Raw genomic sequence first — 456,312 nt, 5'->3', positions numbered from 1 at the left:
CCTGCCGATGGACCTGCCCGGCACGGCGGCGGAGTTTCGCTTCATCACCCACGGGGCGGAGCGCGCATCTGAGGCCGAGATCGAGCAGAACTCGCGGGCTGCGCCGGTGCGGGTACGAGGCGTCGAAAAGCTTCGCGCCGTGCCCTAGGACCTTCACGACGACCCCCACCCCCGACCCCAGCCAGCAGACAACGAAAGGCACGAAGACCATGGGAGCAAGCCGAGACCTCACCGCGGGATCGCGGATGGGCACGACGACCATCGACCGCCCGTTCGCGCCGAGCCTGCCGCGCCCCACGCGGGCACCGCGCTTTGCGCCGCATACCCCGCGCCCGCGCACGGCCCAGCGCAGCACCGGCCGGCTCGGGTCTCAACAGGTCGTCTCCATCCGCGGCCGCCGCGTCGCGGAGGTCAACCGGGCGCGCCATGCCTTCACCAGGGTCACGGCCGTTGCCGTACCGCTGCTCATCTTCGGCGTCATCGTCGCGATGGTGCTCTCGGGCCTCTCTACCGGCCAGGCGTTTAGGATCCAGGAGCTGCAGGCCCGCGAGCGGGCGCTCGGCAACGAAGTGGAAACGCTCAACCGCGACGCGGAGAGCCTCAAATCTTCCTCCCACCTCGCGAAGGGCGCCGCCGAGGCGGGGATGGTCGTCTCCCAGCAGCCCGGCATCCTCACCGTGGCCCCCGACGGTGCCGTCACCGAGGCGCGGCCGTTTAACCCGGAGGCCACCCAGCCGCTGACGGATGCCGCCAGCGATAACAAGCGCCCGGGCGATAACCGCGCCACGAGTGACCGGGACGCGACCGCCCAGGTCGGGGATCAGCTCACCCAGGTGCCCGGAGGAAACGTACTGGGTCGCGATGGTGCGGCGGCGCATGCGGGCGCGGGAAACCGGCCCGGCGAGCCGGCCCCGGCGGTACCCGCGGCCCCGGCCGGCGCACAGCAGGGCAACCTCGCGCCGTACGCGCCGCGTATCGCCCCCGGCCGCTAGGAGGGGGAAGGGGTGCCGCGGCTGCCAAACTGCCAAAGGCGTGGCGTTGGCACGGGGCGGCCCCCGGCCGGGGCAGTATGAAAGGCGGCACAAACAGACGGCGCCGCGTTCGGCCGGCGCCGCCGGCACACAGATCAGCGCGAGACAACGAGGCAGGTGTACAACGAGGCCGTGAACAGCTCTATTGCTCACCGCCGCCCGGAGCCGCAGAAGGCGGTGACGAAGCGGCGCACCCAATTCATCGCGATCGCGTTCGCCGCGGCGACGACCCTGCTCATCGGCAGGCTTGCCTGGGTGCAGGTGGTGTGGGGACCGCAGCTGCAAGACCAGGCCCAGGCACAGCGCGCCCGCATCTACACCGAGCCCGCGCGACGCGGTGAGATCATCGACCGCTCAGGCAACCAGCTCGCCTACACCATGCAGGCGCGCTCGCTCGCTGTTTCCCCTGTCGTGCTGCGCCGGGAGCTGCGGGAGCAGCAGGAAACCAAGATGACCCAGGAGGGTGCCTCGCAGGAGGCCATCGAATCGCAGCTCGATGCCCGGGTCGAAGACGTGCTGCGCACGATGGCCAACGAGATCCCGAAGATGATCGAGCAGGGCTACGTCGGCCAGGGCGAGGCGAAGCGGGTGAGCTCCAAAGACATCCTGGATAAGCTCCACGCCGAGAGCGAATACGAGGTGTTGGTGAGAAACGTCGACCCGGACGTGGCCGCGAAGGTGGCCGAGACGTTCCACGGCGTCGCCGCCGACCACCAAGACATCCGCCAATACCCGAACGGGGAGGTGGCGGAGAACATCGTGGGCAAGGTCTCCATGGACGGCCAGGGGCAGTTCGGCCTCGAGGCCTCCGCAGATAGCGTGCTCACCGGCATCAACGGGCGCACCACGGAAGACGTCTCCGCCGACGGGCAATCGATTCCCGGCACGCTGCGCGACGCGGTGCCCGCCGTCGACGGCTCGACCTACAAGCTCACCATCGACCTCGACCTGCAGACCTACGTGCAGCGCACTCTCGAGCAGGCGAAGGCGAACTCCCTGGCGAAGGACGCTGAGGCGGTCGTGCTCGACGCCCACACAGGCGAGGTGCTCGCGATGGCGAATACCGGCACGATCGACCCCAATGCCGATGTGCAAAAGCAACTGGCCGATGGCCGCAGTTTTGACAACTACTCCATCTCCCACCCTTACGAGCCGGGGTCCGTGGCAAAGATCATCACCGCCGCCGCCGCGATCGAGGAGGGGCTGACGGACCCGCGTGAGGTCCACCAGGTGCCCGGGTCCATCGACATGGCAGGGGTGACCGTGAACGACGCGTGGCAGCACGGTCTCGCTCCCTACACCACCGCGGGGATCTTCGGTAAGTCCTCGAACGTGGGCACCCTGCAGCTCGCGCAGCGGCTCGGGGAGGAGAAATACTGGGACTACCTCAACCGGTTCGGCGTGGGCAAAACCACAGGCATCGAGCTGCCAAACGAGTCTGCGGGGCTGGTCCCGGTGCTTGAGCAGTGGTCCGGCGGCACCTTTGCCAACCTGCCCATCGGGCAGGGCATGAGCTGGACGACGCTCCAGATGGCCAGCGTCTACCAGGCGCTGGCCAACGGCGGCGAGCGGGTCGAGCCCCGCATCGTCTCCGAGGTCATCGGCCCGGACGGTGAGGTCAAGCCCGCCGAACCGGCCGAGCGCACGCGGGTGGTCAGCGAGCCCACGGCGCGCACCGTCGTCGACATGTTCCGCGCGACGTTCCAAAAAGACCCGGCCGGTGTGGACTCGGGCACCGCCCAGGACAGCGGCATCGAGGGCTACCAGCTTGCGGGCAAGACGGGCACCGCGCAGAAGGTCAACCCGGAGACCGGGGCGTATTCCCAAAACCAGTTCTGGATCACCTTCGCCGGAATCGCCCCGGCGGACAACCCGCGGTTTGTCGTCGCGATCATGCTTGATGAGCCCCAGCGCGGCCCGCTCGAGGGCGGTGCCGGCGGGCAGTCCTCCGCGCCGATCTTCCGGGAGATTGCGTCGTGGCTGATCAACCGCGAAAACCTGCCCCAGAGCCCGCCCGCGGAGCCGTTCGTGCTGGAGCAGCACTAATGCGGGCAGCGGGCGGCCGCGGTGAGTCGCGCGGCGGGATCGCGTTTAATGGAGACGAACGAGCAAGGAGCACAGAAGCAACGGTGGACGAGCAGAGCAGCAACCAAGGAAGCGGAGGGCGCCGAGTGACCACGCCCCTGGCTGCGATCGCCGAGCTCGCGGGCGCCCGGGTCGCGGGCGCTTCCACCGAGGACATCTCCGGGGTAGGCATCGCCTCGGTGAGCCTGAGCTCGAAGGATGTCGAGCCGGACGGGCTTTTCGCCGCTCTGCCGGGGACGCGGGCGCACGGCGCGCGCTTCGCCGGCGGGTCCCGGGCGCGGGCAATTCTTACCGACGCCGAGGGAGCCGCCATACTTCGCGAGGCGGGCGAGTCCCGCCCCGTGCTCGTGGTTGAGAGCGTGCGCGAGGTCCTCGGCGAGGTCGCCGCGTTGATCTACGCTCACCCCTCGAAGCACCTCACCGTAATCGGGGTGACCGGGACCTCGGGAAAGACCACGACGACCTACCTTCTCGAGCGAGGTCTTACCGCCGCCGGCTGCGCGGTCGGCCTCATTGGTACCACGGGCACGCGCATCCGCGGGAAGGACGTGCCCACCTCGCTGACCACCCCGGAGGCCCCGACCCTGCAGGCTCTGTTCGCGCAGATGCTCGAGCGCGGGGTCACCCACGTCGTCATGGAGGTCAGCTCGCACGCCCTGGCCCTGGGCCGGGTCACCGGAACCCAGTTCGCCGCTGCGGGCTTTACCAACCTGAGCCAAGACCACCTCGACTTCCACCCGACGATGGAGGACTACTTCGACACCAAGGCGCGGCTGTTCGACCCCGCTTCTCCGGTGGCGGCGCGCGTCGCCGCCGTGTGCGTCGACGACGCCTGGGGAAAGCGCATGGCGCAGCGCGCCGGGACCGCGATCACGGTGGGGACGGCGGGGCAGGACGAGCCGGACGTGGCGGCCTGGGTGGCGTCGATAAGCGAAAGCGGCGCTCAAAACGTCGAGCTGCGGCTAGGGGGAGAGGAATACCGCTTCACACTCGCGCTGCCGGGCGCGTTTAACGTGGCCAATGCGGCGCTGGCGGTAGCGCTCGCGCACGCCGTGGGCGCGGACGTTGCGGCGTTTACCGCCGGGCTGGAAAGCGCCACCGTGCCCGGCCGAATGGAGCGCATCGACAACGGCCAGGGCTTCGTCGCGGTGGTTGACTACGCGCACAAGCCTGCCGCCGTCGCCGCCGTGCTGGAGACGTTGCGCGGGCAGGTCACCGGCCGGATCGGCGTCGTCGTCGGCGCCGGCGGAGACCGCGACCGCGCGAAGCGCCCCATGATGGGTGCCGAGGCGGCCACGCGCGCCGACCTCGTCATCGTCACCGACGACAACCCCCGCACCGAGGACCCCGCAGCGATCCGTGCGGCGGTGCTCGCCGGCGCGCGGGACGCCGCGGAGAATGCGGGCCGCGCGGTGGAGGTACGCGAGGTGGCCTCACGGGCTGCGGCCATAGACGCGCTCGTGGAGTGGGCCTGCCCGGGCGATGCCATCGTCGTCGTGGGCAAGGGCCACGAGGTCGGGCAGATCGTCGGCGAGGAGACACACCACTTCGACGACCGCGAGGAGATGCGCAGAGCGCTGGCAGCCAACGGCTACGGTGGAAACGATGCTCCCGGTACCGGGAGCGAGAGAGGAAGGTGAGAAGACGTCCATGATCCCTCTTGAGTTGTCCGACATCGCCGCCGTGACCGGCGGGCGCCTGGCAGGCGGAGCCGAGCCAGGCGCGGTGGTCGATGGCTTCGTCGAGTTCGATTCCCGCAAGATCGCCCCGGGCGGCCTGTTCGTCGCGCTGCCCGGCAAAAACGTCGACGGGCACGACTTCGCGCGCGCCGCGATCGACCACGGGGCCGTGGCGGTGCTCGCCGCGAGGGACGTCGGCGTCCCCGCCATCGTCGTCGAGCGGGTCCAGCGCGCCGCCGGGGATAACTCCGACCTGGCGGTGGGCGACCCCGATGGATCCGCCACCGGCGTGGTCCGGGGCATGTCCAAGCTCGCCACTCACGTCGCCCACCGCCTCGTCGCGGAGCACGGGCTCACGATCGTCGGGGTGACCGGGTCGGCCGGCAAGACATCGACAAAAGACCTCATCGCCGCGGTGCTCTCCGCGGCGGGCGAGACCGTCGCGCCGCCAGGGTCCTTCAACAACGAAATCGGCCACCCCTACACCGTGTTGCGCTGCGCGCCGACGACGCGCTACCTCGTCGCCGAGATGTCGGCCCGCGGGATTGGGCATATCGCGCACCTTGCCACCATCGCGCCGCCGAAGATCGGGGTGGTGCTCAACATCGGCAGCGCGCACCTCGGCGAATTCGGCTCGAAAGACAACATCGCCGTGGCCAAGGGCGAGCTCGTTGAGGCCCTCCCGGCCGCCGACGACGGCGGGGTGGCCATCCTCAACGCGGACGATCCCTACGTTTCCCCGATGCACAAGCGCACGAAGGCGCGCGTGGTCTACTTCTCCGCGGAGGGAGCCCAGGGCGGTGCGCGGGCGCCGGAATACTACGCCACCGACGTTGAGCTCGACGACCTCACCCGGGCGAGCTTCACGCTGCACTCGCCGGGGTATGAGCCGCAGCGGGTACGACTTGCCGTCTTCGGCGCCCACCAGGTCTCCAACGCGCTGGCCGCGGCCGCGGTGGGGATTGAATCCGGCCTCGATGCCGCCACCGTAGCGCGCTGCTTGAGCGCGGCGCACGGTGTCTCCGGCAACCGCATGGATGTCAAGACCCGCGCCGACGGGGTCACCGTGATTAACGACGCCTATAACGCCAACCCGGATTCGATGCGCGCCGGGATTGCCGCGCTCGGCTTTACCGCCTCGGCCCGGCCTGGCGCGCGCTCGATCGCGGTGCTCGGGGAGATGGGCGAGCTTGGGGAGGACAGCCTGGCCGCCCACGAAGAGCTTGGGCATGAGCTGGCGCGCTACAGGGTCAGCCACCTCGTAGCCGTCGGCCGTTCCAAGGCCGTCGACGCGCTGGCCCGCGAGGCGCAGCGCCACGGCATCAAGGTCGTCTCCGTGCCCGGCGTCGACGACGCTGCCGCGGAGGTGGAGGACATCTTGTCCCACCCGCCCGCGGGAGAGGAGGGCTGGCACGAGCGCGCTGAGCGCGACGTCGTGCTGGTCAAGGCCTCCAACTCGCAGGGGTTGTGGGCGGTGGCCGCTCGCTTGCTCGAAGGCCACCCGCTGCGGGGCGCGGCGGCACAGGCCGACCGCGCGGATAATACAGGCCGCTTTGGCACCGAGGGGAGCTCGTAGAGACCATGGTTCAGATCTTTATCGCGGGCGCGGTGTCCTTCCTCGTCGCCATCTTCACCACCCCCGTGCTCATCCGGTATTTCAACCGGCGGGAAATGGGCCAGGAGATCCGGGAAGACGGCCCGAAGTCGCATGCGCGCAAGCGCGGGACGCCGACTATGGGCGGCATCGCGATTATCGCGGGCATCGTCGCGGGCTATGTCGCCTCGGGGGTGTTCTCGCTGAGCACCGGCCACCGCGTCTTTAGCGCCTCCGGGCTCATCGTGCTGGGGCTGACACTCGCGCTGGGAGCCGTGGGCTTCGCCGACGACGGCATCAAGCTGTTTATGCGGCGCAACCTCGGGCTTAGCGAGTCCGGCAAGCTTATCTCCCAGCTCGTCATCGCCCTCGCCTTCGGCATCTTGGTGCTGCAGTTTCCCGACGAGGCCGGGCTCACCCCGGCCTCGACGAACCTGAGCTTCGTGCGCGACCTTCCCACCATCGACTTCGCCGTGGTCGGCGGGTTCATCGGGGTGGCGATGTTCCTCGTGTTCATCTACTTTCTGCTCGCGGCGTGGTCGAACGCGGTGAACCTTACCGACGGCCTCGATGGGCTCGCGGCAGGCACGACCGCGCTGGTGATGGCCGCCTACACGGGCATTACGTTCTGGCAGTTCCGCAACTCGTGCGCCGCCGCACCCGGGCCAGGGTGCTACGACGTGCGCGACCCACTGGACCTCGCGGTGCTCGCGGCGGCGGGCTTCGGGGCGTGCGTGGGCTTTTTGTGGTGGAACGCCGCCCCGGCGAAGATCTTCATGGGCGATACCGGCTCGCTCGCCCTCGGCGGGCTCGTAGCCGGGTTGTCGGTGACCTCGAAGACGGAGCTTTTGATGGTCATCATCGGTGCGCTCTTCGTCATCGAGGCGGCCTCTGTGGTCATCCAGGTCGTCTCGTTTAAGACCACGGGCAAGCGGGTCTTCCGCATGGCTCCGTTCCACCACCACTTCGAAAACGGTGGCTGGGCGGAGACGACCGTGGTCATCCGCTTCTGGTTGCTCACGGCGATGTCTGCGGCGACCGGGTTTGCGCTGTTCTACGGGGAGTGGTTGACCAAGGTGGGGGCGACGCTGTCATGACCCAGGGCAACAATGCCGGTGCGCAGGGCGCGGGCGTGGGCGCTGCGTTAGGAGGCGCCGAGTTCGAAGGCACAGTGCTTGTCGCCGGTGCCGGGGTCTCCGGGCTCGGCGCGTTGGAGCTGCTGCGCGCCGCAGGGGTGCGCAGCGCGGTGGCGGACGACAGCGCCGAGCGGCGCGGGCAGGCCGCCCAGCGCTTCGGCGTCGAGGCGCTCTCGACTGCGGATGCGGCCGGGCGCCTCGGCGAGTTTTCCGCGGTGGTCACCTCCCCGGGCTGGCGGCCGGATTCGCCGCTGCTCGTGGAGGCGGCGCTGGCGGGGGTTGAGGTGCTTGGTGATGTCGAGGCGTGCTACCGCCTTGACCGCGCCGGAGTGTTCGGCGCCCCGCGGCGCTGGCTCGTGGTCACTGGGACCAACGGCAAGACAACGACGACGGGAATGCTGGCGTCGATCATGTCGTGCGCGGGCGCGGAGACGGGCCTGCGGGCGATGGCGTGCGGAAACATCGGGGTTGCCATCGGAGAGGCGTTGGTGGCGCGCGAGCGTGTCGACGTCCTCGTCGCCGAGCTCTCCAGCTTCCAGCTGCACTGGTCCTCGAAGCTGCGCGCGGATGCCGGCGTGCTGCTCAACCTCGCCGAGGACCACATCGACTGGCACGGATCCTTCGAGGCCTACGCGGAGGCAAAGGCAAAGGTGCTTGAATCGGTCGTCGCGGTGGCGGGGGTAGACGACCCGGACGTCGCCCGCCTCGTGGGGCTCACCGGGAGAGACGACATCGTGGGCTTTACGCTGGCGCGCCCCGCCGAGGGGCAGGTCGGCGTGGTTGACGGCCGGATTCTCTGGCGGCGAGGCGGCGTGGACGTCGACGTGGCCAGCGCGGCGGGGATCGAGCCGCAGGGCGTGGCCGGGGTGCTCGATGCCCTGGCGGCCGCCGCCGTCGCGGTGACGCAGGGGGTGGCCCCGCGCCACATCCAAGCGGGCCTGGAGCGCTACCGGGTCGGCGGGCACCGCGGCGCGGTGGTGCACCGCGGGCGCGGGGTGGAGTGGGTGGATAACTCCAAGGCAACCAACCCGCACGCGGCGAACGTCGCGCTCGCCGGCGGGGCAGCAGCGGGGGGCGAGCGCTCCGTCATCTGGGTCGCCGGCGGCCAGCTCAAGGGGGCAGAGATCGACCAGCTGGTGGCCGATCACGCCGCGAAGTTCCGCGCGGTGGCGCTGCTGGGGGCGGACCGGCAGGCGTTCCAGGAGGCGCTGCGACGGCACGCGCCCGGGGTGGAGGTGTTTACCACCGACGCGACCGATCCGCGCGAGGCGATGGAGAGTTGCGTCGCGTTCGCCGCTGCCCGGGCGCTGCCGGGCGATACCGTGATCCTTGCCCCGGCGGCGGCGAGCCTGGATATGTTTACGGGCATGGCGGCGCGTGGGGACGCTTTTGCCGCCGCTGCGGTGAAATACTGCACGTAGCGGCCGAGGTGGGGGCCTGCCTGACTGTTTCGTGACAATCCCCAGTGTGGCCCGTGTTGCTACAGGCGCACACGGGGGGAGTGAGGCTATTGTGACTGTAGTGAATCTGGCGCCGGCGGCGACCGGAGACAAGCGGAGAAAAGCAAGGTAGCCAAGGCGAAGGGGCAGCATTCATGACAGCGACTCGACCAGTGCCGCGGGGGCAGGCCGCGCGGGCCGCGAGCGGGCGGGCCACGAGCGGGGCGCCCGGGCAACCCTCCGGGCTGGCCAAAGCGATACTCCGCTTCGAGGCGGCGCTGCGTACCCGGCCGCTGGCGGACTACACCATGATCCGCACCGTCGTGCTCGTCCTCGCCGGCCTCGGTGTCGTCATGGTGCTGAGCTCCTCGATGGCCTACTCGTTTGCCTCCTCCTCCTCCGTCTGGGCCCAGGCGATCCGGCAGACGGTCATGGTCGCCGGCGGCTTAGGCGCCATGTGGGTCATGCTCAAGACCAGCCCGGATCGCCTGCGCCGGCTCTCCCACGTCATCATGGGTGTCGCGATCTTCCTCCTCGTGCTCGTGCTCACCCCCGCCGGCACGGGCCGGGAGGAGGTCGGTTCGCAGTCCTGGCTGGTCTTGGGCCCGCTGAGCCTGCAGCCCTCCGAGTTTGCCCGCGTCGCCATTGCGATCTGGGGCGCGGCGATTCTCGCGAACAAGGACCACACCCGCCCGTCGCGCCTCGATAACGGCTTCGCCCCGTTCGTCGCCGTGGCCACCGTCTGCGTGGGACTTATCGGCCTGCAGGGGGACTACGGCATGGCCGTGTCTTTCGCCATCGTCGTGGGCTTTATCCTCATCTTCGCGGGGATCTCGTGGCGGGTAATCGCCGCGGCCTGCGTGGCGGCGGCCTTCGGCATGCTGCTGATCTTCCTCTCCGGCGGCTACCGCTCGAACCGCTTCCACGTCTACTTCGACGCGCTGTTCGGCAACTTCGACGACACGCGCGGCATCGCCTTCCAATCCCACCAGGGCTTCCTTTCGCTTGCCGACGGCTCCTTCTTCGGCGTCGGGCTCGGACAGTCCCGCGCTAAGTGGTTCTACCTTCCGGAGGCCCGCAACGACTTCATCTTCGCCGTCATCGGCGAAGAGCTCGGCCTGTGGGGCGGCGCGCTCGTCATCGCTCTCTTCGGGCTGCTGGCCTTCTTCGGCCTGCGCACCGCGCGACGCGCGCGCAACCAGTTCCAGGCCCTGCTCGCCGCGGCGCTCACGGCCGGGGTGGTCTCCCAGGCCTTTATCAACATCGCCTACGTGCTCGGGCTGTTGCCGGTCACCGGCATCCAGCTGCCGATGCTCTCGGCGGGCGGCACCTCGGCCGTGATCACCCTGGGCGCGATGGGGATCCTCGCCTCCGTGGCCCGCCACGAACCCGACGCCGTCTCCGCGATGCAGAACTACGGGCGCCCCGCCTTCGACTGCCTGTTCGGCATCGGCGAGCCGAAGGCCCCGCGCCAGGTGCGCGGGCGCGCCGCGGCCCCCGAGCACCCCGGCCAGCAGGGCCGGGCCACCGGGCGCGGGCAGCGCTTTGGCACCCCCGTTACCGCCCGGCCCGCCCCCGCACCGGTGCCCGGCGGTTCCAGGCGCCCCGCCCCCGCGCGCTACGATGTGGGTCGTGATCGCGGTTGGCGCTCCGACCGGCGCGTGAGCTAGAAGGGAGTGGTGGTGTCGATGGTCAACCACACAACACGCTGCGTCGTGCTCGCCGGCGGCGGTACGGCGGGGCATATCGAACCCGCCCTCGCGGTAGGGGAGGTGCTGCGCGACGAGTTCGGCGTCGAGGTCGCGGCGCTGGGAACGGAAAAGGGACTCGAAACGGCGATCGTGCCCGCGCGGGGCTTCCCGCTGCGCCTCATCGACCCGGTCCCGATCCCGCGCGGCAAGCCGTGGCTTTTGCCCGGCGTGCCTCTCAAGCTCGCGCGCTCGGTGAGCCAAACACGCGCGGCGCTCAAGCAGACCCACGCCGGGGCCGTCTTCGGCACCGGCGGCTACGTCGCCGCCTCGGCCTACCTCGCCGCGGCCTCCCTGCGCATCCCGTTTTTCGTCCTCGAGACCAACGCTCTCGCGGGCCTGGCCAACAAGCTCGGCGTGTGGCTGGGCGGCACCGGTTTTAACGCGGTGGCCGGCTCCGGCATGGCGGGGGAGGTCCTTGGCATCCCCGTGCGCCCCGGCGTCGGCCGCGACCCGGACGGGTCGAAGGCCGCGCACGGCTACAAGATGTGGGGGCTCGACCCGAATTGCCCCACGATCCTCATCACTGGGGGCTCGCAGGGCGCGGCGAGCATTAATGCGGCCGTTGGGGCGTCGATAAGCGAGCTCGCCTCGCGCGGCTGGCAGGTGCTCCACGCCTACGGCCGCAAGAACGACGCGCCCGCGCCGCACGAGCGCTACACCGCGGTGCCCTACATCGACGAGATGGAGGCCGCGCTCGCCGTAGCCGATGTCGTCGTGTGCCGCTCCGGGGCGATGACGGTGGCGGAGAACTCCGCCGCCGGGCTGCCCGCGATCTACGTCCCCCTGCCGCACGGCAACGGCGAACAGGGGCTCAACTGCGCCCACCTCGTCGAGGCGGGTGCGGCGGTGCGTATCGACGACGCCGAGCTCACCCCTGGCCGCCTCGTCGAGGAGCTCGACGCGATCCTTGCCACCCCCGGCAGGCTCGACGAGATGCGCGCCGCCCTCGACGTCTCCGGCGCGGGCGATGTTTCCCGCGAGCTGGCCTCCCGCGTAGCGGCGGCACTGTAGCGCCGACGCGCAGGCCCCCACATGTATACCCCCACCGAACGCACGTATAAGGAAGGCGCCATGGACCTTTGCACCGCCCCCGCCACAACGGACCGCCCCGATTACTCCCGTGTCCACCTTGTGGGCATCGGCGGGGCGGGCATGTCGGGCCTGGCACACATTTTGTGCAGCCGGGGGGCGGTGGTCACCGGCTCCGATGTGAAAGACTCCGCCGTGGTGGAGGCGCTGCGCGCCCAGGGCGCGCGGATCGCCATCGGGCACGACGCGGCCAACCTGTTACTCGGCGGGCAGCACCCCACGGCAGTGGTGACGAGCTTCGCGGCCATCCCCAAGGACAATCCCGAGCTCGCCCGCGCCGCCGAGCTGGGCATCCCGGTGCTGCGCCGCTCCGACCTGCTTGCCGAGCTCATGGAGGGCAAGACCCAGATTCTGCTCGCCGGCACGCACGGCAAGACCTCGACGACGTCGATGACCGTCGTCGCGTTGCAGGCCGCGGGCTGGGATCCCTCCTACGCCATCGGCGGCCAGCTCACCCACGGCGGCACGAACGCACACCACGGCGCGAGCGACGCCTTTGTTGCCGAGGCCGACGAATCCGATGCGTCCTTGCTGCGCTACGCCCCCGATATCGCGGTGATCACCAACATCGAGCCGGACCACCTCGACTACTTCGGCACCCCCGAGGCGTACTACCGGGTCTTCGACGACTTCGCGGACACGATTACCCCCGGCGGCCACCTCGTGGTCTGCCTCGATGATGACCACGCGGCCGCCTGCGGTGAGCGCGCCGCCGCACGGGGCGTCCACGTCCTCGGCTACGGCACGCCGGCCGGCGCTGCGGCCCACCCCGCGATCCCCGCCGCGGCCACCATCGCACCTAACCAGGCCGGCCAGGCCGAGGACATCGTGGTGGATCTCTGCCTCGACGGGGCGCGGCAGCGGGTGAGCTATGCGCTGAGCATCCCGGGCGCGCACATGGTGCTCAACTCCGCCGCCGCGTTGCTCGCCGGCGCGCTCGCCGGGGCGGACCCGCAGCGACTCGGCGAGGGGTTGCGCTCCTTCGGCGGTGTGCGGCGCCGCTTCGAGCACAAGGGCACGGTGGCCTCGGGCCCGAAGGCGGGGGCGAGCGTGTACGACGACTACGCCCACCATCCCACCGAGGTGGCGGCGGTGCTGCGGGCGGCGCGCGAGAAGGTGAGTGAGCGTGGCGACGCCGCGAAGGTGATCGTCTGCTTCCAGCCGCACCTCTACTCGCGCACCCTGGCCTTCGCCGAAGAATTCGCCGCCGCGCTCGGGCTCGCCGATACCGCCGTGGTGCTCGACGTCTTCGGCGCACGCGAGGAGCCGATCGCGGGCGTGGATGGGGCGCTGCTGGTGAGCAAGATGGAAAACGATACCGCCGTCTTCGAGCCCGACTTCGACGCCGCGCCGCGCCGCGTGGCGCAGCTGTGCGCCCCGGGCGATGTCGTCATCACTATGGGCGCGGGCAGCGTGACCGCGCTGGGCGAGAGGATCCTCGCCGAGCTCGCCGCGGGCGCGGAGGCCTAAGGGATGGGCACGAGGCTAAAGAAGCACAGGGGGATCATCACCGCAGTGCTCGTCGCGCTGGGGCTGTGTGCGGTGGCGGCTGTAGTGCTGCCGCGCACCCAAGTCTTCGCCGTCCAGGAGGTGCGCGTCGAGGGCGCCTCGCAGCTCGCCCCCGAGGAGGTCGCCGCGGCGACCGGGATCGCTGTGGGCACTCCGATGGGCAAGGTTGATACCCACGCCGCCGCGGTGGGGGTCGCGGGGCTGCCGTGGGTGAAAACTGTGACCGTGTCGCGCTCGTGGCCGCGGGCGGTCGATGTCGCCGTGGAGGAAAACGTCGCGGTGGCCTACACGAAAAGCGGGGACGGGGAGCACCTCATCAACGCCGAGGGCCGCGAGTTCGTCACCGCCCCGGCGCCGCCGGGCGCGCTGGAGATCACTGGGGCGGCCGCGAAGGATCCCGCCGTGGTGGAGGATGCGGTGGGCGTGGTGGCGTCGATAAGCGGGAAGGCGCGCGAGGCCGCCACCCAGATCGAGGCGAGGAGCCCGTATATGTTCGTGGTCCGGCTCGCCGACGGCCGCACCGTCATCTGGGGCGCGGCCGAGGACAACGCGAACAAGGCGCTCGCGCTGGAGGCCGTGCTCTCCCGCGAGGGGCGCGAGTTCAACATCTCGGACCCGCAGCAGATCGCCGTGCGCCCCTAGGTGCCGAGGGGAGCCGGTAAAACCCCAGGTCACAACCCTAAAGTTAAGGTTTAGGGTCGAGACACGCCGAACCAAAAACCGCGATTGAGCGAAATAGCACCCATGATGGGTACAACGTAAGCCCAATGAAGCACGAGTTACCTGAAAGGCGAGACTTCTCACATGACCTCTCCCGCTAATTACCTCGCCATGATCCGCGTCGTCGGAGTTGGCGGAGGCGGCGTCAACGCCGTGAACCGAATGATCGAGGAAGGGTTGAAGGGCGTCGAGTTCGTCGCCGTCAACACCGACTCGCAGGCGCTGCTGTTCACAGACGCCGACACCAAGCTCGACATCGGCCGCGAGGCCACCCGCGGGCTCGGGGCAGGAGCCAACCCCGAGGTCGGCCGCACCTCCGCGGAGGATCACAAGCAAGAGATCGAAGAATCGCTCAAGGGCTCCGACATGGTCTTTGTCACCGCGGGCGAGGGCGGCGGCACGGGCACCGGCGCCGCCCCGGTCGTCGCCGGAATTGCCAAGAAGATGGGGGCGCTGACCATCGGCGTGGTCACCCGCCCGTTCTCGTTCGAAGGCAAGCGCCGCACCCGCCAGGCACTGGAGGGCATCGCCAACCTCAAAGAGGTCTGCGATACCGTCATCGTCATCCCGAACGACCGCTTGCTCCAGCTTGGCGACGCCGAGCTGTCCATGATGGAGGCATTCCGCGCCGCCGACGAGGTGCTCTACAACGGCGTCCAGGGCATCACCAACCTCATCACCATCCCGGGCATGATCAACGTCGACTTCGCCGACGTGCGCTCGGTGATGGCGGATGCCGGCTCCGCGCTCATGGGTGTCGGCTCCGCGCGCGGGGATAACCGCGTCATGGCCGCCACCGAGCAGGCGATCAACTCGCCCCTGCTCGAGGCGACGATGGAGGGCGCGAAGGGCGTGCTCATCTCGGTGGCCGGCGGCTCCGACCTGGGCCTGATGGAGGTCAACGACGCTGCCTCCATCGTCGAGGAGAAGGCCGACGACGACGCCAACATCATCTTCGGCACGATTATCGACGACAACCTCGGCGACGAGGTGCGCGTGACGATTATCGCCACCGGCTTCGACGAAAACGCCAACGCGCGCACCGAGGCGCCCGCACCGCAGAACGAGACCGTCTCGCGCGCCGTCAACGTCGAGCAGGACGCGGCCGCGGAGACCCCGACGCCCGCGCCGCAGCGCGGCTCGCTTTTCGACGACCGCTCTCAGCCCCCCGCCGACCAGACTGAGCCCCGCCAGCCCCGCGAGCCCCGCGAAGAGCGCGAGACCTACGAGCCGCGCCACCGCTACGAGGAGCGCCGCAGCGGCCTGTTCACCGACCGCGAGGAGCGCCGCGACGACTACCGCGAGACCTACCGCGGGGGCCGCGCCGACGACGTCGATGTCCCCGACTTCCTGCGCTAGCCGCTAGCCTGGGGGCATGAACACCCCACACGATCCTTCTCAACGCCCCGTCCGCATGGTGGTGACCACCCGTGCGGGCGGGGCGTCGGCGTCGCCCTACGACTCGTTTAACCTCGGCGCCCACGTCGGTGACGACCCCGCCGCCGTCGCGGCCAACCGCGCGCGCTTGGCGTCCGCGATCGGCCTTGGCGAGGATCGCCTCGTGTGGATGGAGCAGCTGCACACCAACACCGTCACCGTCGTCGACGGCCCGCAGGCCCACCCGGTCGAGGCCACGGACGCGCTCGTGACCACCGTGCCCGAGCTCGCGTTGTGCGTGCTCACCGCCGACTGCGTACCGGTGTTGCTCTCCGACCACACGGCTGGGGTCGTCGGCGCCGCCCACGCCGGGCGGATTGGGGCCCGCAACGGCATTGTGCGCAAGACCGTCGAACAGATGAGGCAGCTCGGCGCGCAGCCGGGGCGCATCCAGGTCCTCCTTGGGCCCGCGGCGGCGGGGGAGTCCTATGAGGTACCCAAAGCGATGGCGGAAGACGTCGATACGCATTTGCCCGGATCCACAACGCGCACGCGCGCAGGAACGTTCGGGCTCGACATCCGCGCCGGCATCGTGCGGCAGCTCATGGGCTTAGGCGTGACGCATATCGACGCCGACCCGCGCGATACGGTCACCGATGAGTCCCTGTTTTCCTACCGCCGCGAGGGCACCACCGGGCGTCAGGCAAGCGTGATCTGGCTGACAGGAGAGGGGCAATGAGCAGGTTCGATGAACTCAAGGACAACCTTGTACGCGTGCAAGCGCGGATCGCGGCGGCCGAAGAGGCGGCCGGGCGCGCACCGGGCAGCGTCAGCCTCGTGCCGGTGTCGAAGTTCCACCCGGTAGACGACATCATCGCGCTCGGGCAGCTCGGCGTCGACCTCGTGGGGGAAAATCGGGAACAGGAGGCGCGCGGGAAGGCCGAGGCGCTGGCGGATGCGGGAGCCGATGTTGCCATCGCCATGATCGGCCAGATCCAGACGAAGAAGGCCAACGCCGTTGCCCGCTGGGCCGCCGAGGTTCACTCGTTAGACTCGGCGAGGCTCGCCGAGCGCCTCGACCACGGGGTGGAGCTCGCGCTCGAGCGCGGCGAGCGCGAGCGCGAGATTCTACCGTGCCTCGTCCAGGTCTCCGCCGACGGCGATACCTCGCGCGGGGGCGCGCCGTTTGGCGAACTCGACGCCCTTGCCGAGCAGGTCGAGGAGGCCACCCACCTCGAGCTGCGCGGCCTCATGGTGGTCCCGCCGCTGGACGCGGTGCCCGCGGAGGTCTTTCGTGAGGTGCGCACGCGTGCCGACGCCTTAGGGCAGCGCCTCGGCCGCCCCATGCTGCTCTCGGCGGGGATGTCGGGCGATTTCGAGGAGGCCATCGCATGCGGTTCCGACATCGTGCGTGTCGGAACCGGGGTGTTTGGCCCGCGGCCCGTAGGCTAGGCGCGACGGTTACCGACGCACGGCAAAGAGACGTCCACATACCCCCAGGAGCACCAACACCTATGTCTATCCTCGACAGCGCAAAAGAGTTCTTCGGCCTCAACATGGCGGACCCGGACGAGGTCTACTACGACGACCACCGCTACGCGCCGGAGCCCTCGGCTGTGGGCGGGCGCGACGAGCATACCTACGCGCCCGCTCCGCGCCGCGACTACGGTTCCACCCGCGTGCGCACCGCGGCCCTGGTCACGGCCGCCCCGCGCAGCTACAACGACGCCCGCGAGATCGGCGAGCCCTTCCGCGACGGCGACGCCGTGATCATGGAGCTCACCGACTTAGACCCGGCCGACGCCAAGCGCCTCGTCGACTTCGCCGCCGGCCTGTGCTTCGCCCTGCGCGGCAAGATGCACAACCTGGGCAAGGCTTCCGCGACGCACCGCCGGGTCTTCGCCATCGTTCCGGAAGGCGCCGAGATCTCCCCCGTGGAGCTCGAGCGCGCGGCGCACCTGCGCTAGGCGCCCGGGCCTGGCCAGGTAGGATTCACACGTGGCACTTTTTGGATCCATCCTCCTCGCACTGATCGGCCTGTATTCGCTGCTCGTGGTCATTCGGATCATCGTGGAGATGATCCAGTCCCTCTCGCAGCAGTTCGACCCGCCGCGGTGGTTCATGGTTGTTGCCGAGATGATCTTCGTCGCCACCGACCCGCCGGTGAAGGCGCTGCGCCGCGCCATCCCGCCGCTGCGCCTGGGAAACGGTGTGGGATTAGACGTCAGCGTCATCGCCTTGTTCCTCATCCTGGCGCTGCTCCAGATGCTCGTCAGCGTCGGGCTCGTTCAGCCTTTCCTGCGGTAGCTGCCCCCTCGTTGGGGTGAGGCAGGGCGTTTCGGGTCAACGTCAGGGGTAGATTGAGGGTATAAATGATTTGACGTGGGAGTGCGTCCGATACACTCGCCGTGTTACAAAAGGAAGAACGTAAAATTGCTCGGGAGTTCGCTCAACAATGGGGGAGCACCCGCGTGCTCACACAGGTGGGCCCGACATTAACTCGAAGGGAACTTCTATGCCGCTCACTCCAGCAGACGTGCACAAGGTCGCATTCAACAAGCCTCCGATTGGCAAGCGCGGATACAACGAGGATGAGGTCGATCAGTTCCTTGACCTCGTCGAGGACACCCTCGCCCAGCTCATCGACGAGAACGAGGAGCTGCGCTCGAAGGTGGACGAGCTCGGTCGTGGCGGTGCCGCCCCGGCCGCTGCCTCGACCGTGATCAAGACCGACGCACCGAAGGTTGATGAGGCAGCCGTGCGCCAGAAGCTCGAGGCCGAGCTTCGCGGCGAGTACGACAAGAAGCTCCGCGAGGCCGAGCAGGCCCGCACCCGCGCCGAGGAAGCCGCCCGCGCCGCGCGCGAAGAGGCTGACAAGGCCCGCAAGGACGCCGAAGCGAACGCCCAGAAGAGCACCGTCGCCGCCACCCCGGTTGCGGAGAATAAGCCCACCGAGGCCTCCGCCGACACCCACGTCCAGGCCGCCAAGGTCCTGGGCCTAGCCCAGGAAATGGCCGATCGCCTTACCTCCGACGCGCAGGCCGAGGCCCGCTCCATGCTCGATGAGGCCCGCGGCGCCGCCGAGCGCCAGCTCAAGGACGCCGAGACGAAGGCGGCCGAGACGACCCGCACCGCGGAGACCCGCGCCCAGCAGCTCGTTTCCGACGCGGAGAAGAAGGCCGCGGAGACCACCAGCGACGCGAACTCCCGCGCCGAGGCCCAGGTGCGCCAGGCCGAGGAACAGGCAGCCAAGCTGCAGGCGGACGCCGAGCGTAAGCACACGGAGATCATGAACACCGTCAAGCAGCAGCAGACCGCGTTGGAGAACCGCATTGCGGAGCTGCGCACCTTCGAGCGCGAGTACCGCACTCGCCTGCGCACCCTGCTGCAGTCCCAGCTCGAGGAGCTCGACTCCCGCGGCTCCTCTGCGCCGAGCACCCCGGCGGGCGAGAAGTAACTCGCGCCGGCTCACCGCCCGTCCCCGCGATCGGGGAGGGGCGGTTTTTCGTGGGCCGAGGGTGTGCTTTGCGGCAAAGTCATACACCCACAGGCAGATAGATCACCGTCCCGTGAGGTAGTACGTCGTGCGTATGGCGATCTATCTGCTTGTGGATGTCTGACTGTGGGCGACCGCGCTTGAAGGTCGCCCTTGCGTGGCCGCGCGGGATGCGGCGCGCTACAATGACAGGCGCTCATCCAAGCACGCGTTGATCCGGCCATCACCGGGGAGCGTTTCCGGAAGAACAGCCCGGGCAAGGGCTTAGTAGAACCGGACGTCGCCAAGGAGACGTCACCTCCTTCACCACAAACGAAGTGGGGGCAGGCCCAGCCGGCCCCAAGCAGGGTGGTACCGCGCGGAGCTCCGCGTCCCTGCAGTCCTAAGCAGAACGTGAGTGAAGGAGCAGTACACATGAGTGACATCGGCGGCGTCTACCCCAAGGTCGACATGACGGGCGGGAGCAGCAGCTTCCCCGAAATGGAGCGCCAGGTGGGGCGGTACTGGCAGGAAGATGGGACGTTTCAGGCGTCGTTAGCTGGCCGCGAGGGATGCGAGGAATACGTCTTCAACGACGGCCCCCCGTTTGCCAACGGCCTGCCGCACTACGGCCACCTCTTGACCGGCTACGTCAAGGACATCGTGCCGCGCTTCCGCACGATGACCGGCTACCACGTCCCGCGCGTGTTCGGCTGGGATTGCCACGGCCTACCCGCCGAGCTCGAGGCGGAAAAACAGCTCGGCATCACCGATAAGGCCCAGATCGAGGACATGGGCTTGGAGAAGTTCAACGAGTACTGCGCGAAGTCGGTGATGCACTACGCCGGCGAGTGGGAGGACTACGTCAACCGCCAGGCGCGCTGGGTGGACTTTGACAACGGGTACAAGACGATGGACGCCGACTTCATGGAGTCGGTCATGTGGGCGTTCAAGGCGCTCTACGACAAGGGACTGATCTACCAGGGCTTCCGCGTGCTGCCCTACTCCTGGGCGGAGCACACGCCGCTGTCGAACCAGGAGACGCGGCTTGACGACGCCTACCGAGACCGCCAGGACCCCACCGTCACCGTCACACTCCCGCTCACCGGCGCGCGCGAAGGCTTCCCGGCGAAGCAGACGTGGGCGCAGCACCCCGAGCTCCACGACGCCGCCGCCATCGCCTGGACCACCACGCCGTGGACGCTGCCGTCGAACCTCGCGCTCGCCGTCGGGCCCGCAATCGAGTACTCCCTGGTGCGCGTCGGTGAGGACGGGGCACCCGAGTTTGTCGGGCGCACCCTGCTGCTTGCCACGAACCTCGTCGGCGCCTACGCCAAGGAGCTGGGCAAGGAGCCTGAGGTGCTGGCCACCTTTGCCGGCGCCGAGCTTGAGGGCCTGGAGTACACCCCGGTGTTCGACTACTTCGCCGACCAGGAGAACGCCTTTATGGTGCTCGTGGCCGACTACGTCTCCACCGAGGACGGCACCGGCATCGTCCACCAGGCCCCGGCGTTTGGCGAGGACGACATGGCCACCACGTCGAAGTACGGCATCGACCTGGTCATCCCCGTCGACGCGGACGGCAAGTTCACCTCGCTCGTGCCGGAGTACGAAGGCAAGCTCGTCTTCGACGCCAACCGTGACATCATCCGGGACCTGAAGGCGGCCGGCCGGGTGCTGCGCGACCAGACGATCGTCCACTCCTACCCGCACTCCTGGCGCTCGGGCGAGCCGCTGATCTACATGGCGCTGCCCGCGTGGTTTGTCAAGGTCAGCGAGTTCCGCGACCGGATGGTGGAGCTCAACCAGCAGATCGAGTGGATCCCGGAGCACATCCGCGACGGACAGTTTGGCAAGTGGCTCGAAGGCGCGCGCGATTGGAACATCTCGCGCACCCGCTACTGGGGCTCGCCGGTGCCGGCTTGGGTCTCCGACGACCCCGCCTACCCGCGTGTCGACGTCTACGGCTCCCTCGACGAGCTCGAGCGCGACTTCGGTGTGCGCCCCGAAAGCCTGCACCGCCCCCACATCGACGAGCTGACCCGCCCCAACCCCGACGACCCGACGGGCAAGTCCACGATGCGCCGCGTGCCCGACGTGCTTGACTGCTGGTTCGAGTCCGGCTCCATGCCGTTCGCGCAGTACCACTACCCGTTCGAAAACACGCAAGAGTTCGAGGCGCGCCAGCCCGCGGACTTCATCGTCGAGTACTCCGGCCAGACCCGCGGCTGGTTCTACGTCCAGCACGTCCTCGCCACCGCGCTGTTCGACCGCCCGGCGTTTAAGAAGGTCGTCGCCCACGGCATCGTGCTCGGCTCCGACGGCCTGAAGATGTCGAAGTCGAAGGGCAACTACCCGAATGTCTTCGAGGTCTTCGACCGCGACGGCTCGGACGCGATGCGCTGGTTCCTTATGTCCAGCCCGATCCTGCGCGGCGGTAACCTCATCGTCACAGAGCAGGGCATCCGCGAGGGCGTGCGCCAGGCGCTGCTGCCGATCTGGAACGCGTACACCTTCCTGCAGCTCTACTCCTCGCAGGAGGCCACCTGGTCGGTGGATTCCACCGACGTGCTCGACCGCTACATCCTGGCCAAGACGCACGACCTGGCCGAAGGCGTCGGCGCCGCGCTCGAGGACACCCGCATCGCGGATGCCTGCGATGAGCTGCGCCAGTTCGCCGACACCCTGACCAACTGGTACGTGCGCCGTTCTCGCGAGCGCTTCTGGGAGGGCCAGGAGGCGCACCCGGAGGCCTTCAACACCTTGTATACGGTCCTCGAGATCACCTGCCGCGTCGCCGCCCCGCTGCTGCCGTACATCACCGAGGTGATCTGGCGGGGGCTCACGGCAAAGCGCTCGGTGCACCTTAGCGACTACCCGCGCGCCGCCGAGATCCCGGCAGACGACGCGCTCGTCGCGGCGATGGACGCCACCCGCGCGGTGTGCTCGGCGGCGTCGTCGGTACGCAAGTCCAACAAGCTGCGCAACCGCCTGCCGCTGAGCAGCCTCACGGTGGCGCTGCCGGATTCGGGCGCGCTGCAGCCGTTCGTCGCCGTCATCCGCGACGAGGTCAACGTCAAGGAGGTCGTGCTTACTGACGACGTCGCCTCCGCCGGCTCCTTCGACGTCGTGGTCAACGCGAAGGTCGCCGGCCCGACGCTGGGCAAGGACGTCCAGCGCGCGATTAAGAACGTCAAGGCCGGAAACTACGTGCGCGAGGGCGACAACGTCGTCGTCGACGGCGACATCGTTTTGACGCCTGAGCTTTATACGGAGCGCCTGGTGGCCGAGAACCCCGAGTCCACCGCGCGTATCGACGGCGCCGATGGCCTCGTCGTCCTCGACACCCAGCTCTCCGAGGAACTCGAGGCCGAGGGGTGGGCGGCTGATGTCATCCGCGGCCTGCAGGACGCCCGCAAGGCCTCCGGCTTCGAGGTCTCCGACCGCATCTCCGTGCAGCTCTTCGTGCCGGAGGACAAGGGCGAGTGGGCGCGCGCCCACTCAGAGCACATCGCCGCCGAGACACTCGCGACCTCCTTCGAGGTGGCCAGCGAGGGCGCGGGTGCCTTCGACATCGTCGCCGGGGTCAGCGCGAACGTGGTGAAGAACCGCTGAGCGCTTTCCGCCTCAACTCGGACGGGTCAACTGGTGGGTGCTTAGCCTAAACCCAGAGCAAGTTCGGGGTGTCCGAGTTGAGGCGGAAGGGGTCGGTCGCGCCCCCCGACGCCCGCGATACCCTGGTCAGTATGGACCGCTGGGTGCTGCACATCGACATGGACGCGTTCTTCGCCTCCTGCGAGCAGCTCACCCGCCCGACGCTTAGAGGCCGCCCGGTGCTCGTCGCCGGGGTGGGCGGGCGCGGAGTGGTCGCGGGCGCCAGCTACGAGGCCCGCGCCTACGGGGCCCGCTCGGCGATGCCGACGCACCACGCCGCGCGACTGGTCGGCCCGAAGGCGGTGCTGGTGGCGCCGAGGAAGGCGGTGTACTCGGTGGCGTCGAAACGCGTCTTCGAGGTCATTTCCCGCCGCGTCGACGTGCTCGAGCGCCTCTCCATCGACGAGGCCTACATGGAGCCGCAAGAACTCCAGGGCGCGACGCCAGGGGAGGTGCGCGAGTGGGCCAACCGGCTGCGCGCGGAGATTAGGGAGGTCACGGGCCTGCCGTCGTCGATAGGCGCGGGTAGCGGCAAGCAGTACGCGAAGATCGGCTCCGGGCAGGCCAAGCCGAACGGGGTGTTCATCATCCCGCGCGAGCGGCAAGACGAGATCGTCGGGCCGCTGCCGGTGGGCGAGCTGTGGGGAGCCGGCCCGGTCACGCAGGGCAAGCTGGCGGCGGTGGGGGTTAAGACCATCGGGGAGCTCGCCGCGCTGTCCGAGCGGGAGGTGGAGATCACGCTGGGAGGGGTCGTGGGCAAGCAGCTGTGGCGGCTCGCCCAGGGCATCGACGAGCGCGAGGTGCGGCCTCGCGCCGAGGCGAAGCAGGTCTCGGCCGAGCACACCTACCCGCGCGACCTGCACACGGCGGCGGAGGTGGACGCGGCGTTGCGGCGGGCCGCCGAGGCAGCGCACGAGCGGCTGCTTCGCGACGGCCGCGGCGCGCGCACCGTCACCGTAAAGCTGCGCATGGCGGATTTCCGCATCGAGTCGCGCTCGCTCAGCCTGCCGTACGCCACCGACGACGCCGAGACGTTGACCGCCATCGCCTTCAAGCTCGTGCGCTACCCGGGCGAGGTCGGCCCGATCCGGCTCGTCGGCGTGGGCTACTCCGGGCTGGAGGAGACCCTGCAGGACGTTCTGTTCCCGGAGCTGGATCGCGAGGTCGCCCCCGGCGGCGCAGAGGCGGACTTCGAGGTCGGCGTGAGCGACCACGAGGCAGGGGAGGCCGCGGCGCCGGACGTGGGGGAGGCCGAGGGGTGGCGCGCCACGCAGGACGTCTTCCACCCCGATTACGGCCACGGCTGGATCCAGGGCGCGGGCCACGGCTGGGTCACGGTTCGCTTCGAGACGCGCGAAACGGGCCCGGGCCGCGCGGTGAGTCTGCGCGAGAGCGACCCGGATCTGCGCCCGGCCGACCCGGTGGACTCCCTGGCCTGGGGGGACTGGCTGGATGGGGATTCAGCCTAAACCCGGACACCCCGAACCTGCTCGGGGTTGAGGGTGAGGAGCCGCGGGTTTACCCTTCCGGGTTGAGGGCGAGCGCTAGAGCAGCGCCCGTGGGTCGGTGCCGGTGGCGATCGCGGTGGCGAGTGCGATGCGGGCCTGGCCGGCGCGCAAGTAACCCGCGGGAAGCGCGCCCGCCGCACCGAGGGAGGCCCCGCCGCCAGCGCCGCCGTAGGAGAACGCGACCTCACCGAAGGGCACAGAGGTGGCCACCACCACCGGGATACCCGCGGCGACGGCCCGGCCCACCGCGGCGCCCATCTCGTCCGAGACGTTGCCGGAGCCGAGCGCCTCGACGACGATGCCGTCGGGGCGCCTGGAGGCCACCCAGTCCAGCAGCGCGGCGTCCGCGCCGGGCCACGCGCGCACGATCGGCACGTCTATCCCGGCCAGCGGGGCGCGCTCCACCGCCGCCGGGCGCGGCAATGTCAGCGGCGCGGTCAGCGCAAAGGCGCGGCGGGCGGCGGTATCGATCTTCTGCAGCCCGCGCGCGGCCAGCGTGTCGCCGCCGAAGTGCACAAACACCCCGTTGCCGCGGGTCAGCGGGTCCGCGGCGAGCTCGATGGCGCGGCGCAGGTTGGCCGGGCCGTCGGCGCTGCCGTGGTCGGCGGGCAGCTGGGCGCCGGTGAGCACGACGGGGCGCGGGTCGGAGTGGATAAGGTCGAGCGCGAGCGCCGTCTCGGCCATGGAGTCGGTGCCGTGGGTGATGACGATGCCGGTGACGAGGGCGTCGCCAAGCGCCCTGCTCACGAGCGAAGAGAGCGTATCGATATCGCCGAGCCCCATCGCCGAGGAATCGAGCCGCGCGGCGTCGAACACGCGCACCGGCTCGTCGGCGTCCGCGCGCCGGGTGAGCTCTTGGGCGTCGAGCGTGGGCACGAGGGCGCCCGAAGGGTCGGTCGTGGAGGCGATGGTGCCGCCGGTGGAAATAACGAGGACGAACGTGTCGCCGGGCTGGGGAGAAGTCATGACTACTAGAGTGCCGGTTGGGGTTTGTTGTTATAAAACGGTAACCTTGGCCAGATTACACCCGCACAAAGGAGACGTGAGAAGTGAACGCAAGGAACATCGCCGCGGCCGTCGTGGCCCTGGGCGCAACCATGGGCGTAGCCGCCTGCTCCAACGAGGCGGAGACCACGCCGTCGGAGACCTCCACCGTCGCCTCGTCCGCCGAGGCCGCGCCCGCCGCCGAGCTGCCAAGCGCCGCGGACCTCAACGGTGTCCTCGCGCGCGCGACCGACCCGGCCGTGCCCATGGAGGAGCGCGTCAACACCGTCCAGGGCGGCGAGACCGCGCCCGAGCTTTTCGACGTCATGGCCCAGTCCCAGCAGCAGTCCGGCGCCAACTTCCACGTCGTCGACCCGGTCCTGCCCGGCTACGAACCCAACTCCGTGCTCGCGACGGTAAGCTTCAACCAGCCGGAGCAGGGCGCGCAGCTCGCCGACAACGTCGAATTCGTCTTTGAGAACGGCTACTGGAAGCTCTCCAAGACCTGGGCTTGCACCCTGGTCACCCACGCCCTGCCGCCCGAGCAGGTCCCGCCGATGTGCCAATCGGCAGCGCCGGCCGAGGGCGGGGCACCGGCGCCCGCTCCGGCCGAGGGCGGGGCACCGGCGCCCGCGCCGGCGCTGTAGGCAGCGCCGCTACTCCCGCCAGACCTCCTCGGTCCACAGCGTCGAGAGCGTGAGCACCCGCGCGCGGGAATCTCCGCGAGCGATGCGCTCGCGCCAGCGGCGCCGGAGCCAGCGGTCGTGGCTGGTGATGATCGCGGTGCCGGAAAAATCCAGTAGCGCCTCTTCCAGCTCCTCGGCGAGGACGAGGGAGAGGTGGTTCGTGGGCTCGTCGAGCAAGAGGAGGTCTGGCGGGGTGGCCAGGATCATGCCGAGGGAGACGCGGCGGCGCTGACCGAGGGAGAGATCGGCTAGCGCAGTGGCCGCCTGCTCCTCGCTCAAGAGCCCGAGCTCGACGAGGGAGGGGGTGCGCGGGGCGTAGACCTCCGCGGCGGTGCGGCCGAGGTCGGACCACGCATCGTCCTGCTCAAGGCGGGCGATCGTGATCTCCTCCGGAACGACGAGCTCGCCGCCGAAGTGCTTGAGGGTGCCGTCGAGGATTTTCAGCAAGGTCGACTTACCCGAGCCGTTCGGCCCCTCCACTAGCAGCTGCTCGCCGGGCTGTAGCTTGAGGTCGAGCGGTGCGAGCCGCCCGTCGACCTCAAGCCCCTTGGCCACCACCGCGGGCACGCCGAGGCTCGTGGCCGTGTGCGGCGGTAGGCCGCGGAACGTCAACCGGGCGGGGGGAGGAGGGATCTCCGCGCGCTCGAGGGCCTCGAGGCGGGACTGCGCGGAGCGCCTCCTGGCGCCTACGGTCTTTGCGGCCCTGTCGGCGTAGAACTTCGCCGCCACCCTCGTCTCGCTCTTGTTCTCCTCGGAGTGGAACACATCGTCCGAGCCCTGGGCAGTGGCCTTTTCCAGCCGCTCCCGCTCGTGTTCTTGGGCGGCGTAGTCGCTGGCCCAGCGCTCGCGGCGGGCATGGCGGGCCTTGAGGTAGTCGCTGAAGGTCCCGGTAAACCGCGCGCCTTGGCGCGTGTCCTCACCGTAGCCGCCCTCTGCGCCGAGGGCGGGGTCGAGGTCAACCAGCCCGTCGCAGGCCGCGTCGAGGAAGTAGCGGTCGTGGGAGGCGACGAGCACCGGGCCGTTAAACGCGTCGAGCTCGCCGACGAGGAAGTCCACGGCGGCGTCGTCTAAGTGGTTGGTCGGCTCGTCGAGAACCATCGCGTCGACGGGGCGCAGCAGGAGCGTGGCCAGGGCGAACCGGCGGCGCTGCCCGCCGGACATCTCGCCGAGCGGGGTGGTAAGAGCCACGCCATCGAGGCCGAGGCCGGCGAGCACGGAGGCGATGCGCGCGTCGAGCTCCCACACCCCGGAGTTCTGCGCGCGGGCGAGCGCCCGGTCGAAGTCCGCGGCGAGCACCGGTGAGTCCGGCTCGGCGGAGAACTTCTCCGACAGGGTAGCGATGTCGCGCTCGATGTCGCGGAGTTCGGCGACTGCGGCGTCGATAAGCGCGGAAGCGGGCTCGCTGAAGGGCAGCGAGGTTTCTTGGGCGATAAAACCCGTGCGCGGCGGTGTGACCACGCGCCCGCGCGCGGGGGCGAGCGAGCCGGAAATGATGCGGAGCAAGGTGGACTTTCCGGCCCCGTTCTCGCCGATCAAGCCGGTGACGGAACCCGAGGGGACGGCGAAGGAGACGTCCGTGAGCACCCGGCGGCCGCCGGGGTAGGCGAAGGACACGCCGTCGAGTCCGATGTGCAAAGGTGCGACCACGGTGTCACGCTCCGTATTCGATTCCGCGGGAGATGTCTTGGACCACGCGCAGATCCCCGCTCGGGCCGGCGTAGACCACCCGGGTTGTTGAGGAGACCTGCCCGCGGGTGGGCAGCGCGCGGCCAAGGTCAACCTCAATGCTGCCGCGCGAGGTTGTCGATGCGCCCTCGACAAAGAGGGACTGGCCGTCCAGCGCGCCAGAGTCCCCGTTGTCAATGCGCAGCGTCGAGGCGGCCGGGCGCTGTTCCACCTCGACGTCGAGGCCCACCGTCTCGCCCTCGCGCCGGGTGAGCGTGTAGGTCGTGGTGCTCACGAGAGAAGAATCCCCGGTGACCCGGTTGGTCACCGTCCACGACCCGCCGACCCCGACGGGCTGGTCGGGAAAGACGACAGCGGCGGAGACGAGGGCGAGCAGGGCCGATTCGACCCGCTCGCGATCCGCCTCGGCGGAGCCTTCCGGCGCGTAGACCTTCACCGTGTCGATGGCTCCCTGGACAGAGCCCCGCCACGCCAGAGCAAACCCCTCGGCCGAGCCCGCGTCGCCGCCGGCGCCGACGGTGATATCCACACGGCGCGCCGCCTCGTCCTCGCCCTTCCCGGGCTTGGGGGCGGGGCCCGCCGTGGCGGTAAGCGGCACCACGACCCGGTCGGGGGCCTGCGCCGAGGGGGCAGCGGCGTCAACCTCCGCGGCAGGCGCGAGACGTTGCTCGATGCCGTGGGAGACCGCCACGGTGCTCTCCCACTCTGGGGCGGCGGAATACTCCACCGGCTGCGGGTCCGTGCCGGGGGAGAGGAGGGTTACGGTGGGGGCGTCGACGGCAAAGGCGGGGACCTCCGCAAGCGGGTCCTGGGCGGGGGCCGAGCACCCTGCGAGGGCCAGCGCCGCGGAGGCGGCCAGAGCGGAAGTCAAGCGCCGAATCATCACACATCGAACCTACCTCACCCCGCGCCTTACCCCGTGGACGCCGAAACTCATTGTCGAGGGGGGAGACGGGCTAGAGTAGTGAAGACAATGGAGGAAACAACACAAACTCGAGGCCGGTGGAGCTGGTTCATCCTCGGCATTATGGCGGCCGTTGCGGCCGCGGACCAGGTGGTCAAGCAGCTCATGCTCAGCCAGCTCGAGCCGGGCGTGCCGGTCTACCTCATCGGCGACTGGTTCCGCCTCTACCTCCTGTTCAACCCCGGAGCGGCCTTCTCCATGGGGCAGGGATCGACGTGGATCTTCACAACGATCCAGCTAGCCTTCGTTCTCGGCGCGCTCATCGCTGCACCGCGGATCACGGGGCGCTTCGAGGCGCTCGGGCTCGCGCTGATCGCCGGGGGTGCGCTGGGCAACCTCCTCGATCGCCTCTTCCGCGAGCCCGGCTTCTGGTTCGGCCACGTTGTCGACTACATCTCGGTGGGGAACTTCGCCGTGTTCAACATCGCGGACGCCGCGATTACGACCGGTGTGGCCGTCTTCGTCGCGGCGGTGTTCGCCTCCGAGTACGCCGCCGGGCGCACCGAGAAACGGGGGCAGGCCGATGTCGGGTGAGTACCGCGCCCTCCCGATCCCGGAGGGGCTCGATGGGCTGCGCGCGGATGCCGCTGTGTCCAAGCTCTTCGGGCTCTCGCGCAGCGCGGCGGCAGACATCGTCACCGCCGGGGCAGTGCTTATCGACGCCACACAGGTCTCCAAATCCGACCGCGTGCGCGCCGGGGCGCTGCTCGAGGCAACGCTGCCCGACCCCAAGCAAGCCCCCATGCCGAAGGCGGAGCGCGTCGATGGGCTAGAGATCCTCTACCACGACGACGACGTCATCGCGGTGGATAAGCCCGTCGGCGTCGCCGCCCACCCGACGCTGGGGTGGGAGGGGCCGACGGTCGTCGGCGGGCTCCAGGCCATGGGCTACACGCTTCCCGACGCCGGGCCGCCCGAGCGCAAAGGCATTGTCCAGCGCCTCGACGTGGGCACCTCCGGGGTCATGGTCGTGGCAAACAGCATCCAGGGGTATTCGGTGCTCAAGAGGGCCTTTAAGGAACGCACCGTGGAAAAGACCTACCATGCGGTGGTCCAGGGGCTGCCCGACCCGATCGTTGGCACGATCGACGCGCCGATTGGCCGCCACCCGTCTTCCGGGTGGAAGTTCGCGGTGACGACGAGCGGGCGCCACGCCGTGACCCACTACGAGCTTATCGAGGCCTTCCGTGAGGCCAGCCTGCTCAAGATCCACATCGAGACGGGGCGCACCCACCAGATCCGCGTGCACTTCTCCGCGGTCGGGCACCCCTGCGTGGGGGACCCGATGTACGGCAGCGATCCCACCCTCGCCGCACGCGTCGGCCTTACGCGGCAGTGGCTCCACGCCGCGACGCTGGGCTTTACTCACCCGCGCACCGGCGAGTTCATGGAGGTCTCCTCACCCTACCCGGAGGACCTCAACCGGGCGCTGGAGGTGCTGCGCGGGTGAGGAAGGCCATCGCGTTGCTCTGCGCCGTCGCCCTCGCCGCCGGCGGGCTCTATGCCCTCGGCCTCGCGGCGGCGCCGGAGCCGACCTACCAGGGAGACCACCTCGGCATGGAGCCGGAGGACACGCCGGAGGAATACCTGGCGCGCGTGGGGGCGTCGATACGCGAAGACGCCCCGCCCTCGTTCGCGCTCGTGAGCTTCGAGCGCGAGAGCAGCTTCGAGGCGGCCGCCGCAGCGCTGCGCCCGGCGGGCAGAGTCAGCGCGATCGTATTCGACGCGGTAGCGCCCCGGGCAGTCCCCGAACCCACGGGCGGCGAGGACCGGGCGGACGTCTTCGCGCGCGAGGCCCGCAGGCTAGCGGCGAGCGGGGAAAAGAGGGACGGCGTTATCGGTGCCGTCGTCTACGCGCCGGGCGAGGAGCTTGCTCGCATCCGAGGGGAAGCGGGGGTCTTCGCCGTCGAGGCCTTGCCGGCGGACGCGGCATGGGGGTCCTTCGCTATTGCGCCGGTGCGGCCGCAGTAGCGCCGCTGCCAGGGGGCGAGATGCGCCGGCGGAGTGTATAGTCTGGACGAGTTAGATTCGTACGACTTTGCCGCCGCGCGAGGCACCCGTGAGGAGCATCATTGGTATCTGTCCCTGGACCCGATTCCACCGTCAACCGGCCCGCTAAGCGTGCCCTTGCGGCGCTCGCCGCCGCGGCGTTGCTGTGTACTTCCGCGTGCGGGGTCGGCGGCGGCGAAGAGAAGAAAAAAGAGGGGCTCGCCGCGGGCGACTACACGGTGGCCGCGGCCGATGACGTGCGCAACAGCGTCGTCGTCAACGGCAACGTCGGGCCGATCCGCTCCATGAGCGTGACCACCGCGCTGCAGTCCCCGGTTCTCCGCGTTGCCGTGGGCACCGGGGATCGGGTCAGCGTCGACCAGTTCCTCCTAGAACTTGACTCCTCCGCCGCCGAGCGCCAGCTCGAGCAGCAGCAAGCCCAGCAGGCGAGCGCGCAGGCCGACGCGGTGGCCGCGGCCCAAGATGCCCAGGCTCAGCTCGACGCCGCCCGCGATCAGATCAACCGCGGCGTCCACCCGGCGATCGCGCAGGCCCAGGCGGCCGTGAACCAGGCGCAGGCGGCCTACGACGCCGCCGTCGCGGGCGAGGCGCCGGTGAAGATGGACGCCTCAGCTAACCAGATCAAACGCCTGCTTGGCCAGCTCGGATCGGGCGGCGGTGCGCCCGATCCCGCCCCGCAGCCACCAGCCCCGGCACCGGCTCCCGCACCGGCCCCGGAGGCCCAGCCCGCCCCCGCGCAGCTCCCGCAGGTCGACCCCGCGCAGGAGGAGGCCGCGCGCCAGGCGAACATCGCCCAGGCGTCCGCGGCGCTCCAGCAGGCCCAGGCGCAGCTGGATGCCGCCTACACCCAGGCGGCGCAGGAGCGCGACGCGCTTAAGCGGCAGGCGGATTCTGCCTGGCGCAAGGCGGATCTCGCCGGCACCAGCGAGGGGGACGGCTCGCTGGAATACCAGGTGCAATCGGCAACCGTCACGGCGCCGATGGCCGGCCTGGTCACCAGCGTCGATGTCAAGGAAGGCGACGTCCCGCAGGGCAAGCTCGTAACCATCGCGGATGATTCCCGCCTCATCATCCACACGAAGGTGCGCGAGAGCGACATCCCGAACATCGCTAACGGCAACCGGGTGACGTTTACCTCCACGGCGACGGGCGATAAGGAATTCCAGGGGCGGGTCTCCTGGATCTCCCCGGTCGGCTCCTCCGACGAGGTGCCCGTCCAAGGCGGCGGGAAGAAGTCCGACGGAGCGGTGATGTTCCCCGTCGATATCGAGGTCACCGGCGATAAGGCGGGCCTACTGCTCGGCGGCAGCGCGCGAGCCGAGATCATCACCGACGAGGCGCCCGATGCGTTGTCGGTGCCTCTCGACGCCGTCTTCGATGACGGCGGGAAGAAGAAGGTGTTGGTGCTCGCCGCCGGCGAGGGCGAGAACCGCGGGACCGTGGAGGAGCGCGTGGTGGACACCGGCGCCGAGAACGACGTCGACGTTGCCGTGACCGGCGGCGAGCTCAAGCCGGGTGAGATCGTGATCAACTGGCCGGACCAGTACCGCGACAAGGTCGGCGAGGCGGTATCCATTACTGACCCGAACTTCAAGCCGGAGGACGTCGCCGCGGCCCGCTCGGGCGCGGACAAGGGCGGCACGAGCGAAAACAAGGCGCGGTAGCGTGGGTACTCCAAACGCGTCGATGGCCGAGTCCGGCCTGCTTATCGACATGCGGCGAATCGTCAAAACCTACAACCCGGGAGAGCCGAGCGAGGTGCGCGTGCTCCATGGCATCGACTTCTACACCGAGCAGGGAGAATTCGTCTCCATCGTCGGCCCTTCCGGCTGCGGCAAGTCGACCCTGATGAACCTCATCGGCATGCTCGATCGGCCCACCGAGGGTGCCTACGCGTTCAACGGCGAGCCCGTCTACGCCAAACAAGACAAGGAGCTGGCGAGCTACCGCAGCCAAAACATCGGGTTTATCTTCCAAAACTTCAACCTCATTGGGCGTATCGACGCCCTGCAAAACGTCGCCATGCCCATGATGTACGCAGGGGTGGACAAGGCGGAGCGCGAAGAGGTCGCCGCCGAGCTTTTGGGCAAGATGGGGATGGGGGATCGCCTCAACCACTTGCCCAACGAGCTCTCGGGCGGGCAAAAGCAGCGCGTGGCCATCGCGCGCAGCCTCGCCAATGACCCGGATCTGCTGCTTGCTGATGAGCCCACCGGCGCCCTCGACTCCCGGACCGGCCGGATGGTCATGGACCTCTTCCACGAGCTCCACGAGGACCTGGGCAAGGCCATCGTCTTTATTACCCACAACCCGGAGCTTGCCGAGGAGACCCAGCGGGTCGTCGAGATGATGGACGGCCACGTGGCCAAGGTCCGCCGGCCGCAGCCCGTCGCCCCGGCGGGGGAGGTCTAGCGCTATGGATATTCGCGAATCGATCCGCCTGGCCGCATCCAGCCTGAACAACAACAAGCTGCGTTCCTTGCTCACGCTGCTGGGCATCATCATCGGCATCATGGCCGTGATCATCATCATGACCCTGGGCGCGGGCCTGCAAAACCAGGTCATGTCCTCCATCGAGGGCGTGGGGGCGACCAACCACGTTGTCATGGTGCACGAGCGGCCCAAGGACGGCGCCGAGACGATCCCAGGGATGGGTGAGCCTCCGACCGAGGAACAAGATCAGGTCTCTTTCGATCAGATTGCGCAGATGCGCGAGCACTTCGGGCCGCGGATCCAGGGAGTTGACGTGGAGAACTCCGTCTCCAACACCGGCGAGATCACCGCGGGGGAGGCCAAGGAGACCGCCACCATCTCTGCTGCCCTGGCGGACACGCTGGCTATGCGCAATAAAAACGTCCAGTTCGGACGCGGGTTTAGCGGCGAGGACATCTCCCAAGGCAGGCCGGTCACGGTGGTCTCTTCCGCCGTGGTGGAGAGCATGTTCGGCGGGGACGCCCAGGGCGCGCTCGGCGAGCGCATCGATGTGACCGTCGGGTCGAACACCGCGGTGTTCACCGTCGTCGGCGTGCTGGAGAACGAAGGAAACTCCGGGATGTTCGGCGCCTCCCCGGCGGCCGAAATGTTCATACCGCTTGAGGCGTCCGACCGTGTAGGGGAGAAGGTCGACGCGCTCGATAGCTTCTCAGTGCAGTCGCGTCCCGGGGAGGACACCACTGCGTTCCAGTCGGAGCTGCAGAACTACGTCAACCGCTGGTACGAGCACAACGAGGACTACGAGATCACGGTCATTGACTTGTCCAAGGGGCTCGAGGAGCTCACGAACGTCTTCGGGATCATCTCCAAGGTTCTCTCCTCGATCGGTGGCATCTCGCTCGTAGTCGGCGGCATCGGGGTGATGAACATCATGTTGATTACGGTGACGGAACGCACCCGCGAGATCGGCATCCGTAAGGCGCTGGGGGCGACCCAGGCGGATATCCGCACGCAGTTCATCGTCGAGGCGATCTTGGTGTGCCTCATCGGCGGGGTGATCGGCATCGTGCTGGGCTCGGCCATCGGAATGGCCGCCACCGCGGCGTTTGATGCCTTCGTCGCGCCCCCGCTCGGCGCGGTCCTCATGTCTTTGGTATTTTCTCTGGCCACGGGGGTGTTCTTCGGGGCATACCCCGCGTCGAAGGCGGCGAAGATGCAGCCTATTGACGCATTGCGCTACGAGTAAGACCCCCGGTTGACGCGGGGGATAGGATAGCCCGCATGGCCAAGAATTCCTCCTTCGTCCACCTGCACAACCACACCGAGTTCTCCATGCTCGACGGGATGGCAAAGGTGGACCTGCTCGCCGAGGAGGTCGCGCGGCAGAACATGCCGGCCGTTGGCATGACGGACCACGGCAACATGTTTGGCTCTAACGCGTTCTACCGCAAGATGGTCTCCGCCGGGATCAAGCCGATCATCGGCATCGAGGCATATATGGCTCCGGAGTCTCGCTTTAACAAAAAGCGCGTCACGTGGGGCACGCCCGATCAAAAGAGTGATGATGTCTCCGCCTCCGGCGCCTACCTCCACCAAACCATGCTGGCGGAGAACGCGACCGGTCTGCGCAACCTGTTCAGGCTCTCCTCCCTGGCCTCGTACGAGGGCCAGCTGGGTAAGTGGCCGCGTATGGATGCCGAGCTTATCGCCGAACATGCAGACGGCATTATTGCCACCACGGGCTGTCCCTCGGGGGACGTGCAGACCCGCCTGCGGCTCGGGCAGTTTGACGCCGCGCTGGAGGCGGCGGCGATGTGGCAGGACATCTACGGCAAAGATAACTACTTCCTCGAGCTGATGGATCACGGCCTGCACATCGAGCGGCGGGTGAGGGAGGATCTGCTCAAGATCGGCGAGATCCTCGAGCTTCCGCCCCTGGTGACAAATGACTGCCACTACGTGCTGGAATCTCAGGCCCCGGCCCACGAGGCGATGCTGTGCGTGCAAACCGGCAAGACGCTCATGGACCCGGACCGGTTCAAGTTCGACGGCACCGGCTACTACATCAAATCCGCCGCCCAGATGCGGGAGACCTGGGACTCCATGGTCCCCGACGGCTGCGATAACACGCTGTGGATCGCGGAGCGGGTCGGCGACTACTCCGAGCTGTGGGAGGAACACCCCTACGACCGCATGCCTATTGCGGACGTGCCCGAGGGCGAGACGCCGACGACGTGGCTGCGCAAGGAGGTCATTCGCGGCCTGGAGGATCGGTTCCCCGGCGAGGAGGTTCCCGCGGACTACATCGAGCGGGCGAACTACGAGGTCGACGTCATTGACATGAAGGGCTACCCGTCCTACTTCCTCATCGTCGCCGAGCTGATTAAGCACGCCCGCGAGGTGGGCATCCGCGTCGGCCCGGGCCGCGGCTCGGCCGCAGGTTCGCTGGTGGCCTACGCGCTGACGATTACCAACATCGACCCGATGGAGCACGGCCTGCTCTTTGAGAGGTTTTTGAACCCGGAGCGGCCCTCCGCACCCGATATCGATATCGACTTCGACGACCGCCGCCGCGGCGAGATGATCACTTATGCCGCCGAGCGGTGGGGCGAGGACAAGATCGCCCAGGTGATCACCTTCGGCACGGTGAAGACGAAGCAGGCGATTAAGGATTCCGCCAAGGTCAATTTCGGCCAGCCCGGGTTCCAAATGGCCGACCGCATCAACGGGGCGTTGCCGCCGGCGATCATGGCCAAAGACATCCCCCTATCCGGCATCACCGATCCCGAGCACGAGCGCTACTCGGAGGCGGCGGAGGTGCGCTCTCTCATCGAGACCGACCCGGATGTGGCCAAGATCTACGAGACGGCCCGCGGCCTCGAAGGGGTCGTGCGCCAGGCGGGCGTGCACGCCTGCGCGGTGATCATGGCCTCGGTGCCCCTGATGGACCACATCCCGATGTGGAAGCGCCCCGCCGACGGGGCGCTCATCACCGGCTGGGATTACCCGGCGTGCGAGTCCATCGGGCTGTTGAAGATGGACTTCCTCGGGCTGCGCAACCTCACTGTGATCGGCGACGCCCTCGAGAACGTCGAGAAGAACCGCGGTGAGTCCATCGACCTCGAGGGCCTCGACGTCGACGACCCGGCCGTCTACGAGCTGCTCTCGCGCGGCGACACCCTCGGCATCTTCCAGCTCGACTCTGGCGGCATGCAGGAGCTGCTCAAGCGCATGAAGCCGACCGGGTTTAACGACATCGTCGCCTCGCTCGCCCTCTACCGTCCAGGCCCGATGGGCGTGAACGCCCACTGGGACTACGCCGATCGCAAGAACGGGCGCAAGCCGATCACCCCGATTCACCCCGAGCTCGAGGAGCCGCTCAAGGAGATCCTCGATGAGACCTACGGCCTCATCGTCTACCAGGAGCAGATCATGAGGATCTCACAGAAGGTGGCTAACTACACCGCCGGCGAGGCCGACGGGTTCCGCAAGGCGATGGGTAAGAAGAAGCCCGAGGTGCTCGCGCAACAGTACGAGAAGTTCTCCGAGGGCATGTTCTCCAACGGGTTTTCCAAGGCGGCGGTTGACGCGCTGTGGGGCACGATCGAGCCGTTCGCCTCGTACGCGTTTAACAAGTCCCACGCGGCCGGCTACGCGCTCGTGTCCTATTGGACGGCCTACCTCAAGGCGAATTACACCGCCGAGTACATGGCGGCGCTTCTCACCTCGGTGGGAGACAAGAAGGACAAGTCCGCCATCTACCTCGCGGACTGCCGCCACCTCGGCATTAGCGTGCTGCAGCCTGACATCAACGAGTCGGAGGAGAACTTCGTCGCCGTCGGCGAGGACATCCGCTACGGGCTCGCCGCGGTGCGCAACGTCGGTGTCGAGGTGGTGGAATCCATCAAGGAGACGAGGCGCACCAAGGGCGCCTTCCGCAGCTTTTCGGACTACCTGGACAAGATCGACCTGCTTGCGTGCAACAAGCGCATTACGGAATCGTTGATTAAGGCCGGAGCGTTTGACTCGCTGGGCCACCCGCGCAAGGGGCTGATGCTGATCGAGGAAGACGCCGTCGATTCGGTGCTCACGACAAAGAAGGCCGCGGATAAGGGGCAGTTCGACCTCTTCGCGGCGCTCGGTGGGGGCGACGGCGGGCAGCAGACGGCGTTTTCCATCGAGGTGCCCGACGACGAGTGGGACCGCAAACACCTGCTCGCCTTGGAGCGCGAGATGCTCGGCCTGTATGTTTCCGGCCACCCGCTCGACGGGTTCGAGGCGGCTATCGAAGCCCAGACGGACACCCATCTCACCGACATCTTGGGCGGGGAGCTGCCGAATAAGGCGGAGGTGACCATTGGCGGGCTCATCTCCAGCGTGGATAGGCGCTACTCCAAGAAGGACGGCTCGCCGTGGGCTATCGTCACCATCGAGGACCACCACGGCGCGCAGGTCGACGTGTTGCTGTTTAACAAGGTCTACTCGCTGGTGGCGCCGCAGATCGTGGAGGACAACATCATCCTGGTCAAGGCGCACGTCTCGATTCGCGACGACCGCATGAGCCTCTTTGGCGACGACGTGAAGGTCCCCGATCTAGGACCCGGTGGCGGCGCCGGGCTGCCGCTGCGCCTGACCATGCGCACCGAGCAGTGCACGGTGGATAACATCCGCAAGCTCAAGGAAGTACTCGCCGCGAACCCGGGGGACTCCGACGTCTACCTAAACCTCGTGCACGGCGACCAGTCCCAGCTCATGGTGCTGGGCGATCACCTGCGGGTGGAGCGCTCGGCGAGCCTGATGGGCGACCTCAAGGCGAACCTGGGCACAGGGATTATCGGGTAGCGCCCCGTGCCCTAGCCGGGGGGAGGGCAGGCTAGGCAGCAGGCTTGCCGACGACCGTGCGCAGCCAGTTCTGGGCACTCGGCGAGATGGAGATGATGATGGTAGCGACCTGGACGAGCCCGGAGAGGATCGCCACAGCCACGCCCATCCACTGGAAGGCCTCCTGACCCTTCTCGGACAGGGAGCTCGACTCGACGAGCTTCTCGCTCGAGGTCTGGTCCTTGGCGCCGTCCTCCTTCGGATCCTCAGCGTCGGTGCCGGCGGTGTCCGCGCTGGTCTCTGCGGGCGGCGTTGCCTCCTGGTCTACCGAGACCGCGGTGGTCTCTGCGGCATCGGCAGGTGCGTTCACGCCTCCGAGAGCGAGTGCCGCGGCAGTAGCGGCGCTGAGCAGTGCGGTGGTGGTGCGGCGGGTCATGAGGACTTCCTTCGTGGTCGTTCGGTGGGGCGAGGGGGCCGCACCCAGGTGTTTCATCCCCGGGAGCGGGCGTTCTCACAGGCTCTGCGGATAGGTTAGTGCATCCGCGCTAAAACGGCATCCGCGGCAGCCGGTTGATGAGATCGCTCAGCGTCGCCGGGGCGATGCCGAAGTGGTTCGCCGCCGCTGCGACGGCAGCAAGCGCGCCGATGAGCGCCGCGATCGCACCGATGGCGATGCCGGCCTTCGAGGAACCGTCTGTCGAATCAGAGGAGCCCTCGCTTGAGGTCGAAGGGGCGTCGACAAGCGAATCGACTTCGAAGAGCGTCGTCGAGCCGGAGACTTCGTTGCCCACGATGAGGAGGTTCTCCCCGGTGTGCGAGGCCGCGGAGGGCACGAAGGTCAGGCCCTCCGGGCCCAGGTCGCCGGAGTTGTCGGCGAAGTCGCGGTTGTTGATGTAGGCCTGGTACGACGCGTTTTTCGGATCGGTGATGTCGTAGACGATAATCCCGCCGACGCGCTCGAAGCCGATGAACGCGTAGGTGCGGCCGTTGATGGTACCGATGGCCAGGCCTTCGGGCTCGGGGCCCTTGTCGTCGGAGCGGTCATCGATCGCTGCTTCCGCGTGGTCGGAATTGAAGTACTCCGGGATAACTCGCGAGGTGATGTGCTCGAAGTCCTCGCCCGAGTCGAAGACGCGCTCGCCATCAGCGGAGAAGATGGAGAAGCTGCGTCCGCCGAAGGTGTAGAGCTCTTCGTAGCAACCACGCTCATCGTTATCGCCGAACGCGGTGGTGATTTTCAGCCGACCGGCGTCATCGAGCGCGGAAGCGAGTTCCTCGCAGACAGGCTTGGGATCGTCCTCGGCCAGATCCTTGATGCGGGCCTCTTCCGAGTAGCCATCCCAGTCGCGGCTATCGCCCTCGTTGGCGGTGACGATGTAGGTCTGCCCGCCGACGGTGTAGGAGCCGACCGCGTCCGGCTGGAGGATGCCCTTGACCGACAGTGTGGCCGGGTTGTACGCGCCGTCCTTGTCGTTGGCGTCTATGGCGACCTCGGTGTGGTCCTGGTAGCCCAGCGGGAAGATGCGCTCGACGGTGGCGGAGGCGATATCAACCACGGCAATCGCGTTGTTCTCCTGCAGGGAGACGTACGCCTTCGAGCCGGAGACGGTGATGTATTCCGGTTCGAGGTTCTGCGCGTCCGTAGCAGAGGCCCCGACCTTGCCGTAGACGTGGACGCCAGCGGGCAGGTTACCGTTGAACGCGGTAAAGCCCGCGGTGCGCACGTCGTCCTGGGACGAGGCCTCTACGCCTGTGCGCAGCGCGATGATGGAGACCGAACCCTCCGGGTCGACCGAGTAGTCCTCGGCGGGCTCGCCCTCGTTGGCCACGAGCGCGTACTCCCCGCCGGGGGTCATGGTGACCATGTCGGGCAGGGCCCCGACGCTGACGCGGCCGAGCGGTTCGGCGGCGATGGCCTCGGCGCCAGCGTCGAAGAAGATCACCTCGCCGCCGTCGGTCTTGTCTGCGGGCTCGACGGTGGCCACGGCGAGGCCATCGGGCCGCACGGCGACGGAGTTGATCGTCGTGCCCTCCCCACCGGAGACCGTGCCGATGTGTTGTGGTTGCGCCGGGTTCGTCACGTCGAGTACGTCGATGGCGCCGGCGTTGGCGTTGACGGTGAGCACGCGTTTCGACGCCTCGTGGTACGCCACGATCTCCGCAGCAGATTCGTTCAACACACTGCTGTCGTAGGAACCCAGCGCCTTGATCTCGACGGTGTGGTCGACTGCGTAGTCCACGATCGGTTTGGCCACGACGGCTCCGTGGGCGGGGGAGACGAGGATCGTGGAGGTCAAGGCGGTGGCGCAGGCGATGGCGCCGAGGCGGGTGCGGCTCACGGGGAGGGACCTTTCAAGGTTGTGCGAGGTAATTGACAGACTATTACTAACCTGTCGAGGTGACGCCGGGGTGCATTCGGGGGCGACGCCACGTGAGCGTTTGGTAAACAGTAGGTTGCGGCGGTGGCGCGTTGGGGAGCACCTGGCGCCCCGGGATATTATTGCCCCCATGAGTACCGCCACCGATTTCCAGCCCGTGCACGCAGCAGACATCCAGGCGGCGCAGGCGAGGATTTCGTCCGTGATCGACCCCACGCCGCTGCAGTACTGCCCGCGCCTGTCCGAGCAGCACGGCGTGGAGGTCTACCTCAAGCGCGAGGACCTGCAGGACGTGCGGTCGTATAAGATCCGCGGCGCGTACTACAACATCGCAAATCTTAGCGACGCCGAAAAGGCCGCCGGTGTCGTCGCGGCCTCGGCGGGCAACCACGCCCAAGGCGTGGCCTACGCGTGCCGGGCGATGGGGATCGCAGGCAAGATCTTCGTGCCCAAGCCGACGCCGAAGCAAAAGCGCGACCGCATCCGCGTCCACGGCGGTGAGGCCATCGAGCTCGTCGTCGCCGGCAATACCTTCGATGAGGCGGCTGAGGCCGCGCGCGAGGACGCCGCCGCGCGAGGCGCCACCATGGTCGAGCCTTTCGACGCCCGCAACACCGTGATCGGCCAGGGCACCGTCGCCGCCGAGGTCTTAAGCCAGCTCACGGTGCTGGGCCGCGAGCTCGGCACCGTCGTCGTCCCGGTCGGCGGGGCGGGCCTGCTCGCAGGGGTGGCTTCCTACCTCGCCGACATGTCTCCGCGCGCCTCCATCGTCGGGGTGGAGCCTAAAGGGGCGGCATCGCTCGCGGCGGCCGTGGAGGCGGGCGGGCCCGTCACCTTGGAGAAGGTCGACCCCTTCGTCGACGGCGCTGCGGTCAAGCGCGTCGGGGAGTTTCCTTACAGAGTCGTCGATAAGAACTTAAGCCGCATCCACCTCGTCACCGCCGACGAGGGCGCGGTGTCTACCGAAATGCTCGGCCTCTACCAAAACGAGGGGATCATCGCCGAGCCGGCGGGGGCGCTGAGCATCGCGGGCCTCAACGGCCTCAGCCTCGAGGCGGGCAGCACCGTGGTGTGCATCATCTCCGGCGGCAACAACGACGTGCTGCGCTACGCCGAGATCATGGAGCGCTCCCTCGTCCACCGCGGCCTGAAGCACTACTTCCTGGTCAACTTCCCGCAGGAGCCGGGCCAGCTGCGCGCGTTCCTCACCGATATCCTCGGCCCCGACGACGACATCGCGCTGTTCGAGTACTTCAAGAAGAACAACCGCGAGACCGGCACCGCGCTCGTCGGCGTGGAGCTGACCCGGGCAAGCGACCTCGATCCGCTCATCGAGCGCATGGATGCCTCGCCCATCGAGTGCCGCAGGCTCATGCCCGGCACCCAGGAGTACGAGTTCATCGTCTCCGGCTAGGCGCGCGGTGACATCGGTGACACTGCGTTGTGTGGCGGCCTGGGGAAAGTGACGTCGTTGACAAGGCGCGTGCGCTTGTTGTCACAGCGGCGCTGACACCAGCTAGCGCTCGATCACCGCGAACTCCCACGGCCCCAGCCGCGTCGAATCGGCGGAGACGGCCGGGTCGGTAAAGGAGTAGACGAGCGTTCCGCCGACGGGCACATCCACCGGGGTGTCGCTGAAGTTCGCGGCGAGCACCACGGCGTCATCGCCCATGGTCAGCCAGGTATCCGAGTTCTCCACCTTGAGCTCGCGCAGGTCCGTTCGGGCGAGCCCGTAGTGCGCCCGCAGCCCGATGAGCGCCTGGTACGCCTCGAAGATCTCGTCCTGGCTGGCGTCGAAGGTCCAGTCCAGCCGAGCCGCCTCAAACGTCTCGGGCGACGAGGGATCGAGCACATCCTCTGGGTCCCACCCGAGGCGGGAGAACTCGCGGAGGCGGCCTTCGCGGGTGAGCCGGTTGAGCTCGTCGTCGGTATGCGAGCAGAAGAACGGAAACGGGGTGCGAGCCCCGAACTCCTCGCCCATAAACAGCATCGGGGTAAACGGCGAGCACAACACGACGGCGGCCTTGAGCACCTGCTGGGCTGCGGTGAGGTTGTGTGAGGGCCTATCCCCGGCCGCGCGGTTGCCGGTTTGATCGTGGGTGGTGGTGTAGGTAATCAGCCGCCACGGCGGGGTGATCGAAAGGTCGAGGGCGCGGCCGTGGGTGCGGCGGCGGAACTGGGAGTAGGTGTTGCGGAAGCGGTAGCCGTGGCGCAAGGTATCCGCGAGCACCTCGACGGTGCCGTAATCCATGTAGTAGGCGTGGTGTTCGCCGCTGATAAGGGTGTGGAGGCAGTGGTGGACGTCGTCAAGCCACTGCGCGGTGAGCCCGTAGCCGCCAACGCTGGCGGGGCTAATGACGCGCGGATCGTTGAGGTCGGACTCGGCGATGATGGTGCGCGGGACACCGGTGCTCGCGGCCACCGAATCGGCGAGGGCCTGGATGTCTTCCATGATGGAGTAGGCGCGGCGATCGTCGTAGGCGTGCACGGCGTCGAGGCGTAGGCCGTCGGCGTGGAACTCGCCCAGCCACTGCTCCACGGCTCCGAGGATGTAGGCGCGGACCTCGTCGGAGGCGGGCCCGGAGATGTTGACCACATCGCCCCAGCCCGTGCTGCCCGCGGTCGTGTACGGGCCGAACGCGCCGTTGTAGTTACCGTCGGGGCCGAAGTGGTTATAGACGACGTCTAAGATCACGGCGATGCCCCTGGCATGGGCGGCGTCGATAAGCGCCTTGAGCCCGCGCGGCCCGCCGTAGGATTCCTGCACCGCGTACCAATCCACGCCGTCGTAGCCCCAGTTGCGCGTGCCCGCGAACGGCTGGACGGGCATGAGCTCGATGGCGCTCACGCCGAGGGAGAGCAAGTAATCAAGCTTATCGACGACCCCCGCAAACGTCCCCGCCTCACTAAACGTGCCCACGTGCAGCTCGTAGATCACCTGCCCGCGCAGCTCGGCGCCGCCCCACGCGCCGTCCGTCCACTCGAAATCGGCAGAGACCACCTCGGAGGGGCCGTGGATCCCCTCGGGCTGGGCGCGGGAGCGCGGATCCGGCAGCGGCTTGGACCAATCCGTGCCGTCAAACAGGCGGTAGGCGTAGCGCTGCCCGTCGTGGGGTGCGGGCGCGGCCGCATCGGCCACCCACCAGCCGCTGCGAGAGGCATCAGATTCCATCTGGTACTCCGCGCCTTCGGCGAGCAGGCGGACATCGTGGGCGAACGGCGCCCAGACCTCGAAGCGTTCGGGAAGGGACATAAAAGCCAGACTATGCACCTCGCGCGCCGCCGCGCCACCCCAACCCCCGGGTACAATCGCCACCTACCATGCCCACCAATCCCTCCATGCCCTCTCCCTACCTCCTGCCGGCCTCCGCCGACCCCGTCACCGGCGAGGTCGAGATCAAGCGCTCGCGGTTCATCACCTGGGTGGCGCGCACCGGCGACGAAGACGCTGCCCGGGCGCTGATCGATCTCGCCCGCGAGACCTACCCCGACGCCAACCACCACTGCTCGGCCTTCATCGTCGACGGCGCCGCGGCCAACCCCATCGAGCGTTCCTCCGACGACGGCGAGCCCTCCGGGACCGCCGGCACACCGATGCTCGACGTCCTGCGCGGCTCGGGCGTGCGCGACATCACCGCTGTGGTCACCCGCTACTTCGGCGGCGTCAAGCTCGGCGCAGGGGGCCTCGTCCACGCCTACTCCAACGCCGTGAGTGAGACGCTGGGCCGCGTTGCCCTGGTGCGCCGCGAGGTCAAGGAGCGCGCGACGCTCTCCCTCCCGCACGCGGAGGCCGGCCGGATCGAGGCGGAGCTGCGGGCGAGGGGTATCGATGTCCTCGGCGTCGAGTATGGCGCGTCGGCTCTCTACACGCTGGCCTTTGCCCCCGAGGAGCGCGAGCGCGTCGCCGCCACGGTCGCGGCTGCCACGCACGGCGGCGGCGAGCTGCGCGGCGCGGGGCATGACTGGGTGGAGGTCCCAGTGGGCCGACTAGAATAGCGCCCATGACACTTTCGCCACGCCCGAACAACCCCATCGAGGCCCGCAAGCAGGCCGTGCGCACGTACTCCCGCAACGCCGTGATGTTCGCAGGCGGCGGCGTCGTCGGTGGCGTGGCCCTAGGCTTCCTGTTTGGCTCCCCGTTTTCCTTCGCGCTCTTCGCCCTCATGCTCGTCATCGGGGTCGTGGGCGCGGGGTGGAATTACAACAAGGTCCAGCGAATTGTCAACCACCGCGATGAGTACTGAGCCTGACGGCTCGCCCGTGCGTCTCGACGTCTGGCTGTGGGCCGCGCGCATTTTCAAGACACGCTCCCAATCCGCCGAGGCGGTGCGCGCCGGGCACGTCAAGGTAGGGGGCGCGCCGGCGAAGCCCGCCGCCCAGGTCGTGCCAGGGGACCGGCTGCGGGTGTGGAAGGACCACCGCTACCTCGACCTGGAGGTCACCGGCACCGCGAAGAAGCGCGTCGGCGCCCCGGTGGCCCGCACCCTCTACATCGATCATTCCCCGCCCCCGCCGCCGCGCGAGCTCTTCGCCGCCGCCCCCGTGCGCGACCGGGGCGCAGGTCGGCCCACGAAGAAGGACCGGCGCGCCATCGACCGCCTGCGCGGCTTCTAGCCCTGAGTGCGCCGGGCGCGCAGCGCGGCGAGGCGCGACTCCAGGCGCGAGCGGCGCAGCTTGGGGCGGTTTCCCAGCTCCGCGGTGCGCTCGATATGCGTCGAGCCGAAGTGGTTGAGCAACAGGTCGTCGATAATTCGGACCTGGCCCGGCACGAACGCGTAGTCCATCGCGTGACCCACCGTCTCCGGGCTCGAGACGTTGCAGAGCTCCGCGAGCTGCATCACCGTCTCAATGTCGTGGGCGCGCAGAAGCTCCATGAGGAAGCGGTAATCGCTCGGGCGAGACAGCGGGAACCGGCTGCCCAACAGCACAGTGAGCACGCCTGGCAGGGTCTCCGCGGCGAGGTCGGCATCGACGCCGGTGTCCACCGCGTGGCGCGGGTTGTTGATGCTGGCGATCTGGTCGAACTGCTGGTCCGCGAGCTCGATGAGCCCTGCGGCGAGCGTAAACGCGCGGTCGATCTGCGGATCCGGGTCCTCCCCGGAGCGCTTGTAGCGAATATCGTGCTCGAACTCCGCCCAGGCGTGCTGGAGCACGGTGCGGACCTGCACCTCGAACTGGGTACCCACGTAGGCCTCGAGGTTTTCCGAGCTCTCCGTTACACGGAGAACCACGTGGTGGGAGCCGTAGCCGAACCCGCCGGCCACCCGGGTCTCCTGCGCCTTATCCACGCTGCGCAGCACCTCGAACTCGTCCGCCAAAAGCGTGAGCACGGCGGGGATCTCGGTGGAATGGAGCACCGTGATGCGCGCCCCGATGATGTCGCGGATGTCGTGCCATGGGTCGGGGTAGACCGGCTCGCCGTCGCGCAGCTTCTTGGCCTTGGCTTTGAGCGACGGCCACGTCTTGATGCGGACGTCCACGCGGTCGTAGTTCACCCCGGCATCCCCGATGAGCTCGACCAGGGCCTGCTGAAACGCGGTGGCGGCGTCCGGGTGCGCCGCCACCCACTCGTGGTAGGTCGAGCCGAGGCGCGCGACGGCCCTCTCCGCCTGTGTCGACGGCCGGCGGCGGCTGCTGCCGGAGGCGCCACGCGGGGGATTCGCGGAATTCATAGGGCTATACGCTACCTCCTATAGCGACGCCGAGTTGACCAGCCTGCTGGAGACAAGAAGCGCTGCGGGAAGCTGGTCGAAAACGTCAGCGACCTTCACCGTGGACGAATACTCCCGCCCCGTAAGGCGATCGACCCAGGTGCCCTCCGGCAGCGTCACCGTCGTCTCACCCCACCCGCCGCGCCGCTGCAGGGTGAGCGGGCGGCGGGTGGCCAGCGCGATGACGCTCAACCCTGCCGCGCCGCGCACGTCCCCATCGCCGCGAGAAATTCCGACGAGGTGTGACTCCGCCTCACCGACGGCGAAGACGGGCTGGTGCTCCCCGGAGAGGAAGACATCGGGGAACTCGCGGCGCAACACGAGGGCCTCGCGCACGAGCGCCTGCTTCGCCCGGTCGATGATCTGCTCCAGGTAGGGGTAGGGGCGATCGGCGGGGTCATCGCCCGCCTCGCCGCACAACTCGGCGATGGAGCGCTTTGGGTCGCGGGAGATGGCGAGGTATTGCTCGAGGGTCTGGCTGCGCTGGGTGTAGTCCACAAAGCGCCGGTTGTCCGGGTCGACCAGGGAGAGATCGAAATACTCCTGGCCCTGGTAGGTATCCGGGATGCCCGCGCCGATGAGCTGGAGGAGCTTCCTGCCCAGCGAGACCTGGATCGCGCCGCGGTGGAGCTGGGAGGCGAACTCGGTGATCGCGGGGGCGACGGGGCCATCGAGAAGGGCGTCTATCCAGTCGGTCACGGCCTTTTCAAACCCGGCGTCGGAGTCGAACCAGCTCGTCTTCACCCCGGCCTCGCGGACGGATTTGACGGCGTAGTTGTGGAGGCGCTGGCGCAAGGAGTTATCGAGCTCTCCGCTGGCCGGCCAGACCCCGAGGATGTTCTGGAACAGGAAGTGCCCCGTCGCTGCGTCCGGGGCGGGAACGATCGCGCTCACCTGGCGGACGAGCTCGGCGAAGTCGCTGGGCAGCTCCGTGATCTCGATAATGCGGGCCCTCGTATCCTCGCTGCGCTTCGTGTCGTGGGTGGAAAGCGTCGTCATCGACCGCGGCCACAGCGTCGCCCGCTCCTGCTGCAGGAGGTGAAACTCCGCAGCCGAGACGCCGAAGCGCCCGGGCGCTCCGCCGACCTCCTGCAGCGCGACGAGGCGGCACGCGCGGTAGAACAGGGTGTCTTCCACGCCCTTGGCCATGACCGCACCGCAGACCTGCGCGAAGCGGGTCTTCGCCTCGCCGCCGGCGACGAGCGCGGCGATGATGAGGTCAAGAGCGTCGCGGCGGGAGGGGAACCTGCGCGCCATCTCCGCGATGACGGAGGAGGTAATGCGAGATAACGAGATATAGTCCGCGCGGTAGACGGGGATGGCCGCGACAAGCTCGATCACGGTCGCCGTGAGGTCTCTATCGGTGACCGTGTGGCCTGCGGTGGAGAAGTTATCGCGCCGAATCGCGCGGGTGAGTCGGCGCACCTCGGCGCCCAGCTCAAGGGCGGCGACGTCACGCTTGAGCTGGTGTTCCGCGGCGCCGATCGCCGCGTCGTCCCACGTCGAGCCCGACTGCTGTAGGGAGAGCATGCTCAACGCGTCTTCGGCCTCGCGGGAGATAAAGACCCCATCGTATTCGCGCATCGCGTCGTAGCCGGTCGTGCCGTCGACGGCGAGGCGCGGGTCGAGGGGCTCGTTGACCCCGAGGATCTTCTCCACGACGAGCCAGCGATCGTCCCCGATGAGGTCGCGCAGCCGGGTCAGGTAGTCGAAGGGATCGGCCAGCCCGTCCGGGTGGTCCACGCGGATGCCGTCGATGACGTCTTCCGCGATGAGCTGGCGCAGCACGCGGTGGGTCTGCTCGAAGACTAAGGGGTCTTCCTGCCGGATCCCGGCGAGCCCGTTGACGGAGAAGAAGCGGCGATAGGAAATCACCCCGTCGCGCCAGAACTTCAGCTGGTAGTTCTGGCGGGAATAGACCTCACGGGGGTCGTCGTCAAGCGAGGCGTAGCTGCCTGGCGTGAGGGGAAAGAACTTGTCGTAGTACTTCAGCACGTCCTCGTCGATGGAGTCGAGGTGGACGAGCTCGAACCGGTCCTCATCGCCCTCGGCCCCGAGGACCGGCAGGCCGAGCTTGCCGTCGGCGCCGTTGTCGGCGTGCCAGTCGATGTCGAAGTAGGACTCGAACTCAGATTCGCGGCCGAGCTTCAACACATCCCACCACCACTTGTTCAGGAGGGGAGTCTCCACACCGAGATGGTTGGGCACGATGTCGAGCACGATGCCAAGGCCCGCCTCGTGCGCGGTGGCCGCGAGCTCCCGCAGGCCCTCGATGCCGCCTAACTCGGGGTTGACCTCCGTGGGGTCCGTGACGTCGTAGTTGTGGTTCGATTCCCTCACGGCGGTAAAGATCGGGGAGAGGTAGAGGTGGGAGACGCCGAGCGAGCGCAGGTAGGGGACCTGCTCGGCGGCCTCGGCAAACCCAAAGCGCCGCCCCGTCGGGTCGGCGTGGGGCCCGCGCAGCTGGAGGCGGTAGGTCGAGGTGATCGGGCGTCGCATGAGAAGCTCCTAGGCGTCAATCGGGTCGAGCATCGGGGATGCGGCTCGAGGGGCGGCCGACATCACCGCCCCACAGTAGCGCCGCTGCCGAGCCCGCCGCCGCCATGTCCACCAATGATGAGGGGAAAACCCACCGAATAGCGCATCACGCACGCGCCGGGAAGACCCGCGGCGAACCTGGCGGCGAGGCCGTCGGTGGCGTCGAGGACGAAAAGGCCGCGAAGGTCACGGGTGAGGTAGGCCAGGCCGTGGCGGGGGCGCAGGACCTGCGTGAAGTGGGAGTGAAGCAGCGAGAACAGCTGCGGGTGCGCGAGCCACCCGGCGGGAGGGATCACTCCCCGGCGCACCTCGAGTCCGCGCGGGCAGCCTGCGCCGAGCGCGATGGTGGCGTCGCGTGCCCACAGCTCCAGGCGGGCCGCCCCACGCGGGCGCAGCGCCGCGTCGATGACGCCGGCGGCCGCGCCGTTCCACGCCGCCTGGACGCTCAGCCCGGCGGCCCCGAGGCGCTGGTGGGTGAGGCGCCGCCCGGCGGAATCTTCGAGCACGCACCCCACACCGGGGGAGAGGGCGAGGAAGGCCGCGGCGGAGTCGAACGCGGGGCTGGACCAGGCGCGCCACGGCTCCCCGCGCCCGCAGGCATCGGCCAGGCGGGTCAGCTGCGGCACGCAGCGGCGGGGTTCAATCGGGCGCGCGTCGGCGCGGGCGCGGGCCGGGGAGGCAGTGGAAACCGTCATACACAGTTAGACTGGCGCGGCGGCGCTGCGGTTCCATGGCGGTTTTCGCAGTGTCGGGCTCCAGCCCTGTCGCAGCGCATTGACTGGACTGGAGCAGCGAGACCTTTACGCCGTCAATTGCGCCTGTTCTTTGTAATGTAGGCGCTGTACATCACGCACGAAAGGCCGCCGATACTGCTCATTGTGGGGCCAATCGCGAGAAATGTATCCGGGGCATCGGGCAGCAGCATCCGTATGATCGTGAGGATAACTCCCACGAGGGTGAACGCGATGAGGATAACTCCAGTCTTAGTCATAGCAACCCCTACTGAGCCCAGCAGCCACCTGTAGCGAAAATCTTGATACCTCGCCCCAGGAATTGCACGGTCCTACTTTGAAGTCGCATGAAACTGATTCACCGCCGGAACGGGTTCCTTAAGTGCTTCTGGTGCTGATGCGCCTGCCAATGCCGGAGTGGAAAGAGCTACAGCGACAACTGTGGCTACAGTAACGGACTGATGAAAACGCATAGTACTCCTTTGGTACCGTTCGCGCAGCGACTACGCTGCTGTGGGTGGTCTTAATGAAGGATGAAGGAAAAGATCGTTCTTTCGGTAGGCATCCCAAAATCCTGTCAAGTAATACAGTCAAATAGGGGCCGGTGACGGAGAAAAACAGGCACAAGGCTCATGAGCCTGAACGACCGATTCGTCGGATACGATGGTGGTTTTCTCTGTCAAAACTGACGCTAGCAATCGGCCTTGGCGCCCTCAAGGGTTTCAAGAAAACTCGGTACTTTCGTGCACACCCGTATTGGGGATATGCGTAGTTCTGCGGAGAGTCACCAATCCGGCAGCCGACGCTCAAAACCGGTTCTAAAACGGCGGCTCCTCCGCGGGATCGCCCAGGTCGCTGCCCTGCGAATCGGCCAACCCCAGCGCGGTGTAGAGGCGCGAGGCGGGCCAAATCTCGATGTCCTGGCCCTTGCCGATGAGCTCCCGGGCGCGCTTCTCCTTCGACGTCATGGTGGCCCACTCGCCGGTGACGAGGATCGTCGTCTTTTTGGTCACGTTCTTCCCCACCTGGCCGCCCTGCTGGGCGATGCCCGCCCACAGTTCGCCCTTGTCGTGGGGCTCGAAGTCGCCGGTCAGAGTGACGTGCTGGCCGTAGAGCTCCGCGGCGGGGTCCGCGTCTGGGTGCGGCTCCGGGACGGTGTCGGGCGTGGCCACCGATTGCCACGGGGCGGGGCCGCGTCCCTTCCCGGAGGGGGACGCTGAATCCTGCTGGTTGCTTCCGCGCGGCGCGGCGGCCCCGTCGGCGGCCGCTTTGGCGCCGGACTGGGCGAGCTTGGCCTGCATGGCCCGCCCTGCGCCCGAGCGGTCCCTCAGCACTGGGATCACGCGCTCATCGCTGATCGCACCGAGGGTGAAGCCGGTGGAGTGCACGAATCCCATGAGGCTGCCCTCGTAGCCGGCCGCGCGCGTGAGCCCGACCATGATGCCGGCACACGCCGCGGCATCCTCGGCGGCATCGTGGTGGTGCTCAAGGGGTACGCCGAAGTGCTCCGCCAGCGTGTTGAGGCGGTGGTTTTTTACCTTGAGCTTGGCCGCGCGCGACTGCGCGAGGCTGCAGGCGAACAACACTGTGGGCACCTTGGTGCCGGTGGCGAGGCTGGCCTCGCGCAGGGCCGTGGCGTCGAACTGGGCGTTGTGGGCCACGATGGGAAGGTCGCCGACGAACTCTTTGAACTGCGCGATGCGCTCGCCGACGGGCGGTGCGTCGGCCACGTCGTCGGCGGTGATGCCGTGGATGGCCACGTTGTTCGGGTCAAACTCGTCGAGGCCGGGCGGGGGAGTGCACAGCCAGGAGGCGCGCTCGACCTCGCGGCCGTCGATAATCTTGACCAGCCCCATTTGGCAGATCGAGCCCCACGACGGGTTGGCGGTCTCGACGTCGAAGCCGACAAAGTTCAGGCTCGCGACCGCGCGCCCGCTGGCGGGCGGCTCGACGCTCTGCCCACCCCCCGCGCGCATCCGTTCGACGAGCTCTGCAAGGCGCCGCGGCCCGGCCTCGTCGCCGGGGTGGAAACGCACCGTGGTGCGCCCGCCGGTGTGGGCTATGGTGCAGGCGGGGCCGGCCCACTCGTCGCCTTCGGTGGCAAAGATCGATTCGATCTCCTCGGCCGCGATGTCCCACTGCCCGGCCCCTTCGAGCGCGGCGGCGAGCGGCGCGCGCCGGATAACGAGGGATCCCGGCCCGGGCTCGATGAGCAGGCCGTGGGCGCGCACGGTGGGCGCGCTGTGGTCGTGGTCCACTACTTCTCTTACTCCTTTGCAGCCGCTACTTCGCGTCAGCAGCATCCTCGGTGGCTTCGCTGGTCTCGGGGGCGGTGCCGCTGCCGTCGATAAGCGGCGGTTCAATCTGCTTGAGCACGATGGTCGAGCGCGCCGGGACGGTGATCGTCGCCTCGGCCTCGAGGGAGAGCTTCTGCGCCGGGTAGCCCAGCGGCTCGGTGGTGTCGATGACGACGTCCCACTTCTGCCCGAAGGTCTGCGGCGGCAGGGTGAACTCGATGTCTTCGAAGTGGGCGTTAAACATCAAGATGAAGGAATCGTCCACGACGCGCTGGCCGCGGCGGTCCGGCTCGGTGATGGCGGCCCCGTTGAGGTAGACCATGAGCGCCTTGCCGAAGGCGAAGTCCCAGTCCTGCTGCGTCATCACCTTGCCGGAGGGCACGAGCCAGGCGATCTCGCGCTCGACGACGTCGTGGCCGAGCGCGCCACCGGCGAGGAAGCGGCGGCGGCGGAACACCGGGTGCATTTTGCGGATCGCGATGAGGCGGCGGGTGAAATCGTGCAGCTCCTCGGCCTCGCCAAGGCGCTCCCAGTTCATCCAGGCAATCTCGTTGTCCTGGCAGTAGACGTTGTTGTTGCCGCGCTGGGTGCGCGCGAACTCGTCGCCGTGGGCGATCATCGGGGTGCCCTGGGAGAGCAGGAGGGTGGTGAGGAAGTTGCGGCGCTGCTGCGCGCGCAGCTGGGCGATCTCCGGGTTGTCGGTCGGGCCCTCCTCGCCGCAGTTCCACGAGCGGTTATGGCTCTCGCCGTCGCGGGAGTCTTCCATGTTGTCCTCGTTGTGCTTGTCGTTGTAGGACACGAGGTCGTTGAGGGTAAACCCGTCGTGGGCGGTGATGAAGTTAATCGAGGCCGTCGGGCGCCGCCCGTTGTGCTGGTAGAGGTCGGAAGAGCCGGTGAGCCGGGAGGCGAATTCCCCGAGCGTGGAGGGCTCGCCCCGCCAGAAGTCGCGCATGGTGTCGCGGTATTTGCCGTTCCACTCGCTCCACAGGGCGGGGAAGTTGCCCACCTGGTAGCCGTTTTCGCCAACGTCCCACGGCTCGGCGATGAGCTTGACCTGGGAGACGATCGGGTCTTGCTGGACGAGGTCGAAGAAGGTGGCAAGCCTATCGACGTCGGAGAACTCCCGCGCGAGCGTCGAGGCGAGGTCGAAGCGGAACCCGTCGACGTGCATCTCGGAGACCCAGTAACGCAGCGAGTCCATGATCATCTGCAGCGAGTGCGGGTAGCGCACGTTAAAGGAGTTACCGGTGCCGGTGTAGTCCGTGTAGTGGAACTCGTCGCCGTCGACAAGCCGGTAGTAGGCCTGGTTGTCGATGCCGCGGAAGGCGAAGGTCGGGCCGAGGTGGTTGCCTTCGGAGGTGTGGTTGTAGACGACGTCGAGGATGATTTCCATGCCCGCTTCGTGGTAGGCGCGCACCATGCCCTTGAACTCGGCGACGGCGTCGCTGGGCTTCTCCGCGGCGGCATAGTCTTGGTGCGGGGCGAAAAACCCGAAGGTGTTATACCCCCAGTAGTTGCGTAGCCCCAGCTCGCGGAGCCGATCGTCCTGGTAGAACTGGTGGACGGGCATGAGCTCGACGGAGGTCACGCCGAGGTCCTTGAGGTAGTCGATGACTGCGGGGTGCGCCATGCCGGCGTAGGTGCCGCGCAGGTTTTCAGGCACATCGGGGTGGGTCTGCGTCATGCCCTTGACGTGGCATTCGTAGATGACGGCCTCTTCGTCCGGGATCCGCGGGCTGCGGTCGTCGCCCCAGTCGAAGAACGGGTTGATGACCACGGAGAGCATGGTGTGGCCGAGGGAGTCGTCCTCGTTGCGCCCCGCGCCGGGCTCCTCGGCGTGGATGTCGTAGGAAAACAGGGATGCGTCGCCGTCGAAGGCGCCGTCGAAGGCGCGCGCGTAGGGGTCGATCAGCAGCTTGGAGGGGTCGCAGCGCTTTCCGTGCTGCGGGTCCCACGGCCCGTGCACGCGATAGCCGTAGCGCTGCCCCGGGGTGATCCCGGGCAGGTAGGCGTGCCAGACGAAGTTGTCCACTTCCTCGAGCTCGACGCGCGTCTCCGCGCCCTGTTTGTCAATTAAGCAGAGCTCGACGCGCTCGGCAACGGAGGAGAAGAGGGCGAAGTTCGTCCCGGCTCCGTCGTAGGTCGAGCCGAGCGGGTAGGCGGAACCGGGCCAGACGACGAGGTCGGGGGAATTCACATCTGTCATAAGCGCCAATGGTATCGCAGGGCGGGGGCCGGGACTGCGCGGGCGGGAGCGGGGTGGCTAGGGGGTGCTGGCAAGCAGGCCCGCGATGAGGAAGTCTGCGGCGGTGCCGATGTCGCTGCTCCCGCTGCCGGGCGGCGCGCTCGGGGCGTGGGTCGCCTCCGCGAACTGTGCGGTGAGCTGCCGCACGGTCACCGCGCCGAGGGTGAGGTAGAGCAGCCCGTCGGCGGCGGCGTGCTGCGCGCTTATCGACGCCTCAGCGCCCGCCGCCTCGACCTCCCGCGCAACGGCGGCCCGCAGGAGCGCGGAGATGCCCGCGGTGAGCGGTGAAGCCGGCTGGGACATCGCGCTGGAGACGACCTCTGCGCCGTCGCGGTGGGCAAGCAGGGCGGCGCTTAATGCCGCGCACACCTCCCCGGGGGTGTCTCCCGGCTCTGCGTCGGCCGAGAGGACGGGGGCGCAAATGATTTCTGCGACGGCGTAGATGAGGTCCTGCTTGTTCTCGATGTGCCAGTAGAGGGCGCCGGGCGCGACGCCGAGGGAGGACGCGACGCGGCGCATGGTCACATCGGCGAGGCCGTATTCGTCGAGGATGGCCAGCGCCGCCCGACTAATGGACTCGCGTGTCAGCTGCATGGCTCAAACATACCGAAGGCCCTGCACCCGCCCCGGCAGGTGTTTCCTCACAGCAACATTACAGACAAATGTCATCCGCTGATGCTGCAACGCTCGCTAGTGTGTGCTTACTATCGAGCAGTACGCAAAAGCGGGGCACGCCCGCCTGGCCATCACGGCTCGTCAGGTCAAACAAGGAGAATCGAACCTGTGAAGATGTTGTACCGATCCGCCCGAGCATCCGTGCTTGCCGCCACCGTGGCCACCGCCGCCGCGGCGCTTGCGGCGTGCGGGGCCAACGAGGAGACCCCGGAGGTCGTGGAGGCCACCGCCACCGAAACCGCGACCCATAAGGCGGCCCCTGCCGCTCCGGCCGAGCCCTCCCCGTCTGCAAGCGAGTCTGGTGCAGCGGCGTCTTCGCCAGCCCCGGGGGCGGATCCCAAGGCCCCGGGGGCCGCCGCGGCGCCCGGGGCGCAACCGCTGACGAACCCGTTCGAGGATCCGAACTTCACCCCGCCCGAGGCTGAGCCGCTTAACACTGGAGGGGCGGGAACTGATGAGGACAAGGCGCAGATGGAGAAGGCGCTGCACGACTCGCTCAACCCGGCCAGCCCGGAGCTGTGGACGCGAGCGCTGTTAGACAACACATGCCACAAGATCGCCGATCCTGCGCGGGCGGAGATGGAGCGCTCCGGCTACAGCCTCGAGCAGATTGAGCAGGCCGCGCGCATGCAGGCCCAGGCGGGCCAGGCCATGACGCTGCCGGAGAGCAAAGTCAGCCTCAGCGACGTGCGCGTCGACGGCAACCGTGCCTCCGCGAACGCCACCGTGACAAGCGATGCGGGAACCGATACCCAGGTTCAGATCTTCGAGCGCGAAGACGGTCGCTGGAAGATGTGCAACTAGACTCACCCGGGTGAGCGAGCTATCTACCACCAAGCCCCGCCCGCCCCGCCGCGCGTCCGCGGCCGGGGCGGGCGCCGGCCTTTTGGTCTATGCCTTGGTCGCGGGCTGCATCGTCGGCGCGGCTTGGGGACTTCTCCGCCCGGCCTATGTGGGGACCTACCACGACGGCGGGTTTCTGCTTGACACCGAGGCGAGCCCGCCCGGGGTCGAGTTCGCCTCATACGGGTGGTTCGTCCTGCTCAGCGCGGCGCTGGGGTTATCGATCGCCGCGCTGGCGTACGTGCGCAGGCTCACGGGAGTGGGGGCCTTGATGTGGTGCATGGTGTGCGCCGGCGCGGCGGCCTATGCTACTTCGACCTTTGGCGCGGCGACTGCGTCTCTTAGACACGGCAGCGCCGGGGCCCGCGGCAGCGGGCCCACCGAAGGCGAGGTCTTGTCTCTCGTGCCGTCGCTCGATCCTGGCGTGGCGTGGCTCGTCGGCCCGTTTGTCGCCGGACTGATGTTCTACACGCTCGCGCTGGTCTCAGCGTTCGAGGGCTCCGAGGGCTCCGAGGGCTTGGGAGGCTCGGAGGGCGGCCAGCCCCGCGCCGACGCAGCCGCGTAGGCAGGGCCCTAGTGCCTAGGCCACTGCACCGCGGTGGTTCCGCGGACATCGGTGCTCAAGGCGTCGACCGCGCCGAGAGTGGAGACGAGCGAGGAGATAATGAAGTTATGGCGCTGCGCCGCGCCGAGGCCCTCGGTGATGATGCAGGTGGTCTCGACGTGGAGGTCGAGATCCCCGGCGTCTTCAAGCACGTAGGCGCGCAACCCCACGAACTGCTCGTTGATGTCGTTGCACGCTAGCCACAGCGGGAGGAAGCCGACGTCGAAGGAGCAGCCCGTCTCCCACATGGCAGCGACGCGCACGTAGGTCTCGGCGTCGACGTAGAAGGCGTACGGGATGCCGTTGACCGACGTCGTGATCGCGCCCTGGTCGGGCGGCGGGTAGGAGAAATCGAGCATATCGAGGGTATCTCCCACGGAGCCGAGGTCTATGGGCTCGCACGGATCGTCCGCCTGGGCCTCGAAGGCGTCCGGTGCGCAGGCGGCGTCGGCATGCCCGCCACGGGGAAGGTGGCGCTCGCTGGGGTGGCGCCCAAGGAGGGCTTCGGTGTCTTGGGCCCGCGCGAGGGCAGGCGGGAGCGGCTGGTCGAACTCGATGGGGAGGAATCCCTCGCGCAGCTGGGTCGAAAACGCCGCCGCGTGCTGGAAGGCGTCCATCGCCTCGGCCATGATCTGCTCGTCGGTGAGACCGCACTTCGCGTGCACCCCGAGCCGCATGCTGACCTGGAAGTCGCCAGAATCCATTAGGCGGTAGGAGGCGGTGGGGCCGACCTTCTCCAGGTTCCACCTGTTGATGAAGCGGGCCAGCTCGTGGGAGCGCTCGAATTCGATAGGGATGCGCTCGGTGAAGTCGATGGCCAGCATGAGGGGACGGTCGTAGGAGATCCAGGCGGTGGCGATGAAGGCGTAGGTGGGCACGACGAGGCGGTCTCCCGCTTCGATGACATCAAAGCCCAGGCCGGTGAGCGCGGCGCCCACGCGGGCGAGCGTGACCTCTTCGGGTTGGGCGCCGAAGCGCGCGGCGGGCGAGTTATGCGAGCCCATGTGCACCTCCTAGCCTTCGCTCTAGCCTTCGCTGTGCTCCCCGGCCGCCGGATCCGCGGGGAGCGCGACCTCCTTCGAGCATAAGGTGCCGGGGCGGGGAGGGTAAAGCCGGGTTGGGGTGGGCTGGGTGCCGCAGCGGCCGGTCCGCGGGGCGGGGAATAGACTAGGAACGCATGAGAGACGGCTCGTGCCACCCCGCCGGGCCCGTCGGGCTTTCATCACACGAACCAGGAGCGTGACCGCCATGCTGCACTTGACCGATTTGCGAGGTCGCAAGCCCTCGACCTCCGAGCTGCGCCGGGCGCTGCCGCGCGGCAGCGTTGACGTCAATGCGGTGCTGCCGACAGTGGCGCCGATCGTTGAGGACGTGGCCGCGCGCGGGGCGAGCGCGGCGCTGGCCTACGGGGAGAGGTTCGACGGCGTGCGCCCGGCGAACGTGCGGGTGCCGCGCGAGGTGATCGACGAGGCGCTCGCGGGCCTGGCCGCGGAGGTGCGCGAGGCGCTCGAGGTCGCGATCGCGCGCATCCGCACCGTCCATGCCGCCCAAAAGCCGCAGCCTCGCACCACCGAGCTCGCCCCCGGCGCGACGGTGACGGAGAAGTTCATCCCGATTTCCCGCGTCGGGCTCTACGTGCCCGGAGGCAAGGCGGTCTACCCCTCGAGCGTGCTCATGAACGTCATCCCGGCGCAGGAGGCGGGGACGTCGTCAATGGTGGTGTGCACCCCGCCGCAGGTGGAATTCGGCGGGTGGCCGCACCCGACGATCCTCGCGGCGTGCGCCCTGCTCGGCGTCGAGGAGGTCTGGGCGGTGGGCGGCGCGCAGGCGGTGGCGCTTTTGGCCTACGGTGACGACGCTGCGGGCCTCGAGCCCGTTGACATGGTGACAGGCCCGGGCAACGTCTTCGTGGCCGCCGCGAAGCGCCTGGTCAATGGCGTGGTGGGCATCGATGCCGAGGCGGGGCCGAGCGAGATCGCCGTACTCGCGGATGATTCTGCGGACCCGACGCTGGTTGCCGTCGACCTCATCTCGCAGGCCGAGCACGACGAAAACGCCGCCAGCGTGCTCATCACGGCGTCGGAAAGCCTCGCCCGGAAGGTCGATGCAGAGGTGGAGCGGCTCGCTGGGCTCACGCTCAACGCCGATCGCGCGCGCTCGGCGCTCGGCGGGCGGCAGTCGGGCATCGTGCTTGTCGACGACCTCGTCACCGCCATCGCCGCTACCGACGCCTACGCCTCGGAGCACACCGAGGTCCACACCGAAAACGCCCGCGAGGTCGCCGAGCGCCTCACCAACGCGGGGGCGATCTTTATCGGTCCGTACTCCCCGGTGCCGCTGGGCGACTACGCGGCGGGCTCCAACCACGTCCTGCCCACCTCGGGCACGGCGCGGTTTAACGCCGGGTTGTCTACCCACACGTTTTTAAAGCCGGTCAATCTCGTCGAATACGACGAGGCCGCGCTGCGCGAGGTTGGCCCGCACATTATCGCGCTGGCCGCCGAGGAGCAGCTGCCCGCCCACGGTGAGGCGATCAAAGCACGAGGAATCGAAGGGTCATGAGCATGCAGTTCCACAAGGACACAGTCGCCCCACGCACGGGCATCGATGAGCTTCCTCTGCGCGAGGAGCTGCGCGGGCAAAGCGCCTACGGCGCGCCACAGCTCTCGGTCCCGGTGGCGCTGAACACGAACGAAAACCCCTACCCGCCGACGCAGGAGATTATCGACGACTTCCTCGCCGCCGCGGCGCAGCTCGGCTCCACCCTCAACCGCTACCCGGAGCGCGACGCGGTGGAGCTGCGAGACGACCTTGCCGCCTACGTCACCCGGCAGACCGGCGTGGCGGTGACGCGCGAGAACCTCTGGGCCGCCAACGGCTCCAACGAGGTGCTCCAGCAGCTGCTCCAGGCCTTCGGCGGGCCAGGGCGCAGCGCGATGGGTTTTACCCCGAGCTATTCCATGCACCCGATCCTCTCCGCGGGCACCCACACCGAGTTCATCGGCGTGCCGCGCGGCGAGGACTTCCGCATCGATGTCGATGCCGCGCTCGCTGCCATCGAGCGCCACCGCCCCGACGTTATCTTCATCACCACGCCGAACAACCCGACGGGCGATGTGACCTCGCTGGAGGACATCGAGCGCATCTGCCAGTCCGCGCCGGGCATCGTCATCGTCGACGAGGCCTATGCGGAGTTCTCGCCCTCGGCCTCCGCGGTGGGGCTCGTGGAGAAGTACCCGGCCACGCTCGTTGTCTCGCGCACGATGTCGAAGGCGTTCGACTTTGCGGGCGTGCGCCTGGGCTACTTCGTCGCCGCCCCGGCGTTTATCGAGGCCGTCATGCTCGTGCGCCTGCCCTACCACCTCTCCGTTCTCACCCAGGCCGCGGCGAGGGTGGCGCTGAGGCACTCGGGGGTGACGCTCGCGGGCGTCGATAAGCTGGCGCGCGAGCGCGACCGCGTGGCCGCGGAGCTTGCCGGGATGGGCTACGATGTCGTGCCGAGCGAATCGAACTTCCTCTTCTTCGGCCACTTCGGCGACGCGCACGCAGCGTGGCAGGAGTTCCTCGATCGCGGGGTGCTCATTCGCGACGTCGGCGTGCCCGGCCGCCTACGCGTTACCATCGGGCTGGACGAGGAAAACAACGAGTTCTTGCGGGCTGCGAAGGAGATTGCCAATGGCTCACAGGCGCGCTGAGGCGACGCGGAAGACAAGCGAATCCGACATCACGGTCGCCATCGACCTCGACGGCACGGGAGACGTCGACGTGGCCACCGGGCTGCCGTTTTTCGACCACATGCTCACCGCCTTCGGCACCCACGGGGCCTTCGACCTCAGCGTCAAGGCGCAGGGCGATATCCACATCGACGCCCACCACACGGTGGAGGATACCGCCATCACGCTCGGCTGGGCGCTCAAGGAGGCGCTCGGGGATAAGGCGGGGATCCGCCGCTTTGGCTCCTTCCTGCTGCCGATGGATGAAACGCTCGTCGAGGCGGCGGCGGACTTCTCCGGGCGGCCCTACTTTGTCATGAACGGGGAGCCGGAACACATGGCGTGGCAGGTCATCGGCGGCCACTACGCCACCGTGATTAACCGCCACTTCTTCGAAACCCTGGCCACCAACGCGGCGCTGACTCTCCACATCAACGTCCGCTACGGCCGCGACCCACACCACATCACCGAGGCGGAGTACAAGGCCGTGGCCCGCGCGATCCGCCACGCCGTGGAGTTCGACGGCCGTATCACGGGCGTGCCCTCGACGAAGGGGGCGCTCTAGGTGTCAGATGGTCGCGACAACGTAAAGGTGGTGATACTCCATGCTGCGCGCTAAACCGCTCACCGTCGAAGAAGTGGAGGCGGTCACCTCCCCGTGGCGCGCCCGCGGGCTCGTGCCCACGCTTGTCGCGGTGGCCGCGGCGTTCGGGGCGTGGTCCTTGCTGCTTCCCGTGGTGCCCACCGCGGTGCTCGACGCAGGCGGGTCTGAGACCCTTGCCGGCGGGTCGACGGGGGCATTTATGGGTGCGACCGTGCTCACCCAGGTCTTCGTGCCCTCCCTGCTGCGCCGCTTCGGCTACCGCGCCGTCATCGCGGTCGCCTCCGTGTTGCTCGGCGTGCCCTCGCTGGGATACATCCTGGGGATGGACCCCGCCATCGTGCTGAGCGTCTCTGTCGTGCGCGGCATCGGCTTCGGCGCGCTCTCCGTGGCCGAGGCGGCGATCATCGCCGAGCTCGTGCCGCTGCGGCTGCTGGGGCGCACCAGCGGAATCTTCGGGCTCTTCGTCGGGTTCTCGCAGATGCTGGCCCTGCCCTCCGGCCTCGCCCTAGCGCAGGTGGTGGGCTACCCCGTGGTCTTTATCATCGCCACGGCCCTGGGGCTCGTGGGCTTGGTCGTCTGCCTCGGCATTCCTCCCACGCCAGAGGCGGGTGCCGGGGGCGGGGAGCTGGCCGGGGTGCGGGTGCCGCTGTGGCGCCTCGTCGCGGTGCCCATGCTCGCGTTGTCCCTGGTGACCACCGCTTACGGGGCGGTGACGAACTTCCTGCCGGCAAGCGTGCGGGAGATGAGCCCGGCCGCGGGCGCGGCCTTCGGCGGCGTGCTGCTTGCCGTGCTCAACCTCGCGGCGATGTTCTCGCGCTACTTCGCCGGCGTCGTACTCGACCGGCGCGGGGTGCCGGGCACCGTCATCATTCCGTTCCAGATGTGCGCGGCGGCCGGGATCTTCACCATCGCCGTGGTGATGGTCACCGACGCCTCCGTGCTCTGGCTCCTGCTCGCGGCGTTCCTCTACGGAGCCGGCTTCGGGGCGGTGCAAAACGAGTCGCTCACCATGCTGTTCTACCGGCTGCCCAAGTCGAAGGCGTCGGAGGCCTCGGCGATGTGGAACATCTCCTTCGACGGCGGTACCGGGCTGGGCTCGACGGTCTACGGAATGATGCTGGCCGGTTTCGGCGCTGCCTCGTCCGGGGTGGCCCACCCGATGGCGCTGATGTATTTCATCGCCGGCTGCGTCGTCTCTGCCGGAATCGCGGTCACGGTGGCCGATGACATCCTCGGCCGCCAACGCATCGCGGAGGTAGACAACCTCTCGACTCGCCTCAGTGCGGCGCGGGCAAAGCGGCGCTTCGGCCGGCCCGGGCGGTAGAATATGACCCCATGACTGCAGCGGAATCCGGAGAGACCCCACAGGCCGCGCCCACCGTGGTCCTGCTCGACTACGGCGCGGGAAACATCCGGTCCGCCCAGCGCGCACTGGAGCACGTCGGGGCCGATGTGACCGTGACGGCGGACCCGAAGCTCGCCGTGGAGGCGGACGGGCTCGTCGTCCCCGGCGTCGGCGCGTTCGCCTCCTGCATGGAAGGCCTGCGGGAGGTGAGCGCCCCCCGGGTCATTGGCCAGCGCCTCGCCGGCGGGCGGCCCGTCCTCGGCATCTGCGTCGGCTTCCAAGTGATGTTTGAGCGCGGCGTGGAGCACGGGGTGGATGCTGAGGGGATGGGGGAGTGGCCCGGGGTCGTCGATAAGCTGCGCGCCCCCGTGCTGCCGCACATGGGCTGGAACACGGTCGACGTGGCCCCCGGCTCGACGCTCTTCGCCGGGATCGACCCGGCTGAGCGCTTCTACTTCGTCCACTCCTACGGCGTGCGCTCGTGGGAGATGGAGGAAGACCCATACATCGCCGCACCGCTCGTGTCGTGGGCAGAGCACGGTGGGGAGAGGTTCGTCGCCGCGGTGGAAAACGGTCCGCTATGGGCCACCCAGTTCCACCCGGAGAAGTCCGGCGAGGCCGGCCTGGCGCTGCTGCGCAACTGGGTGGGCACGCTGGGGTAGTGCCCGCTTCGGGCGGGGGGTATGGCGCGAGGATTGCCGCTAAATCAACACGATTCCATGCGCCACGTATGTGTTTCTGACCTGGCACATTGCGCAGAATTCTGTGATCGGTTGCGAGGGGGGGGACCTAACCTATCATCAGTCGTGTCACGGCAATCGATGGGGTAATTTTTAACTTACCTTTAAATTACTCAAAGAGACGTCATGGCAAATTTAATCAATTCTACGAAGGGAAGGAGGGGAAAATGTGGGCGCTCGCACGTTTCGGTTGGCGTGTTTTCTCGGACTGGGCCGCAGTTGACGCTATTTTCGGATAGAAATGCGCACAGGGCAGGAGTGGGGCTTCACAGGTTATGTGAAGCCCCACTCATCTCGGTCTACAAAAATCTATGTATGAGGATTGACGAATGTTTTCTGAAGCGTATCTTGCACATCCGAAATATGGGAATTGCTATGTTTCCCTGGAGAGCGTGCCGGGGAAGACGAAAATTGATAGGTCCTACTTCCGGAATGATCCGATACAGGCAATCCTAGGCCGGACGCTCCGCAAGAAAAAGTACAAAATGAACATATCGATCGGCCCGCATCAACGTGAAATGTCGATATTCGAGCGAACTCCACGAATCGTCTCTCTGAAAATGCTGAGGGACGATAACGAAGAGTACCCCGATAGGCCAAGCCACCCGTACATTGAGGTTACGCCGGACAATGAGGACGGCCATGAGGCAGTCTTTCGCAATGGGATCGAGCGTGTTTACCTCACTCCAAGCGAGCAGCACCCGGGTTTCCGGGACGCAGACAAAATTAGATGGAAGTACGTGGCGCTAGCTCCGCTGGTCGTCGCGGCGTTCGCAATGCTGGCGGCTATCGTAGGACCAATTCTTGGACGTCTAGTATCATCAGTGATTTCGGCTGTAGGATTGGATGCACCTTTGGAGCGCATCCGAGAGAGGGAACCGAATAGAATTACGGAGTTTTTTAGGAACGTGCGGTTCGAGATCTCCCAAAGATTTGATTCACTCAACATTCATGTGCCCCCTCTTTTCGCTGAACATCCAATTATTAGCTTCGTCGTCGCAACTGCCGTTGTAGCGTTCCTGGCACAGATGTTGTTGCCGCTTTATTCGAATATGTGGAAGCAGCGCTGGATTCGGCCGGATAATGAGAAGTAGGTTGGCACGCGCTATCGCTGCTATGGTTTCGGGGCCAACGCGAACGCCTGGCCGAGGCAGCGTCTACCCATCTCACGAGTTGAAGGAGCACGTGCTCACAGCCTCACGTGCTCACAGCCTGGGGTCGAGCTGCCGAAGGGGACAATCGGCTCCGATATAGTGGCTGGCATGAGTTTCACACTTTTGCCCGCCGTCGACGTCGTCGGTGGCCAGGCCGTGCGCCTCGACCAGGGCGAGGCGGGCACGGAGAAAAGCTACGGCCCGCCGCTGGAGGCAGCGCTGCGCTGGCGCGACGCGGGGGCGAGCTGGCTCCACTTCGTCGACCTCGACGCCGCCTTCGGGCGCGGGTCCAACCACGAGCTCATGGCCGAGATCACCCGCCAGCTCGACATCAATGTGGAGCTCACGGGCGGCATACGTGACGACGCCTCCTTGGAGCGCGCCCTGGCCACCGGCGCGAGACGGGTCAACATCGGCACCGCCGCGCTGGAGAACCCGGAGTGGACGGCCCGGGCGATTGACCGCTACGGCGAGGCAATCGCGATCGACATCGCGGTGCGCGAGGAAGGGGGCCAGTGGCGCACCAAGGGCAACGGGTGGACCTCCAGCGGCGGGGACCTGTGGGAGGTGCTGGAGTTTTTCGACTCCGTGGGGTGCGCACGCTTCGTCGTCACGGACGTCAGCCGCGATGGCACGCTCACCGGCCCGAACGTCGACCTGCTGCGCGACGTCTCCGCCGCCACGGATGCGATGGTCACCGCCAGCGGAGGGGTGGCCCGCGTTGATGACGTGGTGGAGATCTCTCGCTACGCCTCGGAAGGCATCGATTCCGTCATCATCGGCAAGGCTCTCTACGAGCGCCGCTTCACCCTTGAAGACGCCCTCGCCGCGCTCGCCTCCGCGGAGCGGTAGCGAGGGGAGCGGCCGGCGGGGGAGTTGACGCTAAGAAGACCAACGCGTACCGCTGCGGGTATTGTGACCTTATGGATAGCACGAAGCACTATCTCGAAATCGCCGAATCGGTCGTGGGCGAGGCGCGCGAGCTATTCATCTCCCACCTCGGCGCCGCGCCCGCCCTGTTTAAGGCATCCGGCGATTTTGCCACGGAGGCGGACCTCGCCATCGAGGAGCTCATGCGTTCCCGCCTGACCGGGGAAACCGGCATCCCCGTCTACGGCGAGGAGCAGGGAGGGGACCTCAACTCGGAAGCGTGCTGGGTGGTCGACCCGATCGACGGGACGTCGAACTATTCCTCCGGCAACCCGAACTGCTCCATCCTCGTCTCCCTGATCTATCGCGGGCAGCCCATCGTGGCCGTCACCGAGATCCCGCTGATGAACATGCGTCTGACAGCGCTGGAGGGTTCCCCGGTCTACCTCAACGGCGAGGAGCTCCCGCCCATCGAGTCGGAGACGAAGGCGGCTTCCCAGGTCGGAGTGGGCTCGGTGCGCTCTCCGGATTCCGAGCGCTTCCCCGCCGACGTGCGACTCAACCTCATGGCCACGCTGGCCGATACGGACCTGCGGCCTCGGATCTCCGGTTCCGTCGGTGTCGATTTCGCCTTCGTCGCACAGGGGATTTACCAGGCGGCGGTGAGCTTCTCGCCGCACCTGTGGGATAACTCCGCGGGCATCCTTCTCGCCCGCAGCGCCGGGGCGGTGGTGACGGGCACGAACGGCGAGCCGTGGACGATGGAGTCCGTCGGCGCGATCGCCGGGACGCGCAGGGCGCACAAGATCGCGCTCAGTACGATGAGGTCGGTGTGCCCGTAGGCGGCCGCGTGCGAAGAACTTAAAAAGTGACCCAAAGGAAAGAACGAGGGAATTGACATGGCTGTGGCTACTCGCGTGATTGCCTGCCTCGACGTCGATGACGGTCGCGTGGTCAAGGGCGTGAACTTCGCAGACCTTCGTGACGCCGGGGACCCGGTCGAGCTGGCGAAGGCCTACGGCGAGGCCGGGGTCGACGAGCTGACATTCCTCGACGTCACCGCCTCCCGCCAGGGCAGGGGGACGATGCTCGATGTGGTGCGCCGCACGGCGGAGCAGGTGTTTATCCCGCTGACCGTCGGTGGCGGGGTGCGCAGCGTTGACGACGTGCGCGAGTTGCTGCGCGCGGGGGCCGACAAGGTCAGCGTCAACACCGCGGCGATCGCCCGCCCGGATCTCATCGGCGAGCTCTCCCGGCGCTTCGGCGCGCAGTGCATCGTGCTCTCCGTCGACGCCAGGCGCGTCCCGGCCGGAGGTACTCCCCAGCCTTCTGGCTTCGAGGTGACCACGCACGGCGGGACCCGCTCGGCGGGTATCGACGCTGTCGAGTGGGCGCGGACCGGGCAGCGGCTCGGGGCGGGGGAGATTTTATTGAACTCGATGGACGGCGACGGCACAAAAGAGGGGTTCGACATCGAGCTCATCGAGGCCGTGCGCGCCGCCGTGGATATTCCCGTCATCGCCTCCGGCGGGGCCGGGGCACCGGAGCACTTCCCGCCCGCGGCTGAGGCCGGGGCCGATGCGGTGCTGGCGGCCTCGATCTTCCATTTCGGCGAGGTTTCGATCGCCGAGGTCAAGGGCGCTCTGCGCAGTGCCGGTCTGGAGGTGCGGTGAGTGACCCGAGGGACTTCGAGCTCGATCCTGCGATCGCGGCGCGCCTCAAGCGTAACGACGCCGGCCTCGTCCCCGCGATCGTGCAGGCCGGTGGCACCGGCGAGGTGCTCATGATGGCGTGGATGGACGACCACGCCCTTGCGCACACGCTGGCGACGCGCCGCGGCACCTACTTCTCGCGTTCCCGCGGTGAATACTGGATCAAGGGCTTGACCTCCGGCCACACCCAAGAAGTCACCGGCGTGCGCCTCGACTGCGACGGGGACACCCTGCTGGTGACAGTCATCCAGCAGGGCGGGGCGTGCCACACCGGAGACCGAACCTGCTTCGACGCCGACAAGCTGCTGTGAACTGCAGCGCCGCAGCGATGACGACACCCCAGCGCCCCCGGATGCCCCAGGGGGCACCAGCCTCCCCGATTAGTGCAGCTAGTTCACGTTGAATGAGTACCTGCCGGTCAGCCCGTTATGAATGATAACGTTGTAGCTCTGCCCGGTGGCTTCCGCGCCCTCCACGAGAGCCTTGAGCTCCTGCCCGTTGTAGTAACGGCTCAACCCGAGGTAGAGCAGCAGGAGAAGAACTGTCCCGACCGCGAGGATTGCGACGACCACGGTAGGTGCTGTTGTTTTAACCTCGCTGGTGGCTTGGTCTATTTCTGGCATTCGAATCGGTAGCCTCCTTCTCGGCTCGCTGCTCCGGAATCGGTCGTTCCTTCCACGCCGGCGGAGCGGCGCAGATCGTCGGAGAGTTTCTCGAGTCCGGAGCGGACTTCCTCGACCTCTGCAGGGGTCACCCGGCTGTAGTCGATACTCCGTTGGTCGAGGCGGATCGCGTCGGCCCCGGCATCGTAGTACATTGCCTCCGCCAGGACCAGCGGGCCCTTGATGTGGGTATCCAACCGTCGCTCCTGCGCCTGCGAGGCAGGGGCAGCAGCGATGCACTGGGCAGCTAGGAATGTAGCCACGGCCAGCGAAGTCAAAGCGGCACGTGCTCTCTTCGATCCTCTTTCTTGCGGCATATTAAAGTGACCTCTTTTCAAGCACTTCGACTTGATGAATAAGGGCATTGGGTTGAGGGAACCACTGATGGAATAGCCGGGACTGGCACCGATGTGGTCAACCAGCATCACGTTCCCAGAAGACGCACTCGCAGCGAGTGCTATCACGGTCGTACCTAGCGCGCAAGGGAGCTAGACGTATTCGGTACTTTCGTTCTTGTTCACGATTTTGAGCAGACAGAGCCAGGGCGCGATCTCCGGGGGTTCTCTTCTGCAGCCCTGCTCTAGGATCGAGCCCATGACTGAGCAATCTGTGGATAGGGGACTGACCCGCCCCGGCGCCGCCGGTCTCGGCATCTCGGCCGCGCTGGTGGCGCTCGCCGCGCGGGCACCCTGGCTCGAGGTGAGCTACTTCGACGATCGGGTCGGCGGCGGGGTGCGCGAGGTCACCGGCGCGCAGTGGTCGACGGAGGCCTTGGCGGTCGCGCTCCTGCTCGTCGCGGGAGGCGTCGCAACGCTCGCTTTGCGACGCCTCCCCAGGCGCATCGTTGCCGCCGTCGTCGCCGTCGCCGCCGCCTTCGCCGCCCTCTCGCCGCTCGGGCTCATCGCGCGCGGCGCCGACGTCGAGCGGGTGCGCGCGCTGCTCACCGCGGGGGCGGGCGAGGCCCAATCGGCCGGGCGCGGCGCGGACAACGCGCTCTCGCCGCTGGCGCAGATCGTCTCCGTCGACGTCAACGTGGGCTACGCGGCGCTGGCAGTGGTGGGTTGTGCCGTCGCAGTGGCCTCTGGCCTGGCGGTGGCGCTGCGGCCGGGGAGCGATTCGCGGCGTGTGAATAAGTACGAAAAGGAATCGGTGCGCCGGGAAAAGATCGGCGCCGATTTGGAGGATGACCCCGATTCGGGGCGCGTGATGTGGGACGCCATTGACGCCGATATCGACCCGACCGACCCGCAGGGAGGGCCGATTTCCGCCGAGCGGTAAGTCGCAGTTACCCTAATCACAGGCGGAAGGGAGGGCTATGGACACGCAGAAGGCATCGGGCGTTGTCGAAGCCGTGCTGCGCGACGTCTCGGCGCGCGAATCCGTCATCTCCTTCCACGACATTAAGGCCCGCTCCCGGGCAATGGGGCCGACCCGCGATGCCCGGGCAGCGTTGCTGCGGCACGGCTGCGGGGTGATTGTGGAGATCAAGCGCAACTCACCCGTCTTCGGCCCGACCGCGCCGTTTGCCGGCAGCGCGCTCAGCGTCGAAGACATCGCGCGCGCGATCGAGGCCGGCGGGGCGCACCTTATCGCGTGTCAGACCGAGCGGCTGCGTTTCGACGGCTCGTTGACCGACATGGCCGCCGCCCGCGCCGCCGTTGATTTACCGATGGTCTGTCGCGACGTCATCGTTGATCCCTACCAGATTCACGAGGCGCGCTGTTTCGGGGCGGACATGATCCCGCTTCAGGTCGGGATTTTGGATCAGTACCGGTTATCGGCGTTGATCGACCGTGCAGAGTCGCTCGGCATGGCGGTGATGGCCGAGGTGCGCACGGACGAGGAGGCCGATCGTGCTCTCGCGGCGGGCGCCTCCGTCATCGCCGTGAACTCCTGGACCTTTGATACCAATTCGCTCAACCCCGACGCGTTCGCCGAGATCGCGCCGGGGTTGCCTTCTGAGGTGTTAAAAATCAGCCTCGGTGGGGTGCGCACGGCGCGCGACCTTATCGACGCCGCATCGTCCGGCGCCGATGCCGTGCTCGCCGCCGAGGCCGTGATGAGCTCCCAGGACGTGGAATCGGCCACGCGCAGGCTCGCGGCGGCGGGGCAGCACCCGGCGTGCCCGTCGAGAAGCTAGCGCGCGTGCCTGCTGCGTTTTCTCGCCGCGGTGGGGCACACTGGTGCGCGTGGATTCCATGATTTTGGCTAACATTCCGTCCCCGCCGCAGGGCGTCTGGCACATCGGGACCGTCCCTATCCGCGCGTACTCGCTGTGCATTATCACAGGCATCATCGTCGCGCTGTGGCTCACGCTGCGCCGTTACAAGGCCAAGGGCGGGGACCCGGACCTCGTGTGGGACGCCGCGATCGTGGCCATCCCGGCGGGCATCATCGGTGGTCGCCTCTACCACGTGATCACGGACTACGACAAGTACTTCGGCCCGGGCCGTGACCCGTGGCAAGCCTTCAACGTCTCCGCCGGTGGGCTGGGAATCTTAGGGGCAGTCGCGCTGGGCACCGCGGCTGTGTGGGCGCTGTTTCGCTACCGCGGGGTACCCCTGGCCCCGTTCGCGGACGCGGCGGCGCCGACGGTGATCCTCGCCCAGGCGATCGGGCGGCTGGGCAACTGGTTTAACCAGGAGCTCTACGGCCGCCCCACGGACGTGCCGTGGGCGCTCGACATCTACTACCGTGTCGACGACGCCGGCCGGTACGCGCCGCTGACAGGGCGCTCGACGGGCGAGGTCGTTGCCAGCGTGCACCCGACATTCCTCTACGAGATGATCTGGAACCTCGCCGCGTTCGCGTTTTTGCTGTGGGCCGAGCGCCGTTTCCGCCTCGGTCACGGGCGCGTCTTCGCCCTCTACCTCGCCACCTACGCCCTGGGTAGGTTCTTTGTTGAGCTCATGCGTGCCGACGCAGCCAACCTCATCCTCGGCCTCCGGGTCAACACGTGGGTCTCCGGCGTGTTGTTCATTGTTGCGCTCATCGTCTTCCTGCGGCTTCCCCGCGGGCAGGAGAGCCCGCGGGAGGTTGACCCGCGCGAGCGCGCCGGGGGAGAGCTGGGTGGCGAGCGGGAGCGTGCTCTAGACGGTACGGTAGGGAAGCGATAGGCAGCGTGTGGCCCGCGCACTCATGCGCACCCTCGAGCGAAGGTGGGAGAAGAAGTGGATAGAAGAACCAAGATCGTGTGTACGCTCGGCCCGGCGGTGGCCAGCAAGGATGCCATCGTCGGGTTGGTCAGCGACGGGATGGACGTGGCGAGGCTGAACTTCTCCCACGGCGATCATGCCGACCACGAGCGCAACTACCGCTGGGTGCGCGAGGCTACCGACGAGACCGGCCACGCCGTCGGCATCCTCGCCGACCTGCAGGGCCCGAAGATCCGCCTCGGCCGCTTCGAGGAGGGCTCGACGGTGTGGGAGACCGGCGAGGTCGTCCGTATCACTGTCGAGGACGTCCCGGGTACCCACGACCGCGTCTCCACCACCTATAAGCAGCTGGCGGACGACGCCAAGCCCGGAGACCGGCTCTTAGTCGACGACGGAAAGGTCGCCCTCGTTGTCACCGAGGTCGATGGCAACGACGTCGTGGCCAAGGTGACCGAGGGTGGGCCGGTGTCGAACAACAAGGGCGTGTCCCTGCCGGGGATGGATATCTCCGTTCCGGCGCTGAGCGAGAAGGACATCGCGGACCTGAAGTTCGCCCTCAAGCTCGGCGTCGATTTCATCGCGCTGTCCTTCGTGCGCTCCCCCTCGGATGTTGACCTGGTTCACGAGGTGATGGACGAGGTGGGGCGCCGCGTGCCGGTGATTGCGAAGCTGGAGAAGCCGGAGGCGGTCGACGCGCTCGAATCCATCGTGCTCGCTTTCGACGCGGTGATGGTTGCGCGCGGCGACCTGGGTGTGGAGATCCCCCTTGAGCAGGTGCCCCTGGTGCAAAAGCGGGTGATCCAGATTGCGCGGGAGAACGCCAAGCCGGTCATCGTTGCCACGCAGATGCTCGATTCCATGATCGAGAACTCGCGCCCGACCCGCGCGGAGGCCTCCGATGTGGCCAACGCCGTGCTCGACGGCGCCGACGCGGTGATGCTTTCGGGCGAGACCTCGGTGGGCGTGGATCCCCACAACGTTGTGCGCACGATGGGGCGCATCGTGCGGGTCGCCGAATCGATGGGGACGGTGCCGCCCCTGGGGCACATCCCGCGCACGAAGCGCGGCGTGATGTCGTATTCCGCCTACGATATCGCCCAGCGGCTCAACGCTCGCGCGATCGTCACCTTTACTCAGTCCGGCGACACGGCTCGGCGCGTGGCCCGGCTCCACCCGGAACACCCGCTGCTCGTGTTCACCCCGGAGCAGCAGGTCCGCTCCCAGCTCGCGCTCACGTGGGGGGCGGAGACGTTTTTGTGCCCTCCGGTTGTCCACACCGACGACATGGTCAAGGTTGTTGATGAAGCGCTTTTGCAGATCGGCGAGTACAGCGAGGGCGACACCATGGTCATCATCGCTGGCACCCCGCCCGGGGTGACGGGGACGACGAACATGATCCGCGTCCACCAGCTCGGGGAGAACCTGGGCAGGTAGCCCGCGCGGCCCCAGCGGCGCTGACAAAGCCGAGCGCCCGCTCCCCCCGGGAAGGTGGGGGAGCGGGCGCTGCGGTGGGCCCGGGGCCCTTCGGGTCTAGCTTGCCTGCGGCTCGATGACGACCTTGATGCAGTGGTCGTCCTTGTCGCGGAACTTGCGGTAGGCCTCGGGAGCCTCGTCGAGCGAGACGCGGTGGGTGATGAGGTCGTCGACGCCGAGCGGGTCGGACGGGTCCTCGACGAGCGGGAGCAGATCGGAGATCCACTTCTTCACGTTGCACTGGCCCATGCGCATCTGGATCTGCTTATCAAACAGGGTTAGCAGCGGCATCGGGCTGGCAGCGCCGCCGTAGACGCCGCTGATGGAGATGGTGCCGCCGCGGCGGACCAGGTCGATGGCGTCGTGGAGTGCGTTGAGGCGATCGACTCCGGCGGTCTCCATGACCTTCTGCGCCGCGGCGTCGGGCAGCAGGCCGGCGGCAGCCTGGATGGCGCCGCCCACCGGGGAACCGTGGGCCTCCATGCCGACGGCGTCGAGGACGGCGTCGGGGCCGCGGCCCTCGGTGAGCTCGCGGATCTCGCCGATGGAGTCCTCCCCGCCCTCAAAGACCTCGATGCCGTGGCGTGCGGCCATCTCGCGGCGCTCCGGGACCGGGTCGATGCCGAAGACGCGTGCGCCCATGTGGCGCGCCATGCGTGCGCCCATCTGGCCGATCGGGCCGAGGCCGTAGACGGCGATGGTGTCGCCCTCGCCGACGTCGGCGTACTTCACGCCCTGCCAGGCGGTGGGGAGGACATCGCTCAAGAACACGTAGCGGTTATCCGGCAGCTCGTCGCCGACCTTGATGGCGCCGAAGTCCGCGTGCGGGACGCGCAGGTACTCAGCCTGGCCGCCGGGGACGGAACCGTAGAGGGAGGAGAAGCCGAGCAGGGAGGCGCCGGATTCCTTCTCCTTGACCTGGGTGGTCTCGCACTGGGAATAAAGGCTGTGCTGGCACATCCAGCAGTGGCCACAGGAGATGTTGAACGGGATGACGACGCGGTCGCCCTTCTTCAGCCCGGAGGCGGCGCCGGCCTCGACGACGCGGCCCATCGGCTCGTGGCCCATGATGTCGCCCTCGTTCATGTAGGGGGCGAGCACGGAGATGAGGTGGAGGTCGGAACCGCACACGCCGCTCGAGGTGACCTCGATGATGGCGTCGGTGGGCTCTTGGATGGTGGGGTCATCGACGGTCTCTGTGGAGACCTTGTCTGCGCCTTGCCAGGTCACAGCCTTCATCAGCGGTGTTCCTTTCGTTTGGAAATCTATCGGGGAGTTGTTCGTCCCGCCTTGTTGAGCGGTACACCACAGACCATACGCTGACTTTTATATGACGTGTCTACAATGGTTTTCATTAAGGGAAGCTCCACCACCACCGCTGCCATTTATTCTGGTCAGAGCGCTGCGGAAGAATATAAGAATTTCCTGAAAGTGTGATAATCCTTGCTACCGGGCTCACCCCGTGCACCGCGTTGAGGAACCACAAGGGCATGCGCACGCCCAGCGCGCCCACGGCGACGCGCACCCCGAGGCGCCGGGCGCGCTGGGCGATAAGGTACTGCGTCGTACTCGGCAGGTGGCGCCCCGCGGGCAGCACGAGGGTGCTATCGCTCCACCCCACCAGCGCCCCTGTGGTCGTCTCGGCGAAATGGCCGAGGACGACGTCGTGCGTGGCGTCGATAAGCATCTCGCTCCTGAACTCGGCGAGCCGGGCGAGGTCGGGCCCCTTCGTGCGCGGGAACCGGCGCGGGTCCGCCGCCCCGGCCGGCGGCAGCGTGAGCGCCGTGGATGAGCGCGCGGCGGGAGCGGGGCGCAGCTCGAAGAAGTAGCGCCCGCAGGCGGCGCTGAGCCGGGGAAAGAGGTCAGCCGCGGGATCGCACAGCTCGATCGCGCCCTCCCACAGCCCCTGCGGCAGGGGACCGACCGTGGCCTCGAAGCGCCGCCTGTGCAGCCCAAGGCCGCGCGCGGCGCCGAAGCGATGGCGCCACGACTCCGCCGCCTCAAACCCAACCTCCGGCGCGCTCGAGGGGACCCACCTGCCGACCCAGGCATAGGCGCTCACGCCAGCGCCCCCAGCACTGCGCTCGCCTTGAGGAGGGCCTCGCCGTACTCCGCCTCCGGATCCGAATCCCACACGATCGCCCCGCCGGCCCCCACGGTGACCTCGCCGCCGCGCTTGACCGCGGTGCGGATGACCACGGAGAGGTCGGCGCTGCCGTCAAACCCGAAATACCCCAACGCGCCGGAATACACCCCGCGCGGGCCCGCCTCCAACGCATCGATGAGCTCCATCGTGCGCTCCTTCGGGGCGCCGGTCATTGAGCCCGGCGGGAAACTCGCCCGCACGGCATCGACCGCGCTCGCCCCGGGGCGCAGGCGCCCGCGGATCGTGGAACAGAGCTGGTGGACAGTGGCGTAGGACTCCACGGACATGACCGGCTGCGCGGTCACCGAGCCTGGCTCGCACACGCGGGAGAGGTCGTTGCGCACGAGATCGGCGATCATGAGCAGCTCCGCGCGGGTCTTGGCATCGGAGTAGAGCCGCGCCGGGTCCGCCTCCCGCGGCAGGGTGCCCTTGATCGGTTTCGACTCCACCGCCCCGCCACGGGCGGTGAGGAAGCGCTCCGGGGAGCTCGAGAGCACCTCGAGGCCGTCGAACGAAAGGTACGCGGCATACGGCGCGGGGTTGGCGCGCCGCAGCCGCGAGTAAAGCTCCACCCCGCTGCACGTGGAGTGCGCCAGGTAGGTGTCCGTGAGGCACACCTCGTAGCTATCCCCGCGCGCGAGGGCATCCTTCACAGATGCGATGCGCTCAAGGTATGCGGGGCGCGAGAGCCGCCAGGCGCCCGCCTCGACCCGCCCCGCGGCCCGGGCCGGAGGCGCGGCCCCGCGCACCGCCGCGCGAAGCTGGCCCATGAGCGCTGCAGTCTCGCTGCGATCGCCGCGATCGGCGCCCAAACGCTCGAGCACCATGAGGTGGGCGCGGCGCCGGGCGTGGTCGTAGGCGATGAAGGACTGCGGGCGCAAAAACTGCGCATCCGGAGCCGCGCTGCGGTGGCGCGGGTGAAACCCGGGCACGGTCAGCGCCGCGCACTCGTAGCCGAGGTAGCCCACCCAGCCGCCGGTAAAGGGCACCGCCTCCAGCACCTCCGAGGCGTCTATTCCGGTGCCGAGCTCCGCCTCTAGGCGGGTGAGGATGTCGGGCCCGGGCGAGCCGCGCTTGAAGGTGAGAACCTCCGAGAGCGAGCCGGCCGAGGTGCCCATGATGGAAAACCCCGAAACGTCGGCACTATCGAGCCACACCGCCTCCTTGGCGCCGCCGCGGACGAGCTCGCGGAAGGCCGCCTCGGTATCGATCTCGCCCTCGATGGCCTCGTGCGCGACGCGCCACGCGGGGGCGCGCCGCGCGCTCGTCGTCGGCGCCACGACACGCTCCGCGGGGCGGGGCGCGGCCAGCGGGGCGAGGGCGAGGAAATTCGCCATGAGTGCGAGTCCGTGCTCCGTGAGCACGGACTCGGGGTGGAACTGCACGCCCCAGTGCGGCCGCCCCACCACCTCGAGGCCCTGGATCACGCCGTCCTCGCTGCGGGCGTGGACTGCGATGCCGGGCGATTCCGAGACGCACAGAGAGTGGTAGCGCACCGCCTCGAAGCCCTGCGGCAGGCCGGCGAAGATCCCCTCGCCGGTGTGCGTGATCCGGCTGAGCGCCCCGTGCCGCGGCGCGGAGCGCGAGACCTCGGCCCCCGCGAGGTAGGCGAGCCCCTGGTGGCCGAGGCACACGCCGAGCACAGGGATGTCGGCGGAGGCCTCGATGACTGCCCGGGAGCCGGCGAAGTCGTCCTCCGAGGCCACGGTGCCAGGCCCGGGGGAGATGACGACGTGGGTGTAGTCGCCGGCGCGCACGCGCTCGAGGGTGCCGGTCGAAAACACGGCGTCGGCAAGAACAACCTCGGGCTCGCTCCCCGCTGCCGCGGCGATGAGGTGCGCGAGGTTGTAGGTGTAGGAGTCGTGGTTGTCAACGAGCAGGATCACCGCCTGATACCCGCCTTTCTTTCCTTCTCGCCAGTGTGGATACTCTAGCAGCCCGGTTCTAGGCGAAGCGCGTAAAAGCCCTGCTCGCCTGCGCTGTGCGGCGGGGCCTGGGCCGCCACTGATGGATAAATCAGGAAGTTGTGATGATCGCTGCGTGGCGGCCGGAGTAGTCTCGCACAACGTTGCGGCGCATACGGCGCTGCCTGGCATGCGAGGAAGGGGCGTGACGCGGTGTACTTGACGCCACGGGAGCAGGAAAAACTCATGATTGTGGTGGCGGCGGATCTCGCGCGCCGCAGGCAGGCGCGCGGGCTGAAGCTCAACTACCCGGAGGCGGTGGCGATCATCTCCTACGAGCTTTTAGAGGGCGCGCGCGACGGCCGCAGCGTCGCCGAGCTCATGAACTGGGGTTCAACCATCCTCTCGCGTGACGACGTCATGGAGGGCGTGCCCGAGATGGTCGACGCCGTCCAGATCGAGGCGACCTTCCCCGACGGCACCAAGCTCGTCACCGTCCACAACCCGATCCGCTAAATCCGCTAAGGAGTAACCATGCGCCCAGGAGAATACGTACTGGCCAGTGAGCCCATCGTGTGCAACGCGGGCCGCGAGGCCATTGAGCTCGAGGTGACCAACACAGGCGACCGCCCGGTCCAGGTTGGCTCCCACTACCACTTCGCGGAGATCAACCCGCAGGTGTCCTTCGACCGCACCGCGGCGCTGGGTCGCCGCCTCGACATCCCGGCGGGCACCGCGGTGCGGCTCGAGCCGGGGGATACCCGCACGGTGCGGTTGATCCCGTTGAGCGGGAAGCGCAAAGTCTTCGGCTTCCACAACCTGGTCGATGGCTCGCTCGATCCCCGCGATCCCGCGCGCGTCCACGTCATGAGCGAGACGGATTACGGCTTCTTCGAACACGGTGTGGATCGCACCGACCCGAAGTCCGTCGACCCCGCCCACTAGAGCTCGTGAGAGTCCCATTAGCGATCTCACTTTGAGGAAAGAAGGCAGTACATGAGTTTTGAGATGAGCCGGGAGAACTACGCGGCGCTCTACGGGCCGACCACGGGTGATTCCGTGCGCCTGGCGGATACAGAGCTTTTCGCCACCGTCGAGCGCGACTACACCACCTACGGTGAAGAGGCGACCTTCGGCGGCGGAAAGGTCATCCGGGACGGGATGGGGCAGAACTCGCGCCACGTGCGCGACGACAACGTCCCCGACCTCGTGATCACGAACGTGCTCGTGATCGACTACACCGGTGTGTACAAGGCGGATGTGGCGGTGCGCGACGGCTACATTTCGCAGATTGGCAAGGCCGGCAACATGGACGTGATGGAGGGCGTGGACATCACCATCGGCGTGGCCACCGACATCATCTCCGGCGAGGGCAGGATCTTAACCGCCGGCGGCATCGACACCCATATCCACTTCATCAGCCCGGACCAGATCCCCACCGCGCTCGCCTCGGGGATTACTACCATGTTCGGCGGCGGCACCGGCCCGAGCGAATCGACCCGCGCCACCACGATCACCCCGGGCGAGTGGAACATCTTTAACATGCTGCGCTCCTTCGAGGCCTACCCGATGAACTTCGGCATCCTGGGCAAGGGCCACGGCTCCTCGGTCGCCCCTCTGGCAGAGCAGATCCGCGCGGGCGCCGCCGGGTTGAAGGTCCACGAGGACTGGGGCGCCACCCCCGCCGCGATCGATACCGCGCTGAAGGTTGCCGACGAGTTCGATGTCCAGGTGGCCATCCACACCGATACCCTCAACGAGGCCGGGTTCGTGGAAAACACCCGCAACGCGATCGCGGGCCGCGTCATCCACACCTTCCACACCGAGGGCGCCGGCGGCGGGCACGCCCCAGACATCATCGCGCTGGCGGGAGAGTCGAACATCCTGCCGGCCTCGACGAACCCGACCCTGCCGTACACGGTCAACACCATCGATGAGCACTTGGACATGCTCATGGTGTGCCACCACTTGAACCCCGACCTGCCGGAGGATGTGGCGTTTGCGGATTCGCGCATCCGTGCCGAGACGATCGCCGCGGAGGACGTGCTGCACGACATGGGGATTTTCTCGATTACCTCCTCGGATTCCCAGGCGATGGGGCGCGTCGGCGAGGTGATCTCGCGCACGTGGCAGGTTGCGGATTCGATGAAGAAGCAGCGCGGCAAGCTGTCGGAAGATGAGGGAATTTTCGGCGATAATTTCCGCATCCGCCGCTTTATTGCGAAATACACCATCAACCCGGCGATCGCCCAGGGCATCGACGAGTGGGTGGGCTCGATCGAGGTGGGAAAGTTCGCCGATCTGGTGCTGTGGGAGCCGCAGTTCTTCGGCGTGCACCCGGAGTCCGTGATCAAGGGCGGCCAGGTGGTCTACACGGCCATGGGGGACCCCAACGCCTCCATCCCGACGCCGCAGCCGAACATCTACCGCGAGTCCTTCGGCGCGCACGGCTCCGCGCTCTACCGCTCCTCGATCACGTTCATGTCTCAGGCCGCCATCGAGCGCGGCGTCCCGGAGATCCTGCAGCTGCGCAAGAAGGTTCGCCCCGTCCACGGGATCCGACAACTCACCAAGGCGGACCTCAAGCTCAACGATGCAACCCCCGATATCGCGGTGGACCCGGAGACCTACGAGGTCACCGTCGACGGGGAGCGGATTTCCTGCGAGCCGGCGAAGACGGTGCCGCTGGCCCGCCGTTACATGCTGTTCTAGGAGGTGGGCAGATGATCATCACCGAAATCGCGGGCACCTTGGGTGACCCCGACATGGAGCGCCGCCTGGAGGGGGCGCACGTGGAGAAGGTCTCGCTGCCGAGCGACGAGCTGGTCAAGCGCATCCAGCGCGTCACCACAGACCACGGCCGCGAGCTGGGCATCAGGCTGGCCGCGGGCGCGCCCGACCTGAAAGACGGCGACGTGTTGCTCGTCGAGGAGACCGACGGCGGGCTCAACGCGGTGGTGGTGGCGACGCTGCCTAGCGACGTCTTAGTCATCCGCCCCACCTCCATCCGCCAGATGGGGTTTGTCGCGCACTCGCTGGGAAACCGCCACCTGCAAGCGCAGTTCTTCGGCGCCGAGAGCGATTTCGGCGCCGAGGTGATGGTGGTGCAATACGACCACACCGTGGAGGACTTCCTCACCCACCACGGCGTCGCGTTCGAGCGCCGCGAGCGCGTCATGGAAGTGCCCTTCCGGCACGCGGAGCACACGCACTGATGGCCGATCTCACCCGGCTGCTCACCGGCATGCAGCTGGCGGATTCAGCGCTGCCGACGGGTGCGTTCGCGCACTCCTTCGGCTTCGAGAGCTACCTCGAGTCCGGGGTGATCGAAAGCGCTGAGGGGTTTGCGCGCTGGCTGGAATCCTTTATCGGCCAGCAGCTGACCTTTACCGACGCGCTGGCAATTCGCCTGGTCATGGGTGCGGGCGAGGCGCATCTGGTCGAGCGCCTCGACCAGCTGGTCACCGCCCAGGCCCTGCCCGCCCAGGTGCGCGAGGCCGGGATGACGATGGGCAGGCGCTTGCTCACCATCTCGGCGGCGAACTACCCCAGCGAGGCGCTTTCCGCCTACGCGGAGGCGATCGAGGAGGGTCGCGCGTTCGGGCACCCGGCGATCGTCTGGGCGCTCGTGGCGCGAGGTGAGGGTATCGACCCCGACACGGCGGTGGCCCAGCACGTCTACGCCTGCGTCATCTCGCTTGTGCAAAACGCCGTGCGCGCCATCCCGCTCGGGCAGAACGCCGGGCAGCGCCTCATCCGGCAGGCGCAGCCGTGGGTGGTGGGCGCGGTGGAGGCGTCGCAAAGCTTGCGCGAAGAAGACCTCGGTGCGATCGCGCCGGGCTTGGAGATCGCGCAGATGAACCACGAGCGCCAGCACTCGCGCTTGTTTATGAGTTGAAGGAGAATCACATGGATCCGGTCATTATCGGCGTCGGCGGCCCCGTCGGCGCGGGCAAGACGCAGCTGCTCGAGCGCATCTCGCGTGCGGTCGAGGGCGAGCTGCACATGGCGGCGATCACCAACGACATCTACACCATCGAGGACGCGCACATCCTCGCGCGCAATTCCGTGCTTGACGACGCCCACATCATCGGCCTGGAGACCGGCGGCTGCCCCCACACCGCGATCCGCGAGGACACCTCCATGAACGAGGCGGCCATCGAGGAGTTGAAGTCCCGCTTCCCGGACCTCGACGTCATCTTCGTCGAATCCGGTGGCGACAACCTCTCGGCGACGTTCTCGCCGGAGCTGGTGGATTTCTCCATCTACATCATCGACGTCGCCCAGGGTGAGAAGATCCCGCGCAAGGCGGGCCAGGGGATGATCAAGTCCGACTTGTTCATCATCAACAAGACCGACCTCGCGCCCTACGTCGGCGCCGACCTGGCGGTGATGGAGCGCGATTCAAAGGTGTTCCGCAAGGACAAGCCGTTCGCGCTGACGAACTTGAAGACAGACGAGGGCCTCGACGTCGTGCTGGACTGGCTGCGTCACGACGCCCTCATGCTGGACCTTAGCTGATGCGGGGAGGCCACCTGCGCCTGCGCGTCGCGCGCGACTCCTCCGGCCGGAGTTGTGCAACGCAGCAGGATTTCTGCGGCGCGCTGCGGGTGATCCGCCCGCACTACCTCGACGACTCCGGCCAGGTCGCCTACACGGTGATCAACCCCGGCGGGGCGTACTTCGGGGCGGATTCCTACTCGCTGGCCTTCGACGTCGAGGACGCAGCCTCGCTGCTGGTGACCACGCAGTCCGCCACGAAGGTCTACCGCACCCCGCAAGGACCGGCCCGGCAGCGGATGAGGGTGAACGTGGGGCGCGATGCGACGTTCGAGTACCTGCCGGATCAGCTCATCGTCTACCGCGAGGGCACCTACCGCCAGGAGTCCGTGGTGGTGATCGGGCCTTCGTCGCGGCTGGTGATGGGGGAGATCGTCACACCGGGGTGGTCGCCGGAGGGCACCGGGTTTGGCTTCGACGAGCTGCGGATGCGCACAGAGCTGCGGCTCTCCACTGATGGTAGGGAGGTGCCGTTCGCCGTGGACAACCTGCGGCTCATCCCCGCCGCCGGCGACCTCGGTATGGGAGTGATGGAGGGCTACACCCACAGCGGGCAGTTCATCGTCGCTGGCCCGCAGCTCGCCTCGCGTGCCGACGCCTTAGCCGGCGCCGTCGATGCCGCGCGCTCGCCTCGCCTGCACTGCGCGCTCAGCCGGATCGGCGCGCCGTGGCCTGGCGCGCCCGCGGCGTTTTCGATCCGCTCGCTCTCATCGAATACTGCCGACATCGCAGCACTCCACGCCGCGGTCGTTGATATCTGCCGAGAGGCGGATGGCCGCGGGCCGCTGCGGCTGCGCAAGTACTAGTTTTCCCAGGAACAAGGAGGCAACCGCGCCATGAGCGCGCTGAGCATGCACACCCCGGCGGGCGCCGTCGCGCCGGTGCTTAGGGGCGTATCCCAGATTTTCTTCATCGCCGACTGGCGCACGGGCCTGCTCATCACCGCCGGAGTAGCGGCGCACAACCCGCTGGCGGCTATCTTCATGCTGCTCGGCGCCGCCGCGCAGGAGCTCGGCGCGTGGGCGATGGGGCAGGACCGGCACGTGCGGCGCGAGGGCATCGCCGGGTTCAACGGGGCCCTGGTCGGTGTCGTCTCGTGGCTTTTAGCACCGACGATCGCATCGGGGGGCGCTGCTCGCGGTGTGCGGCGGCTTTGCCACCGTCATTGTCTTCCAGCTTGTCGAGCGCGCCTTCAGCACCCCCGCCCTGGCGCGCATCGGCCTACCCGTGTCCACGGCGCCGTTTTGCCTGCTCGCATCCGCGATGTTTTTCCTCATCCCGGCGCAATCCGCGGGGCCGGGCCCCACATCGGACGCCGGCGCGGTCGAGGGACTTGGCCTCGGCGTGCTCAACGGCTTCGCGGAGGTCGTACTTGCCGACGGCCCCCTCACCGGCGCCCTTATCCTCGCAGGGATGGACATCAAGGCGTTTACGTTTCATGGACGGGGTGCCCATCTTGCGGTCCAGGTCCACGCCAGGTGCAAGCAGATCAACGGAGACCCAAAACTTTAGAACTAAAGTTAACATGTAGTTAACTACGGGTTTCTATTTTGCAAAAGTCTCGTAGCCCCATTGCGACGTCTGAGCTGTGGTAATAGCCTGGCGTAGCGGCGAAAAGTGAACAGGGCTCTAGGCGACCGTACGCAAAGTCACGAGCGTGAGTACGGAACCCTCTGATCTCGCGATACGTCACTTATTAAGCTGTTTCCTGAACCGTTCCATCACCCGTACCCAAGGAGAAAAAAATGACCGCTGATCAGAAGCTTTTTGACACCATGGTTTCCGCAATTGCTGCGGAAGACCTCGCGCAGGATAACGCAGTGAACGAGGCAGCCACCTCGTTCCCGTGCGGTGTGGGCGCGACCATCCTCACCGCGAACCTGGGCTGCTAGGTTCGCCCGCATCAATCATCTGTAAGTTTGAGGGGAGTAGTTCAATGCCTACGCACAGCATGTTTAGCAACAAACCGGCTCCCACCGTCCGTGGAGAAATGAAAACATTCGTGTTCCTACTGGCCGTGGGCGTAGCCATTGGCGCCGCTTACCTCGCGTTCGACCGAGCAGTTTTCGCCATTGTCGGAGCCCTCCTTGTTGTTTACGGGATGGTCCGACTGGGTCTGGCCGCTAAGAACGAGAAATCTACAAATCGGCGTATTTAGTACTGGCCATTGTCATCAGTCGCGACATGGTGGAGAAACCGGCGCCCCGGTGCTTGTGGGGCGCCGGTTTTTGTGTGTCAGGCCAGGGGTGGGTCGCCTTGTCGCCAGAATGGTTTTTGGTAGTGGCGGCCGGTGTCTATGTAGTGTTCGGTGATGATGTCGCCGGTGTTTTTCAGTGATGTTGTGACGTGGTTGTCGGTGACGATCATGAGGATTTTTCCCTTCCCATGCTCGTCCGATTCCTAGGTGGTAGGTCCTGCCGGCGTAGCGGATGGAGACTTTCCCGTTGGGGGAGACGATGTCGTTGCGCACGCGCCATTCTTCGTTCGGTGTGAATGCGGGTGTGGCTTTCGGCCCTGTGGTGTAGGCGGTTGCGGGGGTGCGGCGCCCCAGCGAGCGGTGTGGGCGTTGTGTGTTGTAGTAGGCGGCGAATTCGTCGAGTTGGTGTTGCAGCTGTGCGATGGTTTCTGCTGGTGGGCGTGCGTTGACCCATTTTTTTAGTGTTTGGTGGAATTGTTCGATTTTGCCTTGGGTTTGCGGGTGGCCCGTCCTGCCGTTCTTTTGCTGGATGTGGTGGGTGTTCAGGACTTTCTCGAAGGCGTTTCTCCCGCCTTTGCGCCCGGCCAGGCGTGCGGTGAAGACCAGTCCGTTGTCGGTTAGTGTCGATGCGGGTGAGCCATAGGTGGTTCGCTATGGCTTTGATGGAGGGTAGGATATTGGAAAAGGAAACTCTTTCATGCCCACTGAGTACACTGCCGAGCTCAAGCAGCGTGCCATAGAACTCGTGCTCCACGCTCAAGCCGACCCTGCGAGGGTGTCCGATTCTTTGTGTGCGGGGGGCTTGGTTTACAAGTAGTCCGCGAATCGGTCGGGGTAAGCCACGGCTAGTTGGTTGATGGCTTGTTTCCACCCGGTGGCTTTCGCTCCTTCAATATAGCCGTTGCATTCGATGGCGCGCTTGGCTTTCTTCGCTCGCTGGGCAGCGCGCTTGTCCTCGATGTTGCAGATCATCAGCCACAGCGTTTTCAGCGCCGCGGTATCGTTCGGAAACTGGCCGCGGTTGCGGGTGGCTTTCCGCAGTTCAGCATTCAGCGATTCGATCGAATTCGTGGTGTAGAGTACCCGCCGTGCCGCAGGCGGGAACTGCAGAAACGGCACGAACCGTTCCCACGCATCACGCCACACCTTGACCGATTGCGGATACTTCCGTCCCAGCTCGGACGCCTCGAACGCGTCCAGGGCGGCGCGGGCGGTGTCCTCGTTCGGTGCGGTGTAGACCTCCCGTAGCGCACTTGATACGGGTTTGCGGTCTTGGTAGGACACCCACCTGTTGGCCGCCCGGATCAGGTGCACGATACAGGTCTGCACCATGGAATTCGGCCAGGTTGCCTCCACGGCTTCCGGCAGGCCTTTGAGCCCGTCGCAGCAGACGATGAACACGTCTTGGACCCCACGGTTGGCAAGGTCAGCGCACACGGATGCCCAAAAACTGGCGCCTTCATTGTCTGCGATCCACAATCCCAGGATGTGTTTGATGCCGTCCATGTCGACGCCTACCGCCATGTAGCAAGACTTGTTGACCACGCGGTGGCCATCGCGGATCTTCACTCGCAGCGCGTCGAGGAAGATCACTGGGTAGAACTCGTCGAGCTGGCGGTTTTGCCAGATCATGACCTCTTCTAACACCGCGTCGGTAATGGTGCTGATCGTATCTGGGCTCATATCCACCCCGAGGGTGGTGGCGAGATGGTGCTGAATATCGCGCACGGTCATCCCACCGGCGTACAGCGAGATAATCATGTCGTCGAGCTCTGTGAGCCGACGGGAGCCTTTGGGCACCATCTTTGGAGCAAACGTGCCGGCACGATCCCTCGGCATGGTCACTTCCAACGCGCCGTACCCAGAATTAACGGTCTTGGTGTACGACCCGTTGCGGTGGTTACTACCCTGTGTTGGTTCAACCTGGGCCTTCATCTTCCGGTCGGCATGGCCGTAGCCCAAATGGGCATCCATTTCCGCCTGCAGACCAGCGTTGATCGATGCCTGTAACAGGCCTTTGACCAGATCGCTTGCATTGTCAGTGGAGGTGGACAACTCGCCGATCAAGCTGGCGAGTTCAGGATTTTCCATCAGCTTCTCGCTGATCTCGTTGACCCTTGCCGGGTCGTGGCCTTTCTTCGGTGACACCGTAGTCATTATCGGTGAAACTCCTTTTAGATCAGAGCCTCACACACAAACTTCCTGACACCCTCGCGCAAAGCTACCCGAAACCGGGGCCAGTTCCCGAACGATACAGCAGCACTGAAGACGCTTTGGCTGATGATTTGCAACATCGAAGACAAACGCGCTGCCACACGCGCGAAGCAAGCCAAGCGCGCCGTTGAGTGCAACGGGTATGTTGAAGGAGCGAAGGCCAATGGCTGGAAACAAGCCATCAACCAACTAGCTGTGGCATACCCAGACCGATTCGCGGACTACCTGTAAACCACCCCCGCACACAAACTATCGGACGCTCTCCTTGATTCGGGCTGCGAACAGGTGGGTGGCCTATGGGGATCGTAGAGGGGGTCTCGCAGGCGTTGAAGAAGATCTACACCGCCGCCGACGAGGCGGCAGCCAATGAAGCACTCGCCGAGTTCGCCGCATCTGAGCTTGGTGAGAAGTACCCGCAATCAGTCAAGGTGTGGCACGACTCCTGGGATAGGTTTGTCCCGTTTCTGCAGTTCCCGCCCACGGCAAGGAAGGTGATATACACCACGAACTCGATCGAGTCGTTCAACAACGAGCTGCGTAAAGCCACCCGAAACAGGGTCCAGTTCACCAACGATGAATCCGCGTTGAAGACGTTGTGGTTGATGATCTGCAACATCGAAGACAAACGCGCCCGACGCCGCATCAAAGAAGGCAGAAAGGCCCGAAGCACCACCAGCAGACTCATCGAAGGAGGACGCGTCACCGGCTGGAAGCAAGCCATCAACCACATGGCGGTCGCCTACCCCGACCGCTTCAACACATACCTCTAAGAAGGCCCCACACACAAACAATTTGACACCCTCCCTCTTCCATGAACACGACGGAATGCTTAATGGGGATAGTATCCAATCCTTCATTAGCTGAGGTAGGAACTAAACCTAGAACACTTCATATCGACGTCGCCGCTACACCGCCCTGCGGCATCGCCAACACCAACTATGGGAAAAAGGTCAACACTGTACCAACTACCCCGAAACGACAATGTTGCCGATTACCCGGAGGAATCTCCCGACAACCTGTTGCCAATTACCTACGCCCTGAAAAACATTGCAAACGAACTTGTGGTCAAAAAAACCACCGAACGGTTGAACAGGAAGATTCATCACCACACCGACGCTATTGGCATCATCCCGACCGCGACACCCTCATGTGCCTAGTGACGGCGGTATCCGCCGAGCAGCGGATGATTAAATTCAGCAAAAGCGCCACATTGCGAGCACGCCTAGAGCAGGCAAAAACAATGATGACAGCCGGGATCAGCGAGGGCGACACACCGGCTAAATAGATAGACTGCACGAGCCCGCAACGGCACCAGAATCCCGATGATCCCTGAAACCGCGAGACCTTACACTCAATCAACAGAACAGCAACACCACCCACAAGGACCGGCCCTTATGGGAAAGCGGGAGGACCAAGGATCCTTGCTGTCTCGCAACGTCCCATCGCCTTTTTGGAAGAAAGCGCCTGTCACATCATCGCCGTAGCAATTCAGGCAGTCGAGTGCGGGGTTAGATTGGGCGCGACCTTTTATGGTGCCCACATTTTTCAGTAGAGATCATTCTACTGGATCATTCGGAAGATTTCGCGCCCCGTATAAATCGTGGAGGGCTCTTAGGATATCAGGAGCGAACTGTTCCCCGAAGACGTCCTCATGAGCCAAGCGCACCAACGTGCTCTGAAGAGAGAGGAGCGTTGCTACTTGCTCTAATTCTTCCGGGCTACTCCTTCCCTTCATCTTTTCCCATACATTGCGCTTGGTTAGTTCTAAAGTTTCAGATATCTGCTGTGGTGTCATGATACGTCGCCGTATTGAAACGAAGCTAGCAGTGCGGCCCAGTCCTGAAAAGAGTCGCCTCTTTCTCGAACCAGTGGGGGAAGCCAATAATTGTTGTCGCTAGCAAGCCAGTGAACTAGGTCATTAGGCTCGACGCCCAATGATTTTGCTTCGGAACTCACTATTTGTGAGGCATACAAACCGTAGCTCAGACCGGACGCGCGGCCCATCTCCGGCGTCTCCAAAATGGCGCTGGCACTTGAGCCTAAAGGAAGGCAGAAAGCCGAAGCTTGCCCCATGTCTCCGCACTTCGCTAAAGCCAGTGCCAGCTTCTCTGGGCGGCTAATTGAGCCGTAGAGGTAGGCAGTCAGTGCGTCAGTACGTGGAAAAGCAGATTCTCCTACTAAACATTTTACCTCCGCAAGGCTCGTGTGCGCGCGAATCATTTCGATGATTGAAGACGCCTCAGCGAGCATCGCCTTCTTTGAAGAAAACCCAATATAAATCCGAACGATCGGCAGGCCTCGTTTGTCCACTGAAAGCAAGCGACGATCCAAGGTAGCCGCATGAAAGCCGGGGCTTAAATTTGAAAATACAATTGACTCTTTCTCGGAAACGGCGGTGTTCACGCCGTATACGGTGTGGTGGCCTGGTTCGAGGGTGTCAGCCGACCGCCTGAGAATGTTAAGCAAATCATGGTCGATGAGCCATGGGTTGATCTCAGTAGGCAAGGATCGGTTGCGCACATGCCAGCGACGATAGATCGAAATAGCATCAGACGTCAGCATAAGAAACAAACTCCTTGAGAGATTCAGCATCACGAGCGAGAAATGAAACGCCATTAAGTAGTGCACTTGTACGGGGGGACATAGTTGAGCGCCACATATTGGTGGTTATCAGACGGTTAAGCATGAAACGAAGCATCTCAGTCGCGACATCGTCGATCATAATGGGACGTTTGTAACTATCACTGTATGTCTGAAGAAGAGCCGTGGCAATTGGCGCGTAGTACTTTTTAGCAAGTTCAAACCTTCCGGCTTGATCTCGAGCGTCCATAGTGGCATCGAAGTCTTGATGATCAATTCGATCCGTCCAGACATCCATCAATGCGCGCAGGTAAAGCTCGCCGAGGAGTGCACCAACATCACCTTCGACATATCCAAGTGCAATCTCCTCGAGATCTACAAAGTAAACACCGTTCTCATTGAGAAGCAGCTGATTCCCACGCAGGTCATGATGAGTGATGACCGGATCCGTGTCAATGGAAGTGTCCTTCAAAGCGTCAAGAAGCGCGTCATCACGCTGTACTATCCGAAGCAGTTGGAGATTCGCCGAACTCAAACGCCCTAGTTCCGCGAACTTCGGGCACTCCAAGAACGCCCATGCCGGGGAAAAAGGCGCTTGGGAAAGCCCGAGTTTCTCCTCGGCAATAGGCAACGCTTCCTCCATGCCAAGATGAAAACGTGCCAGTCCGTCGCCGATGACCCTGCCATGTTCTATCTCCAATTTTTGCGTAAGGATCATGTCAAACATGGTGAATCCAGACACGTGCTCGAAGACCAAGGCCAACTGCTCATCGTCGAATTCCACCACGCAGGGGGTAGCCACATATTTGTCGATACCAGGAATGGATCCAGCCGCCTTGCACTTGTGATAGCGCAAGGCGGCGCCATCGCCCACAAATTTCTTTTTGAAGAACTGCCGACCTGATCGCGCGTCGGTATAAACCCAAAATTCGTTCCTGCCAGCCATTCTGGACTGAAAGCGCATAAAGGATTCCCTTTTCTAAGTACGATAGATATTGAGGTAGGGGCGCTGGTTAGTTTCTTCGGTATACTCATGGGAAGCGATGAGTGTGAGCCCTGCCGAAGTGCATAGCGTGGTCACGTCTTCTCGGCTGCGAGCGGGCGCGACCATACCGTTGTACAACCGCAGAGCGGTGACCCCGTAATCGCCATCAGCGAATACAGAATATTCATGAGAGGCAATCGCTACAATGCCGTCGGAACCGGCCGAATCGCGTACTTCTTGTAGTAGCGTCACCACTTGCTTATCCGTCCAATCCTCCAAAATCTGACAAAGAAGGTAGGCATCGTAGCCAGTGGGAACGTCTTCAAAAAAGGAGGCTTGACGATACCCAATCCCCTCAACAGATTCTGACTCTGGATAAATATCTTGGACCGTGATGTGCAAGTGCGGGTTCAAGGCAGATAACGCCGCGGAACGCAGACCGATTCCACCACCAAGGTCTAAGACGGTGCTAACGCCCTCCCAGAAGGGATCAGACATGAAAGGAAGCTGTCCTACCATTGGTTGCGCTTCGAAGGCGGCACGCTGCGCGGCAAGAGCAGAAGAATCAAAAGAATCCCAGCGATCTACACTAACCCTGTGGTTCTCTCGAGACTGTCGCAGAGTATCGAGGATATTGTCAGTGTTCCAGAAGCTCGTCGCGATGGGCGTGTCACCAAAAAGTGCTTGTATTCCAAAAGGATCCGATTGCTCCGCAAACAGTGCTCCCACGCCGCTTGTCCGGTATGTATCCCATCCAGGAGCTATAGTAATCAAACCAATATCTCGTAACACCGCCAAGAAGGACCGTACGGAGTGCTTGTCGATTCCCAACCGCTCTTGCGTTTCAGCTACTGAAACCGGTTCTTTAGAGCTGAGTAGCCCTTCCTGTACCGCAATTCGGGCTACCGAACCCGGCAGAGGATCAAGATGTTCAATTATTTGCTGAGCATCATATATAAGCTCAGAGTCGATAGCAGACATGAGTTAGTCCCTTTCCATTTCTGTGAAACGTTCCAGGTAAGCACCGCTAGCGAGGTAAATATCGGAGAAATATTCCTCAGCAGATGGAGCCGCTGTACTCACGAGCATATCATCACACGGCCACGCCGGGTATCGCTCCGGGTCCACAGTGTCAGCAGCACTAGGCGATGATAAGAGCAAAATTCTTGTCTCTTCTTTCAGTTGATGCGCCCGTGTGCGTACCCCCATCTCAGCGAAAGACGAGGGGTAAATGACGTCGGTCCAACCAAAATCTTTATCTCTTAAATCCTTCTTCTTTCGAGTATGAATACTGTAGTCTTGTATTTGCGAATGGACCATGGAGATGTCGTTGATCGTAAGAGCCTTGATGGCCTCAGCGGATCCGCAAGCAAAAAACGTTCTTGACCCATGCTCCGCGGCATTGATTGATTGACCCAGGCTTCGCTCCAAGTCGGCCAACTCATCAAGTAACAAACGTTTCTGCTGCGGAAACTGTCCCCAACAAGGTTGACGAGAAGATTCTAGGAATTCATTATCAACAATAGCTTCAGCCACTGCATGCGGAACAACTTGAATTTCCTCAATCCTGATTACTGTTGGAAACGTATGAGCTGTGTGGGAGACGGCCCCATCCGGGCCGTAATGGTCACGGCCAGAGAAATTACACCCAATGAGATGTTCGAGCAAGTGGCATGCGCCTCGCATACTCTTGTCCTCCACGAATCGGGGGCCGGGGTAATAAATGGTGTTCTTGATTACAGTCCAGTCATCTAAGGGCATTGACTCTTCGCGGTTCAGTAGTAAGGGCATCGGCGTACCGGCGAGTTTCCGGCTCATTGGAGATCCCAGCATACAACATTCTGGAAAATTTCTCTTCTAACCACTCGTCGAGAACAGTGGCAGCCGATGACGGAATTACATCATCGATTTGGGACACGAAATCAAAGCGATCTGACTCCGATGGCGTAAGCAACGCTACCTCTAGGAGGGGGCCGTACATGGTCGTCCCAGGAGAAATCTGCTCGATAAATGGAGGTTGACAGACAATTAGCGCTTCGCCTGGCGCTACCTCGCGCGAACAAAAGGTGAAGGCTGGGTATAAGCGCACTCCGGTCGAGCCATGGTCGAGTGATTGCGCAATGCACAAGGCAGCGAGCAGCGCATGGTGCTTGAGCTTGCCTGGCATCACCGGGTTCAATAGCAGCTCGGTGAGCGAGCTAGCATAACCTGTCTGATAAGAAATGGTATCGGCGTAAAAAGTGGGCATTGGAACCGTGACCACCTTCCTAATCCCCTGTATGTACGCAACTAAAGCATTAATCTCATGTCGCGGGACACAATGGAACTCTAGCGTGTCTTCTCTTGCTCTGTTAGCTACTCCCCACCAGCGAGACTTCATGGATTCCTCCTTTCCGCAACGGTCTTGATAGCGCGAGGGAAAAAGACGGCAGGCCTTCCCTCGCGATCACCCACAAAGGACCCACCCGTCATTGGATCGTAGAGATGTACATTACTTCGGTCACGGAAAGTTCTGCGAAAATGCTCGTACGCTACTGTGCTTTCAGCATCAGGCGGTAGGGAACTAAAAAGGTGGATATGCCGGTCATCTCTTCCATTCACTGCTAGTTGTAGTGGGGTAGAACTAGCAAAGCTTGATAGGTCTGCAATCAATTTGAATGTGGCTGGATAGACCACGACGTCGGTGATCTCGTCGATCACCCGGACATGGTCGGGTGACATCGGCGAATTCCAGTCATCGATAAAAAAACCCTCGCTAGCAAAGGGACGCAATGCATCCATCGTGACAAACCTTTGCGCAGCCGGGGTGACCACGATAGAGTGAAACCGAGCACCGAAGTTACCATACGCATATTGCAGCCAAAACGGAACCTGGGAAGCAAGAGCTCCGCCGGCGACCCACAACAAAGAGTCATGGAAAATATCAAAAGCCTCTCGGACCGCGTTCGAGTCTTCGTTACTATCCACGATCACTCCAGGACCACATTTTCTTGCTCGCCACCAGGAAAACTAGTGACCATCCTACCGCGATGACGAGAGCCACGACCAACAACGCCGACTGGCCCGCTCCAGCGAGGCCGATCGCCATTCCTACCCCGAATGGCACCAGCGCTGTAACGGTCGCGCCGAAGGCTGGCGCGAGGTTGATGGCCAGTGCGCCTAAAAGAAGAAGTGGCAGGCTAGCCCATTGCAAGATGGCAACATCGCGACTTATCGTACCAACTAAGATGCCTGCTGCGGATACCCCCAGCGATTCTAAGAGTGCACCTAGAATAGCAAGTCCCATGGTATCCGTCGTGATAATTCCTGATGCGTATACGCCTAGTAATACGAAGAGTGATTGAGCAAAAGCGAGGGGGGCGCCAACCAGCATCAATATTGTCAATATTCGCCCTTGCCTGAAACCTCTGTCGAAAAGCCACAGAAGAGAGCCGTTAGAACGCATCGTCACCACCACTCCTGCCAACGCCATATAGGCGCCGAACAACTGGACGATGAAGCTCATGGAGAGCGACATCTGAACCTTTACCGCGGGATCGGCCCCGCTCCCCATCCACAGGGCCAATGCGAGGGCTAGTACTGGGGCACCAACAATCATTAGGCGGTTAATCCGCCCACTAACGACCATAGAGAGGACGTATCGAAAGACGGTTTTCATAGCTCCTCAGCCTCCTCGAGTTTTTGGAGAACGGTGGCCAAGGTAGTCGTAGAGACTGCGAAGTCTTGGACGAGCTTGCGGGCGGATGAATCTCCGCTGACGCAGGCGACCATCGCGAGAGCCTCAGAAGAATTTCTGACGTCGATACGTAGTGTCAACTCCCGCACCTCATGGTAAACGGCGTCCGATGGGAGCTTAGTAACGAATGCAGAGACGGCCGCTTCGTCGGTGAAATCGAAAGTAATGACATAGCCAAAGTCCGCCTTTAGTTCCGAAAGAGGGTAAGGACCATGCACTTTCCCAGCCTTGATATAGATCAGGGCGTCAGCCAGCGATTCCATCTCCTCGAGGTAGTGGGTAACTAGGAGAATGAGTGCGCCATGATCGCGCAGCCGTCTGATTTCATTCCACAAAATCTCACGAGAGGTGGGATCCAACCCGGTCGTTGGTTCATCGAGGATCACTACCGAAGGTTCAGAAACAACAGTAGTGAGGAGTTGGAGGCGCTTTGCTTCGCCGCCAGATAGGCTAGAGACCTTTTGGTCTAATAAGGAAGTGCTCAACCCAAAGCGCTCGCGATGAACATCAATCTCCACACCGTCGACTTGCTCTACAAACGAGATGAAATCCCGTACTGTTAGATCGCTGAACGGTCTCCCATCTTGACGCAGAACTTTGATTTCTTTGAGGCTGTCTCCATCTGTCAGGGGGGGTGTACGCCCAAGTAAATAGATGTCCCCCTTTTCGGGGGGCAATAACCCGGTGATCACATCTAATAGGGTCGTTTTGCCTGCCCCGTTAGGACCAGCGATGGCGTAAATGTTCCCTGCGACAAGCTCGAGCGATGCGCCTTGAAATACGCTGCGAGAACCCCGTCGCACATCGATGTTTGCAGCTGTTACGAGGACATTTTCTTTCATTGTAGTCATCACGTCATCCAATAGTCCTATGTCGATTAAATTGCGTTCTTAACGCTGGGCGCTAGGTCTACAAACGTAGATATCAACTTCAACCACTTTCAAACTTCCCGACGTTAAGACTAAGGCACTGAACCGATGATTGGACCAGTAAAAAGCATTGACTGAATGTGCCCATAAGTCGTGGACAGATAGTTGGGCGTCTAGCGAGATGGCAGTAGGCTGATCTCAGCATAACTTAGGATGGTAGCAGACTGATGAAACCGGTTCAAGGCCCTGGGAGCGGTGTATCCCTCCTTTCGATTGACTTGGCCTGTGGCGTGTGGATAGTATACCGCTTCGGGGGTGTGCGGCCATTGATATTTTGCGGTGTCGGTCGGGTTTTTGGTTGGGAACGGCCTCGAGTTTGATGCGTCGCTTAGCGGCTATTGCTCCCAGGTGCCGTCTCAGACTGACTACGGGGTGTCAAGCTCCGGGCTTTGTAGAGGGTGATTTACTTGCCGATCAGGCCGTGTAGGCCTGACACTTCGGCCATTCCTGATGCACTCCCTTCTGCGGGCGATGAGCCAGTGCGGAGTGCAGTTGGCGATTATTGTACCACCCGATCAACGCCAAGGTCGTCACGAGAACTTCCGTCAACGTTGCCCACCTTCGCCGGTCGATCAGCTCCGCCTTGAACAGCGAATTCAAGGCTTCTGCTATGGCATCGTCGTATGAGTCACCGCGTGATCCGACCGAGGCCATGACCTTCGACTCGGACAGGGATTCACCGTAAACCACCGAGCGGTACTGGGCAGGTTCAACCGGTGGTTGCAACACCGGCCTGTTTCAGGGATTGTAGTGCTTCACCGAAGACTTCGGCGGGGGTCTTCCAGCCGAGGGTCTTGCGGGGTCTGTTGTTGAGGGTGTGGGCCACCGCTTCGAGGTCGTCTGCGCTCCAGCGGGACAGGTCGGTGCCCTTGGGGAAGTACTGACGTAGCAGGCCGTTGGTGTTCTCGTTGGTGGGCCGTTGCCACGGGGAGTGCGGATCAGCGAAGAACACCTTGGTGCCAGTCTCAAGAGTGAACGCGGCATGTCCTGATAGTTCCTTGCCGCGGTCCCAGGTGATCGTCTTGCGTAACTGCTGGGGCAGGGTCGTGATCGCAGCGGCCAGAGCCGCGTTCATCGCGACTGCACCGTAGCCGCCCAGCGCGGGGCCGTTCTTGACCGGAGGGTGCTCGCCCCAGCCGTCGAGGCGGGGCAAGTGGACCAGGATCGTCGCGCGGCTGCGACGCTCGACCAAGGTCCCGATCGCAGAGCGGCCGGTCCCGATGACCAGGTCACCTTCCCAGTGTCCTGGAACAGCGCGATCAGCGGCTTCTGCGGGGCGTTGGCTGATCACGACCTCGGCGCCGACATGACCGCCGGGTTTGTTCCGGGAACGCTCACGGGGCTGTCGCAACGCCCTGCCCGTTCGCAGGCAAGCCACCAGCTCACGCTTCAGCGCGCCGCGGCCTTCGATGAACAACGCTTGGTAGATCGCCTCATGACTGATACGCATTGACTCATCATCAGGGAAATCCAGCTTCAAGCGGTGACTGATCTGCTCCGGGCTCCAACTGGTGGCCCACCGTCGATCTTGCCGACGAGGCTTGTTCAACCCCTTCCACGTCGGCGTGACCGGCCCTTCCACCGGCGTCCCGTCCGGGCCAGTGACCTTCCCAGAGAGTCTGTCCTGGACATAGTCGCGAAGCCGCAGGTTGGCCACCAGCTTCGCGGTCTTGGGTCGTTTCGCGGCCTCTTGGGCTTTCCATTGGGCCACCGTGGCGCGATACTCCAGCTTCCCGCTGCGGGTAGCAGCGTTGCGGCGCGACTCCCGACTGATCGTGCCCGGATCCCGCCCAAGGGTACGCGCGATCGACCGGACACCGCGTCCCTGAGCACGCAAGATCGCGATCTCCTCTCGCTCCTCGAAACTGAGATAACGACCAGTTGGCTCCGTCAACGTCAGCGGTGGCATACCGCCAGCGTGACGGAACCACCGTGATCCGACCGGCACCGACACCCCCACCGCCAGCGCTGCCTCCGCTGTCGTGACCCCGGCCGCGATCAGGCGCCAGAATTGTCGCTGCACCGCCCTCGATGGCTGCGGTCTGCCCGGAGAGCGCATTGCTGGCCGCAACGCCCGGTCCGCGCGCCACTGCCGCCGCATCCCCTCCGGGACCTCGCTGGTCTTCATGCTCCAGTCCTTGGTCGCCATCCTTGAACACCTTTCTCACCTCAAGGTGTTGCGACGACCAGTTGAATCCGCCCTGCACATCCTTATCCGTGTGATGGATCAGCCCAGTAACGCCTTCACCAGCGCGAAGACGAGCAGAAAAGGCCGTGTCCAAGGCGTCGCGGGCCAGCGAGGCTCGCACATGGTTTTGTGACCTGCCAGCCGACGATCTCACGGGAGTAGGCGTGCAAGACGAACGCCGCGTACACCCACTCATGAGAGGTGGGAATGTAAGTGATATCCGCGCTACCGACAACATATTCGGCGCGGTCACAGCGAAGTCCCGTTCCACCAGATCGACGGGTCACTCACCGGCCTCGGCGCTGCGGGCCGACGGCCTTTTCTTCCGCCTCCGGATCCCCGCCAGCCCGTCGGCGGCCATGAGGCGCTCGACGGTGCACCGGGCGACGTGCCCGAAGGTGTCTTCCCGGTTGATTTCCGCCCACAGCATCCGTGCACCGTAGCAGGAGTAGTTGTCTTCGAAGATCCGGCGCAGTGCCCGGATGACCAGCTTGTCCCGGATGGACCGGGCTGATTCAGGCCGTGATGTGAGGGCGTAATGCCTTCTCAAGGGGTATCTTCGCGGACGTTTGCTGTAACGCCCGGATGATGGGCTCGACCCCGAACTCATCGCGGTTATCGTCGATGAATCGCACGACAATTTCTGTGGGCACTCGCACTCCGCCGCGAAAAAGCCGAGGCCTTCTCGAGGATCTCGTTGGCGCGTTTCGCTTCCGCGAGTTCACCCCCGCAACCGGCAGTGAGTGCTCTTCGAAATGTAGCCCACTGGCGCTCTTTGAGAGAGTAGCCCAGCGTGGTCGTAGTTATTGTCCTTGCGGACCCACACGCGCAGCGTTTCCCTGCTGACTCCTAGTTCTGCCGCGATGCGGGTCACCGCCCTGCGGGCCGTGGCAGGGCCGGCTTGAGCGTGGAGCACGAGTTCTATGGCACGCTGCTTGAGCTCGGCAGTGTACTCAGTGGGCATGAAAGAGTTTCCTTCTCCAATATCCTACCCTCCATCAAAGCCAAAGCGAACCAGGCTGCTGGTGTAGGACCAAAACCGCGCTGCTGATACCGATAGTAGGCGGCTAGTGACATGGCATACTGGTGTTCTTGTAACACTCGGCACATCCGCTCGATGGACTATAGGCGCCGTTGAACGTGGAGGAAATCCACGACTATGTGAGTGTGCGGTCGAGATCCGCTTGGGCGAAAAAGCCTAAGACCAACGTCAAGCGCTCGTCGGCTTCCTTCAATTGCATTTTCCCTGCGCAGCTGGGCACGTTCGGCGTCCTTGTCCGCCTCCGATGCAGTCTTGTCTGCCTGCGCTTTATTCTCAGCCCGGCGGATCCAGTTGTGCAGTGTCGCTGGGTTGATATCCAGCATGGCGCCGATCTTGCGGCAGGTTCCCGCCTTCGAGGTTCCACCCTCTCCCAAGGCCTCGTGGTCCAGGCGCAGCGCGCGTTCCCGCGTCTGCTGGTCGTACTTCACGTTATACATGGTCTCATACTTTCCTTTGCAGGTCCATGTCTCTCATACACCCAGTACGGTCCAACCGTTGCCCTAAACTAATCCCGCCACTCGCGCACGATGAACTAAACAGCCGTACCACCGCAGCCGTACCACAGGCCCCGAACGGCACATGACGCCGATGAGCCTTCTAGCTTGCCGCGTGCTCGGCGCCGAAGAAGTGCAGCAGCTCGTGGACGCGCTCGTCGCTTATTGCGTAGTAGACCGATCTGCCCTCGCGCCGAGCCGCGACCGCGCCCGCGGCTTCCAGGGAACGTAGCGCGGCGGAGGTGGTTGCTAGCCGGGTGCCGGTGGCATCGGCGAGTTCGCTGACGGTGAGAGCGTGTTGGCCGGAGAAGTGGATCGAGCAGAGGAGTTTGAGGCGTGTGGCGTCGCCAAGCAGGCGAAACGTCGGCGCCCACTCGTCGGCTATGGCGATGGTGTGCTTGAGATCAGACATTATGGATCCTCCCAGGCTCCATTATCCATCGGGGGAGTAGTGTGTTCCTTTGCCTCATAGTCTAATAATCAATTGAATGACAGATGTAGGAGGTGTGCATGGGCGACACGCTGGGGCTGCGCCGCGCACGCACCCGCGCGCTGGGGTGGCTGGCCGTGGCCGCGACCGCTTCGGTTGCCGTCTGCGTGATCGCCGTAGCCATCGGCCCCACGGTCGTGCCCCCGTCAGTTGCCGCCGAGGTCATCGCCCGCCACATCAAAGGCGCGCCGATTCCCGAAAACCTGGCTACGTACAGCAGCGTCGTCTGGGACATCCGCCTGCCCCGGGTCCTGCTCGGGGCGACGGTGGGCGCGGGATTGGCGGTGGCCGGCGTGGTGCTTCAAGCGGTGGTGGCCAACGTGTTGGCGGATCCCTACATCCTCGGGATCAACGCCGGCGCGTCGACGGGCGCGGCGTGCGCAATCCTCTTCGGGGTCGGGGCCGGGGTGTTCGGCGCGCTCGCGCTGCAGGCGATGGCCTTTTTCGGTGCGGTCGCCGCCTCCGTGCTCATGCTCGCTCTGGCGCGGGGCGGGGGCGGGTTATCCGCGGCGCGCTTGCTCATGGGCGGAGTTGCCGTTGGCTACGCGCTATCGGCGTTGACCTCCCTACTCGTCTTTGCCTCCGATAACGCGCAGGGCGCCCGTTCAGTGATGTTTTGGCTGCTCGGCTCGCTCGCCATGGCCTCGCGCGGTCCGGTCCTGTGGGCCACCATCGCGGTGGTTTGTGCCTGCTGCCTGGCTTTGTGGGTCCTGGGCACGCGTATCGACGCCCTCACGCTCGGCGACGACACCGCCCGCACCCTCGGGGTGAACCCGGATCGCGCCCGCCTGCTCCTCGTTGTGGTGTGTTGCCTCGTGGTCGGTGCCGTCGTGTCGGTCGCCGGCTCGATCGGGTTCGTCGGCCTGGTCGTGCCCCACATCGCTCGCCGCCTCGTGGGCGGACTCCACCGTCGCGTCCTCCCGCTCGCGGCCGCGCTCGGAGCAAGCCTGACCGTGGCCGCCGACGTGGCCTCGCGCACGCTGCTCGCACCCCAGGAGATCCCGATTGGCGTGCTCACCGCGCTCGTAGGCGCCCCGCTCCTGGTCGTTCTGGTCGCACGCTCGGGGGAGAAGCTGTGATCGAGGCACGCGGTATCGAGTACCGCTCCATCCTGCGCGGGGTGGACGCGCAGTTCGCGGACCGGGGAGTCACCGGCATTATCGGGCCGAACGGGGCGGGCAAGACAACCCTGCTGAAGTGCTTGTTCGGCGCGCTCACACCGACGGCGGGCAGGGTGCGTATCGACGCCACAGACCTCGCCACACTCTCCCCGCGCGACCTCGCCCGGAGCGTCGCGGTGGTGAGCCAAGAGCCTTCCTTCAACGACCGGATGAGCGTGGCCGAGCTCGTCTCGCTCGGGCGCCTGCCGCATAGGGACCGGCGCGGGCGCGGGGAAGAAGAGATCGCCACCGCGCTGGAGAAGGTGGGCTTGCTGGGGCTGGCGCACCGGCCGATCGCGCAGCTATCCGGCGGGGAGCGGCAACGGGTGATGATCGCCCGCGCGCTCGCGCAGCGCCCCCGCTACCTGCTTCTCGATGAACCCGGCAACCACCTCGACATCCACCACCAGCTCGACCTCTTCTACATCTTGGGCGAGTTCGACGGCGGCGCCGTGGTCGTGCTCCACGACCTCAACCAGGCGCTGGCGTACTGCGATGTGGTCTACGTCCTTGACGGCGGTCGCGTCGCCGCCGCGGGAGCACCGAGAGAGGTGCTCGTGCCTGAGGTGCTTGAGCCGATCTACAACGTCCGCGTCCACCGCGCGGGCGACCTTTTTGCGTTCACACGAGAGGAACAACAATGAACCCCACATTCGCCCGAACCGGGATGATTCTAGCCGCCGCAACGCTGCTGTGCTCCTGCGCGCCGGCCCCAGACTCCGAGGCCGCCTACACCGTGGCCAACTGTGGGCGCGAGGTTGCGTTTACCCACGCCCCCGAGCGCGTCGTGCTGCAGGACTCCACGGCGGTGGCCACGCTCGATGGCCTCGGCGTGCTTGACAAGGTCGTGGCCAAGGCGGGCTTCTTCCCGCGCGAGTACTTCACCGATGCCGTCAACGCCCAGCTCGACGCCATCCCGTCGCTGTCGGACCGCCTCAACAACACCGGGCACATCCAGATCACCAAAGAGGCCGTCATGGCCGACAACCCCGACCTCATCGTCGGCTACAGCGACACCGTCAACCCGGAGACCGCCGGGGCGGTCCCGATCCTCTCCGAGCCGGGGTTTTGTGGCGAAATCACCTCCGCGAGCTGGGCGGATGTGGGTGCCCAGATTGACCTCTACGCCCGCGCGATGGGGGTGCCGGAGCGGGCGGGGGCGGTGATAAAGGGCGTCGATACGCGTATTGCCCATCTCGATGCCTCCGTGGGCGAGGGCAGGAGCGTCGCATTCGTCTACCCCGGGCTCGAAGGCGGGACGACCTACGGCTACGGGGCGGCCTCGATGGCGGCGCCGGTTGCCGCATCGCTCGGGCTGCGCAACGTCTTCGCGGACGTGGGCGAGCGGGTCTTCGACATCAGCGCGGAGCAGCTCGTGGCGGCAAACCCCGACGTCATCGTCGTGCTCAACTCCGGGGAGGACGACGCCGTGGGCGCGGTGACATCGCTGCCCGGAGCGGACTCCATTGCGGCGGTGCGCTCTGGCGAGGTTGTACCGATGTATCTATCTTTCATCGAGCCCGCCTCGCCGCTGAGCGTTGCGGGGGCGGAGGCGCTGCAGGACGCACTGGCTCATTCCGCGTCGTCGGCCGGGGAGGGGTGACAACGGTGACGTGGGGTCGGCGCGCGACCTGGGGAAAGTGACAACGGTGACCGCGGGGGTGCCACCGTTGTCACAGGCCCGCGATGCCGGTGCCTGCAATCCCCAGGGTTCCTAGGCTACTCGCCCTCGATCGGCGTGCGCTCGAGCTTCCACACCTCGGTGGCGTAGTCGTTGATCGTACGGTCGGAGGAGAAGCGGCCGGAAGAGCAGATGTTGATCCAGCACTTGCGCGCCCAGGCGAGCGGGTCTGTGACGTAGTCTCGGGCCATGCGGTCGCGGGTGGCGCGGTAGTCGGCGAAGTCGCCGAGCACGTAGTAGACGTCCGGGGTGCCGCCCTGGCCGTCGAGGAGGGAGCCGCGGATGTCGTGGAAGGCGCCGGAGGAGGCGTCGTCAAGCGTGCCGTCGACGAGCGCGTCGAGCGCGCGCTTGAGGCCGGGCACCGACTTGTAGGCGGCGTAGGGGTTGTAGCTCGCACGCAGCTCGGGAAGCTCTTCCTCGCGCGCGCCGAAGACGTAGGCGTTGTCCTCGCCCACCGCATCGACGATCTCGACGTTCGCGCCGTCCATCGTGCCCAGGGTGAGCGCGCCGTTCATCATGAACTTCATGTTCGAGGTGCCAGAGGCCTCCTTGCCGGCCAGCGAAATCTGCTCGGAGACATCCGAGGCCGGGATGATCTGCTCGGCGGGGGAGACGTTGTAGTTCTCGACGAACACCACGGTTAGGTACTTCGACACCTCGGGGTCGTTGTTGACCAGCTCGGCGATGGAGTTGATGAGCTTGATGATGCCCTTCGCGCGCACGTAGCCCGGCGCCGCCTTCGCGCCGAAGATGAACGTGCGCTTGGGCAGGTCGCGCTCCCCGTCGTCCTTGATACGGAAGTAGAGGTCGAGGATGTAGAGGGCGTTTAAGAGCTGGCGCTTGTACTCGTGAAGCCGCTTGATCTGGGTGTCGAAGATGGAATCCGGGTCGACCTCGATACCTTGGTGCTGGGAGATCCAGGCTGCGAAGTCGCGCTTGTTCGCCGCCTTGATCTCGGCAAGCTCACCCATCACGGCGTCGTCGGCGGCGAAGTGGGCGAGCTCTTCGAGCCTGGGCAGGTCGGTCACCCAAGCGTCTGACCCCATCAGGCGGTCGAGCAGCGCCGAGAGGCGCGGGTTGCACATGCGCAGCCAGCGGCGCGGGGTCACGCCGTTGGTCTTGTTGTTGAAGTGATCCGGGTAGAGCTCGTACCAGTACCTCAACGTGTCGCGCTTGAGAATCTCGGTGTGCATCGCCGCCACGCCGTTGACCGAGTAGGAGCCGTAACAGGCGATCCACGCCATGTGGACCTGGCCGTCGTGGACGGGGGAGAAGTGGTGCGCCTCCTCCGGGCCGATCCCGCGGGCCTCCATGTCGATGCGGTAGCGGCGGTCGATCTCCACAACGATCTCCCAGATGCGCCAGAACAGCTGCTTGAAAATGGCCACGTCCCAGCGCTCCAGCGCCTCCTCCAGCACCGTGTGGTTGGTATAGGCGAAGGTCTTCGTGGTCACCTCCCACGCGTCCTCCCAGCCCATGCCGTGGGAATCCATGAGCAGGCGCATGAGCTCGGGGATGGCGATGACCGGGTGGGTGTCGTTGAGCTGGATGGAGTTGTACTTGTGGAAGCCGGAGAGGTCCTCGCCGTGGTGGGCGATGTAGTTGTCGATCATCTCCTGCAGCGAAGCGGAGACGAAGAAGTACTGTTGGCGCACGCGCAGCACCTTGCCGGCGAAAGTGGTGTCGTTGGGGTAGAGCACGCGGGTGAGGTCGTGGACGGCCTCGCGCTCCAAGATCGCGTCGGAGAAGCGTTGGGAGTTAAAGGCGTCGTAGTCAAACTCGTGCATCGGCTTGGCGTCCCACAGGCGCAGCGTGCCGACGTTTTTCGTACCGTAGCCGGTAATCGGCATGTCGTAGGGCACCGCGCGCACGCTCATGTCATCGAACGTGACCACGCGCTGCTGCGTGCCCCGGCGCACGATAAACGGGTAGAACGACTCCTTCCACGCGTCCGGGTGCTCCTTTTGGAACCCGCCCACGAACTCCTGGCGAAACAGCCCGTAGCGGTAGAGCAGGCCGTAGCCGGTCAGCGGGTATTCCAGGGTTACCGCGGAATCAAGAAAGCAGGCGGCGAGGCGGCCCAGGCCGCCGTTTCCCAGCGCCGCATCGTGCTCGGCCTCTAGCACGTCGGTGAGATCGAAGCCGTGCTGCGCGGCGACGGCCTTGGCGTCATCAACAAGACCCAGGTTGGTGAGGTTGTTCAGCAGCGCTCTGCCCTGGAGGAACTCGGCGGAGAAATATGCCTGGCTCCTGGTGGCCGCGTAGGCCTGTTTCGTCGCGTTCCAATTGCCGGCGATCTGGTCTATAACGGCAGCTGAGAGGCCCGTCCAATACTTCTTTACCGTGGAGTTCTCCGGCCTCGCCCCCGAGAACCCGCGGACATGGCCGGGGATCGATTGGGAGAACGAGGGGTTGTCGTGGGGCGTTGCGTGGTCGGTCATCTGGGTGCCTCCTGCTGCAGTTCGGCTAGACATGCAGCCACGAGCCTACCCGCCGGAGTGGGGGTTGGGGCGGGGGGCGCGTGTCTCTCTGGCAAAGGCATACCTGCAGAAGCAGATATATCGCCGTCGCGAAAGATGATACCCAAATGGTGTGGCGATCTATCTGCCTGTGGAAGTATGAATTTTCCAGAGGCGGCGAGAAGACCGCCGAGGCAGCCACCTACCGCGCCATAAACGTGAGCACCGCTGTGGCCGCCGCGCGGTTGGCGGCCTCGATGGTCGGCTCGTACTCCGGCAAGAACGTTGCCATGTGGTTGACCGGGATATCCTCGGCGACGCGGTCGGCGGCCACGGCGGCGTCCCACTGCTCGCGCGGCGTGCAGCCGATGAGCCAGAAGAAGTAGGGAACGCCAAACGCCATGGGAATGAAAGGGAAGTCCTCGGAGACCGTCTTGCGCGGGGCGTTGACCGAGTCGGTGCCGAAGACGGCGTCGAAGTAGGGGCGCACCCGGTGGAAGACGGTGGGGTCGTTGGTGAGCATCTCGCCGTGGGCGAAGTACTCGATTGTGGGCTTGTCAGTTATGCCGGAGGCGAGCACCTCGGCGTGGACGACCCGCTCGATGGAGCCGTAGATCTTCCCCTTCGTCTTATCGGAGTAGAAGCGGCAGTTCAACGTCAGCTCCGCGGTCGCCGGGATGATGTTGGTGACCGAGCCCGCCTGCATGGTGCCCACGCTGATCACGGCGAAGTCGTTGGGGTCGACCTCGCGGCCGACGATGCCCTGCAGCCTGGCAATGATCATCGCCGCGGTAAAGGTGGGGTCGATGGCGTTATGCGGCATCGAGCCGTGGGCGCTGCGGCCCGGGATGGTGATCCGGATCGAGTCGCAGGCGGCGAACTGCGGGCCCGCCTTGGACATCACCTGGCCGGCGCGGCCGGGCATGACGTGCTGGCCGAGGCAGATGTCGGGGCGGGGGACGCGGGTTGTCAGGTCGTCGTCGACCATGCTCATCGCCCCCTCCGAGGTCTCCTCGCCCGGCTGAAACAGCGCGATAAACGTCCCCGCCCAGTCCGCGCGGGTGTTGTCCATGAAGTCGCAAAGCCCCAGCAGCGCCGCGGTGTGCACGTCGTGGCCGCAGGCGTGCATGGTGCCCACGTGCTTTCCGTCTCGGCCGGTGACCACCTTGTGCGAGGCGAAGGTCACGCCGGTGGCCTCCGTGACGGGCAGCGCGTCGAAGTCGGCGCGGAAGAGCACGCGAGGGCCCTCACCGTTGCGGAAGATGGCGACGACGCCGAAGCCGCCGATCGGGGCGATGATCTCGCAGTCGAAGCGTTTGAGCTCGGTGAGGATCCGGCGGTGCGTCTCCTCTTCTTGCATGGAAAGCTCGGGGTTGGAGTGGAGAATCTCGTAGAGGCGGCGCTGCCACACCGGGTCGACGGTGTAGCTGTTGACGATCTCACGAACCCTGGCTTTATCACTCACAAAATCTCTTCCTTCTACGTCTCGCTTGCGCGCAGCCACGGGTTGTAGCGCAATACGTTTCGCGCCGGGCGGCATTCGGTAGCTATGCGAATCCCCGGCGCTATCGCGCCAGCCTCCCGCAGCTGATACAGGCTGGCAACCATCCTATCCCTGATGTCGTGCGGGGAGAGCGTGTTGACGTAGATCTTCGTCCCGCCCTCGAACCCGGCCAGCGTGGATACCCTCCACTTCAGGTTCACCCGCAGGGGCATGGGCATATCGAGGTCGATTGGCTTGTGGTGCCACTCCTCGTTGCTAGCCACGCCCGCGCCGGTGGCGGCGTGGGCGGCGTGGAGCAGGTCGGAGAACCCGCGTGCCTCTTCCTCGCTGAGCTTCCACGGCTCGCAGGTTGCCGACGTCGAGTAGATGCTCACGGTGGGGTAGCGGTGGCCGATGCCGGCGATGAGGATAGCGTGGTCATTCTCGGCGATGACGAGGTTGTTGTAGAACGCGTAGTTGACGCCCCACTCGTTATACATGTTGGGGTTGCGGCGCAGTGTGGCGATCTCGGTGTCGGATTGCACTCCGCGCTCGTCGATGGCGACGAGCTGTTTGTGCAGGTGGTCGAAGGAGGCACCCGCCGCTGAGAGCCAGTTCTGGAACACCGCCACGTACGGCACGTAGCGGTTGAGGTCGTAGAGGTCGCGCATCGCGTCGATGGTCAATGCGATGTAGGCGTAGTGCTCCTCTGGGGTCAGCGTGCCCGAGGAAGCGAGCTGAGAGGTATCGCTCGCCCCCTCGGAGAAGTGGCGCCTGGCAATGATGACGTCGTGGCCACCGGCGAAGTAGGCGGGGGCGTGGGCGAGCAAGGAGGCGTCGTCACGCGAGGCGTCGAGCCCGCTCGCGCGCAGCCGCGTGCGCACGATGTCGAGGACGTGTGCGCGCCCGGCCGGATCTCCCAGGTAGCGCTCCATGTGGCGGCGTCGCGCCGACGGCATCTCGTAGCCGTAGTTTTTGCTCCAGTAGTCGTAGGAGACGATCTCGAAGAGGTTGGGGACGCGCCGGAACTCCGCCACGCTCGCCCCGAGCTGATCGGGCAGCAGGTCGCGCTGGATGTCCCACCCCGTGCCGCCTTTGACAATGCGAGACTTCTCCGGTGGCGTTGCCAGCGGCCTGGACTGGCAGAAGTTGCAGGTATCCGTCAGCTCCCCCGGCCCCAATGGCCGCACGTCGCGCGGCGGGCTCATAAGCGGGCGGTTGCCGCGCCCCGGCACCATCCACACCTCGGTGCCCGAAAAGGGGTTGATCTGCTTGATGGTGCCGTCGGCCATCGTGGTGAGCACGGGGAGGGTCATAAAGTCACAGGGTATTCGCTAACCTACATCCATGCCTGCCATCCAATTCGATGTCCTCGTCCCCGATTCCGCCGCCGCCCAGGTGGGGGAGGCCTTTGAGACAGCGGTCGAGACCCTCGTGCGCCGCGGCAAGCTTGCGGCGGGCTCGGTGGAGCACGCAGAGCGCCCGCTTGTCGACGCCTCCTTCGCCGCCCTGCTCGCAGACACCTACCGCCACGATCGCGGAGAGGACCCGGACGAGGCAGGGGCGGTCGTGCACCGCTATATCGTGCGCGCCGAGGGTGCGGCGAGCTACAACCAGCTCGCCATGGGGCTCTCTCGCATCCTCACCCCGAAGGCGCAGCTGCCCCGCGACCCGGCGGCGCTCGAGCGCGAAGAGCGCTTCGAGCAGCCCTCCATCTACCCCTGGGCCGTGGAGATCCTCAGGTAGGCCTCAGCCGCGCGGGCGCCGGCGCGGGTGAGCTGCTCTTGGACGCCCACATCGTCGCCTAATTCATCGAGGGTCACGGCGGTAACCCCCTCGGGGAGAGGCGCGCGAAACTCGCCGGAGACCACCGCGACCGCCGGGTTCGCGTCGCTGCGCCGCGCGGCGTCGATGACGACGGAGACGACCTTTCCCTTCGCTGTCTGCGAGTCGCAGCGGCCCTCGCCCGTGATCACGAAATCGGCCCCGGCAAGCCGGGCGGCGAGCCCGCTGGCCTCGGCAACGACCTGCGCGCCGGGCAGGACCTGTACGTGATCGTCGTTGCCGTGGAGCAGGCGGGAGAGCCAGTGCAGCCCGACCGGGATCGCGCCGGCGGCTCCAAAGCCGGGGGTGGAGCCGTCCACGCCCGTGACCTCGCACAACCGGGCGAGGGCGCGGTCGAGCGCGTCCACATCGGCCTCGCTCGCGCCCTTTTGCGGGCCGAAGACGGCTGCGGCGCCGTCGGGCCCGGTGGCGGGTACAAGCGCGTCTGCGAGCAGGACCCAGTCGACGGAGGCAGCCGGGATGTTGACCTTCGCGGTGTCGAAATCTGCAAGGTCAATCAGCGCGGCGCCGCCGGGGTTGAGCGAGTAGCCGGCGGAGTTAAGCGGGTTGACACCCAGCGCGACGAGGATTCCTGTGCCGCCGTCGACGGTGGCCGAACCACCCAGGCCCATCACGATGCGGCGCGCGCCGCGGGTCTCGGCGTCGGCGATGAGCACGCCCGTGCCGAAGGTGTCTCCGGTGGTGGCGACGGGGTGATCGGCGACCTTGGGCAGGCCGCTGGCGGCCGCGACATCGATGTAGGCGGTCGCGCTCGCAGCATCGAAGGTGTAGCTCGCCTCGGTGAGCCGGCCGGCTGCGTCCGTAGTGGGCAGCGTGATCAGCTCGCCGTCAAAAAGGGCGGAGGTGCCTTCGCCGCCGTCGGCCATGGGGGAGGTGATGACGTGGGCGTGGGGGGTGACGCTCGCGACGCCGTCGCTAAGCCACTGCGCCGCTTGCTGCGCGGTGGCGGTGGACTTAAAAGCGTCCGGGGCAATGACGATGGTCGGGCAGGATGCTGGGTTCTCGGGGGTGATACGCGTCATAGTGATCCTTGGTAGTAGCTGCTTAACCCGAGCGGTGTTACTCGCGCTCAGCGCGCATTTTAGCCGCAGCCCGGGCGCGCCAGCCGCGGCGGGCGGCCGGCCACCCGGCATTGCGTGCAGGCCGCGGGGTTGTAAGGTGGGCACGGAAGAAAACTGCCGAACGTTAGGTATATTTTCGCGGTTATGCTCGCGAATGCCCCGCGCCAGGCAGCGTGCCCCAGCGGGCGCCACACATCCACGGAAAGGGATATGCATGACCACTATTGATGAGGAAGTAGCCGGCTACTACGACAAGCTCGTTCGGCGCAACGCGGGCGAGGTGGAGTTCCACCAGGCGGTCGCCGAGGTCCTCGACTCGCTCAAGATCGTCCTTGAAAAAGACCGCCACTACGCGGACTACGGCCTGATCGAGCGGCTCTGCGAGCCCGAGCGCCAGATTATGTTCCGCGTGCCCTGGATGGATGACAACAACGACATCCGCGTCAACCGCGGCTTCCGCGTCCAGTTCAACTCCGCGCTCGGCCCCTACAAGGGCGGCCTGCGATTCCACCCGTCGGTCAATCTCGGCATCATCAAGTTCTTGGGCTTCGAGCAGATCTTCAAAAACTCCCTCACCGGCCTGCCCATTGGCGGCGGCAAGGGCGGCTCCGACTTCGACCCGAAGGGTAAGTCCGAGGGCGAGATTATGCGCTTTTGCCAGGCGTTCATGACCGAGCTGTGGCGCCACATCGGCCAGTACCGCGACGTGCCCGCCGGCGACATCGGCGTCGGCGGCCGCGAGATCGGCTACCTCTTCGGCCAGTACCGCCGCCTGGCCAACCAGCACGAATCCGGTGTCCTTACCGGCAAGGGGCTGAACTGGGGCGGCTCCCTCGTGCGCACCGAGGCCACCGGATATGGCTGCGTCTACTTCACCAACGAGATGATGAAGGCGCGCGGCGAGTCGCTCGACGGCGCCAAGGTGATCGTCTCCGGCTCCGGTAACGTGGCCATCTACGCTATCGAAAAGGCCCAGGAGCTCGGCGCCACCGTGCTCGGCTTCTCCGATTCCACCGGCTGGGTGGAGACCCCGAACGGCGTCGACGTTGAGCTGCTCAAGGACATCAAGGAAGTCCGGCGCGAGCGGGTCAGCGAGTACGTCGAGGAAGCCCAGGGTGCGACCTACCACGAAAACGGCAGCATCTGGGACCTCACCGCCGATGTCGCGCTGCCGTGTGCAACCCAAAACGAGCTCGACGGCGAGCACGCCAAGGGCCTTGTTGAGCGCGGTGTGCGCTACGTTGCCGAGGGCGCGAACATGCCCTCGACCCCGGAGGCCATCGAGGTATTCCGCGACAACAAGGTCAGCTTCGGGCCGGGCAAGGCTGCGAACGCGGGCGGCGTGGCCACCTCGGCCCTGGAGATGCAGCAAAACGCCTCGCGCGATTCCTGGAGCTTTGACTACACGGACGAGCGTCTCCACGGCATTATGTCCAACATCTTCACGATGGCGGACGAGACCGCGAAGGAGTACGGCCGTGAGGGCGACTACGTCGTCGGCTCCAACATCGCCGGCTTCAAGAAGGTTGCCGATGCCATGCTTGCCCAGGGTGTGATCTAGCAGGCAGCGTGAGAAGGTTCGGCGCGCCGCAGGTTTTGCCCCGCGCGCCGAACCTTTTCGCGTGCTCAAAGGCACTACGCTGGGAGACCATGTACCGCGTATTTGAAGCCCTCGATGAACTCGTCCAGACCGTGGAGCAGGCCTACGGCGTGCCGATGACATCAAACTGCATGGTTCCGCGAAACGACGTGCTCGCGTTGCTCGACGACATCCGTAACGCCCTGCCCGTCGAGGTTGACGATGCCCAGGATGTGCTCGACAACCAGGACGAAATCCTCCGCGGAGCCCAGGAGCGCGCCGACGCGATCCTCGGCGACGCAGAGGAGCAGGCACAGCGCATCGTCTCCGAGGCCCACACCCAGAGCGAGGACATGCTCTCCGACGCGCAGTCGCGCGCCACCCTCCTCGTCTCCAACGCGGAGGAGGACGCGGAGGTCACGGTGGGTCGCGCGCGCGAGGAGGCCGACTCGACCATTGCCGGGGCCCAGCGCGAGGCGCAGCGCCTCATCGAGAACGGCAACCAGGAATACCAGCGCTCCGTGGAGCAGGGCCTGGCGGATCAGGAACGCCTCGTCTCCGAGGCGGAGGTGACCCGCCGGGCGGACGAGGAGGCCCACCGCCTCGTCGAGCAGGCACATTCCGAATCTTCGCGCCTGCGCTCCGAGTGCGATAGCTACGTTGACGCGAAGCTCGCCGAGTTCGAAGAGACACTCTCTTCGGTGCTGCGCACTGTCTCCGCCGACCGTTCCGCGCTGCGGCGCGGGGCGGGCGCCTCGGGCGTTTCCGGCTCCGAGCGCTACGAGCGCACACTGCGCCCCGAGCGCACTGAGCGTGTCGAGCGTGTCGAGCGCAGCTCACGCACCCGCCGCCCGCGCACCGATTCCGGCAGCGCGGATCTCGATTACTAGTTCGTCCACGTCGCTGTAGTGTTGGGGCTGTTATGGCTAATCCTTTTGTCTTCAACGTCGCCGAAGCAGTCAACGGCGATGGAATGCCGGTGACCTACACCCAGTCGGGGCCCTCTCCCTCGCGCATCGGGCCCGAGATGATCGCACTGCCCGCCGGCGGCCACGTCACCGTCGAGGCCACCATCACCCCGCTCGGCAGCGGCGTGCTTGTCGACGCCACAGCGACCGGCACCCTCGACGGCGAGTGCGTGCGCTGCCTCGCCCCGCTGACACCTGAGTTCAGCGCCACCGTCAGCCAGGTGTTTTCCGCCTCCGAGGACTTCATCACCGGCGCCGAGGCCGACGAGGACAAGGGCTCGGGCGACGAAGTCTTCCCGGTGATCGACGACACGGTAGACCTCGAGCAAGCGTTCGTCGACGAGATGGGCATGAACCTGCCCTTCAACCCGGCCTGCGAGCCGGAGTGCAAGGACACCGGGGAGGTGCCCCAGCCCGACGGTGTCTCCGGCGAGGCCGAGCGGATTGACCCGCGCTGGGCGGGGTTGGAGAAGTTCCTATGAGCCGATCGCGTCGCTCCAAGATGACGGGCGAGCAGGCCTGGGAGGCGGCCTTCGCTGCCGTTGACCACGCCCCGCTGGTGACCACACTCGGTATCGATGTGGACCCCGAGCTGCTGCGGCTGGCGCTTACTCACCGCTCCTTCGCCAACGAGCACGGCCCGCTGCCGAATAACGAGCGCCTCGAGTTCTTAGGCGATGCGGTGCTGGGCCTGAGCATCGCGGGTAGGCTCTACGAGCAGTTCCCCTCGCGCCCGGAGTCGGACATCTCGAAGATGCGGGCGTCGATAGTCTCGCGCTACGGGCTCGCCGACGTCGCCCGCGACATCGGGCTCGGCGCGCACATCCTGCTGGGCAAGGGCGAGGAGGTCACCGGCGGGCGCGAGAAGGACTCGATCCTGGCGGATACCACCGAGGCGGTCTTCGGCGCGATCTACCGCCAGCACGGTTTCGAGCCCGCGCGCGCGGTGATCCTGCGGCTTTTCGACGACAAGCTCGCCACCGCCACGGCCACTGGGCGCCACCAGGACTGGAAGACGGCTTTGCAGGAGCGCCTCGCGGAGCTCAAAGCCCCCAACGCCGACTACCGCGCCACCTCCGTCGGGCCGGACCACGACCAGACATTTACCGCGGACGTCTACGTCGGCGAGCGCAGCCTCGGCCAAGGCGTCGGACCGAACAAGAAGCTCGCCGAACAAGAGGCGGCCCGACAGGCCGTGGCGTACCTGCGCGACCACTACGCCGAGGTTGCGGCGAAGCCCGGTGAGGAATAGGTGCCTGAGCTCCCGGAGGTCGAGGTGGTGCGCCGCGGCCTAGAGGCCCACCTGCGCGGGCGCACCTTCGATGCCGTCGAGGTCTACCACCCGCGCGCGGTGCGCGACTGCGCGGTCGACCTCGCGCGCGTCCTGCCAGGCCAGACGGTCACCGCAACGGGGCGGCGCGGCAAGTTCATGTGGCTCGTTCTTGACGGCGGCAGCGCGCTGCTCATTCACCTGCGCATGAGCGGGCAGATGCTCGTGGGTAAACCCGGCGGGGTCGTAAGCCCGCACCTGCGTATCCGCGCCCGACTCGGCGACGTGGAGCTCTGCTTTGTTGACCAGCGCACCTTCGGATCCTGGCAATACGTCGCCCTCGGCGAGGACGGCGTGCCGACGACGATGGGGCACATCGCCCCCGACCCCTTCGAGGCCTCTTTCGACGACGTCTCTCGCGCCCGCCTGATCCGGACGAAGCGTTCCGCGATCAAGTCGGTGCTGCTCGATCAAGGTGTGATCAGCGGGATCGGGTCCATCTACGCCGACGAGGCCCTGTGGGCGGCGCAGATCAAACCCACCCGCCGGGCACGCTCCCTGCGGCAGCGCGACGCGCTCCGGCTGATCGAGCAGTCCCGCGCCGTGATGGCCTCTGCGCTAGAGCAGGGCGGGACAAGTTTCGACTCCCTCTACGTCAACGTCAACGGGGCCAGCGGGTACTTCTCCCGCTCCCTCAACGCCTACGGGCGCGCCGGCCGTCCGTGCCGGCGCTGCGGGGAGGCGCTGGTGAGGGTCGTCGTGGGTGGCCGTTCAAGCTCTTACTGCCCGGGGTGCCAGACGCTCTAGCGCGGGTTTGACTTCGCCACGCTGCCGCCTTTGATTAGGATCTCTCGCATGGAAAGAGTTCTCGAGGTCCTCGACGGCAGGATCAACGGCTCCATCTGGGCTGCCGTGCCCGTCTTTCTCATCTTTGCTGGGCTCTACTTCGGCCTGCGCACGTTCTTCGTCCAAATTCGTCACGTGCCGGACATGTTCAGGGCCGTGGCGGAGACCCCGAAGGGGAAGGACCGCGACGGCCGGGACCTTGATTCGGAGTACGGGGGAATCTCGGCGTTCAAGGCGTTTACCATCTCGGCGGCCTCCCGCGTGGGCACCGGCAACATCGCGGGCGTGGCGTTGGCGATCTCGATCGGCGGGCCCGGTGCCGTGTTCTGGATGTGGATGCTCGCGCTCCTCGGCGGTGCCACCGCCTTCGTGGAGTCCACGCTCGCTCAGCTGTGGAAGACCAAGGACGACGAGGGAAACTACCACGGCGGCCCCGCCTACTACATGACACGCGGGCTCGGCTGGAAGCCCGCCGCCGTAGTCTTCTCGCTCGGCCTCACCTTTACCTACGGGTTTGTCTACAATGCAATCCAGACCAACTCGATCGCCGAGGCGCTCGGCGGCTCGCTCAGCAACGACTCGGTTGCCGTGAAAAGCACCGTCGCCATCGTCGTCGCGGGGCTCACGGCCTTGATCATCTTCGGCGGGGTGACCCGCATCGCCACTGCCACCCAGGTCATCGTGCCGTTCATGGCGGGTGCCTACCTCATTCTGGGGCTGATCGTGGTTGCGGTCAACCTGAAGGAAATCCCGGGGATGATCTCGCTCATCGTCGGTAGCGCGCTTGGTTTCCGCGAGGTCGCCGGGGCGACGGTGTGGCTCGCGTTCACCCAGGGAATGCGCCGCGGCCTGTTTTCCAACGAGGCGGGCATGGGCTCTGCTCCGAACGCGGCGGCCACCGCGACGGTGTCCCACCCGGTCAAGCAGGGGCTCGTGCAGACCTTGGGCGTCTACTTCGACACCCTTCTCGTCTGCTCGATCACGGCGTTTATCGTGCTGCTCGGCCCCGCCGTGACCTATGGCAAGGACGATATTCAGGGCGCGACCCTGACGCAGACCGCCCTGGCGGATTCGGTCGGCGCGTGGGGCGCCCACGCCGTGACCTTTATCCTGTTCTTCCTCGCATTTTCCTCCGTGATTGGCAATTACTACCTCGCGCAAGCCAACCTGGAGTACCTCACGACATCCAAGACGGCCATGCTCGTATTCCGCCTCGCCGTGATCGGCTTCGTCATCTTCGGGGCCTTCGGCTCGGTTCCGCTGGTGTGGGCGCTGGGCGACACCATGGCCGGCGCCCTCGCCATCCTCAACATCATCGCGATCGTCCCGCTCGGTGGTGTGGCCATCAAGCTGCTGAAAAACTTCAATGAGCAGCGCCGCCAGGGCGTCGACCCGGTCTTCCACCGCAACATGCTGCCCGAGCTGAAAAACGTCGAGTTCTGGGACGGCTCCGACCCCGTGACCCGCCGTAGCATTGAGGACCGCATCACCTTGGCGGAGCGTCGTGAATAAGGTTCGGCTCACAGCGTTCGTCCACGGTCACGTCCAGGGCGTGGGTTTCCGCTGGTGGACGAGATCGCGCGCGCTCGAGCTGGGGCTTTCGGGCTACGCGAAGAATCTTGACGACGGCCGCGTCGAGGTCGTCGCCGAGGGGCAGCGCGAAGGCGTCGATAAGCTGCTGGAGCTGTTGCGCGAGCAGCCTTCGAGCGCGGGGCGGCCGGGCCGCGTGGACGCCGTCGTCGAGCGGTACTCGGAGCCGAAGGGTGCGCGGGGGTTCGAGGAGCGGTAGGGCTGCCGGGGGCGGGAGTGTGGCGGTTGCATTCGCGGCTGAGTCGACGTGGTAGTTCATTGTGACATCTGGCTGGTGAGATGTCACAGTGAAAGATTTTCGGTTGGCGTTTCCCCAGGTGGTCACGGTGAAGAACCGCTTCACTGTGACTTCTCACCGGTCAGATGTCACACTGAAGCAGAACCGGCCGGCAAAAGCCCAGGTGGTCACGGTGAAGAACCGCTTCACTGTGACTTCTCACCGCCGAGATGTCACAGTCGCCCCCGACCCTTCACCGCGCCATCTCACGACCCGGACTCCCCGACAACCGCGCGAGTCACGCACCACGCACAAAAACAGCCCCGGGCGCATCCCCTAGAATCGGCACAATGCACCTCAAATCGCTCACGCTCAAGGGCTTTAAGTCCTTCGCGTCGGCGACGACGATGAAGTTCGAGCCGGGGATCTGCGCCGTGGTCGGCCCCAACGGTTCGGGCAAGTCGAACGTCGTCGACGCCCTGGCGTGGGTGATGGGGGAGCAGGGCGCGAAGAACCTACGCGGCGGGAAGATGGAAGATGTCATCTTCGCCGGTGCCGGGGAGCGCAAGCCGTTAGGCCGCGCCGAGGTGACGCTCACCTTCGACAACTCCGATCATTGCCTGCCCATCGAGTACACGGAGGTGGCGATTACGCGGAGGATGTTCCGCGACGGGGCCTCCGAGTATGAGATCAACGGCTCCAAGGCCCGCTTGATGGACATCCAGGAGCTGCTGTCGGATTCGGGCATCGGCCGGGAGATGCACATCATTGTCGGCCAGGGCAAGCTCGCCGAGATCCTCGAGTCGCGCCCGGAGGAGCGCCAACCCCGTTTCGAACTTCGTGACTGTGAGTAGAGAGCTCATGGTTCCAAATCGATTGCTTGGTGGGCTTGAAAACTTGTGGTAGGGTTAGTGGCATCGCCGAGCGATAATCGCATTCATCAAATAACTTGTTGAAGAAGTCGATGATTCGGAATTTCGTAACAAAATCCGCCGGCTTGCTTCCGGCTTTCGTATTGGCGTCTTTCGTGGCCCTGGGTTCTGCCACTTTCGCGGAAGCGCAAAGTAAGAACGTCGAAGCCAGTTTGAACAGCCAGGTTTTCAGCGGCACCTTGATTCCAAGGGTGTCATCACCTCAACCTTATGGACTAAAGGGAACTATCACTAAAGGTGCGCTCAAGGGCGTTTCGTGGGTGATTCGAGAAACGCCTGACATGTTTATTGATTTGGCTGGCAATACCCTTGACGATGCAGCTCGACTTGCGATTAAGAAGAGAGGTGGCGTTATCGCTGACAAGGTCGATGAAGTAGCGGAATTACCTGATTTAACCCACCACGTCGTCAAAGAAAAGCTTACGTATGCGTTGAGGCCGATAGTCGGAAACGACCTCTCACTGATGATCGCTGACGTTATTGCTTGGATGGCTCTGTAGGAATTTCATGGAGAATTTGGAAAGTAGAATTGCTCAGCTTGAACTCAATCAACGTCGTCTTGCTATTCTCACGATTGACGCGTCCGAAAAAGTGAAAGCATTTGATCGCGCTTGCCTTCGTTACAATCTAACCTTCGACCAGGAAGCGCGAGCAAGGCAAGCGATCGTCGAATTTCTTGAGTCGACCAGCACTGATCTAAAAGCACTCGTCGGCGATGTGGAGGAAATCGTGGGCAGTGAGGCCGCGGCACGAGATGTGATTTCCGGGTTTAAGGCACGTGGTACCGCTCGTGAGCGTTGGGACGAGATTGGTTCAACCGAATTGCTGTGACCTTCACCTTCCAGCATGGCTAGTGTCGTGAAGAACACTTCCGGAGTCTTGAACATGGCTGCACAGGTCTGCACCGTTGCGACGGTGAATGCATTCAAGAAATGACCTTTTCGGTCCAGGCAACTGGCTCGCTGGATTGGGTACCTCCGCATCACAGCCCGTCCGGGAACTGTGGCGCATAAACCATTTCGAGTGACCCATGCTCTAGAATCGTCACAATGCACCTCAAATCGCTCACGCTCAAGGGCTTTAAGTCCTTCGCGTCGGCGACGACGATGAAGTTCGAGCCGGGGATCTGCGCCGTGGTCGGCCCCAACGGTTCGGGCAAGTCGAACGTCGTCGACGCCCTGGCGTGGGTGATGGGGGAGCAGGGCGCGAAGAACCTACGCGGCGGGAAGATGGAAGATGTCATCTTCGCCGGTGCCGGGGAGCGCAAGCCGCTGGGCCGCGCCGAGGTGACGCTCACCTTCGACAACTCCGATCATCGCTTGCCCATCGAGTACACGGAGGTGGCGATTACGCGGAGGATGTTCCGCGACGGGGCGTCCGAGTATGAGATCAACGGCTCCAAGGCCCGCTTGATGGACATCCAGGAGCTGCTGTCGGATTCCGGTATCGGCCGGGAGATGCACATCATCGTCGGCCAGGGCAAGCTCGCCGAGATCCTGGAGTCCCGCCCGGAGGAGCGCCGGGCGTTCATAGAGGAGGCGGCGGGTGTGCTGAAGCATAGGCGTCGCAAAGAAAAGGCCCAGCGCAAGCTCACGGGCATGCAGGCCAACCTCGACCGCCTCCAGGACCTCACCGACGAGCTGGGCAAGCAGCTCAAACCGCTGGCCAGGCAGGCAGAGGCAGCCAAGCGCGCGGCGAGCGTGCAGGCCACGCTGCGCAGCGCCAAGCTCACCCTCGCGGCCGATCAGATCCTCACCCTGCGCGCCGCGCTAGGCAGCGCCGCATCGGCAGCTAGCCGCGCCGCGGAGAGACTTGAGGAATCCAAGGCCGCGCTCGAGGACGCCGAGGCGCTCCAGGGTGAGGTCGAGGCGGCCCAGCGGGAGGCCGAACCGGCCGCCGAGGAGGCACAGCAGCTGTGGTTTTCCCTCTCCACGCTGGCGGAACGGATCTCTGCGACGCTGCGCATTGCCACGGAGCGCGCCTCCCACACCGCCGTGAACACCGTCTACCAAGGTCCAGACCCCGATGACCTGCTGGCGCGCGCCAGCGTGGCCGATGAGCGCTACGCCGAGGCACTCGAGGCCGCGGAGGAGGCCGCCGAGCGTCTCGAGGAGATCCGCGAGGCAATCGCCGAGCGCCAGGCGGAGTACGACGAAGCGGACAGGGAGCACCAGGCGCAACTGCGCGCGATCGCGGATAGGCGCGAGGGCGTGGTGCGTCTGCTCGCCCTCGAGGAGAGCCAGCGCTCGGCAATCGAGGCTGCTCGCGGGGAGATCGAGCGCATCGGCGAGGCCGTCGAGGAGGCGCGCATGCGGTTGCGGGCGGCGGCAGCGGAGGTCGAGGACCTGCAGCGGCAGCGCGATGAGTTGGCGCCGGCGCGCGAGCCGATCGCGGCGAGACAGGCGCGCGCGGCCGCGGAGTCGGATGCGGCCGATGAGAGGCTCGAGCAGCTCCGGGAGGACCAGCGCGAGCGCGAGCGCGCCGTGTTTACCCTCGAGGCCCGCTTAGCCACGCTCGTTGAGCAGGCGCCGCGGGCGGCGGCAGCGGATGTGCTCGGCGAGGGCTTCGAGCCCCTGGCCAGCTCGATCGGTGCGGAGGCTGGCGTGGCCACGGCGCTCTCGGCGGCGCTTGGCCCCTTCGCCGAGGCGCTGGTGGGCAGCGGCGATGTCGTCGGGGCGCTGACCGGGGCGCAGCGTGCGATCGTCATCGCGCGCGAGGGCGGCGATAGCTGGCGCATGGATACCGACGCGCCCGTGGACTGGTTGCTCGATCACGTGCGTATCGACGCCGCCGTGGCAGGCCCGGTCACGCGCCTGCTTGCCGACGTCGCACTCACCGACACCGTCGACGACGCCCGCGCCGTCATCCGCGCCGACCCGAGGCTGCGGGCGGTCACCCGCGCCGGCGTCCTCGTCGGCCAGGGGTGGGTCGCCGCCGGCGCCGGCACAGCCTCGCCGGTGGAGGTGGGCGCGGCGATTGAGAAGGCGTCGTCCGAGCTCGAGGAGGCGCGCGCGGCGCTCGGCGAGCTCTCCGGCACTCTCGAGGGGGCGAAGGTTGCCGCGGAGGAAGCCAGGGTCGCGGCGGCGGGGGCGAAAGCGGCGTTGCGCGAGCACGACGCCGACGCCACGGCGGTGCAGCGCGAGCTGGCCCGGGCGGCGACTTCCCGCGACGCGCTTGCGCAGCAGGTCGAGAGCGCGGCTCAGCGCGCCGCGGAGGCCGAAGCCAGGCTAAGCGGTAAGCAGGCGGAGCTTGCGGAGACGAAGGATCGGCTCTCGCGGGTCGACGATGCAGGCGCCGAGCAGCAGCCCTCGACCGCCGCGCGCGATCGCGCCGCCCAGGCACTGAACCAGGCGAAGTCTCTGGAGCTCGAGGCCGCGATGGCAGCGCGCGCGACCCAGCAGGAGGCGCAGGCGGCCGCGGGCAAGGGCGATCTCCTGCGGCGCCAGGCGGAGCAGGAGCGGGCTGCCAAGGTGAGGTTCGAGGTGGGCGTCGCCAAGCAAAAGGCGCACGCCGAGCTCGCGGCTGCCGTGGCCGATAACGCTCGGGAGGTTGCCGCCCGCGTCGCCGACGCGCAGGCGCGGGCCGCCGCCCGCCGCGACGAGCTCCAGGCGCATCTCACCGCTCTGCGCGCCCGGGCTCAGCAGGCGCGCTCGCACGTCAGCGCGGCGCGAGCCGAGCTCACCCGGCTTGGGGATAGCGCCCACAGCGCCGACATCGCCCGCGAACAGGCCCAGGTGCGGCTCGACGAGGCGGAGGCGAAGGCGACCGAGACCCTCGGCATCGCCGTCGCCGATCTCGTATCCACCCACGCGCCAGCGGCGGACTTCGACCGCGCTGCGGAAAAGGCCCGGCTCGCCCAGGCCGAGAAGGACCTCCGCGCGCTGGGTAAGGTCAACCCGCTGGCGCTGGAGGAATATAAGGCGTTAGAGGAGCGCTATTCGTTTTTAAGCACGCAGCTTGCCGACGTCCTCCAGGCGCGCAAGGACCTCATCGGCGTCATCGAGGACGTCGACGGGCAGATCCTACAGCTTTTCACCGACGCCTGGGAGGACGTGGAAAGGCAGTTTCCCGCGGTGTTTCACACGCTCTTTCCCGGCGGGGAGGCCAGGCTCATTCTCACCGAGCCGGGCGAGATGCTCACCACCGGCATCGAGATCGAGGCGCGCCCGCCGGGCAAGAAGGTCAAGCGTCTCTCGCTGCTTTCCGGCGGGGAGAAGTCGCTGACCGCACTCGCGTTCCTCGTGGCCATTTTCCGTGCGCGCCCGAGCCCGTTCTACGTCCTCGACGAGGTCGAGGCGGCGCTCGATGATGTCAACCTGCGCCGCCTCATCGCCCTGCTCGAGGAGCTGCGCGAGGACTCGCAGCTCATCGTGATCACGCACCAAAAGCCCACGATGGATGTGGCGAACGTGCTCTACGGGGTCACCATGCGTGGCGACGGCGTCACCCGGGTGCTCTCCCAGCGCATGAGGCCGGCGCCGGTGGGGGAGGGCACGCGGGCTCCTTAGGCGCGGTTGAGCTTGAGCGCCCCGTGATCCCCGGCGATGTAGAGGGTGTCATCGCCGACGGTGTAGAACGTCGAGCCATCGCGCAGCGCCTCGGTGATCTGGCCTTCGTACTCCATGGAGTCGCACGCCATCCTGGTCACGGGCAGCGGGGTGGTGGTGTAGGTGCCGTTGTCGACGTTCGGGTGGATCGCCGTGCCGTAGCCGTTGCACGGGCCACCCTCGACGCGGAAGCCCTCGACGCCGCCCTGCGGGACGAAGGACACGGTCACCGGCTTGCCATCAGCGCCGTCCGTGTAGGGCGGCTGGGGGATCCACTCGGTGTTCATGACCTCGGTGAGCACCTCGCCGGTGGCCACGGTTGCGTTGTCGGGCAGCTCGGGGCCGGAGGGTTCGGCGGGGGCGGTAGGCGCGGCGCCGAGGGAGGTGCAGGCGCCGAGCACCAGGGTGGTACAGGCACCGAGAGCGGTGGAGGAAGCGGGCAGGAGACTGGAGAGTTGAATGTTTCCGAACATGGCCCCGATTCAAACACCACACCCCGCCCCCGCGCTATGCACCAAAGTAGACACTTTGCTGGCACCATGGGTGCTATGAACACCACGCTGATTTGGATCCTCCTCGCCGTCATCGTCCTTGCCCTGCTCATCGCGGGCATCGTCGTGCTGGTGGGAAACAACCGCAAGAAGTCGAAGACGGTCTCTTTCGAAAAACCCGCAGAGGCTAAGCAGCTCACACAGCAGGAAAAGTCAGGGAATTACCAGGCCAAGGGGGGATTTTCCTTTGCGCCGGCGGAGGCGGAGCCGGTGGAGGCGGGCCCCGCGGCGGGTGCTGCGGCGGGTATTGCGGGTGCTGCAGCAGGGGGTTCGACCGCGTTGAGCGCGTTAGGCGATCAGCTCGAGCAGCCCCACGCGCTTGCGCAACCCGACGACGACCAGCCCGACATTGAGCTCTCCCGCGAGGGGCAAGAGGCCGCCGCGCAGACCGGTGGGGAAGACGACGGCGCCACCGCGCCAGCCGGCCTCGCGCCCGAGGGGGAGCCTGCCGAGCCCGTCGATGTTGTTGAGCCCGCCAATGCTGATGAGCGCGAGGAGGCCGAGGAGGCCGCGAACATCGCGGCCGTGACCGCAGAGGTCGCCGGGCAGGCGCGCGAGGAGGGTGCGGTTGCGTCCCCGGAGGCGGTCGTCGATACGCCAGCACCGGGGGAGGAGATCGATGAGATCGCACCGGCCGCCGGGCGCATCGGCAAGCTGCGCGGGCGGCTCACCCGCTCGCAGAACGCGATCGGGCAAGGCCTGCTGGGCATCCTCACCGCGGGCGACTTGGACGAAGACGCCTGGGAGGAGATCGAAGACACCCTCATCATGGCGGATTTGGGCACCCAGCTGACGATGAAGGTCACCGAGTCTCTGCGGGTGAAGATCGCCGAGCGCGGCGTGTCCAGCGAGGCCGAGGCGCGCGCGATGCTGCGCGAGACGCTCATCGAGGCCGCCCACCCGGAGATGGACCGCTCGATCAAGGCCATGCCGAACGAGGGCAAGCCGGCGGTGATCTTGGTCGTCGGCGTCAACGGCACCGGCAAGACCACGACCACGGGCAAGCTGGCGCGCGTGCTGGTCTCGCTGGGGCATACGGTGGTGCTCGGCGCGGCCGATACGTTCCGCGCCGCCGCCGCGGACCAGCTGGAGACGTGGGGGCGCCGCGTCGGTGCGGCGACGGTGCGCGGCAAGGAGGGCGCCGACCCTGCCTCCGTCGCCTTCGACGCGGTGGCCACGGGCGTGGATCGGGGCGCCGATGTCGTCGTGGTGGATACCGCGGGCCGGCTGCACACAAAGACCGGCCTGATGGACCAGCTGGGGAAGGTGAAAAGGGTCGTCGAGAAGAAATCGCGCGTTGACGAAGTGCTCCTCGTCCTCGACGCCACCGTGGGCCAAAACGGCATCACGCAGGCGCGCGTGTTCCGCGATGTCGTCGACATCACCGGCGTGGTGTTGACCAAGCTCGATGGCACGGCCAAGGGCGGCATCGTCTTCCAAGTGCAAGGGGAGCTCGGGGTGCCGGTCAAGCTCGTCGGGCTCGGAGAGGGCGCAGATGACCTCGCGCCGTTCGAGGTCGAGAGCTTTGTCGACGCCCTGCTGGGCTAGGAGCCCAGGCTTTTTCCTACCCGCCTTCCAGTGAGGAAGGCGGGTTTTGTGGTGTTCGTCGCAAAAGTGGGTGTCGAGTTCCCGTGTTTCTACCTGTCAATCTATAGTTGCTCGTGGACAAACTGTCGCACGATAGGTTTACTGAGAGGTGGTACACGGTGGTAACAGAAGAAGTGGCGGCCACGGCAGGTAACTCGAGCTGGATGCTCGTCTCTGCCTCGCTCGTCCTGCTCATGACACCTGCGCTCGCGCTGTTCTACGGCGGGATGTCCTCGCGCCGCAGCGTGCTCAACATGATGATGATGTCCTTTACCTCGCTCGGAATTGTCACCGTCGTCTACGTCCTGTGGGGATGGTCGATGTCCTACGGCGGCCAATCGATCGGTGGGGTCTTTGCCAACCCGTTCGAGTTTTTCGGGCTGAGAAACTCCATCGTCGACGCGGAGGGCAACTACGTCGAGGGCGTCTCTGGCTACGCCAACATCATCGACATCGGCTTCCAGCTCACCTTCGCGGTAATCTCCACCGCCATCATCTCCGGCGCGATCGCCAGCCGCGTGAAAATCGGCGCGTGGATCGCCTTCTCCGCCGCCTGGGCTAGCCTGGTCTACTTCCCGCTCGCCCACATGGTCTGGGGCGGAGGGCTGCTCGGCCACGCGGAGGGCTCCATCGCCGCGGCCATGTTCGGCACCGCCGACGGCGAGGCCGCGGTCGCCCCGATCGACTTCGCGGGCGGCACCGTTGTCCACATCTCCGCCGGCACCGCGGCGCTCGTCCTCGCGCTCGTCATCGGGCGCCGCCGAGGCTTCCCGACGTCCAACTCGCGCCCCCACAACCTGCCAATGGTCATGCTCGGCGCAGCGCTGCTGTGGTTCGGCTGGTTCGGCTTCAACGCCGGCTCGGCCTTCGCCGCCGACGGCCTGGCCGGCCTGGCGTGGGTCAACACCACGGCTGCCGCGGCCGCCGCAATGATGGGGTGGCTGCTCGTGGAGAAGCTCCGGGACGGGTTCGCCACATCGCTCGGCGCCTCCTCAGGCGTCGTCGCGGGCCTCGTCGCCATTACCCCGGCCGCCGGGGCGCTCCAGCCCGTCTCCGCGCTGGTTCTCGGTTTCATCGGCGGCATCCTCGCCTGCTTCGGCGTCGGGCTGAAGTACACCTTTAACTACGACGACTCACTCGACGTCGTCGGCGTCCACCTCGTCGCCGGGCTCTGGGGCACCATCGGGCTGGCTTTCTTCGCGGGGGAGAGAGGGATGATCACTGGCAACTTTGGTGAGGGTATGAAGCTGCTCGCCGTCCAGGTCGTCATCGCGGTGGTCTCCATGCTCTTCGCCGGCGTGATGACCCTGCTCATCGCCCTTGCCATCACATCCACGATGGGCTGGAGGATCAGCCGCGAGGAGGAGTTCGACGGCGTCGACTACGCTGTCCACCGCGAGACCGGATACGATCTCGGCGGCCCGGGCCTGCGCCCCGGCGGGGTGCCGGCCGGCAACAAGTCCGCCGCGGAGATGGGGCTCAACGAGGCCCGCTCGCAGCACTCCACCAAAGATCCCGCGCCCGCCGCTGGCCCCGCCAGCGCAGATCGCGCCTCCTACAAGGCATAAAAGGAGAGCTGAGATGAAACTCATCACCGCAGTGGTCAAGCCCTTTACGCTCACTGACATCGTCGAGGCCCTCGAGGCCGCGGGCATCAACGGCATCACAGTCTCCGACGCGCAGGGCCGCGGCCGGCAGCACGCCAGCATCGAGTACTACCGCGGCGCGAAGTACTCCTCGCAGTTTGTGGCCAAGGCCAAGGTCGAGGTCTTGGTCCGCGACGAGTTGGTCGAAGATGCGCTCGACTCCATCGTCCGCGCCGCCTACACCGGCGAGGTGGGCGACGGAAAGATCTGGGTCACCTCGGTCGAGCGCGTCATCCGCGTGCGCACGGGCGAGACTGACGACGCCGCTATTACGGGGTAGGCGCCCGGCGATGGGGCGGAGATAAGCGGGCTCGCTTATCTCCGCCCCCTTCACGCGCGCTAGGCTAGTGCGAGCTGAAAGAATATCTAAAACCCCTGTCCCCGATGAGGAGCGTGCCCCTAAAGTGTTTGAGTCACTGTCCGACCGCCTCCAAACTGCCCTCGGCGGCCTGCGCGGAAAAGGCAAGCTCACCGAGGCCGACATTAACGCCACCGCCCGCGAAATCCGCCTCGCTCTGCTCGAGGCCGACGTCTCGCTGACCGTCGTTCGCGCCTTTATCAAGCGGGTGAAGGAGCGCGCGCTCGGAGCGGACGTCTCCGCCGCGCTCAACCCGGCACAGCAGGTCATCAAGATCGTCGACGAGGAGCTCACCGCGATCCTCGGCGGTGAGACCCGCAGGCTTCACCTGGCCAAGAACCCGCCCACCGTCATCATGCTCGCCGGCCTCCAGGGTGCGGGTAAGACCACGCTGGCCGGAAAGCTGTCCAAGCACCTGGCCAAGCAGGGCCATACCCCGCTGCTTGTGGCCTGCGACCTGCAGCGCCCCGGCGCAGTGAGCCAGTTGAAGATCGTCGGCGAGCGGGCCGGCGTGCCCACCTTCGCCCCCGACCCGGGCACCTCCATCGACTCCCTCGACCACGAGATGGGCACCTCCCACGGTGATCCGGTGGGTGTGGCGCGCGAGGGCATAGACTACGCCAGGCGGAATAAGAACGACGTGGTCATCATCGATACCGCCGGTCGCCTCGGCATCGACGAGACGCTCATGGCGCAGGCGCGCAACATTCGCGACGCCGTCAACCCCGACGAGGTCCTGTTCGTCATCGATGCGATGATCGGCCAAGACGCCGTCGCCACCGCCCAGGCCTTTGCCGAAGGCGTCGATTTCACCGGCGTCGTGTTGACCAAGCTCGATGGCGACGCCCGCGGCGGCGCGGCCCTCTCTATCCGCGAGGTCACCGGCAAGCCGATCCTGTTCGCCTCAACGGGCGAAAAGCTTGAGGATTTCGACGTCTTCCACCCCGACCGCATGTCCAGCCGGATCCTCGGCATGGGCGACCTGCTCTCCCTCATCGAGCAGGCGGAGACGGTCTTCGATCAGAAGGAAGCCGAAAAGACCGCTCAGCGCCTCGGCTCGGGGGAGCTCACCCTTGAAGACTTCCTCGACCAGCTGCTCATGATCCGGCGCATGGGGCCGATTGGCAACCTGCTCAAGATGATGCCGGGCGGCAAGCAGATGAACCAGATGGCCGATATGGTTGACGAAAAGCAGCTCGACCGGATCCAGGCCATCATCCGCGGCATGACCCCGGCCGAGCGCCAGGATCCCAAGATCCTCAACGCCTCGCGCCGCAAGCGCATCGCCAACGGCTCTGGCGTGAGCGTCGCCGAGGTCAACCAGCTCGTCGAGCGCTTCTTCGAGGCGAAGAAGATGATGGGGCAGATGGCTAGCCAGTTCGGTCTTCCCGGCGTCCCCGGCGGCGGGCGCAGCGCGACGAAGAAGAAACCGAAGGGGCGCAAGGGCAAAAACGGCAAGCGCAAGCCCGCGAAGGGGCGCGGAGCCGGGGCGCCGAAGGCGCCGGGTGGATTGCCCGGCATGCCCGAGCTCCCCGGTATGCCCGGAATGCCCGGTGCGCCCGGCGGGATGCCCGATCTGGCGGAGCTGCAAAAGCAGATGCCGCCCGGGATGGAGGGGCTCGACCTCAACAACCTCGACTTCAACTCGGCGATGGAGCGTCTGCGCGGCAAGAAGTAGGCGCCTCCCGGCCGGGGCGCCGCTCACCCTCGGGGTGGTGAGATGTGCTAGCGGGCGGCGATCGTGTCGAGGAACGTCATGAGCGCCCGGTCAAGGGTGTCGGTCAACGTTGCCGCGTAGGATTCGGAGATGTGATTGTCGTCGCGGTAGACGTAGATGTTTCCCACGATGGCGGGGCAGGAATCCGGGGTGCAAAACCAGTCCGCGGTGTCGATCGAGATCATCCCCGGGTAGCTCCGCAGGACTTCAGCAGCCGGGTCTTCGGGGGCGTAGGCCCACTCCCGCGGCAACGCGCAGGCCTCCTCGTCCTTGAGCTCGACGACGCACCTGACAGGGCTTATGGGGTGTCCGGCCTCGTCGATGTGCCAGGGGCTATCGCGCAGGCCGAAGAAGGGGATGTTCGCCTCGGCGAGCGCGTCCCACCCGGCGACGTAGCTCTCGGGCACGTAGTCGGGCCTGCCCGGGCCGTCGTTGAAGGGGAGTGGGCGGGTCGTGGTGGAGACCACCGCGTCCGGTGGGTTCGCGGCGATGTGGCCTATGACCGTCTCGTTGAACCGCCGGCACTCCGGGGAGTAGTCTTCCGCCTGTGGCCCGAGAGCGAAGGGGCAGCCCTGGCGCAGCAGCGGGATGACCTTGATGCCGCGGCGCGTACCGATGGTATCGAGGGGGCTCGCCCACTGCTCGGCGTGGGAGCCGCCGATGAGGTAGACCACGGTCTCGCCCGCTGGGTCGCCGTAGACGCACTCGGGCATGGCCTGGTCGTCGTATTGGTGGGTGATGACCTGCGTGGGGTCGTTGAAGTAGAAGCTCATGCACCCCTGCCCGCCCACGACCGGGTACATCTCGGAGACGATCAGCGGGCTCGGCATCGCCTCCGCGCGGGGCACAGGGGCGCCGTGCAGCGCGCCCGCCCCAGGGTAGAGGGCCGGATCGAGCGGTTGCGCGAGAGCGCTGTCGCGGTATGCGGTGACAGAGGGGCTTAAGGCCAGGAGCCCTATAGCCACCAGCGCCACAGCTGTTCCCCCGGCTGCCCGCACTCTGGCCTGGAGCGAGGAGCGGAGCGCGGCCCAGGCATCGCTTAGCGGGTGCTCGCCCGCGCGTGGGCGGCGTCGGTGCTGCCGCAGCGGGCGCTCGAGGATAAGGTAGCTTGCCTGCCCGGCGAGGAGAGAGAGCGCGAGGACCGCGAGGCCGAGGGCGATCGAGGGGGTCTGCCTCCCGCTGACGATGGTGGCCCCGATGAGGATCGGCCAGTGCCACACGTAGAGCGAATAGGAGATGCGCCCGAGCCACTGGCTCACCGGGTTGGTGAGCACGGCAGCGCTCGCGGGCGCCGCGGCGTCATCGGCGGAGCCCGCGAGGATGATCAGTGCTGCCGCGCCGATGGGGTAGAGGGCGGCCGGGCCGGGGAACTGAGTGGCGCCGTCGAAAAGCAGACCCGTGGTTGCCACCATGAATAGCCCAGCGGTCATCGCCGCGCCGCGCGTGCGGCGCGGTATCCGCAGCGTGGAGGCGTAGATGGCCAGCACCGCGCCCAAGGTGAGCTCCCAGGCGCGCGAGTAGGTGGAATAGTAGTTCAGGTCCTGGTCGCGGCTGCCGAGGAAGAGCGCGAATGCGAACGACGCTGCCGTGATGAGCGCGAGGATCGGGCCGGCTACCGTCATCACGAGGTGGGGGCGGCGGCGGAAGGCGAGCCCAAGGAGCAGGGAGAAAGCGATGGCAAAGAGGTAGAACTGCCCCTGGACCGACATCGACCAGAGGTGCTGCAGCGGGCTCACGCCGTCCGAGGCGACGTCGTAGCTCGCGCCCTGCGCGTAGAGCGACCAGTTCTGCACGTAGGCAATGCTTGCCGACGCCTGGTGCAAAATCTCCGGCCTAAACCACTGCGGCAGGAAGACATACGCCACCGAGACGACGGCTGCGATGGCGGCGGCGAGGACCGGCACGAGGCGTCGCAGGGTGCGCCAGATGGGCCAGAAAGGGTTAAAGGAGGCGTCGACACGCGAGGCGTAGCGCAGCTGCGAACCGAGGAAGAAGTAGCCCGACAGCAGGAGGAAGATATCGACGCCTCCGGAGACGCGGCCGGCGAAGATGTGGAAGACCACGACGAGCGCGATGGCCAGGCCGCGCAGCCCGTCGAGGTCTGCGCGGTGCGGGGGTGACTTCACGGGCGTATTAATGGTTTTTCCTTAGAAAATCGCGGCGCTTGCAATGATTCGTTTATTGTAGCGCCAGGGATTTCCGCTCTCGGCAATCGACCCGGTATAGTTTCAACGGCTGTTTACAGCACAACGCTTGCTGCGTTACACCGTGATCGACCCCGGTCGACCGGTACGTCACACGCAGCCTAAACCCAAGGGTTGAACCGGCCCGCGAAACCGTCGCGGGTGACCGAACTGCCCAGTGACTAGAAAAGGACACACCATGGCTGTCAAGATCAAGCTGCAGCGCCTCGGCAAGATCCGCAACGCTCAGTACCGCGTCGTCGTCGCCGACGCCCGCACCCGCCGCGATGGCAAGTACATCGAGAACATCGGCATCTACCACCCGAAGGAAGAGCCCTCGCTCATCCGCATCGACTCCGAGCGCGCCCAGTACTGGCTTGGCGTCGGCGCCCAGCCGACCGAGCCCGTGCTCGCGCTGCTGAAGATCACCGGCGACTGGCAGAAGCACAAGGGCCTCGAAGGCGCCGAGGGCTCCCTCAAGGTGGCCGAGGAAAAGCCGTCCAAGCTCGAGCTGTTCAACAAGGCGCTCGAGGAGGCCAACAACGGCCCGACCGCCGAGGCGATCACCGAGAAGCGCAAGAAGGCCAAGGAAGAGGCAGAGGCCAAGGCCGCCGCCGAGGCTGCTGCTTCGGAGGAGGCTTCCGAGTCCTCCGAGTCTTCCGAGGAGTCTGAGTCCGAGGAGAACTAAGCCTTTCCGGCTTGTCGCGCCGCCTGGGGACCTCGCCCCGGGCGGCTTTTTGGGTTCTTTGGGTTCTTTGGGGTGCGCCAGTGACATCGGCGACAGGTTCGATGTCACCGATGTCACTTTTCCCAGGTCGCCGGCCGCCGAGGTGCCACTGATGTCATCGTTCCTGGGGTGCCGGTGCCAAATTTTGTCGGCGGGGTGGATAAGAGCTGGGAAAGTGCCAGATTTGCGGCCGGCCCACCCGATCGTGGCACCCGAAGCCAGCAACTCGGCCCCCGAAAAAGACCTGCTAGTCTCTAACCCCATGGAGTTACTCATCGGCAAGGTGGTCAAGTCCCACGGCGTCAAGGGGGAAGTCGCCGTGGAGGTGTTGACAGATGCCCCCGAGCAGCGCTTTGTCGTTGGCAACTCCCTGACGGGAAGGCAGGCCGGAAAGGAGCGCGAGCTCACCATCAAGACGCTGCGCCCGCACCAGCAGCGCCTGCTTGTGAGCTTCGAGGAGGTGCCCGACCGCACCGCCGCCGATTCCCTGCGCGGGATGCAGTTTTTCGCCGAGCCCCTAGAGCGCGATGAGGACGACGAGGAGTATTACGACCACGAGCTCATCGGGCTGAAGGTGCACATGGGTGGCGAGGAGATCGGCGAGGTCTCCGGCATCATGGACACCCCCAACCGCAAGATCCTCGAGATCGACTACGGCGGCCGCGAGGTGTTAGTCCCCTTCGTCATGGACTTCGTCCCGGAGGTCGACCTCGAAGCAGGAACGCTCACGATCACCCCGCCCGAGGGGTTGCTGGATGTCTAAGCTACGCCTGGACATCATCACCATCTTCCCCGAATACCTCGAGCCGCTGCGCCACGCGCTGCTGGGCAAAGCGATTGAGCAGGGCATTCTTAGCGTCGGCATCCACAACCTGCGGGACTGGGCGACAGGCAACCACAAATCTGTGGATGCGCCCCCGCTCGGCGGCGGTCCCGGCATGGTGATGAAGCCCGAGGTGTGGGGGCCGGCGCTCGATGACGTCGCCGCGGGCCGGGCAGGGTACGACCTCGAGTCGGCGGCGCCGCACCGCAACGACAAGGCGCGCCACGATGACGTCGCAAAGATTGCTCCTCGCCCCTACGAGGCGGCGGAGGCGGACCGCTCGCGCCCGCTCCTCCTCGTGCCCACCCCGGCCGGTGCGCCGTTCACCCAGGCTGACGCTCGCGCGTGGTCGCGCGAGGAACACATCGTCATCGCGTGCGGGCGCTACGAGGGCATTGACCAGCGGGTGTTCGAGGACGCCGGAAACCGGTACCGGGTGCGCGAAGTCTCCATCGGCGACTACGTGCTCATCGGCGGGGAGGTGGCCGCCCTCGTCATTGCCGAGGCCGTGACCAGGCTCGTCCCCGGGGTGCTGGGCAACACGGAGAGCCACGAGGAGGACTCCTTCTCCGACGGGCTGCTCGAGGGGCCGGCCTACACCACGCCCCGGGTGTGGCGGGGCATCGCCGCCCCGGAGGTGCTCACCAGCGGCGACCACGGCAAGATCGAGCGCTGGCGCCGCGAGCAGTCGCTGCTGCGCACGAAAATGGTCCGCCCCGAGCTTTTTGAGAGCGCGGAGCTGAGCCCCGAGGACTTATTCGCGCTCAACGCCCGCGACATCGAGCTCACCCTCGACACCCGAGCGGACAACAAGGCTGTGCGCAGGGCGTTTCGCGCCGCCGGAGTGGAGGTCGCGGGGATCGAGCGGACGGCCGAGGGGCACGTGCGCGTGGTCGGCAGGACGGATACGGGCCAGGGGGAGCTGCAAGTGGTCGTCGAGAAGCTGGAGGCACGCTAGAATCGCGCGAATGACTGATTTCGCAGCCACGATCGCGACAGAACTCTCCGTCCGCCCCGCCCAGGTGGGCACAGCGCTGCAATTGCTCGCCGAAGGCAACACCGTGCCGTTTATCTCCCGCTACCGCAAGGAGGCCACCGGCGGGCTCGACGATAACCAGCTGCGTCACATCGAGCAGCGCCACGCCTACCTCGTTGAGCTGGAGCAGCGCCGCGAGGCGATCCTTTCCGCCATCGAGGAACAAGGCGCGCTCACCGACGAGCTGCGCGCGGCGATCCTCCGGGCCGAGACCAAGGCGCGCCTCGAAGACCTCTATCTGCCCTACAAAAAGCGCCGCAAAACCAAGGCGGATGCCGCGCGCGAGGCGGGGCTGGGCGAGCTGACGCAGCTGCTTATCGACGCCCCGTCGACCGACCCCGAGGCCGCAGCGCAGAGGTTCATCACCGACGGCTACGCGGATACCAAGGCGGCCCTCGACGGCGCGCGCGCGATCCTTGCCGACGACATCGCCTTAGACGCCGACCTGGTCGGCGAGGTCCGCGAGCGCTTCTACCGCTCCGGGACGATGCGCGCAGGCGTGGTGGAAGGAAAAGAATCCGAGGGGGCGAACTTCAAGGACTACTTCGACTTCTCCGAGCCCTTCGACAGCCTGCCAAGCCACCGCATCCTCGCGCTTTTGCGCGGCGAGTCCGAGGGCGTGCTTGCCCTCGACTTCGACCCGGGCGAAGACGAGCTCTACACCGGAACGATCGCCGCGCGTCGCGGCCTGCCGTTGCAGGATTCGGCCTGGTTGGCCAAGGCCGTGGGCTGGGCGTGGCGCACCAAGCTAAAGGTCTCGGCGACGCTGGATACCCGGATGCGGCTCAAGGAGAAGGCGGACGCCGGTGCGCTGGAGGTCTTTAGCAACAACCTTCGCGACGTCCTGCTCGCCGCACCGGCAGGTGAGCGGGCCACCCTCGCGCTCGACCCGGGGTACCGCAACGGGGTCAAGTGTGCGGTGGTTGATTCCACGGGCAAGGTGGTGGACACGGTGGTGATCTACCCGCACAAGCCGCAGGGGCGGTGGGAGGAGGGCGTCGATACGCTTGCGCAGCTCGCCGCCGCCCATGACGTCGAGCTCATCGCCGTGGGCAACGGCACCGCCAGCCGCGAGACCGACAAGCTCGCCGGCGAGGTCGCCGATCGCGTGGCAGCCGGAGGGGCGAGGCGGCCGACGCCCGTGACCGTCTCCGAATCGGGAGCTTCGGTCTATTCCGCCTCCGAGCTCGCGGCGGCCGAGTTCCCCGAGCTAGACGTCTCGCTGCGCTCGGCCGTCTCCATCGGCAGGCGCCTGCAAGACCCGCTCGCCGAGCTGGTCAAGGTCGACCCGAAGTCGATCGGGGTGGGCCAGTACCAGCACGACGTGGACCAGCACGCGCTGGCCACCGCGCTCGACGCCGTGGTCGAAGATGCCGTCAACGCAGTCGGAGTGGACCTCAATACGGCCTCGGTGCCGCTTCTCGAGCGCGTCGCCGGCATCACCCCGACCCTGGCGAGAAACATCGTGGACTACCGCGACGCCCACGGCGCCTTTACCTCGCGCAAGGAGCTGGGCAAGGTGCCCAGGCTCGGGCCGAAGGCCTTCGAGCAGGCGGCGGGATTTTTGCGCATTCGCGGCGGGCTCAACCCGCTCGACGCCTCGGCGGTCCACCCCGAGGCCTACGAGGTTGTCGAGCGGATCGCCTCCGCCACGGGCCTCGGGGCGCGGGAGCTCATTGGCAATGCGGCAGTCCTGCGCGGCCTCGACCCGGCCGACTTCGCCACCGAGATCTTCGGCGTTCCTACCGTTACCGACATCATCGCCGAGCTGGACAAGCCGGGCCGCGACCCGCGCCCCGAGTTTAAGACGGCGGCGTTTAAGGAAGGCATCAACGAGGTCTCGGATCTCACCCCCGGCATGATCCTGGAGGGTACGGTCACCAACGTTGCCGCCTTCGGGGCCTTCGTCGATATCGGGGTGCACCACGATGGGCTCGTCCACGTCTCCGAGATGAGCGAGAGGTTCGTCTCCGACCCCCGCGAGGTCGTGCGCTCGGGCGACGTGGTGAAGGTGCGCGTGGTCGACGTCGACACCCAGCGCCACCGGATAGGCCTTTCGCTGCGTCTCGACGCCCAGGCCCGCAAGCCTGCGCGCCGCGACAACAAGCCGGGCGGGGGCAGTGGCAAGCCAGGGAAGAAGAAACGCCCCGAGCCGGGCGGGGCGATGGCGCAGGCGCTCAAGGAGGCGGGATTTGGAGCGCGGCGCCCCGGCGTGTAAGGTTTTCACAGTTATTGACGGCGACACGAACCAGCCGAGCGCCCTGACCAGGGAGAAGCCGCTAGGGTCCTCTGTCCGAACACGTAAAGGATTGCTTCTATGAGCAACGGCATCATTGATCTTGTTGACGCAGGCCAGCTGCGCGACGACATCCCCGATTTCCGCCCGGGCGATACCCTCGGCGTGCACGTGAAGGTTATCGAGGGCAGCGTCACCCGTACCCAGCTCTTCGAGGGCTTCGTCCTGCGCCGCCAGGGCTCCGGAATCCGCGAGACCTTCACCGTGCGCAAGGTCTCCTTCGGCATCGGTGTCGAGCGTACCTTCCCGGTGCACTCGCCCAACATTGAGAAGATCGAGGTGCTGCGCAAGGGTGACGTGCGCCGCGCCAAGCTCTACTACATGCGCAACCTCCGCGGCAAGGCCGCCCGCATCAAGGAACGCCGCTAGTTCCTGCCCGCGCGCCGCTCAACCCCGCTCGACCTCATCTGGGTCGGGCGGGGTTTCGCGTTCCGTGGTGCTAGAGTGAGGCGAGTGACTACGAGGAGCGAGCGCTTAGACGTCGACACGCAGCGCGAAGAGAAAAAAGAGATGCCCTGGTACATCGAGATCCCGGTCGTCATCGCGCTGACGCTGTTCTTCATCTTTATCATCCAGACCTTCATCGGGCGGATGTATGTCATCCCCTCCGGCTCGATGGAGCCGACACTACACGGGTTCCACGGCTCCGGGGATCGCGTGGCGGTGGAGAAGGTCAGCTACTACTTCTCCGACCCGGAACCCGGGGACGTCGTGGTGTTTAAGGGCACGGACTCGTGGAACGCCAGTTACGTCTCCAACCGTTCCGACAACCCGCTCGTCGCGGGGCTGCAAACCGTCGGCTCCTGGGTCGGCCTCGTCCCGCCGGATGAGAATAACCTGGTCAAGCGCATTATCGCCACGGGCGGGCAGACCGTCTCCTGCCAGGAGGGGGACCCGGCCGTCATGGTAGACGGCAGGCCGATCGAGCAGTCGTATACTCTGCAGCCGCCGGAGAACCCGATCGACCCGCTCACCGGTTCGCAGGCCTGCGGCGGGGCCTACTTCGGCCCGGTCACGGTGCCGGAGGGGCACTACTTCATGATGGGCGATAACCGCACCAACTCCCTCGATTCCCGCGCGCACATGGGCGATCCGCTCCAGGGCACGATCCCGAAGGAAAACCTGCGCGGCAAGGTCGCCGCGATCGTCTTCCCGCTGGGCCGCGCGGGCGGGGTGGCGGATCCGGACATCCAGGGCTCTCAGGCTTAGGTGCGCCGGCTCAAGCAGCTCCGCACCTACGAGGTCGCCCTCGACAAGGCAGGTCTCGGCCCGGTGGCGGGCGTCGACGAGGCCGGGCGCGGGGCGTGCTTCGGCCCGGTGACCATAGCGGCGTGCGTGCTTCCCCCGCGCCCGCTGAAGGACCTCGAGGGGCTGACCGATTCCAAGCGCCTCACCCCGCGCCGGCGCGAGGAGCTCTTCGAGGCGATTTGCTCCGTCGCGTTGGCCTTTTCCGTCGTCCACGTCCCGGCCGCCGAGATCGATCGGCGGGGCATTCAGGCGGCGAATCTGGGCGGGGCGAGGAGGGCCGTCGCCAAGCTGAAGCTCGCTCCTGGCTACGTGCTTGTCGACGCCTTCACCACCCCCGGGCTCACCTGCCCGCAGCTGCCCATCATCGGCGGGGATTACACCGCGCGCTGCATCGCCGCCGCGAGCGTGCTGGCAAAGGTCTCGCGCGACCGGCTCGTCGTCGAGATGGCCGAGACCTATCCCGGCTATGGGGTGGAGAAGCACAAGGGCTACGGCACGGCGGCGCACATGGCTGCGGTGCGCCGCCACGGTGCGAGCCGTGAGCATCGTTATAGTTATGCCAACGTCAGACTTGCCCACGAGCAGTATTTGAGGTCATAAATGAGCGCTGAAGATCTGGACAACTACGAGGCAGAGGTTGAGCTCTCCCTCTACCGCGAGTACCGCGATGTGGTCAGCCAGTTCTCCTACGTGGTGGAGACGGACCGCCGTTTCTACCTTGCGAATGCCGTCGAGCTCATCCCGCACACGGAGGGCAAGGACGTCTACTACGAGGTGCGCATGTCGGATTGCTGGGTGTGGGACATGTACCGCGCCGTGCGCTTTGTGCGCTACGTCCGGGTGATCACGTACAAGGACGTCAACATCGAGGAGCTGGACAAGCCCGACATCACCTTCCCGGAGGCCTAGGGGAGTCTCACGCCCCGGGTTTTATCAATTTATCAATCGGGGCGTGCCCACTTCAGTGACCACGCCACCCCTGCCCAGGGAACCGGCGAGCACCCGCGCCAGTCCAATAAGGCACAAGGATCGTTGCTTTATTGGAGGGGGGAGGCATGGCGCACACGCGCTACGCATCACAGAAAATGCTGGGCGCCGAGGGCGAGGGGTTCGCCGCCGGGGTCTACGTCGGGCTCGGCTACGAGCTCATCGACTACGGGGTTCGCACTCGCTCCGGCGAGATCGATGTCATCCTGCGGGCCTTCGACGGCACCTACGTGTTCCTGGAGGTCAAGACCCGCCGCGGCCGTCGCTTCGGCACCGCTGAGGCGGTTACGCCGAAGAAGCTGGCCACGATGCGCCGCTGCGCGGTGGAGTGGCTGGAAGGAAAACCCTTCGCTCCCGCGCGTTTCGACGTCGCCGAGGTCTTAGTCACCAGCACGGGCAAGGAGATCCGCATCTTCCCGGGGGTGGAAGATGGCGCTTGCTAGCACGTTCGCCGCCGCCATCGACGGGGTGGGCGCACAGGTCGTGCGGGTTGAGGCCAACGTCGGCCCCGGACTTCCCGGCATGCACGTCGTGGGGCTGGGGGATGCCGCGGTGAAGGAATCGCGCGAGCGCATCCGCACCGCCGTGGCCAACGCCACGCTGCCGTGGCCGCGCACGAAAATCATGGTCTCGCTCTCCCCGGCGCACCTGCCCAAGTCCGGCTCGCACTTCGACCTGCCCATTGCGATTGCCGTGCTCGCCAGCCTAGAGCCACGGGCGCGCGCGGCGCTCGAAAAGACGCTCCTGCTCGGCGAGCTCGGCCTGGGCGGGGCGCTGCGCCGGGTCGAGGGGATCTTGCCCATGCTCGCCGCGCCCGGCTTCTCCACCATCATCGTCCCCCGCGCCAACGAGGCCGAAGCCGCGCTGGTGGGCCGCGGCCGCATCCTCGTCGCCGATTCGCTTGTCGACGTCTGGTCGTGGGCCCTCGGCACCCGCGAGCTCTCCCCGGCCGCGCAGAAGGCCCCGCCGCAGGGGCGCGACCTGCCGGACTTCCGCGACGTCGCCGGGCAAAAGGAGGCCAAGCACGCCCTCGAGGTCGCCGCGGCAGGCGGCCACCACGTCTTCATGATCGGCCCGCCCGGCTCCGGAAAATCGATGTTGGCCGAGCGCCTTCCCTCCATCCTGCCGCCCATGACGTTGGAGGAGACGGTGGAGGCCACCGCCATCCATTCGTTGGCCGGCGTGTCAGCAGGAGAGGTGGTGGCCACCCGCCCGTTCGTCTCCCCGCACCCCTCGCTCACCCGTGCCGCGCTCATCGGCGGGGGCTCGGGCCACCCGCGCCCGGGGGCGGTGAGCCTCGCCCACCACGGGGTGTTGTTCCTCGACGAGGCCAGCGAGGCGAGCGCGTCCACCCTTGACGCGCTGCGCATCCCCTTGGAGCGCAGGCAGGTCGTGCTCACCCGGGCCCGCCGGGAGGTGGTCTACCCTGCCGGCTTTCAGCTGATTTTGGCGGCCAACCCGTGCCGCTGCGGGGCGGAGCGGGCCGACGCGTGCCGCTGCACCCCCTCACAGAGAGCGAATCACCTGCGCAACATCTCCGGACCCCTGCGCGACCGCATCGACATCTCGCTAGCGCTCGCCTCCCAGGGCAGCGCCATCGGGAGGGGAGACGCCGAGCCCTCAGAGACGATTGCGGATCGCGTCATGGAGGCCCGCGAGCGAGCCGCCTACCGCTGGTCCGCGGCCGGTGCCGAGGAGTGGGTCAACGCCCGCGTCCCGGCGACGCTCATCCGCCGCGCATACCCCGCCGACGACTCCGCGATGGCGCTGATCAGCGCCTACCTCGCCAACGGCGCGATCACCCAGCGAGGGGTCGACCGCGTGCTCAAGCTCGCCTGGACGCTTGCGGACCTCGACGGCGCCGCCCGCCCCGACCTTGGGCACGTCGGCGCCGCCGCCGAGCTGCGCGCACCGGGCCTCGGGGAGGCTGCATCGTGAGCTCGCTCGAATCCTGGGCCTACCTCAGCCGGGTGATCGAAGGCCCGTCCTGGCACCTCCAGGCGCTCCTGCGCGCCGGGCGCGACGCCGACGAGATCGCCGCCGGTGTGCGCTCGCGCGCGAGCTGGCTGGCGGGCCTCGCCGGCGAGACCGAGGCTCGATATTCCTGGGACGCCACGGGGCGCGACCTTGAGATCGCGCAGGCCGCCGGGTACCGGCTCCTCACCCCGGAATCCGGCGGCTGGCCCGCAGAGGCGATCGAGGAGTCCTTTGCCGTCGGCGCGGCGGCGGCCCACGCCAACCACCACGCCCGCAAGGCGGACGGGGCGCCGCCCCATGCGCTGTGGGTAAAAGGGCGAGAGGACCTGGGCGGGATGTTCGCGAGGTCTGTCGGGGTGGTGGGCACGAGGGCGTCGACACGCTATGGTGCCAACGCCACCGCCGACCTGGTGACGGGTCTGGCGGGGAGGGGATACACGATCGTCTCCGGCGGCGCGGTGGGTATCGACGCCGCGGCCCACGAGGCGGCGCTTGCCGCCGGGGCCGCGACCGTGATCGTCGCCGCCTGCGGGCCCGGTGTGATCTACCCGAAGCGCCACGCGGAACTCTTCGATCAGGTCAGCACGGTCATCACCGAGTACCCGCCCGGGGTGAGCCCGGACCGGCACCGCTTCCTCACCCGCAACCGGCTGGTGGCCGCGCTGACGGCGGGGACCCTGGTTGTCGAGGCGGCGTTTCGCTCCGGGGCCCTCAACACCCTGGCGTGGGCGCACTATTACAACCGGCCGGTGATGGCCGTGCCGGGGCCGATCCTCGGGCCGGGCTCGCTGGGGACCAACCTGGCGATCCAGGAGCGCCGGGCCGAGATGGTGCTCAATTCCGAGCAGGTCCACGCGCTGCTCAGCAGGGTGGGGGAAGTCGACCCGGCAGCGCAGATGGAGCTGGACTTCGCGGCCAGCGATGTGCAAAAGCTTTCGCGCAACGAGCTGCGCGTGTTCGATGCAGTGCCGCTCGGCGCCGGGGGAGCAGCAGCGGAAGACATCGCGGCGCGCGCCGGTTTGGGCGTGGGGCTTACGGTGCACATCCTCGTGGACCTTGCCGGGCGCGGGATGGTGACGCGGGAGGGGGTGGTGTGGCGGAGGTAGGTCCCCGGTGTGGTGCCGGGGACCGGCTCCGGTCTAGTTCGCTTTCTGGGGTCCTAGACGGGAAGCGACCAGGGGCGCGGGCGCGGTGTTGTGAATAGACTCCCACCTAGGGAGATATTCAACATCGGTGCACGCGGGTATCATGCGTCACATGGGTAACAGTTCTGGCCAGCTCGCCGAGGCCATCGAGGACTTCGCCGAGCACGCCGAGCTGGTCCTCGGCCGCTCGCCGGCCACGGTGAAGGGCTACCGCTCCGATCTCACGACGCTGTTGCCCTTTGCCCCAACGTTCGCAGAGTTCACCCTGCCCACGCTTCGCGCCTGGCTTGCCGACGCCCTATCCCAAGGCCTCGCCCGCTCGACGCTGGCCCGGCGCACGGCGGCGGTGCGGGCGTTTTCGACCTGGGCGCACAACCAGGGCTACCTGGATTCGGACCCGGCGGCGCGTCTGAAAACCCCGAAGCTCAACCGCCACCTGCCCACGGTGGTCAGCCCCGACGCCGCCGTCGACGTTGTGGAGGCCGAGATCAACGACGAAGACCACGGCGCGCTCGCTCTGCGAGACCGGGCGATACTCGAGCTACTCTATGCCAGCGGCATGCGTGTCGCGGAGCTCACCGGGCTCGATGTGCCGGATGTCGACCTTGCGCGAGGTACCGCCAAGGTGACGGGCAAGGGTAATAAGCAGCGCGTCGTGCCCTTCGGGGAGCACGCGAAGGTGGCCGTGCAGAACTGGCTGGCAAGGGGCCGGCCGGAGCTGGCGGGTCAGACCACGGCGCTCTTCGTAGGGGAGCGGGGCAAGAGGATCGATCAGAGGCAGGTGAGGAGGGTGGTGGAGAGGGCGTCGATACGCGCGGGCGCCCCACAGCTCAGCCCGCACTCGCTGCGGCACAGCGCGGCGACGCACATGCTCGAGGGCGGGGCCGATGTTCGCGTGGTCCAAGAACTGCTCGGGCACTCGAGCCTGCAGACCACCCAGATCTACACCCACGTCTCCGCGCAGCGGCTCAAAAACGTCTATAACCAGGCCCATCCACGGGCTTGAGGCGGATCGCTGGGGCGTCGAGAAGCGTCAGCGGGTTGATGTAGGCGTCCTTGCCCGTCAGCGCGCCCCAGTGCAGCCCGTCGTGCTGGCCCCGCGCCGCGGGTGCGAGGCGGCCGATGACGGAGCCTTCGGAGACGACATCGCCAACGGAGACCGAGGCGTAGACGGGTTGATAGGTGGTGCGGATCCCGTCCGCGTGGTCGATGGAGACCACCGGCGTGCCCGCCACAACCCCGGCGAAGGCGACGGTGCCGTCACCTGCGGCGAGCACGTCGCCGCCGATGCCGAGAGCGAGGTCCACCCCGCGGTGGCCGGGCAGCCAGTTGCGCTCGGGGATCTCGGCGGAGCGGGTGATCCGGCTCGCGTGCGGCTCGCCGGTGGTCGGGTCGACGTAGGCGGCGGCTGGGGCCGGGAGCGCCAGGAAGACGGCTGCGAGGACGGGGGCAAGAAGGGTGCGCATGGGCACGTTGTAGCACCGGTGCGGGCGGATGGGGCGTCGAGAAGCGAGCGCCCTGTGGATAACGGCTATGCTGTGGATAACCGTGCAGCTCAATTAGTCTTTTCGGGACGGGGGGCGTATATTTGACCGCGCAGTCTGCACAGACTGACTTCGCGCGCCGAATAATGCCCGCTCAGCGACGGTCCCACAGTACGAGGGTGCCGGGCGGGCACGGTGCTAGGGCGCGGGATAAAAACCCGCGCAGTACGACACACAGTAACCGAACTATCTCTCTCCGAAGGAGAACTTCCCATGGCAGTTGTTACCATGCGCGAACTCCTCGACGCCGGTGTGCACTTTGGCCACCAGACGCGTCGCTGGAACCCGAAGATGCGCCGCTTCATCTTCACCGACCGCAACGGCATCTACATCATCGACCTGCAGCAGACCCTGACCTACATCGATCAGGCCTACGAGTTTGTCAAGGAGACCGTTGCCCACGGCGGCACGATCCTCTTTGTTGGCACCAAGAAGCAGGCGCAGGAGCCGATCGAAGAAGAGGCACAGCGCGTTGGCATGCCGTACGTCACCCACCGCTGGCTCGGCGGTATGCTCACCAACTTCCAGACCGTGTCCAAGCGTATCGCCCGCATGAAGGAGCTCCAGGCCATGGACGCTGCCGAAGAGGGCTACGCCGGCCGCGGCAAGAAGGAAGTGCTCATGCTCACCCGCGAGCGCATCAAGCTCGAGCGCGTCCTCGGTGGTATCGCCGATATGACCAAGGCGCCCTCCGCGCTGTGGATCGTGGATACCAACAAGGAGCACATCGCGATCTCCGAGGCGCAGAAGCTGCGCATTCCGGTCGTGGCCATCCTCGATACCAACTGCGACCCGGACACCGTCGATTTCCCGATCCCGGGTAACGACGACGCGATCCGCGCCGTGAAGCTGCTCACCCACATCGTCGGCGAGGCCGTCATCGAGGGCAAGCAGCAGCGCGAGGAGCGCCAGCTCGCCGCCGCCCGCGAGGCAGCGGGCGACACCGACGCCAAGATCCAGGCCGAGGCAGCAGAGGCCGCCGCAGCCGCGGCCTCCAGCGAGGACGTCCCCGCGGCCGACGCCGCTGCGGCTGCCGCAGCCGCCGAGGCGGCCAAGGAGCAGGTCGTGGCCCCCGTCGAGCAGCCGCACGCCGTGCGCGCCGCCGAGCAGGATGCGAAGTAGCCGACGCATCACGAGCGGTGCGCCTGCGCGCCCTTGGCAAAAGTACCCCGCGTCTCGCACACGCCCGTGCGGGAGACGCGGGGCTTTTTGCAGGGCTCTTGCGCGGCGATGCCCCTTCCCCGCGCGCCTAGAGGTGCCGACGCACCGCATCTCGGCTAGTCTGTAAAACCGTTCATGAGATACCCGCGCCCACGGCGCAGGTACGACAAACTTCCACTACGAGGAGGATCGCCCCACTATGGCGAACTACACCGCTGCAGACGTGAAGAAGCTGCGCGAGGCCACCGGCTCCGGCATGCTCGACTGCAAGAAGGCTCTCGAAGAGACCAACGGCGATTACGAGAAGGCCATCGAGGTCCTGCGCATCAAGGGCGCTAAGGACGTGGGCAAGCGCGCCGAGCGCAACGCGCTCGAGGGCCTCGTTGCCGTTTCTGGTCACACCATCGTCGAGGTGAACTCCGAGACCGACTTTGTGGCAAAGAACGCCGAGTTCATCGGCGTCGCCCAGGAGATCGCCGACGCCGCTGCCGCGGTGAAGGCCAACACCCCGGAAGAGCTCGCCGCTGCAGACGTGAACGGCGAGTCCGCCCACGACGTCATCGAGCGCCTCTCCGCCAAGATCGGCGAGAAGCTCGAGCTGCGCCGCGCCCGCACCCTTGACGGCGAGAACGTCGAGGTCTACCTCCACCAGCGCTCCGCTGACCTGCCGCCCGCAGTGGGCGTGCTCGTCGCCTACACCGGCGACAACGCCGAGGCCGCGCACCAGATCGCGCTGCAGATCGCCGCGATGAAGGCCCGCTTCCTCAAGCAGGAGGACATCCCGGCCGAGGTCGTGGAGAAGGAGCGCGCGGTGCAGGAGGAGATCACCCGCAACGAGGGCAAGCCCGAGGCTGCCATCGCCAAGATCGTCGAGGGCCGCATGGGCGGCTTCTTCAAGGACGTCGTCCTGCTCGACCAGCCCTCGCTGGCCGATTCGAAGAAGACCGTCAAGCAGTACGCCGACGAGTCCGGCATCGAGGTCACCGACTTCGTCCGCTTCGAGGTTGGCCAGGCCTAGACGCCAGTGCGACCCACAGCCCCGCTTCGGCGGGGCTTTCGCGTGCGCGCTCGACGGCCCGCGCGGAACGCCGACTATGATCGGATGCAGCGAAAACCTTGGTAACCGACAACCTTTAAGGAGCCTTAACGGTGACAAACGCAACCCCCAGGTCCGGATTTCGGCGCGTGATGCTCAAGCTCGGCGGTGAGATGTTCGGCGGCGGAAACGTCGGCATCGACCCCGACGTGGTCGACAGCGTCGCGTCCCAAATCGCGGAGGTGGCGCGAGGCGGAACCCAGATCGCTGTGGTCATCGGTGGCGGCAACTTCTTCCGCGGCGCGGAGCTGCAACAGCGCGGCATGGACCGTGCCCGCTCCGACTACATGGGCATGCTCGGCACCGTCATGAACTGCCTCGCACTGCAGGACTTCCTGCAGCAAAAGGGCGTCGATTGCCGAGTGCAAACCGCGATCAACATGGCCCAGATCGCCGAGCCGTACCTCCCGCTGCGCGCGGCCCGGCACCTGGAGAAGGGGCGCGTGGTCATCTTCGGCGCCGGCATGGGCATGCCCTACTTCTCCACCGACACCACAGCCGCCCAGCGCGCCCTCGAGATCGGCTGCGACGTGCTGCTCATGGCCAAGGCCGTCGACGGGGTCTACGACGACGACCCGCGGGTCAACCCGGACGCGAAGCTCTACGCCGAGGTCAGCCCCCGCGAGGTCATCGAGAAGGGCCTCAAGGTCGCCGACGCCACCGCGTTTTCCCTTTGTATGGGTAACAACATGCCGATCCTCGTGTTCAACCTGCTCAAGGAGGGCAACATCGCCCGTGCCGTGGCAGGGGAGCGCATCGGTACCCTCGTGAAGTAGGTTTGTAAGCAACTTTCCCGATCGATTCCAAGGACACACCATGATTGATGACGTACTGCTCGACGCCGAGGAGCGCATGACCAAGGCCGTCGACCACACCCGCGAGGAGCTCGTCTCCATCCGTACCGGCCGCGCAAACCCGGCGATGTTCAACAGCGTCGTCGCCGAATTCTATGGCGCGCCCACGCCGATCAACCAGATGGCCACGATCTCCGTGCCGGAGCCGCGCATGCTGCTCATCAAGCCCTTCGACATGTCGACGATGGGCGATATCCTCAACGCGATCCGCAATTCCGACCTCGGCGTCAACCCGACCGATGACGGCCAGGTCATCCGCGTGACCGTCCCCCAGCTCACCGAGGAGCGCCGCCGGGAGCTGGTCAAGCAGGCCAAGCAGAAGGGCGAGGAGGGCAAGATCTCCATCCGCAACATCCGCCGCCAGGGCATGGAGGCGCTCAAGAAAATCCAGAAGGAAGGCGACGCCGGCGAAGACGAGGTCAAGTCCGCGGAGCAGACCCTGGATAAGACGACCGGGCAGTACGTCTCCCAGGTCGACGAGGTCGTCTCCAAGAAGGAAGCGGAGCTCCTCGAGGTCTAGCTCTCCCGCAGCCAGAACCCCCGATTCTCTCTCGAGCGGAAAGGCCTCCTTTGTGACGTCGCCAAGCGGGCAGGCCCCGCGCGCATCCCAGTCCATCAAGCGCATCAAGCCGAAGAACTCCGCAGGCCGCAACCTGCGTGAGGCGATCACCACCGGCGTGGTCCTCGGCGCGCTGGTCATCGTGGCGCTGATCATCGGCCCGTGGGCGTGGTACCCGCTGGTCGCCACCGCGGTGGGGCTGGGCATGTGGGAGGTGCTCACGAGGCTGCGCGAGGCAGGCTACGCCCAGCCACGTACCCTGCTCGTCATCCTCGGCCAGGTCATCGTGTGGGCCTCGCTGCCATACAACTCCGGTGGCGCGCTCGGCGGCTTCGCCTTCGCCGTGCTCGTCTTGATGTACTACCGGCTCTTCCACCGGGGCAAAGACAAAACCCCCGCAAACTACCTACGAGATACCTCCGTGGGCATCTTCGTGCTGGTGTGGATCCCGCTCTTCGGCGCGTTTGCTGCCATGATCTCGACCATCGACGAAGGCGGGCAGCCAGGCAGCCTGTTCATCCTCACGTTCATGCTCTGTGTCGTCGCTTCCGACATCGGCGGGTACGTCGCCGGGGTGATGTTTGGCACCCACCCCATGGCACCCGCCGTCAGCCCGAACAAGTCGTGGGAGGGCTTCGCCGGGTCCATCCTCTTCGGCGCGATCGCGGGCGCGCTCTCCGTCAGCCTGCTCATCAGCGGCCCCTGGTGGGTGGGCCTCGCCCTCGGCGTCGCGCTGGTCATCTGCGCGACGATGGGGGACTTGGTCGAGAGCCAATTTAAGCGTGAGCTCGGCATCAAGGACATGTCCGCGCTCCTGCCGGGCCACGGGGGCATCATGGACCGCCTCGACGGCATGCTCCCGGCGGCCTCTGCCACATACATCCTGCTCAACGCGGCAGCGCTTTTGAGCCCGTTTTCGGCCTGATTCGTAAACTCACCCGCGACGTGCGACACTAGTGCACGTTATGAGCGATTTTCCGAAAATCCAGCTGCTCGCCCCCAAGCGGGGCATGCCCCCGAAGCACTTCGCCGACCTGACCAAGGACGAGCGCGTCGCCGCGCTCGGCGAGCTCGGCCTGCCCAAGTTCCGCGCCGACCAGATCGCGCGCCACTACTACGGCAAATTCGAGGCCGACCCGCTGACCATGACTGACCTGCCTGAGTCGCAGCGCCAGCTGGTCAAAGACGCCCTCTTTCCCACGCTCCTGACCCCCGTGCGCGCACTCGAGACCGACGAAGGCGATACCACGAAGACGCTGTGGCGGCTTCACGACGGAATCCTCCTCGAGTCCGTCCTCATGCGCTACCCCGACCGTGCCACCCTGTGCATCTCCTCCCAGGCAGGATGCGGCATGGCCTGCCCGTTCTGCGCGACCGGACAAGGCGGACTCGACCGCAACCTCTCCACCGCCGAGATCGTCGACCAGGTGCGCGCCGCCGCCGCGATGATGGCTGCGGAAGGCGGGCGGCTCTCCAACGTCGTATTCATGGGCATGGGCGAGCCGCTCGCTAACTACAACCGCGTGGTCTCCGCCGTGCGCCAGATCACCCAGCCCGCCCCCGATGGCTTCGGCATCTCCCAGCGCAACGTCACCGTCTCCACCGTCGGGCTGGCTCCGCAGATACGCAAGCTTGCCGACGAAGGACTCTCCTGCACCCTCGCAGTATCCCTGCACACCCCGGATGACGAACTGCGCGATGAGCTCGTCCCGATGAACAACCGCTTCGCCGTCTCGGACGTGCTTGACGCCGCCCGCTACTACGCCGACCAGACCGGCCGCCGCGTCTCCATCGAGTACGCCTTGATCCGAGACATCAACGACCACGACTTCCGCGCCGACATGCTCGGCCGGAAGCTTCACGACGCCTTGGGCTCAAAAGTCCACGTCAACCTCATTCCGCTCAACCCGACCCCGGGATCGAAGTGGGATGCCTCGCCGCGCGGCCGCCAGGACGAATTCGTCCGGCGCGTCATCGCCCAGGGCGTGACCTGCACCGTGCGCGACACGAAGGGCCAGGAGATCGCCGCTGCCTGCGGGCAGCTCGCCGCCGACGAGAAAGTCGGCTAGGCCTATTAGGTGAGCTAGACGGGAAGGCCCCTGAGCCCGGGCCCGGGCTCAGGCCTAGGAGAAGCTGCAGCGCCCCCTAGGGGCACGCAAAAGCCGGCGTCGCGAAGAAAAAGAATGCGACACCGGCAGTGCCCAAGGAGCCCGAACGACCACGAGCCAGTTAGGAGTGGGTGGCCGTGGTGGAGCCTTCGACGGCGCGTAGGTGGGTGACGCGGGAGGGCTCGATGTTGAGGGAGCGCAAGGAGGCGTCGTCAAGCTGGGCGTAGGCGCCGGAGAGGGTGCGCTGGTCGTAGGCCCAGTCGGGCTCCTGGTGGCCGATGGGCTTGTTGTGCGCGGTCACGGTGCGCACCTGGTTGAGCCGGGGGCGCACGGCGAAGAGGATGAGGCCGAGCGCGATGAGGACGGCGAGGGAGATGAGGTAGATCGTCTCCACGTGGCCGTGGTGGTTGCCGAAGTTGTAGGCAATGAGGACGACCACGGAGATCCACCCCGCGATCTGGATGGTGCCGGGGTTGAGCTCGCTCCAGCCGAGCCTGGCGGAGGGTACGTCCGCCTCGGACACGCCGTTGTAGACCTGGGGTGCCTTTTCCTTCGCGTGGGTCGCCACAGTTTTCTCCTTACGTAAGGCTGTTCACTGCCCTATATCTTGTCACACCCCAGCCCCGGCGGGCGAGTAGATACCCCCGCGTTGAGAAGTTTTCGCCGTAATGGCTCACAATGGCTCCGGTGAAGAGGATTGTAATTCTTGGCTCCACGGGATCGATTGGCACGCAGGCGCTCGAGGTGATCGCCGCTCACCCGGACCGCTTCGAGGTTGTTGGTATTGCCGCCGGGGGGCGCGACCCGGCGGGCGTGGTCGCGCAGGCTCGCGCTCTTGGGCTGCGCCCGCACCAGGTGGCGGTCTCGCGCGAGGCGGCTCGCGCGGAGGTTGCCGCCGCGCTCGGGGCGGGTGTGCTTGCGAGCCCGGAGGAGCTTGTGGCGGTGCATCCTGCCGATACGGTGCTCAACGCGCTTGTCGGCTCGCTCGGGCTGGCCTCCACGCTGGCGGTGCTGGATTCGGGGGCGAGCCTTGCGCTGGCGAACAAGGAGTCGCTTGTGGCGGGCGGGCAGATGGTGTTGGACAGGTCACGGCCCGGCCAGATCGTGCCGGTAGATTCGGAACACTCCGCGATCGCGCAGTGCCTTCGCGCGGGTCATCGGGGAGAGGTGGCCCGCCTCGTGCTCACGGCCTCCGGCGGGCCGTTTCGCGGCCGGAAGCGCGCGGAGCTTGTCAATGTCACCCCGCAGCAGGCCGCCGCGCACCCCACGTGGTCGATGGGGCAGATGAACACGCTCAACTCCGCAACCTTGGTAAACAAGGGCTTGGAGCTCATCGAGGCGGCGTTGTTGTTCGGGATCGCACCTTCGCGTATCGACGTCACAGTCCACCCGCAGTCCGTCGTCCACTCCATGGTCACCTTCTGCGACGGCGCGACCATCGCCCAGGCCTCCCCGCCGTCGATGAAGCTGCCCATTGCGCACGCGCTGGCCTGGCCGGAGCGGGTCGCAGGCGCGCAGCCGAGCCTCGACTTCACGGACGTGGCGGGAGCGCAGTGCTGGGAGTTCGCCCCGCTCGACCACGAGACGTTCCCGGCCGTCGCGCTTGCCCGGGAGGTTGCCACGGCGGGGCAGGGCTACCCGGCCGTGTACAACGCCGCGAACGAGGAGGCAGCGGCGGCGTTTTTGGCCGGTAGGATCCGCTTCCCGGAGATCGTTGACGTCGTCGCAGAGGTCGTCGCCGGCGCCGCGGGCTACGCCTCCTCACACATGGCAACCTTCGAAGACGTCGTCGCTGTGGAGTCGCAGGCGCGGCGCCGCGCGAACGAGCGCATCGAGGCGATCGCGGCGGGGACTGGGCGCTAGTGGGCATCGTTGGCATTGCGCTGTTCGCACTCGGCATCGCGGCGTCGATCGCGCTGCACGAGGCGGGACACATGGTGGCCGCCCGTGCCTTCGGCATGCGGGTGCGCCGCTACTTCATCGGCTTCGGCCCGAAGGTATGGTCTGCGACGCGCGGGCACACGGAATATGGCCTCGCCGCGCTTCCCTTCGGGGGGTTTTGCGACATCGCGGGCATGACCGCGAACGACCGCCTCACTGCCGAGGAGCTCCCGCACGCGATGCATTCCAAGCCGGCGTGGCAGCGCGTTGTCGTCATGCTCGGAGGGGTGGCGATGAACGTGGTGCTCGCCATGGCCATTACCTACTTCGTCGCCGTCTTCGCCGCCATCCCGAACCCGTACGCGGATCGTACCCCGCGGGTGGGCGAGCTCGTGTGCGCCGCCGACCAGGCCGCCGACGGCACCTTCGAGGCGTGCGACGGGCCTGGCCCGGCGCAGCGCGCGGGAGTGCAGGTTGGTGACGAGATCCTCGCGGTTGACGGGCGCCGCGTCGAGGCGTTTTCGCAGGTGCGCGACGTCGTCTCCGCCCGGCCGGGGGAGGAGGTTCGCCTGACGCTGCGGCGCGCCGGCGAGGAGCTCACCGTGCCGGTCGTCGTCGAGGCGGTCGACAGGTACAGCCAGGCGACCGGCCAGCGTGTGAGCGCCGGGGCGATCGGGGTGACCAGCGCCCCGGTTGAGAACGCCATGGCCTCCTTTGGTCCCCTTGAGGCCGTGCCGGCCACCGCGAGGCTGACCGGTCAGATGGTGGACGCAACGTGGGAGGGGCTGCTCTCCTTTCCCGGCAAGATCCCCGGGGTTATGGCCTCCATCTTCGGTGCGGAGCGCGACGTGAACGGGCCCGTGAGCGTCATCGGGGCCTCGCGCGTGGGCGGGGAGCTTGTCCAGCGCAGCATGTGGGAGTCCTTCTGGATGATGCTGGCCTCGCTCAACCTCTTCCTCGCGCTGTTTAACCTGGTGCCTCTGCCGCCGCTCGACGGCGGGCACATCGCGGTGATTGCCTACGAGCGCATGCGCGACTGGCTGCGCCGCGCCCGGGGGCTCGCCCCGGGTGGGGCGGTGGACTACACGGCGTTGATGCCGCTGACCTATGCCATGGCCGCGCTGCTGCTCACAATCGGTGTCTTCGTCATGGTGGCGGATGTGGTCAACCCGGTCAGGATCTTCGGGTAGCGGTGCTAGAGTGGGCACCCATGAACGCCCCTATTGGAAAACCTATTGGGCTCGGTATTCCTGAAGGCCCGCCCCCCACCCTCGCCCCGCGGCGCAAAACCAGGCAGCTCATGGTCGGCGGTGTCGGGGTCGGTTCGGACTACCCGATTTCCGTGCAGTCGATGACCACGACGAAGACCCACGACATCAACGCCACGCTGCAGCAGATCGCGCAGCTGGCCACGACGGGGTGCGACATCGTTCGCGTGGCCTGCCCGAAGACGGTCGATGCGGAGGCGCTACCGGCGATCGCGGCGAAGTCGCCGATCCCGGTGATCGCGGACATCCACTTCCAGCCGAAGTACATCTTCGCCGCCATCGACGCCGGGTGCGCGGCGGTGCGCGTCAACCCCGGCAACATCAAGGAGTTCGACGGCCGCGTCAAGGAGGTGGCGAAGGCCGCCGGCGAGGCCGGCATCCCGATCCGCATCGGCGTCAACGGCGGCTCGCTGGATAAGCGGCTGCTCGAGAAGTACGGCAAGGCCACCCCGGAGGCCCTCGTGGAATCGGCGATCTATGAAGCCGGCCTGTTCGAGGAGTACGGCTTTGGCGATATCGCGATCTCGGTCAAACACTCCGACCCGGTGCTCATGGTCGAGGCCTACCGCCAGCTCGCGGAGGTCACCGACTACCCGCTGCACCTCGGGGTGACGGAGGCCGGGCCGCTGCAGATGGGCACGATCAAGTCCTCCGTTGCCTTCGGCGCGCTGCTCTCCCAGGGCATCGGCGATACGATCCGGGTCTCGCTCTCGGCGGATCCGGTGGAGGAGATCAAGGTGGGCGACCAGATCTTGCAGTCGCTCAACCTGCGGCCCCGCAAGCTCGAGATCGTCTCCTGCCCGTCGTGCGGTCGCGCCCAGGTGGACGTGTACAAGCTCGCTGAGGAGGTCACCGCGGGGCTGGAGGGGATGGAGTTCCCGCTTCGCGTGGCGGTGATGGGGTGCGTCGTCAACGGGCCGGGCGAGGCCCGCGACGCCGACCTGGGCGTCGCCTCAGGCAACGGCAAGGGGCAGATCTTTGTCAAGGGCGAGGTCGTGGAAACCGTGCCGGAATCGAAGATTGTGGAGACGCTGATTTCCCACGCGATGCGCATCGCCGAGGAAGAAGGCCTCGAGGAAATCGAGGGCGCGAAGGCGGAAGTCAAGGTCACGAGCTAGACTTTCGCGGGCTCGTGCGTGGCGGCCCCTCCCGGCGGGGCGGCGCTGCTACCTTTTGGGCATGAAACGAGCCGCCACGATCCTCCTCGCGGCCGCCGTGTGCACGGCCGGTGCGGCGGGGTGCACGCCGCGCCCGCGCGATGCGGAGCCCACCGCTAGCGCCTTCCTCGACGCCCTTGCGCAGCAAAACTACGACGAGATCGCCTCGCTTGTCGACGCCCCCTCGGCCGCCACCGGATCCATCCGCGAGACCATGGACGGCCTCCAGGCCGATGGCGCGAGCGTGGAGCTCAAAGAGGTCCGCCAGCAGGACAACCTCGCCACGGCCACGTACTCGGTGGACTGGCGGCTGCCGCACGAGCGCACGTTGACCTACGACGCGCAGATGACCCTGACGCAGGCGAACGGGGAGTGGACCGTGCGCTGGCAGCCCTCGGTGCTCAACCCCAACCTGGGGGCCGGCCAGCACCTCGAGCTGCGCGCGGAGGAGTCGAAGCCGGCTAGCGTCCTGTCCTCAGACGGCGCGGAGCTGCTCTCCCCGGGGGTGGCCTACCGGCTGCTCGTCGATACGAATGCTCTGCCTACAGCCACCGCACGCGAGGACGCCGCCGAGCGCATCGCCGCCGCGCTGGGCCAGGCGGCCGCGCAGGATCCCGCCGTGCCAACAACGAGCGCCGCCGACCTCGCAGGAGAGCTGGGCCAGGCCACCGGGACATACTCGGTGGTGCTCGTCCCGGCCAGCGCCCGGCAGGCGGTGGCCGATGCCGTTGCCGGCGTGCCGGGGGTGCGGCTCAACGAGGAAGCCGCGATCGTCAACGCTGATCCCACCTTTGCCCCCGACATCATGGCGCGCGTCGGCCAGCTCGTCGGCAGCGAGCTCGAGGGCAGGGCCGGTTGGAACGTCAGCGTGGTCAACGAGCACGGCGCCGCGCTAGAAAAGATCGCGGGGGAGGACCCGGTGCCGGCGCCGGCGCTGAAGATCAGCCTCGACCACACCGTGCAGCGGGCGGCGGAGAAGGCGCTCGAACCCTTAGCCGGGCAGCAGGCAATGATTGTGGCGATCCGCCCGTCGACCGGGGGAGTGCTCGCGGTGGCGCAGACCCCCGCGGCCGACCGCGAGGGCAACATCGCCACGATGGGCCAATACCCGCCCGGGTCGACGTTTAAGATCATCACGGCTGCGGCCGGGTTGGAGCTTGCCGGCCTTACGCCTGGAACCACGGTGCCGTGCCCCGGCACGATGAACCTCTACGGGAGGGTCGTGACCAACTACGCGGGCTTCTCGCTCGGCAGCGTCCCCTTAGAGACCGCTTTCGCGCGCTCGTGCAACACCACCTTCGCGGACGTCTCGACGAAGCTTGAGCCGGGGCAGCTCGCGGGCGTCGGCAAGCAGTTCGGCCTTGGACGAGACCTGAAAATCCCCGGGCTCGACACGATCACCGGCTCCATTCCCGAGGGGCACGAACCGCTCGAGCGCACGGAGGCCGGGTACGGGCAGGGCGCGGACCTGGCCAGCCCATTCGGCATGGCGCTGGTGTCGGCGACGGCGGCGCACGGCTCCATGCCCGTGCCCTACCTTATCGACGGCCAGCGCACCGAGGTCTCCGATCACGCCGAGCCCCCGACTCCCGAGACCATCGCCCAGCTGCAGCAGATCATGGGGTCTGTCACCGCACCGGGCGGCACCGCGGCGGGAATGAAGGCAGCTGGAGACATCCGCGGTAAGACAGGAGAGGCCGAGATCAACCAAGGCTCGCACGCGTGGTTTACCGGCTACCGCGCCGACGACGACATCGCCTTTGCCACACTCATCGTGCTCGGCGGCGGCTCGGAATCGGCCGTCGCAGCCACGGACAGGATGCTTCTCAACATCGACGAGATGCGTGGGCGCGGCGGGATCTAGCGGGGTCTAGCATGGCCCATATGAGTCAACGAGCAAAAATTCGACCAGGTGAACCCACCGCGATCCGCAGGGTGCCCGATTCCATCGAGCGCCCCGAGTACGCCTGGAGGGACGAGGTACGTGAAAACGTCGGCGAGCCCTTCGTGCAGACGCCGGAGACCATCGAGAAAATGCGCGAGGCCAGCCGCATTGCGGCGAACGCGCTCAAAGCTGCCGGCGAGGCGGTCGCGCCCGGCGTCACCACCGACGAGATCGATCGGGTGGCGCACGAGTACATGGTCGATCACGGCGCCTACCCCTCCACGCTGGGATATCGTGGCTACCCGAAGTCCTGCTGTGTCTCGCTCAACGAGATCGTCTGCCACGGGATCCCCGATACCACCGTCATCGAGGACGGCGATATCGTCAACATCGATGTGACCGCGTACAAAAACGGCGTGCACGGAGACACCAACGCGACCTTCCTCGCCGGCAACGTCTCCGAGGAACACCGACTGCTTGTCGAGCGCACCAAGGAGGCGACGATGCGCGGCATCAAGGCCGCCAAGCCCGGCCGCGAGATCAACGTCATCGGCCGCGTCATCGAGTCCTACGCCAAGCGCTTCGGGTACAACGTCGTCACCGACTTTACGGGGCACGGGGTGGGCACGACCTTCCACAACGGGCTGGTTGTGCTGCACTACGACTCGAACGCTTATCGAGACGTCCTCGAGCCCGGCATGACGCTGACCGTTGAGCCGATGATCAACCTCGGGGAGCTGCCGTACACCATCTGGGACGACGGGTGGACCGTGCAAAACGACGACGGCAAGTTCACCGCCCAGTTCGAGCACACCATCGTGATTACGGAAGACGGCAACGAGATCCTCACCCTGCCCGAGGAGTAGGTGCCACCCAAAGCCGAAGGGGAGGGGCGTCTAACACGCCCCTCCCCTTTGTCCTCGATCGCGCCGCTGCGAGTCCTAGAACGGCAGCTTGATCTCCGGCAGGGTGATCAAGCCGTTGTACATAGCGGTGTTAACGGCGGTGACGATGACACCGAGCACGGCGGCGATGCCGGCGATGGCGGTGAGATCCAGCCAGATGCGGGCCCACTGCGGGATGGCCTCGACGTTCTTTTCCTTGCCGAAGGCGTCGACGCCGAAGAACGGCTACTTTCTTGGCCCCTGCCAACCTCTTGCCAGCAAACCCTTAGAACTCGGGAAAGTCGAGGTCAAGGCCGAGGATCGCGTTTTCGGTGACCTCCGGCAGCGCGGGGTGGATCCAGTACTGCGCGCGCACGGTCTCCCGCAGGTCGATTCCGTGGGCGATGAGCGTAATCAGCTGCTGGATCAGCGTCGGCGCCTGCGGCCCCATGTAGTGGGCGCCAAGGAGTCTGCCGGTGGAGCGGTCCGCCACGAGCTTGGCCATGCCGGTGGAATCTTCCATCGCCCAGCCGTAGGCGACGTCCGCGTAGCGCTGGACCTTGGTGGTGACGTCGTACCCGGCGTCGATCGCCTGCTGCTCGCTGAGCCCCACGGTGGCGATCTGTGGGTGCGTAAACACCGCAAAGGGCACGTTGTCGTGCGGCATGGCCACCATGTTCTCCGGGTGGAGGATGTTGTGGCGCACGGCGCGGGTCTCCGCGTTGGCCACGTGCTTGAGCTGGTAGGGGGAGGAGATATCCCCGAGCGCCCACACGCCCTCGGCGCTCGTGCGGCCATACTTATCGACGCCCACGCGCCCGCCCACGGATTCAATCCCGGCGGCCGGGAGGTTGAGCGTATCGCCGTTGGGCTGGCGCCCCATCGCGATGAGGACGCTTTCCGAGGTAATGGTTGAGGCGTCGTCAAGCGTGAGCGTGATCGAGCCTTCGTCGCCGCTCGCGCTGGCGACCGTGCGGCCCTTGTGCACCTCGTAGGTGGAGTCTGCGATGTCGTTGAAGGCATCCGCGATGTCCCGGTCGAGCGCGCGCAGGAAGGGGGAGCGGTTGACTATGCGCACGTGGGTGCCCAGCGACTGGAACACGTGGGCGAACTCCATGGCGATGAACCCGCCACCGACGATGGTGAGGCTCTCCGGCTGCTTCTCCAGCCGCATAATGTCCTCGCTCGTGTGCACCGGCAGCCCCTCCGCCCACTCGGGAACGACGGGGCGGGCCCCGGCGGCGAGGACGATGGTCTCGCCGCTGATGATCTTGCTCTCACCGCCTTGGCCGGTGGCCAGTGTCTTCGGCGCGACGAAGGAGGCGTGGCGGTCGTAGACGTCGACGTTGGGGCTGCCCTCGCCGCGGCGGTACTCCTCGCCGCCCGCTGCAATGATGTCGATCCGGTTAGTGAAGATCCGCTTCGTGATGTCTTGCCAGTTCGCGCCGCTAAACGACGTCTCCAGCCCCAAGCGCTGCGAATGCGCAGCGTTGTAGGCGGTATCGGCGGCGTAGACGAACATCTTCGTGGGGATGCAGCCGGCGTTCATGCACGTCCCGCCGAACTTCCCTGGTTCGATGATCGCGATGGAGTAACCGTCAAACTCCGGGGTAGGAATCGAGTTGCCCGAGCCCGCCCCGACGATGATGAGGTCGTAGTGGGCACAGGCGCCTGCATGGCTCATCGGTGCGCCTCCTTATCCGCCTGTTCTCCGAGGGAATCGAGCCACGCGTCGGTGGCGCTCAAAGCCGCCTCGCGGGCGTGCCGCTCGGAGAGGAACACGTCGTGGCGCGCGCCCTCGATGACCTCGACGGTGGAGCGGTGGCTCAGCGTCGGGGCCCACCGCCGGATCTGTGCGACGTCAAGGACGGTATCGGCGGTATCCGCGGCGGGAGAGTAGGGCTTGCCCAGGTAAGAGTGGGCCGAGCACAGCGTGAGGGTGGGTACCCCGGTCATGATTCCTTCGTGGATGTCTTTTTGGGCCTGGAAGACCGCGCGCAGCCACCCGAGGTACTTCGGGTGCCCGCCGACGGGCTTGAAGGTGGTGTCGAATTCCCACTCGCCGTGGGCGGAGGCGGAGATGGACTCCCCGTAGGTGCCCTCGCCCTTGTTCGGCAGCATCAAGGTGGGGAAGCGGTTGCCCAAAAACGTCACCAGGGGGCGCAACGCGGCGACCGCGAGGCGGGGGAACTGCATGTCTAGCCAGGGGCTGTTGAGGATGATTGCGCGCAGCGCCGAGTGCGAGGCGGGATCCTTGCTGCGCAGGTGGTGCGCCCACAGGGGGACGATGAGGCCGCCGGTGGAGTGCGCCATGGGGATGATCTGACCGTGCTCGGCGGCAATGAGCCTGGCCGCCCTCGTGAGCTCGGTGAAGTAGTGGGCCATGTCGGTCGTGTAGTGCCAGCGCCCGCCGTCGACGTGTGCGCGCCCACAGCCGTGCATATCAACGGCGTAGAAGGGGTATCCCTGGGCGGTGTAGTGCTGCGCGACGTGGGAGTGGAAGAAGTAGTCGGTCATACCGTGGATCCACACGATGGCGGGTTTGCCCGGCGAAGGCTCGGAGGTGGCCCGGACGATGACGGCCCGATCCTGGTCGTCGCCATCAGGCGCCGGGGCGAGGGGAAGGTCGGCGGATTCGAACCCGGGGCCCAACATGTCCTCGGACCACGAGAGGTTGGCGAGCGTTTCCGTGAACGTTTCATCGGAGTTATTCATGGCTCCGATAGTAGGGGCTATGGCCGGTGGGCGTGAGGGGCTGTGCTGGGGGTGCTTGGGGTGTGGCACGCAGAAGTCGAGTCATGTTACCGGTAGATCGGCCGGTACGCGTACAGTAGACGGTCGAGCCGGGGATTTGTGCGGCCGGAAGGCTCTGGAGGGTTCTAGCCGCGCAAAGGTCCGGACCTAGTGTGAGAGGGCATCGAGTCAGCCCCACTGAACTACCGAAGAGGATGAACGGATGTCTGAACAAGGCAAAAAGAGGTTGAGCGATGAGGCAGACGTCCTGCTCATCGGCGCCGGAATCATGAGCGCGACCCTGGGTGCGCTGTTGCGAGAGCTCGAGCCGAGCTGGACCCAGGTAGTCTTCGAGCGCCTCGACGGGCCCGCGCAGGAGTCGTCCTACGCCCTCAACAATGCCGGCACGGGACACTCGGCGTTGTGCGAGCTCAACTACACGCCGGAGAAAAACGGCAAGGTTGACGTCTCGAAGGCGATGACGATCAACGAGAAGTTCCAGCTCTCGCGCCAGTTTTGGGCGCACCAGCTTGGTGACGACGTGTTGACCGACCCGCAGGAATTCATCAACCCGGTGCCGCATGTCTCGTATGCGCAGGGTGAGGACCAGATCGACTACCTGCGCCGCCGTTTTGATTCGCTCTCGGCCAACCACATGTTCCCCAACATGCAGTTCACCCGGGACGCCTCCGAGTTCGCGGAGAAGCTGCCGCTGATGGCCAAGGGGCGCGATTTCGCCGCCGAGCCGGTGGCGATTTCCTGGACCAACGTCGGCACCGACATCAACTACGGCGCCCTGACGAAGCAGTTCCTCGATGACGCGAAGAAGAAGGGCACCGTCATCCGCTACGGCCACGAGGTCATCGGGCTCAAGCGCAACGGCAAGTTCTGGGAGGCGAGCGTCCGCAACGTTCACACCGGCGACAAGCAGGTCGTCCGTGCGCGCTTCGTCTTCGTCGGCGCGGGCGGCTACGCGCTCGACCTGCTGCGCAAGGCCCGCGTGCCCGAGGTTCGCGGCTACGCCGGGTTCCCCATCTCCGGGCTTTGGCTGCGCACGACGAACCCCGAGCTCGTCTCCCAGCACCAGGCGAAGGTCTACGGCAAGGCCAAGGTTGGTGCACCCCCGATGTCGGTTCCGCACCTCGACCTGCGCGTCATCGACGGCCAGCAGTCCCTCCTCTTCGGCCCCTACGGCGGCTGGAGCCCGAAGTTCTTGAAGAAGGGCTCCTACCTCGACCTGTTCAAGTCCATCCGCCCCGATAACATCCCGTCTTACCTGGGCGTTGCCGCCACCAACGTCGACTTAGTCAAGTACCTCGTCGAGGAGGTGTTTAAGGACTTCGACGGCCGCATCGACGTGCTGCGCGATTACTACCCGGAGGCCAACGGCAAGGACTGGGAGATCGCGATTGCCGGCCAGCGTGTCCAGGTGATCAAGCCGGTCGGTGCGCCGACCTTCGGCTCCCTCGAGTTCGGCACCGCTCTGGTCAACGACCAGGACGGCACCATCGCGGGCATCCTCGGCGCATCCCCGGGCGCCTCGATCACCCCGGCGGCCATGCTCGAGCTCATCGAGCGCTGCTTCGGCGAGCACCTCATCGACTGGGCAGATAAGATCCACGAGATGTTCCCGACGTACGGCACCTCTCTCAAGCGCGACGCCAAGGCCTACGAGTCGCAGTGGGAGATGACCCAAAGCGCGCTCGGGCTGGCGGACGAGCAGATCGAGCTCTAGGTACCGCAGTAGGTGGTAAACGGGCCGCTTTCTTCCGGCCTCGTCATCCACTCCGGCCCGGCCTCCGGGTTGTAGGGATCTGTCACGGCGGCCAGCAGGGCGCGGTACGGCGCGTAGTCGCCGCCGGCCTCCGCGGCGTTAAGCGCGTCCTGCAGCATCCGGTTGCGCGGCAGGAACAGCGGCACCTCAGGGCCGCTTTCTTGTTGCCTGGCCCATAGCTCATCCCAGCGCGACTGGATGGATGCGAAGACCTCCCGCGCCGCGTCGAGGTCGAGCAGGGGAAACATCGCCTCGGCCAGCCTGGCGAGGTTCCACGCGATGATGGAAGGCTGGTTGCCGAAGGCGTAGCGCCCGGCTGTGTCGATCGAGGAAAACACCGCGGAGAGGTCGAAATCCTCGGTAAACGCGCACGGCCCGTAGTCGATCGTCTCCCCGGACAGCGCGGTGTTGTCTGTGTTCATCACCCCGTGGACGAAGCCGATGCGCATCCACTGCGCGACGAGGCCGAGCTGGCGGTCGACCACGGTGTTCAACAGCTCGAGGGGGGTGTCAAAGCCCGCGGCGCGGATGACTTCTTCCACGAGGGCGGGTGACTGCGTCGCGGCGTACTGCACCGAACCGACGCGCAGGTGGGAGGTGGCGACGCGCACGAGGATGCCGCCGGGCACCCGCCCCTGCTGGCGGATGACGTGCTCGCCGGTGGCCACCACCGCCAACGAACGAGTCGTGGGGATGCCGACGGCGTGCATGAACTCGCTGACCAGGTGCTCGCGCAGCATCGGGCCGATGGCTCCGCGCCCGTCTGAGCCCGGGCGGGAAAACGGGGTGCGGCCTGACCCTTTGAGTTGGATCTCCCGGCCGTCGATGTCCCCGAGGAGCAGGGCGCGGCCGTCGCCAAGCAGCGGCACGAACTGGCCGAACTGGTGGCCCGCGTACGCGGTGGCGTGGCCGCCGGAGGAGCCCGCGAGCCAGGCGGTGCCCTCCGCGGTCCGCAGCCACTCTGTCTCGATTCCGAGCTCCGCGGCCAGCGGCTCGTTGAGCACCGCCACCTGCGGGTTGGGGAAATCGGTGGGAACGACCTCGGCGACCATGTCGGGAAGCCTTTCGGCGAACGTGTGGGCTAGCGTCGGTCTGTGCATGCTCCCCACCCTAGACTGGTAAGCCATGAGCACAGGAGAGGTAACCCTTGTCGGCGGCGGGCCAGGCCAGTGGGACCTGTTGACCATTCGCGGGATGCGCGCGCTTGAGGCGGCCGACGTCATCTTGACCGACCACCTCGGTCCCGCCGCCCAGCTCACCGACTTCCTGGATACATCTGGCAAGGAGCTTATCGACGTCTCCAAGCTGCCCTACGGCAAATCCGTTGCCCAGGAGCGCATCAACGAGCTCATCATCTCCCGCGCCCGGGAGGGAAAGAAAGTCGTGCGCCTGAAAGGCGGGGACCCCTTCGTCTTCGGCCGCGGCTTCGAGGAGGCCCAGGCGTGCGCGGCCGCCGGCATCGCGTGCGCCGTGGTGCCGGGGGTGACCAGCGCCGTCTCCGTCCCTGCGGCGGCTGGGGTGCCGGTGACCCAGCGCGGGATGACACACGCTTTCACCGTTGTCTCCGGCCACCTCCCGCCCGGGCACCCGAAGTCGCTGGTGGATTGGGATGCGCTCGCGCGCGTCGGTGGCACGATCGTGGTCATCATGGGCGTGCGCAACGTCGCGGCCATTACCGCCGCGCTTATCGCATCCGGCCTTGCCCCCGACACACCAGCCGCCGTCATCCAGGACGGCGAGACCGCGGCGCAGCGCGCGTTCTCCTGCGACGCGGCCTCCCTGGCAGAGGTCATGGCCGCCAACGGCGTCGCCGCGCCCGCTGTCTACGTCATCGGGGAGGTGGCAGGCCTTGCGCACGCTCGATAGCCTCATCTGGTCAGCGGCGCCGGTCGACGGCGCGGACATGGTGGTGGTCTGCGAGGATCCCACCGGGGATCTGCTTTCCGCCGCTCTGGAGACGGGTAAGCAGGTGGTGTTTGTGGACCCTGACTACCGGCGCGCCCAGGCCGCATTGGCGGCGGGTGCGTCGATCGCCGGGGATACTCGCCTCGACGAGTTCTTGGCCGGGTCTTCAGGGACCGTGGTGGCGATCGGGGAGATGCCGAAGTCGCTCGCTCGGCTGGACTACCTCGCGCGCTCTATCGCCGGGGCTGGTTTTAGCGAGGTCACGATGGCGTTGGGCGCGAACAACAAGCACCTCTCCCGTTCGATGAACACCGTCATGGGGGAGTCTTTCGTGGACGTTGCCGCCTCGCTCGGCCGCGGGAAGTTTCGCTGTCTTGTCGCCTCCGGACCCAAGGAGGTTGCCTACGAGCCCGTGCGTGGCGAGGGACTCGTCGCCGTCGGCGGCGTGTTCTCCGGCGCCAAGCCGGACTTCGGCGGCGAGTTGCTGCGCTCTGCGTTGCCGGGCTCGTTGGGCAGGTTCTTGGACATGGGCTGCGGCAACGGTTCGGTCTCGCGCTTTCTCAAGGGAGATGTGACCTGCACGGACTCGGACGCTGATGCGGTGTTGTCTACCCGTGCGATCGGGCTTGAGTGCACGTGGGACGACGCGGGATCGCGCCTCATACCGGCCAGCTTCGACACCATCGCGCTCAACCCGCCCTTCCACGACGGCACGACCGTGGATGCGACCCTGGTCCAACACCTCCTCGACGCCTCCCGGCGCCTCCTCGCCCCCGGCGGCTCGCTCTACCTCGTGCACAACTCTCACCTTCGCTACCGCGGGGAGGTCGAGCGGCGCTTCGCGCGGGTGGAGCAGGTTGCTCGTGACGCGCGATATACGGTGCTGCGGGCTAGCTGACGGCGCCGCAAGCCGAGGAGGCAGTGGCATCCGACAGTTGGGGATCTCAACGGGTTCCATTCGGGCGCGAGATCGGCGACGTGAAATGGCACTCGGCGACGTCGTCACCCACGCGAGCAATTGCGCAAAAGGCTCCTGACGTCGTCGTTTGTTCGCTATCGGCCCGGTAGAGGGTGGAGACTAAAGTATCCTATGGGACTTCTGCGGTGATTATGTACAAACCGTGCATAGTATCCGGGGTGCTGGTCCACTTCGAGGGACTCCGCGCATGCACGAATATTATTTTGTCTGGAGAGTGATTGAGAATGAAGCGAGCAAGTCGAATGCTCTCCCCGGTGCTCATTGGGGGTGTGGCGTTGGCGATGAGTATGAGCCTCGAGTCCGGTGTGAAGGACGCGGTGCCCACCGTATTCTTCGTCGTTTACTGTGCGTTGTGGGTTGGTGCCCTCGCGTGGTGTGTAGCCGCTGCCGTGAAGGTGGGCGCGGGAGTGGCGTTGCGGGACCTCGTAGCGGGCGCGTGCTTGTTCGGTCTCTCGTGGAGCTCGCTGTCCTTCAGCTGGGCGCTGATCCTTGTGATTGCAATGCTGTGGATCGTCGTAGTGCAGGTGGAGGAGAAGAGGCAGCTTCGCCCGAGCTAGGGTGAGTCTCCTCGAGTTTTGAGTCAGGTGATTATCGCGTAGACGACGAAGGCCCCGCGGTAAGCCACGGTGTGCTTGTTATACCGGGTGGCCATTCCGCGCCACTGCTTGGCCAGGGAAAGCGCACGTTCATCCAGGACCGCATCCGGGCGAGTCCTCGCCCGCCTCGGGCCCAGGCGTCGACGCTGGCCTTCCAGTCGATTGTGCCGTCGGCACGGTAGCGGCGGTGGCGCTTCCAGACCGTTTGCCAGGGACCGTATTCCTCGCGGGGAAGAACCCGCCACGGGATGTCAGTGCGGTAACGGTAGATGATGCGCTCGACGATAAGCCGACTGGTGCGAAACGGCCGGCCGCGACGGCCATCGCTACCGGGTAGGAGGGGTTCGATGGTTTCCCGCTGCTGGTCAGTCAGGACGCGAAACCGACTTCTAGTATTGCTCACCCAGCACAAATATTGAAGAGATACATGCTAGCTGATCCGCCGCGGCTTGTTCTGGTTGCGCAGGAAATCCCCCAGGTAGGGCTGCGCGAAGGCCACCTCGCCCCAACCGGCGGACACAATAAGATCGCGTTCGATGAGCTTGGAGCGTGTATCGGATAGCCCCGTCGACGGCCGCTCCAGCGCCACTGCCAGGTCCTTCACGCTTATGGTCTCGCGCCCGGTCTGGGACTGGATGTGCGCCATCGCCTCTAAGTACTCGCGCTGTCGCGGGGGCACGTCGCGTAACGACGGCTGGTGGACCTGCGTCCCGAGCCTCAAAATTGCCTCCTCGCGCACCGCCTCTACCGCGTCCAGGGTGATGGGGCCGCGGGCCTCCTCCCAGGCGAGGTAGCCCACCAGCTGGACGAGGTAGGGGTAGCCCTGCGTGATCCGTGCCGCGGCCTGTGCGGCGGGCAGCTCGAAGGCGCGGCCGGCTCCTTCTGCTGTGTCGATGAGGGTGGAGGTGGCGTCGTCAAGCGAAAGCGGCCCGAGCTCGTAGTGGCGGGCGCGGCGCAAAAACGTCGCGCCGGGCAGGTCGAGGAGCTTGTTCACCCCCTGGGTGAGTCCCGCCATGGACAGCGCGATCTCGGCGTCGTCGCGCACGAGGTCCTGGTAGGCCACCGCGATGTGGGTGAGATCATCCGGTGTGGCGTCCTGCACCTCGTCGATGGTGATAAGGACCCCGGTGTCGATTGCCGCCAGCAGCTCGCGCAGGCGGGTGACCAGGCGAGGGGCGGCCCGAGGTTCGGTCAGCTCGCTGCGCACCCCGCCGAGGCCCGCGATGGTGACGCCGGTGATGCGGCGCTCCTTGCCAGGGTTTACTGCCTCGACCGCCTCGGGGATGGCGGAGTCGGTGAGCGCCTCAACCATGCCCTCGCGTCCCGACGCCCGCACGACGATCCACCCCTGCCTGCGCGCCTCGTCCTCCAGCTCCGTGAGTAGGACCGTCTTGCCGATCCCGCGGGAGCCGGAGATGACGACGCTGCGATGCGGGTCGCCGGGGCCGTTGTTCAGCGCGCGGGCGAACTCGTCGAGGACCGCCTGGCGGCCGACCCAGACGCGGGGGCTGGCGCCGAAGGTGGGGCGGAAAGGGTTCTTCATGGCCGCAATCCTACGCGATTGATAAATTGATAAGTCTGGCGTGGGGTCGGTGTGTTGAGCCGTGTCCCAGGGTCATACAACCACAGTCATACACCGAGAGTCATACATCCAAAGGCAGATAGATCGCCATGGCGAAATGGTATGAACAATGGCAACGGCGATCTATCTGCTTTTGAATGTACGACTTTGGCCCAGACGCCAGTGCTGCCGGGCACGAGCCTGACGTCGGGACGGAACCGGAATCGCCAGAATCCGGTCTAACAAGGGTATGGGGTTCGATAGAAGAAACCAGGTGGAAGTTGCGCGGGAGGCGCAGCGGCGCCGAAAGCTATCCGATGGGATCATCGATACGCGAAGGATTTCGCACGGTGAACGGCACATATGGCATGCCATAGCGGACCGTTCGCTGGTCCCGCTGTCCCCTCAGCTCTACTACCCGGCGGCCGAGTGGGACCAGCTACCCAACCATGAGCGCAAGCTGCTAGAAGCTGTCGCGGCCGGGCGCAACACTCACACATCGGTGCTGGTCGGTAGGTCGGCGGCACGGGTTGCGGGGATGTGGGTCGTCGCAACGACGGAAGAAAGGGTTGAACTAAGTGCTACGGCGCGGAGCATAGGGGCGTCGATAAGAAAGAACCCCCGGTACCAAGCCAGGCACTTCCGTCTCACCGAGGCGGAGACCTACACGACTGAGGGATGCCGCGCGACTAAGTTAATCAGAACCGCCATTGACATTGCGCGCACCCACGGATTCCCGGAAGGGCTCGTCGCTTTCGACTGGCTGCTGCGAGTGGGAGTAGACACACAGCACATCAGGCGGCAGATCGAGGCAATGGGGCGATTCAAGGGCGCCAGGATTGCCAGGCAGTGCCTCGCACACGCCACCCCACTATCGGAATCCCCCTACGAGTCGCTGGCCAGAGCACTTTTGATCGCCGCCCACTTCGACCCCGTCCCCCAGTTCAGCGTCGGACGCTACCGTGCTGACCTCGGCATAGACGGCTGGCTACTTATTGAAATCGATGGGGACTCCAAGTACGAATACGGCACGGCTGAGACGATAAGGAAGGAAAACGACCGCAAAAAGCAGATCGAAAACCAAGGCTATAGGGTTCTGCGCTATCGGCCGGGTTTCCTGCTGAAAAACCCGCAAGGCTTCTTAAACGAGGTGAAGACCGCCTACACCACCAGGGTGAGCTGAGTTCCGGAGACTTCGACGCTGAACCCCGCGTCGCGCGCAGACTCCACCACCTCTGCCACCGATGAACAGGACGGCCCCAGCGCCAGCGCCCTGGCCAGCTCGCCCTTGTAGTGCTTATTGAAGTGGCTGACCACCTTGCGCGATCCGTCCCCCTGCACGGATTCCACGCGCACGGTCACCGCGCCGGGTACGCGGCCGAGCTGGGCATATGTGCCCGAGCGCAGGTCGACGACGAAGCCTTCCTGTTCAAGGGCGGCGGTCACCAGCGAGCCCCAGCGCGCCTTCATCGTCGGCAAGGAGCCGTCGCGGGCGGGTACCTTCGCCGAGCCGGAGAGCCGGTAGCGGGGAATGAGGTCTGTGGCGCGGACGATGCCGAATAAGGCGGAACCGATGGCTAGGCGCGAGAGAGCGGCAGGGGGAAGGGAGGCGGGGGAGAGGGCGTCGTAAAGCACGCCCGTGTAGCGGACGATCGCGGGCATGACGGGAGCGGCGCGCAACGAGCGATTCTCCTCGGCCTCGTCGCGCTTCGACGGCGGGATTTTCAGCAGCGACACCATCTCGTCGAGGGGGAGGGCCGCGAGGTCGTCGAGAAGCGAGGCGCGCACGGAATCGAGCGCGGAAAAAGACACCGCCATCGGCCCGGGGGAGCCGCCCGGCGCCTTGGTCTCAGAAGGAGGCAGGACGATCAGCATGCGCATCAGACTAGAGGATATGATGTTGCGCATGATCACACGCCTGTCCGAGCTTTTCCTGCGCACGCTGCGCGAAGACCCCGCCGACGCCGAGGTGCCCAGCCACAGGCTGCTCGTGCGAGCCGGCTACGTGCGCCGCGCCGCTCCGGGCGTGTACACCTGGCTGCCGCTGGGCTTGCGCACGCTGCGCAAGATCGAGACCATCGTGCGCGAGGAAATGGACGCGATGGGCGCCCAAGAGCTGCTGTTCCCGGCGCTGCTTCCGCGCGAGCCCTACGAGGCGACGAACCGTTGGACCGAGTACGGCGACGATCTGTTTCGGCTCAAAGACCGCAAGGGCGCGGACATGCTGCTCGGGCCTACCCACGAGGAGATGTTCACCACCGCGGTGAAGAACATGTTTTCCTCCTACAAGGACTTCCCCGTCACGCTCTATCAGATCCAGACGAAGTACCGCGACGAAGCCCGCCCCCGCGCCGGGATCCTGCGCGGGCGCGAGTTTGTCATGAAAGATTCCTATTCTTTCGACATGACCGACGAGGGCCTAGACGAGTCCTACGCGAAGCACCGCGCCGCCTACCAGCGCATTTTCGACCGCGTGGGCATCCGCTACGAGATCTGCAAGGCCACCTCGGGTGCGATGGGCGGGTCCGCCTCAGAGGAGTTCCTCGCCTACTCAGACAACGGCGAGGACACCTTTGTCGTCTCCACCGCAGGCGGGTTCGCCGCCAACGTCGAGGCCGTTATCACCCCGGCGCCCGACCCGCTGCCCATCGAGGGCCGGCCGGAGGCGGAGGTCCGCGACACCCCGGGCGCGGCAACCATCGAGGCGCTCGTCGAGTGGGCTAATGAGCAGGGCGTGCTTGTCGACGCCCACGCGGCGACCGCCGCCGACACCCTCAAGTGCATGGTGATCAAGGTCGACGACCCGCGCGAAGAGGACGGCCCGCGCCTGGCCGCGGTGCTCATCCCTGGCGACCGCGAACTTGACGTCAAGCGGCTCGAGGCCTCCCTCGAACCGGCCACCTTTGAGCTGGCAGGGGAGGAGGACTTCGCCTCCCACGACTTCCTGGTCAAGGGCTACGTCGGCCCGCGCTCCTTCAACGCCCACGAACTTCCCGTCTACGCCGACCCCCGCGTCGTAGAGGGCACCGCGTGGATCGCCGGGGCAGACGAACCCGAGCGCCACGTCGTCGGGCTCATCGCCGGGCGCGATTTCACCGTCGACCGCTTCGTCGAGGCCGCCGAGATCCGCGAGGGCGACCCGGCACCACACGGCAACGGCACGCTCACCCGCGCGCGCGGGATAGAGCTGGGCCACATCTTCCAGCTCGGCCGAAAATACACCGAGGCGATGGACGTGCAGATCCTCGACGAGGGCGGCAAGCGCGCCGTGCCCACGATGGGCTCCTACGGCATCGGCGTCTCGCGCATGATGGCGGTCGTCGCAGAGCAGCGCCACGACGACAAGGGCCTCATCTGGCCGGTGGAGATCGCGCCCTACCAGGTCCACGTCGCCGTGGCCAACAAGGACGCCGCCGCGCTCGAGGCGGGCGAGCGCATCGTCACCGAGTTCAGCAACGCCGGGCTCGAGGTGCTTTTCGACGACCGCCCCAAGGTCTCCCCGGGCGTGAAATTCAAAGACGCCGAGCTGCTCGGTATGCCCTTCATCGTCATCCTCGGGCGTTCCTTCGCCGACGGAATCGTCGAGCTGCGCATCCGTGGCGGCGAAACCCTCGAGGTGCCGGCCGGTGAGGTCGTGGCCAAGGTACGAGAGCTTGTGAATTCCTAGTCCTCCCGTGCCGCCCCCGGCCGGGACGGCCACCAGAACCTCTCGCCGAGCACCTGCACCACGGCTGGGACGACGAGGCTGCGCACGATGAGCGTATCGAGCAGCACACCAAGGCAGATGACGATGCCGATCTGGGCGAGGACGACGAGCGGGAGCACGCCCAGGGCGGCGAAGACCGCGGCGAGCAGGATCCCGGCCGAGGTGATCACCCCGCCCGTCGTCGAGAGCGCGGTGAGGACACCGCGCCGCGTGCCCAGCTCGGAGGCATCTTCGCGGGCGCGGGTGACCAGGAAGATCGTGTAGTCGATGCCGAGGGCGACGAGGAAGACGAAGGCGTAGAGCGGGGTGGCCGAATCGAAGCGCTCGAAGCCGAAGACGTGGTGGGAGACCCACCACCCGATCCCGAGCGCTGCGACGTTGGTGAGCAGCACCGAGGCCGTCATGATGAGGGGGGCGACCAGCGAGCGCAGGAGGACGACGAGTGCGCCGAAGATGAGCAGCAAGACGACGGGGAAGATCAGCGCCCGGTCCTGTTCCGCGGCCTGCTCGGTGTCGAAGAGCTCTGCGTCTAGCCCGCCGACCTTCGCCCCGGTGCCCTCGAGCGCAGCGCGGATGGTTTCCGTATCGCCCCCGGAGACCTGGAGCTCTGTCCCGCCGGTGCTCATGACGTCGAGCCCCGCCTGCTCGAGAGCGGCGGTGGCGCGCGCTGGGTCGTCGCTCACGACGATCGCCGGCGTGGCCGACTTCTGCGGGAAGGCCTGCGCCAGATCGTCGGCGGCGGAGATGGATTCGGGGGTGTCGATGAATTGGTCAGATTGGGTCAGCCCAGTCTGAATCCCCAGGGCGCCGAGGCTCAAGGCCCCGAGCAGGCCGAGGGAGGCCGCGAGGACCGCCACAGGGCGCGCCGCCACGAGGCGGCCGGCGGAGTCGAACAGGCGGTGCGTGGGCTCTTCCCCGAGCTGCGGGCGCCGCGGCCAAAAGACCCAGCGGCCGGGGATGACGAGGATGCCGGGTAAGACCACGGCGCCGAAGAACAAGGCGACGGCGACGCCGAATGCCGCCGCGGCTCCGAGCGCGCGTGTCGAGGGCGTGTGGGAGAGCAGCAGGCAGGCCACACCAATGACGACGGTGGCCGCCGAAGCGGTGATCGTCGCCACCGTCGGCCTCCACGCCCTCGCCATCGCGGTGAAGCGGTCGGGCGTGCGGGTGAGCTCGTCGCGGTAGCGGGAGATAAGCAACAGGGCGTAGTTCGTGCCCGCGCCGAAGACGAGCACGGAGAGGATCCCGCCGGTTGACTCGTTGAACTGCATGCCAAAGGTGTCGAGGACGCGGGTATACGTCGTGGCCACGAGCCTGTCGGCGAGCCCGATCACGAGCAAGGGGAGGATCCACAGGATCGGTGAGCGGTAGGTGAGCACGAGCAGGATCGCGACGATGGAGGCGGTCACGGCGAGCAGCGTGACGTTGGCCCCGGAGAACACCGCTGAGAGGTCCGCCTCGATGGCGGCGGGGCCGGTCACGCTCGATTCCGCGCCCTCGGGGAGGCCGACTGCCGCCGCCTCACGCAGCGATCCGATCACGTCGACGTTGTCGGTGAGGGATTCCGACTCGACAGTGACGGGCACGATGGCGGCGTCGCCCGCCTCGTTCGGGATCATAGGCCCGCCGAGCTCGGCGGCCTTGTCCTTAATCAGCGCCAGGTCCTTTGGTGCTAGGCCCGTATAGAGCACCACCGCGGCGCCCGCCCCGGGGTCTCCTGAGGCGGCGCGGGCCGCGGCGACGGTGGTGGAATCGAAGCCATCGGGAAGCATCGCGGTCGGCGAGTTTGGGGCGGCGGCGGGGCCAAGGCTGATGAGGAAGGCGGCGAGCGCGCAGATCGCGAGCGCTACCCAGCGGGCGCGGCGGATCAAGGTCTCAGTCATGAATAAGAAGCTACAGCACGCCCGCGACATCGCTGGTGTCAGTGGCAGATGTATACGTTAGGATTGCGGGGCATAACGACTCCAGGGAAGGACAACCCGCATGCGTGACGACGACCCCGTGACCACCCCGCCCCCTCCCTGCGGCTCCGGGGAGGGACCGCGCGCAGGGACCATTGCGACCAAGGGGGCTATTGCGCTCGCGGCTCTCGTCGTGCTCATCGCCGTAGCCTGCGCGGCGTGGTGGCTGGGCAGGGGCGCGGCCCAGTCCAGAGGGGACGAGGCGGCGGCGAGCCTGGTTGTGATCACAACCGTGGAGCAGCCGTCCGCGAGCGAATCCGGGCAAGATCCTGCGGAGGAATCGCCCACCGAGGCGTCGCCACGCAACGAGCCCGCCGCGGCAACTCTCGGGCCCTGTGAGCCCGCCCCGTCGAACCCGAGGGCAGGAGAGGTGATCGAGGTCTATTGCGACGGTGCGTGGAAGATTGTGGGGAAGGCGCACACCGATTCCTTGGCCGTCGCCATCTGGGACGGCGCGCATTGGGCCCCATACGACAGCCATTCCATTCATTCCCTGTCCCAGTTGGCGTGTTTCGAGCGCGAGCGACTCGAGGCTGCGCACGCGCCCGATAGCCTGCTCAAGGTGATGGACGCCCACCAGATGATCTGCGTCGCGGAGACCGCGGCGTCCCAGCCCGTCCCGCGCGACCCGAGGACCCAAGGCTCCGGGGACTGGCTGCCCATCCCGTCCTGCTCGGGCGAGTACGTGCTCATCGTGGGATCCGTCCTCGTCTCCTCGGGACAAGACCCGCAGCCGCCGGTCTACCAGGCTATGGCCCGCCACTCGGGCGCGCAGGCTACCTACCCGCACCAGTGCGCTTCGCTGCGCCCCGAAAAGGACGGCGCCCTGGTCTACCCGGTCTATGTTGACTATGGTTCCGACCGCGCGGGCGTGTGCGCCGCGGAAGCCCGAGGAGAGGGCTACGCCCGCCAGCTCAGGCAGGTCGCGGACTACACCAGCCCCTGCTAAGGGCGACGCTAGGCGCGCTGCGCGTGGGCGGCGAGGCCGATTGCCGCATCGCGCCACGCCTCACCCTGCGCCTCTGCGGCCAAACGGCGCAGGCGGGCAACCTGCGCGGCTCGCAGCTGCTCGACAAACGCGGCGGCGGAGGCGGCATCAGAAGGCGCGGCTGAGGTTTCGTAACCCGGGGCGGGGGCCGGGACCTCGCCGGTGGGCGCGAGCGCGGAGACTAAGGCCTCGCGGCGCTCATCGGCGGCCTTGCGGAGGGCGTCGATACGCTGCCGCAAGGAGTCATCCGCCCACGCGGTGGCAAGGCCCAGGCCGTATTCGAGCGCGTACTCTCCGCGCAGCGCCTCGCGGGTGGCTTCGACATCTGCCTCGGGCGCGCGGTCGAGGGAGGGGGGAGCGAGGCGGACCGGCTCGAGCGCGACGGTGTCGACCGCCTGGGCAACGACGAGGTCCACCGAGCTTTCGGGGACGCGGGCGGCGGCCGCCACGGTATCCGCGCGCAGGCGGGCAATGAGCTCGCTCTCGCTTGCGGCGCCGCGGGGGAGGTCCGTATCGCCGTAGCTCACGTTGCATGTCGACGGCGTCTCGCCGCTCGGGCTCGTGCCGCACAGCCGCAGGGCCTCGCCTGCGAGCTGGTCGGCCTGGGCTTTGCGAAGCTCGCTCGCCGGGGTGCCGCCAAGCGAGAGCTCGTCCGCGCTCGCCTGCCGCGCCAAGGCCATGATCTCCCCGTTCGCGCGGGGCCCCACGACGTCCATCACCGAGCATGAGGCAAGCAGGAAGGCGGGGAGGATGGCGAGCAGCTTCTTCACCCGGGAGATGCTACACGTTAGGCTATAGCGCATGGCACTTCCCAAACCCGAAGATCTTCGCAGCATGATCGAGCCACTCGCGGCCGCGCACGGCATGGACGTCGAGAACGTGGCCACGGTGCCCGCAGGGAAGAAATCGCAGGTCGTTGTCGCGCTTGACTCGGACGAGCGCCCCGGCCTCGAAGAGCTGGAAGCTGTGAGCAACGAGCTCGGCGCGCTTTTCGACGCCAAAGAAGACGCCGGGGAGCTCAACTTCGGCGCCGGGTACACCCTCGAGGTAACCACCCCCGGCGTCGGCCTGCCCCTCACGCGCCCGCGGCACTGGCGGCGCAACCGCGGCCGCCGTGTCACGATCGAGGGCGAGGCGTACCGCATCGGCGCGCTTGACGGTGCGGAGGACAACGTCGTTCTCATCGAGGTCGGGGGAAAGACGCCGAGGGTGCACGTGCGGCCGGTTTCCGCATTGGCGGGCGCGGTGGTAGAAGTGGAGTTTACGACCCCGCCGGCTGCGGAAGTGGAGCTGGCGCAGCTTACGTTCGACACAGCCAGCGAAGACGCTGCCAACTGAAAGGCAACAAGTGAATATTGATCTCAATGCACTCAAGAACATTTCCGCGCTGCACGGCATCCCCGTCGATGACCTTCTGCGCACCATCGCTGAGGCACTGCTGGCCTCTTACCGCGAGTACCGCGAACTGCCGGCGGAGGCCGCCGGGGAAGGCTCCGAGGGCGAGCGGGCCCGAGTGGAGATCGATACCGACACCGGCGATGTCGCCGTGCTCGTCTCCGAGCGCGACGAAGACGGCGCGGTGATCTCCGAGCGAGACGACACGCCCGTGAACTTCTCCCGCATCGGCGCCCCCGCTGTGCTCGGCGCGATCAAGCGGCGCGTGCGCCAGGCCGAGGCGGGCCGGGTGTTTAGCGAATACTCCGGGTTCGAAGGGCAGGTCGTCTCGGGCGTCGTCCAGCGCGACGCCCCGGCGGAGGCCCGCGGCCTAGTCGTGGTGCAGCTCGGCACAGAGGCCGACCCCCAGGACGGCATCGTGCTGCCCGCCGAGCAGATCCCCGGGGAGAAGCTCAGCCACGGCGACCGCATCAAGGCCTTCGTGGTGGGGGTCAACAGGGGAGAGCGCAGTGTGCAGATCAACCTCTCGCGCACTCACCCCGAGCTCGTCCGCGGGCTCTTCGCCCTAGAGGTGCCCGAGGTCGCCGACGGCACGGTCGAGATCGTCTCCATCGCGCGCGAGGCCGGGCACCGCTCCAAGGTCGCCGTGCGGGCAACGGTCAAGGGCGTCAACGCCAAGGGGGCCTGCATCGGCCCGCGCGGTGCGCGCGTGAGCAACATCATGTCCCAGCTCGGGGGCGAGAAAATCGACATTATTGACTACTCCGACGACCCGGCGCGCTACGTCGGCAACTCGCTGGCGCCGTCCAAGGTCGTGCGTGTTGACGTCTTGGATCGCGAAGCCCAGTCCGCCCGCGTCATCGTGCCCGACTACCAGCTCTCCCTCGCGATAGGTAAGGAAGGCCAAAACGCCCGCCTTGCCGCGCGCCTCACCGGCTGGAAAATAGACATCCACTCCGACGCCGACCCGATCGAGGCCGAGTAGCCAACAATCGCCGCGAGGGCAGGAAATACTATTCCGGCCCGACTTCGCGTAGGGTTGGATACGGCTTAAAAACCGCATCCATGTGTGAGGGGTTGCTGTGAAGGGAACGACGGCGGCGCATTCGGCGCCCGATACCGCAGGCGGTAGCGGGCGCCACGTGCCCACCAGGACCTGCATAGCAACCCGGGAGACGAAGCCTGACGCGGAGTTGCTCCGGGTCGTGGCGGACCCGGCGGCGCCGGGGCGGATCCTGCCGGATCCGTCGAGGCGGCTCCCCGGCAGGGGGGCGTGGATTACCCCCACACTGGAGGCGCTAGAGCTCGCGGAGAAGCGGCGGGCGTTCGCTCGCGCGCTCCGCGTGTCCACACCGGTGGACGTAGGTCATGTACGGACGTACCTCGCGAGCCTCGCGAACGACCCAACAAAAGGATAGGAAGACCGAACACTGATGAGTACGCAACCATGAAGCAGCATCAGCGATGAGCGTCGATGACAACGTCTAGGGGTCTGTAGCCTGCGGCACGGGCTCCTAGCATGAACTAAGAGGAGACACGTGCCCGGAAAGCTACGCGTTCACGAGCTGGCAAAACAGCTTGGTGTTACCAGCAAGGAACTGCTCGCAACCCTGAAGGAACAGGGCGAGTTTGTAAAGACAGCATCGTCGACCATCGAGGCACCGGTGGTCAAGAAGATGAAGACATACTACGGGGCGAAGGACGGCTCCGGCTCGTCCGATGCCGCGAAGCCCGCAAAGCCCGCCGCGCCGAAGCCCGGCGCCCCGAAGCCGGGCCAGGCGGCCAAGCCCGGGGCGAAGCCGGGCCCCACGAAGCAGGCCCAGCAGCCCCAGAAGAGCCAGCCGGCGCCTAAGCCCGGCCAGCCCGCCGCGCAGGCGAAGCCCGCGCCTGCCCCCGGCCCGAAGCCGGGTGCGCGCAAGCCTGCCCCGGCCCCGAAGCCGGGCGCACCCGCCGCTGCGTCGCAGCACGGGCAGTCCGGGCAGCCCGCGCCGAAGCCCGGCGCGCGCAAGCCGCAGGCGCCCCAGGCTGGTAAGCCTTCCGGCGGCGAATCCGGCCCGACGCCGGGCGCCATGCCGCGCCCGATGCCGAAGCCGGGCGGACGCCCGCGGGTGGCCAACAACCCGTTCTCGTCGAACACAGGCGGACCGCGCCCCGCGCCGCGCCCGGGCGGAAGCCGGGGCGGCCAAGGTGGGCCGGGTGCGCAGAGCCAAGGCGGTCGTGGTGGCCGCGGCGGCCAGGGCGCGGATCGCGCCGGTTCTGGGCAGGGGCGTCCCGGCCCCCGCCCGGGGGGCTCGCGGCCGTCTCCGGCCGACATGGCTGCACACCCGTCGCCGAAGCAGATGCCCTCGAAGGCCGCGACCGGTGGCCGTGGCGGGCGTGGCGGCCAGGGCGGCGGCCGAGGCCGCGGCGGCCAGGGAGGCCCCGGGGCTCCGGTGGGCGGCGGCTTCCGCGGGCGTGGCGGTCGCCGGGGCGGAACCGCCGGCGCGTTCGGCCGCCCGGGCGGTGCTCCGGGCCGCGGGCGCAAGTCCAAGCGCCAGAAGCGCCACGAGTACGAGGAGATGCACGCGCCGAACGTCATTGGCGGCGTGCGGCTGCCCGATGGCGGCGGCAAGACCGTCCGCCTGCGCCAGGGCGCGTCTCTCGCGGATTTCGCGGAGAAGATCGGCACCGATGCCTCCAACCTGGTCCAGGCGCTGTTCAACCTCGGCGAAATGGTTACCGCGACGCAGTCCGTGCCGCAGGAGACCTTGCAGCTCCTGGGTGCCGAGATCAACTACGAGGTCCAGGTCGTCTCCCCCGAGGACGAGGACCGCGAGCTGCTTGAGTCCTTCGACTTGCAGTTCGGTGAGGACGAGGGCGATGACGAAGATCTCGCCCACCGCCCTCCGGTGGTCTCCGTCATGGGCCACGTCGACCACGGCAAGACCCGCCTGCTGGATACGATCCGCCAGGCGAACGTGGCCTCCGGCGAGGCCGGCGGGATCACGCAGGGCATCGGCGCGTACCAGACAACGGTCACGCTCGACGGCGAGTCGCGCAGGATCACCTTCCTGGATACCCCGGGCCACGAGGCGTTTACCGCCATGCGTGCCCGCGGTGCCCAGTCGACCGACCTTGCGATCCTCGTGGTCGCCGCGGATGATGGCGTGATGCCGCAGACCGTGGAGGCGATCAACCACGCCAAGGCCGCGGATCTGCCGATCGTGGTGGCGGTGAACAAGATCGATAAGCCCGAGGCGCAGCCGGAGAAGATTCGCGGCCAGCTCACCGAGTACGGCCTCGTGCCCGAGGAGTACGGCGGCGACACGATGTTCGTCGACATCTCCGCGCGCAACAACGAGGGTATCGACGACCTCTTGGAGGCCGTGCTGCTCACCGCCGATGCCGCGCTTGATCTGCGTGCGAACCCGGACATGGACGCCCAGGGTGTGGCCATCGAGTCCCACCTCGACCGCGGCCGCGGCCCGGTCTCCACCGTCATTGTGCAGCGCGGTACCCTGCGCGTCGGCGATTCCATCGTCGTCGGCGGCAACTTCGGCCGCGTGCGCCGCATGGTCGACGAGTGGGGCAACGACGTCGAAGAGGCGGGCCCGTCGCGCCCCGTGCAGGTCCAGGGCCTCAACGGCGTGCCCGGGCCGGGCGATAACCTCCTTGTCGTCGAGGACGATCGCGTGGCTCGCCAGATCGCGGCCCAGCGCGACGCGCGCAAGCGTTCGGCGATGCAGGCGCGGCGCAAGAAGCGCGTCTCCCTGGAGAACCTGGATGCCGCCTTGAAGGAGACGAGCCAGCTCAACCTCATCCTCAAGGGCGACAACGCCGGGGCCGTCGAGGCTCTCGAGGAGGCTCTGCTCAAGATCGAGATCGACGACGAGGTCGAGGTCAACATCATCGACCGCGGCGTCGGCGCGGTGACGCAGACCAACGTGGTCCTGGCCGCCGCCTCGGATGCTGTGATCGTTGCCTTCAACGTTCGCGCCGAGGGCAAGGCGACCGAGGAGGCGAACAACGAGGGTGTGGAGATCCGCTACTACTCGGTGATCTACCAGGCCATCGAAGATGTCGAGTCCGCTCTCAAGGGCATGCTCAAGCCCATCTACGAGGAGCGCGAGATCGGTTCCGCGGAGATCCGCCAAATCTTCAAGGCCTCCTCCGTCGGGCTTATCGCTGGCTGCATGGTTACCGACGGCAAGGTGCGTCGCAACGCAAAATGCCGCCTGGTGCGCGACGGAAACGTCATTGCCAACGAGGCGACGATCGAGTCGCTGCGCCGCGAGAAGGACGACGTCACTGAGGTAGACAAGGGCTACGAATGCGGCATGGTGTTGTCCTACCCGGACATCCAGGTCGACGACGTGATCCAGGTCTACGAGATGGTTGAGGTGCCGCGCACCTAACCGCGCAACCGGTGCTTGGCCCCATTCCCCGCCACCGGGGGTGGGGCCTTGCCCATGATTAGAATGAGCGGGTGTTGTTGCAAGCACCCGGGAAGTGTGAGGAGAGGACATGGCTGACAATTCGCGTGCGCAGCGCCTGGCGAAGCAGATCCAAACGATTGTCGCTTCGGCCATCGAGCGCGAGGTCAAGGATCGTCGCTTAGAGCTGGTCACTATTACCGACGCCCGGGTCACCGGCGACCTGCACGACGCGACGATCTACTACACCGTGCGTGGTCGGCGCATCGAGGACGAGCCGGACTTCGACCAGGCGGCGGAGGCGCTCCACCGCGCCCGCGGGCAGATTCGCAAGATCGTGGGCGATAACCTCAACGTGCGGTTCACCCCGACGATCGCCTTCGAGTTAGATACGGTGCCGGAGGCGTCGGCACGCTTGGAAGAGCTCCTTGAGCGCGCCCGCGCCCGCGACGCGGAGCTCGCCCGCCTGCGCGCGGGCGCACGCCCCGCCGGGGAGGACAACCCCTACAAGGGCGGCGACGAGTAGGACCATGAACACACTGTTTCCCGCGCACACCGCGCAATTCGCCGAGGTGGCCGCTACCATCGCACAAGCCCGGTCCGTCGCCGTGATCGCGCACGTATCCCCCGACGCGGACGCGGTGGGCTCGGCCTGCGCCCTGGTCGCGGGGATCATGAAAGCGGGCGGCACCGCCCGCGCCTACATCGGGCAGGCCCACCCGCACGCCGAGAACCTCTCGACGGTGCCTTTTGTCGACGACATCGTCTACGGCCACGAGCCTCCGACGGAGGAGCTGTGGGTCACCGTCGATTGCGCCTCGGCGGATCGCACTGGCGCTCATGCCCCGGCGATCGCCGCCGCGCCGGAGCGCGTCGTGGTGGTCGACCACCACGCTTCCAACCCGGGCTTCGGGGCCACAAACCTTATCGTCGCCTCGGAGTCAACGACCGCGATGGTGCGCGAGCTCCTGGCCCACCTACAGGTAGACCTCGACGAGACGATCGCGCACTGCCTCTACGCCGGGCTGGTGACCGATACCGGCAACTTCCGCTGGGGCACCCCGCGCATGCACGTGCTCGCCGCCGAGCTCATGGCCTGCGGGCTAGATACCCGGCAGATCGCGATGGACCTCATGGATGCCATCACGCTTGCGGATATGCGCAACACCGGGGTTGTGCTCGCCGGCATGGAAGAGCGCCGTGCCGCGGGCCTGGACCTCGCCGTGTTTACCATCGATACCGAGCTGATGGCGCAGATGAGCCAGACCGCCATCGAGGGCGTGATTGAATACGCGCGAAGCGCCCTCGGCAGCGACGTCGGGGTGGTGCTCAAGCAGCGGGGCGCGGCGGAGTGGAGCGTCTCGCTGCGTTCGGCCACGGTCGATGTCGCCGCCGTGGCCTCCCGCCTCGGCGGGGGCGGGCACGTTCCGGCGGCAGGGTTTACCGGCTTCGGCTCGCGCGAGGAGGTCATCACCGGGATCCTCGCCGCGCTGTCATGAGCGGCGCCGCGCAGGCGGAGGCACCGCTCACTCCGCGCAGGGTCCTAGGGCTCGCCCTGCCCGCGCTCGGGGTGCTCGCGGCGAGCCCGCTCTACCTGCTGCTCGATACCGCCGTCGTGGGACGAACGGGCACGGCGGATCTCGCCGCGCTCGCGGCGGGCACCGCGGTGCACTCGACGGTGACGGTGCAGTTGACGTTCCTGTCCTACGGAACGACGGCCCGCTCGGCGCGGCTCAACGGGGCGGGCCGCCGCCGCGACGCCGTGGCCGAAGGCGTCCAGGCGACGTGGGTCGCGGCGGCGGTGGGGATTGCGCTTGCCACCCTGGTGTGGCTCTTCGCCCACCCTATTGCCGCGGCGCTCACGGCACAGGAGGCAACCGCGCTCAAGGCCGCCGCGTGGATGCGCGTGGCCGCCGCCGCGATCCCTTTGACCTTGGTCACCATGGCCGGAAACGGCTGGATGAGAGGGGTGCAAAACACCCGTGCGCCCTTCGTGTTCACGCTGTGCGGCGTCATCCCCGGCGCGGCGGTCCTGCCGCTTTTTGTCGGGCGCTTTGGTCTGGTGGGCTCTGCCTGGGCGAACGTGCTGGGGTCCTCGGTGACCGCGGCGCTCTTCGTTGGGGCGCTGGCCAGGGCCCACCGTGGCTCGTGGGCCCCGCGGTGGGCGATTATCCGCAGCCAGCTAGCGATGGGAGGGGATCTGATCGTGCGCTCGGCCTCATTCCAGGTCTCCATGCTCGCCGCGGCGACGGTGGCGGGTCGCTTCGGGGTGGCCTCCCTGGCAGCGCACCAGATCCTGTTGCAGCTGTGGAACCTGCTCACCTTGGTGCTCGATTCCTTGGCGATTGCGGCGCAGACCCTCACGGGCGCGGCGCTCGGCCGCGGGGACCGCGACCAGGCGCGGGGAGTAGGTGAGCTGGCTACGCGCTACTGCCTCGCGTTTGCGGGGGTGCTGGCCGTGGTGTTCGCCGCCTTCGGGCCAGCTGTGTGGATGATGTTTACCCAGGATCCTGGCGTCATTGCGCAGCTGCGCGCCCCGTGGTGGATGCTGGTGGCCATGATCGTGGTCGGGGGCGTCGTCTTCGCCCTTGACGGCGCACTGCTCGGGGCGGGGGACGTGAAGTTCCTGCGCACGCTCACCATCGTGGCGCTGCTCGGGGTCTATCTCCCGGTGACTCTGGCCTCGCTGGCCTTCGGGTGGGGGCTCGGCGGGGTGTGGGCGGGCCTCGCGGGGTCGCTGGTGGTGCGCCTGGTTGGCAACGTGCATCGTTTTCGTTCGATGAAATGGGCCGAGTGCGGGCAGCGCCTGTGATAGGACATGGTGTCATGACCGCCCCACACACACCGTCGGGCCCGACGCTGTGGGCCGTCGCCGACCTCCACGCGGCGGTGCGCGCGAACCAGGAGCACATTGAGGCCATCGGGCCGCGCACGCCCGAGGATTGGCTCATCGTGGCGGGCGATGTCGCGGAGAATATCGACCTGGTGACCCGCGTGATGGGAAGGCTCGCCGAGCGATTTTCCACGGTGGTCTGGGCGCCCGGCAACCACGAGCTGTTCTCCCGCTCGTTCGACCGCTACCGGGGCGTGGAGAGGTACGGCGAGCTGGTGCGCAGGATGCGAAAGCTCGGGGTGGTCACGCCGGAGGACCCCTACCCGGTGTTCCACGGCGTGACTGTCGCACCGCTCTTTACGCTCTACGACTACTCGTTTCGCGCTCCTGGGTGCAGTGTCGCCGAGGCGTTAGAGGCTGCGAAGCGCAAGAGCCTCATGCTTACCGACGAATTCACCATCGCCCCGTTCGTCGACATCCGCGCCTGGTGCTGGGAGCGCCTCGCCTACACCACACGCCGGCTCTCCCGGGTCGACGGGCCGACGATTTTGGTCAATCACTGGCCGCTGGTGCGGGAGCCCGTCGATACGCTGCGCTACCCCGAGATCGGCCTGTGGTGCGGCACGAGGCACACCCGCTCGTGGGCGCGGCGCTACAACGCGCGGGCCGTCGTCTATGGCCACCTGCACATGCCCGGGGAGGTCATCGTCGATGGAATTCCCCACATCGAGGCCTCGCTGGGCTACCCGCGGGAGTGGGGCTCGCCGATGTGGCCGGGCACCGGGCGGCCGTGGCCGTACCCGGTGATGGAGGCGGGTGCGTGATGCAGGCGAAAGACTTGTTTCCCCCTTCGGCTCGGTTCGTCTACCTACGCACCGGGGACGATGGGGACCTGAGCAACTACCTAGAGCTCCACCCGGAGGAGCGCAGCCTCGTCGCCCGGGCGGTGGACAAGCGCAAGGGGGAGTTCGGCGACGCCCGCTGGTGCGCCCACAGGGCGTTGGCTGAGCTAGGGGTGCCTCCCGGCAGGGCCATTCTCAAGGGCGATAGCGGGATGCCGCTGTGGCCGGAGGGCTTCGTCGGCTCGCTCAGCCACACCGAGGGGCTGCGCGCGGCCGTCGCCGCGCCCGCGAGCCAGCTGCTCTCGGTCGGTCTCGACGTCGAGCCCGCCGAGGCGCTGCCCGAAGGGGTGATCGACCAGATCTCCCGCTCGGGAGAGCGCCACCGCATCGACGCGATGCAGGCGGGAGGGGCCCATTGGGCGGGCCGGCTGCTCTTTAGCGCCAAGGAGGCGACGTACAAGTGTTGGTTCCCGCTCACGAGGCGCTGGCTCGGCTTCGAAGACGCCGAGATTGACATCCGGGCCGATGGGACTTTCATCGCCTACATCCTGGCCAGGCCGACCCCGGCGCCTCTCATGTACGGGCGGTGGGTCGTGCGCGGCGGCTACGTTTTCGCCTCCGCGTTCCTCGAGCGCGCGTCCTAGAGCGTCGAGGGCCGGGCGACAAACGTCGTGGCCAGGCGCTTGCCGCGCTCCTCGACGAGCGCCACGGCGCGCCCGTCGGGGCCGATCGCGGCGTGGACACCTTTCAGCCCGCGTGGCTCTAGCCACTTGCCCATCGCGAGGGCGTCGTATTCCTCCTGTGTGACCGTGAGCACCGGCCAGGACCTGGCCAGCGCTTCGTCGAGGGTGAGGGATAAGGCGGGGTGAGATTCGAGGTGGGGGAGCGAGGAGGCGTCGCTAAGCGTGAAGGCTCCTACCGCCTCGCGGCGCAGCGCCGTGAGGTGCCCGCCGACGCCGAGCGCGGCGCCGAGGTCGCGGGCGAGCGAGCGGATGTAGGTGCCCTTCGAGCAGTGCACCCGCGTATCGACGTCCACAACCTGCCCCTCCCGCCGCACGGCGAGGATGTCGAAGGAATAAACGCTCACCGGCCGGGGCGGGAGGGAGACTGCCTCCCCGGCGCGGGCGAGCTCGTGGGCCCGGCGGCCGTCGATCTTGATCGCCGAGACGGCGGCCGGTACCTGCATGATCTCGCCGGTGAGCTTTCGCACCGCGGCGGCGATGTCGCCATCTTCGAGGCCGGAGGCGTCCGCACTGCACAGCACCTCGCCCTCGGCGTCGTCGGTCGCGGTAGAGGCGCCGAGGCGGATGGTGGCGGCGTAGACCTTATCGTGCGCCACCATGTGGGCGAGCAGCTTCGTGCCCCGCTCGATGCCGGCGATGAGGACCCCTGTGGCCATCGGGTCGAGAGTGCCGGCGTGGCCGACCTTGCGGGTGCTAAAAATGCGGCGCAGCCGGGCGACGACGTCGTGGCTCGTCACGCCGCGGGGCTTGTCCACGACGACGATTCCGGAGGAGGCGAGCGGGTCAGGGGCAAGAGTCATAGTCACAGAGTATGCCGTAGTCTATCCACCGTGGATATTTTGCGCGGCCTCGAAGATGTGCCCGCCTCCCTCGCCGAGGGCGGCGGCTGCGTGGTAACAATCGGTGTCTTCGACGGCGTCCACCGCGGCCACCAGCTGCTCATCGGCGAGGCCGTGGGGCGCGCCCGGCGCGCGGGGCTGCCGAGCGTGGTGATGACGTTCGAGCCGCACCCCGTGGCCATCTTCGCCCCCGATCGCGCACCCAAGGCGCTCATCCCGCTCGAGGGGCGCGCCGAGGTCATCGCCGGGCTCGGCGTCGATTACCTGCTGGTCATCGACCTGCGCGAGGAGCTCGTCGGATTGAGCCCGCGCAGCTACGCCACGGAGGTCCTCCTCGGCGCACTCGGGGCGCGCACGGTGGTGGTGGGGGAGAACTTCACCTTTGGCAAGGACGCCGCCGGGACGGCCCGCACGATGGTGGAGCTGGGCGACGAGCTCGGCTTCGAGGTCGTCGTCGTGCCCTTGCTGTGCGACGGCTCGGAGCGCGTCTGCTCCACAGCCGTGCGCGACGACCTCGCCCGCGGCGATGTCACGGGCGCGTCGAAACGCCTCGGCCGCTCCTTCTCCGTCACCGCCCCGATCGAGCGCGGCGCCGGCCGCGGGGGCCGCGAGCTGGGCTACCCCACGGCCAACCAGTACGTCGCCGATATCTCGGCGCTGCCCGGCGACGGCGTCTACGCCGGCTGGCTCACCATCGTCGATGGCGACGAGCGCGGCCCGCTCGACGGAAACATGGAGCCCGGCGTGCGCTACCCGGCCGCGATCTCGGTGGGCACCAACCCCACCTTCGGCGATGCCCGCCGCAGCGTCGAATCCTTCGTGCTCGACGCGGAGGCTGACCTCTACGACCGGCTCGCCCGTGTCGAGTTCGTGGGTAAGGTCCGAGACATGACCAAGTTCGACTCCGTCGACGAGTTGCTCGACCACATGGCGAGAGACGTCGATGCGACCCGCACCCTCTTGAGAAAGGCTAGAAACCAGTGACCAAGAAGATCATCCTCGACCTCGATACAGGCATCGACGACGCCCTCGCGCTGGCATACGCACTCGGCTCCCCGGAGCTCGACCTCATCGGCGTGACCGGCACCTACGGAAACGTCCTGGTGGATACCGGTGTGCGCAACGCGCTAGCGATCTTGGAGCTGTTCGGCCGCGGCGACATCCCCGTCTTCGCCGGACCCGACCACGCCCGCGCCCGCGACTCCTTCGAGGTCCTCGAGATCTCCGAGTTTATCCACGGCACCAACGGCGTCGGCGAGGCCGAGCTGCCGGAGCCTTCGGCTACCGTGCAGGATACATCCGCGGTTGACTTCCTCGTCGAATCCGTCGAGGCCTACGGCGACGACCTCGTCATTGTGCCGACGGGCCCGTCGACGACGATCGCGGCGGCGATTGAGGCGTCGGAAAGCTTCGCGCAGCGCGCACACATCGTCATGATGGGCGGCGCGCTCACCGTGCCGGGCAACGTCACCCAGTTCTCCGAGGCCAACGTCAACCAGGACCCCGAGGCGACAGACCTGTTGTTCCGCCGCGCCGCCGACGTCACAATGATCGGCCTCGACGTGACGCTGCAGACGCTCTTGACCAAGGCTGAGACCGCCACCTGGCGCGCGCTGGGCACCCCCGCGGGCACGTTTCTTGCCGACGCCACCGACTACTACATCAAGGCCTACGACACCACCGCCCCGCACCTCGGCGGCTGCGGCCTCCACGACCCGCTCGCCGTTGGTGTCGCCGTCGACCCGACCCTCGTCACACTGCTACCCATCAACATGAAAACCGACCTCGAAGGCGAGACCCGCGGGCGCACCATCGGCGACGAGACTCGGCTTAACGACGCAGTGAAAACCACCCGCGTCGCCGTCGCCGTCGACACCGATCGCTTCCTCGCCGAATTCATGCGCCGCCTTACCTCCCTGGCGTCCGCGTAATTTGGGCCCGCGGGCTCAAGTGCTATAGAGTTATCCCTCGGCTTCGAGCGCCTTCGATGACTGCGGTCCGCGGCAGTTGCCACGCTCTAAGCCAGAGACTTTTGCGCGGACTGAAATAACCAAGGAGAATTCCTCATGGCACTGACCACCGAGAAGAAGGCCGAGATCCTCAAGAACTACGGCCTCCACGAGACCGACACCGGCTCCCCCGAAGCACAGGTCGCGCTGCTCACCGAGCGCATCAACACGCTTACCGAGCACCTGAAGTTCCACAAGCACGACCACCACTCCCGCCGCGGCCTCCTCCTGCTCGTCGGCCGCCGCCGTGGCCTGCTGAAGTACCTGCGCGAGAACAACGTCGAGCGCTACCGCGACCTCATCTCCCGCCTCGGCCTGCGCCGCTAGGCGCCGCTTCTTAGAGCCCGCCCCGATTGGGGGCGGGCTTTTTTAATGTCTGGTGCCCTGTCTGGCGTGTGGCTGGGCGGGGCGGTGCCTTGTGGTCTAGCAGCTATGCCGCAACACCGGCGCAACCCCTGACGCAACGCTGGCGCGGCCAGCCAGGACACCACATCGAGCAATGCCGAAACGCAGAGACCGGGCAACTCGCCCCCCAATCCCTAGCCCGTGACTATCTTGGCCAGCTCGACGACGCCCATTGAGATGAAGAGCAGAGAGACGATCGCCATGACGATGTTGGTTGCCCAGCCGTTGCGCCACCGGGCGGGAACTTGCGCGGAGTTGAGCAGGAGTATGAGGGTCAGGGCGAGGAACGGCATGAAGAGGGACCCGAGGACTCCGTAAGCGATGACGAGCGCGGTCGGTTTGCCGAGGAAGAATAGAAGCATGGGCGGGAAGGTGAGCCAGATGAGGTAGAGGCGGTAGTAGCGGCCGCCGACGTGGATGCGGGGGTCATCGCTACGCAGGCCGCGCAGGTGGCCGACGAAGTCGGCGAACATAAGCGAAACGCCGTTCCATACGCCGAGGACGGAGGAGAACGCGGCGGCCCAGAACCCGAGTAAGAACACCGTGGCGGTGGTGGGGCCGTAGCGTGAGGAGAGGACGTCGGCAAGATCGAGCAGGCCCCGGTCGCCTTGGGAGACGGCGATGTTCGCCGAGTAGAGCAGGTCCGCCCCGATGAGGAGCATGGCGGCGACGAAGATGCCGGTGACCACGTAGGCGACCGTGTTGTCGAGGCGCATGACGCGCATCCATGCTGGTCCGCGCCAGTTTTTCTCGGTGAGCCAGTACCCGTAGGCGGCCAGAGTGATGGTTCCGCCGACCCCGCCGGCGAGCGAGAGGACGTAGAGGAACGAGCCGTCGGGCACGGAGGGGACGAGACCGGAGAGGATCTCGGGCAGGTTTCTTAAAGATAAGGTGGCGATGCCGCAGACGGTGAGGAACATGATGCCGACGAGTACGGCGATGACCTTTTCGAAGATGCGGTAGTTGCCGAGCCAGGTAAATGCGAATCCGAGGACGCCTGTGGCAACCGCCCACATAGCGAGGCTGGTGTCTGGGAAGAGGGCTTTGAGCGGCATTGCCGACGCGCTCATTGCCGCGGCCCCGTAGACGAACCCCCAGATCACGATGTACGGCACGAAGTACCAGGTTGTCCACGCGCCGAGCGTGCGCCACCCGTGGAACATGGAGTTGCCGGTGGCAAGCGTGTAGCGGCCGACTCCTTCGACGAGGATGATCTTGATGATCGACCCGGCGATGCACGCCCACAGCAGGGCGTATCCGTATTTTTGACCGGCTATGAGGGTGGCCACGAGGTCTCCTGAGCCGACGCCGGTTGCCGCGGCGACGAGTCCGGGGCCGATGACGGACCATTTCTTTGTGGGGACTGGCCCGCTCACGGTTCCTTCTTTTGTTCGAGAAATAAAAAGGGATTCTAGCGGCTGGGGCCTTCACCTGGTAGAATTTCATACCGTTGCACTCAAGAGCACGGACATGAGTATGAACGGCGACAGCGACGATCGCCGAAGACACCCAAGGAGAGGGATCTTTTGCACAAGCACACACCCAAGAACTCGTTCGACATCGCGGTCGATGAGGATTTTGGCATCACCGAGGCGGTAGCCGTCTTGGACAACGGGGACTTCGGTTCCCGCACGATTCGGTTCGAAACCGGCCAGCTCGCGCGCCAGGCGGGCGGTTCTGTCACGACCTATCTTGACGACGACACAATGCTGCTCGCCACCACCACGGCGTCCTCGAAGCCCCGCGAGGGCTTTGACTTCTTCCCGCTCACCGTCGATGTGGAGGAGCGGATGTATGCGGCGGGTAAGGTCCCGGGCGGCTTCTACCGCCGTGAGGGCCGCCCGTCGACCGAGGCGATCCTGGCGTGCCGTTTGATCGACCGCCCGCTGCGCCCGACCTTTGTCAAGGGGCTGCGCAACGAGGTCCAGGTCGTTGTCACCGTGCTGAGCATGGCCCCGGAAGAGTACTACGACGTGGTGGCTATTAACGGCGCGTCGGCCGCAACGCAGCTCTCTAGCTTGCCGGTCTCCGGTGCCGTCGGCGGGGTCCGCATGGCGCTGCTTGCCGACGACGCACACCCCGACGGCCAGTGGGTGGCCTTCCCGAACCACGAGCAGCACGAGGAGTGCCTGTTCGAGATGGTCGTCGCCGGGCGCATTGTGGGGTCGAAGGGCTCCGATGATGTGGCGATCATGATGGTGGAGGCGGGCGCTGGGGCGGGCGTCGTCACGCGAGTTGCGGACGGTGCCCCCGCGCCGACGGAATCCGTCGTGGCGGAGGGCCTGGAGGCTGCGAAGCCGTTCATCCGCACGCTGTGCGAGGCGCAGGCCGCACTGGCGCGCGAGACCGCGAAGGAAACCCAGGAGTTCCCGCTGTTCCCGGCGTATTCCGACAAGGTCTACGCCGCGGTGGAGAAGAAGGCCGCCAAGAAGCTCTCCTCGCTTCTCACCATCAAGGGCAAGCAGGACCGCGACGACGCGACGAACGAGTTCATGGAGCAGACCGAGGCCGACCTGCTCGACGCTTTCGATGTCGATGACGACGAGGTTGACGAGGCCTCCAAGGAGATCCGCGCGGCCTACAACGCGGTAATGAAGGCCATCGTGCGGGAGAAGATCCTCACTGAGGGCTTCCGTATCGACGGCCGCGGGGTCAGCGACATCCGCGACCTCGAGGTCGAGGTCGAACTCATCCCGCGCGCCCACGGCTCCTCCCTCTTCGAGCGCGGCGAGACGCAGATCCTCGGCGTGACCACCCTCGACATGCTCAAGATGGAGCAGCAGCTCGACTCGCTGCACCCGGAGACCACGAAGCGCTACATTCACCACTACAACTTCCCGCCGTACTCCACGGGCGAGACCGGCCGGGTTGGCTCCCCGAAGCGCCGCGAGATCGGGCATGGCGCGCTTGCCGAGCGCGCGATCGTGCCGGTGCTGCCATCCCGGGAGGACTTCCCCTACACCATTCGCCAGGTCTCCGAGGCCCTCGGCTCCAACGGCTCCACCTCGATGGGGTCGGTGTGCGCCTCGACGCTGTCGCTCTACAACGCGGGCGTGCCGCTGGCGGCCCCGGTCGCCGGCATCGCGATGGGCCTGGTCTCAGGCGAGGTCGACGGCAAGACGAAGTACGTCGCGCTCACCGACATCCTCGGGGCGGAAGACGCGTTCGGCGACATGGACTTCAAGGTCGCCGGCACGTCGGAGTTCATCACGGCGCTGCAGCTCGACACCAAGCTCGACGGCATCCCCTCCGAGGTCCTCGTCTCCGCCCTCGAGCAGGCGCGCGAGGCACGCGAGGCGATCTTGGACACGATGAACGAGGTCATCGACGGGCCCGACGAGATGAGCCCGCTGGCCCCGAAGATCCTCTCCATCTCGGTTCCCGTGTCCAAGATCGGCGAAGTCATCGGCCCGAAGGGCAAGACGATCAACCAGATCACCGAGGACACCGGCGCCGAGGTCTCGATTGAGGACGATGGCACGATCTACGTCTCTGCCGCCACGGGCGAGGCGGCTGACGCTGCCGTCGATAAGATCAATGGCATCGCTAACCCGCAGATGCCGAAGGTGGGGGAGCGCTACCTGGGGACTGTGGTGAAGACCGTCGCGTTCGGCGCCTTCGTCTCCATCCTCCCGGGCACCGACGGGCTCGTGCATATCTCCAAGCTCGGCGGCTCCCGTCGCATCGAGAAGGTGGAAGACGAGGTCAACGTGGGCGACAAGATTGAGGTCGAGATCGCCGACATCGACAACCGCGGCAAGATCTCGCTGGTCCCCGTCGAGGACTAAGCGCGCGCTACTTAGCGACGTCTACGACAACCCGAGTCGGATTCTCCAGCACGTAGAGGCTGTACGGGCGCTGCTTGTCCAGCCCAATGAAGTACTGGGTATCCGCCTCGAAGACGCCGCCGTGGGTAATGCCCTGGACGTTGCCCGCCGCCCGCTTCATCGGCCCCGCCTTGACCAGCTCATCGTTCGGGTTGATCATGCTCATCGGGGTTCCCTGGATGAGGACCTCCAGGTAGGCCCCGCCGGCGACCTCGATCGGGTAGCCGGAGGCCTGCTGCAGCGGTTTCGGGGTATACCCCGCGACGTAGCCGGGCGCCCCCTCTCCGGAGAACTCGAAGACCACGCGGTCAAACCCCTCGTGTTCCCCGACGCGCACGTCCGCGATGCTCAGCTGCGTGCCCTGCGCCGGGTAAGCCTGGACCTTCTCGGTGCTCAACGGGCCGCCCGGCTTCGCTTCCTCACTCGAGGAGATCGCCTGCGCCGTCGGCGTCGGAGTCGGTTTTTCGCTGTCCGCACCGCCGGAGAGAGTCTGCTGCTTGGTCTGCGAGGTGTGCCCGTTCGCGTCATCCTGGGTCGGGCTCTCCGGCGCCGCACCGCACGAGGCGAGCGCGAGGGACGTAACCAAAGTCGCAGGGAGCAAGTAGCGTGACTTAAATTCCATGCCTCAACGATAACGTGCCTGCGCCGCCTCGCCGGGCAGCGGGTTGGCATCGTTGAGCAATCGTGACCTGTGCGCTTTCGGTATAGCTGCTAGACCACAAGGTGTTGTCTGGCCTGGCCGCGCCGGCAGCAGTCACCCGGGGCGAATGAGACTCGGATCACCACGGCGGCCCAAGCCGACCCGCCCCCGAGGCGCCGGGGAGATGAGGGATAGAGTGGCACTCACGTAAGCGAGCAACGTAAGGAGAAATGAAGTGGCAATCAAGGTTGGGGTCTTAGGTGCGAAGGGCCGCGTCGGCTCCGCGGTCGTGGCCGGTGTGAAGCAGGCTGATGACTTGGAGCTCGTGGCTGAGGTTGATCAGGACGATTCCCTCGAGGCGTTGGTGGAAAACGGTGCGGAGGTCGTCGTCGATTTCACCACGCCGGGGGCGGTGATGGGGAACGTGGAGTTCTGCATCGGCCACGGGATCCACTGCGTGGTGGGCACGACGGGGTTTGATGATGCTCGCTACGATCAGGTGCGCGAGTGGCTCGAGGGGCAGGAGGGCACGGGTGTGCTCATCGCCCCGAACTTTGCCATCTCGGCGGTGCTGACGATGGCGTTTGCCCGCCAGGCGGCGCCGTTCTTTGAGTCGGCTGAGGTGGTGGAGTATCACCACCCGAACAAGCTCGACGCCCCGTCGGGGACGGCGATTAAGACTGCTCAGGGCATTGCGGAGGCGCGTCGGCAAGCGGGGCTGCCCACGATCCCGGATGCGACCGAGCAGTCGCTCGAGGGCGCGCGCGGCAGCGATGTCGATGGGGTGCGGGTCCACGCGGTGCGCATGACGGGCATGGTTGCGCACGAGGAGGTCATCTTTGGCACGCGCGATCAGTCGCTCACTCTGCGCCAGGATTCCTACGGGCGCGAGTCTTTTGTGCCGGGGGTCCTCGCGGGGGTTCGCCAGGTTGCGCAGCACCCGGGGTTGACGGTCGGGTTGGATAAGTACCTGGGGATTTAGGGAGATGGCGTCGCAAAGCACGCTCGACGTTCAGCTCATTGCGGCGAGCGCGTTTCGCCCGCCGAGCGGCGTGGATTGGGCCCCGGAGGCGACCGCGACGGACGCGGAGGCGATCGTGGAGTTCGCCGGTCGCGCGAGTTTCGAGACGTTCGATCGCCCGAACGCGCACACGGCGGCGAATGCGGATTATTTGCACCATCTTATCGACGTCGGCAATGACGCCCTCCTCGAGCACGCCACCGCCACCGTCTACATCCGCGGGCTCTCGCGCGCGGCTGGGGAGCAGCTGCTGAGCCACCGCAGCTTTTCGTTTACCCAGCTCAGCCAGCGCTACGTGCCGGAGAATGAGAGCGAGGTGGTTCTCCCGCCCCTCATCGCGGAGGACGCCGAGCTGCGCCGGTTGTTCCTGCGCGCCGTGGACGAGTCACGGTTTGTCTACGACGAGCTGCTATCCGCGCTGGAGGAACACCTGGCGGGGGAGGCGAACTCGCTGCTGCGTCGCAAGAAGGCGCGGCAGGCGGCGCGGGCGATCTTGCCCCATGCGTCCGAGACGCGCGTGGTGGTCACGGGGAACTACCGCACGTGGCGCCAGTTTATCGCCGCGCGCGCCTCCGAGCACGCCGACGTGGAGATTCGCACGCTCGCCGTTGCGTGTCTGGAGCTACTGCGCCCGCAAGCACCGACGCTTTTCGACGACTTCCTCACCAGCGAACTGGCGGATGGAACCGTCATGGCGACGAGCCCCTACGTGTCCTAGCCGCAATCGCGCTCTCGCGCTCGGCCCCGGAGCCCGCGCGCCGCTGCGAGCCCGGTCCCGCTTTTTCGGGGTGTGGTGCCCGCGCGTGGCCGGGCAACGGGTAGCCTGTAGCGTTATGGGCATTTCGAACAAAGCTAGCACCGGTGCGGAGGTTTTCGGCACCGTCAGCGTCGCCATGGTCACGCCGTTTGATTCTCACGGTGAGCTCGATCTCGACGCCGGGCGAAAGTTGGCTGCCCACCTGGTCGATCACGGTATCGACTCGCTCGTTCTCGCGGGCACGACCGGCGAGTCCCCCACAACGACGCCGGATGAGAAGATGGCGCTGCTGCGCGCGGTGAAGGACGAGGTGGGCGATCGTGCGAAGATCGTCGCCGGGGCGGGTTCTTACGACACACGCAAGTCCATCGAGCTCGCCGAGCTCTCCCGCGCTGCCGGGGCCGACGCCCTGCTCGTGGTCACCCCGTACTACTCCAAGCCGTCCCAGGCCGGCCTCATCGCGCACTTTAGCGCCGTGGCCGAGGCTACGGACCTGCCGATCTGCCTCTACGACATCCCGGGCCGCTCCGGCATCCCGATTGAGCCGGAGACGATCCGTGAGCTGGCGAAGCTCCCGACGGTGATGGGCCTGAAGGACGCGAAGGGAAACTTCTTCCAGGCGGCGCCCCTGATTCAGGAAACCGGGTTGGCCTGGTACTCTGGGGACGATCCGCTCAACGTGCCCTGGCTGTCCGTCGGTGCCACCGGTGTCATCTCGGTGGTGGGACACGCCGCGCCACAGTTGCTGCGAGAACTTATCACAAGCTTCGAGGAAGGCGACCTCGCCCGCACGCGGGAAATCAACGCCAACACCATCGACGTGCTGGCTCGCCAGCAGGCAATCCTCGGTGGTGCGACATTTTCAAAGGCAGCCCTGCGCCTGCAGGGCATTGACGTGGGAGATCCCCGCTTGCCCGTGGTCGCAGCGACCCCGGAGCAGGTGGAGGACCTCCGCGCAGACATGGAAAAGGCTGGAGTCCTCTAAGTATGAACGAACCCCGCAACCGCGCCCGTAAGGTCACCCGCAAAGCGGGTCCCCCGGAACCGGCTGATCAGCAGCCCGTCTTTCAGGCCCCCGAGCAGGCGTCCGGATCAGAGTCCGGCTCCCGCAAGGGCGGCGGAGAGTCGGCCGATGCTGGGCGCGGCGATGGCGCCGATGGTCGCAACAACAACGGCAACAACGGCAACAACAATAATGGCGGCGGTCGCGGACGGCGCCGCGGCCGGGGCCGCGGCGGCAGCAACGGTGGCGCGAACAACAACGGCGGCAACCGTCGCAACCCGATGAAGGGGATGCAGGGCGCGGATTTGACCAAGCGCCTCCCGGCCCCGCCGCAGGCTCCGCGCAACGGGCTGCGTATCTACGCGCTCGGCGGGATCTCCGAGATCGGCCGCAACATGACCGTTTTTGAGTACAACGGCCGCCTCCTCGTCGTCGACTGCGGCGTGCTGTTCCCGAACTCTGGCGAACCGGGCGTCGATCTCGTGCTGCCGGATTTCGGGCCGATCGAGAACAAACTCGACAAGATCGAGGCGCTCGTGGTCACGCACGGCCACGAGGACCACATTGGAGCGATCCCGTGGCTGCTGAAGCTGCGCCCGGACATCCCGATCTACTCGTCGCGGTTTACCAACGCGCTCATCGCGGCGAAGACGAAGGAGCACCGCCAGCGCCCGAAGCTCCACGAAGTGAACAAGGACTCCGAGCTCACCCTCGGCCCGTTCCGCGTGCGCTTCTGGCACGTCGGTCACTCCATCCCGGAGTGCCTCGGCGTGTCCATCAAGACGGGCGCGGGGCACGTGGTGATGACGGGCGATATCAAGCTCGACCAGACGCCTTACGACGGCAAGCCGACCGACCTTCCCGCGCTCTCGCGCTTCGGCGACGAAGGCATCGATCTGTTCATGTGCGATTCCACCAACGCGACGATCCCGGGGATTTCCTCGTCCGAGAAGGGCATTGAGGACAACCTCACCCGCCTGGTCCAGGGCGCGAAGCAGCGCGTGATCATTGCTTCGTTCGCCTCCAACGTCGCCCGCGTGCAGATGGCGGTCAACGCGGCGGTGGCGAACGGGCGCAAGGTGGCCTTCAACGGACGCTCGATGATCCGCAACATGGAAATCGCGGAGAAGATGAGCCTGCTGCGCGCCCCGAAGGGCACCATCATCCCGATCGAGGAGGCCGCTAAGATGGCCCCCCACAAGGTCGTGCTCATCACCACCGGCACCCAGGGCGAGCCGATGGCCGCGCTCTCGCGCATGTCGCGGCGCGAGCACCGCCAGATTACGGTGCGCGACGGTGACTTGATCATCTTGTCCTCGTCGCTCATCCCGGGCAACGAGGAGGCGGTCTTCGCCGTGATCAACAACCTCGCGCAGATCGGTGCGACGGTGATTACGAACTCCGACGCCCACGTCCACGCCTCGGGCCACGGCTACGCGGGCGAGCTGCTCTTCCTCTACAACGCGGCGCGCCCGCGGGGTGCGATGCCGGTGCACGGTGAGTGGCGCCACCTGCGTGCGAACAAGGAGCTGGCGATCTCGACGGGCGTGAAGCCGGAGAACACCGCCCTAGCGCAAAACGGCGTCGTGGTGGACATGATCGACGGCAAGATCAGCGTTGTCGGCCAATACCAGGTCGGCCAGCTCTACGTGGACGGAGAGACGATGGGCGACGTGGACCTGGATGTCTTGGCGGATCGCACCAGCCTCGCCTCCGGCGGTGTCGTCTCCATCACCTGCGTGATCAACGATCGCACGGGACGGCTCCTCGAGACCCCGCGCGTGTCCACGACGGGCTTCTCGGACGACGACCGCGACTTCAACAAGAAGGTTGCCGAGGGCGTGGAAAACGTCATGAACGACCTCGCCGCCCAGGGCGAGAACGACCCGTACCGCATGGTGCAGCAGCTGCGTCGTCACGTGTCGAAGGCGATCGAGCAGAAGTACAAGCGCGAGCCTGTCATCCTGCCCACGGTCGTGCCGATGGCGGCCGACAACGGCGACGGCGCCCCGATCGAGGACGACGAGGTCTTCTCCTCCCGCGAGTCGCTCTAAGCGGGCAGGCGAGGCCAGCATAGCCCCCAGCTAGGTGCCGGTTTTCGGCGCTATGCTGGGGGCTATGTCTACTGCATCGATCGAGCGTGAGGCGCTCGCGACACTTTTTCTTGAGGTCGGCCCCGACGCGCCGACGCTGTGCGAGGGGTGGACCGCGCGCGATCTCGCGGCGCACCTCTACATCCGCGAAAACCTTCCGCACAAGGCGGGCGGGAACTTCCTGCCCGCCTTGGAGCCGTTGCTGGACAGGGAGATGGAGAAGCAGACCGCGCGGCCTTTCGACGAGGTGGTGGCGGCATGGGCGGGCGGGCCCCCGGCGCTGATCAAACCGATCGATGCGGTCATGAACGGGGCGGAGCACTTCATCCACCATGAGGACGTCCGCCGCGGTGGGGGAGGGGCGGAAGGCGTTGTCCCGCGCGAGTTCGACGCGCAGCGCGAGGCGGAGCTCATGGCCTGGGTGAAGCGCTTCGCGCTGCTCACGCTGCGGAGAGCGCCGGTTCCTGTGGTGCTCACGCCTCCCTCAATGCCGCCGGTGACGGCAGGCGGTAAGCGCGGGGTGGCCCAGCGCGGTGATGCCGTCGTGCGCGTGAAGGGGGCGCCGGGCGAGCTGTTGCTCTGGACGGTGGGCCGCCGCGCCGTGCGCGTCGAGGTCGAGGGGGACGCGGACGCGATCGCCTCGGTCAAGTCTCGAATCTAGACCAGGCGGAAGCGCGCGGAATTACGCACCGCACGGTGTGGCGAATGGTGAATGAGTGGCGAATGCTACTAATGTGACTTGCATGTCTGTCACGAACTCGCCACGCTCGACCGCGCGCTCCCAGACCAGCCCACGTGGGCGGGGGAGCTCCCAGCGGGCGACGTCGGCCGGGTACGCGGCGTCGATGACGCACCCGCGCACGTCGACCCGGCTCGCCGCGGACACCGCAGAGGAGCGCGTGGGCTCGGCGTACAAGGCCGTCGGCGGATCCATTAGCGCCGCCGCGCGCGGGGTCGGCGGCGTGTTCTCGCGCCTTGGCGGGCGCTCTCGCGATAGCGCCCCCGCCGAAGCAAACGAGCACCAGCCGCGCAACCGTCGCGGGGCGCCTGAGGATCTAGAGGACGGCAGGGGGCAGGAGGACTCCCGCGGCCGCGGCGACAAGCGCCCCGGCTCGGCCGACGCGGTCGGCCTCGCGCTCATCGGGCTTGCCGCCGTCATCGGCGCGTTCGTCTGGTTCGACATCGCCGGCCCCGTGGGCCGCGTCCTCGCCGAGGGCGTGCACTGGATTATCGGTGCCGGGGCGCTCATCCTGCCGGTGGGGCTTGTCGCCATCGCGGTCGCGCTCATGCTCGATACCGACGCCGACCGCGCGATCAGGATGCGCGTGAGCGCGGGAATTGCGATTATCGCGATCGGCATGCTCGGGCTCGTCCACGTCTTCGCGGGCAACCCGGGGGACTGGGAGGGCCGCCGGGTGGCCGGCGGCGCGGTCGGCGCGCTTATCGGGGGCACCCTCGCCGCCGGCTTTTCTTCCTACGTTGCGGTACCGCTGCTCGCACTCGTGATCACCTACGGCGCACTCAAGACGACGGGGGTGAGCGTGCGTCAGGCCGTTGACCTCCTTAAAGGGTCCGCGGCGAGCGCGATGGGGGGCTTGAGCACCCCTGTGGAAGACGGCGAGGACGACCTCTACGGTCACGTGGATAAGGACCTCGATGACATCGCCTCCGGGCGCGAGCGGAGGCACCGCCGCCCGGCGGCGACCGAGGTGGTCGCGCGGCCGCGGCGCAGCAGCCCGCTTGATAACTACCCGGCGGATGAGACCCCATCGCGTGTCGATACGCGGCAGTTCAGCAGGCCCGCGCCGCGCCCCGCGGCAGACGATGAGCCGGATACCGCGGAGCACACCCAGGTCCTTCCGGTCCAGCCGGTCCACGCGGGCCGCCCGGGCAAGGCTGCCCCGGCTCAGTCCTCGAGGCCGCCCAGGCGCGAGGATTCCGCGGACCCAGAGACCCAGAACAACGAAGATTCCACGCCCCGTGGAGCGAAGGAGGAAGACGGGAACAAGGGCGGTGGCGACGCTGTGGCGTCGTCACGCGAGGCGATGCGCGCAGCAATCGTCGCGCGCTCCGGCATCGACCCCTCGGCGGTGCCCGCCAGCACACCGAAGTCGGAGCTTGAGCGGGATACCCCGGCCGTGCCCGCGCGCCGCGAGCCCGAGGGCGAGTCTGACTACGTCGTGCCTTCGACCGACCTGCTCATCGCGGGCACCGCCCCGAAGACCCGGACCGAGGCCAACGATCGGATGATCGAGGCGATCACGGACGTCTTCGAAGAGTTCCACGTCGATGCGAAGGTCACCGGGTTTTCCCGCGGGCCGACAGTGACGCGCTACGAGGTCGAGCTGGGCCCCGGCGTGAAGGTGTCGAAGATTACCAACCTGCAGTCGAACCTGGCCTACGCCGTGGCCACGGAAAACGTCCGCCTGCTCACGCCGATCCCCGGCAAATCTGCGGTTGGTATCGAGGTGCCTAACCTCGATCGCGAGATGGTGCGCCTGCGCGACGTGTTGGATGCACCGAGGGTGGTCGAAGATCGGGATCCCATGCTCATCGGCCTGGGCAAGGACATCGAAGGCGAGTTCATCGCCTCGAGCGTGCAGAAGATGCCGCACCTGCTTGTCGCAGGTTCCACCGGCTCCGGTAAGTCGGCCTTTGTCAACTCCCTGCTCGTCTCGCTGCTCACGCGCGCGACGCCGGAGGAGGTGCGCCTCATCCTCGTGGACCCGAAGATGGTGGAGCTCACCCCGTACGAGGGGATCCCGCACCTGATCACGCCGATTATCACCCAGCCGAAGAAGGCCGCGGCGGCGCTGCAGTGGCTGGTAGAGGAGATGGAACAGCGCTACATGGACATGAAGTCCTCGCGCGTGCGCCACATCAAGGACTTCAACCGGAAGGTCCGTTCGGGCGAGCTTACGGCCCCGCCCGGCTCGGAACGCGAGATGCGCCCCTACCCGTTTATCATCTGCGTCGTCGACGAGCTCGCCGACCTCATGATGACGGCGCCGAAGGAGATCGAGGAGTCGATCGTGCGCATCACGCAGAAGGCGCGCGCGGCCGGCATCCACCTCGTGCTGGCAACCCAGCGCCCCTCGGTGGACGTGGTGACGGGCCTGATCAAGACGAACGTGCCGTCGCGGCTCGCCTTCGCCACATCGTCGTTGACGGACTCGCGCGTCATCCTCGACCAAGCGGGTGCGGAGAAACTCATCGGCATGGGCGATGGCTTGTTCATCCCGCAGGGCGCGGGCAAGCCGCAGCGCCTCCAGGGGGCCTTCGTCACCGACGAGGAGATCCAAGCCGTCGTCGAGGCCGCGAAGGCGCAGGACGAGCCTTCCTACGTCGAGGGCGTGACGGAGGATAAGCAATCTGAGCAGAAGGTCATTGACGACGACATCGGCAAGGACCTCGACGACCTGCTCGAGGCCGTCGAGCTCGTGGTCACCTCGCAGCTCGGCTCGACGTCGATGCTGCAGCGCAAGCTGCGCATTGGCTTTGCCAAGGCGGGCCGGCTGATGGATCTCATGGAAACCCGCGGCGTCGTCGGCCCGTCCGAGGGATCGAAGGCCCGCGAGGTGCTGGTCAAGCCGGAAGAGCTCGACACCATTTTGTGGATGATCAAGGGCGCCGACCCGGCAGAGGCTCCCAAGGACGAGCCCGCGCTTGACGACGCCCCCTCCAACCTCCCAGGTACCACAGAGGGCGAGTCGGACACCCGCGTGGTGCAGGCGACACGCAACCCCACGGGCGGGGCCTTCTAGCTCGCGGTTGCCATCGTGTAGACTTTCTCTCGCATTGGAGGGGAGTACCCCGCAAGCGCCCCGGATCGTCAACACGGTGACCGCCCCATGGCGGCCCCGGCCGGGGCGGCCTGACGCCTAGAGAGGGTGGGGGAGACCTCCGGTCACGTAATTGACGTTCCTGACCGGAGGGAAACCATGGAAGTTCCAGTGTGGATTTGGCTCGTCACGGGCACAGTAATCCTCGCGTTCTTTATCTTCGATTTTGCCACCCACGTGCGACAGGCTCACGAGCCGTCGATCAAGGAGGCGTCGTTCTGGACGCTGTTCTACATGGCAATGTCCGCGCTCTGCGGAGGGATGGTCTGGTGGCTGTGGGACGGCGAGCACGGCGTCCAGTACTTCACCGGCTACATCACGGAGCTCGCGCTCAGCGTTGATAACCTCTTCGTCTTCGCGCTGATCATGGCCTCGTTTAAGATCCCGCGCAAGTACCAGCAGAAGGTGCTCCTGCTCGGCATCATCATCGCGCTCGTCTGCCGCCTACTCTTCATTTTGCTCGGTGCGGCCATCATCCAGGCGTGGTCCGATGTCTTCTACATCTTCGCCGCCTTCCTGCTCTACACCGCGATCAAGCTCATCTGGGACGAGGCGACGGACCAGCCGGAGACCGACCCGAACGACATGGCGGTGGTCAAGGGGCTGCGCAAGATCATCCCGGTGACCCGCTCCTACCACGGTGACAAGCTTTTCTCCTTCACCGAGGCAGGTAAGCGGGCCGCGACCCCGCTGTTCGTCGCTCTGCTCGCGATCGGGTTTATCGACGTCATGTTCGCCTTCGACTCGATCCCCGCGATCTACGGGATTACCTCCGAGCCTTTCATCGTGTTCACGGCCAACGCGTTCGCTCTGATGGGTCTGCGCCAGATGTTCTTCCTCCTCTCGGGCCTTCTCGATCGCCTGGTCTACCTGCCCTACGGCCTGGGCCTCATCTTGGGCTTCATCGGCGTGAAGCTGCTGCTCCACGCTCTGCACGAGAACAACCTGCCGTTTATCAACGGCGGAGAGGGCGTCTCGGTCCCGGAGATCGGCACAGTGACCTCGCTGCTCGTGATCGTGGGCATCCTCGCCGTGACGGTCGTGGCCTCGCTGGTGAAGGACCGCATTGATATCAAGGCGGGCCGCAAGGACGCCGATGGGCCGACCTGGCACATTGATTACGACGACCACGGCAACCGCCGCAAGGTCGACAACGCGGGCAACCACATCGAGTGGATCGATGACCCGGCGACCTCGGGCCGCGGCGACCACACGGCGACCGGCTCGCGCGAGGCTGGCCACCTCGACGTCTCCCGCGGCGGGGACAAGTAGTATTGGTGTTGTGAGCCAGACTGCAAACGACCAGACCGCGGGGGAGCCAGGCGCCGAGCCGGGCAGGCAATCTAATTGGAACCTGCCGAACGTGTTGACGTCGCTACGCATTCTTTTCGTGCCGGTTTTCGCCTGGCTCGTTCTCTCTGAGCGCTGGTGGTGGGCGTTCGGGCTGTTCGTCGCGCTTATGGCCACCGACAAGCTCGACGGCGATATCGCCCGCGCCCGCGGTCTGGTCACGGACTTTGGCAAGATCGCCGACCCGATTGCCGATAAGGCGCTGATGATCACGGCGCTGGTGACGCTCAACATCACCTCGACGCTGCCGGTGTGGATCACGGTGCTCATCGTCGCCCGCGAGCTCGGCATCACCGCGTGGCGCATGGTCTTGTTGCGGCGCGGGCGCGTCGTGCCCGCGTCGAAGGGTGGGAAGCTCAAAACGGTGCTCCAAACGCTCGGCGTGGCGCTCTACCTGTGCCCGCTGCCGCAGTGGATGGAGGTACCCACCTTCGTGGTCATGCTCGTGGCCACGGCCGTGACGGTGATCACCGGCGTGCAATACATCCTGGACGCGAGGAAGGCGAACAATGGAGAGCATTAACCCCACGGCGGCCGAGCTCGTCGCCGCGCTTGTGCAGCGCAACCAAACGATCAGCTTCTGCGAATCCTTGAGCGCAGGCCTGGCCGCGGCGACGCTGGCTACCGTCCCCGGCGCCTCAGCTGTGCTGCGCGGCGGCCTGGTTGTCTACGCCACGGACCTCAAAGGCACCCTCGCCGGGGTGGGCGAGGACGTGCTTGCGGCCCACGGCCCGGTCTCGCCGGCCACGGCGCGGGAGATGGCGCGCGGGGCGCGGCGGGTGTGCGGATCCGACTGGGCGGTTGCGCTGACCGGGGTGGCCGGCCCCGAGACCCAAGATGGGCACCCCGTCGGCGAGGTGTGGGTGGGATTGGCCGGGCCGCGCTATACCGCGTCCTTCGCGGCGGCGGAGCTCGTCCCGGCGGAGGCCGGGCGCTACACCCTGCTCGAGGGCGCGCCGGAGCCGGTGCGCGTGCTGGCGGGCGGGCGCGAGGAGATCCGGCGCGCCGCGGTGGAGGCCGCGCTCGTCGGCGCGATCCGCGGCGTGCGGGAACAAAACTGATCGCTGCGGCGTTAGCACCCATGATGGCAACCACAACTCTTCTCCGCGAAAGCGTCGCCCCCGCACACCAGGCGGCCCACCCGGAACGCATTGCAGCGCCAGAGCCGCTGCTGCGTGAGGCCCTGGGTATGTCCCTGCGGGCCTTCCGGGCCGACAAGAACGTCTCTCTGCGCGAGCTCGCCTCCCGCGCGCGGGTCTCCTCCGGCTACATCTCCGAGCTCGAGCGCGGCCGCAAGGAGGTCTCCTCGGAGCTCCTCGCCGCCATTTGTGACGCGCTGGATACCACCGTGGCCGAGGTGCTGGTGGAGACAGTGACGAACCTCTCGCTGCGCTCGATCACCGCCGAGCTGGAGCGCACGGCACCGGCCGCAGCGGAGATCTAAGAGCGCGCCGTAGCGCGGCGTTTACGGCTACGATGGGTGAGCGATTGTCCATAATGAACGCTCTCAACGAAAGGTGTGACGCCCACCATGGCTAACCCGTTTACCAAGGCATGGAATTACCTCATGGCGCTGTTCGACAGCAAGATTGAGGAAAACGCCGACCCGAAGGTCCAGATCGAGCAGGCCATCAACGAGGCGCAGCGCCAGCACCAGGCGCTCTCCCAGCAGGCCGCCGCGGTCATTGGCAACCAGCGCCAGCTTGAGATGCAGCTCAACCGCCGCCTCGAGGAGGTGGAGAAGCTCCAGGCCAACGCCCGCCAGGCGCTCCAGCTCTCCGATAAGGCGCGCGCCGAGGGCGATGCGCAAAAGGCCCTCGAGTACGAAAACGCTGCCGAGGCGTTCGCCGCCCAGCTCGTCACCGCGGAGCAGAGCATCGAGGACACCAAGCAGCTCCACGACCAGGCGCTCCAGCAGGCGCAGCAGGCGAAGCAGGCCGTGCAGCGCAACGCCGCGCAGCTGCAGCAGCAGGTCGCCGAGCGCTCGAAGCTGCTCTCCCAGCTCGAGCAGGCGAAGATGCAGGAGAAGGTCGCCGAGACCATGTCGTCGATGAACGCGCTGACCTCCGGCACCCCGAACCTCGACCAGGTGCGTGACAAGATTGAGCGTCGCTACGCTAACGCTCTCGGCCAGGCCGAGCTCGCCCAAAACTCCGTCCAGGGCCGCATGGCCGAGGTGGAGCAGGCCGGCATCCAGATGGCGGGCCACGGCCGCCTGGAGCAGATCCGTGCGGAGATGGCAGGCGAGCTGAAGTCCGCGGAGAATCCCGCGATCGAGCAGGGCGGGTCGGCCCGCACTGGCGGTGAGGCAAGCGCCTCGGCCTCGAACGTCTCCTCCGACGCTGTCGAGGCCCGCATGCGCGAGCTGCGCGGCGAAAGCTAGCCCACGGCTAGTCTCCCGCGCCCCGCGCGAGGAGGGCATCGCCCATCAGCTGGGCGCGGCGGATGCTGCGCACCACCACCGGCGTGGCAAATGCCGTAAGGGAAAGCCCCGCCCCGCGGGCCGCTCGCGCATCGGCGACCTCCGAGACGGTGTGGGCCATGAGCGGGACGAGCCGGATGGTCAGGGAAATCGCCAGCGAGATCGCCTCCACGTTCACCCCGAGCTTGGAGAGCGGGGCGAGGCCGGCCTCGATGGCGTCCATCATCTCCTCGATGGTGGTGGTCAACGTCACAAGGTTCGCCGCGGCAAGCGAGGCGAGCACGCTTATTGACGTCACAAGACCCGCCGCGGCGCCGTCCTGCCACGCTAGGTAGGCACCCAGCAGCGCGATGAGGGGCACAACCGGGGCGATCTGGCGCACCGCCAACCCGAAGGGGATGCGCGCGGTGGCGTAGGCCGCGGCGATGCACCACAGCACGGCCACGCCGTGCCAGGGTTCGGTGGGTAGCGCCGCGGTGCCCACGGCGAGGACGAGCACGACGATGAGTTTCAGCCCGGCGGGCAGGCGGTGGAGCCACGAGTGGCCGGGGGAGTAGACGCCGAGCGGGGGAGCGTACCTCACGTGTGCTGCTCCATGAGGGAGAGGTAGAAGTCGATGGCGGCGGCGGGTGGGGCGTCGCAAAGCACGCGCCCGCCCTCCACGCAGAGCACCCGGTCGAACCCGGCGAGCGCCTCGAGGTCGTGGGTGACCACGATGAGCTGCTGCGGTAGCGCGGCGAACTCGCCCAGGATCCGGCGGCGGTTCCGGAGGTCGAGAAGCGTGGTGGGTTCGTCGGCAATGATGGTGTCGGGCTCGGTGACGAGCACGGCGGCCAGCGCAAGGAGCTGTTTCTCGCCGCCGGAGAGTGTGTGCGGGGAGTGCTCGCGCTTGTCGGCCAATCCGAAGCGCGCCAAGGCCTCCTCGACGCGGCGGTCAACCTCGGCGCGCGGGAGCTTGAAGCGGCGCAGGGAGAAGGCGATGTCATCGGCGACGCGGGGCATGACGATCTGGTTTTCCGCGTCAGAGAAGACGAAGCCGACGCGCCGGCGCACGCGCTTGCCGTGGCTAGCGGTATCGAGGCCGTCGTAGAGCACGCGCCCCGTCGTGGGCGTGACCAGGCCGTTGATGAGGCGCACGAGGGTGGATTTACCGGAGCCGTTAGAGCCGATGATGCCGATGCGGTCCTCGCGCAGCTCCAGGTCGGTTGGGTGGAGGACCTCCTTGCCGCCGAAGCTCACGCCCGCGCCTTGGAGACGGATCGGCGGCATTAGCTTCTCTCGCCCCGCAGGAGGCCGGGGAACGCGGAATGGACGCCGAGGGCGACCGCGACCATCACGGCCATCTCCAGTACGTCGGTCGGGATGAACGGGAGCTGGGCCGCAAGGGCAGCGGGGACGTCGAGGCCCGCGCGCAGGACCATCCCGGCCGCCCCGCAGAGGTACTGCAGCGCGAGGCCGAGGATGCCCGCGAGCGTGAAGAGCGCGACCTGTGCGGAGCGCCGCTTATCTGCACCCCTTGCGGCAATGAACCCGGCGACCGGCACCGCGATGAGGTAGCTCAGGACGTAGCCGACGGTGGGGGAGCTGAGCGAGAAATAGGTCGTACGGCCCCCGGCGAGGACGGGGAAGACGAAGCCGACGAGCAGGAAGAGTGCCGCGACGAAGAACCCGCGCCTGGGCCCGAGCACCATGGCGGCGAGGATGAGCGCGGTGTTTTGGAGCACGATGGGCACCCCGAGGGCACCGACGGGCACGGAAACGAAGCCGAGCACGATCACGAGCGCGGTGAAGACGGCGACGTAGGCAATATCGGTCGTGGCCGGGGAGCCGCTGTGCTGGGAGGATGAAATCGATGTGCTCATGGTGGAAACCCTACTTAAACGCTGTTCAACTCGGTTGAGTGGGGTGGGCGCGTGTAGATTGGGCCCATGCGTTTGACGGAATTTCACCAGCTCGTCGTCGACGAATTCGGCCCAGCGAACGCGTCGTGGGTGATCGACTCCCAGGTCCTGCCGGGCTACAGCCAGACCGCCAGCGAGATGATCGAAAGCGGAATCGACCCAAGGGAAGCCTGGGCCGGGTTGTGCCGCGCCTACGACATCCCGGAGGAGCGCCAGCTCGGGGTGGATAGGCCCGGGTTTTAGCGAAGCCGCGCGGCGCGCCTTACCGCAATCGAACATGCTTGCGTGTACGGTGGTGCCGTAAAGCTATGGTGTCGCGGGGGCGCGCTACGTTAGCAGCAACGAATTCGGCCCCCGCGGGAACCGGGGTACCGGTCGCGGGAGTCTAAGGAAAGTAGAAGGCCCACCGCGCGGGCGGCAACAGGAAGCAAGTAAGGGAGAGTTGAAACAATGGCAACGAAGAAGAAGGCCACAGCGGTAGCCGGCGGGGATCGGCAAAACGCGCTCGACGCCGCCCTGGCGATGATCGAGAAGGATTTTGGCAAGGGTGCCGTGATGCGGCTGGGGGACGAGAACCGCCCGCCTATTCAGTCGATCTCCTCCGGTAACACTGCCATTGACGTCGCCCTCGGCATCGGCGGATGGCCGCGCGGGCGCATTGTGGAGATCTACGGCCCGGAATCTTCCGGTAAGACCACCGTGGCGCTGCACGCGATCGCCTCTGCGCAGCGCGCCGGCGGCATCGCCGCGTTTATTGACGCCGAGCACGCGCTCGACCCCGACTACGCCCGCAAGCTCGGGGTGGATACGGACAACCTGCTCGTCTCCCAGCCGGATACGGGAGAGCAGGCGCTCGAGATCGCCGACATGCTCGTGCGCTCCGGTGCGATTGACATCATCGTCATTGACTCGGTCGCCGCGCTCACCCCGAAGGCCGAAATCGAGGGCGAGATGGGCGACTCCCACGTGGGCCTGCAGGCGCGCCTGATGTCCCAGGCGCTGCGCAAGATGACCGGCGCTCTCTACAACTCCGGCACCACCGCGATCTTCATTAACCAGCTGCGCGAGAAGATCGGCGTGATGTTCGGCTCCCCGGAGACGACCACGGGCGGCAAGGCGCTGAAGTTCTACGCCTCCGTGCGCTGCGACGTGCGCCGGATCCAGACACTGAAGGACGGCCAGGACTCCATCGGCAACCGCACCAAGCTCAAGGTGGTCAAGAACAAGGTATCCCCGCCGTTCAAGGTCGCCGAGTTCGACATCATGTACGGCGAGGGCATCTCGCGGGAGAGCTCGATCATTGATATGGGGGTGGACAACGGCATCGTGAAAAAGTCCGGCTCCTGGATCACCTACGAAGGCGACCAGCTCGGCCAGGGCAAGGAGAAGGCGCGGCTCTTCCTCAAGGAAAACCCGGACGTGGCCAACGAGATCGAGGACAAGATCTTCCGCAAGCTCGGCGTCGGTGCCTACGCGGGTGGTGCCGGCGACGACGCGCTTACTGACGACCCGGTCGACATGGTGCCGAACATCGACTTCGACGACGAGGACGACGACCTCGACGTGCCCGGCGTGACGGGTACCGAGGCCGAATAGGCGTGGCGGAGCCGGATCCGGAGAAGGTCGCTCGGCTGCGCGCTGCGCTAGACGCATACACGCCGGGAGGCGGGATCGTCGACCGCGCGGAGGAAGAAGCGCTCGCCCCCGTGCGCAAGCGGGCGCTCGGCCTGCTCGACCAGCGGGCGCGCTCCCGCGCGGAGTTGCGCGAGCGGCTCATTCGTGCGGAGTTCGAGCCCGGGCTAGTCGAGCGTGTTATCGACGACCTGGAGCGCACCGGCCTGGTGGACGACGCCACGTTTGCCCGCGAGTGGGTGCGCCAGCGCGCCGCCCGCCGCGGCAAGTCCGCCCGCGCGCTCGACGCGGAGCTGCGGGTAAAGGGCGTGGCGCAGGACGTGCGGCGCGAGGCCCTCGAGCAGGTCACCCCGGAGGACGAGGAGGCCGTAGCGCGCACGCTTGCCCAGAGGAAGGCCCGCGAGATCAAGCAACCTCCGGCCGGGCGGGCCGAGTACGACAAGTACCTGCGCAGGGTTGTTGGCGTTCTCGCGCGCCGTGGCTACGGCGCCGAGCTGGCCATGAGGGTGGCCCGAGAGGCGCTCGACGCGCGCATCGGGGAGCTCGAAGAGTGCATGTGAGCTGGGAAATGCCGAAAATGGTAAAGGCGAGTAAAAGGTGGTAAAGGTGCTCGCTAGGCTTACCCCATGGCCTGGCTCGAAGACTTCTCTGATGACACTCTGGATACGTGGCGCGCCGCGGGTCTGGAACGCTTCCCTGCGACATTTTCGACGGCGCAGCTGCCGACAAGCACGATCGACGGCCGGGAGATGGTGCTCTTTAGCTCCTCGAATTACCTTGGGCTGGCCGAACATCCGCGCGTGGTGGCCGCCGCGGTGCGGGCCACACGCACTCTCGGCGCCGGCTCCGGCGGGTCGCGCCTGACCACGGGCACGACCATCGCGCACCTTGCGGCCGAGGCAGATTTTGCCCGGTTTTTGGGATACCCCAGCGCGGTGCTCTATTCCTCAGGTTTCGCGGCCAACACGGGCGTGCTCCAGGCCCTTGCGGGCCCGGGCACGCTCATTCTTTCCGACGCACTCAACCACGCCAGCCTTATCGACGGCTGCCGCCTTGCCAAGGCCTCCGGGGCGGAGGTCAAGGTCTACCCGAACCGTGATGTCGCGGCAGTAGACGATGCGCTACAGGCCCACCCCACGCGGCGCTGCCTCGTGGTCACCGACGGGGTGTTCTCCATGGATGGCACGCTTGCCCCGCTGCAGGAGCTGACCCGGGTGTGCCGGGCGCACGGCGCTGCGCTCATGGTCGATGACGCCCACGGCACTGGTACGGTGGGCGAATCCGGCAGGGGGATTGTCGAGCATTTCCGCATGGAGGAAGACGCCCCGGACATCCTCGTCGCCACGGCCTCGAAGGCACTTGGGGCGGAAGGCGCGGTGGTGGCGACTTCGGAGGGTGTTGCACACGTCCTGCGGCAGAGGTCTCGGCCCTATGTCTTTTCCACCTCACCGGCCCCGGCGACCTGCGCCGCGATCTCGGAAGCCCTCGAGATCGTCTCGGGCCCTGAGAGCCCCGTCGCGGCGCTGCACGACAACGTGGAACGGCTGGCGGAACGGCTCGGCTGGGGCGGCTGGGACAGCCCCATCCTGCCCGTCCCGGTCGGTGACGAGTCCAGGGCTATGGAGGCTTCGGCCGCGCTGAAGGAGGCTGAGTTCTTCGTGCCGGCCATCCGCTGGCCCACGGTGCCGCGGGGTCGCGCGATCCTGCGGGTGACCGTGATGGCAACGCACACGCCTGAGCAGATCGACGCGCTGGCGGGCGCGCTGGGGGCGCTCGCCTAGCGGACCCGCCGCGGTTATGACGCCCGCGCCGCCGGCGATAGACTGTGCCACCGTGACAACCCTGAACCAGAACGCCCCCCGCACCTTCGAGGTCCGCACGTTCGGCTGCCAGATGAACGTGCACGACTCTGAGCGCATCTCCGGCATGTTGGAAGACGCCGGTTATGTCGCCGCCGGCGAGGGGGCAGAGCCCGACCTCGTGGTCTTTAATACCTGCGCGGTGCGAGACAATGCGGACCAGCGCCTCTACGGCACGCTGGGGCACCTCAAGTCGGTCAAGGACAACCACCCCGGGATGCAGATCGCTGTTGGTGGCTGCCTGGCGCAAAAGGATCGCGACACGGTGATTGAGAAAGCGCCGTGGGTGGATGCGGTCTTTGGCACGCACAACATCTCCGCGCTGCCCGCGCTGTTGGATCGCGCCCGGGTCAACGACGCAGCTCAGGTGGAGATCGTCGAGGCGCTTGAGGTCTTCCCCTCGGTGCTGCCCGCTAAGCGGGAATCCTCCTACGCGGGGTGGGTGTCCATCTCGGTGGGGTGCAACAACACGTGCACGTTTTGCATCGTGCCCTCCCTGCGCGGCAAGGAGCTCGACCGCCGCCCCGGCGACATCCTCGCCGAGGTACAGGCGCTGGTGGATCAGGGGGTGAGCGAGGTGACCCTGCTTGGCCAGAATGTCAACGCGTACGGTGTTCACTTCGTCGATAAGGAGCTCGAGCGCGACCGGTCGGCGTTTTCCAAGCTGCTGCGCGCCTGCGGGGAGATCGAGGGCCTGGAGCGCGTGCGCTTTACCTCCCCGCACCCGGCGGAGTTCACGAGCGACGTTATCGACGCGATGGCGGAGACGCCGAACGTGTGCCCGCAGCTGCACATGCCGCTGCAGTCCGGCTCCGACAAGGTGCTCAAGGACATGCGGCGCTCGTATCGTTCGAAGAAGTTCCTCGCCATCTTGGACGAGGTGCGCGAGAAGCTTCCCGACGCCGCGATTACCACCGACATCATCGTCGGCTTCCCCGGTGAGACCGAGGAGGATTTCCAGGCCACCCTCGACGTCGTGGAGAAGGCACGGTTTACCTCGGCGTTTACCTTCCAATACTCCCCTCGTCCCGGCACTCCTGCGGCGGAGATGGAGGCGCAGGTGCCGAAGGACGTGGTGCAGGAGCGCTTCGAGCGCCTCGTCGCGCTGCAGGAGCGCATCAGCGCCGAGGAGAACGCCAAGCTTCTCGGCACCGAGGTGGAGCTGCTGGTCCAGGCGGGCGGCGGCAAGAAGAACGACGAGACGAAGCGGATGTCGGGGCGTGCGCGCGACGGTCGCCTCGTGCACTTCTCGGCCACGGGCGACGTCGACGGCTCGGTGCGCCCGGGAGACTACGTCACGGTGACGGTCACCGACGCCAAGCCGCACTACCTGATCGCCGACTCGGGCGTCACCGAGCACCGCCGCACGAGGGCCGGAGACAATTCGGAGACCGGTGCTGTGCCCACCACCGCGCCGGTGGGGGTCGGTCTGGGGATGCCCGCGTTCGGCAGGCCTGGGGCGTCGTCACGCAGCGGGGAGTGATCAGCATGAGCCAGGAGGAGAAGCGGACTGTCGAACTCGGGGACGCGCGGTGGGTGCTTATCGGCGTCATTGTCGTGTACCTCGTCGCCCTCTTCCTCCCGTTCGCCGGCGGCGCGAGCGGGTGGCAGGTGCTGGCGATGACCGACGCCTCCGACCAGGCGCAGGTGACGCTTACCGAGTTCCTCTTCGTCCTGCTGTCCTTCATCGGTGTGGCCGTACTGTCCACCCTCACCCTCATTACGCGCCGCTTTGCCGTGGCCGCGCTGGGCTGGATGTTTACTACTGTGTCCCTCTTCGGATCGGTGCTTGCGCTGTGGCTGCGCCGCACGAGCGTGGCATACGATATGGGGCTTCACCATGGGCCGGGGATCTACCTGGCCATCCTCGCCGTCGCGGTCGCGGTCTTTACCTACATTCCGGTGGTGCTGCGCCGCGGCGAGGAGCAGGATGAGGGTCACGTTGAGCGAGACGAGGTCGCCCTCGCGCAGGAGGCCGCCACGCGCGCGTCGGTAAGCGAGGAGAACCCGCTGCTTATCGACGACCGCCGCGCCCGCGCCGCCGAACGGCACAAGAAGTATCGGGAGTCCTAGCCGACACCGCGACCGGAAATATCTTGCCGATGCTGGCCTTTCGGCATAGAATTTCCTGCATCTTGGTGCCAATCGGAAGGATTCTGCCGACATGCCCGCACCCGACAACGGAGCCGTGGAACGTATCGGTATTGAGATACGCACTATGCGCAAAGAGTACATGCTGACGCAGCAGCAGTTGGCGGAGTTGGCGGGGATCTCGGACCGCACCTTACGCGACATTGAGGCAGGCAGGGAAGGCCCCAGCATCGGCACCGTGGTGAAGGTGTTGAGCACGCTCGGCCTCGATCTGGAGGTGAGGCGGTGACGCCTCTCGACCAGCTCCGCTTTGTCGGCCAGGCCGACGTCTACAAAACGGGGACACTTTCCGGAAACCTCAAGCGCATGGAAAACGGGGAAGTTCAGTTCGAATACGTCCCGTCGTATGCGGGCGAGGCGATCGCGTTTACCCTGCCTCTGGGCGAAACATTCCGAGGAACTGGGTTGCCCGCCTTCTTCGCCGGGTTGCTTCCGGAAGGACACCGGTTAAGCGTCTTGCAGAAGAGCGCGAAAACCTCGCTCGACGATGAGCTGACGCTTCTGCTCGGCGTTGGCCACGATGTTCCCGGCGACGTTCAGGTCGTCCCACAAGGCCAATTACCCGAAGAACGAGAGGCACTGGTTACATCTTCCGCGGACGAATGGGACTTTCTGGAGATCACCGGGGTCGTGGATTCGCACGCCATTCCAGGGGAGCAGCCAAAAGCCTCCGCATTCATGGTGAATATGCCGGTGCCCAGCAAAAACGAGCAGGCAATTCTGAAAATCGATCCGCCGGACCACCCGCACCTCGTGGAGAACGAGGCACTTCACCTCGCCCATGCCCAAGCGCTGAAGATTCCCGTCGCGCGGGCGCGTACGGTAGCTGACAGGAACGGGGTTCCGGGTTTGTGGGTAACACGGTTCGACCGGGTGGGTGACGGGGATTCCTTTACCCGGTTAGCAACGGAGGACGCCGCTCAAGTGATGGGCGTGCTACCAGCACGGAAATACACTGTGGACGCCGAGACCGCGGTCGCTGCCCTCGCACAGTGCTGTTCGTCGCCGAGAATTGCGGCCCGGAACCTCTATCTCCAGTTTCTGTTCGCGTGGCTCACGGGAAATGGCGACCTACACGCGAAAAACATCTCGATCCTGCGTGACTCCCAGGGGCGGTGGAACGTTGCACCACTGTACGACATCCCGTGCACGGCGCTCTACCAAGATATGACGATGGCGCTGCCAATCGCGGGACGGGTCAAGGGGCTATTCCGGAGGCACTGGCTGGATTTCGCCGATTCCATCGACCTGCCGCAGGCCGTTGCGCGCAGTTCGATCGAGCTGGCGCTGCGGGCCGCGTCTGCGGTCGATCTAAACTCATTGCCGTTTTCGGGATCCCCACTGAAAGGCGCGGAACGGGAATTGCGTAACCGCCGCCTGAAGATGGAAAGCTAGCTCTTTTTGCTTGGAAACGACACCAGCGTCGCGAGCAGCGGGAAGATAGCGACGGTGAGTGCACCCCCGGCGACGAAGATTGACGACGTCTCTTGGTCCAGAATTTCGGAGGAGACCGCAAGCGACGTCACCGCGACGATGATCGGCAGCCCGGTGGCCGCGTACAGCGCGACCTGGAGGCGCTCGCGCAGCGACAGCTTGTCGTCGCCGGTCCGGTGGCTGTTTTCCCGGAGGAAGACCGGCAGGCCCCGGGCGAGCAGGATGAGCAGCGGTACACCGATCACCGGCAGCGCGTTGTCGCGGATCACGTCCCAGTCGATGTCCATGCCCGAGGTGACGAAGAAGACGGGGATGAGCAAAGAGTAGAAGACGGCGTCGAGGGCCGGCTCGAGGTCGTCGTGGATGTCGTCGGGGGCGGCGGCGTTGAGGATGAACCCCGCGGCGAACGCGCCCAGCACGATGTCTAGCTCGAAGACCGCGGTGACTGCCATCAGGATCGCGAGCACCAGGATGATGAGGCGCAAGATCGTCTGGTCGGTCGCCCCGGAGGCGGCGAGGAACGCGCGGCGCACCCAGGGGAAGCGGTTTCCAATCGCCCGCGGCATCGCGGCGACGATCGCCGCCACCACGAGGAACGCCAGGAGGATCAGCGCAGTGGCCAGGGTTGAACGGACGCTGAGGAGGAGCGCCATCGCGGTGATCGGGGCGACCTCGCCGATCGCGCCGTGGATCATGACGGAGCGGCCCACGGGGGTCTCCGTCATACCGTCCTGCTTGAGCATGGGCATCACGGTGCCTAGGGCGGTCGACGTGAGCGCGATGCCGATGACGAGGGAGAGGGCGACGTCGCGAAGCAAAAGCCAGGCGCCCGCCGTGGCGAGGACGAGGCAGAGAACCCACGTGAGGAGGGAGCTTCCCACCTGGCGGGAGCGCAGGCTGGAGCGGTCGATCTCGAAGCCCGCGAGGAGAAACAGCGCGCCGACGCCGAGCTCCTTTAACATGCCGATGCCGCCGTCGACCTCGGCGAGTCCGAGTGCTGACGGGCCGATGATCACGCCGAAGAGGAGCAGCAAGGCCACCGAGGGGAGGAAGCCGCGAGTGAGCTGCGAAACGATGGGCGCGAGCAGCGCGGCGCCCATGATCCACGCTATGCTGACCAGCGACGATGCTTGGTCAACCTCCGCGGATGCGAGGATGAATGCGGAATCCATGGGGGACAGGGTACGCGCGCTAGGGGAGCGGTCCACACTTCACTGAAAACAGCGGTTTACGCGGACGACGGCACGGGCGCTCACCGAAAAACGAGCGGCCGCTTGACGACGATCCCGACCGTGTCGCCGAACCACCCACATCGCCTCCGAAGTCCAGATATAGTTCCGGGAGCATGGACACCACTTACGAGCAGCTCGCCTACGATGAGTTCGTGCGTCGCCGCCAAGGTTCCGAGCTTATGGACATACCGGAGCGTGAAGGACCCTTCGAGTTTGACCCGCGGCACCTCAGTCTCATCCGAAAGGCGGACTTTTTCTTTCTTGGAACGGTGACGGGAGCGGGCTGGCCGTACGTGCAGCATCGCGGTGGACCCAAGGGCTTCGTTAGACAGCTCGGTCCCACTACGTTGGGCTGGCTGGAGTACTCGGGTAATCACCAGTATGTTTCCACCGGCAACATCGATCGTGATGGGCGGGTGGCGATGTTTTTCGTCGATTTCCCCACGCGCACGCGGCTGAAGGTCTTCGGTGTTGCGCGCGTGGTGGAACTGCAGGAAGACCCGGAGCTCATCGAGCGGCTGCGCGAAACGGACGGCGGCCGGATCAATTTGGTTGCTACGCATGCCTTCGTGGTCGACGTCACCGCCACCGACCAGAACTGCACGAAACGTATCAAGCCGCGATGGGATAAGGAGCAAATCGACGAGCGCATTGAGCTTTACCGGGCTGATATTCGCGAGCTGAAGGAGCGTATCTCGCAGCTGGAAGAGGAGTTAGCCAGTCGTTAGCGTTCGCACGGACCAAGCCCTCGGTTGCGAGATATCTGTACGGTCCAATCATCTATTCGGGATTGATAGGAGGCATGTCGCGTCCCGGTAAGATCAATTCGTCATATGTAAGTCAGTGCAGCATAGGCCAAGCACAGACCAGGTACCTGCGCAAACAAGGCCTGTCTATCAGGAAAACTGCAGCGGACGTAGGCCATGCCCCTGACAACAAGCCCCACAAAAATCACCAGGGTTTCCAACCAGATACACCACTAACCATGATGCGAACTCGGCTGCACAGCCCAGCGCCACTTGGTGGCGAGGAACCCGACTACGCTCAGAGGACAAAATTCGTCTCGCCGCCGTCGGCGTAAGTACTGCCGGAGACGGCAACATCTCTCCTGCAAATAGCGTTGAAACCCCCGTCATCGAAAGACCGTGGCCCGTCCTCGTGGCAGCCACACCGACAACCACCTCCGAGCTTGATGGAGGAGGACCCCCACATGGGGGGGTTAGGACACTTCTCGGTCGCATGGAGCAAAAACAGTGTACCATTGGAAGCTGGGCACCGGAAGCGGTTTAGGTGCGAGGCCGCAGAAAAAATGGTGCTGATCACTTCAACTTCCACTAGGGGGCAAAATTGGCCGCAAAAACTCGTCTCAAGCTCGGCGCCGTCGTTCTGGCCGCAGCTCTGCCACTGTCAGGGGTAAGCGTTGCCAATGCGCTATCGGTTTCAGAAAATGCAGAACTCACGCAATCGCAGCTTGAGTACGCGCGGAACGAAGGGTTGACACCCGAGCAGATTGAAGAAGCACAATAAGCCGCGGAGCTGATGGAGAATCTCTTTGAGGCTGAGAGCCCCGAAGAGCGCGAGCGTATCCTAGTGGAAACGATTGGCGTTGAAAACGCAAATGCTGTCGCGAGCCGGTTGGGACTGCAAGTCTCCGAGCTCTTCTCCGACGAGATTGTAAATGACGGTACCGGTAACCGGAGCGTTGGTGAGTTCTTGACCTGCATGCGTTCCGAAGTCACCGATGATCTGAAATCCATCTTCGACATCAACGCTATCGCCGCACTTATCGGGCGAGAAAAATACTGGGAGGCTGCTGTAGAAGCAGTCAAATTCCTCGCCAAGCAAGGCATCAAGCGGAACGTAGCGGGGCTGGCCGCGACGCTGGCGTTTTACGGCGGAAAATGCGCTTGGGCTCGGATCCAAGGATAGAACCAACTAGGGAGGAAGCTGAATGAGCAAAGAGTCAAGCTGGCAAACAGTTCTCGGCCTAATCGGTCACTGGTTGATAATGGTTGCAGGGGCCCTGCTGTATATCGCAATCCGCAGGGTTCTCAATTTTGACTCTAGCTTCAACTGGCACCTTTGGGGCGATCTCGTGCTATTCGGAACACTTGTAGATTTCCTCGTCTGGAACTACTCCCGCCCGAAAACGGATTCAAACGGCAGCGGCCGTTCGTAGACCGCTGTGCTGGCTGCAAACCGAATTGCGACGCTTCCCCCGATGCGGGAAGAGTCTTTTCTTCGATTTTGGAGGTATGAGCTAGCGTTATCTACTTAGCTCGCGCGCGACGCCAGGCGCTCGACGCCCACTCGCAGTAGGCAGCTTCGCGATTTTCGTATCAATGGTGCCAAGCGGGTGTCCAGTACGCGGCGCGGTACCCATTGCGCGGGCCGCGGACTCGGGGCGTGCCAGGCCACCCCACATACTGTCTATCTGGGGCAGACAGTATGTCGTTGGTGTAGCACGCCGATCATCTCCCGCATCAGATTCCGCGACGCGTACGTGAGTAGTTCGCCGAGACGAGAGTGATTGGGGGCAGGCGATATCCTGCGAGCCAGTGCCTGGCAGCGGCGGTTCCACCTCTGAGGATGGGCAAGAGCTGATTCGAAACATCAACCTGATCGTTGGAAGCACGAAATCTCATCCCGCATCACAGATACAGCGCACCAACAGGCGTATCCCGGGTATGCAGAAAAGGGAGTAACGGCGCTGCCCGTCGTTTAGGCTTGACTGTGGGTAGCCGATACGGTAGCGAAATCTGAGGTAGCTCGCTTCAAAGGCTCGACCGCACAATGCGGTAGAACTACCTGGCATAATAGGGGGGAAATTCCCTGAACGCCACTAATTAATTTCGGAGATTGAAGCGACTTTGCAGCTCGAGTCCTTACATGCTTCACTGTGGTAATCGAAGATTGTCAGCGGCTTCTCCGGAGCGTTCCAGCTCCTGACTTCAATTTTTCCGCCCTTGTTCAGTGCGAATGTGGGGCCGCCGCCAGCAGAATCCACGGGAATGAACTGTTCTTTGGAGAATCCCTCAATCGACCCCGTTAACTCGGGATCTGCAGAATCCCTTCTATTGATGAACACCCTGCCCACGTTGTCAATGAACCCGTTTTCGCCTCGTCGTAGAGTGCGAGTGACCGCGAAATCATTATTGAGTGTCATGACCTGCTCGGTTACTTGCTGAGTGTCGAGCGTGTCGTCCCCGCTTACGTGGACCTCAAAAGCAGTGAGAAAACTTCGGTTTCTTTCCACTCGTCCCTGGAGAATCTCGAAGAGTCCATCTCCTAGATAGTTGACGAGTGAATACTTAAAATCAGGGGAGTTGACCTCGTAGCCGTCCGGAAACGCTCATTCCCTGCCGTTTCCCTCTGCATCTAAAAGAAACATTCTCCTGTCGCTCGCTGTTCCGTTTGTCGTATAGCCGATTATGATGGCATGTTCGTCACGAACAGCGAGCGAGTGTGGAACTAACGGGAGGTCGTAAGTTGAAGTAGTCCCATCTTCCTTCAGGATGATCGCTTGATGTGCGAATGTGTCTGACTGTGATGAGTTGACAATGGAAATTGCCATAGAGCCGTCCGGAGAAGTTCCGGAATACGTAATGTAGTCGTAGCCGTGGATCTCAACGGAACCGTTGTGTTGACCGTGTTGTTGTATTGAGTCGGCGAAGGAGAGGTAGCTGCCCCCACTTGTCGGGAGGGCTACCGGAGTCCAGCTACCAGGACCCCGTACCAGGTCAATCTCTCCACCTGTTGGTGCATGAAGGTAGTAGCTGTTCGAGCTGTACTTCCCAAAGGGTTCAATGACCGGGCCATAAGAGACGATGTAGTTACCTGGCTTCGCCCAAGCTGGTGCTGCCGGGGCGATGGAACCTCGCTTCTCCGCTGCCGCGCAACCCACCTGCAGGGCAAGAATTCCCGAGAAAACCGCGAGGAGGAAGACAGTCGTTCACTTACGCGTACTTTAATCTACCACCGGCTGTTTTAGTACGCTGAAGCCCGATGATTCTCTCTGAGATCGGGGGGTACGCGCGGGCCCTGCTATCACCGAGACGGCGTCAGTAATCAGCCCACATTCAAATGCACGGAGTTTTCGCTACCGGAGGGTGACCAGACGGGAAGCAGCCCTAAGTCCGGATCCCCCTGCGCCCCGCTTTGACTAGTTCCTCGGCCCACAGCACCACCGACGCCATGCCGATCGACACCGCCCACTGCAGCGGGCTGAGCGCCGAGGTGCCGAAGGCGACCTGCATGAACGGCACGTGCACCACGACGATCTGAAGGGCGACGGCGAGCGCGATGGAGGCCCAGAGCCAGCGGTTGGCAAATAGTCCGCGAAAGGCGGAACGATCGCTGGAGCGGGAATTGAGCGCGTTGAACAGCTGCGCAAAGACCACGGTGCTAAAGCCCACGGTGCGCGCGACCTCTAGGGTTACTGGCTCGATGGTAGCGAGTCCGCCGGGTAGGAACATGTCGATGGCGAGCAGCGTCACCGCGCCCATCACGCCGCCGATGAAGAGGATGCGCGCCCACATCGAGCGGTCGATGATCGGGGCGCGCGGGTCGCGCGGAGGCCGAGACATGAGGTCACCGACTTCGGGGTCGACGCCCATGGCGAGCGCCGGTCCGGAATCTGTGACCAGGTTCACCCAGAGGATCTGGGTGGCCAGCAGCGGGACGGCGAGCCCCTCGGCCGATTCCGTCAGGCCGATCAAACCGGCGAAAATGACGCCGAAGAGCACCGTGACCACTTCACCCATGTTGGAAGAGAGCAGGAAGCGAAGGAACTTGCGGATGTTGTCGAAGATCTCGCGGCCCTGTCGCACGGCGGAGATGATGGTGGCGTAGTTGTCGTCGGCGAGGATCATTGTGCCGGCTTCCTTGGTCACCTCTGTGCCGGTGATGCCCATCGCCACGCCGATGTCGGCGGATTTCAGCGCGGGGGCGTCGTTGACGCCGTCGCCGGTCATGGCGACGATGCGGCCGTCGTCTTGGAGCGCGTCGACGATGCGCAGCTTGTGCTTCGGCGCGACGCGGGCGTAGATGTTGATGGTGCGGACGGCGTTGCGGAAGGAGGCGTCGTCAAGCTGCCCGATGTCCTCGCCGGTCAGCGCCTCCGCGCCTTGCTTGACCGCGCCTATGTCAGCCCCGATCTTCGCCGCCGTGCGCGGGTGATCGCCCGTGATCATCATCGTGCGGATGCCGGCGTCGTGGGCGAGCCGGATGGCCTCGATGGCCTCCTCGCGCGGCGGGTCGATGATGCCGACGACGCCGAGGAAGACCAGGCCGGCCTCGTCGTCCTCGGTGAGCGTGTCCGCGGGGGAGTCGAGAAGCCGGTAGGCGACGCCGAGCGTGCGGTAGCCCTCGCTGCTCAAGGCCTCGACGGATGCGAGGAGCTCTTCGCGGGCATCGGTGTCGAGCGCGACCTCCTCGCCGCCGACGCGGCGGCTTGTGCAGCGCGCCAGCAGCACGTCGGGGGCGCCCTTGGTCACCAGCACCTCGCCCGCCTCGGCGTCGCGGCCGGCGACCGACATGAGCTTGCGTTCGGAGGAAAAGGGCACCTCGGCGCGGCGCTCGAAGGAGTCGGTACGATTAGCGATCCCGTCCATCTTGTGCTTGGCCACGATGAACGCGGCCTCGGTGGGATCGCCCTCGATGGTCCACTCGCTGCCCTTGTTGAGTTGTGCGTTGTTGGCGATCGCCCCGCCCGCGACGACGAGGCGGGCCTCCTCAAGGGCGGCCTTATCGCCCGTGGCTTCGCCTTCGGGGGCGTAACCGGTGCCGCTGAGCTCGACTGTGCCGGAGGCGGTGAGCACGGTACGCAGGGTCATTTCGTTGCGGGTGAGCGTGCCGGTCTTATCCGAGGCGATGACGGAGGCGGCCCCGAGCGTTTCCACCGAGTGGAGGTCTTTCATCACCGCGTTGTGCTTGGCCAGGGATTGCACGCCGATGGCGAGCACGAGGGAGAGGATGGCGGGTAGCCCCTCGGGCACGGCGGCCACCGCGAGAGAGACGCCGAGGAGGAGGACCTCGATGGCCTCCTCGGCGGTGCTTACGCCGTTGATGATGAACAGCGCGCCCATGACCACCACCGCGATGCCGATGACGAGGACGCCCAGCATCTTAGAGACCTTCTCGATCTCCCTCTCCAGCGGGGAGGGGTCTTGCTCGGTGGTGTCGAGCATGTCGGCGATCTCGCCCATCTCGGAGTCCATGCCGGTGGCCGTGACCACGGCGCGGCCCACGCCCTGGACCACGGCGGTGCCCTTGTGCACCATGTTGCGGCGGTCGCCCACGCCGACGAGAGTGTCCAGGGTTTCGGTGTCTTTTTCGGCGGCCTCGGATTCGCCGGTGAGCGAGGATTCCTGGATGCGCAGGTCGGTGGAGGAGATCAGGCGGGCGTCCGCACCCACGGAGTCGCCCTCGCCGAGCACGAGCACGTCGCCCGGGACGATGTCGGTGGCGGGGATGGTGGCGAGCTTGCCGCCGCGCAGCACGGTGGAGGTCGCGACCGTCATCTCGGACAGGGCGGCGACCGCGCCTTCGGCCTTGTTCTCCTGGGCGAGGCCGATCATGGCGTTGGCGATGACGATGGCGGCGATAACGACGACGTCGACGGGCACACCGCTCGCGCCCTCGATGAGCCAGGCCACCAGGGAGATCGCCATGGCGACGAAGAGGAGGTAGACCAGCGGGTCCTGGAACTGGGCCAGGATCTTGCGCCACAGAGGGACGGGTGGTTTTTGGCGCAGTTCGTTGGGGCCGTATTTTTCGAGGCGCAATCGGGCTTCTTCTTCGGTTAGCCCCTGGCCAGGGGCTGTTTCGAAGTGCCGGATAACCTCTGTGGTGTCGTATTGGCTGGGGTGCTTATTCGCGCCCATGATCCTAATCACCTTCAGTCGCCGAGCTCGGCGGTTGGGGCAAGGGCCTCGGCGACACCCTTGCCCGGCTTAACTCGATGGTACCTGAAAGCGAGATAAAAACCGGCTGTTATTACTCCCTTGTTGGCGGCTTTCCGGAGTAGGCGTAGGCGGGGAAGGGGCCTGCGAGGGGGATGACCATGCGTGCCGCGGTGCTGCCGAGCAAGATGACATCTCCGGGCGCTAGAACCCGATCTAGCGCTTCGTGGTGAACTTCGCGTTGGGAGAGCCGGGGCGGTGGCGGGCAAGTGCTCGACGCCGCGCCAGGAATTTCCTTGTAAATAGTACCGCGCGTAGTACTATCGCGGTGCGGGGAAGGATATCGAGAAGCTGGTCGAAGCGATGCGTACTTCGCCAACGAACGTCAGTTTTTCTGACCTGGAGAAAGTCTGCGACCATTTCTTCGAAAGACGTTCCTCAAGACGTGGATCCCATGTCACGTATAAGACGCCTTGGATTGGTAATCCTCGCGTGAACATCCAGAACGCGGGCGGCGAGGCAAAGCCGTATCAGGTCAGACAAGTGCTATCAGCGATCGACCGTTTGAAGGAGATGTAGAAATGGACGCTAGAAAGTACACCTTTCAGGTCTCTTGGTCTGCTGAGGACCAGGAGTTTGTTGCCACCGTGCTTGAGTTCCCCTCGCTTTCGTGGCTGGCCGAAGACAGGAGAGAAGCCCTAGACGGGCTCCTTGACTTGGTCGAAGAGGTGATCTCCGATATGGAGGAAAACGGTGAGAAAGTTCCGGAGCCCTTCGGTGAGCGTAGGTATTCGGGCAGGTTCAACGTGAGGACTTCACCGTCGCTGCATCGCGAGCTCGTGATGACGGCTCGGGCCGAGGGGGTTTCGCTCAACACCTTGGTTAACCAAAAGCTAGCGCGGGCCTAGGCCGGTGCCCTAGAACTCGATCTTGCGCTTCGTTGTGAACTTCGCGTTGGTGTAGCGCAGCAGGAACGGTGGGGTAAAGGCCGAGAGGTTGTAGAAGATCGTGGTCTGGCGCCCGGAGGGGAAGTGCACCTTGGTGATGCGCCCCTGCTTGTGGTCGATGACTTTGACGACGTCCTTAGCGACGTCCTCGGCGCTCAAGTTCACACCGCAGTTGGTGCCGTCGGTTTCCACCCCGTCGAGCATGCCGGTGCTGACGTAGAGCGGCCACAGCGACTTCACGTCGATGCCGTGGGGCTCCCACTCGACCTCGAGGGCCTCGGTGATGCCCCGCACGGCGAACTTGGTGGCGGAGCGCGTGGCCATGTCGGGGGTGCCATAGATGGCGGAGGCCGAGCAGAGGTTGACCACCTGGTCGCGGGATTGTTTGAGGTAGGGCAGGGCGGCGCGGCAGCCGAAGAGGGCGCCTTTGAGGTCGACGTCCACAAGTGCGCCGTCCTGCTTGTAGGAGCCCTCCGCGAACGGGGTGCCGTATAGGATGCCGGCGTTGTTGACCAGCACGTCGAGGGAGCCCGCCTCGGCGACGAAGTCCGCCAGCACGGATTCCCACTGCTCGGGGTTTGTCACATCCAGCGTGCCGACGACCGCGTTCTCCCGCCCCGCAGCCCACGCCTCGTCGCTGGAGACGTCGTAGACCCCGACGGTTCAACCGCGGTTGAGGAGGATTTCTGCGGTGGCGCGGTCGATGCCGCGGCCTGCGCCGGGGATGAGGACGGTTTTGGTGGTGTCAGTTGTCGTGGTAGCGAGCCTATTAGTTCGCGGGGCGCGTTCTAGGGGTGGCTGGATTCTTTGGGCAGACAGACCCGCGCGGGTAGGTGGGTGGGGAATGCTAAGTGACTACAACCGGCGAGATCAGTCTGCGAGGTTCATCGAGTTGGCATAACTGTCTCTTACCAGCGGCATCTGGTGCAAGATGCCCGGCCTGGTAGCGCGGCCGGGTAGGGGTGCGCGGGGACTTCGAGCACCACGCGATCGTGCACTACATGTTTCCAGCGCCCGCTTGACTCGATGAACGATTGAAATCACGAATCCTCTAAGCCGGGCAACCGAATTTTCCGGACTCGCTCAGCTGCCCTTTTCCTGCTCGGGTTGCTTGCCGGTCTCACTTCGTGGGGTTGTAGGGGTCGGCGGCCGATGCTGTGCACCCGCCATCCGTCCAATTCAAACGGGTCTTTCCCTTCCGGCGTCAACACATCCTCACAGCGCTCTAAGGTTAAGCAGAGGATATCTTGCACATCGGTTGGATTCCCGACCACGACGAACGTTTCGCCCAAATCTGGAACTAACTTAATTGTTACTAGTTCGGGTGAACTAATGATGGGTTGGCTGCTCACGGATCGACCCATCATCAGGTTCAATGCAGCATCAAAATCTCGATACCAGTAGGGTGCCGTACCTGGTACGACTAGAGCTTCAAGTATTTTCTTATCGTAGACACCAGCCGAGATCCCTAAAGAGCATTCGATAAAACTCAAGGCCGCCTTAAAAATAGCCGTCTGACCCGCCGCGTCGATTTTGTTCCATACATCTTCAGTACGGACCTTGATGACGTGTGTGCCCCAAAGGGGCGTATCGGAAAGCAGCGCTAGTGCATCCGCGGGAGGGGCAACTGTTACCCAGGGAAGGGCTACTGCTTTGACGTCTTTGTCCCCGCTAATTAATAGGTCGGCTTGGCCGTCCTCGTATAGGGCGAATAGATAGTTGTCGTCCGGATCTCTGCACACCAGTGGTAGGTCTGAGGGGGGACGATCAGGTACCTCGATCCCGGCCAAGACTATCGCATCGATTAGCTTTAAACCCTGCTCAACGGTGAACCAACGACGGAACTTGTCGCGCTCCATGACGGCCTCTAACTCATCTAAGAGGTGCGCGGAGTATAAAAGTTCAAGTTCGCCGCTAAGGCATGCCCCAGTAAGGGTCATTTCATCTGGCCGAGAAGAAATTAAGTCTGTAATAAACACATTGACATCGACGACGACCCTAATCTTCTTGTGCGGCACGAGGATTCCAAGTTGGATAGTTAGGAAGTAGCAGCGACGTTAGAGCGGTGCTTCTTTTCAGCACGCATTCTGGAAACCTCAGAAGTCACCACACTCATGGCCGCATCGGTGTCAGCCAGCCCACTCTGGGCAGAAATAGAACTGAGCAGTGCTCGATAGGCCTCAAGGGCTAGCTCTCGGTCGGTAGGGATCGCAGACGAAGGTACCGATTCCCCTAAGGATTGTATTAGTCGCTGACGTGCCTCACTTCTCCTAGAACCCATGGATGCCACCTCCTATTGACGGGACGTGGCACAAGGATACCTTGTATGCCCGGCATTCGTAAGTAGGGCGAGTGGGAGCTTTTCGGCTACCGAGAACGAGGCGCCCCAGAATTAACGGGGTCGGGGACTTGAGAAGTGTTCGCGGGCACACAGAGAACTAGGCAAGCTGGTACAACTACTCGCTGCGGAGCCTGATCCACCACCAAACACCACCCTTTGGCCTGGTTCAGTTGCCGTGCTTGTGTAAGAGCGCCAGTTGTGATCAGTGCCGCTGTTCGAAGCGGTATGCATAGGCCGTCATCCATTAGACCACCTTCTGCGCAGGCATCCTTCACATGCTTCGGCCCTGCTCGAAAGGTATTGGGGTGCGGACCAGTCCGCTCACCAGCTGCGACGAGCAGGAAAGAAAGCGAGTTCATCTTCGGGGTGCTGATTGCTTAAGCGTGCTATAAGGGCTACCTACAAGCCTGCGCAACGGCTCGATCACCGTGCCGCAGACCTGGAGCGCAGGGTGCCGCAGGAGAACGTGGTTTACTTCCTCCAGGGCACGAATCTGCGTTCCGAGCTTGAAAAATTGCGTGCGCTTCTCAAATGGTGGAAAGTCCTTTTTCGCGAGTCCAGTTCCAGCGTTGGCCGAGCTGGTCAGTAAAAGAAAGCTCTTCGATTGTGTGTGTTCGGGCCTTCAGGAGAGGCTGAAAGTCGTGCAGCTGGTTCACCAACTCGGGATAGTCCAGCTTCGGAGATCCATCCACAGCCCGATTACTCTCTAAAAAGTAATTCCCCGGCGGCAGTGTGGCGATGCGCGCCCCTACTGGTCCCGTATTAGCGCTGCACCGTACAAGGACATTATAAAAAACAGATGTTTCTGGACCAGTATTGGAGAGAATTACGCCCCACCTATCAATGTTTTCACTCGAGTTTATGACCCACCATGCTCTCATGCTGCCGGCGATACGTCTCTGGTCGCGCAATTCTTCCCGCCGTTCCGATTCGCGGGCGTGTTGCTCGGCTTGTTCTGCTGACTCGAGCGCCAAGCGGTTGGATTCATGAACATGCTCTGCTGATTCGTCCGCAGTTCTTTAAGCCACTTCGTTCGCTTGTCTAGCAATACGCAAGGCTTGACACGATGCAAAGGCCGCGAGGACAGATCCCACCGCCGCAATAAACTGAATAACGAGGTCAAGCCTTTCCATCACGCAGTCCTTCCACGATACGAACAGTCTCCACAGCGACCCGCGTCACCTTCGCGATCAAGTCCACAATATAGTGTGGGTTGCCGACTTCGTCACCCCAATCGTTCGGGTCGTTGACAATTCCGGAAGCCTTGTCCTTCTTGACCTGATACCGGTCCACAATCCAGCCCAGCGCACTGCGCGACCCGAGCATGTACTCCCCGGCCTCGGCAGGGATGTCCGAGACGGTGACGTAAGAGTTGTACCTCAGTGTGGTCACGTCGTTAATTTTCTTGCCCGTTTCCGGGTCGACGGTTTTCGCCCACGCCATTTTGGTTACTCGCCACGTCTCGCGGTCCGTCTCATCTCCCTTGACAGTGATCGTGACTGGCCACGGCTCAACATCCTCGTACCCCACGTGCAGCTTCATGAGTTCGCGGCCGGCGGCGGCGAACTTGTCGAACTCCTCGCGCGTGGCAGGCGTCTCGATGTGGGGGAGCATTTTCTTCAGGTCTGCCGCATACGCCCCCCGGTAGGCGGGGTCGTGGAGCTTGCCGTAGACAAAGTGGAAGATGTCATCCCCGGTGATGTCGGATCCCAGGGCTTCGCGGTAGATCATCTTGATCTCGTCGGTGACGTTGTCCACACGTACGTATCCATCGACGACCTCGCTGATCTCGCCGTACTCGCTCAGCTCAGGGGCCTTCGTGACGACGCTCCTTTCACCGAACAGACCCCCATCAGCGTCGATAGGTGCCCAGGTGAAGCGGGGGAAGAATTGTACGGGGTCCATGAACAAACCCAGATTTGGAAGAATGTCAAGTCCAAGGACTGAGAACGGGGTTCGATGAGAAGCCGCACAGACTCCTACGCCAATGTTCCTATGGTTCGGAGTTGGGAACATTGATGGGAGCTGATACTGGCGGTGGTTGAACTGCCTATCATAAAACACTTTCTGGGCATTGAATGGGCGATAAAGCGAAGTCGTTATCGTGCCTTCAGTTGAGACGGGCTTTCCCCGCCCGAGGTCAGCCTCCAGGCTAGATGACCACTTGCTACTGCGCGGATCAGCATATTGCGGATTGGCTTTCAAGAAATCATTTGCTTTCTCATCATTACCGATTGCGCTGAGCGCATTTACGTAGGACTTTCGAAGAACCTTGATTTGGTCGTCCAGCTTCATTGAGGAATAGGAGTAGGTCCACGCATCACGGTTAGTCTGAAGACCAGCGGAGAAAGCCTCAAAAAACTTCATTGCTGAGCCCTTCTTTTCGCCGACCACAGGCCATGTGCCGAAGTCTTCGCTGCGTTGGTTCAACCAGTCGCCGGAATCGTTCGGCTCAATCGACTGCCATTCGATGTTTTCCAGGGTGCTTCGGCTGACGATTTCGAGCTTTTCCTCGGCGCTGAGGTAGTCGCCGATGTCGCGGTAGTGCAGAGCGAACCCGGAACGCTGCGGGTCTTTGATGCCGACGGTGATGGCAATGGTGCTGCGTGAGCCCGCTCCGAACACCTTGCCGCCTTCTTTGCGTGACTGCTCACCAGCAGTGCGCTGGTTGCCCCGGAGATTGAACACGTACATGTCGGTGAAGTCGTTCTCCATCGACAAGCGAACGCCGTCACCGGTGTTGCCGTCAATCCAGCCGCCGTTGGAGACAAATGCAACGATTCCCTGGTCACCGATCCGGTCCGTGGCCCAGCGGAAGGCGCGCAGGTAGGAGTCGTACAGCGAGTTCTTATTCGTTGCGGTGGACAGGGCCGCATACGTTTCAGCGATGCGCTTGTCCAAGCTGGGGTACTTCAGGTTGGCGTTGAGGTCGTTGGCGCTAGTCTGACCAGCGGAATACGGTGGGTTGCCGATGACCACGTTGATCCGCGCCTTCTTCTGCCGCTCGATCGAGGCGTTGTTCTCCCGGAAAATGTTCAGGTCCGGGATGTCGCCGTCCTCGTGGATCTGGAAGGTATCCGCGAGGGCTATGCCACTAAACGGCACGTAGTCGGGCTCGGGCTCGCCACGGCGCAGCGCTTCCTCTGCTTGCAGGGCGTTATAGGTAGTCTCGATGTTGACCGCGGAGACGTAGTAGGCCAGCAGCATGATCTCGGTGGCGAAAAGCTCACTCGCGTACTTCCGCGCCATGTCCTCCGGTTTGATGAGCCCCGACTGCAGCAGCCTGACCATGAACGTCGAGGTTCCGGCGAAGGGGTCGAGGATGGTCACGCCTTCGTCGCTAAGCCCGCGGCCAAAGTGCTCAAGTGAGGCGTCATTCGCCGCGCGCAGGATGAAGTCCACGATTTCCACGGGGGTGTAGACGATGCCAAGTGCCTCGGCCTGCTTCTTGAATGCCTTGCGGAAGAAGCGTTCGTAGAGTTCCTTGATCACCTGCTGCTTGCCGGAGGCCGAAGTCACCGCGGCGGCGCGCAGTCGCACCGACTCGTAGAACTTGTCCAGCTTCTCCGTCTCCGCGTCGAGGTGGTTGTTCGCCATCGCGTCGATCATGCGTTGCATGACTTTCGAGACGGGGTTATGGGCGGCGAAGTCGTATTCCGCAAACAGCGCGTTGAACACCGGGGCGGTGATCAGGTGCTGGGAGAGCATCTCCACGGCCGATTCGGGTGTGATCGAGTCGTTGAGGTTGTTGCGCAGGCCATCAACAAACGCGTCGAACTCTCGGCGCAGCGTCGGGTTGGCGTTGGTCAGGATTGCGTTGATGCGCGTGATCTGGGCCTGGGCGATCTCCGCGACGTCGTCGGCCCAGTCCTCCCAGTATGTGCGGGTGCCGACCTTGTCCACAATCTTGACGTACATTGCTTCCTGCCACTGCTCCAGGGAGAACAGGGCGAGGGTTTGGGAGGAAAGTTCATCTTCCCGCTCTGCCGGCGGGTCGGTGCGGTCGCCAGAGTTTTCGTCGAGCTTCTTGGAGGGGTCGTCGACGTGTACGACATCGATGGGTAGGGCGTCGGGCTTGCCCTCGTTGAGCGAGACTGCATTAACCACGGCGTTGAAGCGGTCGTCGTGGGCGCGCAGCGCGTTGAGGATCTGCCAGACTACCTTGAACCGCGTGTTGTCGTTGAGCGCCTCCGACGGGGACTTCCCCGGGGGCACGGCCACCGGCAGGATGATGTAGCCGTAGTCCTTGCCTTCCGACTTGCGCATCACGCGGCCGACGGACTGGACGACGTCGACCATGGAATTGCGGGGGTTGAAGAAGATGACGGAGTCGAGCGCGGGGACGTCCACACCTTCTGAGAGGCAGCGGGCGTTGGTGAGCACGCGGGTTTCGGTACCGGTGAAGGAGGACTCCAACCAGGAAATGCGGTTGTTGCGGGCCAGGGCGTTCATGGAGCCGTCGACATGCTGCGCTTCCACATCGAGCTCAAGGTTGAGCTCCGAGATATCGCCTACCGCCGATGCCTCGCGCAACGACTGCTGGTAGTTTGCAATCAGCGCCGGGTAGGTCTCGGCGATCTGTTTTGAGGTCTTGATGTCCTTAGCAAAGGCTACCGAGCGGCGCATGGGATCAGCACCGTGCTCGAAGCCCGACTTGGTTCCCTGCTCCTTGCCGGAACGCTTGGCAAGGCCGTTCCACGCGCCGATCATGGCAGAGGCGAGCGAAAGGTTAATCTCCTGATCGCCCCGGGCGAGGGTGTCCGCCGCGATGTCCTCATCCACCGTCATAACCAGCACCTTGTAGTCGGTGAGAAGGCCCGCCTCCACCGCTTCGCCAAAGCCGAGGCGGTGGAACTCCGGCCCGAAGATTGCCTCGTCGTCCATGGATGCGACCTCGGCGGAGTGCTCGGCGGCCTTGCCCTTGACGGCGTCGTCGAAAAGCCGCGGAGTGGCGGTCATGTACAGCCGCTTGTCAGCCCTGATGTAGTCGGCGTCGTGCACCTTGGTGAAGTTCGAGGCCTCCTCGCCGGCGAGGGTCACACCGGTGGTGCGGTGCGCTTCATCGCAGATGACGATGTCGAATTCGTCGAGGCCGCTTGCCTGGGCGTCATGAATCGCAGGCAGCGACTGATACGTGGAGAAAATGACGTGCAAACCGCTGCTGCGCTTGCCGGAGCTCATCCGGGATGCAATCTCGGCACCGTTGGTGGAGACGGGGACTTCAAGGTCGTAGGAGGCGATGTCCTCGGCTTTCTTTGACACCTTCGAATCCGAGCACACCGCAACAGAGCGCAGGTCCAGGCGTGCCTGCGCCGTCCATTCCTTCAGCGTCTGCGAGAGCAAAGAAATCGATGGCACGAGAAAGAGCACGCACGCCTTGCCACCATTGTTCTCAGCAACCTGCTCGGCCAGGCGCAACGCGGTGAAGGTCTTGCCGGTGCCGCACGCCATGATCAGCTTGCCACGGTCTGAGGTTTCAAACCCCTCGATGGCTTTCTCAATCGCCGTCTGCTGATGAGGACGCGGCGAAAAGGTCTCCTTGCGGGAGAGGTTAACCTGAATTTCTGAGCCAGGAAAGGCGACGTCCCAGTCGATGGGGGATTGGGAGATATCGGCCAAACCGATGCGGCTAGTCGGGATGACCTGATTCTCTAAAGCCTTCTCGGCGTTGGCGGACCACTTGTCAGTGGTGGAGATGACGATGCGGTTGGCGAAGGATTCCGGGCCATTCTCAGTGGAGAAACTGTGGCCGGAGGCCTCGAAGAAGGAGTCCAGGTGGCTCTTCTGCAGGTAAGTGGATTCCTTGTAGAACTTGCACTGAATGGCCGCCCAGCGACCGTCCTCACGCCGACGGGCTACCAGATCGATGCCGGTGTCCGCGTTGCCTCCGTTGTAGCGCCAATCCACCCAGCGGCAAACCTCGTCGTACTCGTTGGCCATGACCGGATCGAAACGGAAGAAGTTCACCATGAGCTTCTCGAATGCGGAACCGTACTTGCCCGCGGGTTGGTTCTCCCGCAGCTGATCCATGACCTGAGCGAACGAAGACATGTGGGACATTATGGCCTATGTCTTTGAGCATTGCTGGTCTTTGTAGTGCGATTCGGGGTGTCGAGAGTGCCTACCCGCCGCCTCGCCCCGAAACTAGCTCGAGCATGGAAACAAGAAAACGCTTGCCCATGAGTGTCGCGCGCGGTCTACGCCGACGGCGATGACGTGAGAGCGCCATACTTGGATCCGGCCGGGCATCGAAGAAGTAGTTGTGAGGCGCCGCGACATGGCACCTCTCCTCTCATGCTCCCGGGAACAGAGATCCAGCCCGCTCTCGACTGCGGTCGAGGCGGGCTGAACGATTGGTCCTAAGATAGCACCCGCCCGATAGGAATGAAACCTCCTATTATTGCGGGATCCGCTGCCACCCCGTCGACCCCGACACCACATCAACCCCCAGCGCACGGGCCACGGTCTCCGCCGCCTCATCGCCGGCAGGATAGGAGCAATAACAGGTCTCCACCTTCGGCCACTTTTCCCGGGCTGCCGCGAGCGCCGAGCACAGCATATCCATCCCGTGGCCTTGGCGCCGGTGCTCCGGCAGTACGTAGACCAGCCCGAGCTCGCAGACCTCCTCGGCGTCGGAATCGTAGTGGACCACCTCGCACAAACCGACCGCGCGGCCATCGTCATCCCGGGCTAGCGCGGTGAGTTGGGTGCCGCCGCGGTCGTTCAGCCGGGCGTGGGCGTCGCGCAGTCGTGCGGCGTCCCAGGTCACGGTGTCGAGGGTGAGCTCGCCGCGGGGGTAGTGGGCAGAAGACGAGGTGAGGATGTGCTGGAGGGAGAGGGTGTCGTCACGCGAGAACGCCATGCCCTCAACCACGTCGCAGGTGCCGGCGGGGAGGTCTGCTACGGGGAACATGCCCTGGGCCTCGACGTAGGCGGGGGAGTAGCCGGAGAGCTCGACCGCTGGTGGGGCGGGGGCGCCGACCGCGTGGGTGACCCAGAGGTGGCGGATGGGGCGGGTGAGGCGGTTGGATAAGGCGTCGATAAGCGAAAGAGCTCCTTCCCAGGGCTCGCGCGGGGCCTCCTCGCCGGGCAGCGGCGCGATTGCGGCGTCCAGGGTGACGTTGGCCTCGATGACACCGGTGTCTTCGAGTAGCGGCAGGGAGACGAACACCCAGGCGTGGACGTCGTAGAGATCCTCCTGCGTGAGCACGGGATAGCCGAGCGGACCTAGCGGGCGCGGGGCGTGGCGGCCCGCGAGCGCGAAGAGGTACGAGCTCGACTCGGCCGAGCCCTCCAGGCGCTTGGCCACGTGCGACGCCGTCACCCCGGAGGCGGCAAGGCCCGTGATGTCCTGCACGGCCAGCGTCGCCGAGAACGCATACGCCGCGACCGCCTCGTCGCTGGCGGCGATAAGCGGAGAGAGCACTAGCTGCCGCTGACCGCCTTGGCCGCCACGTCCGCGAACTCCTGCCACTGCGCGGCCTGCTCGCGCAGCTGCTCCGCCTTTTTCTCGTTGCCCTTCGCCGCGGCCTCCTCGGCCTGCTTGGTCAGGTCGTCCGCCTTGGCCTGGAACTGGTTGACCTTCTTCTGCGCCGCAGGGTCGTGGGCGCGCCAACGCGACTCCTCGGCATCCGCCACGCGCTTTTCCAGCGCGGCGATCTTATCCTCGTACTCGCGCACCTGGCCGCGCGGGACGAACCCGATCTCCTCCCACTTATCCTGCAGCTCGCGCAGCTTCGACTTCGCCGCGCCCAGACCCTTGGCCGGATCAATCTGGGAGTCGTACTCCGCAATCAGCGCGTCCTTCGCCGCGGCGTTGGCCTCGAATTCGCGGTCGCGCTCGGCGTTGACGGCATCTCGGGCGTTAAAGAAGTGGTCCTGGGCGGCGCGGAACTGTGCCCACAGCTTGTCGTCCACGTCGCGCGGGGCGCGGCCGGCAGCCTTCCACTCGTCCATCAAATCGCGGTAGGCCCGCGCGGTCTCGTTCCACTCGGTGGAGTCCTTCAACGCCTCTGCGCGGGCGACAAGATCCTCCTTCGCCTTCTTCGCCGCGGCCCGGCCGCGGTCCAGCTCGGCGAAGTGCGCGCCCCGGCGACGGTTGAAACCGTCGCGTGCGCGGGAGTAGCGCTTCCACAGCTCGTCATCCGTCTTGCGATCGATGCCGCGGATGGTGCGCCACTCCTCCAAGATCTCGCGGATGCGATCACCCGCGGCCTTCCACTGGGTCGAGTTCTCCGCCAGGTCCTCGGCTTCCGCGGCGAGCGCCTCCTTGCGCGCGATCGCTTCTTCACGCTTGCGCTGCTTCGCCTCGTTGGCGGCCTCGCGGGCCTTGGTGGAGTTGTCGATGATGGCGTCGAGTCGCTTGTCCACGGCATCCAGGTCGCCGATCACGGCCTGCTCGTCGAGGGTGTCCTTGATGTTCTGGGCCTGCGTTTTCAGGGAGTCGGCGTCCTCCGGGTGGGTCGACAGGCGGGTTTCCAGCAGCGCGACCTCGGTGACCAGGTCGTCGAAGCGCTGGCCGTAGTGGGCGAGGCCCTCCTCTGGGGTGCCGGCCTGCCAGTTGGCGATGGCGCGCTCGGTGCCCTTAAAGGTGAGGTAGACGGTGCCGTCCTCGGCGATGCGGCCGAACGTCGACGGGTCCGCCTTCGTCGGTGTCGGCTTCGGCGTCGCCGGGGCGGGCGCGGCCTTCCTCTTGGCAAGAGCGCCCGGGGTGGGGATACGGGGGCCCGGTGCCGGGGTGGAGTTCTGCGTCATCGTGGAAGGTCCTTTCTTGCGTCTACTTTGCCGCGCGGCACGGCTGCCTGAGCGTTTCCTGGTTGGTCAGTGTAGTGCGGTTGGTGGGGTTGCGGGTGGTAACGGGTGGAGGTAGTGGAGTGTCGGCTGCCAATGTCGTCGACGCCATGCAGGAGGGCAAAGCGATCACCGTGGCGCCAATTGACCAACTGATGACGACCCAGGAGACAGCCAACTTCCTCGGAATAAGCCGACCCACCCTGGTGAAGCTCCTCGAGGAAGGGGAGATCGCCTTTGAGCGGACGACAGGGGGACGGCACCGAAAGGTTTGGCTCGCAGACGCGATTGGGTATCAGGAGCGCAAGCGGATTCAGCGCCGAACGGCGCTCCGGGATCTCACATCCGAGGCCGCTGCTCTAGGACTGTACGACGCTGACTCGGAGAACTACCGTGAAGCTCTTACATAGGCTGGCGCCCCTGTCTCAGACAGGTGCGGCGGATTTTGGATTGAAGACGTGACGGCTTCCATTCGTCTGTAGAACTGACATTGAGGGGTGCGGATTCTGGGCAGTATGTGCGTCATGCTTGCCCTTCCGGTCTTAGCCGGTCAGGGCGAGAAAGCTAGGGTAGAGCCCGTGACCGCCCCCAATCTGCTCATCCTCCCCGGTTCACCGGCCCTAGTTCGAGAACTTTCCCCAGCGCACGGCCCTTCGCGCCGCCTTGCGGAAACCATCCGGCGCACGGTTGCGGGCTACCCGCCGCGCCCGATCCACATCGTCGGCAGCCGGGATAAGCGCTGGTACACCGCACACACCGGATCTTTCGCCGCGTGGGGAGCCCCGCAGGTCACGCTCAAGGGTGGCAACTACCTGCCGGAGCTCGTCGCCCGCTACGCGGTCGAGGATCCGGACGTCGCCGACTCACGCGAACACCTGCAGCCTATTGACACCGATGCGCTGACGGTCGTTGTCGTCGACGGCCCGGCGGGGCTGACCGAGTGCGCCCCGCTCGCGCTCGTGGAGGGGGCGACGGAGGCCCACGAGGGGCTCAAAGAGTTCCTCGGCGGTGGGGAGTTTCCGGGGTCGTTGGAAGGGGTCGTCGAGAAGCAGCTGTGGCTCGAGCTTGCGGCGTTGGAGGCGGACAAGCGCCTGGTGGATACCGATGATTCGCTGGGCGTGGGGGCGTATGTGGCGGAGTGGACGTTGTGAGTAGTAAGCAAGAGAACACCTGTTCTATAAATTGGTCGGGGATGTCCTTCGCCAATGCATAATGTGTGGCAAGGTAAGACGTAGTGGTGAAGGAGGAGAATATGACTGTACCGGCGATGCAACGGTTGACCCCCGAGCAGGCGGAGCGTGAGCTGGCCCAACTTGAGGCGTCGGTCGACGGTGGGATTCAAAGATTTGAGCAGCGCGCATACCGCTATGAGCTCTCCCCTCGTGAACGAGGGGTGTGGGAGCGAATCAGCGAGTTGAGATGGCTTCTCGGTCGTGAGTGAGCACGGCGAAGCGAGTCTGGAAAAACTCGTTGATAAGTTCGTCGGCGATCTCACTAGGTCGCTGAATGCCTTTGCGGGGGAGTGCCCGCCATTTAAAACGACTGTGGTGAATTCGTCCCAGACTCGCGAGTTAGTCAACATCCGGTTCGATCAAAGCGAGGAAGCGCCGGGCGCGCTGTTACTGAAATCCCGCGGGCAGGGCGTATTGAGCTTGGCGGTGACAATCGGCTGTACGTGGGATTCCGCTAGTCGGTTCCTCGCCGTAGAGAAGTCCTCATTTGCGGTTCATCCTTACGATGAAGTGACGAAGGAGCCCCTATTCCGTGTCGAGTACGTAAGGGGCTCAAATAAATATCGACCCAGCTCGCATTTTCACGTACATGCGCACCGGGATGAATTTACCCATCTCATGAGCTTCGCCGCAAAGGTGGACGTGGAGAAACAGGGCAAGCTTGAAGACTACTTTAAAAAAGGCAAAAAGCTGTCCTCGTTCCACTTTCCCACCGGGGGCCATAGGTTTCGGCCGTGCATGGAAGACATCCTTGAGGTCCTGCGTGTCGAATTTGACCTGGATGTCAAAAACGGTGCTTGGGCAAATCAGCTCAAGCGGGCGAGGGAAGATTGGCGCAAGATTCAAACCGCTGCGGTTGTGCGCGACTGTCCCGAGGTGGCACTGAAGGTGCTTGTGGAGGAGTACGGTATGCCCGCCCCGACAGGGTGGGCGTGCCCAGAAACGGACGTGGCAAAGCTGACAAGGAGTTAGCCCCGCTAGGCTACTAACCGTGATCCGCCCCATCGCCGTCGTCGGCCCCACCGCCTCCGGCAAGTCAGCCCTCGGCATCAGCCTCGCACAAGAGCTCGGCGGGGAAGTGGTCAACGTCGATTCCATGCAGCTCTACCGGGGAATGGACATCGGCACGGCGAAGCTCCCACCCGCCGAGCGCGGCGGCATTCCGCACCACCTGCTCGACATTTGGCCGGTGACCAAGACGGCCTCGGTGGCCGAGTACCAGTCCCTCGCGGTCGCCACGGTTCAAGACATCATGGCGCGCGGCAAGGTCCCCGTGCTCGTCGGCGGTTCCATGCTCTACGTGCAATCGCTTATCGACGCCTTCGCCTTCCCCCCGACCGACCCCGCCGTCCGCGCGAAGTACGAGGCCCGCCTTGCCGAGATCGGAGTCGACGCCCTGCACGCGGAGCTGGCACAGGTGGACCCGGCCGCCGCAGCGGTGATCGAGGACAAGGACCCGCGGCGCACTGTGCGCGCACTCGAGGTCATCGAGCTCACGGGCAAGCCCTTTGCCGCCTCCCAGCCGCCGAAGGACGCCCCGCCGCGCTGGGGCACCCGCATCCTGGGGCTGCGCACAGATCCGGACTGGCTCAATCCCCGCATCGCGCTGCGCGCGCAGCTGATGTTCGCCCACGGCTTCATCGACGAGGTGCGCGGGCTGGTCGGCGAGGGCCTGGTCGCAGACTCCACCGCGGGCCGTGCCATCGGGTATGCGCAGGTGCTGGGCCTGCTGGCCGGGGAGATGGACGAGGCCGAGGCGCTGGAGAAGACGATCACCGGGACGCGGCGCTACGTGCGACGGCAGCGCTCGTGGTTCAACCGCGACCCCCGCATCACCTGGCTGGACGCGGCTGACGAGTCCGTAGCCGATGCGGCGCTAGACTCGCTGGGGTGAATATCGAGTTTCTCAAAGCACACGGCACCGAGAACGACTTCGTGGTCATCGTCGACCCCGAGGACTCCCTGTCGCTCAGTGAGGCCCAGGTCGCTGCGCTGTGCGACCGCCGCGCGGGCATCGGCGGCGACGGCCTGCTGCGCGTGGTCGAGCGCGACGGGCGCTGGTTCATGGACTACCGCAACGCCGACGGCTCGATCGCGGAGATGTGCGGCAATGGGGTGCGCGTCTTCGCCCACGTCCTCGTGGCCGAGGGGTTGGTCACCGAGCGCGAATTCGACGTGGACACACGGGCAGGGCTCAAGCACATCGAGGTACTCGAGGCCGACTCCTTCGGGGCGCGCGTGCGCGTTGGCATGGGGTCGGTCGAGGTCACCGGCGTATCCACCGCGCGGATGGGGTCCTTTGCCTTCGCCGGGCTCGGCGTGGACGTGGGCAACCCGCACCTGGCGGCCGTCGTTCCCGGCCTCTCCGCGGAGGAGCTTTCCTCGATGCGTTTTGAACAGCCCGCCTTTGACCACGACTTCTTTCCCGACGGCGTCAACGTTGAGGTGCTCACCGAGCTCGCTGAGGGTCAGGTGCACATGCGCGTGTGGGAGCGCGGCGTCGGAGAGACACGTTCCTGCGGCACCGGTACCGTCGCTGCGGCGCGCGCCGCGCTTGCGGACGCCGGGATCGAGAACGGCACCGTCACCGTCAACGTTCCCGGCGGCGCCATCGAGGTGGAGCTTGCCGACGGCGAGGCGCTCATGACTGGGCCATCGCGCATTGTCGCCCGGGGGACTGTGACGCTTCCGGTCTAGGAACAAGCGGCTAACCAGGTCCGATCTCCCGCGCTACCCGGCGCGCGTCTTGCCAGGAGGCAACGAGGGAAAGGGCTCGCTCATCAGCCACGGCGACGAGGCGTTCTAGCTGCGGCCGGTCGAGATCGGGGGAGGCTAAGAGGGTATCGACACGCGCGATGAAGCGGCGCGCCGCCTCCGCGCGGAGGTGGAAGTCCTGGATCACGGGATCGGTGGTACCCATGTCGGCCAGCGCGGGGAAGTACAGCGTTCGGGCGGCGATGGCGTCGGTGGAGGTGCCGGTGAGGAGGTCGTCGAAAAGCGAGAGCGTCTCCGCGATGTCGTCGCGCGAGATCGCCAGGGAGGCGCGCAGGGAGGCGACCTCGGGGCTGACGTCGACGCGGTGGGCAAGTGTGAGCACCGCCGCGGCCAGCGCGAGCGCCAAGATGAGGCCCGGGAGCTTGAGCGCAAACGTCAAGGCGACGGCCGCGGCGATGACGAGGCCGGCGGCGAGCGCTCGGACGAGGTCCCGGTTCGCGGCGTTCATGGCTCCCTAATGGCCCCCGCAACCGCAGGAGTCGCCGCACCCCCCGCAGCCGCCGCCGGCGGGGGCGGGAATGGAGCCGGTGAGCACCGCGGTGCCTGCGATGACGGAGTTGCGCTGCGGCAACTCGCCGTCGGGCAGGCACACCTCGAACGGGAAGGCGCCGTCGACTGAAACGTGGATGAAGCGCTGCCCGGTGAGCTCGGAGGTGCGGTACTCGGCCTCGAGCACGCGGGCGGAGAAGCGCGCCCCCGCGTCGGGCGAGGTGGCAGCCGAGGAGGCGACAGCCGCGGCACCGGGGGAGTCGATTTCGCCGACGACGCGCCCGGGATGGGCGGCGTGGAAGGCCTCGATGCCGGCGAAGCGCTCAACGTGCAGCGCAAGCGCGGCGATACCCAGCTCCTGCCAGGTCAGCGTGGGGGAATCCACGAGCAGGGGGCCCTGCGCGAGGTTGAGGGTGACGGTGGTGATGACGCGGCCGTGGGGGTCTACGATATCGACGAGGGCGACAACGTCATCGAGCATGGTGACGTGCCCGAATGCGCGCGTGAGCGTGTCAAAGCCGGCGAAGGTGGCATACGGCTCGACGGCCAAGATATTGAGCCGCGCCCCGGAGGCGTCGGCGTATTGCACAAGCTGGCCGCCGCGGACCTCGCCTGTGACGTCGAGCCGGCCGGAGGCAATCGCCGCCTCAACGGCGTCTTGCCACTGCGCAAATCCCAAGCCGATGCTGGAGAGGTCCTTCTCTACGGTCTCGCTCATGGGCCGCATCCTACCCCCGCGCAATTGAAGGGAAGAATTCCACCGCGCGCAGCGTTGCACTGATCACCCTGATACGCAGGGACTGGCTAGACTAAGGACTCAATGACACAAACGACACACGCTGATAGCACCGAGATGACTCACGACGAGCTGCTCGCCAGAGCGTTTCGGCATAACGCGCCGCAACCTCAGCCGAAGGCGGCCGAGGAACCCACCACCGGCGCCCTCGACTTGGAGGAACGCAACTCGTTTCGCCGGGTCAACCTGGCCACGGAGCTCCACTCCGAGGACCAGGCGGAAGGCTTCGAGGTTGAGTACCGCAAGCTGCGCCTCGAACAGGTCATCCTCGTCGGCGCGTGGACCGACGGGACGACCGCGGAGATGGAGGCCAACATGGCCGAGCTCGCCGCCCTCGCGGAGACCGCCGGGGCGGACGTGATCGACGTGCTCTACCAAAAGCGCGACAAGCCGGACCCGGGCACCTACATCGGCTCCGGAAAGGTCAAGGAGCTGCGCGAGATTGTGATGGCCTCCGGGGCCGACACCGTCGTCTTCGACGGCGAGCTCTCCCCGGGCCAGATGGTCGCGCTCGAGGAGGCGCTCAAGGTCAAGGTGATCGACCGGACCATGCTCATCCTCGACATCTTCGCCCAGCACGCGAAGAGCAAGGAGGGCAAGGCGCAGGTCAGCCTCGCGCAGATGGAATACCTCTACACCCGCACCCGTGGCTGGGGCGGTAACCTCTCGCGCCAGGCGGGCGGCCGGGCCGGCTCGAACGGCGGCGTGGGCCTGCGCGGCCCCGGTGAGACCCGCATCGAGGCGGACCGGCGCCGGCTGCGCACCGACATGGCGAAGCTGCGCCACGAGCTGCGCGCGATGAAGACGGCCCGCGAGGTCAAGCGAGCGCAGCGCCAGCGCTCCACGATCCCGAAGATCGCGATCGCCGGCTACACCAACGCCGGTAAGTCCTCGCTCATCAACGCGATGACGAACGCCGGCGTGCTCGTCGAGGACGCCTTGTTTGCCACACTCGACCCCTCCACCCGCAAGGCCCAGCTTGCGGACGGCCGCAACGTCGTGCTTACGGACACCGTCGGTTTCGTGCGCCACCTGCCCACCCAGCTCGTCGAGGCGTTCAAGTCGACACTGGAGGAGGTCACCGGCGCCGACCTGCTGCTCCACGTCGTCGACGGCTCGGACGCCTTCCCGCTCAAGCAGATCGAGGCCGTGAACCAGGTGCTCGCCGACGTCACGCGGGAGACAGGGGAGAGCGTTCCTCCGGAGATCGTCGTGGTGAACAAGATCGACCAGGCCGACCCCCTCGTGCTCGCCGAGCTGCGCCACGCCTTCGACGCGACCGGCTACGACGTCGTGTTCGTCTCCGCGCTCACCGGCGAGGGCATCTCCGAGCTCGAGAGCAAGATCGAGATGCACCTCAACAGCGTCGAGGCGCACGTGCAGATGCTCGTTCCCTTCACCCGCGGCGACGTGGTCAGCCGCGTCCACGAGGAGGGCACGGTGCGCAGCGAGTCTTACGAGGAAAACGGCACGCTTATCGACGTCCGATTGCCCCACGTCGTCGCAGAGCAATTCGCCGAATTCGTCGTGAGCTAGAGCCTGGCCGCCGCGGCACGGTCGACGATGACGTCGACCTTGTCGTGCCTTTGGATGATCGATCCCGGCCACTGCTCGCTCACCTCGCCGCGCACGATCGCCTCCACGGCCTCCGCCTTCGCCTCACCTGTGGCTAGGACGAGCAGGTGGCGTGCCCGCATGATCGTGCCCAGGCCCTGCGTGAGCGCCCGGCGCGGCACATCCTCCTCGCGCTCGAAGAAGCGGGCGTTGTCCGCCACCGTCCGGGGGTGCAAGTCCTGGACGTGGGTGAGGGAGTCGAACGAGTTGCCGGGCTCGTTAAACGCGATGTGACCGTTGGCGCCGACCCCGAGGATTTGGATGTCGACACCGCCTTCGGAGACGAGGAGCTCCTCGTAGTCGCGGCAGGCGGCCTCCGGGTCGGGGTGGGTGCCGTCGGGGGAGCGGACCGCGGAGTCGTCGATATCAATGTGCGAGGTGAACTCGCGGCGGATCGTGGCGTAGTAGGACTGCTCGTGCTCGCGTGGGAGGCCAATGTATTCGTCGAGAAGAAATGCCCGGCACTCGGCAAAGCTCAAGCCCTCCTCGCGATGCCGGCGGATGAGCTCGCGGTAGGTCGGCGTAGGGGTGGACCCGGTGGCCAGGCCAAGCGTGGCACCGTCGCGGACGTAGCCCTCCAGGATGTCGGCGGCGGTGGTGGCCACCTCCTCCGCGTTGGGGCGGATAACTATTTCCATGTTGTCCTTTCGGCTGTAGATCAGGTATCAGCACTGAAGACGGAGAGCTCGGCGCAGCCGGGGATTACGGCTCCGGCCGCGAGTTGTTGTCGTGCCCCACCAGGTAGCCTATGGTCCCGACAGTAGTAGCCCCGAGCTCGCTGTGTTCAGCGCGGCTGAGTGCCGACGGCGAGACCGAGGCGGGGCGGGTGTGAGAACCGATGCACACCCGCGCGTCCTTCTCGAGTTCGGCGATTGTCAGGCGTGGGACGTCTGCCTCGATCCTATCGATGGCACTGCGCAGCGGGGGTACAAGGGTCTCAGTGGGAAAGCACACCACGGGTCTCGGGAAGCGTCTCTTCTCAACGCTCGGGGGTGCCTGGCGGGGAATGGGGTGTCGTGGCGGTCCCAGCTCGAGATTTCTGAGCCTTCCATGCGGTAGAGGCGATGAGGAGCAGGAAGAGAACCAAAACGATTATTCGGGAAAACGTTGATGGGAAGAACACCGAGACGACGACACAAAAGATGATGGTGGGAATTCCGTAACGCCAGCTGTCTCTGTGCCTTTTCACGACCGCGAGGTAAGCCGTTCCGCCTATTCCGGCGAGGAGCGGGATCAATCCTAGGGCCAGTTGATCGCCCGGCGTCGTATTCCCTGGCTCGAAATGCGTTGACAAGAGAGTGCACCCCGAGAGGATGAGGATGTGGAAAACGGCTTGAATTAAAGTGGTGCGTTGACTCATGAAATCTCCCATTAGCAGTAGTCCGAGTAAACAGAAGGGTAGTCTGCCTGAACTCCTATTTTCAGGCCACGTCCAGTGGCGACGGCTGTGACTGCGCGGCCGCCCATCTCAATCAGGCTCGGTGCGCTGATGGCTGCGAGTACCAAGCCGATCGCTGAGCCCACGGGTCCTCCGAACGCGGTTGCTGCGGCTTCTAGGGCTGCTGCCAAAGCAACCGGCCCTACATCAGCCGCGGCTACGATGGCTGCCCCGGCACCAACGCGAAGATCTTCACGAGCGAAGCACACAGATGAGCCGTCGCGATAAGCGTACTCAACGAAAGCGGTCGAACTACCTGAACTCACGGGCGCACCCGACGTGGAACTGCTCAGGTTTACGGGCTTCCCGAGCACCGATTCATGCAGTCTTTCGAGGTCTCTGCTGCTAAATCCATATTAGCCCCCGAACGAGCGCACGCCATCGCGTTGCCACTTGGTGGGTACTTTCGTCGCCACCCGTATGGGGGGGGGTCGGTGATTGTGCGGCACCCTTGCGTAGGGTCTGCTGGAGACTCAAAAATGTCGGCGTTTTTTGGACCCCGTACGCCATCTAATATGTGTGACCATGACCAATACTTTCGGATGGGCCCTCCACGGGGACGGCCGCCGCGTGAGGCCGGGAGCCGTCGTCGCGCCGGAGGAGCGGCTGAGCTGGCCGCGCACGATCGGCATCGGCATGCAGCACGTTGTCGCCATGTTCGGGGCGACGCTGCTCGTGCCCACGCTCACCGGATTCCCGGTGAACACGACGCTGCTGTTCTCCGGGCTGGGCACCATGATCTTCCTCGCGCTGACCCGCAACCGGCTGCCCAGCTACCTCGGTTCGTCTTTTGCTTTCATCGCGCCGCTTGCGGCGTCGCAAAGCAGCGGCGTGGGCGCGCAGCTCGGCGGGGTCGTGGCCACGGGGCTTGCGCTCGTCGCGGTCGGCGCGCTCGTCTCAATGGCGGGCAAGACGCTTATCGACGCCACAATGCCACCCGTCGTCACCGGGGCCATCGTCGCGCTCATCGGGCTCAACCTCGCGCCGACCGCGGTGGCCAACTTCCAGGCCCAGCCGTGGATCGGGGCGGTTACCCTCGCGACGATCCTCGTGGTGACGGTGGCCACGCGCGGGATGGCCTCGCGCCTGTCCATCCTCATCGGCGTCGTTGTCGGGTGGGCCGCCGCCGCGCTGGGCGGCGGCGTGCCCGCTGAGGCGCGTGCGGCGATCTCCTCCGCCGACTGGGTCGGGTGGCCCACCTTCCATACCCCCGAGTTCCGGCTCGAAGCGGTCCTGGTAACCCTGCCGGTCATTGTGGTGCTCATCGCCGAAAACGTCGGCCACGTCAAAGCCGTGAGCGAGATGACCGGGCGAAACCTCGACGACGTCCAGGGCCGGGCGCTCATCGGCGACGGCATCGCCACCGCTCTGGCCGGCAGCTTCGGCGGCTCCGCGACGACGACGTACGCGGAAAACATCGGGGTGATGGCGGCGACAAAGGTCTATTCCACCGCCGCCTACTGGGTCGCGGCCACCTTCGCCATCGTGCTGGCCTTCAACCCGAAGTTCGGCGCTGTGGTGTTGAGCATCCCTCTCGGCGTGCTCGGCGGGGCCTGCCTCGTCCTCTACGGAATGATCGGCATGCTGGGGGTGCGCATCTGGCAGGACAACCGGGTGGACTTTAACAACCCGGTCAACCTGCTTACCGCCGCGGTGGGCCTCATCGTTGGCATCGGCAACCTCACGCTCACCGTCGGCGGGGTAGAGCTCGGGGGCATTGCCCTCGGCTCGGTCGGCGTGATCCTCGCCTACCCGGCGATGCGCTGGGCCTACCGCACGATCGGGGAGGGCCAGTACTCCCGCTAGCTACTCGCCGTCGAGGTTTTTCTCGATCAGCCCGGCGATTTCCGCGACCGCCTCGGCGTTATCGGAGGTGACGGTGACCTCGTCGCCGAACTCCGCGCCCATCGCCATAATCATCAGGGAGGAGGCTGCGTCGGTTTCGTCGTCATCGCCGCCGGCGAGGGTGAGGATGATCTCCTCGTCGTACTCGCCGGCCGCATCCGCGATCACCGTCGCGGGGCGCGCGTGCAGGCCCACGGTGGAGCCGACCTTGACTGTCTTGGAAGCCATCTCGAATTACCTTTCGTCTGCAGTATTGCTCCATACCAGTCTACGCACCAGTCTGCGCTACGCGTGCGTGAGGACGCCACCGCGCGGCCACGATCCCACCACCCGCAACCGCCACCCCGGCGGCCACCGCGGCGGCGAACGCGAGGGGGGAGGCGAAGGTAAACCACACAAACGCCCCGCCGTGCGGCGCGCCCGTCTGTGCACCGCACGCCACCGACACGGCCCCGGCGACCGCGCCGCCGAGCACCACGGCCGGGCCCGGGCCGAAGGGGCGCGCTGCCTCGGTGATGAAGGCGAGGCCGGAGAGCCAGGCCGTTGTGGCGGCGGCGCGTTCGGCGGGGGAGAACAACCGTGGTGCCACCGCCGCGGCGGCGCTGTAGGCGAGCGGTGGGGTCATGCCCGCGGCCATTACCGCCGCGGCGAGGCAAGCACTCGCGGGGCCCTGGTCGACGAGGCCCGCGACGGCTAAGAAGTAGGCCGCCTTGTTCACGGGCCCGCCGAGGTCGTAGCACATCGCGGCGCCGCACGCAGCCGCGAGCAGCACCCCCGCGCCCACGGCGACGCCCGGCGGCACGTGCCACTCCTGCGCGGCCCCGAGCGCGCCGGTCGCAGCCCACGTGAGAGCGCCGACGGCCAGCGCCCCGAGCGCCGGGGTGAGGACGAGAGTAAAAAACGGGGCCAGCGGGGCGAGCGCGCGGGGCGGGCGCAGGGCCCTCAACCACCCGGCGCACGCGCCGGCGGCCACCCCAGAGAGCACCGCCGCCACGGGGCTTGCCCCGCCCGCAGCCAGCACGCCGCCGATGAGACCGGGGGCAACGGCAGCGCGCCCGCCGAGAGCCCAGGCGATGGAACCGGAAAGCGCGGGGGCGAGGCCCATGTGCGCGGCGGCGCCTAAGGCCACGAGCCCCCAGGCGCCCGTGACATCGCCGAGGGCCGTGAGCGCGGCAGCCGTCACGGCCAGGGGCACCGCGACGCTTAGCGACGTCATCGCCGCGCCCCACACCCTCCCCGCGAGGCCCGGGCCGGGGGAGGGTTCGCGGGCGGGATTGCGGGCGGGGGCGGACAACGCGGCGTCGATAAGCGTGCCCGGCGAATCGATCGCCTCGCGCGTCGAGCACTCGACGAGCGGCTTTCCCGCGAAGCGCTCGGCACCGAGCACGGCGACATCAGCGGCGAGGATCACGGCATCCGCCTGGGCAATGAACCCGGGATCGAGGGCATCCGTGCCCGATGCGCCCTGCGTCTCCACCCGCAACACCACCCCTTCGCGCTCGCGCGCGGCGGCCTCCAAGGCCTCCGCCGCAAGGTAGGTGTGCGCCACCCCCGTCGGGCACGCCGTCACCGCCGCGATGGTTGCGGCGGGGGACCGCGGCGCGCCCGCACCGCCGAGGGCGCGGGAGATCTCATCTGCGGCGTCTTGCGGTGATTCCGCGGCGCGCAGCCGTTCGGCCAGCCCGCCCCGAGCGAGCGCCCGCGCCAGGGACGAGAGAACCTTGAGGTGGGCGCGCTGCTCGGATGAGGGAACGGCGAGGAAGAACACAAGGTCCGCGTCCCCATCGGGGCCGGAGAAATCGACCGGGCGCGAAAGCCTGGCACAAGCGACGGCGGGGCGCAGCACGCCGTCGGTGCGGGCGTGCGGGATGGCGATGCGCCCGGCAACCCCCGTGCCCGATGCGCCCTCGCGGCGCAGAGCCGCCGCGCAGAGCTCTCCGGCATCGGCTACCGCGCCCTCGTCGGCCAACATGCCGGTCAACGCAGAAATTACCGCCCCCGGGCTATCGCCCAGGTCGACGTCGAGGGCAACGCAGCGAGCGGAGATCATGCCAGGGCCACGACCTCAGTGCGTGCCAAGTCAATATCCCCCGGCGCGGGGATGCCGGTGCCGGGGATCGCCGTCGCCGCAGAGCCGTAGGCGACGCTGCGGCGCACGCACTCGGCGGGCGGCGCGCCGCCCACCCGGGCCATGACGTAGCCGGCCAGCGCGCTATCGCCGGCCCCGACCGTGGATACCTCCGCCACCGGCGGCGGGGAGGCGGCCCACGCTCCCTCGGCGGTGACCAGGCAGGCGCCGGCCGCACCCAGGGTCACCAACACCTCCTTGACCCCGGAGTCAGTGAGCTCCCGCGCGGCGGAGACCACGCGGGAGAAATCGCCGCGGGCCGCCTGGGACTCAAGAAGCGCCCCGTCGGCCCCGGTGAGGTGCGCGAGCTCGAACGCGTTGGGCTTGAGCACATCCGGGGCCGCCTGCTCGAGGCGCGCGCCGAGCCGGAGCAGCGGGTCATCGGAGGTGTCGATGGCGATGAGCGCACCCGGGCAGGCCTTGCGCGCGGACATCGCGAGGGTGGCGTACCACTCCGGGGGCGCGCCAGGAGGCAAGGATCCGGCCATGACCACGGCGTCCGCGCGCGATTCGGCGACGGTGGCAATGAGCGTATCGGCGATGCGCTCGATGTCCTGGCCGCTGAGCAGCGGTCCTGTCTCATTAATCTTCGTCGTCGTCCCGTCCGCCTCCGTCAGCGTGGTGTTCGTGCGGATGGGGCCGGAGATGGGCACGGATTTCAAAGGGATACCGGAGTTGCGGCAGATGAGCGTGAAAGGGTCGGCGGGGCCGCACGGGGCGATGGCCAGGGTATCGCAGCGCGCCTTCGCGCACGCGTGGGAGACGTTGATGCCTTTGCCCCCGGGTTCGCGCTGCGCGCTCACCGTGCGGTTCACCCCACCGGTGGAGAGCACCTCGAGCCTCAACGTGGCGTCGATGCTGGGGTTGGGGGTAAAGGTGATGATCACAGTGCGGCTATCCTCCGGCTCGGTCCCAGCGAAACTCTCCCAATTATGGCCAGCGCGCCCGCAGCGGTCAACGCGGGACCCGGGGGCTATGAGCCGACGGTGACGACTTCGACGCCGCGCTCGGTCAGCTCGGAGACGATGCTCTCGGGCGCCCCGGAGTCGGTCACGACGACATCTATGTCGTCGAGGGAGGCGAAGCTCACCAAATAGTCGTTGCCGATTTTCGTCGAATCGCACAGCACAACCACCATGCGGGCGTTGGTGACCATGGCGGATTTAATCGCCGCCTCCTGCGCGTCCGCGGTGGACAGGCCGTGGTCGACGCTTAGCGCGTTGGTGCCGATGAACGCGACGTCCGCGCGCATGAGCGCGAGCGAGCGCAGCGCCATCGCTCCGACCACGGCTTGCGTGATCGCGCGGACAGATCCGCCGAGCAGGTGCACGTGGGGCAGGCCGGCCGTGGAGAGATCGAGCGCGATCGGCAGCGAGTTGGTCACAATTGGCCACGAGGCCGCCCGCGGGTCGGTGGCGAGCAGTTTCGCGAAGGCGCTAATCGACGTCCCCGCGTCGAGAAAGATCCCGCCCTCGGAGTGCTCCGGGACAAATCGCAGCGCCGCCTGGGCGATGGCAGACTTCGCCGTCGAGGCGGAGCGGGAGCGGGCATCGAGCGAGAACTCTGTGGTGAGGAACGATTGGCTCGCCACCGCGCCGCCGTGGACCCGGTGCACTACCCCCTGCCGGTGGAGCACGGCGAGGTCCCGCCTGACCGTCTCGGCCGTGACGTGGAACTTCTCCGCCAAGTCGGTGACGTTGACGCGGCCCTCAATCGCCGTTAGAGAGGCGATCTGGCGCCTGCGTTCTTCTGCGTACATGCGTCGCGCTCCTCGGGTGGTGAGCGGGTGGAATAAACCGGGCGGCCGCGGTGGCCGTTGACGACCATTGTCCCGGAAAGCCCGCGCCGCGGGATGCTGGCCGTGTCCAACCCACCCCCACGGGGGTGGTGCCCGCGCGCAAGTATGCCCTAGAGCGTGCGGAAAACGGAAACAACCCGGCCCATAATCTCCGCGTTCTCCCCCTTGATTGGGGTAAACGCGTCGTTGTGGGGGAGCAGCCAGACACCGGTCGAATCCCGGTGGAACTCCTTGACCGTCGCCTCGCCGTCGAGCAGGGCGGCGACGAAATCCCCTTCCTCCGCGACGGGCTGAGAGTGCACGACGACCCAGTCCCCGTCGAGGATACCGGCGTCCCTCATCGACTCGCCTATGACGCGCAGCATGTAGAGCTCGCCGTCACCCACCAGTTCCTCGGGCAACGGGTAGTAGCTTTCGACGTTTTCCTCCGCGAGGATGGGCGAGCCCGCCGCTATCTGCCCGACGACGGGAATGTAGCGCGCCTGGGAGGCGTCCTCGGGTGCCTGCGGGGCCTTTGGGGCGGGCTCGCGAGTAGACCTCGGCTCAGGCAGGTGGCGCAGGTCAACCGCCCGGGGCTTGTTCGGATCGCGCCGCAAGAAGCCCTTCTTTTCCAGCTCCTTGAGCTGGTAGGCGACGGACGAGGTGGACTGCAGGCCGGCGGCGTCGCCGATCTCGCGGATGCTCGGCGGGTACCCGCGCAGGACTACCGCATCCTGGATGACCTCCAGGATGCGGCGTTGGCGGTCGGACAGGACGCTGAGGTCGAGGGTGGTGTCGTCTTTCTTGCGGGCCACGGGTGCTCCTTCGGTGCGGGTGGGGTCGGTCGTGGCTACCAAGGTACCAGATGTGGCAAGTGTGTTCGACTTTTTGCGGCGTGGGGTAGACATCGTCGCTCAGGGGTGATATAAATCGAACTGAAGTGCGGAATCGAACACGTGAGCGCATGGTTCGTTCGAACGTGTCCGGGCCGTTCATAGAATGAAGCTACACAACGAAAGGACACCGCCATGACCATCCAGATTGAGCGCAACAACGCACCGCAGGCGGCCTACCGCGAGCACCTGGCTGAGGTGCTGCCCGCTGAGGTGTGGGACATCCCCGCGGCGCCGAGGTGCCCTCGCCGCCCGTCGGGTGTTCGAACGAGAGGAGTTCCGCATCGAAACTATGGGCGTGAAAAACGCTTCGAGCAAGCCTCGGGAGTAAGCGCTACTCCTGCGTTCGAAACTCGCCACGAAAACCGTGCCGGCATCCTCATGGGCGTGATCCTCGGTCTGGCGCTGATCGTGGGATCGGCCGCGGGCGGAGCCTTCGGCACCGACGCCTCGACACAGGGGGGCGGCGGCGTCGCGGAGGTCTCCATCGCCAGCGTCCGCTAGCTGGCAGCGAGGCTCCCCCGGGTAACATCGAGGCGGTTAGCACCCGCCACGAGGAGGCCGTCGAATCCCATGCACTGCCCGTTTTGCCACAACGACCATTCCCGCGTGCTCGACTCCCGTGTCATCGACGCTGGATCGGCCATCCGCCGCCGCCGCGAGTGCGCACAGTGCGGGGGCAGGTTTACGACGGTGGAGAAGGCCGTGCTCATGGTGGTCAAGCGCAACGGGGTGAGCGAACCTTTCGACCGGGACAAGCTCATCAACGGCGTGCGCCGGGCCTGCCAGGGCCGCGACGTCTCGGACGATGCCCTCAAACGCCTCGCGCAGCAGGTCGAGGAGACGGTGCGCAGCCACGGCAGCTCACAGGTCGACGCGAACGATGTCGGCCTCGCCGTGCTCGAGCCGCTGCGTGCCCTCGACGAGGTTGCATACCTGCGCTTCGCCTCCGTGTACAAGTCCTTCGAATCGGCCGACGACTTCGAGTCCGAGATCCGGCTCATGCGCCGCCGCGACCGGGAGGACTTCTAGCGTGCCCCCGTGCCCAGGGCGTCGATCATTTTCTCGATCCGCCTCTCGCTCACCGGCTTGGGCGTGCCCAATCTCTGCGCGAAGAGGCTCACGCGCAGCTCCTGGAGCTGCCAGTAGATGTCCTTGACCTCCCTCGACTTCCGCGCGGCCGCCGGCAGCGCGCGCAGCTTTGCTTCGAGGCGCTGCGTTAACGAGGCCACCGCGTCTTGGCGGTCGGCGTCCCGGTCCGGGTCGATGGCCATATCATCGAGCCGGATGCGCATCGCCTCGATGTAGCGCGGCAGGTGCGCGAGGCGGTCGGTGCCGTGGACCGTCACGGCGTGCTCCGGCAGGAAGAAGTCGAGCTGGGCGCGCATATCCTCAATCGCCGGGCCCTCCCACGCGTCGAGCTCCTGGGCGATAGCGCCGTACGCCACGAGCGCCGGCGCGAGGGCGACGACCTTCTGGCGCACCCCGGAGGCAACCTTGGGCTTTACGGCGGAGAGCAGCTCATCGAACTCCTCCGGGGTGCGCACCGGGCCGCCGTGGGAGAGCATGAGGTCGCGGATGGTGGCGGCCCGGGCGTCGTCAACAAGCCCCTGCGCACCGCCGTGCGGGTAGTTCTCCACCGCTACTTTCTGGCGCAGCGGTAGGCCCTTGGTCATCTGCCCGGGCGAGATCGGGATCTCCCGCAGCAGGAGCGTGAGCGTCGCGGTGAGCATCGAGGCGTCGGCGGCGGCCTTCGTGGCGTGCACCGCAACCTTCACGCCGTCGGGGGTGACCTCGAGGGCGGGGTAGGCCGCCACTGCGTTGCCCTCGATCGTGGTGGTGACGCTTTCGGGGACCGCGCCGAGGGTCTGCGCCGTCCACTTCCGCGCGACCGTCGTCTCGCTCGACCTGCTGGCCTTCGCCACCGAGGAGCGGATCTTGCCCGACTGTCGCTCCTTGAGCGCGTGGAGGTCCTTATCGTGGTCGATGACTTCGCCGCGCTTGTCAATCGCGGCGAAGGTAACCCTCAGGTGGGCGGGTAGCGCGGTGGGGCGAAAGTCCTGGGCATTGATGCCCGCCCCGCCGAGCGCGCGCAGGGCGTCTGCAAGCTGGTCCACGAGCCGGCCCTCGCCGGGGGAGAGCCTGCTCATGGCGAGGCCGGCGAAATCGGGCGCGGGGACGACGGAGCGTCGCAACGCTTTAGGCAGGGTGCGGATGAGCTCGGTGACAAGCTCGAGGCGCAGGCCCGGGACGAGCCAGTCGAATCCCTCGGCGGAAAAGCCCGCGAGCAGCGGCACGGGGATATCCACCCGCACCCCGTCGAAGGGATCGCCGGGTTCGAAGGTGTAGCGCAGGTCAAAGTCGATCGACCCCTGGCGCCAGGTGGAGGGGAAGTCTTCCGCGGAGGCGTCGACGGTGGCGTCGATAAGCGATGCGGGATCGAAGTCAAGGAAGTGCTGGTCCTCGCGCCTTTTCTTCTTCCACCAGGAATCGAAGTGCCGCGCGGTGGTTACTGTGGCCGGTAGCTTCGAGTCGTAGAAGTCAAAAAGCGTGTCCTCGTCGACGACGAGGCCGCGCCGGCGCACCTTCTCCTCGACCTCGGCCGCCTCCGCCAGCGCCTTGTCGTTGTGCTCGATGAAGGTGTGGTGGCGGTTCCAATCCCCGGCGATGAGCGCGTGGCGGATGAACATGGAGCGGGCCGCCTCCGCGTCGACGTGATGGTAGGGCACGAGCCTGTCGCGCACGATCGGCAGCCCATAGAGCAGCGAGGTTTGGTGCACCATCGCCGCCGAGCGCTTGCGCGACCACACGGGCTCGGAGTAGCTGTGCTTGAGCAGATCACGGGCTGCGGCCTCGACCCACTCGGGCTTGATCTTGGCCACGTCGCGCGCAAAGAGCCGCGAGGTCTCCACCAGCTCGCCAGCCATGACGAACTCCGGCGGGCGCTTCGCCAGCGTCGAGCCGGGGAAGATGACAAAGCGCGTGCCGCGGGTGCCCTGGAACTCCTTGGAATTGCCCTCGCGCGCACCGACGTTGGACAACAGCCCGGTGAGCAGCGATTTATGGATGGACTCGAGGTCGCGTTCCCCGGCGACGTCCTCCGCGCGCGAGTATCCGAGCTGCTTTTCGACGTCCCTCAGCTGGCGCACCAGGTCGTACCACTCGCGGATGCGCATGTAGTGCAGGAACTCCCGCTTCATCCGTTTGCGGAAGGAGTTGCCGGTAAGCTCGTCGCGCGATTGCCCGATGTAGTCCCACAGCTTGAGCGCGGAGGCGAAATCGGACTCCTTGTCTTTAAACCTCGCGTGCGCCTGATCGGCCTGGGCCTGCTGCTCGAGTGGGCGCTCGCGCACGTCCTGGATGGTCATCTGGGCGACGATGACCGTGACGTCTTCCAACACGCCGAGCCGGTTGGCCTCGACGAGCATGCGCGCCATCTTCGGATCGACCGGGATGCGGGCGATATCGCGGCCGATCGCGGTGAGGACAGGCGCGCCGCCGGCCTCGCGGTCCGTCGTTGCCCCGAGCTCGTGGAGCAACAGCAGCCCATCGCGGATCGATTTCTGATCCGGCGGCTCGATGAACGGGAACTCGGAGATATCGCCCAAGCGCAGGGAGATCATCTGCAAGATGACGCTGGCGAGGTTCGTGCGCAGGATCTCTGGATCAGTAAACTCCTGGCGGGCGTGGAAGTTCTCCTCGGAGTACAGGCGGATGGCGATGCCGTCTGCGACGCGGCCGGAGCGCCCGGAGCGCTGGTTCGCGGAGGCCTGCGAGATTTCCTCGATGGGCAGGCGCTGGACCTTCGTGCGCGTGGAATACCGGGAGATGCGGGCTAAGCCGGTATCGACAACGTAGTGGATGCCCGGCACAGTCAGGGAGGTCTCGGCGATGTTCGTCGAGAGCACGATGCGCCGCCCGGAGTGCGGGGAGAACACGCGGTGCTGCTCCGCGTTGGAGAGCCTGCCGAACAGGGGGGTGACCTCCACCCCGCGCCAGTGCTTCTTTTCGATGGCCTCCATGCAATCGCGGATGTCGCGCTCGGAGGCGAAGAAGCACAAGATGTCTCCCTCTCCCTCGCCCATGAGCTCCTCGCAGGCGCTCACGACGCCGTCGATCATGTCGGTGTCAACCTCTTTGCCCCCGACGACCTCGACGAGCGGGCGGTAGCGCACCTCCACGGGGTACGTGCGCCCCGAGACCTCGATGATCGGGGCGGGGTTGCCTTCCGCGTCGGCGAAGTGGGCGGCGAAGCGCTGCGGGTCAATCGTCGCCGAGGTGATCACGACCTTCAGGTCCGGGCGCTTGGGCAGGAGCTGCTTGAGGTAGCCCAGCAGGAAATCGATGTTGAGGGAGCGCTCGTGGGCCTCGTCGATGACGATTGTGTCGTAGGCGTTGAGGTAGCGGTCCCGCTGCATCTCGGCGAGCAGGATGCCGTCCGTCATGAGCTTGACTGCGCTCGTGGGGCTGACTGTGTCGTCGAAACGAATGGCGTAGCCCACGCTCTCGCCCACGGATTGCCCGAGCTCGTCGGCGATGCGCTCGGCCACCGTGCGCGCGGCGAGTCGACGCGGCTGGGTGTGCCCGATGAGCCCGCGGCGGCCGCGGCCGAGCTCGAGGAGCATTTTCGGGATCTGGGTGGTCTTGCCCGATCCCGTCTCGCCGGCGACGATAACGACCTGGTGGGCGGCGATCAGTTCCGTGATGTCGGAGCGCCGCGCGGAGACGGGGAGCTGCACGGGGTAGGTGATCTCCGGGATCGCCTTCTCGCGCGCGGCGACGACCGCGGCGGAGGCATCGATGTCTGCGGCAATGGCGGCAAACGCCTGCGGGGCGCGCGCCTTATCAAGGCGGCGCTTGAAGCGGCGCTCCTCGGCGATCTCGACGGAGCCGAGGCGCCGGTAGAGCTCGGCGCGCTGTTCGGCGGCTGCATTGTGGGAATCGTTCATATCTGGGGAACGATTCTAGCCCCCGATGAGCTGCTTGCCCCGCTCGATCACCCGGGAGTGCGCCAGCGAGATCAGCTCGCCGAGCGCGCGATACTCCACGGAGCGTGACGACGACGGCCGGGAGATCAACCCGATAGTCCTCACCGCCCCCACCGATTCATCAAACGTGGCCACGCTCAGCCCCGGGCGGATGCACTCGCTGGCAACCGCGGATTCCGGCAGCACGGTTGCGGTGAGGCCCTCGGCGACGAGGTGCATGATCGTGGCCAGCGAAGAGGCGCGCACCGAAAACGCCGCGCTCGTCGGCGTGTGGGCGTGTTCCACCCGGCAGGGGTGGGCGAGCTCGGCGTCGAGCTCGCCGAGCTCGTCGGCGGTGAGGTTCTTCCTCCCGGCCAGCGGGTGCGATGCCGGGGTGACGGCCACGAGGCGCTCGGTGAAGAGCTGCTGCTCGTCGAACCCGGCCTGGCTCGTCGGCAGCGCGACGACCGCCACATCGATCGCGCCGTCGCGCAGCCTATCCAACAGCGCCGCCGTACGATCCTCGACGACCTGGGGCTTGAGGTCCGGAAAGTGGTCGCAGGAGAGCTTGAGAAACTCCGGGAGGATATACGGCGTGAGCGTCGGGATGACGCCGATGTTGAGTGCGCCGGAGAGGACGCCGAGCGCGCCGCGGGAGCGCGCAGCGAACGCGTCGGCGGCATCCAAGGTGGCCTTGGCCAGCGGGAGCAGCTCCTGGCCCACGGGGGTGACAATCACCTTGCGGGTCGAGCGCTCGATAAGCTGAATCCCCAGCCCGCTCTCCAGGGTGACGAGGGCCTGGGAGAGTGAGGGCTGCGAGATGTTGAGCTTGTGCGCGGCAGTGCCGAAGTGCTTGTGCTCCGCGATAGTGACAAAGGTTCGCAGCTGTGCAAGTGTTGGCCGATATTCTCTATTGCCCATACCTATGAGTGTACTTGACCCTCTTGGACGAGCGTAGGCCGCCCCGCCTATAGTTATGCCTTGATGACCTCGAGGCGGCTGAGCCGAACCTCGCCGGTGGCGTCCGAGGCGTCGAGGTCGACGACCCCGTGTAGTTGAAAAGCATTATCGCCTGCGGGGTCGCGGATGACCTGGACGACGCTCCACTCGCGGCCCTGCTCGCCGGAGAGGCGGAAATACTCCGGGCCGCGCGCATCGGCGTCGATAAGCACGTCGTCGTACTCATCGAAATAGCCGTCCAGCTCCTCGGGCCACACGGGCCTCGACTCGGGATCGAGGTAGCCTACGGCCTCGTCGAGCTGCTCCTCTTTCTCGAAGGCGAAGAGCTCGACGAGCCGGAAGAAGAAATTGCGCACCATCACCTTAAACGCCCGGCGATTCGCGGTCAGCGCCGTCGGGTCTTCAACCCCGAAGGCCAGCTCGCGCTCAAGCGTCTCAGGAGAAATCGGGGTGTCCTCGTCGGCCATGTGCGCCCACTCGTCGATGAGAGAGGAATCCACCTGGCGGACGAGCTCGCCGAGCCAGGTGATGATATCGCCGAGCTCGTCTGTGAGGTAGGAATCGGGCACCGAATGCGTCAGCGTCCGCCACGCGTCGGTGAGGTAGCGCAAGACCACGCCCTCCGAGCGCGCCAAGCCGTAGGTGGCAACGAGGTCAGAAAACGTCATCGCGTGCTCCACCATGTCGCGCACCACGGACTTCGGCGAGAGCTCGAACTCCTTAGCCCAGGGATGGGACTCGCGGAAGGTCTCGAACGCCGCCTCGAGCTCCTCGCCCAGCGGCTGCGGGTAGGTGACGTCCTCGAGCAGGGCCATCCGCTCGACGTAGTCGACCCCGTCGGCCTTCAGCGCCGCGAGCTCCTCTCTCCGCGCCGCCGACTCCTGCGCCTTGAGCAGCTGCCGCGGATCATCCAGGATCGCCTCGAAAGTCGAGATGACGTCGAGCGAATACGTCGGCGAATCCGGATCCAGCACGGAGAGGAAGGCCAGGGCGAAAGGGGAGAGGGGCTGGTTGAGCGCGAAGTCGCGATCGAGCTCAACGGTGAGAGTGTACGGGCGCATCGCCGGGGAATCCGGGGTCCGCTCGACCACACCGGCCTCGACAAGCCCGCGAAAGAGCTCCACCGCCGTGAGGATGTCCTGGTTCTGCTTCGCCCGCGTGTCGTGGTTCGTGCGCAGCAGGCGCTTTAAGTGCCCGTAGCCGTCGCCGGGGCGGGCCACGACGTTGAGCAGCATCGAATTCGAGACCTTAAACTGGCTCGTCAACTCCTCCGGCTCCGCCGTGGTGAGGCGCTCGAACGTCTTCTCCGACCACGACACCTCGCCGTCGCGCGGGGCCTTCTTGCGGATCTTCTTCAGCTTCTTCGGGTCATCCCCGGCCTTGCGCCGCAGCTTGACGTTCTCGATCTCGTGCTCGGGTGCCTCAACGACCACGGTGCCCTTGGTATCGAAGCCGGCGCGGCCGGCCCGACCCGCGATCTGGTGGAACTCGCGGGACTTCAAGATCCGCTGGCGGGTGCCGTCGTACTTGGCCAGCCCCGTCAGCAGCACCGTGCGGATGGGAACGTTGATACCCACCCCGAGAGTATCGGTGCCGCAGATCACCTTGAGCAGCCCGGTCTGGGACAATCGCTCGACCAGCCTGCGGTACTTCGGCAGCATGCCCGCGTGGTGCACGCCGATGCCCCGCCGCAGGAGCTTCGAGAGGGTCTTACCAAAGGTCGTGGTGAAGCGGAAATCTCCGATCTCCTCGGCGATGCGCTCTTTCTCCTCGGCGCTTACGAAGTTCATGCTGGTCAGCGCCTGCGCGCGTTCCGTGGCTTCGCGCTGGGAGAAGTGGACGACGTAAATGGGGGCGAGGCCGTCGTCAAGGAGCTGCTCGATCGTCTCGTGGACCGGGGTGAAGACGTAGTGGAAGTCGAGCGGGACCGGGCGTTGCGAGCCGCCGACGTAGGTGGTGGTGCGGCCGGTGCGCTCGGTGAGGTCGGTCTCCAGCCACTGCGTCTCACCCAGGGTGGCGGACATCAAGAGGAACTGGGCGCGCGGCAGCTCAAGCAGCGGCACCTGCCACGCCCAGCCGCGACCGGGCTCCGAGTAGTAATGGAACTCGTCCATCACCACCTGGTCGATGGAGGCGTTCTTTCCCTCGCGCAGCGCGATATTAGCCACGATCTCCGCGGTGGCGGCGATGATCGGCGCGTGGGCGTTGACGGTGGCGTCCCCCGTCATCATGCCAACGTTTTCCGGGCCGAAGATCTCACACAGGGCGAAGAACTTCTCGCTCACCAGCGCCTTGATCGGCGCGGTGTAGAACGAGCGCTGCCCGCGCGCCATGGCGATGAAGTGCGCGGCGTTGGCCACCATCGACTTACCCGACCCGGTCGGCGTGGCCAAGATGACGTTATCGCCGGCCAAAAGAGCCAAGGAGGCTTCCTCCTGCGCCGGGTAGAGGGAGATGCCGCGCTCGGCCGTCCACGCGAGGAAGGTCTCCCACACCGCTTCTTCGAAAAGCGATTCGGGGACATCGGTGAGGTCGGGGAGCTTATCGGCAAGTGTCACGCGTTCCACCGTAGCCGACCCGGGCGACTACAAGTGATCCCCGCGCCCCTTGTCACCCTCCGCGCCGTCGCCGCCGTCGGTTCCCGAACCCTCCTGCGCGTTGGATTCCGGGTCGTTGGACTCCGGGTAGGTGTAGAAGTGGTCCGCGAGGCGCGTAGTGGTCTCTCCGCGGGAGGGTAGGGCGCGCTCGCCGAAGGAGTCGCTGTCGCGGTCGTCGATGGCGGAGAGGAAGTTCTCGAACGCCTCGCTGATCTCCTCGCCGCTGGGCATCTGGGCCTCGCCCGGCATCATCGCCTCGGGGTGGCGGTCGCGGTACTCCTCCATCTCCGTGTCGTAGTGCTGCTCGAGGGCGTTGACAACCTGCATAATCTCCGAGGACGACTCCGTCTGCTCCGCGAGCTGCCGCGCCACCCGTTCCATGTCGGCCTCGAGCGCGCGCAGCGGGAACTGGAGGTGCGAGGCGTCGGAGACGGATTGGAGCAGCTGGAAGGTCGCCCCGGGGTAGGGGGAGGCCGCGATGTAGTGCGGGACGTGGGCGGTATAGCCCGCCACCTTGCGCCCGCGCTTGTGCAGCTCGCGCTCGATCATGATCGAGGCAGAGCCGGGGGCGGTGACCATCCCGTCGATGGTAAACATCGTGCCCACCAGGTCGCGGTCGTTGCCGTGGGCGGAGACGACGAGCGGGCGCGTGTGCGGCGCGCCCATCGGGGCGGCGTAGAGGCAGATGGTCTTGTCCACGTCGAAGCGCTCGACCAAGTCGGCCACCGCCGCGCTAAAGGCCTCCCAACGCAGGTCCGGCTCCGGGCCGGAGAGCAGGAGGAACGACTCGCCGCGGTTATCGCGCAGCACCCTCATGTCTAATTGGAGGTCCTCGACGTGGGTGAGTTCGTGGTGGGAGAGGGTAATCATGGGCCGGCGCGAGCGGTAATCGATCAGCTCGTCGTTGCTAAAGGTTGCCACCGTGCGCGACTCTAACGCGGCCTTGAGGTGGTCGGCCGCGCCCTCCACGGCGTGCCCGGCATCAGCATAGCCCTGCAGCGCGACAATAAGGGTGGGACCGGTCGCATCCCCTCCGACCTTGGGGGCGGGGTATTCGAGCTCGTACATGTGAGGATCCTTCTCCGGCATGTCTTCTCCTTTTGCGTTCGTTGGTACCGTTTTTCCTACGATTGCCACTGTGAGGTGCAACGACACCCGGCGTCCCATCATTCCCACGTTGAACCCCCTATTGTGCCCGACGCGCGCGGCAATTGCTAGAGGGCCGCGCCGCGGCTGTGGATAGCCCTGGGTTATCCACAGCTGGGGCCGTCGCCGCCGAGGCGAGGGGGATCCCAGCTGCGGGTTCGCCAAGTCTAACGAGGTATGACCCTGTCGCAACAACCACTCACCGGACCCTCAGACATCATCGCCGCGCTGCCCGGCATCTTCGGCTTCTACCCTCAGGAATCCACCGTCATCGTCGGCCTTCTCTCCGATGGCTTCACCTTCGCCAACGGCAAGACCTCGGCCGTGCTCGGCCCCGTCATGCGGGCTGATATCGCCCACACCCACCACATGCTTCCCGCTCTTCTTCACACGCCCGGCGGCCAGTGCGAGGCCTACTACGCCGTCATCGTGACCCGGATCCCCGACTCCGAGCTCGTCTCGCGCACGACGGAACTGCTCAGCTCGCTTCGCTCCCCGCAGGGCGGCCCGCTTATCGACGCCTGCTGGCACGTCTCCGAAATCGCCCACGGCACCCCCTACACCCTCGTCTTCGGGCCAAACGAGGAGCAGCGACAAGCGAGCGGGCTCGGCAAGGATTGGGCGGGAGGAACGGTCTCGAGCGTCGCGTCCTCTCCCGCCATGGAGCAGCTGCTCTCCAACGGGGGGCTGCCGGAGCTGGGCCGCGAGGAGGCGTTCGCCTTCTTCGATCCCTTCGACCCCGAACCAGAGGGCCACCCAGACTACGACCCACCCGCGGCACGTGCTCTCGGCAACCAGCTTGCCGCGGCCTACCGAGACGGCGAGTTCGGGGTGTGGGAGGACTTCGCCGAGCGCTGCGCCATCATCCACGAGGCGATGGCGCGCCCCGTGATCACCGAGTGTGAGGCGGACGCCTCCGTCTTCGCCTGCCCCGGCGACGGGGTGGAGCTCGCCGCGATGCTCTCGCGGCGCTGCGGCCGCGACGCGCTGATCGTTGACGCGCTCGCCTCGCCACTGAGCGCGGCGACGGCGCTGGCCTGGGTGGCCAAGGCCTACAGTGGAGAGATCCGGGCGAACGCGCTGTCTTTGTGGGCGATCATCGCCACCGAGCGCAAGCTGAGCTCCTGGGCGATCATCGCGCTGACCTGCGCCCAGCTAGAGGAGCCAGGGCATAGCCTCTCGGAGATGCTGTTGACCATGCTCCACAACGGCATGCACGACGAGCTGGTGGAAACCGCCGCGGCGGGGTGCGCAATGACGTGGGAGGCGATCGATCCCGCCACGGCGACCTAGCGCTCTAGCGCTTCGGCGCGGCGTTTAGGCGCTCCCCGAGCGCGGAGGTGTAGGCCCACGCGTCCTCGACGATGCGGCGCAGCGTCGTGCGGGTCGGGTCCCACCCGAGCTCCCGGGTGATCTTGGCCGACGACGCGATGAGCACCGCGGGATCGCCCGCGCGCCGCGGGGCCACCTCGGCGGGAATAGGATGCCCCGTGACCTCGCGGCACGCCTCGATGACCTCGCGCACCGAGTACCCGTCGCCGGAGCCGAGGTTGTAGATCCGGTGGGTGCCGGGCGTGTTGGTTTCGAGGGCGAGCACGTGGGCGTCGGCAAGATCGCGCACGTGGATGTAGTCCCGCACGCACGTGCCGTCCTTCGTCGGCCAGTCGTCGCCAAAGATCTTGATGCTCTCGCGGAAGCCAAGCGCGACCTGCAGCACGAGCGGGATGAGGTGGGTCTCGGTCTTGTGGTTCTCGCCCACGCGCCCGTGGGCGCCCGCAACGTTGAAGTAGCGCAGGCTGGTCGCCCCCAGGCCGTAGGCACGGCAGTAGGAGCCGATGGCGTAGTCGATCGAGAGCTTCGTCGCGCCGTAGGGGTTGGTCGGGCGCGTAGGGGCGTCCTCGGTAATCGGCACCTGATCGGGCTCGCCGTAGGTCGCGGCGGTGGAGGAAAACACGAGGTTTGACACCCCGGCGCGACGCATCGCGTCGAGCAGGGCGAGGCTGGTTCCCACGTTATCGCGCCAATACTCGTGCGGCACCTCAACCGACTCGCCAACGAGGGAGCGCGCCGCGAAGTGGACCACCGCGTCGAACCCGCCCGCGGCCAGCACGTCGTCGATGACGTCGGAGACGCGGCCCTCGACAAGGTGCGCGCCCTCGGGCACGGCCTCGCGGTTGCCCGTGGAGAAGTCATCGATGATGCTCACATCGTGGCCCGCCTCGAGGAGCACGGCCGAGCAGACGCTGCCGACATAGCCCGCGCCCCCGGTGACAAGGATTTTCATGGATTGCCTTTCTCGACTCAAGCAGTGGGTAAGACCCGCAGCGCGTGGGCGACCTCCGGCCGGAGCACGGCAGCGGTGCCCTCCTGTGGGGTCACCACAATGCCGCCGTCGTCGTCGCGCTCGAGCTGCACGCGGCCGCCGATGGTCACGCCGGCGCGCTGTAGGCTGCGGAATTGCTCCATGTTGAGCTGGAGGATCTCGCTGATCTGGACGACGGTGGCGCTCACCGGCGCGGAGTAGTCCAAATCGCTCGCGCGCTCGCCAGGCTCGAGGGCGGGACGCTTATCGACGCCCAGCGCGTCGAGCGCCGGAATCGGGTTGCCAAAGGGGGAGCGGTAGGGCTCTTCGAGGATCGCGACGACTCGGCGCTCGACCTCTTCGCTCATCACGTGCTCCCAGCGGCACGCCTCCTCGTGCACCTTCGACAAGTCGAGCTGCAAGACATCGGTGAGCAGGCGCTCAGCCAGGCGGTGCTTGCGCATCACCGCGGTGGCGCGCTTACGGCCGAGCGGGGTGAGGGAGAGCGAACGATCCGCCTCGACGACGAGCAGGCCGTCGCGCTCCATGCGCGCGACGGTTTGGGAGACCGTCGGGCCGGACTGATCGAGGCGCTCGACGATGCGCGCGCGCAGCGGGACGATCCCTTCCTCTTCGAGCTCGTAGACCGTTCGCAGGTACATCTCTGTGGTATCGACTAGATCACGCACGCCTTCTACTTACCCCATTCCCGCTCGATCAGCCTCGCCGCGCCCGGGGCCCGGCATGGGCCCTACCGCGCGGGAGAGAAAAATACCTCACACACTTTAGCAAGCAGCCGGAGACGCCACCGCTGAAAGCGCTGAAAGCGAGGCTTAGAGGGCGTAGTCGCGCAGCCTATCGGCCCGCTCGCCGACGCGGAGCTTTGCCATGACCTCGCGCTCGATTTGGCGCACGCGCTCGCGGGAGAGCCCGAACTGGCGCCCGATCTGGTCGAGGGTGCGGGGCACGCCGTCGTCCAGACCGTAGCGCAGGCGGATGACGTCTTGCTCGCGCTGCTCCAGCCCGGCGATGATGTCGTGGATATCGTCGTGGCGCAGGGTGGAGACGACCGCGTCCTCGGCGTCGGTGGCCTCGGCGTCCTCGATGAAGTCGCCCAACGGGGCCTCCTCGTCGGCGCCGACGGGCATGTCCAGGCTCACCGGGTCGCGCGACTGGCGCAGGAGCATCTCAATTTTCGACTCGTCGATCCCGGACTCCTCGGAGAGTTCCTCGTTCGTGGGTTCGCGGCCCAAGGACTGGTACATCTCGCGGCGGATGCGAGAGAGCTTGTTCACCTGCTCGACGAGGTGGACGGGCAGGCGGATCGTGCGCGACTGGTCGGCCATGCCGCGGGTGATTGCCTGGCGAATCCACCACGTGGCGTAGGTGGAGAACTTAAACCCCTTGGAGTAGTCGAACTTCTCCATCGCGCGGATGAGCCCGAGGTTGCCCTCCTGGATGAGGTCGAGCAGGGGCATTCCCCGGCCGGTGTAGCGCTTGGCCAAGGACACCACGAGGCGCAGGTTCGCCTCGAGCAGGTGGGTCCGGGCTCGGCGGCCGTCCTTGGCCAGGATCTTCAAATCGCGCTTCTTCGCGCGGGTGAGTTGCGTGTCCGGGTCATTCAACAGGTGTTGGGCGTAGAGCCCGACCTCGATGCGCTGGGCGAGCTCTACCTCCTCCTCTGCGTCGAGCAGGGCGGTCTTACCAATCCCGTTGAGGTAGACGCGGACCAAGTCCGCCGACGGGTTGTCGTTCGTCTGGTTCCGTCGGCTGCCACGATCGACGTTTTCCTCGTCGGCGGCGAAAACCTGGTCCGGTTGTGTCATGTGTGAGGCCTCCTCGAAAGGTACGGGTCTAACCGCTAAACGCCCAACAATAAGAAATTGTTCCCACTTTCATTCGTGGCGCTTCGCATGCAGGTCACATAGGATATTATCCCGCGTGCCACCCTATGTCTCGACAAGTACGGTAAACGGGCCGAGGTTGACGCTTGTCACCTCCATCATCGCCCCGAACCGGCCCTGCTCGACGTGGATCCCGCGGGAGCGCAGCTCGGCTGCAATCCGCTCGATGACGGGGGCCGCCGCCTCCCCGGGCGCCGCGTCCGCCCACGACGGCCTGCGCCCCTTGGCGGTGCGCCCCATGAGGGTGAATTGGCTGACTAGCAACACGGGGGCGCCGACGTCGGTGACGGAGACCTCCCCGCCTGGACCCTCGAGGATGCGTAGCTCGGCGATCTTGCGGGCCATGGTGCGCCACGCATCATCTGCGTCGTCACGCCCCACGCCGACAAGCGCCAAGACCCCGCCCGTGGCGGGGCAGTCGATCGAGCCCACGACCTCGCCGTCGACGGTGACGGAGGCGCGAGCGACCCGCGTGAGCACAGCTCTCATGACAGCGCCGCCAGTTCCGCGATGTCGGCTGGGAGGATAAGGCCGTGGCGCACGAGGTCAACCGCCGCGGCGGCGGCCTGGGAGATGAGCTTCTCGGTGGCGGCGTCGTCAAGCCCGTGGGAGGCCGCCCACAGCCCGGCAACGTCCCCCAGCGTGAGCCCGCGCGGGTTGAGGCCGGCCAGAATCGAGTAGAGGGTGGCGTCGATGTCGTGGCTAAAGCGCGGCCCCTCTGTGCGGCTGACGCGCACCACCGTGCGCTCAAACCCCATCCCGGTGCGGGAATCTGCGACGCTGACCTCTGAGGCGGCGAGCCCCGGTCGCACCACGAAGCGCGAGCCCGCCACATCGTCGAGGCCGATACCGCGCAGCCAGTCCATGCGCGTGAAGTACTCTTCGACCTCCGGGCCGAGCGGGTCGTCGAACGGGTGGGTGAGGTCTTCCGCCGTGACCTCGGTGGGGGCATCGCCGATGTCGCGGATGAACACCCAGCCGAAACCTATACCGCGCACCCCCTCGGCGGCGAAGTGGTCGAGCCACCGCATCGTGGCCTCGACGCCCTTACGCGAGCGCGGGTCGATCGATTCGTCGCGCAGCCACGTGGATACGTACATGCCGGGGTCGACAGCGTCGCGCTGGATCACCCACGCCGAGACCCCGGTGGGCGGCAGCCAGGAGGCGACGCGGCTTTGCCACGTCCCGTCGCACGAGTGCACCCAGGAGGCGAGCAGGAACGCCGTGCCCCCCGGGGCGAGGTGCTCCGCGGCGCGGGAGACAACGAGCTCGCTCGCCCCGTCAAGGTCGAGGCCGGAGTCCCGGTAGACGTGGCCGATCTCCCCGGTGCCCACGACGAACGGCGGGTTGGCCACGATGCGGTCAAAGCGCTCGCCGCGCACGGGCTCGAACCAGGAGCCCTCGCGCAGCTCCACGTTGCCCACCCCGTTGGCGGAGAGGGTGGCGCGCGCGAGGTCGAGCGCCCTCGGGTGGACATCGGTCGCCACCACGCGCTGCGCGCAGCCCGATTGCGCCAAAGCCTGCACGCCGGAGCCGCAGCCGAGGTCGAGCACCGAATCGACGGGGGTCAGCGGGGTGGCGGAGAGCAGGGAGAGGGAGGCAGAACCCACCCCGAGGACGTGGTCGGGCCCGGGCACGTGCTGCGTCATCGCGGCGTCGAGGTCGGAGAAGACGACTCGGTGGGCCCCGGCGATGACGTGGGGGCGAACGTCAAAGGCGATGGCGGCGTCGCCCGCTGGGGTGAGGGTGGCAACGTGGGCGTCGATAAGCGAAAGCGCGAGCGTGGGCCCGAAAAGCTCCGCCAGCGTATTGACGCCTACTGGCTCGCGCAGCAACAGAAAACGTATCAGCCCGGAGCGCCGCGAACCGTCCGCGCAGGCGTGGCGCACGACTCCGGGCTCGCCGCGAAAGAGCGCCTCCGTCGCGTGAGGCCCGAGGTGCGCGGCGATGCCGTCGGCGGTAAAGGACGCGGACTCCAGCGCAGCGGCGAGCTCGGCGGCGATACCGGACAAGCGGGAAGGATCAGTCGAATTCATCGTGGTCGATGATAGCGCCCCCGGCTCCCCGATCGGCGATCTCGCGGCGCGCCTGCCGCTCAAGCTCCGCCCGTCGCGCCTGCTCCCTCGCCTGGGCCGGCTTATAGACATTGCGCCGGCGCGGATCCCGCTTCTCACCCTGGCCGTTGCCGATCATCACCGCGATCCACGGCAGCGGCACCGAGACGGCAAACAACACCGCGGCGAGCCACCAATTATGGAAAGTCCACGCGGCGAGGATGGAGAGGAGAATAAACGGCACGCGCAGGCCCTGCAGGAGCACGTAGCGGCGCTCGCGGGCGCGGAGGTTCTGCTCGTGGGTGACGGCGGCGTCCGTAATCAGCTCGCCCCTCCGGCGCCTCAAGCGGCGCCGCCTCGAGGCGGGCTCGGCCTCAACGTCGACGGTGGGCGGCTCGGCGTCCGCTCCGCCGGGATTGGTCGTGCCCTCTCGCCGCGTCGAACTCATGACATCCCAGCGTAGCGCGCAGCACCGCGGCCGTGGCTTAAAAAATCACGGCCGGTGGGGCATGATGGACGATGTGACTACGACGACGAAAACCCTCGAACGCCCTTCCCTCAGGGAAGACACCTCGTCGACTACTGACGACGGCACCCCGAAGTTTTTCCACTACGTCAAGAAAGACCAGATCGTGGACTCCGCCATCTCGGGCAAGGTCGTCGTCGCCCTGTGCGGGGCGACGTTCCCCGTGAAAAAGCAAGCCAAGCCCGGCTCCCCGGTCTGCCCCGACTGCGAGCGCATTTACAAGGGGCTGCGCAGGAAGTGACCTCTCCGTCCCCCAGGCCCCAGCTGCGCGCGTGGCAGCAGGAGGCCTTTGACGCATTCATGGCCACCCGGCCAAGCGACTTCCTCGCCGTGGCAACGCCGGGCGCGGGAAAAACCACTTTCGCGCTCACGCTCGCGGCCACCCTCGTCGAGCTTCGCGACGTCGAACGCGTCATCGTCGTCGTGCCCACCGAGCACCTCAAGCACCAGTGGGCGGACGCCGCGAAGCGCTTCGGGCTCTCGCTCGACCCGGCGTTTACGAACTCCTCGGCGGTCAACGCCGCCTACGACGGCATCGTGGTCACCTACGCGCAGGTGGGCATGCACCCGTTCAAGCACCACGCCGTCGCCTCGGCGCGGCGCACCCTCGTCATCCTCGACGAAATCCACCACGCCGGCGACGCGAAGAGCTGGGGAGACGGGGTCCGCGAGGCCTACAACGACGTCTCGCACCGCCTCGCCTTGACCGGCACGCCATTTCGTTCCGACGACTCCGCCATCCCGTTTGTCACCTACACCGAGGACGGCGAGGGCCATCTCGTCAGCCAGGCCGACTACACCTACGGCTACTCGCACGCGCTTGCCGACGGCGTCGTCCGCCCCGTCGTCTTCCTCGCCTATTCCGGCGAGGCGCAATGGAAAGACTCCGCTGGCGAAGAATACTCCGCGCGCCTCGGTGAGCCGCTGAGTCCCGAGCAGACCGCGCGCGCCTGGAAGACGGCGCTGGACCCGAAAGGGGAGTGGATCGCCGCGGTGCTGCGCGCCGCGCATACCCGCCTGCAGAAAGTCCGCGCGAACATGCCCGATGCAGGCGGGCTCGTCATCGCCACAGACAAGACCACCGCGCGCGCCTACGCGAAGATCCTCGAAGGCTTAAGCTCCACCCCGGTCACCGTCGTGCTTTCCGACGAACCCGGCTCCTCCGAGCGCATCGACGAGTTCTCCGCCTCCACCAGCGAATGGATGGTCGCCGTGCGCATGGTCTCCGAAGGCGTCGACGTGCCGCGCCTCGCCGTGGGCGTCTACGCCACCTCAGCGTCAACACCGCTGTTTTTCGCCCAGGCAATCGGGCGCTTTGTCCGCTCGCGCATGCCCGGCGAGTCCGCCTCCGTCTTCCTCCCCTCGGTCCCGGTGCTGCTGCGCCTCGCCGAAGAAATGGAAGTCTCCCGCGACCACGTACTGGGCAAACCGCACCGTGAATCCGGCTGGTCGGATGAGCTTTTGCAGCAAGCCAACCGGACGGTCAGCGAGCCCGACGAAGCCCCCGGCTACGAGTCCATCGGGGCGTCCGCCGAACTTGACTCCCTCATCTTCGACGGCTCAACCTACGGCACCGCCACAGTCGCCGGTTCCGCAGAAGAGCAAGACTTCCTCGGGCTACCGGGGCTGCTTAGCCCCGAGCAAGTGCGCACGCTTTTGGCCAAGCGGCAAAGCGAGCAACTCGATGCGCGGGAGGCGGGGGGTCGGTCTTCTGGTTCGGGGTCTGTTGGGTCTTCGGGTTCTTCGGGTTCTTTGGCCGCTGACGACATCCCCGCACTGCGCCGCGAGCTCAACACCCGTGTCTCCGTCGTTGCCGGGCGCACTGGTCGGCCGCACGGCGCTATCCACAATGAGGTACGTAAGGCCTGCGGGGGCCCGCCGACGGCGTTGTGCAATGCGCAGCAGTTGCGCGACCGCATTGCATACCTGCGGGGCTGGTGATGCGCGGCTGGCCGGTGCGCGCGTGGGGTGCGGCCGGGGTCGTGGTCTATTAGCTCTAACAACAACACCCAGCGCCGCGAAACCCCACGCAACACACTAGGGCGCAGCGGGGCTGCGGCGGCGAGCTAGTCGAGGTAGTCGCGCAGGACCTGGGAGCGCGAGGGATGGCGCAGCTTCGACATCGTCTTCGATTCGATCTGGCGGATGCGCTCTCGAGTGACGCCGTAGACTTGGCCGATTTCGTCAAGCGTGCGGGGCATGCCGTCGGTAAGCCCGAAGCGGAGGCGAACGACGCCGGCCTCGCGCTCGGACAGCGTGTGTAGGACGTCTTGGAGCTGGTCTTGAAGCAAGGTGAACGAGACAGCATCGACGGCCACGACGGCCTCGGAGTCCTCGATGAAGTCTCCGAGTTGGCTGTCGCCTTCGTCGCCAATCGTCTGATCGAGGGAGATGGGCTCGCGGGCGTACTGCTGGATCTCGAGGACCTTCTCCTCGGTGATATCCATCTCCTTCGCCAACTCCTGCGGCGTCGGTTCGCGGCCGAGGTCCTGGAGCAGCTCGCGCTGGATGCGGCCGAGCTTGTTGATGACCTCGACCATGTGCACCGGTATGCGGATCGTGCGGGCCTGGTCAGCCATCGCGCGGGTGATCGCCTGACGGATCCACCAGGTCGCGTAGGTGGAGAACTTGTACCCCTTGGAGTAGTCGAACTTCTCCACGGCGCGGATCAGGCCTAAGTTGCCCTCCTGGATGAGGTCCAAAAACGCCATGCCGCGGCCGGTGTAGCGCTTGGCCAGGGAGACGACGAGGCGCAGGTTAGCCTCCAGCAGGTGGTTCTTCGCCTTGCGGCCGTCGCGGGCGACGGCGCGCAGGTCGCGCTTGACGGCGGGGGTGAGCTTGGCGTCCTTATCGCCCTCGGCGGCGGCGCGCTCCATCTCGTCGAGCCGGTGCTGCGCGTAGAGGCCTGCCTCGATGCGCTTGGCTAGGGAGACCTCCATCTCAGCATCGAGAAGAGCGACCTTGCCAATCTGCTTGAGGTAGGCGCGAACGGAGTCTGCCGACGCAGTGAGCTGGGCGTCCTTGCGGGCCTGGCGCAGGGTGGCGGATTCCTCGATGTCCCAGACGGAGGCGCCGGCGTCTTCGTCCTCGGCGTCGTCGTTCTCGTCGGATTCGTCATCGACGCCGTCGACGCCGTCGTCCCCGAGCTCGTCGTCGAGATCGCCGCCGAACTCCTCGTCGTCGTCGATCAGCGCGTCGAAGTCTTCGCCGTCGATGTCGGACTCTTCGGTCTCTGCCTCGCCAAGGCCGCCGTCGAGGCGATCGTCGAGCTCGTCCTCGGCGGGCGTGGCCTCCGCGGGGAAGGCGGCGGTGTTCTTCTTCGCGGCGCGCTTGACGGCCTTCTTGGCCGTTTTTTTCGCCGTCTTCTTCACGGTTTTCTTAGCGGTCTTCTTCGCCGCCTTCTTGGTGGCCTTCTTAGCAGTGCGCTTGGCTGCCTTCCGGGCAGGCGCCGCTGGCGCGCCGGCTTCAGCCTGGTCCGCCGCGGTCTCGGAATTCTCGCTGACTGCCACGTACGCCCTTTCACTCAAAACTCATGGTGGGTCTTCACATGTCCTAGGCAACCCACAGTACGCAAACTACGTTGATATGTCAGAAAGGCTGAGTGTACCAAGCGGGCGCGGCTTAAGGAGTGAGGCGGTCCACTGCGGCCATCGCGGCGCCGATGATTCCCGCCCGGTTGCGCAGCTGCGCCGGGATCACCCGTGCCCTGGTGTTGAGCAGGCCGACCCACTTTTCGGCGTTTTCCGAAATCCCGCCGCCGACGACGATGAGGGAGGGGTTAAATAGCGCCTCGTACTCGCCGAGCACGGCGTCGACACGCCGCGCCCATTGCTCGAAGCTAAGCCCGAGGCGGTCTTTGACGGCCGAGGAGGCCTGGTGCTCCGCCTGTTCGGAGCCGACCATGAGGTGGCCTAGTTCGGTGTTGGGAAAGAGGCGGCCGTCGATGAAGAGAGCCGAGCCGATGCCGGTGCCGAAGGTGAGGAAGAGCACGGCGCCGGAGCGTGCCGCGGGATCGCCGAAGGCGACTTCTGCGAGGCCGGCCGCGTCGGCGTCGTTAAGCACGCTGACCTCGCTTGTGCCCAGCCGCGAGGTGAACGTCTCGCGCGCTCCCGTACCAATCCACGCGGGGTCGATGTTGGCGGCGGTGAGCGCCACCTGATCGACGATGACGCTGGGGAACGCGACGCCGACGGGGCCCGCCCAGTCGAGCCTGCTCGCGATGTCCGCGACGGTTTCAGCAACGGCCTCGGGGGTGGCGGGCCGCGGGGTGGGGATGGTGACCTGCTCGCCGCGCAGATGGCCGCGAGCCACATCCACCAACGCACCCTTGACTGCGGACCCGCCGACGTCTATCCCAAGCGCCACACCGGGGCTAGTCTGTGCTGCCATGCGCGCAAGTCTAGCGGCGCGCACAATAGACGGCATGCTTTCGCGTGACGACGCCCCCTCGCTGCTCCCCCTCGCCGCCGACATCGCCTCCCGCGCAGCCGACCTGGTTGCACAGCGCCGCGCAGCCCTCGTGGCCGCGGGCGGCCTGTCCGTGGCGGCGACGAAGAGCTCCGAGGTTGACCCTGTGACGGTGGTTGACCGAGCGAGCGAGGAATTTATCGCTCGAGAGATCGCCCGGCTGCGGCCCGGGGACGGCATCGTCGGGGAGGAGGGCACGCACGACGCGGGCACGACCGGCGTGCAGTGGATTGTCGATCCCATCGACGGCACCGTGAACTTCCTCTACGGCATCCCGAGCTACGCCGTCTCCCTCGGCGTCGCCGTCGACGGGCAGCTCGTCGCCGGGGCGGTGTGCAATCCGGCGACCGGCGAGCTCTTTAGCGCCGCGCGGGGCTGCGGCGCTCGCGTGCAGCGAGGCGGAAAGTCCCGCGAGATCACCGCGTCGCAGGCGACCCGGCTTGCGCACTCCCTCGTGGCCACCGGGTTTTCCTACTCGAGTCAGCGCAGGGCGAGCCAGGCGGAGATCCTCACCGAGGTGCTGCCCCGCGTGCGGGATATCCGCCGCGCCGGGTCGGCCGCGCTCGACCTGTGCGCCGTGGCCTGCGGCCGGGTCGACGCGTACTTCGAACACGGGACGCACCCGTGGGATTACGCCGCCGGCGCGGTCATCGCCGCGGAGGCGGGCGCGACGGTCCACCACCCGGGGCTCGACGCCGAAGGTGCGCAGGGGCGGCTCACCGCCGCGGCGGCCCCCGGCGTGTGGGCGGAATTCGCGGCGCTGCTCAAGAATGCCGGGGCGTGGGAGCCGCTGTGCTAACCCGAGGGCAAGCGCGGCCCGAAAACTCCGCCGGGCGCGCCTGCTACCTGCGAATATGACAGCGATTCGATCGTGCTTTAGTATTCCGCTCAAAGTGAACACGCAGGCGGCCTTTCCACCTACCCTCAAAGGCTCGCCTGGATCGCACGATACGTCCTGGAGGAGAGCCGATTATGGCGACAGACTACGACGCCCCGCGCCGCAGCGTGGACGACGACATTGAAACCGATTCCCTCGAAGGCCTCAAGGCCGCGGAGGCCGCCGGCAGCAGCATGGACGACGAAGGGGAGATCGTTGACTCCTTCGAGCTGCCCAGCCAGGACCTCTCGGGCGAGGAGCTCAACGTCAACGTGGTTCCCCGCCGCGAGGACGAATTTACCTGCGGGTCCTGCTTCCTCGTGCAGAAGAAAAACCGCCTCGCCTACGAAGACGGCGGCGTGGCTATCTGCCTCGACTGCGAGTAGGCGAGCCGCCTAGCGCTCCGCCGGGACGAACGCCTCGAGCAGGCGCGCTGGGTCCTGGGAGGATACGAGCCAGTAGGGGGTGGGGTCCTCCGGGTCGTCGAGAACGATGAGGGCGTGTTCCTTGACCCAGCCGTGGGTGACGAGGAAGGCCGCGGGGTCGAGTTGGCGCCCGAGGGCGTTGCGCCGGGCAGAGGCCGGCACCACTATCGAGCGGGCCACGACTGTGTGGGGCAGGTTCGCTCCGTCGACGCTGAGCCACCGGGTGCCCGAGGCATCGCGCTCGACTACCACCACGGTGCGCGAGAGCCACACCATAAACCACCCCGCGAGCGCGCAGACGACAATGAGCGGGCCGAAAAACCACAACGCGTTGCGGTTGAGCGCGAACTGTGCGGCCACAAGCAGGCTAAACAGGGCCCCGGCCAGCCAGAAGTACCACGGCACCCACTGCCGCTCGCGGTAGAGCACCTCCGTGGCCCCGCGGATCTGATCAACGTCGCTGTTGTGCATTTCGCTCACCCACGCAACTGTAGTGTAGTGCCCGTGAACACCCCAGAACGAGATAGCCAGCTTTTCGACGCCCTGCGTGTCAAGCGTCTCGACCCAGCGGCGATCGTGCCCACGAGAGCGCACCCAGACGATGCCGGGGCAGACCTCTACTCCGTGGAAGAGCTCACCTTGCAGCCCGGGCAGCGGGCGCTGGTGGGCACGGGCATCGCGATTGCCCTGCCCGCGGGCACGGTCGGGTTGATCCACCCCCGCTCCGGGCTCGCCGCGAGGTGCGGGTTGAGTATTGTCAACACGCCGGGCACCGTCGATGCGGGCTACCGCGGCGAGATCAAGGTCTGCTTGATCAACACCGACGTCGAAACGCCGATCGAGATCACCCGCGGGATGCGCATCGCGCAGCTCGTCGTGCAAAAGGTCGAGCTCTGCGAGGTCGTCGAAGTCGATGCGCTCGATGAGACCGAGCGCGGATCCGGGGGCTACGGTTCCACGGGAACCCACTAGCGGGGCGAACGCATGAGTCTTCGCTAGAGTCGGGGAGAGAGAAAAGCAACCCGCGCCCCCCGAATGCGGTGGTGAAAGGAAGGCGAAGAACATGGCCCTTTGGCCCTTTGGAAAGAAAAAATCGGCCCAGCCCGCCCGCGACGCGGCGGCCGAGAAGGACGATCCGCAGCTCGCGGCGCAGGAGCCCGGGATCGACGCGGCGGAGGCGGAGCAGGCCGCCGAGCCTGCCGATCCTGTGGTCATCGCCCACGACGCAGTCGGTGGGGAGACCGGCCCGTTTGATGGAGACAGCGTCAACATCGACGATTTCGACTTCAGCGACTTCTCCAGCGTCACCTTGAACCTCGGGTCCATGCGCATCCCGCTGCCGAAGGAGTCCCAGGTGCAGGTGGAGATGGGCGAGGCCGGGCCGAAGATGGTCCACATTGTCACCCGCCACGGGCGAGCCACCCCAGTCGCGTTTGCCGCGCCTCGCACCGGGGGGATCTGGGAGAGCTCGTCTGAGGAAATCGCCGAGGGGATGCGCTCGGAGGGAATGCCGGTCCGGTTCGAGACCGGGCCGTGGGGCCGCGAGGTCGTGGGCACCGGGACCAACGGGGTAATCAGGATCATCGGCGTGGAGGGCCCGCGCTGGCTCTACCGCGTGACCCTCGCGGCGCCAACGGGCAAGGAGGACGAGCTCGCGCAGCTCGGCCGCGAGCTCGTCGGGCGCAGCTTCATCTACCGCGGCGCGGATCCCATCCTGGCGGGCAATTCCCTGCCCGTGGTGCTGCCCGCTCAGCTCGCCCAGCAGGTCCAGCAGGCCGTTATTGCCCGCAACGCCCAGCAGGGTGGGGATGGGGCACGGCCGGAGCAGGCTACTGTGGCGTCGTTAAGCGAGGCGCTCGGCAGGGTGATGGAAGAAAACGCCAGGCAGGAACCGGGAACTCGGTGAGCGAGATCGAGCTCGACGTCACCGCCATCGCGCACGGCGGGGCCGGCATCGCCCGCGACGAGAGCGGGCGGGTCGTCTTTATCGACGGAGCCGTGCCGGGCGATACCGTGCGGGCGCGGCTGACCAAGACGAAGAAGCGCTGGGCGCGCGCCTCGCTTGTCGACGTCTTATCGCCCTCGCCCTCCCGCGTCCCGCATACCTGCCCGGCTGCGGCTGCCGGGGCGGGCTGCTGCGACTACTCGCACATCGCCGCTGGTGACCAGCTCGAGTTTAAAAAGCACGTTCTTATAGGCCAGCTCCGGGCGCTTGCGGGCCGCTCGAGCGTCTTTGGCGCGGCGGGGGTGCCCGAGGACGTGGACGCCATCGCGCTCGAGCCGGTTGTGGGGTGGCGCACGAGGGTCCGCCTCGGCGTTGATGGTAGTGGCCGCGCGGGTCTGCGCCACGCCCGTTCCAATGACCTGGTGACCCAGGTAGCCTGCACGCAGGCGGTCCCGGGGCTGCTCGACGGGGTCGTCGGCACGCGGGCGCGAACCTTTAACCCCGGCTCAGAGGTCGTTGCGGTGCGCGACGCCGACGGGCAGCGCCACGTCGTCGAGACCGCACAGGCCCCGCGCGGCAAGCGCGTCGAGCGGGCTGTCACGGTGCTCGAAGGCACGGGCACCGTGACCGAGCGGGTGGGAGCGCACGCCTATACCTTTCCTGCGACGGCGTTTTGGCAGGCCCACACCCGCGCGCCCGACACGTACGCCGCCATCGTGGAGGAATGGGGTGCCGGCGAGTACGAGCGTCGCGCCGGGTGGGACCTCTACGGCGGAGTGGGCGTGTTCGTCCCCGCCATCGACCGCGCGCTAGGTGGTGCGAGCCACATCGATTCGGTCGACATCTCTGCTTCGGCGGCGGGGCGCGACCAAGCGTGCTTTGAAAAATACCCGCTGAGCGTGCACAACATGGCGGTCGAAGAGGCCCGCTCGCTTGTTGACCCAGGGCTGGTCGTCCTCGATCCGCCCCGCACGGGCGCCGGAGAGGGCGTCGTACGGATGATCGCGGCGGCGCGGCCGCAGCGGGTGATCCACATCGGGTGCGACCCGGCCACCTTCGCCCGCGACCTGGCAACCTTCGGGGAGCGCGGGTACGCGGTGACGCGGCTCATGCTTATCGACGCCTTCCCCAACACCCACCACTTCGAAGTCGTCGCCGCTCTCGAACCCGCAGGCGGCGCTTAGGCCGCTAAAAGACTGCGGCGTGTAAGATTTGCCAGATACGGGGCACGGAAGCCCTAAGGCCCCCTTAGTGGCACAGACACAGGCACAGGCACAAAGGAGCGAGTGTTTACCGTGAACCTGCTGGACTCGATCACGTCGCCGGCGGACCTCAAACACCTCGACGTCAACGAACTTGAGGAGCTTGCGGGGCAGATCCGGCAGCTGCTCATCGAGAAGGTCTCCGCCACCGGCGGCCACCTCGGCCCCAACCTCGGCGTCGTAGAGCTCACCATCGCACTGCACTACGTCTTCGATTCGCCGCGCGAGCCGATCATCTTCGATACCTCGCACCAGTCATACGTGCACAAGATCCTCACCGGGCGCGCCGGAATGTTTGACACCCTGCGTAAGAAGGGCGGCCTGTCCGGCTACACTTCCCGCGCGGAATCCCCGCACGACTTTACCGAATCCTCCCACGCCTCCGTCGCGTTGTCCTACGCCGACGGGCTGTCGAAAGCAAAGGAACTCGCCGGGCGCGGCGAGGACCGAGTCGTTGCCGTGGTTGGCGACGGCGCGCTCACCGGCGGGATGTGTTGGGAGGCGCTGAACAACATCGCGGCGGGGGAGCGCAACGTTGTGATCGTCGTCAACGACAACGGAAGGTCGTATTCGCCGACTATCGGTGGGTTCGCGAAAAACCTCACCCGCCTGCGCGACCAGCTCGCGCAGATCCGAATGCAGCGTAAGTACGACGAGATGATGGAATCCGGCAAGCGCACTCTGCAATCCATGGGGTGGGTCGGCGAGCGGGCCTTCGAGGCGCTGAGTGCCCTGAAGGAGGGCGTGAAGACGCAGGTCGTGCCATCGGAGATGTTCCCCGAGCTCGGCATGAAATACATCGGCCCAGTCGAAGGGCACGACGTCAAGGCGCTGCTCCATGCCCTGAACTACGCCAGCACCCACGCCGGGCCGATCATCGTCCACGTGGCCACGGAGAAAGGCCACGGATTCGCTCCAGCGGTCAACCACGTCGCCGACCAGATGCACTCCACGGGGGCCATCGACCCCGTCACGGGCGAGGCACTGAGCGCCTCGGCACCGGGGTGGACCTCGGTGTTTTCGGAAGAACTCCTCGCTGCCGCCCGTAAGCGCGACGACATCGTGGCCATCACGGCGGCGATGGCTGGGCCCACAGGGCTCACCCCTTTCGCCGAAGAGTTCCCCGCGCGATTTTTTGACGTCGGCATCGCAGAGCAGCACGCCGTGACCTCCGCCGCGGGCCTTGCACTCGGCGGGCTCCACCCCGTTGTGGCCATCTATTCGACGTTCCTCAACCGCGGCTTCGACCAACTTCTCATGGACGTCGGCTTGATCAAGCAGCCGGTCACCCTCGTACTGGATCGCTCGGGCGTGACAGGTTCCGACGGCGCGAGCCACAACGGGGTGTGGGACCTCGCCATCGCCTCGGTGGTGCCGGGCATACGCATCGCCGCCCCCCGCGACCCGGCGCGGCTGAGGGAGGAGTTCCGCGAAGCCATTGCGCACGAGACAGGTCCGACCGTGGTGCGTTTCCCCAAAGGCGACGTCGGGGCGGATATCGAGGCCATCGAGCGCACGCCATCGGGCGTCGATGTGTTGTTCCGGCCCGCCGGCGAGCCAGGGCCGGGCGACCTCGACGTCCTCCTCGTTGCCGTGGGCAGCTTCGCCGAAAACGCCATACTCGCCGCGGAGAACCTCGCCGCTGACGGGGTGCGCGTGACCGTCGTCGACCCGCGGTGGGTCATCCCCATTGACCCCACCCTTATCGAGATGGCGGAGCGGGCTGACATGGTCGTAGTCTACGAGGACGGGGTCGTGCGCGGGGGAGTCGGATCCGCGCTGGGTGAAGCCCTCAATGCCGTCGAAGTTGACACGCCGTTGCGGCAGCTAGCCTTCCCGGACATTTTCCCCGAGCACGCGTCGCGCTCCGAGATCCTGCGGGACTACGGGCTTGACGCCGAGTCTGTGGAGGCGCAGGTGCGCGAATGGACTTTGGCGTACCGCCAGTAGGTCCTCCCTTAATACCTGCACACGGGCGGCCTGGCTGACGGGGTTCGCAGACTCCGCATTGCGGAGTTTCCCGCCCACATCCCGACTCTGCAGCGGCGGAGTGACCTTCCTACGGACTCCGCATTGCGGAGTTTCCCACCCACACCCCGACTCCGCGGCCGCAGAGTGACCTTCCTACGGACTCCGCATTGCGGAGTTTCCCGCCCACATCCCGACTCTGCAGCGGCGGAGTGACCTTCCTACGGACTCCGCATTGCGGACTTTCTCGGGTTGTGCCGTGACTCTGCAGCGGCGGAGTGACCGTCCCACGGACTCCGCATTGCGGACTTTCTCGGGTTGTGCCGTGACTCTGCAACGGCGGAGTGACCTTCCTACGGACTCCGCATTGCGGAGTTTCCCACCCACACCCCGACTCCGCAGCTGCAGAGTCCACCAAGACTGAGGCGCCCCTCGTATTCCCGGGCCATCCAGCGCCGCCGTGCAGGGCTACATACTGCGGATGCGTGCGGCGATTGTGGGGGCAACGGCCGCGACCTGCCATTCGCGCGCACCGGCATGTGAGAGGGCCCGCGCTACGGTATCGGTCTCGCTCAACTGATGCGTGCTCAGTTCCCACACCACCTGCCGCAGCACCGCGGGCGTGAGAAGGACCTCGGGGGCGATGTCGAGCCGCGCGGCGTGGGAGGCGAGCGCCTCTCGCACCGCGACGAGCCTCTCCCACGATTGAGGGTGATGCCTCTGCCACGCAGATTTGCTGGGTGGTCCCGGGGGCGGGTCGTGGGGAAGCGGCCACTGCTCCCGCGGGGTGGAGTAGGCCTGGGATACGACGTCGAACCACCTCCCGGTCTCTCCGCGTCGCCGCGCGGGAAAACCCTTGATGGCCGCGAGTTCGCGGGGAGTGGCGGGCAGGGAAGCGGCGATGGCGATGATGACGGAGCCCGGAAGGACGCTGTGCGGCGAGGCGTCGGCAGCGAAGGCAATCTCGTCCCGGCGCTCCCATAGCGCCTGGGCCACAGCAAGGCTCTCCGGCTGGCGCAGGCGGGACACGCCCTTGAGGTCGCGCCACGTCTTCGGCGTGGGGCGGTTATGGGGGCCATGCGTATCGACGACGTGGTCAAGCTCCTGACGCAGCGCATCGAGCTTGCCCGCCCGATCGAGGTATTCTGTGAGCGCCTCGGCGACGTCGAGAAGGTATGCGACGTCTAGTGCGGCGTATTGCAACCAGGCGTCGGGAAGCGGAACCTGTGACCAGTCCTCGCGCCCGTGGCCTTTTTGCAGCTCCACGCCCGTGAATTCGCGCACGACCGCGGCGAGGTTGGTGCGTTCTAACCCGGCGAGGCGGCCGGCGAGCTCGGTGTCGAACACCGCGCCGGGATAAAGGCCCAGCGCTCCCAGGCTGGGGAGATCTTCCCCGGCGGCGTGGAGGACCCACTCGCCGCCGCCGAGCACTGGGGCGAAGATGTCTTTGACGGCGTCCCGGTGTCCCTCCGGGGCGATAAGGAAGGTCCCTGCGTCGCGCCGGTAGACCTGGACGAGGAAGGCGCGGTCGTCGTAACGAAAGTTCGAGGCGCGCTCAGTATCCACCGCGAACGGGCCGCGCCCGCAGGAAAGCGCGTCGGCTGCGCGTCGAAAAGCGCGCGGGTCCGCGACGAGCTCGAATGCGGCCACGATCCCTATCGAGCGCCGAGCTTGGCCACGCCCTCGGGGGGCAAGCCCGCAACGTGAGCGAGCACCTTCGCAAAAGCTTCCACGTGGGAGGAGAGATCGATGCCGTCTGCGGTCCACGACGCGCGCATCTCCAATTGGTAGGCGCGCGGCGGGCCGCCAATCTCCCCGAAACGCACCGAGGACGTCGAGGTCACGGTCCCGCCCAGGTTAGTGTACCCGGCGCCGCATTCCTCCAGAGATTCACCAAGCCACTGCCAGGCCACGTCGGGGAGCAGGGGGTCGGAGGCCACCGCGTCGTCCATGTCTGCCTGGATGTAGGCGACGAGGCGCATGGAGCCCTCCCATGCCTCTTCGGCGTCGGGGGAGTGGAGCAAGATGAGGCGGCCGAACGCGTCGGCCTCGGCATCGAGCGGGGAGGCGGCGGGGTGCTCGCGGGAGATTTCCAGCCCGATGGCGTGGCTATACGGAGCGGGCCGCTGCGGGGGTCGGATCGTGCCGAGGGTAATCTCCGGGCGCAGGGAGGCCGCGTGCATGGACTCGACGGCGGCCCGGAATTCCGCGGGCGAGGCGGCGTTGTCGCCGGCGGTATCGCCAGAGCTCGCCTGCCGCGCGTGGACTGGGGTCTCGGAATTGGTCACGCCCTATGACGCTAACCACATGCCCTTCATAGCGGTGGAGGCGCGCCGGAGGAGTAAGCTTGACTTACGACTTTTGATTGATTCGCCCGCGCCCCCGCGGGTGGGAAAGGCAGCGATCACATGGCAGAGAACACGGCCGACCTCGAGGCCCTGAACAAGATCCAGCGCTACTCGCAGTGGGTGACCTTCCGCGCCATCCCGGGCGCGTTGGGCACCGAGCGTGCGCAGACGACCGCGCAGGCCAAGGAGTTTTTCGCGGCGCTCGAGGCCGCAGGCGAGGTGAGCGTTCGTGGCGTCTACGATGTCACCGGAACGCGCCCCGAGGCGGACCTCATGATCTGGTGGCATGCCGAGCGCTTCGAGCAGATCCAGAAGGCACTGGCAGATTTCCGCCGGGAGACCACCTTGGGCCAGGTGCTTGAGCTCGGGTGGATCGGCAACGGTCTGCACCGCCCTGCAGAGTTCAACCACGCGCACCTGCCCGCGTTCGTGATGGGCGAGCCCGCCCGCGAGTGGATCTCGGTCTACCCCTTCGTCCGCTCGTACGACTGGTACCTGCTCGACCCGGCCGAGCGGCGCCGCATTCTCGCCGACCACGGCCGGGCGGCAGCGGACTACGCGGACGTGCGCGCGAACACGGTCACGGCCTTTACCCTCGGCGACTACGAGTGGATGCTCGCCTTCGAGGCCGATGACCTGGGCAGGATCTCCGACCTCATGCACAAAATGCGCTACACCGAGGCGCGCCTGCACGTGCGCGAGGAGGTCCCGTTCCAGACCGGCCGGCGCGTTGCAGACATCGGCGAGATCATCGCCGCGCTGCCCTAGCTAGTTCTCGACCGGGCCTTCTTCCAGCGTCAGGGAGATCGAGTTGATGCAGTAGCGCAGGTCGGTGGGGGTATCGTAGCCCTCGCCGGCGAAGACATGGCCGAGGTGGGAGTGGCAGTTGGCGCATAACACCTCGGTGCGCACCATGCCGAGGCTGCGGTCTTCGCGCTCGATGACGCTATCGCCGGCGAGCGGGCTGAAAAACGCCGGCCAGCCGCAGTGGGAGTCGAACTTCTCCGTCGAGCGGAAGAGCTCGGCGCCGCACGCGCGGCAGCGGTAGACGCCCTCCGTGGTGGTGTTGGTGTACTCACCGATGCCGGGCGGTTCGGTGCCGGCTTGCCGGAGGACGTGGTATTCGGCGTCGCTAAGCCTCTCGCGCCATTTCTGATCGCTGAAGTCGAGGAAATTTTCTTGCGCCATCTGCCGCCTCCTTGTTGTCGCTGACTATTACCGAGACTACCCACGCCGCGACCGCGAGTACGAACACCGACCATGCGAAGGTCACCAACACGATGTCGAGCACGGCACCGGTGTGCGGGAAGTGGGGCGAGGCCCACTCGAGCGGGGAGAAACACACCACCACGCCGACCCAGATGGGCGCTGTATGCATGGGGCTCGTACCCACGGGGCGCAGCACCGTGAGCACCGCGGGCAAAAGCATCATCGAGTAGTAGGCCTGCCCCAGGGAGGACAGCAGGCACACCCCCGCGATGAGCACGCCCGAGGTCACCGCCGCCCACAGCCACTCGTCGCTGTATCGGAACCGGGCGAGGCCACCCACCGCCACCGCCAGCGCCAGCGCCACCACCGCGAACATCAGCGCGTGCAGCCAGCCCGGCACGCCGAAGTAGGCGGAAAACCCGGCGAGCGAGGCGTTGGCGTAGTCGCGGGTCACGCCGAGGTAGGGCACGACCTTATCCGTGTAGTCGGACGCCCCAGGCGTCAGCGGCCACGCCACGACGTTGAGCGCCACCGGCAGCAGCGCCGCGGTGAGCGCCGTGCGCCACTCCAGCCGCATCAGCGGCAAAACGATCAGCGGCGCGAACATGGGCTTGATCACGATGGCCAGGCCCAGCACGATCCCCGCGGCCCACGGGCGGGCGCCGAGGAAGAGCTGTAAAAAGGCCACCAGGGCAAGCAGCAAAATGCCGTTGATGTTGGAAAACACGAGCGTATTGGTCACCGACTCCGTCAGGAAGGCGACCGCAATGAGCGCCGGGAAGACGGGGTGGGAGAGCGCATAGCCGCTGCGGCGCGTGAGCAGAGCAAGGGCGGCGATGATCGCGGCGGCGTTGAGGAGGATGAACAGCGGGCGCGCCACCTCGATGTGTTCTGTGAGCCCGAGCGGAGAGAGCAGCAGCGTGGCTCCGGGGTTGTAGAGGTAGTGCGGGTCGACGTGCTCGTAGTTTTCGTTATAGACGTCGACTCGCTCCACGAAGCGGCGCGTCGCCGACCACACGGTGGTGAAATCGTCAGTCAGAGAGCCGGTCCATGCGCGCACGAAAACGCGGTGGATGACAATGAGCACCGCCGCGGGCCAGGCGGCGAAGGAGGCGATTCGAGCGAGGCTCAGACCGCTCGGTCGTGGGGCGGGCTGTGTCCAGGTGGACTCCACGTTGGGCAACTGCATGCCGATAACCGTACCGTTCCCGGCGCTCTGCTACCCGCGCGACCTGCGATAGCGGCAAAACAGCATGGAATCGTCGGTGCGGGCAACCGCTTCGAGGGTGAAGCGCCGGAGACCACCGTCGCCTTCCGCGCCGCCGAGGGCGGGCAGGTGGGTCCCATCGAGGGGCCCGACCGAGGGATCAACCGTGAGGTGGAATACGTCGATCGCATCCGCGGCAAGCAGCGCCGAATAAAGGCTGGGACCGCCCTCGCACACGATGCGGTTGAGGCCGCGGGCGTGGAGCGCGGCGACTACATCGCGCGCGCTGCCCGAGGCCGCGTCCACGAGCTGTGCTCCCGCAGCGCGGAGCCTCGCGCGGGCGGGGGCGAGAGCCGGGTCGCTTAAGGCCTCGCGCGCGGCGATGATGAGCGGAGGGGTGCCAGAGAAAAAGTCGGAGGTGGTGTCGAAGTCCAAGCTGCGCGAGACAACCGCGACGGCCCCGCGCGGAGCCTTGTAGCCCTCGCGGCGCACCGTTCCCGCCCCGACGAGCACGCAATCGGCCCACTCGCGCAGCGCGAGGAGGAGAGCGGAGTCGGTGTCGTTTCCGAGCGCGCCGGAGGTCCCCTCGCGGGCGAAGGCGCCGAAAAGTGTGCTCACAGCGATGGCCCGCAGCTCTCGGTGCTCGGGCGGCAGCTGCGGGCCGATGAGATCGGCAATCGAGGGGGCGGGCATGTGGAGCGGATGACGAGACTCGAACTCGCGACCCTCACCTTGGCAAGGTGATGCGCTACCAACTGCGCTACATCCGCATCAGGGCTGGGAAAGCCTGTGCGCGATACTGGGATTGAACCAGTGACCTCTTCCGTGTCAGGGAAGCGCTCTCCCGCTGAGCTAATCGCGCGGGGGCCAGGAAATGGCCTTGAGGTGGATACGGGAATCGAACCCGTGTACACGGTTTTGCAGACCGTTGCCTAACCACTCGACCAATCCACCGCGGAGGGGTGCCCTCCAAAGTACGCTATAAGTACTTGAGAGCGGATGACGAGACTCGAACTCGCGACCCTCACCTTGGCAAGGTGATGCGCTACCAACTGCGCTACATCCGCAATAGGGCATAGACCCTGTGCGCGATACTGGGATTGAACCAGTGACCTCTTCCGTGTCAGGGAAGCGCTCTCCCGCTGAGCTAAACGCGCTAGCAATACGGCCCCTTCGGGCCGTGGAGCGGATGACGAGACTCGAACTCGCGACCCTCACCTTGGCAAGGTGATGCGCTACCAACTGCGCTACATCCGCACGTACAACATGTGTTGTGCGTGTAAGAACATTAACCGCACGGTTGCGCGTTTCACAAATCGCCAAGGTCAGGGTGCAATTTATGCGCGCACGCGTATCGACGCCCCCATCGCCCCCGAATTACATCCCTGGAATTGTGCGCGCCCTCGCCCCAATTGTCTCGCCTACCTGCCAATTAGGGCGCGTGGGAGGTGCCGTGTAGAGTACAGAGACAGGTTTTGGTCCTATGGCTCAGTGGAAGAGCGTTCCGTTCACACCGGAAAGGTCGCTGGTTCGAACCCAGCTAGGACCACCAAGCACGAACCCCCGGACGACGGCGATGCCGCCTCCCGGGGGTTTTCTGCGCCTCGGTCGGGGAGCGGGAGAGGGTCCGCGAAAAAATTTTTCCTCGCCGTGTAATGCTGGCCGCTGTGGCGTCACAAGCATCATGAACGCCCGCAGAAAGGATTGCGGGCCGATCACACCATGTAAGGAGTCACGCTATGACGAAGAAGTACTGGACAATCGCCGCGGCCACCCTCGCAGCGTTCGGCGCAGCCCTCCCGGCAGCCGGCGCGGCAGCGCAAGAGCCTGCCCCCGAGGTCTCCGCGCCCGCGGCCGTGACCATCCATGACGCCCTGAAACCGGGGGCGGAGATCGCAGTGAGCTCCCCGTGCGCCGAGGGCGACGCTCACGCGACGCTCGAGACCTCCTTCGGCGCCACGGCGGAGATGACTCCGGCGGCGGATGCCGGGGAGCTCGTCGGATACGTCACCGCGCCCGAGCAGATCGGCCCCGGCCCCGCGGACGGCTACCACACCGCGACCGTGACCTGCGATTCCGGCGAGAGCGCGACCGTCGCGTTCGTGCAGGGAGGAAACGACGAGGCGCAAGCGCCGCGTTAAGCCCCGGTTGACGGACCACATGCTGAGCTTCGAATCCTCCTATCGCCAGTGCTACCCGAGCGTGCTTGCCTACGTGCGGCGACGCACTGACGACAACGTTGCTGAAGACCTCTGCGCCGAGGTTTTCACCCGCGCGTGGTCGGGATGGCCACCGCGCGGTGACCTGGCGCTGCCGTGGCTCTACGGCATCGCCCGCAATGTGGTCCTGGAGCACTACCGGCAGCGCCAGGTCTCCGTGCCGTTGGACAGCGTGGGGGAGCACAACCTGCAAGAGCCTTCGGCGGAATCCCGCGCCGCAGCGAATGTTGACATCATGCGGGCCCTCGGCGAGCTGGGAGACAACGATCGCGAAATACTTACACTGCACGCCTGGGAGGGCCTCACACCTGCGGAGATCGCCGTCGTGCTGGGCATCTCCGAAAACTCCTCGCGCGTGCGCCTCCACAGGGCGCGCGCCCGCCTCGCCACATGTCTCCACACCACCATCGGAGCAAAGAGATGACACATCAACCTGATGATCCCCTTATCCTCCTGCGCCGAGCCAACCCGGTGCTCGATACCAGCTTGAGCGCCGAGCAGGAGGCGCGCGCAGAAGAGATCCTCGCCGCCATTACCGCGGCCCCGCCCACCCGCCGCCGCCCTCGGGTGTTGCCGTGGTTAAGCGCGGCGGCAGCGGCGCTTGTCGTCGTCGGCATCGGGTTCGGCGCGCTACCCCAGCAGCAGGCCCGGGCAGAGGCGGAGGAGGCGCTCGAGCAGGCGTCAGAGTCCTCGCTTGCAAAATCCCAACCCCCGCGCGTGACCAGCGCGGACTACCTCCGCCGCGTGGATGCCAGCGGGGAGGCTCGCGTGGTCACCGTCATGCGCACCGACGCCGGCGGGGCGGTCGATGTCGAGCAGCACACCAGCGGGGAGCTGCCGCAGGTGCTGGAGGAGGCCGCGCGGGGCGTCGCCACGCAAACCCCGCTCGATCCGGAGCGAGACATCGTTGGCGAGCTGAGGGAAAAGCCACGCTCGCAGGCCGTGCGCGAGGCGTTGACCTTGCTGCTCTCCCCGGGCCTTGGTGCGCAGCAGCAAAGCGAGCTCTACGCGTTTATCGCCGGGCAAAGCGGCAACCGGGTGATTGCCCGGGGCAGCGAGCGGGAGGGCGAAGCGATCACCATCTCCCGCGCGCACGACGGCCTGACGCTGACGATCCTGCCGGAGACGGGCCAACTGGTCTCGGTCACCGGGCTTGTCGCGCCGGAGGTGACCACTACCGTCGATGCCGCCGGAATCGTCGGCTGCGTCAATGTCACCGGCGTGGCGGGCCCGGAGGAGATCTCGCTGGCCTGCGCTGATAACAACTACGTCGTGAGCGACCTGGAGTGGCAGGGATGGAACTCGGAGTCGGCGAGGGCGACCGGGACGGCGTGGATTAATGAGTGTGACCCGGATTGCGCCAGCGGGCGCATGCGCAAGTTCCCGGTGCAGGTCCGCGCGAGCGAGAAGCGCTCCTGTGGCTACAACCTCGAGGTCTACACCTCCCTCGAGGTGACCTACTCCAGCGAGGTGCGAAGCTCCGAGCCGCTGGCGGCTAATGAGACCTTCGAGCTCGGCTGCGGGTAAGCACCCTAGGGGTAGGGGAAAACCCGCCACCACGTTCATGTGAGACCTCGCTCACGTCCGGGGAACTTCCCGGGGGAGTTAACCGACTATTAATCCGACCTTCTTTTCCGATACCCCAAGGAGTACTTTCATGACGAAGCCAACCACCCGTGCCCGCGCCGCCCGCGGGGGAGCACTCGCCGTGGCTTTATCGGTCGGGCTCGTGTGCGCCAACCCCCAGGCGGCCTTGGCCCACGACGCCGTGATCGGGGGAAACCCGGCCGACGGCGCGGTGGTGGAGGCGTTCCCCGGCGAGCTGACCCTCGAGTTCTCCGGGCACGTGCAGGAAGGCTTCAACACCTTCGCCCTGACCCACGCGGGCAGCTCCGAGGTGGTCTACTCCGGGGAGCCGACCGTGGAGGGCCAATTCGTCACGCTCGACCTGCCCGACGACGTGGCCGCGAAACTCGCCGACCAGCCCGGGGATTACACCATCGGCTACCAGATCGTCTCCTCCGACGGGCATGCGACGAAGGGAATGACGAGCTTTACCTACGAGCCTGCGAGCGCGGGAGCGCAGGCGAGCGAGACGGCGGCTGGGCAGCAGAGCCCGGCGCCTGCCGACCACGCCGCCGAGCAGAAGGAGAACTCCTCCACCGCGACCTGGGTGTGGGTGCTTGCCGGTGTCGCTGCCGTACTCGTGCTCGGCGGGGTAGCGGTGGCGGCAATGGGGCGTCGAAAAGCTGCCGCTGCTCAGTCGCCCGCGGAGCGCGACGAGACCAACTAGCCCCCTGACGCACACCCCACGACATCCCAAGGAGTACACCCATGAACAACCGCGCAATCCCGGTCCTCGCCGCTGCTGTGACCGCCGCGATTTCCCTGTCCGCGTGCTCGGACTCCGAGAGCGCCCCGCAGCAGGGCAGCACCGCAGCGAGCCCTTCGAGTTCAGCGTCGGCCAAGCCCGCGGAGGCGGCGCCGCTCGCCTTCGAAGCGCCCGTCATCCGCGCCAAGGAGCAGGGCAAGGACATGACTGCGATCTTCGGCACGCTGCGCAACACCGGCACCGAGCCGGTCACGGTCACCGGCTTCGAGACCTCGCTTGAAGGGCTTGAAGGGCTTGAAGGGCTTGAAGGCGCGCGCTACGAGGTGCACAAGACCGAAAACGGCACCATGAGCCCGGTCGACGGCGGCCTCGTCGTCCCGCCGGGGGAGAGCGTGGAGCTCGCCCCGGGCAGCTTCCACCTCATGATCCTCGACTACGCCCCGGAGATCCCCGCGGGGGAGAGCGTCGAGGTCACGCTGAAGACCGACCGCGGCGACGTCGTAGTGCCTGGCGTGGAGGTGCGCACGATGATCCCGGGCAACGAGTCCTACGGTGAAGGCGGCGAGATGGTCGGCCACGACATGCACGTCGGCCACTAGGAAGATGAAGCTGAAACGCAGGGCCTTTATCGCCGGGGCGAGTGCTGCGGGGGCGGCGGCCCTGGCCGGGTGCGCGGCCAGGGGCGAGGAGGAGGCGGCACGCGCTGAACCTACCGTGCCAGCCGTCGTCGACTTCGACGGCGCGCACCAGGCGGGAATAGTCACGCGCACGCAGGCGGCGCTCTACTTGGCGGGCTACAACCTGCGCTCGCGTGTCGACGCCCCCGGCTTCGCCCGCCTTTTGCGCCTGCTCACCGCGGACGCGCGCGCCCTGTGCGCCGGCGAGGCACCACTGGGCAGCCTCGAGCCGGAGATGAGCCGCAACCCCGCGGCCCTCACGGTCACCTGCGGTATCGGCGAGCGCGCCTTTGATATTGCCGCCCCGGAGAAGAAGCCTGCGTGGCTGCGCGACCTCCCGGCGTTTCGGCGCGACCAGCTCGATCCCGCCTGGGGGCAGACAGACGTCGTCCTGCAGATCTGCAGCGACGACCCCCTCACCGCGGCGTGGGCGCTGCGCCACCTCACCCGCGCTGCCGCCGACTACGCCACCACGGCGTGGGTGCAGCAGGGCTTTTCCCAGGCCTCAGGGGAGGCCACCCCGCGCAACATGTTCGGGCAGGTCGATGGCACTGTCAACCCCGTGAGCGAGGACGACTACGCCGCGCAGGTCTTCGCCGACGGCCCGGCCGGCTTTGCCGGGGGAAGCTCGATGGTGGTGAGGCGCATCGCCATGCACCTCGACGAGTGGGAGCTGCTCGACCGCGCCTCGCGCGAGCAGGTCATCGGCCGCACTCTTGACACCGGCGCCCCGCTCACCGGCGGAGGCGAATTCACCGCGCCGGATCTCCGCGCGACCGACCGCTTCGGCCTGCCCGTGATTGACAAAAACTCCCACATGGCGCGGGCGATGCCCCCGGCAGACCACCCCGAACAGCGCTTCAAGCGCCGACCATACAACTACGTCTTGCCGCCCGAGCCGGGCTCGGCTCGCTTGAGCAACGTCGGGCAAATCTTTATCGCCTACCAAAAAGACCCGGTGGCCCAGTTCGTCCCCGTCCAGGCGCGCCTCGACGAGGTAGACAGGCTCAACACGTGGATCACCCACATCGGCTCCGCCGTCTACTGGGTGCCGCCGGGGACCTCCGCCAGCGGCGAGTCAGAACAGTATTGGGGCCAGTCAGTTTTCGGGTCGCCACGGGGGTAGGATCTCGAACAGTGTTTTATCCTCGCGGCGCGGCGGCGCCACAGCGCGGATTCCACGAAAGGCAGTTGATAGCAAGGCTGGCGGCCAGGTATGTCGCACGCCGTGAGCGCAAAGGAGCGCACCGAAGACTATGTCCAGCGAATCCCCGGCGGCCCCCGCCGTCTCCGTTGAGCCCGAGCCCTTCGACGTCGCAGCGGGTACCCCCGTGGGCGCGGCGATGAAAGAGCTGAACTACCCCAACAAGGGCGAGGGCGCCATTGTCTGCGTCCAAGACTCCACCGGGGCGCTCAGGGACCTCTCCTACGTTCCCGATGCCGACGAGACCTTCATGCCGGTTGCCGCGAACACCGAGGCCGGCCGCTCGGTGATCCGCCACTCGTGCGCGCACGTGCTCGCCCAGGCCGTCCAGGCCGAGTTCCCCGGCACCAAGCTCGGGATCGGCCCGGCGATCACGGACGGGTTCTACTACGACTTCGACGTCGCGGAGCCGTTTACGCCCGAGGATTTGGCGGCGCTGGAAAAGCGCATGAAAAAGATCATCAAGCAGGGCCAGAAGTTTGTCCGCGGCGTCTACTCCACGGCGGATGAGGCCGCCGCCGACCTCGCCGCGGAGCCCTATAAGCTCGAGCTCATCGAAGACAAGGGCAACGTCGACCCCGCCTCCGACGAGGCGGCCGAGATCGGCGCGGGGGAGCTGACCCACTACGACAACGTCAACCCGCGCACCGGCGAGGTCGAGTGGCACGATCTGTGCCGCGGACCGCACGTGCCCACCACGAAGTACATCCCGGCGTTCGCGCTGACCCGGTCGTCGGCCGCCTACTGGCGCGGCGACCAGAACAACGCCGGCCTACAGCGCATCTACGGCACGGCGTGGGAGTCTAAGGAGCGCCTCGAGGACCACCTCACCATGCTGCGCGAAGCCGAAAAGCGCGACCACCGCCGTCTCGGCAACGAGCTCGACCTGTTTTCCTTCCCCGACGAGCTCGGCTCGGGCCTGCCGGTGTTCCACCCGGACGGCGGCATCATCAGGCTGGCCATGGAGGAGCACTCGCGGCGCCGCCACCTTGAGGCGGGCTACTCCTTTGTCAACACCCCGCACGTGACCAAGGGCGCCCTGTTTTCCAAGTCCGGCCACCTCGACTGGTACGCCGACGGCATGTTCCCGCCGATGAAGCTCGACGGAGAGGTCGACGAGGACGGCAACGTGGTCAAGCAGCCGCAGGACTACTACGTCAAGCCGATGAACTGCCCGATGCACAACCTCATTTTCGACTCCCGCGGGCGCTCCTACCGCGAGCTGCCGCTGCGCTTGTTCGAGTTTGGCACCGTCTACCGCTACGAGAAGTCCGGCGTCGTCCACGGGCTCACGCGCGCCCGCGGCTTCACGCAGGATGACGCGCACATCTACTGTACCGAGGACCAGCTCGAAGAGGAACTCACCAGCGTGCTCGAGTTCATCATCTCGCTGCTCAAGGACTACGGGCTGGATGACTTCTACCTCGAGCTCTCGACGAAGGACCCGAACAAGTACATCGGCGACGACGAGATTTGGGAGCGCTCGACGACCATCTTGCAGTCGGTGGCCGAGCGCTCCGGCCTCGAGCTCGTACCGGACCCGGCTGGGGCGGCGTTCTACGGCCCGAAGATCTCCGTGCAGGCGCGCGACGCGATCGGGCGCACCTGGCAGATGTCGACCGTGCAGCTCGACTTCAACCTGCCGGAGCGCTTCGACCTCACCTACACCGCCCCCGACGGCACGAAGCAGCGCCCGGTGATGATCCACCGCGCACTCTTCGGCTCCATCGAACGCTTCTTCGGCGTTCTCCTCGAGCACTACGCCGGCGCGTTCCCGGCGTGGCTTGCCCCGCACCAGGTCGTGGGCATCCCGGTGGCGGATGATTTCGCGGGGCACCTAGATGGCGTCGTCAAGCAGCTGCGTGCCCGCGGAATTCGCGCGGAGGTCGACCATTCCGACGACCGCATGCAGAAGAAGATCCGCAACCACACCACGGGCAAGGTTCCGTTTATGCTGCTCGCCGGCGCGCGCGACGTGGAGGCGGGCGCGGTGAGCTTCCGCTTCCTCGACGGCACCCAGGTCAACGGGGTGCCCGTCGATGAGGCCGTCGAGCTGATCTGCGACTGGGTGGCGCAGCGGATCAACGAGCAGCCGAGCGAGGTAAGCCTTGCAGCGCGCAGGAGCTAGCGGCGAGTTCGTCGATACCGGGGTGGGGCAGCCGGATCGGCTGATGCGGCTGTGGGCTCCCTACCGCTCGAGCTACGTCGCCGCCATCCCCGACGACGGCGGCGAGGAGGACCCGTTTATCGCAGCGCCGCACAAGAGCGACGAGGACGCGCTCATCGTCGCCCGCGGGCAGGCCGTCTACGCTCTGCTCAACCTCTACCCGTACAACGCCGGGCACCTCATGGTGGTGCCCTACCGCAAGGTCGCCGAGCTTGAACACCTCACGGCGGCCGAATCGGCTGAGCTCATGGCGTTTGCCCAGCAGGCGGTGCGCGTGCTCAAGGCGGTCTCGCACCCCGAGGCGATCAACGTGGGCCTCAACCTGGGTAAGGCCTCCGGCGGGTCCGTCGGCGATCACCTCCACCTTCACGTCGTTCCGCGCTGGGCAGGCGATGCGAACTTCATGACGGTCATCGGGGGCACGAAGGTGCTGCCCCAGCTCCTGCGCGAGACGCGGGCGCTGCTTGCCGACGCCTGGGCACACACCGGGGAGGGCGGGAGCGCCAATGCTTAGCGTGCACGGGCGGGAGCCCGCGGCGGTCGTCGTCGAGCCGGTGGCAAAGGCCCTTTTGCGCATCGGAATGACCCCGAACGTGACCACGGTGCTGGGCACGTCGGCGACGATCCTGGTCTCCGTGCTCCTCATCCCGGCCGGCCACCTCGTCGCCGCGGCGCTCGCCTCGGCGTTTTTCGCCGCCTTCGACATGGTCGATGGGACGATGGCGCGGCTGAGGGGAGGGGGCACGGCCTTCGGCGCCACCCTGGACGCGAGCTGCGACCGCATCACCGACGGGGCGCTCTTCGGCGCGATCGTGGCGTGGTTCGTCTACGTCGACCACGCCTCCCCGGCCACCGTCGCGGCAGCCCTCGGGGTGCTCGTCCTCTCCCAGGTCATTAGCTACATCAAGGCGCGCGGCGAGGCCGGGGGCCTGCGCATCGTCGGCGGGCTCATCGAGCGGCCCGAGCGCCTCATCGTCGCCTTTATCGGGCTCGTCCTGGAGGGCGCCGGGGTGGGCGGGGCGCTCGCGGCGGCCGTGTGGCTGCTGCTTGCCGGCTCTGCAATCACCGTGGTCCAGCGCTTCGCCCTCGCCGCCCGCGATCCGCGCTCGCATGAGCACATCGCCGCGCCGGAGGGGGCAAAGCCGTGAAGCAAGAACTCATCGCAGGAGGCTACGTCGCCGGGTGGCGGCTCGTGGGCGCGCTGCCGGAGTCGTGGGCAGCCGCGCTCTTTCGTACCGGGGCGGATATCGCCTCCGACCGCGGACGGGGTGCGGAGATGCTGCGCCGCAACCTCATCAGGGTCGTCGGTGCGGGCAGCGTCGATCAGCGGCTCGTGCGCGCCTCCATGCGCTCCTACGCGCGTTACTGGAAGGAGGCCTTCCAGCTGCCGCGGCTCGCGGGGCAGGAGGACGTGCTCGCGCGTATCGACGCCGGGGTCAGCGGCCGGGAGCACTTCGAGGCGGCCTATTCCCGCGGGCGGGGAGTTATCCTCGCGCTGCCGCACTCGGGGAACTGGGACATGGCAGGGATGTGGTTCGTGGCCAACTACGGCGGGTTTACCACCGTCGCCGAGCGCGTCGAGCCCGCCGCGCTGTTCCAGGCCTTCGTCGATTTCCGCAACTCCCTCGGGTTCGAGGTACTCCCGCTGACCGGCGGGGAACGGCCGCCGTACGCGCGCCTGAAGGAAGTGCTCGCGGGCGGCGGGATTGTCTGCCTGCTTGGTGAGCGCGACCTCACCGCCCGCGGTGTCGCCGTGGATTTCTTCGGCGAGCCCACCACCATGCCCGCGGGCCCGGCGAAGCTCGCCATCGATACCGGCGCCGCGCTCATCGCGGTGCACTCCGCCTTCGGCGGGCCGGGGGAGCCGCCCTGGCTTCTCACGGCCGACCCGGAGATCGAGGTCACCACACTCGAGCGCACGACCCAGCTGCTCGCGGACCGCTTCGCAGCCAACATCGCCGCGCACCCCGCCGACTGGCACATGCTGCAGCCGATGTGGCCGGCGGACAGGCCGAAGAGGCGGCGTCGCTAGCTCATGCGGATCGGCATGGTGTGCCCGTACTCCTTCGACGAACCCGGGGGAGTTCAAGCCCACGTCCTTGACCTTGCCCGGGTGTTGCGCAGCCAGGGCCACGAGGTGCGCGTGCTGGGCCCGGCGACGGAGGCGGCCGCGGTGCCGGACTACGTCACCCGCGGCGGGCGCGCCATCCCCATTCCCTACAACGGCTCGGTGGCCCGACTCGCCTTCGGCCCGCGGGTTATGCGGGTGACCAGGAATTTCATCGCTAGCGGTGACTTCGACGTGCTCCACGTCCACGAGCCGAACTCGCCGAGCTACTCGCTCGCCGCGCTCGCCGTGGCCACCGGGCCGATCGTGGCCACCTACCACGCCTCGGCCGCCTCCTCGTGGGTACTGCGCGCGGCGCTGCCGGCCCTGCGGGTCGGGCTGGAGAAGATCCGCGGCGGCATCGCGGTCAGCGAGACCGCCAGGCGTTGGCAGGTAGAGCAGGTCGGAGCGGACCCGGTGTTGATCCCCAACGGGGTGGACACGCAGGAGTTCCGTCGTGCCCGCAGCCCGCGCAACGACACCGGCGAGGTGGAGATCTGCTTCCTCGGCCGTCTCGACGAGCCGCGCAAGGGCTTAGACGTCTTCCTCGCCGCGGTTGCGCAGCTGGGCCGGCCCGCGCGCGTCACCGTCATCGGCGGGGGCCGCGGCGGGAGGGCCGCCCCCGCCGGGGTGGAGTTCGTCGGGCGGGTTGACGACGCCACGAAGGCGGAGATCCTCGGCCGTGCGGACATCTACGTCGCGCCCAACACGAAGGGGGAGTCCTTCGGCATCGTCCTCGTCGAGGCCATGGCGGCCGGCTGCGCCGTGGTCGCCAGCGACATCGAGGCCTTCGCCGACGTGTGCGGCGCCGACGGCCCCGAGCCCGCGGGCCTGCTCTTTCCCGTGGGCGACGCGAGCGCGCTCGCCGCAACGCTGCGCCTGCTTATCGACGCCCCCTCCTACCGCAACCGCCTCATCATCGCCGCCGAGCAGCGCGCGGGGCGCTACGACTGGTCGAGCGTGGCCGCCCAGATCCTCGCGGTCTACGACACCGTCTCCGGCTCGGGCGAGAAGGTACGGGTGAGCAGGTGAGCGCGGTGGCCTGGATAGTCGGTGCCGCCTGCGCCGCCGTTATCGCGCTGTGCCTGTGGGCGTACCTCACCGCGCACCGCCTCGACCGGCTCCACATCCGCCTCGACCGCAGCAGGGAGGCGCTGCAGGCGGCGCTGGATCGGCGCTGCGCCGTCATCGCGGCCACGCTACCCTCCCTCGCTTCGCGGGCGAGGGCGACGGAGGAAATCAGGCTCACCGCCAGGGACATCGCCACCCGGCTCGAGGCGGAGGACGCGCTGCGCGGGGCGGTAGATGGGGGCGTCGATAAGGATGCCCGCGCCGATGCGGCGCGCGAGGCGCTCGCCGAGGCCGATGTCCGCGTCATGCTCGCGCTGCGCTTCTACAACGACGCGGTGCGAGAGACGCGCGCGATCCGCCTGCTCGCCCCCGTGCGTGCGCTGCGCCTCGGCGGCACCGCGGCGCTGCCGGATTACGCCCACGTGAGCTCCCTTCACCTGCCGACGTGACAACCCCACCGCTGTAGAATCGAGTTTCATGACAACACCAAGTATTCAGGCAGTTCTTGAGCTCGAGCGCATCGACAAAGACATATTCCGCGGGCGCGGGATGGATTCGCAGGTGTTCGTCCGCACCTTCGGTGGACACGTCGCCGGGCAGGCGCTCGTGGCCGCCACACGCACGGTAGATGAGTCGAAGCGGGTGCACTCTCTGCACGGCTACTTTTTGCGCGCAGGCAACGCGGACTCCGAGACCATCTACATGGTCTCGCGCGTGCGCGACGGCCGCAGCTTTGCCACCCGCAAGGTGGAGGCGATCCAGGAGGGGGAGGTCATCTTCTCCATGCAGGCGAGCTTCCACGTCGTGGGAAACAAGGGCATCGAGCACAGCGATACAATGCGGAATGTGCCCGGCCCCGACGATTTCACCTGCACCAACGACGAGGCCCCGGAGGCGCTGCGCGGCCTCATCGAGGACTGGGCAGAGTGGGACATCCGCGTCGTGCCGCACGACAAGTTCGACGCCGACGAGCGCTCCTCGGGCAACCAGCTCGTGTGGTTCCGCTCGAAGAACCACCTTCCCGAGGACCAGACCTTCCACATCTGCACCTTGGCGTACATGTCGGATATGACGCTGTTGTTTACCGCCATGGTCCCGCACCCGGGAAAGAAGGTCCAGATGGCCTCGCTCGACCACGCGATGTGGTTCTTGCGGCCCTTCCGTGCTGACGAGTGGCTGCTCTACGACCAGGCCACCCCGTCCGCCCACGCAGGTCGGGCCCTGACCCAGGGCAAGATCTATGACCGCGAGGGACATCTCGTCGCCGTCACCGTTCAAGAGGGGCTCACGCGCGAGCTGCGCGAGGGGGCGAAGCCGCTCCCGGGGCCGGGCGACGGTGCAAAGTCCTAAGCCGCGCCCGACCCGCGCGCAGCCGTTGCGTATAATCGTCCGGTAGCTTAAGGCCTCCCCGGAGTTACTCGAGGCGGGGTAGGTATGAGACGAGACGCGGAAAGGGGAGTGGATCATGTCTGGCCACTCAAAGTGGGCGACCACGAAGCACAAGAAGGCCGCCAACGATGCGAAGCGGTCGAAGCAGTGGGCGAAGCTGATCAAGGACATCGAGGTCGCCGCGCGCACCGGCGGCGGCGACCCGGCGGGCAACCCCACCCTCGACGACATGATCCGCAAGGCTACCAAGGCCTCCGTGCCCAAGGACAACATCGAGCGCGCCCGCAAGCGCGGGTCCGGTGAAGAGGCCGGCGGCGCGAACTGGGAATCCATCGTCTACGAAGGCTACGGCCCGGGCGGCGTCGCGGTGATGATCGAATGCCTCACCGATAACCGCAACCGCGCCGCCACCGAGGTGCGCACCGCGATGACGAAAAACGGCGGCAACCTGGGCGAAACCGGCTCGGTGGGCTACATGTTCACCCGCACCGGCGTGGTCACCGTGCCCAAGGGCGAGCTCACCGAGGACGACCTGCTCCTCGCTGTGCTCGACGCCGGCGCTGAGGAGGTGCGCGACCTCGGCGAGTTCTTCGAGGTCATTTGCGCCCCCACCGACCTGCGTGCCGTGCGCGAGGCCGCCGAGGCGGGCGGCATTGAGGTCGAGGACGCCGAGCAGGACTTCCGCGCCTCCGTCGAGGTCGACCTCGACGCGGACGGCGCGAAGAAGATGATCCGGCTTGTCGACGCCCTCGAAGACTCCGACGACGTCCAAAACGTCTACACCAACATGACCATGAGCGACGAGGTCGCGGCCCAGCTCGAGGACTAATGATCAACCTCGAGGGCCTGCGCGTCATGGGCATCGACCCGGGCTTGACCCGGTGCGGGCTCTCCGTCGTCCAGGCGGGACGCGGCCGCCAGGTCATCCCCGTCGCCGTCGGCGTGGTGCGCACGCCCGCCTCCGCCGAGCTGCCGGAGCGCCTCGTGCGCCTCTCGGCGGCGGTGAACGAGTGGCTGGACGACTACGCGCCCGACGTCATCGCCATGGAGCGCATCTTCGAGCGCGGCAACGTCTCTACCGTCATGCACACAGCCCACGCCGTGGGCGTGCTCATCCTCGCCGGGGCGCAGCGCGGCATCCCGGTGCACATGTACACCCCCTCCGAGGTCAAAAAGGCGATCTCGGGAAACGGCCGCGCGGACAAGAAACAAATGACTTCTATGATCACGCGCATCCTCGGTCTCGGGGAGCCGCCGAAGCCCGCCGACGCCGCCGATGCGCTCGCCATCGCCGTGTGCCACTGCTGGCGCGCACCGCTCATCGCCCGCGGTCTCGCCGCGGCAGGAAGGCCCGCTGCCCATGATTGATTCGCTACGCGGCGAGGTCATCTCCTTGGGCCTCGATCACGGCGTCATCGAGTGCGCCGGGGTGGGATACCGCTTCCTTGCGGGCCCGCCCACGCTGGCGCGGCTCACGAAAGGGGAGACCACCCGGGTGCTCACCTCCATGGTGGTCAAGGACGACGGAGTGACGCTCTACGGGTTTGCCGACGAGGCCGCGCGCACGATGTTCCATACCCTGCAAACCGTCTCTGGGCTCGGCCCGAAGCTCGCCCTGGCGTGCCTAAGCGTGTTCGACCCCGCCGAGCTCGCCGAGCTCATCGGCGCCGGCGACGCGAAGGCGATCAAGTCGATCCAGACCATCCCGGGGGTGGGTAAGAAGATGGCAGAGCGCATGGCGCTCGAGCTGAAGGACAAAGTCGACGGGCTCTATTCCCCGCCCGCCGGGGCCGCCCCAGGCCGGGAGGCCGCGGTGGGGGCAACGGACTCCGCGGCCGCGGAGCAGGTCATCGAGGCCCTGGTCGGGCTAGGGTTTAGCGATAAAGCGGCGCGGCCGGTCGTCGATAAGCTTGGTCAGAGCATGCCCGCCGCAACCTCATCCGAGCTCTTGCGCGCGGCCTTGAGCGAGCTGAGTTCTTAGCAGGCCCGCGTGGCACCGCAAGGTAGGGTAGAACGTATGTCCGATGTGGAGAAAACCGAGTTCACATTGCCCGCCGCGGCCGCGCGCCCGGCCGATTCCGTGGTCAACGCCACGGAGCTGGCGGAGGAGCGCGACGTGGAAAAGTCGCTGCGCCCGAAATCCCTCGGCGAATTCATCGGCCAGCCGAAGGTGCGCCAGCAGCTCGGGCTCGTCCTCGCCGGGGCGCGCCGCCGCGCGGTCACCCCGGACCACATCTTGCTCTCCGGGCCGCCCGGGCTGGGCAAGACGACGATGGCCATGATCATCGCCCAGGAACTTGGTACCTCGCTGCGCATGACCTCGGGCCCGGCGCTCGAGCGCGCGGGGGACCTCGCCGCGATGCTCTCCAACCTCATGGAGGGCGACGTGCTCTTCATCGACGAGATCCACCGCATCGCGCGGCCCGCCGAGGAGATGCTCTACATGGCGATGGAGGATTTTCGTATCGACGTCATCGTGGGCAAGGGCCCGGGGGCAACCTCGATCCCGCTGGAGATCCCGCCCTTTACCCTCGTCGGCGCGACGACGCGGGCCGGCATGCTCACCGGCCCGCTGCGCGACAGGTTCGGGTTTACCGCCCAGATGGAGTTCTACGACGTCGACGACCTGACCAGCGTGGTCACCCGCGCGGCCGACATCCTCGGGGTCGACATCGACGCCGAGGCGGCCGTGGAGATCGCCTCGCGCTCCCGCGGAACCCCGCGCATTGCCAACCGCCTGCTGCGCCGCGTGCGGGACTGGGCGGACGTCCACGGCGACGGCCGCGTCGACGTGAGCGCCTCCCGCGCCGCCCTCGAGGTCTTCGACGTCGACGAGCTCGGGCTCGACCGGCTCGACCGGGCGGTGCTCGACTCGCTCATCCGCGGCCACGGGGGCGGCCCGGTCGGCCTCAACACCCTCGCGGTGGCGGTCGGGGAGGAACCCGCCACGGTCGAGGAGGTCTGCGAGCCCTACCTCGTGCGCGCGGGTTTGATGGCCCGCACCGGCCGCGGCCGCGTCGCCACCGCCGCGGCCTGGCACCACCTCGGCATCGCCCCGCCGCCCGAGGCGCCCGGGCAGCTGAACCTCCTGTAGGACCCGCGCCTGCCGGTGTGCGACAATGACGCCCCATGGAGTTCTTTTTTCTCATCATCGTGCTCGCCGTCTTCATGCTGCCGACCATCTTGATGATGCGCAGCCAGCGCAAGCGGCAGGCGGAGATCAGCGCATTGCAGGCCTCCCTGGCCCCGGGCGATTCGGTCGTGACCGCCTCGGGCATCCACGCGACGATCGTCTCCGCCGACGGCGAGACACTCGCTGCAGAGATCGCCCCCGGCACCGTGGTGAGGATCGAGCGCGCCGTGATCGTGCGGCGCAACGAGCCTGCTCCCCATGACGTAGCATGATCAGCACCACTTCGACACCAGGAGAAACCAGATAGTGTCCGCACACACACGGCGCACCGCACAGGCGCGGGCGAAAAGAGCGTGGCCGGCCCGCGCGCTAGCGCTCTTTCTGCTCGCCATCGTCGCGGTCTACGCACTCGTCTTCTTCACCGGTAACCGCGCGGCCATACCGAAGCTCGGCATCGACCTGCAGGGGGGCACCCGAGTCACCCTCGTCCCGCAGGGAGAGGAGCCGACCCGGGAGCAGCTTGAAGACGCCCGCAACATCATCGAAAGCCGCGTCAACGGCATGGGCGTTACCGGCGCCAGCGTGGTCGTCGACGGCAACACGCTCGTCATCACCGCGGCGGGGGACGACACGTCGTCAGTACGCGAGATCGGGCAGACCTCGCAGCTCGCCTTCCGTCCGGTAGCGAGCAGCCCTATGCCCGATCCCGCAGCCGTGGGCGAGGCGCTCAAAAACACCGCCGACCGCTGGGTGGAATACTCCGTCATCCCGGCGGAGCAGGCCCAAAGCACGCTCGACGAGATTGCCAAGCAGCTTGGCGACGCCGCGGGCGAGCTCAAGGTCAGCACCGCGCCCCTCTCCGAGCCGCAGGGCCCGGTGGAAGCGAAGGAGCGCAGGCAGGCCACCACCGAGATGCTGCGCGAGACCCGCCAATCCGACGATCCCACCCAGCAGTTCGCCTCGCTGGCGCTGATGAGCCTGGCCTGCGGAGCGCAGGAGAGCGACCCGCTCGCCGGCTCCGACGACCTCGCCGCCACGCTCGTCGCCTGCGACTCGACGACGAAGCAACCCCTGCTCCTCGGCGCAGCCCCCTTACTCGATGAGAACGGGGACCAGGCGGGGCCCCGCCTGACGGGTAACGAGATCGATACCGCCCGCCCGATCACCGGCGGCTACAACCCGCAGTCCGGGCAGATGGAGATCAGCTTCGCCTTTAGCCAGGCCGGCGACGTCAACGGTTCCCAGGCATGGGCGGGCCTGACGTCGCAGATGATCGGCCAGCAGGTTGCCATCACGCTCGATTCGCAGGTCATCTCCGCACCCGTGATCCAAGGCGCGACCCCGGTGGGCAGCGCGACCTCGATCACCGGGCAATTTACCCAGGAAGAGGCCACGGCGCTGGCGAACAACCTGCGCTACGGGGCGCTGCCGCTCTCGTTTGCCGGGGAAGATGGCGAGCCCGGCGGCACCGCTACGACCGTCCCACCCTCGCTCGGCGCCGCCTCGCTCAAGGCGGGGCTGATCGCCGGCCTGGTCGGCCTCGGCCTCGTCGCCGTGTTCGTCTTCGCCTACTACCGCCTCTTCGGTCTTATCTCGCTGGCCACCCTCGCCGTCGCCGGCCTGGTCGTCTACGGCGTGCTGGTGTTGCTCGGCCGCTGGATCGGCTACTCCCTCGACCTCTCCGGCGTCGCCGGCCTCATCATCGGTATCGGCACCACCGCCGACTCCTTCGTCGTGATCTACGAGCGCATCAAGGACGAGCTGCGCAAGGGCCGCACCTTCCGTTCCGCCACCGCCCAGGGCTGGGATCGGGCAAAGGAGACGATCGTAACGGGCAACATCGTCACCCTCATCGGCGCGGTGGTGATCTACTTCCTCGCCGTCGGTGATGTCAAGGGCTTCGCGTTTACCATGGGCCTTACCACCGTGGTCGACCTCTTGGTCACCTTCACGGTGACGGCGCCGCTGATGATCCTCGCCTCGCGGACGCGGTTCTTCTCCCGCGGCGGCGTCAACGGCATGGGCAAGATCTTCCGGCTCGTCGAGGCCGAACGGGCGCAGGCAACGACAGGTACCACTACCGCGAACGAGGAGATGTAAGACATGGGCAGCACTACTGTTTCCGCCAGCTCGCGCCCGGCCGGGCAGCGGCGAGGCCGCTTCGACCGGCTCTACAGCGGCGACGGCGCGATCGACTTCATCGGGCGCTCAAAGTTGTGGTACTCCATCACGCTCGGGCTCATCGTCATCGCCCTCGCCGCGATGCTGCTGCGCGGGTTCAACCTCGGCATCGACTTCGAGGGCGGCACGAAGCTATCGATGCCGGCGGGAGAGCTCGTCGCCGAGGACGTCGAGGAGACCTTCGTCGAAGCGACCGGCGTGACCCCGGAGCTGACCCAGATCGTCGGCGCGGGCGATGCGCGTACCCTGGAGATCAACTCCCAGCACCTCACCCAGGACCAGATCGACAACGCGCGCCAGGCAATCTTCGATGCGTACCGCCCCGCCGACGCCACCGGGGAGGAGACGCCCAACGCGATCGGCGATTCGACCGTCTCCGAGTCCTGGGGCTCGACGATTACCAACCGCATGCTCTTGGCCATGGGCGTGTTCCTGCTCGCCGCGGCGGTCTACGTCGCCCTTCGCCTCGAGCGCGAGATGGCCGTGGCGGCGATGGCGGCGTTGCTTGTCGACGGCGTGCTGATCCTCGGCACCTACGCTTTATTCGGCCTGGAGATCACTCCCGCGATGATCATCGGCCTGCTCACCGTGTTGACGTTTTCCATCTACGACACCGTCATTGTCTTCGACAAGGTGCGCGAGAACACCGCGGGGGTGCTCGATTCGCGTCGCTCCACGTACGCGGAGGAGGCGAACCTGGCCGTGAACCAAACGGTCATGCGCTCGATTTCGACCTCGGTCATCTCCGCGCTGCCGATCATCGCGCTCATGGTCGTCGCGGTGTGGATGATGGGCGTGGGCACGCTGCGTGACCTCGCGCTCATCCAGCTCATCGGCGTGATCGAGGGCATCTTCTCCTCGCTCTTCCTCGCGACCCCAATCCTCGTGACCCTGGTCAACCGCCAGGCCAAGCACAAGGCGCACAACGAGGAGGTGCGCAGGTTCCGTGAGGGCGAGGGCGAGCCGGTCGCGGAGGACGACGCCGACGCCGACGCACCCGCCGCAGGCAAGCGCACCGTTGGTGCCGTCGCCCCCGCGGCGCCCACCCAGTCCGCGCCGGCGAGCGCGACATGGCGCCCAAACGCCCGATGAGGGGGGCGAGAGTGCGCGCGCTGGCGAGGCGCGCTGCCGCCGGCGCCCTCGCCGCGGGCCTTGTGGCCGGTTTCCTCGCCGGCTGCGCGGGGCCCGACGGGGGCAAGACCGACGAGGAGGAAGCTGACGAGTTTGGCTACCAGGTCCCGGTCGCGCTTTCCACGCCGAACGCCGGTAGCGACATCGGCGCATCCCAGTTCGCACAGACATGGTCGGGGCGGCTCTACCCGGGCGTCTACGTGCCCGGCCCGAACGGGCAGATGATCCCCAATACGGACCTCGTGACCGCCCAGGCGCTGCCCGCCGCGCAGCGGATCGTGCAATACACGCTGTCCGAGGGTGCGGTCTTCTCCGACGGCGCGCCCGTGACGTGTACGGATTTCCTGCTCACGTTCGCCGCCGGCAAAAACCCCGAGCTCTTCGGATCGCACTTGCCGCTTTTCGACGACGTCGAGAAGCTCGAATGCACGCCGGGCGCAAAGACCTTCGACTTGGTGTTCAAAGAGGGGGCCGGCGCGCGGTGGCGCGAGCTGTTCTCCGCCGGCACGGTGCTCCCAGCGCACGCGGTGGCGGCAAAGCTGTCGAAGGACGTAGCGGGCCTCAACGCCGACCTGTACTCCGGGCTCGATGAGGGCGACGTGGCCGCGCTGCGGCCGATCGCCCAGGTCTGGCACGACGGTTTTAACCTCGACCAGTTCGACCCCGCGCTGCAGGTCTCCTTCGGCCCCTACGTCATCGATGGGGTCGGGGAGGCAGGGCAGGTCCACTTGGTGGCCAACGAGAAGTACTACGGCGGGGCCCCGTTGACCAAGGAGATCGTGGTGTGGCCCGCGAGCGCCGATTCCGCGCAGCTCAACGCGACCGGCAACCTGCGCGTCGCCGAGCTCGCCGAGCCGAACCCGGGGTGGCTCGACGTCAACGCGGAAGGAAACTCCCTCGAGGTCACCACCGCGGTGGGGGCGTTGACGGATTCGCTGACCTTCGCCTCCTTCGGACCGTGGTCCTACCCGGAGAACCGCGCAGCGCTGGCCAAGTGCGTCGATCCCCGTGCCGTTGCCGCGGCCTCGAGTAAGCACTCGGGCGCCGAGGTCTCCGCGTTTGCCGCCCACGTTGTCTCCCACGACGATCCGCTGGCCTCGCGTTTCGACGACATCGCAGGGCCCCACCTCGGGGTGGACATCGAGGGGGCGAAGCAGGCTGCGGGCCTCGAGCTACGGGTGGGCTACGCGCATGCGTCGCCACGCATGGCCGCGATGGTGGAGTCGATCCGCGTCTCCTGCGAGCCGGCCGGTATCACCGTGGTCGATGCCACCGAGCAGGGCAAGACGCTGCGCGATCTAAGCCGGGTGGAGCTCGGCGAATGGGGCGAGGAGGTTGCCGTCGAGGGCTCGATCGATGCGATGCTGCGCCCGGTGGATCCGGCGAGCGAATACAACATCCCGGGTGTGAAGTCCCGGGATGTCGAGGCGATGCGCAAGAAGGAAACCGAGCTGTGGGAGAAGCTGCCGAGCATTCCGCTCGCCGCGCAGCCGCGAGTGTTTGCCGTGGATAGGAACCTGGGTAACGTTATGCTGTACACGGGACCGGCCGGGATCGGTTGGAACATGGACCGCTGGCTGCTGCGTCCGGATTCCGCGGATCAGCCGCCCGCCTAAGCGAGAGTAGCGAGGACAATACAGTGCCTATCGACCCGACCAGCTCGTATTCCAGCGCCGCCGAGGCGCTCGAGGCCCTCACCCGCCGGGTGGCGGACTTTCCAGAAGAGGGGGTCTTATTCGAGGACTTGACGCCCGTGCTTGCCGACGCCGAAGCGCTCGCCGTGGTGATCCGCGAGCTCTCCGCCGCGGCCCGCGATTTCGGAGCAGACATGATCGGCGGCCTCGACGCCCGCGGGTTCTTGATCGGATCGGCCGTGGCCTACGACCTCGGCATCGGCATCCTCGCGGTGCGCAAGAAGGGCAAGCTGCCGCCGCCGGTGCTCTCGGAGGAGTACTCCACCGAATACAGCGAGGCGGCCCTCGAGATCCCTGCCGAGGGCATCGACCTGCGGGGCAAGCGCGTGGTGTTAATCGATGACGTTCTTGCCACCGGCGGCACTCTGGTGGCCGCGACGAATCTCATCGAGCGGGCCGGTGGTAGCGTCGTGGGATATGCAGTTGTTCTCGAGGTCAAGGCCTTAGGCGGGCGCGAAAGGCTCGGCGGCGCCCCCTTGGCCGTCCTCGGGGGCTAGTAGCGACGGGAAAGAGGGTCCGGGATGGTCAACGAGAAGACGCAGAAACGCTCGGGCTCAAGCGTGCGCAGCGTATCGGCCCGGTTAGCGCGCTCGCTCACGGGCGGCCGGGCGAGGGTCAACCCGGTGCTCGACCCGCTGATGACCATTCACCGGCGCTACCACCCGAAGGCGAGCGCGGAGCTGCTCAACCGCGCCTACGACATCGCGGAGCGGCTTCACGAGGGGGTGACGCGCAAGTCGGGCGATCCATATATCACCCACCCGTTGGCGGTGGCGACGATCTGCGGCGAGATCGGCATGGACACCACTACCTTGGTCGCCGCCTTGCTGCACGATACGGTGGAGGATACCGACTACTCGCTGCGTGACCTACAGGCGGATTTCGGCCCCGAGGTGGCCAAGCTCGTCGACGGTGTGACCAAGCTCGATAAGGTCGCTCTCGGCGCGGCGGCGGAAGCGGAGACGATCCGCAAAATGATCGTGGCCATGGCCGACGATCCGCGCGTGCTCGTGATTAAGGTCGCCGACCGGCTCCACAACATGCGCACCATGCGCTTCCTGCCGCCGGAGAAGCAGGCGAAGAAGGCGCGCGAGACCCTCGACGTGATTGCCCCGCTGGCCCACCGCCTCGGGATGGCGAGCGTGAAGTGGGAGCTTGAGGACCTCGCGTTCGCAATCTTGTACCCGAAGAAGTACGAGGAGATCGTGCGCCTCGTCGCCGATAGAGCCCCCTCGCGCGACCGGGCCCTGCGGGAGATCAGCGCCCAGCTGCGCGCCGAGCTCAAGGCCAACAGCATCGCCGCCGAGGTGATGGGCCGGCCGAAGCACTACTGGTCGATCTACCAGAAGATGGTGGTGCGCGGCCACGAGTTTGACGAGATCTTCGACCTCGTGGGCATCCGCGTCTTAGTGGAGAGCGTCCACGACTGCTACGCTGCCATCGGCGTGGTGCACTCGATGTATTCGGTGATGCCGGGCCGGTTCAAGGACTACATCGCCAACCCCCGCTTCGGCGTCTACCAGTCGCTGCACACCACGGTGATGACGGATAGCGGGCGCCCCCTGGAGGTGCAGGTGCGCACCCACGAGATGCACTACAACGCAGAGTTTGGCGTTGCCGCGCACTGGCGCTACAAGGAGACGAAGGGCTCCCACAAGGGCGATCAGGCCGAGGTGGACCAGATGGCCTGGATGCGGCAGCTGCTGGACTGGCAGAAGGAGGCCGCCGACCCGAACGAGTTCCTCGACTCGCTGCGCTACGACCTCACCTCGCAGCAGATCTTCGCCTTCACGCCGAAGGGTGATGTGGTCAACCTCCCCGCGGGGTCCACCCCGGTCGATTTCGCCTACGCGGTGCACACGGAGGTGGGGCACCGCTGCATCGGCGCGAAGGTGAACGGCAAGCTCGTGGCGCTTGAGTCGGAGCTTACCTCCGGGGACCGGGTGGAGATCTTCACCTCGAAGGATGAAAACGCGGGGCCCTCGCGGGATTGGCAGGATTTCGTCGTCTCGCCGCGGGCACGGACGAAGATCCGGCAGTGGTTTGCCAAGGAGCGTCGCGAGGAACACCTCGAGGCGGGGCGCGACGCGCTTGCCGCTGAGGTGCAGCGCGGCGGGTTGCCCATGCACAGACTCTTCACAGCGGAGTCGATGCGCCAGATCGCGCAGCACCTGCACTACCCGGATGTCGACGCGCTCTACACCGCGATCGGGGCGGGCAACGTCTCCGCGCAGCACGTCGCGCACATGCTCACCGAACTCTTCGGTGACGCGGAGGATGCCGTTGACGTGCTCGCGGCCCGCACGCCGATGTCGCAGCTTGTGCGCTCGAAGATCGCCGCCGGCGGCAACGGGATCTTGGTGGAGGGGAGCCCGGATATGCTGGCGAAGCTGGCGAAGTGTTGCCAGCCGGTGCCGGGGGATACCGTCTTCGGTTTTGTTACCCGCGGCGGGGGAGTATCGGTCCACCGGGCGGATTGCACGAACGCGGCGAAGCTGCGGGAGGAGCCCGAGCGGCTTATCGACGTCTCATGGGCCGGCGGCTCTGCCCCCGGGGCCGCCTCGGAGGCGACGCTGGCGGTGGAGGCCCTGGATAGGCAGGGCCTGCTCGCCGAGATCACCAGTGTGCTCTCGGAGCAGAAGCTGCCGATCGTGGCCTTGTCGTCGCAGGTCGGTGGCGACTACGTGGCCACCGTGCGCTTTACGGTGGTGGTCTCCGATACCAAGCAGCTCGGATCGCTGATGAACCAGGTGCGCAACGTCGAGGGAGTCTTCGACATCTACCGCGTGACCGCCTAGCTACCTAGGGAGCACGAAAAAGCCGCCCGGCCCCAGACTGCGGGGCGGGCGGCTCTGCGCTGCGGCGTGGACTAGCCGATCTTCGGCAGCAGCGGGCCGAAGTTCTTGTTCACGAACGCGAAGAGCGTGCTGAGCACACTGATGACGGCGGTGGCGACACCGATCCAAGCCTTGATCTCATCCGGATCCGCGTCGGAGGAGCCTTCAGGCTTGACGGTGACCGTGGTGGTCTCGGTCTCGGGGGAGTCATCCTTCGGCGCGGACGTCGACGGGGAAGGCGAGGAGGTTGCGGTGGCCGAGGTGGAGGTCTCGGCGGTCGGCGCCGGGGACGAGGGCTCGCCGTGAGCGGTCTGGACGGAAACGCCGCCTGCGACGAGGGCGGTGGTGGTAGCGAGGGCCAGCAGGCCGGTGCGGAGCTTCATGTGCAATCCTATCGTGAAAGAAAACCTACGAACGTCCAATAGGTTAGCCAGTTTCCTTCAGCGGCGCAACAGTTACACGCGGGTATCTTTGCGTTTAAATCTTAAGGAAACCACAGGTTACGTGCAGGGAAACTGGGGTGGGCGAAGGGGCGTCGATACGCGTGCTATGCCACCTTCGCCGAGTCGATCTTGACCTCCTCGGCAGGCTTTCCGTCCGACGCTTCGCCCTCCACGCCCTTCTCGGCAACCTTGTCGAGGGTCTTAAGGCCGGCATCGTCGATCTTGCCAAAATAGGTGTAGGCCGGCGGCAGGGTCGAATCGCCGTAGTTGAGGAAGAACTGCGAGCCGTTGGTGTCAAGACCGGCGTTGGCCATCGCGATGGTTCCGCGCGGGTACGTCACCGGGGGCTCCTGCTGCAGCAACGCCTGCTTGAACTGGGCCTCCTGCTCAGCCGGGGTGCCCTCGGGGATCTGGGAGGTGTCGAGCTTTTCCACAGCCTCATCGGTGGGGTACTCGTTGGCGAATTGGAACCCCGGGCCGCCGGATCCGGTGCCGCTCGGATCGCCGCACTGCAGCACCTTGAGCCCCTCGGAGGTGGTCAGGCGGTGGCAGACGGTGCCGTCGAAGTAGCCCTTGTCGGCCAGGTACTCCATCGCGTTGACCGTGCATGGAGCGACAGAGCGGTCGAGCTCCATGCCGATCGGCCCGGCCGAGGTCTCGAGGCTCACCTTCACGGTTCCCTTGGTGGAGATTCCCTCGGCGTCGGGCACCCCGACCTTCTTCTCGGAGCCGCCGGAAGCGTCCTCTTGGTAAGAGCACGAGACTGTCTCAGGCAGAGCGCTTGAACGGGCGAGCGCCAGCGGCTCGGCGTCGGGCATGTCGGGGGTGGAGGACTCGCTCGTGGGCTGGTCGGATTGGGCGCTTTCTTCGCTGTCGGATTGGTTGGCAAAGACGTAGATGCCCCCGCCGAGAGCGACGATGACAGCCAGGGAAGCCGCCGCAATGGCCCACGGACGCGACTTTTCCTTCCTGTCGCGCGAATTGATCTCCTTTTCCAGCTCGCGCAGCGCCTTGCGGCCGCGCTCCGAATTATCCGTCGTCTCCGTCACTTTCGCTCCCTCGCAAGCTCGTGCGCGCACGGGGCGCGCAGGGTGGGTCGCGCCCCTCCCACGGCGGGGGTGGGGCGCGAGAGAAAAATCCTGCGGCTAACACTAGCAGGAGCGTGGCGGCGTACTTCCCGCAGCACTACTGTGGAGGCCATGGCTACAGTCACCGTCAAGGGCAACGAAACGACCACTTCTGGGGATCTTCCCCCCGTCGGCGAGCAGCTGCCCGCCTTCGAACTGCTCGGGCACGACCTGTCCCCGATCACCGGGGCGGATTTTAGCGGCAAGCAGCTCGTGCTCAACATCTTCCCCTCGCTCGATACCGGGGTGTGCGCGCAGTCGGTGCGCACCTTTAACAAGCTTGCGGCCGGGTTGGACAACACCGCCGTGCTCTGCGTCTCCGAAGACCTGCCGTTCGCCCAGCAGCGCTTCTGCGCCGCGGAGGGCATCGACAACGTCACTGCCGCCTCCGCGTTCCGTTCGAGCTTTGGCGAGGACTTTGGCGTCCGCCTCGAAGGCACCCCGATGAAGGGCCTGCTCGCCCGCGCCGTCGTGGTCACCGACGCGGCGCACAACGTCATCTACACCGAGCTGGTGAGCGAGATCGGCAACGAGCCCGACTACGACGCGGCGCAGGCCGCGCTGAAGGCCTAGGGTCGATGCAGGTCACAGGGTTCGCGGCCGGGCCGCTGGAGACGAACTGCTACATCGTGGTCAACGAGCACTCCGGCGAGGCCATCATCGTCGACCCGAGCCTCGGTGCGCACTCCCGCGCCGAGCAGTTCCTCCAAGAGCACGGCCTGCGGGCAGTCGCGGTGGTGCTCACCCACGGCCACATCGACCACACCCGCGACGCGGGCGCTTTCGGGCTGGAGACCTATATCCACGCCGCCGACGCGTTCATGCTTACCGAGACCGCGCACATCGAGTGGCTCCGCGTGCCCTTTCAGATCGACGCCATGCCCCCAGTCGAGCGCGTCACCACCGTCGGCGACGGCGAGCGCGTCAGCCTGGCCGGGCTCGACTTCACCGTCCGCCACGCCCCCGGGCACTCCCCGGGGAGCTGCCTGTGGGTACACGAGGACTTCGTGCTCACCGGCGACGTCCTCTTCCAGGGCGGGATCGGGCGCACGGACCTGCCGTTTTCCGACGACGAGGCCATGCAGGAAAGCCTCCGCGGGCCGGTGTGGGAGCTCGAGGATCGCCTCCCCGTTCTCCCCGGGCACGGCCCGACGTCGACCATGGCCCGCGAGCGGGAGACCAACACGTACCTGCGTGAGGCAATGAGCGGGCGCTGACTAGACTCGTTCGGTGTGAGCGATAACAGCACCTTCAAGGCCCTTAGCGCCCCCAAGGGCGTGCCCGACTACGTGCCCCCGGGCTCCGGGACGTTTATCCGGGTGCGCGACGAGTTCGCGCGCCAGGCCCGCCTCGCCGGATACCAGCACATTGAGCTGCCGGTGTTCGAAGACACCGCGCTCTTCGCCCGTGGGGTGGGAGAGTCCACCGATGTGGTGACGAAGGAGATGTATACCTTCGCCGACCGCGGAGAGCGGTCCGTGACGCTGCGCCCCGAGGGCACCGCGGGTGTGATGCGCGCGGTGATCGAGCACAACCTCGACCGCGGTTACCTGCCGGTCAAGCTCAACTACTACGGACCGTTTTTCCGCTATGAGCGCCCCCAGGCGGGGCGCTACCGCCAGCTCCAGCAGGTCGGGGTGGAGGCGATCGGCGTCGATGATCCGCTGCTCGACGCCGAGGTCATCGCGCTCGCCGACCGCTGCTACCGCGCAGTGGGTCTCAGCGGGTTCCGCCTAGAGCTCACGAGCCTGGGCGATCACACTTGCCGGCCGGCCTACCGCGAGAAGCTACAGGAGTTTTTGTTTAAGCTCCCGCTCGACGAGGAGACCCGCCGGCGCGCCGAGATCAACCCGCTGCGCGTGCTCGATGACAAGCGCCCGGAGGTCCAGGAGCTCACCGCCGAGGCACCGCTCATGCTCGATCACCTCTCGGGGCCCTGCCGCGAGCACTTCGAGACAGTCACCGGCACCCTCGATGACCTGGGCGTAGACTACGTGGTCAACCCACGGATGGTGCGCGGGCTCGACTACTACACCAAGACCACCTTTGAGTTTGTCCACGACGGGCTGGGCGCGCAGTCCGGCATCGGCGGCGGCGGCCGCTACGACGGGTTGATGGCGCAGATCGGCGGCCAGGACCTCTCGGGCATCGGCTTCGGCCTCGGCGTGGACCGCACCGTGCTCGCGCTGGAGGCCGAGGGCGTTGAGCTCGACGGCGCGCAGCGCCGGGTGGACGTGTTCGGGGTGGGCATGGGCACGGAGGCGTCGTCACGCATGAGCCTGCTTATCGACGCCCTGCGGGCCGCCGGGGTCTCCGCCGACATGTCCTACGGCGGGCGCGGGCTCAAGGGCGCGATGAAGGGCGCCGACCGCGCCGGCGCGCGCTTTGCTCTCGTGCTCGGCGAGCGCGAGCTCGAAGCCGGCGAGGTGGCGGTGAAGGACCTCGCCGAGCACACCCAGGTCACCGTCGCGCTGAGCGCCGAGGCCGTGCTGGCCGCTATTCGCTAGCACTCGGTGATGTTGACGGGCAGGCCGAGCTGCACGGCCAGCCCGCCCATGGAGGTCTCCTTGTAGGTGCTTTTCATATCGCGCCCGGTCGCCGCCATGGTCTCCACGACGTCGTCAAGCGTGACAATGTTCGTGCCGTTCCCCAGCTTGGCCAGGCGCGCGGCGTTGATCGCCTTCACCCCGCCGATCGCGTTGCGCTCGATGCAGGGCACCTGCACAAGCCCGCCGACCGGGTCGCACGTGAGCCCTAAGTTGTGCTCGAGGGCGATCTCCGCGGCGTTTTCCACCTGCTCCGGGGTGCCACCGAGGATGGCGCACATGCCGGCGGCGGCCATGGACGAGGCGGAGCCGACCTCGCCCTGGCAGCCGACCTCCGCGCCCGAGATCGACGCGTTCGTCTTGATAATCGCCCCGATCGCCCCGGCCGTGAGCAGGAACTCACGGGCCTTCTCCGCGGTGAAATCGTCCGTAAAGTCGCGGCAGTAATGCATCACCGCCGGGATAATGCCGGCCGCTCCGTTGGTCGGGGCGGTGACGATCTGGCCGTGGGCGGCGTTTTCCTCGTTCACCGCCAGCGCGTAGAGGTTCACCCACTCCATCGCGTCAAGCCCGCGCGCGGTCGAAGCCTCGTATTCCGCGGTGAGCAGGCGGTAGAGCCTGGGGGCGCGGCGCGTCACGCCGAGGCCGCCCGGAAGAATTCCCTCGGCCTTCAGACCGTGGGCGACGCATTCCTGCATGACGTCCCACACGTTGTCGAGGTGAGCGCTCACCGCCTCCCACCCGGCCAGGGCGTCCTCGTTGGCGCGCATGACATCGGCGATGCTCAGGCCAGTCTCCCGGCAGATGGCCATGAGCTCGGCGCCGGAGTGAAACTCGTAGGGGATGGTGTTGTCGGGCTGCTCGGTGGACACACTGGCCTGGTCGCGCTGCGCCTCCATGCCGGCGCGATCGAGGATGAACCCGCCGCCGACGGAGTAGTACTCCTTGCGCGAGGTGACGCGGTTGCCGGCGGCATCCCAGGCGTCGAAAATAAGGCAGTTGGGGTGGTGGGCGACAGGCTTGGGGTTAAACGTCACCTCGTAGTCCACGCTGCCCGCCGGACCGGTGATCGTGCCGCGTTCAGGCACCTTCTCGCCAGGGACGGGCGAGATGTCCGGGGTGGTCGTGGTGGGGGTGTAGCCAACGAGCCCAAGCAGGACGGCCCGATCGGTGCCGTGGCCCACGCCCGTCGCCGCCAGCGAGCCGCGCAATTCTACCGCGACGCGGGCGGGGAGGTAGCCGAGCTCGTCAACGAAGGCCATCGCAGCGCGCATCGGGCCGACTGTGTGGCTTGACGACGGCCCAATCCCCACGCTGAACAAGTCGACGACGCTGACGGTGTTTTGCGACATGGGCCGATGCTACCTCACCGGGTTGTCTCCGGTGTGTTCTCCAGCGTCCCCTCCAGTGTGACCGCGCAAAAGCTCGGAGAAGGGAACAAAGTCCTCCTCCGGATCGACCCCGGACCGCCGCGTGCGCTGCGGCTGAGGCGCGGACGGTTGGGCCAGGCCCTCTACCGAGCTGTGGGTTCGCACCATGTGGTCCGCCAACTCGGCGGCCGCGCGAGAGGCACGGGAGGAAAAGCCGGTCCCGCCGAAGTCCTCGGTGGCGAAGAACAGCGAGGTAGGGACGACGATGGCGCGCATATAGGTCAACAGGGGGCGCATCGCGTACTCGGTGACCAGGCTGTGGCGGGCCGTTCCCGCCGTCGCCGCGATGATCGCGGGCATCCCGGTGAGCGCCTCGGGATCGAGGGCGTCGAAAAACATCTTGAACAGCCCGCTCATGCTGGCCTGGAAAACCGGGGTCACGGCGACGAGGCCGTCGGAGGCGGAGAGTTCCTCGCGCACGGAATCGAGCGCACCGGAGGAGATGCCGGAGGTCATGAGCCGGGCGAGGTCTGCGGCGTAGTCGCGCACCTCGATCGTGGTGGTATCGAGCGCTTCACCCCGGCCCGTGACGGCGGATGACACGGCAGCCGCAATGGTGTCGGCGACATGGCGGGACGTCGAGGGATGAGAGACTCCTGCGGAGACGACAGCGAGCTTTTTCATCGTCCGGGAGAGACCTCGAAGTGGGGGTGGCCCTCGCCCGCGCGCTTGGCCGCGAGCAGGGTGGCAAAGGTTGGCGGGTCCGAGGGCACGTGGTCGGGGCGGCGCGCCTCCATGCGGCGGCGCAGCTCCGGGACGACCTGGGTGGCCAAGATCTCGAGCTGGTCCAGCACGACCTCGAGCGGCAGCCCGGCGTGGTCCACAAGGAAGAGCTGGCGCTGATAGTCGCCGACCCACTCGGCGAACTGCATCGTGCGCTCGATGACCATCTCGACGGTGCCCACGGTCAACGGCGTGGCTTCCGTGTACTCCTCGAGCGAGGGCCCGTGGCCGTAGACGGGGGCGTTGTCGAAGTAGGGGCGAAACTCTCTCTTCGCCTTCGCCTCGGAATCGGCGATGTAGACCTGCCCTCCGAGTCCGACGATGGCTTGGTCGGCACGCCCGTGCCCGTGCGCCTCGAAGCGGCGCCGATAGAGCGAGACGAGCTTGGCGGTATGCTCCTTGTTCCAGAAGATGTTGTTATGGAAGAAGCCGTCGCCGTAGTAGGCGGCCTGCTCGGCGATCTGCGGGGAGCGGATCGAGCCATGCCACACGAACGGGGGGACGCCTTTGAGCGGCGTGGGCGTGGCGGTAAAGCCCTGCAAGGGGGTGCGGAACTCGCCTTGCCAGTTCACCACTTGCTCGCGCCACAGCCTCCGCAGCAGGTGGTAGTTCTCCACCGAGAGCTCGATCCCGCGGCGGATGTCCTTGCCAAACCACGGGTAGACCGGCCCGGTGTTACCCCGGCCAAGCATGAGGTCCGCCCGGCCTTCGACAAGGTTGTGCAGGAAGGAGTAGTCCTCTGCGATGCGTACCGGGTCGGTGGTGGTGATCAGGGTTGTCGAGGTAGACAGCACAATGTTGCTGGTGCGCGCGCCGATAAAGGCCAGGTGCGTTGTCGGCGCGGACGGCACGAAGGGAGGGTTATGGTGCTCACCCGTGGCAAAGACGTCGAGACCGAGCTCGTCAGCCCGCAGCGCAATGGCGGTCATCGCGTCAATGCGTTCCTTCTCAGAGGGCGTGACGCCGGTCGTGGGGTCGGCTGTGACGTCGCCAACCGTGAATACGCCGAACTGCATGGGGGCCTTTCGTCTCGCGTCTGCTGCTTCCACCCCATCCTAACGATGGTGATGCATCACCTATTCCGGGGCGGTACGCTGCCGCTTGATGTGACGCACCAAGGCGGGGAGATCGGCCGCGGTGAGCACGCCGAGCGGGCGGCCCGTGGCCACACCGGACTCGGTGATGATGAGGATGCGCGGCAACGAGGCGTCGTCAAGCGGTGTCGTGAGCGCGTTGTACGCGGCAGCGACGGTCGCGTCGCGTGAGAGGAAGACAGCGCGCTCGACGCGCTCGCCGTACCGCAAGACTTCGGCGACAGTGCGCGCATCGAGCGTGCCGTCCGCGCCCAGGTCAGCGGCGACCCAGCGGGCGATGGCATCGGTCGTGAGCACACCGACGCACCTGTTGCCTTCGTAGATGGGAAACTGTGAAAAGTCCTTGTCGCGGATGAGCGCGAGGGGCCCCGAGATAGCGTCGCCGGGGGCGAAGGTGGAAACCGCCTCGCCCGCCGTGACGCTCAACGCAGCCGTCGGCCGGAGAAGGGCGTCTCGGATCCGCTCGATCTCCGCCACCGTCTCCGGCAGCGGTTCCGCGATCGGCCGAAAGTCTTCGTACTCGCCGTGGCTAATGGCGTTGCGAAGCTCCGCAAACTCCGTGAGAACATCACCCTGGCGCTGCGTGAGTATGCCCGCACGGCGGGCCTTTCCCACCATCCAGGTAAACCCGTCGCCCCGCTTTGCACCGAGCGCGGAGCGCAGGTGCTTTTCGATGGTGTTGAACGCAGCCAAGAACGCAACGGCGCGATTCGGCGTGCTCATGTGCTGGTTCCTGTGCTCGGTTCCTATGCGTACCCGCCGCGGCCGAGGTAGTCACAGGAGCTCATGTGACCGCCCTCGTAGCCCGCTAAGAACGCCTCCTCGCGCTGTTCGGAGGAACCATGGGTCCACACATCCGGGTTGACGTCGCCGCCGGAGCGCTTTTGGATGTTGTCATCGCCCACGGCCCGCGCAGTCTGGATCGCCGCCGAGAGCTGGTCTTTGGTAATCGGCTCGAGGATCGCGTTCTCACCCTTGTCGGCGTGCGAGGCCCACAGTCCCGCGTAGCAGTCCGCCTGCAGCTCGATGGCAACAGCGGCAGAATCCTCGCCTGGCTGGTTGTAATTGCTGAGCTTGAGAGTGCCCTCAAGCTGCTGGATATGGTGGCCAAACTCGTGTGCGACGACATACATCTGGGCAAGCGGGGCATCCGAGCCGCCGAACTGGCCGAGCTGGTTGAAAAAGCTCACGTCGAAATACGCCGTGGTATCCGCGGGGCAGTAGAACGGCCCCGTGTTTGCCGACGCGTTCCCGCACCCCGTTGATACAGCCTGCTGGAAAATGTGCATCCCGGGCTGGACGTATTCCGTGCCTGCCTCAGCGGGCAGGACTTCCTGCCACACCGAGTCGACGGAGACAGCAGTAGCCTCGATGCGGCAGTCGTCGTACTCGTTGGCGGCACCCGGGCTGTTGCAATGGTCGAGGTTGTATTCAGCCGCCGCCCCGGACTGCCCCTGCCCCTGGCTTTGCGGGGCGGGGAGCTGTCCTCCGCTGGGGTCCCCGCCCAACAGCAGGAACAAGCCAAGGAGGATGAGGGTGCCGATTCCGCCGCCGCCGATCACCATGGGGGCGGCGCCCCTACCGCCGGACGATGTCGTGGCGCGGTTGCCGGAGCGCTGGTAGCTGTCCTTAAACGTCATGGTGGAAATTCTGCCAAATATACGCAGAAGATGGGGCTGCGGTGCTCGTTTTCGAGCCTGCGGTGCATACGATCCGGCCGGGCACGCAGGTGCCGGGGGGCGTTTGGGACCGGGGTGTGGTGCAGAGTCCGCATTGCGGAGTTTTGGCTTTGCGTGTTGCCTGGTTGACTCCGCCGTTGCAGAGTCCGCATTGCGGAGTTTTCGCTTTGTGTGTCGCCTGGTTGACTCTGCCGTTGCGGAGTCACGCCGACCGGGCGGTGTGGTGGTATCGACTCTGCCGTTGCAGAGTCCGCATTGCGGAGTTTTGGCTTTGCGTGTTGCCTGGTTGACTCTGCCGTTGCGGAGCCCGCCGACCGGGTGGTGTGGTGGTATCGACTCTGCCGTTGCAGAGTCCGCATTGCGGAGTTTTGGCTTTGCGTGTTGCCTGGTTGACTCTGCCGTTGCGGAGCCCGCCGACCGGGTGGTGTGGTGGTATCGACTCTGCCGTTGCGGAGCCCGCATTGCGGAGTTTTCGCTTTGTGCGGTGCCCGGCCGACTCTGCCGTTGCGGAGTCACGCCGACCGGGTGGTGTGGTGGTATCCTCCGCCGTTGCAGAGTCACGCCGACCCCCTGTACCTGGCCACCTCGGGGTGGGAAAGCACCCCCGGCAAATTGGTACGAAGACTACAGGGCCAGCCGAAAGGCGTAAGGGGTATTATGAGGGGCCGTTAAGTACCCGGCCTTGCTTCCGAGGCCTCCCAACCCAGAAAAGGACGTGGAAAAGAAGTGCTGCGCACCCACCTCGCCGGAGATCTCCGCAAAGAACTCGATGGTCAGACCGTCACGCTCACGGGATGGGTGTCGCGGCGCCGTGACCACGGTGGGGTGATCTTTATTGACCTGCGCGATCGCTCCGGCCTGGCCCAGGTTGTTTTCCGCGAGTCCGAGGTCGCGGAAGCGGCGCATGACCTGCGCAGCGAGTACTGCGTTCAGGTCACGGGCGTTGTGGAACCGCGCCCGGAGGGCTCGGCAAACCCGAACCTCGCCTCGGGTGAGATCGAAGTTAACGCCACCGAGCTCAAGGTGCTCAACAAGTCCGCCGCGCTGCCGTTCCAGGTGGAGGATTTCTCCTCGAACGAGGTCGGGGAGGAAACCCGCCTGAAGTATCGCTACTTGGACCTGCGCCGCGAGCGCCAGGCCAAGGCGCTGCGTCTGCGCTCCGATGCGAACCGCGCCGCCCGCGAGGTCCTGGCAAAACACGACTTCACCGAGATCGAGACCCCCACGCTGACGCGCTCGACGCCTGAGGGCGCGCGCGACTTCCTCGTCCCGGCGCGCCTGCGCCCCGGCTCCTGGTACGCCCTGCCGCAGTCGCCGCAGCTGTTCAAGCAGCTGCTCATGGTCGCCGGAATGGAGCGCTACTTCCAGATCGCCCGCTGCTACCGCGACGAGGATTTCCGCGCGGACCGCCAGCCCGAATTCACTCAGCTCGATGTCGAGGCGAGCTTCGTCGATCAGGATGATGTCATCGCGCTCGCCGAGGAGATCCTGGTCGCGTTGTGGAAGCTCATCGGCTATGACGTCGCCACGCCGATCCCGCGTATGACGTACGCCGAAGCGATGGAGAAGTACGGCTCTGACAAGCCGGACCTCCGTTTCGGCATCCAGTTGGTGGATTGCACGGAGTTTTTCAAGGACACGACTTTCCGCGTGTTCAAGGCTGATTACGTCGGCGCAGTCGTCATGGAGGGAGGGGCCTCGCAGCCGCGCCGTCAGCTCGACGCGTGGCAGGAGTGGGCGAAGCAGCGCGGCGCGAAGGGCTTGGCATACATCCTCGTTCAGGAGGACGGCTCGCTCACCGGTCCTGTGGCGAAGAACATCACCGACGAGGAGAAGGCCGGAATCGCCGCCCACGTCGGCGCTGCGCCGGGGGACTGCATCTTCTTTGCTGCCGGGGATGCGAAGAGCTCGCGAGCGCTGCTGGGCGCTGCGCGCGGGGAGATTGCCCGCAAGCTCGACCTCATCAAGGAGGGGGATTGGGCGTTTACCTGGGTTGTTGACGCTCCGTTGTTCGAGCCCGCCGCGGACGCCACGGCCTCGGGCGATGTTGCGCTCGGCCACTCGAAGTGGACAGCGGTGCACCACGCGTTTACCTCTCCGAAGCCCGAATACTTGGACAACTTCGAGCAGAACCCGGGTGAAGCCCTGGCCTATGCCTACGACATTGTGTGCAACGGCAACGAGATCGGCGGCGGGTCCATCCGTATTCACGACCGCGATGTGCAGCAGCGCGTCTTTGAGATTATGGGGATTAGCGACGAAGAAGCGCAGGAGAAGTTCGGGTTCCTCCTCGAGGCGTTTTCCTACGGAGCCCCGCCGCACGGCGGCATCGCGTTTGGCTGGGACCGCATCGTCAGCCTGCTGGGAGGCTTCGATTCCATCCGTGACGTCATCGCCTTCCCGAAGTCCGGCGGCGGCGTGGATCCGCTCACGGATGCCCCCGCGCCGATCCCGGCCGAGCAGCGCAAGGAAACGGGCGTGGACTTCAAGCCGAACAAGGCTAACGCGCCGAGTTAGCGTCGACCCCAAGGAGTGCGAGCCATGGAGCACAGTGGCACCATCGCGGCGGCGGAGGCGGTGCTTACCCGCCGCTACGGCGGGGCGCAGAAGCTTAACGACGCCACAGCGCTGCACGGATCCGGCTCTGCGCAGGTCTACCGGGCGAAGGTGGAGGCGAATCCGTTCCTGCAGCATCGAACGGTCGTCGTCAAGCATTCGCCCTTGACGGGCGACCCGATCGAGGATGCTGCGTTCATGCGCGAGGTCGTCGCCTACCAGTTCACGACGTCGCTGAGTGAAGACGTCCGGCCCGGGCCCGTGCTGCTCGGATACGACGTCGACGAGCGGATCATTATCCTTACCGATTCCGGCGACAGCGATAGCCTCGACGACCTCCTCGCCTCCTCCGACGAGGACGATCGGGCGGCCGTCATCCGCTCCCTCGGGGGCGCGCTGGGGCGGATGCACGCGGGCACTGCCGATAAGGAAGGCTCCTTCGACGTGCTGTTTACCCGCTTCATGCGCTTGAGCCCGGAGTGGAGCGCCGTGCAGCAGCTGCGTGACAACCTCCTCATCCACCGCATCCGGATCGGTTTGGTGATGCTGCAGGAATCCGGGATCGATGTGCCCGGGGAAGTCGCCTCCGCGGCGGCGAGCATGGGCGCGAGGCTGCTCAAAGGGGGAAACCGGGCGTTTACCCCGTTCGATCTCGCGCCGGACAACGTCATCTTCGCCGACCACGTCCACTTCCTTGACTACGAGTGGGCGGGCTTCCGCGACGTCACCTTCGACCTTGCGTTCGTCATCGCCGGTTTCCCCACCTACATCGCCACCTACCCGATCACGGACTCCGAGGTCGACGTCTTCCTCGAGGCGTGGGTGCGCGAGGTGGGTTCGATGTGGCCGCAGGTGACCACGCCGGACACGCTACGCAGCAACATCACCGCAGCGCTGATCGGCTGGGCGTTGTCCAGCTTTGCCGTGCTCAACGTCAACGCGCACCAGGCGCTATGGGACGGCGACGCGGCGCTTGCCGCTGACTTCGCTGCCGCCGGGGTTGAGCTCGGGGCAGGGGGAGAGCTCGAGGAGTTCGAGGTCGGCGGAGACCTCCTGCGCAGCCCCACGCAGGGGGCATTTACCGACGACGAAAAGCTGGTGCGCCGCGACCTGTGCGAGACGTTCGAGGCGCTAGCGCGCTTCTCCCGCCGTGGCGACGCCCCCGCCTACCGCGTGATCTCCGAATTCGCCCACGACGTCGCGCGCCGCTTGAGCTAGGGGAGGAGCGATGGTCCAAGAAGGATTGTTCGGAAACGACCATGCGCCCCGTACGGGGCACCGGGGCTCTGGCCTCTTCGAGGTGGGGGAGCAGGCCCCGCTCGCGGCCCGGATGCGGCCGCGTACGCTCGATGAGGTCGTCGGCCAGGAACACGTGCTCGGTCCGGGCAAGCCGCTGCGCCGCCTCGTGGAGGGATCTGGTGCCGCATCCGTCATCCTCTACGGCCCGCCCGGCACCGGCAAGACCACGATCGCCTCCCTCATAGCGAAGACGACGGGGCAGAACTTCGTAGGTCTCTCCGCGCTTTCTTCCGGCGTCAAGGAGCTGCGCGAGGTCATCGCGCAGGCCCGCCGCGACCTCGCCCGGGGCGAAAAGACCGTGCTCTTTATCGACGAGGTCCATCGCTTCTCTAAAACGCAGCAAGACGCACTGCTTGCGGCCGTGGAAAACCGAACGGTTCTGCTCGTGGCGGCCACGACGGAGAATCCGTCCTTCAGCGTCGTTGCTCCGCTGCTGTCGCGCTCCCTGCTGCTGCAGCTCCATTCGCTCGAGGCCGACGACATCGCCCAGGTGCTCGATCGCGCGATGGCCGACGAGCGCGGCGTCGGCGGGGGAAAGACCCTCACTGCGGACGCCCGGGACCAGCTCGTGTTGCTCGCCGGGGGTGACGCGCGCCGCGCTCTGACCTACCTCGAGGCCGCGGCCGAAGCGGTCGAGGACGGTGCCGAGATCACGATCGAGACCGTGCGGGAGAACGTCAACCGCGCGGTCGTGCGCTATGACCGCGACGGCGACCAGCACTATGACGTGGTTTCTGCGTTCATCAAATCCATCCGCGGCTCCGACGTCGATGCCGCCTTGCACTACCTGGCGCGGATGATCGAGGCGGGCGAGGACCCCCGGTTTATCGCGCGCCGCCTCGTCATCCACGCCTCGGAGGACGTCGGCATGGCCGACCCAACGGCGCTGCAGACCGCCACGGCGGCGGCGTACGCGGTGCAGTTCATCGGCATGCCCGAGGCCCGGCTGAACCTAGCGCAGGCGACGATTCACCTCGCCACCGCGCCGAAGAGCAACGCGGTGTACCGGGCGATTGGAAAGGCGCAGGCGGACGTGGCCAAGGGCAAGGCGGGGCCGGTCCCGCCCCACCTGCGCGATGGCCACTACGAGGGTGCGAAGAAGATGGGCAACGCCGTGGGCTACCTCTACCCGCACGATGATCCTCGCGGGGTGGTTGAGCAGCGCTACATTCCCGAAGGCCTCGACGACGCGGTCTACTACGAGCCTTCCGAGCACGGTGCGGAGAAGCGCATCGCCGACTACATCGGCCGGCTGCGGCGCATGGTGCGGGGAGAGTAAGCCGCGCGGGGTGGGGCGGGTAGAGTAGTGCGGGATTATCCACCCTCAACCGACACTCACGTTCAAAGGACTTTTCGCCCGTGCAGACTCATGAGATCCGCCAGCGTTTTACCCAGCACTTCGTCAACGCCGGCCACACCGCGGTGCCGAGCGCTTCGCTGATCTTGGACGACCCGACGCTGCTGTTCGTCAACGCTGGCATGGTCCCGTTCAAGCCCTATTTCCTGGGGCAGCAGACCCCGCCGTTTCCGGGCGGCACGGCCACCTCGATCCAAAAGTGCGTGCGCACCCTGGATATCGAAGAAGTGGGCATCACCACCCGCCACAACACGTTTTTCCAGATGGCGGGCAACTTCTCCTTCGGCCAGTACTTCAAGGAAGGCGCCATCAAAAACGCGTGGTCGCTGCTGACCAACCCGCTCGACGAGGGTGGCTACGGTCTCGACCCCGAGCGGCTGTGGGTCACGGTTTTTCTTGACGACGACGAAGCGGCCGACATCTGGGAGCACACCATCGGCGTGCCGGCCGAGCGCATCCAGCGCATGGGCATGGAGGATAACTTCTGGTCCATGGGGATCCCCGGGCCCTGCGGGCCGTGCTCCGAGATCTACTACGACCGTGGCCCCGAGCATGGCAAGGACGGCGGCCCGATTGCCGACGACACCCGCTACCTCGAGATTTGGAACCTCGTGTTCATGGAGTCCATCCGTGGTGATGGCGATAAGAAGGGCGGTTTCGACATCGTCGGGGAGCTGCCGAAGAAAAATATTGATACCGGCATGGGCGTTGAGCGAGTCGCCTGCATCCTGCAGGGCGTCGACAACGTCTACGAGACGGACCTGCTTCGCCCGGTCATCGACAGGGCCGTGGAGGTCACCGGCGCGCGCTACAACGAGGGCAACGCGGATGATGACGTCCGCTTCCGCGTCATCGCCGACCACTCCCGCACCGCGATGATGATCATCCTCGACGGCGTCACCCCGTCGAACGAGGGTCGCGGCTACATCCTGCGCCGCCTGCTGCGCCGCATCGTGCGCTCCGCCCGCCTGCTCGGGGCCTCCGGTGAGGTCCTCGAGGAGTTCATGAACACCATCATGGACACCATGACCCCGTCGTTCCCCGAGATCGCCGAGAACCGCGAGCGGATCGTGCGCGTGGCCGTGACCGAGGAACGCGCCTTTATGAAGACCCTCGTCTCCGGCACGCACCGCTTCGAGGAGGCCGCCGCCGCGACGAAGTCCGCCGGTACCTCGAAACTCTCCGGCTCGCAGGCCTTTGAGCTGCACGACACCTACGGATTCCCCATCGACTTGACCCTCGAGATGGCGCGGGAGGCGGGCCTCGAGGTGGATATGGACGCCTTTGACGCCGAGATGCAGGCGCAACGGGCCCGCGCGAAGGCCGACAACAAGGCGAAAAAGCAGGGCAACATCGACGAGTCGCTCTACCGCGAGTGGGTCGATGCATCGCCCACCGAGTTCGTCGGCTACACCGAGCTTAACCACCCCGGAAAGGTCATCGGCCTGATCCGCGGCGGCGAGAGGGTCGGCGAGGTATCCCAAGGCCAGGACGTCGAGGTCATCTTGGACGTCACCCCGATGTACGCCGAGTCCGGCGGCCAGCTAGGTGACCGCGGCCGCATCGTCGTGGGCGATACGGTGCTCGACGTCCACGACGTGCAGAAGGTGGGCAAGAAGCTCTGGGTGCACAAGGCAACCGTGCGCGACGGCGGGCTCGATGTGGGCCAGCTGGTCACGGCGGAGGTGGACCCGACGTGGCGCCACGGCGCGCGGCAGGCGCACACCGCCACCCACCTCATTCACGCCGCGCTGCGCCAGGTGCTCGGCCCCACTGCCGTGCAGGCTGGCTCGATGAACAAACCGGGCTACCTGCGGTTCGACTTCAACTACACCGAGCAGCTGAGCGACGCCCAGCTGCGCGAGATCACCACTATCACCAACGAGGCTGTCGACGCCGACCTTGCCGTCAACACCATCGAGACCTCGCTGGAGGAGGCCAAGGCGATGGGCGCGATGGCGTTGTTTGGGGAGAACTACGGCTCCGAGGTGCGCGTTGTCGAGATTGGCGGGCCGTTTTCCATCGAGCTGTGCGGCGGCACTCACGTGGGGCATTCCTCGCAGATTGGGCCCGTGGCCGTGCTCGGAGAGTCCTCGGTGGGTTCGGGCGCGCGCCGCATCGAGGCGTACGCGGGAATGGAATCGTTCCGCTACTTCTCCAAGGAAGCGGCGCTCGCCTCGTCTCTGGCGGCCGAGCTGAAGACCCCGACAGACGAGCTTCCTGCGCGCATCGCGCAACTGACGGAGCGCCTGCGCGCCGCGGAGAAGGAAATCGAGGCGCTCAACCGCCAGCAGCTGGTCAGCCAGTCGGCGCAATACGTGGCCAAGGCCCAGCAGGCCGGCCAGTTCACCCTCGTTGCGCTCACGCTCGCGGAAGGCATCGGCGCCGCGGATCTGCGCACCGTCGCCGCTGATGTGCGCGAACGACTCGGCGCCGTGCCCGGAGTCGTCGCGCTGGCTTCCGTGAGCGGTGAGAAGGTCCCGTTTGCGGTGGCAGTGACCACGGAGGGCGTGGGCGCCGGGGTGAAGGCGGGCGATCTGGTGAAGCTGCTCGGCGGTTACGTCGACGGCAAGGGCGGCGGAAAGCCCGACCTCGCCCAGGGCTCCGGGTCCAACCCGGCAGGTATTGACGCGGGGCTGGCCGCGGTGCGCGACGAGCTTACTCGCCGCTAGGATTGCGCGTAGCGTAAGATAACGAAACGGACACAGGCGACTGGGACGACAGCAAACGACATCGAGCAAGGACCGAGAGCGTATGAAGGTGCAACCCGACACCCCCGGTGTCGACGACCCGGGCGTGGGCCGTCGCGTGGGGCTCGACGTCGGAACTGTGCGCATCGGCGTCGCGGTCTCGGATCGGGACGCGCGGATGGCCACCCCGGTGGAGACCATCGCGCGCGATTCGGGTTTCCGCGGTCCAGACGGCTCCGACATCGAGCGTATCGTTGAGCTCATCGGTTCCTACGGCGCCGTCGAGGTCGTCGTCGGCCTTCCGCGCGACCTCAAGGGCGACGGCTCGGCGAGTGTCAAGCACGCCAAAGAAATTGCCTTCCGTGTCCGGCGCCGTGTCGACGTGCCTGTCCGCATGGCCGACGAGCGCCTTACCACCGTCGTGGCCTCCCAAGCCCTGCGCGCATCCGGCGTCAGTGAAAAGGTCGGCCGCCGCGTCATCGATCAAGCCGCCGCAGTGGAGATCCTGCAGTCGTGGCTCGATGGCCGACACACCTACCTCAAGGAGACTCACGAGTGAATTCCCGCCAGCTATCCCGGCAACGCACCGCCTCCACGGCGATCATTGTGGCCTCGATCCTGCTCATCGTCGGCCTCGTCGCGTGGATCGCGGTGGCGAGCAACGGCGAGGGCGGGGACTTCCGCGGCGACGGCAACGGCGAAGAGAAAGTCGTTGAGGTCGTTGAGGGATCGAGCGTGTCCGAGTTGGGCCCGCAGCTCGAAGAAAAGGGAGTGGTGAAGTCCAACTCGGCCTTCCAATCCGCGGCCATGGCCCACCCAGACTCGCACAACATCCAGCCGGGCTTCTACCGCCTCGAGGCGGGGATGAGCGCCGATGCCGCGGTCAAGGCGCTGCTCGATCCTGCCCACCGCATCACCCCGCTCATGGTGAATGGCGGAACCTCTCTGATGGACGTCAACGTTGTCGGCGGGCAGACCCGCCAGGGCATCTACACGCTCATCCAGCAAGTCTCGTGCGGTGATAAGCCGAACTCGGAGTGCGCGAGCGTGGACAAGCTCCAAGAGGTGGCGAAAAACGCCGACCCGAAGGAGCTAGGCGTGCCGGAATGGGCCGTCGATAGCGTTGCCGCGCGCGCGGGGGACCCGAAGCGGCTAGAGGGTCTCATCGCCCCGGGCGAGTACATCATCGACCCGCACGCGGATGCCTCCGAGGTTCTGAGGGATTTGATCTCGCGCTCCGCTAAGCAGTACGCGGAGACCGACATCGTCTCGCGTGCCCAGGCCGTGGGGCTGTCCCCCTACGAGCTTCTCATCGCGGCATCCCTCGTCGAGCGCGAGGCCCCAGCGGGGGAGTTTGACAAGGTCGCGCGGGTGATTCTCAACCGCCTGGCAAAGCCGATGCGGCTCGAATTTGATTCCACGGTCAACTACGACCTGCCGACAGTCGAGGTTGCCACCGGCAAGTCAGACCGCGAGCGCCCCACCCCGTGGAACACCTACGCAAAAGACGGCCTGCCGGAGACCCCGATCGCTTCACCGTCGCTCGACGCGATTACGGCGATGGAGCACCCGGCCGAGGGCAACTGGTTGTTCTTCGTCACCGTGGATAAGAACGGGACGACGGTGTTTAACGATACCTTTGAAAAGCACCTCGAGGATACCCAGCGTGCCTACGAGTCGGGCATCTTGGACTCGCAGCGCTAATGACCACCCGCTATCGCGCCGCGGTGCTCGGCTCCCCGATCGAGCATTCGCTCTCTCCCGTGCTCCACAACGCCGGCTACGCCGCCGCCGGGCTCGACGAGTGGGATTACACCCGCATCGAGTGCACCGCCGCTGACCTCCCCGCGATCGTCGGTGGGGCCGATGAGAGTTACCGCGGCTTCTCCGTGACCATGCCGGCGAAGTTTGCGGCGCTCGATTTTGCCACTGAGGCCACCGAGCGGGCCGCGGCGATCGGCGCGGCCAACACCCTTGTGCGCACCCCGGGCGGGTGGCGCGCGGACAACACGGATTGCGAGGGTATCTCCGGGGCGCTCGACGCGCTGCTCGCCGGGGCCCCGATCGGGCGCGCCCTCGTCATCGGGGCCGGGGGGACGGCGCGCCCGGCGCTGTGGGCGCTTGGCGAGCGCGGGGTGGGGCGGATCGACGTGCTCAACCGCTCCGACCGCAGCGCAGAGATCGCCCCGCTCGTGCGCGGCGCCGAGACGACGTTTTCAGGCTTCGACGCCGACCTCTACGGCCTCGCGGTGGCCGCCGATGTGATCATCTCCACCGTCCCCGCGCCGGCCTTGCGGGATTACGCCGATGCGCTGGGGCACGCCCCAGTACTCGACGTCATCTACGAGCCCTGGCCCACCCCGCTCGCGATCGCGGCGGCCGCGAACGGGTACACCTCAGTGGGCGGCCTGGTCATGCTCGCCGAGCAGTCCTTTTCCCAGTTTGAGCAGTTTACGGGGGTTGCAGCGCCGCGGCAGGCGATGCGCGAGGCACTGGCGCGGCACACCGGCTAGCCGCTAGGATTCCACCCATGATTCTGGGGGGAGTCGCACTCGTACTGACCGTGGCGTTGATCTACTACGACCTGCGGTACTACAGGCTGCCGGATTGGGTCACGCTGCCAGCGGCCGCGGCCGCGGCGGTGGCATGCGTCGCCCACCCCGCGGGGCTCGTTGGGTTCGCCTGGCCGGCGGCCTACCTCGTGCCCGCGGGAGGCATCGGCGGGGGAGACATCAAGCTCGCCGTGCCGCTCGGGGTCGCCTGCGCGCTGGCGGCGGGGCTTATCGGCGTGCTCCTGGCCGCGGCCGCCGCGTCGGCAATATCCCTGGTTGCTGCCTTGGCGGCGCGAAAAGATCGGGTTGCGCACGGCCCGGCGATGCTCGCTGCCGCGTGGGTGGTGGTGCTTTACGGGACATGGCAACCATGATGGATGGAGCGTGTGCGACAATGTGGGGCATGCTTCGATGGACTACCGCTGGGGAATCCCATGGCCAGGCGCTTATTGCCGTGATCGAGAATATGCCCGCCGGGGTTTCGGTGACAAAGGACGAGATCGCTCACCAGCTCGCCCGCCGCCGGCTCGGCTATGGCCGCGGCGCGCGCATGAAGTTCGAGGCCGACGAGCTCACGCTGCTCTCCGGCATCGTGCACGGCACAACGATTGGCAGCCCGATCGCAATCCAGATCGGCAACACCGAGTGGCCGAAGTGGACCACCATCATGTCGCCCGAGGCGGTCGACGCCGACGATCCCGAGGTGGCCAAGGCGCTTGCCTCCGGGCGGGGAGCGAAGCTGACCAGGCCGCGGCCGGGCCACGCTGACTTCGCGGGCATGATCAAGTACAACCACGGCCACGCCCGGCCGATTCTCGAGCGCTCCTCGGCGCGAGAGACCGCCGCTCGCGTGGCCGCCGGCGCGGTTGCCCGGGCCTTCCTCCGCGGGGCGCTCGGCGTCGAGGTGGTCTCCCACGTCATCTCGATCGGGGAGTCGGAGCCGTACGAAGGCCCGGCGCCGACGGCAGCGGACATCGACGCGGTCGACGCCTCGCCGGTGCGCGCGTTCGACCGTGACGCCGAGGCCGACATGGTCGCCCGCATCGAAGCGGCAAAGAAGGATGGCGATACGCTCGGGGGAATCGTCGAGGTCGTCGTCGATGGCCTGCCGATCGGCTTGGGGTCGCACGTGTCGTGGGACCGCCGCCTCGATGCACGCCTCGCCGCGGCACTGATGAGCATCCAGTCCGTCAAGGGGGTCGAGATCGGCGATGGATTCGCCGAGGCGCGCCGCCGGGGCACGTCCGCACACGACGAGATGGTGCGCGACGGCGCCGGGGTGCACCGCCTGACCAACCGCGCGGGCGGGCTGGAGGGCGGGATGACCAACGGCGAGCAGCTGCGCGTGCGCGCGGGCCTCAAACCGATCTCGACGGTGCCGCGCGCGCTGCAGACGGTGGACATGGCCACCGGGGAGGCGGCCACGGGCATCCACCAGCGCTCCGACGTGTGCGCGGTGCCCGCCGGCGGCGTCGTGGCGGAGGCGATGGTCGCCTTGGTTGTTGCCGCGGCGGTGACCGAGAAGTTTGGCGGGGATAGCCTGGAGGAAGTGCGCCGCAACGTTTCCGCCTACAATGACTATGTTTCGCAGCGCCTAGCTTTCGGAGGTCGAGATGATTGATTCGCCCAGCGCCCCTGGCAGCTCGATCGTGCATCCGCGGCCCCGGGTTGTCCTGGTGGGCCCGCCGGGCGCCGGGAAGTCGACCATTGGGCGTCGTCTAGCGAGTGCGCTGAACCTGCCCGTCGTGGATTCGGACGAACTCATCGAGCAGGGCGAGGGCAAGCCGTGCGGGGAGGTTTATGTCGAGCACGGGGAGGAGGCGTTTCGTGAACTCGAGGCGGTCTACGTCGCCAGGGCGCTGTGCACGAGCGGGGTCGTGAGCCTGGGCGGAGGCGCCGTGCTGAGCGAGGCCACGCGCAACCTGCTCCAATCCCACACCGTGGTGTGGATCGACGTGAGCCCGGAAGAGGGCGTGCGGCGCACCGCGAACGAAACCTCGAGGCCCGTACTCAACGCCGTGGACCCGGCGAAGCACTACCGCGAGCTCCTTGAGGCCCGCGAGCCGTTCTACCGAGAGGTCGCTGACCATCGCGTGCGCACGGACGAGCGTCCGCCGCAGCGTGTCGTGGCCGAGGTGCTCGGAATTATCGACGCTTGACAATCCCCACCGGAGCTGAGGAGAAGTAACGTTAATGGCTGTTGTAGAGGTCAACGGGCCGAGCCCGTATATGGTTCACATTGGCTACAGCAACCTCGAGCGCGCGGCGGCGCGGGCCTACGAGATTGGCGCCCGCAAGGCCATGATCGTCCACCAAGTGCCCCTGGCCGCCGTGGCGCGCGAGATCGAAGCGAACCTGAAGACACAGGGCGTCGAGTGCGTCTTGGCGCCGGTGCCGGATGCGGAAGGCGGCAAGACGATCGAGGTCGTCTCCCAGCTGTGGGATGTGCTCGGTGAGCGCCGCTTCGGCCGCCAGGACGTCGTCTACGGCGTCGGTGGCGGCGCGGCCACGGATCTCGCGGGGTTTGTTGCGGCGACGTGGATGCGCGGGATCAAGGTCATCCAGGTACCCACATCCCTGCTTGGCATGGTTGATGCCGCGGTGGGCGGCAAGACCGGGATTAATACCGCCGCCGGCAAGAACCTTGTGGGCGCGTTCCACGAGCCTGACGCGGTCTTTATCGACCTCCAGCGGCTGCTTACCCTGCCCGACGAGGAGCTCGCCTCCGGCTCGGCCGAGCTGATTAAGACCGGCTTCATCGCCGATCCCACGATCTTGGAGCTCTACCGGGGCAACCCCGAGGACCACTACGAGGAGCTGGTGGAGCGCTCCGTGGCGGTCAAGGCTGCCGTTGTGGGGCAAGACCTCAAGGAGTCGGGCCTGCGCGAGATCCTCAACTACGGCCACACGTTGGGCCACGCCATTGAACTGCGGGAAAATTACCGGTGGCGCCACGGTCATGCGGTTGCGGTAGGCATGATGTTCGTAGCACACCTCGCCCACGGCCGCGGGCTCATCGGCCCCGACGTCGTGGATATGCACCGCGAGATCTTAGGCGGCGCAGGTCTGCCCACCACCTACGACGCCGGTGCCTTCGACGAGCTCTTTGAGGCGATGACGCGGGATAAGAAAAACCGCGACGGCCGCGTCCGCTTCGTCGTGCTCGACGGGCTCGGCTCGTGCACCCGGATTGAGGATGCAACTGTCGAAGAGATGCGCCGGGCGTATTGTGCTATCTCATGAAAGTTCTCGTACTCAACGGCCCAAACCTCAACCGGTTGGGCACACGGCAGCCGGACGTCTACGGCGGTGAGACCCTGGAGGATGTCGTCTCGCGCCTCGAGTCGCAGGCGGCAAGGCTCGGAATCGAGTTGGAGTGCCGCCAGTCGAACTATGAGGGCGAGCTGATTGGCTGGGTGCACGAGGCCGCTGACAACGGATGGCGCGTGATCATCAACCCCGGGGGGTTGACACACACCTCGGTGGCCTTGCGTGACGCGCTCGCCGAGGTCGATGCATTTATCGAGGTGCACATTTCCAACATCCATGCGCGTGAGGAGTTCCGCCACCACTCCTTCCTCTCGCCGATCGCCACCGGGGTGATCGCCGGGCTGGGCACCGTGGGCTACGACCTCGCGCTGGAGTACTTCTCAAGGAGGATCAATGCCTTTGGCTGATACCCGCTTCCTGGGGCGCAGGCGCGCTCTCGCGGCTCGGCTCGCGGGCCAGCGTATCGACGACATGCTGGTTACCAACCTCATCCACGTGCGCTACCTGGCCGGTTTTAGCGGATCGAACGCGGCGCTTCGGGTCTCGAAGGACTTAACCGCGGCTATCGCGACCGACGGGCGCTATACCACCCAGATCGCTGCTGAGGTCCCCGACATCGATGCGACCATTACTCGCGACTGCGCCAAGGACCTTCTCTCGCAGGTGCCCGAGGGCCATCGCGTCGGCTTCGAGGCGGACTACCTCTCCGTGGCTGAGTTCGAGAGGTTGCGCGATGCCTGCCCGGCGGGGGTGAGCTTGGTCCCCGTGCGCGGGGTCATCGAGGAAATCCGCCTGATCAAGGACGAGGTCGAGCTCGCGGGCTTGACGGAGGCCGCGCAGCTGACCGTGCAGGCGATCGACGGGTTGGTGGCTTCAGGCGAGCTTGCCGCGGGGCGCACCGAGCGAGAGGTCGCCGCAGATTTGGAGTTTCGCATGCGCACGCTCGGCGCGGAGCGCACCAGCTTCGATACCATCGTCGCTTCTGGCCCGAACTCGGCGATGCCGCACTATAGCGCGGGCGAGCGCGTGCTTGTCGACGGCGACTTGGTCACCATCGACTTCGGCATGCATCGCCGCGGTTTTAACTCGGACATGACCCGCACCTTTGTCGTTGGTCACGCCACCGATTTCGCCGCCGAGATCTACGACGTGGTGCTTCGCGCCCAGCTCGCCGGCATCAAGGCCGCCAGGCCGGGCACGCCGCTTCTCGACGTCGACGCCGCATGCCGGGACATCATCAACGCGGCCGGTTACGGCGAGTACTTCGTCCACTCGACGGGCCACGGGGTCGGCCTGGAGGTGCATGAGGGCCCTTCGGCCTCGACGAGCGGGACGGGCGATCTGGAGCCGGGTATGACGCTGACCATCGAGCCCGGCATCTACGTCCCCGGCAAGGGCGGGGTGCGCATCGAGGACACGTTGGTGATCACGACCGGCGCGCCCCGCGTGATTACCGAGTGGGAGAAAGAGCTGCGCGTTGTGTAGCATTGTGCTGTTTACTATCCCGAACGTCTGAAGGAAGGCACGCAAGTGGCAACTACCGCCGATTTCAAAAACGGCCTCGTGCTCAAGGTTGACAACAAGCTGCAGCAGATCATCGAGTTCCAGCACGTCAAGCCCGGCAAGGGCCCTGCGTTCGTGCGCACCAAGCTCAAGGACGTCGTCACCGGCAAGGTCGTGGATAAGACGTGGAACGCCGGCGTGAAGGTCGAGACCGCGACGGTAGACCGCCGCGACATGACCTACCTGTATAACGACGGTACGAACTACGTGGTGATGGACGATAAGACCTTCGAGCAGTTCGAGCTGCCCGCGGAGAAGTTCGGCGATGCGGCGCGCTTCCTCCTGGAGAACATGAAGGTGCAGGTCTCTTTCCACGAGGGTGAGGCTCTGTTTGCGGAGCTTCCCATCTCGGTGGATCTCGCCATCGAGCACACCGAGCCGGGCCTGCAGGGCGATCGTTCCACCGGCGGTACAAAGCCCGCCACGCTCGAGACCGGCGCCGAGATCCAGGTCCCGCTCTTCCTCGAGACGGGCAACGTGGTCAAGGTGGACACCCGCACGGGGGAGTACCTCTCCCGCGTGAACCAGTAATGGCCCACCACAAGCAGTACGGGGCGCGCTACAAGGCCCGACGGCGCGCCGTGGATATTCTCTTCGAGGCGGAAACGCGCGACCTTGATCCGGTCGGCGTGGTCGAGGAGCGCGCGGAGTTGTCCGCGAACCCCGCCAACGAGGTCGCCCCGGTAGCCGAATACACCCGTGTCATCGTCGGCGGGGTGGCGGAGAAGCTTGACGATATCGACGATGCGATCGAGCGTTTCCTGTCTGCAGACTGGGCTCTCGACCGTCTGCCTGCAGTCGACCGACAGATCCTGCGCGTCGGCGCGTGGGAGATCTTGTTTAACAACGACATCGACGCACCCGTAGCCATCTCGAACGCTCTCGCCATGGCGGAGGAGTATGCGGGTAGCGCCGCCCCGCCCTACATCCATGCCGTGCTCGACGACATCGTGCACGCGGCCGACCCGGCGGCGCCGGCCATCGAGGAGACCGGTGATGTGCCGGGGGAGGAGCTGGAGTGATGGCAAAGGTGACCGTAGAGGAGGCCCGCCAGCTCGCGGTGGGCGAGGGGTTTAGCATCGCGGACGTCGACCCGGCCTCGACGCCGGGGCTGCCGGGCGGCAACGTCGACGACGCCTTTGGCACCTTTGACGACGAGCTCTCCGAGCTCCAAGAGATGCTCTACGCCAACGGCCGCGCCGGCACCACGACAGGCTCGATCCTGCTTGTCCTCCAGGGCATGGACACCTCCGGCAAGGGCGGGATCATCCGCCACGTCGTCAGCGAGACGATGGACATGCAGGGGGTGCACCTCAAGGCGTTCGGCGCGCCGACGGAGGAGGAGCGCAACCACGATTTCCTCTGGCGCTTTGGCCCCCACCTGCCCGAGCCCGGGATGATTTCGGTGTTCGACCGCTCCTACTACGAAGACGTCTTGGTCCAGCGGGTCAAGCAGATGGCACCGCCGGAGGAGATTGAGCGGCGCTACGGTGCGATCGTGGACTTCGAGCGCTCGCTCAGCGAGCGGGGAGTGCGCATCATCAAGGTCATGCCGCATATCTCGCGGGAGTTCCAGGCGGAGAACCTCAAAGAGCGCATCCTCAATCCGGAAAAGCACTGGAAGTACAACCCGGGCGACATCGAGGACCGGGCGCTGTGGACGCAGTTCATGTCGGCCTACGAGATCGCCATGAAGCGCACCTCCACCGAGTTCGCGCCGTGGTACTGCGTCCCCTCGGACGACAAGGATTACTGCCGCACGGTGGTCAAGACGCTGCTTTACCGCGCCTTGTCCTCCCTCGATCTCACCTGGCCGCCCGCCGATTTCGACCCCGAGGTCGAGCTGGAGCGACTGGAGCGCTCTTAAGATCGGTGGGCCTGCGTCGGCCGGGCTGTCGGGGCCGAGCGGGCCAAAGCGGTCCGGATGGGCCAAAGCGGTCCGGATGGGCCAAAGGCATACACCTAAGAGCAGATAGTTCGCCATCGGTAAATGATCCGATCTTTCTCGACGGCGAAGTATCTGCTTGTGAATGTATGAGTTTGCCGCAATGGCCTCGGGCGCGTTTTTCCATTCGTACCGTTAACCCAGCACAGCCTTGCTTAATCGTTTCAAGAAGAATGCAGCCGGTTTGACGTGTTCTAATAAGCTAGTCCACTATGTTTTGGTGACTTCTTTATCAAAGGCCATTGCTGGCTGCCTCGCCTTGTCAGCCGCTCTTGCTGCCGCCGCGTGCTCGTCGACAGGCGGTGCACCCCGGCCAACCGAAGACGACGCTACCGCCGGCGGGGTGGACACCCCGCGCTATGTCGTGGCCATGGTGACACACGGCGCCCCCGGCGACACGTTCTGGGACCTCGTGCGCAAGGGTGCGGAGGACGCAGCGGCCAAGGACAACATCGAGCTGCGCTATTCTTCCGACCCGCAGGCACCCAACCAGGCGAACCTCGTGCGCACCGCGATCGATTCGCGCGTCGACGGCATCGCGGTGACCCTGCCCAACGCCGAGGCCATCGGGCCCGCCGCAGGGGACGCTGTAGCAGCGGGAATCCCCACCGTGGGCCTAAATGCGGGCATGGGGGACTACGCAAAGTACGGCATGAGCGGATACTTCGGCCAGGACGAGGGGATTGCCGGCGAGGCCGCGGGTAAGCGCCTCAAGGACGAGGGTGCACAGCACGTTATGTGCGTCATCCACGAGCAAGGCAACTCCTCGCAGGAGGAGCGTTGCGCGGGCGTCGATAAGGGGCTCGGCGGTAAGGTCGAGATCCTCTACGTCAACGGCCAGGATCTTGTCTCTGCGCAGTCGACGATGCAGGCGAAGCTGTCGCAGGACAAGGGCATCGACACAGTCTTCGCGCTGCAGGCGCCCGTGGCGATGCGCGCGATCGATGCGGTCAAGGACGCGGGATCGGGCGCGAAGATCGCGACGTTTGACACCAACGCCGAGCTCGTTGGGGCGATTGCCGACGGCCGTATCAAGTGGGCCGTCGACCAGCAGCCCTACCTGCAGGGCTACCTCGCCGTTGACGCGCTGTGGCTGGACAAGCGCAACGGCGCCACGCTAGGCGGCGGCCAGCCGGTGCTCACTGGGCCGAGCTTCGTGGATGCCTCGAACGTGGATAAGGTCGCCGAGGCCGCGAAGGCGGGCATGCGATGAGCGGCGCAGAAGACCGCCTGCGGCCCCGCGGTGGCCTCGCGCAGCTGATACGCCGCCCTGAGGCGGCGAGCCTGCTTGGCCTCGTCATCGTGTTTGCGGTGTTCATGGCGGTGGCCCCGGCGTTCCGCTCGCTCGACGCGGTGGCCACGACGCTGTATGCCAGCTCAACGCTTGGGATTGTGGCTCTCGCCGTGGGCCTGCTCATGATCGGCGGGGAATTCGACCTCTCCAGCGGCGTAGCCGTGACCACGGCGGCACTCGCCGCGACGATGCTCAACTACAACCTGCACCTGAACTCCTGGGTGGGTGCGCTCATCTCGCTTGCCATCGCGCTGGCCATCGGGGCGCTCAACGGGATCCTGGTTACGCGCACAGGGATAGACAGCTTCCTCATCACGCTGGCGGCCTTCCTCATGCTCCAGGGCATCAACCTTGCGGTGACGAAGCTGGTGACCGGGCAGGTGGCCACGCCGAGCATCGCGGACATGGAGGGCTTTGCCTCGGCGCGCGCGGTGTTCGCCAGTTCTTTTGAAGTCGGCGGGGTGAGCATCAAGATCACCGTCGTGTGGTGGATCCTCTTTGTCGCCGTCGCGTCCTTCGTGCTGTTCCGCACGACGTTTGGCAATTGGGTCTTCGCCGTCGGCGGCGATGAGGACGCCGCGCGCGCCGCGGGTGTGCCGGTGGCGCGGGTGAAGATCATTCTATTTATGACGGTTGCCTTCGCCGCCTGGTTCGTCGGCATGCACACGCTCTTCGCCTTCGACTCCATCCAGGCGGGCCAGGGAGTGGGTAACGAGTTTCTCTACATCATCGCCGCGGTTATCGGTGGGTGTGCGATGAAGGGCGGGCGCGGCACGGCGATCGGCACCGCGATCGGCGCGCTGATCTTCGGCATGACCAACCAGGGCATCGTGTATGCGGGCTGGAACCCGGACTGGTTCAAGCTGTTCCTGGGCGCCATGCTGCTTACCGCGGTGCTAGCGAACACGGGCGCGGCGAAGTACGCGCAGAACACGTAGGAGGGGCACGTGGCAATCATCGAGCTATCCGGCATTTCCAAGTCCTACGGCGCCTTCGACGCGCTGCGCGGTATCGACCTTTCCATCGAGGAGGCCTCGGTGACCTGCGTGCTCGGCGACAACGGCGCAGGCAAATCGACTCTCATCAAAATTCTCTCGGGCGTGCATGAACCCACCTCGGGGCAGCTGCTTTTCGACGCCTCCCCCGTCACCTTTTCCTCACCCCGCGACGCCATCGCCCACGGCATCGCCACGGTGCACCAGAGCCTGGCCATCGTGGAACCTTTAAGCGTGTGGCGCAACTTCTTCCTCGGCGACGAGCTATCGGGCCGCTTCGGCGTGCTCCGGCAGGCGGAGATGCGCTCGGTGTGCGCGGAGGCGCTGCGTGAGATGGGCATCGTGATTCCCGATGTCGACGTCGAGGCCGGCAACCTGTCCGGCGGGCAGCGCCAGGTGCTCTCTATTGCCCGCGCGATCCACTTCGGCGCCCGCGTGGTCATCCTCGACGAGCCGACGGCCGCGCTGGGGGTGAAGCAGTCGGGCATGGTGCTGCGGTTTGTCGCCGCCGCCCGCGAGCGCGGGGTGGCGGTGGTGCTGGTCACCCACAACCCGCACCACGCCTACCTGGTGGGGGATCGGTTCACCATTGTGAAGCTGGGGCGCCAGGAGCTCGTCGCCGACCGCGAGGAGATTACGCTGGAGGAGTTGACCCGGCAGATGGCGGGCGGTGAGGAGCTCGAGGCGTTAAGCCACGAGCTGGGGCGGTAGCGGTGTGTATACTTGCTGCCACGGATCCGTCAACGCTGGGTCGCCGGAACGAATGATAGGGATGCCAATGGATTTTCCGCGGGTTACGCAAGAGGTTGTGGTGGGCGCGCTGAGCAACCTCGGCGTTGAGGCAGGCGTCGATGAGGAAGGAGTGTTGGGGGCGGAGTTTCCCGCTGCGGTGGCCCAGTTCTACGTGGACGAGAACTTCCTCACCATCCACACCACGTGGAACCGGTCGATCGCTCCGGCGCACCAGGAGGAAGCCCTCGAGATAATCAACATGCTCAACCGCCAGATCCCCACCGGGAAGGTCGCCCCGATTGTGGTCGAGGGCGCGCCGACGATCGACGTGCGGGAGCACTTCCTGACAGCGCACGGTGCGAGCGAACACCAGCTGTGCATGATGCTGGATGCCTACTTCCAGATCGCGTTTATGGTCTTTGATGACTTCGAGCAGCGCGGTTTCGCGCAGAATGCGCAGGTGTAGCCGTGGGATTGTTCGGAAAGAAGCGCGACCAGCAGCAGCCTGTCCTCGGCCCTGTGACCGTTGAGCGACTCCTCGCGGTGTGCCGGGAGGCGGGGCTGCAGGTGGAGGCGATGACCACCGGGGATTACCTGGTAGAATACAACGGGCTGCAGATAGTTGTGGCCCACGCACAGGATCACGTGGCGCTGGGGACTTACGTCTTGGCGGGGGAGGGCGAGAACTATTCGTCCGCTTTTAGTGTCGCGAACGATTGGGTCATCGAGCACAACAACGGCAACAATGGTCCCGTCGCGTTTATCACGGAGCAGGCCTTCGAAGGTGCGATGCGGGTGGTTGTGCACTGCGAGTACAGGATTTTGGATGGGCTTGAGCTTACCGACGCCCAGTTCCGCGACGAGGTTCTCTACGGCCTGGACGGGGTAGCCAGGGGGATCTACCGTTTCGTCGAGTTCAGGGACAGCCGCATGTAGCAAGCGCCCCCACATTGGGCGGAGCTTTGCGAAGGGGGGGATGCGTGACCATCGGCGAAACTTCACGCTTAGTCATCAGATGTGAGTTGCACGTTTTGCCTGTTCGGTTGGGTTGAATAATGGCTAGCGGAACAGAGCCGACCTGAACTTGAGAGATTGACGCACACCAGGACGTTGTTTTGGAGCAGAATCTGGACCGCCAGCTTGAGCAGCTTCAGGCGGCCGGGGCGTTACAGATTGATCAGGAGAAAATCAGCGGCTCGACCCGGCACCGTCCCCAGCTGGAGGAGGTACTGCGGTATCTACGTGAGGGGGATCTGCTCATCGTCACGAACATGGACCGCCTCGCCCGCTCATTGGTCGACCCGCACACGATTGAAGAGGACCTCGTGGGGCGCGGCGTCTCGGTGAGGTTCCTTCGCGCGGGGCAGACCTATTCGGCGAAGGCTGACCCGATCGCCAAGCTCATGCTGGGGTTGATGGGTTCTGTGGCAGAGTTCGAGCGCTCTATTATTAATGGAGCGCCAGGCTGAGGGAATTGCCCGGGCCAAAGCCCGCGGCGTGTCCAAAGGGGCGGGCGAAGGTGCTCACCGACGGCCAAGTTGCGCAGGCGCGGCAGTGGGTGGCCGATGGTGTACTCAAGGCAGAGGTGGCACGCCGACTCGGGATCGGGCCGAGCACCTTGTACACATATCTAGCGGAGGGGGCTGAACAGGATTCGCGTTAGACCTCGGTTATGGGGTCTTCTTCGCGGAGGTTGTCGATGATGGTGTTGATGTAGTCCTCGTCGATGATGTAGCCGGCGGGGGTTTCGGTCATGATGTTGTATTCGACTCGTATTTTCCACCACCATTCGACGGTGGGCTGGTTCCAAATGAAGCCATATTTCTGACCGTCGGCGAGGAAGGATCTACCGATCAACGTGTACATGTTAGGGGTGAGAATGGTGGTGCTTAGTCCCATGTAGGTCAGCGGATCTGGGTGCGGTTGGACGTGTTGCGCCACCCAGTAAAGAAGGTCTTGAAATCGCCTCCCCTCGTTACTGTTATGCATCATGTTGAGGTTGAAAGAATTTGCCAGGGGTGCGGCTGCTTTACGCAGTAGGTATTCCATGTCGGGGGTGGGGGTTGCGGCGATGGCGCGGGTGAGGTCGTCGGAAAGCTTTCCGTGCCACACGCCTTTGATTCCCATCCCCTCTTGGCCTGCGCTTGGGGAGTCTTCTTCGTCATCTCGGTTGTAGGGTTCGAGTTTGGTGAAAAAGTCGGTGACGGAGTCGGCGACCTGTGTCATTGTTCCACCGGGGTCGGTGTTGAGATGGAGTACGGCTCCTGTGGGGTAGTCGGGGTGGTCGTAGTTGATGACGAAGCAGTTGTGCATGCCGTCTTCGGTGGTGGCGAACAGGAGGACTTCTGCGGGGATTTCCCATTCCTCCATGAGGTAGGTGGCGTCTGTCGCCAGATCGAGGGCGCGGCCAGTACTTGTGCTGCCGTTGCCGAAGATGTCGTCGGTTGCCAGGCCTCCGACCCCTTCGGGGAGGCCCGGCATGACGCACTTGTCGAGTTTGAGGGTGCCGCCGCCGGTTTCTTTGATCAAGGCCCGGTAGTCGTCGGGTAGTGCCCGGCCGATGGCATGCTCGATCTCGGCGAGGCGGGCATCGTCAGCCGGTTCAGCGGGTTCAGAAAAGAATTTGGAAAAGGTCATTGTTGTTCGTTGCTTGCGCACTGGATTGTGCGGAAGTCTGAGCTCTACTCTTCCGGTTCGACGGTTTCCTCGAGGAATTCTTCGTGGGACCAGTATGTCTGGTCCCAGTAGCAGATGAAGTCACGCGGCTCGATCGTGATGTAGTGATCCGGAAGGACGAGGCCATACTCCTGGGTGATAACTTTTAGGCCCTTTGCTTCGAGTGCCTGCGCTGTTTCTTCCACCGGTAGGCTGTTGTCTGGGCCGATGGGGACGCCGAGGAAGGTGACGTTGTCGTTGTTGAAGTCTACTCGGGCGGTGACGCATCTGTCGTCTTCGATGATCGAGACGATTTTCCACATCTCTTCCTCCGCACCGTCACTGTCGATGACCAGGAAGCCCTCGAGGTCGGTACCGGATCCCTTCTTGTTGAAGAAGTAGTCGTCGAGAAGGGCGATGTTTTCCTCGACCGTGCCGCCGAGATTGAAGGGCAGCGGCAAATCAAAAGTGAAATCCATTAGTCGCCTTTCTGGTTAGCGTCCGGATCGGTTGCGGTCCAACAGATGGTGGCAGTTTCTCCTTCGAAAACGTAGAACGACACTCCGGTGCCAGTGACCGTGATGCCGCCTGATTCTTTCTTCGTGGGGATATCGCGTTTTTTCAACTCGTTTTGGAATTTGGTGGCACGCATGGGTATCGGGATACCCAGGAAGGTGTCGCCTGGTTCCAGCGATAAGACCTCGCATTCGGTAGAGAGACCCTTTTCGAAAAGTATTTTCACGTAGCGACTCTCTCCATTGAAATCAGCTGTTCCTCTTAAGGTTTGCATGGACAAAAGATCGCGTCGGAAGGGGTCGGCAATTCGGGATGCGAGGTGGTCGATGTTTTTCCCGAACTCGAGTGGTTCAGGCGGATAAGTAGAAAATTCCATACTGGGGTCTCCTAGGTGAGTTGGTTTGGGTTGACGCGTGGGGAAGGTGATTTGGTGATGAAGCCTTCTTTCAGTGCGTATTTGATCACTTCGTCCAGAGCTTCATTATAGCGACCTTCGAATTCAGGGCGAGTCAAGAAGTTATATTCCATTTGGAAGATCTGATCTGTATCACCTTTCTTGAATAATTCAGCTTGGAGTTCACGGTACTCTTGCGCTTGAGCGCTTGAACCCCAGCTTTTCGTCAGTCTGTGATCCTCCGGGGTCATTTGGATAGCGGGTGCATTACTCGGGTTGAGCCCCTTTCTTCCCAGTCTTCCTGCGGCATCAGGATTGCTCTTGATAACCTCCTGCGCTATCAGGTGGTGGCGGTGAAGCTGGATGCCTGTTACGTGTGTCGCGTTCAACCTGTAGTAGCTGCTTCCGCGCAATGGCTGTTCAACGGTAGACTTTACGCTACACCTATTACGAGCCGCGAGGAGAAACACCCCCGTATCCTCAGGGGCATGCTGAGCGATTCGGTATGTCGGTGGGGCTGTCGCGCTAATTGCTTTTGCTAATACGCAGGCAGGTGCGTTGCGGATGTTGTCGAGTTGTTGTGTGCGCATACGGAACGAAACACATCACTGTGCAACTCAATGACGACTCGACCGGCACCCCGATTAATCACACGCAGTTCGCCCGGAGTGTGCGTTCACTGAAGCTGTTCGGCTACACCAGGAAACGCAAGGTCAGCACCACCGTGTCTGTCCAGAAAAAACCAGTCTTCCTTGATCTGGTGAGACGGAGATCCACCACGCCCCAGCCGAACTGCTTCTACGCCGGGGCGTCGCCTACTTGCCGATTTCGGATGGGTCTAATCTGTGCCTGGCGCAGGTTTTCGCCTGCTATTCTCACCGATTCGCCGGGGTCCGCGATCGCGGGCCACATGCGCACGAGCTTGGTCCAAGACGTACTGCTGATGGCCAGGGGCCAGCGCAGCAGCCTGAACAGTGCGATTTTTCGCCCCGACCACGGCAGCGTCTATACCCCGCACGGGTTGCAGGACACCTGTAGACAGCTGGGAATCCGGCAGTCGATGGTTAGGCAGGGTTGGCAGCAGTGCTGACAACACGTTGGCGGAGTCGTTCAACGCGGCGCTGAAGCGCGAAATCCTCAGGACGCAAAGACGTTTGCCAATCAGCTGCAGTATCCACGAGATGCTATCCGTTGGTGTACCCGCTACAACACCACGCGTCGGCATTCCTGGTGCGGGTACCTCGTTCCGGCACAGTTTGAGGAGCGGTGTCCTGCTAAGCTGCGATTTGTTCCCCTAATGTAACCCCCTTTGTATACTCTCCAGGAGCCGGGCCCCCTTGTGTCTGGAAAAGATCAGCGTAGTTTGTTGTGGTGATTTTTCTCTAGGGCTGCGGTGGTGTCACTGAAAATTGAAAGCGGCGTCCAATTTTCCGGTTCGACGGTTTCTTCGAGGAATTCTTGGCGTGTCCAGTGGCTTTTGTCCCAGTAGCAAAGGCTTTCTCCGGGTTCGATCGTGATGAAATATTCGGGCAGGACGATGTCGTATTCCTGGACGATGATCTCGAATCCTCGTTTTCGCAAACCCTCTGCGGTATTTAGAATGTTCGCGCCATGACCCAATCCAATAGGGATCCCGGCGAACGTTGCATCGTCATCGTCAAAGTCGAAACGCAAGGTGATACATCTGCCGTCCTCGATAATAGAAACGACCTTCCAGGTTTCTTCCTGATCGCTTCCAGCATTCGTCGTGAGAAAGCCTTCTAGGTCAGTACTGAATGTCTTCTCATTGAAATAGAACTCATCCAGTACTGCAATATTATTTTTGACTGTTCCTCCGATCTCGAAGGGAAAAATGGGGGTAGGGGTGAAGTCCACGCGACTGTCCTTTTCTAACGAGTTGACGAGGAAGAGTGCTGCCAGGCAATTGCTGCGATTTCCCCTTCTTCTACCCAGAAAGAGACGTCGGTGCCAGCCAATCTAAAATCCCAGGGTTTTCCCAAGGTGGAAATTCCTGCCTTTTTAAGTTCATTGCGAAACTTTGTTGGGCGCAATGACAGCGGCACTCCAAGAAAAGTATCACCAGGCACCAAGCTGTTGATTGCGACGTATGTTACTACGCCGTGCGTCCCGCCGAGGGAAACGTACCTCTCTGCGCCTCCAACAAGGGCTCGCCCATCTGCACTTTCGCCCTTGTCAGTGCCGTATGTCCGTGTGATTGCAAGGGTGGGGTAGTTTTCAAGCTCAGAACCGAATGAGAACGGTCCGGGCGGGGTAGTTTCAAAATTCATTTAGATCTCGATATCACGTGGAGCTTCGGTCACTTCTTTAGCCACTGGCCTCTTTCGGGCACCCGGTCAACGGGAAGTAGGTGTCCATGTTCTGGATCAGTTCGCGGTGTGCGCCCGCGGCGTGCCAGCGAGGAAAGTCTTCTTTCGCGAAAAGGGGGTAGACCTGCCGATAGCTGGAGTAGGCCTTGTTATCAAACTTTTCCAGGGCTACACCGGTGGGCTCAAACGCTTGGATGGCACCACCGATGAAATTCTGTTTCACCCCGCCCCCGGCAGTGTAGGCATCCGACGACGGGAACCCGAAGGAGCTTTTCTCCCAGCCGGCTTTGGCCCAAAAGTCACGAATCTTCCCGCTCACAGTGCGCACCCCACCTGCAGGCGAGTAGTAGATCGACCCGCCTTCGAAATGGTTGTACTTGCCCTTCCCGTCCGGGGTGGTGCGCTCATCAGTGGTGGGATAGCCCAACGGGCCGGTCTCCCATCCTTGCGCCGCCCACTTATCCCGGATCCCGCCCCAGATCTGGTGCGTCAGTGTTCGGCGACCAGTAAACCGACCCGCCCTGGAAGTGGTTGAACCGGCCCACACCGTCAGGTGTTTGCAACTCATCAGTTACGGGGTAGCCCAGGGCAGCGTTTTCCCAGCCGAGATCGCCCCATTTGTCACGGATGCGACCGCCCACCTGGTGGGCGGTGCCGCCATCGACGTTCGGGTGCCAGTAGATGGAGGCGTCGTGTTGGAAGACCTGGAAGCGGCCGTTCCACGCAGCCACACTTTCAGGCGTAGTGGCATCCCCGAACCTGCCCCACCCGCCGAGGCGGTGGTAGGTTTCCTCGATTCTCCCGCCGATCCAGTATCCGTGGAACACGTCCGCCGCAGCCGTGGCAACGGTCAATGTGCACGCTGTAATAGCTGCGGTGCCCGCAGCAACAAGTTGTGTACCGAGCTTCATCGACTCTCCCTGACATGCAGTTCAACGCAAGGTTCCCCGACAGAATCCTTCGGGCAATGTTCACAATAAACCAAGAGAGGCAAGCCCGCGCGGCAAGCAAGAAAACCGCAGGATCTGGGGCGTGCGTCAGGCTCCGAACTGTTCCGACACGGCCTTAAGCATGTCCTGGGCGTGGGTCACGGCATTTATGGCGCGGGTAAGCGCGCTGTCGAGTTGGGCGCCGTCAAGCCCGGCGGCGATGGGCAGCTCTGCTTCGGTGCGCAGCGTGATGTTCTCCTCGCGGTTGACCACGATGCAGCGCGCGTGCGGGTAGGCGGCGTTGACCTGGTTCGCCGCGAGGTAGAGCTTCGGATCCGGTGTGCCGGAGGAAACCTCGGTCACCGACGCCGTGCGCGCGATAAGCACGGAGTCTAGGATGACCAGCATTACCTCAACATCTCCCACTGTGGCGTGCACCCCGCGCCCGGAGGCGTCGGTGGTTGCCTCGATCCCGTGGGAGCCCAGCGTTGAAGCGACGCGCTCGGCGGTGACGATATCAGTGCTCATCGTGGGGCTCCTGCCAGGTCACGGCCGCGGGAAAGGTCGCGGCGAGGTAGTCGAAGGCGCTTAAGATTGCGTCAAGTGTGCTCACGACGAAGGCGCCAAGCTGGTTCACCGACGCACCACAGGTCACATCGAGGACCCTCGATGCGCTGATCCCGAGCGTGGATGCGGGCTGCTGGTCTGCGTGATCGAAAAACTTCAGCGTCGGGGCGAAGGCAGACTGGTTGTACTCGTTGCACGCATAAAGCACCTGCCCCACGTCGGCGGCGGGGATCACCCCGCGCCACAGCGCCTCGCAGACGAGGTAATCCTGATCGATGGCGAAAGCGATGGCTGCGTTGGCAAAGCCGGTGCGCACCACCTCGCCCTCGACGCGGTGTTCGAGCCTTTCCTCCGCAAGCACCCGTGCGACGGCGGCGGCGTCGACGGGCACGACATCTGTTTCCACGCCCACCGAGCTTACGGGGCGACCCGCGAAGGGTCTACAAGGCGCTCCCGCCCGAGCTCGTGGGCAAGGGCGGATTCCAGGGCGGGGTAGCGGAAACGGACGCCGCGGGCACCGAGCTCGTCGGGCACGACGTTTTGGCTAGCAAAGGCGAGCTCCGCCGCGCCTTCCCGGCCGAGCAGCGCCGCGGGGCCGAACGCGGGAACGGAGAGCACATCGGGGCGATGGAGCAGGCGGGTCAGCGCAGCGGAGAACTCGGCGCTGGTCACGGGGTGGGGCGCGGTGGCGTTGAGGGGGCCGGTGAAGGAGGCGTCAACAAGCGCGCGCACGTAGATGTCGGTGAGGTCGTCTAAGGAGATCCAGCTCATCCACGTCGAGCCATCGCCGAGCCGGGCGCCGAGGTCCAGGCCGGCGGAGCGGCGCAGGAGGGGCAGAAGGCCGCCGGCGCCGGAGAGCACGAGGCCGGTGCGCACGTTGACGGTGCGCAGCCCATCGACCCTGCTGGCCGCCTCCCACTCCTCGCAGACCTGCGCCAAGAAGCCCTCGCCGCGCGGGGCGGACTCGGTGCGCGCGGGCGTGGCGGCGTCGGTTCCGTAGAACCCGATCGCCGAGGCGGAAACGAAAGCCTTCACCCCGCTCTCGGCGGCGAGCCGGGCAAGTCGGCGGGTCGGCTCGACCCGGGAGCCCGCGATGCGGCGCTTCTTTGCGGCGGTGAACCGCCCGCCGATGGGCTCGCCGGCGAGGTGGACCACGGCGTCGACGCCGCGCAAGAGATCAGCCGCTGGGTTGTCCACGTCCCAGCGCCTAGCGCCCGGCCGCGCGGTGCCGTGGGAAAGCTCGATGACGCGGTGCCCGGCCGTGGTGAGCTGGGCGCTAAGCGCGGTGCCAACCAGCCCGCGGGCACCTGTGACAGCGACGGTGAGGCGAGGAGAGTCGGGCAGCGTGGAGAGGAAACGCAAATCCTCGATGAGCTGGCGCTGGCGGTAGGCGAACGCTCGGTGAAGGAAAGCGCCCGGCACCCGGTTCTCCACGTGGTCGCTTACCCGCGTGGAGTCCGGGCTTACCTCCTCGAATCGGTGGGTGTGCACCCAGCCCGTGGCCGCGCGGAACGGCGCATTGGCCGCGCGGTCTCTAAATTGCGTGCCGTCGACGAAGCCTTCCGTATCGTGCCGGGCCACCCAGCGCAGCCCGGCGGGGAGGGCGAACTCGGTCGTGCCGCTGCAAAGGTCGGCGGCCTGGATAACGGGCCTCATGGGCAGAAACGGCGGGGTCAGACGGACGACGGCACCGGGGCGGGAGTGCCAGCGCCATACCTCATCGCGGGGCGCGGGGACGACATGGGAAGCGGAAAAGCTCATCGCGCCTTTCTTGTGCGGGAGCGGGTGCTATGCTCAATGACGGTCTCCACCATAGACTTTCAACGAGACTTTCAACCAGGTTCGACATCCTTTAAATTCCGCACAGAGAGGCGGGGAAGGAGGTCCGGTGAGCACGAGAGAGTCGCGCGAGTCGGTGCAGCTGTTAAGCGCGCCCGACGTCTCGCGCACGATCGCACGCATCGCGCACCAGATCATAGAGAAAAACGCCGTCGGCTCCGAGGCCGCGCCCAGGGTGATCCTCTTGGGAATTCCCTCCGGTGGCGTGCCGCTCGCGCGCCGCATCGCGGCGGCCATCGAGGAGTTCTCCGGCACCCACATCCCCGTCGGCAGCCTCGATGTGACCTTGTACCGCGACGACCTGCGCCACCGCCCCCACAGGGCGATTCGCCCCACGTCCATCCCCGAGGACATCGACGGCTGCGTCGTCGTGTTAGTCGACGACGTCTTGTTCTCCGGGCGCACCATCCGCGCCGCACTCGATGCCATCGCCGATATCGGCCGACCGGCCGCGATCCAGCTCGCGGTGCTCGTCGATCGGGGCCACCGCGAGCTGCCGATCCGCGCGGATTATGTGGGCAAGAACATTCCGACGTCGAGAAGCGAAGGCGTAGCGGTCACGCTCACCCCGATCGACGCTGCCGACGCCGTAACCCTGCTCAAGGAGGGACGATGAAACACCTCATCGACATCAAGGACCTCACCCGCGACGACATCATCGGCATCATGGACGAGGCCGACCGCTTCCGCGAGGCCCTCGACGGCCGCGAGGTCAAGAAGCTGCCCACCTTGCGCGGCCGCACGGTGTTCACCCTGTTCTACGAGAACTCCACGCGCACCCGCTCCTCGTTCGAGACGGCGGGGAAGTGGATGAGCGCCGACGTGATCAACCTCTCGGCGTCATCATCCTCGGTGAAGAAGGGCGAGTCGCTCAAAGACACCGCGCTTACCGTCCAGGCGGTCGGCGCGGACGCCATCATCATCCGCCACCCCGCCTCGGGCGCGGCCCACCTGCTTGCGCAGTGGCTGCCGGAGACCTCCATCATCAACGCGGGCGACGGCCAGCACCAGCACCCGACCCAGGCGCTTCTCGACGCCGTGTCCATGCGCCAGCACGTCGGCGACGTCGCCGGTGCCAAGGTCATCCTCGTCGGCGATATCCTGCACTCCCGCGTAGCCCGTTCCAACGTCGACCTTTTGCGCACGCTCGGCGCCGAGGTGACGCTCGTCGCCCCGCCGACGCTACTTCCCGCCGGCGTCGAGCACTGGCCGGCGCGGATAAGCCACGACTTCGACGCGGAGATCGCGGATGCGGATGTGGTGATGATGCTGCGCGTGCAAGCCGAGCGCATGAACGGGGGGTTCTTCCCCTCGCACCGCGAGTACGCGACGCTGTATGGCCTCTCGGTCGCGCGGGCTGAGCGCATGAAGGACACCGCGGTGATCATGCACCCAGGCCCGATGCTGCGCGGGATGGAAATCGGCTTCGACGTCGCCGAGCGCGACAACACCATCGTGCTTAACCAGGTGACCAACGGCGTCTACACCCGCATGGCGGTGCTGTTTACGCTGCTGGCAGGTAAGGAGGGCTAATGGCCACTATTGGATTAGAAAACGCCCGCCCCTACGGCGAGGAGCGCGTCAACGTGCTCGTCAGCGACGGCGTGATCGCCGAGATCGGCCCCGACGTTGATGTCAGCGGCGCCGACGAGGTCATCGACGGGGCCGGCCACGTGCTGCTGCCGGGCCTGGTGGACATGCACGTCCACCTGCGCGAGCCGGGCCGCGAGGACACCGAGACGATTGCCACCGGCTCCGCCGCGGCCGCGCGCGGCGGGTTTACCGCCGTGTTCACCATGGCCAATACCCAGCCGGTGATCGACCAACCCTTCCTCGCCGAGGCGGTGTGGGAGAAGGGCCAGGCGCACGGGCAGTGCGACGTCTACCCGGTCGGCTCCATCACCCAGGGCCTTGCAGGTAAGCAGCTCACCGAGATCGGGCTCATGGCGCGCAGCGGGGTGCGCATGTTCTCCGACGACGGCAAGTGCGTGACCGACCCGCAGCTCATGCGCCGCGCCGTGGAGTACGCGAAGGCCCACGGCGTCCTGCTCGCCCAGCACGCCGAGGACCACCGCATGACCGAGGGCGCCTGCGCCCACGAGGGTGAGGTCGCGGCACGCTTGGGCCTGCGCGGCTGGCCGCGGGTGGCGGAGGAATCCATCGTCGCGCGCGACGTGCTGCTCACCCGCGACTACGGCGGCCGCCTGCACATCTGCCATGCCTCCACCGAGGGCACGGTCGAGCTGCTGCGCTGGGCGAAGGCGCAGGGCATCAACGTCACCGCCGAGGTCACCCCTCACCACCTGCTGCTCACCGACGACAAGCTCGACGGCTACGACGGCGTCTTCCGCGTCAACCCGCCGCTGCGCGAGGCGCGAGACACATACGCGCTGCGCGAGGCGCTTCTCGACGGCACCGTCGACGTCGTTGCCACAGACCACGCCCCGCACGGCTCCGAGGACAAGTGCTGCGAGTTCGAACACGCCAAGCCCGGCATGTTGGGGTTGGAGACCTCGCTTGCCGTCATCTCCCAGGTCTTCGTCGAGCCCGGTCTGGCCGACTGGAGGTTCGTGGCCAAGGTCATGAGCGAGCGCCCCGCCGAGATGCTCGGGCTTCAGGACCAAGGCCGGCCGATCGCCGCGGGCGAGCCCGCCAACCTCACCCTGGTCAACCCCGCCTCGCAGTGGACCGCTAACGGCCGCGCGATGGCGTCGAAGGCGTCGAATACGCCCTATGAAGGCATGGACTTCTCCGCGCGCGCGGAGCTCACGCTGCTGCGCGGAACGGTAACCCACAGGACAGAGAATTAAGGAAGACTTTTCATATGACACTCAACCGCATTCCCGCCGTTCTCGTCCTCGGCGACGGCACCACGTACAAGGGCTATTCCTTCGGCACATCAGGTGAGGTCTTCGGCGAGGCCGTGTTCACCACCGCGATGACCGGCTACCAGGAGACCATGACCGACCCGTCCTACCACCGCCAGATCGTGGTCATGACGGCACCCCAGATCGGCAACACCGGCTGGAACGATGAAGACAACGAATCCCACGGCGACCAGATCTGGGTCGCCGGGCTGGTCATCCGCGACCTGGCCAAGCGCGTGTCCAACTGGCGGGCGAAGCGCAGCTTGGAGGAGGAAATGGAGAGCCAGGGCGTGGCGGGCATCTACGGGGTGGACACCCGCAGCCTCGTGCGCCACCTGCGCAATTACGGTTCGATCAGCGCGGGTATTTTTACGGGCGAGGCGGCAAGCGGGGACGTCGATACGCTTGTTGCCCGCGTGAACGCGCAGCCCTCGATGGCTGGCGCCGACCTCGCCGACGAGGTCTCCACCGGCAAGCCCTACACCGTGGCCGCCGAGGGTGAGAAACGCTACACCGTCGTCGCCTACGACATGGGTATCAAGTCCGCCACGCCGGGCCACTTCGCCGACCGCGGCATCGAGACCATCGTCGTGCCCGCCAACACCCCGTATGAGGAGATCACCCAGTACAACCCCGACGGCGTGTTCATCTCCAACGGGCCGGGCGACCCCGCCACGGCGGACGCGATGGTGGCTGTGACCCGCGACGTCATCTCCGCCGGCGTGCCGCTGTTTGGCATCTGCTTCGGCAACCAGATCTTGGGGCGAGCGCTGGGGCTTTCCACCACCAAGATGAAGTTCGGCCACCGCGGCGTCAACGTGCCGGTGAAAAACCACCTCACCGGCAAGATCGACATCACGAGCCAGAACCACGGATTCGTGCTCGAGGCCCCGGTCGGGCCGGGGGAGAGCTTCGATACCGACTTCGGCCCCGCCCTTGTCACCCACACCTGCCTTAACGACGGCTCCGTCGAGGGCGTCGCCCTGGAAAGCGGCATGGCCTACTCGGTGCAGTACCACCCGGAATCCGCTGCAGGCCCGCACGACGCCAACCCGTTATTCGATCAGTTCATCTCGTTGATGGACAACCACAGCCCGAATAGGTAAGTAACCAGGAAAGGAAGACCTCACATGAAGAGAGCAGACATCAACCACGTCCTGGTTATCGGCTCCGGCCCCATCGTCATCGGCCAGGCCTGCGAGTTCGACTACTCGGGCACCCAGGCGTGCCGTGTGCTCAAGGACGAGGGCCTGCGCGTGACCCTGATTAACTCCAACCCCGCGACCATCATGACGGACCCGGAGTTCGCCGACCACACCTACGTCGAGCCGATCGAGCCGGAGTTCATTGACAAGATCCTTGCCCGCGAGGCGGAGCAGGGCCACCCCGTCGACGCCATCCTGGCCACACTCGGCGGCCAGACCGCGCTCAACGCCGCGATCCAGCTCGACCGCCAGGGCATCCTGGCCAAGCACGGCGTGGAGCTCATCGGCGCGAACATCGAGGCGATCGAGCGCGGCGAGGACCGCCAGAAATTCAAGGACATCGTGGCCAAGATCGGCGGGGAATCCGCCCGCTCGCGGGTCTGCCACACGATGGAGGAGGTCCACGACACCGTCGCCGAGCTGGGCCTACCGGTGGTCGTGCGCCCGTCGTTTACCATGGGCGGGCTCGGCTCCGGCCTCGCCTTTAGCATGGAGGACTTAGACCGCATTGCCGGCGGTGGGCTCGAAGCCTCTCCGGAGGCCAACGTGCTTATCGAGGAGTCCATCCTCGGCTGGAAGGAGTTCGAGCTCGAGCTCATGCGCGACGGCGACGACAACGTCGTGGTCATCGCCTCGATCGAAAACGTCGATGCGCTCGGCGTCCACACCGGCGACTCCGTCACCGTCGCACCCGCGCTGACCTTGACAGACCGCGAGTACCAGAAGATGCGCGACCAGGGCATCGCCATTATCCGCGAGGTCGGCGTGGACACCGGCGGCTGCAACATCCAGTTCGCCGTCAACCCCATAGATGGGCGCATCATCACCATCGAGATGAACCCGCGCGTGTCTCGCTCCTCGGCGCTGGCGTCGAAGGCGACCGGCTTCCCGATTGCCAAGATCGCCTCCAAGCTCGCGATCGGCTACACCCTCGATGAAATCACCAACGACATCACCGGGGTGACCCCTGCCGCCTTCGAGCCGACGCTTGACTACGTCATTGTGAAGATGCCGCGGTTTGCCTTCGAGAAGTTCCCCGGCTCGGACGAGACGCTGGGCACCTCCATGAAGGCCGTGGGCGAAGCGATGGGCATCGGGCGCAACTACATCCAGGGCCTGAACAAGGTCATGCGCTCGATGGAGGACAAGCCGGGCGGGTTCTGGACGCGCCCGGACGCTTACTTTGCCGAAGGCCGCGAGACGGACGTCGACGCTGTGCTCGAAGACCTGCGCACCCCGACGGATAAGCGCATGTACGACGTCGAGCTGGCGCTGCGCCTCGGGGCCACAGTAGAGCAGGTGCACGAGGCCTCCGGCATCGATCCCTGGTTCCTCGCCGAGCTCGCCGCGCTCGTGGAGTTCCGCCAGCTGCTTGTCGACGCCCCAGTGCTGGACAAAACCCTCCTGCGCGAGGCGAAGGTCTACGGCCTCTCCGACGCCCAAATCGCCGCCCTGCGCCCGGAGCTCGCAGGGGAGGACGGCGTGCGGGCGCTGCGCTACTCACTCGGCATCCATCCGGTGTTTAAGACGGTAGACACCTGCGCGGGTGAGTTCGAAGCGCAAACGCCCTACCACTACTCGGCCTACGAGCTCGACGAGGACGCGGAGAGCGAGATCGCCCACACGGGCAGGGAGAAGGTCATCATCCTAGGCTCCGGCCCGAACCGCATCGGCCAGGGCATCGAGTTCGACTACTCCTGCGTGCACGCCGCGCTCGAGCTCTCCCGCGTGGGCTACGAGACGGTGATGGTCAACTGCAACCCGGAGACCGTCTCCACCGACTACGACACCGCCGACCGCCTCTACTTCGAGCCGCTGACCTTCGAAGACGTCATGGAGGTCTACCGCGCCGAGGCCGCCTCCGGCACCGTCGCTGGCGTGATTGTCCAGCTCGGCGGCCAGACCCCGCTGGGTCTGGCGCAAAAGCTTGCCGACGCCGGCGTCCCCGTCGTGGGAACCACCCCGGAGGCGATCGACCTGGCCGAAGACCGCGGCGAGTTCGGCCACGTCCTCGACGCCGCGGGGCTGCCGGCCCCGGCCTACGGCACGGCGACGTCGTTTGAGCAGGCCCGCGAGGTCGCCTCTCGCATCGGCTACCCCGTGCTCGTGCGCCCCTCCTATGTGCTCGGCGGGCGCGGGATGGAGATTGTCTACGACGAGGCCAACCTCGAGGACTACATCAACCGCGCCACCGAGCTCTCGCCGGACCACCCGGTGCTGGTCGATCGCTTCCTCGATTCCGCCATCGAGATCGACGTCGACGTGCTCTGCGATGGCACCGAGGTCTACCTCGGCGGCGTGATGGAGCACATCGAGGAGGCCGGCATCCATTCCGGCGACTCGGCCTGCGCGCTGCCGCCGATGACGCTGGGGCCGGAAGACATTGACAAGGTGCGTCGCAGCGCCGAGGCGCTGGCGCACGGCATCGGCGTCAAGGGATTGATGAACGTCCAGTTCGCGCTGAAGGACGACGTGCTCTACGTCATCGAGGCCAACCCGCGCGCCTCGCGCACCGTGCCGTTCGTGTCCAAGGCCACCGGCGTTCATCTGGCGAAGGCGGCCGCGCGGATCATGATGGGCGCCACCATCGCGCAGCTGCGCGACGAGGGGCTCCTGCCGGCCGACTACGACGGCGGCTCGCTGCCGCTCGACCACCCGATCGCGGTGAAGGAGGCGGTGCTGCCGTTTACCCGCTTCCGCACGCCGTCGGGCGAGGTGCTCGACACCATCCTGGGCCCGGAGATGAAGTCTACCGGCGAGGTCATGGGGCTCGCCCCGTCCTTTGGCACCGCCTACGCCAAGGCCGAGGCCGCCGCGTTCGGCGAGCTGCCGACCGAGGGCACCGTGTTCGTCTCCGTGGCCAACCGCGACAAGCGCTCCCTGATCTTCCCGATCCAGCGCCTGGCCACCATGGGCTTTACCATCCTCGCCACCACGGGTACGGCGTCGATGCTGCGCCGCAACGGCATCGAGTGCGAGCTTGCGCTCAAGGCCTCCGAGGTGCGCGATGGCGCCGAGGGGACCTCCATCGTCGAGCGCATCGGGGCAGGCGAGGTCGACCTCATCCTCAACACCCCGGCGGGCTCCGCGGGTGCCCGCTTCGACGGCTACGAGATCCGCGCGACCGCGGCGGCGGCCGGGGTGCCGTTGGTGACCACCGTGCAGGGCGTCGTCGCCGCCGTGCAGGGCATCGAGGCGCTGCGCGAGAGCGAGCTGGGCGTGATGAGCCTGCAGGAGCTCGAGCACACCGGATCGGGGGAGCGCTAGATGGGATTCGGGCAGGCGCTTGTTGACGCCGGGGCGCGCCTCGGCCGCCTCTGCGTCGGCATCGACCCGCACCCCGCCCTGCTCGAGGCGTGGGGGCTGGGCGATGACGCAGACGGCTTGCGCGAGTTCTCCCGCACCTGCGTCGAGGCCTTTGCGGGGCGGGTAGCCCTGGTCAAGCCCCAGGTCGCGTTCTACGAGCGCTTCGGCTCGGTCGGCTACGCGGTCCTGGAAGAGACCCTGGCGGCGCTGCGGGAGGCCGGAACGCTGGTCGTGGCCGACGCGAAGCGCGGCGACATCGGCTCGACCATGAAAGGCTACGCCGCCGCGTGGCTCGCCCCGGGTTCGCCCTTGGAGGCCGACGCGGTCACGCTCACGCCCTACCTCGGGGTCGGTTCGCTCGACCCGGCCATCGAGCTGGCGGGGGAGCACGGCAAGGGGGTCTTCGTCATGGCGGCGAACTCCAACCCGGAAGCGGAGGCCTTCCAGTCCCAGCTAGTTGACGGGGTGAGCATCGCCCAGCAGATGGTCGATGCGTGCGCGGCCTACAATCCCGGCCCCGGCGTGGGCGATGTCGGGGTGGTGGTGGGGGCGACCGTTGCCGAGCCGCCGCGCCTTGGCGCGCTCAACGCGCCGGTGCTCATGCCCGGTGTCGGGGCGCAGGGGGCGACGCTTGAGGATGTCTCGCGCATCGTCGGCGAGCGTGCAGAGCTTGCCTTCCCCAACGTCTCGCGCTCTGTCCTCTCCGCCGGGCCCGACGTTGCTGAGCTGCACAAACGCCTCGAATCCTTCGCCTAAGCGGCGGTTATGCGGCCCCTTATTCGTGGAAACGCAAAAAGCCTGGTAATTTGAGGGCGTCATCGCGGTGACGTGGTAAAACGGCTTCCTTGGGAAACGTTGCCGCGTTCGCCGACGATCATCACTGAGGGTGCTACACTTGGCCGGAACCAGCGAGTTGCATCGGTGGGATTTCCGCCCGCCTCACAACCGGTCCGGGTGTGGCACCTGGCTGAAAACCTTAACTACGACAATTTGGAGGAATCCGTGGCCCTTCCACAGTTGACCGACGAGCAGCGCAAGGAAGCACTCGCAAAGGCAGCCGAGGCCCGCAAGCAGCGCGCCGAGCTGAAGGCGTCGCTCAAGCGCGGCGACACCACCTTGAAGGACGTCCTCGACAAAGCCGAGTCCGACGAGATCATCGGCAAGACCAAGGTATCCGCATTGCTCGAGGCAATGCCGAAGGTGGGCAAGGTCAAGGCCCGCGAGATCATGGAGGAGCTCGAGATCGCTCAGACCCGCCGCCTCCGTGGCCTGGGTGAGCGCCAGCGCCGCGCCCTGCTGGAGCGCTTCGGCTTCGAGGGCTAAACCGGTGGCAGACGTGACACCGCAGGGCCGGCTTGTCGTCTTGGCCGGACCCTCTGCTGTCGGCAAATCGACTGTCGTCAACCGTCTGCGCACCGACGTACCCCACCTCTTTTTTTCGGTCTCAATGACCACCCGGGCTCCACGCCCGGGCGAGGTCGACGGCAAGGACTACTACTTCGTCACCGCCGAGGACTTCCAGCGCACGATCGACGCGGGAGAGATGCTCGAATGGGCCGATATCCATGGCGGCCTGCAGCGCTCCGGGACACCGGCGGGCCCGGTGAAGGAGGCGCTCAAAGCCGGCAGGCCCGTGCTCATCGAGGTCGACCTCGTCGGCGCCCGCACCATCAAGTCCCTCATGCCGGAGGCGCACACGGTCTTTTTGGCACCGCCTTCGTGGGAGGTGCTCGTGGACCGGCTCACTGGGCGGGGCACCGAGTCCGCAGAGGTGATCGAGCGCAGGCTCGCGACGGCGCGCGGGGAGCTCGACGCGCAGGGCGAGTTTGACAGCGTAGTGGTCAACGACGACGTGGACGATGCCGTCGCCGCAATCGCGGCCATTGTGCGCACCACACCGAACAACGACAACGAATAGGTTCAATTGTGAGCAACGTATCCAACGATCACGCGGCCGAGACCGCTCCTGCCGGCGAGGCAGAGACCGCCGCGCCCGTCGCCGTCTACGACGCGCCGGAGGGCATCACCGCGCCCCCCATCGACGAGCTTTTGGAGAAGGTCTCCTCGAAGTACGCGCTGGTCATCTTCGCGGCCAAGCGGGCCCGCCAGATCAACAGCTACTACCAGGAGCAGGACGAAGGCGTCTTCGAGTTCATCGGTCCTCTGGTGACCCCACAGGCCGGTGAGAAGCCGCTTTCCATCGCGCTGCGCGAAATCCAAGAAGGCATGCTGGAGCACGAAGAGGGCAACTAAAGCCCCCTCACCGGCACGCGGCCGCGCCCTTTCCGAAGGGGTGCGGCCTTTTTCGCTGTGTCTTTCACTGTCTCCGTCGCCCCTACCGGCCGGCGCAGCAGCCGCTGCCCGAGCGCGCGAGGTGACAGGCAAGGCACTGGAGTAGAATGCGTCACTATGACATCACCCCGCAACGTGGTTATCGGCGTTACCGGAGGTATCGCGGCGTATAAGGCCTGCCACCTCGTGAGGGATTTCAAGGAGGCGGGGGATAGCGTCCGCGTTGTACCGACCGAAAACGCTCTTCAGTTTGTCGGCGCTGCGACGTTCGAGGCACTTTCCGGCAACCCGGTGGACACAGGCGTGTTCACGCGTGTTGATTCCGTGCAGCACGTGCGCATCGGGCAGGAAGCGGACCTCATTATCGTCGCCCCGGCGACCGCGGACATCATCGCGCGGATTGCGGCCGGGCGTGCCGACGACCTGTTGACCTCCACGATCCTCGTGGCTACGTGCCCGGTCGTCCTCGCGCCGGCGATGCACACCGAGATGTGGGTCAACCCCGCCACCCAGGCCAACGTGGCCACGTTGAGGCAGCGGGGGATGACCGTGCTCGAGCCCGCCGACGGGCGCTTGACGGGTAAGGACTCCGGCCCCGGGCGGATGCTGGAGCCTGGCCAAATCGCCGAGCTCGCGCGCACCGTGGCCGAGGTCGGTGCGATAGGGCGCGGCCTGGAGGGCAAGCGCGTGCTCATCAGCGCAGGCGGCACCCAGGAAAATATCGACCCCGTGCGGTTTATTGGCAACCGTTCCTCGGGGCGGCAGGGATTTGCGCTCGCGGAGATCGCCGCGCAGCGCGGGGCGGAGGTCACCGTCGTCGCCGGAGACATCAACGAGCTCTACACCCCGGCCGGAGCGGAGATCGTGCGGGTGCGCTCGACACGCGAGTTGGAGGAGGAGATGAACGCGCGCGCCGCGGGCGCGGACATCATTGTCATGGCGGCGGCCGTCTCCGACTTCCGTCCGCGCACGGAGGCCCCATCGAAGATGAAGAAGGGGGCCGATACCGAGGCGTTGGCCCGGATCGAGCTTGTGGAGAACCCGGACGTGCTGCACGGGCTCGTCGATAAGCGGCGTGCGGGCGAGACTGATGCCGTGATCGTGGGCTTTGCCGCGGAGACGGACAACCCGCTGGAGTACGGCAAGGAGAAGCTCGCCCGCAAGGGCGCCGACATGCTCATGGTCAATTCGGTGGCGGGCGGAGCGGTGTTCGGGCAGGCGCGCAACAGTGGGTGGCTCGTTGGCTCCGATGGCACGGTCACCGAGATTGCTGACGGGCCAAAACAGGTCGTTGCCGCCCAGATATGGGACGCGATCGAGGATTTCGAGCGCTAGTTTGCCCGTTTTAGACAGCTTAGTCTATATTGGGCGAGACACATTGTTTCGCCGTAAAGGAAACCCGAGCCTTGACTACCCCGCACGAGCCCTACTACCGACTCTTCACTAGCGAGTCCGTCACCGAGGGACACCCCGATAAGATTTGCGACGCCATCTCGGACGCCATCCTCGACGACATGCTCTCCCAGGACCCACAGTCGCGTGTCGCAGTGGAGACGCTCGTGACCACGGGCCAGGTCCACGTCGTCGGCGAAGTGAACACGGAGGCGTACTCCAACATCGCCAAAATTGTGCGCGACAAGCTCGTCGGCATCGGCTTTACCTCCTCCGAGGTCGGCTTCGACGGCCGCACCTGCGGCGTCAACATCGCCATCGGGGAGCAATCCGCCGAGATCTCCGACGGCGTGACCACCTCGCAGGAGGTGCGCGAGAACTCCGCAACTGGAGTAAACGACCAGTCCGGCGCCGGGGACCAGGGCCTCATGTTCGGCTACGCCACCAACGAGACCCCCGAATACATGCCGCTGCCAATTTCCACCGCGCACCGGCTCGCGCGCCGCCTCACGGAGGTGCGCAAGATGGGCGAGGTCGTCGGCCTGCGGCCCGATGGGAAGACCCAGGTGACCTTCGCTTACGACGGGACCGTGCCGGTCTACCTCGACACCGTTGTCGTCTCCACCCAACACGACCCCGACTTCCAGGGCGCGGCGCTCGAAGAGGCCATCCGCACGAAGGTTGTCGAATGGGTCATCGCCGATGCCGGCCTGCAGGATTACTACACCGAGGACACCAAGCTCCTTGTCAACCCGTCGGGTTCCTTCGTGCTCGGCGGGCCGATGGGGGATGCGGGGCTTACCGGCCGGAAGATTATCGTGGACACCTACGGCGGGATGGCGCGCCACGGCGGCGGCGCGTTTTCGGGCAAGGACCCCTCGAAGGTCGATCGCTCCGCGGCCTACGCGATGCGCTGGGTGGCCAAGAACATCGTCGCCGCCGGCCTCGCCGACCGCGTCGAGGTGCAGGTTGCCTACGCCATCGGGCGGGCCAACCCCGTGGGCCTCTACGTGGAGACCTTCGGCACGGCGGCAGAGGGGCACACCGACGAGAGCATCCAAAAGGCCGTGGCGCAGGTCTTCGATCTCCGACCGGACGCCATCATCCGCGAGCTCGACCTGTTGCGCCCGATCTACGCGCAGACCGCGGCGTACGGCCACTTCGGGCGCACGGACATCGATGTGCCGTGGGAGCGGCTAGATAAGGTCGAGCAGCTCAAGGCGGCCGCCGCCCAAGGCTAGGATGGGCCCATGCCTGAGACCCCCAGCGCCGCCAAACTGCCGGTGGCCCGGGTGCTTCCCCTCCTCGGGCTCGCGCACCTGGATCGGCCCTTCGACTACCTCGTTGCCGAACGCGACAGCGCGGCCGCCGTTGCTGGGGTCAAGGTGCGCATCCGGTTTGCAGGACGGCTTGTCGACGCACTCGTGCTCGAGCGCCGCGAGACCACAGAGCACGCCGGCGCGCTGCGCTATATCGAGCGGGTGATTAGCCCCGAGGTCGTCGCGCCCGAGCGGCTGCGTCTGCTCGTCGATTCCCTGTGCGAGAGATACGCGGGCATCCGCTCTGACATCTACCGCGCGGCGATCCCGCCGCGCCACGCGAAGGCGGAAGAAACCGACACCACCACCGCCTGGGAGGAGCTCGGAGATCTCACCGAACCCGACCTCTCCGACTGGATGGTCTACGAACACGGCAGCTCGTTCGCGGACTCCGTGATTGACGGCCGCCTCGCCCGCGCCGCCTGGCAAATCGCCCCCGGGCACGACTGGGCACGACCCGTCGCGGCGCTGGCGGCGAAGGTGGCCCAGGGCGGCGGCGGTGTGCTCATCGTCGTGCCCGACCAGCGCGACCTTGACCGCTGCGGCGCGGCGCTGCGCGATCACGTCGGCGCGCGCCACATCACGACGCTGACCGCCTCCCAAGGACCGCAGGCGCGCTACTCGCGCTTCCTCTCCATCCTCCACGGCCAGGCCCGGATCGTCCTGGGGACGCGCTCAGCGGCGTTCGCGCCGGTGGAGGGGCTAAGACTCATCGTGCTCATGCACGACGGTGATGACTCGCTGGTTGACCCCCGGGCGCCCTACGTCCACGCCCGCGAGGTGCTCACGACCCGCTCCGCCCAGGAGAAGGCCTCCCTGCTCCTCGGCGGGCATTCCCGCAGCACGGAGGCCCAGCTGCTGGTGGAGTCCGGGTGGATGCACGAGCTGGCGGCGCCCAGGGACATGCTGCGCCGCCGCGCCCCGCGCATCCACGCGGCCGGCGATACCGACGTAGCCCTCGAGCGCGACCCGCGCGCGCGGCAGGCGCGCATCCCCTCGGTGGCGTTTCAGGCGGCCACGCGCGCGTTGGAAGGGGGCCGCCCCGTGCTCGTCCAGGTCCCCCGCGGGGGATACGTCCAAGCCCTGGCCTGCGGGCAGTGCCGGACCCCGGCGCGCTGCCGATGGTGCAACGGGCCGCTGGCGCTGCCTTCCGGTGGCGGGGCCGCGGCGCCGACGTGCCGCTGGTGCGGGCGGATGGATGCGGAGCACCGCTGCCCGGCGTGCGGTTCGCGCCGACTGCGGGCGGTGGTGATAGGCACCGAGCGCACCGCCGAGGAGCTCGGCAGGGCGTTCGCGAAATACCGGGTGCGCACCTCGTGGGGCGAGCGGATTATAGACGCCGTGGACAACGCCCCCGCCGTCGTGGTGGCCACACCCGGCGCCGAGCCGCGGGTGCGCGACGGCTCATACGGGGCCGCGATCCTGCTCGATACCTGGGCCCTTCTCGAGCGCCCCGACCTGCGGGCGAGCGAGGAAGCCTTAGAGCGCTGGATGGCCGCCGCCACGCTCGTCGCCCCGGCAAGCCGCGGCGGGGAGGTCGTTGTCGTTGCAGACCCGGCCCACCCGACCGTGCAGCACCTCATCCGCTGGGACCCGGCGGGGCACGCCGCGCGCGAGCTCGCGCAGCGCCGGGACGCCCGCTTCCCGCCGGCCGTCCACGTCGCCGTCGTCGACGCACCCCGCGCCGCGCTCGAGGATTTCTTCTCCCACGCGGAGCTGCCCGCCCACGCGGAGCTGCTCGGTCCCGTCGACCTTCCGCCCGGGGTCGAGCTGCCGGGGCAGTGGGACGAGGTCGCGCACGGCCCGGCCCAGCGCGTCCTCGTGCGCAGCCCGCTCGCCGGGCGCGCGGCGCTCGGCCGGGCGCTCCGGGCGGCTGCGGTGAGCCGCGCGGCGCGCAAGCAGGACCAGCCGCTACGCATCCAGGTCGATCCCCTCCAGATTGGCTAAGTAGACTGCGAGACCATGGCTATACGTGAGATCCGCTTGTTCGGCGACCCGGTGCTCAATTCGCCCATGCCGCCGGTGGCTCGGTTCGACTCCTCGCTGCGCACCCTGGTGAGCGACATGCTCGAGACGATGGACGCCGCAGGCGGGGTCGGGCTGGCCGCCAACCAGGTCGGCGTCGCCGCCCGCGTCTTCGTCTTCGATTGCCAGGGCATGCGCGGCCACGCCGTCAACCCCACGTGGCGGCCGCTGGGAGATGACGTCCAGACCGGGGGCGAAGGTTGCCTGTCAGTGCCGGGCATCGGCGGGACCGTGACCCGGCACAACAGCGTTGTCATGTCCGCTACCGACACCTCCGGTCGCCCGTTGACAGTGAGAGCGACGGGGCTGCTCGCGCGCTGCATCCAGCACGAGACGGACCACCTCGACGGGGTCATGTTCATGCGTCGCATGGACCCGGAGGCGCGCAAGGAAGCAATGGCGCTCATCCGCGCCTCCGAGTGGTTTAAGGAGAACTAGCATGCGCCTCGTCTTCGCCGGAACACCCGAGCCCGCCGCGGTCGCTCTCGAGCGCCTCATCGCCTCGGAGCACGTCGTGGAAGCCGTCATCACCAGGCCCGACGCGCGCAAGGGCCGCGGCCGCAGCCTGCACCCCTCGCCGGTCAAGGAGGTCGCGCTGAACAGCGGCATCGAGGTCTATACCCCGACCACGCTGAAAGAAAACGGGGAGATCCGCGCCGCGCTGCGCGAGATCTCCCCGCAGGCGATCCCCGTCGTCGCCTACGGCAACCTCATCCCCGCGGATATGCTCGACATCCCGGAACACGGCTGGATAAACCTGCATTTCTCCCTCCTGCCGCGCTGGCGCGGCGCCGCCCCAGTGCAGGCCGCGATCGCCGCCGGGGACGTCGATACCGGGGCGACGACGTTTCGCATCGATGAGGGGCTCGACACCGGCCCGATCCTCGGCCACATCCACGCGGAGATCCGGCCGCGCGATACCGCCGACGACCTGCTCACCCGCCTCGCTACGTCCGGGGCCGAGTTGCTCGTGGAGACGATGACGGGCCTCGAGCGCGGGGAGTCTACCCCCGTCGCCCAGCCGCCGGAGGGGACGTACGCGGGCAAGATCACGAGCGCGGACGCGCGGGTGAGCTGGGAGTCCGAGGCGGCGGCGATCGACCGCCAGATCCGTGCCCACACCCCGGCGCCCGGCGCGTGGACGACTCTTTGCGGCGAGCGCATCAAGCTCGGGCCCGTGGAGCCTTGCGAGCGGGCAGGGCTTTCACCCGGGCAGGTCAGCGTGGGGAAGGGCGAGGTGGTCGTCGGCACGCGCGGCGGTGCCGTGCGCCTTGGGACGATCCAGCCGCCAGGCAAGAAGATGATGCCCGCGCCCGACTGGGCGCGCGGGATCCACGGCGCTAACGGCAACGGAAAGGAGCTGGTGTTCGAGTGAGCGGAGGGTTTAGGTCGCGCGCCGCGGGGCGCCGCAGCCAGAAGGCCGAGGCGGCACCCCAGAGCGGGCAGCCCCGGGCGGCCGAGGTCGGGTCGATCGGCGACGCGGCGCGAGAGGCGGCCTTCGACGTCGTGTTGCGCGTGGCCACCGACGAGGCCTTTGCCAACCTCGTGCTGCCCAAGCTGCTGCGCTCTCGCCGCATCAGCGGGCGCGACGCGGCGTTTGCCACCGAGCTCGCCTACGGCACCCTGCGCACCCAAGGCGTGATCGACGCGGTGATTGAGCGCTGCTCCTCGCGCCCGCTGGGCGAGATCGCCCCCGAGGTTCTCGCCGCACTGCGCCTGGGCACCTACCAGTTGCTCTATATGCGAGTTGACGCCCACGCGGCCGTCGATACGTCCGTGCGCCTCGTCGAGGCCGCCGGGGTAGTGAAGGCTAAGGGGTTTGCCAACGCCGTGCTGCGCAGCGTCTCCCGCACGCCCGCGCCGCGCTGGATCCATGAGCTCGCGCCGGCAGACGAGCTCGGCGCCGTGGCGTTTCGCACCGCGCACCCCGAGTGGATCGCGCGCTCGTTTTCCACCGCGCTCGGGCCGGACCGGGCGGCGGAGCTTGAACGCGCGCTCGAGGCCGACTCGCAGCGCCCGGTCGTCCACCTCGTCGCCCGCCCCGGGGAGATCTCGGCGGCCGAGCTCGCCGCGATCACCGGGGGAGAAGAGGGGAAGTACTCCCCGTACGCGGTCTACCTGCCAGAGGGCGACCCGGGTAGCCTCGAGCCGGTGCGCAGCGGCCTGGCTGGGGTGCAGGACGAAGGCTCTCAGCTCATTGCGCGCGCCGTTGCCGAGGTTGAGGTCGAGGACGATGCGGGGCGCTGGCTCGACCTGTGCGCCGGGCCGGGCGGCAAGGCCGCGTTGCTCGGGGCAATCGCGGGCATCGAGGGCGCCCGCGTCGACGCCGTGGAGGTCAGCGAACACCGCGCCGAGCTTGTCCGCAAGGCCGTCGGCGAGCTACCCGTGCGGGTCACCGTCGGCGACGGCCGCGACCCTGGGCTCGATCCGGGCTTCGACCGCGTGCTTGTCGACGCCCCCTGTTCCGGCCTCGGCGCCCTGCGCCGCCGCCCCGAGGCGCGGTGGGTGAAATCGGAGGCGGACATAGCATCACTCACCGACCTCCAAGGTGAGCTGCTCGCCTCGGCGATTCGCCTGGTCAGACCGGGCGGCGTGGTGGTCTACTCCACCTGCTCGCCGGACCTGCGGGAGACTAGGGGGGTAGTCGAGGCCGCTGTGGCGGCGGGCGGTGTCGAAGAGCTCGATGCCCACCCCTACGTGCCGGGCCTCGAGGACGCCGGGGAGGGCAAGAGCGTGCAGATGTGGCCGCACCGCCACGGCACCGACGCGATGTTTTTCAGCGTGCTGCGCAAGAAGTAGCGCGGGAAAAGTAGGCTTGGTGCCATGCTCTACATCGCCCCCTCAATCCTCGCCGCGGATTACGCGGCGCTCGGGCAGGACGTGCGCAAGGTGGCCAACGCCGACCTACTCCACGTCGACATCATGGACGGGCATTTCGTGCCCAACCTCTCCTTCGGCCCGGACCTCACCCGGGCTGTGGACGGGGTCACCGAGCAGTTCCTCGATATGCATTTGATGATCGAGCAGCCGGAGCGCTGGTTTGACACCTACGTCGCCGCGGGTGGGGACCGGCTCATCTTCCACGTCGAGGCTGTCCGCGACGTCTCCGCGGCGGCGCGGAGCGCCCACGAGGCCGGGGCGCAGGCCGGCTTCGCGGTCAAACCCGGCACCCCGATCGAGCCCTACCTCGAGCACGTCGAGCTCGTCGAAGAAGTCATGATTATGAGCGTCGAGCCGGGATTCGGCGGGCAGAAATTCATGCCAGAGGTCTTAGCCAAGGCGGAGGCACTGCGCGCCCACATCGCCGATGCGGGGCTGGGCACGATCATCGCCATCGATGGGGGCATCGCCGCGTCCACCATCGCGCAGGCGGCCGCCGCCGGGGTCGAATCCTTCGTCGCCGGCTCCGCGGTGTTCGGGTCGGATGACCCCGCCGCGGCGGTGGATAAGCTCCGGGAGCTGGCCCGCGCGGCGCAGGCGGGCCCGGCGGCCCGGTGAGGCAGCCAGACGTCGGCCCGGCGCTGCGGGCGGGGGAGTCGGTGCGGGGGACGACCTCGCCGAACCCGCCCGTTGGCTGCGCGCTCTACCGGCCCGACGGTGCGCTCATTGCCACCGGGGCGACCTCGCCCGCGGGAGGCCCCCACGCGGAGGTCAACGCCCTTCGGCGGGCCGGGTCCGCGGCGCGCGGGGCGATCGCGGTGGTCACTCTCGAGCCGTGCAACCACACCGGCCGCACCGGGCCGTGCGCAGAGGCGCTCGCGGAGGCGGGGGTAGTCGAAGTGATCTACCTCACCGAAGACCCCAACCCGCTGGCCGCCGGGGGTGCCGATTACCTGCGCTCACGCGGCATCGAGGCGACCTTCGCGCCCCGCCGGGTCAAGGCGCTCGACCCGTGGCTGAGCTCGGTGCGCCACGGCCGGGTCTCGGTGACGGTGAAGTTCGCCGCGAGTATCGACGGCTTCACCGCCGCCCCGGACGGCACCAGCCAGTGGATCACCGGCCCGGCCGCCCGCGAGCACGTCCACGCGGACCGCGCCGCGCGCGATGCCATCGTGATCGGCACCGGCACCGCCATCGCGGATAACCCCTCGCTCACGGCCCGCCTGCCGGACGGGACGCTGCGGCGACACCAGCCGCGGCGGGTGGTCGTCGGCACGCGGGACGTGCCCGCGGGGAACCTCTCGCGGCTTGGCTACGAGCGCTACGGCACTCCTGAGGAGGCGCTCGAGGCGCTGTGGGACACAGGTGCGCGCGACGTCCTCGTCGAGGGCGGGGCCAGCCTGGCGGCGAGCTTCATCGAGCTCGGCGTTGTCGATCGTGTCCAGGCTTACCTCGCGCCGCTGCTGCTCGGCGGCGGTACGGGGGTGCTTGCGCGCGCCCTGGCGCCGAGCCTGTCTGCGGCGCCGCGCTACCAGCTCGTTGACACCGCGACCTTAGGAGAAGACGTGCTCATCGAAATGGAGAAGGAATGTTTACAGGGCTAGTTGAAGAAGTCGGCCGGGTGGTCAGGCTCGAACAGCTTGGCGACGCCGTCCGCGTGGCCGTGCGCGCCCCCGTGGTCACGGCCGATGCCCGCCCGGGCGATTCCATCGCCGTCGACGGGGTGTGCCTCACCGTCGTCGAGGCGGCGGAAGGGGAGTTTACGGCCGATGTGATGCAAGAAACTCTCAACCGCTCCCGCCTGGGCACTTACGCACCGGGCAGCAGGGTAAACCTCGAGCGCGCACTTGCCGCCGGGGAGCGCATGGGAGGACACATCGTGCAAGGCCACGTCGACGGCGTCGGCGAGGTCGCATCGCGCACCGCCTCCGAGCATTGGGAGGTCGTGCGGATCTCGCTGCCGGCGCAGCTCTCCCGCTACGTCGTGGAGAAGGGCTCGATCACCGTCAACGGGACCTCGCTGACCGTCTCCGCGGTGGGTGAGGGCTACTTCGAGGTCTCTCTCATCCCGACGACCCTGGCGGAGACGACGGCGGGCGAGCTGGGTGTTGGCGATCCGGTCAACCTCGAGGTCGATATCGTGGCCAAGTACGTCGAAAAGATTGTTGGGGTCTACCATTAGCACCCATGAGTGAGCGGATTTCCCTGGACGGCGTCGAAGACGCCATCGCGGCGATCGCCCGCGGGGAGGCGGTCGTTGTTGTCGACGACGAAGACAGGGAAAACGAAGGCGACCTGATCTTCGCCGCCGAGCGCGCAACGCCCGAGCTCGTTGCCTTTATGGTGCGCCACACCTCCGGCTACATCTGCGTCTCGCTGGAGCCGGAGGCGGCCGACAGGCTCCAGCTTCCCCCGATGGTGGCGCGCAACGAGGACGCCCGCGCGACCGCGTACGCTGTGACGGTCGACGCCGCGACGGGGACAACGGGCATCTCGGCGCGCTCGCGGGCCGAGACCATCACGCGGCTGGCCGACCCGGCGCGGGGCCCGGAGGATTTCACCCGCCCCGGCCACGTCGTGCCGCTGCGCGCTCGGCCGGGCGGGGTGCTCGCGCGCAACGGGCACACCGAGGCGGCGGTGGATCTCTCGCGCCTCGCCGGCCTTCGCCCCGCCGGCGCGCTCTGCGAGATCGTCTCCGAGGACGACCCCACCGACATGGCCCGCGGCCCGGAGTTGCGCCGCTTCGCCGACGAGCACGGCCTGGCGATGATCTCGATCGCCCAGCTCATTGAGTACCGGCGCCGCCACGAGAGGTTTGTCACGCGACGCACCGAGACGCTACTGCCCACGGACTTCGGCGAATTTCGCGCCTACGGATACAGCAACGACATCGACGGCACGGAGCACGTCGCCCTCGTCGTCGGCGATGTCGCCGGGGGCAGCGATGTCCTCGTGCGCGTGCACTCCGAGTGCCTCACCGGGGACGTCTTCGCCTCACGCCGGTGCGATTGCGGGCCCCAGCTGCACGAGTCGATGCGCAGGGTGCAACAGGCCGGGCGCGGCGTCATCGTCTACGTCCGCGGGCACGAGGGCCGCGGCATAGGGCTGGTGGCCAAGCTCGAGGCCTACCGGCTGCAAGACGCCGGGCTTGACACCGTCGATGCGAACCTCGAACAGGGGCTTCCTATCGACGCCCGAGAGTACTCCGTGGCAGGTCAGATCCTCGCCGATCTGGGCGTGGAGTCCTTCGAGGTGCTCTCGAATAACCCCGAAAAGGTCGAGGCCCTGGCGGGTTTTGGGCCCGTGGTCTCGGGCCGCACTAGGATCGAGATTGTTCCCTCCCACGACAACATCCGCTACCTGCGCACCAAGCGCGAGCGCCTCGGCCACGACCTGCCCTCGGTTGAGGCCTGGGACGTAACGCCCGGCGGGCGGTAGCGGCCGCCGGCGACGAAAGGAGCATCACGTTGGCACACCAAGGGGCACCAGAGGTACCGAGACCGAACGCCGAGGGGGCGCGGGTCGCGGTCGTATCCACGCGGTGGAACGAGAAGATCGTTGCCCTGCTGCACGAGCGCGCGGTCTCCACGGCGCGCGAGCTCGGGGCGAAGGTCGACGAGTACTGGGTCTCCGGGGCGTTCGAGTTGCCGGTTCTCGCCCAGGCGTGCGCGAGGCGCTACGACGCGGTCGTCGCGCTCGGCTGCGTGATTCGGGGAGAGACCGCTCACTTTACCTACGTGTGTGAGTCGGTCACCTCGGGGCTGACCAGGGTCGCGCTCGACGAGGAGACCCCCGTGGGCAACGGCGTGCTCACCGTCGACGACGAGGACCAGGCGCTCGAGCGCGCCGGTGGCGAGGACGCGAAGGAAGACAAGGGCGCCGAGGCGGTGCTCGCCGCGCTTGGGGCACTCGACGAGCTGGCGAAGGTCCGCCAGCTGGCGCCGAAGCAGACGCAGACGCGGACCTAGCGCGCCTTGGAATTATGATCCTTGGCGTTATGATCTAGCACAACCACCCACATTTTCACGGAGAGGACGGCGGCAGCGTGGCGGCGAAACAGACACGGCAGCTCAGCGACGAGGACTTAACGCGCCTCTATGCCGCTGACCCGCACGCGGTGACCTCGACGAAGCCGTGGGAGCTCGAGCTGCGCTCGCCGTTTCTTAAGAAGGTGGCCATCGGGTGGGTCGTTGTGGTGATGGCAGTGCACATCTTCATGGGCGCCGTGGTGGACGCCGGGTTTACCGGGCTTGATTTCACGCTCGTTGACAAGCTCGCCTTCCCCGGCATCGGGGTGATCATCTCGGCTCTTTCTTACGTAGCCCTCACTAGGCCCCGCGTGCGGGTCAACGCCGATGGGGTGGAGGTACGCAACATCATCGGCACCCGGTTCTACCCGTGGCTCGTGATCTACGGCCTGTCCTTCCCGCGCTCGGCGCGCATGGCCCGCCTCGAGCTGCCCGAGTTCGAGTACGTGCCGCTGTGGGCGATCCAGGCGGCGGACGGGAAGGGCGCGCTCGCGGCCGTCGATAAGTTCCGTGCCCTTGAAGCCGCCTACATGCCGGAGAGCTAATTCCGCGTGGCCAATCCCGAAAGCTACCGGCCTGCGCCGGGCACCATCCCGACCGAGCCCGGGGTGTATAAGTTTCGCGACTCCTCCGGCCGCGTCGTCTACGTAGGCAAGGCGAAAAACTTGCGGGCGCGGCTTAACAACTACTTCCAGCCGCCCGCCCAGCTCCACCCGCGCACCCGGCAGATGGTCTCTACCGCCGCGTCGGTGGAGTGGACCGTTGTTGCCAGCGAGGTCGAGGCGCTCCAGCTCGAATACACCTGGATCAAGCGCTTTGACCCGTGGTTCAACGTCATGTACCGCGATGATAAGACCTACCCCATGCTCGCCGTGAGCGTTGGGGAGCGCTTCCCGCGGGCGTTTTTCTACCGCGGCCCGCGCCGCAAAGGGGTGCGCTACTTCGGCCCGTACTCGCACGCGTGGGCGGTGCGCGAGACCCTCGATTTGCTCACGCGCGTCTTTCCCATCCGCACGTGCTCGAACGGGGTATATAACCGCCACCAGTCCCTCGGGCGGCCGTGCCTGCTCGGCTACATCGACAAGTGCTCGGCGCCGTGTGTGGGACGCGTCGACGAGGCGGAGTACGACGAGATCGTGCGCGGCTTCATGGCGTTTTTGTCCGGCCGGACCGACACGGTAGTCAAGGAGCTGACGCGGCGGATGAATGATGCCGCAGCCGCGCTCGAGTTTGAAAAGGCCGCGCGGCTTCGCGACGACCTCGAGGCTGTGAACAAGGTCATGGAGCGCCAAACCGTCGTGCTCGGCGGGGACACTGATGCGGACCTCATCGCCTTCGACACCGACGAGCTGGAGGCGGCGGTGCAGATCTTCATCGTGCGCGGCGGCCGGATCCGCGCCCAGCGCGGCTGGGTGGTGGAGAAAACCGGCGACGAGCCGGGCAGCCGGGAGCGCCTCGAGGAGGGGCAGGCGGACCCGGCCTTGCCCTCTTTGGTGCGCGACTTTTTGGTGCAGTACTACTCCGATGCGGTCGAGAGGGTTAACGAGGAAAAGGCGGAAGACGCGCGGCTCGCCGCCTCTAAGGTGCGCCGCCGCGGGGTGGACCAGGAATCGGTCGCCGCGCCGGCGCCCCCGGTGCCCGTGCCGCACGAGATCCTCGTGTGCGACGAGCCCGCGGAGGCCCCCGAGGTCGCCGAGCTCCTCTGCGAGCTGCGCGGCGCCGCAGTCGACGTGAGGGTGCCGCAGCGCGGGGACAAGGCCGCGCTCATGCAGACCGTCAAGCGCAACGCCTCCGAGGCGCTGCACCAGCACAAGCTCAAGCGGGTCGGCGACCTCACCGCCCGCTCGCAGGCGCTTAAGGACATCCAGGACGCCCTCGGCATGGACGAGGCCCCCCTGCGGATGGAGTGCACCGACATCTCCCACATCCAGGGCACCGACGTGGTGGCGTCCCTGGTGGTCTTCGAAGACGGGCTGCCGAAGAAGTCCGACTACCGCCGCTACCGCATCAAGGAGGCCGCGGGGGAGGGGCGCTCCGACGACGTCGGTTCGATCGCGGAGGTCACGCGCAGGCGCTTTAAGCGCTACAACGACGACAAGCTGGCCAACCCCGACGAGGAGGCGGGAGCGATGATGTTTGCCGAGGAGGCCGCGGAGGTGGAGGCCACCAGCACGAGGCGGTTTGCCTACCCGCCGCAGCTCTTCATCGTCGACGGCGGCAAGCCGCAGGTCAACGCAGCCCAGGCCGTCTTCGACGAGCTCGGCATCGTCGACGTGCGGCTCATCGGCCTGGCCAAGCGCCTCGAGGAAGTCTGGGTCCCCGAGGACGACGAGCCCGTGATCCTGCCGCGCAACTCCGATGGCCTCTACCTGCTCCAGCAGATCCGCGACGAGGCCCACCGCTTCGCCATCACCTACCACCGGCAGCAGCGCTCCAAGCGCATGCGGGCCTCCGCCCTCGACGGGGTGCCGGGGCTCGGCCCGGCGCGGCGCAGCGACCTGGTGAAGCACTTCGGGAGCGTGAAGAAGGTCAAAGAGGCCTCCGTCGAGCAGATCCAAGAGGTCAAGGGCGTCGGTCCGAAGCTCGCCGAGGTGATCTTCGCGCACCTTCACAAGGACGATCCGCTCCCAGGGCCGGGTGGGATGAACTAGCATGGTCGGCATGGAGCGCTCTTTCGACATCCGCCCCGTCATCATCACGGGGCTCTCCGGCGGGGGGCTTTCCTCCGCCGCGAAGATCTTCGAGGACAAGGGCTATTTTGTCTCGCAGAACCTGCCCCCGGCGATGATCCTGCAGCTCACGGAGATGGCGCTGGCGGGCGAGGCGCCGATCGAGCACCTCGCCTTCGTCACCGACGTCCGCGCGCGCAATTTCTCCGGCTCGCTGCTCGAGACGATCGGGGCGATCAAGGCCAAGGGCATCGATCCGTTCGTGCTCTACCTCGAGGCGCGTGACGACGTCTTGATTCGCCGCTTCGATAGCGTCCGGCGCACCCACCCGCTGCAGGACGTCGATCCGCTCAGCGTCGGCATCGCCCGGGAGCGCGAGCAGCTCTCCGCGGTGCGCGACCTCGCCGATGTCATCATCGACACGACCAACCTCTCCGTGCACGACCTGCGGCGCGCGGTGGAGGCGTCAGTCGGCGAGCTCACCGCCCACCGCCAGCACGTCACCGTGGAATCCTTCGGCTTCAAGCACGGATCCCCGCGCGACGCCGACGTGGTGATGGACGTGCGCTTTTTGCCCAACCCGTACTGGATCGAGGGGCTGCGCGATTTCCGGGGGACCGACGCCCCGGTCTCCGATTACGTGCTCTCGCAGCCCGGCGCCCGCGAGTTCGTCGATAATCTCGTTGCCCTATTGACCTCGATGCTGCCGGGGTACCGCCATGAAGGCAAGGATTTCGTCACCGTGGGCATCGGCTGCACCGGGGGCCACCACCGCTCAGTCGCGATCGCGGAGGCGGTGGCGGAGACGCTGCGCGAGCGCGGCGAGGTGGATGTCCACGTTTTGCACCGTGACCTTGAGCGCCATTAATTACCCCCCAACGGTCAAGCGAGGAAGAGAGACCAATGACGAAAGACGCCCTTCATTTCACGTGCCTTGGGGGAGGGCACGGGCTCTACCAGACGCTGCTGGCGGCGCGGCAGGCGCGCGCGGGTCACATCGACGCGGTGGTCACCGTCGCTGACGACGGTGGCTCCTCCGGCCGGTTGCGCCGGGAGCTCGCAATGATTCCGCCCGGCGACCTGCGGATGGCGCTCTCCGCGCTCACCAGCGACGACGAGGAGGGCCGGCTGTGGCGGACCATGCTGCAGCACCGGTTTAAGGGTAACGGGGCTATGGCTGGGCACGCCGTGGGCAATCTCGTGCTCGCGGGGTTAAGCGAGACCACCGGGGGCATGCAGGCCGCGCTCGATGTGCTGGCGCGGTGGACCGGCTCTGCCGGCCGGGTGATCCCCGTGTGCAACCAGCCGCTGGAGATCGAGGCCGATGTCGCCGGGTTAGACGATGATCCCCGTATCATGCGCTCCGTGCGCGGCCAAGTGGCGGTGGCCACGACGCCGGGTAGCGTGCGGAGGGTCCGGCTGCTCCCGCCGAACCCGCCGGTCAACCCCGCCGCGATCGAGGCCATCCTGAACGCAGACGTGGTCACGATCGGTCCCGGCTCGTGGTTTTCTTCGGTCATCCCGCATCTTTTGGTGCCGGACGTCATCGCCGCGCTCAACGAGACGAGCGCGCGGGTGATCGTCATCTTGAACCTCTCCCCGGAGGCGGGGGAGACGCAGGGCTTTACCACTGAGCGCCATATCCACCTCCTGTCGCAGCACGCGCTCGGGCTCGAGGTGGACCACTTCTTGGCCGATGCAAACGCGGAGACGACCCCGGGCGAGCGCGCGAACCTCTCGCGGACCGCCGCGCGGGCCGGGGCGGAAATCAGCTACCGGGACGTGCGCACGATCCTTGCCGACGGCACCATGGGGCTCACCCACGATCCAGAGAAGCTGGCTCAGGCGTTGCTCGAATTGGCGTCAAGCTAGACTGATGGGGCTCGTCAGGGCGCGGTCGGCCGATCCGCTCCTGCGCGAGGGAGCAGACACGAAGCACAATGGAGGTCCGGTGGTGTCACTAACCGCGCAGGTCATCGACGAGCTGCTGCAGCTCGAGCACCCCTGCCACAGCGCCCGCGTCGCCGAGGCCGCGGCGCTGGTGCGCTTCGCCGGGCAGATCGAGGCCGGACCACAGGGCCTCAGCCTGGCCGCCGATTTCGCCGACCAGCGCGTCGCGCGCCGCCTCAGCGCCTCGCTGGAGGAACTCTGCGGGGTCCACGTCGTGGTCGCTCCGCCCGGGCAGGGCACGGGTGCGCGCGAGGCGGGCTACGTGGTGCGGGTCGAGGACGACGCGCGCGAGGTCATCCGCAGGCTCAAGCTTGTCACGGCTTCGGGCCACCCGGTCGTGGGCATGCCCAGCCACATCATCTCCGGGGAGATGCAAGACGTCGAGGCGGCCTGGCGCGGGGCGTTTTTGGCCCGCGGCACGCTCACCGCACCGGGGCGCAGCTCGAGCCTCGAGGTCGCCTGCCCCTGCGAGGAGGCCGCGCTGGCGCTCGTCGGCCTCGCGCGGCGGCTTTCAATATCTGCGAAGACGCGGCAGACCCGGGCGATCGAGCGCGTCTACGTGCGCGACGGCGACGCGGTGGCCGTGCTGCTGAGCAGAATGGGGGCGCAGCGCGCCCGCCTGGTGTGGGACGCGAAGCGCTCGGCGCGGCAGGAGCGCTCTGCGGGCGGGCAGCGCCTGGCCACCTTCGATGACGCCAATACCCGGCGCTCCGCCCAGGCCGCGGCGGCGGCCGCGCTGCGCGTCGAGAGGGCGATGGACATTCTTGGCGACGACGTCCCGGAGCACCTCGCTGAGGCGGGGTCCCTGCGCGTCGATCACCGGCACGCCTCCCTCGAGGAGCTCGGGCGATTGGCCGACCCGCCGATGACAAAGGACGCGGTCGCCGGGCGGATCAGGCGCCTGCTCTCGCTGGCGGACAAGCGCGCCGCCGAGCTGGGGATTCCGGATACCCACAGCGCCGTCGAGAGGGAGGGCGAGTAGCGGGGCACCCGGGACAGCTGGGGTATGAATGCGGGGAGGCAGGGCGCTGATGCGGGGCCCTGCGGGCGGCTTCAGGCACGGCTACACTCGGAAGCAACGGTACTGGGAGACACGCTCTCGGAGCCGTGGCACCAACCCAAACCACGAGGAGACATTCACCATGACCACCCGCATCGGCATCAACGGCCTCGGCCGCATCGGCCGCGCATCGCTGCGCATCATCTTGGACCAGTACGAGGGCGACCTCGAGGTGGTCAAGGCCAACGACCTCACCGATAACGAGACCCTCGCGCACCTGATCAAGTACGACACCGCCTACGGAAAGCTCGGCCGCACCGTCGAGCACGATGAGAACTCGATCACCATCGACGGCCACCGCATCGAGGTCACCGCGGAGAAGGATCCTGCCAACCTCGCCTGGGGCGAGGCCGGGGTCGACATCGTCCTCGAGTGCACCGGTAAGTTCCGCACCAAGGCAGACGCCCAGGCGCACATCGATGCCGGTGCGAAAAAGGTCATCATCTCGGCCCCGGGCAAGGAGGTTGACGGATCCTACGTGTGGGGCGTTAACCACGAGGACTACACCGACAGCCAGTCCATCATCTCCGGGGCTTCCTGCACCACGAACTCGCTCGCCCCGGTGGCCAAGATCATTAACGATAACTTCGGCATCACCTCCGGGCTGATGACCACGATCCACGCCTACACCGGCGACCAGCGCCTGCAGGACGCCCCCCACAAGGACCTGCGCCGCGCCCGCGCCGCCGCCCAGAACATCGTGCCTACCACCACCGGCGCCGCGAAGGCCGTCGCGGAGGTCATCCCCGCGCTCAAGGGCAAGCTCGACGGCTTCGCCATGCGCGTGCCCACCATCACCGGCTCCGCCACCGACCTCACCGTCGTGCTGGAGAAGGACGCCACCGTCGACGAGGTCAACGCCGCGGTCAAGGCGGCGACCGAGGGCACCGTGCTCGGCCAGGCGCTGGGCTACACCGAGGATCCGATCGTCTCCTCCGACATCATCGCGAGCCCGTACGGCGGCATCTTCGACGCCGGCATGACCCGCGTCATCGGCGGCAACCTGCTCAAGGTGATCTCCTGGTACGACAACGAGTACGGCTACACCTCCCAGTACATCCGCATGACCAAGACCGTCGCGGAGAAGCTGAGCTAGCGCCGCTCGGTACCCACAACTGCCTCGCCCGGGCGTCGCCAAGCGCGATGCGCCCGGGCGATCGCGTTTCTCACTACACTGAAAGAAAAACGAAGATCGCCGGCCATTTATCAAGGAGATTTCCCCCCCATGGCACTCAAGACTATTGACCATCTGCTCGCCGAGGGCGTGGACGGGCGCCACGTGCTCGTCCGCTCCGATTTCAACGTCCCGCTCGATGACGAGGGCAATATCACAGACCCGGGCCGCATCGATGCCTCCATCCCGACGCTCAAGGCCCTGCTCGATGCAGGCGCCAAGGTCATCGTCACCGCGCACCTGGGCCGTCCGAAGGGCGAGTTCAAGCCGGAGTTTTCCCTCAAGCCCGTCGCCGAAGCGCTCTCCGAGCGCCTCGGCCAGTTCGTCCCGCTCGCCTCCGACGTCTCCGGCGAGGACGCCCACGAGCGCGCCAACGGCCTGACCGAAGGCGAGATCCTGCTCGTCGAGAACGTGCGTTTCGACGCCAGGGAGACCTCCAAGGACGACGCCGAGCGCGCCGAATTCGCCGCCGAGCTCGCCGCGCTCGCCGCCGATGACGGCGCCTTCGTCTCCGACGGCTTCGGTGTTGTCCACCGCAAGCAGGCCTCCGTCTTCGATGTGGCTAAGAAGCTCCCGGCCTACGCGGGCTACCTCGTGGCCAAGGAGGTGGAGACCTTAAGCGCCGTCAAGGACGCCCCGGTACACCCGTATGTTGTCGTGCTCGGCGGCTCGAAGGTCTCCGACAAGCTCGGCGTCATCCAGGCCCTCGCCGAGAAGGCCGACAAGGTCATCATCGGCGGCGGGATGTGCTACACCTTCCTCGCCGCCCAGGGCCACGACGTGCAGAAATCGCTGCTCCAAGACGACATGGTGGAGACCTGCGCGGAGCTTATTAAGACCTACGGGGACAAGCTCGTCCTCCCCGTCGACCTCGCCGTCGCCCCGGAGTTTGACAAGGGCGCGGAGAAGAAGATCGTCGGGCTCGACGACATCCCCGAGGGCTGGATGTCTCTCGACATCGGCCCGGAGACCGCGAAGACGTACGCGGAGGCGGTCAAGGGTGCCAAGACGGTCTTCTGGAACGGCCCGATGGGCGTGTTCGAGTTCCCGAACTTCGCCGATGGCACCAAGGCCGTCGCGACCGCGATGATTGAGGCGACCCGGGACAACGGCAGCTTCACGGTCGTCGGCGGCGGCGACTCGGCGGCGTCGGTACGCATGCTCGGCCTCGACGAGGACGGCTTTAGCCACATCTCGACCGGCGGCGGCGCCTCCCTCGAGCTCATCGAGGGCAAGGACCTGCCCGGCGTGAGCGCGGTCAGCGAGTAGGGCGGGGGAGGAGCACCGATGGCACGCAAACCACTTATCGCCGGCAACTGGAAGATGAACCTCGACCACCTCGAGGCTCTCTCGAGCGCGCAGAAGCTCGCGTTCGCCTTTCCGAAGGACGGCTACGAATACGTCGACATCGCGCTGACGGTACCGTTTACGGACCTGCGCTCGATTCAGACGCTTGTCGACGGCGACAAGCTCTCCATCACCTACGGCGCCCAGGACCTCTCCCAACACGATAACGGCGCGCACACCGGGGACATCTCGGCGAGCATGCTGGCCAAGCTGGGCTGCACCTGGGTCATCGTCGGGCACTCCGAGCGCCGCGCTGATCACGGCGAAACCGACGAGCTCGTCGCGGCCAAGGCGGCCAAGGCGCTCGCGCACGGCATCAGCCCGATCGTGTGCGTCGGTGAGCCCGAGGCGGTCCGCGACGCCGGTAGCCACGTCGCATTCGTCACCGAGCAGACCCGCGCCTCGCTGGCCGGGCTGAGCGCGGCCGACCTGGCGAAGACCGTCATCGCCTACGAGCCTGTCTGGGCGATCGGCACCGGCAAGACCGCCTCCGCGGCAGACGCGCAGGAGGTCTGCCAGGCGATTCGCGGGGTCATCCGCGAGCTTGCTGACGACGCCACGGCCGAGTCCATCCGCATCCTCTACGGCGGCTCCGTCAAGGTCGAGACGATTGGCGAGGTCGTCGCCGAACCCGACGTCGACGGGGGGCTCGTGGGCGGGGCCTCGCTCGACGGCCAAGAGTTTGCCAGACTCGCCGCCGCGGCCGCAAACGCCGTGCGGTAGCGGGCGTGCGCGGGGAGCCGGTGGCGGTCGTGTAATGTGTAGGCCATGATTGTGGCTCTCCAGATCACGCTGGTCATCACCGCCGTCCTGCTCACCGTCTTCATCCTGCTCCACCGGGGCAAGGGCGGCGGCCTGTCGAGCCTGTTCGGCGGCGGGGTCCAGGCGAACCTCTCGGGCTCGACGATCGTGGAGCGCAACCTCACCCGCTACACCATCGTCATCGCCCTGATCTGGATCACCTGCATCCTCGGGCTCAACATCGCGCAGTCCTTCGCGGCCTAGCGGCGCGCGCTAGTCCGGCGAGCTACCGCCGGACTACCCGATCGCGCTCGCCGCGTCCTCGCTGACGAACAACACCGTCTCCGCCCGGCCCACCGCGCCCGCCGCCGGCCACTCGACCGGATCGGCGCCGCGGGCCACGTGGCCCGCCGCCTCGGCCTTCTCCGCGCCGGAGACCAGCAACCACACACGCTCCGCGCGCGCCACGGCCGGAAGCGTCAGCGTGGCGCGCTCGGCCGGGGGCTTAGGCGAATCCGTCACCGCCACGACGAGGCGCTCCGACTCGCGCACCTGGGGCGTGTGCGGGAAGAGGGAATTGACGTGCCCCTCGCCGCCCATCCCGAGCAGGTGGAGGTCGAACCCGTCGGGCGCGAACCGGGCGAGCACCTCGTCGTAGCGCCGCACCGCGGCGGCCATATCCGACCCGTCGAGGCCGTATCCGTGGATGTTTGCCTCCGGTATGCCCACGTGATCGAGCAGGGCCTCGCGGGCCTGCCCCTCATTGGAGTCCGGGTGGGAGACCGGGACGTTGCGCTCGTCGCCGAAGAACACGTGGAGCCGGGCGAAGTCGATCGGGGCACCCCTCAGCGCGGCCAAGAAGCGAATGCCCGCGGTGCCCCCGGTGACAACGACGCGTGCGCAACCGTCGCCCCCGACCCCGCCGGACGGGTCGGACTGGATGGCGCCGACGAGCTCGGTGAAGCGAGCGGATGCGGCGTCGATAAGCGAGCCAAGCTCGCTGTGGCGCGACACGGCGACCATGCTAGCTCTCCTTCACGTGGGACAGGCCCTGCAGCGCGCGCGAGTACGCGGTATCGGGATCGAGGTGGCGCAGCTCCTCGGCCAGGCACTCCGCATCCGTGCGCGCCGTCATGGCCACATAGGAATCCGGGCTGCCGGGAACCGAGACGCGCACGGTGTGCTCGTCGATAACAGAGACGACGATGTCGCCGCGCTCGTAGCACAGCCGCAGCTCCGTGATCGGGACGTTCTCGATGATCTCGGAGGTCGGCGGTGCGGGGCAACGCGTCACGTCCACCCCGAGGCTGCTGGCCAGCCACCCGGCCGCGATGTCCACGCTCGGGTTATCCACCGGCCCGGAGATCGTCACCGCCGTGATGTCCTCGCCCTGGTGCCGGTCGGACGCCGAGGCGACGATGCCGCGCCACGGCGTAATCCGCGACCACATCATGTCCGAATCGCCCGGCGTATACCCGTTGGACAGGCGCAGAAGCGCGTTGCCGGAGACGTTGCGCCGCGCGTTGGTGATGCGCCGCTGGGCGATGTTGCCCAGGGGCGCTTGCGCCGGGCAGGCCGGGGCGGTGGTGGGCCACCACGCGGCGATCGGCGTATCGGGCAGGATCAACGGGGTCACCACGGCATCGAGGTTGGCCGTGAGCTCTCCGCCGAGGTGCATCACCACCATCTCGGAGGCCCCGGCGTCGGCGGTGAGGATGCACTCGGCGTCGAGGGTGGTCGGCGCCGCTGGGTCCCCAAGCAGCATGACGAGCACGCGGGCGGGGTGCTCCTGCGTCGCGTCGCGCACGGAGACGAGGATGGAGTCGACGTCGTCCGAGGCGGCAGCGACGACGATGAGGGTGAGCACGCGACCCGTTGCCAGGGAGTAGTTGTCGTGCGCGTCGAGCAGCGTCGCGGAAATCTCGCGCGTCGAGGTGTTGGGCAGGGGGATAATCATCTGCGGGGTCTCTTTCACATCGTGGGGCGGGCGGGGTGGCGCGGTGCCTTAGCTAGGGCCGGAGCTAGGGCCGGCGCCAGTGGCGTCCGGTGCGCTCGAGCATGGCGTCGGCGGAGGCCGGCCCCCAGGTGCCCGCAGGGTACTCGTCGGGGCGTCCGCTCGCCGCCCAGTGCTCCAAGATCGGGTCGAGGATTTCCCAGCTGCGCTCCACTTCCTCGTTGGTGGGGAAGAGGCCCGACTCGTCGAGCAGCGCGTCGAGGATGAGGCGCTCGTAGGCCTCCGGCGATTCTTCGGTAAACGCCTCGGAATAGGAGAAGTCCATATTGACGTCGCGCACCTCCATGGTCGAGCCCGGCACCTTCGAGCCGAAGCGCATGAGCACACCCTCGTCGGGCTGGATGCGCAGGACCACGGCGTTCGCCGTGAGCAGGTCGGTCTGGCCCTTCGCAAAAGGCTGAAACGGCGGGCGCTTGAACACGAGCGCGATCTCGGTGACACGCCGGCCGAGGCGCTTGCCCGTGCGCAGGTAGAAGGGCACCCCGGCCCAGCGGCGCGAGTTGATCTGCAGCGTACACGCAGCATAGGTCTCGGTCGAGGAGTTCGGGTCGAACCCCTCCTCCTCCCGCAGGCCGATGACCTTCTCGGAGCCCTGCCACCCGGCGGCGTATTGGCCGCGCGCGGTGGTGAGATCGAAAGGCTCGACCGGGGTGGTGGCGCGCAGCACCTTGAGCTTCTCGGCGCGCAGGCGGCGCGGAGAGAACGAGGTCGGCTCTTCCATGGCCACGAGCGCCAGGAGCTGGATGAGGTGGTTTTGAATCACGTCGCGGGCCGCGCCGATGCCGTCGTAGTAGCCCGCGCGTCCGCCCAGCCCGATGTCTTCCGCCATCGTGATCTGCACGTGGTCGATGTAGTTGGAGTTCCACACCGGCTCGAACATCTGGTTGGCAAAGCGCAGGGCCAGGATGTTTTGCACCGTCTCCTTGCCCAGGTAGTGGTCGATGCGGAAGACGGCGCGCTCGGGAAAGACCTGGTTGACCACGTCGTTGAGCTCGCGGGCGGAGGAGAGGTCGTGGCCGAAGGGCTTTTCGATGATGACCCGGCGCCACTGGTTGCCCTTCGGCTGCGCCATGTGGCAGCGGTCGAGCTGGTGGACGACGTCGGAGAAGTACTCCGGCGGGACGGAGAGGTAGAACGCCCAGTTGCCGCCGGTGCCGCGGTCGGCGTCCATCTGCGCCAGCAGCTCGGCGAGCCGCTCGAATGCCTCGTCGTCGTCGAAGGCACCGGTGACGAAGTGCATGCCCTCGGCAAGCCGGTTCCAGACGTTTTCGTTAAACGTCGTGCGCGAGGATTTCTCGATCGCGCTGCGCACGTAGTCCTCGAAGTCTCGCTTCGACCACTCCCGGCGGCCGAAACCCACGAGGGTGAAACCGGCCGGCAGGAGGCCACGGTTGGCGAGGTCGTAGACGGCGGGCAGGAGCTTGCGGCGCGCGAGGTCGCCGGTGACGCCGAAGATCACCATGCCGGAGGGGCCGGCGATCCGGGGCAGGCGCTTGTCGTCGGGTTGGCGCAGGGGGTTGACCCACGCGGCGTCTTCCGTCACGAATGTTCACCTCGAATGGTAGTAAGGGACGATTTTGGTTGTTCGTTCAAATTTACCCTGCCGCCGGGCGACAGGGTATGAGGATCCCGCGAATGCGCCGGCGCGCTAGTCGGCGAGGTTGGCAGACATCGAGTCGAGCAGGTCCTGCCAGGCGTCGACGAACTTCTCCACGCCCTCGCGCTCGAGCACGGAGACGACGTCATCGATGTCGATGCCGACGGCGGCGAGACGCGCGAAGACGGCCTGCGCGTCCTCGGCGGTGCCCGTGAGCGTGTCGCCCTTGAGCTCCCCGGCCTCGATGACGGCGTCGAGGGTGGCCTCCGGCATGGTGTTGACGGTATCGGGCCCGGCGAGCTCGGTGACGTACATGTCCGCCGGGTAGGCCGGGTTTTTCACCCCGGTCGACGCCCAGAGCGGGCGCTGCTTATTGGCCCCCGCGGGCAGGGCGGCCGGATCGGAGAACTCGTCGAGGAAGAGCTGGTAGGCCAGCCGCGCGTTGGCGATTCCGGCCTGGCCGCGCAGCGCGAGCGCCTCGTCGGTACCGATGGTCTCCAGGCGGTTGTCTACCTCGGTATCCATCCGGGAGACGAAGAAGGAGGCGACCGAGTGGATCGCGGAGACGTCGTGCCCGTTCGCCGCGGCCTGGCGCAGGCCCTCCCGGTAGGCGTCGATGACTTGGCGGTAGCGACCGACGGAGAAGATGAGCGTGACGTTGACGGAGATCCCGGCCGCCAGCGTTGCCGTAATGGCGGGCAGCGATTCGTCCGTGGCCGGAATCTTGATCATGACGTTGGGGCGATCGACAAGGCGCGCCAGCTCCGCGGCGTGCGCGACGGTGCGGGCCTCGTCGGCGGCGTAGCGCGGGTCGACCTCGATGGAGACGCGGCCGTCGCGCCCGTCGGTGGCCGCGAAGACGTCGGCGAAGAGGTCGCAGGCGTCCTGCACGTCTTTCACGCTCATGGCGTAGACGGCGGTATCGACGTCGCTACGCGCGGCCTTGAGCTCGGCGAGCTGCGCGTCGTAGGCGGTGCCCGCGGACATGGCCTTGGCAAAGATCGCGGGGTTTGTGGTCACGCCCTTAATGCTTTTCGACGCCTTGATCTCGCCCAGGTTGCCCGACGTGATCCGGTCCCGCGACAGGTCGTCGAGCCACGTGGAGGTGCCGATGTCGAAGAGTTGGTCAATGATGCTCATGGTTGCGTGGTCCTTAGTGTGTGGTGTGCTAGTTGCTCGTGCGTGCGCTGGCGATGGATGCGCGCGCGGCCTCGGCGACCGCCTCGGCGGTGATGCCGAAGCGCTCGAAGAGCTCGGCGCCGGGGGCGGAGGCGCCGAAGTGCTCGAGCGAGACGGCGCGGCCGTGGGCGCCGAGGAAGCGGTACCAGGGCATGGCGATGCCCGCCTCGACGCTCACGCGTGCCTCCACCGCGCGCGGCACAACGGATTCGACGTAGGAGTCTTCCTGCTCGAGGAACCACTCCATCGACGGCATGGACACGACGCGGGCGGCTGTGCCCTCGGCCTCGAGCGTTTGCGCCGCTTCCACCGCGAGCTGCACCTCGGAGCCGGTGCCGATGAGGATGACATCCGGGGTCGGCTTCGAGCCCTCGACAAGTACGTAGGCGCCGCGGGCCACGCCGTCGAAGGCCTTCTCCCTGGTGCCTTCCAGCACGGGGACGTTCTGGCGGGTCAAGGCCAGCGCCTTCGGCTGCTCCTTGGCCTCGAGCGCGGCCTTCCACGCGGCGGAGGTCTCGTTAGCGTCGGCCGGGCGGATCACCGCGAGGTCGGGGATGGCGCGCAGCGCGGCGAGCGTCTCCACCGGCTGGTGGGTCGGGCCGTCCTCGCCCAGGCCAATCGAGTCGTGGGTGAAGACGTAGTAGCCGTCGATGCCGGAGAGAGCGGCGACGCGGATCGCGGGGTAGAGGTACTCCGAGAAGATGAGGAAGGTGCCGCCGTAGACGCGGGTGCCGCCGTGCAGGGCGATGCCGTTCATGATCGCGCCCATCGCGTGTTCGCGGATGCCGAAGTGCAGGTTGCGCCCGTAGGGCTCGGCGGTGAACTTCCCCGTCGTGATCGCGTTCGGGCCGAACGAGTTCGCGCCCTTGATCAAGGTGTTGTTCGAGCCGGCGAGGTCGGCCGAGCCGCCCCAAAGCTCCGGCAGCGCGGCCGCGGCGGCCTGGATCGCCGCCTCGGACGCCTTGCGGGTCGCCACACCCTTCGGGTCGGCGTCCCAGGTGGGCATCTCCGCGCTCCAGTTCTCAGGCAGCTCGCGGGCGGTGAGGCGGCGGAGAAGCTCGGCGCGCTCCGGGTTGGCCTCGGCCCACGCGCTAAACCTTCTGTCCCACTCCGCCCGCTTGGCGGCGGCGCGCTCACCGAGCTTGCGGGTGTGCTCGATGACCTCGGGCTCGACGGGGAAAGAGACCTCAGGATCGAACCCGAGGGCCTGCTTGACCAGCGCGATCTCCTCTCCACCGAGCGCGGCGCCGTGGACGGCCCCGGTGTTTTGCAGGTTGGGGGCCGGGTAGCCGATCACGGTTTTCACCCGGATGATGCTCGGGCGAGCCGTCTCGGCCTTCGCCTCGGCCACGGCGGCCTCGATGGCGACGACATCCTCGCCGGATTCCACCGTGAGCGTCTGCCAGCCGTAGGCCTCGTAGCGCTTCATCACGTCCTCGGTAAACGCGATGCGCGTGTCGTCTTCGATGGAGATGCGGTTGTCGTCCCAGAACAAGATGAGGTTGCCCAGCTGCTGGGTACCCGCCAGGGAAGACGCCTCCGCGGTCACGCCCTCCTGGAGGCAGCCGTCGCCCGCGATGACGTAGATGAAGTGGTCGAAGGGGGACTGCCCGGCCGGAGCGTCCGGGTCGAACAGGCCGCGCTCGCGCCGCGCCGCCATGGCCATGCCGACGGCCGAGGCAAGACCCTGGCCGAGCGGGCCGGTGGTGATTTCGACGTGCTTGGTGTGGTTGTACTCCGGGTGGCCCGGGGTCTTAGAGCCCCAGGTGCGCAGCGACTTGAGGTCGTCGAGCTCGAGGCCGAGGCCACCGAGGTAGAGCTGGATGTACTGGGTGAGCGAGGAGTGCCCGTTGGAGAGCACGAAGCGGTCGCGCCCCACCCAGTGGGGGTCGGCCGGGTCGATGTTCATCACCCTCTGGTAGAGCGTGTAGGCCAGCGGCGCGAGCGACATGGCGGTACCGGGGTGGCCGGAGCCGCACTTCTCCACGGCGTCGGCGGCGAGCACGCGAACCGTATCGACGGCCCTCGTATCCACATCGGTCCAGTCCGCCGGGTAGTTGCGCACGGTCATGGCTTGAAGCTCGGCGGGCAGCGTGGCCTGCTGCGCCGGGCTGGGGGCCGCGCTGGGGGCCTCGTTCGAGTTGGTCACTATCGTCCTCGCTTGTATGTTCGCTGGGTACTTCTCTGGTGTATTTCTTTGGCGCGCGCGGCCGCGTCGACTGCGCGCGCAGTGGCACCTAGCCTATCGTTTCTCACGGCTGTGGTTCGGCGACGCCGCGGCAATGCTGCGCCTGCGCGGCCGCCGCGCGCAATTCGTCCTTCAATTCGTCCCCTGTGCCCCGGGGCCGCTACCATCATACGAAGGTATGAAGGCCCCCGGGCGGGGGCACGCGACGGCGGAGGAGATTATTTCGGTGGAGACCATCAAGGCTTATTTCGCGCTGACGAAGCCGAGGGTCATTGAGCTTCTCCTCATCGCCGCCATCCCGGCCATGCTCCAGGCCGATCGCGGCGAAGTCGACCTCTGGCTCATCCTGGGAACCCTCTTCGGCGGGTGGATGGGCGCCGGCGCCGCCAACACCTTCAACATGGTCGCGGACTACGACATCGACCAGCAGATGGGCCGCACGCGCGCCCGGCCCCTGGTGCGCCACACCGTGACCAAGACGCGCGCGGCGCTCTTCGCGTGGGCGCTGCTCGCTGCCTCCGTCATGTGGCTCGGGTTGTTGTGCCACTCGTGGCTCGCGGCAGGGTTCGTGGTGCTGACCAACTGGTTCTACATCTACGTCTACACGAAGTGGCTCAAGCGCAGGACCTGGCAAAACGTCATCTGGGGCGGAGCGGCCGGGTGCATGCCGGTGCTCGTCGGGTGGGCCGCCGTCCGCGATAACGTCACCGATGGCACCAGCGACCAGTGGTGGCAGGCGGTGGTGCTGTTCATGATCATCTTCTTCTGGACACCGCCGCACACGTGGGCGCTGGCGATGAAGTACAAAGACGACTACGCCCGCGTCAACGTGCCCATGCTGCCCGTTGTGGCCACGGCGCAGGAGACCACCCGCCAGATCGTGTTCTACTCCTGGCTCACCGTCGCCACCTCGCTGCTCATCGTGCCGGCGACGTCCTGGATCTACCTCGTCGCAGCCGTGGTCTCCGGCGCGGCGTTTTTGGTCATGGCCACGCGCCTGCACCGCGGGGTCGTCGCCGGCGAGGACGTCAAGCCGCTGAAGCTTTTCATCCTGTCCAACAACTACCTCGCGGTGCTCTTCCTCGCCCTGTCCGTCGACGCCGTGCTGGGGTGGCCGACAGTCGGGGCGCTGCTCTAGCCCGCGACCTTGAGCACGACCGAGCCGGTGGTGCGGCGCGCCTGGAGTTCGGTGTGGGCGGCGATGGCGTCGTCAAGCAGGAAAGGCTCGTGGATCCTCAACCGCAACGAGCCCTCCTCGATCGCGCGCACCACCGCCTGGGCGCGCAGGCGGAACTCGTCGTCGCTGGCGACGTACGCGCCGATGGAGGGGCGGGTGAGGAAGAGCGAGCCGTGCTTGTTGAGCTCCTGGATGGCAAAGCCCTCGACCTCTCCCGAGGCTGAGCCGAAGGAGCAGACCAGGCCGCGCGGGCGGCACGCCTCAAGCGCCTGCGGAAACGTCGTCTTGCCCACGCCGTCGAACACCGCGTCGACGCCGCGCCCGCCGGTGGCCTCGCGGGCCTTGGCGGCGAAATCGTCGTAGCCGAAGACAGCGGACGCGCCCGCCTCGGCGGCGAGCGCCGCCTTCTCCGGCGTCGAGGTCACCGAGTAGACAATCGCCCCGGCGCTCACCGCCATCTGCGTGAGCACGAGGCCGACCCCGCCCGCCCCGGCGGTGACCAGCAAGGTATCGCCCTCGCGCGTCTCTCGGGTGCCAAAGAGCAGGTAGTGGGCGGTCATGCCCTGCAGAAGCATCGAGGCCGCGACGGGCAGATCGATGCCCTCAGGCACCGCGACGAGACGGTTGCGCTTCACGCAGACCCGCTCCGCGTAGGAGCCGGGGGCGTCGTGCCACGCCACGACCGTGCCCGCGGCGATCTCGCCGGCGGGGTCGGCGAGCACGCGGCCGCAGCCCTCCGAACCGGGAATGTAGGGAAGCTCCTGGGCATAGGACCCTGAGCGGAAGTAGGTGTCAATGTAGTTGACCCCGGCGTAGGCGACCTCGACGAGCACCTCGTCGGGCGCGGGGCGAGGCTCGGGCCGATCGACGACGTTTAAGACCTCGGGCCCACCGGTTTCCGTGACAAAAATCGCCTTCATGCCCACCCAGACTAGGGCACGGGGCGATGTGCGCGCTAGGCTACGGCAGCCGCCTGCGGCCGTGCGCCCACAAGAACGCGGTTGCGGCGACGACAACCGAGGACATGGCGATGTGCATGGGCACGGTCCAGCGTGGCACCCCGAGGTAGAACTGGGCCACCCCGATGCCCCACTGGATGATGATCATCGCCACGAGGACGACGGCGGTGGAAAACGCGTCCGCCGGTGCGTGCGAGCGCCGCAGGAGGTAGACGGTGCACAAGGTGGCGATGAGGTAGGCGTACATGCAGGCGGCGTGGACGTAGGCGAGCATTTCCGTATCGAGGGCAAGGCGGCCCTCCATTCCCACCGTCGCGTCGCCGGAGTGCGGGCCAGAGCCCGTGACCATCGTGCCGGTAACGAGCACGACGCACAGCGCCGCCGCGGCGAGGGCGGCCAGGCGGCGGGCTGCGGGCGCGAAGCGCACGATCAATGGGGCCTCGTCCGGCTCGGCGATGCGCATATAAAGCAGGGCCGCGACCCACACCAGCGCCATGGACGGCAGGAAGTGGACGGCCACCGCCCACCACCGCAGGTCCACGAGCACGGAGATGCCGCCGATAATCGCCTGGAGGACAACGCCCCCGATCGAGGCCCAGGCGAGCGCCTTGATCTCTCGGCGACGTCCCGCGCGGTGGGCGGCGATGACGACGGCGATCGCCGCGGCGGAGACGACGAAGGTCAGCAAGCGGTTGCCAAACTCGATGGCCTGGTGCACGAGGGGGGCGGCGCCCGCGACGGGGACCAGGGAGTCGGCGTTGCACAGCGGCCACTGGCTGCAGCCCAGCCCGGAGCCGGTGACGCGCACGAGCGAGCCGGAGACCGTGATGCCGCCCTGGCACAACAGGAGCACGAGGGCGAGCCTGCGCTGCAGCGCCACAGTGGGGCCTTCCCGCCGCCCGCGCGGGGTGGAATCCTTGCTTAAGGTCGCAACCATGGCGTTCGCACGCACCTTCCTTGCCTCAAACTTTCGATGGATACTTAGTCTAATCGACGCCCGCCCCGCCGCCTAGCCGATGAGCGAGCCGGTGAGCGAGCCGGTGAGCTAGCCGTCGAAACGGAACCACCGCACCGCCGCGGCGACGGCGAGGACGGCCCACGCGACCAGTGCTATCCAGGCCGCGGAGTCGACCACGCCGACGAACGCCTGCGAGAGCGCCCCGGCCAGGGCGACGGTGGGTACGGCGTTGAACCACCCGGCGCTGGCGAGCGAGCCCACGTAGGCAACGTAGCCGAGGGTGCCCACGAGGGCGAGCCACGCGAGGTTCGCGAGGGCAAGCACCAGCTCCGAGCTCAGCGATCCCCCCATGAGCAGGCCAAGGGCGGTAAAGCACGCAACGCCGAGGAGCAATGTGAGCGCCCCGAAGGCGGCCCCGGCGGCGGATACTCGCCAGCCGAGCGCGAGCGCGAGCGCGCCGAGCACGATGATTTGGACCGCGACCATGGCGAGCACGCCCAGGATCTTCCCGGCGATGATCGTCCACGCCGGCACGCCCGAGGCACCGGCGCGCTTGAGCGCTCCGTAGCGCCGATCGAAGGCGAGCGCGATCGCCTGGCCGGTAAAGCCCGCGCTGCTCGCCGCGACGGCGAAGACGACCGGCACGAGGTGGCTAAGCTGCGCGGCACGCCCGTCGATCGCCCCCGGCAGGGGAAGCTTGGCCGCCGCGATGAGGATCGCGGCCGGGATAATGAGGTTGAGCATGAGCTGCTCGCCGTGGCGCAGCATGAGGGCCGCCTCCACGCGGCCCTGAGCGAGCGCCATGCGCGCCACCGGGGCGCGGCGAGGCCGGGGAGAAAACGTTCCGGGAGGTAGTGCGTACGTCATGAGATACCTTTCTTGGCTGGCTAGCTGCGCAGCTCTCGGCCCGTCATGTCCAAAAAGACGTCTTCGAGGGTGCGGTGGGTGACACTGAGCTCGCGCAGCAACACGCCCTGACGCTGCGCCTCGGCCGCAATGGAGGCAACGATCCCCGGGTCCGCCCCGCCGCTTACGCGGTAGCGCAGCGGCCGGGCCTTGTGCGTATCGACGCCACGGCCCTCAAGCGCCCTTCCCAACGCGACGAGGTCGAGCTCGCGATCCGTGAGGATGCTCACCGACGGAACCTCTTCCCGTGCCGTGAGCTCGGCCGGGCTACCCTGGCCCACGACCCTGCCGTGGTCGACGATAACGACGTGGTCTGCCAAGGCCTCGGCCTCGTCCATGAGGTGGGTGGTGAGCACGACGGTCACCCCGTCGCGTTTGAGCGCGCCGATGATCTCCCACACCGCGATGCGGGACTGGGCGTCCATCCCCGCCGTCGGCTCGTCCAAAAAAACCAGCTCCGGGCGGCCGATCAACGCGAGCGCCAGGGAGAGGCGCTGCTGTTGGCCTCCGGAGAGGCGGCGATAGGTCGTCCGCTCTACACCCCGCAGCCCGAGGAGGTCGATGAGCCAGTCAGGGTCTAGGGGATCGACGTTGTAGCGCGCGGTGAGCTCGAGCATCTCCCGCACCCGGATGCCGGAATAGGACCCACCACCTTGGAGCATGATGCCGATGCGGGCGCGCAGGGCCTCGGGCTGGGTGCTCGGGTCGAGCCCAAGCACCCGGATGCGCCCGCTGCTCGGGCGGGTAAAGCCTTCGCACATGTCGATGGTGGTGGTCTTTCCCGCGCCGTTCGGCCCGAGCAGCGCGAGCACTTCTCCGCGCTGGGCGCAGAAACTCAGCCCGTCCACCGCAGTGACCACCGCCCCGGACCGTCCGGAAGAGAAGGTCTTGGTCACGGCCTCGACGACGAGCGCGGGGGCATCAGAGGTCTTCTGCATGGCTGGCTAGTTTAGACTCGCCCGCCCGAATCGTCGGTAGAGCCACCACGCCAAGGCGCACAGGGTGGCAAACGCCACTGCCGCGCTGGCGTAGATGGTCACCACCGCGCCGGGGTCGAGCGCGAGCCCGCGGGGCAGGACGAGGAAGCTGAAGATCGCCGAATAGGCCGCCACACCAATCCGGAAGAGCTGGCGGTTGGCCCACGCCGCCAGCGGCACGATGGCCCACAGCGGGTACCAGGGGTGGACAACGGGGAAGAGGATCACCAGCACCACCGTGGCCACGCCGAGGCCGCCGACGGGGTGGATCGTCCCGCGGAAGGTCGCCCACAGCATGCGCGCCATAAACGCCGCTGCCACCGCCAGCCCCGCGGCACGGGTGACCACCAGCATGGCCTCGATGTGATCTCCCAGGCCGAGCAGCATCCCTACGTGGCCGCCGATCACGCCGATGTCCGTGGTGATGGACAGCCAGCTCCTGATCGTCGCGGCGCCGCCCTGGCCGGTCACCCACCCGTAGCCGATCCCGCTGGCGAGGCTGACCGCCACGGTGGTGGCCACCAGGAGCCCGGCCTGCAGCGCCGCGGCCGCGGCGATCGCCCCGGCGGCCGGCCACCTAGTGGCGAGCCGGCGCGCCAGCGCCATCCCGGTGAACCCAAGGCCGATAAACCCCGTGACCTTGACCAGCCCCGCGCAGGAGATGAGCGCGCCGGAGGCGAGAAGCAGGGCCCACGCGTGCCCGGGGCGCGAGCTGAGGGAATCGAGCCCGCGCAGGCCCACCTCGAGGCCGACAAGCAGGAAGCCGAGCAGGATCGCCTCGTTGTGGATCCCGCCGACGAGGTGCAAGATGAGCAGCGGGTTTAAGATCCCGAGCCATAAGGCAGCGGGGGCGAAGACCGAGCTGCGCCGCGCCAGCGCGACCACTCCCCACGCCGCGGCGGCGATGCCGGCCAGCGAGACGAGCCGGTGCGCGTAGACGCCGGCAACGATGGAATCCCCCGTCAGGCGCGAGAGCGCCGCGGAGATGCTCAGCGCGACGGGCCCGTACGGGCTGGAGGATTGCGCCCAGATAAACGGCACCGACCGGGCGAGGGGGTGCTCCGCGCCGAGGGTTTCTACGGGCCCGGCGGCATAGGGGTCGAGACCCTGGGCCACGATCGAGCCCTGCGCGAGGTAGGAGTAGATGTCCTGGGTGAACAGGGGAGCGGTGGGGATGAGCGGGATCACCCACGCGATGAAGGTGCGCACGGTCACCGCCGTTCCCACGCGCCCCGGCACGCCGGCGGCGCCGACGAACGGGGCCATGAACAGCCAAGCGGCCACGAGCATGCCCACGCCGATGAGGATGAGGGAGGACGACGCCTGCAGCATCCGCCCGAGTAGCGCCCCGCCGGGCAGGGCCGCATACGGGTTGTCCACTACGGGCAACGCCCCGCCGCCCAGGCCGCCGAGGCCGATGAGAATCGTCCCCATCAGGCCAATCCAGCGTAGCAGCGCGAACCGGTTCGCCTCCGGTGTGGAGGGGCGTACCACAGAGGCGTCGCCACGCGATGCCTCGTGCGTCTTGTGCAGCCGCGCCGAGCGCGAACCCGGCCTCCCCAGCCGAGGGAGCACCTGGGTTAGCCCGCTTCCTCGCCGGGCGCGCCGCGCCCCTGGCCCCGCCGTGCGCCGTGTCATCACAAGCGAGCAGTCTACAAAAGCCGGCGGCGCACCCGGGGCCGCACATGCGGAATGAATTTCTACACACTAGTGTTGGAAAAAGGCGTACGAGGAGAATGCGGAAGGCGAGGAAGAAACGGAGGTGTCGACAATGGAGGACAACGCTCGCTCTATCGGCGGACAAACCCGCAAGGAGGTCATGTCCGCCCTGCTCAAGCACGGCCCCGTCGCCGCCACCGAGCTCGGAGGCCTGCTCGGGCTCTCCGCCGCGGGCGTGCGCCGCCACCTTGACAAGCTGGTCGAAGAACAGCTTGCCGAGACCTGTGAGCCGCACGGCGTTGCAGGGGTGACCACCTCGCGGGGCCGGCCCGCCAAGCACTACCGGCTCACCGAGGCCGGGCGCAGCCACTTCGGCAGCCAATACGACTCTCTCGCCACGGAGGCGATCGACGCGCTGAAGGAAATCGGTGGCGCCGAAGCCGTCAAGGCCCTGGCGGCCGCTCGGGCGAGGAAAATTCTCGGCGGCGTCGAAGGCGTCGATAAGGCTGGCGGGGACATCGAGCAGGTGGCCCACCAGCTGGCGGACGCGCTCGATACCAACGGGTACGCTGCAACAGTGACGCGCGCAGGCACAGGGATCCAGATCTGCCAGCACCACTGCCCGGTATCGGCGGTGGCGGCGGAGCACCCGGAGATCTGCGAGGCGGAACACGAAGCCATCTCGGCGCTCGTCGGCAGACACGTCCAGCCGCTCGCGTCGATCGCGGACGGCAACGGCATTTGCACGACCAACATTCCACTCGCCGCCGTATCCCGGAAACGGGCGGTAGGCGAGACACACACCGAAAGGAGCGGAGATCTTGACTGAGACACAAGCCGCACCCGGCCTCGAGAGGCCGATGAACGACGATGAGATCATCGAATCTATTGGCGCCTACAACTACGGGTGGCACGACTCCGACGTCGCCGGGGCGTCCGCCCGACGCGGCCTCGATGCCGACGTGGTCAAGGACATCTCCGGTATCAAGAACGAGCCGGAGTGGATGCTCAACCAGCGCCTCAAGGCCCTGGACATCTTTGAGAAGAAGCCGATGCCGACCTGGGGCGCCGACCTGAGCGGGATCGACTTCGACAACATCAAGTACTACGTGCGCTCCACCGAGCAGCAGGCCACCAGCTGGGAGGACCTGCCGGAGGACATCAAGAACACCTATGACAAGCTCGGCATCCCCGAGGCCGAGAAGCAGCGCCTCGTCGCCGGCGTCGCGGCGCAGTACGAGTCCGAGGTGGTCTACCACCAGATCCGCCAGGACCTGGAGGAAAAGGGCGTTATTTTCGTCGACACCGACACCGCACTGCGCGAGCACGAGGATCTGTTCAAGGAGTACTTCGGCACCGTCATCCCGGCCGGCGACAACAAGTTCTCCGCGCTGAATTCGGCCGTGTGGTCCGGCGGGTCCTTCATCTACGTGCCCAAGGGCGTGCACGTGGATATTCCGCTACAGGCCTACTTCCGCATCAACACGGAGAACATGGGCCAGTTCGAGCGCACCCTCATCATCGTCGACGAGGACGCCTACGTCCACTACGTCGAGGGCTGCACCGCGCCGATCTACAAGTCCGACTCCCTGCACTCCGCGGTCGTCGAGATCATTGTGAAGAAGGGCGGCCGCTGCCGCTACACCACGATCCAGAACTGGTCGAACAACGTCTACAACCTGGTGACCAAGCGCGCCAAGGCGGAAGAGGGCGCGACCATGGAATGGGTCGACGGCAACATCGGCTCCAAGGTGACCATGAAGTACCCGGCCGTATGGATGACCGGGCCGTATGCCAAGGGCGAGGTGCTCTCCGTCGCCTTCGCCGGCGAGGGCCAGTTCCAGGACACGGGCGCGAAGATGACCCACATGGCCCCGCACACGTCCTCGACCATCGTGTCGAAGTCGGTCGCCCGCGGCGGCGGCCGCGCCGCCTACCGCGGGCTGGTGCAGATCAACCCGAACGCGCACCACTCGGCCTCCAACGTCGAGTGCGACGCCCTGCTGGTGGATAACATCTCGCGCTCGGATACCTACCCGTACAACGACATCCGCAATGACCACGTCACCCTCGGCCACGAGGCGAAGGTCTCGAAGGTCTCCGAGGAGCAGCTGTTCTACCTCATGTCCCGCGGGATTGCCGAGGAAGAGGCGATGGCGATGATCGTGCGCGGCTTCGTCGAGCCGATTGCCAAGGAGTTGCCGATGGAATACGCCCTCGAGCTCAACCGTCTCATCGAACTGCAAATGGAAGGATCCGTGGGCTAAAAACAATGGCAGATACCGCTTTGGAAACCAACCCCGTGACCAACGCCTCGGGCGTGAACACCAAGGGCGACGCGTTTTCGTCGTTCAACGTCGATGACTTCGCCGTGCCCGGCGGGCGCGACGAGGACTGGCGCTTCATCTCGCTGCGCCGCATCCGCGGGCTCCACAACGCCTCCTTCGCCCCGGTGGCGGAGGCCAACATCTCCGTCGAGGCGCCCGCCGAGGTCGCCGTGGAGACGGTCGCTCCTGACGACGCCCGGCTCAAGGCAGCCGGTGCCCCCGTCGACCGCGTAGCCGCGCAGGCGTTTACGTCGGCGAAGTCCGGCACGATCGTGAGCATCCCGGCGGACGCCGAGCTCACCGAGCCCGTCACCATCACGGTGACCGGGGCCGGGGACGAGGTCACCACCTTCGGCACCGTCCTCATCGAATCCGGCGCGAACTCCTCGGCCACGGTCGTCGTCCGCTACGCGGGCACCGGCACCCACGCCGACAACGTCAACTGGGTGATCGGCGATAACTCGCGCGTCTACGCGGTGGTGGACACCCAGTGGGACGACGACGCCGTCCACCTCGGGGCGCAATCGATCGTCGTCGGCCGCGACGCCACGTTGCGCCACACGGTCGCGGGCTTCGGCGGCGAGGTCACCCGCATGACCCCGCGCGTGAAGTTCACCGCTCCCGGCGGCGACGTCGAGCTCACCGGCGTCTACTTCGCCGACGACGGGCAGTACATCGAAAACCGCCTCCTCGTCGACCACTCCGTGCCCAACTGCCGCTCCAACGTCATGTACAAGGGCGCGCTGCAGGGCGACAAGGCCTCCGCAAAGCCCGACGCGCGCACCTGCTGGGTCGGCGACGTGCTCATCCGCGCCGAGGCTCTGGGGACCGACACGTACGAGACGAACCGGAACATGGTTCTGACCGACGGCGCCCGGGCCGACGCCATCCCGAACCTCGAGATTGAAACCGGCGAGATCGCAGGCGCCGGACACGCCGCTACCGTGGGCCGCTTCGACGACGAGCAGCTGTTCTACCTGCGCGCCCGCGGCATCCCCGAGAAGGAAGCGACCCGGCTCATCATCCGCGGCTTCTTCAACGAAGTGCTCAACAAGATCCCGGTCGAGTCGGTGCGCGACGAGCTCATCGCCCGCGTCTCCGGCGAGCTCGAGCAAGCCAACCTCTAACCGCCCCCGCCCCACGTTTCTAGAAAGAGTCACGGAAAGAACACAATGTCTACCCTTGAAATCAAAGACCTGCACGCGAACGTCCTGCCCACCGAGGAGGGCCAGGAGCCCACGCCGATCCTCAAGGGCGTGAACCTGACCATTTCCTCGGGTGAGACCCACGCGATCATGGGCCCGAACGGCTCCGGCAAGTCCACTCTTGCCTACACGCTCGCCGGCCACCCGAAGTACGAGGTGACCGGGGGCGAGGTGCTTCTCGACGGCGAGAACATCCTCGAGATGGAGGTCGACGAGCGCGCCCGCGCCGGCCTGTTCCTTGCCATGCAGTACCCGGTAGAGGTCCCGGGCGTGTCCTCGTCGAACTTCATGCGCTCCGCCGTCACTGCCGTGCGCGGCGAGGCCCCGAAGCTGCGCGAATGGGTCGCAGAGCTCAACGCCGCGCGCGACGCGCTGCAGATGGACGCCTCTTTCTCCGAGCGCTCGGTCAACGAGGGCTTCTCCGGCGGTGAGAAGAAGCGCCACGAGGTCATGCAGCTCGCCCTGATGAAGCCGAAGTTCGCCGTGATGGACGAGACCGACTCCGGCCTCGACGTCGACGCGCTGCGCATCGTCTCCGAGGGCATCAACCGCTACCGGGAGGAAACCCACGGCGGCGTGCTCATGATCACCCACTACAAGCGCATCCTCAACTACGTCTCCCCGGACTTCGTCCACATCTTCGCCGACGGCAAGGTTGTGCAGACCGGCGGCGCAGAGCTGGCCGACGTCCTCGAGGCAGAAGGCTACGAGAAGTTCATCTCATGACCTACACACTCCCAGACGGAACACTCAACGTGGACGCCATCCGCGCGGAGTTTCCGATCCTGTCCCGCACCGTTCGAGACGGCAAGCCGCTTGTCTACCTCGACTCGGGTGCGACCTCGCAGCGACCGGAACGCGTGTGGAACGCGGAGCGCGACTTCGTGTTGAACACGTTTGCGCCCGTGCACCGTGGCTCCTATCAGCTTGCCGAGGAAGCGACCGAGGCCTACGAAACGGCGCGCGCACGCATCGCCGCGTTCGTCGGCGCGGATGGGCACGAGATCGCGTTTACGAAAAACGCGACCGAGGCGCTCAACGCCGTCGCGTACCTGCTTGGCGACGACCGAGCGGGCGCCCACCGGGTTAGTGAGGGCGACACCATCGTCGTCACGGAGCTGGAGCACCACGCAAACCTCGTGCCCTGGCAGGAGCTGGCGCGCCGCACCGGCGCGACGCTGAAGTGGTACACGATGACCCCCGACGGCAGGATCGACCTCGATTCCCTCGAGCTCGACGAGTCTGTCAAGGTGGTCGCCTTTACCCACCAGTCGAACGTGACCGGCGCTCACGCCGACGTTGCCGAGATGGTGCGACGCGCCCGCGAGGTCGGCGCGCTCACCGTGCTCGATGCCTGCCAGTCGGTGCCGCACATGCCGGTGAATTTCCACGAACTGGGCGTGGACTTCGCCGGGTTTTCCGCGCACAAGATGTGCGGACCCTCCGGAGTGGGCGTGCTCTACGGCCGCGGTGGGATCCTCGACGAGTTGCCGCCGTTTCTCACGGGCGGTTCCATGATCGAGGTGGTGAAGATGGAAGGCTCCACCTACGCACCGGCGCCGCAGCGCTTCGAGGCCGGCACGCAGATGACCAGCCAGGTCGTCGGGCTGGGGGCGGCCGTCGAGTTTCTTGCCGAGGTCGGGATGGCCAACATCGCCCGCCACGAACACGACCTGACCGCCTACGCGCTCGAGCAGATGCAGGCCATCGACGGGCTGCGCATCGCCGGCCCGCTCACGGCGGACAAGCGCGGCGGGGCGATCGCCTTTACGGTCGACGGCGTGCACCCGCACGACCTGGGACAGGTGCTCGACTCGGAAGGCGTTGCCATCCGCACCGGCCACCACTGCGCGTGGCCGGCCCACCGTGCGCTCGACGCACAGGCAACGTCCCGGGCGAGCTTCTACCTCTACAACACTCGCGGCGAAGTCGATGCCCTCGTCGCGGCGATTGTCAAGGCGAAGGAGTTCTTCGGCGCATGAACCTAGAGGCGATGTACCAGGAAGTGATCCTGGACCACTACAAGAATCCACAGCACGCGGGCCTGCGCGATCCGTTCGACGCGGAGGTCCACCACGTCAACCCGTCGTGTGGCGACGAACTGACCCTGCGCGTGACACTGAGCGAGGACAACTCGTCCATCAAGGACGTCTCCTACGATGCCATCGGGTGCTCGATCTCTCAGGCGTCGACAAGCGTGATGGCGGAAGAGATCATCGGCCTGAGCGTCGAGGAGGCGATGGGGAAGCTCTCCGCGTTCGAGGAGATGATCACCTCGCGCGGCCAGCTCGAGGGCGACCCCGAGGTCATTGGTGACGGCGTCGCCTTCGGCGGGGTGGCTAAGTTCCCCGCCCGCGTGAAGTGCGCGCTGCTCGGGTGGAAGGCCTTCCAGGCCGCCACAGCGGACGCGCTTGAGAGGAAGGATGAGACAGATGGCTGAGTCAACTTTCGAGAAGGCGCCGGCCCGCCCGCCGCAGACGGAGGAGCAGATCCAGCTCGCCGCCGACGCCGCGGAGTACTTGCACGATGTGATCGACCCGGAGCTGGGCATCAACGTCGTCGACCTCGGTTTGGTCTACGACCTGTGGATCGAGCAAGACGGCGACACGACCCGGGCCGCGATCAACATGACGCTGACCTCGCCGGCGTGCCCGCTCACGGACGTCATTGAGGAGCAGGCCGCGATCGCGGTGGTGGACAACACCGCCGTCGACGAGGTGGCCATCAACTGGGTGTGGATGCCGCCGTGGGGCCCGCACATGATCACCGAGGAAGGCCGCGAACAGCTGCGCGCGCTCGGCTTCGCGGTGTAGGGTCCCCGGGGGTATACTAACCCGCCGTGATTGTCACCCAGGACCTGGAAGTTCGCGTCGGCGCCCGTACCTTACTTTCCGCCCCGGGCCAGCACCTTCGCGTGCAGCCCGGCGACCGGATCGGGCTCGTCGGGCGCAATGGCGCGGGGAAAACCACGACGATGCGCATCCTGGCGGGGGAGACCGAGCCCTACGGTGGGTCCGTGACCCGTTCCGGGGAGATCGGCTACCTGCCGCAGGACTCCAAGGAGGGCGACATCGAGCAGACCGCTCGCGACCGCGTGCTCTCTGCCCGCGGCCTCGACGAGATCCGTCACCACATGGACAAGCAGCAAGCGCTCATGGAGAGCGCCGATGAGGCCCAGCGGGACAAGGCGATTGCGAAGTACTCGCGCTTGGAGGAGCGTTTCCAGGCCTTGGGTGGCTACGAGGCCGACGCCGAGGCGGCGCAGATCTGCGACAACCTGGGGCTTCCCGCCCGCATCCTCGATCAGCCGCTGAAGACACTCTCGGGCGGGCAGCGGCGCCGCGTCGAGCTCGCCCAGATTCTCTTCGCCGCCAACAACGGCTCGGGCAAGTCCACGACGACGCTGCTCCTCGACGAGCCCACCAACCACCTCGACGCCGACTCCATCAACTGGCTGCGGGGCTTCTTATCCAAGCACGAGGGCGGGCTCATTATGATCTCGCACGACGTCGAGCTGCTCGACGAGGTGTGCAACAAGGTGTGGTTCCTCGATGCGGTGCGCGCCGAGGCGGACGTGTACAACATGGGCTTTTCCAAGTATAAGGACGCCCGCGCGCTCGATGAGGCGCGGCGGCGCCGCGAGCGGGCCAACGCGGAGAAGAAGGCCTCCGCGCTGCAGAAGCAGGCCGCCAAGCTCGGCGCCAAGGCGACGAAGGCCTCGGCAGCGAAGCAGATGCTCGCCCGTGCAGAGCGCATGATGGGCTCGCTTGACGACGTCCGCGTGGCCGACCGCGTCGCCGCCATCACGTTCCCGGAGCCTGCACCGTGCGGCAAGACCCCGCTCTACGGCAAGGGCCTGACGAAGATGTACGGCTCGCTCGAGGTTTTCGCCGGAGTGGATCTGGCTATTGACAAGGGTTCGCGCGTGGTGGTCCTTGGCACGAACGGCGCGGGCAAGACGACCCTGCTCAAGCTCTTGGCGGGCGTGGAGCGCACCGATGGCGAGGGCGGTCTGGTCACCGGCCACGGCCTGAAGATCGGCTACTTCGCCCAGGAGCACGACACGATCGACGGCGCCAAGACGGTGTGGGAGAACACCATCGAGGCCTGCCCGGACGCCGGCCAGCAGGACCTTCGTGGCCTCCTTGGCGCCTTCATGTTCTCCGGCGACAAGCTCGAGCAGCCGGCCGGCACGCTCTCCGGCGGCGAGAAGACCCGCCTCGCCCTGGCAACGCTGGTTTCCTCGCGCGCGAACGTGCTGCTTCTCGACGAGCCCACGAACAACCTCGACCCCCAATCCCGCGAGCAAGTCCTCGACGCGTTGAAGACCTACACCGGTGCCGTCGTGTTGGTCACCCACGACCCGGGCGCGGTGCGTGCACTGGAGCCGGAGCGGGTGATCATCATGCCGGAGGGCGATGAGGACCTGTGGAACGACGAGTACATGGAGATCGTCGAGCTCGCCTGATACCTTGGTGGGCATGCTTTTCGGAAACCGCTACCAGGGCGCGCTTGATGAGCTCATCGTTCGGGTCGCCGAACTCGAACGCGAGGTCGCCGAGCTTTCCTCCCAGGCTGGGCGGCCCGCCGACGCGCGACGCAGGCGCTTGGCCTCCGACGAGGTGCGCCGGCTCCTTGGGCAGGGAAAGAAGGTCGCCGCGATCAAGCAGCTGCGTGAGGAAACCGGCCTCGGGCTTGCCGCCGCGAAGCGTGTGGTGGACCGCCTCGAGGCGGGCGAGGATCTCTAGGGCGGGACGCCTCGCACGCGCGCGACCGTCCGGTTGACGGCGGAGCGGCGCGCGGCATCGGCGTGGTTGAACTTCAGCGCCGTCTCCCCGGGGACCTTGAGCCCCGCTCTGCCGCTGGCCGGGTCGTATTCCATGTGGCAGGTGTTGAATCGGTGGTCTCTGTGATCATTGTTGCGTCTATGATGCTCGCGACAGAGACCCGTGAGGTTTGAGATGTCTGTGCTTCCTCCCTGGATCCACGCGAGGATGTGGTGGGCCTCGCACTCACTCATGGGTGCGGTGCACCCCGCCCACGAGCACACCCCCTGGACGGCTAGCATCGCCACCCTCTGCCAGATGGACGCCGTTCGGCTGCTGCGCACAAGGTTGAGGGGAACGCCGGTGGCGCCGTCGATGGTGAGCACGAAATCATCGGCACCCTCCATGCCGAGGCGCACGAGGTCAAAGGCGTCGACCTCGATACCCGTATTGGTGGCAAAGAGCGTGGCCGCATCGGCCCCGGCAAGATCGTCGAGCGTTACCGTCACGACGACCGAGGCGCAGCCACCCGCGGCGGGCCGGTTGCACGCCTCCACATGACGCACCATCTTCATCAGCTGGTCGTAGTGCCTCTGCCCGGGGGTGCGGTCATCGCGAATGCCCTCGGGAAGGTTCGCGTTCGGGGCGGCCCCCTTATCCAGTAGTGCCTTGAGCAGGGCAGCGTCCCCCGCGGTCGCGGTCACGGTGATCTCGTGGGTGCCGTCGGCCTTCCGGCGCCCAATCCGCACTCCACGCCGCTCCATCCCCGCATTCGGGTTGCCCGGGGCTGCGTACTTGCGGTTTTCCTCATCCACCCAGCGCCGCACGAGCATCCTGAGGTCTTTAATCGTGCGCGATTCGGCCTCCCGCAGGGCGGCAGCAAGGAGACGCGGGCGGGCCCCACGGGCGGCGGCGAGGAGCTTGTCCAGCTCGAAGCGGATCGCGGATTGGGCCTCGGCGCTCACCTTGTCGGCGCGGGAGCGTGCGCGCTTCTGCTCGCGGCGAGCTTCTTCGCCCCGCTCCGGTCCGGACTCCTTGTCGCCGAAAAGGCCCGAGTCCTCGCCTTCCGGGTCGGGGATGTGCGGCTCCCCGAAGAGATCGCGCCCGCGTCCGAGGCGGTCGAAAGCCTCGCGGGGCGAGAGGCCTAGGCGCTGCCGCAAATACGCGTCGGGGTGCTTGGCACCCACGAGGCGGCCGGCCTCGTCGCGCTCGCAGAGGTGCGCGAACGCGGCGTCAATGAATGCTTTGGCCCCCATCGCCCCCTCGAGCTTTTCCATGTGCGCGGCCGCGTCCGCGAGGTTGAGCGCAGAGGGATCGGCAAAGACGTCGCGGATAGCGAGCAGAGACGCGATGAGCGTATCGACGTGTTTTCCCAGATCAGCGGCCATTGTGCACCCCCTTTTGTCGGCTGTAAGGACACCATAGAAAACGTGTGCGACATCCCCGAAGGCGGTGGACCAGCCTGAAAACGCCGTGACCTGGGATAACGGCGACATGGCCGTAAAAGAGCTGTGATGTATATCACATTTAATGGGCATTGCGGGCGGGCAGAATGGCATGCATGGCAAAGAAAACACAGAACAATCAGAAGTTCGTCATCGGCATCCTCGCCGCTGTCGACGCCGCAGGCAAGGCAGCTGCGTTCGCAAGCCTCGCGCGCACCGACGCGAAGCAGGTGCGCGGGCCGAAGTGGGCCTGGACCCCGGCAATCGCCGCCATCAACACCTTCGGGTGGATCGCCTGGTTCCTCTTCGGCCGCAAGGGTAAGTAGCGGCCGCCCTAGTTGCGCATCCCATGCACCGGCGCGGGGATGAACCCGCCGCGGTGGATGAAGGCGTCGTTACGCACGGTGCTCACGGGGATGACGGGGGCGTAGCCGAGCAGCCCACCGAAGTTGACCTCGTCGCCGGGCCGCGTGCCGGGCACCGGGATGAGGCGCGCGGCGGTCGTCTTGTGGTTTATTACGCCGATCGCCGCCTCGTCGGCGATCATGCCCGCAATGAGCTCGGCCGTGGTATCTCCGGGGATGGCGATCATGTCGAAGCCGACCGAGCAGATCGAGGTCATTGCCTCGAGCTTGTCCATTGAGATGGATCCGGCCCGCACAGCGTCGATCATGCCGCGGTCCTCCGAGACGGGGATGAACGAGCCGGAGAGGCCGCCGACGCGGGAGCAGGCCATCATCCCGCCTTTCTTCACGGCGTCGTTAAGCAGCGCGAGCGCGGCGGTCGTGCCGTGGGTGCCCACCTGGCCCAGGCCCATGTGCTCGAGGATGTGGGCAACGGAATCGCCGACCTCGGCGGTGGGAGCGAGCGAGAGATCGACGATGCCGAAGGGCACACCGAGGCGCTCGGCCGCCATCGTGCCCACGAGCTGGCCTGCCCGGGTGATCTTGAACGCGGCCTTCTTGATTTCCTCGGCGACCTCTCCAAGCGAGGCGCCTTCCATCCTGCCGACGGCGTGATCGACAACGCCCGGGCCCGAGACCCCGACGGAGACCACCGTGTCGGCCTCCTCGATGCCGTGGAAGGCCCCCGCCATGAAGGGGTTATCGCCCACCGCGTTGGCAAAGACGACGAGCTTCGCGCACGCGATGGAGGATTGCTCGCGCGTGAGCTCTGCGGCCTCCTTGATCACCCGCCCCATCGTGGACACCGCATCCATGTTGATGCCCGCGCGTGACGACGCCACATTGACCGACCCGCACACCCTCTCCGTGGTCGAGAGGGCCTCGGGCAGCGACTCGATGAGGCGCCGGTCCGATTCGGTCGTACCCTTCTCCACGAGCGCCGAGTAGCCGCCGACGAAGTTCACGCCGAGCTGAGCGGCGGCGCGGTCGAGGGCGCGGGCGATGGCCACCGGGCTGCCGTCCACGCCCGCGGCTACCAGGGAGATGGGGGAGACCGAGACCCGCTTGTTCACGATCGGGATGCCGAGCTCGCGCTCGATCTCTTCGCACACCGCCACGAGGCGCTCGGCGCGCTGGGTGACACGGTCGTAGACGGCCTGCGCGGTCTCCTCGGCGCTCGCGCGCGTGCACCCGAGCAGCGAGATCCCCATTGTCACGGTGCGGATATCGAGGCGGTAGTCCTCGATCATGTGGATCACGTCAAGGATGCGGCTCGGCGCTATGGTGTGGTCGCTCGCCATGATGCTCGTATACCCCCTTTCTAGATCTCGTTGATCGCGGAAAACAGCGCCTCGGACTGCACGCGAACAACGACGCCGAGCTTTTTGCCGACGCCGGAGAGGTGCGCCGCGAGCTCGCTTAAGTCGACCTCGTCCGCCGGGATCTCGACGCGCATGATCATGGTGAAGTAGTGGTCCATCAGCGTCTGGGAGACGTCGACGATGTTGAGGTTGCGCTGTGCCGCGGCGGAGGAAATGCCGGCGATGATGCCGACGCGATCGTGGCCCGTGGTGGTGATAATGGCGTACATGGCCCTGCAGTCTAGCGCCGCGGCGAGAGCTCGTCGCACACGGCCACGAATCTGCGCAAAAGCTCGTTCGCCCAGGACACGTCGACCGCGGGGAGCGCTGCGACGATCGTGTCGTATTCGCTCAGCGGGAAGTACCCATAGTCGTAGTAGAAATCCATCCGCGCCTTCATCGCGGCGGCATCCATCTCCGCGTGAAACTGGCTCGCCCACACGACCGACCCGTAGCGCACGAGCTGCGCGGCGCCAGTGGGCCCCGTTGCCAGCACCTCGAGCTCAGGCGGGACGATCTCAGGGTTTTCGGTATGCCCGGTGAAGGCGGCGAAGCTCGCCGGGTAACCGTGTAGGAGCCGATCGCCCTCCGCGGCCGCGGTTAGCGTCACGTCGGTAGGACCCGAGACTTCGGGCGCGCTGTGGCCGACGGTGCCGCCGAGCTCGGCGCTCAACCAGCTAAAACCGAAGCACACGAGGAAGACGGGAACCGGGGAGGTGACAAGCTCGGAGAGCTGCGCGTGCACGTGGCGCTGCCAGGGCGAATATTCCGGCGCGGTGACGTTGAGGGAGCTGCCGCCGACGATGACGCCGTCGAACCCGTCGAGCGATCCGATGGCCGTCTCCGTGTCGGCTATGACCCGCATCTCCACATCGGAGGCGTTGAGCCCGCTTGCCGCGAGGACATCGCCGAGCTCTGCTTGAGCGACGTCCGGCCCCATGTCTCCGGTGCGGAGCGATACGAAAAGGATGTGCGCCATGAGGCACATCCTATACCGCTCTGTCTACTTGCCGACGCCCGGGGCCCGCACCGATTGTTCGACGAGGTCGAGGGTGGCCTCGAGGCGCTGCGGGGGCTCGCCGGAGGCGAGTTTGAGGATCAGCCCTTCCATCACCGTCGTGAGGTATTCCTGGAGCACGTCGATGGGGACGTCGTCACGCATGGCCGCGTTGTGCGCGAGCCGCTCGTGGATGGCCTCGTCGAGCACAACCTGGTGCACGCGCCAGCGGGTTTCGAAACAGGGGTCGGTGCGCAGCTTGCGCACGATTTCCGCGCGGGTGATGTACCAGTCGTTCGAGCCCGGGTTGCGCACGAGGCGGCGCATCACCTCGATGAGCCCGTGTTCCGCCACGACCTCGGCCTGACGGGCCGCGTCCTCGGCTGCGATCGCGAGGAAGAGCTCCTCTTTGTCCTTGAAGTGGTGAAAGATCGCGCCGCGCGTCTTGCCCGTGGCCTCCTCGAGCCTGGTGACGGTAGCCCCCTCGTAGCCGTAGCGGGCGAAGCAGCCGCGGGCAGCGGCGATGATCTCCCGGCGCCGGCGGGAGAGTTCGTTATCACTGACAATCGGCATGCGCGCTCGCTTCGGGCTCGACGTGGGTGGACATGGGCGAGGGGCCGACCGGCTGCTGCCGGGGCCCCTCGGAGACGGTTGTGGCTAGGCGCTGCTAGCTCTTGACCATCTGGCGCAGCACGTACTGCAGGATGCCGCCGTGGCGGTAGTACTCGGCCTCACCAGGCGTGTCAACGCGAACCTTCGCGTCGAACTCGACGGTCTCGCCGCCGACCTTGGTGGCGGTGACGTGAACGGTCTGCGGGATGGTCTCCGCGTCGTTGAACGCGGTGATACCGGTGATGTCGAAGGTCTCGGTGCCATCGAGGCCGAGGGTCTCGTGGGACTCGCCCTCCGGGAACTGCAGCGGCAGCACGCCCATGCCGATGAGGTTCGAGCGGTGGATGCGCTCGAAGGACTCGGTGATGACGGCCTTGACGCCGAGCAGGTTGGTGCCCTTGGCGGCCCAGTCACGCGAGGAGCCGGTGCCGTACTCCTTGCCGGCGAGGACGACGAGCGGGGTGCCCGCCTTCGCGTAGTTCTGCGCTGCGTCGTAGATGAACGCCTGGGGCGCGCCCTCCTGCGTGAAGTCGCGGGTGTAGCCGCCGGCCTCCTCCACGAGCTGGTTGCGCAGGCGGATGTTGGCGAAGGTACCGCGGACCATGACCTCGTGGTTGCCGCGGCGGGAACCGAAGGAGTTGTAGTCCTGGCGCTCGACACCGTGGGAGTCGAGGTAGTTCGCCGCCGGGGTGCCCGGCTTGATCGAGGAGGCCGGGGAGATGTGGTCGGTGGTGACCGAGTCGCCGAGCTTGGCCAGAACGCGTGCACCGGAGATGTCGGTCACGGCCTCCGGCTCCATCGGCATGCCGTCGAAGTACGGAGCCTTGCGGATGTAGGTGGAGTCCTCGTTCCACGCGAAGGTCTTGCCCTGCGGGATGTCCAGGCCCTGCCATTGCGCGTCGCCCTTGAACACGTCGGCGTAGTCAGCCTCGTACATCTCGCGGGAGATGGTGGCGGCGATGGTCGCCTCGATCTCCTCAGCGGACGGCCAGACGTCCTTGAGGAAGACGTCATTGCCATCGGCGTCCTGGCCCAGCGGTTGGGTTTCGAAATCGAAGTCCATCGTGCCGGCAATCGAGTAGGCGATAACCAGCAGCGGGGAGGCGAGGTAGTTCATCTTCACGTCGGGGGAGATGCGGCCCTCGAAGTTGCGGTTGCCGGAGAGCACGGCGGTCGCGGTGAGGTCGTACTCGTTGATCGCGTCGGAGACCTCGGCGGGCAGCGGGCCGGAGTTGCCGATGCAGGACGCGCAGCCGAAGCCGGTGAGGTAGAAGCCGACGGCCTCGAGGTCCTTCCACAGGTCCGCGCGGTTGTAGTAGCCGTCGACGACCTGGGAGCCCGGCGCCATGATGGTCTTGACCCACGGCTTGGCCTTCAGGCCGCGCTCCGCTGCCTTTCGGGCGAGCAGGGCCGCGCCGACCATGACGGACGGGTTGGAGGTGTTGGTGCAGGAGGTAATCGCGGCGATCGCGACCATGCCGTGGTCGAGGGTGTACTCGCCGCCCTGCGGGGATTCAACGATGACCGGCTTGGAGGCGCGGCCCTCGGCGCCGGCGGCGGCGGACTCGCCGTTGCCCGGCCAGGACTCGTTGTAGGAGACGGATTCGACCTTCGCGGCGCGAACGGGCTCGAAGGTCTCGGCCCCGGCGTCGTTGTAGTCGGGCAGCTGGTTGCGGAAGGTCTGCTTCGACTCAGAGAGCAGGATACGGTCCTGCGGGCGCTTCGGGCCGGCGATGGAGGGCACGACGGTGGAGAGGTCGAGCTCGAGGTACTCGGAGTACTCGGCCTCGGGTGCGTCCTGCTCAAGCCACATGCCCTGGGCCTTGGCGTAGGCCTCGACGCGCTCGATGGTCTCCTTGTCGCGGCCGGTGAGCTCGAGGTAGTTGATGGTCTCCTCGTCGATCGGGAAGATCGCGCAGGTGGAGCCGAACTCGGGCGACATGTTGCCGATGGTGGCGCGGTTGGCCAGCGGGATCTGGCGCACGCCGTTGCCGTAGAACTCGACAAACTTCTGCACCACGCCGTGCTGGCGCAGCATCTCGGTGATGGTGAGCACGACGTCGGTGGCGGTCACGCCGACGGGGATCTCGCCGGTGAGCTTGAAGCCCACAACGCGCGGGATGAGCATGGAGACTGGCTGGCCGAGCATGGCGGCCTCAGCCTCGATGCCGCCGACGCCCCAGCCGAGGATACCGAGGCCGTTTTCCATCGTGGTGTGGGAGTCTGTGCCGATGCAGGTGTCCGGGTAGGCCACGCCCTCGTTGTCGAAGACGACGCGGGAGAGGTATTCGATGTTGACCTGGTGGACGATGCCGGTTCCCGGCGGCACGACGCGGAAGTTGGAGAAGTTCTCCGCACCCCAGCGCAGGAACTGGTAGCGCTCCTCGTTGCGCTGGTACTCGATCTCGACGTTCTTATCCAGGGCATCGGAGGTACCGAAGGCCTCGATGATTACGGAGTGGTCGATGACCATCTCGGCGGGGTTGAGCGGGTTGACCTGGTCGGGGTTTCCGCCGAGGGTGGAGACGGCCTCGCGCATGGTGGCGAGATCGACCACGCAGGGCACGCCGGTGAAGTCCTGCATGAGCACGCGAGCCGGGGTGAACTGGATCTCGATGGACGGCTCTGCGGACGGGTCCCAGTTGGCGATCGCGTTGATGTGGTCCGCGGTGACGTTCTTGCCATCCTCGGTGCGCAGGAGGTTCTCGCCGAGAACCTTGAGGGAGTAGGGAAGCTTCTCCATGCCTTCGACGGCGTCGAGGGCGAAGTAGTCGTAGGACTTCCCGCCAACCTCGAGCGTGCGTTTGGCGTTGAAGGAGTTCTTGCTTTCAGCCACAGTGAGCTCCGTTTCTCGTTTGTCGTGCCAGTGTGTTACCAGTGTCTTGCCACCCGCGCCGGATACAGCCCAGATGGTGGTCAGTGCCCATCCTATCGCGGAGGAGCGACCGCACAGCCCAGATTCTAACGTAACGCACGTTATGTATTGGACCCGGCCCGGTCATGGGGGAGCAGACGGGGGTATAAGGCCCCTCCGAGCGACCGAGACGCGCCGCGTGGCGGGTTGCGCCGGGTGCCCCATTAGAATCACGCTCAAGAATCCATCGCCGCGAGGCAACCGGCTAGCGAGGAGAGCTCCCCATGACCCCGGAAGGCGTCAACATCGACTCCATCAAGGACCAATTGACCGCCGGCGACGTGGCCTTTGGCACCGCCAACCCGGTCAACGCGCAGCTCGGGCCCGCCATGAGCGACGCACTCGACGGCGCTCTGGCCGCCGCAGGGGCAGAGCACATCGAGCCAGTCGCGCTCGTCGTGCTCGAGCAGACCCCGCGGCAGCCCGCCGATCTGCGCGACCTCGCTCAGGACCTCGCCTCGGAGACGCAATTCGAGACCGTGATCGTGCGCACGCCGCACGCGTCCGGCGCGGTGAGCGAGCGCCTCTCGCGCTATCAGATCGAATCCGCGCAGCGGGCAATGCTCGAGCACTCCGACTACCCGGAGGGAGTGCGCGCGTTTGTCGATACCGCGGTGTCCACGGGCTGGTCGTGGCCGCTCGTCGCGGCGCTGTTTTTGCTCGCCGCCGCGGCCGTCGTTCTCGGCACCGCGGTGACCGTCCTGCGCTCGCGCACCTCGGCCCGCTAGTGGCCTCCGCGGGCTGCGCACCCCGCCGGATTACACCCCTGTGACAAAAGTCACCCAATTCCGCGCGTGTCGCGTCCGTGCAGCATGTGGCGCATGTTTGTCATGTCGCAAAACTTGACTGATGTGAACTTTGGTAAAGGTTGTATCACAGACGACACGAGTGTCGTATGGTTTCCATGTCGGCTCATCAGTCGTTTCTAGTTTCACGGATACTCATTCGCACCACTTGTCACGCTCGGCGCTAGTCACGCCGGGATCGCGGCAGGTATACGAGGTTCGGGCATGTGGGGAAGCACGCCAGGCACCTCCTCACCGTGCGGGCGAGTGCGCCGCGTCTCTAGCGGGGCCCGGTGGCCGACAATCAGTAGTCAGCCATATACCTGCGTGCGTCAACCCTCCAGGCTTGCCTAGTCAGCGGCCGCGGAACGGGGGTGTCGGCGCGCGCCGTGAGGAGCCCCCACCGTGGATATCCACCTAACACTGCGCCGCGACCAGCGCCGCTGGCGGCGCGCCGCCACGAGCATCGTCGCGTGCACCACAACGATCGGGCTCACCGTTGCCGCGGGCACCGTCGCCCTCGCACAAGAAGTAAGCCCCGCGCCCGCCCAGCTCGCCACCGAGATCTCCCGGGCGCAGTCGCGTATCGACGAACTCGATGCCGCCATCGGCGTCCTCCGCGAGAACGTCAACCGGGCACTGGTCGACCTCCACGACGCGCAGTCGCTCGCGGAGCAGTCCCGCCAAGGCGCCGACGAGGCCCGCCGCAGGCTCGAGGAGACCCAGGCCGAGGTCGAGCGCGCCCGCGCCGAGCTTGGGGAGGTGAGCCGGTCGCAGTACCGCGGCCTTGGCTCACCTTCGCCGATCGCAGGCGCTGCTGGCAAAGATGCGCAGCAAGACGTTCTTGATCGCTCCCTCTACCTGCGCCAACAGGCAGAAGCCAAGCAGTCCAAGCTCGACGAAGTCGAGCGCGCCCGCACGGAGGCGGCAAACGAGGAATCTACCCTGCGGCTCGCCGCCGAGCGCGCCGAGCGCACGGCCCGCGAGGCGGCCGAAGCCGAGAACCAGGCGCGCTCCACCTTAGAGGCGAGCGAAGCCGAGCTCACCTCCCAGCTCGCGCAGCGCGAGGCGGCAGCCGCCGAGCAAGAAGAGGCGCGCCAGCAGCTCGACCAGGTCCGCCCCGGCGCGGGGTCGGTGCCGGAGCAACCCGGCGCGGAGCCCGCCGCCGAGTCTGCAGCCGAGTCTGTGGCCGATTCTGCCGCCGCTTCCCAGCCGGCAAGGCCGGAGAACTTGGGCGTCGACAAGCAGACCCTCGCCGCGGTCGAGGACGCCGTCGCCGCGGTGGCCCCGGAGGCCCCCGCGCCGAAGGAAGAGGACGTCGCGCGCGCGCTCGAAACGGCGCTCACGGCCGCGCCCGCGGCAGACTCGGGCGCCGCGAGCGGGCTCACCCCCTACGCCGCCTCGGCAGGGGGAGACGCCGAGCTCAGCTCCGAGGTCGTCGAATCGCTCATCGCTAACTCGCCTGAGCTCACCGAGCAGGCGGCTGCGATCGCCGCCGCTGCCGCGCTCGTGGGCTCCTCGCAGGCCGCGCATAGCTCCTTCGACAACCCCTACGGCGGGGCGAGCAGCAAGGAGCTCATCGCGGCGTTTTCCAGCGGGTTGTCCTCCGTCCTTAGCGCTAACGCATCTTCTGACGGCTCCGCGGGGGACGTCTCTTCGGTGCTGCCGGAGGTCTCCACCTCGGAGCAGGTGAGCGACTCCATTCAGAGCTCGCTGCCGAAGATGCCGAACTCCTCGCAGGTGGAGACCGTCATTGCGCGGGCCCAGTCAATGATCGGCACCCCGTACGTGTGGGGCGGCGGCGACGCAAACGGTCCCACCACGGGCGTCGACGGCGGCAGCGTGAAGGGTTTCGACTGCTCCGGGCTCGTCGTCTACGCGTTTGCCGGCGTAGGGATCTCGTTGCCGCACTACAGCGGCTACCAGTACCAGCGCGGCACCCAGGTGGACCCGAGCGAGGCCAAGCGCGGGGACCTGTTCTTCTACGGCGCGGGCGGCGAGAGCCACGTCGCCATCAACCTTGGCGACGGCACCATGATCGAGGCCCCGCAATCGGGAATGACGGTGCGGATCACACCGGTGCGTTGGTCGGGGATGTCACCGAAAGCGGTCCGGCTGCTCTAAAATCTCATGCATGGCATTACATGACTACGACGCACTCCTCGTCCTCTCCTTCGGCGGCCCCGAAGGGGTAGACGAGGTTATTCCGTTCCTCGAAAACGTCACGCGCGGCCGGGGAATCCCCAAAGACCGCCTCAAAGAGGTCGGGGAGCACTACTTCCACTTCGACGGCGTCAGCCCCATCAACGGGCAAAACCGCACGATCATCGCCAACATCGAGGCCGAGCTCGAGCGTCGCGGCATCGACCTGCCGGTCTACTTCGGCAACCGAAACTGGCACCCGCTCGGCGAGGAAGCGGCCGCGGAGATCTCCGCGGCAGGGCATAAGCGCGTGCTGGTCTTCGCCACCTCCGCATGGGGCGGCTACTCCGCCTGCCGCCAGTACGACGAAGACATCCTGCGCCTGCGCGAATTCACCCCCGACGTGGAGTACACCAAGCTCTGGCAGTTCTACGGCCACCCCACCTTCGTCGAGCTCATGGCCGAGGCCACCCGTGCCGCCCTCGGTGCGTGCGATCCCGCCACGACGAAGGTGCTGTTTTCCGCCCACTCCGTGCCGCTGGCCGCGGATCAGTCCTCGGGCGGGCCGCAGGATGCGAACTTGTACTCCCGCCAGGTCGCAGAGGCGGCGCGGCTCGTGGCCGAGGCGGCCGGCGTCGACAACTACGAGGTCGTGTGGCAATCGCGTTCGGGCAACCCCGCCACGCCGTGGCTCGAGCCCGACGTGGTCGACCGCAGCCTCGAGCTGGGCAAAGATGACGGCGTCACCCATATCATCTGCGTGCCCATCGGGTTTATCACCGACCACATGGAGGTTGTCTGGGACCTCGACACCGAGCTGAAGGAGGCCCTGGAGGAGGCCAGCATGACGCTTCATCGCGTCCCCACCGTCGGGCTTGACCCGCGGTTTGCGGCCATGGTTGTTGATATTGCCGAAAACGTCACGCAGGGCGCATCCCCGGCCACCCTCTCGGAGGTCACCGTGCAGGGCTGCACCGTGGGCGGCGCGCCCTGCTCGCCGGACTGCTGCATGATGCAGCGCCCGGGCAAGCCCGCTCCGAGCCACCCGCAGAGCAACGTCGAGCACTCGGCGTAACTGGCCGAAAGGCGCTAGCGCCACTAGCGCCACTGACGGCGGTACTCCGCGACCGCCTCGGCGACGCCAACCATCCGCGCGGTGCGGATGTGGCGCCACAGAGCGTTGAGCTGCGGGTCGAAGGTGTGGTCGCCAAGGCGGTCGGTAACCGTCTCGACAATCGCGGCGACCCGGTCGGCCCTGGAGAAGAGCTTCGCGGCCCGCGGGGTCACACCGCGCGGCAGGCCGGGGGTGTCGTAGAAATCCGCCAGGCTCCCCACCGCGAGCCGCGGGTTAGGCAGATCGGCCCGCGTCCCACCGGCCGCCTCGATGAGCACCGCGGCCTCCCGCGTGGCCCCTGCAAGTAGCGCATCGGCCTCGCCCGGGCTGAGCCACGCGGGCTCCGGCGGACGGGTGTCTTCCTCGAACCAGCGCCACTCCACGCCCGCGCCGTAGCTGGGCACGAGGACGTGGAATCGATCGTCCGCCTCCTTGAGAACAATCGCTCCGGCCGGCCCGAGCGCGGCCGCGGCCGGGGTATGGGCGTGAAGCCCCGGGGCTTGACCCGGGCCCCAGAGCACGAGCCTCAGCACTGGTTCGGGCGAGTCGAGATCGGCGTGCGTGCGGGCGTCGTAAAGCAGCGGCGAGAGCGGCTGGCCGCCGTAGGAGTGCCGCCCGCCGAGGTCGGCGAAGGCGGAGACCGTCTCGTCGGTCGATTCCGCCCCGTAGAGCCACGCGGCGAGCCACACCGCCGTGTTTTGGAGGGGAGAATACACTTCGGCGCGGGTATACATAAGCGGCCATGGTAGCGAATAGAATAGTTCCACTATGAGTTGGACAGACCCCTATAGCGGCGACATCTTCGGCGGCCACGCGCGCACCCGCAAGCCCACCTACCCGGCGGTGACGGCCGAGCCCGGCACGGTCGTCGAGGTCGTCGGGGACGACTTTGTGGGGGCCGTGATCTCCTCGGAGCGCACCTACGATGGCGATTTCGTCCGCCTCGAGGATCGCCGCGGAACGCAACGGCTCTTCAAGCTGCTCCCCGGCGCGTTTCTGCTCGAGGGCAGGCGGGTAACGCTCACGCGGTACGTCGATACGCAGCCGCAGGCACCCCGCCAATCGAACTCGGGCTCCCGGCGGGTCGAGGGTGCCCGCGCCAAGGTCGCGATGCCGAGCCGGATCTGGGTTGAGGGCGTCCACGACGCGGCGATCGTGGAGAAGGTCTGGGGCCACGACCTGCGGGTCGAAGGTGTCGTCGTCGAATACCTCGAGGGGCTGGACAACCTGCCAGCCCGCCTGGCGGAGTTCGGCCCGGGCCCGGGCCGCCGGATCGGGGTGTTAGCGGACCACCTCGTCGAGGGCAGCAAGGAGACCCGCTTGGTCGAGGGAGTCGGGCCCGACGTGCTGGTCACCGGGCACCCCTACATCGACATTTGGGCGGCGGTAAAGCCCGCGAGCGTGCGCATCCCGGCCTGGCCCGATGTTCCCTACGGCGAGGATTGGAAGGAGGGCGTGTGCCGCCGGCTCGGGTGGCCTGATCCGCAGGAGGGCTTCCGGCGCGTGCTCGCGGCGGTGCACACCTACAAGGATCTCGACCACACGCTCATCGGCGCGGTGGAGCGGCTCGTCGATTTCGTGACCACCCCCGAGCTCACCAAGTCAGACCTAGTGCCGTAACCCGCATGTAAGGTGGGGCCCGTGGGCGCACTCGTTTGGTTTATCGCAGCAGCTGTCCTCGCCGGCCTCGAGCTTCTGGCGGGCGAGTTCACCTTCCTCATGATTGCCGCAGGCGCGCTCACCGCCGGCGTCGCTGCCTTCACGGCCATCCCGCTGTGGGCGGAGGTGGCGGTATTTGGGGTCTCTTCGCTCGCTTTTTGGGTCTTCCTCAGGCCGTACCTTCACAAGCGCTTTCATGCGCCCTTGCTTTACGACGACTCACCGCGCGCCCTCGTCGGGCAACGCGCCGAGGTGATCGAAGACATCACCCCGGGCAGCGGGCAGGTCCGCCTCGAGGGCTCGATCTGGTCCGCGCGCAGCCTCGATCCCGCGGAGACCATCCCGGCCGGCCAGCACGTTACCGTATCCGATATCGACGGCCCCGTCGCGGTCGTCTGGAAGGAGCCCTAATGGGCCTAGCCTTACCCCTGATCATCATCGTCTTCGTGGTGGTGATCCTCTTTAGTTCCATCAAGATGATCCCGCAGGGCGAGGCTGCGGTCATTGAGCGCCTCGGCCGCTACACCCGCACAGTGACCGGGGGAGTCACACTGCTCATCCCGTTTATTGACCGCGTTCGGCAGCGTATCGACACCCGCGAGCGCGTCGTATCCTTCCCGCCACAGGCCGTGATCACGCAGGACAACCTCACCGTCGCCATCGACACCGTGGTGACCTTCCAGATCAACGACCCGGCCCGCGCCATCTACGGCGTGGACAACTACCTCGTCGGCGTCGAGCAGATTTCCGTGGCAACGCTTCGCGACGTCGTCGGTGGAATGACGCTGGAGGAAACGCTGACCTCCCGCGAGACCATCAACCGGCGCCTGCGCGGAGAGCTCGACGCGGCGACCGCGAAGTGGGGGCTGCGCATCAGCCGCGTCGAGCTCAAGGCGATTGATCCGCCGCCGTCCATCCAGCAGTCCATGGAGATGCAGATGAAGGCGGACCGGGAAAAGCGCGCGATGATCCTCACCGCCGAGGGCAAACGCGAATCCGACATCAAGACCGCCGAGGGCGAGAAGCAGGCCCGCATCCTCTCCGCCGAGGGCGAGAAGCACGCCGCCATCCTCGCCGCGGAGGCGGAGCGCCAGGCGATGATCCTGCGCGCCGAGGGCGACCGCGCCGCGAAGTACCTCTCCGCGCAGGGCGAGGCTCGTGCGCTGCAGAAGGTCAACGCCGCGATCAAGTCCTCCGGCGTGACCCCGGAGCTGCTTGCCTACCAGTACCTGGACAAGCTGCCGCAGATCGCGCAGAGCGAGGCGGCCACGATGTGGATGATCCCCTCCCAGCTCGGTGATTCGCTCGAGGAGTTTGCCAAGGCGTTTGCGAACAAGGGCGATGACGGCGTCTTCCGCTACGAGTCCCAGTCCGTTGACGAGGACACCAAGGAGATGGCGGAGGCCGAAAACACCGACAAGTGGTTCGATACCTCCACCGACCCTGAGCTGGCGAAGGCGCTCGCCGAAGCGCGCGCGGTGGCGAACAAGCACGTCGACGCCCCCGACCCGACCCAGAAACCCGCCCCGACGGAGCGCTCCGGCGAGCTTCCCTCCTCCCCGGGCGGCTCGAGCACCCTGGGCCTGCCCACCGGCAACCAGCAGCCGGATCCGGAAAACGCCTAGCCGGCCCCAGCCTCAACCCCGGCCGCCCTGCCGATAAGGCGCAGGGCCAGCCGGATCCCGGCCTGCTCGGCCTGCCAGCCGGCCGCCTTGAGCCGCTGGCTCATCGCCTGTTTGGAGATGCCGAGCTGTGCTGCTGCCTCGTTTTGGCTCAGCCCCCGGCGCACCAGGCCCGTGGCCTCCCGCCCCTCGAAGGAACGCTTCTCAAGGACGTGGGCGATCAGGGCGAAGACCGCGGCGATGTCGGCCGCCTCCGCTCCACCTCCGTCGACGCGCACGCCGACCTCGCCCGGCCGGGCGCCGGCGGCGGCGGTGGCCTCCGCGAGCGCCGCGCTCGCCCCTCCCGCGACGGCGATGCCGAGCCCGATCGCCCAATCGCGGTCGGAGAGCAGCGCCATGATGACGCCCACAGCGCCGTCGGGCGAATCAACGTGTGCTCGGATGTCTTCTACCCCGACAATGTCGAACTCGCCGACGTCGGGCAGTGTCGCAAGTGCCCGGGCGGAGCGGGCTACGAGCTGCGCCCGGGCCTTTTCCCGCCCGCGGTAGCGCGCGTGAACAGCGATCATGCCGTCTAGTCTAGCGGGTTTACTTCCGCTCCCCGCGACGGGGACTGTGTGGGGGACCGTGCCGGGATCAGCGCGTCGATGGCGAGCCCCACGACGCCGACGACGGCGGCCACCCCCATGGCCACGAGCACGATGGGGCTCGACCCACCGGTGAGTGCGTCGCCGAAGAGCGCGACGACCACGGTGTTGGGAGCGGAACCGACGAGCGTGGCGGCCGCGAACGGTACGACGTGGACGCGGGTGAGGGCGGCGGCGTAGTTGAGGAGAGAAAAGGGCACGATCGCGATGAGCCGCAGGCTGGCTATCGCCACCCATCCGCGCCTCTCCAGGTGGAGGTTGATCCGCTCGACCGCGGGGTGGTCTCTCACGTGCGCCTCGACGATGTCCCGCGCGAGGTAGCGCACCACGAGCAGCGAGAGCACGGATGACACCGTGGTGGCGGTAAGGGCGATGAGGATGCCCCACAGCGTGCCAAAGAGGATTCCGGCGGAGACTGTCATCACGGTGCGGGGGATGGGGAACTGGGTGATCAAAACGTAGAGGAGCCAGAAGACGACGGGGAACCAGGCGCCCGTCTCGTCCGCCCAGTGGCGCAGGATGGCGAGCGAGGGGGCGTCGAAAAGCTGCCATGCCGCGACGAGCGCGACGAGGGCGAGCGCGAGGAGCGGGATCCGCCAGCGTGCCACGGTGAACCTCCAACGAAAAACCGGCCCCCTCGAGGGGGCCGGTGTGGTCTGTGCCCGAGGGGGGACTTGAACCCCCACGTCCGTTAATAGGACACTAGCACCTCAAGCTAGCGCGTCTGCCATTCCGCCACCCGGGCCGGGTGTTGCTCTTAGCTCCGCGGGGCCATCGCCCTGGGCGCTAAGCACTTGGATAACTATAGGGCCAACCCCCGACAACCCACAAATCGGCACGTCACGCCGCCTTTTTCGGCTGCTAGTTGCATCGGTGTCATTCGTTTTCCGGCGCTTTCGGCGCTTTCGGGCCGTGTCGCACGCGGATTTGGTAAGACTTGGACCATGAGCACCTACAATGACCCCCGCTTCCCAGGTCCCGACCCCTACGCTCCGCTGAAGGACCTGCCCAGCTTCGAGTTGACCTCTACCGACATCGTGGACGGCGCCAAGCTTGCCGACGCGCTCACCGGGCCCGAGGCGACCTCGCCGCACCTGTCCTGGTCGGGCCTGCCGGAGGGGACGAAGTCCCTGGCCGTAACCTGCTTCGATCCGGACGCCCCGACGGCCTCCGGGTACTGGCACTGGGCGGTGTTTAACATCCCCGCTACGGTGAGCGAGCTTCCCACCGGCGCGGCGAGCGAACCCGGCCTCGGCGTCGGCGCGGTCGCGCTGCCCGGCGATTCGGGGTCATCCGGCTACTACGGGTCCAACCCGCCCGCCGGGCACGGCCCGCACCGCTACCTCTTCGCCGTCCACGCGGTCGACGTCGAGGAGCTGCCCGCCGACGAAATCACCAACCCGACCGTGCTCGGCTTTAACCTCTACTTCCACTCGATCGGCCGCTCGATCGTGTGGGGGTGGGACGAGAACTAGCTCGGCTCCACCCACCCCAGCCCGCTGCCCACGGCCTCGGAGATTGTGCCCAAGCCGTGGGCCTTGACCTGGGCGGCGAGGCCTACGTGGATGCGTCGGATCCAGCCCGGTCCGCCGTAGATGAACGGGGTGTATCCCTGCAGCAAGCTGGCTCCGGCCGCGATGCGCTCCCACGCCCGCTCCGGGGTGGTGATCCCGCCGACGCTGATCAGCGCGAGCTTGCCTCCGACGCGCGCGTGGAGCCGGCGCAGCACCTCGAGCGAGCGCCGGTGCAGCGGCTCGCCGGAGATCCCCCCGGAACCCATCGCGGCGACCTCGGCAGGGTCGGTGGCGAGGTTGTCACGCGAAATCGTCGTGTTCGTGGCGACGATCCCGGCCAGCCCGAGCTCGAGGGCCAGATCCGCCACGGCGTCGATGTCGGCGTCGCTTAGATCCGGCGCGATCTTGACCAGCACCGGGGTTGAGGTCGCCCCGGTGACCACCTCGAGGATCGGCCGGAGCTCCTCGATCGCCTGCAGGTCGCGCAGGCCCGGGGTGTTGGGGGAGGAGACGTTGACCACGAGGTAGTCGGCCAGCCCTCCGAGCGCGGAGGCGCAGGCGCGGTAGTCCGCGACGGCATCGGCAGACGTCTTGTTCTTGCCGATGTTGATCCCGACGACGTCTCCGGAGCGCCGGGCGCGCAGGTGCGATGCCACGGTCAGGGCGCCGTCGTTGTTAAACCCCATGCGGTTGAGAATCGCCTTGTCCTTGGGAAGGCGATAGAGCCTCGGGCGCGGGTTGCCGGGCTGGGGCTTGGGCGTGACCGTCCCTAGCTCGGCGTAGCCGAACCCGACCGCCCCCCACGCATCCGCCGCGCTGGCGTTTTTGTCGAACCCGGCCGCCAGGCCGAGCGGCGCGGGAAACGTCACGCCGAAGACGGTCTGCTCGAGGACGGGGTCATCGATACGCAGCGCGGCCCGCAACGCGCGGTTGACCGGCCGGGCGGCGTGGAGCGCGCGAAGCGCCGCGCTCATCACCAGGTGGATGCGCTCCGGCGGGAGCATAAACATTGCCTTCAGTGCCAGCCCGTAGCCGGCGTCGTATACAGCCCCGCATGCAGCACCCAATCCTGAGCCCCAAGTTCTCGGTGTTGTTGACACCATCTAGCTCGCCTGTCCTTTCTCCTGAAGCTTTAGCGCCGGGGGAACGACCTGGATCCCGCCCCCGGTGGCCGATGCGATGACCAAGGTGCCGTCGTCAAGCGTGACCATGTGGAGCGCATCGGCGATGGTGTTGACCTGGGCCTTTTTCACTGGCACGCCGGTGGAAATATCGTAGCCGGTCGCAACGTTGCTGGCGGTCGAGGCCACCCACGCGAGAGCAGATTCATCGTCCCAGCTCACGGCCCACGGGCTCGGCGGGACCGGGGCCGACTGCTGGAGCCTGATGATGTCGTTGGCGGTATAGACAAGGAGTTGGGATCCCGTGTTATCCGCCGCGAGGACGAGCCCATCGCGCCCGGCCGCAACACCACCGACGCCGAGTCCCGCGCGCAGCGTGCCGCCTTGGCGCCCGCCGCGCCAGTCGAGGTCTTGGATAGTGGTGTCAAAGCGGTTGATGCGCACAGCGGAGTCGGCCACGTCCGGCCCGCCGGCGCGGGGAACGGCGAGGATCTGGTCGGTCTCGCGGGCGACGCCGAAGCTATCTACCTCCTCGCCGTCGCGGTAGACCCGCACGGTGCGCTCGGAATCGGCACCGGTGAGGATCTCGCCGGTAGAGGTCATCGCCGCGGACGTCGCGGGGGAGGCAAGCTCCACGGCCTGCTCGCCCACCTCGTCGAAGACGCGCACTGTCTCGCCGCAGGCGGTGACGAACTGGCCCGCGCGGGTGGAGGTGATGTCGCCGCAGGTCGGGTCGAGCCGGTAGGCAGCCCCTCCGCCGGCGGCGACGTCGTCAAGGCCGCCGACGCGGAGGTCATCGCCGCTGCGCACGGCGATGACACGCCCGGAGGTCTCTAGGTCATCGACGGCGGCGAAAGGGTAGACCGTGCCGTCAGGCGCGGTCGACGGCGGGGAGGCGGCGGGGCTGGCGTTGCCCATCGATTCGGCCTTCGGGCCGGGCTCAGGCTCGGCCTGGGGTACAGAGCCCGCGCCGGACTGGCAGGCGGCGAGCCCCAGTGCGAGGCCGGCGCAGGCGAGAAGTGCGGTTGGTTGTGCGCGTTTCACGCCTATAGACATTATCAACCGCGCGGACCCTCACCCCTCGGCGCGCAGACGGCGAGGCGTTAGCCACCCCGTCGCGGCGCAGGGGTAGCGTGTGTGGGCATGACTGACGCTGCGATGGTGGCGGAGCCGATGAGCTGGCTCCAGGTAATAGTGTTATCCGTGGTCCAGGGGCTCACCGAATTTTTGCCGGTGTCGTCCTCCGGCCACCTGCGCATTATCTCGCAGCTGCTGTGGGGAGAGGACGCAGGCGCGAGCTTTACCGCCGTGATCCAGCTCGGCACCGAGCTCGCGGTGCTGGTGTTTTTTGCCAAGGAGATCTGGCAGATCCTCGCCGGGTGGTGCAGGGGGATCGTCGATAAGAACAAGCGCGGGTTTGACTACCGCATGGGGTGGATGGTCATCGTCGGAACGATCCCGGTGGCGTTGCTCGGCGTTGTGCTCAAAGACCTCATCCGCGAGAACTTCCGCAACCTGTGGATCACCGCGACGGTGCTCATCGTGTTCTCCTTCGTCTTCATCCTCGCCGAACGCCGCGGCACGAAGGCCCGCGGCTACGAGGAACTGCGCATGCGCGACGCCGTCATCATGGGCCTGTGGCAATGCCTCGCGCTCATCCCGGGCGTCTCCCGCTCCGGCGGCACCATCTCCGGCGGGCTCTTCCTCAACCTCGACCGGGAGGTAGCCACCCGGTTTAGCTTCTTCCTCGCCATCCCCGCGGTGCTCGCCTCCGGGATATTCTCTCTGCCCGACGCCTTTGCCCCGCAGGCCGGGCAGGCCGCCTCCGGAGCGCAGCTGCTCGTGGGCTCCGCAATCGCGTTCGTGCTTGGCTACGTCTCCATCGCCTGGTTGCTGAAGTTCGTGGCCAACCACTCCTTCGCGTGGTTCGCGGCCTACCGCATCCCGCTCGGCCTGATCGTGATGGTGCTCTTGGGCGCCGGTGTCATGAGCCCGTTGTAGGATAGGCCTTATGAATTCATGGCCTAGTCCTGTCGTTCCGGCGGTGGCGGGCACGCCCGTGCCCCTGCGCCTCTACGACACCGCCGACCAGGCGGTTAAACTCGTCGACACCACCCCCGACGCGAACGGGGAGGTAGGGATGTACGTCTGCGGCATCACGCCGTACGACTCCACCCACCTCGGCCACGCGGCAACCTACGTCACCTTCGATCTTGTCCACCGGCAGCTGCTCGCGGGCGGGCACAAGGTCCACTACGTGCAAAACGTCACTGACGTCGACGACCCGCTCTTCGAGCGCGCCGAGCGCGACGGGGTGGATTGGCGCGAGCTCGGGCAGGACCAAACGGACCTGTTTCGCTCGGATATGAACATCCTCGGCGTCATCCCGCCGCGCGACTACATCGGCGCAATGGAGGCGGTGGACGAGGTCGTCGAGATGGTGCAGGCGCTGCTCGATGCCGGGGCGGCCTACAGGCTCGACCACGGCGACATCTACGCCTCGATCGCCGCGACGGAGCAGTTCGGCTACGCCTCCAACTACACCCGCGAAGAGATGGAGACCTACTTCGCCGAGCGCGGCGGCGACCCGGAGCGTCAAGGCAAGCGGGACCCGCTCGACGCTCTCATCTGGCGGGGCCACCGCGAGGGCGAGCCGGCGTGGGAGTCCCCCTTCGGCCCGGGGCGGCCCGGCTGGCACATTGAGTGCTCCGCGATCGCGACCAACCGCCTCGGCCACACCTTCTCCATCCAGGGCGGCGGCTCCGACCTTGCGTTCCCGCACCACGAGTTCTCCGCCGCCCACGCCGAAGCGGCCTACGGGCAGCGGCGCATGGCGGGCCACTTCGTGCACGCCGGCATGATCGCCCTTGACGGGGTGAAGATGTCGAAGTCCCTGGGAAACCTCGTCTTCGTGCACAAGCTCACCGAGGCGGGCCACGAGGCCGCGGCGATCCGCCTCGCTCTCTACGCGGATCACTACCGCCTCGACAGGGACTTCTCCGACGACATTTTGGCCGCCGCAGAGGCGCGCCTTGCCCGGTGGCGAGACCGCCTCGCGCGCGAGGTGAGCCCGGAAGCGGCGCTTAGTGTCGTCGACAAGCTGCGCGCGGCGCTGGCGAGCGACCTCGATACCCCGGCCGCGCTCGCCGTGATCGACGAGGCCGAGGGCGATAGCGACGGCATCATCGCCACCGCGCTCGACGGGCTGCTTGGCGTGCGGGTCTAGCGTTTTTCGGCCACAATTGTGGGCATGACCATCCGCGAGCAGTTCCAAGACGACGTAGACGAGTTCATCTCCGACCTCACCACCTTTGCCACCGGCTCCTACCTGCGCGATGAGGACAAGGACTTGTGGGAGCAGCCCTTCGACCCAGCCGTGCTGCCCGACCTCAAACGCCAGATCGAGGGCTTCCTCGATGCCCTCGAGATGCTCGGCGATGACCCCGCAGGGGAGGACCTGGTGAAGGTCGTCTCCCCGTTCTACGCGGCGCTGGGGGAGTTCAATGCCGCCCACGCGGACGCCGTGCTGGAGCCGGAGGAGAAGGCGGACCTGGAGTCGCTGACCTTCCGCGCCTGCGCCGCCACCGGCGCTGACGACGAGGCGCTCGCCGAGCTTCCCGAGCTGGATTAGCGTGCTGCCGAAGGCAATTTTCTGGGACATGGACGGCACGCTCGTCGATTCCGAGCCGCTGTGGGGCATAGCCACCTACGAGCTCTCGGAGCGCCTCGGCCGCCGCCTCACCCCCGAGCTGCGGGAGATCACAGTCGGCGGCAGCTTCGCCCACACGCTCGACGTCGCCGCCGCTCACGCGGGTGTCGAGCTTCGCCCGGGCGACTACGAGCACCACAAGCAATGGATGTATGCGCGGATGGCGCAGCTGCTCGAAGGCTCGCTCGAGCCTAACCCGGGCATCCGCGGGTTGCTCGCCTCGCTCACAGCCGCGGGCGTGCCCATGATGGTGACCACGAACACCGAGCGCGTGCTTGCCGACGCCTGCATCGCCGCCGTCGGGGCCGACTTCTTCGTCGGCTCCATCGCCGGCGACGAGGTCGAGCGCGCAAAGCCTGATCCTGAGATGTACATGGAGGCGGCCCGGCGTGTCGGCTTCGGCCCGGCGCAGTGCCTCGTATTCGAGGATTCGTGGGCGGGGATGAGCGCTGCGAGCGCCGCCGGGTGCACCGTCCTCGGCCTCGCCGCGGAGGTGCCCGCCGGGGTGGTCCCGTTCGATCCGGGCCGGTTCGTCGGCGCGGGCGCCGCCGACGTCGAGCGGTGGTTCTCCGAGCTCGGCTCGTCGGTGCGCTAGAGTAGTACGCTGTGAAAAACTTCGACGATCTTTTTGCGGAACTTACCGCTAAGGCCGCCTCCCGGCCGGCCGATTCTTCGACGGTGAAGGCCCTCGACGCCGGCGAGCATTTCATTGGCAAGAAGATCATCGAGGAGGCCGGCGAGGTCTGGCTGGCCTCAGAGTACCAATCTGACGCCGAGCTGGCCGAGGAGATGAGCCAGCTCATCTATTGGACGCAGGTGATGATGGTCAAGCGCGGCCTGACCCCGGACGATATCTACAAGTACCTCTAAGGAAGAGCCACCATGATCAACCCCATGATCAAAGTCGCTGTGCCTAACAAGGGATCCCTCTCCGAGAAGGCCCTCGAGGTGCTTAAGGAGGCCGGTTATAAGGGCCGCGGCGTGAACAAGGCGCTCAACGTGGTCGACGAGCCCAACGGGGTAGAGTTCTACTTCCTGCGGCCGAAAGATATCGCCATCTACGTCGCCCAGGGCCACCTCGACCTCGGGATTACCGGCCGCGACCTTGCCGCAGACTCGCGGGCGGACGTGGAGGAGGTCATGCCGCTCGGTTTCGGTTCCTCGACGTTCCGCTTCGCCGCCCCGGCGGAACAATCCTGGACGGTTGAAGGCATCGAAGGCAAGCGGGTAGCCACCTCCTACCCCCACCTAGTGTCCGACTACCTCGCCCGCCACGGCGTCACCCCGAGCGAGGTCATCCGCCTCGACGGAGCGGTCGAGATCTCCATCAAGCTTGGCGTCGCGGACGTCATCGCCGATGTCGTGTCCACGGGCGCGACGCTGCGCCAGCAGGGGTTGGCGCCGTTCGGCGAGCCGATCGTCTCCAGCGAGGCGGTGGTGATCCGGCGCCGCGGCGCGGCCCCCACCGACGAGCAGGAGGTGCTGCTGGGGCGCATCCGCGGAATCCTCAACGCGCAGAACTTCCTCATGGTCGACTACAACGTCGCGCGCGAGAACCTCGAGCGCGCCTGCGCGCTCACCCCGGGTATTACGGGCCCCACCGTCTCCCCGCTCTCGCGGGAGGGATGGGTCGCCGTGCGGGCTATGGTGCCGAGGAAGAAGGTCAACCAGGCGATGGACCAGCTCGCCGCGGCCGGCGCAGAGGGGATTTTGGCCACCGAGCTACGCATCGCCCGCCTTTAAGCGCGCAGGTATGCTCGGGGGCATGGCAACGCGTATTGAAGAGGACCTGCTCGGGACGATGGAAGTGCCCGGCGATGTCTACTACGGCGTCCACACGATGAGGGCCGTGGATAATTTCCAGATCTCCGGGACGAAGATTAATGACCTGCCGGATTTCATCCGCGGCATGGTGCAGGTGAAGAAAGCCGCGGCGATGGCGAACCGCAGGCTGCACGTCTTGCCCAAGGTAAAGGCGGAGGCCATCATGTGGGCCTGCGATGAGGTCCTCCAGGGCGGGCGCTGCATGGATCAGTTCCCGATCGATGTCTACCAGGGCGGGGCGGGAACATCGGTCAACATGAACGTCAACGAGGTCATTGCCAACCTCGCCCTCGAGCACCTGGGCGAGCCCAAGGGCAGCTACGACCTCATCAACCCGAACGACGACGTCAACATGTCCCAATCCACCAACGACGCGTACCCAACCGGTTTCCGCCTCGGCGTCTACTACTCCGTACAGAACCTGCTGGTCGAGCTCGACGAGCTGCAGAAGGCGTTTCGGGCCAAGGGCGACGAGTTCAACGACATCATCAAGATGGGCCGCACGCAGCTCCAAGACGCTGTACCGATGACGCTTGGGCAGGAGTTCACCGCCTTCGGGTCCAACCTGGCTGAGGAACAGCGCACGATCTCGACCGCGGCGAACGCCCTGCTGGAGATCAACCTTGGGGCCACCGCGATCGGTACCGGGATCAACACTCCCAACGGCTACCGCGACCAGGTCGTCGCCGCGTTGCGGGAGGTCACGGGCCTTGACATCCAGGCTTCCCCGGACCTCATCGAGGCGACCTCCGATACGGGCGGCTACGTCATGATGCACTCGGCGATTAAACGCGCCGCGATGAAGCTCTCCAAGATTTGCAACGACCTGCGCCTGCTGTCGTCCGGGCCGCGCGCTGGGCTCAACGAGATCAACCTGCCCGAGCGGCAGGCCGGATCCTCGATCATGCCCGCCAAGGTCAATCCGGTCATCCCCGAGGTGGTCAACCAGGTCTGCTTCAAGGTCTTTGGCAACGACGTCACGGTCTCGATGGCGGCTGAAGCCGGTCAGCTCCAGCTCAACGTGATGGAGCCGGTCATCGGCCAGGCGCTTTTCGGCTCGGTCAAGCTCCTCGGCAACGCCGCGCGCACCCTGCGGGAGAAGTGCGTGACCGGGATCACGGCCAATCGCGAGGTGTGCGAGGCATACGTGAACAACTCCATCGGCATCATCACCTACCTCAACCCGGTGATCGGGCACCACAACGGCGACATCATCGGCAAGGAGGCCGCCCGCACCGGACGCGGGGTCCGCGAGCTGGTGGTGGAGAAGGGGCTTTTGACCGAAGAGGAACTCGACCGCATCTTGTGCAAGGAAAACCTCATGCACCCAGAATTCAAGGGCCGCCTCTACCTCGACGAGAGCGGCGCCTAGAGGATTGTCTTGCTCGTTGCTGTTCACCTCCTCATCCTCTTCGGCGCGATCGTCCTCGGCGCGCGGATGGGATCAATCGCGATTGGTTTCGCCGGGGGCCTCGGCGTCATCCTGCTGGGGCTGACCGGGGTCAGCGTCACCGCCGAAGACATTCCTTTCGACGTCATCGGCATCATCATGTGCGTGATTGCCGCGATTTCGGCAATGCAGCTCGCCGGCGGGATGGACTTCCTGGTGGATGTCGCCGGACGCGCGCTGCGCCGCAATCCGCGGCGAGTCACTTTTCTCGCGCCTGTGGTGACGTGGTCGATGACGGTGTTTGCGGGCACAGGTCACACGGCCTTCTCCACCCTCCCGGTGATCGTTGAAGTGGCCAAAGAAGGCCGCGTTCGCCCCTCTCGCCCCCTCTCCGCCGCGGTCATCGCCTCTCAGATGGGCATCGTCGCCTCGCCGATTTCGGCCGCGGTGGTGTTTATGGCCTCCATTCTCGAACCTCTTGGAGTCGGCTACCTCCAGGTGCTCGCCGTGAGCATCCCGGCGACGTTTCTCGCGCTGCTACCAACCGCGTGGGTCGCCAACCGCTTAGGCGCAGAGCTCGAAGACGACCCTGTCTACCTCGGGAGGCTCAACGCTGGGCTCGTTACTCCTCCGGTGCCCGCCGCGAAACGATCCGCGACGCGTAGCGCGAAGGCGTCGGTGGGGATTTTCTTCGCCGCCATCGTCGCGGTGATGTGCTACGCCACGGCAATTTCTGAGCAGGTTGGCCTCATCACCGAGCCGAACGTTCCGCGCAACGAAGCCATCATGGCAATCATGCTCGCCTCCGCCGCGGCCATTGTCCTCGTTTCGCGCCGTAGCGCCGGTGAGGTGCTCAACACCCAGGTCTTCCGCTCCGGCATGTCGGCCTCGGTCTGCGTGCTCGGGGTCGCATGGCTAGGCACGACGTTTATCAACCACTATTTAGAGAGTATTCAAAGCATCGCCGGTGGCGTGCTCACAACGCAGCCTTGGCTGCTCGCCATTGTCCTGTTCTTCGCTGCGTGCCTGTTGTATTCGCAGGCGGCGACGGCAAAGGCTCTCATCCCGGCCGCACTTGCCATGGGCGTAAGCCCGCTGACGGCCGTCGCCGCTTTTCCCGCCGTTTCCGCGCTTTTCGTTCTGCCGACCTACCCGACGCTGCTTGCCGCGGTTGAGATGGACGATACTGGGTCGACCCGCATCGGCAAGTTCGTCTTTAACCACCCGTTCCTCATTCCGGGTGTCGTGTGCATCACGGTATCCGTGATCCTCGGGTACGGCATCGGAACGCTTGTACTCTAGGGTGTATGGCTACCAAAAACACCGACGTGAAAACCGACGTCGACATTGCCCAAGCCCACACGCTCGCTCCCATCACCGATATCGCGGCCAAGGCCGGGATCACCGAAGACGCGTTGATCCCGTACGGCAAGTACATGGCCAAGGTCGACACCGGTTCGCTCGCACACGAACCCACCGGATCGGTCGTGCTCGTCACCGGCGTCTCGCCCACCCCGGCAGGGGAGGGCAAGTCCACCGTCCTCATTGGGCTTGCGGATGCCCTGGCGAAGATCGGCAAGCGCTCCGCCGTGGCGCTGCGCGAGCCCTCCCTGGGCCCGGTGATGGGCATCAAGGGCGGGGCAGCCGGCGGCGGATACGCCCAGGTCGTCCCGATGGAGAACATCAACCTCCATTTCACGGGTGATTTCCATGCGATCACCGCGGCAAACAACACGCTCGCCGCCCTCATCGACAACCACATCCACCAGGGCAACGCGCTCGGCATCGACCCGCGGCGGGTGACGTGGGCGCGATGCCTCGACGTCAACGACCGCTCCCTGCGCAGCGTCGTCACCGGCCTCGGCGCTCCCGCCGATGGCACCCCGATGCAGGCCGGGTTCTCCATCACCGCCGCATCTGAGGTCATGGCAATCGTCTGCCTGGCCACGGACCTCGCAGACTTGAAGGAGCGCCTCGCGCGCATCACCATCGGCCTTAACTACGACAAGGTCCCCGTAACCGCCGGAGACCTCGGCGCGCAGGGCGCGATGGCCGCGCTGCTTGTCGACGCCATCAAGCCGAACCTGGTGCAAACGCTCGGCGGGACCCCCGCGCTGGTGCACGGCGGCCCGTTTGCCAACATCGCGCACGGCTGCAACACGATCACCGCCACCCGCACGGCCCAGCGCATCGCCGACATCGTCGTCACCGAGGCGGGCTTCGGCTCGGACCTCGGGGCGGAGAAGTTCTTCGACATCAAGGCCCGATACGCTGGCCTCGATGTCGCCGGCGCGGTCATCGTGGCCACCATCCGCTCCTTGAAGTACAACGGCGGCGTGGCCAAGGACAAGCTCACGGAGGAAAACGTCGAGGCGCTTCGCCGGGGTGTGGCTAACCTCGAGCGCCACGTGGACAACGTCTCTAAGTTTGGGGTGAGCCCGGTCGTCGCCCTCAACCTGTTTACCAGCGATACGGACGCCGAGCGAGAGTTCATGCGCGACTGGGCGGAGGAGCACGGGGTTGCCCTGGCGGAGGTTGAGGCCTGGGCCAAGGGTGGCGATGGCGCGATCGATTTGGCGAACCTGGTCGTCGATAAGCTTGCCCAAGGTTCCTCCCACCCGCTCTATGACCCGGCAAAGGGCGTCGAGCGCTCCATCGAGACCATCGCCACCGAGATCTACCGCGCCGCGGATGTGCAGTACTCGAACGCGGCGCTCAAAGACCTGCAGATGCTCAAAGACAACGGCCTGGACACGCTGCCGGTGTGCATCTCGAAGACGCAGTATTCGTTCAGCGACGACCCCACCGCGCTCGGTGCCCCGGAGGGCCACACCCTGCACGTGCGCAGCCTCATCCCGCGCACCGGCGCCGGCTTCGTGCTCGCGCTGACCGGCGATGTCATGACCATGCCCGGCCTGCCGAAGAAGCCCGCGGCGGAAAACATCGACGTTGACGCGAACGGCGTGATCTCCGGGCTGTTTTAGTCTTCGCTGGGTTCCGCCGCGCTGCCCGGCCAGCCCGGGTAGTCCGGTGGGGTTCCGCCGAAGGCGGGGCAGATGGATTGGAAGTGGCACCAGCCGCACAGCTTCGAGGTTTTCGGCCGGAACGTGCCCGCGCGCCCGTCCGACTCGATCTTGGCCCACAACTCGCCCAAGTCGCGCTCGAAGTACTCGAGTTCTTCGCGCGAGGGGCTCAGGAACATCGAATCGGCGACCTTGAGGTACATCAGCCGCAGCTGGTCCGGGATGGTGCCGAAGAGGCGCCAGTAGACGAGCGCGTAGAACCGCATTTGGAACTGCGCGTCACCCGAATAGCGCGGCTGCGGCTTTTTGCCCGTCTTGTAATCGACGACGCGGACCTCGCCGGTCGGGGCGACATCGATCCGGTCGATGAATCCCCGCACGGGCACGCCGTTCGGCAGCACCGCCTCGACGTATTTTTCCTGCGCGGCCGAGTCGAAGCCGAGGGGGTTTTCCATCTGGAAGTAGCCCCTGATGAGCGCTCTGGCGTCGATAAGAAACTGCTCGAGGTCGGCGACGGGTTCGGCAACGCTGGCGTCCGCCTCGACGAGTCGCTCCCACACGGGCTTGAGGCGCTTGACGGCCGCCGGGTAGGTGCGCTCCTCGCGCGGCCAGGCATGCATCTCTTCCAGCACCGCGTGCACAAGCGTGCCCTTGACCTGGGCCTCGGTCGACGGTTCCGGAAGACGGTCGACGGCCCGAAACCGGTAGAGCAGGGGGCACTGCGTGTAGTCGGAGGCGCGGGAAGGGGAGAGGGCAAGCGGTTTCATCGGCATAACCACAACCATCTTAGAGTGGAGGCATGATTCGCGACTTTCTCAGGTTCCTCGACGCGAGCCCGTCCGCTTTCCACGCCGCCAGTGGCATCGCGCGCATGCTTGCCGACGCCGGGTTCGCCCCCGATCACGGCACCGCCCCCGGCGGGCACGTCGTAGTCGACGGCGGGGCGGTCATCGCCTGGTGGGTCCCCGACAACCCTCGCCCGCGGGTGCGGCTCGTCGGCGCTCACACGGATTCCCCGGGGCTAATGGTCAAGCCGCACCCAGATGTTGAGCGTGAAGGTTTCCAGCAGGTCGCCGTCGAGGTCTACGGCGGCCCGATCCTCGCGAGCTGGTTCGACCGCGACCTCCGCTTCGCCGGACGCGTTGTGCTTGCCGACGGCACCGAGAGGCTCGTCGACACCGGCGCGATCGCCCGCGTGCCTAACCTCGCCATCCACCTCTACCGCGGGGATACCCCGGAGATTGACCGGCAGGCCCACACCCAGCCGGTGCTCTTCGATAACCGACCGTTTTCCCAGGTACTTGGTGAGGCAGCTGGGGTGGCCCCCGAGCGCATCGACGCCCACGAGCTGATCTGCGCCGACACCCAACCCGCCACGATCGTGGGGAATGCGATCGTGGCGGGCCGGCTCGACAACCTCACCAGCGTGTGGGCCGGTGTGCAGGCGCTTATCGCCGCGCGGGAAGGCGCCCGGGACATCCTGGTGTTCGCCGCTTTCAACCACGAGGAGGTCGGCTCGGCCTCCGTCACGGGCGCGGGCGGACCGCTGCTCGAGCGCGTGTTGGCACGGTTGGCTGAAAGCGTGGGCGACCCCATCGACTTCTACTCGGCCTCCCGTGCGGTCTCCGCCGACGCCGCGCATTCGGTCCACCCGAACTACCCGCACAAGCACGATCCCACCCACCGGCCGCTGCTGGGCCGCGGCCCGGTGCTCAAGGTCAACGCTAACCAGCGCTACGCCTCCGATGCCGTGACGCAGGGGGAGTGGCTCCGCGCCTGCCGGGCGGCGGGCGTGCCGGTGCAGACGTTCGTCGGCCACAACGATGTGCCCTGTGGATCGACCATCGGGCCGATCTCCTCGACTAGGCTCGGGATCCCCACCGTCGACGTGGGCGTGCCGCTGCTGTCGATGCACTCGGCGCGCGAGCAGGCGGACAGACGCGACATGGAATGGTTTGTCGCCGCGCTCACATCATTCCTCGCGGGGGAGTAGTCCCTCGGAAACCGCCCGCCGACACCCCCATGTCGACGGGCGGTCCCGACCCCCCGATTTCCGGATCACCCCTGGATCCGCACTCAGATTTTATGTTTCGCTGAGGATACTACCACGCGGCGTTTACCACGCAACCGCAGCGCTTGATACCTCCGTGCCAGGGGCGATGCGTTAGTCTTAAGCGTCCACAGCCAGCAAAGGAGTCCCATGTATTCCGGCCCATTCCAACCCGGCGACAAGGTGCAGCTCACCGACGCCAAACGCCGCCACTTCACCATAGAGCTCGTCGCCGGCGGGCAGTTCCACACGCACAAGGGCATCGTCTCCCACGACGACATCATCGGGGCGGACGAGGGGAGCGTCGTCAAGAGCTCGCTCGGCTCTGACTACCTGTGCTTTAGGCACCTGCTGGTGGACCACGTGCTGTCCATGCCGCGCGGGGCGGCGGTGATCTACCCCAAAGACGCGGCCCAGATCCTCGTCGAGGGCGACATCTTTATGGGCGCCCGCGTGCTTGAGGCCGGAGCTGGCTCGGGCGCGCTGACAATGTCGCTGCTTCGCGCCGTGGGCCAGGAGGGCAAGGTGTTTTCCTACGAGATCCGCGAGGACCACTTCGCCTACGCCCGCGACAACGTGCGCGAGTACTTCGGTAAGGAGCCGCAGTGGTGGGAGCCGCGCCTCGGGGATTTCGGCGCGGTCACCCGCGAGGACCTCGGCGGGCCCGTGGACAGGCTCATCCTCGACATGGTCGAGCCGTGGTTGTTTATCGACACCGTGAAAGACCTGCTCATCCCCGGCGGGGTGTTCATGACCTACGTGGCCACGGTGCCGCAGCTGATGAACATCATGGAGGCGATCCGCGGGGCGCAGTGCTTCACGGAGCCGCGCGCGTGGGAGACCCTCCTGCGCGAGTGGAAGGTCGAGGGCCTGGCCACCCGGCCCGAGCACCGCATGAACGCGCACACGGCGTTTCTTGTCTGGACGCGCAGGCTTGCCGACGGCACTACACCGCCGCGTCCCCAGCGCAAGGCGCGCCGATAGCCCCGCGCTAGGCTGGCCTTATGGACAACGAGATGCGCGAACTCCAGCGGGAGATCCAGGCGATGGGGGCGCGCAACAAGCGCCTCGCCGAGCTGCTGAAAGCCTCCCGGGACAAACTGGCGGACCTGCACGCGCAGCTCGAGTCCCTGGAGGAGCCCGCCAACCCCTACGGGATCTACCTCTCGGGCTCGCGCACGAAGCTCGAGGCGGACGTGTTCACCTCGGGCCGGCGAATGAGAGTGAAGGTCTCACCCAACGTCGAGCCCGGCACCCTCGTTCCCGGCGCCCTCGTCAGGCTGGGCGAGGGAACCATCGTGGTGGAGGCCTGCGGCTTCGACGATTCCGGGCAGCTCGGCACGATGGTCGAGCGCATCGGGCGCGACCGCGCAGTCGTGGCGGACCAGCAGGGCGCGGAGTCGTTGATCCACCTCGCGCAGCCGCTAATCGATACCGCGCGCTCCGGCGACACGCTGCTGTTCGACCCCCGTGTCGGCTTCGCCTTTGAGCGGGTGCCGAAGACCGAGGTCAACCAGCTCTCTCTCGAGGAGGTCCCAGACGTGACCTACGACGACATCGGCGGTCTCGCATCGCAGATCGAGACGATCAAGGACTCCGTCGAGCTGCCGTTTTCCCACCCGGAGCTCTACCGCGACTACGACCTCGCGCCACCGAAGGGCCTTTTGCTCTACGGTCCACCCGGTTGCGGCAAAACGCTCATCGCCAAGGCCGTGGCAAACTCCCTGTCTCACCGGATCGGCGACGGCGGCTCCGCCCACTTCATCAACGTGAAGGGCCCGGAGCTGCTCAACAAGTTCGTCGGCGAGACCGAGCGGCGCATCCGCCTCATCTTCGAGCGCGCCCGCGAGCTGGCCTCGGATGGTCGCCCGGTCATCGTGTTTTTCGACGAGATGGAGTCCATCTTCCGCACCCGCGGCTCAGGGGTGTCCTCGGACATGGAGACGACGGTGGTGCCGCAGCTGCTCACGGAGATCGACGGCGTGGAGGGCATCGCCAACGTCATCGTCATCGGCGCGACGAACCGCGAGGAGCTCATCGACCCGGCGATCCTCCGCCCGGGCCGCCTCGACATCAAGATCCGCGTCTCGCGGCCCACTCGCGAGGAGGCCCGCGACATCTTCTCCCGCTACCTCACCGATTCCGTCCCGCACGCGGAGCCCATCCCGGCGCTTATCGACGCCGCCGTCGACGCCCTTTTCGCACCTCGCCCCTTCGTCCGCCTCGAGCTTGTCGACGGTACCGCCGAGGTGCTCCACTACCGCGATTTCGTCTCCGGCGCGATGATCGCCAACATCGTCGATCGCGCCAAGAAGCTCGCTATCAAGGAGCACATCGCGGGGGCGTCGACAAGCGGGGTGACTGTCGAGCACATGCGCGCCGCGGTGCGTGCGGAGCAGGACGAGAGCGAGGACCTGCCCAACACCGCGAACCCCGACGAGTGGGCGCGGATCACTGGTCGGCAGGGGCGGCGCGTCGTCGCGGCGGAGGTTCTGGGGTAACGAATCAGATCGTGTAACGGTGTGCCGTCTACGAAAATCGTTTTCAACTATCCCTTGACATGCCCCCCCAGAGAGTTAGCGTGAGGACATGAGGAAATTCACACCGCTTTTTATTGCCACCTGCCTGTTGTTTACACAGGCATCCGAAGCTGCAGCAGACGAAATCCCTGAATCGGTAACCGTCATTGATCCACAATCGGGCACTCTGGAAGTCACAGGGCAAGCAAACCGGGACTCCGCTGAACAAGCAACTGACCCATATAAGATAGACTCGTGGACCGACGGAGCACGATTCTCTCAAAAGATTCGGATCGATGGACCGAACTCACCCTCAGAGTACCTCTTCATGTTTGACCATCCTTCAGGCATCAACTTGGTCCAAAACAGCGACGGGTCGGTCACTCTCTAAAGCGAGGCTGGCGAAGTCCTGGGGTCCATTTCCGCACCATGGGCGGTTGACGCTTCCGGCAAAAATGTTCCCACTAAATACGAAATAGTTGATGGGGGAATAGTCCAATCCATTGCGCTTTCGGACGAGATATCCTATCCTGTAGTTGCTGATCCAGAAGGTGTGTGGGGCTGGAGCAAATGTGTCGCTTCCGTGACGGCCATCATTGCTGCCCCCGTAGGAGCCGCAGTAAAACTGGCAAAGTTCGTGAAAACCATCGGCAATGTCAAGGAGGCGATGCAGCTGCTAACTGGCGCAACAACTAACGCGGAGCGCCTGCAAGCGGGGCTTGACGCAGCCGGCGCTACTGCATCCGAATTGCTGGGGATTACTGCAGTTAGAGAAAACTGTGCTTAACGTGCGCTGAGGAGGATTAATGCGTAATAAGCTTCTAAAATCGTTTGTCGTTGTTCTTATAGTGGGAAGCCTTTGCATAGCACTTTCCGACGGCCCGAGTAGTGCACTTGCGATCATCGGGTTTATCAGCATCGGCTTTTCGCTCGCATTGCTTGTTTTCGGTCTATCATGGCGGTCAGGCGGAAGCGCAGCAAATGTCGTACTGCCAGAAGAGGAACAACTCATCCTCAAACGAGTTAAAGCGGAAGAGGGGCCAACTGCAGCCATTAGGGCTCTCCGAGAAAGCCGACCAGGAGTCAGCATAGTGCAGGCCCGCACTTTGATTGACACCTTGCATTAATTTGTATTGTTTGCGGCAAAATGGTGCATAATTGATTACGTCGTTCAGTGATTCATAAACACGGCGCTCGATTATTGATAACTAGACTTCAAGTAGTTTTCTGCGAGCGCCAGTCCGCTTTGTTAATTCATTGCCGTTCGCATGCCTCCTACGCAATGGATAGAGAGCTATCCCTCGCCTGATATCTTCCTTATCGCGCCCACCGCGGCGTCGAAGTCCCGCTGGCTCAGGTGCCCGAAGCTGATCAAGATCCCCTCCGGTGACCCGGCGTCGACGTGGCCGCATTCGACCCCTCCTGCAGTGAGCCGGTTTTTGAACTGTTCCTGCGCTGCGCCGTCGCCGAACCGAACGAGTAGGTCGACGCCGAGGACCTCCTCTCGCTCGATTTCGGTGGCCCCATTCCTGCGCAACGCGGGCACAACCTGCGCGCTGACGATGTCTTTTCGCTCTGCAAGCCGCTTGTGCACCGCCCTCGTGGTGCGCCGCACGTGCCCGCCTTCGAGGAGGTTAGCGATGGCGTGTTGGGTGACGGGGGAGACCGGCATGCCGAGCATCTCTCGCGTCCGGCGCAGCGCCCCTACCGCCGCAGCGCCGGCAACGACGTAGCCCGCGCTGAACTGCTTGCTCAACAGCGTCGTGAACGTGCCCAGCGTGATCACGGTGGCGTCGGTGGAAAGCGTGGCCAAGGGCGGCTGCGGGGAGATGCGGTAGCGCAGCTCGCTGTTGAAATCATCCTCGATGACAACCACCCCGCGGCTAGCCGCCCATTCGAGCAGTTCAGCGCGCCGCGGCGCCGGCATCGCCCCGCCGAGCGGGTAGAGGTGCGAGGGCGTTACCAACAGGGCGTCGAGGTCGTCCGGAAGCGCCTCGACCACAACCCCACGCGCGTCGTTGCGGCACGTCACGGGCGTGTGTCCCGCGAGGGGGATGATCGTGTGCAGCCCGGGGTGGCCTGGGTCCTCCACGCCCACGCGCAGACTGCGGCCCAATGACATGAGGATGAGCAGTAGTCCGTCGCGTGAACCGCCGGTCACGAGCACGGTGCCCGGGTCGACGGTGAGGCCGCGGGCGAGCCGGAGGTGCTCCGCGATGGCGCCGCGCAGCCTCGGCTCTCCCGACTTGTCGAGGTCCCGAGCTGGGGCATCCGCGGCCTCCCGCCAGGCACGGCGCCACGCGGCGGTGCCGATCGTTCCGGCATGTCCGGAGGAAGGGCGCAAGGAGATTGTCCTTTGCTGCGAGGGGCGCGTGGGTGCGGGGGAGTGGGGCGCCACAGCTGCGCGGCGGGGCAGGCAGGGGTGCACGACGGTCGGCGCGCCCTGCGCCGTAAGGAGGAAGCCCTCGGCGACGAGCTGGTCGTAGGCGGCCACGACGCTGCCGCGCGAGACCCCGAGCTGGCGGGCGAGCTCGCGGGTGGAGGGCACCTTGTCGCCAGCGGCGAGCTTCCCGGAGCCAAACAGCGTGCGCATGCCGGTCGCGATCTGGTTCGGCAAGGAGGTTGGAAGGGAGCGATCGACGGTAAACATAAACTGGTCCAAAATAATCGCGGGTTACTGGCCCTTGCAATCTACCAGTTGCGAGCGCACCCTGGAACGCATGACCGATACCACTGTGAAATCTGGACTGGCCCAAATGCTCAAGGGCGGGGTGATCATGGACGTCGTCACGCCCGAGCAGGCTCGCATCGCCGAAGATGCCGGCGCCGTGGCCGTCATGGCGCTCGAGCGCGTGCCCGCCGACATCCGCGCCCAGGGCGGGGTGGCCCGCATGTCGGACCCCGACCTCATCGAAGCGATCACCTCCGCCGTGGATATTCCCGTCATGGCCAAGGCCCGCATCGGCCACACGGTCGAGGCCCGCATCCTCGAGCACCTCGGCGTCGACTACATCGACGAGTCCGAGGTGTTAAGCCCCGCCGACTACGTCAACCACATTGACAAGCGCCCGTTTACCGTGCCTTTCGTCTGCGGCGCGACCAACTTGGGCGAAGCTTTGCGACGCATCAACGAGGGCGCCGCCATGATCCGCTCCAAGGGAGAGGCAGGCACCGGGGATGTCTCCGAGGCCACCAAGCACATCCGCACCATCAAGGCGGAGATCGCCCGGCTGCAGTCCCTGTGGAACTCCAGCCGCGACGAGCTCTACGTCGCCGCCAAGGAGCTGCAGGCGCCCTACGACCTCGTCGCATACGTCGCCGAGCACGGGGAGCTTCCCGTAGTTCTCTTTACCGCCGGCGGCGTGGCGACGCCTGCCGACGCCGCTTTGATGATGCAGCTCGGCGCCGACGGCGTCTTCGTCGGCTCCGGCATCTTCAAGTCCGGCAACCCGGCCGCCCGCGCGGCGGCCATCGTAAAGGCCACCGCCGCCTGGGACGACATCGCGGCCGTCACGGAGGCCTCCCGCGGCCTCGGCGAGGCCATGGTGGGCATCAACGTCGCCGACGTGCCCGCACCGCACCGCCTGGCGGAGCGCGGATGGTAAGGATCGGCGTCCTGGCGCTGCAGGGCGGCGTGCGCGAGCACGCAGAGATGCTTAAATCCCTCGGCGCTGAGGTCGCGCTGCTGCGCCGCTTCGACGACGTCGACGGACTGGTCATCCCGGGAGGCGAGTCCTCGACAATCGACCGGCTGCTGCGCATCTTCGGCCAGCGCGAAGCCTTCGCCGCCGCGCTGCGCGACGGGCTTCCGGTGCTCGGCACCTGCGCGGGGCTCATCACGCTGGCCACCGAGATCGAGGACCCGGCGCCGGGGCAGGAGGGCCTGGGCGTGATCCCGATGCGAGTGCGCCGCAACGCGTTCGGGCGTCAGGTCAATAGCGCCGTCGAGCGCATCGACACCGCTTACGGGACGGTCGAGGCCGCCTACATCCGCGCGCCGGAGGTCTTAAGCGTCGGCGACGGGGTCGAGGTCATCGCCACCAAAGGCGGGCGCATCGTGGGCGTCGAGACGCGCAGCGCTCTGGCGGTGAGCTTTCACCCGGAGCTGACGGGGGATACGACGATCCACGCGAGGTTTGTGGAAAAGGTGCGCGTCCGTAATTGATCGCTACTTGTCTTCGCGCGCTGCCACGGCACTTGCCCCGGCGGTCCGAAATTCGACGAGGAATGCGGCGAGGAAGACCACAGCGGTCGTCCCGATGTGCGGCCACGACACCCAGGGACCTTCCTCTTCCAGGATGTCGAAGGGCCATGGGCTCAAGTCGTAGGTAAACAGTAGAGGCGAGTTAGCAAGCATCCACAACACAATCGAGGCAATCACCCCGCGCAGCTTGCCCAGGAGGGTGATAGCGATACCTGCGATAGCGAGAAGTAGCAGGCTATTGTTCACTATCAGTTCCGACTCTGGTCCTCCGCCCTCGCTCGATAAGAGAACTCTCGTAAATGATTGCATTTCCAAGAAATACGCAACCTTCACCTGATATGCAGCGAAGCTCGCAACCCCTGCAACAAGAAGCGCCGCAGTCGCATAACGCCCCACCGCCAGCCATTGCGCCCGAATTCTTCGCAGATCCACATCCGGCATGCGGGGTGCGGCAAGCGCGACAGCGCATACCGCATAGAGCAGCGGGACGATTTCGCTTGCGGTAATAACGTACGGGTCGATGGACGATGGGCCGACGTGAAACGTGATGTCCCTCAAAAATCGAACCATGATCGCGCACACACCGGCGAGAGCGATTAGCACGGTCCAGGGGGTAGATAAGAAAACGCTCCGGTGCGGCATCGATTCTCCTTAACTGCTCGGTGAGCGGGTGCACTAGGCAGCACCGAGACCTCAAAACATCTCGTACGTGCCTCGACACGAGGTAATTGCGTCCCAGTTGTCTAAAATGAGCCGATCCGCGACGTCTATGGGAAGCTGGGACAGCTCATCTGCTGGGCCTGTTAACGCTTCTCCGGAGTCGCTAAAAGCCTTATAGAAGGCACCGTTTTCAGCGACCACCTTGGAATACGCGCCGGTGGTGTTGAGGATGTACACACCCACCCTGTCGATGACGAAGGCCCCCTCTGACGTAGGATCAGTACAGTTTTCGATGCCGAGACCGCTGAGCACGTACTGGCCGACGTCTATACGCCGCTGATCTCCCCGGATCTGGAAGTGATCGTAGTCGCTTTGAGTCATGATGCGGAACGAATCTGTGGCTGCGAGAGACTTCTCTGCGGGAATGTAGGCTTCCACGGCTGACACGTCGTCGACCGCGCGTCTCAGGCCAGGCGCGTCGGCGGCGTTCACGCAGACTTCGGTTCCCCGTGCCGTGAATTCGCACACATCATTGTCGACGATGTCGACAGATCCCGCAAGGAGTTGCCCGGCTGCGGCAACACCGACGATGCCCGTAAAAGCCGCGGCGCTCGCGGCCATGGCCATCCTCGACGCCTCCACGACAAAGCTCACAAGTGCCAGGCTCAGGCAGGCGACGAGCAGACAGACCAGAGCAGACGCACTAGCGTTTCTCGGCTCGATGAGATCGATTGGTCTAATACCAGCACCTAGGTTGATGGGAGCGGCAGCCCACGCCCACGAGGAATTGGCCGCGAGCGCGACCAGGAAGTATGTCAAGAGCAGCGCGACAACAGCCGAGATAACCGGATGGAATGACCTGAGCAAGATGCCGAGCAGCGCTGCCAGCGATGCAATCGTGACCAAAAAGGAGATACACGCGAGAAAGCCAAGACCAAATCCACCTATCGAGGCGTGGCCCTGGCCTATGCCCACAATGACTGTCGGGAGAAATCCAAGGCCTATACCAAGCGCAATGATGACAGCGGGAACTACTATGAGCTGGAGAATCTGTCGGTGGATGGGATGTTTTCCCAGGACAGACGCAGAGTTAATCCCCGGGGCAGTGAGCGCAGCTACGTTAAAAGCCGACACCACGGCGAGGGCAAACGCGAGGAAACACGTTGCCTCGCGAAGCTGCAACGCGACGTCAGGCCAGCGGAGATAGTCAAATCCAAGTTCCTTGGTGGCGAACCACAATGACGTCGCGACGCTGGACACCACGAGAACGATTCCGAGCAAGAGCATGGCGGGGGAGCCCAGCTTCCTCACGATCATGATGCGCTGCCTTTGTCGGCGGAGGTGTTTGCCACGTGCGTGAGAGCGAGTTCAAGGTCGTCGTGAGTCAAATCCGCGTCTTGCGACTGCATCGCTGCTTCGACAAGTTCATTCCAGGATCCCTCGTAGGCCGCACGACCTGCGTTCATGGCAATCACGCGCTGGGCCAGCGTGGCCACATCATCCGCAAGGTGAGTGGAAAAGACAACGGTTGCCGTGCTCGCTACCTGGTTGAGGATCTTCCGTACCTCGATCCGCGCCTGCGGGTCCAGCCCCGCGGTGGGCTCATCTAAGAACAGGATCTCCGGCTCATGCATCAGCGCTGCCGCAATTCCTATCCGCCGATTCTGCCCGCCCGAGAGAGAACCAATCCGAGCATTGACGGCATCGGGCAAATCAACGAGTTCGAGCACTTCGGGTATCCGCGTGAGATAGCGCTTGCGGTCAAGCCCCGCAACCCAGCCAGCATATGCCAGGACGTCCTTGCAGGACATCGTTGAGACGAAACGGACATCCTGTGGAACATACCCAATGCGCAGCCGGTACAGGGCCCGCGCCTTGCCCTCAATGACGTTTCCATTCAGGCGGAAGCTTCCTCGACTCGCCGACTCAATCGTGCAGAGGATGCGCATCAGCGTCGACTTTCCGCTGCCGTTCGAGCCGATCAGGGCCGTAACGCCGGCAGGGAACCTCACCGATACATCCTTCAGCGCCTCAATGGTCCGGCCGCGGGTCCGGTAGACCTTGGACAGAGTGTGTGTCTCGATCAGCACAGACGTTGCTCCATTCTTGGCGACCTGGCGAGTGCATTAGTAGCACACTGTGGAGTTGTCTCCTCTCAGCTGTAACCCGGTACTACTCACAACCTTTCCGTAGTAGGCCCCGCGCCCTTGACAAGCTCCGAAGGCACGGACAATCTGATTTCCTGAACCAGTCACCTTCCCGAGAAGTGGATCAGGGCGAAGGCTGAGGTCTTTCCGCAATTCGACGTTAAACGACGCGTAGTTAGTGCAGTTTTCGCGCCCACCTTGAATGCCAAGCCAGTTCGATGAGGTGTCCCATCCGATATCCCAGACTACGAGACGACACGTTCCTGCTCCACCGGTTGCTTGAAGTGCGAAAGGCGTGATGAGCGGAGAATCCGCTGCATCGGGCGAAGTTAATGCTGGAGCGTCCTTATCAGAAACCGACGCAGACGGTTCAAGGGACCATGAGTTAGGGAGGGCGGAGGTAGCGAAGCCTCCCGCGGCGTGCGCAGCCGGGGCGCCGAGCGCTCCGAGTACAAAAGATAGTGCTAAGGCTATTACAGAATGCCTCTTAGACATGACTTTCCTTTCGAGGGTGGGTATGGAGAGGACTGCCGTCTTCGCCTTTAGAGCTTTCCGATTGTGACAGCGATTTTCACCATAACACATACAGGTGTTGCGGAACCACGATTGGTCGACCGCCGAGTGTGGTATAGCTCACATACCCTTTGCCTTAGGGCAGGCCCCAGATACCGGCAACCCGCCGTGTTACGAAGCGTCTACACTTAATGCCTAACAATCCGACCCCCACCTTGGCAGAACGGATGGCTGAACATACAAACCGCTACATGGGCACTGAAACCGAGTACGGCATCACCTGCCCGGACGGCCCGAGCCTGAGCCCGATTATCACCTCGACCCACGCCGTCGTGGCCTACGCCGCGATGCGGACCACGGCGCGCTCCCGCTGGGATTACGAGGCCGAGCACCCCTTGAAAGACGCCCGCGGGTTCGACCTCAAGCGCTACCACACGGTTCCCGTCGTCGACGCCAATGCGATGGGGGTGGCCAACGTGGTCACGGCCAACGGTGCGCGCTTCTATGTAGACCACGCCCACCCGGAATACTCCTCGCCGGAGGTCTCCAACGCGTGGGACGCGATGATCTATGACGCCGCAGGCGATATCGTCTTAAACGACGCTGCCGCCATCATCACAGACTTGCACAATCAGCAGGTGAGCGTGCTCAAGGACAAGGCGCCGTGCCCGCCGCTGAAGTTCTACAAAAACAACGTCGACGGCAAGGGCGCCTCCTACGGCAGCCACGAGAACTACCAATACTCCCGGCACACCGACTTTGGCCGCCTCGCCCAAGCGCTCATCCCGTTCTTTGTCACCCGCCAGGTCTTAATCGGCGCCGGGCGCGTCGGCATCGGACAGGAAAGCGAGCGCGAAGGCTTTCAGATCTCCCAGCGCGCCGACTACGTCGAGCAGCAAATCAGCCTGGAGACGACGCTGAACCGCGGCATCATCAACACCCGCGACGAACCGCACGCCGACGAAACGCGCTTCCGCCGGCTCCACGTCATCGTCGGCGACGCGAATATGAGCCAGTACTCCACCTTCTTGAAGCTCGGCATGACCAAGCTCGTGCTCGACGCCATCGAGGCCGGCGTCGACTTTAGCGATCTGGCGCTGAAAGACCCAGTCGCCGAGATCAGGGCGGTCTCGCACGACCCCACCTGCCGCCACGAGCTTGTGCTTGACGACGCCCGCCGCATGAGCGCCATCGACATCCTGCGCGTCTACCGCTCGAGGGTGGTGCCGGGGGGAGGCGTCGACAAGCGAGTGCTCGAGCTGTGGGGCGAACTTCTCGACGACCTCGAGCGCGATCCGCTATCGACAGCCGACCGTCTCGACTGGACCGCGAAGTACGCGCTCGTGCTGGGGTACCTGCGCCGCGGCGTGGACATCGCAGACCCAAAGCTCAAGGCGCTTGACCTGCAGTACGCCGACATCGACCCTGCGTCATCGCTGCATCACGCGCTGGTTTGCACGGGCCGAATGAAGACGCTGGCCAGCCCCGACGCAATTGCCCGCGCCGCGGCCCACCCGCCCGAGGATTCTCGCGCGTACCTCCGCGGCATGCTCAGCACCCGCTTCGGCGAGCGCGTGCTGGCGTCGAACTGGCAATCCGTGCTACTGGAGACCGAACGGGGGCCCGTGCGCCTCCAGCTAGACGACGTCAACCGCTTCGGCCGGGCGGAGGTCGGCGAGCTAATTGAGAAGGCACGCTCCGTAGACGAGGTCCTCGACGCGCTAGCGGGTAGGCTCTAGGCATGGCGCAACAACAGATTCACGGCTCCCAGCCGGGCCCCGAGGACGAAAGCGAGCTCGAACAGGGCCAGGCGCAGATCAACACCTCGGGCACCGACGACCTACTCGACGAGATTGACGCGCTGCTCGACACCAACGCCGAGGAGTTCGTCCGCTCCTACGTGCAAAAGGGCGGTCAGTAACCCGTGTTCGCCCGCCGCATCATGGGCGTGGAGACGGAATTTGGCATCACCGCCGTGCGAGACGGCTCTCCCGTGCTCAGCCCCGAGGAGGTCGCGCGCTACCTGTTTCGCCCGGTGGTGGCCAAGCACCGCAGCTCGAACATCTTCACCCCCAACGCCTCCCGGCTCTACCTCGACGTCGGGGCGCACCCCGAATACGCCACCGCCGAATGCGATTCGCTGACCCAGCTGCTCAACAGCGACAAGGCGGGCGAGCTTATCTTCGACCGGCTCGCCGTGCAGGCAGAGGCCGCCCTAGAGCGCGAGCGCATTGGCGGGGAGATCTACCTGTTTAAAAATAACGTCGATTCGCGCGGCAACTCCTACGGAGCGCACGAGAACTACCTCGTCGGCCGCGCGCTCGCGCTCAAGCCCTTCTCCCTGCTGCTTATGCCGCACCTTATTACCCGGCAGCTCATCTGCGGGGCCGGCATCATCAAAAACGGCCGCTTCCTCATCTCGCAGCGCGCCGACCAGGTTTGGGAGTCGGTCTCCAGCGCCACGACGCGCACCCGGCCCATCGTCAACACCCGCGACGAGCCGCACGCAGACTCCCACCGGTTCCGGCGCATGCACGTCATCGTGGGCGATTCGAACATGTCGGAGCCGACCTTCGCGCTCAAGATCGGTTCGACCCTGCTGGTCCTCGAGATGCTCGAGGCGGGCTTCGATATGCCAACCTTCGAGCTGGATAACCCGATCGAGTACATCCGGGACATCGCCGCCGACCCGACCGGGCGCACCGAGCTGCGCTTGAAGGATGGCACCACGGCCACGGCGCTGGACATCCAGCGGGAAACCTGCGCCGCCGCGCGCCGCTGGCTGTCCCACCGACCCGACGAGGGGACACCGACTGCCGAGCTGATGGGCGTCGTCACGCTGTGGGAACGCGTCCTCTACGCGATTGAGACCCAGGACTTTAGCGGCGTCGACCGCGAGGTCGACTGGATGATCAAGCTCAGGCTGCTCACGCAGTTCAAGGAGCGCTTGGGGTGCGAATGGTCCCACCCCAAGCTCGCCCAGATCGACCTCGCCTACCACGACATCCGCCGCACGCGCGGGCTGTTCTACCTGCTGCAGAGCAAAGGCCTAGCCACACGCTGGACCACCGACGAGGCCATTGAGGCCGCCGTGTCCACGCCTCCGCAGACCACCCGCGCCACGCTGCGCGCACGCTTCCTCGCCGCGGCCGATGAGCTCGGCGCCCAGGTCAACGTCGACTGGGTCCACCTTAAGGCGAACCGCCCCGAGCCGCGCACCGTCGCGCTGCCCGACCCGTTTTCCGCCAGCAACGAGGCGGTCGATGATTTAATCTCGTATATGATCTCTCATTCGGACTAAACGGCAGGTGGCAATGGCGGAAGATAGCGCGGTCAACCAGCGCCTCACCAACCTCACCTTCGCTCTGCTCGGCTCCCCGCGCCCGCGCGACTACGACTGGGTGGGCTCACACGTCGAGGGCTACGAGGGCCGCACGGGGCCGACCCTGGCCCGCCAGCTCAGCCGCGATATTCTCACGGTGCGCCGCGCCGGCGTTCCCGCCCGCATGGAAAACGGTCTGGTGTGGGTGGACAAGGACGCCTACGAGCTGCCCGCCATCGAGCTCACGGACGCCGAGGCCACCGTGCTGGGCCTCGCCGGCGACCTCGGCAGCCAAGGCAGCCTCGGCGCGTTCGCCCGCTCGGGCTGGACCAAGCTCGCCGCCTCCGGCGCCACGCGCACCTTCGATAGCCCCTCCCTCGACGCGCTCGATAACGACGTGGTGCGCCTGGACGCGCAAACGGTCAAAAACGTCACCGCCTGCGTGCGGGGAAACCGCCGCATGGTCTTCGACTACCTGCCCGCGCCCCTGGCCGAACCGCAGCGCCGGGTGATGGACCCGTGGGGGATCGTCGCGGTGCGCGGGCGCGCCTACGTCGTCGGGTGGGACGTCGAGCGCGGCGCGGAGAGGGCGTTTCGTGCCACCCGGATCAGCAACGTCCGGGCCTCGCGCGAGCCGGACTTCACCCCTCCGACCAGGCCGCTGCGTCAGGTCGTCGACGACGTGGTGCGCGGCCCCGTCGTCGACGCGGTTGTCTCCATCCCCCCGGGCCGTGGCGCCGAGCTCGAGGCCAGGGGAACCCGCGACGGGGCCTCTATCACCTTCGAGGGCGTCGAGCGCGATTGGCTCGTGCGCACGTGCGTCGGCCTCGCCCCCGACGTGGAGGGCATCGAGCCCGCGGACGTGCGCGCCGACGTGATCGCGCTGCTCGAGAAAGGCGCAGAGGATGACCGATAGCCCAGAAAAGCTCGCGGGCCTTGTGCGCTCGCTCAACCTCATCCCGTACCTCCACAGCCACCCCGGCGCGACCCCGATGGAAATCGCCCGCGACCTGGGGTATTCGCACGAGGAGGTGATGGCTGACCTCACCCGGCTCACGCTCTCGGGCGTCGGCAGCGGCCCTGGCGAGCTCATCGATCTCGTCGCGAGTTGGACGGGCATTACGCTTATCGACGACCAAGGGCTCAACAAACCCCTGCGCCTGACCCCCACGGAGGCCAACGCGCTCCTGCTCACCCTGGAATCGCTGGAGAACATGCCCGGCCTCGTCGACCCCGCGGCGGTGGCCTCCGCGGCGGCCAAGATCCGCGCCGTCTCGCGCGGCCGCGGCGTCGACGGGGACTTCGACGCCGATGCACAGGCCTGGCCCGTCGCCGCGACCGTGGCAGAGGCGATCCGGCAAAGCAGGCAGCTCGAGCTGGACTACTACTCGGCGTCCTCCGACTCCACCTCTGTGCGCACGGTCTCCCCGGCCTCGCTCTTTCACCGCGACGGCCAGACCTACCTGCGGGCCTTCGAGCCGGGGGCGGCCGAGCCAAAGAGCTTCCGCCTCGATCGCATTAGGGCCGCCAGGCTCACCCCCGACGAAGCCGACATCCCCGCGGGAGCACCCGGCTTTGACGGCTCGGACCCCTTCGGATTTTCCGACCGAGCCCGCGCGCGCCTCCTCGTGCGCCGGGAGGCAACATGGCTCGCCGAGTACTGGGAGATCGACCTCGCCGAGGTGAAGGGGGAGTGGGTGGAGGCCACCATGCCCTATGGATCCGCGGATTGGCTTGTGCGCTTCTGCCTCGCCCAGGCGGACCGCGTTCGGCTCACCTCACCCGCGGGGCTGGCGGGCGAGGTGCGTCGCCGTGCGAGCGCCGGGCTGGCGGGGCTAAGATGACCCTCACATACTGCTCTCGGCACGAAAGGAACCCCATGACTTTCCCTTCTGGGACGGAATTCCTCATCATCCTGGCCATCATTTTGCTGCTCTTTGGCGCGAACAAGCTGCCGGATCTGGCCCGCTCGGTGGGGCGCTCCGCGCGCATCTTCAAGAGCGAGGTCAAGGAGCTGCACAACGACGGCGAGCCCCAGCAGGCCCCGGAGGCCCCGGAGACGCAGTCGGTGCGCACGGAGCCTGCCCAGCCTGCACAGCCGGTGCAGCCGGTGCAGCCGGCCGCGCAGGATTCCTTCTGGGATCGCCCCGAAAACCAGCCCCGCCCCCAGAACTAGCGGGTCGTGACTCGCGCTGATGTGCGGCGGTGCCTCGGGCGCGCCAAGAAGCCGAAGAACCCCACCGGGGAGATGAGCCTCGTGGAGCACCTCAAGGAGCTCCGCCGCCGGGTCATCGTCTCGCTTGTGGCTATCGTCGTGGGCACCGTCGTCGGGTTCGTCTGGTATCAGCAGGCCCCACCCGGCCTGATGCCGCTGGGGGAGATCATCCGCGGTCCCTATTGCAACCTCCCCGACCACGTGCGCGCCGACTTCACCGGCGATGGGCAGTGTCGGCTCTTGGCCACCTCTCCGTTCGAGATGTTCATGCTGCGCCTGAAGGTCGGCGCTCTCGCCGGGATGGTGCTCTCCTCGCCGGTCTGGCTGACCCAGATCTGGGGCTTTATCACCCCCGGGCTGCTGCGCCACGAGAAGCGATACACCGCCACCTTCGTCACCCTGGCGGTGGTCCTCTTCGTGCTCGGCGCCGCGCTGGCATACGTCGTCTTGGACAAGGGCCTCTACGTGCTCATGTCCATCGGCTCTGAATTCCAGGTCGCGGCTCTCACCGGCCGGGAATACTACAACTTCCTGCTCTCCCTCCTCGTCATCTTCGGGGTGAGCTTTGAAGTCCCCCTCATCATCGTCATGCTCAACGTGGCGGGCCTGCTGCACTACGACCACGTCAAGAACAAGCGCCGCTACATCATCGTCGCGCTGTTCATCTTCGCCGCCATCATGACGCCAGGCCAGGATCCCTTCTCCATGCTGGCGTTGGCGCTTGCGATGTCGCTGCTCGTGGAGTTGGCGTTTCAATTCGCCCGCATAAACGACAGGAGGGCCGGGCGTAGGCGCCCCGAGTGGATGGACCTTGATGATGACTCCGCCTCCAGCCTCATAGAGCAACCGGGCTCGATTAACCGGCCGGCCCCCGTCGAGCCGCCGGCCCCGGTGGCCCCGCCTGCCGGTACCGATCGCGGCTCGGAGCGCTTCAGCGACGTACTCTAGGGTGCATGCAGGCGAGACACCTAGGCACCTTCCGTCAATCCAAGGGATTCCCCCTCGACGATTTCCAGGTCCAGGCCTGCGAGGCCTTAGAAGCCGGCCGCGGCGTGCTTGTGTGCGCGCCCACCGGCTCCGGCAAGACGGTGGTGGGGGAGTTCGCCGTCTCCCTGGCTCTCTCCCGCGGCACGAAGTGCTTCTATACGACGCCCATTAAGGCCCTGAGCAACCAGAAGTACCACGACTTCGTCGACGCCTACGGCGCCGATGCGGTCGGGCTGCTCACCGGGGACACGAGCATCAACGCCTCCGCGGAGGTCGTCGTGATGACGACCGAGGTGCTGCGCAACATGATCTACGCCGAATCCCCCCAGCTCGACAGGCTCTCGCACGTGGTCATGGATGAGATCCACTACCTCGCAGACCGCGACCGCGGCGTGGTGTGGGAAGAGGTGATCTTAAACCTCGACGACTCCGTCGACATCGTGGGCCTCTCCGCCACGGTGTCGAACTCGGAGGAGTTCGGCCAGTGGCTCTCCACCGTGCGCGGGGATACGGCCGTGATCGTCTCCGAACACCGCCCCGTCCCCCTGAGCCAGTACATGATGGTCGGGCGCAAGATCTTCCCGCTGTTCGAGCCGGGGGAGGAATCCCGGGTCAACCGCGACCTCGACGACGCCATCGAACGGATCGAAGGGGGCTCTCGCGACGAGGGGCGGGGCGACTTCGAGGCGGGGAAGGGGTTCCGTTCGCGCGCGGGGGGCCGGCGCCCCTCCCGCGACCGCGGCGCATCGCGCATCCGTCCCGTTGGCCGCCCCGAGGTCGTCTCCGCCCTGCAGGCCAGGGACATGCTGCCCGCGATCGTGTTCATTTTCTCCCGCGCGGGATGCGATGGAGCGCTGTTCCAATGCCTGCGCACACGCAAGGAGCTCACCACCGCCGATGAGCAGCAACGCATCGCCGAGATCGCAGACCGCGGCGTCGAGGGGATCCCGGAGGAAGACCTCGATGTGTTGAACTACCGGCAGCTGCGCACGGCGTGGATGAGGGGATTCGCCGCGCACCACGCGGGCCTGCTGCCGGCGTTTAAGCACATCGTCGAGGAGCTCTTCGTCGCCGGCCTGGTCAAGGTCGTCTTCGCTACCGAGACGCTCGCGCTGGGTATCAACATGCCGGCCCGCACGGTCGTTTTGGAGAAGCTGGTGAAGTTCAATGGCGAGGCGCACGTAGACCTCACCCCGGGCCAATACACACAGCTCACGGGCCGCGCGGGGCGACGAGGCATCGACCACATCGGCAACGCGGTGGTGCAGTGGGCCCCGGCGATGGACCCGCGGGAGGTCGCCGGCCTGGCCTCGACGCGCACCTACCCGCTCGTCTCCCCGTTCGCGCCGGGCTACAACATGGCGATCAACATGCTCAAGATGAATGGCTTCGACGACTCGATCCGCCTCGTCGAGAAGTCTTTCGCGCAGTTCCAAGCGGACCGCTCCGTCGTCGGCGAGGTGCGCGAGATCGAGCGCGTGGGCGCGCGGGTAGCCCAGCTCCGGGAGCAGCTCGAGCGCGACGTCTCGGCCTTTGCGCCGCCGTCACCTGACCCGGCCGCCGCGCTCGTCGAATACCTTGAGCTGCGCAGGGAGCTGACCGAGGAAGAGAAAAAGGCCCACGCGCGCTCACTTGCGCAGCGCCACGCGGAAACCGAGACCCTGCTGGGGCGCCTCCAGGTCGGCGAGGTCATCGCCCTGCCGGGGAAGAAGAAGCCCGAGCTCGCCGCGGTGGTCCAGCCCGCCGGGAAGAAGCAGGACCCCCGCCCGTGGGTGACCACGGAGCGCGGGTGGTCCGGGCGGATCGACGCCGCGGCGTTTCGCAACCCACCGGTCGTCGTCGGGCGGATCAAGATCCCCCGCCACATGACCGACCACCCGCGCAAGCACGCCCGCAAGGTCGTGGACATGCTCCATCGCGGTTCGTTTCACGCCCCGCGCAAGCTCAAGGAGAAGGCGCGGGTGCGGGCGTCGAGAAGCGTCGTTGCCCTGCGCGAGGCGATTCGCGAGCACCCCGTGCATGCATGGCCGGCCGCGCAGCGCGAGGTTCTCGCTCGCGTCGGCGAGGAGGTCGTGCGCCAGGAGCGCAAGCTCGACAGGCTCAAAGCCGCGGTGGATTCCTCCACGGATTCGTTGGGCCGCACCTTCGAGCGCATCATCGGCCTGCTCGCCGAGATGGATTACGTCGAATGGGAGGCGGGGCAGTGGCGCGTCACGGAGGAGGGTGAGCGCCTCGCGCAAATCCACAGCGCCTCCGACCTGCTTGTCGCGCAGTGCCTCAAGCGCGGAGTCTGGGACGGGCTCGACCCCGCCGAGCTCGCCGGGGTGGCCGCGATGTGTGTGTTTGAAAACCGCAAGGAGACCGGCGGGGCGCCGGAGGCCGCGACGGAGGCGATGGCGACGGCGATGAGCGCCACGCAGCGCATCTACGGCGAGCTCGTCTCCGACGAGGAGCGCCACCAGCTGCCCGTTACGCGACTGCCGGAGGCCGGGTTTAGCCTGTCCATCCACCAGTGGACGGCGGGGGCGCCGCTGGGCTACTGCCTCGCGGCGGCCGCGTCCTCGGGCGCGGAGCTCACTCCGGGCGACTTCGTGCGCTGGTGCCGTCAGGTCATCGACCTGCTCGAACAGGTGGCCAAGACCGGCTACACAGACGAGATCCGGCACTGCGCTCGCCGCGCCATCGACTCGATCCGGCGCGGCGTGGTAGCCATCGGCAGCTAGTGTTGCTCCACCGCGGCCTTGACGCCCTCGCCAAGCAGGGACACGGTGGCCACCCCGAGGTTGATGCCGAGGGGATCGAGGATGAGGGATTGGACGGCGAAGATCGACCCGCCCGCAAGCACGGGCCCGCCGGAGTCGCCCTTGACGGCGGGGGTGGTGTTGAGCACGACCCCCGCCGGGCTCACCCGGGTGGTAAAGCCGCGGGAAAAGGCCACCGGCAATCCCGTGAGGTAGCGGCCCTGGCGCGCCTCCGGGCTCATGCACCGCCCGCCGTAGCCGAAGGTAACGGTGCCGCTCAGCCTCGCGGGGGCGGGACCCAGGGTGGGGAAGTCCGCGGATTCGATCGGCGCGATGTCGACGAGCGCGATGTCCGTGCCAGCGATCGTGTCGACGTCTTTCACCCTGCGCCGCGAGCCCGCCGCGTAGACGTTGACCACGCCCCGCGCGTTGCGGAAGAAGTGGGCGCAGGTGAGCACGGTCCTGCTGTTGAGCAGGGTGCCGGAGCAATACCCCGAGTGTGAGGCGATCCTGGCAACGTGGTGTATCCGCACGCCCCGCGAGTGTAGCGTGGTGCCGTGACTGATTTCGACTATTCCGCACGCTTGTCCCGCGCCCAAGAGCTCGTCGCCGGCGCCCGCCTCGCCGGGTTGGTCATCGGCACCGGCTCGCAGATGCGCTACCTCACCGGTCTCGAGCTGGATTCCCACGAGCGGCTCTCGGCGCTCGTCGTTCCGCCGGCGGGGCCGGTCCGGCTGGTCGGGCCGAAGACCGATGTCGGAGCGCTCGAGCTCGGAGGCATCGAGCTGGCCGCCTGGTCGGACGGCGAGGACCCCTACGCGTTGTGCGGCGAGGCCCTCGGCGAGGGAGCGATCGGGGTGGGCACCGCGCTGACAGCCGACCACGTGCTGCGCCTCCAGGCGCTCGGCCACGACACGGTCCTCGCCGAGGAGGTCTTGGCGGAGCTGTTCATGGTCAAGGAGCCCGCGGAGCTCGACGAGTTGCGCGCCGCCGCCGAGGCCATCGACCGTGTCCACTCCCGCGTGCCCGGGCTCTTGCGCGCCGGCCGGACCGAAGAGGACATCGCCCGTGACCTCGAGCAGCTCATCCTCGCCGAGCACGCCGAGGTCGACTTCGTCATCGTCGGCTCGGGGCCGAACGGCGCGAACCCGCACCACAGCCATTCGGCGCGGGCGCTCGCCGAAGGCGAAGTCGTCGTCGTCGATATCGGCGGGGTGCTCGAATCCGGCTACCGCTCCGATTGCACCCGCACCTACACCGTGGGCACCCCGGCCGATCCCGAGGTCGAGCGCGCCTACGGTGTGCTCGCGCGCGCCCACGCCGCCGCCGTCGCCGCGGTGCGCCCGGGAGTGGCGGCCCAGGATATCGACGCGGCGGCCCGCGAGGTCATCGAGGCCGCAGGCTACGGGGAGTACTTCTTCCACCGCACCGGCCACGGCATCGGGCTCGAGGGCCACGAGGCGCCCTACATCATCGCGGGCAACGACACACCGCTGCGCGAGGGCATGGCGTTTTCCATCGAGCCCGGCATCTACCTCCCGGGCCGGTGGGGGATGCGCCTCGAGGACATCGTCACCGTCACCGAGGGCGGGTGCGAGCCGCTCAACAACGGCCCGCGAGAGCTCGGGCAGTGAACCTCCGCCATTACCGCATCCGGCCGGGCATCGCGCTTGTGCCGATAATCGTCCTCCCGCTGTGGATCCTTCTCGGCCGACCGCTCCTCGGCGTCGTCGGCTGGTACTGGCTATTTTTCCTTTTTTACTTCAGCTGGATAGTACTCGGCGCCCAGCTGCTCCTGTGGCTCGTTATGGTGCGTGAGCAGGACTCAGACGGAAAGAGGCGTCTGCGGTGGCAGGACTCGGTGGCACTCAGCGCCCACCTCGTCCTTGTCTACCTCGCCTCTGTGTTCACCCCTGATGACTCCGGCGATGAAAGCGTCGATCTGTCGGTCTTCTCTACACTCCTAGGAATGGACGACGAATCGATATACCTCGCGTGGTTCGGTCTCGCGTGCGCCGTGGCCGCGATTGCCGCCTACGCGGCAGCGCTCTTCATCGCGCTCGCCGGCCGGATCCGCAGGAGGCAGCGATGAGCGCTCTGTTGCTCCTCGGCGCCACCAGCGACATCGGCGGGGAAGTGGCGCTGCGGCTGTGCCGCGGGCGAGATGTCGTGCTCGCGGGGAGGGACCGGCGAGGCGCGCGGGGCATCGAGACGCAGCTGGCCGAAGCCGGCGCTTTGAGCGTCCGATTCGTTAATTTCGAAGCCACGGACCTCGACTCGCACCGCGCGCTCATCAGCGAAGTTGGGGAGATCACGACAGCGATCGTCGCCTTCGGCATCCTCGGCGACCAGCAGCTCGCCGAGCGCGATGAAAAAGAGGCCGCCAGAATCGCCACCGTGGACTACCTCGCGCAGGTTAGCGTTCTCACCGTTCTTGCCGACGTCATGAAGCGCGGCGAGATTTTCGCCTTTTCCTCCATCGCCGGTTGGCGCGCTCGCCGCGCCAACTACGTCTACGGCTCCACCAAGGCGGGGCTCGACGCCTTTTGCCAGGGGCTCGCGGACCGCCTCCACGGCACAGACCTGCGCCTTATTACCGCCCGGCCAGGCTTCGTCATCGGTTCGATGACCGAGGGGATGTCTCCCGCGCCCATGTCGGTGACCCCGGCCGAGGTCGCCGACGCCGTCGTCGCCGCGGCCGGCACGAAGGGCAGCCGCACGGTGTGGATCCCGCGGCGCCTGGCGCTGCTGGCGGCGATCATGCGGTTCGTGCCGCGCCCGATCTGGCGGCACATGCCGCGCTAGGCCCCGGCCGAAAGGTAGGGTTGGCCGCATGCGCCTGATCTTGTTCGCCTATTTCCTCGTCGAAGTCCTCGCGTTCATCGGCGTGGCCCACTTCATCGGCATCGGCTGGGCGTTCCTCGCGGTGTTTGCGCTCATGCTGCTCGGCGGCCTCGCCGCGAACGTGGCGCTGCGCAACTCCCTGCGCGCCGCCGCGGAGGGCCGCTCCAGCCTGACCGCGCTCGCTGGCGATTCCGCGATCCTCGTTGCCGGGTGGGTGCTCACCATCATCCCGGGGTTCGTCTCCTCGCTCGTCGGCTTGTTCATGGTCTTCGGGCCGACCCGGGCGCTGCTGCGCCGCGGTCTGACGGCTCGGGCGCGCCGAGCGGTGGAGGATTTCGGTGTGCGCGCGTATGCGGCCTCGCCGATCTCGCGCGTGCGGACATCTTACGGAACCTTCACCACGGATCCTTCCCCGCGGGCTGAGACCATCGACGCCGACGAGCTCGAGCGGCTCTTCCGCATGGACGCCGTCGACCCTGACGATAAAGACGGGCCGAAGCCGTGAGCACACTTGCCAGGCTCGCGCTCGCGGCGCTGGGCGGCGTCGCGGTCTATTTCTCTTACGAGCCGCACGGGCTGTGGCCGCTGGCAATCATCGGGGTCGCGGGTTTCTCCCTGGCGCTCGCCCCGTGGCGGGGCGCTGGCCCCTCGGCTGCCTTGGGTGCGTTGATCGCCTTCGTCCACGCCCTGGGCACGTTCCTGCTTCTCCTGCCGTGGGTTGGGGAATTTGTTGGGGCGCTGCCGTATATCGCCCTAGCGGTCTCGCTCGCCGCCTACACCGTGCCCATGGGCATCTTCGGCGCGCTCATCGCCCGCCGACGATACGGCCTGCTCGCCTTTCCCGCGGTCTACCTCGCGGTGGAGTGGGCGCGCTCGTCTTTCCCGTTCGGCGGGTTCCCCTGGGCGCGCCTCGCCTGGGGGCAGATCGACGGCCCTCTCGCCGCCCTCGCGTCGTGGGGCGGGCCGGCGTTGGTCACCTTCGCGACGGTTCTGAGCGGCTGCGGCATAGCTGCGCTCATCGCCTCCCCGCGCCGGATCGCCCTCGGGGCCGCAGCGTTAGTCGCGCCGCTGGGGCTCGGCCTCGCCGCGCAGCTCGGTGTGGACAGGGGCGGGGAGATCGGGCAGGTCACCGCCTCCGCAGTGCAGGGCAACGTCCCGCGCATGGGCCTGGATTTCAACGCCCAGCGCCGCGCGGTGCTGGGCAACCACGTCAACGAGACCTTCGCGTTGGCGGAGTCCGGGGCGAAGCCGGACATCGTCATATGGCCGGAGAATTCCTCCGACGTCAACCCGTTTACGGACCCAGAGGCGGCGGCCCTTATCCGCGCGGCCGTCGAGCGGATCGACGCGCCTGTGCTCGTGGGCACGCTCACGCGTGACGACGTCGGGCAGCGCAACACCATGCACGTCTTCGACCCGGAGACGGGGGCGGGGGACTACCACTACAAGAAATACCTGCAGCCCTTCGGTGAGTACATGCCCATGCGGGATTTCTTCCGCCACTTCTCCGAGCTCGTCGATCTCGCCGGGGACTTCCAGCCTGGCAACGGCCCTGGGGTGGTGTCCATGGGCAAAGCCACGGTCGGCATTGCCACCTGCTACGAGGTCGCGGTGGATAACGCCTACCGGACGTCGATACGCAACGGCGCGACGATCCTGGCCACGCCGACGAACAACGCCACCTTCGGCTTTACGGACATGACCTACCAGCAGCTCGCGATGAGCCGGATGCGGGCGATTGAAACGGATCGCGCCGTCGTGGTCGCCGCGACCTCGGGGGTCTCTGCGATCGTGCGCCCCGACGGCTCGGTCTCGCAGCACACCGGGATCTTTGAGGCGGGGCACCTCACCGAAGAGCTGCCGCTGAAGGACACGGTGACCCCGGCCGTGGTCATCGGGCGCGTCCTCGAGTGGGTTCTCGTAGGCCTGGGCGTTGCCGCCATGGCCGCGGGTATGCTTCAAGGGAGATCTGTTTGGAATAATCAACGCAAGGAGTCTTAGCCGTGGCACACACCGTTTTGGTGATCATGCCGACCTACAACGAAGTGGAAAACCTTCCGCTGATCGTTGATCGCGTCCTCAGCAACAACGAGGTCGACCTGCTCATCGTCGACGATAATTCCCCGGACGGCACCGGGGCGAAGGCCGATGAGCTCGCCGCCGCCCACGAGGGTGTCAGCGTCGTGCACCGCGAGGGCAAGGACGGACTGCTCAACGCCTACCGTGACGGCTTCGCCTGGGCGCTCGAGCGCGACTACGAGGTGATCTGCCAGATGGACGCCGACGGCTCCCACGCCCCGGAGGAGCTCCACCGACTGCTCGAGGAGATCGAGGCCGGCGCGGACCTCGTGATCGGCTCGCGCTACGTCGAGGGCGGTGAGGTCAAGGACTGGCCGCGCGAGCGCTACCTGCTCTCGCGGCTCGGCAACCGCTACATCGCCGCCGTGCTGGGCGACGACATCGCCGATATGACCGCCGGGTACCGCGCGATGCGCCGCAGCGTGCTCGAGGGCCTCGACCTCGATGCGCTCTCGGCAAAGGGCTACATCTTCCAGGCGGACCTGGCGCACCGCGCGCTGAAGGCGGGTTTCGACGTCCGCGAGGTCCCCGTGACCTTCGTCGACCGCACGCTGGGGGAGTCGAAGCTCGATGCGAGCTTCGCCGCCCAGTCTTTGGCGGAGGTCAGCAAGTGGGGCGCCGCCGAGAAGTCGGAGTTCGTGCGGGAGGGAGCTAAGGAATTCTCCCGCTTCGCGCGCAACGAGGTGGACCGCTCCGGCCTCCACTCGCTGCGCTCCGCGATCGATCAGGCCCCAGAGCGCGTCGTGGACATGATGAGCGAGGCCGTAAAGCTTGCCCGCTACGAGCTGCGCCACGCGGGCGTGCACGAGCTGCCGGGCAAGGCCGCCCGCGGGTTCGAGGCGCTCTCCGATATGGTGAGCGAGGCCGTGCGCCTGGCGAAGTACGAGGCCGGGCGCCGCGCGAAGGATTAGGCCTCGCCCTGGGCGGCCTTCGCCTGCTCCTTGGCCAGTCGCGCCGCCGTGCGGCGGCGCTTGCGCAGCTGGTCAAGGCGCTCTTCGAGCAACACGTCGAGCTCCTCGATCGAGCGCCGCTCTCGCAGCATGTCCCAGTGGGTCCGCGGGGGCTTCACCGGCTTGGCCTCCACGCCCTCGCCTTCCATGAGGTTGCCCACCTGGCCGTTTTTGCACATCCACTCTTCGGGGATCTCGGCCTCGTCCGCAAACGGGACCTCGAAGACCTCGCCGTTGGGCGTTTTGTACTTTGCGGTGCGGCGGGGGGCAAGGTCGTGGTCGCGGTCAGTCTCGTAGCTCACCGCACCCATTCGACTTCCGCGCAAAACGCGATCAGCCATACTAGCGTCAATCCCTTCAATCGATTGTCAGTCGCCCCATTATAACGGCCGGGGCGCCTGTACTGTTCCCGCAGCCCGGCGTACTAGCCTGTGTGTCCATGGAGAGGACAGGGTCCGCCGTGTGCGAGTGGTGCGGCGCTGAGCTGCCCGAGCGCCAGGGCAGGGGCCGCAAGAGGAAGTTCTGCAGCTCGTCGTGCAAGCAGCGCGCCTACGAGCAGCGCAACGCCGTTGAGGGCAGCTCGATTCCTGCCGACGCTGTGATCTTGCGCCCCGAGAAGGCATGTGAGCTGCGTGATCGCCTCTTCGAGCTGCGGTGTGCGGCCGAGGATATCGCCACAGCGCACTCCGAGGGGGCACAGGCGGGGGAGATCGCGGGGCTGTGCGAGGAGTTAGTGGCTATGGCGCGGCGCATTGAAAGGCTAAGGTATGAGGGGTGACTAAGATGCCGCAGCTGCCGAAACCAGTCCTCATCGGGGCCATCGTCCTCATCCTCGCCCTCGCGGGCTTGGCGCTGGTACCGCTGGGGTACGCATTGCTCTTCGGCGACCACGGTGTGAGGACGGGCGGGATAGACGCGGCGCACGTCAAGCCGGCCAGCGAGGAGATCGACGGCACGTGGGACGTCTCGCATAGCGTCGGCCCGAACCAGACGGCGGCCGGTTTTACTTTCTTCGAAGTGCTGCCTGCCGAGCGAAAGGTGACCTCGGGCTCGACAGATCAGGTCAAAGGCGAGGTGCAGATCTCTGGCGGATCGGTGACCGCGGGCATGGTCTCGGTGGATATGGCGACGCTAACGACGGATAATGACCGCCGCGACGTCAACGTGAGGCGCTCGATCCTGCATACGGATGCGTACCCGGTGGCCACCTTCACGCTCACGGAGCCTGCGGATGTAAGCCACGTGCCGGCGGACGGTTCGGTCTCCGCGGTGGAGCTCACTGGCGAGCTCACGATCCACGGGAACACCCACGAGATCACCCACGAGTTCGCGGCGGCGCGCAGCGGCAATCGGATCCTGATTTCGGGCGACGTACCGATCCGCCGCGCCGACTACGGGGTGGAAACGCCCGAGCTCGTCGCGGCGAAGATCGCCGATGAGGGCGAAATCAACGTCCGCCTCAATATGGAGAAGGTCCGCTAAATAACGTCACTTTACGTTTTTAGCGCGGCGCACCCTACTGTCCGATAATGTACATTATGTCAACTAGCCTCGGCCGGCGACGAGCGTGAACTGCATGAGGTCCACCATCCCCAACCGCGCCAAAGCCTCGCGCAGCGCCAGCTGCCACCGCCACAGCCTGCGGTAGACCGCGTCGAAGCCGTCCGCGGCCGCGTCGCGCAGGTGCGCATCGAACGCCTGGCGCTGCAGCCGCAGCGAGGCCTCGAGGTGCTGCGGGGCCCGCGACTGTGCGACGATGCGCAACGCCGTTCGCTTCTCGACGACCCTTTCGACCTCCCCGGGACTGGCCAGCGTGAGCCCGGGCCAGATGTAGGCCCGCAGCGACTGCAGCGCATCCTGTGCGGCCACGGTGCACGCCTCGGTGCGCGTCACGGTCTGCACAGCGATGCGCCCGCCGGGCCGCAACGCCGCGCCCAACGCGCCCAGGTACCGCGCCTTGCCCTCGGCCCCGAGGGTCTCGAGCCGCTCGAGCGAGACCACCGCATCGTAGCCCCCCCTGCGCGGCGCCTCCCGCTCGATGTGGACAGCGCCGCTGACACCGGCGTAACCGAGCCTGTCGCGCAACGCGGCCTCGGCGGCATCGCTGCGCACCCAGGAATCGACAACGCACCCGCGCTGCGCCGCCGCGATCGCCACCGCACCGCCCGTCGATGGGTATTCCGCCAGCTGAGTGCCGCGACCGGCAGCACACGCGTTGAGCAACAGCTCCACCGAGCGGCGCTGCGCGTCCGCCAGATCGCCGCCAGCCACGTCAAGAGGCGCGGCGAATTCCGTGAGGTCAACCGCGTGGGCGGCACCCCGGCGCTTGCGCACAACCCGTTCAGTCGTGGGCACCCCGGTGGCGAAATGACCCGCAAAATCGCTCATACCGTCCCCCGAGAAGTGGGCTGCGAGCTGAGGCGGGATCTCCCCGATGCCCTCGTGGGCTCCCGCACTGAGCGAGGGCGTGCGCGGCCGGTAGTCTGCCCGGAGCAGCTTGGCCAGGGCGTCGACAAGCGTCGCGCTATCGCGCGCGGCCCACTCTCCTGCCATGTAGCCCTCGGCGAGGCCGACCCACCCACTCGCGGCGATGCGCCGAAACAGCGCGTCGTGCTCGACGATGAGCTCCGCTCCCCTGGCCGGATCAAGCTCGATGCCTGCCCGTGAGCACGCGGAGGCGAACCGCGCCTCCGCCACGCGCGCACCCACCCGTACGGTAGCGCCCGAAGGCACCGTCGCCACACCGGGCCACGCTCGCGGGTCGATGGCGGCGAGACGAAGCGAATCCTGAGGTATCGGCGGGGTCGGTTCCACGGCGTTTACTCTATCGGGCAGGTGACTTATCATGCGGCAGACATCGCCGACCCGGGCCCGACTCCATGGAAGCGAGGGGCGTAGAATGGGCACCGTCATTGACTTTTCGCTTAGCAAGGAAGGCACACCTATGGCCGACACCGCAATTCGCCCGTCCGGAAACCGCCACCACGTCGTCATCATCGGCGCGGGTTTCGGCGGCATCGCCGCAGCCCGCGAGCTCAAGGGCGCCGACGTCGACATCACCATTATCAACCGCACGAATCACTACCTCTTCGCCCCCCTGCTCTATCAGGTAGCCACCGGCATCCTGTCGACCGGTGAGATCGCCACATCAGTGCGCCAGGTCCTCGTGGGCCAGGACAATGTCAACGTCGTGCGCGGGAATGTCACCGGCATCGACGTCGACGCTCAAACCGTCACCGCCACCGAGGGCGAATTCGCGCGAACCTATGCCTACGACTCCCTTATTGTTGCCGCCGGCGCCGGCCAGTCCTACTTCGGCAACGATCACTTCTCCGAGTTTGCTCCGGGGTTAAAGACGCTGGATAACGCGCTGGAGATCCGCGCCCGCATCATTACCGCCTTCGAGCGCGCCGAGGTCGCCGAAACCGCTGCGGACCGCGACCGCTTACTCACCTTCGTCATCGTCGGCGCGGGCCCCACCGGCGTAGAGCTCGCCGGCCAGATCTCGGAGATGGCCCACCGCTCCTTCACCCAGGAATACTCGAACTTCGTTCCTTCGCAGGCGAAGATTGTTCTTATCGACGGCCTGGACCAGGTCCTGCCGCCCTTCGGCAAGCGCTTGGGCAAGAAGGCGCAGCGCGAACTCGAGCGCAAGGGCGTCACCGTCGTGCTCAACGCCATGGTCGTCGGCGTCGATAAGGACTCCGTAACCTACAAGGACACGAAGACCAACGAGGAGGTCACGGTCCCGGCCGCCACGAAGATCTGGTCCGCCGGCGTCCAGGCCTCCCCGCTGGGCAAGCTTGTCGCCGAGCAGGCCGGTGTCGAGGCCGAGCGCAACGGCAAGGTCCCGGTCAACTCCGACCTCACCGTGGGCGATAGGTCGAACGTCTTCGTCATCGGCGACATGATGAGCCTCAACCGCCTCCCCGGCGTGGCACAGGTGGCAATCCAAAGCGGCGAATACGTCGCCCACGTGATCAAGGAGCAGGTCGAGCACGACATCGTGCCGGAAGACCGCGACGACTTCGAATACTTCGACAAGGGCTCTATGGCCATCGTCTCCCGTTTCAACGCCGTGGTGAAGCTGGGCAAGGTCGAGGTCGCTGGCTTCCTCGGCTGGCTGATGTGGCTCGCTGTCCACGTCTCCTTCCTCTCGGGGACGCGCAACCAGGTCGTCGCCCTGCTTTCCTGGACGCACAACGCCCTGAGCCCGAAGCGCTACAACCTGGCCACCACCCTGGCCCAGATGCACGGCCGCACCGCGCTGAAGAAGCTCGGCGAGCACTCCCGCGAAGGCGGCGACTTCGAGGAAACCCGCGACACCAACGGCGAGAACTAGCCACGCCCACGCATTAAGGCTCGGTCCCCCTCCTCTGACCCCGGGGTGACCGAGTTTTTGCTTTCACGCTGCGGGTGCAGTCCGTGCTAGAGGCCTTTGCGTAGTATTCTCTTCGAGCCCGTACTCACCGACACATCCTCATGGAAGGGGGCCACCATGCCACCACGTTTGCCGCTACCCCTCGCGCGACAGAAGCGTACCGAGCCGCAGCCCCGTAGTCATTCCGGTGTGCCGGTCCCCATCGAGCGCAACGTCGATTTCTGCCGGATCTTCATCGATGGCAAGAAGCTGCCTGGCGACGCACGCATCACCCACGCCCTGCGCCTTGTCGAGGAGAACGACAACGGGTTCGTCTGGCTCTCTCTCAGCGAGCCGGACACGCACCAGATGGAGAAGATCGCCGAGATCTTCGACCTCCACGAGCTCATTGTCGACGACATCGTCGATGCACACCAGCGTCCCAAGATGGAGCGCTACGACGACCAGCTCTTCATGGTTGTTCGCTCCGTGTACTACCGGGACGATGAGGAAGTCGACGACGCCCGCGAGATCATCTCCACCGGCGAGGTACAAGTTGTGCTCGGGCCGAAGTTCGCGCTGACCATCCGGCACAACGCGCCGCTGCCCGACCTCACCCGCCAGCTCGAGGAGGACGAAGAGCTCGCCATCCTGGGCCCTCCCGCCGCCGCATGGAAGGTCTTCGACTACGTCGTCGACAACTACCTGCGCGTCGCCTCCGCACTCGAGCGCGACGTCGACGATCTGGAAAACGAGGTCTTCACCCCGCGCCGCGACATCAACATCGACAAGATCTACATGTATAAGCGCGAGATCTTGGAGATGCGCCACGCCATCGATCCCTTGGTCCCCGCCCTGCGCTCCGGGCTAGTCAACAACAAGGACATCCTGCGCAAGATGCTGCGCTCGTATTTCCGCGACGTCCAGGACAACGCCGCTATCGTCAGCGACCAGGTCTCGGGCTTCGACGAACGGCTCACCTCGCTCCTGCACGCCGCCGAGGCCAAGGTGAGCATGCAGCAAAACAGCGACATGCGCACCATCTCCGCGGTCGTGGGAATGGCCGCCGCGCCGACGATGATCGCGGGGATCTACGGAATGAACTTCACCTACATGCCGGAGCTGGCCTGGCGCTGGGGCTATCCCGCCGTGCTCATCGTCATGGCCACGGTGATGGCCGTGATGTATTGGTGGTTCCGCAAGAACAACTGGCTCTAGCTCCCCACCCGCCGCTCTGCAAGCACCATGAGCCGCAGGTTTGTCGTGGCCACGAGCCTGGCTTCGTGCCACATCTCTACGCGCCACAGGTGGGTCGACCTGCCGACATGTACGGGCAGCGCGACCGCGTCGATGCGGCCAGCGTCCACGCTGCCAAGAAGATCGGTGTTGTTGTTCATCCCCACCACAGTGTGACCGGAAGCAGCTGCCCCTGCGACTGACCCGAGGGTCTCCCCGATCGCACAGTAGAGCCCACCGTTGGCGATGCCGGTGACCTGGTGGTGACGCTCCTCGACGTCGACGTATCCCTCGGCGCGCTCGCCGCTGATAAACGTCAGCGTGATCCCGAGCGTGCGGGCGAGGCCCCGCGTTGATGCGTTGAAGGCAGCCAACTCGGCGTCGTCAAGCGGGCGTTCGAGCTTCTTCCCGCCAAACCTGTGATCCATAACACTCATACGGCCACCATATCCCAACAGTCACGTCCCGCGCGAGATTTTCGGCGTCGCGTGCGCCACCCCCGGCCGTCGACCTTGTAGGATCGCTGCCATGACAACCGGTACCAAACTCGCCCAGATCGGCGTCGTGGGAATGGCCGTGATGGGTTCCAACCTCGCGCGCAACTTCGCATCCAAGGGCCACACCGTGGCCATCTATAACCGCTCTCCGGAAAAAACCCGAGCCGTTATTGAGGCCCACGGACACGAGGGCGACTTCATCGCCTCCGAGACCATCGAAGACTTCGTCGCCTCCCTCGAGCGCCCCCGCAAGGCCATCATCATGGTCCAGGCCGGCCCCGCGACCGACGCGGTAATCAACCAGCTCGTTGATGCGATGGACGAAGGCGACATCATCATCGACGGCGGAAACTCCCTGTTTACAGACACCATCCGCCGCGAAAAGGAAGTCTCCGCCCGCGGTCGCCACTTCGTCGGCGCCGGCATCTCCGGCGGCGAGGAGGGTGCGCTGACCGGCCCGTCGATCATGCCGGGCGGCCCCAAAGAATCGTGGGAGACCCTCGGCCCGCTCCTCGAAGACATCGCGGCAAAGGTCGACGGCACCCCGTGCGTGACGCACATCGGCCCCGACGGCGCCGGCCACTTTGTCAAGATGGTCCACAACGGCATCGAGTACGCCGACATGCAGGTCATCGGCGAGGCCTACCACCTGCTGCGCTACGCCGCGGGCATCGAGCCCGCTCAGCTTGCGGAGATCTTCGCGGAGTGGAACCAGGGCGACCTCGATTCCTACCTCATCGAGATCACCGCCGAGATCCTGCGCCAAGTCGACCGCCGCACTGGCGCTCCGTTTATCGACATCATCGTCGACGCCGCGGGCCAGAAGGGCACCGGCCGCTGGACGGTCAAGGGCGCGCTCGATCTCGGCGTGCCCGTCACCGGCATCGGCGAGGCGGTCTTCGCCCGCGCGCTGTCCTCCGCCCTCGCGCAGCGCGAGGCGGCCCAGCGCATCGGCCTGCCCGCGGGCGAGGTGAGCACGCTCGAGACCCTCGGCGTGGATAAGGCACAGTTCGTCGAGGACGTGCGCCGCGCGCTCTACGCCTCGAAGCTCGTCGCCTACGCGCAGGGTTTCGACGAAATCAACGCGGGCTCGCAGGAATACGGCTGGGGCCTCAAGCCCGGCGACCTCGCCCGGATCTGGCGCGGCGGCTGCATCATCCGCGCGAAGTTCCTCGGGCGCATCACCGAGGCCTACGAAAACGACCCCGACCTCCCCTCGCTGCTGCTTGACCCGTACTTCCGCTCCGAACTCAGTGGCGGGCTGATCGATTCCTGGCGCCGGGTCGTGGTCGTGGCCACGCAGCTCGGCTTGCCCGTCCCCGTCTTCGCCTCCTCGCTGTCCTACTACGATTCCCTGCGCTCCAAGCGGCTGCCGGCCGCGCTCATCCAGGGCCAGCGCGACTTCTTCGGTGCCCACACCTACCGCCGCGTGGACATGGAGGGCACCTTCCACACCGCCTGGTCGGGAGACCGCGAAGAGCTCACCTACTAGGATCGGCCGGGCGCAGGGTAGGCTTAGCCGCAATGACTTCTTTTGCCGACCTCGGCCTTCCCCGACCCATCGTCACCGTCCTGCAGAAGCAGGCGATCACGGAGCCGTTCCCGATCCAGGCCGCCGCGATCCCCGACGCCTTGTCGGGCCGCGACGTCCTCGGCCGCGGCCCGACCGGCTCGGGCAAGACCTTTACCTTCGGGCTCCCCATGCTCACCCGCCTCGCCGGCGCCCCGTCGCGCCCCGGCCACCCCCGCGGCCTGATCCTCGCGCCCACGCGCGAGCTCGCGGCGCAGATCCGCGAGCGGCTCGAGGACCCGGCGGCCGCGCTCGGCCTGCGCGTGTTAGACGTCGTCGGCGGGGTCAACATCAACAACCACATCCGTTCCCTGGCGCGCCCCGTCGATCTCCTCGTAGCCACTCCGGGGCGGGCGGAGGACCTTATCGGCCAGGGCAAGCTCTTTTTCGACGCGGTGGAGATCACCGCGCTCGATGAGGCCGACCAGATGGCGGACATGGGCTTTCTACCGCAGGTGCGCAAGCTGCTCGATCGCACCCCGTCCGGCGGGCAGCGCCTGTTGTTCTCTGCCACGCTCGACGGGGACGTCGAGAAGCTCATCGCGCGCTATATGCACGACCCCGTCACGCACTCGACCGCCCCGGCGCAGGCCGCGGTGGATACGATGACCCACTACCGCCTGCTCGTCGGCGATCGCGACCAGCGCAGCGAGGTGGTTGCGCGCATCGGCGCCCGCGAAGGCAGGACGATCATGTTCATGCGCACGAAACACGGCGTCGACCGGCAGGTCAAGAAGCTGCGCCGCGTGGGCATCAACGCCCAGGGCCTGCACGGCGATAAGGGCCAGGGCGCGCGCACCCGCGCGCTCGAGGGCTTCGGGGACGGCTCGACGCCGGTGTTAGTGGCCACCGACATCGCCGCCCGCGGCATCGACGTCGACGACGTCTCCCTTGTCGTCCACGTCGATCCCCCCGCTGAGCACAAGGCCTACCTGCACCGGGCGGGCCGCACGGCGCGCGCCGGAACCTCCGGGACCGTGGTGACCCTCGTGCTCGACGAACAGGAGCGCGAGGTCGCCGCGTTGATGGACAAGGCGGGTGTGCGCGCCAAGGCGGTGCGGGTGACGCCGGATTCGGCCGAGTTGGCTAAGATTACGGGCGCGCGAGAGCCTGCGGGGACACCTCTGCCGCCTCCCGGTCAAGATCGGGCGCACGCGCAGCCTACCCAGAACCGCCGACGACGAAGGAGTACCGGGCGAAGCTAGGCCATGGACATATTCATATCGATCCTCTCTCTTCTCGGCTTCATCGCGCTGACGGCGTCGACCGGGCTCTTCGTGGCCATCGAGTTCGCCATGACGGGCCTGGAGCGCTCCACCGTCGACGCGCACGCGCGCGATGTGGGAGACCGCGCCGCGAAGGCGGTCGCGCGCGATCACGCGAACCTCTCCTTTGTCCTCTCCGGCGCGCAGCTGGGCATTACGGTAACCACCCTGGCCGCGGGTTTCTTGGCCGAACCCGTACTCGGCAAGTACTTCACCCCTTTGCTTCACGCCGTGGGGCTGAGCGAGGGGGCGTCGACAAGCGTCGCGCTCATTCTCGCCCTGCTCGTGGCAACGTTCCTCTCCATGGTCTTCGGCGAGCTCGTGCCCAAAAACATCGCGATTACGGAACCGCTGCACACGGCCCGCTTTGTTGTCCCCCCGGTCAACGCGTTTAACACCGCTCTCGCGTGGTTCATCAGGGCGCTTAACCGCTCGGCCAACTGGGTGGTTCGCAAGCTCGGAATTGAACCGGCCGACGAGCTTGCCTCGGCGCGTTCCGCGCAGGAGCTCGGCGCGATGGTGCGCAACTCGGTGGAGGCCGGCAGCTTCGACGCCGAGACCGCGCGCGTGATCGACCGCTCGCTCCAGTTCGGGGACACGACCGCGGAGGAGGTCATGACCCCGCGCTCGCGCATCGAGTCCCTCGACGCGGGCGACACCGTAGCCGATCTCATCGACCTGGCCCGCTCGACCGGGCACTCCCGCTTCCCCGTGCGCCGGGGAGACCTCGACGACACGGTGGGAGTCGTGCACGTCAAGGACGCGTTTTCCGTGGACAAGGCGCAGCGTTGCTCGACCCTGCTCGGCGAGCTCGCCCGCCCCGTCCCGGTGATCCCGGGCACCCTCGACGGCGACGCCGTGCTCAACCGGGTGCGCTCGGCCGGCTCGCAGGTCGTGCTGGTTGCAGACGAGTACGGCGGGACGCAGGGGCTGGTCACCATCGAAGACGTCGTCGAGGAGCTTCTCGGCGAGTTCTACGACGAGTACGACGACAGGGAATCCGAGCGGGATTTCCAACGCTTCGGATCCTCGTGGGAAGTCTCGGGCCTCGTGCGCCTCGACGAGCTTGGGGAACGCCTGAGCTACACCGCCCCTGACGGCCCTTACGAGACCCTCGGCGGGTTGATCATGGCGACGCTTGGCCGTCTACCATCCGTTGGCGACAAGGTTCTTCTTCCGGAGGCCGACGGAGGCTTCCAGGAGCATTTCGAGTCCGGCAACGCAGGGCGGTGGACGGCGCACGTCACCGTCATGGACGATAGGCGCGTGGACAAGGCGATTCTCACCCCCGTGCCCGCAACCGACGTGAAGGAGCAGGGCCGATGAGCATTTGGTTAGCGCTGCTCCTCATCGCAGTCCTGTTGGCGTGTAACGCGTTTTTCGTCGCCGCCGAGTTCGCCCTTGTCTCCTCACGGCGCGACCGCCTCGAATCGATGCTGGCGCAGGGCAAGGGCGAGGCCCAGCGGGTCATCGACGCGGTCGAGCACCTCTCGATCTACCTTGCCGGCGCCCAATTCGGCATCACGATCTGCTCGCTGATCTTGGGCAAGGTCGCCGAGCCGGCCATCGCCCACTACATCGAGGTTCCGTTTACCGCACTCGGCGTTCCGGCCGACATGCTCCACCCCGTAGCCTTCGTTATCGCGCTGGCGATCATCTCTTGGCTCCACATCTTGTTCGGTGAGATGGTGCCGAAGAACATCGCGATCGCTGGCCCCGAGCAGCTCGCCCTGTGGCTCACCCCGGCGATGAAGGCATGGGTGACGGTGGCTGGCCCGATTATCCGAGCGCTGAACTGGGTGGCACGGATAACCCTGCGGGCATTCGGCGTGGAGCAGCGCGACGAGCTGGAGTCGACGGTGGACGAGCAGCAGCTCGAGAGCATGATCATGGAATCGCGCGAGGAGGGTCTTCTCGACGCCGAGGAGACGGCACGGCTCGCCAAGGCCTTAAGGTCGGATTCGCGCAGCCTCAAGGAGGTGATTATTCCTCTGAGCGAGCTCAAGACCATCCCGTATTCCAATGCGGGCATCCCGCTCGTGGTGATCGAGCAGGCGGTGCGCGAGACGGGTTATTCTCGCTTCCCCATCGAGCGCGCCGGCGGGGCGCTCGTGGGCTACCTCCACGTCAAGGACATCCTCGACCTCATGGCGTCGGATGACCCCAACCCGGTGGTGCCCACCTCGCGGATCCGCCGCCTCAGCATCGTCGACGGGGCTGGCTCGCTTGACGACGCCTTGACGGCCATGCACCGTCGCTCCGCCCACATGGCCCAGGTGCGCGACAACGGTGAGCTCGTCGGCGTTCTCGCTCTCGAGGACATCATCGAGGAGTATGTGGGCACGGTTTCCGACTGGACCCACGAGGACTAACCTCATCGTCGGCGGCTAGGATGTAGCCAAACGGGAACCGTTCATCCCTGGCAAAGGTGGTTTATATGGGGCGTCACGCTTCCGGTACGAACAACTACGCGCTCTCCGGCCGCGCGATCGCCGCGATCGTGGCCGTGGCCATCGTCCTCATCGCCGCGGTGGCGTGGGCGCTCCGCCCGCGCGAGGGGGACCCTCAGGCCGCGCCAGAGCCGCCGAGCTGCGTCGCGGGTGAGCTCGAGCTCCCCATCGCCGCCGCCGATAAGCGGCTCGGCGAGAAGCTCGCCCACGACTATGCCGCCACCTCCCCTGTCGTGCGCGATTATTGCATTAACCCCACCGTCGTGGACTCGGTCGCCGACGCCGCGGTCTACATCGCGCCGAATACCCCGGTCGCCCACCAGGAGCTGGCGCAACGAGGCCGCACCGCCGCGACGTCTGAGCCGAGCCCGGTAGCCGCCGTGAAAGTGGGCGTGGCTCACAAGGGCGGCCCGGCCGAGGCGAAGCTTGGGGAGGTCACCTTCCCCGTCGACGAGGAGCCCGCAGCCTCTGCACTGGTCGCATCTGCACTGGCAGCCAACGACGAGGAGGCCGTCGAGGCGCTCACCGCGCGGCGCGCCCAAAATCTGGCTGGCGCGGCCGAGGTGAGCGATTTCGTTGCGACATCCGAGGGAAACGTCCCCGCCGGCTACACCTTCTCCCCCGTGGAGGGCGAGGTCGTCTACACCGCGATCCCCCTCAACCAAGCCGATAGTATCAGCGAGGAGCAGGCCCGCGCCGGGCAGGACTTTGCCAAGGCCATGCGCGATCCCGCGGCCGCAGACGCCGGGCA

Annotated in this window: 433 protein-coding genes, 8 tRNA genes and 7 pseudogenes (2 of these 448 only partly in view); 301 read left to right on the top strand and 147 right to left on the bottom strand. The window is 66.5% G+C overall.

Annotated features, from left to right (window positions below; all coding sequences use genetic code 11):
* The 19 genes from rsmH to C3E79_RS07495 all read left to right on the top strand — a co-directional run.
* Positions 1-148 carry the 3' end of a 16S rRNA (cytosine(1402)-N(4))-methyltransferase RsmH gene (rsmH, locus tag C3E79_RS07585; protein WP_235840607.1) on the top strand. Its footprint begins 860 nt before the window's first position, so 148 of the gene's 1,008 nt are visible here — the last part of the coding sequence; the start codon falls outside the window, past its left edge; its stop codon occupies positions 146-148.
* Between the two features lie 61 nt (positions 149-209).
* Positions 210-992 (top strand): cell division protein FtsL, encoded by a 783-nt coding sequence (gene ftsL, locus C3E79_RS07580; RefSeq protein WP_108926541.1) that lies wholly within the window; start codon positions 210-212, stop codon positions 990-992.
* 171 nt (positions 993-1,163) lie between these two features.
* The gene (locus C3E79_RS07575; protein WP_108405111.1) at positions 1,164-3,077 is read left to right on the top strand and encodes a peptidoglycan D,D-transpeptidase FtsI family protein; all 1,914 of its coding nucleotides are present in this window, start codon (positions 1,164-1,166) and stop codon (positions 3,075-3,077) included.
* Between the two features lie 125 nt (positions 3,078-3,202).
* Positions 3,203-4,756 (top strand): UDP-N-acetylmuramoyl-L-alanyl-D-glutamate--2,6-diaminopimelate ligase, encoded by a 1,554-nt coding sequence (locus tag C3E79_RS07570; protein ID WP_235840592.1) that lies wholly within the window; start codon positions 3,203-3,205, stop codon positions 4,754-4,756.
* Between the two features lie 10 nt (positions 4,757-4,766).
* Positions 4,767-6,371 (top strand): UDP-N-acetylmuramoyl-tripeptide--D-alanyl-D-alanine ligase, encoded by a 1,605-nt coding sequence (locus tag C3E79_RS07565; protein WP_108404366.1) that lies wholly within the window; start codon positions 4,767-4,769, stop codon positions 6,369-6,371.
* Between the two features lie 5 nt (positions 6,372-6,376).
* A complete protein-coding gene (gene mraY / locus C3E79_RS07560) occupies positions 6,377-7,486 on the top strand; it encodes a phospho-N-acetylmuramoyl-pentapeptide-transferase (protein WP_108404365.1) in 1,110 nt (369 codons plus the stop codon).
* The gene (murD, locus tag C3E79_RS07555; protein ID WP_108404364.1) at positions 7,483-8,946 is read left to right on the top strand and encodes a UDP-N-acetylmuramoyl-L-alanine--D-glutamate ligase; all 1,464 of its coding nucleotides are present in this window, start codon (positions 7,483-7,485) and stop codon (positions 8,944-8,946) included. The genes mraY and murD overlap by 4 nt, the downstream gene beginning before the upstream one ends.
* A gap of 173 nt (positions 8,947-9,119) precedes the next feature.
* Positions 9,120-10,634 (top strand): FtsW/RodA/SpoVE family cell cycle protein, encoded by a 1,515-nt coding sequence (locus C3E79_RS07550; protein WP_235840591.1) that lies wholly within the window; start codon positions 9,120-9,122, stop codon positions 10,632-10,634.
* A gap of 18 nt (positions 10,635-10,652) precedes the next feature.
* On the top strand, positions 10,653-11,726 hold the full coding sequence (locus C3E79_RS07545) for a UDP-N-acetylglucosamine--N-acetylmuramyl-(pentapeptide) pyrophosphoryl-undecaprenol N-acetylglucosamine transferase (RefSeq protein ID WP_108404363.1): 1,074 nt from the start codon (positions 10,653-10,655) through the stop codon (positions 11,724-11,726).
* A 60-nt stretch (positions 11,727-11,786) separates the two neighbouring features.
* On the top strand, positions 11,787-13,274 hold the full coding sequence (gene murC, locus C3E79_RS07540; RefSeq protein WP_108404362.1) for a UDP-N-acetylmuramate--L-alanine ligase: 1,488 nt from the start codon (positions 11,787-11,789) through the stop codon (positions 13,272-13,274).
* A gap of 3 nt (positions 13,275-13,277) precedes the next feature.
* Positions 13,278-13,955, top strand: a complete 678-nt coding sequence (locus C3E79_RS07535) for a cell division protein FtsQ/DivIB (RefSeq protein WP_108404361.1) — start codon at positions 13,278-13,280, stop codon at positions 13,953-13,955.
* Positions 13,956-14,117: 162 nt separating this feature from the next.
* On the top strand, positions 14,118-15,392 hold the full coding sequence (gene ftsZ / locus C3E79_RS07530; protein ID WP_108404360.1) for a cell division protein FtsZ: 1,275 nt from the start codon (positions 14,118-14,120) through the stop codon (positions 15,390-15,392).
* 16 nt (positions 15,393-15,408) lie between these two features.
* The gene (pgeF, locus tag C3E79_RS07525) at positions 15,409-16,149 is read left to right on the top strand and encodes a peptidoglycan editing factor PgeF (RefSeq protein ID WP_235840590.1); all 741 of its coding nucleotides are present in this window, start codon (positions 15,409-15,411) and stop codon (positions 16,147-16,149) included.
* Positions 16,146-16,862, top strand: a complete 717-nt coding sequence (locus C3E79_RS07520; RefSeq protein ID WP_108404358.1) for a YggS family pyridoxal phosphate-dependent enzyme — start codon at positions 16,146-16,148, stop codon at positions 16,860-16,862. Before pgeF ends, C3E79_RS07520 begins: the two co-directional genes overlap by 4 nt.
* Positions 16,863-16,924: 62 nt before the next feature.
* The gene (locus C3E79_RS07515; RefSeq protein ID WP_108404357.1) at positions 16,925-17,377 is read left to right on the top strand and encodes a cell division protein SepF; all 453 of its coding nucleotides are present in this window, start codon (positions 16,925-16,927) and stop codon (positions 17,375-17,377) included.
* A gap of 31 nt (positions 17,378-17,408) precedes the next feature.
* A complete protein-coding gene (locus C3E79_RS07510) occupies positions 17,409-17,717 on the top strand; it encodes a YggT family protein (protein WP_108404356.1) in 309 nt (102 codons plus the stop codon).
* A 208-nt stretch (positions 17,718-17,925) separates the two neighbouring features.
* A complete protein-coding gene (gene wag31, locus C3E79_RS07505) occupies positions 17,926-18,867 on the top strand; it encodes a DivIVA-like cell division protein Wag31 (protein ID WP_108404355.1) in 942 nt (313 codons plus the stop codon).
* A 453-nt stretch (positions 18,868-19,320) separates the two neighbouring features.
* Positions 19,321-22,500 (top strand): isoleucine--tRNA ligase, encoded by a 3,180-nt coding sequence (ileS, locus tag C3E79_RS07500; RefSeq protein WP_108404354.1) that lies wholly within the window; start codon positions 19,321-19,323, stop codon positions 22,498-22,500.
* 131 nt (positions 22,501-22,631) lie between these two features.
* The gene (locus C3E79_RS07495) at positions 22,632-24,008 is read left to right on the top strand and encodes a DNA polymerase IV (protein ID WP_108404353.1); all 1,377 of its coding nucleotides are present in this window, start codon (positions 22,632-22,634) and stop codon (positions 24,006-24,008) included.
* Between the two features lie 75 nt (positions 24,009-24,083).
* Here the strand turns inward: C3E79_RS07495 and C3E79_RS07490 are convergent, their stop codons facing one another.
* Entirely contained in the window at positions 24,084-25,013 is a 930-nt protein-coding gene (locus tag C3E79_RS07490; RefSeq protein ID WP_108404352.1) for an asparaginase, read from the bottom strand.
* Positions 25,014-25,096: 83 nt separating this feature from the next.
* Here C3E79_RS07490 and C3E79_RS07485 point away from each other — a divergent pair, with 83 nt between their 5' ends.
* Positions 25,097-25,678, top strand: coding sequence for a WKL family lipoprotein (locus C3E79_RS07485; protein ID WP_235840589.1), 582 nt, complete (start codon positions 25,097-25,099; stop codon positions 25,676-25,678).
* A 9-nt stretch (positions 25,679-25,687) separates the two neighbouring features.
* On the opposite strand, the gene C3E79_RS07480 is transcribed toward C3E79_RS07485, so the two are convergent.
* Together C3E79_RS07480 and C3E79_RS07475 are read right to left on the bottom strand one after the other, a co-directional pair.
* Entirely contained in the window at positions 25,688-27,364 is a 1,677-nt protein-coding gene (locus tag C3E79_RS07480; protein WP_108404351.1) for an ABC-F family ATP-binding cassette domain-containing protein, read from the bottom strand.
* 4 nt (positions 27,365-27,368) lie between these two features.
* On the bottom strand, positions 27,369-28,274 hold the full coding sequence (locus C3E79_RS07475) for an oxidoreductase (protein WP_146183377.1): 906 nt from the start codon (positions 28,272-28,274) through the stop codon (positions 27,369-27,371).
* Positions 28,275-28,376: 102 nt separating this feature from the next.
* Between C3E79_RS07475 and lspA the strand changes: the two genes are divergently transcribed.
* The 7 genes from lspA to dnaE all read left to right on the top strand — a co-directional run bounded on the left by lspA (position 28,377) and on the right by dnaE (position 37,652).
* Positions 28,377-28,901: a signal peptidase II gene (gene lspA / locus C3E79_RS07470; RefSeq protein ID WP_108404349.1), complete on the top strand. Its 525-nt coding sequence runs from the start codon at positions 28,377-28,379 to the stop codon at positions 28,899-28,901.
* Positions 28,891-29,817: an RluA family pseudouridine synthase gene (locus C3E79_RS07465; RefSeq protein WP_108404348.1), complete on the top strand. Its 927-nt coding sequence runs from the start codon at positions 28,891-28,893 to the stop codon at positions 29,815-29,817. Before lspA ends, C3E79_RS07465 begins: the two co-directional genes overlap by 11 nt.
* Positions 29,814-30,338, top strand: coding sequence for a hypothetical protein (locus tag C3E79_RS07460; protein ID WP_108404347.1), 525 nt, complete (start codon positions 29,814-29,816; stop codon positions 30,336-30,338). The genes C3E79_RS07465 and C3E79_RS07460 overlap by 4 nt, the downstream gene beginning before the upstream one ends.
* Positions 30,339-30,439: 101 nt before the next feature.
* Positions 30,440-32,041, top strand: coding sequence for an efflux RND transporter periplasmic adaptor subunit (locus tag C3E79_RS07455; protein ID WP_108404346.1), 1,602 nt, complete (start codon positions 30,440-30,442; stop codon positions 32,039-32,041).
* Positions 32,042-32,063: 22 nt separating this feature from the next.
* Positions 32,064-32,789, top strand: a complete 726-nt coding sequence (locus C3E79_RS07450) for an ABC transporter ATP-binding protein (protein WP_108404345.1) — start codon at positions 32,064-32,066, stop codon at positions 32,787-32,789.
* A 4-nt stretch (positions 32,790-32,793) separates the two neighbouring features.
* On the top strand, positions 32,794-34,056 hold the full coding sequence (locus C3E79_RS07445; RefSeq protein ID WP_108404344.1) for an ABC transporter permease: 1,263 nt from the start codon (positions 32,794-32,796) through the stop codon (positions 34,054-34,056).
* A 35-nt stretch (positions 34,057-34,091) separates the two neighbouring features.
* Positions 34,092-37,652 carry a DNA polymerase III subunit alpha gene (dnaE, locus tag C3E79_RS07440; protein ID WP_108404343.1) on the top strand — a complete coding sequence of 1,187 codons (3,561 nt, stop codon included), beginning with the start codon at positions 34,092-34,094 and terminating at the stop codon, positions 37,650-37,652.
* Between the two features lie 31 nt (positions 37,653-37,683).
* Here dnaE and C3E79_RS07435 read toward each other — a convergent pair whose 3' ends face one another.
* Positions 37,684-38,067, bottom strand: a complete 384-nt coding sequence (locus tag C3E79_RS07435; protein ID WP_108404342.1) for a hypothetical protein — start codon at positions 38,065-38,067, stop codon at positions 37,684-37,686.
* Positions 38,068-38,176: 109 nt separating this feature from the next.
* On the bottom strand, positions 38,177-39,970 hold the full coding sequence (locus C3E79_RS07430) for a choice-of-anchor I family protein (protein ID WP_235840588.1): 1,794 nt from the start codon (positions 39,968-39,970) through the stop codon (positions 38,177-38,179).
* Positions 39,971-40,139: 169 nt separating this feature from the next.
* Here C3E79_RS07430 and ilvA point away from each other — a divergent pair, with 169 nt between their 5' ends.
* Positions 40,140-41,423 carry a threonine ammonia-lyase IlvA gene (gene ilvA / locus C3E79_RS07425; protein WP_108404341.1) on the top strand — a complete coding sequence of 428 codons (1,284 nt, stop codon included), beginning with the start codon at positions 40,140-40,142 and terminating at the stop codon, positions 41,421-41,423.
* 102 nt (positions 41,424-41,525) lie between these two features.
* On the opposite strand, the gene treZ is transcribed toward ilvA, so the two are convergent.
* Positions 41,526-43,262 carry a malto-oligosyltrehalose trehalohydrolase gene (treZ, locus tag C3E79_RS07420; RefSeq protein WP_108404340.1) on the bottom strand — a complete coding sequence of 579 codons (1,737 nt, stop codon included), beginning with the start codon at positions 43,260-43,262 and terminating at the stop codon, positions 41,526-41,528.
* Between the two features lie 68 nt (positions 43,263-43,330).
* Between treZ and C3E79_RS07415 the strand changes: the two genes are divergently transcribed.
* Genes C3E79_RS07415 through C3E79_RS07405 form a run of 3 tightly spaced genes read left to right on the top strand, consistent with a single transcriptional unit; the run spans position 43,331 to position 44,623 of the window.
* Complete coding sequence (locus tag C3E79_RS07415) at positions 43,331-44,005, top strand: IMPACT family protein (RefSeq protein ID WP_412778854.1); 675 nt, start codon at positions 43,331-43,333, stop codon at positions 44,003-44,005.
* A gap of 5 nt (positions 44,006-44,010) precedes the next feature.
* Entirely contained in the window at positions 44,011-44,253 is a 243-nt protein-coding gene (locus C3E79_RS07410; RefSeq protein WP_108404338.1) for a hypothetical protein, read from the top strand.
* Positions 44,243-44,623, top strand: coding sequence for an RNA-binding S4 domain-containing protein (locus C3E79_RS07405; RefSeq protein ID WP_108404337.1), 381 nt, complete (start codon positions 44,243-44,245; stop codon positions 44,621-44,623). The genes C3E79_RS07410 and C3E79_RS07405 overlap by 11 nt, the downstream gene beginning before the upstream one ends.
* Here C3E79_RS07405 and C3E79_RS07400 read toward each other — a convergent pair.
* The 6 genes from C3E79_RS07400 to C3E79_RS07370 all read right to left on the bottom strand — a co-directional run bounded on the left by C3E79_RS07400 (position 44,620) and on the right by C3E79_RS07370 (position 54,125).
* Positions 44,620-45,681, bottom strand: a complete 1,062-nt coding sequence (locus C3E79_RS07400) for a GTP pyrophosphokinase (protein WP_108404336.1) — start codon at positions 45,679-45,681, stop codon at positions 44,620-44,622. The two genes, C3E79_RS07405 and C3E79_RS07400, sit on opposite strands and share 4 nt — an antisense overlap.
* A gap of 18 nt (positions 45,682-45,699) precedes the next feature.
* Entirely contained in the window at positions 45,700-48,219 is a 2,520-nt protein-coding gene (gene treY, locus C3E79_RS07395; RefSeq protein ID WP_108404335.1) for a malto-oligosyltrehalose synthase, read from the bottom strand.
* 62 nt (positions 48,220-48,281) lie between these two features.
* Positions 48,282-48,953, bottom strand: coding sequence for a hypothetical protein (locus tag C3E79_RS07390; RefSeq protein ID WP_108404334.1), 672 nt, complete (start codon positions 48,951-48,953; stop codon positions 48,282-48,284).
* Between the two features lie 854 nt (positions 48,954-49,807).
* Entirely contained in the window at positions 49,808-51,247 is a 1,440-nt protein-coding gene (locus C3E79_RS07380) for an exonuclease domain-containing protein (protein WP_235840587.1), read from the bottom strand.
* 25 nt (positions 51,248-51,272) lie between these two features.
* A complete protein-coding gene (gene glgX, locus C3E79_RS07375) occupies positions 51,273-53,492 on the bottom strand; it encodes a glycogen debranching protein GlgX (RefSeq protein ID WP_108404331.1) in 2,220 nt (739 codons plus the stop codon).
* A gap of 57 nt (positions 53,493-53,549) precedes the next feature.
* The gene (locus C3E79_RS07370; protein ID WP_108404330.1) at positions 53,550-54,125 is read right to left on the bottom strand and encodes a TetR/AcrR family transcriptional regulator; all 576 of its coding nucleotides are present in this window, start codon (positions 54,123-54,125) and stop codon (positions 53,550-53,552) included.
* 189 nt (positions 54,126-54,314) lie between these two features.
* Here C3E79_RS07370 and C3E79_RS07365 point away from each other — a divergent pair, with 189 nt between their 5' ends.
* A complete protein-coding gene (locus tag C3E79_RS07365) occupies positions 54,315-55,010 on the top strand; it encodes a nuclear transport factor 2 family protein (protein ID WP_108404329.1) in 696 nt (231 codons plus the stop codon).
* 10 nt (positions 55,011-55,020) lie between these two features.
* A complete protein-coding gene (locus C3E79_RS07360; RefSeq protein WP_108404328.1) occupies positions 55,021-55,614 on the top strand; it encodes a hypothetical protein in 594 nt (197 codons plus the stop codon).
* Between the two features lie 8 nt (positions 55,615-55,622).
* On the opposite strand, the gene C3E79_RS07355 is transcribed toward C3E79_RS07360, so the two are convergent.
* Positions 55,623-56,657 (bottom strand): type III secretion system chaperone family protein, encoded by a 1,035-nt coding sequence (locus C3E79_RS07355; RefSeq protein WP_108404327.1) that lies wholly within the window; start codon positions 56,655-56,657, stop codon positions 55,623-55,625.
* Positions 56,658-56,901: 244 nt separating this feature from the next.
* On the opposite strand from C3E79_RS07355, the gene hisD reads away from it, so the two are divergent.
* The 10 genes from hisD (at position 56,902) to hisI (ending at position 66,102) form a co-directional block, all read left to right on the top strand.
* On the top strand, positions 56,902-58,215 hold the full coding sequence (gene hisD / locus C3E79_RS07350) for a histidinol dehydrogenase (RefSeq protein ID WP_108404326.1): 1,314 nt from the start codon (positions 56,902-56,904) through the stop codon (positions 58,213-58,215).
* Positions 58,216-58,217: 2 nt separating this feature from the next.
* A complete protein-coding gene (locus C3E79_RS07345) occupies positions 58,218-59,348 on the top strand; it encodes a histidinol-phosphate transaminase (protein WP_108405108.1) in 1,131 nt (376 codons plus the stop codon).
* Entirely contained in the window at positions 59,329-59,931 is a 603-nt protein-coding gene (gene hisB, locus C3E79_RS07340; RefSeq protein ID WP_108404325.1) for an imidazoleglycerol-phosphate dehydratase HisB, read from the top strand. Before C3E79_RS07345 ends, hisB begins: the two co-directional genes overlap by 20 nt.
* Positions 59,932-59,971: 40 nt before the next feature.
* Positions 59,972-61,294: an MFS transporter gene (locus C3E79_RS07335; RefSeq protein WP_108404324.1), complete on the top strand. Its 1,323-nt coding sequence runs from the start codon at positions 59,972-59,974 to the stop codon at positions 61,292-61,294.
* An 11-nt stretch (positions 61,295-61,305) separates the two neighbouring features.
* The gene (hisH, locus tag C3E79_RS07330; RefSeq protein ID WP_108404323.1) at positions 61,306-61,977 is read left to right on the top strand and encodes an imidazole glycerol phosphate synthase subunit HisH; all 672 of its coding nucleotides are present in this window, start codon (positions 61,306-61,308) and stop codon (positions 61,975-61,977) included.
* Between the two features lie 407 nt (positions 61,978-62,384).
* Complete coding sequence (locus C3E79_RS07325) at positions 62,385-63,149, top strand: hypothetical protein (RefSeq protein WP_108404322.1); 765 nt, start codon at positions 62,385-62,387, stop codon at positions 63,147-63,149.
* Positions 63,150-63,317: 168 nt separating this feature from the next.
* Positions 63,318-64,061 (top strand): bifunctional 1-(5-phosphoribosyl)-5-((5-phosphoribosylamino)methylideneamino)imidazole-4-carboxamide isomerase/phosphoribosylanthranilate isomerase PriA, encoded by a 744-nt coding sequence (priA, locus tag C3E79_RS07320; protein WP_108404321.1) that lies wholly within the window; start codon positions 63,318-63,320, stop codon positions 64,059-64,061.
* Positions 64,062-64,132: 71 nt separating this feature from the next.
* Positions 64,133-64,921 (top strand): inositol monophosphatase family protein, encoded by a 789-nt coding sequence (locus C3E79_RS07315; protein WP_108404320.1) that lies wholly within the window; start codon positions 64,133-64,135, stop codon positions 64,919-64,921.
* A 57-nt stretch (positions 64,922-64,978) separates the two neighbouring features.
* Positions 64,979-65,752: an imidazole glycerol phosphate synthase subunit HisF gene (gene hisF, locus C3E79_RS07310; protein ID WP_108404319.1), complete on the top strand. Its 774-nt coding sequence runs from the start codon at positions 64,979-64,981 to the stop codon at positions 65,750-65,752.
* Positions 65,749-66,102 carry a phosphoribosyl-AMP cyclohydrolase gene (gene hisI / locus C3E79_RS07305; RefSeq protein WP_108404318.1) on the top strand — a complete coding sequence of 118 codons (354 nt, stop codon included), beginning with the start codon at positions 65,749-65,751 and terminating at the stop codon, positions 66,100-66,102. The genes hisF and hisI overlap by 4 nt, the downstream gene beginning before the upstream one ends.
* A 78-nt stretch (positions 66,103-66,180) precedes the next feature.
* Here hisI and C3E79_RS07300 read toward each other — a convergent pair whose 3' ends face one another.
* Complete coding sequence (locus tag C3E79_RS07300) at positions 66,181-66,363, bottom strand: hypothetical protein (RefSeq protein WP_179948254.1); 183 nt, start codon at positions 66,361-66,363, stop codon at positions 66,181-66,183.
* A 38-nt stretch (positions 66,364-66,401) separates the two neighbouring features.
* Complete coding sequence (locus C3E79_RS07295; RefSeq protein WP_235840586.1) at positions 66,402-66,716, bottom strand: hypothetical protein; 315 nt, start codon at positions 66,714-66,716, stop codon at positions 66,402-66,404.
* A 331-nt stretch (positions 66,717-67,047) separates the two neighbouring features.
* On the opposite strand from C3E79_RS07295, the gene C3E79_RS07290 reads away from it, so the two are divergent.
* Genes C3E79_RS07290 through pyk form a run of 4 tightly spaced genes read left to right on the top strand, consistent with a single transcriptional unit; the run spans position 67,048 to position 71,042 of the window.
* Positions 67,048-67,731, top strand: coding sequence for a TIGR02234 family membrane protein (locus C3E79_RS07290; RefSeq protein ID WP_108404316.1), 684 nt, complete (start codon positions 67,048-67,050; stop codon positions 67,729-67,731).
* Between the two features lie 37 nt (positions 67,732-67,768).
* The gene (locus tag C3E79_RS07285; protein ID WP_108404315.1) at positions 67,769-68,593 is read left to right on the top strand and encodes an indole-3-glycerol phosphate synthase TrpC; all 825 of its coding nucleotides are present in this window, start codon (positions 67,769-67,771) and stop codon (positions 68,591-68,593) included.
* A 49-nt stretch (positions 68,594-68,642) separates the two neighbouring features.
* Positions 68,643-69,569, top strand: coding sequence for a prolipoprotein diacylglyceryl transferase (gene lgt, locus C3E79_RS07280; RefSeq protein ID WP_412778853.1), 927 nt, complete (start codon positions 68,643-68,645; stop codon positions 69,567-69,569).
* Positions 69,570-69,623: 54 nt separating this feature from the next.
* Positions 69,624-71,042, top strand: a complete 1,419-nt coding sequence (pyk, locus tag C3E79_RS07275) for a pyruvate kinase (protein WP_108404313.1) — start codon at positions 69,624-69,626, stop codon at positions 71,040-71,042.
* Positions 71,043-71,138: 96 nt separating this feature from the next.
* On the opposite strand, the gene C3E79_RS07270 is transcribed toward pyk, so the two are convergent.
* The 3 genes from C3E79_RS07270 to pabB all read right to left on the bottom strand — a co-directional run bounded on the left by C3E79_RS07270 (position 71,139) and on the right by pabB (position 75,113).
* Positions 71,139-72,320: an alcohol dehydrogenase catalytic domain-containing protein gene (locus C3E79_RS07270; RefSeq protein ID WP_108404312.1), complete on the bottom strand. Its 1,182-nt coding sequence runs from the start codon at positions 72,318-72,320 to the stop codon at positions 71,139-71,141.
* A 115-nt stretch (positions 72,321-72,435) separates the two neighbouring features.
* Positions 72,436-73,143, bottom strand: a complete 708-nt coding sequence (locus C3E79_RS07265) for an aminotransferase class IV (protein WP_108404311.1) — start codon at positions 73,141-73,143, stop codon at positions 72,436-72,438.
* Positions 73,140-75,113 (bottom strand): aminodeoxychorismate synthase component I, encoded by a 1,974-nt coding sequence (gene pabB, locus C3E79_RS07260; RefSeq protein WP_108404310.1) that lies wholly within the window; start codon positions 75,111-75,113, stop codon positions 73,140-73,142. The genes C3E79_RS07265 and pabB overlap by 4 nt, the downstream gene beginning before the upstream one ends.
* A 231-nt stretch (positions 75,114-75,344) precedes the next feature.
* On the opposite strand from pabB, the gene C3E79_RS07255 reads away from it, so the two are divergent.
* The 7 genes from C3E79_RS07255 to C3E79_RS07225 are packed head-to-tail and all read left to right on the top strand — an operon-like array spanning position 75,345 to position 80,497.
* On the top strand, positions 75,345-75,647 hold the full coding sequence (locus C3E79_RS07255; protein WP_108404309.1) for an urease subunit gamma: 303 nt from the start codon (positions 75,345-75,347) through the stop codon (positions 75,645-75,647).
* Between the two features lie 18 nt (positions 75,648-75,665).
* Complete coding sequence (locus C3E79_RS07250; protein WP_108404308.1) at positions 75,666-76,076, top strand: urease subunit beta; 411 nt, start codon at positions 75,666-75,668, stop codon at positions 76,074-76,076.
* A 51-nt stretch (positions 76,077-76,127) separates the two neighbouring features.
* Positions 76,128-77,843 carry an urease subunit alpha gene (ureC, locus tag C3E79_RS07245; protein ID WP_108404307.1) on the top strand — a complete coding sequence of 572 codons (1,716 nt, stop codon included), beginning with the start codon at positions 76,128-76,130 and terminating at the stop codon, positions 77,841-77,843.
* 11 nt (positions 77,844-77,854) lie between these two features.
* Positions 77,855-78,346: an urease accessory protein UreE gene (gene ureE, locus C3E79_RS07240; RefSeq protein WP_108404306.1), complete on the top strand. Its 492-nt coding sequence runs from the start codon at positions 77,855-77,857 to the stop codon at positions 78,344-78,346.
* Positions 78,346-79,029, top strand: a complete 684-nt coding sequence (locus C3E79_RS07235; protein ID WP_108404305.1) for an urease accessory protein UreF — start codon at positions 78,346-78,348, stop codon at positions 79,027-79,029. The genes ureE and C3E79_RS07235 overlap by 1 nt, the downstream gene beginning before the upstream one ends.
* 11 nt (positions 79,030-79,040) lie before the next feature.
* Positions 79,041-79,652 (top strand): urease accessory protein UreG, encoded by a 612-nt coding sequence (ureG, locus tag C3E79_RS07230; RefSeq protein WP_108404304.1) that lies wholly within the window; start codon positions 79,041-79,043, stop codon positions 79,650-79,652.
* On the top strand, positions 79,652-80,497 hold the full coding sequence (locus C3E79_RS07225) for an urease accessory protein UreD (RefSeq protein ID WP_108404303.1): 846 nt from the start codon (positions 79,652-79,654) through the stop codon (positions 80,495-80,497). Before ureG ends, C3E79_RS07225 begins: the two co-directional genes overlap by 1 nt.
* Here the strand turns inward: C3E79_RS07225 and C3E79_RS11635 are convergent.
* Positions 80,494-80,676 carry a hypothetical protein gene (locus C3E79_RS11635; RefSeq protein ID WP_244280439.1) on the bottom strand — a complete coding sequence of 61 codons (183 nt, stop codon included), beginning with the start codon at positions 80,674-80,676 and terminating at the stop codon, positions 80,494-80,496. The two genes, C3E79_RS07225 and C3E79_RS11635, sit on opposite strands and share 4 nt — an antisense overlap.
* Between C3E79_RS11635 and C3E79_RS11855 the strand changes: the two are divergent.
* From C3E79_RS11855 to C3E79_RS11390, 3 genes and pseudogenes are all read left to right on the top strand, one after another.
* A pseudogene (locus tag C3E79_RS11855) lies at positions 80,624-80,737 on the top strand (hypothetical protein); the annotation flags it as partial. The gene C3E79_RS11635 and the pseudogene C3E79_RS11855 sit on opposite strands and share 53 nt — an antisense overlap.
* Positions 80,738-80,831: 94 nt before the next feature.
* Positions 80,832-81,203, top strand: coding sequence for an urea transporter (locus tag C3E79_RS11700; protein ID WP_158268478.1), 372 nt, complete (start codon positions 80,832-80,834; stop codon positions 81,201-81,203).
* A gap of 233 nt (positions 81,204-81,436) precedes the next feature.
* The gene (locus C3E79_RS11390; RefSeq protein ID WP_158268477.1) at positions 81,437-81,583 is read left to right on the top strand and encodes a hypothetical protein; all 147 of its coding nucleotides are present in this window, start codon (positions 81,437-81,439) and stop codon (positions 81,581-81,583) included.
* 343 nt (positions 81,584-81,926) lie between these two features.
* Here C3E79_RS11390 and C3E79_RS07210 read toward each other — a convergent pair.
* A pseudogene (locus C3E79_RS07210) lies at positions 81,927-82,533 on the bottom strand (integrase core domain-containing protein); the annotation flags it as partial.
* A gap of 162 nt (positions 82,534-82,695) precedes the next feature.
* Positions 82,696-84,045: an IS256 family transposase gene (locus tag C3E79_RS07205; RefSeq protein WP_108404301.1), complete on the bottom strand. Its 1,350-nt coding sequence runs from the start codon at positions 84,043-84,045 to the stop codon at positions 82,696-82,698.
* A 57-nt stretch (positions 84,046-84,102) separates the two neighbouring features.
* Here C3E79_RS07205 and C3E79_RS07200 point away from each other — a divergent pair.
* The 3 genes and pseudogenes from C3E79_RS07200 to C3E79_RS11385 form a co-directional block, all read left to right on the top strand.
* Positions 84,103-84,333, top strand: a pseudogene (locus C3E79_RS07200) (IS256 family transposase); the annotation flags it as partial.
* A 34-nt stretch (positions 84,334-84,367) separates the two neighbouring features.
* A pseudogene (locus C3E79_RS07195) lies at positions 84,368-84,872 on the top strand (transposase); the annotation flags it as partial.
* Between the two features lie 41 nt (positions 84,873-84,913).
* Positions 84,914-85,387: a hypothetical protein gene (locus tag C3E79_RS11385; protein WP_146183442.1), complete on the top strand. Its 474-nt coding sequence runs from the start codon at positions 84,914-84,916 to the stop codon at positions 85,385-85,387.
* A 506-nt stretch (positions 85,388-85,893) separates the two neighbouring features.
* Here the strand turns inward: C3E79_RS11385 and C3E79_RS11380 are convergent.
* The 14 genes from C3E79_RS11380 to C3E79_RS07145 form a co-directional block, all read right to left on the bottom strand.
* Positions 85,894-86,664, bottom strand: a complete 771-nt coding sequence (locus tag C3E79_RS11380; protein ID WP_146183441.1) for a T3SS effector HopA1 family protein — start codon at positions 86,662-86,664, stop codon at positions 85,894-85,896.
* Positions 86,651-87,646, bottom strand: coding sequence for a phosphotransferase (locus tag C3E79_RS07190; RefSeq protein ID WP_108404300.1), 996 nt, complete (start codon positions 87,644-87,646; stop codon positions 86,651-86,653). Before C3E79_RS07190 ends, C3E79_RS11380 begins: the two co-directional genes overlap by 14 nt.
* Before the next feature lie 15 nt (positions 87,647-87,661).
* Complete coding sequence (locus tag C3E79_RS07185) at positions 87,662-88,648, bottom strand: methyltransferase (protein WP_108404299.1); 987 nt, start codon at positions 88,646-88,648, stop codon at positions 87,662-87,664.
* Positions 88,649-88,651: 3 nt separating this feature from the next.
* Positions 88,652-89,335 (bottom strand): hypothetical protein, encoded by a 684-nt coding sequence (locus C3E79_RS11375; protein WP_146183440.1) that lies wholly within the window; start codon positions 89,333-89,335, stop codon positions 88,652-88,654.
* A 79-nt stretch (positions 89,336-89,414) separates the two neighbouring features.
* On the bottom strand, positions 89,415-89,915 hold the full coding sequence (locus C3E79_RS11370; RefSeq protein ID WP_146183439.1) for a hypothetical protein: 501 nt from the start codon (positions 89,913-89,915) through the stop codon (positions 89,415-89,417).
* A 128-nt stretch (positions 89,916-90,043) separates the two neighbouring features.
* Positions 90,044-90,634 (bottom strand): hypothetical protein, encoded by a 591-nt coding sequence (locus tag C3E79_RS11365; protein ID WP_146183438.1) that lies wholly within the window; start codon positions 90,632-90,634, stop codon positions 90,044-90,046.
* On the bottom strand, positions 90,627-91,325 hold the full coding sequence (locus C3E79_RS07180) for a hypothetical protein (protein ID WP_108404298.1): 699 nt from the start codon (positions 91,323-91,325) through the stop codon (positions 90,627-90,629). Before C3E79_RS07180 ends, C3E79_RS11365 begins: the two co-directional genes overlap by 8 nt.
* Positions 91,322-92,254, bottom strand: coding sequence for an ABC transporter ATP-binding protein (locus C3E79_RS07175; RefSeq protein ID WP_108404297.1), 933 nt, complete (start codon positions 92,252-92,254; stop codon positions 91,322-91,324). Before C3E79_RS07175 ends, C3E79_RS07180 begins: the two co-directional genes overlap by 4 nt.
* 492 nt (positions 92,255-92,746) lie before the next feature.
* Positions 92,747-92,986 (bottom strand): integrase core domain-containing protein, encoded by a 240-nt coding sequence (locus tag C3E79_RS11850; RefSeq protein ID WP_158268517.1) that lies wholly within the window; start codon positions 92,984-92,986, stop codon positions 92,747-92,749.
* A 55-nt stretch (positions 92,987-93,041) separates the two neighbouring features.
* Entirely contained in the window at positions 93,042-94,460 is a 1,419-nt protein-coding gene (locus tag C3E79_RS07165) for an IS30 family transposase (protein WP_108405021.1), read from the bottom strand.
* Positions 94,461-94,803: 343 nt separating this feature from the next.
* Entirely contained in the window at positions 94,804-95,070 is a 267-nt protein-coding gene (locus C3E79_RS07160; RefSeq protein WP_158268476.1) for an IS3 family transposase, read from the bottom strand.
* A 171-nt stretch (positions 95,071-95,241) separates the two neighbouring features.
* Positions 95,242-95,484, bottom strand: a complete 243-nt coding sequence (locus tag C3E79_RS11845) for a transposase (protein ID WP_108404294.1) — start codon at positions 95,482-95,484, stop codon at positions 95,242-95,244.
* A gap of 158 nt (positions 95,485-95,642) precedes the next feature.
* Positions 95,643-95,999 carry a transposase gene (locus C3E79_RS07150; RefSeq protein WP_108404293.1) on the bottom strand — a complete coding sequence of 119 codons (357 nt, stop codon included), beginning with the start codon at positions 95,997-95,999 and terminating at the stop codon, positions 95,643-95,645.
* A gap of 160 nt (positions 96,000-96,159) precedes the next feature.
* Positions 96,160-96,468, bottom strand: coding sequence for an ArsR/SmtB family transcription factor (locus tag C3E79_RS07145; protein ID WP_108404292.1), 309 nt, complete (start codon positions 96,466-96,468; stop codon positions 96,160-96,162).
* A 98-nt stretch (positions 96,469-96,566) separates the two neighbouring features.
* Between C3E79_RS07145 and C3E79_RS07140 the strand changes: the two genes are divergently transcribed.
* Genes C3E79_RS07140 through C3E79_RS07130 form a run of 3 tightly spaced genes read left to right on the top strand, consistent with a single transcriptional unit; the run spans position 96,567 to position 99,309 of the window.
* On the top strand, positions 96,567-97,625 hold the full coding sequence (locus C3E79_RS07140; RefSeq protein ID WP_108404291.1) for a FecCD family ABC transporter permease: 1,059 nt from the start codon (positions 96,567-96,569) through the stop codon (positions 97,623-97,625).
* Positions 97,622-98,350, top strand: a complete 729-nt coding sequence (locus tag C3E79_RS07135) for an ABC transporter ATP-binding protein (RefSeq protein WP_108404290.1) — start codon at positions 97,622-97,624, stop codon at positions 98,348-98,350. The genes C3E79_RS07140 and C3E79_RS07135 overlap by 4 nt, the downstream gene beginning before the upstream one ends.
* Entirely contained in the window at positions 98,347-99,309 is a 963-nt protein-coding gene (locus C3E79_RS07130) for an ABC transporter substrate-binding protein (protein ID WP_235840581.1), read from the top strand. Before C3E79_RS07135 ends, C3E79_RS07130 begins: the two co-directional genes overlap by 4 nt.
* Before the next feature lie 116 nt (positions 99,310-99,425).
* Here C3E79_RS07130 and C3E79_RS07125 read toward each other — a convergent pair whose 3' ends face one another.
* The 3 genes from C3E79_RS07125 to C3E79_RS07115 all read right to left on the bottom strand — a co-directional run bounded on the left by C3E79_RS07125 (position 99,426) and on the right by C3E79_RS07115 (position 104,645).
* Positions 99,426-101,828, bottom strand: a complete 2,403-nt coding sequence (locus C3E79_RS07125; protein ID WP_108404288.1) for a glycogen/starch/alpha-glucan phosphorylase — start codon at positions 101,826-101,828, stop codon at positions 99,426-99,428.
* A 220-nt stretch (positions 101,829-102,048) separates the two neighbouring features.
* Positions 102,049-103,311 carry an amidohydrolase gene (locus C3E79_RS07120; protein WP_235840580.1) on the bottom strand — a complete coding sequence of 421 codons (1,263 nt, stop codon included), beginning with the start codon at positions 103,309-103,311 and terminating at the stop codon, positions 102,049-102,051.
* Positions 103,312-103,325: 14 nt separating this feature from the next.
* On the bottom strand, positions 103,326-104,645 hold the full coding sequence (locus tag C3E79_RS07115; protein ID WP_108404286.1) for a DUF4921 family protein: 1,320 nt from the start codon (positions 104,643-104,645) through the stop codon (positions 103,326-103,328).
* A 31-nt stretch (positions 104,646-104,676) separates the two neighbouring features.
* On the opposite strand from C3E79_RS07115, the gene C3E79_RS07110 reads away from it, so the two are divergent.
* The gene (locus tag C3E79_RS07110) at positions 104,677-105,075 is read left to right on the top strand and encodes a hypothetical protein (protein ID WP_108404285.1); all 399 of its coding nucleotides are present in this window, start codon (positions 104,677-104,679) and stop codon (positions 105,073-105,075) included.
* On the opposite strand, the gene C3E79_RS07105 is transcribed toward C3E79_RS07110, so the two are convergent.
* Positions 105,045-106,196, bottom strand: a complete 1,152-nt coding sequence (locus C3E79_RS07105; protein WP_108404284.1) for a glycerate kinase — start codon at positions 106,194-106,196, stop codon at positions 105,045-105,047. The genes C3E79_RS07110 and C3E79_RS07105 overlap by 31 nt on opposite strands.
* Before the next feature lie 253 nt (positions 106,197-106,449).
* Between C3E79_RS07105 and gdhA the strand changes: the two genes are divergently transcribed.
* The 11 genes and pseudogenes from gdhA to smc all read left to right on the top strand — a co-directional run bounded on the left by gdhA (position 106,450) and on the right by smc (position 118,145).
* Entirely contained in the window at positions 106,450-107,796 is a 1,347-nt protein-coding gene (gene gdhA / locus C3E79_RS07100; RefSeq protein ID WP_108404283.1) for an NADP-specific glutamate dehydrogenase, read from the top strand.
* 89 nt (positions 107,797-107,885) lie between these two features.
* Positions 107,886-108,704, top strand: coding sequence for a DivIVA domain-containing protein (locus tag C3E79_RS07095; RefSeq protein WP_108404282.1), 819 nt, complete (start codon positions 107,886-107,888; stop codon positions 108,702-108,704).
* Between the two features lie 32 nt (positions 108,705-108,736).
* Entirely contained in the window at positions 108,737-109,264 is a 528-nt protein-coding gene (locus tag C3E79_RS07090) for a YceD family protein (RefSeq protein ID WP_108404281.1), read from the top strand.
* A complete protein-coding gene (gene rnc, locus C3E79_RS07085; protein WP_108404280.1) occupies positions 109,261-110,034 on the top strand; it encodes a ribonuclease III in 774 nt (257 codons plus the stop codon). Before C3E79_RS07090 ends, rnc begins: the two co-directional genes overlap by 4 nt.
* Positions 110,035-110,859 (top strand): bifunctional DNA-formamidopyrimidine glycosylase/DNA-(apurinic or apyrimidinic site) lyase, encoded by an 825-nt coding sequence (gene mutM / locus C3E79_RS07080; RefSeq protein WP_108404279.1) that lies wholly within the window; start codon positions 110,035-110,037, stop codon positions 110,857-110,859.
* A 48-nt stretch (positions 110,860-110,907) separates the two neighbouring features.
* On the top strand, positions 110,908-112,410 hold the full coding sequence (locus C3E79_RS07075) for an alanine/glycine:cation symporter family protein (protein ID WP_108404278.1): 1,503 nt from the start codon (positions 110,908-110,910) through the stop codon (positions 112,408-112,410).
* Positions 112,403-112,687 carry an acylphosphatase gene (locus C3E79_RS07070; protein WP_108404277.1) on the top strand — a complete coding sequence of 95 codons (285 nt, stop codon included), beginning with the start codon at positions 112,403-112,405 and terminating at the stop codon, positions 112,685-112,687. The genes C3E79_RS07075 and C3E79_RS07070 overlap by 8 nt, the downstream gene beginning before the upstream one ends.
* Before the next feature lie 368 nt (positions 112,688-113,055).
* A pseudogene (locus C3E79_RS07065) lies at positions 113,056-113,541 on the top strand (AAA family ATPase); the annotation flags it as partial.
* 116 nt (positions 113,542-113,657) lie between these two features.
* Entirely contained in the window at positions 113,658-114,137 is a 480-nt protein-coding gene (locus C3E79_RS11360) for a hypothetical protein (RefSeq protein WP_146183375.1), read from the top strand.
* Between the two features lie 7 nt (positions 114,138-114,144).
* On the top strand, positions 114,145-114,468 hold the full coding sequence (locus C3E79_RS07055) for a hypothetical protein (protein WP_108404275.1): 324 nt from the start codon (positions 114,145-114,147) through the stop codon (positions 114,466-114,468).
* 218 nt (positions 114,469-114,686) lie between these two features.
* On the top strand, positions 114,687-118,145 hold the full coding sequence (smc, locus tag C3E79_RS07050) for a chromosome segregation protein SMC (RefSeq protein ID WP_108404274.1): 3,459 nt from the start codon (positions 114,687-114,689) through the stop codon (positions 118,143-118,145).
* Here the strand turns inward: smc and C3E79_RS07045 are convergent.
* On the bottom strand, positions 118,142-118,657 hold the full coding sequence (locus C3E79_RS07045) for an META domain-containing protein (protein WP_108404273.1): 516 nt from the start codon (positions 118,655-118,657) through the stop codon (positions 118,142-118,144). The genes smc and C3E79_RS07045 overlap by 4 nt on opposite strands.
* 66 nt (positions 118,658-118,723) lie before the next feature.
* Between C3E79_RS07045 and ftsY the strand changes: the two genes are divergently transcribed.
* From ftsY to ffh, 4 genes are all read left to right on the top strand, one after another.
* On the top strand, positions 118,724-120,283 hold the full coding sequence (gene ftsY, locus C3E79_RS07040; RefSeq protein WP_108404272.1) for a signal recognition particle-docking protein FtsY: 1,560 nt from the start codon (positions 118,724-118,726) through the stop codon (positions 120,281-120,283).
* 158 nt (positions 120,284-120,441) lie between these two features.
* A complete protein-coding gene (locus C3E79_RS07035; protein ID WP_108404271.1) occupies positions 120,442-121,890 on the top strand; it encodes an ammonium transporter in 1,449 nt (482 codons plus the stop codon).
* A gap of 13 nt (positions 121,891-121,903) precedes the next feature.
* Complete coding sequence (locus C3E79_RS07030; RefSeq protein ID WP_108404270.1) at positions 121,904-122,248, top strand: P-II family nitrogen regulator; 345 nt, start codon at positions 121,904-121,906, stop codon at positions 122,246-122,248.
* A gap of 124 nt (positions 122,249-122,372) precedes the next feature.
* Positions 122,373-124,004: a signal recognition particle protein gene (gene ffh / locus C3E79_RS07025; protein ID WP_108404269.1), complete on the top strand. Its 1,632-nt coding sequence runs from the start codon at positions 122,373-122,375 to the stop codon at positions 124,002-124,004.
* A 47-nt stretch (positions 124,005-124,051) separates the two neighbouring features.
* Here ffh and C3E79_RS07020 read toward each other — a convergent pair whose 3' ends face one another.
* Entirely contained in the window at positions 124,052-126,169 is a 2,118-nt protein-coding gene (locus C3E79_RS07020) for an acyltransferase family protein (RefSeq protein WP_158268475.1), read from the bottom strand.
* Positions 126,170-126,425: 256 nt separating this feature from the next.
* Here C3E79_RS07020 and rpsP point away from each other — a divergent pair, with 256 nt between their 5' ends.
* The 12 genes from rpsP (at position 126,426) to C3E79_RS06960 (ending at position 137,471) form a co-directional block, all read left to right on the top strand.
* On the top strand, positions 126,426-126,914 hold the full coding sequence (rpsP, locus tag C3E79_RS07015; RefSeq protein WP_108404267.1) for a 30S ribosomal protein S16: 489 nt from the start codon (positions 126,426-126,428) through the stop codon (positions 126,912-126,914).
* A gap of 301 nt (positions 126,915-127,215) precedes the next feature.
* Entirely contained in the window at positions 127,216-127,716 is a 501-nt protein-coding gene (rimM, locus tag C3E79_RS07010) for a ribosome maturation factor RimM (RefSeq protein WP_108405106.1), read from the top strand.
* Positions 127,709-128,734 carry a tRNA (guanosine(37)-N1)-methyltransferase TrmD gene (trmD, locus tag C3E79_RS07005; RefSeq protein ID WP_108404266.1) on the top strand — a complete coding sequence of 342 codons (1,026 nt, stop codon included), beginning with the start codon at positions 127,709-127,711 and terminating at the stop codon, positions 128,732-128,734. The genes rimM and trmD overlap by 8 nt, the downstream gene beginning before the upstream one ends.
* A gap of 10 nt (positions 128,735-128,744) precedes the next feature.
* Positions 128,745-131,030: a Tex family protein gene (locus C3E79_RS07000; protein WP_108404265.1), complete on the top strand. Its 2,286-nt coding sequence runs from the start codon at positions 128,745-128,747 to the stop codon at positions 131,028-131,030.
* A gap of 99 nt (positions 131,031-131,129) precedes the next feature.
* On the top strand, positions 131,130-131,477 hold the full coding sequence (rplS, locus tag C3E79_RS06995) for a 50S ribosomal protein L19 (RefSeq protein WP_108404264.1): 348 nt from the start codon (positions 131,130-131,132) through the stop codon (positions 131,475-131,477).
* 141 nt (positions 131,478-131,618) lie between these two features.
* Entirely contained in the window at positions 131,619-132,317 is a 699-nt protein-coding gene (gene lepB / locus C3E79_RS06990) for a signal peptidase I (protein WP_108405105.1), read from the top strand.
* A complete protein-coding gene (locus C3E79_RS06985) occupies positions 132,318-132,956 on the top strand; it encodes a ribonuclease HII (RefSeq protein ID WP_108404263.1) in 639 nt (212 codons plus the stop codon).
* Entirely contained in the window at positions 132,957-133,265 is a 309-nt protein-coding gene (locus C3E79_RS06980) for a DUF2469 domain-containing protein (protein WP_108404262.1), read from the top strand.
* A 146-nt stretch (positions 133,266-133,411) separates the two neighbouring features.
* Positions 133,412-133,786 carry a YraN family protein gene (locus tag C3E79_RS06975; RefSeq protein ID WP_108404261.1) on the top strand — a complete coding sequence of 125 codons (375 nt, stop codon included), beginning with the start codon at positions 133,412-133,414 and terminating at the stop codon, positions 133,784-133,786.
* Positions 133,773-135,281 carry a YifB family Mg chelatase-like AAA ATPase gene (locus tag C3E79_RS06970; RefSeq protein ID WP_108404260.1) on the top strand — a complete coding sequence of 503 codons (1,509 nt, stop codon included), beginning with the start codon at positions 133,773-133,775 and terminating at the stop codon, positions 135,279-135,281. The genes C3E79_RS06975 and C3E79_RS06970 overlap by 14 nt, the downstream gene beginning before the upstream one ends.
* Complete coding sequence (locus tag C3E79_RS06965; RefSeq protein WP_108404259.1) at positions 135,278-136,426, top strand: DNA-processing protein DprA; 1,149 nt, start codon at positions 135,278-135,280, stop codon at positions 136,424-136,426. Before C3E79_RS06970 ends, C3E79_RS06965 begins: the two co-directional genes overlap by 4 nt.
* Before the next feature lie 151 nt (positions 136,427-136,577).
* Positions 136,578-137,471, top strand: coding sequence for a tyrosine recombinase XerC (locus tag C3E79_RS06960; protein ID WP_108405104.1), 894 nt, complete (start codon positions 136,578-136,580; stop codon positions 137,469-137,471).
* Here C3E79_RS06960 and C3E79_RS06955 read toward each other — a convergent pair.
* A complete protein-coding gene (locus C3E79_RS06955; protein ID WP_108404258.1) occupies positions 137,434-137,931 on the bottom strand; it encodes a M23 family metallopeptidase in 498 nt (165 codons plus the stop codon). The two genes, C3E79_RS06960 and C3E79_RS06955, sit on opposite strands and share 38 nt — an antisense overlap.
* A gap of 291 nt (positions 137,932-138,222) precedes the next feature.
* Here C3E79_RS06955 and rpsB point away from each other — a divergent pair, with 291 nt between their 5' ends.
* The 6 genes from rpsB (at position 138,223) to rlmN (ending at position 143,748) form a co-directional block, all read left to right on the top strand.
* Entirely contained in the window at positions 138,223-139,131 is a 909-nt protein-coding gene (gene rpsB, locus C3E79_RS06950) for a 30S ribosomal protein S2 (RefSeq protein WP_108404257.1), read from the top strand.
* Positions 139,132-139,369: 238 nt separating this feature from the next.
* Entirely contained in the window at positions 139,370-140,188 is an 819-nt protein-coding gene (gene tsf, locus C3E79_RS06945; RefSeq protein ID WP_108404256.1) for a translation elongation factor Ts, read from the top strand.
* 170 nt (positions 140,189-140,358) lie between these two features.
* Positions 140,359-141,042 (top strand): UMP kinase, encoded by a 684-nt coding sequence (pyrH, locus tag C3E79_RS06940; RefSeq protein WP_108405103.1) that lies wholly within the window; start codon positions 140,359-140,361, stop codon positions 141,040-141,042.
* A 40-nt stretch (positions 141,043-141,082) separates the two neighbouring features.
* Positions 141,083-141,640 carry a ribosome recycling factor gene (gene frr / locus C3E79_RS06935; RefSeq protein WP_108404255.1) on the top strand — a complete coding sequence of 186 codons (558 nt, stop codon included), beginning with the start codon at positions 141,083-141,085 and terminating at the stop codon, positions 141,638-141,640.
* Between the two features lie 52 nt (positions 141,641-141,692).
* A complete protein-coding gene (locus C3E79_RS06930) occupies positions 141,693-142,604 on the top strand; it encodes a phosphatidate cytidylyltransferase (RefSeq protein ID WP_108404254.1) in 912 nt (303 codons plus the stop codon).
* Between the two features lie 40 nt (positions 142,605-142,644).
* Positions 142,645-143,748 (top strand): dual-specificity RNA methyltransferase RlmN, encoded by a 1,104-nt coding sequence (gene rlmN / locus C3E79_RS06925; protein WP_108404253.1) that lies wholly within the window; start codon positions 142,645-142,647, stop codon positions 143,746-143,748.
* Between the two features lie 160 nt (positions 143,749-143,908).
* On the opposite strand, the gene C3E79_RS06920 is transcribed toward rlmN, so the two are convergent.
* A complete protein-coding gene (locus C3E79_RS06920) occupies positions 143,909-144,355 on the bottom strand; it encodes a DUF2631 domain-containing protein (protein WP_108404252.1) in 447 nt (148 codons plus the stop codon).
* Between the two features lie 110 nt (positions 144,356-144,465).
* Here C3E79_RS06920 and dxr point away from each other — a divergent pair, with 110 nt between their 5' ends.
* The 5 genes from dxr to map all read left to right on the top strand — a co-directional run bounded on the left by dxr (position 144,466) and on the right by map (position 150,844).
* On the top strand, positions 144,466-145,650 hold the full coding sequence (gene dxr, locus C3E79_RS06915) for a 1-deoxy-D-xylulose-5-phosphate reductoisomerase (RefSeq protein WP_108404251.1): 1,185 nt from the start codon (positions 144,466-144,468) through the stop codon (positions 145,648-145,650).
* Complete coding sequence (locus C3E79_RS06910) at positions 145,650-146,858, top strand: M50 family metallopeptidase (protein ID WP_108404250.1); 1,209 nt, start codon at positions 145,650-145,652, stop codon at positions 146,856-146,858. Before dxr ends, C3E79_RS06910 begins: the two co-directional genes overlap by 1 nt.
* Before the next feature lie 20 nt (positions 146,859-146,878).
* A complete protein-coding gene (gene ispG, locus C3E79_RS06905) occupies positions 146,879-148,054 on the top strand; it encodes a flavodoxin-dependent (E)-4-hydroxy-3-methylbut-2-enyl-diphosphate synthase (RefSeq protein WP_108404249.1) in 1,176 nt (391 codons plus the stop codon).
* Between the two features lie 61 nt (positions 148,055-148,115).
* Positions 148,116-149,957 carry a penicillin-binding transpeptidase domain-containing protein gene (locus C3E79_RS06900; protein WP_108404248.1) on the top strand — a complete coding sequence of 614 codons (1,842 nt, stop codon included), beginning with the start codon at positions 148,116-148,118 and terminating at the stop codon, positions 149,955-149,957.
* Positions 149,958-149,977: 20 nt separating this feature from the next.
* Entirely contained in the window at positions 149,978-150,844 is an 867-nt protein-coding gene (map, locus tag C3E79_RS06895) for a type I methionyl aminopeptidase (protein ID WP_108404247.1), read from the top strand.
* A gap of 304 nt (positions 150,845-151,148) precedes the next feature.
* Here the strand turns inward: map and mtr are convergent, their stop codons facing one another.
* Together mtr and C3E79_RS06885 are read right to left on the bottom strand one after the other, a co-directional pair.
* On the bottom strand, positions 151,149-152,546 hold the full coding sequence (gene mtr / locus C3E79_RS06890; protein ID WP_108404246.1) for a mycothione reductase: 1,398 nt from the start codon (positions 152,544-152,546) through the stop codon (positions 151,149-151,151).
* Positions 152,543-153,577, bottom strand: a complete 1,035-nt coding sequence (locus tag C3E79_RS06885; protein WP_108404245.1) for an alpha/beta hydrolase — start codon at positions 153,575-153,577, stop codon at positions 152,543-152,545. The genes mtr and C3E79_RS06885 overlap by 4 nt, the downstream gene beginning before the upstream one ends.
* A gap of 241 nt (positions 153,578-153,818) precedes the next feature.
* Here C3E79_RS06885 and mqo point away from each other — a divergent pair, with 241 nt between their 5' ends.
* Positions 153,819-155,330 carry a malate dehydrogenase (quinone) gene (mqo, locus tag C3E79_RS06880; RefSeq protein WP_108404244.1) on the top strand — a complete coding sequence of 504 codons (1,512 nt, stop codon included), beginning with the start codon at positions 153,819-153,821 and terminating at the stop codon, positions 155,328-155,330.
* On the opposite strand, the gene C3E79_RS06875 is transcribed toward mqo, so the two are convergent.
* Entirely contained in the window at positions 155,327-156,469 is a 1,143-nt protein-coding gene (locus tag C3E79_RS06875; RefSeq protein WP_108404243.1) for a protein adenylyltransferase SelO family protein, read from the bottom strand. The two genes, mqo and C3E79_RS06875, sit on opposite strands and share 4 nt — an antisense overlap.
* Positions 156,470-156,494: 25 nt before the next feature.
* On the opposite strand from C3E79_RS06875, the gene cobA reads away from it, so the two are divergent.
* From cobA to C3E79_RS06860, 3 genes are all read left to right on the top strand, one after another.
* On the top strand, positions 156,495-157,235 hold the full coding sequence (cobA, locus tag C3E79_RS06870) for a uroporphyrinogen-III C-methyltransferase (protein ID WP_108404242.1): 741 nt from the start codon (positions 156,495-156,497) through the stop codon (positions 157,233-157,235).
* Complete coding sequence (locus tag C3E79_RS06865) at positions 157,219-158,172, top strand: class I SAM-dependent methyltransferase (protein WP_108404241.1); 954 nt, start codon at positions 157,219-157,221, stop codon at positions 158,170-158,172. Before cobA ends, C3E79_RS06865 begins: the two co-directional genes overlap by 17 nt.
* Positions 158,173-158,477: 305 nt before the next feature.
* Positions 158,478-158,810 (top strand): hypothetical protein, encoded by a 333-nt coding sequence (locus tag C3E79_RS06860; protein WP_146183374.1) that lies wholly within the window; start codon positions 158,478-158,480, stop codon positions 158,808-158,810.
* Positions 158,811-158,841: 31 nt separating this feature from the next.
* Here the strand turns inward: C3E79_RS06860 and C3E79_RS11840 are convergent, their stop codons facing one another.
* A complete protein-coding gene (locus C3E79_RS11840; RefSeq protein WP_199219501.1) occupies positions 158,842-159,252 on the bottom strand; it encodes a transposase in 411 nt (136 codons plus the stop codon).
* A 27-nt stretch (positions 159,253-159,279) separates the two neighbouring features.
* Positions 159,280-160,392 carry an ATP-binding protein gene (locus C3E79_RS06850; protein WP_108404239.1) on the bottom strand — a complete coding sequence of 371 codons (1,113 nt, stop codon included), beginning with the start codon at positions 160,390-160,392 and terminating at the stop codon, positions 159,280-159,282.
* A gap of 292 nt (positions 160,393-160,684) precedes the next feature.
* Here C3E79_RS06850 and C3E79_RS06845 point away from each other — a divergent pair, with 292 nt between their 5' ends.
* Entirely contained in the window at positions 160,685-161,593 is a 909-nt protein-coding gene (locus C3E79_RS06845; protein ID WP_235840579.1) for an endonuclease domain-containing protein, read from the top strand.
* Here the strand turns inward: C3E79_RS06845 and yaaA are convergent.
* A complete protein-coding gene (yaaA, locus tag C3E79_RS06840; protein ID WP_108405101.1) occupies positions 161,572-162,285 on the bottom strand; it encodes a peroxide stress protein YaaA in 714 nt (237 codons plus the stop codon). The genes C3E79_RS06845 and yaaA overlap by 22 nt on opposite strands.
* Before the next feature lie 31 nt (positions 162,286-162,316).
* On the opposite strand from yaaA, the gene C3E79_RS06835 reads away from it, so the two are divergent.
* On the top strand, positions 162,317-164,077 hold the full coding sequence (locus tag C3E79_RS06835; RefSeq protein ID WP_108405100.1) for a proline--tRNA ligase: 1,761 nt from the start codon (positions 162,317-162,319) through the stop codon (positions 164,075-164,077).
* Here the strand turns inward: C3E79_RS06835 and C3E79_RS06830 are convergent.
* Positions 164,074-165,999 carry an MMPL family transporter gene (locus tag C3E79_RS06830; protein WP_108404238.1) on the bottom strand — a complete coding sequence of 642 codons (1,926 nt, stop codon included), beginning with the start codon at positions 165,997-165,999 and terminating at the stop codon, positions 164,074-164,076. The genes C3E79_RS06835 and C3E79_RS06830 overlap by 4 nt on opposite strands.
* A 100-nt stretch (positions 166,000-166,099) precedes the next feature.
* Here C3E79_RS06830 and C3E79_RS06825 point away from each other — a divergent pair, with 100 nt between their 5' ends.
* Entirely contained in the window at positions 166,100-167,026 is a 927-nt protein-coding gene (locus C3E79_RS06825; protein ID WP_108404237.1) for a hypothetical protein, read from the top strand.
* A gap of 8 nt (positions 167,027-167,034) precedes the next feature.
* Here C3E79_RS06825 and C3E79_RS06820 read toward each other — a convergent pair whose 3' ends face one another.
* A complete protein-coding gene (locus C3E79_RS06820) occupies positions 167,035-167,835 on the bottom strand; it encodes a DUF4439 domain-containing protein (protein WP_235840578.1) in 801 nt (266 codons plus the stop codon).
* Positions 167,836-167,866: 31 nt separating this feature from the next.
* On the opposite strand from C3E79_RS06820, the gene rimP reads away from it, so the two are divergent.
* The 9 genes from rimP (at position 167,867) to C3E79_RS06775 (ending at position 177,191) form a co-directional block, all read left to right on the top strand.
* Complete coding sequence (gene rimP, locus C3E79_RS06815; protein WP_108404236.1) at positions 167,867-168,403, top strand: ribosome maturation factor RimP; 537 nt, start codon at positions 167,867-167,869, stop codon at positions 168,401-168,403.
* Between the two features lie 10 nt (positions 168,404-168,413).
* Entirely contained in the window at positions 168,414-169,445 is a 1,032-nt protein-coding gene (gene nusA / locus C3E79_RS06810) for a transcription termination factor NusA (RefSeq protein ID WP_108404235.1), read from the top strand.
* Between the two features lie 157 nt (positions 169,446-169,602).
* Positions 169,603-169,878, top strand: a complete 276-nt coding sequence (locus C3E79_RS06805) for a YlxR family protein (protein ID WP_108404234.1) — start codon at positions 169,603-169,605, stop codon at positions 169,876-169,878.
* Positions 169,879-169,998: 120 nt separating this feature from the next.
* A complete protein-coding gene (gene infB / locus C3E79_RS06800; RefSeq protein WP_108404233.1) occupies positions 169,999-172,854 on the top strand; it encodes a translation initiation factor IF-2 in 2,856 nt (951 codons plus the stop codon).
* Positions 172,855-172,963: 109 nt separating this feature from the next.
* On the top strand, positions 172,964-173,398 hold the full coding sequence (rbfA, locus tag C3E79_RS06795; RefSeq protein ID WP_108404232.1) for a 30S ribosome-binding factor RbfA: 435 nt from the start codon (positions 172,964-172,966) through the stop codon (positions 173,396-173,398).
* 4 nt (positions 173,399-173,402) lie between these two features.
* Entirely contained in the window at positions 173,403-174,371 is a 969-nt protein-coding gene (locus C3E79_RS06790; RefSeq protein ID WP_108404231.1) for a DHH family phosphoesterase, read from the top strand.
* Positions 174,368-175,684 carry an MATE family efflux transporter gene (locus C3E79_RS06785; RefSeq protein WP_108404230.1) on the top strand — a complete coding sequence of 439 codons (1,317 nt, stop codon included), beginning with the start codon at positions 174,368-174,370 and terminating at the stop codon, positions 175,682-175,684. Before C3E79_RS06790 ends, C3E79_RS06785 begins: the two co-directional genes overlap by 4 nt.
* A 14-nt stretch (positions 175,685-175,698) precedes the next feature.
* Complete coding sequence (locus C3E79_RS06780) at positions 175,699-176,529, top strand: metallophosphoesterase family protein (RefSeq protein ID WP_108404229.1); 831 nt, start codon at positions 175,699-175,701, stop codon at positions 176,527-176,529.
* Positions 176,529-177,191 (top strand): 4'-phosphopantetheinyl transferase family protein, encoded by a 663-nt coding sequence (locus tag C3E79_RS06775; protein WP_108404228.1) that lies wholly within the window; start codon positions 176,529-176,531, stop codon positions 177,189-177,191. Before C3E79_RS06780 ends, C3E79_RS06775 begins: the two co-directional genes overlap by 1 nt.
* Here C3E79_RS06775 and truB read toward each other — a convergent pair.
* The gene (gene truB, locus C3E79_RS06770; protein ID WP_108404227.1) at positions 177,188-178,090 is read right to left on the bottom strand and encodes a tRNA pseudouridine(55) synthase TruB; all 903 of its coding nucleotides are present in this window, start codon (positions 178,088-178,090) and stop codon (positions 177,188-177,190) included. The genes C3E79_RS06775 and truB overlap by 4 nt on opposite strands.
* 30 nt (positions 178,091-178,120) lie before the next feature.
* On the opposite strand from truB, the gene C3E79_RS06765 reads away from it, so the two are divergent.
* From C3E79_RS06765 to rpsO, 3 genes are all read left to right on the top strand, one after another.
* A complete protein-coding gene (locus tag C3E79_RS06765) occupies positions 178,121-179,113 on the top strand; it encodes a bifunctional riboflavin kinase/FAD synthetase (RefSeq protein WP_108404226.1) in 993 nt (330 codons plus the stop codon).
* Complete coding sequence (locus C3E79_RS06760; protein WP_108404225.1) at positions 179,110-180,060, top strand: nucleoside hydrolase; 951 nt, start codon at positions 179,110-179,112, stop codon at positions 180,058-180,060. Before C3E79_RS06765 ends, C3E79_RS06760 begins: the two co-directional genes overlap by 4 nt.
* 135 nt (positions 180,061-180,195) lie before the next feature.
* Positions 180,196-180,465, top strand: coding sequence for a 30S ribosomal protein S15 (rpsO, locus tag C3E79_RS06755; RefSeq protein ID WP_108404224.1), 270 nt, complete (start codon positions 180,196-180,198; stop codon positions 180,463-180,465).
* Positions 180,466-180,677: 212 nt separating this feature from the next.
* Here rpsO and C3E79_RS06750 read toward each other — a convergent pair whose 3' ends face one another.
* Positions 180,678-181,919 (bottom strand): Nramp family divalent metal transporter, encoded by a 1,242-nt coding sequence (locus C3E79_RS06750; protein WP_199219500.1) that lies wholly within the window; start codon positions 181,917-181,919, stop codon positions 180,678-180,680.
* A 150-nt stretch (positions 181,920-182,069) separates the two neighbouring features.
* On the opposite strand from C3E79_RS06750, the gene C3E79_RS06745 reads away from it, so the two are divergent.
* A complete protein-coding gene (locus C3E79_RS06745; protein WP_108404222.1) occupies positions 182,070-184,331 on the top strand; it encodes a polyribonucleotide nucleotidyltransferase in 2,262 nt (753 codons plus the stop codon).
* A gap of 7 nt (positions 184,332-184,338) precedes the next feature.
* Here C3E79_RS06745 and C3E79_RS06740 read toward each other — a convergent pair whose 3' ends face one another.
* Positions 184,339-184,992 carry an AMIN-like domain-containing (lipo)protein gene (locus tag C3E79_RS06740; RefSeq protein ID WP_146183373.1) on the bottom strand — a complete coding sequence of 218 codons (654 nt, stop codon included), beginning with the start codon at positions 184,990-184,992 and terminating at the stop codon, positions 184,339-184,341.
* Between the two features lie 253 nt (positions 184,993-185,245).
* Between C3E79_RS06740 and dapB the strand changes: the two genes are divergently transcribed.
* From dapB to C3E79_RS06685, 11 genes are all read left to right on the top strand, one after another.
* A complete protein-coding gene (dapB, locus tag C3E79_RS06735) occupies positions 185,246-185,992 on the top strand; it encodes a 4-hydroxy-tetrahydrodipicolinate reductase (RefSeq protein WP_108404220.1) in 747 nt (248 codons plus the stop codon).
* A 4-nt stretch (positions 185,993-185,996) separates the two neighbouring features.
* Positions 185,997-186,749, top strand: coding sequence for an FAD-dependent thymidylate synthase (gene thyX, locus C3E79_RS06730; RefSeq protein WP_108404219.1), 753 nt, complete (start codon positions 185,997-185,999; stop codon positions 186,747-186,749).
* Positions 186,750-186,864: 115 nt separating this feature from the next.
* Positions 186,865-187,773, top strand: a complete 909-nt coding sequence (dapA, locus tag C3E79_RS06725) for a 4-hydroxy-tetrahydrodipicolinate synthase (protein WP_108404218.1) — start codon at positions 186,865-186,867, stop codon at positions 187,771-187,773.
* Positions 187,774-187,775: 2 nt separating this feature from the next.
* Positions 187,776-189,845 (top strand): ribonuclease J, encoded by a 2,070-nt coding sequence (locus C3E79_RS06720; protein WP_108404217.1) that lies wholly within the window; start codon positions 187,776-187,778, stop codon positions 189,843-189,845.
* 64 nt (positions 189,846-189,909) lie between these two features.
* Positions 189,910-190,545, top strand: coding sequence for a TIGR03085 family metal-binding protein (locus C3E79_RS06715; RefSeq protein ID WP_235840577.1), 636 nt, complete (start codon positions 189,910-189,912; stop codon positions 190,543-190,545).
* Between the two features lie 82 nt (positions 190,546-190,627).
* The gene (locus C3E79_RS06710) at positions 190,628-193,648 is read left to right on the top strand and encodes a DNA translocase FtsK (protein ID WP_108404215.1); all 3,021 of its coding nucleotides are present in this window, start codon (positions 190,628-190,630) and stop codon (positions 193,646-193,648) included.
* A gap of 177 nt (positions 193,649-193,825) precedes the next feature.
* On the top strand, positions 193,826-194,998 hold the full coding sequence (locus C3E79_RS06705; protein WP_108404214.1) for a TerC family protein: 1,173 nt from the start codon (positions 193,826-193,828) through the stop codon (positions 194,996-194,998).
* Positions 194,999-195,008: 10 nt separating this feature from the next.
* A complete protein-coding gene (gene pgsA / locus C3E79_RS06700) occupies positions 195,009-195,599 on the top strand; it encodes a CDP-diacylglycerol--glycerol-3-phosphate 3-phosphatidyltransferase (RefSeq protein ID WP_235840576.1) in 591 nt (196 codons plus the stop codon).
* Positions 195,586-196,137 (top strand): CinA family protein, encoded by a 552-nt coding sequence (locus tag C3E79_RS06695; RefSeq protein ID WP_108404212.1) that lies wholly within the window; start codon positions 195,586-195,588, stop codon positions 196,135-196,137. Before pgsA (C3E79_RS06700) ends, C3E79_RS06695 begins: the two co-directional genes overlap by 14 nt.
* Before the next feature lie 23 nt (positions 196,138-196,160).
* Positions 196,161-196,520 carry a helix-turn-helix domain-containing protein gene (locus C3E79_RS06690; protein WP_179948263.1) on the top strand — a complete coding sequence of 120 codons (360 nt, stop codon included), beginning with the start codon at positions 196,161-196,163 and terminating at the stop codon, positions 196,518-196,520.
* Between the two features lie 87 nt (positions 196,521-196,607).
* On the top strand, positions 196,608-197,459 hold the full coding sequence (locus C3E79_RS06685) for a PspA/IM30 family protein (protein ID WP_108404210.1): 852 nt from the start codon (positions 196,608-196,610) through the stop codon (positions 197,457-197,459).
* Positions 197,460-197,466: 7 nt separating this feature from the next.
* Here C3E79_RS06685 and C3E79_RS06680 read toward each other — a convergent pair whose 3' ends face one another.
* The 3 genes from C3E79_RS06680 to C3E79_RS06670 are packed head-to-tail and all read right to left on the bottom strand — an operon-like array spanning position 197,467 to position 199,360.
* Positions 197,467-198,081 (bottom strand): energy-coupling factor transporter transmembrane component T family protein, encoded by a 615-nt coding sequence (locus C3E79_RS06680; RefSeq protein ID WP_108404209.1) that lies wholly within the window; start codon positions 198,079-198,081, stop codon positions 197,467-197,469.
* Positions 198,078-198,767, bottom strand: coding sequence for an energy-coupling factor ABC transporter ATP-binding protein (locus tag C3E79_RS06675; RefSeq protein WP_108404208.1), 690 nt, complete (start codon positions 198,765-198,767; stop codon positions 198,078-198,080). Before C3E79_RS06675 ends, C3E79_RS06680 begins: the two co-directional genes overlap by 4 nt.
* On the bottom strand, positions 198,767-199,360 hold the full coding sequence (locus tag C3E79_RS06670; RefSeq protein WP_108404207.1) for a biotin transporter BioY: 594 nt from the start codon (positions 199,358-199,360) through the stop codon (positions 198,767-198,769). Before C3E79_RS06670 ends, C3E79_RS06675 begins: the two co-directional genes overlap by 1 nt.
* A 66-nt stretch (positions 199,361-199,426) precedes the next feature.
* Here C3E79_RS06670 and C3E79_RS06665 point away from each other — a divergent pair, with 66 nt between their 5' ends.
* The 8 genes from C3E79_RS06665 to C3E79_RS06630 all read left to right on the top strand — a co-directional run bounded on the left by C3E79_RS06665 (position 199,427) and on the right by C3E79_RS06630 (position 206,436).
* Entirely contained in the window at positions 199,427-199,642 is a 216-nt protein-coding gene (locus tag C3E79_RS06665; protein WP_108404206.1) for a DUF3046 domain-containing protein, read from the top strand.
* Positions 199,643-199,849: 207 nt separating this feature from the next.
* Positions 199,850-200,995, top strand: coding sequence for a recombinase RecA (gene recA / locus C3E79_RS06660; RefSeq protein ID WP_108404205.1), 1,146 nt, complete (start codon positions 199,850-199,852; stop codon positions 200,993-200,995).
* 2 nt (positions 200,996-200,997) lie between these two features.
* Positions 200,998-201,591 carry a recombination regulator RecX gene (gene recX / locus C3E79_RS06655; protein WP_108404204.1) on the top strand — a complete coding sequence of 198 codons (594 nt, stop codon included), beginning with the start codon at positions 200,998-201,000 and terminating at the stop codon, positions 201,589-201,591.
* A 66-nt stretch (positions 201,592-201,657) separates the two neighbouring features.
* Positions 201,658-202,812 (top strand): aminotransferase class I/II-fold pyridoxal phosphate-dependent enzyme, encoded by a 1,155-nt coding sequence (locus C3E79_RS06650; protein ID WP_108404203.1) that lies wholly within the window; start codon positions 201,658-201,660, stop codon positions 202,810-202,812.
* 16 nt (positions 202,813-202,828) lie between these two features.
* Positions 202,829-204,373 (top strand): tRNA (N6-isopentenyl adenosine(37)-C2)-methylthiotransferase MiaB, encoded by a 1,545-nt coding sequence (gene miaB, locus C3E79_RS06645; RefSeq protein ID WP_179948262.1) that lies wholly within the window; start codon positions 202,829-202,831, stop codon positions 204,371-204,373.
* 5 nt (positions 204,374-204,378) lie between these two features.
* Positions 204,379-204,963: an Rv2732c family membrane protein gene (locus C3E79_RS06640; protein WP_108404201.1), complete on the top strand. Its 585-nt coding sequence runs from the start codon at positions 204,379-204,381 to the stop codon at positions 204,961-204,963.
* A 91-nt stretch (positions 204,964-205,054) separates the two neighbouring features.
* Positions 205,055-205,270 carry a helix-turn-helix domain-containing protein gene (locus C3E79_RS06635; protein ID WP_108404200.1) on the top strand — a complete coding sequence of 72 codons (216 nt, stop codon included), beginning with the start codon at positions 205,055-205,057 and terminating at the stop codon, positions 205,268-205,270.
* On the top strand, positions 205,267-206,436 hold the full coding sequence (locus tag C3E79_RS06630; RefSeq protein ID WP_108404199.1) for a type II toxin-antitoxin system HipA family toxin: 1,170 nt from the start codon (positions 205,267-205,269) through the stop codon (positions 206,434-206,436). Before C3E79_RS06635 ends, C3E79_RS06630 begins: the two co-directional genes overlap by 4 nt.
* Here the strand turns inward: C3E79_RS06630 and C3E79_RS06625 are convergent.
* Entirely contained in the window at positions 206,433-207,647 is a 1,215-nt protein-coding gene (locus C3E79_RS06625; protein ID WP_108404198.1) for a cation:proton antiporter, read from the bottom strand. The two genes, C3E79_RS06630 and C3E79_RS06625, sit on opposite strands and share 4 nt — an antisense overlap.
* Before the next feature lie 173 nt (positions 207,648-207,820).
* Between C3E79_RS06625 and C3E79_RS06620 the strand changes: the two genes are divergently transcribed.
* The 3 genes from C3E79_RS06620 to C3E79_RS06615 all read left to right on the top strand — a co-directional run bounded on the left by C3E79_RS06620 (position 207,821) and on the right by C3E79_RS06615 (position 209,636).
* A complete protein-coding gene (locus C3E79_RS06620) occupies positions 207,821-208,435 on the top strand; it encodes a pyridoxamine 5'-phosphate oxidase family protein (protein WP_108404197.1) in 615 nt (204 codons plus the stop codon).
* A 619-nt stretch (positions 208,436-209,054) separates the two neighbouring features.
* On the top strand, positions 209,055-209,234 hold the full coding sequence (locus C3E79_RS11355; RefSeq protein WP_146183372.1) for a hypothetical protein: 180 nt from the start codon (positions 209,055-209,057) through the stop codon (positions 209,232-209,234).
* Positions 209,235-209,246: 12 nt separating this feature from the next.
* Entirely contained in the window at positions 209,247-209,636 is a 390-nt protein-coding gene (locus tag C3E79_RS06615; protein WP_108404196.1) for a hypothetical protein, read from the top strand.
* 913 nt (positions 209,637-210,549) lie between these two features.
* On the opposite strand, the gene C3E79_RS06605 is transcribed toward C3E79_RS06615, so the two are convergent.
* On the bottom strand, positions 210,550-210,873 hold the full coding sequence (locus C3E79_RS06605) for a hypothetical protein (RefSeq protein ID WP_146183371.1): 324 nt from the start codon (positions 210,871-210,873) through the stop codon (positions 210,550-210,552).
* Positions 210,874-211,837: 964 nt separating this feature from the next.
* Positions 211,838-214,591, bottom strand: a complete 2,754-nt coding sequence (locus C3E79_RS06600) for a cation-translocating P-type ATPase (protein ID WP_108404193.1) — start codon at positions 214,589-214,591, stop codon at positions 211,838-211,840.
* Positions 214,592-215,190: 599 nt separating this feature from the next.
* Here C3E79_RS06600 and C3E79_RS06590 point away from each other — a divergent pair.
* Positions 215,191-215,517, top strand: a complete 327-nt coding sequence (locus C3E79_RS06590; RefSeq protein WP_108404191.1) for a type II toxin-antitoxin system HicB family antitoxin — start codon at positions 215,191-215,193, stop codon at positions 215,515-215,517.
* A gap of 9 nt (positions 215,518-215,526) precedes the next feature.
* Here the strand turns inward: C3E79_RS06590 and C3E79_RS06585 are convergent.
* The 6 genes and pseudogenes from C3E79_RS06585 to C3E79_RS06560 form a co-directional block, all read right to left on the bottom strand.
* Positions 215,527-216,159, bottom strand: a pseudogene (locus C3E79_RS06585) (SDR family NAD(P)-dependent oxidoreductase); the annotation flags it as partial.
* A 437-nt stretch (positions 216,160-216,596) separates the two neighbouring features.
* Positions 216,597-217,574, bottom strand: coding sequence for a putative toxin-antitoxin system toxin component, PIN family (locus tag C3E79_RS06580; protein ID WP_158268474.1), 978 nt, complete (start codon positions 217,572-217,574; stop codon positions 216,597-216,599).
* An 850-nt stretch (positions 217,575-218,424) separates the two neighbouring features.
* Positions 218,425-218,871: a hypothetical protein gene (locus C3E79_RS06575; protein WP_235840575.1), complete on the bottom strand. Its 447-nt coding sequence runs from the start codon at positions 218,869-218,871 to the stop codon at positions 218,425-218,427.
* A gap of 145 nt (positions 218,872-219,016) precedes the next feature.
* On the bottom strand, positions 219,017-223,948 hold the full coding sequence (locus tag C3E79_RS06570; protein ID WP_108404189.1) for a DEAD/DEAH box helicase: 4,932 nt from the start codon (positions 223,946-223,948) through the stop codon (positions 219,017-219,019).
* 346 nt (positions 223,949-224,294) lie between these two features.
* Positions 224,295-225,323: a GNAT family N-acetyltransferase gene (locus C3E79_RS06565; protein ID WP_108404188.1), complete on the bottom strand. Its 1,029-nt coding sequence runs from the start codon at positions 225,321-225,323 to the stop codon at positions 224,295-224,297.
* Entirely contained in the window at positions 225,323-226,651 is a 1,329-nt protein-coding gene (locus C3E79_RS06560; protein WP_108404187.1) for a DUF349 domain-containing protein, read from the bottom strand. Before C3E79_RS06560 ends, C3E79_RS06565 begins: the two co-directional genes overlap by 1 nt.
* Before the next feature lie 119 nt (positions 226,652-226,770).
* On the opposite strand from C3E79_RS06560, the gene C3E79_RS06555 reads away from it, so the two are divergent.
* The 5 genes from C3E79_RS06555 to dapF all read left to right on the top strand — a co-directional run bounded on the left by C3E79_RS06555 (position 226,771) and on the right by dapF (position 230,616).
* The gene (locus tag C3E79_RS06555; protein ID WP_235840574.1) at positions 226,771-227,097 is read left to right on the top strand and encodes an excisionase family DNA-binding protein; all 327 of its coding nucleotides are present in this window, start codon (positions 226,771-226,773) and stop codon (positions 227,095-227,097) included.
* 168 nt (positions 227,098-227,265) lie between these two features.
* Entirely contained in the window at positions 227,266-227,838 is a 573-nt protein-coding gene (locus C3E79_RS06550; RefSeq protein WP_108404186.1) for a hypothetical protein, read from the top strand.
* Between the two features lie 282 nt (positions 227,839-228,120).
* A complete protein-coding gene (locus C3E79_RS06540) occupies positions 228,121-228,891 on the top strand; it encodes a hypothetical protein (RefSeq protein ID WP_108404185.1) in 771 nt (256 codons plus the stop codon).
* A gap of 22 nt (positions 228,892-228,913) precedes the next feature.
* A complete protein-coding gene (miaA, locus tag C3E79_RS06535; protein WP_108405096.1) occupies positions 228,914-229,813 on the top strand; it encodes a tRNA (adenosine(37)-N6)-dimethylallyltransferase MiaA in 900 nt (299 codons plus the stop codon).
* A complete protein-coding gene (dapF, locus tag C3E79_RS06530) occupies positions 229,810-230,616 on the top strand; it encodes a diaminopimelate epimerase (RefSeq protein ID WP_108404184.1) in 807 nt (268 codons plus the stop codon). The genes miaA and dapF overlap by 4 nt, the downstream gene beginning before the upstream one ends.
* Positions 230,617-230,626: 10 nt before the next feature.
* On the opposite strand, the gene C3E79_RS06525 is transcribed toward dapF, so the two are convergent.
* Both C3E79_RS06525 and C3E79_RS06520 read right to left on the bottom strand, forming a co-directional pair.
* Complete coding sequence (locus C3E79_RS06525) at positions 230,627-231,142, bottom strand: hypothetical protein (RefSeq protein ID WP_108404183.1); 516 nt, start codon at positions 231,140-231,142, stop codon at positions 230,627-230,629.
* 6 nt (positions 231,143-231,148) lie between these two features.
* Positions 231,149-231,901, bottom strand: coding sequence for a hypothetical protein (locus tag C3E79_RS06520; protein ID WP_108404182.1), 753 nt, complete (start codon positions 231,899-231,901; stop codon positions 231,149-231,151).
* A gap of 102 nt (positions 231,902-232,003) precedes the next feature.
* On the opposite strand from C3E79_RS06520, the gene hflX reads away from it, so the two are divergent.
* On the top strand, positions 232,004-233,515 hold the full coding sequence (gene hflX / locus C3E79_RS06515) for a GTPase HflX (protein ID WP_108404181.1): 1,512 nt from the start codon (positions 232,004-232,006) through the stop codon (positions 233,513-233,515).
* Here hflX and nagB read toward each other — a convergent pair.
* Positions 233,512-234,231 carry a glucosamine-6-phosphate deaminase gene (gene nagB, locus C3E79_RS06510; protein WP_108404180.1) on the bottom strand — a complete coding sequence of 240 codons (720 nt, stop codon included), beginning with the start codon at positions 234,229-234,231 and terminating at the stop codon, positions 233,512-233,514. The genes hflX and nagB overlap by 4 nt on opposite strands.
* Before the next feature lie 1,325 nt (positions 234,232-235,556).
* On the opposite strand from nagB, the gene C3E79_RS06500 reads away from it, so the two are divergent.
* Positions 235,557-236,837, top strand: a complete 1,281-nt coding sequence (locus C3E79_RS06500; RefSeq protein ID WP_108404178.1) for a uracil-xanthine permease family protein — start codon at positions 235,557-235,559, stop codon at positions 236,835-236,837.
* Here C3E79_RS06500 and C3E79_RS06495 read toward each other — a convergent pair whose 3' ends face one another.
* From C3E79_RS06495 to lexA, 5 genes are all read right to left on the bottom strand, one after another.
* Positions 236,838-237,104: an HPr family phosphocarrier protein gene (locus C3E79_RS06495; protein WP_108404177.1), complete on the bottom strand. Its 267-nt coding sequence runs from the start codon at positions 237,102-237,104 to the stop codon at positions 236,838-236,840.
* 40 nt (positions 237,105-237,144) lie between these two features.
* The gene (locus C3E79_RS06490; protein ID WP_108404176.1) at positions 237,145-238,926 is read right to left on the bottom strand and encodes a fructose PTS transporter subunit IIB; all 1,782 of its coding nucleotides are present in this window, start codon (positions 238,924-238,926) and stop codon (positions 237,145-237,147) included.
* On the bottom strand, positions 238,923-239,891 hold the full coding sequence (locus C3E79_RS06485; protein WP_108404175.1) for a 1-phosphofructokinase family hexose kinase: 969 nt from the start codon (positions 239,889-239,891) through the stop codon (positions 238,923-238,925). The genes C3E79_RS06490 and C3E79_RS06485 overlap by 4 nt, the downstream gene beginning before the upstream one ends.
* A gap of 86 nt (positions 239,892-239,977) precedes the next feature.
* Positions 239,978-240,763, bottom strand: a complete 786-nt coding sequence (locus C3E79_RS06480) for a DeoR/GlpR family DNA-binding transcription regulator (RefSeq protein WP_108404174.1) — start codon at positions 240,761-240,763, stop codon at positions 239,978-239,980.
* A gap of 149 nt (positions 240,764-240,912) precedes the next feature.
* A complete protein-coding gene (lexA, locus tag C3E79_RS06475; RefSeq protein ID WP_235840573.1) occupies positions 240,913-241,596 on the bottom strand; it encodes a transcriptional repressor LexA in 684 nt (227 codons plus the stop codon).
* A gap of 213 nt (positions 241,597-241,809) precedes the next feature.
* On the opposite strand from lexA, the gene C3E79_RS06470 reads away from it, so the two are divergent.
* Together C3E79_RS06470 and nrdR are read left to right on the top strand one after the other, a co-directional pair.
* Entirely contained in the window at positions 241,810-242,178 is a 369-nt protein-coding gene (locus C3E79_RS06470) for a hypothetical protein (protein ID WP_108404172.1), read from the top strand.
* Positions 242,179-242,247: 69 nt separating this feature from the next.
* Complete coding sequence (gene nrdR / locus C3E79_RS06465; protein ID WP_108404171.1) at positions 242,248-242,706, top strand: transcriptional regulator NrdR; 459 nt, start codon at positions 242,248-242,250, stop codon at positions 242,704-242,706.
* On the opposite strand, the gene hrpA is transcribed toward nrdR, so the two are convergent.
* Genes hrpA through C3E79_RS06445 form a run of 4 tightly spaced genes read right to left on the bottom strand, consistent with a single transcriptional unit; the run spans position 242,703 to position 251,287 of the window.
* On the bottom strand, positions 242,703-246,623 hold the full coding sequence (gene hrpA, locus C3E79_RS06460) for an ATP-dependent RNA helicase HrpA (RefSeq protein ID WP_108404170.1): 3,921 nt from the start codon (positions 246,621-246,623) through the stop codon (positions 242,703-242,705). The two genes, nrdR and hrpA, sit on opposite strands and share 4 nt — an antisense overlap.
* Before the next feature lie 15 nt (positions 246,624-246,638).
* Positions 246,639-247,562, bottom strand: a complete 924-nt coding sequence (locus C3E79_RS06455) for a LysR family transcriptional regulator (RefSeq protein ID WP_108404169.1) — start codon at positions 247,560-247,562, stop codon at positions 246,639-246,641.
* A 53-nt stretch (positions 247,563-247,615) separates the two neighbouring features.
* On the bottom strand, positions 247,616-250,159 hold the full coding sequence (locus C3E79_RS06450; RefSeq protein WP_179948261.1) for a DEAD/DEAH box helicase: 2,544 nt from the start codon (positions 250,157-250,159) through the stop codon (positions 247,616-247,618).
* Positions 250,160-250,186: 27 nt separating this feature from the next.
* Positions 250,187-251,287: a PAC2 family protein gene (locus C3E79_RS06445; protein ID WP_108404167.1), complete on the bottom strand. Its 1,101-nt coding sequence runs from the start codon at positions 251,285-251,287 to the stop codon at positions 250,187-250,189.
* Between the two features lie 234 nt (positions 251,288-251,521).
* On the opposite strand from C3E79_RS06445, the gene C3E79_RS06440 reads away from it, so the two are divergent.
* A complete protein-coding gene (locus C3E79_RS06440) occupies positions 251,522-252,637 on the top strand; it encodes a DUF4192 domain-containing protein (protein WP_108404166.1) in 1,116 nt (371 codons plus the stop codon).
* Positions 252,638-252,641: 4 nt separating this feature from the next.
* Here the strand turns inward: C3E79_RS06440 and galE are convergent, their stop codons facing one another.
* From galE to C3E79_RS06410, 6 genes are all read right to left on the bottom strand, one after another.
* Complete coding sequence (gene galE / locus C3E79_RS06435) at positions 252,642-253,628, bottom strand: UDP-glucose 4-epimerase GalE (RefSeq protein ID WP_108404165.1); 987 nt, start codon at positions 253,626-253,628, stop codon at positions 252,642-252,644.
* A gap of 17 nt (positions 253,629-253,645) precedes the next feature.
* On the bottom strand, positions 253,646-254,335 hold the full coding sequence (locus tag C3E79_RS06430) for a metal-dependent transcriptional regulator (protein ID WP_108404164.1): 690 nt from the start codon (positions 254,333-254,335) through the stop codon (positions 253,646-253,648).
* 144 nt (positions 254,336-254,479) lie between these two features.
* Complete coding sequence (locus C3E79_RS06425) at positions 254,480-255,472, bottom strand: sigma-70 family RNA polymerase sigma factor (RefSeq protein ID WP_108404163.1); 993 nt, start codon at positions 255,470-255,472, stop codon at positions 254,480-254,482.
* A gap of 123 nt (positions 255,473-255,595) precedes the next feature.
* On the bottom strand, positions 255,596-256,039 hold the full coding sequence (dtd, locus tag C3E79_RS06420; RefSeq protein WP_108404162.1) for a D-aminoacyl-tRNA deacylase: 444 nt from the start codon (positions 256,037-256,039) through the stop codon (positions 255,596-255,598).
* Positions 256,036-257,586 (bottom strand): DUF7782 domain-containing protein, encoded by a 1,551-nt coding sequence (locus C3E79_RS06415; protein WP_108404161.1) that lies wholly within the window; start codon positions 257,584-257,586, stop codon positions 256,036-256,038. Before C3E79_RS06415 ends, dtd begins: the two co-directional genes overlap by 4 nt.
* Positions 257,573-258,052: a DUF3099 domain-containing protein gene (locus C3E79_RS06410; protein WP_108404160.1), complete on the bottom strand. Its 480-nt coding sequence runs from the start codon at positions 258,050-258,052 to the stop codon at positions 257,573-257,575. The genes C3E79_RS06415 and C3E79_RS06410 overlap by 14 nt, the downstream gene beginning before the upstream one ends.
* A gap of 64 nt (positions 258,053-258,116) precedes the next feature.
* Between C3E79_RS06410 and C3E79_RS06405 the strand changes: the two genes are divergently transcribed.
* On the top strand, positions 258,117-258,371 hold the full coding sequence (locus C3E79_RS06405; protein WP_108404159.1) for a DUF3039 domain-containing protein: 255 nt from the start codon (positions 258,117-258,119) through the stop codon (positions 258,369-258,371).
* Between the two features lie 59 nt (positions 258,372-258,430).
* Positions 258,431-260,071 carry a DEAD/DEAH box helicase gene (locus C3E79_RS06400; RefSeq protein WP_235840584.1) on the top strand — a complete coding sequence of 547 codons (1,641 nt, stop codon included), beginning with the start codon at positions 258,431-258,433 and terminating at the stop codon, positions 260,069-260,071.
* 125 nt (positions 260,072-260,196) lie between these two features.
* Here C3E79_RS06400 and C3E79_RS06395 read toward each other — a convergent pair whose 3' ends face one another.
* Together C3E79_RS06395 and ppgK are read right to left on the bottom strand one after the other, a co-directional pair.
* Positions 260,197-261,639: an RNA polymerase sigma factor gene (locus C3E79_RS06395; RefSeq protein ID WP_108404157.1), complete on the bottom strand. Its 1,443-nt coding sequence runs from the start codon at positions 261,637-261,639 to the stop codon at positions 260,197-260,199.
* 112 nt (positions 261,640-261,751) lie between these two features.
* The gene (gene ppgK, locus C3E79_RS06390) at positions 261,752-262,519 is read right to left on the bottom strand and encodes a polyphosphate--glucose phosphotransferase (protein WP_108404156.1); all 768 of its coding nucleotides are present in this window, start codon (positions 262,517-262,519) and stop codon (positions 261,752-261,754) included.
* A 34-nt stretch (positions 262,520-262,553) separates the two neighbouring features.
* On the opposite strand from ppgK, the gene C3E79_RS06385 reads away from it, so the two are divergent.
* Positions 262,554-263,396: an inositol monophosphatase family protein gene (locus C3E79_RS06385; RefSeq protein WP_179948260.1), complete on the top strand. Its 843-nt coding sequence runs from the start codon at positions 262,554-262,556 to the stop codon at positions 263,394-263,396.
* A gap of 173 nt (positions 263,397-263,569) precedes the next feature.
* Positions 263,570-263,860 carry a DUF4193 domain-containing protein gene (locus C3E79_RS06380; RefSeq protein WP_108404154.1) on the top strand — a complete coding sequence of 97 codons (291 nt, stop codon included), beginning with the start codon at positions 263,570-263,572 and terminating at the stop codon, positions 263,858-263,860.
* Positions 263,861-263,869: 9 nt separating this feature from the next.
* On the opposite strand, the gene C3E79_RS06375 is transcribed toward C3E79_RS06380, so the two are convergent.
* On the bottom strand, positions 263,870-264,370 hold the full coding sequence (locus C3E79_RS06375) for a DUF3093 domain-containing protein (protein WP_108404153.1): 501 nt from the start codon (positions 264,368-264,370) through the stop codon (positions 263,870-263,872).
* A 33-nt stretch (positions 264,371-264,403) separates the two neighbouring features.
* Between C3E79_RS06375 and dut the strand changes: the two genes are divergently transcribed.
* From dut to dxs, 4 genes are all read left to right on the top strand, one after another.
* Positions 264,404-264,871: a dUTP diphosphatase gene (dut, locus tag C3E79_RS06370; RefSeq protein WP_235840572.1), complete on the top strand. Its 468-nt coding sequence runs from the start codon at positions 264,404-264,406 to the stop codon at positions 264,869-264,871.
* Between the two features lie 91 nt (positions 264,872-264,962).
* Positions 264,963-265,805, top strand: a complete 843-nt coding sequence (locus tag C3E79_RS06365) for a DUF3710 domain-containing protein (protein ID WP_108404151.1) — start codon at positions 264,963-264,965, stop codon at positions 265,803-265,805.
* Positions 265,802-267,028 (top strand): class I SAM-dependent RNA methyltransferase, encoded by a 1,227-nt coding sequence (locus C3E79_RS06360; protein WP_108404150.1) that lies wholly within the window; start codon positions 265,802-265,804, stop codon positions 267,026-267,028. Before C3E79_RS06365 ends, C3E79_RS06360 begins: the two co-directional genes overlap by 4 nt.
* A gap of 111 nt (positions 267,029-267,139) precedes the next feature.
* Complete coding sequence (gene dxs / locus C3E79_RS06355) at positions 267,140-269,056, top strand: 1-deoxy-D-xylulose-5-phosphate synthase (protein WP_108405095.1); 1,917 nt, start codon at positions 267,140-267,142, stop codon at positions 269,054-269,056.
* A 486-nt stretch (positions 269,057-269,542) separates the two neighbouring features.
* Here dxs and C3E79_RS06350 read toward each other — a convergent pair whose 3' ends face one another.
* Both C3E79_RS06350 and C3E79_RS06345 read right to left on the bottom strand, forming a co-directional pair.
* The gene (locus tag C3E79_RS06350) at positions 269,543-270,724 is read right to left on the bottom strand and encodes an HRDC domain-containing protein (RefSeq protein WP_108404149.1); all 1,182 of its coding nucleotides are present in this window, start codon (positions 270,722-270,724) and stop codon (positions 269,543-269,545) included.
* Positions 270,725-270,729: 5 nt separating this feature from the next.
* Positions 270,730-271,362, bottom strand: coding sequence for a DUF3000 domain-containing protein (locus tag C3E79_RS06345; protein WP_108404148.1), 633 nt, complete (start codon positions 271,360-271,362; stop codon positions 270,730-270,732).
* Between the two features lie 120 nt (positions 271,363-271,482).
* Between C3E79_RS06345 and hemQ the strand changes: the two genes are divergently transcribed.
* Entirely contained in the window at positions 271,483-272,190 is a 708-nt protein-coding gene (gene hemQ / locus C3E79_RS06340) for a hydrogen peroxide-dependent heme synthase (RefSeq protein ID WP_108404147.1), read from the top strand.
* On the opposite strand, the gene msrB is transcribed toward hemQ, so the two are convergent.
* The 9 genes from msrB to C3E79_RS06295 form a co-directional block, all read right to left on the bottom strand.
* Positions 272,191-272,610 (bottom strand): peptide-methionine (R)-S-oxide reductase MsrB, encoded by a 420-nt coding sequence (gene msrB, locus C3E79_RS06335; RefSeq protein WP_108404146.1) that lies wholly within the window; start codon positions 272,608-272,610, stop codon positions 272,191-272,193.
* Entirely contained in the window at positions 272,555-273,820 is a 1,266-nt protein-coding gene (locus C3E79_RS06330; protein ID WP_108404145.1) for a glycosyltransferase family 87 protein, read from the bottom strand. Before C3E79_RS06330 ends, msrB begins: the two co-directional genes overlap by 56 nt.
* Before the next feature lie 30 nt (positions 273,821-273,850).
* The gene (locus C3E79_RS06325; RefSeq protein WP_108404144.1) at positions 273,851-274,531 is read right to left on the bottom strand and encodes a dihydrofolate reductase family protein; all 681 of its coding nucleotides are present in this window, start codon (positions 274,529-274,531) and stop codon (positions 273,851-273,853) included.
* A gap of 1 nt (position 274,532) precedes the next feature.
* Positions 274,533-274,608: transfer RNA gene (locus C3E79_RS06320), tRNA-Gly, on the bottom strand.
* A gap of 20 nt (positions 274,609-274,628) precedes the next feature.
* Positions 274,629-274,700 (bottom strand) — tRNA-Val (locus C3E79_RS06315).
* Positions 274,701-274,721: 21 nt separating this feature from the next.
* A tRNA-Cys gene (locus tag C3E79_RS06310) sits at positions 274,722-274,792 on the bottom strand.
* A gap of 40 nt (positions 274,793-274,832) precedes the next feature.
* Positions 274,833-274,905 (bottom strand) — tRNA-Gly (locus tag C3E79_RS06305).
* 18 nt (positions 274,906-274,923) lie between these two features.
* Positions 274,924-274,995: transfer RNA gene (locus tag C3E79_RS06300), tRNA-Val, on the bottom strand.
* 24 nt (positions 274,996-275,019) lie between these two features.
* Positions 275,020-275,095 (bottom strand) — tRNA-Gly (locus C3E79_RS06295).
* A 220-nt stretch (positions 275,096-275,315) separates the two neighbouring features.
* On the opposite strand from C3E79_RS06295, the gene C3E79_RS06290 reads away from it, so the two are divergent.
* The 24 genes from C3E79_RS06290 (at position 275,316) to C3E79_RS06175 (ending at position 297,941) form a co-directional block, all read left to right on the top strand.
* A tRNA-Val gene (locus C3E79_RS06290) sits at positions 275,316-275,390 on the top strand.
* Between the two features lie 187 nt (positions 275,391-275,577).
* Positions 275,578-275,979 (top strand): hypothetical protein, encoded by a 402-nt coding sequence (locus tag C3E79_RS06285; RefSeq protein WP_108404143.1) that lies wholly within the window; start codon positions 275,578-275,580, stop codon positions 275,977-275,979.
* 19 nt (positions 275,980-275,998) lie between these two features.
* Complete coding sequence (locus C3E79_RS06280; protein ID WP_108405094.1) at positions 275,999-276,481, top strand: RNA polymerase sigma factor; 483 nt, start codon at positions 275,999-276,001, stop codon at positions 276,479-276,481.
* A complete protein-coding gene (locus tag C3E79_RS06275; protein WP_146183370.1) occupies positions 276,478-277,584 on the top strand; it encodes a hypothetical protein in 1,107 nt (368 codons plus the stop codon). The genes C3E79_RS06280 and C3E79_RS06275 overlap by 4 nt, the downstream gene beginning before the upstream one ends.
* Positions 277,585-277,714: 130 nt before the next feature.
* Entirely contained in the window at positions 277,715-278,350 is a 636-nt protein-coding gene (locus C3E79_RS06270; protein ID WP_108404141.1) for a copper resistance CopC family protein, read from the top strand.
* A 41-nt stretch (positions 278,351-278,391) separates the two neighbouring features.
* Positions 278,392-278,988 carry a copper chaperone PCu(A)C gene (locus C3E79_RS06265; RefSeq protein ID WP_108404140.1) on the top strand — a complete coding sequence of 199 codons (597 nt, stop codon included), beginning with the start codon at positions 278,392-278,394 and terminating at the stop codon, positions 278,986-278,988.
* Between the two features lie 4 nt (positions 278,989-278,992).
* On the top strand, positions 278,993-280,192 hold the full coding sequence (locus C3E79_RS06260) for a Dyp-type peroxidase (protein WP_108404139.1): 1,200 nt from the start codon (positions 278,993-278,995) through the stop codon (positions 280,190-280,192).
* A 130-nt stretch (positions 280,193-280,322) separates the two neighbouring features.
* Positions 280,323-282,398 (top strand): threonine--tRNA ligase, encoded by a 2,076-nt coding sequence (thrS, locus tag C3E79_RS06255; RefSeq protein WP_108404138.1) that lies wholly within the window; start codon positions 280,323-280,325, stop codon positions 282,396-282,398.
* Positions 282,379-282,951: an ATP adenylyltransferase gene (locus C3E79_RS06250; protein ID WP_459562069.1), complete on the top strand. Its 573-nt coding sequence runs from the start codon at positions 282,379-282,381 to the stop codon at positions 282,949-282,951. The genes thrS and C3E79_RS06250 overlap by 20 nt, the downstream gene beginning before the upstream one ends.
* Positions 282,944-283,585 (top strand): phosphatidylinositol phosphate synthase, encoded by a 642-nt coding sequence (gene pgsA, locus C3E79_RS06245; protein WP_108404137.1) that lies wholly within the window; start codon positions 282,944-282,946, stop codon positions 283,583-283,585. The genes C3E79_RS06250 and pgsA (C3E79_RS06245) overlap by 8 nt, the downstream gene beginning before the upstream one ends.
* On the top strand, positions 283,582-284,469 hold the full coding sequence (locus tag C3E79_RS06240) for a phosphatidylinositol mannoside acyltransferase (protein ID WP_108404136.1): 888 nt from the start codon (positions 283,582-283,584) through the stop codon (positions 284,467-284,469). Before pgsA (C3E79_RS06245) ends, C3E79_RS06240 begins: the two co-directional genes overlap by 4 nt.
* A 3-nt stretch (positions 284,470-284,472) precedes the next feature.
* The gene (locus C3E79_RS06235; RefSeq protein ID WP_108404135.1) at positions 284,473-285,576 is read left to right on the top strand and encodes a glycosyltransferase family 4 protein; all 1,104 of its coding nucleotides are present in this window, start codon (positions 284,473-284,475) and stop codon (positions 285,574-285,576) included.
* Complete coding sequence (locus C3E79_RS06230) at positions 285,573-286,064, top strand: hypothetical protein (RefSeq protein ID WP_235840571.1); 492 nt, start codon at positions 285,573-285,575, stop codon at positions 286,062-286,064. The genes C3E79_RS06235 and C3E79_RS06230 overlap by 4 nt, the downstream gene beginning before the upstream one ends.
* Positions 286,065-286,092: 28 nt before the next feature.
* Positions 286,093-286,965 carry an acyl-CoA thioesterase gene (locus C3E79_RS06225; RefSeq protein WP_108404134.1) on the top strand — a complete coding sequence of 291 codons (873 nt, stop codon included), beginning with the start codon at positions 286,093-286,095 and terminating at the stop codon, positions 286,963-286,965.
* A gap of 115 nt (positions 286,966-287,080) precedes the next feature.
* Positions 287,081-287,833, top strand: a complete 753-nt coding sequence (locus C3E79_RS06220) for a YebC/PmpR family DNA-binding transcriptional regulator (protein ID WP_108404133.1) — start codon at positions 287,081-287,083, stop codon at positions 287,831-287,833.
* Between the two features lie 2 nt (positions 287,834-287,835).
* Entirely contained in the window at positions 287,836-288,372 is a 537-nt protein-coding gene (ruvC, locus tag C3E79_RS06215) for a crossover junction endodeoxyribonuclease RuvC (RefSeq protein WP_108405091.1), read from the top strand.
* Positions 288,365-288,985: a Holliday junction branch migration protein RuvA gene (gene ruvA / locus C3E79_RS06210; RefSeq protein WP_108404132.1), complete on the top strand. Its 621-nt coding sequence runs from the start codon at positions 288,365-288,367 to the stop codon at positions 288,983-288,985. The genes ruvC and ruvA overlap by 8 nt, the downstream gene beginning before the upstream one ends.
* 36 nt (positions 288,986-289,021) lie before the next feature.
* Positions 289,022-290,098: a Holliday junction branch migration DNA helicase RuvB gene (gene ruvB / locus C3E79_RS06205; protein WP_108404131.1), complete on the top strand. Its 1,077-nt coding sequence runs from the start codon at positions 289,022-289,024 to the stop codon at positions 290,096-290,098.
* Between the two features lie 35 nt (positions 290,099-290,133).
* Entirely contained in the window at positions 290,134-290,409 is a 276-nt protein-coding gene (yajC, locus tag C3E79_RS06200) for a preprotein translocase subunit YajC (RefSeq protein ID WP_108404130.1), read from the top strand.
* A gap of 34 nt (positions 290,410-290,443) precedes the next feature.
* Positions 290,444-292,237 (top strand): protein translocase subunit SecD, encoded by a 1,794-nt coding sequence (gene secD, locus C3E79_RS06195; protein ID WP_108404129.1) that lies wholly within the window; start codon positions 290,444-290,446, stop codon positions 292,235-292,237.
* Positions 292,238-292,240: 3 nt separating this feature from the next.
* A complete protein-coding gene (secF, locus tag C3E79_RS06190; protein WP_108404128.1) occupies positions 292,241-293,410 on the top strand; it encodes a protein translocase subunit SecF in 1,170 nt (389 codons plus the stop codon).
* 11 nt (positions 293,411-293,421) lie between these two features.
* Complete coding sequence (locus tag C3E79_RS06185; protein ID WP_235840570.1) at positions 293,422-295,065, top strand: ABC transporter substrate-binding protein; 1,644 nt, start codon at positions 293,422-293,424, stop codon at positions 295,063-295,065.
* A 23-nt stretch (positions 295,066-295,088) separates the two neighbouring features.
* A complete protein-coding gene (locus C3E79_RS06180; protein WP_235840569.1) occupies positions 295,089-295,640 on the top strand; it encodes an adenine phosphoribosyltransferase in 552 nt (183 codons plus the stop codon).
* A 24-nt stretch (positions 295,641-295,664) separates the two neighbouring features.
* Positions 295,665-297,941, top strand: a complete 2,277-nt coding sequence (locus tag C3E79_RS06175) for a RelA/SpoT family protein (protein ID WP_108404126.1) — start codon at positions 295,665-295,667, stop codon at positions 297,939-297,941.
* 71 nt (positions 297,942-298,012) lie between these two features.
* On the opposite strand, the gene C3E79_RS06170 is transcribed toward C3E79_RS06175, so the two are convergent.
* Together C3E79_RS06170 and C3E79_RS06165 are read right to left on the bottom strand one after the other, a co-directional pair.
* Positions 298,013-298,363 (bottom strand): hypothetical protein, encoded by a 351-nt coding sequence (locus C3E79_RS06170; RefSeq protein WP_108404125.1) that lies wholly within the window; start codon positions 298,361-298,363, stop codon positions 298,013-298,015.
* 164 nt (positions 298,364-298,527) lie between these two features.
* Positions 298,528-299,472, bottom strand: a complete 945-nt coding sequence (locus C3E79_RS06165) for a peptidylprolyl isomerase (RefSeq protein WP_108404124.1) — start codon at positions 299,470-299,472, stop codon at positions 298,528-298,530.
* 150 nt (positions 299,473-299,622) lie between these two features.
* Here C3E79_RS06165 and tpx point away from each other — a divergent pair, with 150 nt between their 5' ends.
* From tpx to hisS, 3 genes are read left to right on the top strand one after another with little or no spacing between them, the layout of a single operon-like run.
* Positions 299,623-300,123, top strand: coding sequence for a thiol peroxidase (gene tpx / locus C3E79_RS06160; protein WP_108405089.1), 501 nt, complete (start codon positions 299,623-299,625; stop codon positions 300,121-300,123).
* 5 nt (positions 300,124-300,128) lie between these two features.
* Complete coding sequence (locus C3E79_RS06155) at positions 300,129-300,767, top strand: MBL fold metallo-hydrolase (protein ID WP_108404123.1); 639 nt, start codon at positions 300,129-300,131, stop codon at positions 300,765-300,767.
* A gap of 15 nt (positions 300,768-300,782) precedes the next feature.
* The gene (gene hisS / locus C3E79_RS06150; protein ID WP_108404122.1) at positions 300,783-302,057 is read left to right on the top strand and encodes a histidine--tRNA ligase; all 1,275 of its coding nucleotides are present in this window, start codon (positions 300,783-300,785) and stop codon (positions 302,055-302,057) included.
* Here hisS and C3E79_RS06145 read toward each other — a convergent pair.
* From C3E79_RS06145 to ypfJ, 5 genes are read right to left on the bottom strand one after another with little or no spacing between them, the layout of a single operon-like run.
* Entirely contained in the window at positions 302,054-303,448 is a 1,395-nt protein-coding gene (locus tag C3E79_RS06145) for an L-serine ammonia-lyase (protein ID WP_108404121.1), read from the bottom strand. The genes hisS and C3E79_RS06145 overlap by 4 nt on opposite strands.
* A gap of 9 nt (positions 303,449-303,457) precedes the next feature.
* Positions 303,458-304,150 carry a CE1759 family FMN reductase gene (locus C3E79_RS06140; protein WP_108404120.1) on the bottom strand — a complete coding sequence of 231 codons (693 nt, stop codon included), beginning with the start codon at positions 304,148-304,150 and terminating at the stop codon, positions 303,458-303,460.
* Positions 304,147-305,265 carry a CE1758 family FMN-dependent luciferase-like monooxygenase gene (locus tag C3E79_RS06135; protein WP_108404119.1) on the bottom strand — a complete coding sequence of 373 codons (1,119 nt, stop codon included), beginning with the start codon at positions 305,263-305,265 and terminating at the stop codon, positions 304,147-304,149. Before C3E79_RS06135 ends, C3E79_RS06140 begins: the two co-directional genes overlap by 4 nt.
* A 60-nt stretch (positions 305,266-305,325) precedes the next feature.
* Positions 305,326-306,066 carry a hypothetical protein gene (locus C3E79_RS06130; protein ID WP_108404118.1) on the bottom strand — a complete coding sequence of 247 codons (741 nt, stop codon included), beginning with the start codon at positions 306,064-306,066 and terminating at the stop codon, positions 305,326-305,328.
* Positions 306,067-306,089: 23 nt separating this feature from the next.
* Complete coding sequence (gene ypfJ, locus C3E79_RS06125) at positions 306,090-306,983, bottom strand: KPN_02809 family neutral zinc metallopeptidase (protein ID WP_108404117.1); 894 nt, start codon at positions 306,981-306,983, stop codon at positions 306,090-306,092.
* A gap of 765 nt (positions 306,984-307,748) precedes the next feature.
* Here ypfJ and aspS point away from each other — a divergent pair.
* The 23 genes from aspS to C3E79_RS11770 all read left to right on the top strand — a co-directional run bounded on the left by aspS (position 307,749) and on the right by C3E79_RS11770 (position 328,938).
* Complete coding sequence (gene aspS, locus C3E79_RS06120) at positions 307,749-309,539, top strand: aspartate--tRNA ligase (RefSeq protein WP_108404116.1); 1,791 nt, start codon at positions 307,749-307,751, stop codon at positions 309,537-309,539.
* Positions 309,540-309,563: 24 nt separating this feature from the next.
* Positions 309,564-310,796 (top strand): phosphotransferase, encoded by a 1,233-nt coding sequence (locus C3E79_RS06115; protein ID WP_108404115.1) that lies wholly within the window; start codon positions 309,564-309,566, stop codon positions 310,794-310,796.
* Between the two features lie 10 nt (positions 310,797-310,806).
* Positions 310,807-312,156: a replication-associated recombination protein A gene (locus C3E79_RS06110; RefSeq protein ID WP_108404114.1), complete on the top strand. Its 1,350-nt coding sequence runs from the start codon at positions 310,807-310,809 to the stop codon at positions 312,154-312,156.
* An 80-nt stretch (positions 312,157-312,236) separates the two neighbouring features.
* Positions 312,237-314,906: an alanine--tRNA ligase gene (gene alaS, locus C3E79_RS06105; protein ID WP_108404113.1), complete on the top strand. Its 2,670-nt coding sequence runs from the start codon at positions 312,237-312,239 to the stop codon at positions 314,904-314,906.
* A gap of 82 nt (positions 314,907-314,988) precedes the next feature.
* Complete coding sequence (gene ruvX / locus C3E79_RS06100) at positions 314,989-315,483, top strand: Holliday junction resolvase RuvX (protein WP_108404112.1); 495 nt, start codon at positions 314,989-314,991, stop codon at positions 315,481-315,483.
* On the top strand, positions 315,480-316,628 hold the full coding sequence (gene mltG / locus C3E79_RS06095; RefSeq protein WP_108404111.1) for an endolytic transglycosylase MltG: 1,149 nt from the start codon (positions 315,480-315,482) through the stop codon (positions 316,626-316,628). The genes ruvX and mltG overlap by 4 nt, the downstream gene beginning before the upstream one ends.
* Positions 316,628-317,437, top strand: coding sequence for a shikimate dehydrogenase (locus C3E79_RS06090; protein ID WP_108404110.1), 810 nt, complete (start codon positions 316,628-316,630; stop codon positions 317,435-317,437). The genes mltG and C3E79_RS06090 overlap by 1 nt, the downstream gene beginning before the upstream one ends.
* 17 nt (positions 317,438-317,454) lie before the next feature.
* Positions 317,455-317,850, top strand: a complete 396-nt coding sequence (locus C3E79_RS06085; protein WP_108404109.1) for a prepilin peptidase — start codon at positions 317,455-317,457, stop codon at positions 317,848-317,850.
* A gap of 29 nt (positions 317,851-317,879) precedes the next feature.
* Complete coding sequence (gene aroC, locus C3E79_RS06080) at positions 317,880-319,097, top strand: chorismate synthase (protein ID WP_108405088.1); 1,218 nt, start codon at positions 317,880-317,882, stop codon at positions 319,095-319,097.
* Positions 319,090-319,635 (top strand): shikimate kinase, encoded by a 546-nt coding sequence (locus C3E79_RS06075; RefSeq protein ID WP_108404108.1) that lies wholly within the window; start codon positions 319,090-319,092, stop codon positions 319,633-319,635. Before aroC ends, C3E79_RS06075 begins: the two co-directional genes overlap by 8 nt.
* A 34-nt stretch (positions 319,636-319,669) precedes the next feature.
* Positions 319,670-320,719, top strand: coding sequence for a 3-dehydroquinate synthase (gene aroB, locus C3E79_RS06070; RefSeq protein WP_108404107.1), 1,050 nt, complete (start codon positions 319,670-319,672; stop codon positions 320,717-320,719).
* Positions 320,716-321,153, top strand: coding sequence for a type II 3-dehydroquinate dehydratase (aroQ, locus tag C3E79_RS06065; RefSeq protein WP_108404106.1), 438 nt, complete (start codon positions 320,716-320,718; stop codon positions 321,151-321,153). The genes aroB and aroQ overlap by 4 nt, the downstream gene beginning before the upstream one ends.
* Positions 321,140-322,231, top strand: a complete 1,092-nt coding sequence (locus tag C3E79_RS06060) for an aminopeptidase P family protein (protein WP_108404105.1) — start codon at positions 321,140-321,142, stop codon at positions 322,229-322,231. The genes aroQ and C3E79_RS06060 overlap by 14 nt, the downstream gene beginning before the upstream one ends.
* Positions 322,232-322,276: 45 nt before the next feature.
* Positions 322,277-322,840: an elongation factor P gene (gene efp / locus C3E79_RS06055; RefSeq protein WP_108404104.1), complete on the top strand. Its 564-nt coding sequence runs from the start codon at positions 322,277-322,279 to the stop codon at positions 322,838-322,840.
* Entirely contained in the window at positions 322,840-323,331 is a 492-nt protein-coding gene (gene nusB / locus C3E79_RS06050; protein WP_108404103.1) for a transcription antitermination factor NusB, read from the top strand. Before efp ends, nusB begins: the two co-directional genes overlap by 1 nt.
* Positions 323,331-324,176, top strand: coding sequence for a PPK2 family polyphosphate kinase (locus tag C3E79_RS06045; RefSeq protein ID WP_108404102.1), 846 nt, complete (start codon positions 323,331-323,333; stop codon positions 324,174-324,176). Before nusB ends, C3E79_RS06045 begins: the two co-directional genes overlap by 1 nt.
* 298 nt (positions 324,177-324,474) lie before the next feature.
* Complete coding sequence (locus C3E79_RS06040; RefSeq protein ID WP_108404101.1) at positions 324,475-325,467, top strand: substrate-binding domain-containing protein; 993 nt, start codon at positions 324,475-324,477, stop codon at positions 325,465-325,467.
* Positions 325,464-326,486: an ABC transporter permease gene (locus tag C3E79_RS06035; RefSeq protein ID WP_108404100.1), complete on the top strand. Its 1,023-nt coding sequence runs from the start codon at positions 325,464-325,466 to the stop codon at positions 326,484-326,486. The genes C3E79_RS06040 and C3E79_RS06035 overlap by 4 nt, the downstream gene beginning before the upstream one ends.
* A 9-nt stretch (positions 326,487-326,495) precedes the next feature.
* On the top strand, positions 326,496-327,254 hold the full coding sequence (locus C3E79_RS06030; protein ID WP_108404099.1) for an ATP-binding cassette domain-containing protein: 759 nt from the start codon (positions 326,496-326,498) through the stop codon (positions 327,252-327,254).
* A gap of 67 nt (positions 327,255-327,321) precedes the next feature.
* Positions 327,322-327,741 (top strand): YbjN domain-containing protein, encoded by a 420-nt coding sequence (locus tag C3E79_RS06025; RefSeq protein WP_108404098.1) that lies wholly within the window; start codon positions 327,322-327,324, stop codon positions 327,739-327,741.
* A 2-nt stretch (positions 327,742-327,743) separates the two neighbouring features.
* Positions 327,744-328,211 (top strand): hypothetical protein, encoded by a 468-nt coding sequence (locus tag C3E79_RS06020; RefSeq protein WP_108404097.1) that lies wholly within the window; start codon positions 327,744-327,746, stop codon positions 328,209-328,211.
* Positions 328,212-328,390: 179 nt separating this feature from the next.
* Positions 328,391-328,744 carry a recombinase family protein gene (locus tag C3E79_RS11620; RefSeq protein WP_235840568.1) on the top strand — a complete coding sequence of 118 codons (354 nt, stop codon included), beginning with the start codon at positions 328,391-328,393 and terminating at the stop codon, positions 328,742-328,744.
* Between the two features lie 50 nt (positions 328,745-328,794).
* On the top strand, positions 328,795-328,938 hold the full coding sequence (locus C3E79_RS11770) for a helix-turn-helix domain-containing protein (protein ID WP_328587438.1): 144 nt from the start codon (positions 328,795-328,797) through the stop codon (positions 328,936-328,938).
* Here the strand turns inward: C3E79_RS11770 and C3E79_RS06010 are convergent.
* From C3E79_RS06010 to C3E79_RS11345, 4 genes are read right to left on the bottom strand one after another with little or no spacing between them, the layout of a single operon-like run.
* A complete protein-coding gene (locus C3E79_RS06010; protein ID WP_108404096.1) occupies positions 328,935-329,912 on the bottom strand; it encodes an SMI1/KNR4 family protein in 978 nt (325 codons plus the stop codon). The two genes, C3E79_RS11770 and C3E79_RS06010, sit on opposite strands and share 4 nt — an antisense overlap.
* A 44-nt stretch (positions 329,913-329,956) precedes the next feature.
* Positions 329,957-330,409 carry a hypothetical protein gene (locus C3E79_RS06005; protein WP_108404095.1) on the bottom strand — a complete coding sequence of 151 codons (453 nt, stop codon included), beginning with the start codon at positions 330,407-330,409 and terminating at the stop codon, positions 329,957-329,959.
* The gene (locus C3E79_RS11350) at positions 330,409-330,822 is read right to left on the bottom strand and encodes a hypothetical protein (protein ID WP_146183369.1); all 414 of its coding nucleotides are present in this window, start codon (positions 330,820-330,822) and stop codon (positions 330,409-330,411) included. Before C3E79_RS11350 ends, C3E79_RS06005 begins: the two co-directional genes overlap by 1 nt.
* A gap of 11 nt (positions 330,823-330,833) precedes the next feature.
* Positions 330,834-331,229: a hypothetical protein gene (locus C3E79_RS11345; protein ID WP_146183368.1), complete on the bottom strand. Its 396-nt coding sequence runs from the start codon at positions 331,227-331,229 to the stop codon at positions 330,834-330,836.
* 200 nt (positions 331,230-331,429) lie between these two features.
* On the opposite strand from C3E79_RS11345, the pseudogene C3E79_RS11615 reads away from it, so the two are divergent.
* Positions 331,430-332,143, top strand: a pseudogene (locus tag C3E79_RS11615) (DDE-type integrase/transposase/recombinase); the annotation flags it as partial.
* Between the two features lie 50 nt (positions 332,144-332,193).
* On the opposite strand, the gene C3E79_RS05990 reads toward C3E79_RS11615, so the two are convergent.
* From C3E79_RS05990 to C3E79_RS05970, 7 genes are all read right to left on the bottom strand, one after another.
* Positions 332,194-332,715, bottom strand: coding sequence for a hypothetical protein (locus tag C3E79_RS05990; RefSeq protein WP_108404092.1), 522 nt, complete (start codon positions 332,713-332,715; stop codon positions 332,194-332,196).
* Between the two features lie 14 nt (positions 332,716-332,729).
* Complete coding sequence (locus C3E79_RS11340) at positions 332,730-333,128, bottom strand: hypothetical protein (RefSeq protein WP_146183367.1); 399 nt, start codon at positions 333,126-333,128, stop codon at positions 332,730-332,732.
* A 37-nt stretch (positions 333,129-333,165) separates the two neighbouring features.
* Entirely contained in the window at positions 333,166-333,735 is a 570-nt protein-coding gene (locus C3E79_RS11610) for an LGFP repeat-containing protein (protein ID WP_235840567.1), read from the bottom strand.
* On the bottom strand, positions 333,626-334,021 hold the full coding sequence (locus tag C3E79_RS11605) for an LGFP repeat-containing protein (protein WP_235840566.1): 396 nt from the start codon (positions 334,019-334,021) through the stop codon (positions 333,626-333,628). Before C3E79_RS11605 ends, C3E79_RS11610 begins: the two co-directional genes overlap by 110 nt.
* A gap of 183 nt (positions 334,022-334,204) precedes the next feature.
* On the bottom strand, positions 334,205-334,624 hold the full coding sequence (locus C3E79_RS05980; RefSeq protein WP_108404091.1) for a YbjN domain-containing protein: 420 nt from the start codon (positions 334,622-334,624) through the stop codon (positions 334,205-334,207).
* Complete coding sequence (locus C3E79_RS05975; protein WP_235840565.1) at positions 334,614-335,069, bottom strand: YbjN domain-containing protein; 456 nt, start codon at positions 335,067-335,069, stop codon at positions 334,614-334,616. Before C3E79_RS05975 ends, C3E79_RS05980 begins: the two co-directional genes overlap by 11 nt.
* An 11-nt stretch (positions 335,070-335,080) precedes the next feature.
* Positions 335,081-336,424, bottom strand: a complete 1,344-nt coding sequence (locus C3E79_RS05970; protein ID WP_108404089.1) for a TIGR01777 family oxidoreductase — start codon at positions 336,422-336,424, stop codon at positions 335,081-335,083.
* Between the two features lie 127 nt (positions 336,425-336,551).
* On the opposite strand from C3E79_RS05970, the gene pyrR reads away from it, so the two are divergent.
* From pyrR to secG, 29 genes are all read left to right on the top strand, one after another.
* On the top strand, positions 336,552-337,118 hold the full coding sequence (gene pyrR, locus C3E79_RS05965) for a bifunctional pyr operon transcriptional regulator/uracil phosphoribosyltransferase PyrR (RefSeq protein ID WP_108404088.1): 567 nt from the start codon (positions 336,552-336,554) through the stop codon (positions 337,116-337,118).
* Positions 337,115-338,035: an aspartate carbamoyltransferase catalytic subunit gene (locus C3E79_RS05960; protein ID WP_108404087.1), complete on the top strand. Its 921-nt coding sequence runs from the start codon at positions 337,115-337,117 to the stop codon at positions 338,033-338,035. Before pyrR ends, C3E79_RS05960 begins: the two co-directional genes overlap by 4 nt.
* On the top strand, positions 338,035-339,312 hold the full coding sequence (locus C3E79_RS05955; RefSeq protein WP_108404086.1) for a dihydroorotase: 1,278 nt from the start codon (positions 338,035-338,037) through the stop codon (positions 339,310-339,312). Before C3E79_RS05960 ends, C3E79_RS05955 begins: the two co-directional genes overlap by 1 nt.
* Before the next feature lie 14 nt (positions 339,313-339,326).
* Positions 339,327-340,475, top strand: coding sequence for a glutamine-hydrolyzing carbamoyl-phosphate synthase small subunit (gene carA, locus C3E79_RS05950; RefSeq protein WP_108404085.1), 1,149 nt, complete (start codon positions 339,327-339,329; stop codon positions 340,473-340,475).
* A gap of 24 nt (positions 340,476-340,499) precedes the next feature.
* Positions 340,500-343,841, top strand: a complete 3,342-nt coding sequence (gene carB, locus C3E79_RS05945) for a carbamoyl-phosphate synthase large subunit (RefSeq protein ID WP_108404084.1) — start codon at positions 340,500-340,502, stop codon at positions 343,839-343,841.
* On the top strand, positions 343,842-344,636 hold the full coding sequence (pyrF, locus tag C3E79_RS05940; protein ID WP_108404083.1) for an orotidine-5'-phosphate decarboxylase: 795 nt from the start codon (positions 343,842-343,844) through the stop codon (positions 344,634-344,636).
* Between the two features lie 246 nt (positions 344,637-344,882).
* Entirely contained in the window at positions 344,883-345,203 is a 321-nt protein-coding gene (gene mihF / locus C3E79_RS05935; protein WP_108405087.1) for an integration host factor, actinobacterial type, read from the top strand.
* A gap of 4 nt (positions 345,204-345,207) precedes the next feature.
* Positions 345,208-345,798 (top strand): guanylate kinase, encoded by a 591-nt coding sequence (gmk, locus tag C3E79_RS05930; RefSeq protein ID WP_108404082.1) that lies wholly within the window; start codon positions 345,208-345,210, stop codon positions 345,796-345,798.
* Positions 345,799-345,902: 104 nt separating this feature from the next.
* Positions 345,903-346,133, top strand: a complete 231-nt coding sequence (gene rpoZ / locus C3E79_RS05925; protein ID WP_108405086.1) for a DNA-directed RNA polymerase subunit omega — start codon at positions 345,903-345,905, stop codon at positions 346,131-346,133.
* Positions 346,134-346,289: 156 nt separating this feature from the next.
* Positions 346,290-347,507, top strand: a complete 1,218-nt coding sequence (gene coaBC, locus C3E79_RS05920) for a bifunctional phosphopantothenoylcysteine decarboxylase/phosphopantothenate--cysteine ligase CoaBC (protein WP_108404081.1) — start codon at positions 346,290-346,292, stop codon at positions 347,505-347,507.
* Between the two features lie 71 nt (positions 347,508-347,578).
* The gene (gene metK, locus C3E79_RS05915) at positions 347,579-348,805 is read left to right on the top strand and encodes a methionine adenosyltransferase (RefSeq protein WP_108404080.1); all 1,227 of its coding nucleotides are present in this window, start codon (positions 347,579-347,581) and stop codon (positions 348,803-348,805) included.
* A 9-nt stretch (positions 348,806-348,814) separates the two neighbouring features.
* The gene (locus tag C3E79_RS05910) at positions 348,815-350,830 is read left to right on the top strand and encodes a primosomal protein N' (protein WP_108404079.1); all 2,016 of its coding nucleotides are present in this window, start codon (positions 348,815-348,817) and stop codon (positions 350,828-350,830) included.
* 15 nt (positions 350,831-350,845) lie between these two features.
* On the top strand, positions 350,846-351,346 hold the full coding sequence (gene def, locus C3E79_RS05905) for a peptide deformylase (protein WP_108404078.1): 501 nt from the start codon (positions 350,846-350,848) through the stop codon (positions 351,344-351,346).
* Position 351,347: 1 nt separating this feature from the next.
* Positions 351,348-352,283 carry a methionyl-tRNA formyltransferase gene (fmt, locus tag C3E79_RS05900; protein WP_108404077.1) on the top strand — a complete coding sequence of 312 codons (936 nt, stop codon included), beginning with the start codon at positions 351,348-351,350 and terminating at the stop codon, positions 352,281-352,283.
* Positions 352,280-353,707 (top strand): RsmB/NOP family class I SAM-dependent RNA methyltransferase, encoded by a 1,428-nt coding sequence (locus C3E79_RS05895; RefSeq protein WP_108404076.1) that lies wholly within the window; start codon positions 352,280-352,282, stop codon positions 353,705-353,707. Before fmt ends, C3E79_RS05895 begins: the two co-directional genes overlap by 4 nt.
* 24 nt (positions 353,708-353,731) lie before the next feature.
* Entirely contained in the window at positions 353,732-354,406 is a 675-nt protein-coding gene (rpe, locus tag C3E79_RS05890) for a ribulose-phosphate 3-epimerase (protein ID WP_108404075.1), read from the top strand.
* Entirely contained in the window at positions 354,403-355,392 is a 990-nt protein-coding gene (gene ribD, locus C3E79_RS05885) for a bifunctional diaminohydroxyphosphoribosylaminopyrimidine deaminase/5-amino-6-(5-phosphoribosylamino)uracil reductase RibD (RefSeq protein ID WP_108404074.1), read from the top strand. Before rpe ends, ribD begins: the two co-directional genes overlap by 4 nt.
* Positions 355,377-355,970, top strand: a complete 594-nt coding sequence (locus C3E79_RS05880) for a riboflavin synthase (RefSeq protein ID WP_108404073.1) — start codon at positions 355,377-355,379, stop codon at positions 355,968-355,970. The genes ribD and C3E79_RS05880 overlap by 16 nt, the downstream gene beginning before the upstream one ends.
* Positions 355,971-355,975: 5 nt before the next feature.
* Positions 355,976-357,226 (top strand): bifunctional 3,4-dihydroxy-2-butanone-4-phosphate synthase/GTP cyclohydrolase II, encoded by a 1,251-nt coding sequence (locus C3E79_RS05875; RefSeq protein ID WP_108404072.1) that lies wholly within the window; start codon positions 355,976-355,978, stop codon positions 357,224-357,226.
* Positions 357,227-357,255: 29 nt separating this feature from the next.
* Positions 357,256-357,756: a 6,7-dimethyl-8-ribityllumazine synthase gene (gene ribH, locus C3E79_RS05870; RefSeq protein WP_108404071.1), complete on the top strand. Its 501-nt coding sequence runs from the start codon at positions 357,256-357,258 to the stop codon at positions 357,754-357,756.
* A 77-nt stretch (positions 357,757-357,833) separates the two neighbouring features.
* Entirely contained in the window at positions 357,834-358,361 is a 528-nt protein-coding gene (locus tag C3E79_RS05865) for a PH domain-containing protein (RefSeq protein ID WP_108404070.1), read from the top strand.
* 6 nt (positions 358,362-358,367) lie between these two features.
* On the top strand, positions 358,368-360,467 hold the full coding sequence (gene uvrC, locus C3E79_RS05860) for an excinuclease ABC subunit UvrC (RefSeq protein WP_108404069.1): 2,100 nt from the start codon (positions 358,368-358,370) through the stop codon (positions 360,465-360,467).
* A 10-nt stretch (positions 360,468-360,477) separates the two neighbouring features.
* Positions 360,478-361,353 (top strand): RNase adapter RapZ, encoded by an 876-nt coding sequence (rapZ, locus tag C3E79_RS05855; RefSeq protein WP_108405085.1) that lies wholly within the window; start codon positions 360,478-360,480, stop codon positions 361,351-361,353.
* Between the two features lie 35 nt (positions 361,354-361,388).
* Positions 361,389-362,357, top strand: coding sequence for a gluconeogenesis factor YvcK family protein (locus C3E79_RS05850; protein WP_108404068.1), 969 nt, complete (start codon positions 361,389-361,391; stop codon positions 362,355-362,357).
* Between the two features lie 79 nt (positions 362,358-362,436).
* Positions 362,437-363,417: a DNA-binding protein WhiA gene (whiA, locus tag C3E79_RS05845; RefSeq protein ID WP_108404067.1), complete on the top strand. Its 981-nt coding sequence runs from the start codon at positions 362,437-362,439 to the stop codon at positions 363,415-363,417.
* Between the two features lie 160 nt (positions 363,418-363,577).
* On the top strand, positions 363,578-364,591 hold the full coding sequence (gap, locus tag C3E79_RS05840; protein ID WP_108404066.1) for a type I glyceraldehyde-3-phosphate dehydrogenase: 1,014 nt from the start codon (positions 363,578-363,580) through the stop codon (positions 364,589-364,591).
* 129 nt (positions 364,592-364,720) lie between these two features.
* The gene (locus C3E79_RS05835) at positions 364,721-365,938 is read left to right on the top strand and encodes a phosphoglycerate kinase (RefSeq protein WP_108404065.1); all 1,218 of its coding nucleotides are present in this window, start codon (positions 364,721-364,723) and stop codon (positions 365,936-365,938) included.
* Positions 365,939-365,956: 18 nt separating this feature from the next.
* Positions 365,957-366,739, top strand: a complete 783-nt coding sequence (gene tpiA, locus C3E79_RS05830) for a triose-phosphate isomerase (RefSeq protein WP_108404064.1) — start codon at positions 365,957-365,959, stop codon at positions 366,737-366,739.
* Between the two features lie 45 nt (positions 366,740-366,784).
* Positions 366,785-367,021: a preprotein translocase subunit SecG gene (secG, locus tag C3E79_RS05825; protein WP_108404063.1), complete on the top strand. Its 237-nt coding sequence runs from the start codon at positions 366,785-366,787 to the stop codon at positions 367,019-367,021.
* 33 nt (positions 367,022-367,054) lie between these two features.
* Here the strand turns inward: secG and pgl are convergent, their stop codons facing one another.
* The 5 genes from pgl to tkt all read right to left on the bottom strand — a co-directional run bounded on the left by pgl (position 367,055) and on the right by tkt (position 373,618).
* The gene (gene pgl, locus C3E79_RS05820; protein WP_108404062.1) at positions 367,055-367,780 is read right to left on the bottom strand and encodes a 6-phosphogluconolactonase; all 726 of its coding nucleotides are present in this window, start codon (positions 367,778-367,780) and stop codon (positions 367,055-367,057) included.
* A gap of 1 nt (position 367,781) precedes the next feature.
* The gene (locus tag C3E79_RS05815) at positions 367,782-368,714 is read right to left on the bottom strand and encodes a glucose-6-phosphate dehydrogenase assembly protein OpcA (protein ID WP_108404061.1); all 933 of its coding nucleotides are present in this window, start codon (positions 368,712-368,714) and stop codon (positions 367,782-367,784) included.
* Between the two features lie 64 nt (positions 368,715-368,778).
* Entirely contained in the window at positions 368,779-370,314 is a 1,536-nt protein-coding gene (zwf, locus tag C3E79_RS05810) for a glucose-6-phosphate dehydrogenase (RefSeq protein WP_108404060.1), read from the bottom strand.
* A gap of 105 nt (positions 370,315-370,419) precedes the next feature.
* Positions 370,420-371,508: a transaldolase gene (gene tal / locus C3E79_RS05805; protein ID WP_108404059.1), complete on the bottom strand. Its 1,089-nt coding sequence runs from the start codon at positions 371,506-371,508 to the stop codon at positions 370,420-370,422.
* Between the two features lie 28 nt (positions 371,509-371,536).
* A complete protein-coding gene (gene tkt, locus C3E79_RS05800) occupies positions 371,537-373,618 on the bottom strand; it encodes a transketolase (RefSeq protein ID WP_108405084.1) in 2,082 nt (693 codons plus the stop codon).
* Positions 373,619-373,961: 343 nt separating this feature from the next.
* On the opposite strand from tkt, the gene C3E79_RS05795 reads away from it, so the two are divergent.
* On the top strand, positions 373,962-374,873 hold the full coding sequence (locus C3E79_RS05795) for a heme o synthase (protein ID WP_108405083.1): 912 nt from the start codon (positions 373,962-373,964) through the stop codon (positions 374,871-374,873).
* On the opposite strand, the gene C3E79_RS05790 is transcribed toward C3E79_RS05795, so the two are convergent.
* The 5 genes from C3E79_RS05790 to mptB form a co-directional block, all read right to left on the bottom strand.
* Positions 374,870-375,832 carry a quinone oxidoreductase family protein gene (locus tag C3E79_RS05790; protein ID WP_108404058.1) on the bottom strand — a complete coding sequence of 321 codons (963 nt, stop codon included), beginning with the start codon at positions 375,830-375,832 and terminating at the stop codon, positions 374,870-374,872. The two genes, C3E79_RS05795 and C3E79_RS05790, sit on opposite strands and share 4 nt — an antisense overlap.
* Before the next feature lie 40 nt (positions 375,833-375,872).
* Positions 375,873-376,808 (bottom strand): COX15/CtaA family protein, encoded by a 936-nt coding sequence (locus C3E79_RS05785; protein ID WP_108404057.1) that lies wholly within the window; start codon positions 376,806-376,808, stop codon positions 375,873-375,875.
* Positions 376,809-376,916: 108 nt separating this feature from the next.
* On the bottom strand, positions 376,917-377,696 hold the full coding sequence (locus tag C3E79_RS05780; protein ID WP_108404056.1) for an ABC transporter permease: 780 nt from the start codon (positions 377,694-377,696) through the stop codon (positions 376,917-376,919).
* Between the two features lie 20 nt (positions 377,697-377,716).
* Positions 377,717-378,673, bottom strand: coding sequence for an ABC transporter ATP-binding protein (locus C3E79_RS05775; RefSeq protein ID WP_108404055.1), 957 nt, complete (start codon positions 378,671-378,673; stop codon positions 377,717-377,719).
* 6 nt (positions 378,674-378,679) lie between these two features.
* Positions 378,680-380,350: a polyprenol phosphomannose-dependent alpha 1,6 mannosyltransferase MptB gene (gene mptB, locus C3E79_RS05770; RefSeq protein ID WP_108404054.1), complete on the bottom strand. Its 1,671-nt coding sequence runs from the start codon at positions 380,348-380,350 to the stop codon at positions 378,680-378,682.
* A 133-nt stretch (positions 380,351-380,483) separates the two neighbouring features.
* Between mptB and C3E79_RS05765 the strand changes: the two genes are divergently transcribed.
* From C3E79_RS05765 to C3E79_RS05725, 9 genes are read left to right on the top strand one after another with little or no spacing between them, the layout of a single operon-like run.
* Positions 380,484-381,200 carry a helix-turn-helix transcriptional regulator gene (locus C3E79_RS05765; protein ID WP_108404053.1) on the top strand — a complete coding sequence of 239 codons (717 nt, stop codon included), beginning with the start codon at positions 380,484-380,486 and terminating at the stop codon, positions 381,198-381,200.
* Positions 381,201-381,231: 31 nt separating this feature from the next.
* Positions 381,232-382,638 carry a Fe-S cluster assembly protein SufB gene (gene sufB, locus C3E79_RS05760; RefSeq protein ID WP_108405082.1) on the top strand — a complete coding sequence of 469 codons (1,407 nt, stop codon included), beginning with the start codon at positions 381,232-381,234 and terminating at the stop codon, positions 382,636-382,638.
* Between the two features lie 5 nt (positions 382,639-382,643).
* Positions 382,644-383,825, top strand: a complete 1,182-nt coding sequence (gene sufD, locus C3E79_RS05755) for a Fe-S cluster assembly protein SufD (protein ID WP_108404052.1) — start codon at positions 382,644-382,646, stop codon at positions 383,823-383,825.
* A 45-nt stretch (positions 383,826-383,870) separates the two neighbouring features.
* Positions 383,871-384,629: a Fe-S cluster assembly ATPase SufC gene (sufC, locus tag C3E79_RS05750; protein ID WP_108404051.1), complete on the top strand. Its 759-nt coding sequence runs from the start codon at positions 383,871-383,873 to the stop codon at positions 384,627-384,629.
* Positions 384,626-385,885 carry a cysteine desulfurase gene (locus C3E79_RS05745; RefSeq protein WP_108404050.1) on the top strand — a complete coding sequence of 420 codons (1,260 nt, stop codon included), beginning with the start codon at positions 384,626-384,628 and terminating at the stop codon, positions 385,883-385,885. The genes sufC and C3E79_RS05745 overlap by 4 nt, the downstream gene beginning before the upstream one ends.
* Positions 385,882-386,343 carry a Fe-S cluster assembly sulfur transfer protein SufU gene (gene sufU / locus C3E79_RS05740; protein WP_108404049.1) on the top strand — a complete coding sequence of 154 codons (462 nt, stop codon included), beginning with the start codon at positions 385,882-385,884 and terminating at the stop codon, positions 386,341-386,343. Before C3E79_RS05745 ends, sufU begins: the two co-directional genes overlap by 4 nt.
* Positions 386,336-386,716: a metal-sulfur cluster assembly factor gene (locus C3E79_RS05735; protein ID WP_108404048.1), complete on the top strand. Its 381-nt coding sequence runs from the start codon at positions 386,336-386,338 to the stop codon at positions 386,714-386,716. Before sufU ends, C3E79_RS05735 begins: the two co-directional genes overlap by 8 nt.
* Before the next feature lie 26 nt (positions 386,717-386,742).
* On the top strand, positions 386,743-388,371 hold the full coding sequence (locus C3E79_RS05730; RefSeq protein WP_108404047.1) for an ABC-F family ATP-binding cassette domain-containing protein: 1,629 nt from the start codon (positions 386,743-386,745) through the stop codon (positions 388,369-388,371).
* 13 nt (positions 388,372-388,384) lie between these two features.
* Positions 388,385-388,651, top strand: a complete 267-nt coding sequence (locus C3E79_RS05725; protein WP_108404046.1) for a hypothetical protein — start codon at positions 388,385-388,387, stop codon at positions 388,649-388,651.
* On the opposite strand, the gene C3E79_RS05720 is transcribed toward C3E79_RS05725, so the two are convergent.
* Complete coding sequence (locus tag C3E79_RS05720; RefSeq protein ID WP_158268473.1) at positions 388,648-390,057, bottom strand: HNH endonuclease signature motif containing protein; 1,410 nt, start codon at positions 390,055-390,057, stop codon at positions 388,648-388,650. The genes C3E79_RS05725 and C3E79_RS05720 overlap by 4 nt on opposite strands.
* A gap of 173 nt (positions 390,058-390,230) precedes the next feature.
* On the opposite strand from C3E79_RS05720, the gene C3E79_RS05715 reads away from it, so the two are divergent.
* Positions 390,231-390,440, top strand: a complete 210-nt coding sequence (locus C3E79_RS05715; protein ID WP_158268472.1) for a PLD nuclease N-terminal domain-containing protein — start codon at positions 390,231-390,233, stop codon at positions 390,438-390,440.
* A gap of 8 nt (positions 390,441-390,448) precedes the next feature.
* Here C3E79_RS05715 and C3E79_RS05710 read toward each other — a convergent pair whose 3' ends face one another.
* The 5 genes from C3E79_RS05710 to acnA form a co-directional block, all read right to left on the bottom strand.
* Positions 390,449-391,819 carry a PFL family protein gene (locus tag C3E79_RS05710; RefSeq protein WP_108404043.1) on the bottom strand — a complete coding sequence of 457 codons (1,371 nt, stop codon included), beginning with the start codon at positions 391,817-391,819 and terminating at the stop codon, positions 390,449-390,451.
* A gap of 20 nt (positions 391,820-391,839) precedes the next feature.
* The gene (locus C3E79_RS05705; RefSeq protein ID WP_108404042.1) at positions 391,840-392,109 is read right to left on the bottom strand and encodes an ACT domain-containing protein; all 270 of its coding nucleotides are present in this window, start codon (positions 392,107-392,109) and stop codon (positions 391,840-391,842) included.
* An 11-nt stretch (positions 392,110-392,120) separates the two neighbouring features.
* Positions 392,121-392,858, bottom strand: a complete 738-nt coding sequence (locus C3E79_RS05700; RefSeq protein WP_108404041.1) for a glutamine amidotransferase-related protein — start codon at positions 392,856-392,858, stop codon at positions 392,121-392,123.
* 24 nt (positions 392,859-392,882) lie between these two features.
* Entirely contained in the window at positions 392,883-393,449 is a 567-nt protein-coding gene (locus C3E79_RS05695; RefSeq protein ID WP_108404040.1) for a TetR/AcrR family transcriptional regulator, read from the bottom strand.
* A gap of 94 nt (positions 393,450-393,543) precedes the next feature.
* Entirely contained in the window at positions 393,544-396,324 is a 2,781-nt protein-coding gene (gene acnA, locus C3E79_RS05690) for an aconitate hydratase AcnA (RefSeq protein ID WP_108404039.1), read from the bottom strand.
* Positions 396,325-396,626: 302 nt separating this feature from the next.
* Here acnA and C3E79_RS05685 point away from each other — a divergent pair, with 302 nt between their 5' ends.
* From C3E79_RS05685 to C3E79_RS05675, 3 genes are all read left to right on the top strand, one after another.
* Positions 396,627-397,130 (top strand): Rv1476 family membrane protein, encoded by a 504-nt coding sequence (locus C3E79_RS05685; RefSeq protein ID WP_108404038.1) that lies wholly within the window; start codon positions 396,627-396,629, stop codon positions 397,128-397,130.
* 462 nt (positions 397,131-397,592) lie between these two features.
* Positions 397,593-399,311 carry a DIP1281 family NlpC/P60 protein gene (locus C3E79_RS05680; protein ID WP_235840564.1) on the top strand — a complete coding sequence of 573 codons (1,719 nt, stop codon included), beginning with the start codon at positions 397,593-397,595 and terminating at the stop codon, positions 399,309-399,311.
* A 10-nt stretch (positions 399,312-399,321) separates the two neighbouring features.
* Positions 399,322-400,404, top strand: coding sequence for a ferrochelatase (locus C3E79_RS05675; protein WP_108404037.1), 1,083 nt, complete (start codon positions 399,322-399,324; stop codon positions 400,402-400,404).
* 23 nt (positions 400,405-400,427) lie between these two features.
* Here the strand turns inward: C3E79_RS05675 and C3E79_RS05670 are convergent, their stop codons facing one another.
* Positions 400,428-401,177: a hypothetical protein gene (locus tag C3E79_RS05670; RefSeq protein ID WP_108404036.1), complete on the bottom strand. Its 750-nt coding sequence runs from the start codon at positions 401,175-401,177 to the stop codon at positions 400,428-400,430.
* Positions 401,178-401,211: 34 nt separating this feature from the next.
* On the opposite strand from C3E79_RS05670, the gene C3E79_RS05665 reads away from it, so the two are divergent.
* Genes C3E79_RS05665 through C3E79_RS05655 form a run of 3 tightly spaced genes read left to right on the top strand, consistent with a single transcriptional unit; the run spans position 401,212 to position 403,727 of the window.
* Complete coding sequence (locus C3E79_RS05665) at positions 401,212-402,063, top strand: DUF3097 domain-containing protein (RefSeq protein ID WP_108404035.1); 852 nt, start codon at positions 401,212-401,214, stop codon at positions 402,061-402,063.
* 21 nt (positions 402,064-402,084) lie between these two features.
* A complete protein-coding gene (locus C3E79_RS05660; RefSeq protein ID WP_179948257.1) occupies positions 402,085-402,513 on the top strand; it encodes an NfeD family protein in 429 nt (142 codons plus the stop codon).
* Positions 402,513-403,727 carry an SPFH domain-containing protein gene (locus C3E79_RS05655; protein ID WP_108404033.1) on the top strand — a complete coding sequence of 405 codons (1,215 nt, stop codon included), beginning with the start codon at positions 402,513-402,515 and terminating at the stop codon, positions 403,725-403,727. Before C3E79_RS05660 ends, C3E79_RS05655 begins: the two co-directional genes overlap by 1 nt.
* Here C3E79_RS05655 and C3E79_RS05650 read toward each other — a convergent pair.
* From C3E79_RS05650 to C3E79_RS05640, 3 genes are all read right to left on the bottom strand, one after another.
* Positions 403,724-404,293 (bottom strand): MarR family transcriptional regulator, encoded by a 570-nt coding sequence (locus tag C3E79_RS05650; protein WP_108404032.1) that lies wholly within the window; start codon positions 404,291-404,293, stop codon positions 403,724-403,726. The two genes, C3E79_RS05655 and C3E79_RS05650, sit on opposite strands and share 4 nt — an antisense overlap.
* A 5-nt stretch (positions 404,294-404,298) precedes the next feature.
* Positions 404,299-404,979: a TVP38/TMEM64 family protein gene (locus C3E79_RS05645; RefSeq protein WP_108404031.1), complete on the bottom strand. Its 681-nt coding sequence runs from the start codon at positions 404,977-404,979 to the stop codon at positions 404,299-404,301.
* Between the two features lie 51 nt (positions 404,980-405,030).
* Positions 405,031-405,116 (bottom strand) — tRNA-Leu (locus C3E79_RS05640).
* Between the two features lie 199 nt (positions 405,117-405,315).
* On the opposite strand from C3E79_RS05640, the gene C3E79_RS05635 reads away from it, so the two are divergent.
* Positions 405,316-405,846 (top strand): YbhB/YbcL family Raf kinase inhibitor-like protein, encoded by a 531-nt coding sequence (locus tag C3E79_RS05635; RefSeq protein ID WP_108404030.1) that lies wholly within the window; start codon positions 405,316-405,318, stop codon positions 405,844-405,846.
* Here C3E79_RS05635 and C3E79_RS05630 read toward each other — a convergent pair.
* Positions 405,843-406,988: a quinone-dependent dihydroorotate dehydrogenase gene (locus tag C3E79_RS05630; RefSeq protein WP_108404029.1), complete on the bottom strand. Its 1,146-nt coding sequence runs from the start codon at positions 406,986-406,988 to the stop codon at positions 405,843-405,845. The genes C3E79_RS05635 and C3E79_RS05630 overlap by 4 nt on opposite strands.
* Entirely contained in the window at positions 406,989-408,050 is a 1,062-nt protein-coding gene (locus tag C3E79_RS05625) for a YncE family protein (RefSeq protein WP_179948324.1), read from the bottom strand.
* A gap of 99 nt (positions 408,051-408,149) precedes the next feature.
* On the opposite strand from C3E79_RS05625, the gene C3E79_RS05620 reads away from it, so the two are divergent.
* The 9 genes from C3E79_RS05620 to C3E79_RS05580 are packed head-to-tail and all read left to right on the top strand — an operon-like array spanning position 408,150 to position 416,913.
* On the top strand, positions 408,150-409,007 hold the full coding sequence (locus tag C3E79_RS05620) for an undecaprenyl-diphosphate phosphatase (protein ID WP_412778850.1): 858 nt from the start codon (positions 408,150-408,152) through the stop codon (positions 409,005-409,007).
* A gap of 10 nt (positions 409,008-409,017) precedes the next feature.
* Positions 409,018-410,232 (top strand): cysteine--1-D-myo-inosityl 2-amino-2-deoxy-alpha-D-glucopyranoside ligase, encoded by a 1,215-nt coding sequence (gene mshC, locus C3E79_RS05615; protein WP_108404028.1) that lies wholly within the window; start codon positions 409,018-409,020, stop codon positions 410,230-410,232.
* A 24-nt stretch (positions 410,233-410,256) separates the two neighbouring features.
* The gene (locus C3E79_RS05610; protein WP_108404027.1) at positions 410,257-410,637 is read left to right on the top strand and encodes a hypothetical protein; all 381 of its coding nucleotides are present in this window, start codon (positions 410,257-410,259) and stop codon (positions 410,635-410,637) included.
* A gap of 4 nt (positions 410,638-410,641) precedes the next feature.
* Positions 410,642-411,310, top strand: a complete 669-nt coding sequence (locus tag C3E79_RS05605) for an HAD family hydrolase (RefSeq protein ID WP_108405078.1) — start codon at positions 410,642-410,644, stop codon at positions 411,308-411,310.
* Between the two features lie 11 nt (positions 411,311-411,321).
* Complete coding sequence (locus C3E79_RS05600) at positions 411,322-411,585, top strand: phosphoribosyl-ATP diphosphatase (RefSeq protein WP_108404026.1); 264 nt, start codon at positions 411,322-411,324, stop codon at positions 411,583-411,585.
* Positions 411,586-411,609: 24 nt separating this feature from the next.
* On the top strand, positions 411,610-412,458 hold the full coding sequence (gene hisG / locus C3E79_RS05595; RefSeq protein WP_108405077.1) for an ATP phosphoribosyltransferase: 849 nt from the start codon (positions 411,610-411,612) through the stop codon (positions 412,456-412,458).
* Between the two features lie 22 nt (positions 412,459-412,480).
* A complete protein-coding gene (gene aspA / locus C3E79_RS05590) occupies positions 412,481-413,911 on the top strand; it encodes an aspartate ammonia-lyase (RefSeq protein WP_108404025.1) in 1,431 nt (476 codons plus the stop codon).
* A 9-nt stretch (positions 413,912-413,920) separates the two neighbouring features.
* Complete coding sequence (locus C3E79_RS05585; RefSeq protein ID WP_108404024.1) at positions 413,921-415,231, top strand: anaerobic C4-dicarboxylate transporter; 1,311 nt, start codon at positions 413,921-413,923, stop codon at positions 415,229-415,231.
* Positions 415,232-415,236: 5 nt separating this feature from the next.
* Positions 415,237-416,913, top strand: coding sequence for a formate--tetrahydrofolate ligase (locus tag C3E79_RS05580; RefSeq protein ID WP_108404023.1), 1,677 nt, complete (start codon positions 415,237-415,239; stop codon positions 416,911-416,913).
* Here the strand turns inward: C3E79_RS05580 and C3E79_RS05575 are convergent.
* Positions 416,910-417,725: a RecB family exonuclease gene (locus C3E79_RS05575; RefSeq protein ID WP_108404022.1), complete on the bottom strand. Its 816-nt coding sequence runs from the start codon at positions 417,723-417,725 to the stop codon at positions 416,910-416,912. The two genes, C3E79_RS05580 and C3E79_RS05575, sit on opposite strands and share 4 nt — an antisense overlap.
* Positions 417,726-417,751: 26 nt before the next feature.
* Between C3E79_RS05575 and C3E79_RS05570 the strand changes: the two genes are divergently transcribed.
* From C3E79_RS05570 to C3E79_RS11330, 5 genes are all read left to right on the top strand, one after another.
* Positions 417,752-418,945: a M18 family aminopeptidase gene (locus tag C3E79_RS05570; RefSeq protein WP_108404021.1), complete on the top strand. Its 1,194-nt coding sequence runs from the start codon at positions 417,752-417,754 to the stop codon at positions 418,943-418,945.
* A 207-nt stretch (positions 418,946-419,152) separates the two neighbouring features.
* Positions 419,153-419,986: a tRNA (adenine-N1)-methyltransferase gene (locus C3E79_RS05565; RefSeq protein WP_108404020.1), complete on the top strand. Its 834-nt coding sequence runs from the start codon at positions 419,153-419,155 to the stop codon at positions 419,984-419,986.
* 20 nt (positions 419,987-420,006) lie between these two features.
* Complete coding sequence (gene arc / locus C3E79_RS05560) at positions 420,007-421,503, top strand: proteasome ATPase (protein WP_108404019.1); 1,497 nt, start codon at positions 420,007-420,009, stop codon at positions 421,501-421,503.
* An 88-nt stretch (positions 421,504-421,591) separates the two neighbouring features.
* A complete protein-coding gene (locus tag C3E79_RS11335) occupies positions 421,592-421,912 on the top strand; it encodes a hypothetical protein (protein ID WP_146183366.1) in 321 nt (106 codons plus the stop codon).
* A 192-nt stretch (positions 421,913-422,104) separates the two neighbouring features.
* Positions 422,105-422,308, top strand: coding sequence for a hypothetical protein (locus C3E79_RS11330; RefSeq protein WP_146183365.1), 204 nt, complete (start codon positions 422,105-422,107; stop codon positions 422,306-422,308).
* Between the two features lie 507 nt (positions 422,309-422,815).
* Here C3E79_RS11330 and pdxR read toward each other — a convergent pair.
* Complete coding sequence (gene pdxR / locus C3E79_RS05555) at positions 422,816-424,171, bottom strand: MocR-like pyridoxine biosynthesis transcription factor PdxR (protein WP_108404018.1); 1,356 nt, start codon at positions 424,169-424,171, stop codon at positions 422,816-422,818.
* A gap of 70 nt (positions 424,172-424,241) precedes the next feature.
* On the opposite strand from pdxR, the gene pdxS reads away from it, so the two are divergent.
* Together pdxS and pdxT are read left to right on the top strand one after the other, a co-directional pair.
* Positions 424,242-425,126, top strand: coding sequence for a pyridoxal 5'-phosphate synthase lyase subunit PdxS (gene pdxS, locus C3E79_RS05550; protein WP_108404017.1), 885 nt, complete (start codon positions 424,242-424,244; stop codon positions 425,124-425,126).
* 2 nt (positions 425,127-425,128) lie between these two features.
* Entirely contained in the window at positions 425,129-425,686 is a 558-nt protein-coding gene (pdxT, locus tag C3E79_RS05545; protein ID WP_199219502.1) for a pyridoxal 5'-phosphate synthase glutaminase subunit PdxT, read from the top strand.
* A gap of 3 nt (positions 425,687-425,689) precedes the next feature.
* On the opposite strand, the gene C3E79_RS05540 is transcribed toward pdxT, so the two are convergent.
* The 3 genes from C3E79_RS05540 to C3E79_RS05530 all read right to left on the bottom strand — a co-directional run bounded on the left by C3E79_RS05540 (position 425,690) and on the right by C3E79_RS05530 (position 428,475).
* A complete protein-coding gene (locus C3E79_RS05540; RefSeq protein WP_146183364.1) occupies positions 425,690-426,328 on the bottom strand; it encodes a hypothetical protein in 639 nt (212 codons plus the stop codon).
* Between the two features lie 90 nt (positions 426,329-426,418).
* A complete protein-coding gene (locus C3E79_RS05535) occupies positions 426,419-427,702 on the bottom strand; it encodes a hypothetical protein (protein WP_108404014.1) in 1,284 nt (427 codons plus the stop codon).
* On the bottom strand, positions 427,699-428,475 hold the full coding sequence (locus C3E79_RS05530) for an ABC transporter ATP-binding protein (RefSeq protein ID WP_108404013.1): 777 nt from the start codon (positions 428,473-428,475) through the stop codon (positions 427,699-427,701). The genes C3E79_RS05535 and C3E79_RS05530 overlap by 4 nt, the downstream gene beginning before the upstream one ends.
* 821 nt (positions 428,476-429,296) lie before the next feature.
* Between C3E79_RS05530 and dop the strand changes: the two genes are divergently transcribed.
* From dop to C3E79_RS05490, 8 genes are all read left to right on the top strand, one after another.
* A complete protein-coding gene (gene dop / locus C3E79_RS05525) occupies positions 429,297-430,784 on the top strand; it encodes a depupylase/deamidase Dop (RefSeq protein WP_108404012.1) in 1,488 nt (495 codons plus the stop codon).
* A gap of 2 nt (positions 430,785-430,786) precedes the next feature.
* Positions 430,787-430,966: a ubiquitin-like protein Pup gene (locus tag C3E79_RS05520; protein ID WP_108404011.1), complete on the top strand. Its 180-nt coding sequence runs from the start codon at positions 430,787-430,789 to the stop codon at positions 430,964-430,966.
* 21 nt (positions 430,967-430,987) lie between these two features.
* Positions 430,988-432,346 carry a Pup--protein ligase gene (pafA, locus tag C3E79_RS05515; protein ID WP_108405076.1) on the top strand — a complete coding sequence of 453 codons (1,359 nt, stop codon included), beginning with the start codon at positions 430,988-430,990 and terminating at the stop codon, positions 432,344-432,346.
* A gap of 13 nt (positions 432,347-432,359) precedes the next feature.
* Positions 432,360-433,283 (top strand): helix-turn-helix transcriptional regulator, encoded by a 924-nt coding sequence (locus tag C3E79_RS05510; RefSeq protein WP_108404010.1) that lies wholly within the window; start codon positions 432,360-432,362, stop codon positions 433,281-433,283.
* Positions 433,273-434,211, top strand: coding sequence for a helix-turn-helix transcriptional regulator (locus C3E79_RS05505; protein WP_108404009.1), 939 nt, complete (start codon positions 433,273-433,275; stop codon positions 434,209-434,211). The genes C3E79_RS05510 and C3E79_RS05505 overlap by 11 nt, the downstream gene beginning before the upstream one ends.
* Positions 434,212-434,246: 35 nt before the next feature.
* Positions 434,247-434,543 carry a Sec-independent protein translocase subunit TatA gene (gene tatA / locus C3E79_RS05500; RefSeq protein WP_108404008.1) on the top strand — a complete coding sequence of 99 codons (297 nt, stop codon included), beginning with the start codon at positions 434,247-434,249 and terminating at the stop codon, positions 434,541-434,543.
* Between the two features lie 72 nt (positions 434,544-434,615).
* The gene (gene tatC / locus C3E79_RS05495; RefSeq protein ID WP_108405075.1) at positions 434,616-435,530 is read left to right on the top strand and encodes a twin-arginine translocase subunit TatC; all 915 of its coding nucleotides are present in this window, start codon (positions 434,616-434,618) and stop codon (positions 435,528-435,530) included.
* A 5-nt stretch (positions 435,531-435,535) separates the two neighbouring features.
* Positions 435,536-438,292 (top strand): DEAD/DEAH box helicase, encoded by a 2,757-nt coding sequence (locus C3E79_RS05490; protein ID WP_108404007.1) that lies wholly within the window; start codon positions 435,536-435,538, stop codon positions 438,290-438,292.
* Here the strand turns inward: C3E79_RS05490 and C3E79_RS05485 are convergent.
* The gene (locus tag C3E79_RS05485; protein ID WP_108404006.1) at positions 438,289-438,843 is read right to left on the bottom strand and encodes a trypsin-like peptidase domain-containing protein; all 555 of its coding nucleotides are present in this window, start codon (positions 438,841-438,843) and stop codon (positions 438,289-438,291) included. The two genes, C3E79_RS05490 and C3E79_RS05485, sit on opposite strands and share 4 nt — an antisense overlap.
* Positions 438,844-438,867: 24 nt before the next feature.
* Here C3E79_RS05485 and C3E79_RS05480 point away from each other — a divergent pair, with 24 nt between their 5' ends.
* From C3E79_RS05480 to C3E79_RS05455, 6 genes are read left to right on the top strand one after another with little or no spacing between them, the layout of a single operon-like run.
* Entirely contained in the window at positions 438,868-439,944 is a 1,077-nt protein-coding gene (locus tag C3E79_RS05480) for a M24 family metallopeptidase (protein ID WP_108404005.1), read from the top strand.
* Positions 439,941-440,402 carry a hypothetical protein gene (locus C3E79_RS05475; protein ID WP_108404004.1) on the top strand — a complete coding sequence of 154 codons (462 nt, stop codon included), beginning with the start codon at positions 439,941-439,943 and terminating at the stop codon, positions 440,400-440,402. The genes C3E79_RS05480 and C3E79_RS05475 overlap by 4 nt, the downstream gene beginning before the upstream one ends.
* On the top strand, positions 440,399-441,115 hold the full coding sequence (locus C3E79_RS05470; RefSeq protein ID WP_108404003.1) for an SDR family oxidoreductase: 717 nt from the start codon (positions 440,399-440,401) through the stop codon (positions 441,113-441,115). Before C3E79_RS05475 ends, C3E79_RS05470 begins: the two co-directional genes overlap by 4 nt.
* A 28-nt stretch (positions 441,116-441,143) precedes the next feature.
* Positions 441,144-441,659 (top strand): FxsA family protein, encoded by a 516-nt coding sequence (locus C3E79_RS05465; RefSeq protein WP_108404002.1) that lies wholly within the window; start codon positions 441,144-441,146, stop codon positions 441,657-441,659.
* Positions 441,656-443,155, top strand: a complete 1,500-nt coding sequence (lnt, locus tag C3E79_RS05460; protein WP_108404001.1) for an apolipoprotein N-acyltransferase — start codon at positions 441,656-441,658, stop codon at positions 443,153-443,155. Before C3E79_RS05465 ends, lnt begins: the two co-directional genes overlap by 4 nt.
* Before the next feature lie 2 nt (positions 443,156-443,157).
* A complete protein-coding gene (locus C3E79_RS05455; RefSeq protein WP_268876067.1) occupies positions 443,158-444,144 on the top strand; it encodes a polyprenol monophosphomannose synthase in 987 nt (328 codons plus the stop codon).
* Here the strand turns inward: C3E79_RS05455 and C3E79_RS05450 are convergent.
* Positions 444,141-444,524, bottom strand: a complete 384-nt coding sequence (locus C3E79_RS05450) for an RNA polymerase-binding protein RbpA (protein WP_108404000.1) — start codon at positions 444,522-444,524, stop codon at positions 444,141-444,143. The genes C3E79_RS05455 and C3E79_RS05450 overlap by 4 nt on opposite strands.
* Positions 444,525-444,622: 98 nt before the next feature.
* Between C3E79_RS05450 and C3E79_RS05445 the strand changes: the two genes are divergently transcribed.
* Together C3E79_RS05445 and C3E79_RS05440 are read left to right on the top strand one after the other, a co-directional pair.
* Positions 444,623-444,961 carry a hypothetical protein gene (locus C3E79_RS05445; protein WP_108403999.1) on the top strand — a complete coding sequence of 113 codons (339 nt, stop codon included), beginning with the start codon at positions 444,623-444,625 and terminating at the stop codon, positions 444,959-444,961.
* 5 nt (positions 444,962-444,966) lie between these two features.
* Positions 444,967-445,665, top strand: coding sequence for a YceI family protein (locus tag C3E79_RS05440; protein ID WP_108405073.1), 699 nt, complete (start codon positions 444,967-444,969; stop codon positions 445,663-445,665).
* Between the two features lie 63 nt (positions 445,666-445,728).
* On the opposite strand, the gene C3E79_RS05435 is transcribed toward C3E79_RS05440, so the two are convergent.
* Entirely contained in the window at positions 445,729-446,997 is a 1,269-nt protein-coding gene (locus C3E79_RS05435; protein WP_235840562.1) for an SAM-dependent methyltransferase, read from the bottom strand.
* Between the two features lie 130 nt (positions 446,998-447,127).
* On the opposite strand from C3E79_RS05435, the gene C3E79_RS05430 reads away from it, so the two are divergent.
* Both C3E79_RS05430 and C3E79_RS05425 read left to right on the top strand, forming a co-directional pair.
* Positions 447,128-448,525 carry an NAD(P)/FAD-dependent oxidoreductase gene (locus C3E79_RS05430; protein WP_108405072.1) on the top strand — a complete coding sequence of 466 codons (1,398 nt, stop codon included), beginning with the start codon at positions 447,128-447,130 and terminating at the stop codon, positions 448,523-448,525.
* 156 nt (positions 448,526-448,681) lie between these two features.
* A complete protein-coding gene (locus C3E79_RS05425) occupies positions 448,682-449,761 on the top strand; it encodes a magnesium and cobalt transport protein CorA (RefSeq protein WP_108403997.1) in 1,080 nt (359 codons plus the stop codon).
* On the opposite strand, the gene C3E79_RS05420 is transcribed toward C3E79_RS05425, so the two are convergent.
* Positions 449,758-450,207: a PaaI family thioesterase gene (locus C3E79_RS05420; RefSeq protein WP_108403996.1), complete on the bottom strand. Its 450-nt coding sequence runs from the start codon at positions 450,205-450,207 to the stop codon at positions 449,758-449,760. The genes C3E79_RS05425 and C3E79_RS05420 overlap by 4 nt on opposite strands.
* A 100-nt stretch (positions 450,208-450,307) precedes the next feature.
* Here C3E79_RS05420 and gndA point away from each other — a divergent pair, with 100 nt between their 5' ends.
* From gndA to C3E79_RS05395, 5 genes are all read left to right on the top strand, one after another.
* Entirely contained in the window at positions 450,308-451,768 is a 1,461-nt protein-coding gene (gene gndA / locus C3E79_RS05415; protein WP_108403995.1) for an NADP-dependent phosphogluconate dehydrogenase, read from the top strand.
* A gap of 32 nt (positions 451,769-451,800) precedes the next feature.
* On the top strand, positions 451,801-453,051 hold the full coding sequence (locus C3E79_RS05410) for a DEAD/DEAH box helicase (protein ID WP_108403994.1): 1,251 nt from the start codon (positions 451,801-451,803) through the stop codon (positions 453,049-453,051).
* A 3-nt stretch (positions 453,052-453,054) separates the two neighbouring features.
* A complete protein-coding gene (locus C3E79_RS05405) occupies positions 453,055-454,437 on the top strand; it encodes a hemolysin family protein (protein WP_108403993.1) in 1,383 nt (460 codons plus the stop codon).
* Positions 454,434-455,483: a hemolysin family protein gene (locus C3E79_RS05400; protein ID WP_108403992.1), complete on the top strand. Its 1,050-nt coding sequence runs from the start codon at positions 454,434-454,436 to the stop codon at positions 455,481-455,483. Before C3E79_RS05405 ends, C3E79_RS05400 begins: the two co-directional genes overlap by 4 nt.
* 65 nt (positions 455,484-455,548) lie before the next feature.
* Positions 455,549-456,312: the 5' portion of a hypothetical protein gene (locus C3E79_RS05395; protein ID WP_108403991.1), read on the top strand. It continues 610 nt past the right edge of the window; the window shows 764 of its 1,374 coding nt (coding positions 1-764); the start codon lies at positions 455,549-455,551; the stop codon falls past the right edge of the window.

The sequence above is a fragment of the Corynebacterium liangguodongii genome, assembly GCF_003070865.1.
Taxonomy (GTDB): Bacteria; Actinomycetota; Actinomycetes; order Mycobacteriales; family Mycobacteriaceae; genus Corynebacterium; species Corynebacterium liangguodongii.
The sequence above is the reverse complement of the archived record's forward strand: the minus strand, read 5'-3'. Positions and strand labels throughout refer to the sequence as shown.

What these genes read in the sequence shown, in the direction of transcription:
- C3E79_RS07490 (WP_108404352.1), bottom strand. Translation starts at nt 25,013, where the DNA reads ATGACTTCTCCCCAGCCCGGCGACACGTTCGTCCTCGTTATTTCCACC.
- sufB (WP_108405082.1), top strand. Translation starts at nt 381,232, where the DNA reads ATGAACGACGATGAGATCATCGAATCTATTGGCGCCTACAACTACGGG.
- C3E79_RS05470 (WP_108404003.1), top strand. Translation starts at nt 440,399, where the DNA reads ATGAGCGCTCTGTTGCTCCTCGGCGCCACCAGCGACATCGGCGGGGAA.
- C3E79_RS05575 (WP_108404022.1), bottom strand. Translation starts at nt 417,725, where the DNA reads ATGCCGATGAAACCGCTTGCCCTCTCCCCTTCCCGCGCCTCCGACTAC.
- C3E79_RS07400 (WP_108404336.1), bottom strand. Translation starts at nt 45,681, where the DNA reads ATGAATTCCGCGAATCCCCCGCGTGGCGCCTCCGGCAGCAGCCGCCGC.
- C3E79_RS06145 (WP_108404121.1), bottom strand. Translation starts at nt 303,448, where the DNA reads ATGTCGCAAAACACCGTCAGCGTCGTCGACTTGTTCAGCGTGGGGATT.
- hflX (WP_108404181.1), top strand. Translation starts at nt 232,004, where the DNA reads ATGACACAAACGACACACGCTGATAGCACCGAGATGACTCACGACGAG.
- C3E79_RS05430 (WP_108405072.1), top strand. Translation starts at nt 447,128, where the DNA reads ATGGCCGACACCGCAATTCGCCCGTCCGGAAACCGCCACCACGTCGTC.
- hisG (WP_108405077.1), top strand. Translation starts at nt 411,610, where the DNA reads ATGATCAAAGTCGCTGTGCCTAACAAGGGATCCCTCTCCGAGAAGGCC.
- rnc (WP_108404280.1), top strand. Translation starts at nt 109,261, where the DNA reads ATGAGCCGATCGCGTCGCTCCAAGATGACGGGCGAGCAGGCCTGGGAG.
- rbfA (WP_108404232.1), top strand. Translation starts at nt 172,964, where the DNA reads ATGGCTGACAATTCGCGTGCGCAGCGCCTGGCGAAGCAGATCCAAACG.
- C3E79_RS05725 (WP_108404046.1), top strand. Translation starts at nt 388,385, where the DNA reads ATGCTTTTCGGAAACCGCTACCAGGGCGCGCTTGATGAGCTCATCGTT.
- C3E79_RS05405 (WP_108403993.1), top strand. Translation starts at nt 453,055, where the DNA reads ATGGACATATTCATATCGATCCTCTCTCTTCTCGGCTTCATCGCGCTG.
- rpsP (WP_108404267.1), top strand. Translation starts at nt 126,426, where the DNA reads ATGGCTGTCAAGATCAAGCTGCAGCGCCTCGGCAAGATCCGCAACGCT.
- C3E79_RS05765 (WP_108404053.1), top strand. Translation starts at nt 380,484, where the DNA reads ATGGAGGACAACGCTCGCTCTATCGGCGGACAAACCCGCAAGGAGGTC.
- C3E79_RS06740 (WP_146183373.1), bottom strand. Translation starts at nt 184,992, where the DNA reads ATGGAATTTAAGTCACGCTACTTGCTCCCTGCGACTTTGGTTACGTCC.
- C3E79_RS06715 (WP_235840577.1), top strand. Translation starts at nt 189,910, where the DNA reads ATGTCTACTGCATCGATCGAGCGTGAGGCGCTCGCGACACTTTTTCTT.
- aroB (WP_108404107.1), top strand. Translation starts at nt 319,670, where the DNA reads ATGGCTGTTGTAGAGGTCAACGGGCCGAGCCCGTATATGGTTCACATT.
- def (WP_108404078.1), top strand. Translation starts at nt 350,846, where the DNA reads ATGGCTATACGTGAGATCCGCTTGTTCGGCGACCCGGTGCTCAATTCG.
- rapZ (WP_108405085.1), top strand. Translation starts at nt 360,478, where the DNA reads ATGGAGCGCTCTTTCGACATCCGCCCCGTCATCATCACGGGGCTCTCC.
- C3E79_RS05875 (WP_108404072.1), top strand. Translation starts at nt 355,976, where the DNA reads ATGAGTGAGCGGATTTCCCTGGACGGCGTCGAAGACGCCATCGCGGCG.
- C3E79_RS05700 (WP_108404041.1), bottom strand. Translation starts at nt 392,858, where the DNA reads ATGGCGCACATCCTTTTCGTATCGCTCCGCACCGGAGACATGGGGCCG.
- C3E79_RS07520 (WP_108404358.1), top strand. Translation starts at nt 16,146, where the DNA reads ATGAGCAGGTTCGATGAACTCAAGGACAACCTTGTACGCGTGCAAGCG.
- gdhA (WP_108404283.1), top strand. Translation starts at nt 106,450, where the DNA reads ATGACCACTATTGATGAGGAAGTAGCCGGCTACTACGACAAGCTCGTT.
- C3E79_RS06410 (WP_108404160.1), bottom strand. Translation starts at nt 258,052, where the DNA reads ATGAGTTCGACGCGGCGAGAGGGCACGACCAATCCCGGCGGAGCGGAC.
- frr (WP_108404255.1), top strand. Translation starts at nt 141,083, where the DNA reads ATGATTGATGACGTACTGCTCGACGCCGAGGAGCGCATGACCAAGGCC.
- C3E79_RS06975 (WP_108404261.1), top strand. Translation starts at nt 133,412, where the DNA reads ATGGCGCACACGCGCTACGCATCACAGAAAATGCTGGGCGCCGAGGGC.
- C3E79_RS11385 (WP_146183442.1), top strand. Translation starts at nt 84,914, where the DNA reads ATGAACACGACGGAATGCTTAATGGGGATAGTATCCAATCCTTCATTA.
- mtr (WP_108404246.1), bottom strand. Translation starts at nt 152,546, where the DNA reads ATGAGCCATGCAGGCGCCTGTGCCCACTACGACCTCATCATCGTCGGG.
- C3E79_RS06720 (WP_108404217.1), top strand. Translation starts at nt 187,776, where the DNA reads ATGAACGAACCCCGCAACCGCGCCCGTAAGGTCACCCGCAAAGCGGGT.
- mqo (WP_108404244.1), top strand. Translation starts at nt 153,819, where the DNA reads ATGTCTGAACAAGGCAAAAAGAGGTTGAGCGATGAGGCAGACGTCCTG.
- C3E79_RS06525 (WP_108404183.1), bottom strand. Translation starts at nt 231,142, where the DNA reads ATGAACGCCGCGAACCGGGACCTCGTCCGAGCGCTCGCCGCCGGCCTC.
- C3E79_RS05445 (WP_108403999.1), top strand. Translation starts at nt 444,623, where the DNA reads ATGGAGAGGACAGGGTCCGCCGTGTGCGAGTGGTGCGGCGCTGAGCTG.
- C3E79_RS06480 (WP_108404174.1), bottom strand. Translation starts at nt 240,763, where the DNA reads ATGTACGCAGAAGAACGCAGGCGCCAGATCGCCTCTCTAACGGCGATT.
- nrdR (WP_108404171.1), top strand. Translation starts at nt 242,248, where the DNA reads ATGCACTGCCCGTTTTGCCACAACGACCATTCCCGCGTGCTCGACTCC.
- ftsL (WP_108926541.1), top strand. Translation starts at nt 210, where the DNA reads ATGGGAGCAAGCCGAGACCTCACCGCGGGATCGCGGATGGGCACGACG.
- C3E79_RS06960 (WP_108405104.1), top strand. Translation starts at nt 136,578, where the DNA reads ATGGGTAACAGTTCTGGCCAGCTCGCCGAGGCCATCGAGGACTTCGCC.
- C3E79_RS06790 (WP_108404231.1), top strand. Translation starts at nt 173,403, where the DNA reads ATGAACACACTGTTTCCCGCGCACACCGCGCAATTCGCCGAGGTGGCC.
- gap (WP_108404066.1), top strand. Translation starts at nt 363,578, where the DNA reads ATGACCACCCGCATCGGCATCAACGGCCTCGGCCGCATCGGCCGCGCA.
- aspA (WP_108404025.1), top strand. Translation starts at nt 412,481, where the DNA reads ATGGCAACGCGTATTGAAGAGGACCTGCTCGGGACGATGGAAGTGCCC.
- C3E79_RS07095 (WP_108404282.1), top strand. Translation starts at nt 107,886, where the DNA reads ATGTACCGCGTATTTGAAGCCCTCGATGAACTCGTCCAGACCGTGGAG.
- C3E79_RS05815 (WP_108404061.1), bottom strand. Translation starts at nt 368,714, where the DNA reads ATGATTATCCCCCTGCCCAACACCTCGACGCGCGAGATTTCCGCGACG.
- carB (WP_108404084.1), top strand. Translation starts at nt 340,500, where the DNA reads ATGAAGAGAGCAGACATCAACCACGTCCTGGTTATCGGCTCCGGCCCC.
- C3E79_RS06060 (WP_108404105.1), top strand. Translation starts at nt 321,140, where the DNA reads ATGCCTTTGGCTGATACCCGCTTCCTGGGGCGCAGGCGCGCTCTCGCG.
- C3E79_RS06670 (WP_108404207.1), bottom strand. Translation starts at nt 199,360, where the DNA reads ATGAGCACATCGATTTCATCCTCCCAGCACAGCGGCTCCCCGGCCACG.
- C3E79_RS05490 (WP_108404007.1), top strand. Translation starts at nt 435,536, where the DNA reads ATGCAGGCGAGACACCTAGGCACCTTCCGTCAATCCAAGGGATTCCCC.
- C3E79_RS07075 (WP_108404278.1), top strand. Translation starts at nt 110,908, where the DNA reads ATGGAAAGAGTTCTCGAGGTCCTCGACGGCAGGATCAACGGCTCCATC.
- C3E79_RS05465 (WP_108404002.1), top strand. Translation starts at nt 441,144, where the DNA reads ATGCGCCTGATCTTGTTCGCCTATTTCCTCGTCGAAGTCCTCGCGTTC.
- C3E79_RS06625 (WP_108404198.1), bottom strand. Translation starts at nt 207,647, where the DNA reads ATGGATTCCGCATTCATCCTCGCATCCGCGGAGGTTGACCAAGCATCG.
- C3E79_RS06785 (WP_108404230.1), top strand. Translation starts at nt 174,368, where the DNA reads ATGAGCGGCGCCGCGCAGGCGGAGGCACCGCTCACTCCGCGCAGGGTC.
- C3E79_RS07565 (WP_108404366.1), top strand. Translation starts at nt 4,767, where the DNA reads ATGATCCCTCTTGAGTTGTCCGACATCGCCGCCGTGACCGGCGGGCGC.
- tatC (WP_108405075.1), top strand. Translation starts at nt 434,616, where the DNA reads ATGAGCCTCGTGGAGCACCTCAAGGAGCTCCGCCGCCGGGTCATCGTC.
- C3E79_RS06955 (WP_108404258.1), bottom strand. Translation starts at nt 137,931, where the DNA reads ATGCGCACCCTTCTTGCCCCCGTCCTCGCAGCCGTCTTCCTGGCGCTC.
- msrB (WP_108404146.1), bottom strand. Translation starts at nt 272,610, where the DNA reads ATGGCGCAAGAAAATTTCCTCGACTTCAGCGATCAGAAATGGCGCGAG.
- mptB (WP_108404054.1), bottom strand. Translation starts at nt 380,350, where the DNA reads ATGACACGGCGCACGGCGGGGCCAGGGGCGCGGCGCGCCCGGCGAGGA.
- hisD (WP_108404326.1), top strand. Translation starts at nt 56,902, where the DNA reads ATGCTGCACTTGACCGATTTGCGAGGTCGCAAGCCCTCGACCTCCGAG.
- C3E79_RS06225 (WP_108404134.1), top strand. Translation starts at nt 286,093, where the DNA reads ATGACAACACCAAGTATTCAGGCAGTTCTTGAGCTCGAGCGCATCGAC.
- C3E79_RS06075 (WP_108404108.1), top strand. Translation starts at nt 319,090, where the DNA reads ATGATTGATTCGCCCAGCGCCCCTGGCAGCTCGATCGTGCATCCGCGG.
- cobA (WP_108404242.1), top strand. Translation starts at nt 156,495, where the DNA reads ATGAGCACAGGAGAGGTAACCCTTGTCGGCGGCGGGCCAGGCCAGTGG.
- C3E79_RS06175 (WP_108404126.1), top strand. Translation starts at nt 295,665, where the DNA reads ATGGTCAACGAGAAGACGCAGAAACGCTCGGGCTCAAGCGTGCGCAGC.
- C3E79_RS07410 (WP_108404338.1), top strand. Translation starts at nt 44,011, where the DNA reads ATGACACTTTCGCCACGCCCGAACAACCCCATCGAGGCCCGCAAGCAG.
- lepB (WP_108405105.1), top strand. Translation starts at nt 131,619, where the DNA reads ATGCCCTGGTACATCGAGATCCCGGTCGTCATCGCGCTGACGCTGTTC.
- hisH (WP_108404323.1), top strand. Translation starts at nt 61,306, where the DNA reads ATGACTGCAGCGGAATCCGGAGAGACCCCACAGGCCGCGCCCACCGTG.
- C3E79_RS06260 (WP_108404139.1), top strand. Translation starts at nt 278,993, where the DNA reads ATGAAGCTGAAACGCAGGGCCTTTATCGCCGGGGCGAGTGCTGCGGGG.
- C3E79_RS06380 (WP_108404154.1), top strand. Translation starts at nt 263,570, where the DNA reads ATGGCGACAGACTACGACGCCCCGCGCCGCAGCGTGGACGACGACATT.
- ileS (WP_108404354.1), top strand. Translation starts at nt 19,321, where the DNA reads ATGAGTGACATCGGCGGCGTCTACCCCAAGGTCGACATGACGGGCGGG.
- tpx (WP_108405089.1), top strand. Translation starts at nt 299,623, where the DNA reads ATGGCTACAGTCACCGTCAAGGGCAACGAAACGACCACTTCTGGGGAT.
- C3E79_RS05970 (WP_108404089.1), bottom strand. Translation starts at nt 336,424, where the DNA reads ATGAGCTTTTCCGCTTCCCATGTCGTCCCCGCGCCCCGCGATGAGGTA.
- C3E79_RS07150 (WP_108404293.1), bottom strand. Translation starts at nt 95,999, where the DNA reads ATGTATAACGTGAAGTACGACCAGCAGACGCGGGAACGCGCGCTGCGC.
- C3E79_RS07175 (WP_108404297.1), bottom strand. Translation starts at nt 92,254, where the DNA reads ATGACTACAATGAAAGAAAATGTCCTCGTAACAGCTGCAAACATCGAT.
- C3E79_RS05420 (WP_108403996.1), bottom strand. Translation starts at nt 450,207, where the DNA reads ATGGATCACAGGTTTGGCGGGAAGAAGCTCGAACGCCCGCTTGACGAC.
- C3E79_RS06010 (WP_108404096.1), bottom strand. Translation starts at nt 329,912, where the DNA reads ATGACCTTTTCCAAATTCTTTTCTGAACCCGCTGAACCGGCTGACGAT.
- C3E79_RS06035 (WP_108404100.1), top strand. Translation starts at nt 325,464, where the DNA reads ATGAGCGGCGCAGAAGACCGCCTGCGGCCCCGCGGTGGCCTCGCGCAG.
- C3E79_RS07370 (WP_108404330.1), bottom strand. Translation starts at nt 54,125, where the DNA reads ATGCAGCTGACACGCGAGTCCATTAGTCGGGCGGCGCTGGCCATCCTC.
- C3E79_RS07205 (WP_108404301.1), bottom strand. Translation starts at nt 84,045, where the DNA reads ATGACTACGGTGTCACCGAAGAAAGGCCACGACCCGGCAAGGGTCAAC.
- C3E79_RS07115 (WP_108404286.1), bottom strand. Translation starts at nt 104,645, where the DNA reads ATGACCCTCCCCGTGCTCACCACGATGGCCGACGGCACCATCAAGCAG.
- C3E79_RS05410 (WP_108403994.1), top strand. Translation starts at nt 451,801, where the DNA reads ATGACTTCTTTTGCCGACCTCGGCCTTCCCCGACCCATCGTCACCGTC.
- sufD (WP_108404052.1), top strand. Translation starts at nt 382,644, where the DNA reads ATGGCAGATACCGCTTTGGAAACCAACCCCGTGACCAACGCCTCGGGC.
- carA (WP_108404085.1), top strand. Translation starts at nt 339,327, where the DNA reads ATGACACTCAACCGCATTCCCGCCGTTCTCGTCCTCGGCGACGGCACC.
- C3E79_RS06455 (WP_108404169.1), bottom strand. Translation starts at nt 247,562, where the DNA reads ATGGGCAATAGAGAATATCGGCCAACACTTGCACAGCTGCGAACCTTT.
- C3E79_RS05685 (WP_108404038.1), top strand. Translation starts at nt 396,627, where the DNA reads ATGACCCCGGAAGGCGTCAACATCGACTCCATCAAGGACCAATTGACC.
- dnaE (WP_108404343.1), top strand. Translation starts at nt 34,092, where the DNA reads ATGGCCAAGAATTCCTCCTTCGTCCACCTGCACAACCACACCGAGTTC.
- C3E79_RS06270 (WP_108404141.1), top strand. Translation starts at nt 277,715, where the DNA reads ATGACGAAGCCAACCACCCGTGCCCGCGCCGCCCGCGGGGGAGCACTC.
- C3E79_RS05720 (WP_158268473.1), bottom strand. Translation starts at nt 390,057, where the DNA reads ATGGCCGCTGATCTGGGAAAACACGTCGATACGCTCATCGCGTCTCTG.
- C3E79_RS07345 (WP_108405108.1), top strand. Translation starts at nt 58,218, where the DNA reads ATGCAGTTCCACAAGGACACAGTCGCCCCACGCACGGGCATCGATGAG.
- pdxR (WP_108404018.1), bottom strand. Translation starts at nt 424,171, where the DNA reads ATGTTTACCGTCGATCGCTCCCTTCCAACCTCCTTGCCGAACCAGATC.
- dtd (WP_108404162.1), bottom strand. Translation starts at nt 256,039, where the DNA reads ATGAGAGCTGTGCTCACGCGGGTCGCTCGCGCCTCCGTCACCGTCGAC.
- C3E79_RS06405 (WP_108404159.1), top strand. Translation starts at nt 258,117, where the DNA reads ATGGACGATGTGACTACGACGACGAAAACCCTCGAACGCCCTTCCCTC.
- C3E79_RS05655 (WP_108404033.1), top strand. Translation starts at nt 402,513, where the DNA reads ATGGGCCTAGCCTTACCCCTGATCATCATCGTCTTCGTGGTGGTGATC.
- tpiA (WP_108404064.1), top strand. Translation starts at nt 365,957, where the DNA reads ATGGCACGCAAACCACTTATCGCCGGCAACTGGAAGATGAACCTCGAC.
- ruvB (WP_108404131.1), top strand. Translation starts at nt 289,022, where the DNA reads ATGTCCGATGTGGAGAAAACCGAGTTCACATTGCCCGCCGCGGCCGCG.
- C3E79_RS05960 (WP_108404087.1), top strand. Translation starts at nt 337,115, where the DNA reads ATGAAACACCTCATCGACATCAAGGACCTCACCCGCGACGACATCATC.
- C3E79_RS05620 (WP_412778850.1), top strand. Translation starts at nt 408,150, where the DNA reads ATGACTGACGCTGCGATGGTGGCGGAGCCGATGAGCTGGCTCCAGGTA.
- C3E79_RS05650 (WP_108404032.1), bottom strand. Translation starts at nt 404,293, where the DNA reads ATGATCGCTGTTCACGCGCGCTACCGCGGGCGGGAAAAGGCCCGGGCG.
- C3E79_RS07315 (WP_108404320.1), top strand. Translation starts at nt 64,133, where the DNA reads ATGGATAGCACGAAGCACTATCTCGAAATCGCCGAATCGGTCGTGGGC.
- miaB (WP_179948262.1), top strand. Translation starts at nt 202,829, where the DNA reads ATGACGCCCGCGCCGCCGGCGATAGACTGTGCCACCGTGACAACCCTG.
- pgl (WP_108404062.1), bottom strand. Translation starts at nt 367,780, where the DNA reads ATGGTCGCCGTGTCGCGCCACAGCGAGCTTGGCTCGCTTATCGACGCC.
- C3E79_RS06710 (WP_108404215.1), top strand. Translation starts at nt 190,628, where the DNA reads ATGTCTGTCACGAACTCGCCACGCTCGACCGCGCGCTCCCAGACCAGC.
- C3E79_RS07105 (WP_108404284.1), bottom strand. Translation starts at nt 106,196, where the DNA reads ATGACGCGTATCACCCCCGAGAACCCAGCATCCTGCCCGACCATCGTC.
- C3E79_RS06620 (WP_108404197.1), top strand. Translation starts at nt 207,821, where the DNA reads ATGGACACCACTTACGAGCAGCTCGCCTACGATGAGTTCGTGCGTCGC.
- C3E79_RS05670 (WP_108404036.1), bottom strand. Translation starts at nt 401,177, where the DNA reads ATGTATACCCGCGCCGAAGTGTATTCTCCCCTCCAAAACACGGCGGTG.
- tsf (WP_108404256.1), top strand. Translation starts at nt 139,370, where the DNA reads ATGGCGAACTACACCGCTGCAGACGTGAAGAAGCTGCGCGAGGCCACC.
- sufU (WP_108404049.1), top strand. Translation starts at nt 385,882, where the DNA reads ATGAACCTAGAGGCGATGTACCAGGAAGTGATCCTGGACCACTACAAG.
- ppgK (WP_108404156.1), bottom strand. Translation starts at nt 262,519, where the DNA reads ATGGCAGCACAGACTAGCCCCGGTGTGGCGCTTGGGATAGACGTCGGC.
- arc (WP_108404019.1), top strand. Translation starts at nt 420,007, where the DNA reads ATGGACAACGAGATGCGCGAACTCCAGCGGGAGATCCAGGCGATGGGG.
- pafA (WP_108405076.1), top strand. Translation starts at nt 430,988, where the DNA reads ATGGGCGTGGAGACGGAATTTGGCATCACCGCCGTGCGAGACGGCTCT.
- C3E79_RS06690 (WP_179948263.1), top strand. Translation starts at nt 196,161, where the DNA reads ATGGCAACCACAACTCTTCTCCGCGAAAGCGTCGCCCCCGCACACCAG.
- C3E79_RS06045 (WP_108404102.1), top strand. Translation starts at nt 323,331, where the DNA reads ATGGCAAAGGTGACCGTAGAGGAGGCCCGCCAGCTCGCGGTGGGCGAG.
- C3E79_RS07450 (WP_108404345.1), top strand. Translation starts at nt 32,064, where the DNA reads ATGGCCGAGTCCGGCCTGCTTATCGACATGCGGCGAATCGTCAAAACC.
- C3E79_RS07110 (WP_108404285.1), top strand. Translation starts at nt 104,677, where the DNA reads ATGCCTGCCATCCAATTCGATGTCCTCGTCCCCGATTCCGCCGCCGCC.
- C3E79_RS05635 (WP_108404030.1), top strand. Translation starts at nt 405,316, where the DNA reads ATGAGCACCTACAATGACCCCCGCTTCCCAGGTCCCGACCCCTACGCT.
- C3E79_RS05910 (WP_108404079.1), top strand. Translation starts at nt 348,815, where the DNA reads ATGCCTGAGACCCCCAGCGCCGCCAAACTGCCGGTGGCCCGGGTGCTT.
- C3E79_RS06490 (WP_108404176.1), bottom strand. Translation starts at nt 238,926, where the DNA reads ATGATCTCCGCTCGCTGCGTTGCCCTCGACGTCGACCTGGGCGATAGC.
- C3E79_RS06155 (WP_108404123.1), top strand. Translation starts at nt 300,129, where the DNA reads ATGCAGGTCACAGGGTTCGCGGCCGGGCCGCTGGAGACGAACTGCTAC.
- aroC (WP_108405088.1), top strand. Translation starts at nt 317,880, where the DNA reads ATGCTTCGATGGACTACCGCTGGGGAATCCCATGGCCAGGCGCTTATT.
- C3E79_RS06875 (WP_108404243.1), bottom strand. Translation starts at nt 156,469, where the DNA reads ATGCACAGACCGACGCTAGCCCACACGTTCGCCGAAAGGCTTCCCGAC.
- C3E79_RS06005 (WP_108404095.1), bottom strand. Translation starts at nt 330,409, where the DNA reads ATGGATTTCACTTTTGATTTGCCGCTGCCCTTCAATCTCGGCGGCACG.
- C3E79_RS05775 (WP_108404055.1), bottom strand. Translation starts at nt 378,673, where the DNA reads ATGCAGAAGACCTCTGATGCCCCCGCGCTCGTCGTCGAGGCCGTGACC.
- dxr (WP_108404251.1), top strand. Translation starts at nt 144,466, where the DNA reads ATGGCTCCGGTGAAGAGGATTGTAATTCTTGGCTCCACGGGATCGATT.
- C3E79_RS06885 (WP_108404245.1), bottom strand. Translation starts at nt 153,577, where the DNA reads ATGAATAACTCCGATGAAACGTTCACGGAAACGCTCGCCAACCTCTCG.
- C3E79_RS11635 (WP_244280439.1), bottom strand. Translation starts at nt 80,676, where the DNA reads ATGAAGATAGCCGCCAGCGGGTTGTGCGCCGCTACTCCGGCGGTGATG.
- glgX (WP_108404331.1), bottom strand. Translation starts at nt 53,492, where the DNA reads ATGACAGATGTGAATTCCCCCGACCTCGTCGTCTGGCCCGGTTCCGCC.
- C3E79_RS07090 (WP_108404281.1), top strand. Translation starts at nt 108,737, where the DNA reads ATGGCTAATCCTTTTGTCTTCAACGTCGCCGAAGCAGTCAACGGCGAT.
- C3E79_RS06675 (WP_108404208.1), bottom strand. Translation starts at nt 198,767, where the DNA reads ATGCCGCCGATCCGTCTCCAAGGCGCGGGCGTGAGCTTCGGCGGCAAG.
- sufC (WP_108404051.1), top strand. Translation starts at nt 383,871, where the DNA reads ATGTCTACCCTTGAAATCAAAGACCTGCACGCGAACGTCCTGCCCACC.
- C3E79_RS06470 (WP_108404172.1), top strand. Translation starts at nt 241,810, where the DNA reads ATGACCATCCAGATTGAGCGCAACAACGCACCGCAGGCGGCCTACCGC.
- C3E79_RS06605 (WP_146183371.1), bottom strand. Translation starts at nt 210,873, where the DNA reads ATGACACTCAATAATGATTTCGCGGTCACTCGCACTCTACGACGAGGC.
- C3E79_RS07415 (WP_412778854.1), top strand. Translation starts at nt 43,331, where the DNA reads ATGCCCACCAATCCCTCCATGCCCTCTCCCTACCTCCTGCCGGCCTCC.
- C3E79_RS06500 (WP_108404178.1), top strand. Translation starts at nt 235,557, where the DNA reads ATGACCAATACTTTCGGATGGGCCCTCCACGGGGACGGCCGCCGCGTG.
- aroQ (WP_108404106.1), top strand. Translation starts at nt 320,716, where the DNA reads ATGAAAGTTCTCGTACTCAACGGCCCAAACCTCAACCGGTTGGGCACA.
- tkt (WP_108405084.1), bottom strand. Translation starts at nt 373,618, where the DNA reads ATGACCGTGCGCAACTACCCGGCGGACTGGACCGATGTGGATACGAGG.
- C3E79_RS07250 (WP_108404308.1), top strand. Translation starts at nt 75,666, where the DNA reads ATGCGCCCAGGAGAATACGTACTGGCCAGTGAGCCCATCGTGTGCAAC.
- dapA (WP_108404218.1), top strand. Translation starts at nt 186,865, where the DNA reads ATGGGCATTTCGAACAAAGCTAGCACCGGTGCGGAGGTTTTCGGCACC.
- C3E79_RS07435 (WP_108404342.1), bottom strand. Translation starts at nt 38,067, where the DNA reads ATGACCCGCCGCACCACCACCGCACTGCTCAGCGCCGCTACTGCCGCG.
- tatA (WP_108404008.1), top strand. Translation starts at nt 434,247, where the DNA reads ATGACTTTCCCTTCTGGGACGGAATTCCTCATCATCCTGGCCATCATT.
- C3E79_RS06325 (WP_108404144.1), bottom strand. Translation starts at nt 274,531, where the DNA reads ATGCCCGCCCCCTCGATTGCCGATCTCATCGGCCCGCAGCTGCCGCCC.
- tal (WP_108404059.1), bottom strand. Translation starts at nt 371,508, where the DNA reads ATGAGCATCATTGACCAACTCTTCGACATCGGCACCTCCACGTGGCTC.
- C3E79_RS06980 (WP_108404262.1), top strand. Translation starts at nt 132,957, where the DNA reads ATGAGCGCTGAAGATCTGGACAACTACGAGGCAGAGGTTGAGCTCTCC.
- C3E79_RS06220 (WP_108404133.1), top strand. Translation starts at nt 287,081, where the DNA reads ATGTCTGGCCACTCAAAGTGGGCGACCACGAAGCACAAGAAGGCCGCC.
- C3E79_RS05450 (WP_108404000.1), bottom strand. Translation starts at nt 444,524, where the DNA reads ATGGCTGATCGCGTTTTGCGCGGAAGTCGAATGGGTGCGGTGAGCTAC.
- C3E79_RS07125 (WP_108404288.1), bottom strand. Translation starts at nt 101,828, where the DNA reads ATGACCGACCACGCAACGCCCCACGACAACCCCTCGTTCTCCCAATCG.
- rimP (WP_108404236.1), top strand. Translation starts at nt 167,867, where the DNA reads ATGGCACTTCCCAAACCCGAAGATCTTCGCAGCATGATCGAGCCACTC.
- C3E79_RS11390 (WP_158268477.1), top strand. Translation starts at nt 81,437, where the DNA reads ATGACCGCTGATCAGAAGCTTTTTGACACCATGGTTTCCGCAATTGCT.
- C3E79_RS06650 (WP_108404203.1), top strand. Translation starts at nt 201,658, where the DNA reads ATGGCCTGGCTCGAAGACTTCTCTGATGACACTCTGGATACGTGGCGC.
- C3E79_RS06780 (WP_108404229.1), top strand. Translation starts at nt 175,699, where the DNA reads ATGACCGCCCCACACACACCGTCGGGCCCGACGCTGTGGGCCGTCGCC.
- wag31 (WP_108404355.1), top strand. Translation starts at nt 17,926, where the DNA reads ATGCCGCTCACTCCAGCAGACGTGCACAAGGTCGCATTCAACAAGCCT.
- C3E79_RS07000 (WP_108404265.1), top strand. Translation starts at nt 128,745, where the DNA reads ATGACTGATTTCGCAGCCACGATCGCGACAGAACTCTCCGTCCGCCCC.
- C3E79_RS05580 (WP_108404023.1), top strand. Translation starts at nt 415,237, where the DNA reads ATGGCTACCAAAAACACCGACGTGAAAACCGACGTCGACATTGCCCAA.
- C3E79_RS06170 (WP_108404125.1), bottom strand. Translation starts at nt 298,363, where the DNA reads ATGAAGCTCCGCACCGGCCTGCTGGCCCTCGCTACCACCACCGCCCTC.
- fmt (WP_108404077.1), top strand. Translation starts at nt 351,348, where the DNA reads ATGCGCCTCGTCTTCGCCGGAACACCCGAGCCCGCCGCGGTCGCTCTC.
- ftsY (WP_108404272.1), top strand. Translation starts at nt 118,724, where the DNA reads ATGGGTGCTATGAACACCACGCTGATTTGGATCCTCCTCGCCGTCATC.
- hemQ (WP_108404147.1), top strand. Translation starts at nt 271,483, where the DNA reads ATGGCAGAGAACACGGCCGACCTCGAGGCCCTGAACAAGATCCAGCGC.
- C3E79_RS06635 (WP_108404200.1), top strand. Translation starts at nt 205,055, where the DNA reads ATGCCCGCACCCGACAACGGAGCCGTGGAACGTATCGGTATTGAGATA.
- C3E79_RS05980 (WP_108404091.1), bottom strand. Translation starts at nt 334,624, where the DNA reads ATGAGCACTGATATCGTCACCGCCGAGCGCGTCGCTTCAACGCTGGGC.
- C3E79_RS07055 (WP_108404275.1), top strand. Translation starts at nt 114,145, where the DNA reads ATGGAGAATTTGGAAAGTAGAATTGCTCAGCTTGAACTCAATCAACGT.
- C3E79_RS07045 (WP_108404273.1), bottom strand. Translation starts at nt 118,657, where the DNA reads ATGTTCGGAAACATTCAACTCTCCAGTCTCCTGCCCGCTTCCTCCACC.
- C3E79_RS07235 (WP_108404305.1), top strand. Translation starts at nt 78,346, where the DNA reads ATGGCCGATCTCACCCGGCTGCTCACCGGCATGCAGCTGGCGGATTCA.
- C3E79_RS06685 (WP_108404210.1), top strand. Translation starts at nt 196,608, where the DNA reads ATGGCTAACCCGTTTACCAAGGCATGGAATTACCTCATGGCGCTGTTC.
- truB (WP_108404227.1), bottom strand. Translation starts at nt 178,090, where the DNA reads ATGACTCTTGCCCCTGACCCGCTCGCCTCCTCCGGAATCGTCGTCGTG.
- C3E79_RS05715 (WP_158268472.1), top strand. Translation starts at nt 390,231, where the DNA reads ATGGCAAAGAAAACACAGAACAATCAGAAGTTCGTCATCGGCATCCTC.
- C3E79_RS05785 (WP_108404057.1), bottom strand. Translation starts at nt 376,808, where the DNA reads ATGGTTGCGACCTTAAGCAAGGATTCCACCCCGCGCGGGCGGCGGGAA.
- C3E79_RS05630 (WP_108404029.1), bottom strand. Translation starts at nt 406,988, where the DNA reads ATGGTGTCAACAACACCGAGAACTTGGGGCTCAGGATTGGGTGCTGCA.
- rpsO (WP_108404224.1), top strand. Translation starts at nt 180,196, where the DNA reads ATGGCACTGACCACCGAGAAGAAGGCCGAGATCCTCAAGAACTACGGC.
- C3E79_RS07515 (WP_108404357.1), top strand. Translation starts at nt 16,925, where the DNA reads ATGTCTATCCTCGACAGCGCAAAAGAGTTCTTCGGCCTCAACATGGCG.
- C3E79_RS05440 (WP_108405073.1), top strand. Translation starts at nt 444,967, where the DNA reads ATGCCGCAGCTGCCGAAACCAGTCCTCATCGGGGCCATCGTCCTCATC.
- C3E79_RS05505 (WP_108404009.1), top strand. Translation starts at nt 433,273, where the DNA reads ATGACCGATAGCCCAGAAAAGCTCGCGGGCCTTGTGCGCTCGCTCAAC.
- C3E79_RS05710 (WP_108404043.1), bottom strand. Translation starts at nt 391,819, where the DNA reads ATGGCGAGCGACCACACCATAGCGCCGAGCCGCATCCTTGACGTGATC.
- C3E79_RS11380 (WP_146183441.1), bottom strand. Translation starts at nt 86,664, where the DNA reads ATGCTGACGTCTGATGCTATTTCGATCTATCGTCGCTGGCATGTGCGC.
- C3E79_RS07405 (WP_108404337.1), top strand. Translation starts at nt 44,243, where the DNA reads ATGAGTACTGAGCCTGACGGCTCGCCCGTGCGTCTCGACGTCTGGCTG.
- gndA (WP_108403995.1), top strand. Translation starts at nt 450,308, where the DNA reads ATGACAACCGGTACCAAACTCGCCCAGATCGGCGTCGTGGGAATGGCC.
- C3E79_RS07445 (WP_108404344.1), top strand. Translation starts at nt 32,794, where the DNA reads ATGGATATTCGCGAATCGATCCGCCTGGCCGCATCCAGCCTGAACAAC.
- C3E79_RS06025 (WP_108404098.1), top strand. Translation starts at nt 327,322, where the DNA reads ATGGATTTTCCGCGGGTTACGCAAGAGGTTGTGGTGGGCGCGCTGAGC.
- C3E79_RS06275 (WP_146183370.1), top strand. Translation starts at nt 276,478, where the DNA reads ATGACACATCAACCTGATGATCCCCTTATCCTCCTGCGCCGAGCCAAC.
- C3E79_RS06825 (WP_108404237.1), top strand. Translation starts at nt 166,100, where the DNA reads ATGCGTGACGACGACCCCGTGACCACCCCGCCCCCTCCCTGCGGCTCC.
- rpsB (WP_108404257.1), top strand. Translation starts at nt 138,223, where the DNA reads ATGGCAGTTGTTACCATGCGCGAACTCCTCGACGCCGGTGTGCACTTT.
- C3E79_RS05665 (WP_108404035.1), top strand. Translation starts at nt 401,212, where the DNA reads ATGAGTTGGACAGACCCCTATAGCGGCGACATCTTCGGCGGCCACGCG.
- C3E79_RS07495 (WP_108404353.1), top strand. Translation starts at nt 22,632, where the DNA reads ATGGACCGCTGGGTGCTGCACATCGACATGGACGCGTTCTTCGCCTCC.
- C3E79_RS06775 (WP_108404228.1), top strand. Translation starts at nt 176,529, where the DNA reads ATGCAGGCGAAAGACTTGTTTCCCCCTTCGGCTCGGTTCGTCTACCTA.
- C3E79_RS06115 (WP_108404115.1), top strand. Translation starts at nt 309,564, where the DNA reads ATGGAGCACAGTGGCACCATCGCGGCGGCGGAGGCGGTGCTTACCCGC.
- C3E79_RS06970 (WP_108404260.1), top strand. Translation starts at nt 133,773, where the DNA reads ATGGCGCTTGCTAGCACGTTCGCCGCCGCCATCGACGGGGTGGGCGCA.
- rplS (WP_108404264.1), top strand. Translation starts at nt 131,130, where the DNA reads ATGAGCAACGGCATCATTGATCTTGTTGACGCAGGCCAGCTGCGCGAC.
- C3E79_RS06640 (WP_108404201.1), top strand. Translation starts at nt 204,379, where the DNA reads ATGAGCCAGGAGGAGAAGCGGACTGTCGAACTCGGGGACGCGCGGTGG.
- galE (WP_108404165.1), bottom strand. Translation starts at nt 253,628, where the DNA reads ATGAAAATCCTTGTCACCGGGGGCGCGGGCTATGTCGGCAGCGTCTGC.
- C3E79_RS07335 (WP_108404324.1), top strand. Translation starts at nt 59,972, where the DNA reads ATGCTGCGCGCTAAACCGCTCACCGTCGAAGAAGTGGAGGCGGTCACC.
- C3E79_RS11350 (WP_146183369.1), bottom strand. Translation starts at nt 330,822, where the DNA reads ATGGAATTTTCTACTTATCCGCCTGAACCACTCGAGTTCGGGAAAAAC.
- C3E79_RS11845 (WP_108404294.1), bottom strand. Translation starts at nt 95,484, where the DNA reads ATGCCCACTGAGTACACTGCCGAGCTCAAGCAGCGTGCCATAGAACTC.
- secG (WP_108404063.1), top strand. Translation starts at nt 366,785, where the DNA reads ATGATTGTGGCTCTCCAGATCACGCTGGTCATCACCGCCGTCCTGCTC.
- C3E79_RS05835 (WP_108404065.1), top strand. Translation starts at nt 364,721, where the DNA reads ATGGCACTCAAGACTATTGACCATCTGCTCGCCGAGGGCGTGGACGGG.
- C3E79_RS07225 (WP_108404303.1), top strand. Translation starts at nt 79,652, where the DNA reads ATGCGGGGAGGCCACCTGCGCCTGCGCGTCGCGCGCGACTCCTCCGGC.
- C3E79_RS06265 (WP_108404140.1), top strand. Translation starts at nt 278,392, where the DNA reads ATGAACAACCGCGCAATCCCGGTCCTCGCCGCTGCTGTGACCGCCGCG.
- C3E79_RS06375 (WP_108404153.1), bottom strand. Translation starts at nt 264,370, where the DNA reads ATGCACAACAGCGACGTTGATCAGATCCGCGGGGCCACGGAGGTGCTC.
- nusB (WP_108404103.1), top strand. Translation starts at nt 322,840, where the DNA reads ATGGCCCACCACAAGCAGTACGGGGCGCGCTACAAGGCCCGACGGCGC.
- ruvX (WP_108404112.1), top strand. Translation starts at nt 314,989, where the DNA reads ATGAAGGTGCAACCCGACACCCCCGGTGTCGACGACCCGGGCGTGGGC.
- mraY (WP_108404365.1), top strand. Translation starts at nt 6,377, where the DNA reads ATGGTTCAGATCTTTATCGCGGGCGCGGTGTCCTTCCTCGTCGCCATC.
- C3E79_RS05520 (WP_108404011.1), top strand. Translation starts at nt 430,787, where the DNA reads ATGGCGCAACAACAGATTCACGGCTCCCAGCCGGGCCCCGAGGACGAA.
- C3E79_RS07535 (WP_108404361.1), top strand. Translation starts at nt 13,278, where the DNA reads ATGGGCACGAGGCTAAAGAAGCACAGGGGGATCATCACCGCAGTGCTC.
- C3E79_RS06900 (WP_108404248.1), top strand. Translation starts at nt 148,116, where the DNA reads ATGAAACGAGCCGCCACGATCCTCCTCGCGGCCGCCGTGTGCACGGCC.
- ypfJ (WP_108404117.1), bottom strand. Translation starts at nt 306,983, where the DNA reads ATGACGTTTAAGGACAGCTACCAGCGCTCCGGCAACCGCGCCACGACA.
- hisF (WP_108404319.1), top strand. Translation starts at nt 64,979, where the DNA reads ATGGCTGTGGCTACTCGCGTGATTGCCTGCCTCGACGTCGATGACGGT.
- C3E79_RS11335 (WP_146183366.1), top strand. Translation starts at nt 421,592, where the DNA reads ATGAGGAAATTCACACCGCTTTTTATTGCCACCTGCCTGTTGTTTACA.
- C3E79_RS07030 (WP_108404270.1), top strand. Translation starts at nt 121,904, where the DNA reads ATGAAACTCATCACCGCAGTGGTCAAGCCCTTTACGCTCACTGACATC.
- C3E79_RS06570 (WP_108404189.1), bottom strand. Translation starts at nt 223,948, where the DNA reads ATGTCTTCGTTCGCTCAGGTCATGGATCAGCTGCGGGAGAACCAACCC.
- mshC (WP_108404028.1), top strand. Translation starts at nt 409,018, where the DNA reads ATGAATTCATGGCCTAGTCCTGTCGTTCCGGCGGTGGCGGGCACGCCC.
- C3E79_RS11370 (WP_146183439.1), bottom strand. Translation starts at nt 89,915, where the DNA reads ATGCCCACTTTTTACGCCGATACCATTTCTTATCAGACAGGTTATGCT.
- C3E79_RS06280 (WP_108405094.1), top strand. Translation starts at nt 275,999, where the DNA reads ATGCTGAGCTTCGAATCCTCCTATCGCCAGTGCTACCCGAGCGTGCTT.
- C3E79_RS11610 (WP_235840567.1), bottom strand. Translation starts at nt 333,735, where the DNA reads ATGAGTTGCAAACACCTGACGGTGTGGGCCGGTTCAACCACTTCCAGG.
- C3E79_RS06560 (WP_108404187.1), bottom strand. Translation starts at nt 226,651, where the DNA reads ATGACGCAGAACTCCACCCCGGCACCGGGCCCCCGTATCCCCACCCCG.
- C3E79_RS05705 (WP_108404042.1), bottom strand. Translation starts at nt 392,109, where the DNA reads ATGTACGCCATTATCACCACCACGGGCCACGATCGCGTCGGCATCATC.
- treZ (WP_108404340.1), bottom strand. Translation starts at nt 43,262, where the DNA reads ATGTCCCTTCCCGAACGCTTCGAGGTCTGGGCGCCGTTCGCCCACGAT.
- rlmN (WP_108404253.1), top strand. Translation starts at nt 142,645, where the DNA reads ATGAGCGATTTTCCGAAAATCCAGCTGCTCGCCCCCAAGCGGGGCATG.
- C3E79_RS06705 (WP_108404214.1), top strand. Translation starts at nt 193,826, where the DNA reads ATGGAAGTTCCAGTGTGGATTTGGCTCGTCACGGGCACAGTAATCCTC.
- C3E79_RS07180 (WP_108404298.1), bottom strand. Translation starts at nt 91,325, where the DNA reads ATGAAAACCGTCTTTCGATACGTCCTCTCTATGGTCGTTAGTGGGCGG.
- C3E79_RS07355 (WP_108404327.1), bottom strand. Translation starts at nt 56,657, where the DNA reads ATGGGCTCGCATAACTCGCCCGCCGCGCGCTTCGGCGCCCAACCCGAA.
- C3E79_RS05425 (WP_108403997.1), top strand. Translation starts at nt 448,682, where the DNA reads ATGCCACCACGTTTGCCGCTACCCCTCGCGCGACAGAAGCGTACCGAG.
- nagB (WP_108404180.1), bottom strand. Translation starts at nt 234,231, where the DNA reads ATGGAAATAGTTATCCGCCCCAACGCGGAGGAGGTGGCCACCACCGCC.
- yajC (WP_108404130.1), top strand. Translation starts at nt 290,134, where the DNA reads ATGGAGTTCTTTTTTCTCATCATCGTGCTCGCCGTCTTCATGCTGCCG.
- C3E79_RS06135 (WP_108404119.1), bottom strand. Translation starts at nt 305,265, where the DNA reads ATGCAGTTCGGCGTATTCACGGTTGGCGACGTCACAGCCGACCCCACG.
- C3E79_RS06090 (WP_108404110.1), top strand. Translation starts at nt 316,628, where the DNA reads ATGACCACCCGCTATCGCGCCGCGGTGCTCGGCTCCCCGATCGAGCAT.
- C3E79_RS06495 (WP_108404177.1), bottom strand. Translation starts at nt 237,104, where the DNA reads ATGGCTTCCAAGACAGTCAAGGTCGGCTCCACCGTGGGCCTGCACGCG.
- ureG (WP_108404304.1), top strand. Translation starts at nt 79,041, where the DNA reads ATGGATCCGGTCATTATCGGCGTCGGCGGCCCCGTCGGCGCGGGCAAG.
- C3E79_RS06285 (WP_108404143.1), top strand. Translation starts at nt 275,578, where the DNA reads ATGACGAAGAAGTACTGGACAATCGCCGCGGCCACCCTCGCAGCGTTC.
- C3E79_RS07130 (WP_235840581.1), top strand. Translation starts at nt 98,347, where the DNA reads ATGAACCCCACATTCGCCCGAACCGGGATGATTCTAGCCGCCGCAACG.
- C3E79_RS06600 (WP_108404193.1), bottom strand. Translation starts at nt 214,591, where the DNA reads ATGGGCGCGAATAAGCACCCCAGCCAATACGACACCACAGAGGTTATC.
- C3E79_RS05400 (WP_108403992.1), top strand. Translation starts at nt 454,434, where the DNA reads ATGAGCATTTGGTTAGCGCTGCTCCTCATCGCAGTCCTGTTGGCGTGT.
- C3E79_RS06440 (WP_108404166.1), top strand. Translation starts at nt 251,522, where the DNA reads ATGACCCTGTCGCAACAACCACTCACCGGACCCTCAGACATCATCGCC.
- C3E79_RS07140 (WP_108404291.1), top strand. Translation starts at nt 96,567, where the DNA reads ATGGGCGACACGCTGGGGCTGCGCCGCGCACGCACCCGCGCGCTGGGG.
- C3E79_RS06445 (WP_108404167.1), bottom strand. Translation starts at nt 251,287, where the DNA reads ATGCCGGAGAAGGATCCTCACATGTACGAGCTCGAATACCCCGCCCCC.
- C3E79_RS06110 (WP_108404114.1), top strand. Translation starts at nt 310,807, where the DNA reads ATGGTCCAAGAAGGATTGTTCGGAAACGACCATGCGCCCCGTACGGGG.
- C3E79_RS07145 (WP_108404292.1), bottom strand. Translation starts at nt 96,468, where the DNA reads ATGTCTGATCTCAAGCACACCATCGCCATAGCCGACGAGTGGGCGCCG.
- murD (WP_108404364.1), top strand. Translation starts at nt 7,483, where the DNA reads ATGACCCAGGGCAACAATGCCGGTGCGCAGGGCGCGGGCGTGGGCGCT.
- ureC (WP_108404307.1), top strand. Translation starts at nt 76,128, where the DNA reads ATGAGTTTTGAGATGAGCCGGGAGAACTACGCGGCGCTCTACGGGCCG.
- C3E79_RS11340 (WP_146183367.1), bottom strand. Translation starts at nt 333,128, where the DNA reads ATGAATTTTGAAACTACCCCGCCCGGACCGTTCTCATTCGGTTCTGAG.
- lspA (WP_108404349.1), top strand. Translation starts at nt 28,377, where the DNA reads ATGGAGGAAACAACACAAACTCGAGGCCGGTGGAGCTGGTTCATCCTC.
- C3E79_RS06695 (WP_108404212.1), top strand. Translation starts at nt 195,586, where the DNA reads ATGGAGAGCATTAACCCCACGGCGGCCGAGCTCGTCGCCGCGCTTGTG.
- dop (WP_108404012.1), top strand. Translation starts at nt 429,297, where the DNA reads ATGGGCACTGAAACCGAGTACGGCATCACCTGCCCGGACGGCCCGAGC.
- hrpA (WP_108404170.1), bottom strand. Translation starts at nt 246,623, where the DNA reads ATGAACGATTCCCACAATGCAGCCGCCGAACAGCGCGCCGAGCTCTAC.
- map (WP_108404247.1), top strand. Translation starts at nt 149,978, where the DNA reads ATGAGTCAACGAGCAAAAATTCGACCAGGTGAACCCACCGCGATCCGC.
- C3E79_RS07290 (WP_108404316.1), top strand. Translation starts at nt 67,048, where the DNA reads ATGACTGAGCAATCTGTGGATAGGGGACTGACCCGCCCCGGCGCCGCC.
- pgsA (WP_108404137.1), top strand. Translation starts at nt 282,944, where the DNA reads ATGCTTAGCGTGCACGGGCGGGAGCCCGCGGCGGTCGTCGTCGAGCCG.
- ftsZ (WP_108404360.1), top strand. Translation starts at nt 14,118, where the DNA reads ATGACCTCTCCCGCTAATTACCTCGCCATGATCCGCGTCGTCGGAGTT.
- C3E79_RS06415 (WP_108404161.1), bottom strand. Translation starts at nt 257,586, where the DNA reads ATGAATTCGACTGATCCTTCCCGCTTGTCCGGTATCGCCGCCGAGCTC.
- C3E79_RS05745 (WP_108404050.1), top strand. Translation starts at nt 384,626, where the DNA reads ATGACCTACACACTCCCAGACGGAACACTCAACGTGGACGCCATCCGC.
- treY (WP_108404335.1), bottom strand. Translation starts at nt 48,219, where the DNA reads ATGCGACGCCCGATCACCTCGACCTACCGCCTCCAGCTGCGCGGGCCC.
- C3E79_RS05510 (WP_108404010.1), top strand. Translation starts at nt 432,360, where the DNA reads ATGGCGGAAGATAGCGCGGTCAACCAGCGCCTCACCAACCTCACCTTC.
- C3E79_RS06400 (WP_235840584.1), top strand. Translation starts at nt 258,431, where the DNA reads ATGGCCACCCGGCCAAGCGACTTCCTCGCCGTGGCAACGCCGGGCGCG.
- coaBC (WP_108404081.1), top strand. Translation starts at nt 346,290, where the DNA reads ATGACATCACCCCGCAACGTGGTTATCGGCGTTACCGGAGGTATCGCG.
- hisB (WP_108404325.1), top strand. Translation starts at nt 59,329, where the DNA reads ATGGCTCACAGGCGCGCTGAGGCGACGCGGAAGACAAGCGAATCCGAC.
- C3E79_RS06130 (WP_108404118.1), bottom strand. Translation starts at nt 306,066, where the DNA reads ATGAGCACGCCGAATCGCGCCGTTGCGTTCTTGGCTGCGTTCAACACC.
- C3E79_RS06425 (WP_108404163.1), bottom strand. Translation starts at nt 255,472, where the DNA reads ATGACACAACCGGACCAGGTTTTCGCCGCCGACGAGGAAAACGTCGAT.
- C3E79_RS06365 (WP_108404151.1), top strand. Translation starts at nt 264,963, where the DNA reads ATGGCCCTTTGGCCCTTTGGAAAGAAAAAATCGGCCCAGCCCGCCCGC.
- rimM (WP_108405106.1), top strand. Translation starts at nt 127,216, where the DNA reads ATGGAGTTACTCATCGGCAAGGTGGTCAAGTCCCACGGCGTCAAGGGG.
- trmD (WP_108404266.1), top strand. Translation starts at nt 127,709, where the DNA reads ATGTCTAAGCTACGCCTGGACATCATCACCATCTTCCCCGAATACCTC.
- yaaA (WP_108405101.1), bottom strand. Translation starts at nt 162,285, where the DNA reads ATGCTGATCGTCCTGCCTCCTTCTGAGACCAAGGCGCCGGGCGGCTCC.
- C3E79_RS05535 (WP_108404014.1), bottom strand. Translation starts at nt 427,702, where the DNA reads ATGATCGTGAGGAAGCTGGGCTCCCCCGCCATGCTCTTGCTCGGAATC.
- C3E79_RS06830 (WP_108404238.1), bottom strand. Translation starts at nt 165,999, where the DNA reads ATGACTGAGACCTTGATCCGCCGCGCCCGCTGGGTAGCGCTCGCGATC.
- pgeF (WP_235840590.1), top strand. Translation starts at nt 15,409, where the DNA reads ATGAACACCCCACACGATCCTTCTCAACGCCCCGTCCGCATGGTGGTG.
- C3E79_RS07270 (WP_108404312.1), bottom strand. Translation starts at nt 72,320, where the DNA reads ATGAAGGCTGTGACCTGGCAAGGCGCAGACAAGGTCTCCACAGAGACC.
- C3E79_RS11850 (WP_158268517.1), bottom strand. Translation starts at nt 92,986, where the DNA reads ATGGCCTCGGTCGGATCACGCGGTGACTCATACGACGATGCCATAGCA.
- C3E79_RS07545 (WP_108404363.1), top strand. Translation starts at nt 10,653, where the DNA reads ATGGTCAACCACACAACACGCTGCGTCGTGCTCGCCGGCGGCGGTACG.
- C3E79_RS05955 (WP_108404086.1), top strand. Translation starts at nt 338,035, where the DNA reads ATGGCCACTATTGGATTAGAAAACGCCCGCCCCTACGGCGAGGAGCGC.
- C3E79_RS07285 (WP_108404315.1), top strand. Translation starts at nt 67,769, where the DNA reads ATGGACACGCAGAAGGCATCGGGCGTTGTCGAAGCCGTGCTGCGCGAC.
- secF (WP_108404128.1), top strand. Translation starts at nt 292,241, where the DNA reads ATGGGCAGCACTACTGTTTCCGCCAGCTCGCGCCCGGCCGGGCAGCGG.
- ilvA (WP_108404341.1), top strand. Translation starts at nt 40,140, where the DNA reads ATGAGTACCGCCACCGATTTCCAGCCCGTGCACGCAGCAGACATCCAG.
- C3E79_RS07185 (WP_108404299.1), bottom strand. Translation starts at nt 88,648, where the DNA reads ATGTCTGCTATCGACTCTGAGCTTATATATGATGCTCAGCAAATAATT.
- smc (WP_108404274.1), top strand. Translation starts at nt 114,687, where the DNA reads ATGCACCTCAAATCGCTCACGCTCAAGGGCTTTAAGTCCTTCGCGTCG.
- ruvA (WP_108404132.1), top strand. Translation starts at nt 288,365, where the DNA reads ATGATTGATTCGCTACGCGGCGAGGTCATCTCCTTGGGCCTCGATCAC.
- C3E79_RS07390 (WP_108404334.1), bottom strand. Translation starts at nt 48,953, where the DNA reads ATGACGGTTTCCACTGCCTCCCCGGCCCGCGCCCGCGCCGACGCGCGC.
- C3E79_RS06615 (WP_108404196.1), top strand. Translation starts at nt 209,247, where the DNA reads ATGGAGAATCTCTTTGAGGCTGAGAGCCCCGAAGAGCGCGAGCGTATC.
- C3E79_RS05565 (WP_108404020.1), top strand. Translation starts at nt 419,153, where the DNA reads ATGTATTCCGGCCCATTCCAACCCGGCGACAAGGTGCAGCTCACCGAC.
- C3E79_RS07190 (WP_108404300.1), bottom strand. Translation starts at nt 87,646, where the DNA reads ATGCGCTTTCAGTCCAGAATGGCTGGCAGGAACGAATTTTGGGTTTAT.
- C3E79_RS06140 (WP_108404120.1), bottom strand. Translation starts at nt 304,150, where the DNA reads ATGAAAAAGCTCGCTGTCGTCTCCGCAGGAGTCTCTCATCCCTCGACG.
- C3E79_RS06520 (WP_108404182.1), bottom strand. Translation starts at nt 231,901, where the DNA reads ATGAGCGAGACCGTAGAGAAGGACCTCTCCAGCATCGGCTTGGGATTT.
- C3E79_RS06835 (WP_108405100.1), top strand. Translation starts at nt 162,317, where the DNA reads ATGATCACACGCCTGTCCGAGCTTTTCCTGCGCACGCTGCGCGAAGAC.
- C3E79_RS06590 (WP_108404191.1), top strand. Translation starts at nt 215,191, where the DNA reads ATGGACGCTAGAAAGTACACCTTTCAGGTCTCTTGGTCTGCTGAGGAC.
- rpe (WP_108404075.1), top strand. Translation starts at nt 353,732, where the DNA reads ATGCTCTACATCGCCCCCTCAATCCTCGCCGCGGATTACGCGGCGCTC.
- C3E79_RS06860 (WP_146183374.1), top strand. Translation starts at nt 158,478, where the DNA reads ATGAAGCGAGCAAGTCGAATGCTCTCCCCGGTGCTCATTGGGGGTGTG.
- C3E79_RS06850 (WP_108404239.1), bottom strand. Translation starts at nt 160,392, where the DNA reads ATGAAGAACCCTTTCCGCCCCACCTTCGGCGCCAGCCCCCGCGTCTGG.
- C3E79_RS05780 (WP_108404056.1), bottom strand. Translation starts at nt 377,696, where the DNA reads ATGACGTACGCACTACCTCCCGGAACGTTTTCTCCCCGGCCTCGCCGC.
- C3E79_RS05880 (WP_108404073.1), top strand. Translation starts at nt 355,377, where the DNA reads ATGTTTACAGGGCTAGTTGAAGAAGTCGGCCGGGTGGTCAGGCTCGAA.
- recA (WP_108404205.1), top strand. Translation starts at nt 199,850, where the DNA reads ATGGCAACGAAGAAGAAGGCCACAGCGGTAGCCGGCGGGGATCGGCAA.
- C3E79_RS05610 (WP_108404027.1), top strand. Translation starts at nt 410,257, where the DNA reads ATGACCATCCGCGAGCAGTTCCAAGACGACGTAGACGAGTTCATCTCC.
- pdxS (WP_108404017.1), top strand. Translation starts at nt 424,242, where the DNA reads ATGACCGATACCACTGTGAAATCTGGACTGGCCCAAATGCTCAAGGGC.
- C3E79_RS05735 (WP_108404048.1), top strand. Translation starts at nt 386,336, where the DNA reads ATGGCTGAGTCAACTTTCGAGAAGGCGCCGGCCCGCCCGCCGCAGACG.
- C3E79_RS05695 (WP_108404040.1), bottom strand. Translation starts at nt 393,449, where the DNA reads ATGCCGATTGTCAGTGATAACGAACTCTCCCGCCGGCGCCGGGAGATC.
- C3E79_RS07465 (WP_108404348.1), top strand. Translation starts at nt 28,891, where the DNA reads ATGTCGGGTGAGTACCGCGCCCTCCCGATCCCGGAGGGGCTCGATGGG.
- C3E79_RS06235 (WP_108404135.1), top strand. Translation starts at nt 284,473, where the DNA reads ATGCGGATCGGCATGGTGTGCCCGTACTCCTTCGACGAACCCGGGGGA.
- murC (WP_108404362.1), top strand. Translation starts at nt 11,787, where the DNA reads ATGGACCTTTGCACCGCCCCCGCCACAACGGACCGCCCCGATTACTCC.
- priA (WP_108404321.1), top strand. Translation starts at nt 63,318, where the DNA reads ATGAGTTTCACACTTTTGCCCGCCGTCGACGTCGTCGGTGGCCAGGCC.
- C3E79_RS06085 (WP_108404109.1), top strand. Translation starts at nt 317,455, where the DNA reads ATGATTCTGGGGGGAGTCGCACTCGTACTGACCGTGGCGTTGATCTAC.
- C3E79_RS05675 (WP_108404037.1), top strand. Translation starts at nt 399,322, where the DNA reads ATGGCATTACATGACTACGACGCACTCCTCGTCCTCTCCTTCGGCGGC.
- C3E79_RS05850 (WP_108404068.1), top strand. Translation starts at nt 361,389, where the DNA reads ATGACGAAAGACGCCCTTCATTTCACGTGCCTTGGGGGAGGGCACGGG.
- C3E79_RS05790 (WP_108404058.1), bottom strand. Translation starts at nt 375,832, where the DNA reads ATGAAGGCGATTTTTGTCACGGAAACCGGTGGGCCCGAGGTCTTAAAC.
- ispG (WP_108404249.1), top strand. Translation starts at nt 146,879, where the DNA reads ATGAACGCCCCTATTGGAAAACCTATTGGGCTCGGTATTCCTGAAGGC.
- thrS (WP_108404138.1), top strand. Translation starts at nt 280,323, where the DNA reads ATGTCCAGCGAATCCCCGGCGGCCCCCGCCGTCTCCGTTGAGCCCGAG.
- ureE (WP_108404306.1), top strand. Translation starts at nt 77,855, where the DNA reads ATGATCATCACCGAAATCGCGGGCACCTTGGGTGACCCCGACATGGAG.
- C3E79_RS06385 (WP_179948260.1), top strand. Translation starts at nt 262,554, where the DNA reads ATGCTTTCGCGTGACGACGCCCCCTCGCTGCTCCCCCTCGCCGCCGAC.
- C3E79_RS07165 (WP_108405021.1), bottom strand. Translation starts at nt 94,460, where the DNA reads ATGAAGACCAGCGAGGTCCCGGAGGGGATGCGGCGGCAGTGGCGCGCG.
- C3E79_RS05570 (WP_108404021.1), top strand. Translation starts at nt 417,752, where the DNA reads ATGATTCGCGACTTTCTCAGGTTCCTCGACGCGAGCCCGTCCGCTTTC.
- C3E79_RS06330 (WP_108404145.1), bottom strand. Translation starts at nt 273,820, where the DNA reads ATGCAGTTGCCCAACGTGGAGTCCACCTGGACACAGCCCGCCCCACGA.
- pyrH (WP_108405103.1), top strand. Translation starts at nt 140,359, where the DNA reads ATGCTCAAGCTCGGCGGTGAGATGTTCGGCGGCGGAAACGTCGGCATC.
- thyX (WP_108404219.1), top strand. Translation starts at nt 185,997, where the DNA reads ATGGCGTCGCAAAGCACGCTCGACGTTCAGCTCATTGCGGCGAGCGCG.
- pyrF (WP_108404083.1), top strand. Translation starts at nt 343,842, where the DNA reads ATGGGATTCGGGCAGGCGCTTGTTGACGCCGGGGCGCGCCTCGGCCGC.
- C3E79_RS06665 (WP_108404206.1), top strand. Translation starts at nt 199,427, where the DNA reads ATGCGTTTGACGGAATTTCACCAGCTCGTCGTCGACGAATTCGGCCCA.
- C3E79_RS07550 (WP_235840591.1), top strand. Translation starts at nt 9,120, where the DNA reads ATGACAGCGACTCGACCAGTGCCGCGGGGGCAGGCCGCGCGGGCCGCG.
- C3E79_RS07325 (WP_108404322.1), top strand. Translation starts at nt 62,385, where the DNA reads ATGTTTTCTGAAGCGTATCTTGCACATCCGAAATATGGGAATTGCTAT.